Source organism: Alteromonas sp. MB-3u-76, assembly GCF_002831605.1.
Lineage (GTDB): Bacteria > Pseudomonadota > Gammaproteobacteria > Enterobacterales > Alteromonadaceae > Alteromonas > Alteromonas hispanica.
This window is the reverse complement of record NZ_CP025115.1, coordinates 403,700-865,072: the sequence shown is the minus strand read 5'-3', so window position 1 is coordinate 865,072 and position 461,373 is coordinate 403,700. Positions and strand designations below refer to the sequence as shown.

Annotated in this window: 412 protein-coding genes, 3 tRNA genes, 16 pseudogenes and 1 riboswitch (2 of these 432 only partly in view); of the genes and pseudogenes, 195 read left to right on the top strand and 236 right to left on the bottom strand. The window is 44.2% G+C overall.

Going from position 1 to position 461,373, the window contains the following annotated elements:
• Both CW735_RS03880 and CW735_RS03875 read left to right on the top strand, forming a co-directional pair.
• On the top strand, positions 1-2,618 hold the 3' portion of the coding sequence (locus tag CW735_RS03880; RefSeq protein ID WP_100970964.1) for a M16 family metallopeptidase. Its footprint begins 250 nt before the window's first position; only the last 2,618 of its 2,868 coding nucleotides appear in the window; the start codon falls outside the window, past its left edge; its stop codon occupies positions 2,616-2,618.
• Positions 2,619-2,847: 229 nt separating this feature from the next.
• Positions 2,848-3,849 carry a branched-chain amino acid aminotransferase gene (locus CW735_RS03875; RefSeq protein WP_071978752.1) on the top strand — a complete coding sequence of 334 codons (1,002 nt, stop codon included), beginning with the start codon at positions 2,848-2,850 and terminating at the stop codon, positions 3,847-3,849.
• Positions 3,850-3,962: 113 nt separating this feature from the next.
• Here CW735_RS03875 and CW735_RS03870 read toward each other — a convergent pair whose 3' ends face one another.
• The 3 genes from CW735_RS03870 to zapE all read right to left on the bottom strand — a co-directional run bounded on the left by CW735_RS03870 (position 3,963) and on the right by zapE (position 6,427).
• A complete protein-coding gene (locus CW735_RS03870) occupies positions 3,963-4,244 on the bottom strand; it encodes a GGDEF domain-containing protein (RefSeq protein WP_232368359.1) in 282 nt (93 codons plus the stop codon).
• A 165-nt stretch (positions 4,245-4,409) separates the two neighbouring features.
• Entirely contained in the window at positions 4,410-5,132 is a 723-nt protein-coding gene (locus tag CW735_RS03865; protein WP_071978744.1) for a YebC/PmpR family DNA-binding transcriptional regulator, read from the bottom strand.
• Positions 5,133-5,329: 197 nt separating this feature from the next.
• The gene (zapE, locus tag CW735_RS03860; protein ID WP_071978743.1) at positions 5,330-6,427 is read right to left on the bottom strand and encodes a cell division protein ZapE; all 1,098 of its coding nucleotides are present in this window, start codon (positions 6,425-6,427) and stop codon (positions 5,330-5,332) included.
• Positions 6,428-6,690: 263 nt separating this feature from the next.
• Here zapE and CW735_RS03855 point away from each other — a divergent pair, with 263 nt between their 5' ends.
• From CW735_RS03855 to CW735_RS03845, 3 genes are all read left to right on the top strand, one after another.
• The gene (locus CW735_RS03855; protein WP_071978742.1) at positions 6,691-7,128 is read left to right on the top strand and encodes a ZapG family protein; all 438 of its coding nucleotides are present in this window, start codon (positions 6,691-6,693) and stop codon (positions 7,126-7,128) included.
• 82 nt (positions 7,129-7,210) lie between these two features.
• Entirely contained in the window at positions 7,211-8,581 is a 1,371-nt protein-coding gene (locus CW735_RS03850) for a DegQ family serine endoprotease (RefSeq protein WP_071978741.1), read from the top strand.
• A gap of 243 nt (positions 8,582-8,824) precedes the next feature.
• Positions 8,825-9,904: a trypsin-like peptidase domain-containing protein gene (locus CW735_RS03845; protein WP_071978740.1), complete on the top strand. Its 1,080-nt coding sequence runs from the start codon at positions 8,825-8,827 to the stop codon at positions 9,902-9,904.
• A gap of 123 nt (positions 9,905-10,027) precedes the next feature.
• Here CW735_RS03845 and murA read toward each other — a convergent pair whose 3' ends face one another.
• From murA to mlaF, 7 genes are all read right to left on the bottom strand, one after another.
• Complete coding sequence (gene murA / locus CW735_RS03840) at positions 10,028-11,290, bottom strand: UDP-N-acetylglucosamine 1-carboxyvinyltransferase (protein WP_100970960.1); 1,263 nt, start codon at positions 11,288-11,290, stop codon at positions 10,028-10,030.
• Between the two features lie 12 nt (positions 11,291-11,302).
• Positions 11,303-11,560, bottom strand: a complete 258-nt coding sequence (locus CW735_RS03835; RefSeq protein WP_071978738.1) for a BolA family protein — start codon at positions 11,558-11,560, stop codon at positions 11,303-11,305.
• 30 nt (positions 11,561-11,590) lie between these two features.
• A complete protein-coding gene (locus CW735_RS03830) occupies positions 11,591-11,908 on the bottom strand; it encodes an STAS domain-containing protein (RefSeq protein ID WP_071978737.1) in 318 nt (105 codons plus the stop codon).
• The gene (locus CW735_RS03825; protein WP_442855909.1) at positions 11,905-12,543 is read right to left on the bottom strand and encodes an MlaC/ttg2D family ABC transporter substrate-binding protein; all 639 of its coding nucleotides are present in this window, start codon (positions 12,541-12,543) and stop codon (positions 11,905-11,907) included. Before CW735_RS03825 ends, CW735_RS03830 begins: the two co-directional genes overlap by 4 nt.
• Before the next feature lie 176 nt (positions 12,544-12,719).
• Positions 12,720-13,190 carry an outer membrane lipid asymmetry maintenance protein MlaD gene (mlaD, locus tag CW735_RS03820; protein ID WP_071978735.1) on the bottom strand — a complete coding sequence of 157 codons (471 nt, stop codon included), beginning with the start codon at positions 13,188-13,190 and terminating at the stop codon, positions 12,720-12,722.
• Between the two features lie 8 nt (positions 13,191-13,198).
• Positions 13,199-13,975 carry a lipid asymmetry maintenance ABC transporter permease subunit MlaE gene (gene mlaE / locus CW735_RS03815; protein ID WP_071978734.1) on the bottom strand — a complete coding sequence of 259 codons (777 nt, stop codon included), beginning with the start codon at positions 13,973-13,975 and terminating at the stop codon, positions 13,199-13,201.
• Positions 13,972-14,772 (bottom strand): phospholipid ABC transporter ATP-binding protein MlaF, encoded by an 801-nt coding sequence (gene mlaF, locus CW735_RS03810; protein WP_100970959.1) that lies wholly within the window; start codon positions 14,770-14,772, stop codon positions 13,972-13,974. Before mlaF ends, mlaE begins: the two co-directional genes overlap by 4 nt.
• A gap of 390 nt (positions 14,773-15,162) precedes the next feature.
• Between mlaF and CW735_RS03805 the strand changes: the two genes are divergently transcribed.
• The 14 genes and pseudogenes from CW735_RS03805 to CW735_RS20050 all read left to right on the top strand — a co-directional run bounded on the left by CW735_RS03805 (position 15,163) and on the right by CW735_RS20050 (position 27,227).
• Complete coding sequence (locus CW735_RS03805) at positions 15,163-16,119, top strand: calcium/sodium antiporter (RefSeq protein WP_071978732.1); 957 nt, start codon at positions 15,163-15,165, stop codon at positions 16,117-16,119.
• Positions 16,119-17,096, top strand: a complete 978-nt coding sequence (locus CW735_RS03800) for a KpsF/GutQ family sugar-phosphate isomerase (RefSeq protein WP_071978731.1) — start codon at positions 16,119-16,121, stop codon at positions 17,094-17,096. Before CW735_RS03805 ends, CW735_RS03800 begins: the two co-directional genes overlap by 1 nt.
• A complete protein-coding gene (kdsC, locus tag CW735_RS03795; RefSeq protein ID WP_071978730.1) occupies positions 17,097-17,657 on the top strand; it encodes a 3-deoxy-manno-octulosonate-8-phosphatase KdsC in 561 nt (186 codons plus the stop codon).
• Positions 17,654-18,232, top strand: a complete 579-nt coding sequence (lptC, locus tag CW735_RS03790) for an LPS export ABC transporter periplasmic protein LptC (protein ID WP_071978729.1) — start codon at positions 17,654-17,656, stop codon at positions 18,230-18,232. Before kdsC ends, lptC begins: the two co-directional genes overlap by 4 nt.
• A complete protein-coding gene (lptA, locus tag CW735_RS03785) occupies positions 18,201-18,794 on the top strand; it encodes a lipopolysaccharide transport periplasmic protein LptA (RefSeq protein ID WP_100970958.1) in 594 nt (197 codons plus the stop codon). Before lptC ends, lptA begins: the two co-directional genes overlap by 32 nt.
• Entirely contained in the window at positions 18,794-19,519 is a 726-nt protein-coding gene (gene lptB / locus CW735_RS03780) for an LPS export ABC transporter ATP-binding protein (RefSeq protein ID WP_071978727.1), read from the top strand. The genes lptA and lptB overlap by 1 nt, the downstream gene beginning before the upstream one ends.
• 77 nt (positions 19,520-19,596) lie before the next feature.
• Positions 19,597-21,096 (top strand): RNA polymerase factor sigma-54, encoded by a 1,500-nt coding sequence (locus tag CW735_RS03775; protein WP_100970957.1) that lies wholly within the window; start codon positions 19,597-19,599, stop codon positions 21,094-21,096.
• 28 nt (positions 21,097-21,124) lie between these two features.
• Positions 21,125-21,412 carry a ribosome hibernation promoting factor gene (gene hpf, locus CW735_RS03770; protein ID WP_032096336.1) on the top strand — a complete coding sequence of 96 codons (288 nt, stop codon included), beginning with the start codon at positions 21,125-21,127 and terminating at the stop codon, positions 21,410-21,412.
• A 13-nt stretch (positions 21,413-21,425) separates the two neighbouring features.
• Entirely contained in the window at positions 21,426-21,872 is a 447-nt protein-coding gene (gene ptsN, locus CW735_RS03765) for a PTS IIA-like nitrogen regulatory protein PtsN (RefSeq protein ID WP_100970956.1), read from the top strand.
• A gap of 135 nt (positions 21,873-22,007) precedes the next feature.
• Entirely contained in the window at positions 22,008-22,850 is an 843-nt protein-coding gene (gene rapZ, locus CW735_RS03760) for an RNase adapter RapZ (protein ID WP_100970955.1), read from the top strand.
• A gap of 34 nt (positions 22,851-22,884) precedes the next feature.
• Positions 22,885-23,157 carry an HPr family phosphocarrier protein gene (locus CW735_RS03755; protein ID WP_071978723.1) on the top strand — a complete coding sequence of 91 codons (273 nt, stop codon included), beginning with the start codon at positions 22,885-22,887 and terminating at the stop codon, positions 23,155-23,157.
• 205 nt (positions 23,158-23,362) lie between these two features.
• Positions 23,363-24,721, top strand: a complete 1,359-nt coding sequence (gene mgtE, locus CW735_RS03750; protein ID WP_071978722.1) for a magnesium transporter — start codon at positions 23,363-23,365, stop codon at positions 24,719-24,721.
• Positions 24,722-24,775: 54 nt separating this feature from the next.
• A complete protein-coding gene (locus CW735_RS03745) occupies positions 24,776-25,504 on the top strand; it encodes a CBM9 family sugar-binding protein (protein WP_100970954.1) in 729 nt (242 codons plus the stop codon).
• A gap of 222 nt (positions 25,505-25,726) precedes the next feature.
• Positions 25,727-27,227 (top strand): annotated as a pseudogene (locus tag CW735_RS20050) (transposase).
• Between the two features lie 486 nt (positions 27,228-27,713).
• Here CW735_RS20050 and CW735_RS03735 read toward each other — a convergent pair.
• Positions 27,714-28,913 (bottom strand): IS4 family transposase, encoded by a 1,200-nt coding sequence (locus CW735_RS03735; RefSeq protein ID WP_100970741.1) that lies wholly within the window; start codon positions 28,911-28,913, stop codon positions 27,714-27,716.
• 187 nt (positions 28,914-29,100) lie between these two features.
• A complete protein-coding gene (locus CW735_RS19830) occupies positions 29,101-29,745 on the bottom strand; it encodes a PEP-CTERM sorting domain-containing protein (protein WP_232368358.1) in 645 nt (214 codons plus the stop codon).
• A gap of 468 nt (positions 29,746-30,213) precedes the next feature.
• Between CW735_RS19830 and CW735_RS03725 the strand changes: the two genes are divergently transcribed.
• Entirely contained in the window at positions 30,214-30,528 is a 315-nt protein-coding gene (locus CW735_RS03725) for a winged helix-turn-helix domain-containing protein (RefSeq protein WP_232368357.1), read from the top strand.
• Positions 30,528-30,647 (top strand): annotated as a pseudogene (locus tag CW735_RS03720) (potassium channel family protein); the annotation flags it as partial. The gene CW735_RS03725 and the pseudogene CW735_RS03720, both read left to right, overlap by 1 nt.
• 99 nt (positions 30,648-30,746) lie before the next feature.
• On the opposite strand, the gene CW735_RS03715 reads toward CW735_RS03720, so the two are convergent.
• From CW735_RS03715 to rplM, 8 genes are all read right to left on the bottom strand, one after another.
• Positions 30,747-31,202 (bottom strand): LysR family transcriptional regulator, encoded by a 456-nt coding sequence (locus CW735_RS03715; protein WP_232368356.1) that lies wholly within the window; start codon positions 31,200-31,202, stop codon positions 30,747-30,749.
• 599 nt (positions 31,203-31,801) lie between these two features.
• On the bottom strand, positions 31,802-32,269 hold the full coding sequence (locus CW735_RS03710) for a ClpXP protease specificity-enhancing factor (protein ID WP_100970953.1): 468 nt from the start codon (positions 32,267-32,269) through the stop codon (positions 31,802-31,804).
• The gene (gene sspA, locus CW735_RS03705; RefSeq protein WP_071978719.1) at positions 32,266-32,898 is read right to left on the bottom strand and encodes a stringent starvation protein SspA; all 633 of its coding nucleotides are present in this window, start codon (positions 32,896-32,898) and stop codon (positions 32,266-32,268) included. Before sspA ends, CW735_RS03710 begins: the two co-directional genes overlap by 4 nt.
• 114 nt (positions 32,899-33,012) lie before the next feature.
• Entirely contained in the window at positions 33,013-33,747 is a 735-nt protein-coding gene (locus CW735_RS03700; protein WP_071978718.1) for a cytochrome c1, read from the bottom strand.
• Positions 33,744-35,009, bottom strand: coding sequence for a cytochrome b (locus CW735_RS03695; protein ID WP_100970952.1), 1,266 nt, complete (start codon positions 35,007-35,009; stop codon positions 33,744-33,746). The genes CW735_RS03700 and CW735_RS03695 overlap by 4 nt, the downstream gene beginning before the upstream one ends.
• A 4-nt stretch (positions 35,010-35,013) precedes the next feature.
• Complete coding sequence (gene petA / locus CW735_RS03690; RefSeq protein WP_071978716.1) at positions 35,014-35,643, bottom strand: ubiquinol-cytochrome c reductase iron-sulfur subunit; 630 nt, start codon at positions 35,641-35,643, stop codon at positions 35,014-35,016.
• Positions 35,644-36,046: 403 nt separating this feature from the next.
• The gene (gene rpsI, locus CW735_RS03685; RefSeq protein WP_071978691.1) at positions 36,047-36,439 is read right to left on the bottom strand and encodes a 30S ribosomal protein S9; all 393 of its coding nucleotides are present in this window, start codon (positions 36,437-36,439) and stop codon (positions 36,047-36,049) included.
• A 12-nt stretch (positions 36,440-36,451) separates the two neighbouring features.
• Positions 36,452-36,880, bottom strand: a complete 429-nt coding sequence (gene rplM / locus CW735_RS03680) for a 50S ribosomal protein L13 (protein ID WP_071978690.1) — start codon at positions 36,878-36,880, stop codon at positions 36,452-36,454.
• Between the two features lie 314 nt (positions 36,881-37,194).
• On the opposite strand from rplM, the gene CW735_RS03675 reads away from it, so the two are divergent.
• Positions 37,195-38,142 (top strand): transporter substrate-binding domain-containing protein, encoded by a 948-nt coding sequence (locus tag CW735_RS03675; RefSeq protein ID WP_071981137.1) that lies wholly within the window; start codon positions 37,195-37,197, stop codon positions 38,140-38,142.
• A 74-nt stretch (positions 38,143-38,216) separates the two neighbouring features.
• Complete coding sequence (locus CW735_RS03670; protein WP_071978689.1) at positions 38,217-39,383, top strand: hydroxymethylglutaryl-CoA reductase; 1,167 nt, start codon at positions 38,217-38,219, stop codon at positions 39,381-39,383.
• Positions 39,384-39,454: 71 nt separating this feature from the next.
• On the opposite strand, the gene CW735_RS03665 is transcribed toward CW735_RS03670, so the two are convergent.
• From CW735_RS03665 to djlA, 12 genes are all read right to left on the bottom strand, one after another.
• Positions 39,455-39,847 (bottom strand): YbaN family protein, encoded by a 393-nt coding sequence (locus CW735_RS03665; RefSeq protein ID WP_332310095.1) that lies wholly within the window; start codon positions 39,845-39,847, stop codon positions 39,455-39,457.
• Between the two features lie 156 nt (positions 39,848-40,003).
• On the bottom strand, positions 40,004-40,831 hold the full coding sequence (mazG, locus tag CW735_RS03660) for a nucleoside triphosphate pyrophosphohydrolase (RefSeq protein WP_100970951.1): 828 nt from the start codon (positions 40,829-40,831) through the stop codon (positions 40,004-40,006).
• Positions 40,809-42,992 (bottom strand): GTP diphosphokinase, encoded by a 2,184-nt coding sequence (relA, locus tag CW735_RS03655; protein ID WP_100970950.1) that lies wholly within the window; start codon positions 42,990-42,992, stop codon positions 40,809-40,811. Before relA ends, mazG begins: the two co-directional genes overlap by 23 nt.
• Before the next feature lie 21 nt (positions 42,993-43,013).
• Positions 43,014-44,438 (bottom strand): 23S rRNA (uracil(1939)-C(5))-methyltransferase RlmD, encoded by a 1,425-nt coding sequence (gene rlmD / locus CW735_RS03650; RefSeq protein WP_100970949.1) that lies wholly within the window; start codon positions 44,436-44,438, stop codon positions 43,014-43,016.
• A gap of 30 nt (positions 44,439-44,468) precedes the next feature.
• Positions 44,469-44,849 carry a holo-ACP synthase gene (gene acpS / locus CW735_RS03645; RefSeq protein WP_071978685.1) on the bottom strand — a complete coding sequence of 127 codons (381 nt, stop codon included), beginning with the start codon at positions 44,847-44,849 and terminating at the stop codon, positions 44,469-44,471.
• 64 nt (positions 44,850-44,913) lie between these two features.
• Entirely contained in the window at positions 44,914-45,651 is a 738-nt protein-coding gene (gene pdxJ, locus CW735_RS03640) for a pyridoxine 5'-phosphate synthase (RefSeq protein WP_071978684.1), read from the bottom strand.
• A 192-nt stretch (positions 45,652-45,843) separates the two neighbouring features.
• The gene (recO, locus tag CW735_RS03635; protein ID WP_071978683.1) at positions 45,844-46,554 is read right to left on the bottom strand and encodes a DNA repair protein RecO; all 711 of its coding nucleotides are present in this window, start codon (positions 46,552-46,554) and stop codon (positions 45,844-45,846) included.
• Positions 46,555-46,569: 15 nt separating this feature from the next.
• Positions 46,570-46,851, bottom strand: coding sequence for a hypothetical protein (locus tag CW735_RS03630; protein WP_071978682.1), 282 nt, complete (start codon positions 46,849-46,851; stop codon positions 46,570-46,572).
• Between the two features lie 52 nt (positions 46,852-46,903).
• A complete protein-coding gene (recJ, locus tag CW735_RS03625; RefSeq protein ID WP_083595190.1) occupies positions 46,904-48,625 on the bottom strand; it encodes a single-stranded-DNA-specific exonuclease RecJ in 1,722 nt (573 codons plus the stop codon).
• 196 nt (positions 48,626-48,821) lie between these two features.
• A complete protein-coding gene (gene dsbC / locus CW735_RS03620; RefSeq protein WP_083595189.1) occupies positions 48,822-49,580 on the bottom strand; it encodes a bifunctional protein-disulfide isomerase/oxidoreductase DsbC in 759 nt (252 codons plus the stop codon).
• A 203-nt stretch (positions 49,581-49,783) separates the two neighbouring features.
• Complete coding sequence (gene xerD, locus CW735_RS03615; protein ID WP_100970948.1) at positions 49,784-50,710, bottom strand: site-specific tyrosine recombinase XerD; 927 nt, start codon at positions 50,708-50,710, stop codon at positions 49,784-49,786.
• Entirely contained in the window at positions 50,707-51,576 is an 870-nt protein-coding gene (gene djlA / locus CW735_RS03610) for a co-chaperone DjlA (RefSeq protein ID WP_100970947.1), read from the bottom strand. The genes xerD and djlA overlap by 4 nt, the downstream gene beginning before the upstream one ends.
• 419 nt (positions 51,577-51,995) lie before the next feature.
• Here djlA and CW735_RS03605 point away from each other — a divergent pair, with 419 nt between their 5' ends.
• The 8 genes from CW735_RS03605 (at position 51,996) to CW735_RS03570 (ending at position 61,796) form a co-directional block, all read left to right on the top strand.
• Positions 51,996-54,242 carry an LPS-assembly protein LptD gene (locus CW735_RS03605; RefSeq protein ID WP_100970946.1) on the top strand — a complete coding sequence of 749 codons (2,247 nt, stop codon included), beginning with the start codon at positions 51,996-51,998 and terminating at the stop codon, positions 54,240-54,242.
• A 60-nt stretch (positions 54,243-54,302) separates the two neighbouring features.
• Positions 54,303-55,586 carry a peptidylprolyl isomerase SurA gene (gene surA / locus CW735_RS03600; protein WP_100970945.1) on the top strand — a complete coding sequence of 428 codons (1,284 nt, stop codon included), beginning with the start codon at positions 54,303-54,305 and terminating at the stop codon, positions 55,584-55,586.
• Positions 55,587-55,601: 15 nt separating this feature from the next.
• Complete coding sequence (gene pdxA / locus CW735_RS03595; protein ID WP_071978677.1) at positions 55,602-56,588, top strand: 4-hydroxythreonine-4-phosphate dehydrogenase PdxA; 987 nt, start codon at positions 55,602-55,604, stop codon at positions 56,586-56,588.
• Positions 56,585-57,412, top strand: a complete 828-nt coding sequence (gene rsmA / locus CW735_RS03590; protein ID WP_100970944.1) for a 16S rRNA (adenine(1518)-N(6)/adenine(1519)-N(6))-dimethyltransferase RsmA — start codon at positions 56,585-56,587, stop codon at positions 57,410-57,412. The genes pdxA and rsmA overlap by 4 nt, the downstream gene beginning before the upstream one ends.
• A 9-nt stretch (positions 57,413-57,421) precedes the next feature.
• Positions 57,422-57,796, top strand: coding sequence for a Co2+/Mg2+ efflux protein ApaG (apaG, locus tag CW735_RS03585; protein ID WP_071978675.1), 375 nt, complete (start codon positions 57,422-57,424; stop codon positions 57,794-57,796).
• A 9-nt stretch (positions 57,797-57,805) separates the two neighbouring features.
• Positions 57,806-58,621, top strand: a complete 816-nt coding sequence (locus CW735_RS03580) for a symmetrical bis(5'-nucleosyl)-tetraphosphatase (protein WP_071978674.1) — start codon at positions 57,806-57,808, stop codon at positions 58,619-58,621.
• Positions 58,622-58,914: 293 nt separating this feature from the next.
• Positions 58,915-60,939 (top strand): methyl-accepting chemotaxis protein, encoded by a 2,025-nt coding sequence (locus CW735_RS03575; protein WP_071978673.1) that lies wholly within the window; start codon positions 58,915-58,917, stop codon positions 60,937-60,939.
• Between the two features lie 197 nt (positions 60,940-61,136).
• Positions 61,137-61,796, top strand: coding sequence for an SOUL family heme-binding protein (locus CW735_RS03570; RefSeq protein ID WP_232368355.1), 660 nt, complete (start codon positions 61,137-61,139; stop codon positions 61,794-61,796).
• Between the two features lie 138 nt (positions 61,797-61,934).
• Here the strand turns inward: CW735_RS03570 and lysC are convergent, their stop codons facing one another.
• From lysC to CW735_RS03540, 6 genes are all read right to left on the bottom strand, one after another.
• Complete coding sequence (gene lysC, locus CW735_RS03565) at positions 61,935-63,284, bottom strand: lysine-sensitive aspartokinase 3 (RefSeq protein WP_071978671.1); 1,350 nt, start codon at positions 63,282-63,284, stop codon at positions 61,935-61,937.
• Positions 63,285-63,347: 63 nt separating this feature from the next.
• The gene (locus CW735_RS03560; RefSeq protein ID WP_071978670.1) at positions 63,348-63,800 is read right to left on the bottom strand and encodes a DUF192 domain-containing protein; all 453 of its coding nucleotides are present in this window, start codon (positions 63,798-63,800) and stop codon (positions 63,348-63,350) included.
• Between the two features lie 222 nt (positions 63,801-64,022).
• Positions 64,023-64,892 (bottom strand): membrane-bound lytic murein transglycosylase MltF, encoded by an 870-nt coding sequence (mltF, locus tag CW735_RS03555; RefSeq protein WP_100970943.1) that lies wholly within the window; start codon positions 64,890-64,892, stop codon positions 64,023-64,025.
• 18 nt (positions 64,893-64,910) lie between these two features.
• A complete protein-coding gene (locus CW735_RS03550) occupies positions 64,911-65,420 on the bottom strand; it encodes a transporter substrate-binding domain-containing protein (RefSeq protein WP_100970942.1) in 510 nt (169 codons plus the stop codon).
• A 240-nt stretch (positions 65,421-65,660) separates the two neighbouring features.
• Positions 65,661-66,587 (bottom strand): DNA ligase, encoded by a 927-nt coding sequence (locus CW735_RS03545; protein WP_232368354.1) that lies wholly within the window; start codon positions 66,585-66,587, stop codon positions 65,661-65,663.
• A 235-nt stretch (positions 66,588-66,822) separates the two neighbouring features.
• On the bottom strand, positions 66,823-67,584 hold the full coding sequence (locus CW735_RS03540) for an IS5 family transposase (protein ID WP_100970740.1): 762 nt from the start codon (positions 67,582-67,584) through the stop codon (positions 66,823-66,825).
• Positions 67,585-67,607: 23 nt separating this feature from the next.
• Between CW735_RS03540 and CW735_RS03535 the strand changes: the two genes are divergently transcribed.
• Positions 67,608-68,465, top strand: coding sequence for a DUF4198 domain-containing protein (locus CW735_RS03535; protein ID WP_232368353.1), 858 nt, complete (start codon positions 67,608-67,610; stop codon positions 68,463-68,465).
• A 68-nt stretch (positions 68,466-68,533) separates the two neighbouring features.
• Here the strand turns inward: CW735_RS03535 and CW735_RS03530 are convergent, their stop codons facing one another.
• Both CW735_RS03530 and CW735_RS03525 read right to left on the bottom strand, forming a co-directional pair.
• Positions 68,534-68,806 carry a hypothetical protein gene (locus CW735_RS03530; RefSeq protein WP_232368352.1) on the bottom strand — a complete coding sequence of 91 codons (273 nt, stop codon included), beginning with the start codon at positions 68,804-68,806 and terminating at the stop codon, positions 68,534-68,536.
• A gap of 74 nt (positions 68,807-68,880) precedes the next feature.
• Complete coding sequence (locus tag CW735_RS03525; RefSeq protein WP_100970941.1) at positions 68,881-69,765, bottom strand: IS982 family transposase; 885 nt, start codon at positions 69,763-69,765, stop codon at positions 68,881-68,883.
• Between the two features lie 122 nt (positions 69,766-69,887).
• Here CW735_RS03525 and CW735_RS03520 point away from each other — a divergent pair, with 122 nt between their 5' ends.
• Complete coding sequence (locus tag CW735_RS03520) at positions 69,888-72,068, top strand: TonB-dependent receptor (RefSeq protein WP_100970940.1); 2,181 nt, start codon at positions 69,888-69,890, stop codon at positions 72,066-72,068.
• Between the two features lie 348 nt (positions 72,069-72,416).
• Here CW735_RS03520 and tnpC (CW735_RS03515) read toward each other — a convergent pair.
• A pseudogene (tnpC, locus tag CW735_RS03515) lies at positions 72,417-73,676 on the bottom strand (IS66 family transposase); the annotation flags it as partial.
• Position 73,677: 1 nt separating this feature from the next.
• Here tnpC (CW735_RS03515) and CW735_RS03510 point away from each other — a divergent pair.
• The 4 genes and pseudogenes from CW735_RS03510 to CW735_RS03495 form a co-directional block, all read left to right on the top strand.
• Positions 73,678-74,496 (top strand): annotated as a pseudogene (locus CW735_RS03510) (efflux RND transporter permease subunit); the annotation flags it as partial.
• A 277-nt stretch (positions 74,497-74,773) separates the two neighbouring features.
• Positions 74,774-76,036 carry a hypothetical protein gene (locus tag CW735_RS03505; protein WP_100970938.1) on the top strand — a complete coding sequence of 421 codons (1,263 nt, stop codon included), beginning with the start codon at positions 74,774-74,776 and terminating at the stop codon, positions 76,034-76,036.
• Positions 76,037-76,048: 12 nt separating this feature from the next.
• A complete protein-coding gene (locus CW735_RS03500; RefSeq protein WP_100970937.1) occupies positions 76,049-76,651 on the top strand; it encodes a cytochrome c5 family protein in 603 nt (200 codons plus the stop codon).
• A 94-nt stretch (positions 76,652-76,745) separates the two neighbouring features.
• Positions 76,746-77,279 (top strand): annotated as a pseudogene (locus CW735_RS03495) (transposase); the annotation flags it as partial.
• Between the two features lie 209 nt (positions 77,280-77,488).
• Here CW735_RS03495 and CW735_RS19710 read toward each other — a convergent pair.
• The 4 genes from CW735_RS19710 to CW735_RS03475 form a co-directional block, all read right to left on the bottom strand.
• Positions 77,489-77,797 (bottom strand): hypothetical protein, encoded by a 309-nt coding sequence (locus CW735_RS19710; protein ID WP_100970936.1) that lies wholly within the window; start codon positions 77,795-77,797, stop codon positions 77,489-77,491.
• A 33-nt stretch (positions 77,798-77,830) separates the two neighbouring features.
• Positions 77,831-78,268: an SMI1/KNR4 family protein gene (locus tag CW735_RS03485; RefSeq protein ID WP_071978354.1), complete on the bottom strand. Its 438-nt coding sequence runs from the start codon at positions 78,266-78,268 to the stop codon at positions 77,831-77,833.
• Between the two features lie 11 nt (positions 78,269-78,279).
• The gene (locus CW735_RS03480) at positions 78,280-78,720 is read right to left on the bottom strand and encodes a hypothetical protein (protein ID WP_198520990.1); all 441 of its coding nucleotides are present in this window, start codon (positions 78,718-78,720) and stop codon (positions 78,280-78,282) included.
• Between the two features lie 291 nt (positions 78,721-79,011).
• Positions 79,012-80,397, bottom strand: a complete 1,386-nt coding sequence (locus CW735_RS03475; RefSeq protein WP_100970935.1) for a transposase — start codon at positions 80,395-80,397, stop codon at positions 79,012-79,014.
• A gap of 313 nt (positions 80,398-80,710) precedes the next feature.
• Between CW735_RS03475 and CW735_RS19825 the strand changes: the two genes are divergently transcribed.
• The 3 genes from CW735_RS19825 to CW735_RS03465 are packed head-to-tail and all read left to right on the top strand — an operon-like array spanning position 80,711 to position 81,975.
• Positions 80,711-81,277, top strand: a complete 567-nt coding sequence (locus tag CW735_RS19825) for an amino acid permease (RefSeq protein ID WP_232368351.1) — start codon at positions 80,711-80,713, stop codon at positions 81,275-81,277.
• Positions 81,278-81,292: 15 nt separating this feature from the next.
• A complete protein-coding gene (locus tag CW735_RS19820) occupies positions 81,293-81,517 on the top strand; it encodes a hypothetical protein (protein ID WP_232230544.1) in 225 nt (74 codons plus the stop codon).
• Entirely contained in the window at positions 81,514-81,975 is a 462-nt protein-coding gene (locus CW735_RS03465; protein WP_071978357.1) for a hypothetical protein, read from the top strand. The genes CW735_RS19820 and CW735_RS03465 overlap by 4 nt, the downstream gene beginning before the upstream one ends.
• 12 nt (positions 81,976-81,987) lie before the next feature.
• Here CW735_RS03465 and CW735_RS03460 read toward each other — a convergent pair whose 3' ends face one another.
• Positions 81,988-82,551 carry a GNAT family N-acetyltransferase gene (locus tag CW735_RS03460; RefSeq protein WP_071978358.1) on the bottom strand — a complete coding sequence of 188 codons (564 nt, stop codon included), beginning with the start codon at positions 82,549-82,551 and terminating at the stop codon, positions 81,988-81,990.
• Between the two features lie 68 nt (positions 82,552-82,619).
• A complete protein-coding gene (locus CW735_RS19495) occupies positions 82,620-82,826 on the bottom strand; it encodes a hypothetical protein (RefSeq protein WP_198520989.1) in 207 nt (68 codons plus the stop codon).
• Positions 82,827-83,185: 359 nt separating this feature from the next.
• Here CW735_RS19495 and CW735_RS03450 point away from each other — a divergent pair, with 359 nt between their 5' ends.
• Positions 83,186-83,491, top strand: coding sequence for a c-type cytochrome (locus CW735_RS03450; protein WP_071978360.1), 306 nt, complete (start codon positions 83,186-83,188; stop codon positions 83,489-83,491).
• A 123-nt stretch (positions 83,492-83,614) separates the two neighbouring features.
• Here CW735_RS03450 and gmhB read toward each other — a convergent pair whose 3' ends face one another.
• The 6 genes from gmhB to CW735_RS03420 all read right to left on the bottom strand — a co-directional run bounded on the left by gmhB (position 83,615) and on the right by CW735_RS03420 (position 88,338).
• Positions 83,615-84,193: a D-glycero-beta-D-manno-heptose 1,7-bisphosphate 7-phosphatase gene (gene gmhB / locus CW735_RS03445; RefSeq protein ID WP_071978361.1), complete on the bottom strand. Its 579-nt coding sequence runs from the start codon at positions 84,191-84,193 to the stop codon at positions 83,615-83,617.
• 128 nt (positions 84,194-84,321) lie between these two features.
• Complete coding sequence (locus CW735_RS03440; protein ID WP_071978362.1) at positions 84,322-84,774, bottom strand: hypothetical protein; 453 nt, start codon at positions 84,772-84,774, stop codon at positions 84,322-84,324.
• Between the two features lie 246 nt (positions 84,775-85,020).
• Complete coding sequence (locus tag CW735_RS03435; RefSeq protein WP_100970934.1) at positions 85,021-86,529, bottom strand: transposase; 1,509 nt, start codon at positions 86,527-86,529, stop codon at positions 85,021-85,023.
• 308 nt (positions 86,530-86,837) lie between these two features.
• Positions 86,838-87,182 carry a hypothetical protein gene (locus CW735_RS03430; RefSeq protein WP_071978365.1) on the bottom strand — a complete coding sequence of 115 codons (345 nt, stop codon included), beginning with the start codon at positions 87,180-87,182 and terminating at the stop codon, positions 86,838-86,840.
• Between the two features lie 72 nt (positions 87,183-87,254).
• Positions 87,255-88,025 carry a glycosyltransferase family 2 protein gene (locus CW735_RS03425; RefSeq protein WP_071978366.1) on the bottom strand — a complete coding sequence of 257 codons (771 nt, stop codon included), beginning with the start codon at positions 88,023-88,025 and terminating at the stop codon, positions 87,255-87,257.
• Between the two features lie 76 nt (positions 88,026-88,101).
• The gene (locus CW735_RS03420; RefSeq protein ID WP_071978367.1) at positions 88,102-88,338 is read right to left on the bottom strand and encodes a hypothetical protein; all 237 of its coding nucleotides are present in this window, start codon (positions 88,336-88,338) and stop codon (positions 88,102-88,104) included.
• Between the two features lie 317 nt (positions 88,339-88,655).
• Between CW735_RS03420 and CW735_RS03415 the strand changes: the two genes are divergently transcribed.
• Entirely contained in the window at positions 88,656-88,922 is a 267-nt protein-coding gene (locus tag CW735_RS03415) for a hypothetical protein (RefSeq protein ID WP_100970933.1), read from the top strand.
• Between the two features lie 180 nt (positions 88,923-89,102).
• Here CW735_RS03415 and CW735_RS03410 read toward each other — a convergent pair whose 3' ends face one another.
• The 8 genes and pseudogenes from CW735_RS03410 to CW735_RS03365 all read right to left on the bottom strand — a co-directional run bounded on the left by CW735_RS03410 (position 89,103) and on the right by CW735_RS03365 (position 97,593).
• Positions 89,103-90,488 (bottom strand): sensor histidine kinase, encoded by a 1,386-nt coding sequence (locus tag CW735_RS03410; protein ID WP_100970932.1) that lies wholly within the window; start codon positions 90,486-90,488, stop codon positions 89,103-89,105.
• 15 nt (positions 90,489-90,503) lie between these two features.
• On the bottom strand, positions 90,504-91,181 hold the full coding sequence (locus tag CW735_RS03405; RefSeq protein WP_100970931.1) for a response regulator: 678 nt from the start codon (positions 91,179-91,181) through the stop codon (positions 90,504-90,506).
• A 24-nt stretch (positions 91,182-91,205) separates the two neighbouring features.
• Positions 91,206-92,144, bottom strand: coding sequence for a hypothetical protein (locus CW735_RS03400; RefSeq protein WP_100970930.1), 939 nt, complete (start codon positions 92,142-92,144; stop codon positions 91,206-91,208).
• A gap of 1,174 nt (positions 92,145-93,318) precedes the next feature.
• Complete coding sequence (locus tag CW735_RS03385) at positions 93,319-94,416, bottom strand: ISAs1 family transposase (protein ID WP_071978364.1); 1,098 nt, start codon at positions 94,414-94,416, stop codon at positions 93,319-93,321.
• 93 nt (positions 94,417-94,509) lie between these two features.
• Positions 94,510-95,784, bottom strand: a pseudogene (locus CW735_RS03380) (transposase); the annotation flags it as partial.
• 308 nt (positions 95,785-96,092) lie between these two features.
• Positions 96,093-96,437 carry a hypothetical protein gene (locus tag CW735_RS03375; RefSeq protein ID WP_071978365.1) on the bottom strand — a complete coding sequence of 115 codons (345 nt, stop codon included), beginning with the start codon at positions 96,435-96,437 and terminating at the stop codon, positions 96,093-96,095.
• A 72-nt stretch (positions 96,438-96,509) separates the two neighbouring features.
• Positions 96,510-97,280, bottom strand: a complete 771-nt coding sequence (locus CW735_RS03370) for a glycosyltransferase family 2 protein (RefSeq protein ID WP_071978366.1) — start codon at positions 97,278-97,280, stop codon at positions 96,510-96,512.
• A gap of 76 nt (positions 97,281-97,356) precedes the next feature.
• Positions 97,357-97,593: a hypothetical protein gene (locus CW735_RS03365; protein ID WP_071978367.1), complete on the bottom strand. Its 237-nt coding sequence runs from the start codon at positions 97,591-97,593 to the stop codon at positions 97,357-97,359.
• 317 nt (positions 97,594-97,910) lie between these two features.
• Here CW735_RS03365 and CW735_RS03360 point away from each other — a divergent pair, with 317 nt between their 5' ends.
• Positions 97,911-98,777, top strand: coding sequence for a hypothetical protein (locus CW735_RS03360; protein WP_100970929.1), 867 nt, complete (start codon positions 97,911-97,913; stop codon positions 98,775-98,777).
• A gap of 94 nt (positions 98,778-98,871) precedes the next feature.
• Here the strand turns inward: CW735_RS03360 and CW735_RS03355 are convergent.
• Together CW735_RS03355 and CW735_RS03350 are read right to left on the bottom strand one after the other, a co-directional pair.
• Positions 98,872-99,993, bottom strand: a pseudogene (locus tag CW735_RS03355) (ISAs1 family transposase).
• A gap of 143 nt (positions 99,994-100,136) precedes the next feature.
• A pseudogene (locus CW735_RS03350) lies at positions 100,137-100,748 on the bottom strand (IS982 family transposase); the annotation flags it as partial.
• Positions 100,749-100,842: 94 nt separating this feature from the next.
• Between CW735_RS03350 and CW735_RS03345 the strand changes: the two are divergent.
• Positions 100,843-101,604: an IS5 family transposase gene (locus tag CW735_RS03345; RefSeq protein ID WP_100970740.1), complete on the top strand. Its 762-nt coding sequence runs from the start codon at positions 100,843-100,845 to the stop codon at positions 101,602-101,604.
• A gap of 33 nt (positions 101,605-101,637) precedes the next feature.
• On the opposite strand, the pseudogene CW735_RS03340 reads toward CW735_RS03345, so the two are convergent.
• Positions 101,638-101,907: pseudogene (locus CW735_RS03340) on the bottom strand (IS982 family transposase); the annotation flags it as partial.
• Positions 101,908-101,982: 75 nt separating this feature from the next.
• Entirely contained in the window at positions 101,983-102,702 is a 720-nt protein-coding gene (locus CW735_RS03335) for a sensor histidine kinase (RefSeq protein ID WP_100970928.1), read from the bottom strand.
• Positions 102,703-103,758: 1,056 nt separating this feature from the next.
• On the opposite strand from CW735_RS03335, the gene CW735_RS19490 reads away from it, so the two are divergent.
• On the top strand, positions 103,759-103,953 hold the full coding sequence (locus tag CW735_RS19490; RefSeq protein WP_157812639.1) for a hypothetical protein: 195 nt from the start codon (positions 103,759-103,761) through the stop codon (positions 103,951-103,953).
• Positions 103,954-103,962: 9 nt separating this feature from the next.
• On the opposite strand, the gene CW735_RS03325 is transcribed toward CW735_RS19490, so the two are convergent.
• The 3 genes from CW735_RS03325 to CW735_RS03315 all read right to left on the bottom strand — a co-directional run bounded on the left by CW735_RS03325 (position 103,963) and on the right by CW735_RS03315 (position 109,727).
• A protein-coding gene (locus CW735_RS03325; RefSeq protein ID WP_100970927.1) for an IS3 family transposase occupies positions 103,963-105,140 on the bottom strand; the annotation gives its coding sequence in 2 pieces (ribosomal slippage) (positions 103,963-104,891 and positions 104,891-105,140; 1,179 coding nt in all).
• A gap of 261 nt (positions 105,141-105,401) precedes the next feature.
• Entirely contained in the window at positions 105,402-108,212 is a 2,811-nt protein-coding gene (locus tag CW735_RS03320; protein ID WP_100970926.1) for a bifunctional aconitate hydratase 2/2-methylisocitrate dehydratase, read from the bottom strand.
• Positions 108,213-108,602: 390 nt separating this feature from the next.
• Positions 108,603-109,727, bottom strand: coding sequence for a PQQ-dependent sugar dehydrogenase (locus CW735_RS03315; protein ID WP_100970925.1), 1,125 nt, complete (start codon positions 109,725-109,727; stop codon positions 108,603-108,605).
• An 88-nt stretch (positions 109,728-109,815) separates the two neighbouring features.
• Between CW735_RS03315 and CW735_RS03310 the strand changes: the two genes are divergently transcribed.
• The 5 genes from CW735_RS03310 to CW735_RS03290 all read left to right on the top strand — a co-directional run bounded on the left by CW735_RS03310 (position 109,816) and on the right by CW735_RS03290 (position 117,014).
• Complete coding sequence (locus CW735_RS03310; RefSeq protein WP_100970924.1) at positions 109,816-110,286, top strand: hypothetical protein; 471 nt, start codon at positions 109,816-109,818, stop codon at positions 110,284-110,286.
• Positions 110,287-110,420: 134 nt separating this feature from the next.
• Entirely contained in the window at positions 110,421-111,989 is a 1,569-nt protein-coding gene (locus CW735_RS03305) for an AMP-binding protein (RefSeq protein ID WP_100970923.1), read from the top strand.
• Between the two features lie 237 nt (positions 111,990-112,226).
• The gene (locus CW735_RS03300; RefSeq protein ID WP_100970922.1) at positions 112,227-113,399 is read left to right on the top strand and encodes an FIST signal transduction protein; all 1,173 of its coding nucleotides are present in this window, start codon (positions 112,227-112,229) and stop codon (positions 113,397-113,399) included.
• Entirely contained in the window at positions 113,396-115,936 is a 2,541-nt protein-coding gene (locus tag CW735_RS03295; RefSeq protein WP_100970921.1) for a hybrid sensor histidine kinase/response regulator, read from the top strand. The genes CW735_RS03300 and CW735_RS03295 overlap by 4 nt, the downstream gene beginning before the upstream one ends.
• On the top strand, positions 115,926-117,014 hold the full coding sequence (locus tag CW735_RS03290) for a response regulator (protein ID WP_100970920.1): 1,089 nt from the start codon (positions 115,926-115,928) through the stop codon (positions 117,012-117,014). The genes CW735_RS03295 and CW735_RS03290 overlap by 11 nt, the downstream gene beginning before the upstream one ends.
• 104 nt (positions 117,015-117,118) lie before the next feature.
• Here the strand turns inward: CW735_RS03290 and CW735_RS03285 are convergent, their stop codons facing one another.
• From CW735_RS03285 to phoB, 12 genes are all read right to left on the bottom strand, one after another.
• Positions 117,119-118,441 carry a tetratricopeptide repeat protein gene (locus CW735_RS03285; RefSeq protein ID WP_071978839.1) on the bottom strand — a complete coding sequence of 441 codons (1,323 nt, stop codon included), beginning with the start codon at positions 118,439-118,441 and terminating at the stop codon, positions 117,119-117,121.
• Between the two features lie 9 nt (positions 118,442-118,450).
• Positions 118,451-119,059 carry an energy transducer TonB gene (locus tag CW735_RS03280; RefSeq protein ID WP_071978838.1) on the bottom strand — a complete coding sequence of 203 codons (609 nt, stop codon included), beginning with the start codon at positions 119,057-119,059 and terminating at the stop codon, positions 118,451-118,453.
• Between the two features lie 3 nt (positions 119,060-119,062).
• The gene (locus CW735_RS03275; protein ID WP_071978837.1) at positions 119,063-119,470 is read right to left on the bottom strand and encodes an ExbD/TolR family protein; all 408 of its coding nucleotides are present in this window, start codon (positions 119,468-119,470) and stop codon (positions 119,063-119,065) included.
• Positions 119,471-119,501: 31 nt separating this feature from the next.
• A complete protein-coding gene (locus CW735_RS03270; RefSeq protein ID WP_071978836.1) occupies positions 119,502-120,020 on the bottom strand; it encodes a MotA/TolQ/ExbB proton channel family protein in 519 nt (172 codons plus the stop codon).
• 2 nt (positions 120,021-120,022) lie between these two features.
• Positions 120,023-121,387, bottom strand: a complete 1,365-nt coding sequence (locus tag CW735_RS03265; protein WP_100970919.1) for a MotA/TolQ/ExbB proton channel family protein — start codon at positions 121,385-121,387, stop codon at positions 120,023-120,025.
• 13 nt (positions 121,388-121,400) lie between these two features.
• The gene (locus CW735_RS03260; RefSeq protein ID WP_071978834.1) at positions 121,401-122,159 is read right to left on the bottom strand and encodes a DUF3450 domain-containing protein; all 759 of its coding nucleotides are present in this window, start codon (positions 122,157-122,159) and stop codon (positions 121,401-121,403) included.
• A gap of 140 nt (positions 122,160-122,299) precedes the next feature.
• Positions 122,300-125,050 (bottom strand): TonB-dependent receptor domain-containing protein, encoded by a 2,751-nt coding sequence (locus CW735_RS03255; RefSeq protein ID WP_071978668.1) that lies wholly within the window; start codon positions 125,048-125,050, stop codon positions 122,300-122,302.
• Positions 125,051-125,144: 94 nt separating this feature from the next.
• The gene (locus CW735_RS03250) at positions 125,145-129,233 is read right to left on the bottom strand and encodes a hypothetical protein (protein ID WP_100970918.1); all 4,089 of its coding nucleotides are present in this window, start codon (positions 129,231-129,233) and stop codon (positions 125,145-125,147) included.
• A 145-nt stretch (positions 129,234-129,378) separates the two neighbouring features.
• Positions 129,379-130,089 (bottom strand): hypothetical protein, encoded by a 711-nt coding sequence (locus CW735_RS03245; protein ID WP_071978666.1) that lies wholly within the window; start codon positions 130,087-130,089, stop codon positions 129,379-129,381.
• A complete protein-coding gene (locus tag CW735_RS03240; protein ID WP_083595185.1) occupies positions 130,082-131,107 on the bottom strand; it encodes a PstS family phosphate ABC transporter substrate-binding protein in 1,026 nt (341 codons plus the stop codon). The genes CW735_RS03245 and CW735_RS03240 overlap by 8 nt, the downstream gene beginning before the upstream one ends.
• Positions 131,108-131,137: 30 nt before the next feature.
• Positions 131,138-132,439: a phosphate regulon sensor histidine kinase PhoR gene (phoR, locus tag CW735_RS03235; protein WP_071978665.1), complete on the bottom strand. Its 1,302-nt coding sequence runs from the start codon at positions 132,437-132,439 to the stop codon at positions 131,138-131,140.
• Positions 132,440-132,507: 68 nt separating this feature from the next.
• Entirely contained in the window at positions 132,508-133,197 is a 690-nt protein-coding gene (phoB, locus tag CW735_RS03230; protein ID WP_071978664.1) for a phosphate regulon transcriptional regulator PhoB, read from the bottom strand.
• 268 nt (positions 133,198-133,465) lie between these two features.
• Here phoB and CW735_RS03225 point away from each other — a divergent pair, with 268 nt between their 5' ends.
• Both CW735_RS03225 and rdgC read left to right on the top strand, forming a co-directional pair.
• On the top strand, positions 133,466-135,196 hold the full coding sequence (locus CW735_RS03225) for a sensor histidine kinase (RefSeq protein WP_071978663.1): 1,731 nt from the start codon (positions 133,466-133,468) through the stop codon (positions 135,194-135,196).
• Positions 135,197-135,300: 104 nt separating this feature from the next.
• The gene (rdgC, locus tag CW735_RS03220) at positions 135,301-136,212 is read left to right on the top strand and encodes a recombination-associated protein RdgC (protein WP_100970917.1); all 912 of its coding nucleotides are present in this window, start codon (positions 135,301-135,303) and stop codon (positions 136,210-136,212) included.
• Positions 136,213-136,253: 41 nt separating this feature from the next.
• On the opposite strand, the gene CW735_RS03215 is transcribed toward rdgC, so the two are convergent.
• Positions 136,254-136,829: a helix-turn-helix domain-containing protein gene (locus CW735_RS03215; RefSeq protein WP_100970916.1), complete on the bottom strand. Its 576-nt coding sequence runs from the start codon at positions 136,827-136,829 to the stop codon at positions 136,254-136,256.
• 190 nt (positions 136,830-137,019) lie between these two features.
• On the opposite strand from CW735_RS03215, the gene CW735_RS03210 reads away from it, so the two are divergent.
• Positions 137,020-138,192: a benzoate/H(+) symporter BenE family transporter gene (locus CW735_RS03210; protein WP_100970915.1), complete on the top strand. Its 1,173-nt coding sequence runs from the start codon at positions 137,020-137,022 to the stop codon at positions 138,190-138,192.
• A 106-nt stretch (positions 138,193-138,298) separates the two neighbouring features.
• Here CW735_RS03210 and CW735_RS03205 read toward each other — a convergent pair whose 3' ends face one another.
• Entirely contained in the window at positions 138,299-139,135 is an 837-nt protein-coding gene (locus CW735_RS03205) for an HDOD domain-containing protein (protein WP_100970914.1), read from the bottom strand.
• 371 nt (positions 139,136-139,506) lie between these two features.
• Between CW735_RS03205 and CW735_RS03200 the strand changes: the two genes are divergently transcribed.
• Positions 139,507-141,204 (top strand): dipeptidyl-peptidase 3 family protein, encoded by a 1,698-nt coding sequence (locus tag CW735_RS03200; RefSeq protein ID WP_232368350.1) that lies wholly within the window; start codon positions 139,507-139,509, stop codon positions 141,202-141,204.
• Positions 141,205-141,333: 129 nt separating this feature from the next.
• On the opposite strand, the gene CW735_RS03195 is transcribed toward CW735_RS03200, so the two are convergent.
• The 4 genes from CW735_RS03195 to folB are packed head-to-tail and all read right to left on the bottom strand — an operon-like array spanning position 141,334 to position 143,410.
• Positions 141,334-141,705, bottom strand: a complete 372-nt coding sequence (locus CW735_RS03195) for a histidine triad nucleotide-binding protein (protein WP_071978659.1) — start codon at positions 141,703-141,705, stop codon at positions 141,334-141,336.
• A gap of 48 nt (positions 141,706-141,753) precedes the next feature.
• Positions 141,754-142,554 (bottom strand): undecaprenyl-diphosphate phosphatase, encoded by an 801-nt coding sequence (locus CW735_RS03190; RefSeq protein WP_071978658.1) that lies wholly within the window; start codon positions 142,552-142,554, stop codon positions 141,754-141,756.
• Between the two features lie 8 nt (positions 142,555-142,562).
• The gene (gene folK, locus CW735_RS03185) at positions 142,563-143,057 is read right to left on the bottom strand and encodes a 2-amino-4-hydroxy-6-hydroxymethyldihydropteridine diphosphokinase (RefSeq protein WP_100970913.1); all 495 of its coding nucleotides are present in this window, start codon (positions 143,055-143,057) and stop codon (positions 142,563-142,565) included.
• A complete protein-coding gene (folB, locus tag CW735_RS03180) occupies positions 143,057-143,410 on the bottom strand; it encodes a dihydroneopterin aldolase (protein ID WP_100970912.1) in 354 nt (117 codons plus the stop codon). Before folB ends, folK begins: the two co-directional genes overlap by 1 nt.
• Positions 143,411-143,692: 282 nt before the next feature.
• On the opposite strand from folB, the gene plsY reads away from it, so the two are divergent.
• Positions 143,693-144,295: a glycerol-3-phosphate 1-O-acyltransferase PlsY gene (gene plsY, locus CW735_RS03175; RefSeq protein WP_100970911.1), complete on the top strand. Its 603-nt coding sequence runs from the start codon at positions 143,693-143,695 to the stop codon at positions 144,293-144,295.
• Positions 144,296-144,372: 77 nt separating this feature from the next.
• Here plsY and CW735_RS03170 read toward each other — a convergent pair whose 3' ends face one another.
• Both CW735_RS03170 and tsaD read right to left on the bottom strand, forming a co-directional pair.
• Entirely contained in the window at positions 144,373-145,668 is a 1,296-nt protein-coding gene (locus CW735_RS03170) for an alkaline phosphatase family protein (protein ID WP_100970910.1), read from the bottom strand.
• A 43-nt stretch (positions 145,669-145,711) separates the two neighbouring features.
• A complete protein-coding gene (gene tsaD, locus CW735_RS03165; protein WP_071978654.1) occupies positions 145,712-146,725 on the bottom strand; it encodes a tRNA (adenosine(37)-N6)-threonylcarbamoyltransferase complex transferase subunit TsaD in 1,014 nt (337 codons plus the stop codon).
• 367 nt (positions 146,726-147,092) lie between these two features.
• Between tsaD and rpsU the strand changes: the two genes are divergently transcribed.
• The 4 genes from rpsU to rpoD all read left to right on the top strand — a co-directional run bounded on the left by rpsU (position 147,093) and on the right by rpoD (position 152,520).
• Positions 147,093-147,308, top strand: coding sequence for a 30S ribosomal protein S21 (rpsU, locus tag CW735_RS03160; protein WP_012517258.1), 216 nt, complete (start codon positions 147,093-147,095; stop codon positions 147,306-147,308).
• A gap of 561 nt (positions 147,309-147,869) precedes the next feature.
• Positions 147,870-148,316 carry a GatB/YqeY domain-containing protein gene (locus CW735_RS03155; protein WP_071978653.1) on the top strand — a complete coding sequence of 149 codons (447 nt, stop codon included), beginning with the start codon at positions 147,870-147,872 and terminating at the stop codon, positions 148,314-148,316.
• A 142-nt stretch (positions 148,317-148,458) separates the two neighbouring features.
• Entirely contained in the window at positions 148,459-150,237 is a 1,779-nt protein-coding gene (gene dnaG, locus CW735_RS03150; protein ID WP_071978652.1) for a DNA primase, read from the top strand.
• A gap of 450 nt (positions 150,238-150,687) precedes the next feature.
• The gene (rpoD, locus tag CW735_RS03145) at positions 150,688-152,520 is read left to right on the top strand and encodes an RNA polymerase sigma factor RpoD (RefSeq protein ID WP_071978651.1); all 1,833 of its coding nucleotides are present in this window, start codon (positions 150,688-150,690) and stop codon (positions 152,518-152,520) included.
• 407 nt (positions 152,521-152,927) lie between these two features.
• Here the strand turns inward: rpoD and CW735_RS03140 are convergent, their stop codons facing one another.
• From CW735_RS03140 to CW735_RS03110, 7 genes are all read right to left on the bottom strand, one after another.
• On the bottom strand, positions 152,928-153,962 hold the full coding sequence (locus CW735_RS03140) for an IS110 family transposase (protein ID WP_100970746.1): 1,035 nt from the start codon (positions 153,960-153,962) through the stop codon (positions 152,928-152,930).
• A gap of 105 nt (positions 153,963-154,067) precedes the next feature.
• Entirely contained in the window at positions 154,068-155,687 is a 1,620-nt protein-coding gene (locus tag CW735_RS03135; protein WP_100970909.1) for a methyl-accepting chemotaxis protein, read from the bottom strand.
• A gap of 190 nt (positions 155,688-155,877) precedes the next feature.
• On the bottom strand, positions 155,878-157,059 hold the full coding sequence (locus CW735_RS03130) for a topoisomerase IV (protein WP_100970908.1): 1,182 nt from the start codon (positions 157,057-157,059) through the stop codon (positions 155,878-155,880).
• A gap of 35 nt (positions 157,060-157,094) precedes the next feature.
• Positions 157,095-157,499: a phosphate ABC transporter substrate-binding protein gene (locus tag CW735_RS03125; protein ID WP_100970907.1), complete on the bottom strand. Its 405-nt coding sequence runs from the start codon at positions 157,497-157,499 to the stop codon at positions 157,095-157,097.
• A gap of 520 nt (positions 157,500-158,019) precedes the next feature.
• On the bottom strand, positions 158,020-158,256 hold the full coding sequence (locus CW735_RS03120) for a hypothetical protein (protein ID WP_100970906.1): 237 nt from the start codon (positions 158,254-158,256) through the stop codon (positions 158,020-158,022).
• Between the two features lie 22 nt (positions 158,257-158,278).
• Positions 158,279-161,389, bottom strand: a complete 3,111-nt coding sequence (locus CW735_RS03115) for an efflux RND transporter permease subunit (RefSeq protein ID WP_100970905.1) — start codon at positions 161,387-161,389, stop codon at positions 158,279-158,281.
• Between the two features lie 10 nt (positions 161,390-161,399).
• Positions 161,400-162,449, bottom strand: coding sequence for an efflux RND transporter periplasmic adaptor subunit (locus tag CW735_RS03110; protein ID WP_100970904.1), 1,050 nt, complete (start codon positions 162,447-162,449; stop codon positions 161,400-161,402).
• 378 nt (positions 162,450-162,827) lie between these two features.
• Here CW735_RS03110 and CW735_RS03100 point away from each other — a divergent pair, with 378 nt between their 5' ends.
• From CW735_RS03100 to CW735_RS03090, 3 genes are all read left to right on the top strand, one after another.
• The gene (locus CW735_RS03100; protein WP_232368349.1) at positions 162,828-163,199 is read left to right on the top strand and encodes an NUDIX hydrolase; all 372 of its coding nucleotides are present in this window, start codon (positions 162,828-162,830) and stop codon (positions 163,197-163,199) included.
• Between the two features lie 256 nt (positions 163,200-163,455).
• Complete coding sequence (locus CW735_RS03095) at positions 163,456-164,223, top strand: class II aldolase/adducin family protein (protein WP_071978644.1); 768 nt, start codon at positions 163,456-163,458, stop codon at positions 164,221-164,223.
• Positions 164,224-164,403: 180 nt separating this feature from the next.
• On the top strand, positions 164,404-165,588 hold the full coding sequence (locus tag CW735_RS03090; protein ID WP_071978643.1) for a mandelate racemase/muconate lactonizing enzyme family protein: 1,185 nt from the start codon (positions 164,404-164,406) through the stop codon (positions 165,586-165,588).
• Between the two features lie 89 nt (positions 165,589-165,677).
• Here the strand turns inward: CW735_RS03090 and CW735_RS03085 are convergent, their stop codons facing one another.
• Together CW735_RS03085 and CW735_RS03080 are read right to left on the bottom strand one after the other, a co-directional pair.
• The gene (locus CW735_RS03085) at positions 165,678-166,556 is read right to left on the bottom strand and encodes an amidohydrolase family protein (RefSeq protein ID WP_157812638.1); all 879 of its coding nucleotides are present in this window, start codon (positions 166,554-166,556) and stop codon (positions 165,678-165,680) included.
• Positions 166,557-166,612: 56 nt separating this feature from the next.
• Positions 166,613-167,362, bottom strand: coding sequence for an SDR family NAD(P)-dependent oxidoreductase (locus CW735_RS03080; RefSeq protein ID WP_100970902.1), 750 nt, complete (start codon positions 167,360-167,362; stop codon positions 166,613-166,615).
• A gap of 191 nt (positions 167,363-167,553) precedes the next feature.
• Here CW735_RS03080 and CW735_RS03075 point away from each other — a divergent pair, with 191 nt between their 5' ends.
• Positions 167,554-169,314 (top strand): acyl-CoA dehydrogenase family protein, encoded by a 1,761-nt coding sequence (locus CW735_RS03075; RefSeq protein WP_071978641.1) that lies wholly within the window; start codon positions 167,554-167,556, stop codon positions 169,312-169,314.
• A gap of 98 nt (positions 169,315-169,412) precedes the next feature.
• Here CW735_RS03075 and CW735_RS03070 read toward each other — a convergent pair whose 3' ends face one another.
• Both CW735_RS03070 and CW735_RS03065 read right to left on the bottom strand, forming a co-directional pair.
• Complete coding sequence (locus tag CW735_RS03070; protein WP_071981129.1) at positions 169,413-169,886, bottom strand: DUF3016 domain-containing protein; 474 nt, start codon at positions 169,884-169,886, stop codon at positions 169,413-169,415.
• Positions 169,887-170,012: 126 nt separating this feature from the next.
• Complete coding sequence (locus CW735_RS03065) at positions 170,013-170,378, bottom strand: hypothetical protein (RefSeq protein ID WP_071978640.1); 366 nt, start codon at positions 170,376-170,378, stop codon at positions 170,013-170,015.
• A gap of 676 nt (positions 170,379-171,054) precedes the next feature.
• Here CW735_RS03065 and ccoG point away from each other — a divergent pair.
• The 5 genes from ccoG to CW735_RS03040 all read left to right on the top strand — a co-directional run bounded on the left by ccoG (position 171,055) and on the right by CW735_RS03040 (position 177,492).
• A complete protein-coding gene (gene ccoG / locus CW735_RS03060; RefSeq protein ID WP_071978639.1) occupies positions 171,055-172,485 on the top strand; it encodes a cytochrome c oxidase accessory protein CcoG in 1,431 nt (476 codons plus the stop codon).
• Positions 172,482-173,468, top strand: a complete 987-nt coding sequence (locus CW735_RS03055) for a serine/threonine protein kinase (RefSeq protein WP_071978638.1) — start codon at positions 172,482-172,484, stop codon at positions 173,466-173,468. Before ccoG ends, CW735_RS03055 begins: the two co-directional genes overlap by 4 nt.
• Positions 173,469-173,570: 102 nt before the next feature.
• Positions 173,571-173,887: riboswitch (cobalamin riboswitch) on the top strand.
• Between the two features lie 75 nt (positions 173,888-173,962).
• Complete coding sequence (locus CW735_RS03050) at positions 173,963-175,903, top strand: TonB-dependent receptor plug domain-containing protein (RefSeq protein ID WP_100970901.1); 1,941 nt, start codon at positions 173,963-173,965, stop codon at positions 175,901-175,903.
• Between the two features lie 225 nt (positions 175,904-176,128).
• A complete protein-coding gene (locus tag CW735_RS03045; RefSeq protein WP_071978636.1) occupies positions 176,129-176,761 on the top strand; it encodes a thiol:disulfide interchange protein DsbA/DsbL in 633 nt (210 codons plus the stop codon).
• Positions 176,762-176,889: 128 nt separating this feature from the next.
• A complete protein-coding gene (locus CW735_RS03040) occupies positions 176,890-177,492 on the top strand; it encodes an HD domain-containing protein (RefSeq protein WP_071978635.1) in 603 nt (200 codons plus the stop codon).
• Between the two features lie 34 nt (positions 177,493-177,526).
• Here the strand turns inward: CW735_RS03040 and CW735_RS03035 are convergent, their stop codons facing one another.
• The gene (locus CW735_RS03035; protein ID WP_071978634.1) at positions 177,527-178,519 is read right to left on the bottom strand and encodes a glycosyl transferase family protein; all 993 of its coding nucleotides are present in this window, start codon (positions 178,517-178,519) and stop codon (positions 177,527-177,529) included.
• 203 nt (positions 178,520-178,722) lie between these two features.
• On the opposite strand from CW735_RS03035, the gene CW735_RS03030 reads away from it, so the two are divergent.
• The gene (locus tag CW735_RS03030; RefSeq protein ID WP_071978633.1) at positions 178,723-178,962 is read left to right on the top strand and encodes a hypothetical protein; all 240 of its coding nucleotides are present in this window, start codon (positions 178,723-178,725) and stop codon (positions 178,960-178,962) included.
• Positions 178,963-179,026: 64 nt separating this feature from the next.
• Here the strand turns inward: CW735_RS03030 and CW735_RS03025 are convergent, their stop codons facing one another.
• Together CW735_RS03025 and CW735_RS03020 are read right to left on the bottom strand one after the other, a co-directional pair.
• Positions 179,027-179,398: a VOC family protein gene (locus CW735_RS03025; RefSeq protein WP_071978632.1), complete on the bottom strand. Its 372-nt coding sequence runs from the start codon at positions 179,396-179,398 to the stop codon at positions 179,027-179,029.
• Positions 179,399-179,616: 218 nt separating this feature from the next.
• Positions 179,617-181,182 carry a SulP family inorganic anion transporter gene (locus CW735_RS03020; protein ID WP_071978631.1) on the bottom strand — a complete coding sequence of 522 codons (1,566 nt, stop codon included), beginning with the start codon at positions 181,180-181,182 and terminating at the stop codon, positions 179,617-179,619.
• A 328-nt stretch (positions 181,183-181,510) separates the two neighbouring features.
• Between CW735_RS03020 and CW735_RS03015 the strand changes: the two genes are divergently transcribed.
• On the top strand, positions 181,511-181,798 hold the full coding sequence (locus CW735_RS03015; protein ID WP_071978630.1) for a hypothetical protein: 288 nt from the start codon (positions 181,511-181,513) through the stop codon (positions 181,796-181,798).
• Here the strand turns inward: CW735_RS03015 and CW735_RS03010 are convergent.
• From CW735_RS03010 to CW735_RS02995, 4 genes are all read right to left on the bottom strand, one after another.
• Positions 181,795-182,421, bottom strand: a complete 627-nt coding sequence (locus tag CW735_RS03010) for a nucleotidyltransferase family protein (RefSeq protein WP_198033591.1) — start codon at positions 182,419-182,421, stop codon at positions 181,795-181,797. The two genes, CW735_RS03015 and CW735_RS03010, sit on opposite strands and share 4 nt — an antisense overlap.
• A gap of 54 nt (positions 182,422-182,475) precedes the next feature.
• A complete protein-coding gene (locus CW735_RS03005; RefSeq protein WP_071978629.1) occupies positions 182,476-183,174 on the bottom strand; it encodes a phosphatase PAP2 family protein in 699 nt (232 codons plus the stop codon).
• Between the two features lie 125 nt (positions 183,175-183,299).
• Complete coding sequence (locus tag CW735_RS03000) at positions 183,300-183,620, bottom strand: BolA family protein (protein ID WP_071978628.1); 321 nt, start codon at positions 183,618-183,620, stop codon at positions 183,300-183,302.
• Between the two features lie 24 nt (positions 183,621-183,644).
• Positions 183,645-184,316, bottom strand: a complete 672-nt coding sequence (locus tag CW735_RS02995; protein ID WP_071978627.1) for an alpha-ketoglutarate-dependent dioxygenase AlkB family protein — start codon at positions 184,314-184,316, stop codon at positions 183,645-183,647.
• A gap of 214 nt (positions 184,317-184,530) precedes the next feature.
• On the opposite strand from CW735_RS02995, the gene CW735_RS02990 reads away from it, so the two are divergent.
• Positions 184,531-185,730, top strand: coding sequence for a methyltransferase (locus CW735_RS02990; RefSeq protein ID WP_071978626.1), 1,200 nt, complete (start codon positions 184,531-184,533; stop codon positions 185,728-185,730).
• A gap of 20 nt (positions 185,731-185,750) precedes the next feature.
• The gene (locus CW735_RS02985; RefSeq protein WP_071978625.1) at positions 185,751-186,371 is read left to right on the top strand and encodes a peptidylprolyl isomerase; all 621 of its coding nucleotides are present in this window, start codon (positions 185,751-185,753) and stop codon (positions 186,369-186,371) included.
• 157 nt (positions 186,372-186,528) lie between these two features.
• Here CW735_RS02985 and CW735_RS19485 read toward each other — a convergent pair whose 3' ends face one another.
• Positions 186,529-186,666 carry a hypothetical protein gene (locus CW735_RS19485; RefSeq protein WP_156844025.1) on the bottom strand — a complete coding sequence of 46 codons (138 nt, stop codon included), beginning with the start codon at positions 186,664-186,666 and terminating at the stop codon, positions 186,529-186,531.
• A gap of 92 nt (positions 186,667-186,758) precedes the next feature.
• Between CW735_RS19485 and CW735_RS02980 the strand changes: the two genes are divergently transcribed.
• The 4 genes from CW735_RS02980 (at position 186,759) to CW735_RS02965 (ending at position 190,855) form a co-directional block, all read left to right on the top strand.
• Complete coding sequence (locus tag CW735_RS02980) at positions 186,759-187,715, top strand: IS1595 family transposase (protein WP_157812624.1); 957 nt, start codon at positions 186,759-186,761, stop codon at positions 187,713-187,715.
• 186 nt (positions 187,716-187,901) lie between these two features.
• The gene (locus CW735_RS02975) at positions 187,902-188,600 is read left to right on the top strand and encodes a rhomboid family intramembrane serine protease (RefSeq protein WP_100970899.1); all 699 of its coding nucleotides are present in this window, start codon (positions 187,902-187,904) and stop codon (positions 188,598-188,600) included.
• Positions 188,597-189,055 carry an acyl-CoA thioesterase gene (locus tag CW735_RS02970; RefSeq protein WP_100970898.1) on the top strand — a complete coding sequence of 153 codons (459 nt, stop codon included), beginning with the start codon at positions 188,597-188,599 and terminating at the stop codon, positions 189,053-189,055. Before CW735_RS02975 ends, CW735_RS02970 begins: the two co-directional genes overlap by 4 nt.
• Before the next feature lie 249 nt (positions 189,056-189,304).
• Entirely contained in the window at positions 189,305-190,855 is a 1,551-nt protein-coding gene (locus tag CW735_RS02965; RefSeq protein WP_071978622.1) for a hypothetical protein, read from the top strand.
• A 13-nt stretch (positions 190,856-190,868) separates the two neighbouring features.
• Here the strand turns inward: CW735_RS02965 and CW735_RS02960 are convergent, their stop codons facing one another.
• The 5 genes from CW735_RS02960 to efp all read right to left on the bottom strand — a co-directional run bounded on the left by CW735_RS02960 (position 190,869) and on the right by efp (position 196,740).
• Positions 190,869-191,372 (bottom strand): GNAT family N-acetyltransferase, encoded by a 504-nt coding sequence (locus tag CW735_RS02960; protein ID WP_071978621.1) that lies wholly within the window; start codon positions 191,370-191,372, stop codon positions 190,869-190,871.
• Positions 191,373-191,509: 137 nt separating this feature from the next.
• Positions 191,510-192,190: a gamma-glutamylcyclotransferase gene (locus CW735_RS02955; RefSeq protein WP_100970897.1), complete on the bottom strand. Its 681-nt coding sequence runs from the start codon at positions 192,188-192,190 to the stop codon at positions 191,510-191,512.
• Between the two features lie 243 nt (positions 192,191-192,433).
• On the bottom strand, positions 192,434-194,809 hold the full coding sequence (locus CW735_RS02950; RefSeq protein ID WP_100970896.1) for a TonB-dependent receptor: 2,376 nt from the start codon (positions 194,807-194,809) through the stop codon (positions 192,434-192,436).
• 258 nt (positions 194,810-195,067) lie between these two features.
• Positions 195,068-196,036 (bottom strand): elongation factor P--(R)-beta-lysine ligase, encoded by a 969-nt coding sequence (gene epmA / locus CW735_RS02945; protein ID WP_071978618.1) that lies wholly within the window; start codon positions 196,034-196,036, stop codon positions 195,068-195,070.
• A 134-nt stretch (positions 196,037-196,170) separates the two neighbouring features.
• Positions 196,171-196,740, bottom strand: a complete 570-nt coding sequence (efp, locus tag CW735_RS02940) for an elongation factor P (protein ID WP_071978617.1) — start codon at positions 196,738-196,740, stop codon at positions 196,171-196,173.
• 36 nt (positions 196,741-196,776) lie between these two features.
• Between efp and epmB the strand changes: the two genes are divergently transcribed.
• Positions 196,777-197,802: an EF-P beta-lysylation protein EpmB gene (epmB, locus tag CW735_RS02935; RefSeq protein ID WP_100970895.1), complete on the top strand. Its 1,026-nt coding sequence runs from the start codon at positions 196,777-196,779 to the stop codon at positions 197,800-197,802.
• A 1-nt stretch (position 197,803) separates the two neighbouring features.
• Here epmB and CW735_RS02930 read toward each other — a convergent pair whose 3' ends face one another.
• Entirely contained in the window at positions 197,804-197,995 is a 192-nt protein-coding gene (locus CW735_RS02930) for a hypothetical protein (protein WP_071978615.1), read from the bottom strand.
• A gap of 147 nt (positions 197,996-198,142) precedes the next feature.
• Here CW735_RS02930 and CW735_RS02925 point away from each other — a divergent pair, with 147 nt between their 5' ends.
• Positions 198,143-198,460 (top strand): hypothetical protein, encoded by a 318-nt coding sequence (locus CW735_RS02925; protein ID WP_071981127.1) that lies wholly within the window; start codon positions 198,143-198,145, stop codon positions 198,458-198,460.
• Positions 198,461-198,514: 54 nt separating this feature from the next.
• Here the strand turns inward: CW735_RS02925 and CW735_RS02920 are convergent, their stop codons facing one another.
• From CW735_RS02920 to nudF, 7 genes are all read right to left on the bottom strand, one after another.
• Positions 198,515-199,810 carry a hypothetical protein gene (locus tag CW735_RS02920; RefSeq protein WP_071978614.1) on the bottom strand — a complete coding sequence of 432 codons (1,296 nt, stop codon included), beginning with the start codon at positions 199,808-199,810 and terminating at the stop codon, positions 198,515-198,517.
• Between the two features lie 507 nt (positions 199,811-200,317).
• Complete coding sequence (locus CW735_RS02915; RefSeq protein ID WP_071978613.1) at positions 200,318-202,393, bottom strand: hypothetical protein; 2,076 nt, start codon at positions 202,391-202,393, stop codon at positions 200,318-200,320.
• A gap of 163 nt (positions 202,394-202,556) precedes the next feature.
• On the bottom strand, positions 202,557-204,452 hold the full coding sequence (parE, locus tag CW735_RS02910; protein ID WP_071978612.1) for a DNA topoisomerase IV subunit B: 1,896 nt from the start codon (positions 204,450-204,452) through the stop codon (positions 202,557-202,559).
• 184 nt (positions 204,453-204,636) lie between these two features.
• A complete protein-coding gene (locus CW735_RS02905; protein ID WP_071978611.1) occupies positions 204,637-205,218 on the bottom strand; it encodes a YqiA/YcfP family alpha/beta fold hydrolase in 582 nt (193 codons plus the stop codon).
• Positions 205,219-205,242: 24 nt separating this feature from the next.
• Positions 205,243-205,962: a metallophosphoesterase family protein gene (locus CW735_RS02900; RefSeq protein WP_232368348.1), complete on the bottom strand. Its 720-nt coding sequence runs from the start codon at positions 205,960-205,962 to the stop codon at positions 205,243-205,245.
• 29 nt (positions 205,963-205,991) lie between these two features.
• Complete coding sequence (locus tag CW735_RS02895) at positions 205,992-206,387, bottom strand: DUF1249 domain-containing protein (RefSeq protein WP_100973157.1); 396 nt, start codon at positions 206,385-206,387, stop codon at positions 205,992-205,994.
• A 41-nt stretch (positions 206,388-206,428) separates the two neighbouring features.
• Entirely contained in the window at positions 206,429-207,055 is a 627-nt protein-coding gene (gene nudF, locus CW735_RS02890; RefSeq protein ID WP_100970894.1) for an ADP-ribose diphosphatase, read from the bottom strand.
• Positions 207,056-207,364: 309 nt separating this feature from the next.
• Here nudF and tolC point away from each other — a divergent pair, with 309 nt between their 5' ends.
• Positions 207,365-208,738: an outer membrane channel protein TolC gene (gene tolC, locus CW735_RS02885; RefSeq protein WP_100970893.1), complete on the top strand. Its 1,374-nt coding sequence runs from the start codon at positions 207,365-207,367 to the stop codon at positions 208,736-208,738.
• A gap of 241 nt (positions 208,739-208,979) precedes the next feature.
• On the top strand, positions 208,980-209,807 hold the full coding sequence (locus tag CW735_RS02880; RefSeq protein ID WP_071978607.1) for an ion transporter: 828 nt from the start codon (positions 208,980-208,982) through the stop codon (positions 209,805-209,807).
• 105 nt (positions 209,808-209,912) lie between these two features.
• Here the strand turns inward: CW735_RS02880 and prsT are convergent, their stop codons facing one another.
• On the bottom strand, positions 209,913-212,699 hold the full coding sequence (gene prsT / locus CW735_RS02875; protein WP_100970892.1) for an XrtA/PEP-CTERM system TPR-repeat protein PrsT: 2,787 nt from the start codon (positions 212,697-212,699) through the stop codon (positions 209,913-209,915).
• A 226-nt stretch (positions 212,700-212,925) separates the two neighbouring features.
• Here prsT and CW735_RS02870 point away from each other — a divergent pair, with 226 nt between their 5' ends.
• The 3 genes from CW735_RS02870 to CW735_RS02860 all read left to right on the top strand — a co-directional run bounded on the left by CW735_RS02870 (position 212,926) and on the right by CW735_RS02860 (position 217,312).
• Positions 212,926-214,698 carry a DEAD/DEAH box helicase gene (locus CW735_RS02870; RefSeq protein ID WP_100970891.1) on the top strand — a complete coding sequence of 591 codons (1,773 nt, stop codon included), beginning with the start codon at positions 212,926-212,928 and terminating at the stop codon, positions 214,696-214,698.
• A gap of 117 nt (positions 214,699-214,815) precedes the next feature.
• Positions 214,816-216,201: a siroheme synthase CysG gene (gene cysG, locus CW735_RS02865; RefSeq protein ID WP_100970890.1), complete on the top strand. Its 1,386-nt coding sequence runs from the start codon at positions 214,816-214,818 to the stop codon at positions 216,199-216,201.
• Between the two features lie 115 nt (positions 216,202-216,316).
• On the top strand, positions 216,317-217,312 hold the full coding sequence (locus tag CW735_RS02860) for a hypothetical protein (protein ID WP_232230562.1): 996 nt from the start codon (positions 216,317-216,319) through the stop codon (positions 217,310-217,312).
• A 70-nt stretch (positions 217,313-217,382) separates the two neighbouring features.
• Here CW735_RS02860 and CW735_RS02855 read toward each other — a convergent pair whose 3' ends face one another.
• Complete coding sequence (locus CW735_RS02855; protein ID WP_071978604.1) at positions 217,383-218,780, bottom strand: PhoH family protein; 1,398 nt, start codon at positions 218,778-218,780, stop codon at positions 217,383-217,385.
• 491 nt (positions 218,781-219,271) lie between these two features.
• Here CW735_RS02855 and CW735_RS02850 point away from each other — a divergent pair, with 491 nt between their 5' ends.
• The 6 genes from CW735_RS02850 to CW735_RS02825 all read left to right on the top strand — a co-directional run bounded on the left by CW735_RS02850 (position 219,272) and on the right by CW735_RS02825 (position 227,123).
• Positions 219,272-220,249: a DNA topoisomerase IB gene (locus CW735_RS02850; protein ID WP_071978603.1), complete on the top strand. Its 978-nt coding sequence runs from the start codon at positions 219,272-219,274 to the stop codon at positions 220,247-220,249.
• A gap of 130 nt (positions 220,250-220,379) precedes the next feature.
• Positions 220,380-223,205, top strand: a complete 2,826-nt coding sequence (rapA, locus tag CW735_RS02845; RefSeq protein WP_071978602.1) for an RNA polymerase-associated protein RapA — start codon at positions 220,380-220,382, stop codon at positions 223,203-223,205.
• Positions 223,205-223,936 carry a bifunctional tRNA pseudouridine(32) synthase/23S rRNA pseudouridine(746) synthase RluA gene (gene rluA, locus CW735_RS02840; RefSeq protein ID WP_100970889.1) on the top strand — a complete coding sequence of 244 codons (732 nt, stop codon included), beginning with the start codon at positions 223,205-223,207 and terminating at the stop codon, positions 223,934-223,936. The genes rapA and rluA overlap by 1 nt, the downstream gene beginning before the upstream one ends.
• Positions 223,937-224,131: 195 nt before the next feature.
• Positions 224,132-225,034 carry an alpha/beta hydrolase family protein gene (locus CW735_RS02835; RefSeq protein WP_232230561.1) on the top strand — a complete coding sequence of 301 codons (903 nt, stop codon included), beginning with the start codon at positions 224,132-224,134 and terminating at the stop codon, positions 225,032-225,034.
• A gap of 142 nt (positions 225,035-225,176) precedes the next feature.
• Entirely contained in the window at positions 225,177-225,500 is a 324-nt protein-coding gene (locus tag CW735_RS02830) for a hypothetical protein (RefSeq protein ID WP_071978599.1), read from the top strand.
• Positions 225,501-225,761: 261 nt separating this feature from the next.
• On the top strand, positions 225,762-227,123 hold the full coding sequence (locus tag CW735_RS02825; protein WP_071981123.1) for an AmpG family muropeptide MFS transporter: 1,362 nt from the start codon (positions 225,762-225,764) through the stop codon (positions 227,121-227,123).
• Positions 227,124-227,140: 17 nt separating this feature from the next.
• Here CW735_RS02825 and CW735_RS02820 read toward each other — a convergent pair whose 3' ends face one another.
• The 6 genes and pseudogenes from CW735_RS02820 to CW735_RS02795 form a co-directional block, all read right to left on the bottom strand.
• Entirely contained in the window at positions 227,141-228,109 is a 969-nt protein-coding gene (locus tag CW735_RS02820; RefSeq protein WP_100970888.1) for a sensor domain-containing diguanylate cyclase, read from the bottom strand.
• 2 nt (positions 228,110-228,111) lie between these two features.
• The gene (locus CW735_RS02815; RefSeq protein ID WP_100970887.1) at positions 228,112-229,185 is read right to left on the bottom strand and encodes a response regulator; all 1,074 of its coding nucleotides are present in this window, start codon (positions 229,183-229,185) and stop codon (positions 228,112-228,114) included.
• Between the two features lie 9 nt (positions 229,186-229,194).
• Positions 229,195-229,467 (bottom strand): annotated as a pseudogene (thyA, locus tag CW735_RS02810) (thymidylate synthase); the annotation flags it as partial.
• A 60-nt stretch (positions 229,468-229,527) separates the two neighbouring features.
• Entirely contained in the window at positions 229,528-230,016 is a 489-nt protein-coding gene (locus CW735_RS02805; protein ID WP_071978596.1) for a hypothetical protein, read from the bottom strand.
• Between the two features lie 324 nt (positions 230,017-230,340).
• Positions 230,341-231,509 (bottom strand): IS3 family transposase gene (locus tag CW735_RS02800; protein WP_100970886.1). Its coding sequence is split into 2 segments (ribosomal slippage): positions 230,341-231,260 and positions 231,260-231,509, totalling 1,170 coding nucleotides; the frame shifts between segments, so codons are not numbered across the junction.
• 45 nt (positions 231,510-231,554) lie between these two features.
• Positions 231,555-232,100, bottom strand: coding sequence for a polymorphic toxin type 44 domain-containing protein (locus tag CW735_RS02795; protein WP_100970885.1), 546 nt, complete (start codon positions 232,098-232,100; stop codon positions 231,555-231,557).
• 203 nt (positions 232,101-232,303) lie between these two features.
• Between CW735_RS02795 and tnpA (CW735_RS02790) the strand changes: the two genes are divergently transcribed.
• The 4 genes from tnpA (CW735_RS02790) to CW735_RS02775 are packed head-to-tail and all read left to right on the top strand — an operon-like array spanning position 232,304 to position 234,861.
• Positions 232,304-232,576 carry an IS66 family insertion sequence element accessory protein TnpA gene (tnpA, locus tag CW735_RS02790; protein WP_100970758.1) on the top strand — a complete coding sequence of 91 codons (273 nt, stop codon included), beginning with the start codon at positions 232,304-232,306 and terminating at the stop codon, positions 232,574-232,576.
• Positions 232,576-232,911, top strand: coding sequence for an IS66 family insertion sequence element accessory protein TnpB (tnpB, locus tag CW735_RS02785; RefSeq protein ID WP_100970759.1), 336 nt, complete (start codon positions 232,576-232,578; stop codon positions 232,909-232,911). Before tnpA (CW735_RS02790) ends, tnpB (CW735_RS02785) begins: the two co-directional genes overlap by 1 nt.
• Positions 232,912-232,934: 23 nt before the next feature.
• Positions 232,935-234,521, top strand: coding sequence for an IS66 family transposase (gene tnpC / locus CW735_RS02780; RefSeq protein ID WP_198520977.1), 1,587 nt, complete (start codon positions 232,935-232,937; stop codon positions 234,519-234,521).
• Positions 234,522-234,528: 7 nt separating this feature from the next.
• Positions 234,529-234,861, top strand: coding sequence for a hypothetical protein (locus CW735_RS02775; RefSeq protein ID WP_100970760.1), 333 nt, complete (start codon positions 234,529-234,531; stop codon positions 234,859-234,861).
• Here CW735_RS02775 and CW735_RS02770 read toward each other — a convergent pair.
• From CW735_RS02770 to rppH, 13 genes and pseudogenes are all read right to left on the bottom strand, one after another.
• A complete protein-coding gene (locus CW735_RS02770) occupies positions 234,834-235,259 on the bottom strand; it encodes a hypothetical protein (RefSeq protein ID WP_100970884.1) in 426 nt (141 codons plus the stop codon). The two genes, CW735_RS02775 and CW735_RS02770, sit on opposite strands and share 28 nt — an antisense overlap.
• 133 nt (positions 235,260-235,392) lie before the next feature.
• Entirely contained in the window at positions 235,393-236,682 is a 1,290-nt protein-coding gene (locus tag CW735_RS02765; protein WP_071978594.1) for a tyrosine-type recombinase/integrase, read from the bottom strand.
• Positions 236,682-238,913, bottom strand: coding sequence for an AAA family ATPase (locus CW735_RS02760; protein ID WP_071978593.1), 2,232 nt, complete (start codon positions 238,911-238,913; stop codon positions 236,682-236,684). The genes CW735_RS02765 and CW735_RS02760 overlap by 1 nt, the downstream gene beginning before the upstream one ends.
• Positions 238,907-239,320 (bottom strand): hypothetical protein, encoded by a 414-nt coding sequence (locus CW735_RS02755; RefSeq protein ID WP_071978592.1) that lies wholly within the window; start codon positions 239,318-239,320, stop codon positions 238,907-238,909. Before CW735_RS02755 ends, CW735_RS02760 begins: the two co-directional genes overlap by 7 nt.
• On the bottom strand, positions 239,310-239,894 hold the full coding sequence (locus CW735_RS02750) for a hypothetical protein (RefSeq protein ID WP_071978591.1): 585 nt from the start codon (positions 239,892-239,894) through the stop codon (positions 239,310-239,312). Before CW735_RS02750 ends, CW735_RS02755 begins: the two co-directional genes overlap by 11 nt.
• Positions 239,887-241,980: a tyrosine-type recombinase/integrase gene (locus CW735_RS02745; protein ID WP_071978590.1), complete on the bottom strand. Its 2,094-nt coding sequence runs from the start codon at positions 241,978-241,980 to the stop codon at positions 239,887-239,889. The genes CW735_RS02750 and CW735_RS02745 overlap by 8 nt, the downstream gene beginning before the upstream one ends.
• Positions 241,980-244,913, bottom strand: coding sequence for a hypothetical protein (locus CW735_RS02740; RefSeq protein ID WP_071978589.1), 2,934 nt, complete (start codon positions 244,911-244,913; stop codon positions 241,980-241,982). The genes CW735_RS02745 and CW735_RS02740 overlap by 1 nt, the downstream gene beginning before the upstream one ends.
• Positions 244,914-244,927: 14 nt before the next feature.
• Complete coding sequence (thyA, locus tag CW735_RS02735; RefSeq protein WP_071978588.1) at positions 244,928-245,842, bottom strand: thymidylate synthase; 915 nt, start codon at positions 245,840-245,842, stop codon at positions 244,928-244,930.
• Positions 245,843-246,100: 258 nt separating this feature from the next.
• Positions 246,101-246,667, bottom strand: a pseudogene (gene thyA, locus CW735_RS02730) (thymidylate synthase); the annotation flags it as partial.
• Between the two features lie 15 nt (positions 246,668-246,682).
• Positions 246,683-247,486, bottom strand: a complete 804-nt coding sequence (gene lgt / locus CW735_RS02725; RefSeq protein ID WP_100970883.1) for a prolipoprotein diacylglyceryl transferase — start codon at positions 247,484-247,486, stop codon at positions 246,683-246,685.
• Positions 247,487-247,490: 4 nt separating this feature from the next.
• Entirely contained in the window at positions 247,491-248,297 is an 807-nt protein-coding gene (locus tag CW735_RS02720; protein ID WP_100970882.1) for a sulfite exporter TauE/SafE family protein, read from the bottom strand.
• 115 nt (positions 248,298-248,412) lie between these two features.
• Positions 248,413-250,704: a phosphoenolpyruvate--protein phosphotransferase gene (gene ptsP, locus CW735_RS02715; RefSeq protein ID WP_100973155.1), complete on the bottom strand. Its 2,292-nt coding sequence runs from the start codon at positions 250,702-250,704 to the stop codon at positions 248,413-248,415.
• Positions 250,705-250,748: 44 nt separating this feature from the next.
• The gene (rppH, locus tag CW735_RS02710) at positions 250,749-251,291 is read right to left on the bottom strand and encodes an RNA pyrophosphohydrolase (protein WP_071978585.1); all 543 of its coding nucleotides are present in this window, start codon (positions 251,289-251,291) and stop codon (positions 250,749-250,751) included.
• A gap of 114 nt (positions 251,292-251,405) precedes the next feature.
• Between rppH and mutH the strand changes: the two genes are divergently transcribed.
• Positions 251,406-252,083: a DNA mismatch repair endonuclease MutH gene (mutH, locus tag CW735_RS02705; protein ID WP_071978584.1), complete on the top strand. Its 678-nt coding sequence runs from the start codon at positions 251,406-251,408 to the stop codon at positions 252,081-252,083.
• A gap of 123 nt (positions 252,084-252,206) precedes the next feature.
• On the opposite strand, the gene CW735_RS02700 is transcribed toward mutH, so the two are convergent.
• Both CW735_RS02700 and CW735_RS02695 read right to left on the bottom strand, forming a co-directional pair.
• Entirely contained in the window at positions 252,207-253,181 is a 975-nt protein-coding gene (locus CW735_RS02700; RefSeq protein WP_232230560.1) for a DNA mismatch repair protein, read from the bottom strand.
• Positions 253,182-253,241: 60 nt separating this feature from the next.
• Positions 253,242-254,747 carry a CYTH domain-containing protein gene (locus tag CW735_RS02695; protein ID WP_071978583.1) on the bottom strand — a complete coding sequence of 502 codons (1,506 nt, stop codon included), beginning with the start codon at positions 254,745-254,747 and terminating at the stop codon, positions 253,242-253,244.
• 327 nt (positions 254,748-255,074) lie between these two features.
• Here CW735_RS02695 and CW735_RS02690 point away from each other — a divergent pair, with 327 nt between their 5' ends.
• Positions 255,075-255,677: a TIGR04211 family SH3 domain-containing protein gene (locus CW735_RS02690; protein ID WP_071978582.1), complete on the top strand. Its 603-nt coding sequence runs from the start codon at positions 255,075-255,077 to the stop codon at positions 255,675-255,677.
• Between the two features lie 91 nt (positions 255,678-255,768).
• Here the strand turns inward: CW735_RS02690 and putA are convergent, their stop codons facing one another.
• Complete coding sequence (gene putA, locus CW735_RS02685; protein ID WP_100970881.1) at positions 255,769-259,566, bottom strand: bifunctional proline dehydrogenase/L-glutamate gamma-semialdehyde dehydrogenase PutA; 3,798 nt, start codon at positions 259,564-259,566, stop codon at positions 255,769-255,771.
• Positions 259,567-260,035: 469 nt separating this feature from the next.
• Here putA and CW735_RS02680 point away from each other — a divergent pair, with 469 nt between their 5' ends.
• The 10 genes from CW735_RS02680 (at position 260,036) to rpoS (ending at position 269,428) form a co-directional block, all read left to right on the top strand.
• Entirely contained in the window at positions 260,036-261,658 is a 1,623-nt protein-coding gene (locus CW735_RS02680; RefSeq protein ID WP_100970880.1) for a methyl-accepting chemotaxis protein, read from the top strand.
• A gap of 176 nt (positions 261,659-261,834) precedes the next feature.
• Positions 261,835-263,550, top strand: a complete 1,716-nt coding sequence (locus tag CW735_RS02675) for a TIGR03545 family protein (protein ID WP_100970879.1) — start codon at positions 261,835-261,837, stop codon at positions 263,548-263,550.
• Between the two features lie 95 nt (positions 263,551-263,645).
• The gene (ftsB, locus tag CW735_RS02670; RefSeq protein ID WP_071978578.1) at positions 263,646-263,936 is read left to right on the top strand and encodes a cell division protein FtsB; all 291 of its coding nucleotides are present in this window, start codon (positions 263,646-263,648) and stop codon (positions 263,934-263,936) included.
• A 5-nt stretch (positions 263,937-263,941) separates the two neighbouring features.
• Entirely contained in the window at positions 263,942-264,679 is a 738-nt protein-coding gene (ispD, locus tag CW735_RS02665) for a 2-C-methyl-D-erythritol 4-phosphate cytidylyltransferase (RefSeq protein ID WP_100973154.1), read from the top strand.
• Positions 264,670-265,143: a 2-C-methyl-D-erythritol 2,4-cyclodiphosphate synthase gene (ispF, locus tag CW735_RS02660; RefSeq protein ID WP_100970878.1), complete on the top strand. Its 474-nt coding sequence runs from the start codon at positions 264,670-264,672 to the stop codon at positions 265,141-265,143. Before ispD ends, ispF begins: the two co-directional genes overlap by 10 nt.
• Entirely contained in the window at positions 265,140-266,210 is a 1,071-nt protein-coding gene (gene truD, locus CW735_RS02655; protein WP_100970877.1) for a tRNA pseudouridine(13) synthase TruD, read from the top strand. Before ispF ends, truD begins: the two co-directional genes overlap by 4 nt.
• 65 nt (positions 266,211-266,275) lie before the next feature.
• A complete protein-coding gene (locus tag CW735_RS02650; protein WP_100970876.1) occupies positions 266,276-266,911 on the top strand; it encodes a protein-L-isoaspartate(D-aspartate) O-methyltransferase in 636 nt (211 codons plus the stop codon).
• The gene (locus CW735_RS02645) at positions 266,908-267,486 is read left to right on the top strand and encodes a YqaA family protein (RefSeq protein WP_100970875.1); all 579 of its coding nucleotides are present in this window, start codon (positions 266,908-266,910) and stop codon (positions 267,484-267,486) included. The genes CW735_RS02650 and CW735_RS02645 overlap by 4 nt, the downstream gene beginning before the upstream one ends.
• A gap of 1 nt (position 267,487) precedes the next feature.
• Positions 267,488-268,354: a peptidoglycan DD-metalloendopeptidase family protein gene (locus CW735_RS02640; protein WP_100970874.1), complete on the top strand. Its 867-nt coding sequence runs from the start codon at positions 267,488-267,490 to the stop codon at positions 268,352-268,354.
• An 81-nt stretch (positions 268,355-268,435) separates the two neighbouring features.
• Positions 268,436-269,428 (top strand): RNA polymerase sigma factor RpoS, encoded by a 993-nt coding sequence (rpoS, locus tag CW735_RS02635; protein ID WP_071978572.1) that lies wholly within the window; start codon positions 268,436-268,438, stop codon positions 269,426-269,428.
• Between the two features lie 91 nt (positions 269,429-269,519).
• Here rpoS and folA read toward each other — a convergent pair whose 3' ends face one another.
• The 4 genes from folA to rplU all read right to left on the bottom strand — a co-directional run bounded on the left by folA (position 269,520) and on the right by rplU (position 272,116).
• Complete coding sequence (gene folA / locus CW735_RS02630; RefSeq protein WP_071978571.1) at positions 269,520-270,026, bottom strand: type 3 dihydrofolate reductase; 507 nt, start codon at positions 270,024-270,026, stop codon at positions 269,520-269,522.
• 88 nt (positions 270,027-270,114) lie between these two features.
• Positions 270,115-271,284, bottom strand: coding sequence for an Obg family GTPase CgtA (gene cgtA / locus CW735_RS02625; RefSeq protein ID WP_071978570.1), 1,170 nt, complete (start codon positions 271,282-271,284; stop codon positions 270,115-270,117).
• A 247-nt stretch (positions 271,285-271,531) separates the two neighbouring features.
• A complete protein-coding gene (gene rpmA, locus CW735_RS02620) occupies positions 271,532-271,789 on the bottom strand; it encodes a 50S ribosomal protein L27 (protein ID WP_071978568.1) in 258 nt (85 codons plus the stop codon).
• A gap of 15 nt (positions 271,790-271,804) precedes the next feature.
• The gene (gene rplU, locus CW735_RS02615; protein ID WP_032095642.1) at positions 271,805-272,116 is read right to left on the bottom strand and encodes a 50S ribosomal protein L21; all 312 of its coding nucleotides are present in this window, start codon (positions 272,114-272,116) and stop codon (positions 271,805-271,807) included.
• 882 nt (positions 272,117-272,998) lie between these two features.
• On the opposite strand from rplU, the gene ispB reads away from it, so the two are divergent.
• Complete coding sequence (gene ispB / locus CW735_RS02610) at positions 272,999-273,973, top strand: octaprenyl diphosphate synthase (protein ID WP_071978567.1); 975 nt, start codon at positions 272,999-273,001, stop codon at positions 273,971-273,973.
• A gap of 38 nt (positions 273,974-274,011) precedes the next feature.
• On the opposite strand, the gene CW735_RS02605 is transcribed toward ispB, so the two are convergent.
• The 3 genes from CW735_RS02605 to CW735_RS02595 all read right to left on the bottom strand — a co-directional run bounded on the left by CW735_RS02605 (position 274,012) and on the right by CW735_RS02595 (position 278,577).
• Positions 274,012-274,728 (bottom strand): ZIP family metal transporter, encoded by a 717-nt coding sequence (locus CW735_RS02605; protein WP_100970873.1) that lies wholly within the window; start codon positions 274,726-274,728, stop codon positions 274,012-274,014.
• Positions 274,729-274,932: 204 nt separating this feature from the next.
• The gene (gene pepQ, locus CW735_RS02600) at positions 274,933-276,252 is read right to left on the bottom strand and encodes a Xaa-Pro dipeptidase (protein ID WP_100970872.1); all 1,320 of its coding nucleotides are present in this window, start codon (positions 276,250-276,252) and stop codon (positions 274,933-274,935) included.
• A 288-nt stretch (positions 276,253-276,540) separates the two neighbouring features.
• Positions 276,541-278,577 (bottom strand): transglycosylase SLT domain-containing protein, encoded by a 2,037-nt coding sequence (locus CW735_RS02595; RefSeq protein ID WP_232368347.1) that lies wholly within the window; start codon positions 278,575-278,577, stop codon positions 276,541-276,543.
• Positions 278,578-279,094: 517 nt separating this feature from the next.
• Here CW735_RS02595 and fadB point away from each other — a divergent pair.
• Entirely contained in the window at positions 279,095-281,245 is a 2,151-nt protein-coding gene (gene fadB, locus CW735_RS02590) for a fatty acid oxidation complex subunit alpha FadB (protein WP_100970870.1), read from the top strand.
• Positions 281,246-281,263: 18 nt separating this feature from the next.
• Entirely contained in the window at positions 281,264-282,427 is a 1,164-nt protein-coding gene (fadA, locus tag CW735_RS02585) for an acetyl-CoA C-acyltransferase FadA (RefSeq protein WP_071978563.1), read from the top strand.
• 89 nt (positions 282,428-282,516) lie between these two features.
• Here fadA and CW735_RS02580 read toward each other — a convergent pair whose 3' ends face one another.
• Positions 282,517-283,485: an integron integrase gene (locus tag CW735_RS02580; RefSeq protein WP_071978562.1), complete on the bottom strand. Its 969-nt coding sequence runs from the start codon at positions 283,483-283,485 to the stop codon at positions 282,517-282,519.
• Between the two features lie 290 nt (positions 283,486-283,775).
• Here CW735_RS02580 and CW735_RS02575 point away from each other — a divergent pair, with 290 nt between their 5' ends.
• Entirely contained in the window at positions 283,776-284,216 is a 441-nt protein-coding gene (locus CW735_RS02575; protein WP_100970869.1) for a hypothetical protein, read from the top strand.
• A 573-nt stretch (positions 284,217-284,789) separates the two neighbouring features.
• On the top strand, positions 284,790-285,596 hold the full coding sequence (locus CW735_RS02565) for a hypothetical protein (protein ID WP_100970867.1): 807 nt from the start codon (positions 284,790-284,792) through the stop codon (positions 285,594-285,596).
• A 68-nt stretch (positions 285,597-285,664) separates the two neighbouring features.
• Here CW735_RS02565 and ltrA read toward each other — a convergent pair whose 3' ends face one another.
• Complete coding sequence (gene ltrA, locus CW735_RS02560; protein ID WP_100970866.1) at positions 285,665-287,014, bottom strand: group II intron reverse transcriptase/maturase; 1,350 nt, start codon at positions 287,012-287,014, stop codon at positions 285,665-285,667.
• 660 nt (positions 287,015-287,674) lie between these two features.
• Here ltrA and CW735_RS02555 point away from each other — a divergent pair.
• Both CW735_RS02555 and CW735_RS02550 read left to right on the top strand, forming a co-directional pair.
• Complete coding sequence (locus CW735_RS02555) at positions 287,675-287,908, top strand: ribbon-helix-helix domain-containing protein (RefSeq protein ID WP_012517122.1); 234 nt, start codon at positions 287,675-287,677, stop codon at positions 287,906-287,908.
• Positions 287,895-288,158, top strand: a complete 264-nt coding sequence (locus tag CW735_RS02550) for a type II toxin-antitoxin system RelE family toxin (protein WP_071978557.1) — start codon at positions 287,895-287,897, stop codon at positions 288,156-288,158. Before CW735_RS02555 ends, CW735_RS02550 begins: the two co-directional genes overlap by 14 nt.
• Positions 288,159-288,254: 96 nt before the next feature.
• Here the strand turns inward: CW735_RS02550 and CW735_RS02545 are convergent, their stop codons facing one another.
• Entirely contained in the window at positions 288,255-288,476 is a 222-nt protein-coding gene (locus tag CW735_RS02545; protein ID WP_012517112.1) for a toxin-antitoxin system HicB family antitoxin, read from the bottom strand.
• Between the two features lies 1 nt (position 288,477).
• Positions 288,478-288,900: a putative toxin-antitoxin system toxin component, PIN family gene (locus tag CW735_RS02540; RefSeq protein WP_071978556.1), complete on the bottom strand. Its 423-nt coding sequence runs from the start codon at positions 288,898-288,900 to the stop codon at positions 288,478-288,480.
• 196 nt (positions 288,901-289,096) lie between these two features.
• Between CW735_RS02540 and CW735_RS02535 the strand changes: the two genes are divergently transcribed.
• Positions 289,097-289,333 carry a DUF4160 domain-containing protein gene (locus CW735_RS02535; protein ID WP_071978555.1) on the top strand — a complete coding sequence of 79 codons (237 nt, stop codon included), beginning with the start codon at positions 289,097-289,099 and terminating at the stop codon, positions 289,331-289,333.
• Complete coding sequence (locus CW735_RS02530) at positions 289,314-289,568, top strand: DUF2442 domain-containing protein (RefSeq protein ID WP_071978554.1); 255 nt, start codon at positions 289,314-289,316, stop codon at positions 289,566-289,568. The genes CW735_RS02535 and CW735_RS02530 overlap by 20 nt, the downstream gene beginning before the upstream one ends.
• A gap of 79 nt (positions 289,569-289,647) precedes the next feature.
• On the opposite strand, the gene CW735_RS02525 is transcribed toward CW735_RS02530, so the two are convergent.
• The 4 genes from CW735_RS02525 to CW735_RS02510 all read right to left on the bottom strand — a co-directional run bounded on the left by CW735_RS02525 (position 289,648) and on the right by CW735_RS02510 (position 290,881).
• Entirely contained in the window at positions 289,648-289,950 is a 303-nt protein-coding gene (locus CW735_RS02525; protein ID WP_071978553.1) for a type II toxin-antitoxin system RelE/ParE family toxin, read from the bottom strand.
• On the bottom strand, positions 289,947-290,189 hold the full coding sequence (locus CW735_RS02520; protein WP_020745298.1) for a type II toxin-antitoxin system ParD family antitoxin: 243 nt from the start codon (positions 290,187-290,189) through the stop codon (positions 289,947-289,949). Before CW735_RS02520 ends, CW735_RS02525 begins: the two co-directional genes overlap by 4 nt.
• A gap of 187 nt (positions 290,190-290,376) precedes the next feature.
• Positions 290,377-290,667: a type II toxin-antitoxin system RelE/ParE family toxin gene (locus CW735_RS02515; RefSeq protein ID WP_071978552.1), complete on the bottom strand. Its 291-nt coding sequence runs from the start codon at positions 290,665-290,667 to the stop codon at positions 290,377-290,379.
• Positions 290,660-290,881 (bottom strand): TA system antitoxin ParD family protein, encoded by a 222-nt coding sequence (locus tag CW735_RS02510; protein ID WP_071978551.1) that lies wholly within the window; start codon positions 290,879-290,881, stop codon positions 290,660-290,662. Before CW735_RS02510 ends, CW735_RS02515 begins: the two co-directional genes overlap by 8 nt.
• Positions 290,882-291,084: 203 nt before the next feature.
• On the opposite strand from CW735_RS02510, the gene CW735_RS02505 reads away from it, so the two are divergent.
• A complete protein-coding gene (locus CW735_RS02505; RefSeq protein ID WP_071978550.1) occupies positions 291,085-291,744 on the top strand; it encodes a hypothetical protein in 660 nt (219 codons plus the stop codon).
• 77 nt (positions 291,745-291,821) lie between these two features.
• On the opposite strand, the pseudogene CW735_RS02500 reads toward CW735_RS02505, so the two are convergent.
• Positions 291,822-292,088: pseudogene (locus CW735_RS02500) on the bottom strand (CcdB family protein); the annotation flags it as partial.
• Positions 292,089-292,155: 67 nt separating this feature from the next.
• Positions 292,156-292,335, bottom strand: coding sequence for a hypothetical protein (locus tag CW735_RS02495; RefSeq protein ID WP_157812637.1), 180 nt, complete (start codon positions 292,333-292,335; stop codon positions 292,156-292,158).
• A gap of 135 nt (positions 292,336-292,470) precedes the next feature.
• On the opposite strand from CW735_RS02495, the gene tnpC (CW735_RS02490) reads away from it, so the two are divergent.
• Together tnpC (CW735_RS02490) and CW735_RS02485 are read left to right on the top strand one after the other, a co-directional pair.
• Complete coding sequence (gene tnpC / locus CW735_RS02490; protein ID WP_100970864.1) at positions 292,471-293,880, top strand: IS66 family transposase; 1,410 nt, start codon at positions 292,471-292,473, stop codon at positions 293,878-293,880.
• Positions 293,881-293,899: 19 nt separating this feature from the next.
• Positions 293,900-294,340, top strand: a pseudogene (locus CW735_RS02485) (IS66 family transposase); the annotation flags it as partial.
• On the opposite strand, the gene CW735_RS19480 reads toward CW735_RS02485, so the two are convergent.
• The 6 genes from CW735_RS19480 to CW735_RS02460 all read right to left on the bottom strand — a co-directional run bounded on the left by CW735_RS19480 (position 294,334) and on the right by CW735_RS02460 (position 298,717).
• A complete protein-coding gene (locus CW735_RS19480) occupies positions 294,334-294,486 on the bottom strand; it encodes a hypothetical protein (protein WP_157812636.1) in 153 nt (50 codons plus the stop codon). The pseudogene CW735_RS02485 and the gene CW735_RS19480 overlap by 7 nt on opposite strands.
• Positions 294,487-294,493: 7 nt before the next feature.
• A complete protein-coding gene (gene tnpC, locus CW735_RS02480; RefSeq protein WP_198520977.1) occupies positions 294,494-296,080 on the bottom strand; it encodes an IS66 family transposase in 1,587 nt (528 codons plus the stop codon).
• A gap of 23 nt (positions 296,081-296,103) precedes the next feature.
• The gene (gene tnpB, locus CW735_RS02475; RefSeq protein ID WP_100970759.1) at positions 296,104-296,439 is read right to left on the bottom strand and encodes an IS66 family insertion sequence element accessory protein TnpB; all 336 of its coding nucleotides are present in this window, start codon (positions 296,437-296,439) and stop codon (positions 296,104-296,106) included.
• Entirely contained in the window at positions 296,439-296,711 is a 273-nt protein-coding gene (gene tnpA / locus CW735_RS02470) for an IS66 family insertion sequence element accessory protein TnpA (protein WP_100970758.1), read from the bottom strand. The genes tnpB (CW735_RS02475) and tnpA (CW735_RS02470) overlap by 1 nt, the downstream gene beginning before the upstream one ends.
• Positions 296,712-296,818: 107 nt before the next feature.
• Positions 296,819-297,064, bottom strand: coding sequence for a type II toxin-antitoxin system CcdA family antitoxin (locus CW735_RS02465; RefSeq protein ID WP_071817742.1), 246 nt, complete (start codon positions 297,062-297,064; stop codon positions 296,819-296,821).
• A gap of 498 nt (positions 297,065-297,562) precedes the next feature.
• On the bottom strand, positions 297,563-298,717 hold the full coding sequence (locus tag CW735_RS02460) for an IS110 family transposase (protein ID WP_100970863.1): 1,155 nt from the start codon (positions 298,715-298,717) through the stop codon (positions 297,563-297,565).
• A 259-nt stretch (positions 298,718-298,976) separates the two neighbouring features.
• Between CW735_RS02460 and CW735_RS02455 the strand changes: the two genes are divergently transcribed.
• The 7 genes from CW735_RS02455 to CW735_RS02425 all read left to right on the top strand — a co-directional run bounded on the left by CW735_RS02455 (position 298,977) and on the right by CW735_RS02425 (position 303,378).
• A complete protein-coding gene (locus CW735_RS02455) occupies positions 298,977-299,573 on the top strand; it encodes a glutathione S-transferase family protein (protein WP_071978547.1) in 597 nt (198 codons plus the stop codon).
• Positions 299,574-299,973: 400 nt separating this feature from the next.
• Positions 299,974-300,147 carry a hypothetical protein gene (locus CW735_RS19810; protein ID WP_232230558.1) on the top strand — a complete coding sequence of 58 codons (174 nt, stop codon included), beginning with the start codon at positions 299,974-299,976 and terminating at the stop codon, positions 300,145-300,147.
• Positions 300,148-300,199: 52 nt separating this feature from the next.
• Positions 300,200-300,571, top strand: coding sequence for a DUF3703 domain-containing protein (locus CW735_RS02445; protein WP_071978546.1), 372 nt, complete (start codon positions 300,200-300,202; stop codon positions 300,569-300,571).
• A 42-nt stretch (positions 300,572-300,613) separates the two neighbouring features.
• On the top strand, positions 300,614-300,913 hold the full coding sequence (locus tag CW735_RS02440) for a YciI-like protein (RefSeq protein WP_071978545.1): 300 nt from the start codon (positions 300,614-300,616) through the stop codon (positions 300,911-300,913).
• On the top strand, positions 300,910-301,458 hold the full coding sequence (locus tag CW735_RS02435; protein WP_071978544.1) for a histidine phosphatase family protein: 549 nt from the start codon (positions 300,910-300,912) through the stop codon (positions 301,456-301,458). The genes CW735_RS02440 and CW735_RS02435 overlap by 4 nt, the downstream gene beginning before the upstream one ends.
• Positions 301,459-301,596: 138 nt before the next feature.
• Entirely contained in the window at positions 301,597-301,776 is a 180-nt protein-coding gene (locus CW735_RS02430; RefSeq protein ID WP_071978543.1) for a hypothetical protein, read from the top strand.
• Between the two features lie 123 nt (positions 301,777-301,899).
• Positions 301,900-303,378: a hypothetical protein gene (locus CW735_RS02425; RefSeq protein ID WP_100970862.1), complete on the top strand. Its 1,479-nt coding sequence runs from the start codon at positions 301,900-301,902 to the stop codon at positions 303,376-303,378.
• A gap of 49 nt (positions 303,379-303,427) precedes the next feature.
• On the opposite strand, the gene CW735_RS02420 is transcribed toward CW735_RS02425, so the two are convergent.
• From CW735_RS02420 to CW735_RS02405, 4 genes are all read right to left on the bottom strand, one after another.
• Positions 303,428-304,717: an NRAMP family divalent metal transporter gene (locus CW735_RS02420; protein WP_100970861.1), complete on the bottom strand. Its 1,290-nt coding sequence runs from the start codon at positions 304,715-304,717 to the stop codon at positions 303,428-303,430.
• A 58-nt stretch (positions 304,718-304,775) separates the two neighbouring features.
• Entirely contained in the window at positions 304,776-306,206 is a 1,431-nt protein-coding gene (locus CW735_RS02415; protein ID WP_100970860.1) for an alginate export family protein, read from the bottom strand.
• Between the two features lie 200 nt (positions 306,207-306,406).
• On the bottom strand, positions 306,407-307,204 hold the full coding sequence (locus CW735_RS02410; RefSeq protein ID WP_100970859.1) for a substrate-binding periplasmic protein: 798 nt from the start codon (positions 307,202-307,204) through the stop codon (positions 306,407-306,409).
• An 18-nt stretch (positions 307,205-307,222) separates the two neighbouring features.
• Positions 307,223-308,344, bottom strand: a complete 1,122-nt coding sequence (locus tag CW735_RS02405) for a hypothetical protein (protein ID WP_100970858.1) — start codon at positions 308,342-308,344, stop codon at positions 307,223-307,225.
• A gap of 394 nt (positions 308,345-308,738) precedes the next feature.
• On the opposite strand from CW735_RS02405, the gene CW735_RS02400 reads away from it, so the two are divergent.
• Entirely contained in the window at positions 308,739-309,050 is a 312-nt protein-coding gene (locus CW735_RS02400; RefSeq protein WP_071978538.1) for a hypothetical protein, read from the top strand.
• 189 nt (positions 309,051-309,239) lie between these two features.
• Positions 309,240-309,944, top strand: a complete 705-nt coding sequence (locus CW735_RS02395) for a YitT family protein (protein WP_100970857.1) — start codon at positions 309,240-309,242, stop codon at positions 309,942-309,944.
• A gap of 395 nt (positions 309,945-310,339) precedes the next feature.
• Here the strand turns inward: CW735_RS02395 and alr are convergent, their stop codons facing one another.
• A complete protein-coding gene (alr, locus tag CW735_RS02390) occupies positions 310,340-311,437 on the bottom strand; it encodes an alanine racemase (protein WP_100970856.1) in 1,098 nt (365 codons plus the stop codon).
• A gap of 205 nt (positions 311,438-311,642) precedes the next feature.
• Between alr and murQ the strand changes: the two genes are divergently transcribed.
• Together murQ and CW735_RS02380 are read left to right on the top strand one after the other, a co-directional pair.
• Positions 311,643-312,593: an N-acetylmuramic acid 6-phosphate etherase gene (murQ, locus tag CW735_RS02385; RefSeq protein WP_198520988.1), complete on the top strand. Its 951-nt coding sequence runs from the start codon at positions 311,643-311,645 to the stop codon at positions 312,591-312,593.
• Positions 312,571-313,965: a DUF1343 domain-containing protein gene (locus CW735_RS02380; RefSeq protein ID WP_232368346.1), complete on the top strand. Its 1,395-nt coding sequence runs from the start codon at positions 312,571-312,573 to the stop codon at positions 313,963-313,965. The genes murQ and CW735_RS02380 overlap by 23 nt, the downstream gene beginning before the upstream one ends.
• 262 nt (positions 313,966-314,227) lie before the next feature.
• Here CW735_RS02380 and CW735_RS02375 read toward each other — a convergent pair whose 3' ends face one another.
• Positions 314,228-316,282, bottom strand: a complete 2,055-nt coding sequence (locus tag CW735_RS02375) for a glycoside hydrolase family 3 N-terminal domain-containing protein (protein WP_232368345.1) — start codon at positions 316,280-316,282, stop codon at positions 314,228-314,230.
• A 176-nt stretch (positions 316,283-316,458) separates the two neighbouring features.
• Here CW735_RS02375 and CW735_RS02370 point away from each other — a divergent pair, with 176 nt between their 5' ends.
• Positions 316,459-317,835, top strand: coding sequence for a Na+/H+ antiporter NhaC family protein (locus CW735_RS02370; RefSeq protein ID WP_100970853.1), 1,377 nt, complete (start codon positions 316,459-316,461; stop codon positions 317,833-317,835).
• Positions 317,836-317,876: 41 nt separating this feature from the next.
• Entirely contained in the window at positions 317,877-319,592 is a 1,716-nt protein-coding gene (gene ggt, locus CW735_RS02365) for a gamma-glutamyltransferase (protein ID WP_100970852.1), read from the top strand.
• 54 nt (positions 319,593-319,646) lie between these two features.
• On the opposite strand, the gene CW735_RS02360 is transcribed toward ggt (CW735_RS02365), so the two are convergent.
• The 6 genes from CW735_RS02360 to CW735_RS02335 form a co-directional block, all read right to left on the bottom strand.
• On the bottom strand, positions 319,647-320,117 hold the full coding sequence (locus CW735_RS02360) for a LabA-like NYN domain-containing protein (protein WP_071978531.1): 471 nt from the start codon (positions 320,115-320,117) through the stop codon (positions 319,647-319,649).
• Positions 320,118-320,221: 104 nt separating this feature from the next.
• Complete coding sequence (locus tag CW735_RS02355) at positions 320,222-320,638, bottom strand: VOC family protein (protein WP_100970851.1); 417 nt, start codon at positions 320,636-320,638, stop codon at positions 320,222-320,224.
• Positions 320,639-320,650: 12 nt separating this feature from the next.
• On the bottom strand, positions 320,651-322,057 hold the full coding sequence (locus CW735_RS02350) for an aldehyde dehydrogenase family protein (protein ID WP_071978529.1): 1,407 nt from the start codon (positions 322,055-322,057) through the stop codon (positions 320,651-320,653).
• A 223-nt stretch (positions 322,058-322,280) separates the two neighbouring features.
• Entirely contained in the window at positions 322,281-323,579 is a 1,299-nt protein-coding gene (locus CW735_RS02345) for an adenylosuccinate synthase (protein WP_071978528.1), read from the bottom strand.
• Positions 323,580-323,837: 258 nt separating this feature from the next.
• Positions 323,838-324,020 (bottom strand): DUF2065 domain-containing protein, encoded by a 183-nt coding sequence (locus CW735_RS02340; RefSeq protein WP_071978527.1) that lies wholly within the window; start codon positions 324,018-324,020, stop codon positions 323,838-323,840.
• A gap of 52 nt (positions 324,021-324,072) precedes the next feature.
• Entirely contained in the window at positions 324,073-325,248 is a 1,176-nt protein-coding gene (locus tag CW735_RS02335) for an aminotransferase class V-fold PLP-dependent enzyme (protein ID WP_100970850.1), read from the bottom strand.
• 217 nt (positions 325,249-325,465) lie between these two features.
• Between CW735_RS02335 and CW735_RS02330 the strand changes: the two genes are divergently transcribed.
• On the top strand, positions 325,466-325,897 hold the full coding sequence (locus CW735_RS02330) for a hypothetical protein (protein WP_100970849.1): 432 nt from the start codon (positions 325,466-325,468) through the stop codon (positions 325,895-325,897).
• A gap of 118 nt (positions 325,898-326,015) precedes the next feature.
• Here CW735_RS02330 and trxA (CW735_RS02325) read toward each other — a convergent pair whose 3' ends face one another.
• Positions 326,016-326,885: a thioredoxin gene (trxA, locus tag CW735_RS02325; protein ID WP_071978524.1), complete on the bottom strand. Its 870-nt coding sequence runs from the start codon at positions 326,883-326,885 to the stop codon at positions 326,016-326,018.
• Positions 326,886-327,093: 208 nt separating this feature from the next.
• Between trxA (CW735_RS02325) and CW735_RS02320 the strand changes: the two genes are divergently transcribed.
• Together CW735_RS02320 and CW735_RS02315 are read left to right on the top strand one after the other, a co-directional pair.
• Entirely contained in the window at positions 327,094-327,423 is a 330-nt protein-coding gene (locus CW735_RS02320; protein WP_100970848.1) for a DUF962 domain-containing protein, read from the top strand.
• Between the two features lie 276 nt (positions 327,424-327,699).
• Positions 327,700-329,733 carry a S9 family peptidase gene (locus tag CW735_RS02315; RefSeq protein ID WP_232368414.1) on the top strand — a complete coding sequence of 678 codons (2,034 nt, stop codon included), beginning with the start codon at positions 327,700-327,702 and terminating at the stop codon, positions 329,731-329,733.
• 170 nt (positions 329,734-329,903) lie between these two features.
• Here the strand turns inward: CW735_RS02315 and CW735_RS02310 are convergent, their stop codons facing one another.
• From CW735_RS02310 to trxA (CW735_RS02265), 10 genes are all read right to left on the bottom strand, one after another.
• On the bottom strand, positions 329,904-331,034 hold the full coding sequence (locus tag CW735_RS02310; protein WP_100973152.1) for a PQQ-dependent sugar dehydrogenase: 1,131 nt from the start codon (positions 331,032-331,034) through the stop codon (positions 329,904-329,906).
• Between the two features lie 278 nt (positions 331,035-331,312).
• Entirely contained in the window at positions 331,313-331,786 is a 474-nt protein-coding gene (locus CW735_RS02305) for a Dps family protein (protein ID WP_071978522.1), read from the bottom strand.
• A gap of 160 nt (positions 331,787-331,946) precedes the next feature.
• Positions 331,947-332,477, bottom strand: a complete 531-nt coding sequence (locus CW735_RS02300) for a copper chaperone PCu(A)C (RefSeq protein ID WP_100970846.1) — start codon at positions 332,475-332,477, stop codon at positions 331,947-331,949.
• A 67-nt stretch (positions 332,478-332,544) separates the two neighbouring features.
• Positions 332,545-332,620 (bottom strand) — tRNA-Thr (locus tag CW735_RS02295).
• A 61-nt stretch (positions 332,621-332,681) separates the two neighbouring features.
• Complete coding sequence (locus CW735_RS02290; RefSeq protein WP_100970845.1) at positions 332,682-333,818, bottom strand: 5-(carboxyamino)imidazole ribonucleotide synthase; 1,137 nt, start codon at positions 333,816-333,818, stop codon at positions 332,682-332,684.
• Positions 333,815-334,309: a 5-(carboxyamino)imidazole ribonucleotide mutase gene (purE, locus tag CW735_RS02285; protein WP_071978520.1), complete on the bottom strand. Its 495-nt coding sequence runs from the start codon at positions 334,307-334,309 to the stop codon at positions 333,815-333,817. Before purE ends, CW735_RS02290 begins: the two co-directional genes overlap by 4 nt.
• Before the next feature lie 178 nt (positions 334,310-334,487).
• Positions 334,488-337,298, bottom strand: a complete 2,811-nt coding sequence (locus CW735_RS02280) for an ATP-binding protein (RefSeq protein ID WP_100970844.1) — start codon at positions 337,296-337,298, stop codon at positions 334,488-334,490.
• A 20-nt stretch (positions 337,299-337,318) separates the two neighbouring features.
• Positions 337,319-338,635 carry an amidohydrolase gene (locus tag CW735_RS02275; protein WP_100970843.1) on the bottom strand — a complete coding sequence of 439 codons (1,317 nt, stop codon included), beginning with the start codon at positions 338,633-338,635 and terminating at the stop codon, positions 337,319-337,321.
• A gap of 221 nt (positions 338,636-338,856) precedes the next feature.
• Positions 338,857-340,122, bottom strand: a complete 1,266-nt coding sequence (rho, locus tag CW735_RS02270) for a transcription termination factor Rho (protein ID WP_083595354.1) — start codon at positions 340,120-340,122, stop codon at positions 338,857-338,859.
• A gap of 267 nt (positions 340,123-340,389) precedes the next feature.
• On the bottom strand, positions 340,390-340,716 hold the full coding sequence (trxA, locus tag CW735_RS02265) for a thioredoxin TrxA (RefSeq protein ID WP_032095435.1): 327 nt from the start codon (positions 340,714-340,716) through the stop codon (positions 340,390-340,392).
• A 100-nt stretch (positions 340,717-340,816) separates the two neighbouring features.
• Between trxA (CW735_RS02265) and rhlB the strand changes: the two genes are divergently transcribed.
• Entirely contained in the window at positions 340,817-342,103 is a 1,287-nt protein-coding gene (gene rhlB, locus CW735_RS02260) for an ATP-dependent RNA helicase RhlB (protein WP_071978516.1), read from the top strand.
• Between the two features lie 27 nt (positions 342,104-342,130).
• Positions 342,131-343,642, top strand: a complete 1,512-nt coding sequence (locus CW735_RS02255) for a Ppx/GppA phosphatase family protein (protein WP_071978515.1) — start codon at positions 342,131-342,133, stop codon at positions 343,640-343,642.
• Between the two features lie 132 nt (positions 343,643-343,774).
• Here CW735_RS02255 and hemB read toward each other — a convergent pair whose 3' ends face one another.
• The 7 genes from hemB to tatA are packed head-to-tail and all read right to left on the bottom strand — an operon-like array spanning position 343,775 to position 349,351.
• Complete coding sequence (gene hemB / locus CW735_RS02250) at positions 343,775-344,776, bottom strand: porphobilinogen synthase (protein ID WP_071978514.1); 1,002 nt, start codon at positions 344,774-344,776, stop codon at positions 343,775-343,777.
• Positions 344,773-346,668 (bottom strand): sensor domain-containing diguanylate cyclase, encoded by a 1,896-nt coding sequence (locus tag CW735_RS02245; protein ID WP_100970842.1) that lies wholly within the window; start codon positions 346,666-346,668, stop codon positions 344,773-344,775. The genes hemB and CW735_RS02245 overlap by 4 nt, the downstream gene beginning before the upstream one ends.
• A 3-nt stretch (positions 346,669-346,671) precedes the next feature.
• Positions 346,672-347,448: a TatD family hydrolase gene (locus tag CW735_RS02240; RefSeq protein ID WP_100970841.1), complete on the bottom strand. Its 777-nt coding sequence runs from the start codon at positions 347,446-347,448 to the stop codon at positions 346,672-346,674.
• Positions 347,449-348,015, bottom strand: a complete 567-nt coding sequence (locus CW735_RS02235; protein WP_100970840.1) for a hypothetical protein — start codon at positions 348,013-348,015, stop codon at positions 347,449-347,451.
• Positions 348,016-348,041: 26 nt separating this feature from the next.
• Entirely contained in the window at positions 348,042-348,812 is a 771-nt protein-coding gene (gene tatC / locus CW735_RS02230) for a twin-arginine translocase subunit TatC (protein WP_100970839.1), read from the bottom strand.
• The gene (gene tatB, locus CW735_RS02225) at positions 348,813-349,112 is read right to left on the bottom strand and encodes a Sec-independent protein translocase protein TatB (protein WP_071978509.1); all 300 of its coding nucleotides are present in this window, start codon (positions 349,110-349,112) and stop codon (positions 348,813-348,815) included.
• A complete protein-coding gene (tatA, locus tag CW735_RS02220) occupies positions 349,112-349,351 on the bottom strand; it encodes a Sec-independent protein translocase subunit TatA (RefSeq protein WP_071981115.1) in 240 nt (79 codons plus the stop codon). The genes tatB and tatA overlap by 1 nt, the downstream gene beginning before the upstream one ends.
• A 194-nt stretch (positions 349,352-349,545) precedes the next feature.
• Here tatA and CW735_RS02215 point away from each other — a divergent pair, with 194 nt between their 5' ends.
• Positions 349,546-350,583: a hypothetical protein gene (locus CW735_RS02215; protein WP_100970838.1), complete on the top strand. Its 1,038-nt coding sequence runs from the start codon at positions 349,546-349,548 to the stop codon at positions 350,581-350,583.
• 102 nt (positions 350,584-350,685) lie between these two features.
• On the opposite strand, the gene ilvN is transcribed toward CW735_RS02215, so the two are convergent.
• The 8 genes from ilvN to orn all read right to left on the bottom strand — a co-directional run bounded on the left by ilvN (position 350,686) and on the right by orn (position 359,696).
• Positions 350,686-351,183: an acetolactate synthase small subunit gene (ilvN, locus tag CW735_RS02210; RefSeq protein WP_071978508.1), complete on the bottom strand. Its 498-nt coding sequence runs from the start codon at positions 351,181-351,183 to the stop codon at positions 350,686-350,688.
• Positions 351,183-352,901: an acetolactate synthase 3 large subunit gene (locus CW735_RS02205; protein ID WP_071978507.1), complete on the bottom strand. Its 1,719-nt coding sequence runs from the start codon at positions 352,899-352,901 to the stop codon at positions 351,183-351,185. Before CW735_RS02205 ends, ilvN begins: the two co-directional genes overlap by 1 nt.
• 251 nt (positions 352,902-353,152) lie before the next feature.
• Positions 353,153-353,536 carry a DUF413 domain-containing protein gene (gene maoP / locus CW735_RS02200; protein ID WP_071978506.1) on the bottom strand — a complete coding sequence of 128 codons (384 nt, stop codon included), beginning with the start codon at positions 353,534-353,536 and terminating at the stop codon, positions 353,153-353,155.
• A gap of 216 nt (positions 353,537-353,752) precedes the next feature.
• Positions 353,753-354,214, bottom strand: coding sequence for a hotdog fold domain-containing protein (locus CW735_RS02195; RefSeq protein ID WP_100970837.1), 462 nt, complete (start codon positions 354,212-354,214; stop codon positions 353,753-353,755).
• 248 nt (positions 354,215-354,462) lie between these two features.
• Positions 354,463-357,549, bottom strand: a complete 3,087-nt coding sequence (locus tag CW735_RS02190) for a TonB-dependent receptor domain-containing protein (protein ID WP_100970836.1) — start codon at positions 357,547-357,549, stop codon at positions 354,463-354,465.
• A 965-nt stretch (positions 357,550-358,514) separates the two neighbouring features.
• Positions 358,515-358,590: transfer RNA gene (locus CW735_RS02180), tRNA-Gly, on the bottom strand.
• A gap of 384 nt (positions 358,591-358,974) precedes the next feature.
• Positions 358,975-359,050, bottom strand: a tRNA-Gly gene (locus CW735_RS02175).
• Between the two features lie 100 nt (positions 359,051-359,150).
• Positions 359,151-359,696 carry an oligoribonuclease gene (orn, locus tag CW735_RS02170; RefSeq protein WP_071978503.1) on the bottom strand — a complete coding sequence of 182 codons (546 nt, stop codon included), beginning with the start codon at positions 359,694-359,696 and terminating at the stop codon, positions 359,151-359,153.
• Between the two features lie 86 nt (positions 359,697-359,782).
• On the opposite strand from orn, the gene rsgA reads away from it, so the two are divergent.
• The 4 genes from rsgA to CW735_RS02150 all read left to right on the top strand — a co-directional run bounded on the left by rsgA (position 359,783) and on the right by CW735_RS02150 (position 363,430).
• Positions 359,783-360,826, top strand: coding sequence for a small ribosomal subunit biogenesis GTPase RsgA (gene rsgA / locus CW735_RS02165; protein WP_071978502.1), 1,044 nt, complete (start codon positions 359,783-359,785; stop codon positions 360,824-360,826).
• 139 nt (positions 360,827-360,965) lie between these two features.
• On the top strand, positions 360,966-361,844 hold the full coding sequence (gene asd, locus CW735_RS02160; RefSeq protein WP_071978501.1) for an archaetidylserine decarboxylase: 879 nt from the start codon (positions 360,966-360,968) through the stop codon (positions 361,842-361,844).
• A gap of 3 nt (positions 361,845-361,847) precedes the next feature.
• Positions 361,848-362,729: a DMT family transporter gene (locus CW735_RS02155; protein WP_071978500.1), complete on the top strand. Its 882-nt coding sequence runs from the start codon at positions 361,848-361,850 to the stop codon at positions 362,727-362,729.
• An 8-nt stretch (positions 362,730-362,737) separates the two neighbouring features.
• Complete coding sequence (locus CW735_RS02150; RefSeq protein WP_071978499.1) at positions 362,738-363,430, top strand: glycerophosphodiester phosphodiesterase; 693 nt, start codon at positions 362,738-362,740, stop codon at positions 363,428-363,430.
• A gap of 2 nt (positions 363,431-363,432) precedes the next feature.
• Here the strand turns inward: CW735_RS02150 and CW735_RS02145 are convergent, their stop codons facing one another.
• The 3 genes from CW735_RS02145 to CW735_RS02135 form a co-directional block, all read right to left on the bottom strand.
• The gene (locus CW735_RS02145) at positions 363,433-363,861 is read right to left on the bottom strand and encodes a MerC domain-containing protein (protein ID WP_071978498.1); all 429 of its coding nucleotides are present in this window, start codon (positions 363,859-363,861) and stop codon (positions 363,433-363,435) included.
• Positions 363,862-364,047: 186 nt separating this feature from the next.
• The gene (locus CW735_RS02140) at positions 364,048-364,917 is read right to left on the bottom strand and encodes a divergent polysaccharide deacetylase family protein (RefSeq protein WP_083595174.1); all 870 of its coding nucleotides are present in this window, start codon (positions 364,915-364,917) and stop codon (positions 364,048-364,050) included.
• A 279-nt stretch (positions 364,918-365,196) separates the two neighbouring features.
• Positions 365,197-366,306, bottom strand: coding sequence for a murein hydrolase activator EnvC family protein (locus tag CW735_RS02135; RefSeq protein ID WP_232368413.1), 1,110 nt, complete (start codon positions 366,304-366,306; stop codon positions 365,197-365,199).
• Between the two features lie 280 nt (positions 366,307-366,586).
• On the opposite strand from CW735_RS02135, the gene CW735_RS02130 reads away from it, so the two are divergent.
• The 4 genes from CW735_RS02130 to gpsA all read left to right on the top strand — a co-directional run bounded on the left by CW735_RS02130 (position 366,587) and on the right by gpsA (position 368,900).
• Positions 366,587-367,015, top strand: a complete 429-nt coding sequence (locus CW735_RS02130; RefSeq protein ID WP_071978497.1) for a rhodanese-like domain-containing protein — start codon at positions 366,587-366,589, stop codon at positions 367,013-367,015.
• 10 nt (positions 367,016-367,025) lie between these two features.
• A complete protein-coding gene (gene grxC, locus CW735_RS02125) occupies positions 367,026-367,286 on the top strand; it encodes a glutaredoxin 3 (RefSeq protein ID WP_071978496.1) in 261 nt (86 codons plus the stop codon).
• Positions 367,287-367,347: 61 nt separating this feature from the next.
• Positions 367,348-367,860: a protein-export chaperone SecB gene (gene secB, locus CW735_RS02120; protein WP_071978495.1), complete on the top strand. Its 513-nt coding sequence runs from the start codon at positions 367,348-367,350 to the stop codon at positions 367,858-367,860.
• 26 nt (positions 367,861-367,886) lie between these two features.
• The gene (gpsA, locus tag CW735_RS02115) at positions 367,887-368,900 is read left to right on the top strand and encodes an NAD(P)H-dependent glycerol-3-phosphate dehydrogenase (RefSeq protein ID WP_442855908.1); all 1,014 of its coding nucleotides are present in this window, start codon (positions 367,887-367,889) and stop codon (positions 368,898-368,900) included.
• A gap of 24 nt (positions 368,901-368,924) precedes the next feature.
• On the opposite strand, the gene trmL is transcribed toward gpsA, so the two are convergent.
• From trmL to CW735_RS02095, 5 genes are all read right to left on the bottom strand, one after another.
• Positions 368,925-369,389, bottom strand: a complete 465-nt coding sequence (gene trmL / locus CW735_RS02110) for a tRNA (uridine(34)/cytosine(34)/5-carboxymethylaminomethyluridine(34)-2'-O)-methyltransferase TrmL (protein ID WP_071978494.1) — start codon at positions 369,387-369,389, stop codon at positions 368,925-368,927.
• Positions 369,390-369,471: 82 nt separating this feature from the next.
• Positions 369,472-370,455 carry an alpha/beta fold hydrolase gene (locus tag CW735_RS02105; RefSeq protein WP_071978493.1) on the bottom strand — a complete coding sequence of 328 codons (984 nt, stop codon included), beginning with the start codon at positions 370,453-370,455 and terminating at the stop codon, positions 369,472-369,474.
• 131 nt (positions 370,456-370,586) lie between these two features.
• A complete protein-coding gene (locus tag CW735_RS19805; RefSeq protein ID WP_232230553.1) occupies positions 370,587-371,225 on the bottom strand; it encodes an ATP-binding protein in 639 nt (212 codons plus the stop codon).
• Positions 371,185-371,946, bottom strand: coding sequence for a HAMP domain-containing protein (locus tag CW735_RS19800; protein ID WP_232230552.1), 762 nt, complete (start codon positions 371,944-371,946; stop codon positions 371,185-371,187). Before CW735_RS19800 ends, CW735_RS19805 begins: the two co-directional genes overlap by 41 nt.
• Positions 371,947-371,950: 4 nt before the next feature.
• Positions 371,951-372,658: a response regulator transcription factor gene (locus CW735_RS02095; protein WP_071978492.1), complete on the bottom strand. Its 708-nt coding sequence runs from the start codon at positions 372,656-372,658 to the stop codon at positions 371,951-371,953.
• Positions 372,659-372,880: 222 nt separating this feature from the next.
• Between CW735_RS02095 and CW735_RS02090 the strand changes: the two genes are divergently transcribed.
• Together CW735_RS02090 and CW735_RS02085 are read left to right on the top strand one after the other, a co-directional pair.
• Positions 372,881-373,243: a Spy/CpxP family protein refolding chaperone gene (locus tag CW735_RS02090; RefSeq protein WP_100970833.1), complete on the top strand. Its 363-nt coding sequence runs from the start codon at positions 372,881-372,883 to the stop codon at positions 373,241-373,243.
• Positions 373,244-373,261: 18 nt separating this feature from the next.
• Positions 373,262-373,798: a Spy/CpxP family protein refolding chaperone gene (locus CW735_RS02085; protein ID WP_157812635.1), complete on the top strand. Its 537-nt coding sequence runs from the start codon at positions 373,262-373,264 to the stop codon at positions 373,796-373,798.
• Positions 373,799-373,893: 95 nt separating this feature from the next.
• Here the strand turns inward: CW735_RS02085 and CW735_RS02080 are convergent, their stop codons facing one another.
• The gene (locus tag CW735_RS02080) at positions 373,894-374,304 is read right to left on the bottom strand and encodes a methylglyoxal synthase (protein ID WP_071978490.1); all 411 of its coding nucleotides are present in this window, start codon (positions 374,302-374,304) and stop codon (positions 373,894-373,896) included.
• A gap of 559 nt (positions 374,305-374,863) precedes the next feature.
• Here CW735_RS02080 and argC point away from each other — a divergent pair.
• The 8 genes from argC (at position 374,864) to CW735_RS02040 (ending at position 383,024) form a co-directional block, all read left to right on the top strand.
• Positions 374,864-375,877: an N-acetyl-gamma-glutamyl-phosphate reductase gene (gene argC, locus CW735_RS02075; RefSeq protein WP_071978489.1), complete on the top strand. Its 1,014-nt coding sequence runs from the start codon at positions 374,864-374,866 to the stop codon at positions 375,875-375,877.
• On the top strand, positions 375,874-376,656 hold the full coding sequence (gene argB / locus CW735_RS02070; protein WP_071978488.1) for an acetylglutamate kinase: 783 nt from the start codon (positions 375,874-375,876) through the stop codon (positions 376,654-376,656). Before argC ends, argB begins: the two co-directional genes overlap by 4 nt.
• A 20-nt stretch (positions 376,657-376,676) precedes the next feature.
• Positions 376,677-377,588, top strand: coding sequence for an ornithine carbamoyltransferase (locus CW735_RS02065; protein WP_071978487.1), 912 nt, complete (start codon positions 376,677-376,679; stop codon positions 377,586-377,588).
• A 14-nt stretch (positions 377,589-377,602) separates the two neighbouring features.
• Positions 377,603-378,808, top strand: a complete 1,206-nt coding sequence (locus CW735_RS02060; RefSeq protein WP_071978486.1) for an argininosuccinate synthase — start codon at positions 377,603-377,605, stop codon at positions 378,806-378,808.
• 15 nt (positions 378,809-378,823) lie between these two features.
• Positions 378,824-380,206 (top strand): argininosuccinate lyase, encoded by a 1,383-nt coding sequence (gene argH / locus CW735_RS02055; protein ID WP_100970831.1) that lies wholly within the window; start codon positions 378,824-378,826, stop codon positions 380,204-380,206.
• A gap of 14 nt (positions 380,207-380,220) precedes the next feature.
• The gene (gene argA, locus CW735_RS02050; RefSeq protein ID WP_071978484.1) at positions 380,221-381,531 is read left to right on the top strand and encodes an amino-acid N-acetyltransferase; all 1,311 of its coding nucleotides are present in this window, start codon (positions 380,221-380,223) and stop codon (positions 381,529-381,531) included.
• A 137-nt stretch (positions 381,532-381,668) separates the two neighbouring features.
• Entirely contained in the window at positions 381,669-382,283 is a 615-nt protein-coding gene (locus CW735_RS02045; protein WP_100970830.1) for a TetR/AcrR family transcriptional regulator, read from the top strand.
• A 201-nt stretch (positions 382,284-382,484) separates the two neighbouring features.
• Positions 382,485-383,024, top strand: coding sequence for a hypothetical protein (locus tag CW735_RS02040; RefSeq protein WP_071978482.1), 540 nt, complete (start codon positions 382,485-382,487; stop codon positions 383,022-383,024).
• A 97-nt stretch (positions 383,025-383,121) separates the two neighbouring features.
• Here CW735_RS02040 and yghU read toward each other — a convergent pair whose 3' ends face one another.
• Together yghU and CW735_RS02030 are read right to left on the bottom strand one after the other, a co-directional pair.
• Entirely contained in the window at positions 383,122-383,976 is an 855-nt protein-coding gene (gene yghU, locus CW735_RS02035; protein WP_100970829.1) for a glutathione-dependent disulfide-bond oxidoreductase, read from the bottom strand.
• A gap of 196 nt (positions 383,977-384,172) precedes the next feature.
• Complete coding sequence (locus CW735_RS02030) at positions 384,173-385,156, bottom strand: DUF4382 domain-containing protein (protein ID WP_100970828.1); 984 nt, start codon at positions 385,154-385,156, stop codon at positions 384,173-384,175.
• A 391-nt stretch (positions 385,157-385,547) separates the two neighbouring features.
• On the opposite strand from CW735_RS02030, the pseudogene CW735_RS19795 reads away from it, so the two are divergent.
• Positions 385,548-385,694: pseudogene (locus CW735_RS19795) on the top strand (transposase); the annotation flags it as partial.
• 376 nt (positions 385,695-386,070) lie between these two features.
• Here CW735_RS19795 and moeA read toward each other — a convergent pair.
• On the bottom strand, positions 386,071-387,312 hold the full coding sequence (moeA, locus tag CW735_RS02020; protein ID WP_071978479.1) for a molybdopterin molybdotransferase MoeA: 1,242 nt from the start codon (positions 387,310-387,312) through the stop codon (positions 386,071-386,073).
• A 24-nt stretch (positions 387,313-387,336) separates the two neighbouring features.
• A complete protein-coding gene (locus CW735_RS02015) occupies positions 387,337-388,620 on the bottom strand; it encodes a nitrate regulatory protein (protein WP_198033590.1) in 1,284 nt (427 codons plus the stop codon).
• Between the two features lie 482 nt (positions 388,621-389,102).
• On the opposite strand from CW735_RS02015, the gene CW735_RS02010 reads away from it, so the two are divergent.
• The 11 genes from CW735_RS02010 (at position 389,103) to mobA (ending at position 404,293) form a co-directional block, all read left to right on the top strand.
• On the top strand, positions 389,103-389,966 hold the full coding sequence (locus tag CW735_RS02010; protein WP_100970827.1) for a formate/nitrite transporter family protein: 864 nt from the start codon (positions 389,103-389,105) through the stop codon (positions 389,964-389,966).
• A 3-nt stretch (positions 389,967-389,969) separates the two neighbouring features.
• Positions 389,970-391,679, top strand: coding sequence for a bifunctional protein-serine/threonine kinase/phosphatase (locus CW735_RS02005; RefSeq protein ID WP_100970826.1), 1,710 nt, complete (start codon positions 389,970-389,972; stop codon positions 391,677-391,679).
• Positions 391,680-391,984: 305 nt separating this feature from the next.
• Positions 391,985-394,534 carry a nitrite reductase large subunit NirB gene (gene nirB, locus CW735_RS02000; RefSeq protein WP_100970825.1) on the top strand — a complete coding sequence of 850 codons (2,550 nt, stop codon included), beginning with the start codon at positions 391,985-391,987 and terminating at the stop codon, positions 394,532-394,534.
• Between the two features lie 9 nt (positions 394,535-394,543).
• Positions 394,544-394,900, top strand: a complete 357-nt coding sequence (gene nirD, locus CW735_RS01995) for a nitrite reductase small subunit NirD (protein WP_100970824.1) — start codon at positions 394,544-394,546, stop codon at positions 394,898-394,900.
• Between the two features lie 23 nt (positions 394,901-394,923).
• Complete coding sequence (locus tag CW735_RS01990; RefSeq protein ID WP_100970823.1) at positions 394,924-397,704, top strand: nitrate reductase; 2,781 nt, start codon at positions 394,924-394,926, stop codon at positions 397,702-397,704.
• Entirely contained in the window at positions 397,701-398,597 is an 897-nt protein-coding gene (cobA, locus tag CW735_RS01985; protein WP_100970822.1) for a uroporphyrinogen-III C-methyltransferase, read from the top strand. Before CW735_RS01990 ends, cobA begins: the two co-directional genes overlap by 4 nt.
• A gap of 396 nt (positions 398,598-398,993) precedes the next feature.
• The gene (locus CW735_RS01980) at positions 398,994-400,397 is read left to right on the top strand and encodes a CmpA/NrtA family ABC transporter substrate-binding protein (protein ID WP_100970821.1); all 1,404 of its coding nucleotides are present in this window, start codon (positions 398,994-398,996) and stop codon (positions 400,395-400,397) included.
• A 107-nt stretch (positions 400,398-400,504) separates the two neighbouring features.
• Positions 400,505-401,422, top strand: a complete 918-nt coding sequence (locus CW735_RS01975) for an ABC transporter permease (protein WP_232368412.1) — start codon at positions 400,505-400,507, stop codon at positions 401,420-401,422.
• 29 nt (positions 401,423-401,451) lie between these two features.
• A complete protein-coding gene (locus CW735_RS01970; RefSeq protein WP_071978471.1) occupies positions 401,452-402,300 on the top strand; it encodes an ABC transporter ATP-binding protein in 849 nt (282 codons plus the stop codon).
• Positions 402,301-402,391: 91 nt separating this feature from the next.
• Entirely contained in the window at positions 402,392-403,603 is a 1,212-nt protein-coding gene (locus tag CW735_RS01965; protein WP_100970819.1) for an alginate export family protein, read from the top strand.
• A gap of 33 nt (positions 403,604-403,636) precedes the next feature.
• Positions 403,637-404,293 carry a molybdenum cofactor guanylyltransferase gene (mobA, locus tag CW735_RS01960; RefSeq protein ID WP_071978469.1) on the top strand — a complete coding sequence of 219 codons (657 nt, stop codon included), beginning with the start codon at positions 403,637-403,639 and terminating at the stop codon, positions 404,291-404,293.
• Here the strand turns inward: mobA and CW735_RS20080 are convergent.
• A complete protein-coding gene (locus tag CW735_RS20080; RefSeq protein WP_442857502.1) occupies positions 404,184-404,429 on the bottom strand; it encodes an ATP-binding protein in 246 nt (81 codons plus the stop codon). The genes mobA and CW735_RS20080 overlap by 110 nt on opposite strands.
• Positions 404,378-404,827, bottom strand: coding sequence for a hypothetical protein (locus CW735_RS19705; RefSeq protein ID WP_198521024.1), 450 nt, complete (start codon positions 404,825-404,827; stop codon positions 404,378-404,380). Before CW735_RS19705 ends, CW735_RS20080 begins: the two co-directional genes overlap by 52 nt.
• On the opposite strand from CW735_RS19705, the pseudogene CW735_RS01945 reads away from it, so the two are divergent.
• From CW735_RS01945 to CW735_RS01935, 3 genes and pseudogenes are all read left to right on the top strand, one after another.
• Positions 404,730-405,272: pseudogene (locus tag CW735_RS01945) on the top strand (transposase); the annotation flags it as partial. The gene CW735_RS19705 and the pseudogene CW735_RS01945 sit on opposite strands and share 98 nt — an antisense overlap.
• 573 nt (positions 405,273-405,845) lie before the next feature.
• Positions 405,846-406,271, top strand: coding sequence for a cadherin repeat domain-containing protein (locus tag CW735_RS01940; protein ID WP_071978466.1), 426 nt, complete (start codon positions 405,846-405,848; stop codon positions 406,269-406,271).
• A gap of 86 nt (positions 406,272-406,357) precedes the next feature.
• Positions 406,358-407,686 (top strand): annotated as a pseudogene (locus tag CW735_RS01935) (IS4 family transposase).
• 51 nt (positions 407,687-407,737) lie between these two features.
• On the opposite strand, the gene CW735_RS01930 reads toward CW735_RS01935, so the two are convergent.
• Positions 407,738-409,429 (bottom strand): NAD-dependent malic enzyme, encoded by a 1,692-nt coding sequence (locus tag CW735_RS01930; protein WP_100973151.1) that lies wholly within the window; start codon positions 409,427-409,429, stop codon positions 407,738-407,740.
• 77 nt (positions 409,430-409,506) lie between these two features.
• On the bottom strand, positions 409,507-412,167 hold the full coding sequence (locus tag CW735_RS01925) for a penicillin-binding protein 1A (protein ID WP_100970816.1): 2,661 nt from the start codon (positions 412,165-412,167) through the stop codon (positions 409,507-409,509).
• A 138-nt stretch (positions 412,168-412,305) separates the two neighbouring features.
• Between CW735_RS01925 and pilM the strand changes: the two genes are divergently transcribed.
• From pilM to CW735_RS01880, 9 genes are all read left to right on the top strand, one after another.
• Positions 412,306-413,370 (top strand): type IV pilus assembly protein PilM, encoded by a 1,065-nt coding sequence (pilM, locus tag CW735_RS01920; RefSeq protein ID WP_100970815.1) that lies wholly within the window; start codon positions 412,306-412,308, stop codon positions 413,368-413,370.
• Positions 413,358-413,936, top strand: a complete 579-nt coding sequence (locus CW735_RS01915; RefSeq protein WP_100970814.1) for a PilN domain-containing protein — start codon at positions 413,358-413,360, stop codon at positions 413,934-413,936. The genes pilM and CW735_RS01915 overlap by 13 nt, the downstream gene beginning before the upstream one ends.
• Before the next feature lie 2 nt (positions 413,937-413,938).
• The gene (locus tag CW735_RS01910) at positions 413,939-414,550 is read left to right on the top strand and encodes a type 4a pilus biogenesis protein PilO (RefSeq protein WP_071978462.1); all 612 of its coding nucleotides are present in this window, start codon (positions 413,939-413,941) and stop codon (positions 414,548-414,550) included.
• Positions 414,550-415,074, top strand: coding sequence for a pilus assembly protein PilP (locus CW735_RS01905; RefSeq protein ID WP_232368343.1), 525 nt, complete (start codon positions 414,550-414,552; stop codon positions 415,072-415,074). Before CW735_RS01910 ends, CW735_RS01905 begins: the two co-directional genes overlap by 1 nt.
• 2 nt (positions 415,075-415,076) lie before the next feature.
• Positions 415,077-416,849 (top strand): type IV pilus secretin PilQ, encoded by a 1,773-nt coding sequence (locus CW735_RS01900; protein ID WP_100970812.1) that lies wholly within the window; start codon positions 415,077-415,079, stop codon positions 416,847-416,849.
• A gap of 268 nt (positions 416,850-417,117) precedes the next feature.
• Entirely contained in the window at positions 417,118-417,633 is a 516-nt protein-coding gene (gene aroK, locus CW735_RS01895; protein ID WP_071978459.1) for a shikimate kinase AroK, read from the top strand.
• A 30-nt stretch (positions 417,634-417,663) separates the two neighbouring features.
• Entirely contained in the window at positions 417,664-418,731 is a 1,068-nt protein-coding gene (aroB, locus tag CW735_RS01890) for a 3-dehydroquinate synthase (RefSeq protein WP_100970811.1), read from the top strand.
• Between the two features lie 79 nt (positions 418,732-418,810).
• Positions 418,811-420,346, top strand: coding sequence for an SPOR domain-containing protein (locus CW735_RS01885; RefSeq protein WP_100970810.1), 1,536 nt, complete (start codon positions 418,811-418,813; stop codon positions 420,344-420,346).
• Positions 420,347-420,553: 207 nt separating this feature from the next.
• Positions 420,554-421,459, top strand: coding sequence for a Dam family site-specific DNA-(adenine-N6)-methyltransferase (locus tag CW735_RS01880; protein ID WP_071978456.1), 906 nt, complete (start codon positions 420,554-420,556; stop codon positions 421,457-421,459).
• Between the two features lie 3 nt (positions 421,460-421,462).
• On the opposite strand, the gene CW735_RS01875 is transcribed toward CW735_RS01880, so the two are convergent.
• The 3 genes from CW735_RS01875 to CW735_RS01865 all read right to left on the bottom strand — a co-directional run bounded on the left by CW735_RS01875 (position 421,463) and on the right by CW735_RS01865 (position 422,950).
• Positions 421,463-421,651 carry a DUF2970 domain-containing protein gene (locus tag CW735_RS01875; RefSeq protein ID WP_071981109.1) on the bottom strand — a complete coding sequence of 63 codons (189 nt, stop codon included), beginning with the start codon at positions 421,649-421,651 and terminating at the stop codon, positions 421,463-421,465.
• 8 nt (positions 421,652-421,659) lie between these two features.
• A complete protein-coding gene (locus tag CW735_RS01870; RefSeq protein ID WP_071978455.1) occupies positions 421,660-421,968 on the bottom strand; it encodes a hypothetical protein in 309 nt (102 codons plus the stop codon).
• A gap of 256 nt (positions 421,969-422,224) precedes the next feature.
• Entirely contained in the window at positions 422,225-422,950 is a 726-nt protein-coding gene (locus tag CW735_RS01865) for a TorF family putative porin (protein ID WP_100970809.1), read from the bottom strand.
• 397 nt (positions 422,951-423,347) lie between these two features.
• Here CW735_RS01865 and rpe point away from each other — a divergent pair, with 397 nt between their 5' ends.
• The 8 genes from rpe to CW735_RS01825 all read left to right on the top strand — a co-directional run bounded on the left by rpe (position 423,348) and on the right by CW735_RS01825 (position 432,170).
• A complete protein-coding gene (rpe, locus tag CW735_RS01860) occupies positions 423,348-424,025 on the top strand; it encodes a ribulose-phosphate 3-epimerase (protein WP_071978453.1) in 678 nt (225 codons plus the stop codon).
• Positions 424,026-424,054: 29 nt separating this feature from the next.
• Entirely contained in the window at positions 424,055-425,062 is a 1,008-nt protein-coding gene (trpS, locus tag CW735_RS01855) for a tryptophan--tRNA ligase (RefSeq protein ID WP_071978452.1), read from the top strand.
• A 146-nt stretch (positions 425,063-425,208) separates the two neighbouring features.
• The gene (locus tag CW735_RS01850; protein ID WP_071978451.1) at positions 425,209-425,826 is read left to right on the top strand and encodes an anthranilate synthase component II; all 618 of its coding nucleotides are present in this window, start codon (positions 425,209-425,211) and stop codon (positions 425,824-425,826) included.
• A gap of 158 nt (positions 425,827-425,984) precedes the next feature.
• Positions 425,985-427,253, top strand: a complete 1,269-nt coding sequence (locus tag CW735_RS01845) for an HDOD domain-containing protein (RefSeq protein ID WP_232230549.1) — start codon at positions 425,985-425,987, stop codon at positions 427,251-427,253.
• A gap of 337 nt (positions 427,254-427,590) precedes the next feature.
• The gene (locus CW735_RS01840; protein WP_100973150.1) at positions 427,591-428,799 is read left to right on the top strand and encodes an aspartate aminotransferase family protein; all 1,209 of its coding nucleotides are present in this window, start codon (positions 427,591-427,593) and stop codon (positions 428,797-428,799) included.
• A gap of 20 nt (positions 428,800-428,819) precedes the next feature.
• Positions 428,820-429,857, top strand: a complete 1,038-nt coding sequence (gene astA, locus CW735_RS01835) for an arginine N-succinyltransferase (RefSeq protein WP_071978450.1) — start codon at positions 428,820-428,822, stop codon at positions 429,855-429,857.
• 15 nt (positions 429,858-429,872) lie between these two features.
• Complete coding sequence (astD, locus tag CW735_RS01830) at positions 429,873-431,342, top strand: succinylglutamate-semialdehyde dehydrogenase (RefSeq protein WP_071978449.1); 1,470 nt, start codon at positions 429,873-429,875, stop codon at positions 431,340-431,342.
• A 21-nt stretch (positions 431,343-431,363) separates the two neighbouring features.
• The gene (locus tag CW735_RS01825) at positions 431,364-432,170 is read left to right on the top strand and encodes a DUF1338 domain-containing protein (RefSeq protein WP_071978448.1); all 807 of its coding nucleotides are present in this window, start codon (positions 431,364-431,366) and stop codon (positions 432,168-432,170) included.
• 107 nt (positions 432,171-432,277) lie between these two features.
• On the opposite strand, the gene CW735_RS01820 is transcribed toward CW735_RS01825, so the two are convergent.
• Genes CW735_RS01820 through parC form a run of 3 tightly spaced genes read right to left on the bottom strand, consistent with a single transcriptional unit; the run spans position 432,278 to position 437,325 of the window.
• A complete protein-coding gene (locus CW735_RS01820; protein ID WP_100970808.1) occupies positions 432,278-434,434 on the bottom strand; it encodes a putative bifunctional diguanylate cyclase/phosphodiesterase in 2,157 nt (718 codons plus the stop codon).
• Between the two features lie 8 nt (positions 434,435-434,442).
• Positions 434,443-434,982 carry a heme NO-binding domain-containing protein gene (locus tag CW735_RS01815; RefSeq protein ID WP_071978446.1) on the bottom strand — a complete coding sequence of 180 codons (540 nt, stop codon included), beginning with the start codon at positions 434,980-434,982 and terminating at the stop codon, positions 434,443-434,445.
• Between the two features lie 57 nt (positions 434,983-435,039).
• Entirely contained in the window at positions 435,040-437,325 is a 2,286-nt protein-coding gene (parC, locus tag CW735_RS01810) for a DNA topoisomerase IV subunit A (RefSeq protein WP_100970807.1), read from the bottom strand.
• Between the two features lie 313 nt (positions 437,326-437,638).
• Between parC and CW735_RS01805 the strand changes: the two genes are divergently transcribed.
• Positions 437,639-440,758 (top strand): hybrid sensor histidine kinase/response regulator, encoded by a 3,120-nt coding sequence (locus tag CW735_RS01805; RefSeq protein WP_100970806.1) that lies wholly within the window; start codon positions 437,639-437,641, stop codon positions 440,756-440,758.
• A gap of 45 nt (positions 440,759-440,803) precedes the next feature.
• Here CW735_RS01805 and CW735_RS01800 read toward each other — a convergent pair whose 3' ends face one another.
• The 3 genes from CW735_RS01800 to CW735_RS01790 all read right to left on the bottom strand — a co-directional run bounded on the left by CW735_RS01800 (position 440,804) and on the right by CW735_RS01790 (position 446,053).
• The gene (locus tag CW735_RS01800; protein ID WP_100970805.1) at positions 440,804-441,502 is read right to left on the bottom strand and encodes a DUF2982 domain-containing protein; all 699 of its coding nucleotides are present in this window, start codon (positions 441,500-441,502) and stop codon (positions 440,804-440,806) included.
• Between the two features lie 190 nt (positions 441,503-441,692).
• Complete coding sequence (locus CW735_RS01795) at positions 441,693-444,896, bottom strand: efflux RND transporter permease subunit (protein WP_100970804.1); 3,204 nt, start codon at positions 444,894-444,896, stop codon at positions 441,693-441,695.
• Positions 444,893-446,053 carry an efflux RND transporter periplasmic adaptor subunit gene (locus CW735_RS01790; protein ID WP_100970803.1) on the bottom strand — a complete coding sequence of 387 codons (1,161 nt, stop codon included), beginning with the start codon at positions 446,051-446,053 and terminating at the stop codon, positions 444,893-444,895. The genes CW735_RS01795 and CW735_RS01790 overlap by 4 nt, the downstream gene beginning before the upstream one ends.
• Before the next feature lie 131 nt (positions 446,054-446,184).
• Here CW735_RS01790 and CW735_RS01785 point away from each other — a divergent pair, with 131 nt between their 5' ends.
• The 4 genes from CW735_RS01785 to CW735_RS01770 all read left to right on the top strand — a co-directional run bounded on the left by CW735_RS01785 (position 446,185) and on the right by CW735_RS01770 (position 450,687).
• Positions 446,185-446,853 carry a TetR/AcrR family transcriptional regulator gene (locus tag CW735_RS01785; RefSeq protein WP_071978440.1) on the top strand — a complete coding sequence of 223 codons (669 nt, stop codon included), beginning with the start codon at positions 446,185-446,187 and terminating at the stop codon, positions 446,851-446,853.
• A gap of 167 nt (positions 446,854-447,020) precedes the next feature.
• Entirely contained in the window at positions 447,021-448,034 is a 1,014-nt protein-coding gene (locus CW735_RS01780; protein WP_071981106.1) for an aspartate carbamoyltransferase, read from the top strand.
• A gap of 4 nt (positions 448,035-448,038) precedes the next feature.
• On the top strand, positions 448,039-449,319 hold the full coding sequence (gene hemL, locus CW735_RS01775) for a glutamate-1-semialdehyde 2,1-aminomutase (RefSeq protein WP_071978439.1): 1,281 nt from the start codon (positions 448,039-448,041) through the stop codon (positions 449,317-449,319).
• Between the two features lie 285 nt (positions 449,320-449,604).
• Positions 449,605-450,687: an adenylate/guanylate cyclase domain-containing protein gene (locus CW735_RS01770; RefSeq protein WP_420809557.1), complete on the top strand. Its 1,083-nt coding sequence runs from the start codon at positions 449,605-449,607 to the stop codon at positions 450,685-450,687.
• Between the two features lie 5 nt (positions 450,688-450,692).
• Here the strand turns inward: CW735_RS01770 and CW735_RS01765 are convergent, their stop codons facing one another.
• The 4 genes from CW735_RS01765 to glnK all read right to left on the bottom strand — a co-directional run bounded on the left by CW735_RS01765 (position 450,693) and on the right by glnK (position 455,453).
• Positions 450,693-451,628, bottom strand: coding sequence for a Dyp-type peroxidase (locus tag CW735_RS01765; protein ID WP_100970802.1), 936 nt, complete (start codon positions 451,626-451,628; stop codon positions 450,693-450,695).
• A gap of 317 nt (positions 451,629-451,945) precedes the next feature.
• Positions 451,946-453,664 carry a gamma-glutamyltransferase gene (gene ggt / locus CW735_RS01760; RefSeq protein ID WP_071978437.1) on the bottom strand — a complete coding sequence of 573 codons (1,719 nt, stop codon included), beginning with the start codon at positions 453,662-453,664 and terminating at the stop codon, positions 451,946-451,948.
• A 170-nt stretch (positions 453,665-453,834) separates the two neighbouring features.
• Entirely contained in the window at positions 453,835-455,082 is a 1,248-nt protein-coding gene (locus tag CW735_RS01755) for an ammonium transporter (protein ID WP_071978436.1), read from the bottom strand.
• A 32-nt stretch (positions 455,083-455,114) separates the two neighbouring features.
• Positions 455,115-455,453 (bottom strand): P-II family nitrogen regulator, encoded by a 339-nt coding sequence (gene glnK / locus CW735_RS01750; protein ID WP_071978435.1) that lies wholly within the window; start codon positions 455,451-455,453, stop codon positions 455,115-455,117.
• 254 nt (positions 455,454-455,707) lie between these two features.
• On the opposite strand from glnK, the gene CW735_RS01745 reads away from it, so the two are divergent.
• The 3 genes from CW735_RS01745 (at position 455,708) to CW735_RS01735 (ending at position 458,271) form a co-directional block, all read left to right on the top strand.
• Positions 455,708-456,541, top strand: coding sequence for a hypothetical protein (locus CW735_RS01745; RefSeq protein WP_100970801.1), 834 nt, complete (start codon positions 455,708-455,710; stop codon positions 456,539-456,541).
• Between the two features lie 112 nt (positions 456,542-456,653).
• Positions 456,654-457,574 (top strand): DUF808 domain-containing protein, encoded by a 921-nt coding sequence (locus tag CW735_RS01740; RefSeq protein WP_100970800.1) that lies wholly within the window; start codon positions 456,654-456,656, stop codon positions 457,572-457,574.
• Positions 457,575-457,986: 412 nt separating this feature from the next.
• A complete protein-coding gene (locus CW735_RS01735; RefSeq protein WP_071978432.1) occupies positions 457,987-458,271 on the top strand; it encodes a hypothetical protein in 285 nt (94 codons plus the stop codon).
• Positions 458,272-458,509: 238 nt separating this feature from the next.
• Here CW735_RS01735 and mrcB read toward each other — a convergent pair whose 3' ends face one another.
• Positions 458,510-460,885 carry a penicillin-binding protein 1B gene (gene mrcB / locus CW735_RS01730; protein WP_100973148.1) on the bottom strand — a complete coding sequence of 792 codons (2,376 nt, stop codon included), beginning with the start codon at positions 460,883-460,885 and terminating at the stop codon, positions 458,510-458,512.
• 198 nt (positions 460,886-461,083) lie between these two features.
• Here mrcB and CW735_RS01725 point away from each other — a divergent pair, with 198 nt between their 5' ends.
• Positions 461,084-461,373, top strand: the start of a protein-coding gene (locus CW735_RS01725) for a lytic murein transglycosylase (protein WP_100970799.1). It continues 1,000 nt past the right edge of the window; 290 of the gene's 1,290 nt are visible here — the first part of the coding sequence; its start codon is at positions 461,084-461,086; its stop codon lies beyond the right edge, outside the window.

Genomic DNA, 461,373 nt, shown 5'->3' with positions numbered 1-461,373 from the left:
GTAGAACAGGATTTGCCCACTTCTTTGAGCACATGGCCTTTAACGATTCTGAAAATGTACCTAAAGGCGCCAATCGAAAGATGATCCCTGAATTAGGTGGTAGTCGAAATGGAGGAACTTGGAGTGACGGTACTATTTACTACGAAGTGGTGCCAAAAGATGCCTTTGATAAACTGCTTTGGATAGACTCAGACCGTTTAGGCTTTATGATCAATACGGTTACCGAGCCGACTCTTGAGCGCGAGAAGCAGGTAGTAAAAAATGAAAAGCGCCAGCGTGTGGATAACCGCCCTTATGGCCATACCGATCACGTTATTCGCAAGGCGCTTTACCCTGAAGGACACCCTTACAGCTGGACGGTGATTGGCGACCTAGAAGACTTACAGGCGGCAACACTGGATGATGTAAAAGGGTTTTACAACGAGTTCTACACTCCGTCGAACGTAACCTTAGTCATTGCCGGTGATATCGACATTGAAGCAACAAAAGAAAAAGTGGCTTATTGGTTTGGCGAGATTGATGCCGGTAAGTCGGTTGACCCAATAGAGCCTATGCCAGTGTCATTAGACAGCGATATTACACTGGTACATGAAGATAATTTTGCTCGCCTTCCTGAAATTAGAATTACGCTGCCTACTGTTGAGCAGTATCATCCCGACGCATACGCCCTTGATATGCTTGGTGAATTATTGGCAGGGTCTAAAGACACGCCGCTATACGAGTTACTCGTGACTGAAAAACAAGTGGCTCCTAATGTTTCTGCCTACCACTCTGCTCAAGAAGTTGCTGGAACATTTACATTGCGAGTACGGGCAAATTCAGGCCAACCTTTAGATGAAGTCCATGCCCTTATTGAACAAGGTTTAGCCACTTTCAGCGAGAAAGGCGTTACCGATGCTCAACTGACTCGCATACGCGCGCAAACCGAAACCGCGTTTTATGAACAGTTTGAAAGCATCCTTAACAAGTCCCTTCAGCTTGGTATATACAATGAGTATGCACAATCTCCTGATTTTTATACTACTGAAATTGCGCAGATAAACAGTGTTACTACCGAAGACGTCATGCGTGTATTTAATCAGTATGTGCTAAACAAGCCCGCTGTTATTACCAACTTCGTTCCTAAAGGCGAAGCTGAGCTTGCTATGGATAACGCAATTAAAGCCAATGTGGTTGAAGAGCAAATCATAGAGGGTGCAGAAAAAGAGTTTAACGAATCGGATAGCGTTGTATTTAAGCGTACCGAAACTCAAAACGATCGCAGTGAACCCGCACTCACAGAGCTACCTGCTATCAATGTTCCTGATGTGTGGCAACATACTACCGATCTGGGTATTCATGCTTATGGAATTGAAGATACAGAGCTGCCATTAGTCAATTTCAGCATGCGCTTTCCAGGCGGCCAGCTGTTAGACGCTAGCGGTAAAGAAGGCACATCAGCGCTTCTTGCCGATATGTTATTTGAGGGTACCGAAAAAAGAACGGCGGCAGAGTTTGAACAAGCGCTTGGTCTACTTGGCGCGTCCCTAAACGTAAACGCATCGAAGTACGATATTACGCTTCGAGGAAGTGTGCTAGCTAAAAACTACTCTCAAACAATGGCGTTGGTGTCAGAAATGCTCACCATGCCTGCGTTTAAACAGGCTGATTTCGATAGAATAAAACAGGCTCAACTAACAAATATCAAGCAGAGCTTGAGCAACCCCTCGCGCACCGCGTTTAATGTTTTCTCTACTAAACTTTATGGCGACGATCACCCGCTAGGCATCGCCACAGGTGGCACGCTCACCAGCGTAGACAACATTACATTGAAAGATGTTGAAAACTATTACGCCAAAAATATCAAACCACGAGGCAGCCAATACCACAGTGTTGGTGCGGTAGATAAAGCGTCGGTAATTGCAGCGCTCTCCTCGTTCGGCGATTGGTCTGGCGCAACGGCTTCACTACCTAAACTAAAACCTGCCACTACGTCGGAAGATAGCCGAGTATTCTTTATTGATATTCCAGATGCAAAACAATCCGTAATCTATATGGGTAAACTGCTGCCTAATGCACAAAATGACGATATCTATCCCATCGAATACGCGAACACATCACTCGGTGGCGGAATTAGCGGACGATTGGCGCAAACCTTGAGAATTGAGAAGGGATACACCTACGGCGCATACTCGTATGTAAGAGGTGGTCCTTACAATTCTGCATTTATCGCCAGCTCGCAGGTGAGAAGCAATGTCACTAAGGAATCGCTAGAGGAATTCAAACGCCTAGTGGGCGATTACAAAGATACGTTTAACGAGGAAGACCTTTCCGTTATGCAAAATATGGTCATAAAAGGTAACGCGAGAGCATTTGAAACCCTTGGTAGTAAACTTCGTATGCTTGAAGATATCAGTGAATATGCGCGCCCAGTTAATTACGTTGAAAAACAGCAGGAATACGCTCTTAACGCAAAATTAAGTGAAGTGCATAGAGTGATAGACACCTATATACAAGAGCCTGAAATGATTTACGTTGTCGCGGGCGACGGAGCCACGCAGCGGGAAAAGGTGAAAGCTTTTTCAAAGGCGTTAAACGCTAATTTTGTGGAACTCGATATTCATGGCAATACTTTGTAGCCTTGAATAACATCCCAATTCACAAGATTGGTTCTATTTACGATTGAAATATTTGAACCAAAAGCCCCGTCTGTTCTTTGTCACGATGGGGCTTTTTTAACTGTAAACGGCAAAAGTTTACATTTTGACACCTAAACCGTGTTTCCTTTTGCACATTCTTTTAGCAAACAGGGTAATTTTTGATAAACTCATCGCAGTATTTTTGAGAACACATAAACAGGAACCCCAAATGGCCGTATTCGGTACCGTATTCATGCCTGAAATGGCGCTTACCCGCTTTGAAAACGACGCATGGTCTGAGACAGAGTTTGTCAGTTCAGACGCGATACAAATGCATCCTGGCGCTCATGTCCTTCATTACTCGAGCACGTGTTTCGAGGGTCTTAAGGCGTTTAAACACGAAGACGGCAGTATTAACATTTTTCGCATGGATAAAAACATCGAACGGTTTGCGCAAAGCAGTCGTTTACTTAACTTGCCAGAAATAGACAAAGCGCAAGTTGAGAAGATGATCCTAGATGTGGTAGCAAAATACAGCTCTGAAGTACCAGAGCCTCCTGGTTCAATGTACATCCGCCCAACGCATGTGGGTACTGAAGCGTCTATCGGTAAAGCAGCAGCGCCTTCGGCCACATCAATGCTATATGTTCTTTTATCACCCGTGGGTGATTATTTTGCTGGTGGCTTAAAGCCGCTGCGCTTGTTGCTAGATGAAACAGGTATGCGCTGCGCGCCGCACATGGGTATGGTAAAAAGCGGTGGCAATTACGCCAGTGCATTGCCACCTATCCTAAAGGCCAGAGAAGAAGTTCAGGCAGACCAAATATTGTTTTGCCCCAATGGTGATGTTCAAGAGACTGGAGCAGCAAACTTCCTTCTTGTGGATGGTAACGAAATCATCACAAAAGCATTAGATTCAACATTTTTACACGGAGTTACCCGAGCAACCGTGCTGCAGCTTGCAAAGGATCACGGCATGACCGTAAGCGAAAGAGAGCTTACCGTTGCTGAATTGCTGGAAAGAGCGGCCAAACCTGGCACTGAAGCAGCTTTATCTGGCACCGCAGCCGTACTTACGCCAGTTGGAACACTCATTCATAATGAAAAAGAGTATCAAGTAGGTAACGGCGAGGCAGGCCCAATAACAATGAAGCTACGCCAAGCGCTGAACGATATTCAGTGGGGCAAAGCTGAAGATACGCATAATTGGTTAGTGAAAATCAAGTCGTAACACATCGCGTTTATTAGTGTTCGACTTTTAAAAGACTAGCCCGTAGCGGCTGTATTGTGACAGGTGTTAGGTGACAAATGGCGAGTTACCTAACTCCTTTTAATAATACATTTTTATGCAACTGGAGAGTTTGTGGGCTTGCTTAATTCGGTTCTGACCCCCTTTATTCCGGCGGCTTTAGGCTCTTTATTAAACGTCATAATAACGAACTCTTCACCACCAATACGGGCAAAAATGTCAGCATTATCCTTGCCTTTACCGCACATAGACTGCAATGCGTTAGTTAGAGAAATTAGTACTTTATCACCAGCGTCATGCCCGTAGGTATCGTTGATTTCCTTGAAGTAATCGATATCTATCAGTAAGAAAGCGCTTTGAATATTAGTCCCCTGCATACTAGTAAACTTACGTTCAAGATAGCGACGGTTTCCTATTCCGGTTAAATAGTCAGTTTCAGATTATCCCACTAACGACAAATAAAAATGCCCTCGTAATTGAGGGCATTAAGGTTTTTTGCAGATTTACCGTCGACTTTTTTAAATCGAATGTAGTGTTACTAGTTAACTTGGCGTTATTGCGTTGTGATAAACGTCTTGCACGTCGTCACAATCGTTCAACATGTCCATGAATTTTTCGAACATGGGCATATCTTCTTCGCTAATCTCTGTTTCAGTTTGCGGCATCCAGCTCATTTCGTCGGCAATAAAGCTAATATCTGGATACGCCTCTGTGAGTGCAGTTTTTACTTGGTAGAACTCTGTATGCGGCGCGTATACCGTTACTTTGCCGTCGTTTACTTCAACGTCGGTAACATCAACATCAGCTTCCATCAATACTTCTAAAATAGCATCTTCGTCGTCACCTTCAAACTGAAATACAGCTTGGTGATCGAACATATGTGATACCGCGCCTTGGGCACCTAGCTTTGCATTAGTTTTTGTGAAGCAGTTACGAACTTCAGTGATAGTACGGTTAGCATTATCTGAAAGACAGTCGACAATAACCATGCAGTTGCCTGGTCCAAAACCTTCATAACGCATAGGTTGGAAATCTTCACCTACACCACCTGCAGCTTTGTCTATCGCCTTATCTATTACGTGGCCTGGAACTTGGTCTTTTTTAGCTTTATCCATAAGGCGGCGTAGTGAAAGGTTGGCGTCCGGATCCGTTCCGCCATTTTTCGCACAAACGTAAATCTCTTTACCGTACTTTGAGTAAACCTTGGTTTTCGCCCCAGCAGTTTTCGCCATGGCGTTTTTTCTTACTTCGAATGCTCTTCCCATCTTAAGATTCTCTTCCTCGCAATTTTAGTGCAACTTTGCGTATTTTATCGGGTTGATGCGCCTGCCATCACCAATCCACTACATTGGCTATCGGTATATGTTTATCGTCACATAAAGCGCAATAGTTATGTCATAATTCTACTTAGTTTACGCACAACAATACAGTGTTTATAGCGTTTTACTTTGCCCATCCCTCGCTACGGAAGGTGCTCAGTGGCTAGGTAGTCATGAGACTGCATTTCTTTTAGCCGGCTTAAACAGCGTCTAAATTCAAAGCTAAGCAAGCCTTCTGTGTACAGTTCTTCTAGGGCAACCTGTGCTGAGATGATCAGCTTTACATTGCGCTCGTAAAACTCATCAACCATGGCAATAAAGCGCCTTGCCACATCGTCAGTGCCCTGACCCATTTGTTCTACGTTCGCCAACAACACAGAGTGATAGCAGCGACTAAGCTCGATGTAATCGCTTTGGCTACGCGGGCCTTTACATAAACTTTCAAACTCAATCATTAATACGCCGTCTGCGTTTCGCATCGTCGGTATCTGGCGATTGTTTACTTCAATTACTTCATTCTCAGACCCTGGCTCTGGCGCAAGTTGAGTAAAATAATTGATGAGATTTTCCGTAGCTTGTTTATCTAATGGATAATGGTAAATTTCCGCCTGTTCAAGAGTACGTAAACGATAATCAATGCCGCTGTCTACGTTTACAACACGGGTATTTTGGTTAATTAAATCTATTGCTGGTAAAAATCTAGCCCGCTGCAGACCATTTTTATAAAGGTCATTAGGGATAATATTGGAAGTTGCCACCAGCACAATGCCATGACTAAACAATTCTTCCATGAGTGTTCCCAGTATCATGGCATCTGTAATATCGGAAACAAAAAACTCGTCAAAACAGATAACCCGAGCTTCTTTGGCAATTTTCAACGCAATTATTTTGAGTGGATCTTGCTCGTTCTTTAACTGCTTTAACTCATCGTGAATACGATACATAAAACGATGAAAGTGAACTCGCATTTTTTTATCAAACGGCAGACACTCAAAAAATGTATCTACCAAATACGTTTTTCCACGCCCTACGCCACCATAAAAATAAATGCCCTGAATACCCGGTGTTAAGTGCCCTTCCCCAAAGGCCGCTTTTAGCTTAACTCGCCACGTCATTTTTCTTTCGGGCTGAGTAAGTTCGTCGTATAAACGTTGAAGCTCTTTCACTGCCGTTTCTTGCGCAGCATCGTAATGAAAATCGGCTAACTGAAGATCTTGCTGATATTTTTCCCAAGGCGTCATCGCCAAAACCACTCCATCCGAATGTCAATAGTGGTGCACGCTGCACCGACCTGCTTGAATTTATTAATTATGACCTTAATTTTAATGAAAATCACGGTAGAATCACTCGCTCATAGAGAGCGCAACTCGTCATTATCACAATTAATGTAACGAACAATGCGCTTTTAAGGTTCGACCTTGCTATATTCAAGTTATGGTCGAAAGCAGCATTTACCTCGTATGAAAGGTCGTGCTGTGGGATGTAGATTGATTCGGAGAATATAATGGAATTGTTAGTATCTCTTGCGTTGTTAGTCGTTGGGGTAGTAATTGGCTTTTTTGTCGGCCGGTTTGCCCAATCGAAAAAAGGGGCGGGTAATGCTGCACAAACAGAAAAGCAAGTTAAAGAAATCCTTGCCCAGCAAGCGCAGCACCACATACATCAAACGCGTCAGAGCCTAGAGAGTATTGAAGGGCAATGCGATGTGCTCAAGCAACAGCTTGAAGAGTATGAAGCGCTACTTGAGCAAAATGGTGATGATAGTGACAGTAAGGTTCCTTTTTACGGGGAGCAAGCTACAACGTATTTACGTAACAACCTAAAAGGGTCTGATAAGTCTAGGGTTCAGCGGGTCTCAGATACGCAGCCTAAAGACTTTGCTAATTCAGGTTCTGGGCTGTTCGTCGGCGGTTCTGAGCAAAATACCGCAGAAAAACAGTAATTTCAGGAACTTTACGAAGGCCACAGACTCTTTTAGTGAAACCATGCTTTATCGCATATAACATTAAGGAGTGTAAGCGAACATGAAAATGTCTTTTCGCCAATGTCTTGTGGCGTCAGCCGTTGTTGTTAGTTCATTAGGCTTTACCGCTACCACACAGGCGGCGTTGCCTTTCTTTTCTGATAAAAAAGCAGAAGTACCCTCTTTAGCCCCCATGCTGGAAGAGGCCACTCCTGCTGTTGTGAGTATTGCTGTTGAAGGTACACAAACCTCTCGTCAGCGCATGCCCGAAATGTTTCGTTACTTTTTCGGCGCCCCTCCACAAGAGCAAGTTCAAGAGCGACCTTTTAAGGGCTTAGGCTCGGGTGTCATAATCGATGCGGATAAAGGCTACGTTGTTACCAACAATCACGTTGTTGATAATGCAGATGAAATTACCGTTAAGCTTACAGATGGTCGTGAGTTTGTCGCTAAAAAACTTGGCTCTGATGAGCAAAGCGATATTGCTCTGCTTAAAATAGCCCCTGACGATTTAAAAGCTCTGCCACTAGCAGATTCTGACGAAATAAGAGTGGGCGATTTCGTAGTAGCCATAGGTAATCCCTTTGGATTATCGCAAACCGTGACCTCTGGCATAGTGAGTGCGCTAGGCCGCTCAGGACTAAACATCGGTGGCTACGAAGATTTTATTCAAACCGATGCAGCCATTAACCGTGGTAACTCTGGTGGCGCACTAGTTAACCTTCACGGTGAACTGGTTGGTATTAATACCGCCATATTTGGCCCTAACGGCGGCAACGTAGGCATTGGGTTCGCCATTCCTGCGAATATGATGAAAAATCTTGTCGATCAAATTGCCGAATATGGTGAAGTACGTCGAGGCCTTCTTGGTATATTGGGTAGCGATATTGACGCGGGTCTTGCTGAGGCTATGAACGCTGAAATTAATCTCGGTGCTTTTGTGAATGAGGTTCAGCCAGAATCTGCCGCAGAGAAAGCGGGACTTCAAGCAGGCGACATTATTACTGCTATTAACGGAAGAAAGTTAAGCAGCTTCCAAGAGCTCCGCGCTAAAATAGCCAGTATGGGCGCAGGTGCAGAAGTTGAGCTAACGGTTATGCGTAAAGGCAAAGAGATGTCTGTAGACGTAACCTTAGATGATGCTACAGAAACTACGGTAACTGCTGCGCAAATTCACCCAGCATTGGAAGGTGCAACACTAACGAACGGCGCTGATGATTCTGGCAATGCTGGCGTTATAGTGTCTGACATTGAACGAGGGGCACCAGCGGCACGCATTGGTTTACAGGCTGATGATGTCATTATTGGCGTTAACCGCGTTCGTGTATCAAGTGTAGCTGATTTCAGGAATGCCCTTGATGAAGCAAAAGGCGTTATCGCACTTAATGTAAAACGGGGCAATTCAACGCTTTATCTGGTCATTAGACAGTAAAAGGCTACTAGAAAGAGTGGTATAATCCAAACTTGTTAGCAGCGCCTTCGGGCGCTGTTTTGTTTGTGGCATTGAAAAAACACAGATGACACAAAAAACAATCAGGATTACGGTAGTTTAATCAATAAAGTGATATCCTAATTTACTTAATCAATAATCATAAATAGCTGTGGGTAGTTTTCGCATGTATTGAAGTGCGAAGATGAACGATACGTATTGCTAACTAACAAATAAGTGTGACTCGTGACAAGCCGCTCAATAATTCGCTTTTTCATAAAATCTGTCGTTCTTGGCGCTGCTGTAGCGGCGCTATTGCTGTTATTTTTACCCGACTTGCGTCAGGGTAACGGATTTGCCAACGGGCTTTTCACCGAGCCCTCAGTAAGCGCAAGCAGAGAAAGTTATTTTGCCGCGCTAAGTCGCTCAGCGCCCGCCGTAGTCAACATCTATAGCGTGAGTATTGAAACAGACGCAGGCTTGTTTAGAAACCAACCCCGAGAGCGAGCGAGTTTAGGTTCTGGGGTTATCATGACCGAAAACGGGTACATTCTTACCTGTCATCATGTAGTGGAAAATGCAGATAGTATTTATGTAACCGTTCAAGATGGACGAGGACTTGAGGCACAAATAGTAGGTAACGATCCCCTCACTGACCTTGCTGTTTTAAAGGTAACCGCAGAAAACCTGAACATTATTCCTCAGGTTGCTGAGCCAGATACCCACGTAGGTGATGTGGTAATGGCAATAGGAAATCCCTTTGACCTAGGCCAGACAATTACCCAAGGCATTGTAAGCCGCGCAGGTCGTAATGGTTTGTCGAATTATGTCGACTTTATTCAAACCGACGCGGTGTTGAATCAAGGTAACTCTGGTGGTGCACTCGTAGACAGTAACGGCATATTACTTGGCATTACCAACGCGAACTTTCAGGTAAGAGATTCTCGCAACAGAGTACGAAATGTAGATGGAATTAATTTTGCGGTACCTTACGAATTAGCTAAACGCGTAATGGACGAAATTATCAGTAATGGTCGAGTAATCCGTGGGCAACTTGGCTTTATTGGCAGTGAGAGAAGAAACCTTGCGGGTATTCCTGGTATAGATGTTACTGCCGTTGCAAAGGGCAGTCCGGCAGATATTGCAGGATTGAGGCCTGGCGATATTATACTGTCTATTGATGGTGTAAGAGCAGAGAGCGCATCTAAAACACTGGATATGATTGCTGAAACTAAGCCGGGAACTAAGCTAGAAATAGAAGTTAGCCGCAACGACGAGCCGCTAACCCTAACCGCCATAGTGGCTGAACTTAGAACCAATCAGTAATGTGTTTGCTGAAAATCAGGTTTTTATTTAGCAATAAAAAAGCGCCGAGGCGCTTTTTTTTAGTTTAAATTTGCAGACCGCTTAAATCATAAAATGAGCTTGGAGTTGAAATTCTACTCTTTGCTACTCTTTTACTCTTTCAATGTTAGCGCCAAGAGCCCCTAGTTTCTCTTCAATTGCCTCATAACCTCTATCTAAATGATAGATTCGATTAACATGAGTTTCGCCCTCTGCGATAAGGCCTGCAATAACTAAGCTGGCTGATGCGCGCAAGTCGGTTGCCATCACGGGGGCGCCTTTAAGCTTGGAGCTACCTTTAGATACTGCGGAATTAGCTTCTAGCGCGATTTCAGCTCCCATGCGCTGTAGCTCAGGCACGTGCATAAATCGATTTTCGAAGATAGTTTCTGTAATTACGCCTGTACCTTCTGCAACGCAATTTAGGGTAACAAACTGCGCCTGCATATCCGTTGGAAAAGCGGGATGTGGCGCGGTTTTTACGCGCACGGCTTTAGGCTTTTGCCCTTTCATATCAAGCTCAATCCAATCATCACCTATGGTAATGTCTGCACCGGCCTGCTCCAGCTTATCAATTACTGCATCTAACGTTTCTGGCGCTGCGTGGGTACAGCGAATTTTACCGCCTGTTGCGGCCGCAGCTACGAGAAATGTGCCCGTTTCTATGCGATCAGGCAACACAGCATAGTCGCAACCATTTAAGGTTTCGACACCCTCTACAGTAATTTTATCGCTACCTGCACCACTAATTTTAGCACCCATTTGAATTAGGCAGTTGGCAAGGTCCACAATCTCAGGCTCTCGCGCTGCGTTTTCTAATACAGTGGTACCGTTGGCAAGTGCAGCGGCCATTAGAAGATTTTCAGTTGCCCCTACGCTAACCATATCCATAAATATACGCGCACCTTTTAAGCGACCTTTCACTTCGGCACGAATGTAACCCTCTTCAACTTCAATCATTGCGCCCATTTTTTCAAGGCCAGTAAGATGAAGGTTTACAGGACGAGCACCAATGGCACAGCCACCGGGCAAGGATACATTTGCTTTACCTTGTTTCGCTAACAAAGGGCCAAGCACCAAGATAGATGCTCGCATAGTGCGCACAAGGTCGTAAGACGCCGTCACGCTCTCAAGCGTGCTCGCATCTATTAATACGTCGTTTGGCGATGGCTGTGCTACTTCAACGCCTAGCTCTCTCAATAGCGACGTCGTTGTATTAATATCACGAAGGCGGGGTACATTGGTGTAACGGCATGGAGAGTCTGTTAGAAGACTGGTCATCAGCAAAGGCAGTGCCGCATTTTTTGCACCAGAAATTCTCACTGTCCCCTGCAGGGCAGGACTCTTTTTAATTACAAGTTTATCCACGAAAAACGCCTATTACTGAGGAATATTAAACTGGCGCTCGCGCTCCCAGTCTTTCACTGAAAAAGTTTTGATTGAAATAGCGTGCATTGATCCATCGGCAATTTTGTCTGCAAGTGGCGCATAAACAGCCTGCTGACGCTTCACCCTGCTCATTTCATTAAATGAGTCGCTTACTGCAATAATATTAAAATGCGACCCCTCGGCCTTTACGTGAACCTCATGAAGGTCTAATGCTTCCTTCAGTATATTTTCTATCTCTGACAGTTCCATAATGTACTTCTTTATCTGGTTGATTGAGCGTTATTCTACCGCTAAAAAGCCATCAACATTGCTAATTTTAGCCAATTTAACTAGCTTTTCTGGCATGTGCTTAAACACCATGCTAACACCGTTTTGATTGGTATCCCTAACCGCATTGATTAGCCACGCCAATCCAGCGCTATCTACGCGCTCTACGTCATTTAAATTTACCGTGCAGGCTCCTGCGCCTTTAAGCGATTCACGCTGCTGAGCGGTGAGCTGTTGCCAAAAGTTTGTCGACAATGTCGACAAGGTATCGCGGTCTAAATGACCATGTACGTTTATGTCTGTGCTGTTGTCAACGTCGAAAAGGCTCACACAGACTCTCCGTCTATTTCAATTGGCTCACCTTGATTCAATTCAACAGGTTTACCAATTTTCTCACGCATTAGCGCAATAACGGCGTCAATACCGTCAGTACGTAAAATTGACTCGAACTCACTGCGCTTGCTGTTTAGCATACTTATGCCTTCAGCCACCATGTCATATGCTTTCCATTCGTTTGTTTTGCTGTCTTTGCGCACTTTGAAAGCAATTTTGATGTCTGGACGAGAAGGATCTTTTACAACCGCATGTACGGTAACCGACTTTTCTTTAGAAAAATCTGACTCAGGTTCAAAGATAACTTCTTGGTCATCGTAATACCCCATAGCAACGGCATAAGTCGTTACAAGATACTGACGGAATACGCTAATGTACTCGCCCATCTTTTCTTTGGGTACCGATTTAAAGTGCTTACCTAACACCATAAACGCTGCAAACTTGTAGTCGATATGAGGCACTAACTCTTCTTGCATAATAGTGCGAAGCATTTCAGGGTCGGCTTGTATCTCAGCTTGACTTGCCTTTATGCGCTCAAAAGTGGTGTTTGCCACGCCATGAACTAATTCATAGGGGTTCTGCTCGTTAACTTCCTGTGCATTTACCGCACTGTAAAACGACATTACAACCATGCTCAAAATGGCGATTAACTTTTTCAACGTGACTCTCCTAACGAACTGTCTGTATATGCAATGCATACTCACTATGCTTTACAGCAGACCCGACTAACTTAATATAAGTTTCATCAGGCCGATGATAAATTCTTAATATTGCTTCAATTAAGCGTTAACTAAAGTGACCGGTCGTTCTATTCATCGCTTCCGCGATTAAACAAGAATTGACCGATAAGATCTTCTAGCACTAGTGCTGATTTGGTGTCTTGTAAATAATCACCGTCCTCTAAATTGGCGACGCCGTCGAAGGAAAAACCCGGTTGAAAACCCACATATTGCTCACCCAACAAACCAGATGTAAGTATTGAAACTGAACTCGTTTCTGGAAAACCGTTGTATTGCTTGAGTATCGATAATTCAACCACGGGCGTGAAATCGTCTTTATCTAGCGTGATAGACGTTACACGTCCTACCGTTACGCCCCCCACTTTCACAGCAGAGCGAGCTTTCAAGCCACCAATATTGTCAAACTTCGCGTAAAGGGTGTAGCTGTCACCTTCTGTGGCAACAGACTGTTCGGCTACTTTCAATGCCAATAACAGTAATGCGCTAATAGTAAGGGCAACAAAGAACCCCACCATGACTTCCGTTTTATACTTATTCATTCTGTCCTCTACTCGATACCAAACATGAGGGCGGTTAACACGAAATCCAGCCCTAGTACTGCTAATGATGAATAGACCACTGTTTCAGTAGTCGCTTTGCTGATCCCTTCCGATGTAGGAACAGAATCGTAACCTTTAAATATGGCTATCCAGGTAACAACCAAGGCAAATACGACGCTTTTTATTACGCCATTTAACACGTCTTGGTTCCAATCTACTGTCGACTGCATAATCGACCAGTAGCTTCCTGAATCAACGCCAAGCCAATCAACGCCAACTAAATGTCCACCTAGGATACCAATAGCGCTGAAAATAATAGCCAACATCGGCATTGCCAGCATGCCAGCCCAAAAACGCGGAGCCACAATACGGCGCAGTGGATCCACTGCCATCATCTCAAGACTACTTAGTTGCTCTGTCGCCTTCATCAACCCAATTTCTGCCGTTAATGCAGAACCTGCGCGACCTGCAAACAATAGTGCAGTAACAACAGGACCCAACTCACGAAGCAAGGATAGCGCTACCATGGGCCCTAAGCTTCCTTCGGCGCCGTAGTCGACCAAGATGGTGTAGCCTTGCAGCGCCATTACCATGCCGATGAATAAACCAGACACCATGATAATAAGAAGAGACTGAACACCGACCACATAAAGTTGATGAATAATAAGCGGCACATTTTTCAGCCGTGGCACCGCTACTAATGCACCAAATAACATCAGTGTGGCTCGACCAATGGCCGCCACCTTAGTAATGGTTTTAGCACCTATAGACTGTAAGAATTTCATTTTCCCTCTCCCAAGAAACTCTTTTTCAGCTCTGGTGCAGGATAGTGAAAAGGAACAGGTCCGTCTGCTTTACCATTTAAGAACTGTTGTACAAGCTCAGAATCGCTATCTTTAATTTGCTGTGCGGTCCCCTCACCAATTACACGCTTATCGGCCAGTATGTAAATATAGTCTGCAATTGTGAGTACTTCTTTTACATCATGGGTAACAACAATGCTGGTAAGGTCCAGCGCATCGTTTAGCTCGCGAATTAACTTCACCAACACCCCCATAGATATGGGATCTTGGCCCGCAAATGGCTCGTCGTACATAATAAGGTCTGGGTCGAGGGCAATTGCTCTTGCCAGTGCAGCGCGTCGCGCCATGCCGCCAGAAAGCTCGCTAGGCATCAAGTCTGCAGCACCTCTTAGTCCTACTGCCTGTAGCTTTAAAGCGACAATAGTTGCGATGATATCATCCGATAAATCAGTATGTTCTTTAAGCGGGAACGCTACATTGTCAAACACCGTCATATCGGTAAACAGTGCGCCACTTTGAAATAACATGCTCATTCGACGACGGGCTTTATAAAGCGCTTTTCTAGACATTGACACAATAGATTCTTTATCAAAAAGAATATCGCCCTCGTCCGGTATCAACTGCCCGCCGATAAGGCGAAGCAGGGTTGTTTTCCCTATCCCGCTTGGCCCCATGACGGCAGTAATTTTTCCTTTAGGCACGTTAAGGGTAATGCCGTCATAAATGACGCGTTCCCCTCTGCTAAAGGTCAGATTATCTATTTCAACTAAATGTTCCATAGTGTATTTTTGTCGACCCTCGACTGGGCGCTGCCGCTTTAAACTCGGAGTAAAGTGTCTTGGAAAGCAACGCAACTTTGTTATTGTGGAATTAAAGGCAGTACAAATTCCATGCCTTTGAACACACACTGACCTTCGTAAAGTCAGTAAGTTTAAAATTTTCAGTATTGTACGCTTTTTCCTACCCTGCGCCAAAGTCAAAAAGTTACAACTTATGTTCGATGAAGACGAATGATCCATAACGTAAGCTGAATATCATTAACGCAGGCTGAACATGTCTCTTTTTCATACAATCTCGTTCGAAAAGGCAAAATAAAAGCCTAGCGCCATAGGCAAATGGCACCGTTTTTGCGACAATCTTGCGAAATAGACTTTTAATTACAGGTTGTTGTGCTTCTAAACATTGTTATTTTCATCATCGGACTCATCGTTTTAAGTTGGAGTGCGGACCGATTTGTCTACGGTGCATCCGCGCTGGCGAAAAATATTGGCATTTCACCCATGATGATAGGATTGACTATTGTTGCCATGGGGTCTTCTGCACCTGAAATTGTGGTGTCTGCCATTGCCTCGATTAACGGTAAGATGAATACGGCAGTCGGAAATGCGCTAGGTTCAAATATAACCAATGTCGCACTGGTACTTGGAATAACCGCTCTAGTAAAACCACTTCTTGTTTCATCCACAACATTAAAGCGGGAACTGCCAGCATTGGTCGTGATCTCGTTAATTGCCATTGCCTTTATGTTCGACGGCGAACTCAAATCTTATGAAGGCGTTATTTTACTTGGCCTTTTCGTTTTCGTGTTAGCGATGATGGCGTGGCTTTCGCTGCAGGTAGACAAGGAAGACCCGCTCATTGCTGAGACGGCAGATGAAATTCCTAAAGGGGTATCAAACACCGCTGCCCTTGTGTGGATTGGTTTGGGCTTGGTGCTTTTACCGTTAAGTGCCCACTTCTTGGTTGACTCTGCTGTAGAGATTGCCCGTTATATGGGATTGTCTGATTTAGTCATCGGACTCACTATTATTGCATTTGGTACCAGCCTTCCCGAGCTTGCGGCAAGTATTGCCGGCGTACTTAAAGGTGAAGATGATCTAGCGCTAGGTAACATCATTGGCTCGAATATATTTAATCTACTCGCCGTACTTGGAATGCCAGGGCTTATTGCACCCGGCTTGTTAGACCCAGATGTGTACAATAGAGATATGTATGTGATGCTAGGGCTAACCTTGCTACTGTTTTTATTCAGCTTCGACCTCATCGGCAAACGTAAAATATCTCGCACTAACGGTGCAATTCTTTTAGCCTGTTTTGTGGGCTATCAATTTTGGCTGTTTGGATAATGACAAATAAACAACACCATTACATTGCTTCGGCAAAACGAGTTATCGATATTGAGGCTCGTGCAATTACCGATTTAGCACAACGACTAGACGACAGTTTTATCGATGCTTGTAACATGCTTTACAACTGCTTGGGTAAAGTTGTCGTTTGCGGCATGGGCAAGTCGGGACATATTGGAAACAAAATAGCTGCAACCCTAGCAAGCACTGGTACTCCAGCGTTTTTTATGCACCCTGGCGAAGCTAATCACGGTGACTTGGGCATGTTAAGCAAAAACGACGTGCTTTTAGCTATTTCTAATTCTGGTGAAACCAGCGAGTTAATAAATCTGCTGCCCGTGGTAAAACGGCTGGGTGTTAACGTGATAGCAATGACCAACAGTGAATCAAGCACACTAGGTCAACATGCTAATGTGGTGTTAAATATAAGCGTGGAACAAGAAGCCTGCTCCCTCGGTCTGGCTCCCACAAGCAGTACAACCGCTACACTGGTAATGGGCGACGCTCTAGCTGTAGCGTTGTTGGACAGAAAAGGTTTTACCTCTGATGATTTTGCGTTGTCACACCCGGGAGGCTCGTTAGGTAGAAAACTCTTGCTAAAAGTGAGCGACATTATGCTTACGGGCGATGACATACCGCTTACCAGTAACGGAGCAACAGTGGCGCAGGCACTGCTTGAAATATCCCGCAAAGGGCTCGGCATGACCGGTATTGTCGATGAGTCTGGCAAGCTAACCGGCGTTTTTACCGACGGAGATTTAAGGCGAATTCTAGATGCCCGGGTCGATTTACATGACGCTAAGGTCAGTGACGTGATGACAGTAGGCGGAAAAACCACAACACCAAACCAACTGGCTGTTGAAGCACTGAACGTAATGGAAAGCTTTAAAATTAGTGCGTTAATGGTGCTTGACGATGAGCACACTCCGGTTGGCGCATTTAATATGCACATGCTGCTAAAAGCGGGAGTTTTATAAATGGAAACCACGCCAACCCAAACGCTTTACACCATCATGCCATCGGTGTTATTCGATGCATTGTCAAACATCAAACTGCTGGTGTGTGACGTAGATGGGGTGTTTTCTGATGGCCGTATTTACCTAGGCAACGACGGTGAAGAATTGAAGGCATTCCACACCCGAGATGGCTATGGAGTTAAAGCGCTTGTTAGCCACGGCATTAATGTTGCCGTTATTACCGGCAGGCGCTCAGCCATTGTCGAAAACAGAATGAAAGCATTAAATGTAGCTCACATTATTCAAGGTGAAGAGAACAAGTTTGATGCATTGAAACATTTAATGAACAAGCTTGAGCTAGCGCCCGAAAATATCGCTGTTGTTGGTGATGATATGCCCGACACTGGTATGTACGAACTTGCCGAAGTGAAAATAGCGGTGGCAGATGCTCATCCCTATGTCAAAAATCAAGCTAACTGGATCACTACTTTGCCCGGCGGATTTGGCGCGGTTCGAGAAATATCTGACACACTATTACAAGCTAAAGGAATTGAAAACGGTATTTTTGGGGCCAGCGTATGAACGCATTCGGCTTTAACCGCCTTGGGTTGAGTATTTCTGCGCTTTTTATTCTCGCCATGCTGATGTATATCCCAACATGGATGGAAGAAGAACCTGTGCTAACCAGCTCAGAAGGGCTCGATGCCCTCAAGCCAGCCTATAAAGCAAAAAACTTAACCACAACCTTGTATAACAGTGAAGGTCAGCTGAATCACAAAGTGTTTGCTTCATCAATGGAGCATTATGACCAGTTGGGCTTTGTTTCTTTTGAGCAACCCAGCTATACATTGTACAGCAGCGATGCAGATTCCCCGTGGGTGGTTACTGCATTAGAAGGAACACTTTACAATAACGAACTTATCCAGCTAGAAAATAAGGTCAACATTGAGAACCAAAGCCAGGATGACTTTGTCAAAACAATCACCACTGAATATATTCAAATTAATTTAGACAGTAAACAAATGACGTCAGACCAACCAGTAGAAATACGTGGCATGCAGTACGTTATTCAAAGCAATGGATTTAACGCAAACCTGCGTACACAAAAATATGAGCTTATTGACCATGTACATACAACGTATTCTCCTAGTAACTAGCGCTATATTTGTCTTATGCGCCGGCCCAGTGCTTGCCAACGAAAAGGACTTTAGCCTTCCTATCGAGATTGGCTCGAACTCTCAGTTTATAGATGGGAAAAATAAAACTGCTTTGTACAAAGACAATGTACTTATTACCCAAGGCTCTTTAGTTATTGAAGCTGACGAAGTGGAAGTTATTGCCTCTGGAGGCAGTGGTCGTGAGATTTTTGTCGCGCGAGGTAAACCTGCTAGCTACTCGCAAAAACTAGAAGATGGAAATCCAGTATCGGCACAAGCTAACGAGATTCGTTACGAGGTTGCAAAGCGCACTATTTCACTGAGCGGCAACGCTGAATTACGGCAAGATAGCAGCCAAGTAAAGGGCGATAACATTACCTTTGACATGATAACTGAACAGTTATTAGCAACTGGCGGCAATCAAGAAGATGGTAAAGGTCGCGTTACCACGGTATTCACGCCAGAGTCTATTAGAAAAGTCAAAAAAGACGATTCGAATAGTGATGATGGCAGTGATAATGACACAGACAAAAGCAAAGACGGTAAAGGCAAGCAACAGTAATGGCTACTCTTAGTGCAAAAAATCTTGCTAAGGCATACAAATCCCGCCAAGTTGTGATTGATGTTAGTCTGTCAGTCTCTACAGGGCAGATTGTTGGGCTGTTAGGCCCAAATGGCGCGGGAAAAACGACAACGTTTTATATGATTGTCGGTCTAGTTCCGTCAGACAAAGGGCAGATATTAATAGACGATAAAGAATTAACGCATCAGCCCATGCACGAACGCGCTCGCGGTGGAATTGGTTATTTACCTCAAGAAGCGTCTATATTTAGAAAACTGACTGTGCATGAAAATATCATGGCTATTTTGCAAACCCGAAAGGATTTGAACTCTCAGCAACAGGAAGAAGAAGCTGACGCACTACTTGATGAATTCAATATCAACCATATACGTAATAGTGTGGGTATGAGCCTTTCCGGTGGAGAACGTCGCAGAGTAGAAATAGCAAGAGCACTTGCGGCTAAACCCGAATTTATTTTGCTCGACGAGCCCTTTGCTGGTGTTGATCCAATATCAGTTAATGATATAAAGAAGATAATACAGCACCTTCGCGACAGAGGAATAGGCATTCTCATCACCGACCACAATGTGAGAGAAACATTGGATGTCTGTGAAAAAGCGTACATTGTGAGTCATGGCGAACTTATTGCGCAAGGAACCGCGGAACAGGTTTTAAGTAATCAAAAAGTAAGGGATGTATACCTAGGCGAACAATTCAGGCTATAGTTATTGTATGTAACCTAATTGTCATTTTTCTCAAGCGCTCTGGTACATTCACTGAAGAGCATAAATATAAGACGTAGATGAAACCATCTTTACAGTTAAAATTTAGTCAACAACTAACGATGACTCCACAGCTGCAGCAAGCTATCAAGCTGCTTCAGCTGTCTACACTCGACCTTCAGCAAGAGATTCAGGAGGCGTTAGACTCAAACCCTCTTTTAGAAATTGAAGAAGGTAACGACGAGCCTCAAGCTGAAAAAAACAACATCGACAACGATGATAGCGCTAGCGAAGCCACTGCTTCTGCGTCTAGCGACACTATCGAGTCTGGTGATGCCCTTGAAAAAAACGACCTTCCTGATGAATTGCCCATCGATAGCACATGGGACGAATATTATTCTGCCTCCTCTGCACCTGCTCCCGGTCCATCAAACAACGATGATGACCAAATTTTCCAGGGTGAAACCACAGAAGATATTCAAGCCCATTTATTATGGCAAATGCGCCTCACTCCTTTTTCTGACACTGACAGAGCGATTGCCATTGCTATTATTGACTCCATTGATGAGTCGGGTTATCTCACGGCAACGTTAGACGAAATATTAGAAGCCGTTAATTTTGAAGATATTGAAACCGAAAATGTTGAAGAAGAGATAGAGTTAGACGAAGTGGAGTGCGTGCTAAAACGTATTCAAATGTTTGACCCCATTGGCTCTGGCTCGCGCACTCCACAGGAGTGTCTGATGGTTCAACTTCGTCAGTTTGCCGACGATACCCCTTGGTTGGAAGAGGCAAAAAGACTGATAGAGGACTATTCGGATTTGCTTAGCAGCAAAGACTACAGAACCTTAATGCGTAAGAGTCGTTTGAAAGAAGACGAGCTTCGCGAGGCAATGCGTTTGCTTCAAACCTTGAATCCTCGCCCAGGTAGTGCTTTAGTTACTAAAGAGCCTGAGTATGTTATCCCCGATGTATCGGTAGCAAAGAAAAACGGTCGCTGGACTGTAGAACTGAATCCAGACAGCTTACCTAAACTGGGTGTAAACCAGCAGTATGCAGCGATGAGTAGAAAAGCGAAAAATAGTAGCGATTCACAGTTCATACGCTCTCATATGCAAGAAGCCAAATGGTTTATAAAAAGCTTAGAGTCGAGAAACGATACATTAATGAAAGTGGCTAACTGTATTGTTCAGCAACAAATGGGATTTTTTGAGCACGGCCCCGAAATGATGAAACCAATGGTTCTCAATGATGTCGCAGAAATGGTAGACATGCATGAATCGACGATTTCACGGGTTACTACTCAAAAATACATGCATACTCCACGAGGAATTTACGAGTTAAAATATTTTTTCTCCAGCCACGTGGCAACGGAATCAGGCGGCGAGTGTTCATCTACCGCTATCCGTGCGTTAATTAAGAAACTGGTTGCAGCAGAAACGCCTAGCAAACCATTAAGCGATAGCAAGATTGCTTTATTGTTGGCAGAGCAAGGCATAAAAGTCGCTCGGCGGACAATAGCAAAATACCGGGAGTCTTTATCGATACCCCCGTCTAACCAACGCAAAAGCCTTATTTAAAGGCGCTATATTAAAAGGAAGACGAAATATGCAAATCAACCTAACTGGTCATCATGTCGAAATCACCGACTCTTTGCGTAATTATGTCGATACGAAGTTCAGCAAACTTGAGCGTCACTTTGATCACATTTCTAATGTCCATGTCATCCTCAACGTAGAAAAAATAAATCAAAAAGCCGAAGCCACTATGCACCTTAGCGGTGCTGAAGTGTTTGCATCCTCAGAAAATACCGATATGTATGCAGCGATTGACAGCATGGTGGATAAACTCGACCGGCAGGTAATCAAGCATAAGGAAAAACTGAAAAAACATTAATAGATAATTAAGCATGGACATTAAAGCCATCGTAAGCCTGGACCGCACCGAGTGTGCGGTTCAGTGCAATAGTAAGAAACGAATTTTAGAAATTATTTCTGATATAGCAGCGCAAGGTGATGAAAACATAGATCAAGTCACTGTGCTAAACAGTTTACTGGCTCGGGAGCGAGTAGGCAGTACAGGAATAGGCAACGGCATTGCGCTTCCACATGGCCGCTTGGCAGGATTAGAGCAAGTAATGGCGATTGTTGTAACCTGTATCCCAGCAATCAACTTCGATGCCCTTGATGAAAAGCCTGTCGACATATTTTTTGCGTTACTGGTACCTGAAGAACAAACTCAAGGCCATTTGCAAACGCTGGCTACTGTTGCAGGTAAACTTAGCGATAAAGATACGGTAAAAGCCATACGCAGAGCCAAAACGAACGAAGATATTATCTCTGCTCTTGGCGTATAAATTGGACGCAGCACAGAAAAGCACAGAGAAGCATCGCGCTCTTTGTTGCTGCTCTTTTCTGGAATATGCGCTTAATTGAAAAATCGTTTTTGAATTAGTTTTTGGCACATAAAAAAATTTTAGGGAGAATTATCGGTGAAGCTGATTGTTATCAGTGGTCGTTCTGGCTCAGGGAAGTCAGTTGCGCTTAGGGCCCTAGAAGATTTGGGTTATTACTGCGTAGATAATATTCCCGTAAACTTGCTACCTACCCTTACTCACACGGTAGTAGACGAATATGATCAGGTAGCCGTAAGCATAGATGTGCGAAACCTGCCTAAAAACCCTAACGATTTGGTAGAAATTTTAGACTACCTGCCCTCTTCCTGGTCTATGACCATCGTTTATATTGATGCCAGTGACGATGTGCTGGTGAAGCGTTTTAGCGAAACCCGTCGACTGCACCCTCTCGCTAAACTCAACAAGTCACTGTCGGAAGCTATAAAGGCAGAATCTAACTTACTTGCACCAATTGTTGAGCGCGCAGATCTGTATTTAGACACTGATAAATTAACTATTCACCAGCTTGCTGAAATTATTCGCGAGCGTATTTTAGGGAAGAAGAGCTCCCGTCTCGTTCTGGTATTCGAGTCTTTTGGATTTAAACACGGTATTCCTAAAGACGCCGACTATGTGTTTGATGCTCGTTTCCTTCCCAATCCTCATTGGGAGCCAGATCTTCGGCACCTAACCGGTGTCGATGCTCCGGTAGAGGTATTCCTTGGCTCACAACCCGTTGTAACCAAGTTTGTATGGCAAATACAAAATTTAATTACCACTTGGCTTCCTCACCTGGAAAGAAACAACCGAAGCTATGTCACGGTTGCTATAGGCTGCACCGGCGGTCAGCACCGTTCGGTTTATATTGCTCAGACGTTGTCAAAAACATTCAGCGAAATTCATCCCGACGTGCAAATACGTCATAGAGAATTAAATTAACAACCTGCGCATTAAGTAGAGAGCTAGACAAACTGTGACTATCGAAAAAACGCTAACAATCGTCAATAAACTTGGTCTGCATGCAAGAGCAGCAACTCAATTGGTACAATTAGCAAATCAATTTGACGCAAAAATCATTCTCGAAAAAGGTGACAAACAAGCCGATGCTAGCAGCGTACTTGGCCTTATGATGCTAGAAAGCCATCAGGGTGAGCAGGTAAACGTGATTGTTGAGGGCAATGACGCTGAAGCCGCTCTGGCGGCCATTGAAAAGCTCATAGAGGGTCGATTTAACGAAGACGAATAACACTTGCCTGCTTTGTGCTTTTCTTGCTTAAATTTTCACAGCTGCTGTTATTATCGTCAAGCGCGTAAAAACGTATTTCAAATCAACGTATTTGTCATGACACCAACAGGGTAAGTACGCTATTCTATTAACACGCAACATAGTCTCTGTGTAGCCACCAAATTAGGTTTTCTTCGGGCATCTAGTAAGTTAGGAATTGCTCTTCATGGCAGAAGCTCTCGTTTCTAAATATGTACAAACTCAGCTGAGAACGCTTAACAACGCATTAAGCAACGGTCAGTTCGTGTCTGTAAGAAAGCTACTATTAGAGCTTCCCCCTTCCGATGTTGCCCATATTCTCGAGTCTAGCCCTAGTCGTACCCGCGACGAACTTTGGGAGTTAATCGATAGCGATTTTCACGGCGACATAATAGAAGAACTCTCCGATGATGTGCGTAATGGCATAATCACAAAAATGCTGCCGGCCAATGTGGTTGATGCGCTTGAGGAAATGGACACCGATGATTTAGCAGAGACGCTCAGTAGCTTACCTGAAACCGTTTTGCTCGACATTCTTGACTCAATGGACGCTCAAGACCGTTTGCGAGCCGAGCAAGCGTTGTCTTACGGTGAAGAGACCGCCGGGTTCATTATGAACACCGACACCATTACGTTGCGCCCAGATGTCACCATTGACGTTGTACTCAGGTATATTCGCCTGAAAGGGGAGCTTCCAGAAAATACCGATACCTTTTACGTGGTTAATCGAACCGATAATCTGGTGGGTATTGTCCCGGTTACTCGGCTATTAACCGCCGATACCAGCGACAAAGTATCGGACGTCATGGATGAGGAATCAGAAGCTATTCCAGTCAACATGCCAGATGATGAAGTAGCGAGTTTATTCGAACGCTACAATTGGCTTTCAGCCCCCGTTGTTGACGAAAAAAATCGTCTAGTGGGACGTATAACCATTGATGACGTTGTTGATATTATTCGTGAAGACGCAGAGCACTCTATGATGAGCATGGCCGGTCTTGACGACGACGAAGATACCTTTGCCCCTGTTATGCAAAGTACAAAAAGACGTTCGGTATGGTTAGCGGTAAATTTAGCCACAGCACTTTTGGCTGCCATGGTGAGCGACCTCTTCGAAGCAACACTAAGCGCCTTAGCAGTTTTAGCCATACTCAATACCATTGTGCCCAGTATGGGGGGCGTGGCAGGAAACCAAACCCTAACGCTAGTAATACGCGGTATGGCCCTTGGCCATGTAAACGCCAGTAACTCTCGCTGGTTAATAAGCAAAGAAATTGCCATTGGTGTGCTCAACGGCGTTATTTGGGCCGTGCTGATAGCTTCAGTAATTGCTCTGTGGAAACAAGATTACATGCTTGGGGTTATTATTGCGTTTGCTATGCTCGTTAACATGATAGCCGCCGCACTCGCTGGTGCTACTTTACCATTGGTAATGAAGCGCTTGAAGATAGACCCCGCTCTCGCCGGAAGCGTCATTTTAACAACCATTACAGATGTCGTGGGTATCTTTGCATTCTTGGGCACCGCAACCCTGTTTTTAATCTAGCCGCCCTATTTAAACGCCAATCGCCTCCCCCATCTGTTTCGCATGGAGATATTTATGAAGGAAACATTATTCACTGTTTGCTTGCTCTTTACACAGTCGCTTATGGCTACCGGTGTTAATTACACGTCAACACCTATTCATATCGATGGCGTCTCTGAGAGCGCCTGGAACAATGCAACTTGGCATCCTATGCCCTATTTAATGGATGGAAGTCTTCCCTCTTCAGAGACAGATTTTAACGGGCGCTATCGTTTATTATGGGATGAGAACTTTCTGTATTTGCAGGCAAATATTAGTGATGATGTGCTCGTTGATACCCACCCTAACCCAACAGTGAAATATTGGGACGACGATGCTCTTGAAGTGTTCATAGACAGCGACGCTTCGGGTGGCAATCATCAGTTTAACCACACTGCCTTTGCATACCATATTGGTCTAGATAACCAAGCGGCCGATTATGGGCCTGACAAACAGGCTCATCTTTACACCGAACACTTAATTAGTCGATGGCAGCGATCTGTGCAAGCGCCGTTTGACATTACCTGGGAAGTAGCGATAAAGCTCTATTCAAATAGCTATCAAGAAAACGGTGAAAATGTCCCTCTTACTCTGAGCGAAAAACAAGTTATTGGGTTTATGCTGGCCTACTGCGACAACGATGGTAGTGAAATGCGCGAGCACTTTATGGGTTCACATGAAATACAACCTGTAAAAGGTGATAAAAATCGCGGATATATTGATGCTGATGTATTTGGTGAAATTAAACTGCTGCCCAAAAGGTAACTTTTTATGGCTATTTGCATTCTAAGGTTGGAAATCAGCTTTTCTGTCAAAGTAATGAGGAAGCGCTGCTGGTTGGAATCTAAAGTATGAGGGGCGGCATTGTACGTGAAGCGGACCTTGGAGCAATGAACTTTCCATCTCAAAGACCAGTAGACTAACAACAAAACTATCTGCAATCTGGGCTATCAATCCCTGGCAAGGACGCCATTGTTAGCCATTAACATGCATACCTATAAACGACATCGGCCAGAGCAAACATTGCTATACCAATTGGTTGAGCAATATTATCCAGATTTTCTGGAGTACCTTTCCCATCAAGGAAAGACATTGCTACTTCATGTAGATAAAGAGTTTGCAGAATTTCTAAAGTGTGGTCGGTTTGAGCATGGATTTCTCAGAGTCGTGTGTGACGACTGCAAACATGAGAAGCTGGTCGCGTTCAGTTGCAAACGTAGGGGCTTCTGCCCTATTTGCGGGGCAAGACGGATAGCAGAGAGTGCGAAGTTACTGGTTGACGACGTTCTTAACGGCTATCCCATACGTCAGTGGGTGTTGAGTCTACCTATCCCATTGAGGCTGCTACTTGCCAGATATCCCAAAGAGCTCAGCAAAGTCATGCAAATCATCCATCGCACGATTTCAACTGACATCATCCATCGAACAGGTTACTTGAAAAAGCAAGCCAAGACGGGTGCAGTAACGTACATTCAGCGTTTTGGAAGTGCGCTAAACTTGAATATACACTTCCATATGCTCTTCCTCGAGGGCGTTATTACAGAAGAGCGAGGGCAAACCAAATTCAAACTCGTCAAAGCGCCGAGCCATAGCGATATGGAACAGATAGTTGACAACATCAGCCACCGCATTGCGGCCTATTTAGAGAAGGCCGGGCTCATTCAGCGTGATATGGACAATGCTTTTCTCGATTTTCCCATGGATGATGAAAATAGCTTATTGCCCTTGCAAGCGGCCTCGGTTAGTTATCGTATTGCTTGGGGCCAGATATGGGCAAAAAAGTATTTACCTTACAAACCTTGCCCGCCAAAGACAAACAACACTACGGACAATTAGCCCAGATAGGCGGTTTCAGTTTACATGCTGGCGTATTCGCAGACGGTCACCAAACCGATAAATTGGAACGCCTGTGCAGATACATCTCAAGACCAGCCATAAGTGAACAACGATTGAATCTTACAGATTCAGGTAAGGTGAGGTATAAACTAAAGACCCCTTACAATGACGGAACGACCCTCGTGTTCTTCTCTCCACGGGATTTTCTCGGCAAACTCGTTGCTTTGATACCACCACCTCGACTTAACCTCACGAGGTTTTATGGGGTATTTGCTCCCAATGCTATAGTTCGTGCCGAGGTGACTGCTTCACAACGTGGTAAGAATAGTCCTCGTTTAGCAGAACACCTGAAAGATTCAGAAAAGCCGTATCATTCCCGCAATATGTCTTGGTAACCCGGTCACCGGCGCAAAGACTGAAACGCGTATTCAACATCGACATTACCCAATGCGAGGTTTGCGAAAAATTTAACGTAAAGATCATTGCTTGCATAACCGACGTCAGCGTTATCAATAAAATCTTGTCATATTTGGACAAGCAAAATTTGACGGAAGCTGACAACGACTCTCTTATGCCGCCACTTAGAGCTCCCCCGGACTTTGCCACATCCAGCGACTATATCATTCAACACGACTTCGATTTTGGCGCATGAAGCACAAAAACATACCATCACTTGAACATGCAAAATGTTGAGGTCAGGGCTTTCACATATCTCATTGCGGATTTCAGTACCAAAGACCAGTTCAATTGCCTATCTTGACGACAACTACTTCACTGACGTTTGAAAACCACCCATTTGACACACGTGCAACTAGCCTTAAATACAACTGACACAATGGGTAGTACGTAGCGTTAATTTTTCTTATATTCGAGTGGTTTCTTTGGTTTTATCGGTTTACGACATTTCTTAGGTTTAATTGGTTTTATAGAACCAAATGGTTTCAATTCAATAAGTTTCATTTCACACCTTAAAATTAAAAAATTCATCGGTATTTACGGTGAAAAATGATTATTTTTTATCAAGTAGTGTTGGTGAGTGGTGCTATTTTGAAATTAATTCACTGAATTCAAGTGATAACAAAGGATTAAGTATCCTTTAGTGATGAAACCACCTAAGTTCTGAGGGATCCCCACGAATTTAGCATGTAATCTTGCTCATGCAAGCTTCAGCGGTGAGTTCATCAAGCCAGCGGATCGTCTTTTTCCACTGATGCAGGGTAAATCGCATTGAGGTGTTAAAAGCTCTCAAGCCAAGAAAGTGAAAGGATAGTACGGATTTTGTTTCGGTATTTGCCTGAAAGCGTCGATGCTTGTTACTGACAACTAATAGCATGCCCAACAGTACAGCCACTAACGAAGCCAGTGTGGTAAGCAAGACCAGAACAGTAATGCGTGTCTTGGTTGTGCTGCGATTATTTTCATACCCCAGACCAAAGCGCGTGCTTTTCATATCCCGAAAGCCTTCTTCTATTTGCATGCGCTGGCGATAAATATCGATGACTTGTTTAGATAAGTGACGATGGTAGGGCAATGACGTCGCCAGTAGCCACGGATCTCTTGCGCCATCAGCATATTTCAATGAATTGGTATCCCGTTGGCGCGAGCCATTGGCATTAAACGCTCGTCGACCTTTCGCTTTCTCTTTAACCAACACCAAGGTACAGGCAAAAGGTCGTGACTTGACGATAAGCGCGTTATCAAATCGCTTGGGCCGTGTTGTAGCCTTTAGATAAAGCTCAGCGATAGATTGCCATTCATTACCGCCATCCAGCGAATATAAATGTGGCTTTCGCACACGTCCGACAATATGCCATCTCAATGCCTGCACTTCACGAAACCACGGCGATTTGTAGCCCGCATCAGTGACAATAATGGGCTGGCAGGTATCCGGTAAGAGCGTGTGCAATATCTCTAAAAAGTCTCTATGTGTAGTCGCTTTTGCACTGGCTTTTCTATCATGCACTTCCTGATAAAGGGTAATAGGCCGCCCTTTAACGACAATTGCGGCGCGAAGTAAAAAGTGCTTTTTGCACTTATCCAAATCTGACCAGTCAACGGCAATGACAGGATGTTTACAGGTACAAAATAACCGGCAAATCATTGCATAGATAAACGGTACTTCACGCTGGAGGTGACCATTAGATAACAGCCGGTCAGCCCGCTTAATACGGTGTTTCTCATAGGCATTGGAACGGATACCGCGCCCCATACTGGTCACAGTGGCCGAACCGCTCTCAATCAAGCTTCGCACACAGGCGACAACGGCCTGTTTGCGGGTTTTATGCATTTTATGGCTGACAAAAGAGACAAGATTGTTCAATATAGAGCGTGCATTCATGGTGTTTTCTGTGTTGGTTTTTTTTGGCGAAAGATCTGATCACCAAATGCCATGAATGTTCCCTAACTCTTTGACTTTATTTTACTATTCGTGGGGATAGCTCAGACCTAAGTTACCAATCACCAAAAACAAAAAAACACTGATTACTACAACCAGTGTTTTATATAATAAAGTTTTAAAAACTATATTAAAATTGTTTCTTAAATCGACATGATGCTAAACCAATCATTCCTAATGCAAAAATAGCAAGTGTAGATGGCTCTGGTACGTCTACTGAAGCATGTAGTTGAAACGCATTATCAGCACCATTGGGTACATTCCAGTTAGTAGGACCACCGTAAACACTGCTACTTCCTTTTACGCTCTCATTAGTCCACAGCCAACCGCTGAATCCGCTGGTGTTATTTGTACCGAGCACTCCTGAATCTAAGGCCAACCAATAACTTGTGTTAGCACTTAAAGACACACCGGAAAAGGAGAAGTCCACTTGAAATATGTCAAGACTAGATATATTAAAGCCAGTGTCCACAACAGATGTACTTGCTGCTAAACCTGTAGCTATATAGCTACCAGGAGTATTCCCTGAATCTTCGGCAATCCCCCAGCCTATATTAGCTAAATTAGAAACATCGTTAGAATATGCCCAAAAAGTGACTCCATTTATTATTGCATCAGAAGTCAATAAAAAATCATCAGCCGATGATGGGTTACCGAAATTCCAACCATCAGCATTTCCTGACGGACCATTGTCATATATGATCCCGGCATTAGCCAAATTGCTGGCTAATAATATTAAGCTAGCTAAAAATGCATTAAAAAATTTAAATTTCATGTGATATTCCTTTAATCCCTTACCATTATTATTGGTAGGTAATAGTTAAAGTAGTATTTTATTTGCACTTTGAGATTAAGCAAACTCCATGCCACATTAAAAATGTCGCACAATTTCAATATGATGATAAATTAAACAAATTCAAATGATGCAACACTGTAAAACAACCAAACACTCATCAACCAGTTAAATTAACAGCATATACAATTGAATGAGCCTTAGTATAAAGACATAATTAGGTGATTGGGTTTTACCGTCAACTACAGATAAATCATCAAGTTAAGTACAACTAAAACAAAAATTTCATTACTGTAATTGATTAAAAGTAACTGGTGCATTTTATTGTGTTTCAACATATAAACGCCACTACAGACCCGTATATTCAAAACCTTTTCACCACCGAGCAACTGACTTGTAATCCGTGTAAAAGTGCTACTGAGAGACTTCAATCCTGTGGTTGAGCCTACAATGCCCACACGCAAGATTGGCAAGATTGAGTTGGATATTACCGAGCGGCGTCTTCGCATTGAAGGCGAGAGTATAGTGCTCGCCCCAAAAGAAGTTCAGCTTATTGATGAGCTTACAAAACATCCTGGGGCATTTATTAGTCAGCAGGAATTGTTGAGAAGAATATGGGGTCTGCATCACAGTGAAGATACCCACTACATCCGGATTCTTGTAAGGCAGCTAAGAAAGAAGATAGATCCGTTTGAGAAAGATTTAATAGAGACAATGCCTAAACAAGGCTACCGAATAGCGGTTGACAAACCGGAGGCTAATTAATGTCGCACTTTAGTGTAATTGGGCTTGGCAAGTTTGGCTTAACGGCCAGTCTAGAGTTAATTCATATGGGACACACGGTTACAGGAATTGACCAAAGTGAAAAGCTGGTTGAACAGTATTAGGTTATGTGCTCATTGCATACGAACATTGTACGTAAGTCATTAGATGATTACCGCTTTACCTTCGATGTAATGAGTTACTTTACTCATAACGAATACTCAGGGCATGCAGTGAACGCCATCCATATTACTTTCGACGAGTAAAGGATACATACTCATAAAACTGGGTATTTGTTGCGCTAACCATAAACGCCCCATTGTGGCCGGAAATGCGAGTTTAATCCTTCCGCTTAGCTCTGCGGCCTCTTTAACTACCTCATCCTGAGCTTCAATTATAAGATCAGTTGCCACTCTATACTTGTCAGCAAGGAGTTTAGCAGCATCAGTCAGTTGGACTTGACGTGTTGTACGTTCAACCAAACGCACACCTAAGCGCTGTTCCAATGAAGCGATCCGCTTGGAAATTATTGTAGAATGCCTGCCAAGACATTTCCCCGCAGCTACAAATGAGCCATTAGACGCTACAGCAATTAATGCTGTTAGCTCATCAAAATGTTGGCCGTCAATTGGTGTCATAGTAAATTCAGATTCAACATCAATGTAAATACTTATCATATCTGAATTTTAATACTTTTCTTAAGGCATTTTTGCGGGCTTTTGTTGTTACAGCTTTCTAGAAAGGAATACTCAATGATAGATTTATTCGAACCTCTTTGTTGAACATATTTATTAGTAGTTGCGGTATTAAAAAGACAGATTGCTAATGTCGATACGGCCCTGTAAACAGCATTAAACTTGCTTTTACAATAATGACTTCGGGCAGTCTATATGCTATGCGAAGACCTAGCTTTTAAGCGTTTGCTTCGAATTTGAATCGAAGATACGTTAACCGGTATCCACCGTATGATATTGGCAAAAAATAGGACATCTGATATTCACATCTTGATGGTCCGCAATTTGTCTTTAACTGCCCTTGGCTAACCAACAAATTCCCAACCAAGTTTTGCACAAAACGGAATTTCCGCCATTTTACATAATTTTCAATTTCCAACCTTAGAATGCAAATAGCCCTTTTTATTTGCGCCGGTTTGTAGCCGTCTTTTTCGCTCAGTATTTTGCTTGGTATTTAGCGCAGTGTTTAGCGACACAAAAAAACCGCTGTATTGAAAATACAGCGGTTTTTTGAATATTTAATCCTAATCTTTTAGTAAGGATTACTTAATAACTTTAAGCGTAGGCTTACCTTTCTTTGGCGGTACAGGTGCATCACTAGCACCTACATCGTCAGCGTCGCTTAACGATGTTGGCCCTGTTTGCTGAACTTCGGTAGATTCAGACTCGGGCGCGTCTGAACGCGCTATGTCTTCCTCTGTAGCGAACACTGTACCTGCGCCATTTTCACGTGCGTATATGGCTATGACAGCCTCACAAGGCATGCTTAAACGACGAGGTTGCCCACCAAAACGTGCCTGAAACGATAAACCGTTTACATCGAGGTTAAAACCTACGCATGCACTCGGCGAAACATTCAGAACAATTTGTCCATCTTTGACAAACTCTTGCGGTACCTCAACTAACTCGTTAGTTGCGTCTACCACAACGTAGGGTGTCATATCGTTATCTACTATCCATTCATAAAAAGCCCTAAGCAGATAGGGCTGGTTTGACGTCATAGATGTCATAATGGATTGTGGATCTCACGCTCTTGATCAGTCAGTGATGCTTTGAACGAGCTACGAGAGAAGATACGGTTCATGTATGTGTTGATTTCTTTACTTCCTGCGCCATTTAGCTCAATGCCAAGAGCAGGTAAACGCCACAATAGTGGTGCTAGATAGCAGTCTACAAGGCTAAACTCTTCGCTCATGAAGTAAGGCATTTCAGCAAAAACCGGTGCCAAAGAAAGTATGGCTTCGCGAAGTTCATTGCGAGAAGCTTCCACGTCACCTTCACCTCGGAAAACCCGAGCTGCAAGTGAATACCAGTCTTGCTCTATACGGTGCATCATCAATCGGCTTGTACCGCGTGAAACTGGGTAAACAGGCATCAATGGTGGATGCGGAAAGCGCTCATCAAGGTATTCCATGATGATGTGAGACTTGTAAAGTACGAGTTCACGATCAACAAGAGTTGGTACCGTACCGTATGGGTTTAACTCCAACAGATCTTCAGACAAGTTACTAGGATCTGTGTAGCTGATCTCAACACCCACACCTTTTTCTGCCAACACAATACGAACCTGGTGGCTATAAATATCAATTGTGTCAGAGAACAACGTCATAATAGAACGTTTATTCGCGGCTACGGCCATTCAATTTCCTCCGTCGAGAAACAAGTTAAAGCTCACTGTTAACATGAGCGAATTACAAATGCCAAAAAAGGGGGCGAGATGCCCCCTTTTGGTATTATACATAAAACTGTGCGATTAGTGCACTTCTCGCCAGTATTCTTTCTTAAGTAAGTACACAAATACAAACAATACGGCAATGAAGATTAATACCCACTTACCAATCTTGTGTGACTCAAGTTTAGATGGCTCACCGGTGTACTCTAAGAAGTTCACGATATCGGCAACTGCTTGGTCGTATTCATCAGGAGACATTGAACCTGTGCCGTCTGACTTAATACCTACATAGCGTTTTACCATTTCACCATCAACCATCTGCTCCTCGTAGGTACGCGTTGGCGTACCTTGAAGAGGCTGGAGCACATGCGGCATACCCACTTCAGGGAACACGGTGTTGTTCACACCGAATGGACGACTTTCGTCAACATAAAAAGAGCGCAAGTACGTGTAAATCCAGTCTTCACCACGAACACGTGCTACAAGAGTAAGATCGGGCGGAGCCGCACCGAACCATTGGGCTGAAGCATCTTCAGGCATAGCGCGAGTCATATAGTCTGAAACTTTATCACCCGTGAACTGCAGATACTCTTCGCCAAGCTCATCAGGAATACCTAAATCGTTAAACGAACGCTGATAGCGTTGATATTTCATTGAGTGACAGCCTGAACAAAAGTTCATGAACAACTGTGCACCGCGCTGCAACGACGCCTTATCTGACAAATCAATCGGCGCTTCGTCTAGGTGCACATTCCCACCTGCTGCTAACGCAACACCAGGTAGGAAAAATGCTAAAAAGCACATCATCTTTTTCATTTAGGAATCCTCTCTGGCACAGGTTTGGTATTTTCGTTTTTGCTGTACAAGAACAATGCAATGAAGAAACCAAAGTACATAACGGTTGCTACTTGAGATGCAATAATTTTCCAGTTCTCTTGTGGTGTACCACCTAGGTAGCCCAAGAAGATGAACACAATTGCAAATACAATCAGGTTCACTTTGTGAAGGCCACAGCGATAGCGCCATGATTTAACGCGACCTCTGTCTACCCAAGGCATTGCGAATAATGCTGCAATAGCACCAAACATGGCAAGTACACCGAATAGCTTGTCTGGAACAGCTTTCAGAATTGCGTAGAACGGAGTGAAGTACCAAACAGGGAAAATGTGCTCAGGTGTCTTCAGCGGGTTAGCAATTTCAAAGTTTGGATGCTCCAAGAACTTACCACCCATTTCTGGTGCAAAGAATAAAACGTATGTAAACAATGCTAGGAACACACAGAACGCCACAAGGTCTTTGAGAACAATGTGCGGGAAGAACGGCAATACGTCGTCAGCAATATCATACTTGCTTGTGTAGTACTCGTGGATTTCATACTTAGTCTTTTCAGACTCTGGCAACGAGCCCTTCTTGTGCTTAATTGCCACACCGTCAGGGTTGTTTGAGCCCACTTCGTGAAGTGCAATGATATGAAGAAATACAAGAATTACGATAACTAATGGCAATGCAATTACGTGTAGTGCGAAGAAACGGTTAAGCGTAGCACCAGAAATAACGTAGTCACCCTGTAGCCATATTACCAAGTCTGGACCTACTACCGGAATAGCACCAAATAGTGAAACGATAACCTGCGCCCCCCAGTAAGACATCTGTCCCCATGGTAGCACGTAGCCCATGAAAGCCTCAGCCATAAGTGCTAGGTAGATAAACATACCGAACACCCATAAAAGCTCACGAGGCTTTTGATAAGAACCATAAATCATGCCGCGGAACATGTGCATATACACAACAATAAAGAACGCCGACGCGCCTGTACTGTGCATGTAACGAATGACCCAACCGTAGTCGATTTCGCGCATGATGTATTCAACAGAAGCGAAAGCGCCCTCTGCTGATGGTACAAAATTCATGGTTAGCCAAATACCAGTAATTATTTGGTTTACCAAAACAATTGTTGCTAAAAACCCGAACACATACCAAAAATTCATGTTCTTTGGCGCTGGGTATTGAATGGCGTGCATATTTGCAACGCGTCCCACTGGGAGACGGTCTTCAATCCAACCTAGAAAAGCATTCATATCATTAAGCCTCCGCTTCTGAACCAATGATGACATTTGTATCATCAACGAACTGATAAGGCGGCACTACTAGGTTTAATGGTGCCGGTACGTTTTGAAATACACGTCCTGCCATATCAAACTTAGAACCGTGGCACGGGCAGAAGAAGCCTTCAGGTACACCTTCAACGTACTCTGCAAACGCACCATCTTTTAGATGCTGTGGAGAGCATCCAAGGTGAGTACAAATACCTACTAATATTAGGTACTCTTCTTTCAACGAGCGGAAGCGGTTTTGCGCAAACGCTGGCTGCTGCTCTGCTTCTGAGTTTGGATCCTTAAGCTGATCTTCGTGCCCACCTAGCGCCTCTAATAGCTCAGGGGTACGGCGTACAATCCATACAGGCTTGCTTCGCCACATAACACGTACTAACTGTCCAGGCTCAATCCCGCTGATATCAACTTCAACGTCAGCACCAGCAGCTTTCGCTTTGGCACTCGGATTCCAGGACGCAATAAAAGGCACTGCAGCACCAACGACACCTACACCACCAACAACCGACGTGGCAACGGTCAAAAACCGACGACGAGTGTTGTTTTCAGGCTGATTTTCGTTTTGTGCAGACTTTGTTGCATCTACAGATACATTGCTCATCCACATTTCTCCAGGTTTGGATAATTATGATGCCATCTTACAGGCTTATACTGGTTTTATCTCGCCTGTATTACCGCATCATATGGCTTGTCGTGATAGCGAAAGCACAGTTTTTAGCAACTGATTGGCGAAACCACGAAAGTTATTAAATTTTTCGACTGCAAATGATAAAAGAAAAGCCCTTATAAACACAAGGTTTTACTGGAATTTAGACATAAATTTAATTCTCCGTTTTCTTAAGTAAGACGTCTCATAGTCGCCTAAAATCAGAGCATTGGTTACCTTTGAGGTTGAAAACAGAATGAAATTAAACCTTTTTTATCTTGGGCAGTGTTTAAAGCACTTTTTGTCGAGCAATAAAAAACCCGGCATAGCCGGGCTTTTGCAATACAAAAAACGTCGATTAACGTTTTGAGAACTGTGGACGCTTACGCGCTTTGTGTAGACCCACTTTCTTACGTTCAACCTGACGAGCGTCACGTGTAACGAAGCCAGCTTTACGAAGTGCTGGACGTAGCGCTTCATCATACTCCATAAGAGCACGAGTGATGCCGTGGCGAATTGCGCCAGCTTGACCATTTGAACCACCACCTTTTACAGTGACGTATAGGTCGAACTTTTCTAGCATTTCTACAAGCTCTAGTGGTTGACGAACAACCATACACTCTGTTTCGCGACCAAAGTACTCGTCAAGAGCACGTTTGTTTACCTGAATGCTACCTGTGCCTGGACGCAGGAAAACACGAGCGGTAGAACTTTTGCGGCGGCCGGTGCCGTAGTATTGAGTATCTGCCATGTCGATTTCCCCTTAGATGTCCAAAACTTGTGGTTGCTGTGCTGCATGATTGTGCTCTGCACCAGCGTAAACTTTCATTTTGCGGAACATTGCACGGCCTAGAGGACCTTTTGGCAGCATTCCTTTAACTGCTTTTTCGATAACCATTTCTGGTTTGAAAGCTAGCAGTTTTTCAAAGTTCGTTTCTTTTAGACCACCTGGATAGCCGCTGTGCGCATAGTACATTTTGTTCAATGCTTTACGGCCAGTAACCGTAATTTTGTCAGCATTAACAACAATAATGTAGTCACCAGTGTCCACGTGAGGCGTGTACTCTGGCTTGTGCTTGCCGCGAAGGCGCAATGCGATTTCTGAAGCCAAACGGCCTAGAGTTTTGTCTGTGGCGTCTACCACGTACCAGTCACGTTGTACCGTTTCTGGCTTTGCAACAAAAGTTTTCATTTAAATATCACCCGAATAATATCGTCGTTACTGATTTCTGAACACCAGAAATCACCATAAAATCAACTCGTAGACCCCTTCGAGTCTGCTGATTCTTCCACCTTCCCAAAGGTGGGCGTAACTGGGCAGGGCGCGAATTATACAGATTTTATAGCAAATGCGAACCCCCTACCGTGAAAAAATGCACAGTTTTTCTGCATCAAACCATGACTTTTGCAAAAACATAAGATAATGTCTATCTGCTCTAAATTTATACAACTCGAACTTAGTTGCCAGTACCCAAATAAAACAAATAAAAAAATAAAAAAATAATAATGAATATCGCCATCAAAGCATTTTTACTACTAAGCATCGCTGCAAGCACTGCTTTAACTAACGCGGCTATCGCATCTTCGTCGGCTGCTAATACAGTAGTCCTAACCCGCGCGTTCGCTGATGATACTTACGGGGAATACCAAATAACGGTATTAAAAAGAGCACTTGACGTAACCCCTGAATACGGAGATACCACACTAAAATTGCATCCACAGCCCATGTCGCAGAGCAGGCAAATGCGCACTCTACTCAATGGCAAAGCGGATGTTATGTGGAGCGTTACAAGCCAGTCGCGAGAAGAAAAACTCATACCTGTGCGTTTACCACTTCTTAGAGGCTATTCTGGGCATCGCGTTTTTGTGGTCAACCCTGCTAAGCAAACCGAGTTTCAGCGCGCAACCTCCCTTGATGAGCTTAAACAAAAACAATTTGTTCAAGGTGCTGACTGGCCTGATTTTACGATACTTGAGGCCAACGGATTTGGTGTAATAGGCGAAACTTGGAGCACATGGTTTACATCTATGTACTTGCTAGTAGAACGTGATGTTGTTGACGGATTCCCGCGTAACGTCATTGAAATTCACGATGGTATACGCCGGCTAAACAGCAAAAAACTCACCATTGAGGGCCGTCATCTACTTTCTTACCCTAACTATGAGTATTTTTTTGTCCGTGGAGACAGACAAGCCTTAGCGGACAGGATACGTCTTGGGCTTATCAGATTAATTAAGTCTGGCGAACTAGCACAAATATTCAATAGCATTGAGACACACCAGTTAGCCAACGAGATCGTTAACGATACCAATAGGCTTGTGCACAAGTTAAATAATCCTCTTATTTCTTATCGGCTCAATTATGCCGACTGGATTAATACACCCGAGCTTGCCGTAAAAGCAATGGAAAAAGAGATAGGCTATATGTCTCTAGCAATAGATAGTAGTGATTAGTATATATAACCGTTTTTCAGTTCCAAAACACCCCTGTTGCTTTCATGATACCTAAAACAAAAAAAGGAACGCTCATGCCCAAAATACCACGCTCTTCAACTCAAGATTACTCCGCAGCCATGAGCGAACAGCGACGAGATTTTATTGAAACGCAAACCAAAGCGTCACTTTCTAACGTGGGTCACTTCTCAATTTCGCCAGAATCACTTGCTGGAAACATAGAAAACTTCACTGGCGTAGCCCAAGTTCCTATTGGATTCGCCGGTCCTATGTTAGTGAACGGAGAGACGGCAGAGGGTGAATTTTATGTTCCTATGGCCACTACAGAAGGTACATTGGTGGCTAGTTACAGCAGAGGTATGCGCTTAACGCGAGAAGCTGGAGGAATTACAACAACTGTTATTGATGACGCTATGCAGCGCGCTCCTATGTTTGCATTTGCAGACGCAAGAGAAGCATTAGCATTTGGAAAGTGGGTTATTCAGCACTTTGATACCATCAAGCAGGCTAGCGAAGAAACGACGAAAGTTGGCCAGTTAAGGGATATCGAGCAGCATGCGGTTTCGAAACTACGCTGGCTTCGCTTTAATTTTACCTGTGGCGATGCGGCAGGTCAGAACATGGTTAGCAGGGCAACCAAAGCGGGCTGCGATTGGATACTGGAGAACTACCCCGGCAAGGTAGAACACTTTGTATTAGCAGCCAATATGGACACAGATAAAAAGCACTCTCATTTAAATTCTTTGCATACCCGAGGGAAACGAGTAGTTGCTGAAATTACATTACCTAAGCAATTAATGACAGATATTATGCACTGTCCACCGGAAGCACTTTTTAAACAACGCCAGTACTCAAACATGGGCGCGTTTATGGCAGGTAGTGTTAATAACGGCGCCCACTTTGCCAATGGCATTACCGCAATGTTCATTGCCTGCGGCCAGGATGTCGCCAATGTTGCAGAGTCTTCTGCTGGCTTTACCTATGCAGAAATTTTGCCTAATGGTGATTACTATTTCTCAGTCACCATTCCTTCTCTTATCGTTGCTACCTACGGCGGGGGAACTGGTTTAGCTACTCAGCACGAATGCCTAGAAGTGTTAGGTTGTACAGGGAAGGGGAAAGTGAATAAATTTGCGGAGATAGTTGCGGCGACGGTGTTATGTGGAGAGCTTTCACTCGGATCAGCAGTTGTTGCTGACGAATGGGTTTCTAGCCATGAAAAGTTGGGCAGAAACCGATAAATACTGAATCTCAGGCCTGACTATATGGTGGCAGTGCCTAGGCTTGCAGTGCTTAAATTAGGCTCTGAGCACTAAACTTTGATTGAATCTGGCCGGGTTATAACAAAATAGGCGCCTATACCCATAAATAAAGCTACACCTCCATGGGCATAAATAGGCGCATTCACAAAAACACAGAAAGCGATAAAACTAAGTAGCATGCTGCAACAGGCAATGCACTTAGTGCGTTTTGATATGGCCCCATTTTTTTGCCATGCGCTTAATGTAGCACCGTACTTTGGATGATTTAGCAGCCACTGCTCAAGTTTTGGCGATGAGCGTGTAAAGCAGTAAAGCGCGCCTATAAGAAACACAGTAGTGGGCATTACGGGAAGAAAGGCACCAATAATGCCTAGTAGCGTAAAAAGTACGCCAAGCGCAGTAAAAACTGGCTTACTTATTTTATCTACGATGCTAATGCTCACTAACACCCCTTAAAACAGTACAAATTAGCAATTGATACAGCTCTAAAAGACAATCTGCACTGCAATAAATAGCAGGACCTGAGAGATAAGCTCTAGACTGGCTTTAACTGTTGTTATTTATTAGCGTAGCACGAGATTTAAAATACAGGTATGTAATTAACTTTTTTCTCTCGCCTTTGCTTTACACCACAGCGCTTCTAGCTCGGCTAATGATAGTTCTTCGAGAGATTGATGCTTATCTAAGGCTAATGCTTCAACTGCACTAAAGCGGTTAGCAAACTTTTGGCTTGCTTTTCGCAAAGCAGTGTCTGCATCAACATTGCAGTGCCTCGCTAAATTCACCATTGCAAAAAGTGCGTCGCCAATTTCTTCTTCTATGGCAGCTTTGCTGCGCGTTTCAGCTTCTAGCTCTTGGCGTATTTCACCCACTTCTTCTTCAACCTTGTCTAACACAGGAAGTGTATTAGGCCAGTCAAAACCTACTTTGGCGCACTTTTTCTGCAGCTTTTGCGCGTACATGAGTGCGGGCAAACCTGTTGGCACATCGTCAAGAAGCCCTGATGCATTATTTGCTCTTTTCTCTGCTTTTTCTTGCGCTTTAATTGCATCCCACTGAAGCGCTAGTTCATCCTGAGAAAGCGCCGAGGCAATTGTCTTTGAGAATACGTGAGGATGCCGGCGAACCAGCTTGTCACTTATGGCGTTAGCCACATCGTTGAAATCAAATTCGCCTTCTTCCTGAGCAATATGAGCATAAAATACAATTTGAAATAGAAGGTCGCCAAGTTCATCACGAATATCGTCGCTATTGCCTTTAGCAATGGCATCGACAACTTCGTAGGCCTCTTCAATGGTAAAGCGGGTTAACGATTGCATTGTTTGCTCTTGATCCCAAGGGCAACCATTTTCCTTATCGCGCAACGATTCCATGATAGAGAGCAAGCGATTTAAGCCAGACAAACTAGTTTTGTTTTCTTCTGGCATCTGTTACTCCTTTAAGCTGGCGTAAGCGCGTAATCACTTTTGAAAGCGTGTCTAAATCTATCACTTCTATTGAGATTGTAATTAACGCAGTTTGCCTATTCTTATCGCTCAAACTATTTACGCCCAGTAGCGGGACATTTTCGTTAGCCAGAACCGTTGTAATGTCTCTCAGTAGCCCTGTTCTATCGTGACAGTAAATATCAATAGCCGCCTCAAAGCCTACTTTTAACTCTTGCGACCAGTTAACTTCTATTTGACGTTCGGGGTGCTGTATCAACAAATGCTGTAGCTGATCACAACTTTCCTTGTGCACACTTACGCCACGACCTTGCGTTATGTAGCCCATGATAGGCTCACCAGGCACCGGCTTGCAGCAATTTGCCAACTGACTCATTAAGTGGCCTACGCCCTGCACCACAACCGCATCTTTCTTGCCTGTGCCTGCGGCGGTTTTACGGGTTTTAACCTTAGGACTTATTTCTGGCTCAGGCTGAATAGGCTCTTGTAAATGGTGTATAAAATTAACCACCTGCATAACACGAACGTCGCCACCGCCTACCGCTGTATACAAGTCGTCTTTAGTTTGCAGGTTAAATTTCTCACAGGCTTCGCTGGGTATTTTTAAAGGCAAGCGCGCCCTGTGAAGCTCTCGCTCTAATAACTCTTTTCCGGCGGCGAGGTTCTTTTCCCTATCCTGCTTTTTAAAATACGAGTGAATGGTGGCTCTAGCGCGAGTAGAATGAACGTATCCCAAGCCTGGGTGCATCCAATCTCGACTAGGGTTGAGTTCTTTGCCTGTTAGCACTTCTACTTGATCGCCACTTTGAAGCAAGTAGGTAAAGGGGACGATCCTGCCATTTATTTTTGCACCATTGCAGCGATGACCTACATTACTGTGAATGTAATAGGCAAAATCGAGAGGAGTTGACCCCTGCGGCAAATCGATCACATCGCCCTTCGGCGTAAATACATACACCCTATCGTCGAAGACTTGGCTTCGCAGCTCCTCAACTAAGTCACCAGATTCAGCCACCTCTTCTTGCCACGCCAGAATGCGGCGTAACCAGTTTATTCTTTCATCGTAACCTGACTGTTTACCTGCGCTGCCCTCTTTGTATTTCCAGTGGGCAGCCACACCTAGCTCTGCATCTTGATGCATTTGCTGCGTACGAATTTGAATTTCTATGGCCTTTCCTTCTGGCCCTAACACCACCGTATGTATAGATTGATAGCCATTGGGTTTTGGTGTTGCTATGTAATCATCGAATTCATTGGGTAAGTGCTTGTAATTAGCGTGAACAGAGCCTAACGCGGCGTAGCAGTCTTGTAGCCTCTCAGCAATAATTCGAACCGCTCGAATATCAAACAACTGCTCAAAAGTAAGCCGCTTTTTCTGCATTTTTTTCCAAATGCTGAAAATATGTTTTGGTCGGCCATATACCTCAGCGCGAATGTTCTCGTTATTCAGTATTTGCTGTAAGTCGCCCACAATAGCATCGATATAGTCGGCCCGCTCTTTGCGCTTGCCATCTAACTGCTTTGCTATTTGCTTGTAAGTTACCGGGTGAAGATAACGGAAAGCGAGGTCTTCAAGCTCCCATTTTAACTGTCCTATACCCAAACGATTAGCCAATGGCGCATAAATGCTGGAACACTCTCTGGCAACCATTACCCGAGTTTCTTCATCGGCCAGCTTTGCTTGCTGCAGTGCGCATATTCGCTCGGCCATTTTAATTACCACAGCTCGCACGTCTTCAACCATAGCCAGCAACATTCTACGAATGCTGTCTGTATGTTGCTCATCACTGGCGTCTGAATGCTCTTTGCTACTTATTTTGCGTGCATGAAGCGACTTTATCGCATCCATTCTGCGAACGCCGATAATGAGATCTTTTATCTCTGCACCAAACTCATCGCAAATATCGTCTTCATTTAATGCGTGCTGTTCGCAATAAGGAAACACCAGTGCAGCTTGAAGAGTGACGTCGTCCATATTGAGCTGGCAGAGTATTTCTACCATCTCTTGGCCCACCAGCAAGCGCTCTGGCATGGCAGAGACCGCGCTTAATTTTTCTTTGGTATGCTCTTGAATCGCTAAGCTATCCAGCCATACTTCAAAGGGAGGCCTTTTTGCCTCGTGTACCTTTCTTGTTGATACCATGTCCGTAACCCACTGCCACTGCTAACGTGTGAAAAGAGCCATCATTTCCATGTGATGGGTAAAAGGAAACATCTCTACTGCTCCCGCCTTTTTCATTTGATATCCTCCTTGTATAAATACCGCAGCATCTCTTGCAAACGTACTAGGGTTGCAAGAAACGTACACTATTGACTTCGGCTTGGCATTAACTAGCGCCTGACAAACGGTTAACGCCCCCTCTCTTGAGGGATCTAAAAGTACTTTATCGAAGCCATGGCCTAGCGCACTTTCTACATCTGCTTTATTACTCAAATCAAGATGCCGCCACTGAACACTATCAACGCCCTGCTTGTGAGCATTTTCTTGTGCCCGTTGCACCATTTCTGCCACCCCTTCCACGGCCTGAACAATTGCGCCGCGTTTTGCCAGTGATAACGTAAAGTTACCAAGACCGCTGAACCAGTCGGCTATTCGCTCTTGCGGCTGAGGGTCGAGCCAAGCCAGTGCCTGTTCAATCATCTTATTATTAACTTGTTTGTTTACCTGTACAAAATCATTGGGTGCTGGACTTAACGTGTAGCCATCGTAACTGTTTATCACTAAGGGGACTACAAGGTGAATAAGGTTGAATCGCCCTTTTTTATTTTCAAGAGCGATATTCACGCTGTGTTTTTCACCAAACAATACCAACGCACTATACAATTCGGGGCTAAGTGCTTTGGTGTGTTTAATTGTCACCTGAGACACATTATCTCCCGCTAGCAAACTGATGTGACCGATATGCATGCTGCTTTCGCAAGAAGATACCAATTCCCGTAGCGGTGCAATGAGCTTGCTAAGTTCCGTCACCAATACAGGGCAAGATTCTACATCTACAATGTCATTGCTTGATTGAGCGCGAAACCCAAGTTTGACATCGCTCTCACGTCTAGCATCTATAGCCAAACGCGCCTTGCGACGGTAGGCGGGCTTATCCCCCTCAAGAGGCCTCTGCCAAACGCTTTTTTCCATGCCAAGCTGGTGTTCCAGCATTGTTCTGAGTGCATCATCTCGTTGAGACAGTGCGGCGCTTTGCTCAATGTGCTGCAGCTGGCAGCCACCACATTGATTAAAAACAGGGCAAAAGGGTTCAACTCTACTTTCACTCGGCTGGGCAATTGAAATTGCCTTTCCGCTTATCACATTTTTTTTGGCCTGGGTAATAGCGATGTGGCATAACTCTCCCGGCAGCGCCCCCTCAACAAAATGAACGGGTGTAGTGCGCGCCACGCCCTGTCCCATCCAATCTAATCTGTCTATTAATACTTCTAACTGATTCTTATCAGTGGACGTATCTTGGGTTTTGTTTTTATTGCTAAAACGAAGATTGGCAACTTGTTCATTAGCACTGGTTTTTCGTTTAAGCGTTGGAGATTTAAAACGCCCACTTTTGCGACTACCTTTTGAGGGCTTATTAAACTGTGACAAGGGAACTCCGGTGAGAAAGTAATTTATGTTTTATATTGATTCTAGAATAACTGTGGCAACGGCATAGTGCTGCTCGTCTGAAATACTGATCACACTGTTTGAAATATGACGTAACTCACACTGCTTAGCAAACTCACCACTGAACGTTAACGCTGGCGCACCAAGGTCATTATTTTGAACTTCGATATGTTGCCAACTAATGCCATTGCCAATACCTGTGCCTAACGCTTTCACCGCCGCTTCTTTAGCCGCAAATCGCTTTGCAAGAAACCGGTTTGGCTGTTTATGCTGTTGAAATTGCTCTAGCTCGTTATCAGTTAAAATGCGCTTTGCGAGTCGTTGCATGGCTCCGTCATTTTTACCTAACCGCGCAATTTCAACGATATCTGTTCCTAGGCCTACAATAGCCATGATGAGCTCCCTCTTTTACGGACTCAAAGTGCTACCCCAAAAGCTAGCACTTTACACATTCTTTCTATAGCCCCGCTCTGGCTTCCAGCATAAGTTTACGCATATCGGCAACAGCAGTATGTAAGCCATCAAATGCAGCTCGAGCTATGATCGCGTGACCAATATTGAGCTCAATTAACTGCTTAATTGCCGCAATAGGTTTTACGTTGTGATAATGCAAACCGTGTCCAGCATTTACTTTTAGCCCTAAGCTGTCTGCGTACTCTATCCCTTCAACTAAGCGAGCGAGCTCTTCGGCTTGCTGCTTCTCGTTAGTAGCGTCCGCATACTGTCCAGTATGAATTTCAATATAAGGCGCTTTGCACGCTACCGTGGCATCAATTTGAGTTTTATCTGCATCGATAAACAACGACACCTGTATATCTGCAGCGGCTAGGCGCTCACAAGCAGCTTTCATTACATCAAGGTTTCCCGCAACGTCTAACCCACCTTCGGTGGTAAGCTCTTCACGCTTCTCTGGTACTAAACAGCAAAATACAGGCTTAACCTCTTCGGCAATAGCGAGCATCTCATCGGTTACCGCCATTTCTAAATTCAGGCGAGTATTAATAGTTTGAGCCAGAATACGAACGTCCCTATCTTTAATATGACGACGATCCTCTCGCAAGTGCACAGTTATACCATCTGCCCCAGCTCGCTCTGCAATGTCCGCGGCATGCACAGGATCTGGATAGTGTGTACCACGCGCATTTCTTAGTGTTGCAATATGGTCAATGTTGACGCCTAACAAAATTGAGCTCATAAACCCGCCTTATAAGTAAAATAATCAGATGGAGTGTATCAAATTTTTACGGCATGTGAGGTTGCTAACAGCTTGTGTTAAAGGAAAATAATTTCTTTTACCCGTGCTCTTTTCGACATGAACTTCGAACTGACAGCGGTTTTACGTCGCCAGTTTTTGCCGATTTAGTTAGCTATTTAGTCACAGCTGTAATTACCGCTTAGGTGAAATTCTACTGAACAACTCTCTACTTTTTAGCGGTTTATCACCAATAAGGGGGCGCAGTAAGTCACGACAAAGCACTTTGGCAACACGTTTACTCAAGGGTGTAAATTCACCATGCGCCAGTGCCAGTAACGCCTCGCCAGGGAAGCCTCGCAAATGAGTAATGTCTTCAGAAATAACCACAAATCCAACCTCTGGCTCGAAGTTATACAAGCGCCCTGCCTCGATAGGAAGCTCGTATTCAACGTCAAGGGTAAAATCGGGTAACAGGCCCATTTCATCAAGAAGCGCAAATTCAAATTGCCGCAGCGTAACCTCAACATCTACGGCATCACTCAGCGATGCCAGTGCTTGCTGGTAAGCATCAAACACTAAGTCGCTCGCCAACCCAGCGGGCATTATCCGATTGCATAGCTCATTGACATACATGGCACAAAACAAAGCCGTGCCGGGAAGAATAATGGAAGGCGCTGTACTTTCGACGTGACGCAAATTTTTAAGCTCTGACTTACCGCTTAGCTGCAGGCGCAATGCTTGAAAGGGTTGAAGCAGGCTTTTTTTATCTGACTTACTGTTTTTAACACCCTTTGCAACGGCGCTGACCCTGCCTTCTTCTAGGGTAAAAAAATCGACAATGTAACTGGTCTCTCTGTAAGGGCGACGGTGAAGCACATAAGCTGTAAGCCAGTCAGTATTCATTATTATTAGGCCTCGTTAGCTGCGCTTTATCCGAACCACCTTCATGGTTTCAAATTCGATACCAGCCACCTCTTCTATGTGCCGATAATAAGTAATATTCACTCTCGCACCAACAAGGCTTTGATATTTTTGTTTGCGTCGATAGATAAAGGGAACGTCTATACCTTCAAGCATTATGGTATGGCGCAACCACTCTCCGTCTTTCTCTTCGCGCTGCACGTGAGAAACAACTTTGGCATTGTCGGTCTGATTTAGCTGGCTGTGTTTTGCAATGAGCTTTTCTTTTTCGCTTTTCACCTGCTATTAATCCTTTACTTTAAAACCATATCGCAAAACGTTTTGGTGCAAATCATACCGCTTTTATCTGCTCAACAATTAACTGCACAGACTCTTGGCCCCTGAAAACATTAATATCAAGTCTATAGGCTAATTGAACACTTTTCACCATAGCGTCAGGCCACTTTTTGATATCTACATTAAATGCAATGGCATCAATCTCGTTACCATGAGCAGGCTTTACCACCATTTTAAGGTGTTTTTGCCCCACTATACGCTGATCAACGATTTCAAACTCGCCATCAAACAGTGGAGACTCAAAGCCTTGACCAAACGGTCCCGATTGACGCAGCAAATGAGCAAAGGACAGTGACAGCTCCTCACTACTTAAATCACCATCAGACAGTAATGCATGGGCGGTTTCCATTTTCGCCATGTGGGCCTTAGTCACCTCACTGAAAGCCTTTTCAAATTCAGCAAGCTTTTCCACACCAAGGCTCAAGCCCGCAGCCATGGCATGACCACCAAACTTATCAATAACGCCGGGGTAGCGGGTGTTTACCTCATCTAGAACATCGCGAATGTGTACGCCAGGAATAGAGCGTGCAGACCCTTTTATCACCTCATCATCTTGATGCGCAAAGGCAATGACAGGCTTTAAATATTTCTCTTTAAGTCGCCCCGCTACAATACCGATAACCCCCTGATGAAAATCGGCTCGATACACCACCAGCGCAGCAGGTATATCGCCCTCATCAATAGACATTTTTTCAAGCGCCTGTTCGGCTTGTTCTTTCATACCCGCTTCTATTTCTCGGCGCTCTTTATTAAGTGCATCAAGCTCTGCGGCTATCATGCGGGCTTGAATTTTGTCATCTTCCAATAAGCAAGCGATACCTTGGGACATATCATCAAGTCGTCCGGCAGCGTTAAGGCGAGGACCAACCACAAACCCTAAATCGGTGGATGTAAGATGGGCACATTCTCTATTCGCCACTTCAACTAGCGCCTTGATACCCGGTCTGCATTTTCCCGCTCGAATACGCTGCAACCCTTGATGAACCAAAATACGATTGTTTCTATCCAGCACTACCACATCGGCTACCGTGCCTACGGCCACAATGTCGAGTAGTGAGGCTAGATTCGGTGGTGGAATGGCCGTTTCCTGAAAATAGCCTCGCTGCTGTAGTTCTGCTTTAATCGCCAGCATGATATAGAAAGCAACGCCAACCCCGGCCACATTTTTAGAGGGGAAATTACAGCCAGGCTGGTTGGGATTGACAATAGCGTCGGCAATTGGAAGAGATTCACCAGGTAGATGGTGGTCGGTAACGACAACCTGCAAGCCCTGCGCTTTAGCATGCGCCACACCTTCAAGGCAAGAAATGCCATTATCGACAGTAACGATAACATCTGCCCCATTTTCTATTGCAACATCCACTATCGGCACGCTAAGCCCATACCCAAAGTCAAAACGATTTGGCACTAGATAATCAATGTTGTTGAAGCCCATTGCGCGCATAGAAAGCAGACATACCGCAATACTGGTTGCTCCATCTGCATCAAAATCGCCGACGATAATAATACGTTTATTTTGCTGTATGGCATTAGCAAGAAGAGATGCCGCTGCAGTCATCCCCTTTAGCTCATTGTAATGCAATAACCCCTTAAGACCATGCTCAAGTTCATCCGGGTGCTGAACATTTCGACCTCTATAAATTCTATCGATAACGGGGTGTAACTGTGAACTCAACATCGCACCGCTAACTTCGCGGCGCACAATAGGCAATATCATGAGGGACCGTTTTTTAATAAAAGGTTATGCTTAACGCGCAATTCTAACGCACTGGTCGAAATGGGTACAAGACGCGCGGCGCTCATTTCAGCAAGTCAGGGGGTGTCTGCTTAGGGCGTGAAGGGTGTGCATAAATTTACGCACACCCAATTATTTATATCATTCTCTATTGTTTAGGCTGAACGATAGAGTTTAATTACCCGGCTTGATTTAACACGTCAACAATTGCGTCTGCCGGCTGATAGCCAGGGATCACCGAGCCATCAGGTAAGATTATGTTTGGCGTTCCTCTTACCCCTAGCTTTTGACCTAACATGTACTGCTCCGCCACCTTGTTATTGCAAGATGCAGAGTCAACAGATTCACCAGCTTTAGCGTTAGTAAGTGCCCGCTGAGGGTTAGCAGCACACCACACCGAAACCATTTCTTCATAGTTTTCGCTGTTTAGGCCTGCACGAGGAAAAGCCAGGTAATTTACGGTGATACCCTTGTCATTCAACTCGCCAATTTCATTGTGCAGTTTACGGCAATAACCGCAAGAAATATCGGTAAACACTGAAATTACGTGTTTCTCGTTTTTAGCTTTAAACGTAATTGCTGAAGGCGCCATTTTTTTAACTCCTTCTAACCTTAACGCTGTCATGGCAACTTCGGTTTCGTTTCGCATGCCTTCATCGATATTTAAAACAACAGCTTGTAAAAGAAACTGGCCATCGTCGCTAATGTAGAAAAAACCGCGATCGGTAGAAACCTGCACCAAACCAGGTACCGGAGAATCGGCCACCGACTCAACCTCTAAGCCAAGCACCGTATTGAGCTTCTGTTGAATTGCAGCATCGTCTGCGGCATGGGTGAAACTGCTTACCATGAGTGCCGCTAAGGCAAAACTATTTGCTGCAATCTGTTTTACTACTTTCACTTTAAAATACTCCACATTGGCTAGCCAATTTTTCATTTAACGTTGCGCGTTTTACTCTTTACTTAGAAAGAGAGACCTGAGAAAACACGATTTCGTTTCATCTCTGAGGTAACTTTGTTTTTCAGCGCGGATGCAATGGTTGAAGACTAACATACACAAGAGAAGTTAAGGTAGGCATAGGCAACCGTTTGTCGCTACTTTTACCTCTTTTACAGTTTTTGCAGCTTTTACAAAAAAGATTAACCTCGAGGGTGGTGGCTATGGATGAGCGTTTGTAATCGCTCAGTCGCCACATGGGTATAAATTTGTGTTGTTGATAAATCACTGTGCCCCAATAGCATTTGTACTACCCTGAGATCTGCACCGTGATTTAACAAATGAGTTGCAAATGCATGGCGCAATGTGTGGGGCGATAGATGCTGCTCTATACCAGCTTTTACAGCATAATATTTAATGCGATGCCAAAATGTTTGTCTTGTCATCTTTTGCCCACGCCGGCTTAAAAACACCACATCCGATTGTTTATTTGCCAAAATTGGTCTTGCAGTTTTGATGTAGGTTATGAGCCACTCAATTGCTTCTTCACCTAGCGGTACTAGTCGCTCCTTATCACCCTTACCCACAACTCTTACTACACCTTGCTGCAAACTGATTTGATCCATGGTAAGCCCAATTAATTCGCTTACTCGAAGCCCAGTGGCATACAGCACTTCAAGCATGCTTTTATCACGACACTCGATGGGATCGTCAGTTATCGGTGCGGCCAACAAATCTTCTACCTGCTGCTCACTTAACGACGTCGGCAGTGCTTTTAACGTTTTAGGGTTAGAAAGTGTAGAAACCGGGCTATCTACTCTTATTTGTTTTGCAATCAGATAAACAAAAAACGACCGAATGGCGCTCAGCGCGCGTTGGGTACTTCTACTAGACAGCCCTTTTTCATAGCGGTATGCGAGGTAATCTTGCAATTGCTCAGTGGTTAAAATAGATAGGTCTTTTACGCCCTGATTATTGGCATAAATCGCCAACTTATTTAAATCGGTTCGGTAGCTTTGCTGCGTGTGCTCCGATAGCCCCTTCTCCAACCACAGCATCTCTATAAAACCGTCAATATGCGACTGACTTGCAGCTGGTACGTAAGTGAGTTCACGGGTTTTGTTGGTCATTTAAAAAAGCCACGACGCTGTTTAATTAACTCATACGCTGATTGAATATCTTGCGCCTTCTTTTTTGCTATCTCCATGGCTTGCTCTGGCAACCCTTTTGAAACTAGTTTATCAGGGTGATGCTCTGACATCCGTTTGCGATAAGCACGTTTAATCACTTTCTCATCATCGGATGCGTCAACACCGAGAATACGATAGGCATCGTCGAGGGTTTGCTGAGCAGAATAAGTCTGTTGCTGGCCTGAATGCTGGCGTTTGCGGTTACTGTTTGTCTGCCCTTGCTGACCTTGACGCTGACGAAAACGAATTTCGGCTTCATACATAGAGATTAAGTAGTCAAGGTCGCGACGCCTAAAACCTAGTGGCTTAGCCACTTTTTCTAAGACAGCATATTCTTCTTGCGACAATTGCCCGTCTGCAAATGCGGCTTGTATCAATATTTCTAAAAATACTTGCAGTATATCTCGTCTGCCATGACTGGCATCATAAAAGCCTTTAAGCATATCGTTGAGCGGAAAATCTCGTGCTTTGCCCTCTCTAAACGCATCTTGAGCCTCACTGCGGGCGTCGCCAGACAACCGCATATCGTCCATTAACGCAGTGGCAATCTGAATTTCTCTGTCAGTTACCTTCCCATCAGATTTGGCAAGGTGGCCTAACGCGCTAAAAAGACTATGAAAAAATATCGCCTGCTGCTTAAGAGAGTTCTTATCACTGAAAAACCGCCCAAAACCACCCATGTGATTAAAATCTTGGCTGTACGCTTTATCAAAGAAATGACCAACCACAAGCCCTAATATCGCACCGGGAATCTTTAAAAACATGAAACCGAAAAGGGCTCCGAGAACCTTACCCCAAAAAGACATTAAATTTTTCTCTCCCGTAATGCAGCGAATGCAAGCGCTTATACCCTCGCTACTGCTCTAATTTGTCACCGTACAGTGGAATAACTATACCAAAGACCTACACACATTGAAGTAGTAATGTTTCGAGCGTTCTCAAGCCTATTGAGGTCATAGCAGAGGTAAATGTCCAAATCAGCTCAAAATATCTACTATTTCGCTGTTTTTTTTGTCCAACGGTTGGTAATTGTTACAGAAGTGCTTAGAATTGACCGGTTGTCGTCAATATACAAATGTTGGTTGCCTCAAGCGCAGGCTCGTCGCGTTTTTTTAACATCTGCTGCCAACAGTTTTTAACAACACGACACCGAACTTAAAAAGACCTTTGGCGTCTTACACGGGGTTTAACGCATCATATTTTTTAACAGGCCGCCTTTTTACGCATGAAAAACACCTGCGCCTTGCTAGTTTGCGCGACACTTTTGCCTGTCGTCGCTTCCGCACAGGATACAACCGTATCTCAACCCGCTCCCGCTATAGAGCCAATGGCGTTTTGTGGTGTAGAGCCCGTGGCGTTCAGCAGCAAACAACTGATGCAAAAAGGCCACATAAAAGTTGAAGCTAACCGCACTGAGATTATTGAGAATAAAGTTGCCCTGTTTTCTGGCAACGTAGACATTACCTCAGACGCAGCAGTGATAAGTGCATCTCAAGCTCAAGTAAACAGCGGCGGTAAAGATTTAATAGCCAAAGGCGACGTTACCTATCAAGACGAATCCCTGAAAGTGCAAAGCGATACCGTTTCTTTGCGTTCTGAAGAAGAGCGTTTAGAGATGACAAACACAAAGTATCAACTCACTGGCTTTGTGGGACAAGGTGCTGCGAAAGATATCCTATTAGATACCAACACAGGTATTGTTCTAAATGAAGTAAGCTTTACCACTTGCCCACAAGGTAGCGAAGACTGGTTAATTAGGGCTAGTGAAATCAGTTTAGAAAAAGGCACTGCGTGGGGCCAAGCCAAACACACCCGTTTCTATATTGCTGATGTGCCTGTTTTTTATCTGCCGTATTTTGCATTTCCTGTAAGTAATGAACGTCAAACAGGATTACTTTTTCCCGAGCTAACCAGCTCGAGTAGAACTGGGGTCGACTATACTCAGCCATTTTATTGGAATATTGCCCCAAACTACGACATGACCATCTCACCAAGGTTAATGACTCGGCGAGGCTTACAACTCAATACCGAGTTTCGCTATTTAACCGAAAAAAGTGAGGGAATGGCTTATGTTGAATATCTTCCAAGCGACAGCGATATAAGCGGTAATCCAGACCGATATTTTTATCGTTTAGAGCATCAGGGCCTAATAGGCGAGAACTGGCTATTGAATATCGATTTCAATGGTCTAAGTGACGACAACTACCTTCTCGACCTTGGTTCAGACTATTACAGCCGCGCAGATACGCATTTATATCGCAGCGTGGGGTTAAGTTATTATTCTGAGAATTTGTCAGTCAATGTACAGGTAAAAGACTTCGAAGTACTAGGCGACACCGCAGATAGCTACCGAGCAGTACCTCAAATAAAGCTCAACTATAACACTGCGCTAGGGCGCTATTTTGAGTTCAGCATTGATTCAGAGCTAGCCCACTTTGACAACACGTTAACAACCGCCCCTACTGCCACTCGTTTTCACGTAGCGCCAACGCTCGCCTTGCCGCTACGTGCAGCATGGGGAGAAGTAGTAGCAGAGACAACACTATTTCAAACCGTTTACCGCCAGGACAATGTAGCGGGAACCGAGCTTGAAGAGGATGTCGAGCGTAGCCTAGGCCAAGCAAGACTTTACGGCGCTTTATACTTTGAAAGAGATACTTCGTGGTTTGATGACGAGCTTTCGATGACTTTTGAACCAAAGGTACAGTATTTATACACCTCTTATGAAGATCAAACCGCTATCGGTCTATACGATTCAACCGCACTACTTACAGATGTTGAAGGTCTTTTTCGGGGACAGGAATTTACCGGCCTTGACCGTATTAACGATAATAATCAAATCACTGTCGGCGCAACCACGCGAATGTTAGATAAAAACAATAGGGAACAATTTGTTCTAAGTGTGGGTCAGATATTTTATCTTGAAGATAATAAAGTAATAGCAGCAAATAAAGACCAAGATCGTTCAGCTTTAGCCGCCGAGTTAGATTGGCGTTTTGATCAAAACTGGTACTTTCACTCCGATGTACAAGTAACCACCGATACCGACAAGGTTGATTTAAGCAGTGTGGGCATCGAATATCGAAAAGATGCGTCTCGCTTTCTTCAACTCAGCCACCGGTATGTACGCAACTTAAGTGGTGAAACTATTGATCAAATAGGTCTATCGGCGAGTTGGCCTATCACTAAGAACTGGCAATGGGTTGGCAGAACTTATCGGGATCTTGAGAGAAATCGCAGTGTTGAAACCTATGCAGGCATTCAATACGAGTCTTGCTGTTGGGCAGTGCGTCTCGTAGCACAGCGAACGCTCAACAACCGATTCAACGATAGCGGCGAACAAACCACTGATGATTTCGATTCAGGGGTTTCACTACAGTTTATATTCAAAGGAATTGGCTCGATGGCGAGCCGAAGAAGCATGCTGGAAGACGGTATGTTTGGCTATCGACAGCCTTATAGTTTAAATTAACCCGTAATTACGCATACAAAAGTGTGTGTTAATGCAATTAACCAATAATAAAGAGTGTGTATGAAGTTCATTATCCGTGCATTGATGTTAGGTGCAATACTCTCATTTAGCAGTGTGGCACAAGAGGTCATGCTTGATCGCGTTGCCGTGATCGTAGACCAAGGGGTGATACTAGAAAGCGAAATTAACGCACTAGTAAAAGAAGTTAAGCGTAATGCTGAGGCGAATAATCAAGAGCTACCGTCAGATCGGGCGCTGAGAACGCAGGCTATTGAGCGTTTAATTACAAAAAATCTTCAGCTTCAAATGGCTGAGCGTATGGGTATTCAAATAAGTGACCCTCAACTAGAGCAAACCATTGGCAACATTGCTGCCAATCAAAACGCCACGATGGAGCAGCTTCGAGCTTCGCTTATTGCAGAAGGCATCTCCTACGACGACTATCGTGAAGATATCCGTGAAGAAATTATCATGGGCGAAGTAAGACGCGCCAATGTGCGCCGTCGTGTATACATCACCCCACAAGAAATTGACACTTTAATGGGCTTAATTGAACAGCAAGGTGCAGAACAAGCTGAATATCGTTTAGGCCACATTCTTATTGGTTTCCCTGCCGATCCAACAGATGAAGATATCCAGGCAGCTCGTGAAAGAGCAGATAAAGTTATCTCACTATTGGAGTCTGGCTCAGATTTCACCAAAATTGCTATCGCATCATCGTCGGGTAATGAAGCCCTTGAAGGTGGTGATATGGGCTGGCTAAACATCAACGCTATGCCTACACTTTTTGCCGAAGCGGTGCAAAATAAAGATGTCGACTCTCTAGTAGGCCCAATACGCAGTGGCGCTGGTTTTCATATTCTTAAAGTAATCGATACCCGCGGTATTGAAAAAGTGACGGTGCAAGAAGTGAAATCCCGTCATATTCTTGTTAAGCCTTCAATTATTTTAAGTGAAGACAAGGCAAAGGCCATGCTTGCTGGTTTTAAAGAGGATGTAAAAGCTGGCGAAGCTGACTTTGAAGAGTTGGCTAAAGAATATTCTGAAGATCCTGGCTCTGCACTTCGCGGTGGCGATCTTGGATGGTCTAACCCAGATAATTATGTGCCTGCATTTAAAGACGCATTAGCGCAGTTAGAACCAGGTGAGTTTAGTGAGCCGGTTCGCTCTGTGCACGGTTGGCACTTAATTCAGCTTATCGACCGCCGTGTGGATGATGCAACAGATAAACGCAAAGAAGAAAAAGCATACCAGCTGATCTTTAACAGGAAGTTTGCAGAAGAAACAGAAAACTGGCTTCGTGAAATGCGTGATGCAGCGTATGTTGAAGTTATTGAGTCCTAAAACTATAAGTCATTCATGAGCAGACCAATTAAAATAGCAGTAACGCCGGGAGAGCCGGCGGGCATCGGGCCAGATTTGATCATCAAACTGGCTCAGGAGGCATGGCAAGCGCAGCTTGTCGTGTTTGCCGACAGCGATATGCTAATGGCACGAGCCAAAGATTTAGACCTTCCGTTAACGCTTATTGACTACGACCCGGCTATTGAGGACATTCAAGCGCCGGGTTCACTGTTTATCAAACATATTAGTAAATCAGCAGATGTAGTGGCTGGAACCCTTGACAGTGAAAACGGGCTTTACGTAGTAGAGACACTTCGCGAAGCATGCCAAGCCAACATAGACGGTGACTTTGATGCTGTGGTAACCGGTCCAGTGCACAAGGGCATTATTAACCAAGCGGGCGTTTCATTTAGCGGCCACACAGAGTTTTTTGCCTATCAATCAAATACCATTGATGTTGTGATGTTACTGGCAACAGAGGGGCTAAATGTGGCGCTGGCTACCACGCATATTCCATTGGAATATGTTGCCAAGGCAATCACCGGCACACGCCTTCATAAAGTCATTCATATTATTCACACAGATTTGAAACTGAAATTTGGAATTAAAAAGCCAAGAATTTACGTTTGTGGGCTTAATCCCCACGCCGGAGAAGACGGCCATATTGGCACTGAAGAAATTAATACCATAACACCGGCACTCAATGAACTTCGTGAAGAAGGCCTCGATATTATTGGTCCCCTTCCTGCAGACACTATTTTTCAGCCTAAATATCTTGAAGATGCTGACGTAGTATTAGCCATGTATCACGATCAAGGCTTGCCTGTGTTAAAGTATAAAGGGTTCGGCGCATCGGTAAACATAACGTTAGGTTTACCTTTCATCCGTACGTCTGTTGACCACGGTACTGCTCTCGATTTAGCAGGAACAGGCAACGCAGACGCCGGCAGTTTCAGAAAAGCATTGGAAAAAGCCATTGAGCTTGCGCAGCATCAACAATGAGTAAAACACATTTAGGCCATACGGCACGAAAACGCTTTGGGCAAAACTTTCTACACGACGATTATGTCATCGGGAAAATTGTAGCGGCAATTGGGCCTAAAAGCGGACAGAACTTAGTAGAAATTGGTCCAGGTTTAGGCGCATTAACTGATCCAGTTTGCGATGAAGTTGACCGACTTACCGTAATTGAGCTAGACCGTGACCTAGCCAAACGACTTCGCCACCACCCGTTTAACGGTGAAAAACTCAACGTTATCGAACAAGACGCGATGACGATGGACTTCACTGCGCTTGCCAAAGAGATGCCCGATTGTGATGGCAAGCTTCGCGTTTTCGGAAACTTACCCTACAACATATCTACACCTTTGATGTTCCATCTATTTGATCACGCATCTAGCATTGAAGATATGCACTTTATGCTTCAAAAAGAAGTAGTGAACAGGCTTGCCGCGGGCCCTGGCTCAAAGAGCTATGGCAGACTTTCGGTAATGGCGCAATACTACTGCCACGTTATCCCAGTATTAAATGTGCCTCCTGGAGCATTTAAGCCACCTCCAAAAGTAGATTCGGCAGTAGTAAAACTCGTTCCCCATAGCGTTCCTCCTGTGCAGGTAGAGTCGTTAAGCACACTTGAAAGAGTATGCGCTCAGGCCTTTAATCAGCGCAGAAAAACAATTCGAAACTCTCTGAAAGATTGTTTGGATGAGGAAGAAATCAGTGCGCTTGGTCTCAACCCCAAGTGTCGAGCAGAGACACTTTCTTTGACTGATTTTGCTACTTTAGCCAATGCGGTCTCAAACAAAGAATATAACCAAGAGTCTTAGTTTCTTTCTATGCATGAATTAGACATTCAAGTGCGAGTGAAAACTCGCCACTTGCCCGAGCATCTACCCTCAGATTCAGAGCAATTCGCATTTGCTTATCATATTATTATCAAAAATGAGAGTAACGAGACCGTGCAGCTAATTAATCGCTACTGGCGAATTACTGATGCCAACGGAAAGACATCGGAAGTTCAAGGTGCCGGTGTCGTAGGAAAGCAGCCGATACTAAAAGCAAGTGAAAGTTTTGAGTACACCAGCGGTGCCGTCATTGACACGCCCGTTGGTAATATGGAAGGCTACTATGAAATGGAACGAGAGAATGGCGATCGATTCAAAGTACCTATTGACGTGTTTCGACTTGCTGTTCCCCATATACTTCACTAAAGGCCAATAATGTCTAAAGGCAACACCTATTTCATTGGGGACATACAAGGCTGTTATAGCGGCTTAAGACAAATTCTCGACAAAGTAAATTTTGACCCTGCGCAGGATAAACTCTATGCGGTGGGTGACTTAGTAGCGCGTGGTGAAGACTCATTAAGCACGCTGCGCTTTCTTAAGTCTCTTGGTAAAAGCTTCTCAAGCGTTCTTGGCAATCACGACCTTCATTTTTTGGCAACGCTTAACGGTATCCATAAACCCAAAAAAGCAGATAACCTAGAGCCGTTATTAAACGCAAATGATGTTCATGAGTTAGAGACTTGGTTACGCCAGTTTCCACTTGCCCTTCGACTAAACAAGAAAACCCTAATTGTGCATGCAGGCCTCTACCCCTTGTGGTCAATCAAAGATGTAGTGGCGTTAAGCGATGAAGTGTCGGACATTTTAAAAGGGCCAGACTACGTTGCGTTGTTAAACACTATGTATGGCAATACACCAGTAAAGTGGAATTCCAACCTCAGCGAAGAAGAACGACGCAGATTTACCGTCAATGCTTGCACACGAATGCGATTTGTATCGCAAGATGGTGAGCTTAACTTTGAAAACAAATCACACCCCGACAGCGCGACAGATGAAATAAAGCCTTGGTTTGAGGTAAGTAATAGTAAACTAAAACCCAAACACCGCGTTATTTTTGGTCATTGGGCTGCGCTTGCCGGAGAAACTGACTCATCACAGTTTATTGGCCTCGATACCGGATACGTTTGGGGGCAAACCCTTACCCTTCTCAACGACACCACCGGCGAGTTGATCACACTTTCTGCCTGAACATTGCGGGCCCCACTGGTATGACCAGAAAAATAAATTAATGTTTTCTCCAATACGGGTAAACATTAAGTAATTGTAGTCGATACATTTATTTGAAAGCGACGGGATAAAACCGAGATTAGAATGCACTGCGAGCTATTCTACCTCTGAAACAATGAGGTATATTTTGTGCGGTTTGCGAGGTAATATTGCAAGCTACTGACGGTTTATCTTGGCCGCTAAAAACGTACGTGAAGGCCAACAAATCCTAATATCGTGGAAATAAAAACTAAAACACTCATCCAGGAGTTCCGATGAAAATAACCGTAGCCACTCGCGTAATCGGTGGGTTTATAGCGATCAGTGCTCTTCTTGTCGTTGTTAGCGTTGTATCACTCATTAACCTTAATTCCATAGGTTCAGCAACAGAAGAAGTGAACGATGTCGCTTTGCCAAGTGTTGCAGGAAGTAACGCGCTAAAGGCCAGTTTCCTGAACATGGGCCGCCTTACCTTCGAAAGCTACATTGAAGAGGAACTGTCTGGTCTATCGGAAAAGCGCACGGCCTTTAATGCAGCGAAAGACTCATTCGACTCAGAATACAACCGGCTAGCGCAGGCCGTTAATAAAGATTCTGAGTTGAAAGGCTCACTTAACTCGGTTCGTGAAGCCTATGAGTCCTATACTCAAAACGTCGACAATATGTACGACAATCACAAACAATATCTAGATTTACGCAACACCATTGCAGACCGCCTTGGCGATGCCGAAGACAACGCTGACGATGCATCTACATACCTACTCGATTTTTCAGATTTAGAGTCTGTTCAGCGTATTCCTGAATTACGTCGAGCCTCTGAAATTGGTGGCGAACTGGAAACTTCATTATTGTCGCTGCTTACAGTGTCTTACGAATATATAAAAACGCAAACGCTGCAGCGCTCGCAAACCCTAGGTAACGAGGTTGACCTAGTAGTTGATAAAGTGGTTACTCAGCTAAGTGAAATGAATGATGCCGCAGATGGCAAAGACACTTCAGGTACGCTTAACGATATTAACGACTTAGTTAATGATGCAGTCAATGCAATTAAAGCAAGCGATGGCGTTATGCAATTACACGTTAACCGCCTAGAACGTAGAAATGATGCCGAGCGTGCACTCAATGCGTCTGATGCCAATATTAATCAGGGCATATTGGAATTAGGTCGCTTGCTTACGCTTGCAGATAAAAAAGCCAGTGACATTGAAACGCAAGTTAACTCTGCCATTACAACGGGTAATACCTTCGTTATCGTGGTTGTTCTGGCTTCTATTGCCGTTGCTGCTTTTATTGGCTATATCACTGTACGCGCCATTACCCTGCCATTACACAGAGTAAACGAGTTATTGACGGTAGCCTCTTCTGGAGACTTAACCCACCGCCTCGATGACTCGGCCGAAGACGAGTTTGGTCTTTTGGCGAGAAACTGCAATACGCTAATTGGAAGTCTTAAAGAGCTTATCACCGGTATTAATGTTCGCGCAGAACAATTAGCTGCAGCGTCGGAGCAAACCTCTGCGGTAACGGCGCAAACCACACACTCAATTCAAGATCAGAAGTCGCAGATTGGACAGGTCGCTACTGCCACTACCGAAATGCACTCAACGTCTCAGATGGTGGTACAAAACGCTGAAGATACCCTAAGTCAAATTCGTCATGCCGATAAAGAAGCTGAAAATGTTCGTCAAATCTCTCTTGAGAACAAGAACACGATTGAGATACTTGCCAAAGACGTTCAAGACGCAGCTGATGTTATCAACAAGCTACACCAGGACAGTGCAAGCATTGGTGGCATTCTAGATGTTATTCGCGGCGTAGCCGACCAAACCAACCTATTGGCGCTTAATGCCGCAATTGAGGCGGCACGAGCTGGAGAGCAAGGTAGAGGATTTGCCGTAGTTGCTGACGAAGTACGCACACTTGCAAGTAGAACACAGCAATCTACTCAGGAAATCAACGCCATGATCGAGGTGCTTCAAGCAGGAGCAGAACGTGCGGTCTCGGTAATGAATCAAGGTAAAGAACAAACCGCAGCTTGCGTATCGCAAACAGAAAAAGCCACGCAAGCGCTGGATATTATTTCTGATGCCGTACACAAAGCTCACGATGTAAGCTCTCAAATTGAGCAGTCTGCTCGCGAGCAAAACACAGTTTCTCAAGAGATCAGTCAGAAGTTAGAGACTATTGTAGGCATTGCTGAAGAGACAACTGCAGGAGCTCAACAAACGTCAGACTCTAGCCACGAAGTTGCAAGGCTTGCTGACGAGCTTCAACAATCAATACGTCAATTTAAGGTGTAGGTAAGCTAGCGCCGGCTAAATCTAAGATTTGGCTATCGCGTTTAAATTGACAAAAATGATGAAACGGCCCTTAGCGTTTGCGCAAGGGCCTTTTTTTATTTTCTAATTTTTTACTTTGTATTTTTAACTTTCTGGGCGTTAAATGACCAAATAATCGGGTAATAACGTAGTAATTTAAAATATAAAAATAGTGGTTAATGATGAAAATAGTCACAATGAGAGGTTCATTACTTCTTGTATTCACTTCAATATGCGGATTACTTATGACGAGCTTTTCTGCCGATGTTAATGCCAATGCCGATAAAGTCTATTACAAAGATAATGAGACCATTGCCTATGACACTGTTGCGTCTTTAAGCGACGATGTAGAAATTCGAAGCTATCCAACTGCATTGGCTGTTATGTCAAAAGGAAGCAGCGACAACGGAGCATTTAGGCTACTGTTTAACTATATTTCAGGAGAGAACAAAACCCAGAGTGAAATAGCAATGACTTCGCCCGTGGAAATGGGGAACAACTCAGCGCAAAGTGCTGAAATATCGATGACATCTCCTGTTGAGGTTACATCATCAAACACCATGATGTTTTTTCTTCCCAGCAAATACACGGCAGACAGCGCCCCAGTACCAACACATGCCAACGTGCAACTTGTTGAAGTTCCAGCGAGAAAAGTAGCCGTGATACGCTATTCAGGATTTAATAACGACGACAAACGTAATGCCTATACTGAAACGCTAATGAGCACATTGGAGGAAAATAATTACAAGGTTATCGGCAAGCCTAGCTATTTGGGCTACGACTCTCCCTTTACACTACCTTGGAATAAGCGGCACGAAGTCGTTATACCTGTGGAATAGCTATTTCCCGCAGACTCGTGTATTTCACTTAAATGGATGCGTGTTTTACATAAGAAAACGGCCAATTAAGAATGGCCGTTTTCGTTTATTTTAGAGGTCTGAGCGGTAAAGTCGCGAATCATTACCGCTTAAACAGGGCTACTCAAACAACGCTTTATGAAGCTTTCTCACCACATCGTCACTGTTACTTTCGTTAACCAGGAACGACAGGTTGTGAGGGTTCGCACCAAAACAAATCATGCGCAGATTAAAGTCTGATACCGCTGCCAAAATCTTGCTCGACACGCCTACTGCGGTTTGCATGTTATTACCAACTACAGTAACGAGGTCATACCCTTTTTCCACAGTAACGTCACAGATAGTTTCTAGCTCGGCAATAGTCTCTTTATTTAGTCGCTGAGCTACCGAGTTTGCTGGATTATCAAGGGTAAAAGATACTGATATCTCAGACGTAGTAACCAAATCCACACTGAGTTTATGTTTGGCAATAATAGCGAATACCTGTTGAAGGAAACCCTGCGCGTACATCATCTTCGGCGTTTTAACTGTTACCATAACCTGTTCTTTACGACGGGTTATAGCACGGTATGGCGGCTCGTGCTCACAATCGCGAACAATCCAAGTGCCACCTTTCTCTGGCTCTTTGCTGGAGCCAACAAACACTTTAATATTTTTACGTAGTGCAGGCTCCATCGTTGCCGGGTGAAGTACTTTAGCCCCAAAGGTTGCCATTTCAGCGGCTTCTTCAAAGCTAAGCTCAGGCAATGGTCTTGCTGCATCGGTAATTCTTGGGTCAGTAGTATAAACGCCAATCACATCGGTCCAAATCTCACAGGCCTCTGCATTTAAGGCTTCTGCCAATAAAGCGGCCGTAAAGTCTGAACCGCCGCGCCCCAAGGTAGTTGTATTTCCGTTCTCATCAGCGCCAACAAAACCTTGAGTTACCACAATAGCATTCTCAATTTCCGGTGCTAACAACTGGCTTGCCAATGTTTCAATTTGTTCAACTTGCGGAGCTGCTTCACCAAACTCGCTATCGGTTCGCAATACTTTACGCACGTCAAAGTTAATAGTGCTCACGCCCTGCTCTGCTAAAACCGACGAGAACATAAGAGAAGATATTCGCTCCCCCATAGACAGCAGTTGGTCTTTTAAATCGTTACGATGAAGAATTTCTTCATGAAAGGCTAAAGCGCGAACTTCGTCGAGAAGGTCATTAAGTTTGGGTTCTATAGAAGCTTTATCAGCAAGTTTGTCGAGTATCGCCAGCTCAATGTTGGTAATAGCTTGGCAGGTATCATCTATTTGCTGCTGTGTCATGGGCGTATGCGCAAGACTTACAAGGTGATTTGTTATTCCAGCAGATGCACTTACTACAACGATGCGCGTGTTTTTGTTACCGGCAACAATTCGGGCGCAGTTTTGCATTACTTCATAATTGGCAACACTGGTTCCGCCGAACTTAGCTATCGATAAGGCATTTGTCACTTTAATTAACTCCAGATCTACACCAGCTATTCACTGGCTTTACTGCGCACTTAGATGCGCAGCTTAACGATGAATTATTAATTGGTCACCAACCCGAATATTGTGATTGGCAAACCACCCTTGGTTCATTTCCAGTGCGTACAGTACCTTTTTCGATGAGCCTACAGATTCGAGGCTATGAGGCATCAAAGATTTTATGTCAGTAATTACACCGTTTCTGTCGATAAATGCTACATCTAAGGGTATGAACGTGTTCTTCATCCACATACCAGCATACTTAGCGGTATCAAAGGTAAAAAACATGCCGCAATCTTCACATAATTCCTTCCTAAACATAAGCCCCTGGGCACGCTGTTCAAAGGTTTTTGCGTACTCAACGTCGTATTTTTTATCACCCATGGTGATTGAGATACGATCAAAGCTAACCTTGTTCATTTGAGCGACAGGGTCCACTTGCGCCTGCACGCAGCCAGCAGATAAACAAAGAACCATTAATACAAAGAGAAGCTTGTCCATTAGACATTCCTGTAAGCTAATAAAGCTAATTATTTGGTGAGTAGTTTATACATTAATGTTGGTAACATCCAATGATGCTGCTATCTAGAAGAAACCTTTCTTATGGTCATGTTAATCACTGAGCATTGCAGCGAATTTGTCTTTGGATAAAAACGCAAATAAAGTAAACGTAACACTGCGTATTTAGCTGAAGGAGAGGCATTCCCTATACTGAGCCATCTTTTACTCTAACTCATTTTCTATAATATGGTGATACTCACGAATTCGCTGAACGTACCGCACTGGCTCAGTACCCCGAGCGTAACCATAGCGTAAATCTTTGTAATATCGCCTGTCGCTAAGTAAAGGCAATACTTGTTTCATGTCAGCCCATTTATGGGGGTTCAAATTAAGTTGACGCGCCAGCGTTTGCGCATCGTGTAAATGCGCTCGACCTACGTTATATGCAGCGAGTGCAAGCCAGGTGCGATCGGGCTCTTCAACTTCATCGACAAATCTATGGGTTCTTATTTTAGAGAGGTAACGCGCCCCACCAAATATACTCTGCTTAGGATCTAACCTGTTGCTTACACCCACCTCTTTGGCGGTTTTTTGGGTAAGCATCATTATGCCCCGAACCCCAGTAGGACTGACGGCGTCGGCAAGCCAATGAGACTCTTGATAAGCTTGAGCTGCCAGTAAGTGAAAGGGTAAATTATATTTCTTGGCAGCATCGCTAAAATACTGTCGAAACTCAGGAAATCGTTCGTCTACATGTCGAATAAACGTACGAGTATCTACATAATCAAACACTTCAAAAAAACCATAATATTGATCGAGCGTGCTGTCTAAACGACCCGTTTCTTGGTAATCGAGAAACCACTCATTTACCGCCTCGGCCAGTGCTCTGCTCGAAGTATTTAGCATCCAAGCCAAGTTTTCACTTCTAGCAAGGTTAAACGGCGCAATTAACTCAGGAAAATATCGACGATTGAGATCCACAATGTTCGAGTCAGCTATACTGTAATCTATTTCTCGCTGCCATACTTTATAGAGGATTTGCTCGGTGGTTAAACTGGCACTTTCCACCCAGCTCAGATTTGGATACTGCATCTGAAGTGTTTTAAGCCGTTAGCTATAAGCGGTTCCCGCTGCCACCATAATATCGAGCCCTATAAGCTCCTCTATTGATTCTGGCTGAACATTATCCCGCCGACAAACCACCTGCTGCGTAATATCTTGATAGCTGGGGCCAAACATAAACTCAGCTGCTCGAGATTTGGTTTGGGTGAGTCCTGCAGCCGCAATATGTCCCTCTTTATTTTTTAGTGCTGAAATGACGGCCTGGATAGAATTTTTCTCAACAACCTCTAGCTCAACTCCTAGGAAAGAGGCAAACGAGTCAGCCATGTCAAATTCAGGCCCTCGAGGCATAACGTCACGGCCTATGAAATAGGTAGTAGGGGCATTTCGCGTAATAACTTTTAATACACCCACCGCCTTAATTTGCGAAAGGAGTTCGTCCTCAGATTGGGCTTTTGCCATTGGTTCAATAGCTTGGTTAGCACGCTCTGAGTTATCGCATGCTGCAAGTAAAAATAAGCCACCTACGATGAACAACGTTTTCCATAAGCACCTCATAACGACTACCTTATCTATTGAGTCTTAAGCCTCAAAAGGCAACTTTGGCCATTTGAAACACAGTGGATAAATACAACCGTATAGTAGGTAATCACCTTTTGCAATCTAACCGCTTGATGTAAAAACAATTACTAAAGCGCGATTAGGTACTGACCGGTTCGCTGCTTGTCTATTACCACAAAGCTTTGGTTTAGTGCCCCGTGCCAAACTGACGTTAGTTATTATTCATCACGATGTTTTTTATTGCTGTGTTTCTTGCGCTGTTTTCTTCGGTACTGTTTCGGTAGATGCGCGGATATTGTGCTGTAAATCTTTTTGCGGCCTAACATGCATGAAACTGGCGAAGCGAGGCTTGCCTGTTCCTGTGTAACCGTAATATTTGTAAGTTACCCATTGCCCGATATGGGGCGGATGCAAACGCTCTTCGTTTGAAAACCCTGTCCCAAGTTTGAACTGAATTCCTTCTGCCGTTTGAACGAGAAGAGAGCCCAACATACTTTTAAACTTACCCTTTCCCTTGATGTGGGCGATCACCTTCGCCTCGCTGTCTTCATGCTTTTTTAGCTTGAGTAAATGAGAACTGCGGCCATGTGTATATCGCGCATGACGATAGTGAAGCATCAGCCCTTCTCCACCCGCATCCGTAATCTTGGTCAATGCTGCTTGTAAAGCTTCATGGGTATCAAGACCATATTGAGGGATAGCCATTAGCGCAGAGCTTTTTGTTTTAGCAATAATGCGCTTTATTTCGTCCACTCTTTTCTCAAACGTTTGTTTTGACTGCGGCATATCAAACACCATAAATGTGATTGTTCGCCACCGTTCGTCAGGAGTATCTGAAAGCACTATTGAGGCAGTTTCTTCAAATTTGCCTCGGCCCAACCACAACTCGCCGTCTAACATTTTTCCCGGCCAAGACTGTGTAAACCATTCTGGCGCACTAATAGCATGGCCGGTTCGGGTAAGAAGCTCTTCGCCTGTCCATCTTGCGCGAATTCCATCAAGCTTTTCGCTAACCAAATAATCGCTAATCTTTACCGATTGATGAGATACTGTGTAGCGACTTGCTAACTGCTGAGGGTTATTGAGCATTCCAGCGCTAGAAACATCACATAGAAGCAAAGACAGCACGGCTATCCAAATCAATACCATCTTGTTTGTTTTCACAATACCCATTCCATAAACCGTTTTGTTAAGTAGAGTGTATGGATATAGGTAAATAAATATACTGGGCCTTAGTTCGGTTTTAAGGTTCAAATTAAAAGAGCATGTCGCCAGTGCAAGTGAAAGCAGACACGCATTGCAACGGCACGATAAAGAAATTAGTGCTATATGTTCTATATAGCGTACTAACCATTTGCTAATCGCTAGGCTATGTTGATCTTTGCTGTACATATTTCACTCAGCAGTACATGGGTAGCCACATCATTGAAAATGCCAGTGATACCATGCTGGCATAATTCCTTGCTAATTTTTCATACCTCGTTGATATTGAACGATAATGCTTTATTCGAGCAAAGGCGTTTTCAACAAGGTGACGATATTTATAGAGACACCAATCAACGCTGTCTTTATCTATATCCTGACCATAGTTTCGTTTGGGTATGACTGAAGCACCACCTTTAGCTTCAATATATTTCCTCAAAGTATCACTATCGTACCCTTTGTCGCCGACGAAAATGTTAACTTCTCTTAAGTGATCAACTAGACTTTGAGCGCGAGCGATATCATTTCTCTGGCCTTCTGACAGTTCAAAATATATGGGGAGCCCGCCACTATCCACGGCTAGATGAATTTTTGTTGAGTTACCACCTCGGCTCTTTCCAATGCATTCATTATCAGTAGTAGCAGCTCCGGTACTATGCTGATGAGCTTTAATAATTGAACCGTCAGCAAAGACCCAATCGTAATCAGCTAGTTTAGCTAACTCATTGAATAACATATTCAATAAACCTTTCTTTGACCATAAATTGAATCGGCGATAAACGGCGCTCCATCTGCCAAATTCTGCCGGTAAATCACGCCAAGGAATACCGGTTCTCAGCCGGAATAATATCCCTTCAAACGTCATTCTATGTTCTGGTTTGTTGTAAATGCGGCCAGTGCTCTTCATTACTTGAAGTAGCTTTTGCCACCGCTTATCAGTTAGCATTAGTCTTGGCATGGTAGTGAGTTGTTCTTTTACTTTTGGCGAAGCAAATTATAACTCTTTACCATGCTGTTCAAAAACTAATCACGAAAGATCAACACGCCTTAGCTATAGCTTTTACCCCACTTACCCTTGCCCATGACTTTTGGCTTGAGCCTACCCAATTTCAGTACGACGATGCCTCGCCTATTGCGGTTCAATTTAAAGTAGGTCACAAAGATGATATTAATCACTGGAATTTAACCTGGGACAAAATTGTTGCGCTGCGCAGCTATTCATCAACGGGCGTTGTCGATATGGCGGCGGGAGTTATTCCAAAATCGAATCTACTTCCCGGCATGGCGAAATCGACGTCTCTATCTGCAGGAAGTTATGTGGTGGGTTTTGAAAGTTATCACAGTGTGAGTGTATTGAAAGCAGACCAATTTAACGATTATGCAAAAAAAGAAGGACTAAAAGAGATCGTTGAATACAGAGCCAATAAAGGTTTAGAAGGCTACTCTGGTGAAGAACTTTACTCTCGAAAAGCAAAGGCTATTGTACAAGTGGGTGAAACACTAACCGACAATGTTACAAAGCCTATTGGACATACGCTGGAGATCGTACCGCGTAGCCACCCGCTTAAGTTAGGTGACGATTCTAGTCTTACCGTTCAAGTGCTTTTCAAAGGTGAACCACTAAAAGATGCTCTAATAGATTCAGTACCGCTTAAAAATGCAACTCACGAAGCTCAGTCCTTCCTTACAGATGATAACGGAAAAGCAACGTTCACGTTTAAAGAAACAGGTGCTGTAAAGTTGAATGTAGTGTGGGGCGTGCCGCTCAAAAGCAATATTAAAGCTGATTTTGAAACGTATTTTTCAAGCCTTACGTTCGCCGTAGCCAGCACAAAGTAATGAAACAGTATTGCTTTTTCGCATAATCCGCCATTTATTTTCAAATGGCGGAATACAAACTTGTTGAGCTAATCAGGATGAGTAGATAGCTTTTGTTTGTATTCACTAGATAACCATAGGGAAGCTTCATCGATATTGGTGAAAAACAAATAATCCATATGTTTCAATTCAGGGATCCTCTGAAACTTCATTCCGCGGATCACCGGACCTTTGTAAACATACGCTTTAGCTATTAGCCCCATTTCAGGTAGGCGATTTATAATATGTTTTACAATATCAAACGCTTCAGGGGTTGCACCTTCAACTTGGCTTATATCTGCGAGCAGAGCGAAAGGCTTCATGTTCAAACCCATGACTAACTTGAAAAGGTGCTCTCGATATTCTTCTGCACTACACTTATTAACCCCAGATCGGTTTAAGCGATGACCATGGAATTTCTCTCAACGTCAGTTAAATTAAGGGATGGCTTGTTTTCTTTGAGACAATAAGCCACCAGTCCAGCCATCAAGTTAAGCGTAAAACCATTAATACTGCGATGACGAGAGTGTTCAATGAAAGATATATTCTTTAATTGGTCGTTAATCGTCTCGATAATGAATCGCTTTGACAGCATTGCCCGATCCCATAATGACATCGCTTTTGCTTTCATATTCTTACGAACCGTTGTGATAAGCGTGACGCCTTTATCAAATAAATTGTCTTTGAGCGCATTGCTTAAGTAGCCTTTGTCGCCGTAAAGTTTATCTGTTAAACCTTCCGCTAGCTCTTCGACTGGCTTGGTATCGTGCACGTTACCTGTGGTGACTTTAGCGGCAACAATCTCCCCCTTATAGTTTACAATTAAATGTAACTTGAACCCATAGAACCAGCCCATCGTACCTTTTCCTCTTTGTGCAACACCCTCAAAGGTCTTATGCCTTGGTATCCGAATGTTATGGCACACTTTTAAGGTTGTAGAGTCAATGAATTCAATACCTGTGGGTTTACCTTTGAGTGAAGTGAAATAAGCACACATGGGTACAATAAGACTAGGCATCACTTCCAAAAATCGTGTGTAGCTCAATAATTTAGGGAAGTCCTTTTTATAAAAACACGAGACATAGTCTAGGTAATAATTCTTGAAATCACGATGATGGCTCATATGGAAACCAATGACGACTGTCATCATTTCGCCCATAGACATACGACTATCTCTGCGCCTTTGGCGACTACCATCTTCTAGTAGCTGCTTTTGCCATTGTGGAATGAATACTTTGCAAAAATCATCGACATCACAGTACAACTCTACTAAATTCTTCATGCCTGTTCCTTTTGTTTTGTTCCCACTTTCTTGGTCGAAAGATCGGATCTTGGAACGGGCATTTAGTTCAATTTCTTAAACCGAGTTGGGGTTAAATAATAATTAATGAAAGGAATAGTCGAATGGAATATAAGTTAAAAACTATCTACCCGCTAAGTGCCCTTACTTTAGCTATGGCTTTATCATCGGGGCAAAGTTTTGCTGCTGAAGCTCAAGTAAACAGCGACAACGATCAGACGGAAACTAAAACAGCGCAACAAACAGAAGAAAAAGTGGCTAGAAAAGATACCCTTTTTGAAACGATTCAAATCACGGCGCAAAAACGTGAAGCGAGTATTCAGTCAACTCCTATTAGTGTTACCGCTATTTCAGGCGATGTTTTGGATCAAATGGGTATCACCAACATGGACGATTTTCAGTTTTTCGCCCCAGGTATAACGATTACTAATGATTCGATGGCAATTATTAATATTCGTGGTGTTGGCACAACCGCTTTTGGTGTCGCCACTGATCCTAGCTCAACTATTTATATTGACGGAATTTACCAACCAAGGCCAACCACGGGCTATCAAGATATGTTCGATGTTGAACGCTTAGAATTGCTGCGTGGTCCACAAGGGGTTTTATTTGGTCGAAATTCTGTTGGTGGTGCCTTAAACATTATTTCTAAAGCGCCCACCGATGATGCTGAAGGAACCGTTGGTTTAACACTTGGCAGTTATAATAAACAAACACTAACAGGTACTTTTTCTGGCGGTTTAACTGACAATAGCCGCGGTAGAGTAACGCTATTAAAAAATACCCGTGATGGTATCTACAAAGATATGTTAACGGGTGAAGAATACCAAGATGAAGATACCTTTGCTGGCCGTGGAACGCTTGCTATTGATTTATCAGATAAATTAGAAATCGTTTTAAGAGGCGATTACAACAATGATGGCGGCACGGGCTATATTAGCCAACGCGGTGGTTATACCCAAGATTATGTTGACGCGGGTGCGGCAATACCAAAAGATGACTACGATATAGCGCTAAACTATAAACCTAAAACAGACGTTGAAGTATGGGGGCTTTCATCAACGTTGACATGGACTGGCGATGATTACACCATAAAGTCGATTAGTTCATACCGTGAAAGTGATTTCGATCAAACCACGGATGCGGATGCTACAGAGTTTACGGTATTTAACATCAATTTTTTTGAAGCCTCAGAATCATTTACTCAAGAGTTTCAATTATCAAATACCACACCTGATGGTTTAGATTGGATCACTGGCCTATTTTATTTAAAAGAAGATGGCAGCGGGGGTATTGATCTTTTATTTGATGGTTTGGCCATTGAAATTACCGAAGAAAATGTTACCGAAGCTTATGCGGCTTTTGGCCAAATGACCTATGATGTTAACCCTAAATTAAGAGCCACATTTGGTTTACGCTATAGCTATGAAAGTAAAAATTATGGCTATATTACTAATGTTAATGGCGGCCTTGATGACACAGGAACACCGGATGACAGTTGGAGTGCATGGACACCGCGTTTTGCCTTAGATTATGACTTAGCTGATGACATTATGATTTATGCCTCAGCAACTAGTGGCTTTAAATCGGGCGGTTTTCAAATTGGTGATGGCACTTCATTTGAACAAGAAGACTTATGGAGTTATGAAACAGGCATAAAATCAACCTTGTTGGAAAATCGTTTACGTGCCAATGTTGGTTTGTTTTTATATGATTACACCAATTTGCAGGTTGTTGAATACGATGATGATAGTGGCATTTCAACCACAACAAACGCAGGTAAAGCCACTATTCAAGGTATTGAAGGTGAGTTTGTTGCTCGTGTAAGTGATAATTTTGATGTTAATTTGGTGGTTACTTATACTAATTCCGAATTTGACTACTTTCCACAGGGGGAAGGTGTAGATTTTGCTGGCAACGAGTTACCTAACACGCCAAATTTAACCTATTCACTAGGCGCGCAATATACTACCGAAATAGCCAATGTTGGTTACTTAGTCTTCAGAGGTGATTATGCATGGCGTGACGGTGTTTACTTTAAAAGCAACAACGAAGAAAAATTCCAGTCAGACTCATATTCATTACTTAATTTAAGAGTTTCGTTGATGACATTTGATGATCAATGGGAAGTTTCATTATACGGCACTAACATGCTAGATGAACGTTATGCTACTTATATCACCGCTGGCCGAAATTTAGATGGCTCACTTACCGATAGCGGTAATACAAGTAACACTTATGGTGAACCTCGCCAATATGGCGTAAAAGTGCGTTATAACTTTTAATTAAAAGTTTACGCATTATCACGTAAAATCAAGCCGCTTATTTAGCGGCTTTTTACATTAGATACTATGGTTTTACGTTAAATGTCGTTTCGAATTAACGCGTTTAGGTATTTGATAAAGCCATTATTGTACCTTTTAGCTATGAAACTGAAGAAGGGATAAAATCTCAAAAAAATTAAAACTGAATTAGACCAACATTTTATCCCAAACAGTGAAAATAACACTTAACTAACGTGCATATTTTTTAGAAATAAGCTAATTATTATACTTCTTTATGAAACAGGAATACGTAAGGGAGAGATGTTATCTCTTACTGTAGGTAACTGCATGTAACCGTTCAGCAGGGCCCTATTGACAGGCTGCTTTGAAGTCGCCGAGTAGAGGATAGGACGTTTTGTTTAACGTCGCTTTGAGAATGGCGCGGAGCCAATTCAGTGGATTCAGCTTTTGTTTCCGGCAGGTTTCTACAATGGTGAGTATACGTTGTCTGAACAGTTCCCCTCGGTGAGAACACACGCCATAGCTGCCTTTTCGCCACAGCACATAGCTTCGCAATGAACGCTCTGCTTCATTGTTAGTGAGGAGGACGCCATCGTGACTGAGGAACACCCAGCACATATCATCGTGTTTTAGCCGCAGCTTACACCGGTTCTGATAGCGGGGAGTAACATAACGCCTTGATGCCAGTTCAAGTTGTTCTCGCCAGGCGATACGCAGTTTTTCCATTCGGTCCCGGTATCGCTTTTCACTTAGTTCGTTACTCTCATACCGGTGTTGCAGCCGGAACAGTATGCGAATGAGCCTGACTAACGTCGCTCCATAGGTTTTATTCGTACCCCAGCTTTCCGCCAGCGCATTCATGTTTCTTAAGATATGCGCCCAGCACAATTGACGGTGGTCTGAATCGATGTAGTGATAACCGGCATACTGGTCGGTAACTACAATGTTTTCTGGATTATCACCCAGTAATTTCTTTGCCGCCCAGGCGCCGCGTGATAAGTGGGTCATGAAGCATGATAACTCTGCTGTGCAGACCTGCCACATCCAACGGTTTTCGTTGCCACGCTGATGACGGGTTTCATCGCAGTGTACCACCGCCTCAGTGCGCATCATCTCTTTGATATCCTGATACGCTGGCGTCAGCACTGAACTAACCCGGCCCTGCGCTTCAGAGATAGCACCGCGACTGAACGATAAGCCGAAGTTCTGTTCGAGCTGTTGCTGGATTTTACTGATACTCTGGTGAAACTGACCGGACTGCATTGCCACACATGCCAGCAGGTTATTGCCCATCTGTCCCTGATTCACGTTGTCAGGTAGCGTTGCTTTTACCGTTTTGCTGCACTGACAACACTGACCCTGATGTAACTGATGTTCAACCACAGAGAAAGCCTGAGAGGGAATATCAAAAACCTGATGGCGGCGATACGGTGAATCACTGATAGTAATAGTACCACCGCAATCACACGTATCATCGGGATAGTACGTCAGGGTTTCATCAACGCTCTCGGCTAACATCCGCTTGCTACCTTTATGACCGGATTGCGCACCACGCTTACGGCCTGTCGGCTTTTTAGCTGGCGCAGAAGAGGACGCCCCCGGCCCATTTTACCGTAATTCACCCGAGCAATTAGCTTTGTTACCCATAGTCACGCCTAACGGACAAAGGATCTCACTGGCAGACGTGGCCAATGTTTTTATTGAGGACGGACCTCCCGCGATCAAAAGTGAAAATGCCCGCTTAAACGGCTGGACGTTTATCGATATCGAAGGGGTTGATGTCGGCACCTACGTCGAGAAGGCCAAAGTAATCGTGGCCGCCGAATTGCAGTTGCCGGCGGGTTACTCCATCAGTTGGGCCGGGCAATATGAGTATATGGAGCGCGCCAAGGCCAAGCTGAGTTATGTGGTGCCATTGACTCTGGGAATCATCCTCATTCTGCTCTACATGAATTTCCGCCGTTTTGCCGAAGTGGCCATTATCATGGGGACCCTGCCATTCTCCCTGGTGGGAGCGATCTGGCTGATGTATCTGCTCGACTTCAACTTTTCGGTAGCGGCCGGGGTCGGCTTTATCGCCCTGGCGGGTGTTGCCACCGAGCTCAGCGTCATCATGTTGGTCTTTCTGGAAATAACCTATCAGCAAATGCGAAAACGAGTGGCCGCGGCCGGCCGCGCCATCACCAGGGGCGATCTTATTGAATCCATCCTCGAAGGCGGCGCCCTCAGAGTCAGACCAAAAGCCATGACCGCAGCGGCGATTATCGCCGGTCTGCTACCGATCATGTACGGCAGCGGCACCGGCTCCGAAGTCATGAGCCGGATAGCCGCGCCGATGGTCTGTGGTATGGTGAGCGCGGTGATCCTGACTTTGTTGGTAGTGCCAGCGGTGTATTACCTATGGCGCACCCGTTCGCTGAAAGCATAATATTGCCAAACTAAATGGGGCAGACTTGTCTGCCCCTGCCGGAGCTCTGTGGTATAAACCAATAAAGCACCAAAAGCACAAATAGGTTAACGCTATTTGGTTGATCTGAATCAAACAAAACTCCCCAACATTACAGTCTTGTCATGCTGGTGCCATCCATCCGTAATCATCACCCCATGATAATAACCAAAGAAGCTTAATAAAACACACCTTAGGCGACAACTAGCTTGACAGCTACCGGTGTAGAAGTTGGGCAAATCAACGATAGGGGAAAACCATGAACATGAAGAAGTCAAAACTCAAATGCTGCCTTCTGGCTTTAAGTGTTACAGCGGCAATAGTTCCTGCCGCTGTTTACGCAGACAATCAGACCGACAATCTCAGGCAGCAAGTCGACGATCTTCAAAATCAAGTTGATCGCTTGGAAAACACGGCAGCGGAACGTAATACAGATTCGTCATTTCATATGGCAGGTTATGGATCGGTCGAGTACGCCGACCCGGATTCAGGCAACGCCGCTTTTAACAAGGTATTGGTCGCCCCCATCATCCACTACAATTACCAAGACTGGCTAATGTTCGAAACAGAATTTGAGCTGTCGAACACAGCTGATGGGGACACTGAGCTAGCGTTGGAATATGCCTCTATCAACCTGTTCCTGAATGACTATGTAGCGCTTGGTGCGGGAAAATTTTTAAGTCCCATAGGTCAATTCCGGCAGAATTTGCACCCTAGCTGGATCAATAAGGCTGTCTCGGCACCCGCTGGTTTCGGGCATGGCGGAGCTGCGCCCCTAACTGAGACCGGCTTGCAATTGCGCGGCGGGTTTCCACTCGGCGAGATGCGCGCCAATTATGCTGTTTATGTTGGTAACGGGCCCACCCTGGCCGCCGCAGTAGAGGGACAAGGAGGGGATTACGAATTGGCCATCGAGGAGGTGGAGACCGAAGCCCGTACCAGTGACCCTGACGGGAAGAAGTCATTTGGTGGCCGCCTTGGGCTACTGCCGTTTCCCGGTTTGGAAATAGGGATTTCCGCCGCCAAAAGTAAAGCCACCGTAACGGCGGCTTCTGCTGGTGGACACGATGGGCCTGAGCTCGATATTGAATCCACAGGCGAATTTGATTATGACGTCATCGGTGCCGATTTTCGCTATGGCTGGAACAACCTAGAGCTGCGAGGCGAATACCTCAAAACAGAGATTGGCGAAGGTAGTGCCGGTGTCGAATTTCATAGCGATGACCTACCTGACGGTTATGCAGGCCCCGCAGAGTTTGACGATGTTGAGGTGGGCGAATGGAAGGCCTGGTATTTGCAGGCAGCCTATAAAATCCCCTCGACATCATTTGAAGTCGTCGTTCGCACCAGCGAATTACAGACGCCTCATTCTGGGGAAAACTACTCTCAGCGCACACTGGGGCTGAATTACCTTTTTGCACCCCATGTTATCGCCAAACTCAATTATGAGATGAAAGACTACGACTCATCAGGCGCAGATGATGAAGACACTGTGCGAGTGCAACTGGCTTACGGTTTTTAGGGGAGAATTGACATGAAAATCAGCAAATTTATTACTAGCAAACTTTTCGGTGTAAGTATTACGGCTTTGTTACTGTCTGCAACCTTCCTCACACCGGCTCTGGCCGAAGCAAAAGGCGATGCAGCAAAGGGTGCTCAGAAATGGGCGAATAACTGCGCCCGTTGTCATAACATGCGCGATCCGAAGGAGTTGTCAGATGATTACTGGGAAACCACTGTTATGCACATGCGCCTCCGCGCTGGACTGTGGGGGGTGGACGAACGTGATATTCTAGCGTTCCTGCAGGCATCAAACACACCAGCCAAAAAGGTAACAGTAAAGTCTGTATCGGTAGATCTGGCCAACTCCGGTCTATCCGGTGAGGCAGTCTACAAAAGCACCTGTATCGCATGCCATGGCGGCGACGGCAAGGGTGCCTTTCCTGGCACTCCGGACTTCACCAAGTCGAAAGGCCCATTGAGCAAAAATGATGCAGAGTTACTGAGCAACATGATCAATGGATTTCAGAGTCCAGGCTCGCCCATGGCCATGCCACCGCGGGGCGGCAATGTCAGTCTGACCGACGCCGACCTGAAAGCCGTACTTGGTTATATGCGAACCACCTTCGAGAAATAGGGCTTTATCTGTGGGCAGAGTGCTCGGTGTCAGCCGGGCACTCTGCACATTACCGGCTAGCAATGCCGGCGAGTATGGTCAGGTAGCCAATACAAGTGGGTTTTCCTTACATGCTGGCGTTTTCGCCAATGCAGATGAGCCAGAGAAGTTAGAAAGACTTTGCCGTTATATCAGCCGACCAGCCATTAGTGAGCAACGTTTAAGCATAACCGACCAGGGAAAAGTGCGTTATGAATTGAAGACACCTTATCGAGATGGCACCACACACGTATTTTTTTACCCAATTGATTTTATTGGCAAACTAGCCGTGCTCATCCCACCACCAAGGCTTAACCTTACCCGATTTTTCGGGGTATTCGCCCCTAACAGCAACCTTCGCGCCCAAGTGACGGCTTCACAACGGGGGAAAAATAGTCCTAAACTAAACAATCAAGAAGATAGCCAAACTGATAGGCCATACCATGCCAGAGGGATGACGTGGGCACAAAGGCACAAAATACTGAAGCATTTAGATAAAAAGTACCCAACGTCTGCGCAACCAACACAGTTGCCACCTTTGCGTGCACCACCTAAAGAACAATACGCAAACGATTTTACTATTCAACGTGACTTCAACTTTGGGGCATAGACTACCTTTATTGCAAGCGTCAAAGAAACACACTATTACATGGTGAGAGCAATGGCGTCCTGATCACCCAATTCCTGTACCAAAAGCCTATCTTCATATGACATTTCAAACTAACACGTCATAAAAACTTACACAATCCGACATTTTCATCAACCAATCTAGTCACAAAGACAGCTGCCACTGAGGGTAGTAAATAGCTTTTATTTTCCTTATACTCCTAATATCTGGCCTACTCCCGTGGATTGTGAGGCAGCAGCGCCTTCATAGATGGTGGTCCCCTTTGGAACACGCATGCTCACAACTTTACTCGCGGAATTTCCCCATTGAGGTGCAAGTGCAGAATCGAGCTGAGATTGGAGAGGTCCACTTGGTTTAGTGCGAGTCCAATAAGATCCAATCTTTCCAGCGTTTCCACCATATACTCTGTATAGCGTCGTCGCTTCACTTAGAGTATTAGCTGTATAAGATCCGCCTCTGAACGTCGCAGCGACAGCATCATCGAGAGGACCAGGGTTCAATGGACCATGGCGTACCCCCTTTGTAACAACAAACTAGTTAGAGAGCGCAAATTTCTCCAAATAGTCAAAGAGGTTGCTATGTGTTGAATCTTGCCATGTTTCTACCTCGTGATCATAGAAGTATATTTTTGAATCACAAACACCATTAACAACCTTAAACCCATAAAAATCGCCCGATCCGTTTTCCGATATCAGCACGTAACCATTACGAATTGCATCATACTTATAATTAAGATCAACCAAATTCCAGTCGCTTCTCTCTTCTAAAGAAAACACGTTGGAAAATGAAAAGTATCCTCCACCGTACTCAAAGATAAAATTTATATAGTCGGCAGGAAGCTCGGCACCAAGCTTCCCTTCAGCTTCAGTTACAGCTGCTTCATCGGGAATTTCATCCGACTCCATTCCAAACCAAACTGGGTGGTCATTTTTTGTTTTCTCTACCAACTCTTTAAAAGCATCGAAATCCATTGTTTAACCCTTTAATCATAAATCCAGTTTGGTAACGCATCGTCAGCCCCTTGCTCTCTAGCGCGATACCACCAATGCAGTTTTCTATCCGCGTCCCTCATTTCAGGAGTTACTCCCTGGTTGAACTTATTGGGATGTAGAGACTTATTGCCACGATGTAATTCTGGGAGTATCTTGTGAATCGCCGACCCCGGCATTTGATCTGCGTGATGCAAGTCTGGCTTACCTAAACCTTTAGGCGGATGACCAAGCAAAGCAGCCTTCATATCGTTGACAGACCAATCACCATCGATTCTTACAGGAGGGTCATTGGGTTCATACTTTGTAACAGGTAACACAGACCCTGTAAAGTCTGGAGCTCCTGGCTGACCGGTTGATTGGACTACTTTTTTGCCAGTCTTAGCTGCGAATGCACCCCAACCAGCAACAGGTATCATGGCTGCTGCTGACATGGCGGCATCACCATATTTTCCTCTTATTAGGTATATACCAGCATTTGCTAGGTCCGCAAACTCGCCGACAACAGAGTATAAGAAGAATAAGCGCTATTTACTGCCCCTTGGTTACAGTTGTCTTTTGGACTAGCTCAGTTTGTTGAAATGTTGAATTGTGTAAGTTTTTATGCCGTGTTAGTTTGCAATGTCATGCGAGGATAGGCTATTGGTACAGGAATTGGGAAATTAGAGCGCTAATGTCCCCACCATGTAATATTGTGTTTCATTCACTCTTGCCGTAGAGGTCGTCTATGCCCCAAAGTTGAAGTCACGTTGAATAGTAAAATCGTCTGCGTATTGTTCTTTAGGTGGTGCACGCAAAGGTGGCAACTGTGTTGGTTGCGCAGACACTAGGTACTTTTTATCTAAATGCTTCAGTATTTTATGAACTATGGCAGGCTCTATAATGCAGGCAATTATCGCCACATTGTGCCTTTGGCATTGCTCACATTGAGTAATATCTATGTTGAAGACACGTTTTAGCCTTTGTGCCCACATCATCCCTCTGGCATGGTATGGCTTAGCAGTTTGGCTATCTTCTTTATTCGTAAGTTTAGGACTATTTTTACCTCGCTGGGAAGCGGTGACTTGCGCACGAAGATTGCTGTTAGGCGCAAAAACCCCAAAAAAACGGGTGAGATTGAGTCTTGGTGGCGGAATGAGTGCCGCTAATTTACCAATAAAATCTATAGGATCAAAGAAAACATGGGTTGTTCCGTCACTATAGGGGGTTTTCAATTCATAGCGGATTTTTTCATGGTCAGTCATACTTAAACGTTGCTCGCTAATGGCAGGGCGGCTGATGTAGCGACATAGTCTTTCTAATTTCGCTGGTTCGTCGGCATTAGCGAAAACCCCTGCGTGTAAGGAAAAACCTGAGTTATTGGCTACCTGACCATACTCGCCTTCATTGCTAGCAGGCAAGGTTTGTAGTGTAAATACTTTCTGGCCTTGCTGAGGGCCCATGGCAATGCGATAGCTGACGGTATGGACTAGCTCCACCATGTCGTTATGGGACGGTGCTTTGATGCGGGTAAAAGTTGTGCCACTTAATGGATTTTCACTTATTGCACCTTCTAAGAACAACATGTGGAAATGGATATTTAGATTAAGAGCGCTACCGAATCGCTGAATGAGCGTAACGGCACCGGTTTTTGCCTGCTTGTTGGTAAGACCTGCTTTGTTCACAATGTGAGTGGAAATGGCGAGGTGAATGATTTGCATCACCTTGCTCAGTTCACTTGGGTACCTTGCTAGAAGCAATCGAAGCGGAATGGGTAAACTCAATACCCACTGGCGAACGGGATAACCCTGTAACACATCATCTACTAGCAATGCTGCACTTTCGGCCATTCTTCTGGCGCCACAGCTAGGGCAGAAGCCCCTGCGTTTGCAGCTAAACGCGACTAACTTTTCATGCTTGCAGTCATTACACACCACGCGTAAAAAGCCGTGCTCTAGCCGTCCACAACGCAAGAACTCATCAAACTCACGCTCAACATACTTGGGTAAATACTTGCCTTGGTCGGCTAAGTTTGCTGTAAAATCTGGGTAGTAACGTTCAACCAATTGATAGAGTAGCGTTGTTTCCGGTCGATGGCGCTTGTATGTTTCACTTTGTTGCTTTGCCAGCACATTCGTTCATCACTGAATTATGTACCGACGAGTGTGGCAAAAAAAGGGCTAATTTACGACTGGCTGAATGACCGGTTTAGGATGTTTTTTGTCAGTCATTTAAATAGAAAAAACTACAAAGCTTGGCTTAATCTACCATCTTTTGCACAAAACGGATGTTAGTCCGTTTCCATTTAAATCGTTACTTCCAACCTCAGAATGCAAATAGCCTTAAGTGCTAAGGTTGGAAAATTATACTTATTCTTTGTTTCGTCAAATTGGGCTTCTCTGCATGATTAATTTTTTCACCGTGATGAGATAATTGTAGAATGCTTTGCTAGCGTTGAGTCTTTTTTGTAAGTATGCAACCGCTATCACTACCGCCATACTAGCCATTATCACTTTGTTTTTAGCCGGTGTAGGTTTGTACGGTATTTTGAGCTACAGTACTCAAATGCGTCGTTTTGAACTAGGGACTAGAATGGCGATTGGGGCAAAGCGAGCGAGTATAGTGACAGTAGTAAACGGACTGATAGGCGCCGGCATATTTGGTTTGCCAGAAGCACTCCATTCAGCGGTGGGAACATTCGCCCCTTGGTTATTGTTGATTGGCGGTATTCTGGTCATGGCCATCCTCATTTGTTTTGCAGAGCTCACCATGTTGACGGATCGCTCCGGTGGCCCACAGCGATATGTAGGTGACGCCTTTGGCGCCTATCCGGGTTTTGTGGTCAGCGTGCTTGCTAACTTGACAGCAGGGCATACGTCGGCAAGTCGGATGCCGCCATCCCTTGCTGACGATGGTTTGTTGCCCGCTTGGTTTGGTAAGGTATCACGCTGGGGTACTCCAGCAAATTCGATTATATTTTACGGAGTTGGGGCAATTATGTTTGCGTTGTGAGACGACTTTTTAGCGTTGGCGGCAGTAAGCACTCTTGCTCGTTTACTCGCTTATGTTGAATCGATTGTTGCGTTGCCTAAACTTCGCAAGCGAGCCGGTAAACCGTCTGTTAATGCTGCGATCATTGTGGCTGGACCGATTGCACTAGTACTATGTATTTGGGCGACCACACAAACTAACGCCCTGCAATGGCAAACACTCGGTGGCTTTGCTTTGTTCGGCACAATGAATTCAGTATGACTGTGCTCAACCCTCTAAAAGCGGATGGACTATTGAGTGGATCATTAGAATTGATAGCGCAGAATTTTAAGGAATTGCTGTTTTTTCATTTAGACGGTATTTATCAGCAGTTGGACAATCGTTTGTTAAGTCTGTTATTAGCTGTTATCGAGGATAATGCTGAGAACTCACAAGGTTCCCTTTCCAGGCCAGATCTACAAAAACTGGCATTGTTTAGTAAGGGAAACCGCAGCCTGGAGTTAACCGGGCCTTTGCTTAAAGCGCTGCTTTTGCATCCTCTAAACAAAACAGCCTTACGTTCAAGAAAATTTGACCTGGTTATTGATTTTGCGTTAAAGAAAACCCCATCAGCAATATTGGTTTCTCGTTATCAACTGGACGGCAAAAAACACTTACAGAAAAAACTTAAAGAACTCACCAGCGAATTGATGGACATTCAGAATGGCACTAAGCAGTGACTCTTATCGCTGTTATGCCGCTTCATAATCTTTGCGTATCAGGCTGTAAAGATTCATATCGTGGAAGGCACCATTACAGAAACACTTCTCTCGCATTACCCCTTCAAACTCAAACCCCGCTCTTAGGGTTACTGAAATAGAAGGTAAATTACTGGGTAATATCAAAGATTCTACCCGGTTGATTTTGATAGGAAATTTTGCACTAAAGACATAATCCAGAATGCACTTTACAGCTTCGCTGACGAAGCCTTTTCCCCAATGCTTTGGTGCTAAATCGTATCCAAGGATCACGCTGGCATCGAATTCGTTCCAACTATTAAATCCGCAACTGCCAATCAATTTAGGTTCGCCTTTTTTACGTATTGCCCAGCGAATACCGGTTCGGGTTTCAAACCTGGAGGAGAAATATTTGATCAATTGAACAGCTTCCTTGATTTCTTTAAAGCGCTCAACATCATAATGAGCCGTAACATCAGGATCGGAGAAAATCTCAAAGATTTGCTTGCGATCCGTCTTCTTAAGCTCATTAAGGATAAGACGCTCTGAAGTCAAAATGGGAAAAGGAGCTGCTGGCATGTTTTTCTTCTTCTAGTCGTTTTATTCCATGATAACAAATTGTTTTTGTGGTTGACAGCTTTACGCCTCTAAAGTGCACTTCTGAACTTTTCACCGAGAGCATGCAACTGCTCTTTGCTGATGATTTCGACGTTGTCAGAATCAATGCTGACACCGTCATTAAAAAGTACCGTTCTGAGAAATCCATGCCCGCCAAGGGCATCAACAAAATCATGGTGTTGCTGAGTCAAATAAACCCGTTTTTCCTGCTGAACAAGCAAATTGATGACGAGCATAAGACGGATTAAAGCTATTTTCTACCCCCTATGACAGTTGTCTTTTTGACTAGATTGGTTTGTTGAATTATCGAATTGTGGGAGTATTTTAAGGCGTGTTAGTTTGCAATGTCTTGCGACGATAGGCCTTTGGTGCAGGAAATGGGGGGTGAAGCGCGAATAGCCCCACCATTTACTAGCGTTTTTCTTTACTCTTGCAGCAGTAAATGGAGCCTACGCCCCAAAATTGAAGTCACGTTGAATAGTGAAATCGTTCGTATACATTCGCACTAAATCCAGCACAAATATTAATCTAGATCATTACTTTTTGGGCCGAAATCGATTAAAATGCCGTTTTTGGCGCATTTAGAGGAAATACCATGAAATTATTGTCAATCACTTTACTGGCTGCTGCCTTTTTATCAACCTCTGCTATCGCTGCAGACGTGAACGCTGGAAAAACCAGAGCGGCGGCTTGTGCCGGGTGTCATGGCCCTGACGGTATCAGTTTTGTGCCAAACTACCCTAATCTGAAAGGCCAAAAAGCGGCTTATCTGGTTAAGCAACTGAATGACTATAAATCTCAGGTTCGTAAAGATCCGATTATGAATGGCCAGGCTGCTGCTCTGAGCGATGCTGACATCGCCAATATAGCAGCTTACTACGAAAGTCTTGGCAAGAAGTAAAAAAACAAGCAAAGGGCGGGGTTTAGCCTACCGGCAAGACCGCCGCCGATAGAAACACAGATACCCGCCAATCGGCTGGTATTTTTTTGCCTAGGCTTTTTGTTTGAGGTTTATGCTTGAGCGCTAAGGGTTGAGTAATTTGTCGGTAAAATCCTGCAGGTTCGCATAAACAGGCAAATCTAAAGGAAGACCTTGCTTTGTGAGCGTTGCTTTCCCTTTGCCGGTGAGTACTAACGCCGGTTTACAACCGGCATTCATACCACATTCAATGTCGCTCAGCGAATCACCGACAAACCAGGTTTCGCTGTTCTTAGCATTAAAGCGAGACAAAAGCTTTACCGGCATTCCGGGGTTGGGTTTACGGTTGGGTCCTGCATTATCCGGATGGTCAGGACAATACTCAAGGGCATCGATATGCGCGCCAACGGTCGCCAGAGAAAATTCCATTTTTTTGTGGATCAGCGCCAGGGTGACTTCGCTAAAATACCCGCGCGCGATCCCTGACTGATTGGTCGCTACGGCGACTTTATATCCCGCTCGGTTGAGCTTGGCAATTGCGCGCAAGCTGGATTCAATCGGGATCCACTCCTGCGGTGATTTAATGTAGTGATCTGAATCCTGATTTATCACACCATCTCTATCCAGTATCACCAGCTTAGTCGCCGGGCTATCCACGCCAATAGTCTCTGAAAAATCAGCCATCTATTTTTGCAGCAAAGATATATCAGCAATACCCAAGAATAGCTCTCTGAGCTTGCTGATCAGTTTCAGGCGGTTATTGCGGATTGCGGGATCATCAGCGTTGATCATGACCTTATCGAAAAAATTATTCACCACGGTTTCAGGCTGGCTAATTCGTCTAGCGCACTTTGATAATTACGGTGAGCAACAAGGTCTTGAACAAGCCCGGAGACCTGATTAATTGTTGAATAAAGGTCGGCTTCTTCGCCCTCGAACAAAGATTCGTCGATAGTTATCTCGTCACCGTCGAATGAAGACTTGGCTAGAATGTTCCCTACCCGTTTGTTGGCTTCTGCCAGCGCAGCGCTTTCGTCGGATTGGCTAAATCGTTCGACTGCAAACACGCGCTTTTCAAAATCTAAAGGGTTGGTGATATTGACTGCCTGTACCGCCCCTACCACCTGAGTTGGTAACCCTTTGGACTGATACAACGCCAGCTGACGAGCATTAAAAAATTGCTGCAGCTTGTTGCGGGTTTCCGGATCCAGAGAGACATCAACAAAAGTCTTCAGTGAAGCATCGATCAATTGGGTAAGATCCAAGTTTAACTCTTTTTCACAGATCAAACGGAGTATAAGACGGATTAAAGCTATTTTCTACCCCCTATGACAGTTGTCTTTTTGACTAGATTGGTTTGTTGAATTATCGAATTGTGGGAGTATTTTAAGGCGTGTTAGTTTGCAATGTCTTGCGACGATAGGCCTTTGGTGCAGGAAATGGGGGGTGAAGCGCGAATAGCCCCACCATTTACTAGCGTTTTTCTTTACTCTTGCAGCAGTAAATGGAGCCTACGCCCCAAAATTGAAGTCACGTTGAATAGTGAAATCGTTTGTGTATTGTTCATCAGGTGGTGCACGCAAATGTGGCAATAGCTTTGTTTGTTTAGAAGTTGGGTGCTTTTTATCTATATGTGCCAGTATTTTCTGAATAACGTGTATATCTATAATACAAGCGATGATGCTTACATTGTGGTTCTCGCATTTTTCGCATTCGGTAATGTCTATATTGAATACCCGCTTTAACCGCTGTGCCCATGACATAGCCCTTGCATGGTAAGGTTTATCTGATTGCCCATCTTTTTGATTGACAATTTTCGGGCTGTTTTTGCCTCTCTGTGACGCAGTAATTTGTGCTCTTAGATTGCTGTTGGGAGCAAATACCCCATAAAATCGGGTGAGATTTAGTCTTGGCGGTGGAATGAGGGCCACTAGTTTGCCAATAAAGTCGAGCGGTTCAAAGAATACATGTGTTGTGCCGTCTCGATAGGGTGTTTTTAATTCATAGCGCACTTTTCCATGGTCAGTCATACTTAAACGCTGTTCACTAATCGCTGGGCGGCTGATGTAGCGACATAGTCTTTCTAACTTCTCTGGCTCATCGGCATTAGCGAAGACCCCTGCGTGTAAGGAAAAACCTGAGGTATTGGCTAACTGACCATATTCGCCTTCATTGCTGGCAGGGAGTGTCTGTAGTGTAAACACCTTTTGACCTTGTTGTGGTCCCATGGCAATCCGATAGCTGACGGAGGCCCCTTGCAACTGCAATAGACTATCTTCATCATCAATAGGTAAGTTAAGAAAACTGTTTTCTATGTCGCGCTCCACTAACCCCACTTTCTCCAAATAGTTGGCAATTCGATAGCTAATGGTGTGAACTAGCTCCACCATGTCGCTATGGGACGGCGCTTTGATGCGGGTAAAAGTCGTACCACCCCATGGATTTTCACTGATTACTCCTTCTAAAAACAGCATATGGAAATGGATGTTTAGATTGAGGGCGCTACCAAATCGCTGAATAAGGGTAACAGCCCCAGTTTTCGATTGTTTGTTGGTAAAGCCGGCCTTGTTCACAATGTGCGTGGAAATGGCGCGGTGAATGATTTGCATCACTTTGCTCAATTCACTTGGGTTTCTTGCTAGCAGTAATCGAAGTGGAATAGGTAAGCTTAAGACCCACTGACGAATTGGATAACCAAGTAATACGTCATCTACAAGTAGCGCTGCACTTTCTGCCATTCTTCTGGCTCCGCAGCTAGGACAGAAACCTCTGCGTTTACAGCTAAAAGCGACTAACTTTTCATGCTTGCAGTCATTACACACCACGCGTAAAAAGCCGTGCTCTAGTCGTCCACAACGCAAGAAATCATCAAACTCACGCTCAACATAATTGGGTAAATACTTGCCTTGGTCGGCTAGGTTTGCGGTAAAGTCTGGGTAGTAACGTTCAACCAATTGATAGAGTAGCGTTGTTTCTGGTCGATGGCGCTTGTATGTTTCACTTTGTTGCTTTGCCAGCACATTCGTTCATCACTGAATTATGTACCGACGAGTGTGGCAAAAAAAGACCTAACTTACGACTGGTTGAATGTCCGGTTTGGATGTTTTTTGTCAGTCAACTAAAACCGCAAACAACTCATTAAATGTCGAATTTTCACTCACTTCTCAGTTGATATTTCCAACCTTAGAATGGCAACTGCCAGTCAAGAGCGACCTTGTCAACGTCGCTTTATTGTGCTTAGCGCACCCGAGAAATCAATTTCCAACCCACTGACGTTTTTGTACAGAAGGGTCGAAAACAGATTTTCCCCCCCCCGAAATGCAAATAGTTATTCACAGTTAACAATTAACTCAACCTTGTTGAATAAAAGTTTTTTATCTTTGGAATCATAATTTTCGTTATGCAACCTAATGTAATAATCAGGAACCTTCAAATTGGGGTTCTTGTTGGCTTTGCCAATGGCGTGCTGTTCGGCTATGTGTATTCTGCTTACAGTCGTTTTCGTTTGAGTCACTGAGTCACTCTTCACCACCTCACGCTCAGTGGCTTGTTCAGGTGTTTCTGCTTGTTTGTTTTCGGTTTGATTATCAGGCCCAGCACAGGCAAATAAAAAGGTCACTGATGCTGCTACTAATGTCAGTTTATATTTGTGTAATAGCGTAGATGTAAGCATGTTTTTTCCTTGTTTCATAACAAAATAGAAGTCTTACTAACAACTAACGAGTGACGTTTTAAAAAGGGTTTTTTATTTTGATTTTTTGTTTGGATCACTGTCTACAAGATACTTTTCCCATAGCTTAGCTTCTTTCAAAAAAGCATAGAACGCATCAATGGTGGCTAATATTAAGCCTCGTTTACCATTGGTTATACGCCCTTGTAAAAAATATTTCTGCAAGAATGTGAAGGGTAAAACAAGGGCCAGTTTAATTAGGCTAGGGCGCTTATTGCGAGCAAATTTATCTTCTGCTCTAAATGAAGAATACAAATTATTCTTGGCAACCAAGGCATCAATACGATTATATCCAAAGTGGGTAAAAGCCACCTGTGTTCGAATTTCTTTTCCCTCTACAATGGCACTTTCATGGACTTGTTCGCTTGTATCAAAATGGGCTAATTGTCGACGATATAAACGCAGATTATTGGGTTTTTTCATCCATTTGTTTGGCAATTGGTTCATAAATATATCATTACGGGCAAAACGCAATGCGGCGATATCATTGCGGATTATGGTTTGTTTGATCACGGCTATACACTCAGGGGTAAGCGCTTCATCAGCATCAAGGTTTAATACCCAATCTTGTTGACATAAGCTTAAAGCAAACTGCTTTTGCCCTGCATAACCCAGCCAATCTTGATGGATAACCTCTGCGCCCATTGCTTCAGCCAATGCAACGGTGTTGTCGGTGCTACCGGAGTCCACAACTAATACTTGTGCAAAATCACTCACGGAGCGTAACACTCGCTCAATGTTGTTGGCTTCATCTTGCGCAACAATAAACACGCTACAGGGGATCATAAATTACCTTTTATTAATAGAGAGGTAAGAGTATATCTTAACTTAATGTAATGGCATAACCGTACGATTGGCCTCATTACTCTACAATCACCAGGGCAACTGTGTAGGGATGAATGATAAGCGGACTATTGGTGACGAAGCTGCGTTTCTTAGGTGCATCTGATTGCCACATGGTCACTTTCGTTGATGACATGAAACCGAAAGGTAAAGGCATCTCATGTACATCAAATGACAAGTTATATGCAATAAGTTCGCTGTCTTCCAGTCTAGAGGTAAGCCTGGCGCGAATGAGCTTGAGATCAACGTATGCCATAAAAGTCAATATAGCGGCTAAGGCACTCGGTAAGTAATTTTTGATCGTCCAGGAATACATGAATAGACGTTGTTAAAAGTGATCTGGGCACTGACAGATGTTTTCTTTGGCTGCCAGGTGCTAATAAATATTTCAGGGCGCTCCTTCCAATTAACAATTTTCCCAAGAAATTAAACTAAATACATTTCAATTTGTCAGAGCTTGAGCGATCAGTGTTCAAGAAAACAGCTTCGGTTAATGCCAGCAAAGTTTACTCAGCAGGCTCTTAGTACAACAAGCCAATTATTTGGCAGCACACTACAAAGCAGGTAAAACAAATGAGTCAAATAGAAAATTTAGACAAAGCTTCAAAGGTAGAGCGAGCTTTCGTATATGTCGTTTATGGGGACGACATATATTATAAGGAGGCGGCTTACAGCATTTTAACTTTGCGCTTATCAACGCCAGAAATTCCCATTTTAGTCCTGGTAGAACGAACTGGTGACTTTGAAAATATTCAAGGTGTAACGCCAATTTTAATGAGTGAAAAGACCAGGCAAGACTGGCTGCAAGGTACTAGCTATCATTTTGACAATCCATATTAATGAGAAGGTGACGAAATGGAACAGCGACTCTTTAAGCTAGAATGTTGGTTACTTCATACTATGTACTTAAGCATAGCTCAAAATATCAAAGCCAGGACGAGTTGAACTTTCGAGGGTAAATCTTGTTCGCAATAAAGCTGAAAGATAGGGTCTGCTCATCAAAAAGGGGGCATTGCCCATTTAAATTGGCAGCTGAATAGTGAACTGGCTGCCTTGTTCACTACTGTTCAACAATATGTCCCCGCCATGCGAGTGGGCGACAGCCCTGGAGTAGCTTAATCCCAGGCCGCAGCCATCAAGCGTGCGACTTTGATCACAACGAAAAAAACGGTCAAACACTCGCGCTTGATCCCCTTCAGGAATGCCAATGCCTGTGTCCGATACGCTAATTTCAATCTGCTGACAATCTCTGCTTAATTCCACAACCACCTTTCCTTCGGCCTGTGTATATTTTATGGCGTTATCTATCAGGTTTGCCAGCATGCGCTGTAAGCTTTGGGCCTCCCCCTGGATATAACAGTCTGTTGCCAGACGACAAAGCAGGCTGATGTCTTTTTGCTCGGCCATAATTTCAAAAAGTTCGCAGGCATCCTGTACCAGTCCTGAAACATTTACCTGTGTTTTAGGCGCTTGTAAAACACCGGCTTCAGCCTCTGCGACATCCAGGGAAGAGTTAATGATCTGCAATAGCCGGTCACATTCTTCAATGGTATCGGACGCTGCGGTTTTAAAAACCTGGGGAGTATTTTCATTGGATAAGACCGACTCTGATATCATTCGAATACGCGCCAAAGGGCTGCGTAAATCGTGGGCGATATTATCTGTCATTTCCTTCATTTCGGATATTAAAAGCCATATTCTGTCGAGCATGGCATTAAAGGTATCAACCAGCTGACTAATTTCACTGCCTTGTGAAAGAACGGATACCCGTCGCTGTAAATTGCCCTTTTCAATTGCACTGGCGATCCGGCTGACCTCTTTTATCCCTTTGACGGAACGCCCGGCTACCACCCAACTCACCATTGACGCAAACGGAATGGCCATTAACAACATGGCAATAAAAACCTGTGACAATAATTCCATAAGCTCTTGGGTATCTTCTGTCGACTCACCAAAATACAACACGAGTCCAGGCGCGATTAAGCCATAAGCCGCTTTAACCTCGACCTCCTCCTCAGGCATTACCATGGCCTGAAAAATAACTTGCTCGCTAGAAATGACTCGTTTAACCCAGTCACGGCTATCTGGCAGAAATGCCCAATAAGAGAGATCCGAGCTATACATTCGCTCACCCTGCTGATTAAACAACTGAAAAAAAATTCTTTCTTCTTCTCCTGACTTCATTAGGTCCCGGTTAATTTCCTGTTTAACCCCTGCCAGCCCGGCTTTTTGATATAGGGTGCGAAACTCTCCGATATCTTCGATCAGATCCTGCTCCATATCATGGTCAAGCGCTTTGCTGAGTAAAAAATAAGAAGCATTAAAGGCAATAGTTATCAAGATGATGACAACCAGGGTGTACCAAAAGGTCAGCCTGAATGCCAGTGTATTGGGTAATAGCTTCATTTTATTTTTTAACGGTCATTTTGCTTTTTTAAGGGTATAGCCCAGGCCACGTATGGTATGGATCAAGGGAAAGGCAAAGTTTTTATCTACTTTTTCTCTTAATTTGCTGATACGGGCTTCCACTATGTTGGTCTGGGGATCAAAATTGTAGTTCCACACACGCTCCATGATCATGGTTTTTGACACTATATTGCCGGCGTTGCGCATCAGGTATGCTAACAACGCAAACTCTTTGGGTTGAAGTTCAATGTCTTTGCCTTCACGGGTGACGGTTCGAGAAAGTAAATCGAGCGATAAATCATGCATGGTTAAGCTGCTGGCTTCAACTGAACTATTAGCACGCCGTAACTGTGCCTGAATGCGTGCCAGCAGTTCACTAAAGGAAAAAGGCTTGATCAAGTAATCGTCACCACCGCTTTGCAGGCCCCTTACGCGATCGTCAATGGAGCGTTTGGCGCTGAGGATAATGACAGGTGTCTCAATTTTATGCTGGCGCATCCTTTCTATAATCGATAAACCATCAAGGCCCGGCAACATGATATCGAGAATGGCCAAATCATATCCGTCATTCAGCGCCCGGTCCAACCCGTCTTGACCGTTTGCGACGTGATCGATACAAAAACCCGCTTCCCTTAATCCTTTAACAATAAAGTCCGCGATCATCTGGTCATCTTCAATCAGCAATATTATCATTTAGTTTGTTTCCAACAAAACAGTTTATAACTCTATTGAAAGGATCAATGACATTCCGACAGTATCTTCAAAATTGAAATTGCTCTCAATGGTTCCTGTGCTATCGAGAAAAGCCATCTGCCTGTTAAAGTTCTTATGAATGGAAAGCGAGAGATAACCCTCATGGCCCCACTCATAGGCAAACCTTGCGCCAACCCTTTGATATTCATCTTCAAGATATCCTCCCTGCATACCCGTGACCGGGCTATCATCAGCCAGCCTGATAGTATTGGTGCCACTGTCATTGTAAAACAGGGTTGTCGAAAACGCATTGGAAAAATGATATGTCAGGCGAGACTCTGGAAATTCACTGCTTATTTCAAGTTCTCCAGACCAACCTTCCTTACTGTGATCATTCCAGGTAACTTCTAAATCCACGCCAAACTCACCACCATCTGCATCCAGGTATTCATAGTTAGTGTTTAATACAAAGCTCCAGCTATCAGACGGTTCATAACCAATATCCAGGCCGACTTCATATTCATTCGAGCCCGCCGTTTGTTTTTCATAAGATGATTCGGCTTCAACATAATAAACCAGCTCCCAGCGATCATTGATTTCCTGTTCGTATTCCAAGCCAAGTTGCAGGGTAGTAAAACTGCTCCAGGGGTCAGTGCCTATACCATTGATAAATGGCAGTGCTTCAGGCTTGGTCCATTGGTAGTTCCAACGCTCGAAACCAAAAGTAAAGCCCCAATTATTTTGCTCGTATTCTGCTTCTATCAGTACTCCCGATGTTTTTACTGAGCCGTCTCCGGTACTAGATAAGGAATCCCCGACACTGGTATATTCTATTTCAATATTTCTTTCAGGCACCGAGCTATCATGACGGCCGCGACGATCATTGGGATCGGCAAACGCAGTGATTGGTAATACAGCAATAGCGGGGAGCAAAAGCAAACTTTTTTCAAAAATTGGGCGCATCGTTCATGGTCTCCTGTTATACCTAAATGGCTTGACTCATTTTTTGAAATATCAGTGTATAACCCCTAGATAACCTGAATATCACCTGAAGATTACCAAATGGTGATGTAATGTTATTTGGCTTGGCACCAGGACAATACGCAATGAGGGGGAATGAGTATAAGAAATATTAACGCTATGTACTACCCACTGTGTCAGCTGTATTTAAGGCCAGTTGCACGTGTGTCAAATGGGTACTTTTCAGGAATCAGTGAAGTAGTTGTCATCAAGATAGACGCAATATAACTGGTCTTTGGTACTGAAATCCGCAATGAGATATGTGAAAGCCCTTACCTCAACATGTTGCATGTTCAAGTGATGGTCTGTTTTTTGTGCTTCATGCGCCAAAATCGAAGTCGCGTTGAATGATGTAGTCACTGAATGAGGCTGTGGCTGGTGGAGCTCGAAGTGGCGGCATTAGAGAATCGTTTTTTGCTTCAAGAAGAGTCTGCTTGTCAAGGTGCGCCAAAATCTTATGGATAACAGCCGGATCCGTAATACAAGTAATAATTTTGACGTTGGTTTTTTCACAAGCCTCACAGACTGTGATGTCAATATTGAATACTCTTTTTAACCTTTGTGCCCACGACATGCTTCGCGCATGGTATGGTTTATCTGAATCTTTCAGATGCTCTGCTAAGCGAGGGAGTATAAGACGGATTAAAGCTATTTTCTACCCCCTATGACAGTTGTCTTTTTGACTAGATTGGTTTGTTGAATTATCGAATTGTGGGAGTATTTTAAGGCGTGTTAGTTTGCAATGTCTTGCGACGATAGGCCTTTGGTGCAGGAAATGGGGGGTGAAGCGCGAATAGCCCCACCATTTACTAGCGTTTTTCTTTACTCTTGCAGCAGTAAATGGAGCCTACGCCCCAAAATTGAAGTCACGTTGAATAGTGAAATCGTTTGTGTATTGTTCATCAGGTGGTGCACGCAAATGTGGCAATAGCTTTGTTTGTTTAGAAGTTGGGTGCTTTTTATCTATATGTGCCAGTATTTTCTGAATAACGTGTATATCTATAATACAAGCGATGATGCTTACATTGTGGTTCTCGCATTTTTCGCATTCGGTAATGTCTATATTGAATACCCGCTTTAACCGCTGTGCCCATCAGGGTAAGAGCGTGATCATTTTTTAAGCAGTTATCACTTTTTCAAGATACGCAGTATCCATAGCCGCAATGCGCTGTTTACGTCGGATGCTGGCCTTCTTCGTTTTTTCCCGTTTTAGCTGATTGAGTGCCACTTGCCTTATGCAGGCGAGATTTTGAGCGGCATCACCGCGATGTATTTGACATGCATCCTCATGCATTGCCACATCAAGAAGCCAGTGGACTTTGTTTTCGATACCCCAGTGATTGCGAACAGCACTTGCAAAATGCTCTGCACTGAGTGTTTTCGAACAGATATAGTAACGTGACTCCAAACTCTGTTTACCCTGCTTATCCACTCTGTAATGAACTGCCATACCCAGCGTAGTCAGTTTGGGCCAACTGCTATGTTCTGTTGTAAAGCCAGATGCGGGCAATACCTGATATTCTCGATATTCCCTACGGCCATGACCTTGTTCGACATGCGTCAGCTTGTCAGCTGTTGTTTGGGAAAAAGCCTCTTGTAATCCGGTGTATAAGCCTCGTTGATTCGCTTTCACCGTCAGTAAGTAGTCTGCCTCTTTGTCTATGATGGTTTGTGCAATACTCGTTTGACATCCCATGGCATCCAGACTGACCAGGCAACCTTTAATATCAAGCAGTTGCAACAGCGCGGGAACAGCCGTGATTTCGTTGGACTTTGCATCCGTTTTATACTGTCCCAGTACCACACCATTGGCCGTCGCATAGGCGTTAACCATATGAATGGCGGTACGTCTGTCCGTTCGGTCATAAGAGCTTTTTAGCGTTTTTCCATCAACCGCGATGACCTGACCTTGTGTCAGTATTTCTGTTTGTTGCATCCAGGCAATGAATGCCTGTTGAAACTGGCCCGGGTCAACACGACTTACAAGCCGGGCAATCGTATCGTGCACGGGAATACCCAGACTAAAATCACCATGTTGCTTAAGCCAATCCAGGTGACAGCGACCAAAATCTTCAATGTCTTCCCATCCTTCAGCACCCGCTATCACAGCTGCAACAGTTAGAAATAAAACGTCAAATAGCGGATAGGTGATTTTACTGGCCTGGCGAGGCTCGTCTATCGAATGAAAGTGGCTGGCAAAAACGGCAAGTGACATTGTGGGGCTCCCAAAAAGAGAGCATATGATCATAGCCAGACCAGGTCGTCAACTAACAGTTAAATTTGATCAAATAATGTTCGCGATCTCGCCCTGCTGTGCCCATGACATAGCCCTTGCATGGTAAGGTTTATCTGATTGCCCATCTTTTTGATTGACAATTTTCGGGCTGTTTTTGCCTCTCTGTGACGCAGTAATTTGTGCTCTTAGATTGCTGTTGGGAGCAAATACCCCATAAAATCGGGTGAGATTTAGTCTTGGCGGTGGAATGAGGGCCACTAGTTTGCCAATAAAGTCGAGCGGTTCAAAGAATACATGTGTTGTGCCGTCTCGATAGGGTGTTTTTAATTCATAGCGCACTTTTCCATGGTCAGTCATACTTAAACGCTGTTCACTAATCGCTGGGCGGCTGATGTAGCGACATAGTCTTTCTAACTTCTCTGGCTCATCGGCATTAGCGAAGACCCCTGCGTGTAAGGAAAAACCTGAGGTATTGGCTAACTGACCATATTCGCCTTCATTGCTGGCAGGGAGTGTCTGTAGTGTAAACACCTTTTGACCTTGTTGTGGTCCCATGGCAATCCGATAGCTGACGGAGGCCCCTTGCAACTGCAATAGACTATCTTCATCATCAATAGGTAAGTTAAGAAAACTGTTTTCTATGTCGCGCTCCACTAACCCCACTTTCTCCAAATAGTTGGCAATTCGATAGCTAATGGTGTGAACTAGCTCCACCATGTCGCTATGGGACGGCGCTTTGATGCGGGTAAAAGTCGTACCACCCCATGGATTTTCACTGATTACTCCTTCTAAAAACAGCATATGGAAATGGATGTTTAGATTGAGGGCGCTACCAAATCGCTGAATAAGGGTAACAGCCCCAGTTTTCGATTGTTTGTTGGTAAAGCCGGCCTTGTTCACAATGTGCGTGGAAATGGCGCGGTGAATGATTTGCATCACTTTGCTCAATTCACTTGGGTTTCTTGCTAGCAGTAATCGAAGTGGAATAGGTAAGCTTAAGACCCACTGACGAATTGGATAACCAAGTAATACGTCATCTACAAGTAGCGCTGCACTTTCTGCCATTCTTCTGGCTCCGCAGCTAGGACAGAAACCTCTGCGTTTACAGCTAAAAGCGACTAACTTTTCATGCTTGCAGTCATTACACACCACGCGTAAAAAGCCGTGCTCTAGTCGTCCACAACGCAAGAAATCATCAAACTCACGCTCAACATAATTGGGTAAATACTTGCCTTGGTCGGCTAGGTTTGCGGTAAAGTCTGGGTAGTAACGTTCAACCAATTGATAGAGTAGCGTTGTTTCTGGTCGATGGCGCTTGTATGTTTCACTTTGTTGCTTTGCCAGCACATTCGTTCATCACTGAATTATGTACCGACGAGTGTGGCAAAAAAAGACCTAACTTACGACTGGTTGAATGTCCGGTTTGGATGTTTTTTGTCAGTCAACTAAAACCGCAAACAACTCATTAAATGTCGAATTTTCACTCACTTCTCAGTTGATATTTCCAACCTTAGAATGGCAACTGCCAGTCAAGAGCGACCTTGTCAACGTCGCTTTATTGTGCTTAGCGCACCCGAGAAATCAATTTCCAACCCACTGACGTTTTTGTACAGAAGGGTCGAAAACAGATTTTCCCCCCCCCGAAATGCAAATAGTTATTCACAGTTAACAATTAACTCAACCTTGTTGAATAAAAGTTTTTTATCTTTGGAATCATAATTTTCGTTATGCAACCTAATGTAATAATCAGGAACCTTCAAATTGGGGTTCTTGTTGGCTTTGCCAATGGCGTGCTGTTCGGCTATGTGTATTCTGCTTACAGTCGTTTTCGTTTGAGTCACTGAGTCACTCTTCACCACCTCACGCTCAGTGGCTTGTTCAGGTGTTTCTGCTTGTTTGTTTTCGGTTTGATTATCAGGCCCAGCACAGGCAAATAAAAAGGTCACTGATGCTGCTACTAATGTCAGTTTATATTTGTGTAATAGCGTAGATGTAAGCATGTTTTTTCCTTGTTTCATAACAAAATAGAAGTCTTACTAACAACTAACGAGTGACGTTTTAAAAAGGGTTTTTTATTTTGATTTTTTGTTTGGATCACTGTCTACAAGATACTTTTCCCATAGCTTAGCTTCTTTCAAAAAAGCATAGAACGCATCAATGGTGGCTAATATTAAGCCTCGTTTACCATTGGTTATACGCCCTTGTAAAAAATATTTCTGCAAGAATGTGAAGGGTAAAACAAGGGCCAGTTTAATTAGGCTAGGGCGCTTATTGCGAGCAAATTTATCTTCTGCTCTAAATGAAGAATACAAATTATTCTTGGCAACCAAGGCATCAATACGATTATATCCAAAGTGGGTAAAAGCCACCTGTGTTCGAATTTCTTTTCCCTCTACAATGGCACTTTCATGGACTTGTTCGCTTGTATCAAAATGGGCTAATTGTCGACGATATAAACGCAGATTATTGGGTTTTTTCATCCATTTGTTTGGCAATTGGTTCATAAATATATCATTACGGGCAAAACGCAATGCGGCGATATCATTGCGGATTATGGTTTGTTTGATCACGGCTATACACTCAGGGGTAAGCGCTTCATCAGCATCAAGGTTTAATACCCAATCTTGTTGACATAAGCTTAAAGCAAACTGCTTTTGCCCTGCATAACCCAGCCAATCTTGATGGATAACCTCTGCGCCCATTGCTTCAGCCAATGCAACGGTGTTGTCGGTGCTACCGGAGTCCACAACTAATACTTGTGCAAAATCACTCACGGAGCGTAACACTCGCTCAATGTTGTTGGCTTCATCTTGCGCAACAATAAACACGCTACAGGGGATCATAAATTACCTTTTATTAATAGAGAGGTAAGAGTATATCTTAACTTAATGTAATGGCATAACCGTACGATTGGCCTCATTACTCTACAATCACCAGGGCAACTGTGTAGGGATGAATGATAAGCGGACTATTGGTGACGAAGCTGCGTTTCTTAGGTGCATCTGATTGCCACATGGTCACTTTCGTTGATGACATGAAACCGAAAGGTAAAGGCATCTCATGTACATCAAATGACAAGTTATATGCAATAAGTTCGCTGTCTTCCAGTCTAGAGGTAAGCCTGGCGCGAATGAGCTTGAGATCAACGTATGCCATAAAAGTCAATATAGCGGCTAAGGCACTCGGTAAGTAATTTTTGATCGTCCAGGAATACATGAATAGACGTTGTTAAAAGTGATCTGGGCACTGACAGATGTTTTCTTTGGCTGCCAGGTGCTAATAAATATTTCAGGGCGCTCCTTCCAATTAACAATTTTCCCAAGAAATTAAACTAAATACATTTCAATTTGTCAGAGCTTGAGCGATCAGTGTTCAAGAAAACAGCTTCGGTTAATGCCAGCAAAGTTTACTCAGCAGGCTCTTAGTACAACAAGCCAATTATTTGGCAGCACACTACAAAGCAGGTAAAACAAATGAGTCAAATAGAAAATTTAGACAAAGCTTCAAAGGTAGAGCGAGCTTTCGTATATGTCGTTTATGGGGACGACATATATTATAAGGAGGCGGCTTACAGCATTTTAACTTTGCGCTTATCAACGCCAGAAATTCCCATTTTAGTCCTGGTAGAACGAACTGGTGACTTTGAAAATATTCAAGGTGTAACGCCAATTTTAATGAGTGAAAAGACCAGGCAAGACTGGCTGCAAGGTACTAGCTATCATTTTGAACTGAAATTAAGAGGGGTAAAGCACATTCTTGAGAACTATGCTAAAAAACTTATTTTTATCGACAGCGACACTATTATAGAAAGAAATCTGGTGCACCTGTTTGACGATATCGATAAAGCACAATTTCTGATGCATAAAAAGGAAGGCAGGCTTGGCGAGAAAAAGTTTTATAGGCACTACAAAAAAGCGATTGGAAAACAATTCGAGGTGTCCAAGGAAGGGTTGATCAAAGTTACAAAAGCTTCGCCTATGTATAATTCTGGCGTGATAGGCGTGTCTGAAGAGTCGGTCGATTTGATTGAAAAGGCACTGTTATTAATGCGTCAGATCAACAGGTTAACCCACTGGCACACTGCTGAACAGCTTGCGGTGGGCATTGTTCTGGACTTGAACGGCACCATTAAAAACGTTGGTAACGCAAACATTTATCACTATTGGCATAAAAAGCCTAAAAAATATATCAGAGAGAAACTAAACGCATTTTTTCTTGAATATACGCCTCATAACGCTTTGCACTTACCCGAAAGCGTCAAAAAAATCCGAAAGCATCGTCCATTTGTGCGATGGTTGAGCGACAAGCTTGGGCGCACTATGCCCGTCACGGAAAGTTAATTTCCCAACCACTCAACAGACTCAAGTGTTCTCCAAGGATAAACGGGCACTCAATAAGTGAGCGCTTGATATCGCAGGGTGAGAGCATGAATGCTTAATTTTTACTCAACCTTCCCAACCCCGCTGTTAATAACTGTTCCAGGTACTCAGTGCAGCCATGTGCGCGCTTTTGCTTGCGAGGAATACTGACTTTTCTGGTGGTTTCTGCACGAAGCATATTCAAGGCCAGCTTCCTCGCACCCGATAATATATCAGCAGCATTGCCACGATATATTTGGCATTCGTCCTCTTTCATCGAGACATCAAGCACCCAATGAAGGCTGTTTTCTACAGCCCAATGACTCCGTACTGCATTTGCAAATCGGGCTTTTGATAACTTGGCAGAACTAATGTAGTAACGATACTCAAGGGATTCTTTACCCTGTTTCGTCTGCCGATAGCTCAGTGCTACACCAATAGTTTTCAGTTCTTTCCATTCACAGAAGTTATCCGTTAACGAACCCGCTTCCATTACATGATACGCTCTGGCTTCACTTCTTCCGTGAGCTTTTTCCAGACAAATTACTTCCTGATTTATCGCACCAGAAAGCGCCTTACGGACGGCATCATGCAGCTCTTTTTGATTTCCTTTCAGGGCCAGAAGGTAGTCACCACCACCATCAATAATTTGCTCAGCGATTTCTTTCTGGCAGCCCATTGCATCAATGGATATCAGACAGCCTTTTATGTCCAGCATAGTCAGCAAAGCTGGAATGGCGGTGATTTCATTCGATTTGCTCTGAGTTTTAATCTGTCCTAATACGACGTTATTCTCTGAGGCAAAGGCGTTAACCATGTGGATAGCCGACTGCCTGTTTTCCCGGTTATAAGAGCCACAAAGCCGCTTGCCATCAATAGCAATGAGTTTCCCCTCGGATAACTCCACCACCGATTGCATCCAGCCGATAAAACAACGCTGAAACTGCCCACTGTCTATCCGCGATATCACACGCGCTATGGTGTCATGAACCGGTAAGCCGTTCTTGAATAATCCCTTAGCGGCAAACTAGTCAAAATGCAGATCGCCAAAATCTTCGATATCTTCCCATCCTTTGGCTCCAGCGATGGACGCACATACCACCAAAAATAAAATATCAGTAAATAAATGGGCTACCTTGGCTGACTGTCTGGGATCTTCTAACTCACCAAAAAACTGTTCAAATGCGCCTGTTTCCATGACTCTCTCCGCAAAAGAGAGTATAAGATCACAGACGCTTACTATCGTCCAGAGTTGTTGGCGATTCAAACGTCAATTGAACGATTTATGTTCATGATCTTGCCCTGTAATAAATAATAAATAATAAATAACCCCAGATCGGTTTAAGCGATGACCATGGAATTTCTCTCAACGTCAGTTAAATTAAGGGATGGCTTGTTTTCTTTGAGACAATAAGCCACCAGTCCAGCCATCAAGTTAAGCGTAAAACCATTAATACTGCGATGACGAGAGTGTTCAATGAAAGATATATTCTTTAATTGGTCGTTAATCGTCTCGATAATGAATCGCTTTGACAGCATTGCCCGATCCCATAATGACATCGCTTTTGCTTTCATATTCTTACGAACCGTTGTGATAAGCGTGACGCCTTTATCAAATAAATTGTCTTTGAGCGCATTGCTTAAGTAGCCTTTGTCGCCGTAAAGTTTATCTGTTAAACCTTCCGCTAGCTCTTCGACTGGCTTGGTATCGTGCACGTTACCTGTGGTGACTTTAGCGGCAACAATCTCCCCCTTATAGTTTACAATTAAATGTAACTTGAACCCATAGAACCAGCCCATCGTACCTTTTCCTCTTTGTGCAACACCCTCAAAGGTCTTATGCCTTGGTATCCGAATGTTATGGCACACTTTTAAGGTTGTAGAGTCAATGAATTCAATACCTGTGGGTTTACCTTTGAGTGAAGTGAAATAAGCACACATGGGTACAATAAGACTAAGGCGTGTTGATCTTTCGTGATTAGTTTTTGAACAGCATGGTAAAGAGTTATAATTTGCTTCGCCAAAAGTAAAAGAACAACTCACTACCATGCCAAGACTAATGCTAACTGATAAGCGGTGGCAAAAGCTACTTCAAGTAATGAAGAGCACTGGCCGCATTTACAACAAACCAGAACATAGAATGACGTTTGAAGGGATATTATTCCGGCTGAGAACCGGTATTCCTTGGCGTGATTTACCGGCAGAATTTGGCAGATGGAGCGCCGTTTATCGCCGATTCAATTTATGGTCAAAGAAAGGTTTATTGAATATGTTATTCAATGAGTTAGCTAAACTAGCTGATTACGATTGGGTCTTTGCTGACGGTTCAATTATTAAAGCTCATCAGCATAGTACCGGAGCTGCTACTACTGATAATGAATGCATTGGAAAGAGCCGAGGTGGTAACTCAACAAAAATTCATCTAGCCGTGGATAGTGGCGGGCTCCCCATATATTTTGAACTGTCAGAAGGCCAGAGAAATGATATCGCTCGCGCTCAAAGTCTAGTTGATCACTTAAGAGAAGTTAACATTTTCGTCGGCGACAAAGGGTACGATAGTGATACTTTGAGGAAATATATTGAAGCTAAAGGTGGTGCTTCAGTCATACCCAAACGAAACTATGGTCAGGATATAGATAAAGACAGCGTTGATTGGTGTCTCTATAAATATCGTCACCTTGTTGAAAACGCCTTTGCTCGAATAAAGCATTATCGTTCAATATCAACGAGGTATGAAAAATTAGCAAGGAATTATGCCAGCATGGTATCACTGGCATTTTCAATGATGTGGCTACCCATGTACTGCTGAGTGAAATATGTACAGCAAAGATCAACAGACCCTAGGCATCACTTCCAAAAATCGTGTGTAGCTCAATAATTTAGGGAAGTCCTTTTTATAAAAACACGAGACATAGCCTAGGTAATAATTCTTGAAATCACGATGATGGCTCATATGGAAACCAATGACGACTGTCATCATTTCGCCCATAGACATACGACTATCTCTGCGCCTTTGGCGACTACCATCTTCTAGTAGCTGCTTTTGCCATTGTGGAATGAATACTTTGCAAAAATCATCGACATCACAGTACAACTCTACTAAATTCTTCATGCCTGTTCCTTTTGTTCTGTTCCCACTTTCTTGGTCGAAAGATCGGATCTTGGAACGGGCATTTAGTTCAATTTCTTAAACCGAGTTGGGGTTAATTAGATTATTGAGTATTTGCGAGAGTCGAACAGCATCACCGGTTACGCTTGCATCAATTCCATTGGCAATACTTAATTCAAGAGCAATACCCTTATTTTGCGCAAGCTGAGAATAAAACGACACGCAACTGTTCACTGTAGAAACCAGGTCAAATGGCGCTGACTCTATAGACAGCTTGCCAGCACTGAGCTTAGACACATCAAGAACGTCGTTTAATATACGATGTAAGGATATCCCTGATTGTTGAATTCTGTTTAAATTTGGCCTTGCGTTTTCGCTAATCTCTTTAGATAACACAACGTCAGTAAGCCCAAGGATCCCATTAAGGGGAGTGCGTATTTCGTGAGACATGGTGGCTAAAAAACGTGACTGCGCAGCCGATGCCTCTCGCTCTTTTGCTAGCGCCCGATTAAGCTCAACTGTTTTTACATTACTTTCGGCTAGCGCTATTTCTAATCGGCTCACAAGCTGGTAGATGAGTACCGACACTACAATATTCGTAATGCTTAATCTTATCCATATTGCCTCGTTGTATCCCCCCTCGTGAAATGGTACTAGCAGCGTACTGCCCGCGATAATGATCATGGAGCAAAGTATCCACTTTCCAGTAAGGAATACGATAGGAAATAATGTCATTAAAGGGATGAGAGATGCGGGTAAAAGCCCGTTAATTACCACAATAACCGGTGCAAAGGGCATGTTACCAACGCCCACAGCTTCGCAATTGAAGCACTATGTTTTCTGCAATACAGTGCAGCGCAAGAAGCAACAAAACACCAAATTCCGATGCTAAGCGCAATGGCAATATTGTCAGGACGAGCCACTACGATGACGACAATCATAATGAGTGAAAAAACAGCCATTAACTGAAAAAACACTCTGCGAAGTGACTTCGTCGTTGTATCTGCGAAAGCCTTAGAGCCCCTAATATTTATAGATATCGTGTCTGAGGGTGCCTTGTCGTTCGGGACCTTCTCCATTGAATTCCACTACCCAATGTTTAAATATTTTTCAAGGCTTGAGTATAGGCTAAACCCGCAACATGTAAATTAGCCGTAAGTCACGAATAGAAGTCTTTCGGTATTTCGACAGAATGGAATTTTTGCTAATCGACGGGACATATGTACACGTGAATAAGATGACAAATGCATATCGAGTAGGGTGAGGCTTGCGCCTCATCCCTCTCACAGAACCGTACGTACGGGCCTCGTATACGGCTCCTGCATACTTCATATCACTTGCTAAGTGACACAATGCTAATTTGCAATCTAGTATCGTGCGCCCTATGGACATCGTTCATTTTCTAACATTGTGGTAACTTTCATTGCAGGGTTTGGCGTTCTAGCACTGAGGCAATCTACCAAATTTGACTACAATTACTTCCCATATACGGCCTGTCTCACCAGACATCACTATTCCTAGCGCACCGATTCGACTTGTCCCGCTGATCTGGCGGCTTGTGTATCAATGATAAAAAAACTCACAACTCATCAGAGTCTTAAAGTCTGCTTCCCCCCTTCGCAATCCATTTAAGCTTTTGGCTAAAATAGATCCTATCAAACACAATGCTGATAGTCGGCTTGGTTTTACCCTCCACACCATTACTGGCTTTCATCGGCCTAGCCTTACTCACTACTACGGGTTCTATCTGGTAACCACGTTATGCCACCTCACACTCGCAACATTCTTGGATCACTCCTTGAACGATACGTCCAACCATTTGATTGGATCTAATGCCAGGCTTCCCCAGTTACTGTGCTGGTAACCACGTTATGGCTCCCTGTTAGAAATTCCACCCTCAAACACAAAACAGGACTGACTGAGTATCGGGCTTCGCGCTATTTTGCACGCTTACCCTCCTGTCTTGCCGAATCAGGTTCACTTGCGTTGTGTACCTCTAACTTCCTATGGCTTCCTTCAGACCCTATTGACGTGGTCAACCAAAATTGACCAACCCAGTTAAGCTACTTTCTTCTGTTTCAATGCTGCCACTTCATACTGATTCGGACTCATATATCCTAAGTATGAATGTAACCGCATCGGATTATAAAACATCGCGATGTACTGCAAGATATCTTGCTGTGCTTCGAGACGGGTTTGATATGACTTCCAATGCACACGTTCTTGTTTCAGTGTACCGAAGAAACTCTCTACCACGGCATTATCCCAACAGTCGCCTTTTCGACTCATGCTGCCAATAAAACCATGGCCTTTCAATAATCGACGATACTGGTCACTTGCATACTGACTTCCTCTGTCAGAATGAACAATCAATCCTGGCTTCGGGCGACGTTGCCAAATCGCCATTGTCAGTGCATCGCAAACAAGCTTGGCCTTCATTCGTGAACCCATACTCCAGCCCACAACCTTCCGCGAGAACAGATCAATAACCACGGCTAAATACAACCAACCTTCACGTGTCCAGACGTAGGTAATATCGCAAACATACGCTTGGTCCGGTGCGTTAACGTCAAACTCACGGTTGAGTACATTGTCGAATACGGGCTTGTCGTGATCACTATTGGTGGTGATTTTATACTTCTTCTTGTATCGAACCTTTACGTTGGCTTCTTTCATTAACTGCCGCGTTTGCTGTCGGCCTACTGGATAACCTAAACAGTTCAATGCTCGCTGCATTCTGCGGCTACCGTATGTATGCTCACTCGCAACATCTATGGCTTCAATCCATTCGAGCATCTCAGCTTTTTCGTTATCCTTCTGCGTCTGCGGCCATTCCTGCTTCTTCATATACCGGTAGAAGCCATTTCTATTCACGCCCAACAGTCGACACATTAAATCGACTGGATAGGTCTTTTTACGTTGCGCGATGAAACGATATTTTATTTCGTTTCCTTGGCGAAAAAGACCGTCGCTTCCTTTAATATGCGCTTTTCCATTTCAAGCTGTTTGACCTGCGCTTTAAGTCGACGGATCTCTTCTTGCTCTGGTGTTAATTTACCGTTGCCCCTAAATGCTTGCCCATCATCATCTTGCTGGTATTCCTTGACCCAGCGACTGATCATCTGATTGTTAACATCTAACATTTTGGCAACATCGGTTCTGCTATGGCCTTGATCAAGCACAAGACTAACCGCATCGAGTTTAAATTCTTTGGTGTAACGCTTTCTTTCAGGCATCTCTTTCTCCAGTTAAGCTGATATTATACTCTTAACTGGACTGGTCAATTCAATTGGACCACGTCATATCGTTGGCCAATAGCGCCCTTGCCATTCGGATTATCTTCCCCTCAGTCTGGGTGATTCAGGTTTCTTCCAACCTGACGGGTTTGCCAGCTTCGCTGGGCAAACAAAAAAGCCCCAACTCACGTTGGGGCTTTTCAATAGATTAACTTGGTTTCAATAGAATGTTACTTTACGCCTTGAAACCAGACGTTCAAATTAAACGTTTTGAACTGCTACATCTGGTGTAAACTTAGGCGCAACTGCCATGTCTTCTGACGGTGGAGCGAAGTCCGTAAGGTTAATACCCTCAACCGCTGCTTTGTACTCATCCATAGTTGGGAAACGACCTAGCACAGCAGAAAGTACTACTAGTGGCGTAGAGCCTAGTAGCGACTCACCTTTCTTCTCTTCAGAGTCAGCAACAACCCGACCTTGGAACAAGCGCGTAGAAGTAGCAATAACCGTATCACCAGGCTCTGCTTTTTCTTGGTTACCCATACATAAGTTACATCCTGGACGCTCTAGGTACATAATGTTGTCGTACTTAGTACGTGCAGACTCTTTAGGCTTAGCGTCGTCGAATTCGAAACCAGCATACTTAGCTAGGATTTCCCAGTCGCCCTCTGCTTTTAGCTCATCAACAATGTTGTACGTTGGTGGAGCAACAACAAGCGGTACATTAAACGACACACTGCCGTTTTGCTTTTCTAGGTTGCGAAGCATTTGCGCAATGATCTGCATGTCACCTTTGTGAACCATACAAGAACCAACAAACGCCAAATCTACAGCCTTACCGTCATAGTAAGAAACTGGGCGGATAACGTCATGGGTATAACGCTTAGACACGTCATCATTGTTTACGTCTGGGTCGGCAATCATTGGCTCTGCGATCTGGTCTAGATCAACAACCACTTCCGCGTAGTATTTCGCGTTATCGTCTGGTGCAAGTGCTGGTTCTTCACCAGACTTGATTTCAGCAATACGCTTATCCGCAAGGTCGATAAGACCTTGAAGCATATTCGCGTCGTTGTCCATGCCTTTGTCGATCATTATCTTGATACGCGTTTTAGCAAGCTCAAGTGATGCAATCATGGTCTCATCGTTTGAAATACAGATTGATGCTTTCGCTTTCATCTCTGCAGTCCAGTCGGTAAACGTGAATGCTTGGTCGGCAAGCAAAGTACCAATTTGTACTTCGATAACACGGCCCTGGAACACGTTCTCACCGCCAAATTGCTTAAGCATTTGCGCTTGTGTTGCGTGTACCACATCACGGAAGTCCATGTGGCTCTTCATTTCGCCTTTAAAAGTTACTTTCACAGACTCTGGAATTGGCATTGCCGCTTCGCCTGTAGCAAGTGCTACAGCTACCGTACCCGAGTCAGCACCGAACGCGACACCTTTAGACATACGCGTGTGCGAGTCACCACCGATGATGATGGCTCTGTCGTCTACAGTGATATCGTTAAGTACTTTGTGAATAACGTCTGTCATTGCATGGTAAACGCCTTTAGGATCACGTGCTGTGATTACGCCAAAGTTATTCATGAAAGACATAAGCTTAGGAATATTAGCTTGCGCCTTCTTATCCCATACCGATGCTGTGTGACAGCCCGATTGATATGCACCATCAACGAGTGGAGAAATGGTTGATGCCGCCATAGATTCTAGCTCTTGGCATGTCATCGGTCCGGTTGTATCTTGTGAACCTACAATATTTACCTTAACACGCACATCTGAACCAGCGTGAAGTGGTGTTTCTGATTTAACACCTACTGCATTGCGGTTAAAGATTTTTTCTACTGCTGTTAGGCCTTGACCCTCATTAGACACTTCTTTAGACGGTGCATAAACTTGAGGAACATCTATACCTAAGGTTTTTGCAGCAAACGTTTGTAACTGCTTACCGAAAGTTACCGCGTAAGAACCACCCGCTTTCATGAATTCCATTTTTTGCGGCGTAAAGGCACCAGATACGTCAGCGACTTCTTCATCGCCTTTGAATAGCTTTTTAGCTTTAGTATCGATAGTCAATACAGTGCCTGTAGCCACTGAATAGGCTTCTTCAAGAACTGGGTCGCCATTGGCATCGCGAACCACTTCGCCGTTTTCATCAGTTTTCTTCACCCAATTTTTAAGGTCAAGACCGATACCACCGGTTACATCTACCGTGGTTAAGAAGATAGGTGCAATACCGTTAGTACCCGCAACAACAGGTGCTTTGTTTACAAACGGAATATAAGGGCTTGCTGGCTCGCCGGCCCACAGAGCTACGTTGTTCACACCAGACATACGTGAAGAACCTACGCCCATGGTACCTTTTTCAGCCACCAGCATCACTTTTGCGTCTGGGTGTTTTTTACCAAGTTCAACAATATCTTGCTGTGCTTCAGGCGTGATCATGCACTTGCCGTGAAGTTCGCGGTCTGCGCGAGAGTGGGCTTGGTTGCCCGGGGAAAGTAAGTCGGTAGAAATGTCACCTTCTGCAGCAACATACGTCACTACATTAATTTTTTCTGGTACATCAGGCAATTTAGTGAAGAACTCTGCTTTTGCATAGCTCTCTAGAATTTCTTTGGTTATTGCGTTGCCTGCTTTATAAGACGCTTCTAAACGCTCAATATCTGCTTCGTACAAGTAAACTTGTGTTTTCACAACTTCAGCAGCAGGTTTTGCTACTGCGTCATCATCAGAAAGCGCTAGGTCTAGCAATGCTTCAACAGAGGGGCCACCCTTCATGTGAGAAAGTAGTTCTAAAGCAAACTCAGGCGTGATCTCTTCAACGCTCTCTTCACCAAGCACAATCTCTTTCAAGAATTTTGCTTTAACTACCGCTGCACTGGTTGTGCCTGGCAGTGTGTTATAGATAAAGAATTTAAGAGAATCTTCACGATGCTCATTACCTGTATCTTTAATTTGAGCAATGATTTCTGATAGTAAATCAGCGCTATCGATGGGCTTAGGGTTTAAACCTAGTTCCGTTTTACGGGTCTCGATCTCTGCCAGATATTCTGAATACAAACTCATAGGGTTCTCTCGGTCATAGTTTTACGTGGGCGTAGTGTTAAGTCGGTCTTAGCTATACGCATATAAAATTGAGAAGTATTTTAACTGATTTTTGCTCGTTACGTAATCTCTGTAAGAAAAGAGTGAAAGTGGTCATATACTCACCAGTGTAGATAGCTGAAGTGAATAATAGCCATGCTTATTTTTGCCAAGCAAAAATTAAAGCAAATATTTTCAAACACTTAAAAATAAAACCGCAACGTTATTTTTGCGAATCTTACAACGCTTTACCGTCAGTTAAATAAGTAATGGTGTTATATTTATGTCTGACATTTCCTATGGTTATGGTTGTACCAGTTCAAATTACAAACAGAAATGAGGACTTCATCTCAATGTTAAAGTTCAAATACTTCACATTTTTGTGGGAGATATTCTAATAAGTTTGGCTTGTTCTCCATCGGTTAACAGCAATATGTCGCCGTTAAGATCGATAGCCACATCTCTTAATCGTGTTTTGACTTTATCTAATAGCAATTGCTCAGTCATCTTTATCCCATCATTACTAATAACAAACGCACGCTGAGCTTTAAGCGCCGTTACAATAAATTTTTCGTTGAGTTGGGGGAATGCATTGCCTTGGTAAACAGCCATAGATGAAGGTGCAATAGATGGCGTCCAGTTTAAAAGCGGGTCTTCCATCCCCGTATAAGTATTAAACGGAGATATTAGCGCGCCTGAATAATCTACGCCCAGCGTGACCACGGGCCAACCATAGTTTTTCCCTCTGCTTACCCGGTTTATCTCGTCACCGCCGTCCGGACCATGTTCATTAAGATAAATAACGCCCTTTTCTGTTTTTACCAGCCCTTGGGGGTTGCGATGCCCCAAGCTAAAAATGAATGGGTGTTCGGGAAAAGGAGGGTTATCAAGGGGAGAGCCATTAATTGTAAATCCTAGTACTTTACCCATATGGGAGGTCATTCGTTGCGCATCTTCACGGTAGTCAAACCCATCGCCAGACGTTACCAAGTAAATATCATTTCCCAAACTGAGTAACTTTGCACCATAGTGAACAGGTGTGTCCTTTGCTTTGTTCACTTCAAATACAGGCTTGAGATCGGTGATCCCGTTTTCGGGAGAATAAAGACCGGACAACACTACCAGTTTGTTGTTGTCATCAACCCCTTTAGAGTAAGACAGCAGTAATCTTGAGGTAACATCAAAATTGTTTGTTGGAATAACATCTAACCATCCCCCCTGCCCCTTTGTATACAATTCAGGAAATGTAATAGAAAAACGCTTTTGCTCCTTCGATTTATTGATGAGAACTAATTCTCCATCTCGCTGAGCAATAAGTATGTTACCGTCTGGCATTACTTCAATTGACTTTGGGAATGCCAGATTTTCAACAACTACACCGATCGTATATTCATCACCTGACAGAAACGTTTCCAGCGTCTTTGCATTGATAGACGTGCTTATTAACACCATGAGACTTGCAAGGAGCAACGGTTTAAACGGTTTAAATACTTTCATTTCGACTCTCGTGTATTGTTTCTTTAGCAACACTATCATGCTATACCAGATTTACACGCCCTATGAATCAACCTTTTTGCGGTAATCTATGCGAGCTTTTTTACAACTTTGTTTTTTGCGCTTTTTTCCTGCTTGGTTTTTAGCTTTTATTCTTGCTAGTGTTTTTCATTCTCACTTCGTGCTTTTTGAGTTGGTTGCGCTCAATATCGATATTCCAATAACCAAGTGGGCGTATATGGTTTTTGCTGATATGCGTGGTTTAGCCCTTACTTATGGAATAATTATCGCGGTTGCGCTGGCTATCAGCTTTTTCATTGCTCACCTCCTATTAAACCGGCTCAAGAAAACAGACAACTCCAGTGCTGGTCAAAGTAAGAGTAATGCGATTACCATATTCATGTTTGGTGTCGCCGGCGCCGTCGGTTTTTTCGTCATGCTAGTGGCTATGCAGCCAATATTAAACGTCACTCTCATTGCAGGAGCTAGAACATGGATGGGCATAATAGCTCAGTGTTTTGCGGGCTTTGTATCTGGAATCTGCTATGCCAAGCTGAGCTAAGTAGCAGTGATAGATCATTACTAATTACATTACCACAATTTATACTCATTTATAAGCCAACAAACATGTAAATAAAAAGTTAACTTTGCTAATGTTAGGGTAATAAAAATACATGCCCTCATAGGAAAAGCAATATGATAACTTATCCAGAAAACGTAACCTGCTTAGCAGATTACATTGAAAGTGTATTAACGAAGTTTGCTGATAGACCTGCCTATACGGCATTAGGGCAAACTCTCACATTTGCTGACATCGATAAAAAATCAGCAGCGCTAGCTCGTTATCTTGTCCACGATGCGAAGCTTAAGCCCGGTTCTCGTGTGGCTATTCAACTTCCTAACCTTATTCAAAACCCTATTGCAGTTTACGCGGCACTGCGTGCGGGCCTTGTCGTTGTAAATACAAACCCGCTTTACACCGAACGTGAAATGAAACATCAATTCACTGACAGTGGTGCTACCGCTTTAATCATCCTTAGCGATTTACTGCCTAAGTTCGATGCGATAAAAACTGATACTGAGATAACAACGGTCATAGCAACGTCGGCCACAGAGTTGCTCGATCCATCCAGTGCTCCCGCTATTGAAGGTACGATTTCACTTACCGATGCTGTCGAAAAAGGCACTACGCTTCCTGAGTTTGAACGCCAAAAAATAGAGCAAAACGACTTGGCCATGCTGCAATACACAGGCGGCACAACCGGTGTAAGCAAAGGCGCAGCATTAAGCCATAACAATGTGTTAGCCAACTGCATTCAAATGCTCGACCGCATTGGCCAACAATTTAAAGACGGTGAAGAAGTAGTTGTATGTCCGCTACCTCTTTACCATATTTATGCATTTACCGTTTGTATGATGGCGCTGTTCTCAAAGGGCAGTCAAATTGTGCTTATTCCCAACCCTCGTGATATAGACGGGTTTATTCAAACACTTAAACCTCATGCAATTACCGCCTTTGCTGGCATCAATACCCTATTCGTTGGTTTAGGACGTCACCCTGAATTCGCCAAACTCGACTTTTCCAAATTGCATTTAACCATGTCTGGCGGAACAGCACTTACGCAAGCGGCTGTTTCAATATGGAAAGGCGTTACAGCAAGCACTATTACCGAAGGCTATGGGCTTTCTGAAACCGCTCCCGTTGTCTCTTTCAATATTCCTGGGAAAGAGGAAATAGGTACCGTGGGCATGGCGCTAGAGGATACCGAGGTGGCCCTACTAGACAGTTATGATAAACCCGTTGCTGATGGCGAGTCTGGACAAATAGCGGTAAGAGGGCCCCAGGTCATGTTGGGCTACTGGCAAAGAGACGATGAAACAGCGAAAGTGATGACCAGCGACGGCTTTTTCAAAACCGGAGACATTGGCGTTCGCACAGAGTCTGGTGCTATCAAAATTGTTGACCGATTGAAAGACATGATTATTGTGTCTGGTTTCAATGTATACCCTAATGAAATTGAGGACATTCTTACCTCACACCCCGATGTAATGGAAGCGGCAGTAGTGGGCAAACCTGACGATAAGACAGGGGAAAGAGTATGCGCGTTCATTACGGTGAGTAATGAGGTTAACGTAGACGACGTCACCGCTTTCTGTAAGGAGCAGTTGACTAATTACAAAGTGCCCAAGTCTATTGAAATACTAGAAGAATTGCCTAAGTCCACCGTGGGCAAAATACTTCGCAGGGAGCTTAGGGACAAGTAGAAACATAGCTTATTGAGCGGCGAATTAGTGGCAAAAAAATGAGCCGCCCTCCATTAGGGCGGTCTATTTTAAGCTTCTTTGTGTTGTAACCTTTTGTCGCTCTTTTGTTGCTCCCTATCCTCTGGGCAATAGTCCGCTCTTTCTAATGCAGCAACTAAAGAATAAGATGTTAAAGGTTGATGCTTAACGGGTTTATATCTATAAGTAGTATATAGCTTATTAAACTGATCATATTGTATGTTGTCCGCCTCATTCTCATTTACTTGTTCCGACGAAGTTAGTTCGCAAAGACATAAGATCGAGGAACTTGCCCCATCACTTATTATTGTCTATGCCTCTCCACTGTGTTTTGAAAATGATGATTGGTTTTTAGCGTTACGAGAGATATCTCCCAACATTGTGGGTTGCAGCACCGCTGGTGAAATTAGTTCAGACCAAGTGTATGCAGACAGCATTGTGATTTTAGCAATAAAGTTAGAGTGCGGTAGCGATATAGCCATTCATACCTCGCCATTGGCAAACATGCAGACCTCTTTCGATACCGGCATGGCACTAAGTCAAAAAATTCCCCCCCAAGGTCTCAAAGGCGTTTATACCCTTGCCCCCGGCCTTGCCATAAACGGCTCCGCTCTTATAAACGGATTAACTAAGTTACTGCCACCCCATGTGAAGGTTAGCGGAGGGCTTGCTGGTGATAACGCTTCGTTCGGCAAAACCTTTGTCATCAGTCCAGAAGGAATTAGTGAAAATACTGTAGTGGCAGTGTGTTTTTACGGAGAGAACTTAATCTTTGGGTATGGCGCATACGGCGGATGGCGCTCTTTCGGACCGTCACGAAGTGTTACCAAAGCAAATGAAAACCTACTTTTTCAATTAGACGATGTACCTGCACTTACTATTTACAAAGATTACCTCGGTGATTACGCTTCCGACTTGCCTGCAAATGGGCTGCTGTTTCCACTCGAAGTAGTTGGAAAAGACCAGGATGGAACCGGACTTATTCGAACCATTTTGGGTATTGATGAAGACACCAACAGTTTAATCCTAGCTGGTGATGTGGTTGAGTCAGAATACGTTAGGCTGATGCACGCTTCTACTGATGATCTTATTGATGGAGCACAACTCGCGGTTGCCAATGCACTCTCTACCGCTGAGTCCACGTATTCCTCACCAGTAGTGAATAAGGCGCATCACAGCCTTGCTCTAGTAACCAGCTGCGTTGGAAGAAAGCTCGTTATGGGCGATAGAATTGAAGAAGAGCTAGAGTGTATTAAGGAACAGCTGCCACAAAATACGAATATCGCAGGCTTCTATTCCTATGGCGAAATATGTCCGTTCGACAATAAGTCTCAGAGCAAGCTATATAATCAAACCCTATCGATGACGTTAATTCAGGAAATCGCCCCTTGAACTCATTGCTTGCAAGGCAAATTAAAAAGGCCTTTGGCTTAAAAAGTATTGAAGGGCTTGATGAATGGCTTTCTGCACTTGCTAATTCAGAAGCACAGGAATTAAACGCTAAATCGCTCCAAGAGGGCTTGATAAATCTGTTAAAGCGTATCGAAGAAACGTATGAATTTCACAAGCGAGACCTAACACTTCGTGAAAGAAGCTTGCAAATTAGTTCTAGAGAGCTGCTTGCTGCGAATGAGAAGATAAGAAATAAATTAGCCGTACAGCAACAGGTTGTCAACACACTCCGCTCTTCAGTTAACCTCTTACTGGTTGACCAAAACAAGCCTCCCATAAAGGATGATTTAGCCAATATTTCTGCTCTTTCAGAAATGATGCTAGAACTCATCAACGAGCAAAAAACGGTTGAAAGGCAAGTCCAGCAAGCATTGGATGAAGCCGAGAGTGCAAACAGAGCAAAAAGCGAATTTTTAGCCACGATTAGTCATGAAATACGCACTCCAATGAATGCTGTGATTGGACTTACTCACCTCGCTCTTGATGCTGAAGACACTGACACAAAGCAAATGTACCTTGAAAAGGTGAAAAATAACGCGGCGTCTTTGCTTAGCCTTATCAATAATATTTTAGATTTGTCCAAGGTAGAAGCAGGTAAATTCGAAGTAGCCAACGAAACCTTTACCCTCGCAGATACTATTGAAAAACTGGCGTATGTTTTTCAAACAAAGGCGAGCGAAAAACAAATTCAGTTGCTGTTTGATATTCAAATCGACCCCGCAATGAACTACCAAGGCGACTGCGAAAAAATCTATCAGGTATTACTCAATTTACTCAGCAATGCCCTCAAGTTTACTGCGTCAGGCACAATTGTGCTCACCCTATCGCAGCAACTCGACAAGGTTTTCTTTTGTGTGAGTGACACGGGCATGGGTATTAGCGAGGGCAATAAGGCCAAGCTTTTTGATGCCTTCGTGCAAGCTGATAATTCAATATCCCGCAAGTTTGGTGGCACTGGCCTAGGGTTAACTATCTGCAAGAGCCTTGTTGAGCACATGGGCGGGCAATTAAAAGTAGACAGCGAGGAAGGAAAAGGAAGCGACTTCTATTTCTCTTTACCCATTTGCTGTAAACAAGAACTTAAGCGAACTGACTCATCCTCTACTGGTATTGCTAAAAAAATACTTTGCATCAAAAGCAGCGAAACGGTATCCAAGGGATGTGTTGTATTACAAAGGACATTAGAGCGCTTAGGCATAGAGTGTGAGATTGTAGACCGCAATATTGAATTATTCCCAGAGGATACAGAAGCGTCAATTATTTTTCTACCCGATGATGATGAAGTGTGGCAACGTTTTATTAATCAATTGCGTTTAGGCGATTTTGAACACTTAAACCTGCGTTGTGTTGTCAGTCCTCGTTCAAAGATGAGCGTCACACAAAAATTAAAAAATGCCAACATCGCAAACATCAGTGTTATCGAGCTTCCATTTACTGACAGCGATTTGATAACGGCACTGTCTCCAACCAAAATAAACAAAGATATTCAGCTTCATGATGGCTTAGAAAGCATCGAATGGCGTAGGAAACGCCTCTCTGGCAAACACGTTCTCGTGGTCGATGATGACGCAATTAGTGTTGAAATAAGCCAACAAATATTGCGTAACGTTGGCATGGTAGTTTCCACCGCGTCTTCAGGTACTGAATCTTTAGCGTTGTGCGACGAACAACACTTTGATGCAATTCTTTTAGACTACCATCTTTCAGATTTGTCGGGTCAAGAAGTAGCCCACGCGCTATCGCAAAAAGACCGATGGGCCACGCCCATTATTGCACTGAGCGCAGATGAATCTTCTACTGCAGAAAAAAAAGCGCTAGCCGCTGGAATGTGTCAGTTTTTGCTTAAGCCTGCTGTTGCTGATGACATCATTCATGCCATCGACAAGCACATTCACTCTGGCTACACAGAAATTAAACAACCGCCTAGCAACAGCCCATTTCTTGTTGCGCTAAGACAGTTTTACGACACTTACAAACATGCATCAATTGTGTCGAAGCTTTTGAGCATTTCGGCTATTAGTGAAAGCACATTATCAAAAGACCACGAATTAATTAGGCATATGTTGGAGGATTCTCAGAGTATTGGCGCGCTATCTCTTCATCAATTTTTGCTAGAAATAACAGATAAAAGCTTTAGCTCAAAAGATGAGTTAACTGACGCTATTGCAAAACTCTCGCAATGTCTGGATATCACGTTAAGGCTCATTGCACATACATTAGAAAGTACTAACATGACTGAACAGTCGATAGAAGCTGACAAACAACCACTTATAGAAAGTATCACTACACTCAAATCTTTATTAGAGACATTTGATGCACAGGCAATCAATCTTATAGAAGAAGTACGTCGCAATAACAGCAAGAATGAGTATGTGGATTATATAGACAGAATAGGGCAGTTTTGTGCTGTTTATGATTTTGAACGGGCTTATGAGCAAGCTGACAAACTATTGGAAGCACTAAGCAATGAACAGTGAATTACAAAGCCAGAGTAAACGATTTAGCGTGCTCATTGTAGATGATGAGCCAGCAAATATTGATTTGCTGCGCGGAATTTTAAGCCCGTATTACGACATTAAGGTAGCACCCTCTGGTATTGTTGCGCTGAAAATTGTTGAAAAGTTTACGCCCGATCTTATTTTGCTAGACGTAATGATGCCTGAGATGGATGGATTTGAAGTATGTCGCAGACTGAAATCAAATAAACATTATGCCAATATTCCCGTTATTTTCGTCACCGCTTTGGTGCAAGGCGCAGATGAAGAAAAGGGGTTTGCGCTCGGTGCCATTGATTACATTACCAAGCCTGTGTCGCCAAGCATTACATTGGCTAGAGTTAAAACCCATATTTCGCTTGCCCACCAAATGCGAACAACAGAGATGCTAGTTGAACAAAGAACAGCAGATTTACAAGCTAGCCAACAGAGCGCCATAACTATGCTTGCTGCGGCTGGGCATTACAATGACAATGACACTGGGCACCATATATGGCGAATGGCTGCATACAGCAAGTGTCTTGCTTTAGCCATTGGTTGGAGCTATGAAGACGCCAATCTACTTACACAGGCTGCCCCCATGCACGATACTGGAAAAATTGGCATACCCGATAGCATATTAAAGGCACCTAGAAAACTCACTGATGAGGAAATGGACATCATGCAAAGTCATGCATCCATTGGCTATAACATACTGTGTCAAAGTAAAACGCCCCTATTCGAACTTGCCGCTGAGATTGCTCTTAATCATCATGAAAAGTGGGACGGAACGGGCTACCCTAAAGGACTAAGGGGGGAAGCGATACCCGAAAGCGCAAGAATAGTAGCTATCGCCGATGTATTTGATGCGTTAACGATGAAACGACCATACAAAAACGCATGGAGTGATAACGACGCATTTCAGTATATTGCCGAGGGAGCACATCAGCACTTTGACCCAAGATTAGTCGAAATTTTCTTAGGTATAAAAGAGCAGTTATTAGAAACAAAGCGCTATTGGAATGATTTAGAGAAGCAAGGCATTGTTCCATCACTTACAGCGTTTACCCCGACAATGTGAATAGCGTTTAGCAAACAAAAAGCCACACTAAAAAGTGTGGCTTTAAACGTTTCCAAAACTTAAATACTTCTACCCACACTTATGCAGACTTTCAAAACTCAAAGTTAGCTAGCACCAAGTTCAGCCGCAATAGCTTCAGCCTGACGCTTTTCGCCTTGTACAAACTGCTTCCATTGCTGCGCCATAGCGCGACTCTTTTGGTGTTTTTCAGCCTCTGCAAGCTGGTTAAGCGCAAGTGCGTACTGTTTTTTATTAAACAGCGCCATGCCTTTAACGAGGTACACTAAACCAGGATTTCTTAAATCGCCTTTTTCTAACGCTCTATCGACAGCGGCAATAGCATCGTCCCAACGCTCTTCGTTCAAAAGAATTTGAGCAAGTTGTGCATCAAGCTCACCATCATCAGCAAGGTTTGCCGCCTGCATCATGACAGGTATAGCTTTTTCTTGCTCTTTTGCTAACGACCAACTTTGACCTAAGAACTTGAGGTTACGAAGGTTCTTTTCCAACACACCTTCGTTCATCGCTTGCTCCATCAGCTTGGCCCCTTTGTAAGGCGCACGATGGTAGTAGTAAAGCTGCGCAAGATTAAAGATATCTGCCGACGATTCTATGAAGCCTCGTTGGTAGGCGGTTTCCATCATGGCTAGCTGCTTTCGCTCTTCGCCAAGTTCGCCGTACATGCCTGCTAATTGAATCCAATACTTTGGCTCGTCAAATAGCTTAACCATTTTTACCAGCACATCTTTTACCTTTTCAGGCTGCTTTAGCTCATAAAATACGGCCCGCTGAAGAATTAGCCAGCCCTCATCGGGCAGCATGCCTTCAGCTTCATGGTCGGCTATCGCCTGTGAAATCCAATCTGCAGCTAACTCATACTGCTGACTTTGGTAATAAGCCTGTGCTTTAATCACCTTATTTTTAGGTGGTATTGGGCCCGTATTCAACGACTCCCAGCGCTCAAGATACTTAATAGTCTCATCAAAATTACCCTGCATGAGGTTAAGCTGGGCAAGACTGAAAAGTGTCGTCATCTCAAACTTTTCTGGGATTGGTTGTTGCTCAACGACTTTAGCGAATGACTCAAGCGCTTTGTCGTAGTCTTCATCGTTGTAGTAGATGAAACCATAAAAGTTATACATCATGGCCTTTTCATAGGCGTTCATTGAATAACTTTTTTCCTCAACCTCTCCTAATATAGCAAGAGCCTCTTCCACATCACCAGACTCATCCGCTGCAGCCTGCGCGCGCGCCAGCTGCTCGTACACTTTGCCTCTTAGCGTTGGAACACGACGCGTTTTTTTCTCACTAGCCTTCTGCTCTTGAGCTACTGCTTCGGTTGCCAGTAGTAAACCTGGAATAGAAACAGTCGCTGAGGCGATAGTAAACGCGATAGCGCTAAACAATTTATTCGTCTGTTTTCTCATCTTGTTCTACTACCCGTCAATTTGGAACGTAATACGGTTTTGAATACCGGACACTTCTGTAGGCTCACCATTGACGACTCGCGGCTTGTATTTAAACTTCATTGCCGCATCTATTGCCGCTTGCTCGAACAACCCTTCTGGATTGGCTTCGATTACGATTGGGTCGCGCACCGCTCCCTGTTTCGTAACGGTGAACTCAACAATCACAAATCCTTCGATACCGCGCTGAAGTGCACGTCTTGGGTAAACCGGCGCAACCTTAACGATTGGCAAGTATTCCCCATCCCCAGATTCAAGGGCTAAGCCGCCATCTAGTGATATTTCGTCGCCTACTTCAGCACCAAAATCCATCGACGTACCTTCTGCATCAGGCGAAGGCGAATCCATTTGAGGCTGCTCCATTTGCGGTGGCGGCTGTTCCGGCTTAGGTGGCTTCTTAGGCTTGCGGTCTTTTTTCTCAACCTGTTCATCTTGCTTAACCCTTACAAAGTCAAGCACGCTTCCCTGAGGCGGCTCCGTTAGGGCGCTGCCACCCATCTTGATCAATGACTGCATCAAGAAGAACAGGCCTAACGTGATCGCAAGGGAAATAACAAATGCGATTATATATCGTGGCATGATTTATTGCTCTTGGGCTGCAATCGAGACATCAAATACACCTGCCGCACGCGAGGCGTCCATCACCTTGATCAAGGTTTCTGTTGTCGACTTTTTATCGGCCTGAATAACAACAGTTCCCTGCGGATTTTCCGCATGTAAACGCTCGATGTTGGCCTGCACAGCACGCACATCTATACGACGCTTGTTAATCCAAATTTCACCCTTATCAGAAATAGCGATGAGGATGTTCGCGCGATCTTTCTTAACCGCAGTCGCTGCTTCTGGGCGATTTACATCAATACCTGCTTCTTTAACAAAAGACGCAGTAACGATGAAAAAGATCAGCATGATAAATACAACGTCCAGCATGGGCGTCATGTCGATGGCTGCTTCTTCTTCATCGACCAAATTTTGAAAGTGCTGCTTCATAATAAATACCTTACCTTAATGCGCTGGCGCATTAACGTTGAATAATCAATGCATCCTCAAGATGCGTGCGTTCAGATTTCACCATACGATTTAACCAAGTAGCAGCGAAGACACCAGATAGTGCCCCAACCATTCCTGCCATTGTAGGAATAGTTGCCTTCGATACGCCCGAGGCCATAGAACGGGCATTACCCGAACCAGAGATAGCCATAACGTCGAACACTTCTATCATACCGGTTACTGTACCCATCAAACCCAACAGCGGACATAGCGCTACAAGTGCTTGGATAATTGGAATACTGCCATTTAGCCGTATAGTTAATTGCGAAATTGTTTTCTGACGTATTTGCTCAGCAACCCAAGATGAACGGTCGTTGCGCGCTTTCCACATTGCGACCGCATCTTTCTTTGCTTGCTTGTGCCAAACCAACAGATACATTGCACGCTCGAGGATCAAAAGCCACATAACGAATATCAGCAGACCGATGACCAGGAGAACCTGGCCACCTGTTTCTGTGAAATCGCGAATTGCTTCTAGAAACTCGATCATAATTAGCCTCGCTCAGAACGCTCTGCGATAACGCCAGATGCTTGTTCTTGAAGAATGTACACGATGTTTTTAGAACGTGTATTAAGCATGGCGTAAAGCAGCGTCATAGGAATTGCCACAACCAAACCAAGTACAGTTGTTACAAGCGCTGTTGAAATACCACCAGCCATAAGTTTCGGGTCACCTGTACCAAACAAGGTGATTGCTTGGAAGGTATTAATCATACCGGTTACCGTACCAAGTAGACCCATAAGCGGCGCCACTACTGAGATAATCTTGATAATAGTAAGGTTACGACCTAGCTTAGGTACTTCACCTAGAATTGCTTCAGTAAGGTGTAGCTCTAGCGCTTCTACGTCAGCATTCGGGTGCTCGTCACGAACTTTCAACACGCGACCAAGAGGGTTATTAGTATTAACTTCTTTGCTCTTAAGCTGTTTGTTCACTTTCATACGCGTTAGCGTAAGGGTTACTAGACGCTCAAGTGCAAGTAATAAGCCGAACGCACCAACGATAAGGATGATATATCCAACTACACCGCCCTGCTCAACACGCTCTTTCATATTAGGCGCTTGAACAAGAAGACCAAGAATAGAACCACCCGTTGGGTCGATACCAAACTGCACTAGCTCGCCGCTAGATGCTTGAAGTTCTGCCGCTGAGTCGTTGTAACGATCGGCTGGCTGACGAATAAGTTCTGATACTGTGCCAGTAACACCGTTGTAGTCTAGGTATTTACCGTCTGATACAAGGGCAAATGGACCTACGCGAACCACAGGCTTGTTCACTTTCTCACCACCTGCTTCTACAACGTCAGTTGTGAAGGTAGTTACTTTGCCAGATTCCGTCATTTCACGCTGCATTTCGAACCATACGCGCTCAATTTCTTCAATTGATGCTAGCTTCGAGCTTGAGCCCATGTCTTGGGCCATTTGGTCTAAAAATTCAGAACGACCAGGAATTTGCGCTGAAATAACCGAGTTATAGAATTTATTCTTAGTGTCGCCAGCAACTTGCTGTAATACACCGAACAACTCTTTAAGTGAACCCAAGCGTGTATCTAACGCGCCATTAAGGTCGGCTAGTTTAAACTCGTTTTCTTCGAACTGTGTTTCAAGCTGCTCTGACTGCACTAGCATTTGATCGCGCTTTTCACGAGTCTCGCGAAGAATGCGGTCTTGCTCTGCGCGCTGCGCTTGGAAGTCGCGCTCACGTTGTTTGTTTTGCTGTGACTGTGCGAACTGACCTTCTTCTAACTGTTTAAGAAGAGCGTCTAAGTCCATAGCGCGGTCGTTTTGTGCCAAGGCACCTGCGCTGATGCTAAGGGCTACTAGACCAACAGCGATACGTTTTACTGTGTTAAACATTCTCATCAACCTCTTAGTCTGTAATTGCTACTGGCAGCATTAGCAAGTCTGGAGCAAGTTGCTTCTTCGCCATGCGCAGACCTTTTGTAATTTGGGTGCGGTAGCCGCTATCAAGCTCTTCCCACTGGCGAGTTTGTTTGTTCCAAACTCCCTGGCGGCTTGCATCACGCGTTTGATAAATTAGCGCAGTACGACCAAGGCGCAAAAACTCTACGTCGCGCTCTTGACCATCGATAGAATGGATACCGCTGTAAGCTTCCATTGTGCGCCCGTAGTCCATCTCAACTTGGAATGCTTCCATTACGCGGCGGAATTTTTCAGAAGCAGCAACATCAGCTCTATCCATCATGGCACGTAAATCAGCAACGCGGTTAGCGCGCTCTTCTGGAAGAAATGGCATGTCTAGTTCAATGAACTGAGCTAAGCCGTCAATCATACGCATCATCAATGGCGTAATTTGACGCTCAACAACCGATACTTCATCGATAGCAGAGTTTAGATCCGCCATTTCTTGCTCTTGACTATTGATTTGCTTACGAAGCTGAGTGTTATAAACCTCAAGACCTTCGATTTCTTTCATCAATGTTTTGAACTGTTGAAGTTTGCTGTCAATTTGATCGGTAATGCCGTTGATCTTTTCCTGCGATTTCGCCGCAGACTCGTTTATTTTCGCTGCCTCATCGACAACGGGTTTTAAGACTTCATCGTCTTGTGCAAGCACTGGTGCGGCAGTAAGCACACCTGCAACAAGCAAGGCGTTGATAAGCTTCATACATTCAAACCTTTCAAATTAAAAGAAATCGGTAATTTCCGACTGTAAAAATCAGCCGGTAGGATAGGAGTTTTCCGTGACAGTTTTATTACAAAAGAATTTAAGTGCAATAAAAAAGGGGCTTACGCCCCTTTGTTATCCTAGAATTCGTAGGTGTATCTCACACTTACGTCAACGCCTTCTTGTTGGCGAAATATCGGTAGGTTTTCCTGCAGTACTTCCTTTTGCTCATCAAATATATTTCGAACTGCAAAACGTATCTGAGAGTTAAAATCTGGGAAATAAGTATAGGTTAAATCCAACGAGTGGAAAGTTTCTTCCTCAGCATCAGCGTTGCCACGTGTTCCAGGAACAATAATTCGCGGACCAAAGGCATTATACGCCAATGTAGCTGTGTGCTCACCGTTATCAGAATCCCAACCAAGTTGTAAATTCACAACCCATTCACTGTGACCCACCAAGCGACGCTCGTTATTAGTTACAATATTAGAAGCACTTGTGGCGTCTAGCGCATCCAGTACTTGGCTTTCAAACAATGAAATCTCATCGTCATCAATAGCACCAATGGTCACGTTAGAATCTGACAGCGTGAAGTTTCCGGATAAAAAGAAGTTATCAAATTTCTCGCCAAGGGTGTTAAGCCCCTGAAGGAAATCAACCTCTACGCCGTACAACTCGCCCTGCTCAGCGTTGGCTGTAAGCAAGTTAGGTGCGGCACCACCAACTGTTCCTAATTCAATAAGTTCGATAGGATTAGTAATGTCTTTGTAGAACAACGCTACAGAGACGTTATCGCCACCATCTCGATACCACTCCCAACGCAAGTCAGCATTGTCAAGCTTTGAGCTTTGTAACAAAGGCGAACCACGGACCAGGAACTGTGTGATTGGGTCGATAAAGAAACTTGAGCTTACATCACGTAAATCTGGACGGATAGTAGATTGACTGATGTTGAAACGGAACTGCATTTCATCGTCAAGAATATAAGTTAAACCCAACGCAGGAAAGAAATCGTCTTCTTGGAAGGTAAAGTCGATTAAATCCTCTACAGACTCTGAAAATTGATTAGAGTGTGCAGTAAATGGTACTGATACTTGACGAAAGTCTTCGTAACGGAAACCACCGCTTACACGCCACTTTTGGTCAATAAACGCATCTGCCATTAGGTAATAAGCGTCTAGCTTCATACCTGCCGAGAACTCGTCACCGTCGGCCATACCAGAAAGGAATAAACCTTGACCTGAACCGCTGCGATAGAAATCTGGATTATTAATTCGCTCTTGCGAAAAAATCTCATCAATTCTGTCGCCGCGCGATAACTCTTGGTCTAACGAGCGATGCGTAACCTCAATAGGAATGTTAGTAGCTTTACGACCTTTATTATAAAAATCAGCACCTGCTTTGAGGTCAATCTCAGCACTGCCAATGGTAAACGGGTAGCTTGCTGCCCAACCCCAATTATCCGCTACGTCTCGCAAGTCTTGCCATTCAAGATTTACACTGGTAGCCGATACATTTTGCAATTGCTTCTGAACAACATTACCGTCTTCAATCGTCAGCTCAAATATCAAGTCTAGATTACCTGGAGAGTAACGGCGCGCCCGGCTGGTGCCAACGTACCAATCGAACGTCGCGAAATTGTACTCAGGAAAAGTGTGCTCGCCTTTCAACTGTGTTGAAGACATGCGACGTTCTTCATAGACAATATCTACGCGCTCAAATTCTCTTACACCGGCAACAGTTTCGTTTACGTCGGTAAAATCACGCTGTCTCAAACGGTCGCTCATATCATGAAGCAATACATTGTTTAGAGAGAACCGGTGGTTATTGCTGTATTCATAACCAAAGTTCAGCATGCCACTCCAAGTGACTGCTTGCTCAGTCTGAACACCATCAAAAAACTGGGCAAAACACTTGGTTCCACTCACTTGTTCCTCAGGTAGCTCAGAACACCCAACGGTACCCATATTGGCGCCAATCGTTTGGTCTTTTACATTCCATTCATTACGATAGAAAACTGATGACAGGAAACCAAACTTGCCGTATTCGGTCTCGTAGGAGTTACCTAATGTCGCACGGGCTGTGGTATCGGGATCAACACTGATTTGGTCCGGGCCAATATCCCAGTTGATGTCCGACAGCATTTCCTGACGGTCTTCCAAGGTTACAGGAAACGACAAACTACCTTCGATACCAGCGCTTGACTGCGCAGCATCTAGACGGCTGCTAATGCTTGTTGGTAGCGCGCGAGTTCCATCGTCACGCCCAGTCCAATCATCGCTTCCACCGTCGTAAAAAAAGCCATCGTCAAAGTTATTTGTATTGGTACCAAAACCACCAGAAAGCCTGAATATAAACTCCGATGGGATTGATTTCGTTCGAATATCAACGTTACCACCACCAAAGTGTGCAGGCATGTCAGGAGAAAACGACTTCTGTACACTTAAGCTTTCGATTATATCCGAGGGGAATAAATCGAGAGGAACTACTGATCGTGTAGGGTCCGGACTTGGAACGTACATACCGTTTAGCTGTGTGCTTGAATAACGCTCACCCAAACCGCGAATGTAAATGAACTTGCCATCTACCAGTGTCAAACCTGTAACACGTCGAAGTGCAGCACCAGCATCGCCATCACCCGTACGAGCTATCTGCTCAGCACCCAGGATATCTGCAACAAACGCTTGGTTTTTACGCTCTTGCATTACTGCGGTAGCAGTACCTTTTAGGCGCGAGGCCGTTGCAACAACTTCTTCTATAACTTCGTCTTCAGATGCTTCAGCTTCCTGAGCTAGAGCAAGAGACGGTGCGGTTGTGCCAAGCGCTAAGGCGGCGCAAACTGCCATACCAAGGCGAGACGGCCTCGATAGTAAGCGGGAAATATCACTCATTATTAAACTCCGAAAATCTAGAACAACACGTGCTTTAACGCATAAAACGTGGCGCTCTTAAAGAGCGCCACATTGCGTCGTGCGATTTATGTGACTATTCCAGACCTACAGTAACCCACCCTTCAGTCCAGTCGTTTTCTTCGCCTACCGCGCCAACAAAGTCAACACTGTCGAAAAAGCTGTTGATTTCTTGAACGTCAGTTGCACCCTCTAGAAGAACCGAACCTGCCGCAGGCTGATAACCGTTTGTAGCTAGTCCTAGACCATCTGGAGCAACAACTCTGTTTGAAGCTTCACCTGTGAACCAGTCACGAGAGAAGTCCGTTCCAAAGTTATTAGCTTCAGAGCATGCAATCACTGAACTCTGCATTGATAGGGTTCCGTCGGTAGCAAGAGCTTCAGACTCCGCACCATTTACACGAAGGCAGTTAGCAAAGTTCTCAGGGCCAGTAACTAGCACGTTGTAAAGTGAACCTGCAGTACCTGCGCGCAGACGAACACCATTGTTTGTATTGTCACCAATAACAGTTAGGTTAGCCACGGTGGGGTTAGTAAGTGGTCTTGCAGCAGCATCAAACTCACTGTTATCCGCTTCTATACCGTTGTCACCAGCAGCTTCGTCTTGCTTGATAAGTACATATTGGATGTTACCTGTCCAGCCAAATGACCAGTCAAGGCTATCATCACCGTTTGCAGTTAGCACTACGTGCTTAACGCTTACTGTGCCGCCGAAGAACTCAAGACCATCATCTAGGTTTTTGTGAACCTGGATATAATCTATTGCAGTACCAGAACCTACACCCGCTAGCGTGATGCCGTTAAGCTCGTCGCCATTACCTAGTGTACGTCCAGCGTGCTTCACTACTACGTAGTTAATAGTACCTGAATTATCGTCAGCAACGTTGCCGCCAAACTGACCGGCATCACCTTCTGCAGCTACACCACAGTTTGCTAGCTCATCTTCGGTCGTCTCACCAACTTGGTCACCGCAGCTGTTTGCTGGTGCGCGCCCTAGAACAACTAGACCACCCCACTGACCAATATCAGTCTCTTCACCAGTTACATCTTGGATAGAAGTCATAACGATAGGTGCAGCAGCTGTACCTAAAGCCTGAACTTTAGAACCACGGCGAACCACTAGGAAGTCTTCGCCACGTTGGCCAATGATTGTTGTACCTTGCTCAATCCATAGCGTTGCAGGGTCAACATTGTCGTTACCTACCGCTGTACGACCATTTAGTACCCAGTGTGCATCGTTAGTTAGTGTAACGTCCGCAGTGAACGTGCTGTCAGCGTTAAGCAAATAAACTGGCTTGTCAGTTATTTGTGGGAAATCAGCTGAAACATCCGTCGCCAAACCTTGGTCGAAAGCGTTTTGAAGATTGGTTGGGAAGTTACCTGGTAGGAATGCCCAGCCTTCAGTCCAATCGTTTTCGCCGTCGAATGCACCTTGATAATCAGTTGGAACGAAGAAACCGTTAGTTTCTGATAGGTCAAGACCTGTTCCAAGAAGTGGAGAACCGTCTAGTGGTGTTCTGCCGTCTACACTTAAACGTAGCGCGTTTGCTGTGCTTACCGAGTTGCTGTCTTGGCCAGTAAACCAGTTGCGAGTAAAATCGTTGCCGAAGTTTGTCGCTTCTGTACATGCTACTGTTGAGTGAGTCATTGTTAGGTCGCCAGATGTGGCAAGTGCCTCAGACTCTGCACCGTTAACACGCAAGCAGTTTTGATAACCTTCAGGGCCAGTCACTACTAGGTTGTGAATCTTACCTGCAGTACCTGCACGAAGGCGTACGCCGTTGTTTGTGTTATCACCCACAATAGTCATGTTTGCGATAGTTGGGTTAGTAAGAGGGCGTGCGCCAGCATCAAATTCACTGTTATCAGCTTCGATGCCATTGTCGCCAGCTTCTTCGTTCTGACGAACGTAAACAAACTGTGCATTACCTGTCCAACCGAAAGACCAATCTAAGCTGTCATCGCCATTATCAGTCAATACAACATAACGAACGCTTACTGTACCGCCGAAGAATTCAAGGCCGTCGTCCAAGTTTTTGTGTACTTGGATGTGGTTTACGTTAGTGCTTGAACCAACACCAGCAAGCGTAATACCGTTTAGCTCATCACCGTTACCTAGCGTACGCCCTGCGTGCTTAACTACAACGTATTGAATAGTACCTGAATCGTCAGTAGGAACGTTTCCACCGAACTGGCCTGCGTCACCTTCTGCAGCAACACCACAGTTCGCTAGCTCATCTTCTGTAGTCTCACCCACCTGGTCACCACAGCTGTTTGCTGGAGCACGACCAAGAACAACCAAACCACCCCACTGACCGATATCAGTTTCTTCACCGGTAACATCTTGGATAGACGTCATTGTGATTGGAGCATTTTCTAGACCAAGCGCTTCGATTTTAGAACCACGACGTACCACTAGGAAATCTTCACCAGCCTGACCGATGATAGTTGTTCCATTTTCGATGAATAATGTCGCGCTATCTACGTTATCACCACCAACAGCAGTACGGCCACTTAGTACCCAGTGTGCGTCGTTGGTGAAGGTAACGTCTGATGTGAACGTAACGTCTGTGTCTAACAAGTAAACTGGCTTGTCAGTGATCTGAGGGAACTGCGAAGAAACGTCTACCGCTAGGCCCTGGTCAAATGCATTTTGAACGTCAGTTGGGAAACCACCATTGATACCAACTGTCCAACCTGTCATCCAGTTGTTTTGACCGTCGAATGCACCAACATATTGTGCATCTTCGAACTCTGGCTCGATATCGCGAGGATCTACACCACTAGTTAACAAAACAGAATCAGCAAGTGGTGCATAACCGTTTGCCGCAAGGTTTAACTGTGCAGTAGGTAGCACTTGGTTGCCGTCTTGAGCTAGGAACCATTCTTCAGTTGAAACACCACCAATATCGCCAGATGTGAACTGCTCTGCGTCGTCAGCACATGAAACTATGCTTCCTGTAATAGCAAGTTCGCCACTTTCTGCATTGGCAACACTTTCGTCACCGTTTACGCGTAGGCAATTGCTGTAACCTTCTGGGCCAACAACAAGTAAGTTACTGATTTTACCCGCTGTACCTGCACGCAGACGCACACCGTTTGTCTCAGGTGCACCGACTACAGTTACATTAGAGATGCGTGGATTAGTAAGAGGACGCGCTGCGGCATCAAATTCACTGTTATCTGCTTCAAACGCATTGTCGCCAGCAGCAGCGTCTTGTTGGATATATATATATTGTGCGTGACCAGTCCAGCCGAAAGACCAATCTAGGCTGTCGTCACCGTTTGCAGTCAGTACAACGTGGCTTACGTTTACAGTACCACCGAAGAATTCTAGACCATCATCAAGGTTTTGGTGTACTTGAATATATTCCACTGTGGTCTCAGAACCCACACCAGCTAGCGTAATACCATTAAGCTCGTCACCATTACCTAATGTACGACCAGCGTGCTTAACTACAACATAGCGAATTGAACCAGAATCGTCATCAGCAATGTTCCCACCGAATTGACCCGCGTCACCTTCTGCAGCTACACCACAGTTAGCAAGTTCGTCTTCTGTTGTTTCGCCAACTTGGTCGCCACAGCTGTTAGCAGGAGCACGACCAAGAACAACTAAACCGCCCCACTGACCAATATCTGTCTCTTGACCTGTTACATCTTGAACCGATGTAAATACGATAGGTGCATCAGCACGGCCTTCAGCTTCAATCTGTGAACCACGACGAACTACTAAGAAATCTTCACCAGATTCACCGATGATAGTAGTGCCGGCTTCAATAGTAAGTACTGCAGAGTCTACGTTATCGCCGCCAACTGCTGTACGACCTTGTAAAACCCAATGTGCATCAGCTGTGAAAGTAACGTCTTCTACAAAAGTAGTTCCTTCATTAAGACGATAAACTGGCTTGTCAGTAATTGAAGGGAACTCTGCAGAAACATCTGTTGCCAGACCTTGAGTGAACGGGTTGTTCGCATCAGTTGGAGTAGGTGTTGGTGTTGGAGTAGGTGTTGGTGTAGGTGTTGGAGCTGGGTTGTTAACAACAGAAGAGTTATCAGAATTGTCGATAACGTCGCCTTCGCTGATGTTAATGTCGCCACCACAACCAGCCAACACAAGTGCCGCTGCTACTGCAGATATTTTGAAGCTTTGCTTGATAAACATTAATTTCTCCGCTGGAAATAAGATCTTGTACTAATCAGCGGAGAAGGTTACCTAAGATTAATGACACTTTTGTTACACTATGACAGTGTAACAAAAGGTTCATTTGGTGGCAGGTAGACGGCACCATTGGGTAATTACATACTTCTCACCTGCCTCTACCGGATGTGCTTGGTGCAGGCTTTTCGGGTTTACTATGCCGTTTTTGTGTACGTTGCACCATACACGTCCAACTACGCTGCCCCCTGCGGCCAGCAAACTTGCTGTATTCAGACGAACCCGGCTCAAAGTAGTCGGTATGCTGTTTAAACTCTTGGTCTATATCGTAGTGTTGAGCCTGAATGGGCTCAGACGTATCGTGCACTTTTCCCATTAATGATTTTAATTTATCACTCAAACGTTCTGCCAAACCGGCTTCAAGGCTGGCGAAGTCACATGTGCTTGAAGTGCGATATTGCTGAGGTTTGTCGCTACTCACTGTGGTAATGGTGGAAGGCCTCAATCCCTTTTTTATGCTGCTAACGGCCGCTTCACACAAATCTGAGTCAAAGCCACCTGTTAGCTTATAGACACAAAAATCACTATCACCAAAGGTTTCATAATCAACTGTTTCAGAGGTTCTTATATTAGAACAATGCGAATCATCACTTTTATCATCACCGAGAAAAGCCGGTAGTGGTACAGACACTCTATACTTATTAGCTAACTTTTGTGTTTGCTGCGCCGATAAATTCGCCCCCAATAAAGGCACAATTTGCTCATGCACAAAACCGTGCTTTATTAAGGTTAAATAAAGTTCTTTTCCACTTACACCTTTAAGTGTGTTTTCTAACACCCAGCGCTTCCACGTACTATTCACTCACAACTCCAACGCTTTGGACATTATCTTCTAAAAGCCGGCGCTGCCTAAGCAATACATCTTCTCGAATAGGAAAGTACCCATCTCTTAATACTTGGTTTTGTCCTTCTTTCGACAATATGTAGCGAATAAACTCGCGCTCAAGAGTGGGCAGCGGCTCGCCGGGCTTTTTATTGATCACCAAATATAAGAAACGGGCGAAAGGGTAAGTTTCGTTTCTAACTGTATCAATAGAAAGCGGTATTAAATTATCAAGAGAGTCGCCTAATGCCAGAGCACGAACGCCCGCAGTTTTGTATCCATAAGCTGCATAGCCGATTGCCCCCGTGCCACTGGCTACAGATAACACCACTGAGGCTGACCCTGGCTGTTCGTTCACGGTATTTTTAAAATCGCCGTCGCACAGGGCTGAGACCTTAAACAGACCATAAGTTCCCGATACGGAATTACGGCCATATAGTCGAATTGGAGACTGATAACCGCTCTCGTTGACGCCTAACTGCGACCATCGATTGATATGCTCATTGGCACCGCAGTACAAGGTACGTGAAAAAATGGCGTCCACATGTTCTAACGTCATTCCCTCTAGCGGATTCCGTCTATCTACAAAAATGGCAATGGCGTCCATGGCCACCTTTAATACGGTAGGGGGATAGCCGTGCACGTTGATAAAATCGCGAATTTCACTGGGCTTAAGCGCTCTACTCATAGGCCCTATGGTAGCGGTGCCTTCAATAAGGGCTGGCGGTGCGGTTGATGAACCCGAGGCTTGAATTTGAAAACCTACCTGCGGATAGAGAGTTTTGAACTCTTGCGACCAAAAGGTCATTAAGTTAGCTAGGGTATCGGAACCCACCGATGATAGTTTACCTGCTACGCCAGGCACACGCTCATAAGAAGGCACTTTGGAAGCAGAGCTATTCGAAAGAGCGTCCGCTTCCTGTATCGCGCTAACTGACTGCGTAGCAAGCAGTGAACATAAGCCTATTGCTACTCTTCTTAAGAGCCGTAATTTCATATGTTCAATACCCCTTTAGGTGGCGCACTTTTAAGATTGTTCAGCAATAAGTTCGTTATCCAATTCGAATGAAAAATTGCTGCCCTTTCCTACTGTGCTGCTAATGTCCAAAGATGAATTATGGTGGCTTAGCACATGTTTCACAATAGAAAGACCTAATCCAGAGCCGCCTGTTTTTCGAGACCGTGCTTTATCCACGCGGTAAAAACGCTCGGTTAGTCTGTTCAGGTGAGCTTGCTCTATGCCTTCGCCATTATCTACGACAGAAAAACAGGCTCCCGATGGCTTACGGCTCCAGTAAACGTTAATCTCTCCGCCTGCTGGCGTGTAATGCACCGCATTAAATACCAAGTTAGAGCACGCGCTTCGCAACTCTGTCTCAACACCGTAAACCGATAACTCTTTGTCTACATGGAATGTGATGGTGTGACCTTTATCTTTATTTAGTGCCTGCGCCTCACGTTCTATTAGCGACAGCATTGAACCCACGTTGACTACATTTTCATAAACCCGTTCTGAACTTGCTTCAATTCTTGATAACACCAACAGGTCTTCTATCAAATTTTGCATGCGATGGGTTTGTGTCGCCATTTCGCTCATGGCCTTTTTAACGAAAGGGTCCGCGCCTTCCGCTTCAGGCATAATTTCTAAATAGCCGTTTATAACAGTTAAAGGCGTTCGTAACTCATGAGACACGTTTGCAACAAAATCTTTTCGCATCGCCTCTAGCTGAGATACTCGCGTAATATCTCGAGCGATGAGCAGCAGGTGCTCTTCCCCGTAAGGCATAATGCGGTATTCAAAGGTTTTATTAGGATTTGTGGGCGACGGTACTTCAATGGGGTATTTGTAATTTCCCGCATGAAAATACTGAATAAACTCTGGGTGCCTGAGTAAATTGTCGAGGCGGCGCCCAGCGTCTTTTGGCCACTTTAAACCTAACTCTAGTCGCGCTAACCGGTTACACCATAGAATACATGCTTTAGAATCAACCACCACTGCGGCGTCGGGCAATGCTTCCGACCCTTCCCTGAAACGCTTAACGAGCTCGCCGAGTTCTTTTCGCTTGTTTCGATTTCTTCGCTGCAGGTAATAAATACCTTCATAGATATGTTCCCACACGCCACGGACTGTAGGCGGAGACATTTTTCTACTGTGCCAAAGCCAACGATTTAACTTATACAAATGCCAATAGTTGAAAATAAGTAATACGACAGCTCCAAGTGCCACAGCAAACAGCATATCGTCTAACAGCCATCCGCCTAGCGCAAAAAGCACTAAGAAGATCAGCAAACGAATGGTGCTTCTAAACCATGAAAAGGGGTAATACATATTGGAACTCGTGTTACAGAAATTGAGGGACACGCCGCTGCGTAGCAACGTGCCCAGAATGTCGAGCGCTAGGCCTTACCAGAAAAACGATACCCCGCACCGCGAACTGTTTGGATCATAGCATCGTGACCATGCTTAGAGATAGCTTTACGCAAACGACGTATGTGCACATCAACCGTTCTGTCTTCAACGTAAACATTAGTACCCCATACGTTATCAAGCAGCAGTTCTCGGCTATAAACCCGCTCTGGGTGAGTCATAAAAAAGTGTAGCAGCTTAAACTCTGTTGGGCCCATATCTAGAGGTTCATCGTTGGCAGTAACACGGTGAGATACTGGCTCAAGCTTTAGACCGTTGAATTCGATTGGCTCTTCATTTGATGTTGGCGTAACTCGTCGCATAACGGCTTTTATACGTGCAACCAACTCTTTAGGTGAAAACGGCTTGGTAATATAGTCGTCTGCACCGGCGTCTAGACCGCGAATTTTATCTTCTTCTTCGCCACGTGCCGTAAGCATAATGACTGGGATATCGCGAGTGAATTCGTGCTGCTTCAAGCTTTTTGCTAACTGAACACCGCTGCCACCAGGTAGCATCCAATCTAGCAAGATAAGATCAGGATATGGCTCGCATACTTTCTCTTTAGCAATATCAAAATCTTCTGCTTCAATAACAGTAAAACTCGACTGTTCTAAAACGAATTTTAGCATTTCACGAATAGGGGCTTCGTCTTCAACCACCAATATAGTGCGAGACATAGTTGTCTTCCTGGTCATTTTTAATTTTCGCTATTATTAATGTGGTCTATGACAGTTTTATTAAAACGATTACATTTGTGTGTCAAGTTTTACATATATCCTACTATGTATATAGTTTGAGCTGATAATCTTGTTAATTAATAGAATTTTGCATATTCTTAGCAAACAAAACTGCACTAATCTATAACGCTAAATCAGATTAAGGATACGCGTGTAGTTAGGGTTTATTTTAGTCAGAGCTCGATTTTAGACAGGGGTAAGTTAGTCGATGGCTGCGGTGAAAACAGGGTTATCAAGGAAGCTGTTAACAAGAGTACTCTCAGTATATTTTGCCCTCACACTTATTGTGACCGTAGGCCAAATATTTACCGAATATCTCAGTACTAAAAATCATGTCGAGCAAGAACTACAAACACTCAAAAACACCTTTTCATCTAGCTTAACCCGCGCCATGTGGGAGATTAATGAAGAGCAAGTCCGCGCTATAGCCGAAGGGCTTATGTCAATTCCAATCGTAGAAGGCCTTCAAGTAAGGGGCGAAAACGGTAATTTCATTACACAGCAAGGTATTAGAAGAACCCGCTCTCCTAACCCCGTAGAACGCGAACTTATTGAAGACCACTCGGGCGGTGTTTTCAGTTACAGTTTCCCCCTTGTATTTAAATTCGCTGGACGCGAGTCAACCGTCGGCGATGTCACTTTATATTCAAGCTTCGATACTATTTTCAGCCGTATAGAAGTGGGTGTATTTTTCTTGATTGGCAATGCCATGGTCAAAACCACTTTTCTGGTCTTTCTCTTTATGACCGCATTTCGCACTATGCTGTCTGAACCTCTGCAAAACATTACCGAACAAATGGGTAACTTCGACCCGCTTCATCCGGAAGAAAGTAAGCTTACCTTAAAAGTTGAAGACGACAACGAACTGCTGCAGTTAAGAGATTCCTATAACGGCGTAATTGATGACTTAATCGCATCGAATGAAAAACTGAAAAACGCACAAAAAGAGCTTACCGAAGCCAACGCAAAACTCGATGATCAAAACCTTGTGTTAGAACAAGAAGTCGCAAAGAAAACAGCCTCACTTTCGCAAATAATGTTAGATTTAGAGCAGCAAAAAGACGAGCTGATATCCCACCAGCGCGAGTTGCGGCAAGAGAATAAAAACCGTCAATATATAGAAAGCGAGTTGCGTAAGAAAAATGATGAGCTTGCTGGGTCAATGGAAACGCTCCATCAAGCGCAGGCACAGCTAATAGAATCGGAAAGGATGGCCTCTCTTGGGGGCCTAGTAGCCGGTATCACTCACGATATAAACACCCCACTTGGCGTGAGCGTTACCGCGGCAAGCTTTCTTCAAGAAAGGCTTAACAATTTAAAACAAGACTTTTCAGACAATAGCTTAACCAGTAAAAGCATGGCCAGCTTTATTGACGAAGCTGATCAAACCGCCCTTTTGCTTTTAAATAATCTAGAACGAGCTTCCGACCTTATCGCTAGCTTTAAGCAGGTAGCTGTAGATCAGACCAGTGAAACCGAGCGCGATTTTGTGTTGTGCGAGTATATTGAAGAAATCTTACAATCACTGAAACCAAGTTTTAAGCACACGCAGCACAATATATCCCTGAGCTGCCCTAAAGACTTGGTGGTCACTTGTGCCCCGGGCGCAATAGCGCAAATCGTGACTAACCTTATCGTTAATTCACTGAATCACGGTTTCGAAGACAAAACATCTGGAAACATCTCACTGAATGTTGAGGTTGTAGACGGTCAAGTGGTTATGCACTACGAAGATGATGGAAAAGGCTTAGCCAAGGAAGAACTATCGCAACTGTTTGATGCATTTTTTACTACAAAACGCGGTTCCGGTGGCAGCGGTTTAGGTACGCACATTGTGTACAACTTAGTCACTCAATCGCTTCAAGGCAAAATTGACGCTCAAAGCGAACCAGGGAAAGGGCTTAGCTACACCATAAGCTTTCCCATTTCCCAACATTAAAGCCACGGTTTTAAAACGACAACGCTAAACATATTTCCAATTGCGCGGCGCGAGATAGGTTGGTACGCTTGCGCCCCGTTTTCTTCAATGAGATTTCCCCTTCTATGTGGTTTAAAAATATAAAAGCATTTCAACTAACACAGCCACTGTCGCTAAACGATGAAGACTTAGAACGTATGCTCAGCGAGCATGCTTTTCGCCCTTGCGGCAGCCAAGACTTAGCCACTATGGGGTTTGCATCACCCTTTTCTCAAGCTGGTAAGTCGGGCACCATGTTTCACTGCGTTCAACAGCGTTATTGGATAACCCTTAAAAAGCAGGAAAAGATTTTACCCGCTGCAGTGGTGAATGCCGAGCTCGAAGAAATGGTTGCCAAAATAGAAATGGAAACCGGCTCACCGGTAGGTAAAAAAGCCAAATCAGATCTGAAGCAGGAAATTCAAACTCGATTACTGCCCCAAGCATTTACTAAAAACAGCTATACGCACGGTTTTATTTCTCTTCCCGATAACCTAGTGGCTGTTGATGCATCATCAGATGGCAAAGCAGAAGCATTTTTAGCCATGGTTCGCAAAGCGATAGGCTCTTTGCCAGTGGTGCCATTTACTCGTCATAGCCTTCAAAGTGAATTAACTCACTGGGTAACAGACGCAACGCCAGAGAATATAGAATTGCTTGAAGAAGCCGAATTAAAGTCTACTGACGATACTGGCAGCGTTATACGCTGTAAAAATCAGCCTCTTGATAGCGATGAAATTAGTCTGCATTTATCTGGCGGAAAACTGGTGCAAAAGGTGGCCTTCGAATATGCTGAAAGTCTCTCGGCTATTATGTGTGAAGATGGCGCGCTTAAGCGCATAAAGTTTACTGACCGCATTAAAGAAGAAACTGAAGACGTTCCTAAAGATCAGGTTGAAGCTAGGTTGGACGCAGAATTCGCATTAATGTCGGCAGAGATAACGACGCTTTTAAATTTCCTACGAGATACACTAAAACTTAATGAAAACGAACTTTAGCGTTTATTAAGACAAGTTGATCTAATTACCCCCCAAAGCGTTTAGTGGGGGTAATGGATTATTGCCATAAATCGAGTTTCACCAGCATCATCTCTGTATGCATGAGGCTGGTCCGCCGTTATAACGCATTGCTGCCCTGCTTTAAAGGTTTCCCACTGCCCGTATTGCATCACACTTAGTGCCCCTGACAATACATGAATGCGCTCTGTTACACCTACTTGGTGAGCAGTGGAGTGTTGCTCATGATATTGAGATAACACTAGCTCAAATACCTCAAATGAGGTTAGCGGATCGAAGGGGAATAAGGTAACGACCCGCATATTAGGGTCTGCAATCTGCTCATGGTACAATTGTGATTTGCGTCTTTCTTGGCTTTTGTCTTGAATGGTTGAGGGGTTGGTCAAGAACAAAGAGAAAGAACACTGTAGCCCAGTGGCCACTTTCCACAGCGTAGCAATGGTTGGACTAGACTCCCCCCGCTCTATCTGACCTAGCATTGCTTTTGATACTCCGGTTAACTGAGATGCTCTATCTAGCGATAGTTTTCTTTCGCCCCTTATCCGACGCAAATTCTTTGCGACATTGTGGATAATTCTATTTCCGCTGTCTTCCAACATACCCGCCTTGTAACTCATTAATGATTTATAGCTGTTAGTGCAGTATACGTTACTTTTACACTTGTGCGCTATAGCGCACAAGTGATACCCTGCATTAATTTTATTGTGCGCTATAACGCACAAAATATAAATGACGATGAGTACTTTTCAAAGTGCTGACGATGAAAACGTTTAGGCGAAGGCATTTAAAATGAATGGATTTTCATTACGACATATCAGTGCAGGCGTGACCGCTGTTACTGTTGGTTACAGCAGTGCAGTTGTCATTGTTATTGATGTAGCAAAGCGTGCCGGCGCGTCAGACGCCATGGTAGTAAGTTGGCTATTGGCTTTAGGCGTTGGTATGGGAGTGACATGCATCGCTTTTTCATGGCTCACAAAAGTACCCATTGTAACCGCATGGTCCACGCCAGGCGCCGCGTTTTTGCTTACCACTGTTGAGCAATTCCTTTATAGCGATGCTCTCGGTGCATTTATAGTCTGCGCCTTTTTATCACTGCTCACTGCACAAAGTAGACTTCTGCTTAGGCAAATTAGTCGTATTCCACTCGCTATATCAAGCGCGCTCCTTGCAGGAATTTTACTGCCGCTTTGTCTAGCTATTTTTAGTGATGTAAACGAGTTTCCCTATATCGTTGCGTTATTTTTAGCGGTCTATATAGCGGGCAGCAGACTCTTTCCTCAGTATTTAATGTTGGTGCTATTAACACTCTCTTTGATTGTCACTATCTTCATGCAGGAGCAGACTAATTATCTAGATTTCAGTTTTGTGCTCACGCTCCCTTCCCCAATATGGGTAACCCCCTCATTTTCATGGTCTGCAGCCATTGGCTTAGGGGTACCCTTATTTATCATAACAACCCTATCTCAGAACTTACCAGGCATTGCCATTCACCATATTCACGACTACTTTCCAGACCATAAACCCATACTTTCAGGCATCGCCATTGTGCAAGGAATACTTGCCCCTTTTGGCGGTTTCACTTTTAATCTTGCCGCGATTACTGCTGCAATTTGTATGGGAAGTGAGGTAGATAATGATAAGCAGCAACGTTACAAAGCTGCTATAGCTGCAGGTATTACGTATTTGATAGTCGGCCTTTGTGCATCGGCCATTGTGGCATTGTTTGTCAGCATGCCTAAGGTCATTATTCATCTATTAGCAGGACTGGCTTTGCTTGCAACACTTCAGGGAGCATTTTCCAAAAGTATGGAAACACCGTCTCATCGCGCACCAGCACTGTTAACATTGCTGTGCACGTCATCTGGATTCAGTTTTCTTTCGTTACCCTCTGCGGTGTGGGGGCTTGGGATTGGGCTAGGATTACTTCTAGTGCAAACGAGGAGATTGAAACCTTCTTGAGCCGCTCTTTTTCCTTTGCCTTAAGATTTTACTCGAATAAGAGCCGGCACATAGGAGATATGTGCCGGCTTTCATCTTATAGACTCAATATTTTAAGTGCGGTGCTTTACATAAATATTTGTTTGGCCGCACTCGCTAGATCATTAAACTCATCTGAGTGCAAAATACTTATGTCTTCTACAATGTTTCGCTGAACAGCAAGGTTCATAATCGCATCTTTCTGGCTGTCAATAGCGCCAGAGAGCGCTGCGCCTACGCGAACAAAATCGATGTAGCCTACATTTTCCGGAATGAAACTTAAGTCTTTCCAATACTGCGCAATGTTCACAAAGGCTTCGTCAAATTCCCACTCTTTCATAATGCTAGCACCAATGCGACCCGACAGCTTATCTATGGCAACATCAAGAAAAGACGGGTTTGCAAACACTTCTGGATGGCGCTCAGCTTCAGTAAGAACCGGCAATACCCCGATATTGTGAACCAAGGCCGCTAGCGTCATTGTATCTATGCTCATTTCGCGCTTTTTAGTTCTCGCTATATACAGCTGCAGTACCGCCATTGAGTTAGCAACAATATTCACGGTAGACGCCCACTCTTTTTGGAGATAGCGGGTTACTATATCGTTTTTTGAAACGAACAATTGTTCCATCGCAAGAGCGGTAGAAATGTTCTTTATTTGGCGCAAACCAATTCTGGTCACCGCTTGGTTAATTGAGGTCACTTTTACACTGCGCCCCATGTAGGCACTGTTCGCTATTTTAATCATACGAGCGCCTAGGGACGGATCTTGCCCCACCACATCGGCCATCGCATTTAAGTTTATATCCGGGTTATCCGCCGCTTTTCTCACTTTTAACGCAATTGCAGGTAGCGTAGGAAGTACAAGCGTATCGTTATTAATTTTTTCAACCAAAATTGTTGAGAGCGCGTTCTGTGTAGACATAGTTCTACCCTTAGAAAATTCTATATGGCTTCTACAAGCCACTCATTTAATTACATATTGATACTACTCACGCATGTTGCCGCCCAATCTTGCTTTTAAGCAACCAGACGAAGCGTGCAACCGTCACAATGAATACAGCATCCCTTTGTATTTTCGGTGGGACTAACCAAATAATATGATATAACTTTAACCATACTATCTTAGTGATTCAGTTTCGACCAACGAAATATTGTTAGCCGCATTACATTCGAAAGAAAGTATAGACAAGTCACTGAAAAGCACTATTGATATCAAACAACTAAGTGAATACTTTTTGCAAAATCAAAAATATAGCTTTTAAATTATAAATAAAAAAACAGTAAGAGTTACTTATGATAAAAACCAAAATTTCAACGCTTTCTCCTATAGCAGTGGCTCTCGCAGGCGTCCTTATGCTAGGAGCATGCAGCAAAGCAACAGATACAGCTCCTTCAACAACTGTAGCTGATGAACAATCTTCACAACAGACACTGATTGTGGATGAATCTCGCCTGTCTATCTATCACCCAGTCGACCTTACCGCTGACTTAAGCCATCTTAACGAGAATCAGCACAAGATGCTGTCACTGCTTATTGATGCCTCGAAAATAATGGATGACTTGTTTTGGCGACAAGCATTTTTTGGCGACAAAGACAGTTTTTTAAATGGGATTGAAAGTGATGAAGTGCAACATTTTGCCACTATCAATTACGGTCCTTGGGATCGTTTAAACGGCGATGCTGCATTTCTCAGTGGTTATGAAGAAAAGCCTCAAGGCGCAGAATTTTATCCTCACGATATGGATAAAGCTGAATTCGCCACCGCTAATTTTAGCGACAAGCAAGGGCTGTACTCATTAGTTAAACGAGATGAAACGGGCAGCCTGTATTCTCAACCATACTCTCAAGCCTTTAAAAGTGAATTAATGAAGACGTCTGAATTACTCGTTCAAGCCTCTGAGTTGACTGAAGATGGGAGCTTTAAAGCGTACCTTAAACTTCGTGCAGATGCCCTTTTAAGCGATGATTACCTTGCTTCAGATATGGCATGGATGGACATGAAGACCAACCCTATCGAGCTTGTTATCGGCCCTATTGAGTCGTACGAAGATCAGTTATTCGGCTATCGTGCCGCGTTCGAAGCCTATGTACTGATTAAAGATTTGGCGTGGAGCGAAAAACTTGCTAAATATGCCGCATTTTTACCCGAGTTACAGCAAGGTCTTCCGGTAGCTGAAGCTTACAAAGCTGAAGTGCCTGGGTCGGACGCAGACCTCAATGCATACGATGTTATTTACTACGCTGGCCATTCCAATGCCGGTAGTAAGACTATTGCGATTAACTTGCCAAATGACGAGCGCGTTCAGCTTGAGAAAGGAACCCGAAGACTGCAACTTAAAAATGCGATGCAGGCCAAGTTCGACAATATTCTTGTCCCCATTGCTGAAACGCTAATTGTACCTGAGCAACGCAAACACATTACATTTGACGCATTTTTCGCTAACACCATGTTTCATGAAGTTGCTCACGGATTGGGTATAAAAAATACACTAGAAGGCACTAGCACCGTGCGTCAGGCATTGAAAGAACATGCATCGGCTTTAGAAGAAGGCAAAGCAGATATCCTTGGCCTTTATATGGTGCAAAGCCTATTAGAAAAAGGGGAAATAGCAGAGGGTTCTCTGGAAGACTACTACGTTACCTTTATGGCCGGCATATTCCGCTCAGTTCGCTTTGGTGCAAGCTCAGCGCACGGAAAAGCCAACATGATACGGTTTAACTTCTTTGCACAGCAGGGCGCATTTGAGAAAACCGAAGATGGGTACTACCGAGTAAATATGATGAAGATGGGTGCTGCTGTTGAAGCGCTTTCTGAGTTAATTTTGACATTGCAAGGTGACGGCGACTATGACGGTGTTGCTGAATTGGTCGAGACGATGGGTGTTATTAAACCCGACCTAAATAGTGATTTGGCGCGTTTGAGTGACGCCAACATTCCTGTCGACATCCATTTTAATCAAGGTAAAAAGGTACTTGGGCTAACTGATTAGCCGGTATTAATAAGCCCCCAGCCGTTGACTGTCTCAATGCCTGGGGGCTTTCAACTTTCATCACCTTGAATTAGCACCTACATTAGCACCTACACTAAAACCCACTTAACTAGTGTGGCGTAACAACAGCTACTCTACGTGCTTTTTCATATCTTCAGTATAAGGTGGCCAACCTAGTGGCTTTCCAGCTAAAACATGTAAGTGGATATGGTAAACCGTTTGGCCGCCAAATTCGTTACAGTTCATCACTGTTCTAAAGCCCTGCTCCGCCACTCCCAAGTCGTTTGCCACTTTTGCTGCAACCAAAGAAAGGTGCCCAACAATCTCTCTGTCCTCATTTTGGATATCATTTACCGTTGCAATGGGCTTTTTAGGAATAACAAGGAAGTGAACTGGAGCCTGAGGATTAATGTCTTTAAACGCCAGAGCCATATCGTCTTCATAGAGGATATCAGCGGGAATTTCTTTATTAATAATTTTAGTAAAAATAGTTTCTGACATACCTGTTGTTCCTTTTTTATTAACTTGGCTTTTTCGGGGCGTTAGTTTTTAAGCAAAAACAAACCACAATAATATAGTGCCCAGTGCAAGACGATAGAGCACAAATGGCAACATGCCAATTCGCGAAATCCAGCTTAAAAACAAATAGATACAGATGTAAGCACTAATAAATGAGAATATAGCGCCATACATGAGCGCTTGCCAATCTACTGCTTCGTTCGCTTCGATAAGATCATAAGTAGCCAGTAAGCCAGCACCTAATATTACCGGAATAGATAATAAGAAAGAAAAGCGCGCACAGGCCTCTCTTTTCAACCCCAGCATAAGGCCCGCAGTCATGGTAATACCTGAACGGGAAGTTCCAGGTATTAGCGCCAGCACTTGAGCCAAACCAATCCAAACCGCCTGTTTCATAGTTAGTTTATCAAGCTCTTGTGTTCGCTTTGCCGTTGCATCGGCGTACCACAACACAAGACCGAAAATAATGGTGGTACCAGCAATGACTAGCGCCGTGCGTGCATTATCCTCAATCCAGCCTTTCATTAGAAAACCCACAATTACAGCAGGAACAGTAGCTATAATTACATACCAAGCTAGCTTACTGTCTGTAGATTGTTGTTTACTGAACCCCTGAGTGCACCACGCCACCGTCATTTGTGCTATCTCCTGACGAAAATAGATCATAACCGCCAAAAGACTCCCCACGTGAACCGCAACATCAAATGCCAGACCTTGGCTTACCCAACCAAATAACTCTGCCGGCAATAACAAGTGGCCAGAACTACTAATAGGAAGAAACTCCGTTACTCCTTGGATAATAGCCAGAATTATAATTTCAAAAAGTGTCATTCCTTTGTTTAACTCCAGGTAAATTCAATAGGCCAGAGGCGCTGTTTTTGTTTATCAAAAGACGCCCACATTTGGGCATAAGTTTTCTTTGTTTCAGGATGAAAATGGTTGGGCACAAGTTCTGCTAAAGGCCAAAGTACAAAGGCATTGTGACAAATCTCTTCTCGTGGCAGAACCACCGGTGAGCGAGTTACCACATCATCATAGGTCAGCAAATCGAGATCTAGCGTTCGCGCGCAAAACTTTTTATCAGTATGAACTCGCCCATTGTCTCGCTCAATTTGTTTTAACGCATCGCACACCTCATCAATACTGAGGGACGTTGAAGCACGAGCAACTAAATTGTAAAAGGGGCTACCATTAAAACCAACAGCCTCGCTCTCATACACGGAGGATAAGGCTACATCAGTAAAGTGCGCTTTTAACGCAATTACCGACTGCCGAGTGTAATGTTCGCGCTCAATATTAGAACCAATACTGATTAAGATAGTGTGTTGTGACATTAATTACGCTCTCGCGAGAGCTCTACAGCCACGGTTTGCGCATTGGGTAATATATTCGGTTTTACAATTTTTACCGTTATTGCAGCTACATTAAAGGTTTCAAGCACAGCGGACATCACTGCGTTGCCAAAGGCTTCTAATAATTCAAACTCGCTGCGTTTACCCACTTCAACAATACACTCTGCCACTTTGGCATAATCGATGGTGTCGTTTACGTCGTCGCTGTGCATTGCCGCGTTTAGGTCAGCATTTAGTGTCACATCTAATAACAGCGACGTTTGCTGCGTACGCTCCCAATCGTAAACACCAATTAACGTTTCAACCGTTAATCCAGCTATATAAATTTTACCCATGAATTTTGTCAACTTATGTTGTTACTGGTCTTACTACTGCGAAATAAGCGACATTTACGTCGCTCAAAGGTGGTATATCGTATTTGGATGAAGTAGCGTTATGCTGATACAAGGCTAACCGCAGTAAACGTGGCACAACTATACCTTTGTATAGCAACATGGGGCAACTGAGGTTTTCGTTTTTAACCAAGGTTTAGGTGAATTCATTTTTTTACATTGCCCATTGTTTTATTAACTCAATTAGCAAAGAACAACATTCAATAGAGCGATAATTTTATACCTATGATATCCCTAACCGTGTTAATGATTGCAGTAGCCTACCTTTTTGGTTCGCTCTCTAGTGCGGTTGTAATTAGTCAGGCGTTTAACTTACCCGATCCGAGAACAGCAGGTTCTAAAAATCCGGGAGCCACCAATGTCTATCGATTAGGGGGGAGAATTCCTGCTCTGCTGGTATTGGTTATGGATATTTTAAAAGGCACTATTCCGGTATACGGCAGCTACTTTTTGGGTATTGAGCCACTGGGGTTAGGATTAATCGCAATTGCGGCCTGCCTAGGCCATATTTTTCCACTGTATTTTGGGTTTGAAGGCGGTAAGGCCGTGGCGACAGCCTTTGGCGCCATGCTGCCAATTGGATTAGATCTTGCGGGCTTTTTGATAGTAAGTTGGATAGCGGTGGTTTTTCTAACCGGCTACTCATCTCTTGGGGCGCTTATCGCAGTGAGTCTAGCACCTATTTTCACTTGGTTCGTAAAGCCTTTATATACAGTGCCCGTTGCCATGCTTTCAATTCTTATTGTGGTTCGTCATAAAGACAATATTTCACGATTACTCAGCGGCACAGAAAGCAAGGTGTGGGACAAAGGTAATATCAAAGAGTAGTCGGTATTTGGTATTCCGGTATTCAATTGTACCCGTTTAGCTCTTAACTACTTGATTAGCTCTCTATAACTGCTTCTCTATAATTGCTTCTCTGCAAGTGCTTCGGATAACACTTTAAGTTCGCCATCAACAGGCGTAAAAACGTCAATCCCCATAACTTCAGCCATTGCTGGATAGACTTCTAAATTGCTGAATGTAGGCAGCATAATGCCCTTTTTAAAAGCCGGGCCAGTAGCAACAAAGGTAGCTCCCATGTCATCAAGTGTATTGAGGTAACCATGCCCGCCTTTACTGATATGACCTGATGGCGTGTCGATAAACCGCGATGGTGGAGCAATTTCTAATACGATATCCCCAGTACGGTTGTTTTTTTCAAAGTACCTTTCTTGACGTTGCTTGTCAGTTAGTACGATAAACCGTCCTTTCGCTATTGATGACAGACGTGATGATTCCCCTGCTATATCTTCCTCGCTCACTTTTTCTCGTGCGTAAATATGTACCTGAGCGCCCTCACTTTCCACCAAAAAGTGGTCTGGGATAGATAGCGTTGATACCGCAATCACTTGTTCAGCATCAACGTTTGTCATGCCGTGATCTGAAACCACCACTAGGTTTACATTAATATCGAGAGCCTGAATACGCTCATAAAGCTGGCCAATCAATTCATCTACACGCTGAACGGCTGCAGTGGTTCTTTCTGAATATGGACCTTCATCGTGCCCCACCGTATCGGTAAGAGAAAAGTAGCCCGCGATAAAACGAGGCCGAGAGACTTCGGGCATACTCAGCCACTGAATAATTTGGTCAACTCGCTGTTGGTAGTCTGCATATTTCGAATAATGGAAGTGATAAGTAGGCAATGAGCCACTAATACGGGCATCAGACTCTGGCCAAAAAAATGTAGCAGCTTTAAATCCGTTTAATTCAACCAAATTCCACAAGGGCGTTGCAGTAATCCAGGTGCTATCCGATTGCCCGCTTCCCATTTTATAGTGCGCGTATCCGTCTTTAGTTGGACGCGACTTGTCAAAAAATCGATTGTTTACAATGCCATGATTTTTGGGGTGCAGGCCCGTCACTAACGAGATGTGATTGGGGAAAGTATTGGCAGGATAAACTGGCGTCATACTCTTAGCACGGACGCCCTCTTTTGCAATTTTCGCTAAATGTTTAGCCTTGTGAAGTTCGATGTAATCGTGCCTGAAGCCATCTAGGGAAATCATAACAACATGCTGCTGTGACGAGTCTGGCGAACTAAGCTCTGATTTCGCTGACGAGGGCAACAACAATGCAGAAGCTTGCAAATGACCGCCTACAACCAAACACTTAAGAAAGGTGAATATAGATGTAGGCATTGCCCTGAACTTAAACATTTTTTGAGTCCTTGTTATTAAAAAATTAAGCGCAGTAGATAGTCTAAACGGCCGTTAAGGTATCTAGCGGCCATCTTGGTTTAGCCTGCGAACTAAGGTCAAGTATCTCGCCCGCCTTCAACCTTTGCATACCCGCGTAAGCTATCATGGCGCCATTGTCGGTGCAGTATGCCAAACCCGGATAAAAAACCTCACCGCTGAGCTCGCTCATCAATGACTTCATTTTGTCTCTTAACATATGATTAGCGCTCACCCCGCCAGCAATCACTAAGCGATTCATGCCCGTTTGCTCTAAAGCGCGTTTGCATTTAATGATTAAAGTGTCGACAACTGCCTCTTGAAAAGCATAAGCAATATTCGCCTTCGTGGCTTGTGAGTCATCTGCGGCTCGAATGGTATTCGCGGCAAAAGTTTTAAGACCGCTAAAGCTAAAGTCTAGACCAGGTTTATCTGTCATTGGACGAGGAAATTTGTAATGACCCGGCTCCCCTTTTTCCGCAAGCTTAGCTAGCAAAGGACCGCCAGGGTAATCTAAGCCCAGCAACTTTGCTGTTTTATCAAACGCCTCACCGGCCGCATCGTCTACAGATTCGCCGAGCACTTCATACTTCCCGATTCCCTCTACCTTGACTAACATTGAATGACCACCAGAAACCAATAAAGCGATAAACGGAAATTCTGGGGCATTTTCTTCTAACATAGGTGCAAGTAAGTGTCCTTCCATGTGGTGGACACCTACCGCAGGAACTTGCCATGCATACGCCAAGGAACGTCCTACCGACGAACCAACAAGTAGTGCGCCTATAAGGCCTGGACCTTGAGTAAACGCAACACCATCAATATCCCGTGGCGTTGTGTTTGCGTCTACAAGGGCTTTTTCGATAAGAGGAATGATTTTACGAACATGATCTCGCGATGCTAACTCTGGAACCACGCCACCATAGTCTGCATGCAGCTTAACTTGGCTATAAAGCTCATGTGACAATAAACCTTGCTCATCATCGTAAACAGCTATGCCGGTTTCGTCACACGATGTCTCAATTCCTAAAATTCGCATTAAGCGCTCACCTTCTTAAAACAAAAACAAATAATTTTACTGGCGATCTTCGGCGATCATCTTTATGATCCACCCGTGATTATCTTTCTAACCCGAAATTCCGACCCCTTACACGCTTTAAAAAGGCAGCGTTAGGGCCTGAATGTTAGTGGCCTATACATCTTAGGCGCAGAGTTTACCTGTAAACCAACATTCATGGAATGCTAGCAAAGGAGTAAATGCACGATATTGGCTAATTTTTAGCAATTCATCCTTTACTTTCTTCGCAGAAATGATTAGAATTTCGCACCATTTTTAACCCGGGTGGCCTTTTTAGCGCACAATTTTACCCGGATATACACAGTAAAGTTTTGAGGTGAGTGTTTAAATGCCTATCGTTAAAGTTAGAGAAAACGAGCCGTTTGATGTGGCGCTGCGTCGTTTTAAGCGTTCTTGTGAAAAAGCAGGTGTTCTATCTGAAGTTCGTCGTCGTGAATTCTTCGAAAAACCTACGTGGGAACGCAAGCGCAAGAAAGCTGCCGCTAAAAAGCGTCATCTTAAGAAGCTAGCTCGTGAAAACGCACGTCGCGTAAAACTCTACTAAAACAGGGTTATTTACGAGTCTGAAAGGTGTTGCAATTGCAGCACCTTTCGCGTTTCTGAGGCTTGATTGTTTAAAGCTCCTTTATATTAGAAGAGTCATATTAGAAGAGTCATATTAGAAACGCCGCTTTGTATTAGAAACAGTTCTGTTGCTAATATTGCCTTATTCAAAATACAACTCTATTTCAGTCTATCCCTAATATCTAGTAGTTCCTACCTTGTGATGTCTTAGGCATTTAAAGTTCTATTTGCTCTGTTCTCTTTTTAGTATCTCTTCTATTTTCTTTAATCTATTTCTTTATTTTGCAGTGTCTTTACTGCTTGTTTTGCTATGACCTTTAAACAGCGCCTATAGGTATGACCTTTAAGTACGTCGCTTAGTAAGTACGCAGCTTGGTAAGTAAACCGATTAGTAAGTATGCCGCTTGGCAAGTACGCCGCTTAGCTAGCTAAGAACGAATATAAATGTAAGATAGGCACTATCGTTTGATAACGCTTCCATTTATTATTCTATTCATTATGCTTGTAGCAATATAATCAAATAGACACGACGGAACACATTATGGCACTTATTGACGATTTAAAATCGGCTCAAAAAGACGCAATGCGCGCAAAAGAGAAGCTTCGCTTAGGCACTATTAGAATGGCTCTAGCTGCCATTAAACAAAAAGAAATAGATGAGCAGATTACGCTGGACGACGCCACTATTTTAGCGGTACTTACAAAAATGGTTAAACAGCGTCAAGATGCCGCGGCTCAATTTGACGCTGCAGACCGCAGAGAGCTTGCAGATAAAGAGCGCGAAGAAATTACTTACATCGAGGACTTCTTACCTCAGCCTTTGACCGACGACGAGCTTAATGCATTGATAGACGACGCCATGGCCTCAACTGGTGCCTCTGGCATGCAGGATATGGGCAAAGTAATGGGTGTACTCAAACCTAAGGTACAGGGCCGCGCAGACATGGGCGCTCTGAGTGGGAAAATTAAGGCGCGTTTAAACGCCTAAGCTTGTCGCTAACAGCCCGTTGATATCAGCGGTTGAAAATGATCGCTAAAATTACCGCGTTGAATTTTACAACGCGGTAATACGTTCTCATTACTATCTATCCCTGTTAAAGTAACCACCGTTTAATTGACACGAATCCCTCATGGCCGGAAAAATACCTCGCGACTTTATTGATGACCTACTATCTCGTACTGATGTAGTCGAGATTGTAGATAGTAGAGTTAAATTAAAAAAAGCTGGCAAAAATTATCAGGCTTGCTGCCCTTTTCACAATGAAAAGTCGCCATCTTTTACGGTCAGTCAAGACAAGCAGTTTTACCATTGTTTCGGTTGCGGGGCCCATGGCAACGCCATTTCATTTATTATGGAGTTTGACCGACTCGAATTTGTCGAAGCCATCGAAGATCTCGCTCGTTATCACGGCTTAGAAGTGCCTCGCGAAAAAGGCAGCCGCCCGGCAATGAGCGAAGAAAAAAAGCAGCAGCTGCAAGATGACTATTCCCTCATGGAACAAGTCACACGTTTTTTTCAACATCAACTACGCCAAAACGGAAACAGCAAGAAGGCAATCGATTATCTTAAAAACCGCGGTCTAAGCGGTGACATTGTGAAGCAATGGGAAATAGGATACGCACCTGATGGGTGGAGTACGCTTCTCGACACGTTTGGTAAAAGCCCGCAACAGATCAAACAGTTAATCGACTTGAGATTAGTCAATCAGAATGACCAAGGCCGCACATACGATTTCTTTCGCGACCGGATAATGTTTCCAATAAGGGATAAGAGGGGGCGAGTTGTTGGCTTTGGTGGGCGCGTATTAGAGGATGGCGGCCCCAAATATCTTAACTCACCCGAAACCCGAATATTTCACAAAGGTAACGAGCTTTTTGGATTTTATTCTGCTCGTCAGCAAAATCGGCAGTTAGACACTGTCGTTGTGGTTGAGGGTTACATGGATGTTGTCGCTCTAAGTCAATTTGACATCAACATTGCTACCGCTGCACTTGGTACAGCCACGACACTAGAGCATATTCAGATGCTAGTGCGCGCAACCCCTCATATTGTTTGCTGTTACGACGGCGACCGCGCTGGACGCGAGGCTGCTTGGCGGGCATTAGAAAATGCGTTACCCGCCTTGAAAGACGGTGTACGTCTGTCATTTTTATTTCTTCCCGACGGTGAAGACCCAGACACCATGGTTCGTCAAATAGGTAAAGATGCATTCTTAGACATGCTAAATGGCGCTATGCCTTTGTCTCGATTCTTTTTTGAAAACCTACTTAAAAGCCATAACGTTGGTACTGCCGAAGGTAAAATTGCGCTGAAAAAAGCGGCCATGCCGCTTATCGAGTCGACTTTAGGGGCTGAGCAAAAAAACATGCTGCTTGAAGAGCTCGCCAAACACACCGGAGAGTTCGATAGGTTTAAACTACAGCAAGACATTTCTAAAGCGAACCAAGGAAATAAAAAAGCGTACTCTCCCAATCTCACACAGGTAAATAAACCCAAGTTATCACCGCTGAGAATGCTCATCCGTTTACTTTTAGACGCCCCTCAGCTGGCGACAAAATGCAACGATGTACAAATAGAAATATTTGCTGGAAGCAATGCTGCTGGCATGGATTTGCTTCAAGATGTACATGCCTATTGTGTAGCAAACCCAAATGCAAAAACAAGCCAGCTTGTTGAAAACTTCCGCGAGCACCCCCACTCTACTACTATCGCAAAGCTTTTATTACAAGAGCATTTGGTAAAGGATGAAGACGCAGAACGCGTTTACAGCGATAGCTTTGCTCGCTTGCTCGACGCCCATTTAGAGAGCCGTATAGAAACACTGATTTCGCGCTCCAGAGTACAAACACTCAGTAGGGCAGAGAAAGAAGAGTTAACGCTATTGATGAAAGAGCGACAAAATAGCTAGAAAACTATAAGTGCACTTTTACTCGTAATTTTCTGCTGGCTTGCGTTTAGGCTACGTATTAATAAACGTATTGCCGAACGCACTCGTAAACACGGGAGTTGCAAATAACCGTTGTTTAAAAAATCAGCCGACATTCTGGTAAAACCACTGTAAATTCTGCTATACTGGTTAATTCGCTGCGTTTAGTGGTTATTTGCGTTTTTTGTAGGAAATATCACAAAAAAACAGTCAAAAACCTGAACAAAAAAGCAGCAATGTGAGTAACCAATATATAGCCGATAACACGAGCAGAACCAAACTCGGGCGGATGCGCATCGCATACTAAGCGTCGCATTGGGCAGATACGGCATTGATACGAACACCAGTACTCCAGCAGACAAGATGAACCATACGGTTATTTATATTGTCTTGTCTATTGCAAACTAATTGAATGTGAGAAGTGTAGGTTATATGGCGCAAAGCAAGCAGTCTCAGATTAAGCTCCTGATTGCAAAAGGTAAAGAGCAAGGTTATTTGACCTTTGCAGAAGTTAACGACCACCTGCCGCAAGATATTGTCGATTCTGATCAAATAGAAGACATTATCCGCATGATTAACGACATGGGAATTCAAGTATCTGAATCAGCTCCTGATGCAGATGAACTTCTCATGCAAGAGGCAAATGCAGACGAAGACGCAGCAGAGGCTGCCGCTCAAGCACTTGCCACAGTAGAAAGTGAAATAGGCCGCACCACAGATCCAGTGCGCATGTACATGCGTGAAATGGGTACGGTTGAACTATTAACACGTGAAGGCGAAATTGAAATTGCCAAGCGTATTGAAGATGGCATTAATCAGGTTCAGTGTTCTGTTGCAGAATACCCAGAAGCCATTACATACTTGCTCGATCAATGGGACCTCTACGAAGCAGAAGAAATTCGCCTAAGCGATATTATCTCTGGTTTTGTTGACCCGGATGACGATCAAGACCTCGCCCCAACCGCAACGCACATCGGTTCTGACCTTTCAGAAGAAGAGTTAGAAGACGAAGATGATGATAGCGATGATGAGGACGAGGAAGAAGAAGACACTGGCGTAGATCCTGAACTTGCAAGAGAACGCTTTGACGAACTTCGCACTCAGTACATCAAAACTCGTGATGTAATTGAAAAGAAAGGTCGTTCGCATGCAGAAGCACGCAAGCAAATCAACGCACTAAGCGACATCTTCAAAGAATTCAGACTTGTTCCAAAGCAATTTGATCGCATGGTGAAAAACATGCGTCACATGATGGACAAAGTGCGCATTCAAGAACGTCTCGTTATGAAGTTCTGCGTAGTGAATGCAAAGATGCCGAAGAAAGACTTTATAAAAGCTTTCTCCGGCAACGAAACATCGACAGCATGGCTTTTTGAAGCAGTTAAATCTGGTGCTCCGTACTCCGATGAGCTAGCGATACACCAAGAAGAAGTTGAACGCTGCATAAGCAAGATGAATCAGGTTGAACAAGAAACCGGTCTAGTTATCGCAGACATTAAAGACATTAACCGTCGTATGTCTATTGGTGAAGCGAAAGCTCGCCGTGCGAAGAAGGAAATGGTGGAAGCTAACCTTCGTCTTGTTATTTCAATTGCTAAGAAATATACCAATCGCGGACTTCAGTTCCTCGACCTTATTCAAGAAGGTAACATTGGTCTTATGAAAGCAGTTGATAAATTTGAATACCGCCGTGGGTATAAGTTCTCAACTTATGCAACGTGGTGGATTCGCCAGGCTATTACTCGCTCAATTGCAGACCAAGCACGTACTATACGTATACCGGTTCACATGATTGAGACGATTAACAAGCTAAACCGTATTTCTCGCCAAATGCTGCAAGAGATGGGACGCGAGCCAACACCAGAGGAACTATCGGAGCGCATGTTAATGCCTGAAGATAAGATTCGAAAAGTGCTTAAAATCGCTAAAGAGCCTATTTCAATGGAGACGCCGATTGGTGACGATGAAGATTCACATCTTGGTGACTTTATTGAGGACAGCACGATTGTGCAGCCTCTAGACTCGGCAACCGGTGGAAGCTTAAAAGGTGCAACTCAAGAGGTGTTAGCGGGTCTTACAGCTCGTGAAGCTAAGGTTTTGCGTATGCGTTTTGGTATCGACATGAATACTGACCATACGCTTGAAGAAGTAGGCAAGCAATTTGACGTTACCCGTGAGCGTATTCGTCAGATTGAGGCGAAAGCATTGCGTAAACTTCGTCACCCAAGTCGCTCTGAACAGCTTCGTAGCTTTTTAGACGAGTAGCCTCAAGAGAAACAGCAATCAAATATTGCTAAAGTAAATAAACAGAATCCTCGGCGTTTGCCGGGGATTTTTTATTTGCGCAGTTATTTATATATGTTTACGTCTTTCTTTGCGTATTTGTATGTTGAAATACCCCTTCGTGAATGCCTTCGTACTGCTTGGTAAATCGAATCCTCAACCAAAAGTTAGACATAAAAATGTATGGTCCGCCTCGTTATTGCAATGATTAATTTCGATAACGGGGTTGGTTATGCGCTAATGTATTCGGAGTCTGTTTAGGCGCTTTCGCAACCCGCTCCACGATGAGATCCGCGCTGGATTATCCTCAAAAAACCGAAAGCTTCTGAGAGCTGTTTTTTATGTCAGGTTTTAATCCAGTGGTTCTACCGTTTTCGTCATCATATTTATCATTGCAAACCCGGTGCTAACGCTTTGCTGTTGAATGCTTTTTTTGTTTTCATCACTGCCCATGCTATTCGGGCCAGTTTGTTGGCCAGGGCAACGGTTACAACATTGAATGGCTTGGTGGCGCGTAAATTTATCAACCACTCGCCATAAATCTTTCCGGTCTTATCCGGCCTGGACATAACCGCCCTGGCGGCATGGATAAACAAGGTTCGGAGTTCTTTGTTACCCCGCTTGCTTATCCCCAGTAATTTGGGTTTACCGCCAGTTGAGTACTGCGCTGGAACTAACCCTAACCATGCAGCCATGTTTCTTCCGTTTTTAAAATCCGTAGCGCTACTGATGTTGGCAATACAAAGGCTGGCGGTCATATCGCCAATACCTGGGATGGTTTTAAGAAGCTGCCCTATCGGGTTTGTATCAACCAGTTGCTTTAGCTTTTTATCTTGTCTCTCAATGTTCCTGTTAAGGAGCAGGTAATATTCGTGCAGCTCCATGAGCTCTTCCATAAGTAACCCTGGCAAGACCTGCCGCTGCTGTGAAAGCCAGTTAAACAGTTGCTTCATTACGCTATGGCCTGTTGGAAGTGCAATGCCAAACTCCAGCAGTAAGGAGCCTATACGGGACATGCAGGCTGTTCTGTCTTTGACATAACCATGCCTTGCTTTATGAATAGCTGAAATGACCTGGGCTTCTTCTGATTTGACGCTGACAAACCGCATTTTCGGTCTTATTGATGCTTCGCATATGGCCTCTGCATCAATAAAATCATTCTTATTGCTTTTAACGAAAGGTTTTACGTATTGTGGCGGGATTAGTTTGACCGTATGCCCCATCAACTCACACTGCCTGCCAAGCCAGTGCGCACCGCCACAAGCTTCGAAAGCAATTGTGCATGGCGTTAATTGATGAAGATAGTGAATGAGTGCCGAGCGGGAAAATTTTTTGCGAATGATTTGATTATCTGAATAGTCGCGGCCTATCACGTGAAAAGATGATTTGCCTAAATCGATTCCAAGAACTTTAATAGTAGACATGATGGTTCGCCTCTTTGATTGCCTAACTCTAAGATTAGCTTAGAGGTGAGGCGGACCATCTAATTAAACCTCCAACAGGAGGTTTTTTATGAAACTAGATACGTCTTAAACACGGAATTGTTTAGCAATCGATTCTAAATGCTGAGCCAAGTTTGCAAGCTCGTTACACATACTGCCAAGCTCGCCGGAGCGACTGGACGTTTGCTCTGTACGCTCATGAATTTCATCAACATGACGCACGATGTCGATAGCCACTGTACGTTGGTCTTCAGTATTTTTGGCAATTTGCTCGTTCATATTATTAATACGACCGATTGTGCTAGTAATAGTCTCTAGGCTTATACCCGCCTTGTTCGCGGTTTCTACGCTATTAGATGCTTGCTCTGTTCCTTTCGCCATTACTTGCACGGCCGATTTAGCCGCATTCTGCAGCTGCTCAATAGTGTTTTGAATTTCTTCGGTAGATTGCTGCGTTCTTGAAGCAAGAGTACGTACCTCATCAGCAACAACCGCAAAACCACGACCTTGCTCGCCTGCCCTAGCAGCCTCAATAGCCGCATTCAGCGCTAGCAAATTAGTTTGTTCTGCTATGCCTTTAATAACGTCTAAAACCGACCCGACTTTGTTTGAATCAGATTCTAAGCGCGCAATGACATCTGCCGTTTCTCTAACGTTGTCCGCTAAGTGCTGAATACTGGTCACTGTTTGTTGAACAATTTGACGTCCTTCACTAGCTGCATCAGTCGCTTCGTTTGCATCGTTTGCCGCTTGGGCCGCGCTTTGCGCTACACCATCTACAGAACCGCTCATCGTATCAACTGCTTGTTTCGCGTTAGTCGCTGAGCGTTGTTGCACATCAATGGTACGCTGCGTTTCTTCAGTCACACCGCGTAGGTTTTGGGCTAAATTAGACAGAGGCAGACTTGCTTCAACCACGTCTTTTACGACGCCTTGAAGTTTGTCCATGAATTGATTGAACCAATAAACAAGGTCGCCAATTTCATCTTCGCTTTTTGTTTCTATGCGAACGGTTAAGTCACCGTTTTCTTGCGCTATATCTTTAAGTGAGCGCACCACATCATCAATACTCTTCTTGATACCGCGAACGATGGGAACTGCTGTGGCAAACAAGAGAATTGTTACTACTATCGCTAAGATAATGCCCGTACTAATTAGCGAGGTGTTAGCAGAGTCAGTGTTTTTGAATGCTGTTTCAAAAGCATTCTGTTGATCGTCTCTAAACCGGGTCATTGCAGCAATTACGCCATCGTACGACTCGTTCATCTGACTAGACAGTTGTCCAATTCGGCTGAAATCGGCAGTTCCATTTACCATAGACTGAGATACATCAAAGGCAACTTTGAAATAGTCGTCAAAGCCCTCTGAAATTTTAGCCATATCTGAACGAAATTCAGGGCTGATGCCCCCAATTTGGTTCATGCCTGATTTAGCCTCTTTTGCCAACGTTTGAGCTGCTGTTAGCGTATCTTGGTCGCCCGTTGTCACTGCACTAGATAAGGTATCTCTTACCTTTTGCATTTCGACAAGGGTTGAGGCAGATAATTGAAGTGCTGGAAACTGTACTTTTTGTACTTTTTCTAGAATTGCGTCGTTGTTTAATGCAGTATAAATAGTGATTAATAGATAAATAACAAAGCTCAAAACCGCAATCCCTGGTATCAGGAAAATCTTTGACGCTATCGGCATTTTTTTAAGAAAACTCATTTGCTATCTCTCTATTTTTATTCATCGTCCAACAATAGTTAGGCAACCAGTAACACGACGCTTCTAGTGTTATTTATCTACTGTATTTTTGAATACTTTAGTAAATACTCTAACGAATACTTAAATAAAACCTTAAAAACTTAGACAAATAATTGGGGCTCAGCAAAAAAGTCTGAGCCCCACTAGCGTTTTAGAATGTGTAGTTTACGCCAACTTTAAGCAAGGTTGCATCGTTCAAGTCATTTAAGCCATCGCTGTACCAGGTTACATCGGCTTTTACCGCAAGACCTGGCTCGACATCGTAACGTAGGCCTGCAGTTACTGCTGACACGTCCAGGTTTTGCTGAGCAGCAATACCACTTGCTGCTTGATAGATACCAGACCAGGTAGCATCTGTAACAGCATCACCAGAGGAAATTGTTGGTGGAAGTGCTGCAACTAAACCAAGCTGCGCCCCGTTGTCCGCCTCTTCAACTTCATAAGTGATATGCGGAGTGAATTTACCAAAGCGTAAACCAGCAGTCACATACCATGCTTTGTTGTCGGCAATAACAGAACCATCAACTTCTGTTTGAGTGTATTCTGCACCCACAAACCAATCGTACTTATCAACACCAACGGCTACTTCAAAGAAAGTACCGGTGTCTTCTTCTACGCGTAAACCAGTCGCTAACGCTGATGCACCAGGAACAAAAGCACCAAATTGACCCGCGCCGTCAACAAACGCATCAAATTCTGGGTTTGCAGCACTTGTTTTACCAGTTGCTATTAAAGTACGAGCACTAAACCAATCTCTTGTTGCTTCAAAAGATAACGCCAAAACGTTATCTAGGGTTAACGCAGCAGGAGTTCCAGAAATAGTGGTGTCTGCTTGAGCACGACCTGTAGTGAACTGTGCGCCATACTCCCAATCGCCTGCATAGTTGGCATAGTCAACTCTTACACCATCAATGTTGTTAAAGTCGATACCGTAAACAGCGTCTGGTGGCGTTAACCAGTGATAAGAGTAACCCACATCTAAAGATGCAGAGTATTTGAATAACGGCAAACGGATTCGGCCAGCACTAATACTAGTAGTATTAGATAAGCTATATGTCATGTAGGCCCATTCGAAATCAGCGTTGTAATCGTCTCTACCCCGCCCTACAACTTGTGCTGTGGCAGACAGTTTATCGCTAATTTCACCGCGAACTTGCAAACCAAATACACTTGCTGGGTCGAAGCTAACGTCGCTGTTGTAATCATAAACCGATTCGTCGTCATCCAGTGTCATACCAGCGATAAGGTTGGCAAAACCGTTAATTTGAACGTCTGCTATAGCGGGAGCGGCCAAAAGACTAGCCATTGAGAAGATAGCAAGTTTTGTTTTCATGCTTGTTCCTTTAAATTCAGTGTAATTCGGTAAAATTAAAACGTGGCTACAACGCGTACGCTGTCATTCACAGCACCAGCATCAACGTAGCCTATGGCGCCAGGATTTCCCGCCACAGTGGAGAGCACTTCTGCATCGCTACCAAGCGATTTTGGCGGTTGGCCTTTCCCTGTAAATACAAGCTTCGACCAAAACGCTGTTAATTGTGATGCCGTTTTATTGAGAACTTTACCGTTAAATTCGTCGGTAACTGCGTTACCTTCCGCTAGCGCTACAGGCTCAGCGCGAGTTCCGTTAGGAAATGCTTTGGCTTTGTTTAAGAACAATCTACTGATCGTTGCTTTGTCTAACGAATCGCCATTACTTGGATGAACAACAACCGCTACATCTGCGAATGCCATATTGCAGCAAAGGCTCGCTGCGAGTATCCATTTTTTCATAATTATCCTCTTAACTTTGTCGCGGTGATATATCACCGCTTCAATTATGCTTAGCCCACGTTTTGCTCGTGTGGCAAAACCAGTGCTGGGTAAAACAAAGCGCAATCGTAGCTTCAATTACACAATTGCCTAAGTATTGGTCACAAATGGTAATATCGCCAACAAAGCTACTAAGTTTTTAGATTCGAAAAATGAAGAACTTACGTTTGAAGGCTTGTGATGGCGCGCAGTTTAATGCGCGAGAGATTTTAAACAACTAGACTAATGACTAATAGCGCTACTTAGTGGTTGGATCAGTGTTTAAAAAAATAAAAGAAAGAATACGATTAAAAATTTAAACTATAAAAATCAGATAATTAACTAAAACCAGCTATTTTAATAGGGCATCAAAACCCATATGGAAGTATGAAAAAACATACCAAAAGCCTAGCTGACGTATAATGCACTATACGAATACTTCTGGCATATTAAATGTAAGCGGGATATCAAGCTGGCAACAAGCACTTAAACTACATCCCACTTAATCATCACCTAGCACACTCGACTCAGCTAACTCAGCAAGCAAATCGACTCTGTCAACTTGTACATAAACGACACGCAGGCGGTCTTTTTGACAAACCATTTTGGCACACCAGTAAATCGCAGCTAGTGTAATTGATACGCCAACTGCGTTCGCCCCGTCACGCCAACCCAGCCGCATCTCCTCAAAGTTTCCACTCAACAGTGTTAAATCTTGCTGAGTGAAGGACAATGGCATGCTGGGCTATATCGACAGGAAACTATTCAACACCACCCTTTTTGTATGGAATCTCTTTGTGCAACCGTTCTATCTCTTGAGTGCGCTTAAGCGGTGAACTTGTATTTCTGGCAAGCCAACTGTAAGCCGTTGGTACAACGTACAAGGTCATGAAGGCCGATACTAAGACGCCTGAGAATATCACCATACCTATTACCATTCGGCTTTCTGCGCCAGGCCCGGTGGCAAGAACCAGAGGTAGCGCACTAAACACCGTAGTAAAACCTGTCATTACTATAGGACGAAGCCTTTGGGTAGCCGCTCTTTTTAGGGCCTCTTCAAAGGCCATGCCGCTATCGCGAAGTTGGTTCGCAAATTCAACAATTAAAATACCGTTCTTCGCAGCTAGCCCAATAAGCATGACTAACCCAATCTGACTATATATGTTTATCGTCATGCCCGAGAAAAACAGCCCAATATAAGCACCTACAAGAGCCAGAGGCACCGTAAGCATAATAACGAGAGGATGCACCCAACTTTCAAATTGTGCGGCCAAAATAAGATAGGTGATTGCTAATGCAAGCATGAAAACATAAATAAAGGAACTACCGGCTTCTTGATAGAGCTGTGACTCGCCTTTGTAGTCAATGGATACGGTGTCAGGAAGCTCTGTACGAACAATGTCTTCTAAATAAGTCAGTGCCTGACCTAGCGTGTAACCCTCGGCTAAGTTTGCCGATATAGTAACAGCGCGCATTCGGTTATAACGGTTTAGACGAGACGAAGTAGCCTGCTCCTCAAAAGTCAGTAAGTTATCCATAGGAACCAATTCGCCGGTTCTTGACGAACGCACATAGAGGTTTTCTATGCTGTTTGGGCTTCTAAAGTCGTCTTCAATACCTTCTAAAATAACATCGTATTCCTCTCCTCTATCTAGGAAAGTAGATACTCTGCGCTGACCCAGCATAACTTCTAAGGTGCCACCGATATCACTAATAGAAACACCGAGATCTGCGGCTCTATCGCGGTTAATGTTAACTAGCAACTGAGGTGACGTTTCTTTGTAATCTGAATCTAATCGAATAAGCCCGGGGTTTTCAGCGGCTTTTTCAAGTACCGTATCTCGCCATGCAACAAGGTTTTCATAGGTATCGCCTTTTAAAACAAATTGCACTGGTCTTCCGAACCCGCCCCCAGATACACCACTTCGCATAATCGAAAAGGCTCTTACATCAGGTACCGTAGTTAATTTTTCGCTTAACTCATCCATAAGTTCAAAGGTGCTGAAATCTCTTACATCCCAATCTGCTGAACCTACAATGGCAATACCTGCATTGCCACCAAAGCCCGGTGTTCTTACTAGCAAACGATTAATTTTACCGTTCTCCCGATAGGGCATTAAGATATCTTCAATTTGCTTTAGGTTTTCAGCATTACTTTTAAAACTCGCCCCCTCCTGCGCATTCATAAGAATAAAAAAGTTACCCCTATCTTCTTTTGGTACAAACTCGCTGGGCACTTTTTCTGAAAATTGAATAATAGCGATGACTGCAAAAACGAGTAACAGCAACATTAATATTGGCTGATGTAAGGTTTTCCCCAAACTTTGAAAATAACGGTTTTCGAGCGCCGAGAAACGCTTATCCATCCAACTTCCGAAACCAGATGCTCGCTCACGCTTTTTAAGTATTTTCGACGCCATCATAGGTGTTAGCGTTAGGGCAGTGAAACTGGAAAATGCCACAGCGGCAGCAATGGCCAATGCAAATTCAGTGAATAAACGTCCAATGTTCCCCTCCAAAAACACAAGAGGTACAAATACCGAAATCAGCACCAATGTAGTAGCAATAACGGCGAAACCAACTTCTTTGGCCCCCCGATAAGCAGCTAAAATAGGGGGCTCGCCCAACTCAATTCTGCGATAGATGTTTTCTAACACCACAATAGCATCGTCTACTACTAGTCCTATGGCCAGCACCATGGCCAGTAGTGTTAAGAGGTTGATTGAAAACCCAAGGGCATACATAACAATGAATGCAGCAATAAGAGATACCGGAACGGTGATCGCAGGAATAAAGGTAGCGCGAACATTCCCCAGAAATAAATAAATCACTACCACCACCATAAGCATAGCAATGGCAAGGGTTTCATAAACCTCATCAATAGAGGCCTCAATGAAAACCGAGGAGTCGTAGCTAGGTACAATAAAAATGTTATCTGGCAGAGATGCCTCTATTTTTGCTATTTGTGCCTTTGCCGCACGTGCTACTTCAAGGGTATTCGATTTAGATTGCTTGATAATGCCAAGACCAATCATGTTTACCCCGTCGCCGCGAAACTCGGTCTCATCATCTTCTGCAGTTAACTCAACATTGGCTATTTCGCCTAGTCGCACCAGATAGCCATTATCGCCTACCGCCACAGTGAGGGCAGCAAAATCTTCAGGGGTTAAAAAGGTTCGGGCTACCCTTACTTCAAAATCACGGTCGACAGACTCAACTTCGCCGGCGGGCAGTTCAACGTTTTCTGCGCGAATAACTTGCTCTACATCGCTAACGGTGATGCCCCGGGCAGACATAGCGGTTCTATCTAAAAACACTTTCATGGCATAGCGGCGACCACCGCCAATTTGCACCCGTGCAACGCCATCAACAATGGAAAGCCTATCAACGAGGAAGCGCTCTGCGTAGTCGGTCAATTCCATTGTGTTTAGGTTTGTACTTCTAAGGTTATACCACACCACGGCGCTCTCATCGGAGTTAGCCTTTGACACTTCAGGCGGATCTGCTTGGTCCGGTAAATTATTTAATGCGCGACTCACGCGCTCTCTTACATCATTGGCCGCAGCATCAATATCGCGAGAAAGCTTAAATTCAATTGTGATGTCAGAACGACCGTTGCGCGAAGTAGAGGTAACGTTTTTTATACCCTCTATACCCGATATACGGTCTTCTAAAAGCTGGGTTATTCGAGTTTCAACAATATTTGCCGATGCACCCGCATAGGTGGTATTCACCGACACTATGGGTGGATCGATATCGGGGTATTCACGAAGTGACAGCATAGAAATAGCAACAACGCCAAATATCACTAACAGTAAATTGATAACCGTTGCAAAAACGGGGCGTTTAACTGAAACGTCAGACAATAACATGGTGCGCGCCCTATCGATTAAGTACGTTGACTGGAGATTGGTCACGCACACGCAGCGTACCTTCGGTAATAACTTCATCGCCTTCACTTACACCGTTGATTATCTGGACTATACCTGGCTTTCTCTCCCCAATAACCACTTCTGTTTGGTGCGCCACATCGTCTTTAACCACATAAACAAATTGCTTATCTTGTACGGGAACCAGTGCTTTTTCTGGAAGAACGAGGGTGTTTAAAACACGCTTTTCTACTGTAACGGTTAGCAGCATACCTGGGCGTAAACGGTTGTCTTTATTCTTTATGACTGCTCGCACATTAATGGCGCGGATCACGGGGTCTAATCTGGTGTCGACATTACTAATAACGCCTTCGAACTCTACGCCTGGATAAGCAATTGAAATTGCAGTTAACCGCTGGCCTGCTGCAACACTCGCTAAATGCGTTTCTGCAACACTAAAGTCAACTTTTACCACGCTGATGTCGTCTAGCGTAGTAATAGTATTTCCAGGCTGGATAAGTGAGCCTTTACTGATCATTCTATTGCCAAGCAAACCACTAAAAGGAGCGCGAACCTGCAAGTCGTCTAACTGTGCTTTTGCGATATCTAGCTGAGCTTCCAACGCTTTTACGCGGGCTTGTTGTTCGTCTAAAAGCTGCTCAGAGGTAGCATTGGTTTGGCGTAAATCAGCTATTCGGGTGAATTGTCTTTTTGCTTCAACAATATTGGCCTTGAGTTCTTCAACACGCGCGAGTTCTTCCGAGTTATTAAGCTGAACAAGTACTGTGCCTGCGTCAACTTTATCACCGTCTTCAAAGTTGATACTGGCTATCGTTTCTGTAACTTGGGCAGTGATGTTTACCGATTCGTTCGCCACCGCGGTACCTAGCGACTCTATGGTAATGGGCAATGCTTGTGTACTCGCCAATGCCGTTTTGACCGGCGTAGCCTTTGCTGCATTTTGTTGTTCAGCACTTTCTTCGGGTAAATTAAGATAGACAACAATGCCGGCCAGCAGGGCAACACCAATGAGTAGTGGAGATAAAGAAAATCGTGAAGACATAACCTTTCCTTTAGGTAAAATAACGCCTTGTGATAAAGTAGTTTGCGAAGTGGTTGCCAATTTTAGTAAAAAGCACTCTATTCACATTCGGCTACGCATCTCAAACACCTTCTCCAATATGCACCCTGGGCACGTTTTGGTGCAAGGCGCGAGCGGTGGTTTTGTGGCGCTATTACTTGTTTTTATTTTAATAAGGGTATTCTACCTTTTTCGATGACTTTCTATTTTCGCTTATCAGCTATTTTGGCACTTTTAACGCTTTTTGCCTGCTCGGACTCTACTCCTAGCCAACCCGCTTGTAGACAATCAACGCAATTGAGTACTGAAACTGCCCAACCGCAAAATAATACCGTCAACTCAAAAGCCGCAGCCTGCCTTGTGAAAATTCAAAATAAAGTGTTACTTATTAGGCATCGGCTAACCGGCAAACTTGATTTTCCTGGAGGTGGGGTCGATAAGGATGAATCTTTGTCTTGTGCCGCTCACAGAGAAACCTGGGAAGAAACCGGTTTTAATGTTTTTGTTCGCAAACACTTGCTCACAACCCGGCGGGGTCTCTCGGTATTTGCCTGCGACCTAGATGCAGGAGTTGGCGCTTTTCCCGATAATTTTTCACCACCGGCATGGGCTAAAATTGAGGTAACGGCTGTAGAAAAAGTTGACCCCTTTGTTATAGAACATAACGCAATGCGATTCCCAGACGATTTAGTTTCACTTAGAGATGGTTTTATTGCATTTACGCCACAGTAAACGGGCAAAAATCGGTATTAGCATATCTTTGCGCTGAATATATGTCAGCTGTATGTATCAAAACGGCCATATATGCTTGTGATTCAAAATCCAAAGAAGTTCTGGCTTTTGATAAATAGCCTGAACTGGTAATCTTTGCGGTACGGTTAAAGCGATTCTATGGCTGTGCCTTGTATTTGTAATTCACATTCGCTTTCAACGCCCTGCACTACTTTTTCTACCAAGTGCAGGGATAAGATTATCCAAGGAGTAAAGCGTGTTTTCACTACCGCCTCAAAGTCTTAAAAATTCTGTTTCAGAACAAGAATGGCAAACCCGAGTGGATCTTGCAGCCTGCTATCGCCTGGTAGCAGATATGCGCTGGGGCGACCTCATTTACACGCATATTTCAGCCAAAGTGCCGGGAACAGAACATTACTTGGTGAATGCGTTTGGTTTAGGCTTCGACGAGGTGACGGCTTCTAATCTCGTTAAAGTAGACCTAGACGGTAACATTCTCGATGATACACCTTATGGAATAAACCCTGCGGGCTTCACTATTCATAGCGCTATTCATGAAGTGCGTCACGATGCAAAATGCGTAATTCATTTGCATACATTGGCCACCATTTCAGTTGCCTCGGTGAAAGGTGGCTTAAAACCATGGAGCCAGTATTCTTTATTTTCTCTTCCATCGCTGTCCTATCACAAATATGAAGGACTGGCTGTTGATGCCCAAGAAAGAAAGCGTCTGCAAGAGGATTTAGGCGATACTAACCATATGTTATTGCCCAATCATGGCGGCCTTACTCTAGGCCCCACCGTAGGTGACGCGTTTATGCGATTTTATGATTTACAAAGAGCATGTGAAATTCAACTTGCGCTGATGCAGTCTAATGAAGAAGTGATTGAGATCCCTCAACCCATTATCGACGGTATATATGAGCAAGCAAGCATTGTTCACAGCGGAGAGACGGGTGGCCAAAAAGCATGGCCAGCGATGCTTAGAAAAGCCTATAAATTAGATCCAAGCTTCTGTGAATAATGCGTCTTTGTGATTACAAGGCTATTTCTCATCACAAAAAGCTACCTTGTTATCACAAAATAACAGGCAGGGAAAAGGCGAGGCAGTTAAAAAAGTACGAGTTGGCGCTCTAACATTTAAGATAGGTTTCCGTAGGGAAATCCTCAAAATTGACTTAAAACACGGAATTGAACATAAACTATGAAAGTGACCAAAGTAGAAATATTCGACATTCAATGTCCAAAACGCCCTCAGTGGAACCCTGTATTTGTAAGAGTTTATACCGACGAAGGAATCACCGGTGTGGGTGAAGCGGGTCTTGCTTACGACTGGGGACACAGCGCTGCTGCACACATGGTAAAAGAAATTGCTGAGGCATTGCTCATTGGCTTTAATCCTTTTCAAACCGAACTATTATGGTCTCGCATGCTACGTGAAGGTTTCTGGGGATTAGGCGGCGGCCCTGTTTTTTATTCTGCAATGAGTGCCATAGATACCGCGCTTTGGGATATCAAAGGGAAAGCACTAGGCTTACCGGTATACGAACTACTAGGCGGAAAAACAAACGGCAAACTGCGTAGCTATGCCAGTCAGTTACAGTTTGACTGGGATAAGGAAGTTACAAAACTGAATGACCCTGCCGATTATGCTCGCGCGACAGAGAAAGCGCTTAAAGACGGCTACGATGCGGTTAAAGTCGACCCTATTGTTTATGACAAAGATGGCAACACCCATTTCGACAGAACTAAGTTGTTTACTAAGCCAGAACTCAAGCTATTTAGAGCTCGCCTGCAGGCAATGCGCGATGTTATGGGCGACGATGGCGATATTATCTTTGAGTGCCATAGCTTACTAGGCGCTTCTACCGCCATTCAGCTAGGTAGTATTGTAGAGGATATTGGTTGCTTGTATTACGAAGAGCCTGTGAACTACTTAAACTCAAAGCTTCACGATAAAGTTGCCAAGAACGTAAATGTGCCTATTGCTGGCGGTGAGCGTTTGTACCACCGCTGGGATGTTCGCCCTTATCTTGAAGATCAGTCTATTGACGTACTGCAACCAGATGTCGGTCTTTGTGGCGGCTTCACCGAAGCGAAAAAGGTGTGCGATTATGCTGACATTTACGATGTGCGTATTCAGGCCCATGTTTGTGGCGGCCCGGTAGCAACCGCTGCCAGCTTACATCTTGAGACCGCAATACCGAACTTTTTAATTCACGAGCATCACACCTACGCCATAAAAGAGTGGAATAGAGAGTTGTGTATTCAAGATCCTCAGCCAGTGAACGGATTCATTGAAGCACCAGACACGCCAGGGATCGGAATCGATTTGAATGATGAAGTTGTGTATCGCTCACCACATATGACGGTTACCGAGCTAAAATAGTTATTACCTTTAAAACAGGCATCTTAAAAGCGAAGTGGTACATTGCGTTGCCACTTTGCTTTCAATTCACCGGCTCTTATTAGCGCGTGTTATTCTTCAAAATCTTGCGGAGTAAATTTGTACCAGCGATAAGCATTGCTATATCGTAACTGCTCGGCTGTTTGGCGATCGAAGCGCTTTAATAACCTGTCGTAGCCACGAAGAAGCTCTGAATAAGGCATTCTTAAGTTACATAGCGGAAAATTACTTGCCAACATAAGCTTACTTAAAGGTACACTTTCGATAACATCACAAAGTACCCCATGCGCATACTGCCACGACCACTGTCTCTCCTGCATCTCCATACCAGAAAATTTAAATGCCAACTTGTTGTGCTGCCCAAGCTCTCGCAAATGATGCTGCCAATGTTTATAAGCCAGATTGGCTCTGCTAGAGGGCGCAATTCCAACATGATTTATCATAACTGTGAGGTGTGGAACTTGCTCAAGTACTTTAACTAATGCACTGACGCTTGCCGTGTCGGTTAAATCTAACTGAGCATCAAAAGAAAGCTGGTGCTGCGCCATGTATTTAAGTGTGTGTAAAGCTTTTGGCGAACGCAAAATGGTTTGTGCACCGTCATCGAGAATATGGCGTAACCCGACTACGGAGTGAAAGCGGACCAGCCTATTGATATCTGCTTGCGCTGAGTTTGCGGTTAAATGAATATTGGCAACGCTGCGAAATGGCCCTTTGCAGTACTGCTCTAAAAATTGTACTTCCCGCCAAGGATGATGGTTATCAAACCCAGCTTCTATATGCACAAACCCTGCGAGCAGGTTTCGGTTTCCTTCGTACAGGTGAGGCTCTAAGGTAGTTTGATTTATTACTGCCTTGTCGCTCCAGAACGGCGGGTTTTCAGGCTTTAGCCATGCATAATGTCCGTGGGCTAGTGCAAAAAGGTGGATGTGTGGATCAATCCATTTCATATCTTCTTCCCCTCTTTTCATACTCAGCCTCACAGCATTATGATGATTCATATTCACTACTGCGCTGTATAACCGCCATCAACCGCATACAGGCTGCCTGTAATAAAGGATGCTTTGTCACTGCATAAAAAATAGGTGAGTTCTGCAACATCCTCTGGCTGCCCAAGCCTACCTAATGGCTGTGCTGACGCTTCTTCAGCAACCACTTCCTCTTTATTTGCACCAGATTTCGCCACATAGTTATCGATAGCGTTATGAAACAGAGGCGTTTCCACCGTACCTGGGCACACAGCATTCACACGTATTTTACATGATGCGTAATCAAGCGCCGTTGTTTTAGCCATAGACGCTAATGCAGATTTTGTTAAGCCATACGCGAAAGAGTTTTGCTTACCTACAAAGGATTGATCTGACCCCATTACCACAATAGCGCCAGATTGCTGCAACTTCATCACCGGCAATGTGTATTTAATTGCGGCGTAAGCGCCTTTTATATTTAAATTAATCACGCTGTCTAGAAGGGCTTCATCGGTTTCTTCAATAGTGGCAGATACGTGCTTACCTGCATTACACACTAGTGAATCAATTCGTTCATATTTGCTGGCAACAGAAGATAACGCAGTTTCAACATCACTAACCTTGCTAACATCACAACTTACCCATTCACAATGAGCTGGCGTGTCATCAAAAGGCCTGATGTCTAAATTGACCACGCGATAACCGTTTTCAGCAAAGGTTTTACATACCGCAAGGCCAATTCCCAAGCTGCCTCCCGTTACTACGCATACTGGACTATTATTACTCATACGCTTTTTACGCCTTAACTATGTCGCCTTATTTAGGGCGTTAGCATGCCAGTGAGATGGATAAATGCAAGAAAAAGCCAAGTGGTATAAATAATATTTATTATTAACTTTCGATTAACGGACTACTCTGACCACTTGTTTTATGGCTATAATAGCGAGATTAAAACACTTGTTTGAAAAAGGAGTCATCCATGCCTCTACACCACGCCCCTACCGCTGATTTTCAGTTTCTTTTAAAAGAATGGCTTGGACTTGATGCTCATTACCAAAAGCTAGGTATTAGCGATTTCGATAGTGACTTGGCGAATGAAATTATTTCCCAAGGCGCCAAATTTGCCTTGGACGTTATTGCTCCGCTTAACCGCGAAGGCGACGAAGAAGGCTGTAAACTTGAAAATGGCAAGGTCACTACCCCTAAAGGCTTTGCAGACGCTTACCAAGAGTATGTTGCGAATGGCTGGAACGCCATGCTTGGCTCTGCAGAATACGACGGTCAAGATTTACCTTACACAATGGCAGTGCCGGTGCATGAAATGCTAAACGCGGCCAACTTGAGCTGGCGCTTAACAACCATGCTTACCGAAAGTGCCACGCTGGCAGTAACAAAGCATGCGAGCAAAGAGTTAAAAGATAAGTATTTAGCCAAGCTAATTAGCGGTGAGTGGACAGGCACAATGAACCTCACCGAGCCTCACGCGGGAACCGACTTAAGCTTGTTAAGCACAAAGGCGCTTCCGCAAGAAGACGGTAGCTTTAAAATTACAGGTAATAAGATCTTTATTACCGGCGGCGACCACGACTGGAGCTCTAATGTCATTCACTTAGTACTGGCTCGCTTACCTGATGCACCAAAAGGTGTTAAAGGAATAAGCTTGTTTCTAGTACCTAAATTTTTGCCCGATGCCAGCAATGAGCCGGGCGAAGCGAATAGTCTTTCAGTGGGTAGCATTGAACACAAGATGGGGATTAAGGCTAGCCCAACATGTGTAATGAATTTTGACGGCGCCACCGGCTGGTTAGTTGGCGAGGAAAACAAAGGCTTGACATGTATGTTCACTATGATGAACGACGCACGATTCCAAGTTGGCCTGCAAGGGTTGGGGGCAGCTGAAGCATCGTACCAAGGTGCACTAACATATGCCCGCGAGCGCGTGCAGTCTCGTGCACCTCAAGGTATTCAAAACCCAGACGGCAAAGCCGACCCAATCGTGTTTCAGCCAGATGTGGCTCGAATGCTGTTAACACAGAAATCGCTTATTGAGGGCTGTCGTGCCCTGTCGCTTTTCTACGCTAAGTTTATGGACATTGAAAAGCACACCGACGGCGAAGAACAGAAAAACGCAGAGAATGTGCTTCAATACCTAACGCCTATCTGTAAAGCTTTCATGACTGATATGGGCCTTGAAACTACAAACCTTGGTGTTCAAATCTTTGGTGGCCATGGGTTTATACGCGAGTGGGGCATGGAGCAGCTTGTGCGCGATGTTCGTATTGCTATGCTTTATGAAGGAACAAACGGCATTCAAGCGCTCGACCTTATTGGACGTAAACTTACTCGCGACGGCGGACAAATGCTAGAGTCTACCTACAACGCGTTTAACGCACTCGTAGCAGACATCGAAAACGCAGAAGACAAAGGCCTAGCTCAAGGACTATTGGATGACTGGCGCGCCTCTTCTGCTGACTGTTTGGGCATGGATGCGACTACAGCTGCATCAGCGGCCTGTGACTTCCTTAACTACAGCGCTTACTCTCTACTTGGTGTGTTGTGGTACAGCATGGCAGATAAAGCCCAGCGCGGAGAGAATGCAGTACTTGCGGCATCAAAGGTAAAAACACGGGATTTTTATATGGAGCGTATTTTACCTCGTCGTGATGCTCACAAAGTAGCCTATACAGCAGGACCAGAAAGTACGTTAGCCGTCAGCGGTGATGAGTTCGATTATCTATAATCGCTGAACTAACTGTGCTTTAAATCAGTTTTTTGCACCAATAAAAAAGGCCGCGTTGTTTAGCTAAAGCAACGCGGCCTCTTTGTTTATGCTTTCTTTTACTTTTCTTTTTCTACAAACGTGTCGTCAAACCAGTCATCAAGCATGGCTTTTTCATAAAACAGATTTTCATTTCTATTATTGCGAGTATTGGTGTCCATGAACCCCATGTCTTTAAGGCTAAATTCCTCTTCGCTTTTAATTACTTCACCATCGCTATCGGTAAGTGAATAGCTAAACGTCATGCGTGGAATATCAACACGCTGTATCACGCGCACGTCTTGCCCCATGTTATTACCAAAGCCAACAAACTGACTGGGCCATACCTGCCCTGCCAAATCGATATTCGTCACTACCATTGTCAAAGTTTGTGATTCAGGTAACGTCGCAGCTAACTCCACGAGATGCGATTCCAATTCCTCAAGAGTGCGCTCGCGAAAACGAACACGAGACTCGTTTGATGGCCTAACGTCGGTATAAGACTTTGGTTCTTCCCATGTTATTTTTAATTCAGCCGCGTGAGCAGGCGTCATGGTGGTAAAAACTAAGGCGCTGCTGAACAGTGCTGAATAGATAAGGGTTGCTGAAATAGGTAACTTATTCACGTTTACTCTCCTCGTTAAGGTCTTCTCGCAAACGTTTTTCGGCCTGTTGTCGCTTTACTGTGGCTTTCTCATCAGAGAAGACTGCATGATGGTATGGCACAGCTGAGCACGTTTAGTTCCCGAAAAGTTGGGGTTTATGTCGTCTTTTTCACAGTATGTTGCGTAAAAACGTTTAACACTGTCTGTGGATACGGTTATTTGTTCGACATAGTTTTGTTGGTAAGGTTTTAATGGCTTTAGCTGCTGCAGTATATCGTTGCGCAAACCGCTCAACGCGCGCTGCTCTGGCAAAGTAGACATAGAAATAAACCAGTCGGAAACAGAATGCTGAATATCTTCAAATAAATACTGCACGAAAGGCGATCGTAAGATTAATACGAGCACAATAATTTCAGCAGTAATAATGAAAAAACGTAACATAATGTCTTACATAGCCTTTCTAAAATAACCGTAATTGAATAGCTAATATAATCGCCAGCCTGTTTAATCATTCCTTTAACGTGCGCTTATACATAGCAAAACATCTAGCTATATATAGGATTTGCGGCAAGCGTGGTTCATTGTATTCCGCTTTGATGTATGTAATTACATAGCTAAGTCTTGTTGAAATTTACGGCTAAAAAGCCACTAAAAGTTCAACTATTCGGTGATATTACACCATGTTCTCTACATTTAAGAACACTAATAGTAATACATCAGTATGGAAAACAACCATATGTATATGAAATTTATCTTAGCTTGCCCAGCAAGCATGCTCAGATGGCTGCTGATCATACTGCACCGCAATTCTCATTAAATAAGCCTCACTCATTAAACAAACTTATTAAGAAAACTTATTAAGAAAACTTTAATGCTATGCCCCACACAGCATATAGCTGTTTGGTATTTTACTAACTACGCTTTAGGGCGTGTTGACCCTATTTTTGACTTATTTTAACGAAGGCATATTTTTCAATGAACATTTCTGAACTTTCAGTATTGACTGAAAGTTCAAAAGGACCGATCATAATGAGTATTCTTGATCTACATTAATTATGACATTCTTCTTGCTGTTATACTGCTTATGTCACTTAAAGATGTTAGCTAAGGTTATTTTATGAATGAACAGATACCGGTTAAAAACGTAACACCGGTAAAGGTCCACAAGCCAAAAGGTGAAGGTCAGGGGAAGCGTCACGATTCCCGCAGTCGTATTTATGTGCGTGCTGTGAAAGGCCCTTTAGAATCGTTTCGTCGCTTTTTTGGGCTTATCTTTCTTGGCCTGTTTGCCATTATCCCTTGGCTTCAATACAACGGTCAACAAGCTGTCTTGCTCGATATTGGCGAACAGCGGTTTACCATATTCTCGTTAACTCTGTGGCCGCAAGACCTGACTCTGTTGGCCTATATTTTTATTGTGTCAGCCTTTGCTCTCTTCTTTGTTACTACCTTTGCTGGGCGGGTATGGTGCGGTTTTATGTGCCCGCAAACTACTTGGGTGTATATCTACACTTGGTTTGAAGAAAAATTTGAAGGCCCGCGCAACAAACGCATGAAGCTTGATGAAAGGCCGATGGATGCCGATAAGTTTATGCGTAAAACTGCTAAACACACTGCATGGGTTGTTGTTGCACTGTTAACCGCACTGACTTTTGTGGGATACTTTACGCCTATCGGCGCACTCTTTATCGACTTCTTCACTTTCAATGTAGGATTCTGGGCTGGCTTTTCAGTTATCTTTTTTGCTGTTTGTACCTACGGTAATGCGGGCTATATGCGAGAAATCATGTGTACCCATATTTGTCCGTATGCGCGCTTTCAGTCAGCGATGTTCGATAAAGATACCTTTACCGTATCTTACGATGCCACCCGAGGTGAAAAACGAGGCCCTCGCCCACGCAAACTCAGTCATGAAGACGTTAAACAGAAAGGGCTTGGCGACTGCATAGACTGCAACTTATGTGTACAAGTTTGTCCTACCGGTATCGATATTCGCAATGGTTTACAATACGAGTGCATTAACTGCGGTGCTTGCGTTGATGCATGTAACGGCGTTATGGAAAAGATGAATTACCCCAAAGGCTTAATTAGCTTTACCTCAGAACATGAGCTATCTGGTGGTAAAACGAATATTATTCGACCTAAGCTGGTGGGTTACTTTGTTGTACTCGTCATCATGATCGGACTTCTATTTGCCAATATCTACACCCGTAGTCCTGTTGAAGTTGATATTATTCGCGACAGAAACTCTCTATACCGCGAAACCAATGAAGGGCTTATTGAAAACGTATATACCATTAAGGTGTTGAACAAAACTCAACAGCGTCAAAGCTATACGGTTGAAATAAAAGGGCTACCCGATTATCAATATATTGGTAAACAAGAGTTTGAGGTAGAGGGTAGCGCGGTTTACTCAACACCGATATCGGTTGCAACAGACGCCTATAATCTGGAAGATACTGTCACTGACATATTCATCAGTGTTACTGTTACCGTAAATGGTGAGACGGTAACCGTTGATGAGCCAACTAAGTTTCTTTATCGATGACAGATTTCTCCTTCTCGGGCTTAAGCCCAGATACGATATTAGATGCCCTGGAAACCCAGGGCATTTTTCTTCAAAGCGGACTACTCGCGCTTAACAGTTATGAAAACAGGGTTTATCAGTTTATTGCTGAAGACGGCAAGCGCTACGTTGTGAAGTTTTACAGGCCAGGTCGCTGGACTGACGAACAAATTCAAGAAGAGCACAGTTTTGCTAAAGAGCTGGCTGACAATGAAATTCCCATTGTCGCCCCCATGGCACTAAATGAGAACACATTGCATCATCATAAAGTTGTTGATACCGACTACCGCTTTGCCCTTTTTCCCTCAGTGGGAGGCCGACAGTTTGAAAATGACAATTTAGATCAGCTGGAATGGATGGGGCGCTTTATCGGCCGAATACATCTAACAGCGCAGGCCACGCCATTCACTTCACGCCCCGCTATTGATGTAGAGAGCTATTTATTAGAGCCGCAAAAAATTCTTGAGCAGAGCGAGTTATTGCCAGAGGGTTTAAAAACCGCTTTTTTCGCTATTCTTAACCCTGTTATTGAAGCTACACAAAAAGCGTATAAAAACGTTTCTTCGCCTATACGTCTTCATGGTGATTGCCACCCGGGCAATATTTTATGGCGAGATGGACCTACTTTTGTCGATTTAGATGACTGCAGAATGGGGCCTGCCATCCAAGATTTGTGGATGATGCTAAGCGGCGACAGACAACAGCAGCTATTGCAACTTGACACATTAGTTGAAGCTTATGAAGAATTTCAGCCCTTCAATAAAGCAGAACTCTCGCTTATAGAGCCATTAAGAGCCATGCGAATGGTTCATTACATGGCATGGCTATCTCGCCGTTGGTCAGATCCGGCCTTTCCCCGCGCCTTTCCATGGTTTGCTGAAGATAAATATTGGGAAGGGCAAATATTAGCCTTGAAAGAACAAATGTCTGCACTTCAAGAGCCCCCGCTTAAGCTTGGAATGTAATCCCATAACGTGTTCACTAAAGGCTCTTTCTGCCGTTCCACGTCAGAATATAGCAGCTTGGAGTATATAAAGTCTTAAATAAAGGCTATATACTCCCCCCCGCGTAGGTGCCCATGAACCGGTGTCAGTTGGTTAACATCAACAAGATGCCAGTGATTGTGTTAAACGGGAAATCAGTGTGATGCTGATGCTGCCCCCGCAACGGTAATCTCAATACTCAACGAGTATGTCTTTTCAAACGCCACTGTCTATAACGTAAGTGCTATGCTTGCTGAGTAGATGGGAAGGCAAAAGAGTTACAGCTCCTCAGATATTTTTTTATGCTAGTGATTTTATTAGTTTGATTAAAGATATTTGATTTCAATTATGTGAGCGACTAACGAGAGAGCCCGGATACCGGCCTGTGCTTCACGGCTTAGGTAATGCTTTGCATTGCCTCTCGCTTCCGCTAAATCATGTACTCGGGTGGAGTACATAAGAGATTATTTTTGATTATGGACGTATCTTTTACACACACTGCAATTACTAAAGCTGCAGCAAGCGCAGCGCTACTTGCTTTTATTTCTTCAACACCAACATTTGCACAATCTATTGCTGACGATATAGAAACACTGACTGTCACCGGCACCCGATTACCCATAGAACTGACCAAACTTCCAGCGGCAGTATCGGTTTTAACTGAAAGCGATATTAAAGCATCGGGAGCCCTGCAACTTACCGAACTTATTCGCGGGTTACCCGGTGTAAGCTTGTCTCAATCTGGTAGCCCAGGAGGCCTCACAGAAGTTAGGGTGCGAGGTAGCGAAACCAACCACTTATTGGTGCTAATAGATGGCGTTATTGCCAATGATATTGGTCAAGGAAGCCTAATTGACCTTGCGCATTTAACTGCCGCAAATGTGACTCGAATTGAGCTTTTAAAAGGCCCGCAAAGTGCCCGCTGGGGAAGTGGTGCTATTGGCGGCGTTTTAAGCATCACTACCAAAGCCGGGCAGACGCAGCAACCTTCGAAAAACGTAAGCATGTCGGCAAGTGCGGGTACGCAAAGCACTTATAAAGGCAGTGTTAACACTGCATCGCAGCATAATGACTTTGGCCTTAACGCCTACGCCGGCTACTTGCAAACAGACGGCGACAACATTTCTCGTGTCGGCAATGAAGACGATGGTTACAACAACCTTACAGCGGGACTTAATGTTAGTTTTGAAGCCTCTAGCGAACACTTACTTAACGCGTATCTTCGCGCGGTAGATTATCAGAACGACTACGATGCTACCGACTTCCTCAGCACCGGCCTGCCGGCAGATTCAGATAATGTCACACGAGGCTTTCAAGTTAGTTCAAAGCTTAAGTGGGAGTATCAGCCCCACGATTCGGATTACAACTCAGCGCTTACTGCACAGTATCGAAAGGATAAGAATGATAATACAGCATCAGGTGACGATGTTGGGGGAACTACGGGAGAACGCGTAGAATTCAATTGGACCCATTTTTACAGACTCGATAACTGGAACGTGGCGGCGGGGGCTGAATATTTACAGCGGTTATTTTCTCAGCGCGGTCCTGTGGTATTTGGCGACCCTAATCAAGCGCAGCGAGATAAAACGTACAGTGCATTTGGGGAAGCAAGCGGGAACCTTGGTGATAATGTATTCACTTCTGTAAGTGCTCGATTCGACAACAACAGTGAGTTTGACAATGCGTCAAGCTATCGCGCCGGATTGACTTGGCAAGTCCACAATAACGTCTCTGTTTTCACCAGTTACGGAAAGGCGGTTAAAACTCCCACTTTCACAGAGCGATTCGGATTTACGCCCGCCAGCTTTATCGGCAATGCTGACCTGATGCCTGAAAAAAGTGAAGAAATCGAGGTCGGTATCAAGACACGCTGGGAAACACTCTCGACACAGGTAAGCATATATAGCACCCAGCTTGAAGATGAAATAAACGGCTTCGTTTTCGACCCGGCCGCTGGCGCATTTACCGCGGATAACATTGACGGTGAAAGCCTACGAGACGGTGTAGACGCAGAGTTTAATTGGCGCGGGGAAATGGTGAGTGTTACGGGCTCATACAGTTACCTTAATGCGCAGCAAGATGTTGATGCTGTAAATACAACTGAGCTTCGTCGCGCCCGTCATCAAGGAGCTTTAACGGTTTCCTCCGATTTTGGGCTTGATAAATTCAGTTTTTATACGAAACTGGCTTATACAGGGACGCGGTTTGATACATTCTTTCCGCCCTTCCCCGCACCTTCACAAACGCTTGCACTTTCGGCTTATACACTTACTAACGTTAATGTAAGCTACCGTATTAGTAATGAATGGCAGTTGTCATTGAAGGTGAATAACCTATTTGATACTGAATTCGAAGATATTATTGGGTATGTGGGTCAGGAACGTCGTGCTTTGGTAACCGTAAACTACACACCTTAACGAAGTACGTAGCTTAACTGTTGATATCGGCGCTTACACCACCTATTAGTAAGCGTCCTAAACTTCACTTTATGCTTGTTCATCAAGGGTTAAGTTTTAACTGATATTATTTCGTTGTATTTTTTCGCTTGCTGGTCGTTGAAACTAGGGCACGCTCTAGTTAACGCATAAAGCCTGTGATAATCTTTTGATAGTTTATATTTTTAATACAAAGGAACTTATTCCATGAAAAAGTTTGCAGTAATGTTTGTCATGGCAATGCTTTTGCCGTTAGCGGCTTGTGCTCAAGAGCCAGCCACAAAATGGAAAGAAGGTACGCATTATAAAGTCATTAATGATGAAGCCACTGATAAGCCAGTTATTACTGAATACTTCTCTTTTTGGTGTCCGCACTGCTTTCAATTTGAGCCAATTGTTGAACAAATAAAGCAAAAGAAAAGTGACGGTACTTCGTTTAACAAAGTACACGTGAACTTCATGCGTTTCACTGGCCCTGATGTTCAAGACGCGGCAACGAAAGCCATGCTTATTGGCCGAGCTATGAAACAAGAAAATGCAATGAATGGTGCTATTTTCAACTACATTCATAAGCAAAAAGCATCTATAACCAACTTGAAAGACTTGCGTAATATCTTTGTTGTAAACGGCGCCGACGGCGAAGAGTTCGACAAACTTGCAAAAAGCTTTGGTGTAAACAGCATGTTGCGTAAAAACCAGCAGCAAATCGACGAAAACCGCGAACACTTAACCGGCGTTCCAAGCTTTATTATCAATGGCAAGTATCAACCTACGTTCACATCTGACATGTCTTTTGATGATATTGCAGATTTGATTGTGTGGTTATCTGAACAGAAATAATTTTTCTTAATCGTTGTGCGGTATGTAAAACCGCGCAAGACGAAAGACAAAATGAGCGCCGTAACAGCGCTCATTTTTTTTATTGGCTTATGGTTTACTGAACCGGTTTTCACTAAATAAGAGACGTTATGACACCCGTAGATTCGTTTGCAGACTTTATCTGTGAACTTGACAAGTTGAAGGCGGTAAAACGGAAAATCACCCTACCTGCTGATAACAACCGAGAAGAAAACTCTGCCGAGCATAGCTGGCATGTGGCTCTAATGGCCTCGATGTTAAGCCAATATGCAGCAAAACCTATCGACATCCAGCGAGTGATACAAATGATCCTCATTCACGATGTGGTGGAAATAGATGCTGGCGATATGTTTGCCTTTAACACTCAGCAGGATCACGCGGCTCAGGCTGAAAAAGAAATGGCAGCGGCAAAACGGATATTTGGCCTTCTTCCCCCACCGTTTGATGAAACTATGCTGCAGCTGTGGCTAGAATTTGAAGACGCAGCTACGCCAGACGCTGAGTTTGCGAAGGCTATGGATAGGGTGCTCCCCGTGTTTCAAAATATGAATGCCAAAGGTGGCAGCTGGGCAACCCATAAGATCTCGCGTCAGCAAATAGAAAAGCGCAATGCTCACCTGAAAACCTGTGCACCTGCCCTCTGGAATTATGTCAATCAGCAACTGGACATCGCCGTCGAAAATGCGTGGCTGGTTGACTCAACTACACGTTAATTTTAAAAGACGTGTTCCAATGCATGCTGTTGCTTTAAACACTAAACGGCAGGTTGGCTTTATCACGCTCATGCCAAAGTATGTTGGCTTGCTCAATGGCATCTTTTACCTCAATGCTGCGGAGCAAAACTAAGTAGCTTGCCAATGAGCTAACAATAGCTTGCTCTCCATAATCACTGTTTGCCTTGCCATGCCACACGTCTAGCATATCGCTAACTGCCATGGTTTTGTCTTTTAGCGCCCAGCGCTTAGCGATAACGGGCAACTGATATTCTTCCGTTTTACCATTTCGAGTAACAAACAACTCTGTTTCACGCTCGCCATTGACTTCAGGGTCGCCGCCATCACCGCGAAAGCACAGGGCATCTATGTTCTCGTAATTTTCGTTCACCCTACAATGTTTGTGATCGAGGTGCATATGGTAAACCCCTTGAACACAGAATTTGGCGCCAGTGGGATTTAACAAGCGGGCCAGTGTGTTCGCGCAAGAGCGTAACCCAAACACCTCTCGCAACTTAATAATACTGTTAAGAGCAGGCAGCAGATATGATAAGTCTAAATAGGTCGCTCCCTGTGCATCGAGTTGCTGTTTTGCCTGGCTGATACTGTGTACCTCAGGCAAGCCTAGTAAGGGTAACGCTGCACTGGCATACAAACGGCCTGAACCAGGTTCATGAGCACCGTGCAGCATTACTCGCATTCCATTTTTAACAAGCACTGCAACGGCAAGTAAATACCACGGGAGCTGACGGCGTTTTCCAGCGTAACAGCCAATATCTAGCACTGGAGCCAGAGTTTTTACTTCAGGCTCGATAAGCTCTCTGCACGCATCCACAAAGCCAATGACTTCTTCAGGCGTTTCTTCCCGAGTACGCAGTAACATTAAAAAAGCGCCGCGCTGATCGCCGGTGACTTTATCTGCAAGCACCATTTTCATGGCGTGATACGCCTCTTCGCGAGTAAGGCTTCGACCGCCCCGCTGGCCTTTTCCAATAATTTTAATGTAGTCACTAAAAGGTAGCTGCATGGTGTTTTAATTGAATCTCGATAGCGTACACAGTGAAAAGAGAATATCATTTTTTGCCCTTAATAAACCAATTTTAGCCTCTGACAACAATCTGTATAACCTCCAAACACCGTTATCTGTCTGTGGACGAATTACTATAAATAGCTTTAGCAAAATATATTTCCGCCGATACAGCTATATTACCGGCATAAAGGGCGTTAGACATGAACTACAAAAGATATTTTGACGGAAAGCAGCGCTTGACCAAGCAAGCTTTGGTAAACCTAAACACATTGAGCGCTATGTTTAGAGGCCGCTCTTTTGACTTAGAAGCGGTGAATGAATACAACCGCTGGACAAACCGATTCAACCGAGCCACTACTCGAGCGGAGCAAGAGCGGGCCCTCGATGAAAGGCAGCGCTTCATGTTAAAAGTCATACATGCGCCACGACAGGCAGCATAAGCTTACCTGTGCTGTGTCTCACCAGTGCTTTAAGCGCAATTTGAGCGTTTAACGGTACGCCCACCTAACCGAAAAAGTTAAAGCAAATCTTGTTGCCGTCAAAGTCTCTTACATAAGCAGCATAAAACTTTCCTGGTACTCGTTGTCCTGGCGCGCCGTCGCATGTTGCACCAAGAGACAATGCTTTTTCATGCATTCTGTCTACTTTTTGCTTATTTCCAGGTGCGATAGAGAACATGTTGCCGTTTCCTGGTGACGGCTCTTTCTCATCCCATGGAATACACACTGCAACCATGGGCTCTTTCATCGATTTGCCGATGTATTTAATTCTATCCATATTTACCAGACGCTTAACGCCAAAATCTTCCAGCAAAGATTCATAGAATGACGCTGACTTTTCAATATCGCTCACGCCTAGCGTAATGTAATTAATCATAAAACCTTCCTTAACAAAAAAGTAATTAGTGATATGACCTACGACGGCAAAATGGATATTGTTCAGTGAGGAATATTTAATAAAAAACCGCACGCGTTTGCACGGGTGCGGTTTTGTGTTTTTCACTTAGCTCTTATATGTCTCTGATGTGTCTCTTGCGTCAACATCAGCGCCAGCGAATGCCTTTGTGCAATTAATCAAATATGTTGATAAGAACCTTAGGCTAGCTTGTCTGTCGCAACGCGATAACGAGGGTCTTCGTTCACGTTAATCTCTACAAACTTATCGGCCTTGCGCAACAAGCTTCTGCACTCGTCACTGATATGACGTATATGAAGCTTTTTACCTTGTTCAAGATACTTGTCTGCAAGAGTGTCTAGCGCGTCGATACCCGATGAATCCCAGATACGAGACTCTTTGAAATCGATAACCACATCTTCCGGGTCGTTTGCGATATCAAATAAGTCTTTAAAGTGAGTGACCGAGCCAAAGAAAAGCGGCCCCTCTAACTCGTAAACCTTCCAGTCGTCGCCATCAATATGTGTTTTCACCGCAATGTGACGGGCGTGCTTCCAAGCAAATACTAAGGCAGATACGATAACACCTACCACTACCGCAATGGCCAAGTCGGCTATCACCGTCACGCCGGTAACTAAGAAAAGCACAAATGCATCTTCTTTGTTAACACCACGTACAATGCGGAACGATGCCCATTCGAAGGTAGCAATAACTACCACAAACATAACACCTACAAGAGCTGCCAATGGAATCATTTCAATAAGCGGCGCTGCAAATAGAATAAATCCAAGAAGCACTAATGCTGCGCTTATTCCGGATAAACGACCGCGGCCGCCAGAATTAATGTTAATCATGCTTTGACCAATCATGGCGCAACCGCCCATGCCGCCAAAGAAACCGTTAACGGTGTTAGCAACGCCTTGCCCGACACACTCTTTATTGCCGCGGCCACGGGTATCGGTCATTTCGTCAATAAGCGATAGAGTAAGCAGTGATTCGATAAGACCAACCAAGCATAAAATGATAGACGTTGGCAGCACAATCATTACCGTTTCCCAAGTGAAAGGCACCATTGGAATAGCAAAGGTTGGCAACTCGCCCGCCAAGGTGGCACTGTCTTTTTGATCAGCCGGTAGTAAGTCTCTTACGAAGTCAATAACCGTACGCGCTTCTAAATCTAAACCGTGCACTAAAGCGGTGACCGTTACAATAGCCACCAAAGACGCAGGTACGGCCTTGGTAAGCTTTGGCAGCAAATAAATAATCGCCATGGTGAGGCCTACAAGACCCAACATCCAGTACAGCATTGAACCCTGCATCCACTGCAGCTCGCCAAGTGAGTTAACCACTTTAAACTGTCCAAGTTGAGCTAGGAAAATAACGATAGCAAGCCCGTTCACAAAGCCCAGCATCACCGGATAAGGCACCAAGCGTATAAACTTACCGAGCTTAAACACGCCGCAGAGTATTTGCAGCAGCCCTGCTAGGATAACGGCTGCAAAAAGGTATTGCACACCATGCTGCGCAACAAGTGCAACCATAACAACGGCCATAGCCCCGGTTGCACCTGAAATCATACCTGGTCTACCGCCAATGGCAGAGGTAATCAGCCCCATCATAAATGCAGCGTATAGACCAATCATAGGCTCTACACCGGCAACAAAGGCAAAGGCTACCGCTTCGGGGACGAGCGCTAAGGCAACGGTTATACCCGAAAGCACGTCATTTTTTACGTTGCTATCTTTACTGGTTATTAAATCGAACATGTTCTCTCAGAGTGTAAGACGTTTAAAACACAACCCCTTGTAACTGCACTTGTGTGTACACCTAAGGGCTTGCTGGAAATTTGCTGGCGATTCTATCACCATTGTAGCTTAAAATCTTTTAATAGAATGTTAACCGTACTGCTCCCTCTTTCGAGCTTTCTCTTCTAGTCAATTGCTTATACCTTAGCCAGCGTAGTGAACTATTTGCCTAACTTGCTGACAAAACATCGCGAACATGGCATCGTGTAATAGGCGCACTGATTGGCACAGACGCGTCAATAACATTTGAATTCTCAGCACTTATTTCTACAAACAACTAGGAGTTAATGTGGTTCCCTATATCCTTACTATTTTATGTGTTTTAGTCGCAGGAGCGATACATTGGGTTTCTCCAAAGGCGTACTGGAAAGCAACAATGGTTTCTACCGGTGTTATTTTGCTTTTCTCTGTAGCCGCCCTTTTTATCTTTCAAGCCTCTGGAATGTTAGTAAGTGAACAAACGGGGGAAAGCGCCGACTTCTCAGGACAGCTATTAACCATTACCGTACTTATCGCCTTTTTCGGTTTACTTATTTCACTGTTTGTAGGCTGGTTTTTGCGGGTGGTAAGAAACTAAGCCTGTGGCGCGACCACTTTAAGCTGTGGCCAAATGTCACACCACTTTTTGTCTGTTACCCGTTTATTGAAAATCTCGTACCGAGGAAGTTTAGGGTTAATACTAATCTGCCCCTTAAAGTTATGTGCAAGACCAAAAGGCGCCAAAATATCGAATTGGTTTACGGTCGATAGCGCTATTGCAACGCAGGTTTCTCTCTCTATCCAATAGGAGATGGCATCCTCACAGTCTTTATACGGGGCATGATCATGCAAAACGTGCATACGAGCTTGATTCTTAACTTGCCAATTTACACCGGGCAACAAGGCATTAAGTTGCTCTTGGAAGGCTAAATCTTGTTCGCGTTCTCTGTTTACAGAATCGCTTGGGTTCAAAGTGTGGCTTATGTTTGAAACAAAGCTTGTGTTTAAAACGTGAGCATCGAAATAAATAACATCAACATCGTTCAGGGGTGTAGAAGTTTTTTTGCCATGTAAATCATCCCATATGGCGTTTCGCAGAAATCCTGCTCCAATATACCCCTGCGGCAAAGCCAGCTGCTCAAGCGCCTGCAAGCATTCCATACGAAACGCATCGCCCTCAATAAGATGACAAACCCTTTGGTAATATTGCGAACTGCTCATATTTATCGAACTGCTCATAATTGTAATGTGCACTTCATCATTTCAATGACTCAATTACTGTTCTTTTGGCTGCACGGGTTCTATTTTACTGATGTGAAGCTTTTGCTTCCATTTAATAATATACAGGCAAATAGCAACCACGCTGCCACCCGCGAACCAGCCACCTAACACATCACTAGGCCAGTGAACGCCTAGCATGACCCTTGATAGCCCAATAGCAAAAACTAAAAATGCGGCAGCAAAATAGGTAAAGGCATTTACCTTGCGATGGGAAGAAAAGTGACACAATAAGTAGGCAAGATAAAAGTAAACTAGCGTAGATAGCGTAGCATGAGCCGAGGGAAAGCTTTGAGTGTAAACATCTACGTTGTGCTGACTCAGTGGCGGGCGTGGTCTATCTATACCTGCTTTTAAGGCAAACGCTATACACAAACCTAGTAATACAGCCAGCGCAAACGTATAGGCTTTATTTCGCTGCTTATGCATTGCTAAACCAACCACTACCACGACAGCAACAAATAACAACACCGTATTACTTCCAAGTGCAGTGATATCTCTTAGCACATCAGCGACCCATTTAGGCGCGTCAGTATTCAGCTGTAAGCTAGCGTATAACGCCTCATCCATCGACTGACTCACACCGAGATGCACGAAAAGCATCACCAACACAAAACAGGTGCCTAACAAAATAACCTGCACAGACGGTGTTTTTAGCATATCGATATAATGACCAACTTCACTGTTTTGTTTCATTGCTTACTTCCATTTATTTTGAAAAGGATGACTGCAAAAGGTCCTTTCACCGAAAAAGACTGACACCGAGAAGAACTGGCACTAATACAGCCGGTCTCACATGTGTCGGCATTTTCTTATCTAATTTAATTATCTAATTTACTGCCGCCTAAACAATTTGGAGATGATAGCGCTTCGCCACCTCGCTTTATCCATTCTTCTTGCGTGTAAGTATGCAATGCTAGAGCATGTACCGGCCCTTCCAGCGCTTCTGCAGCCAATGCATTTATTTCTCTGTGCCGAGCAATTAGACGTTTTCCTTCAAAAGTATCGCTTACTACTGTTACCTTAAAATGACTTTGTGCTCCTTCAGGAACATTGTGCATGAAGCTTTCGTCTACCACCTCTAAATAGCTTGGTGATATCGCTTCGGTGATAGTCAACTCTAAAAAGGCTTTTACCTGCATAACTGACAAACCCTGTGAAAAAAATTACATTGAATTGGAGACGATTAACCGCCTAAACGTAAGGTTAATTCTACCATCTATTGGTTTTACCGTCTTCGCGATACCGTGTAAATAATGACTCTGCGTCGCTCCTGCCATAACTAGTAAGCTACCGTGCTCTAAAACATGCGTGTGGCGTACTTTCGTTTCTCTATGTTTAAAGATGAAAGGTCTGGCTTCGCCCAAAGTAATAGACGCAATGATTGGGTTAGGCCCTAGCTCTGGCTCGTCGTCAGCGTGCAGACTCATACTGTCTTGACCATGGCGGTACCAGTTGGCAAGCACGCTATTAAAACGCGTTTTACACACATGGTTGCAGCGGTTTCGAACATCAGTGAGTGTAGATGTCCAGGGATTTGGCGGCATAGTAAGCCCAGAATAAGTATATGTGCACTCCGGATCACCATGCCAGCTTTGCAACCGTGGTATGGGAATAGTCTTGCCAAACATACGCAGAGAATCTTGCTGCCACGGCAATTCGTTCTGCAGTGCCTTAAAGAAAGCGTCTGCAGTATCTGGGTTTAAAAACGCCGGATAGTAGATTACATCGGCTTCAGGCAGAGGCAAACGCATCGCTTTTTTTGGCCTTTCAGCGTTGTCTAATTGCTCGAATAGCGAAAACTGCCTATCACCGCCTGTGGTATTGCTTGGTGGCATAAATCTATTTGACTTCCGTTTAAGGCAAGTTGGCCTTCTTATGAAGGCATAAATGCATGAGTGAATTACATTCGCGATGTCTGTATTTACGCAGATTGACGTAATCTGATCATGCTCTTTTGGTTCACGAAATGGTATTCTTTAGCCATTACTAATTCAAAAGCACGGTATACATTACTGGATCATCGCTGCTTTTGTTATCAGAGCTTTTTGAATGAATACAGAATTTATCTTTGCAGATCGCAATTTGTCGCTAATTCGTTACCCTGAGAAACACCAGCATGTCAGTTTGCAGGCATGGGATAGCGCCGATGAGTTACTTATCGATCACGTAGAATCATTGCTGAACGACAATGTTATTTCACCAGATTCAGATAATACTGGGCTAATGATTTTTAACGATGACTTTGGCGCACTTGGCTGCTGGTTTGAACATCTTAATCCAACCTGGGTATCAGACTCTTATATTTCTCGTCGCTCTTTACAAGAAAACTTAATGAGAAATGCGCTTAGTTCAGAGCAAACTAAAGACGTTAATTTTATCACCAGTGTAGATAGCTTAACCTTCTCTCCCGCCGTTTCGCCCTCTATCGTAATGATCAAAGTGCCGCGCGCGCTAGCCTTGCTTGAGCAGCAATTAATTGACTTAAAGCGCTATATTTCTGCCGACACACAAATTATTGCCGGCGGCAAAGCCAAGGCTATCACCAAATCGGTACTGGCTTTGTTTGAAACATATATTGGCCCCACCAGCACGTCGCTAGCTAAAAAGAAATCGCGCTTGGTATTTTGTCGCCCCGATTTGGATATTCCTCAGTACCCCTCCCCCTACCCCACTAGATGGGAATGTAAAGGCACTACCGGCGCTAAAATGACTTTGGACAATGAAGCCAACGTTTTTTCTCGCCAGTCGTTAGATATTGGTGCTCGAATTATGATGAAGCACATGACCGTAAGTAGTAACGATACTGTGGTTGATTTAGGCTGTGGAAACGGTGTTTTGGGCATAAACGCATTAACCTTAGCGCCAGACTGTAAGGTGATTTTTACCGACGAGTCTTACATGGCACTAGAAAGTGCCCGTCAAAATGTGCTGAATAATCATCCAGACAAAATAGACCAATGCACCTTTATTGCTACCAACTGTTTGGAAAGTCTGCTTACCGAACCCAACACACCAGCCATTACAAAGATTTTATGCAATCCGCCTTTTCATCAGCAAAATGTGATCACCGACCATATTGCATGGCAAATGTTTATTGATTCTCGAGATTTACTGGTAAGAGGCGGACACTTAGTTGTGGTCGGGAACCGTCACCTCGATTATCACATAAAACTCAAAAAACTCTTCGGCGGCGTTGATATACTTGCCAGCGACAAAAAATTCGTTATTTTTAGCACCGCAAAGCAATAATTTTACTTTAAGGATTTCTTATGCGAGAGACTGTGAAAAAAATCTTCTCCAGCCTTCTTTTAGCCTGTGTTTTTCTTGGTACTAGCCCCATTGCCACAGCTAAAAAAGACGATGGCTCACAAATACAGCCAGACAACTATTACCCGCGGGTGAAAATAGAAACTACCATGGGTGATATTGTGGTGGAGTTAGATAGAAGAAGAGCTCCCATTACCGTGAATAACTTTTTACGCTACGTAGACAAACGGGCGTATAACGACACCATCTTTCATCGCATTGTTCCTGGGTTTGTTGTGCAGGGGGGAGGATATACCACTGACTTTAACGGCAAGTCGAATTTTCCTGATATCTTCAATGAATCGGGTAATGGCCTTACTAACGATTTACATACCATCGCCATGGCTCGTCAAAATGGACCGCATACAGCGAATAGGCAGTTCTTTTTTAACGTTAATGACAATGAAAGCCTAAACCCGGGAAGAGATTGGGGCTATGCGGTTTTTGGCTTAATTGTAGAAGGTTCGGATATCGTCGATGCTATGTCTGAAGTGGAAACAGAGTACTCAATTCGCTTAAACGCCAACAACGTGCCTATTGAGCCCATTGTTATCAAAAAAGTGACCGTGCTACCGCCGCTTTAGGCGCACTTTTTTTGCATTAAACGCACTGCTCTAACCGCATTATTTTAACCGCGAATAATGCTGGTTTGCGGTAATCTTAAAAATACCTACACCACCGCCTTGGTTATGCAACTTCCCAAGGCTGGTGGCGTGTGAAGCGTTAGTTATCAAATTCCCGTCAAATTCCCGTAAAAACGGTATTCATTAGATACACGCCAATTGATAGACACACCAAGCCTAGCGTGACCATGGGTACCATCATTGTCGCAACAACTTTTGCCGTTTCTTTACTCGTATCGTTTTTCTGTTTAGTCATGTCTTAGCCCTCACGAATTAGGCTTTAATTATGGCTATGTTCTGCTAAATTGTTGCTATACTGTATATGAATACAGTTATTGAGGGTTGATCATGATCCCAGCACAATTTACAAAGCTTATAGCCGAGTTAGAACACTTAACAGATAGTCAAACCCGTTATGTTGAGAAGCTGCTGAAAGGCACTGATAGCGTCTCACAGTTGATAACAGAGCTTGAGGAGCGGATGGTTGAAAACCCTGAATGTCCGCACTGCCATAGCTCACTGATCAATCGGCACGGCAAGGTAAACAAGATGCAGCGTTATCGCTGCAAGAACTGCGGCAAAACCTTTGTAGCGACAACGGCGACACCGCTAGCTCGACTGAGGTACAAAGAGCTTTGGTTAGAATATATTCGCTGTATGCTGGACAGTAAGCCATTGCGTAAATGTGCCGAAGAATGTGGCCTCCACCTTGAAACATCGTTCAGGTGGCGGCACCGATTCTTGGCGCTACCATCAGCACTGAAAGCGAGCAAATTAGAAGGCATTATCGAGGCAGACGAAACACTTTTTCCCTACTCAGAGAAAGGCTCAAAACGGATGACTCGTCAGCCCCGTAAAAGAGGGGTGAAAGCGAAAAAACGAGGGCGTTCAAAGGATGATTGGGTGCCAGTTTTAACGGTCAGAGACCGAGCTAAGAGTACGTATGAAGCCGTTGTGCCAAGTGTTACATCGGAAGCTTTGCATCAGGAGCTAGCAGGAAAATTAGAGAAAGACAGTGTGTTGTGTAGTGATGGCTATAAGCCCTACATAGCTCTTTCTGAGAAAAATGATTTAATACACAAGCGCTTAGATGTGGCAGGAGGAATTAAGGTGATAGATAAAGTCTTTCACATTCAAAATGTTAACGCCTATCACAGCCGTCTGAAAGCGTGGATAAAACGGTTTAACGGAGTAGCCACAAAATACTTGGAACACTACCTGGGTTGGTTCAGGTTTATGGATAATCCAGAAAACCTTAACGAAAACAGGCTCTTTTCGATTCAACAACAGTTAATCCGAACATAGCCTTAATTATACGCGATCACGACCTTTCGCTTTAAGCGCTAAACCGCTGATTTTGAGACAATAATTTTTAACTTTTGTTTATGAAATGTTAAAGGTAATCGGCTAGTTTTTTCTAACAAGTGCTCATTGCTGCCATTTAGCCTACAGGAAAGTTGTTATTCTATTAATTGCCCATAAATCTGATTAATGAATACTACGTCACTCAAAAACAGCATATTAATCACCGCATTTGCCGTTGGTTTCATTTGGTGCTTTAAAGCTTTTGAACTCAACTTTAACGTCGACCTGAGTTGGCTTGGGGTTTATCCTTTAGCCCTGCATGGCTTGATTGGAGTCATAACAGCGCCTCTCATTCACGGCTCATTAGAGCACATTTTCAACAATACGCTGCCTATGTTAGTACTTGGCTCATTTCTCATCTACGGTTATCCGAAAACACGTTGGCGTGTGTTAACAACAGTGTGGTTACTATCTGGTATTGGTGTATGCTTTTTTGGGCGCGAAAGCTATCATATTGGCGCTAGCGGTTTAACTCATGGTGTGTTTTTTTATTTATTCGTGGTGAGTATATTCCGCCGAGATAAACGTTCAGTCGTGCTTATGATGGTTGCTTTTTTCATGTACGGTGGAATGACGATGAGCATATTTCCTCGCCAAGAGGAGATTTCGTTCGAATACCATTTATTCGGTGCTTTGGCTGGTGTTCTTTGTGCCTGTTTATGGCATTCGTTCGATCCAAAACCGACCGTTAAGGCATATTCTTGGGAAGTAGAACCTAAATCGGAAGACCCTGTTATAGGTGACCAGTGGCGTCTTGATGGGCAAGCTGAAGAAAATGAAGGGCGTAGACACACTGTGCCGAATGAAAAGGATAAACATGAATGACTAACGTTAAACCTAATGCATTTGAATTACTGCTAAGAGTTCGATACGCCGAATGCGACCCTCAAAACGTTGTATTTAATGCGAGATACGCTGACTACGCAGATTTAGCCGCCACTGAATTTATGCGAGCGTTAATAGGTGGGTATCAAGCATTAACAAACCAAGGCTTAGATAATCAGGTCGTCAATCTCAATATATCATGGCAAAACTCAGCAAGATTCGACGATATTTTGTGCTTATCGGTGCATGTTAGCAAGGTTGGCAATACGTCTTTTACGATGCAAATTAACATGCTGAATTGGCAAACTAAACACGCTGTCGCATCGGCTGAAATTGTCTATGTGATGGTCGATTCACTGACATTTGAAAAGAAACCCGTACCCAATGAATTTAAAGAAACGTTATTGAAAGGGGCCCCTGGAAAAACGATGAACCTAGCAGGCATTGAGCTTTAATAGCGAAAAGAACCCAGCTAGCAAATTTACGCTCTGGTATACAGCAGCGCTATGTCAGCACCGTTTAATTACGTGTTTCGTCTTTAAGCATCACCTGTTAAGCTTAACTCCATTAGTCCACATAGATAATTGCTGAGCGAGTAATTATCTATGCGAACTGACATGAAATGCTAGCTAGGGAGGGCTGTCTATTCAATGATGTCTATTCAATATGCCTCTCCAATGTATTAAATATTTTAGAGAGGTCTCATGAAAGCAGGTTACTGGATAGTTATAATTGTTGTCACATCCGCGATAGCTTTCACCATTGGGCGTGGTATCGGGAGTAGTACAGGGCAAGAAGTAACGCCAAACACAAATGAGGGCGTTAATGTAAATAGCACGTCAAACAACCAAAAGTCGTCATCTAATAAAGCGATGACAAGTTATGTCGACAACAATATCGCAGACAACTCGCCGTCAAAGTCATCCCAAAGTTCCCCTAGGTCAATGGAAGATATTGTAGTAGAGGTGGGCGAGTTGTTAGCAAAGATAGAAGAAAGCCCAAGAAAAGCAACATCAATTGTTAGACTAATTGCATTCTTAGAAAAGCTAACTATCGAAGAGCTGTTAACGTTAGCCCCGTTATTCGAAAACAGCAGTGAGTCACAACGAAGTCAGCTAATTAGTATGATTACTACGCAAATAATTGAGAAAGACCCCGGCCAAGCACTAGCATTTGCACAACGTTACAACCCCATGCCAGACTTTCCAATGTACTTACCATTGATAAAGGCACAAGTTGCTGAAAAAAGACCTGATCTCGGATTTGAATATTTAAATCAAATACTTAATCTTGCACCTGAAGACATCGATTTAAACGCTCACTCCGCTTTGCTCAATGTGCTGGCGAAAGAAGACTTAACGCTATTAATTGACACCCTCGCACAATTTAAAGAAATGGGGGCCGACCTTGAGAATAGTTTTAATTTGATGGGCTATGAGTTGGAAACAAGTGAAGAATATCTAAATCTATTTAATGAACTTAGACGCTTGGATGATATGTCGATACTGCATTCGGTAATGATTAATTGGGCAAAAACATCACCCACTGATGTGCTTGAACGCTTAAATCAAATTGAAGATAACGCAGAACGCAAAGAATTAAGTAGAACTGTTTTTTACAGTTGGATGCGTAATTCACCGGAAATCGCTGCTGATTATTTTTTAGCGGAAGCGGCAAATAAAGTGGAAATACTTAAAGATATCATGCGGGCATGGCCAGAAGACCGAGCCTCTGATGCATTAGTATGGATATCATCGCAAAGTAATATTGATGCTAATCGCTATAAAATTGACTACTTGCAAAGTTTAAGTTATCTAAAGCCAAATTTTGTACTGGCTAATTTAACTAGCATCAATTTAGACAAAGACGAAGAAGTAGCGTTCCACCGCAATTTATACAATAGTTTTAAGCGCAAAAGTAGCAAAGACGCTGCACAGTTCCTAAATACCACTCCGTTTAAAGATGAGATACTCGGTATAGCAACAGAACAAGAAAACTCTGATGAAAACAGAGTCGCTAAGATTAACCAAGTCTTTAATAAATATTTTGATTTCAAATACAAGAAAGCGTTTGCGCTGGCCTTAGGTGCCAATGGTACCTACGCATACTCTTATGTGGTGAATAAACCGTCTCAAAATGAAGCGAACCAGCTCGCACTTAGTCGATGTGAAAAGTATCGCTACAGACATAACGTTGATAATGCGTGTGAAATTTATGCTGAAGGCGATGTGAAAATGTTTAATTTGATGCCATGAGAGCGCATTTGCGTTAAAGCGACAGCCAATAGAGCGCTTGAACGGGGTATGACTTGTCGAAATACCATCCCTGTTTTTCATACCCTAATTTAGTCAGCAGTGCTTGAGAGCGAGTGTTATCTGGATGGGTCATTCCCGTGAGAAAGCTGTAACCTTGGTTCCTTGCCCACTGTATAACCAGCTCGCAAGCTTCTTGGCAAATACCTCGCCCGCGTGCCTCGGGCAGTAATGCAAACCCCAAATCTGGGCACGTAAAAGCGAAGCGATTAAACAGCCCGCATACTCCCAGTGGCAAATCAGTCTCTATATCCTCAATGGCTAATAGCCCATATCCCCACTCTTCGCGCTGCGCGTTGGTGCGGGCAATGTAGTCACAGGCATCTTCCTGGGTATTCACGCCGCGACTGCCAATAAACTTCACCCACTGGGGATCTTGTTGTAGCGCCAACACCCATTCTTGATCTTGATAACTCAAAGGCCGCAACCGTACACGCAAGCCATGAAAATTAATATTCATATTGTTGGAACGCCATTTAGCTAGCTTTCACGCTGTTCACACTTCGCTTTATCAAACTTACTGCACTCATAACTTACTACGCTCAGAACTTACTACATTAAAAAGCGTATTGGGACTATTTACTTTACGAACTACAACTACTGACTAAGCGTTGCGGCTAGCACTGCGTCTATTTTTTCATGCATATCAGCGCTAACCTTGGCAGCTCTTGGATATTTTGGCAATGCTCTGTCATTAATTCTAGGGTGATCCCACATTGAGGTGTGAACAATAAAATCTCGCGCCGCTTTTTCACCCGCGTGTTCAATGCAGCCAGCTAGACAAGTATCAATATAGGTTTGGCTTACTGGAAACGCCTCGGTAGCTGGGCTGCACTCAAGTGTTTCGCATACCCATAAATGATAGGCACTAAGCACCTCATACAATTCGTCAAGCTGGGCGCCTGTTTTTAGGTTACTTTGCGAGTGTGTAGCTAGGTCAAATGTAATTTGGTCTGCTGACACTTGGGTAAAGCGATAGTCTTTTTCTCTTTCTTGTAATGCTGGGTTTAATTGGGTGGGTATTAGTTGGGCATTGAGCTTTTTACTGCTGTTTTTTATCGCACCCACATAGGTTTGCTGCTCTTGAATACTTCTAGTTACCCACGCGCGCTCAAAACCGCTTACCATTACTGGAATACCCAAAGTATTTATCTGTGAATAACGCTCTCTGCTATCTCGGCTTAGTAAACTTCCGTATCCAAGCACAATGTGTGACTCATCAAGTTTATTCAAATATTCAACAATGTCACTGACTGACGGCGCATTCGGGTAATTCAAGCTATCTCCTATAAAACAAAGCTTGGACCATAGAAGTAGTTTACAATTTCACAGCGGTATTTACTGCGCCAAATTGATTAAAACCCATTAATAAGCCAGTAGCGGTTAGAAGTTCAGCAGTGAAAAGCATTACTTTCAAGAGCATTACTTTTAAGAGCTTTGCAGATTACGCCACATTAAAGAAAAAAGGCGATAACCATCGCTGGTATCGCCTTGTTTTTCTGCTGTCGGTTAATACGCTATTTAGAAAACAGCCCTTACGCCGAAGGTTAGGTTTCTACCCGGAAGTGGTGCCTGATCCTTAAGGAAGGATGTATGAACACGTGCTTCTTCGTCAGTTAAGTTGTCGCCTCTTGCAAACACAACCCAATCTACGCCATCACCTGCAAACTCATATTGAACGCTCGCGTTAAGCAATGTGTAGCCTTCCGTTGATGTTTCAAAAGATGCTGTATCGTTTTGGTCGTCTACCCATGTAAAACCGGCATCGGCACTTAAGCCGCCGCTCACGTAGCTTAACTCTCCACCAATTCTCATAGGAGGTGTACGCGGTAGATTATCGTCTTCAATTTCTGCACGAATGTAGTCGGTAAATACCGTTACACGAAATTCGTCATTTAAATCGAAGTACGCTTGCGCTTCTACACCCCAAATATCCGCATCGGCTTGCTGGAAGTAATAAACAGGCAATCCTTCGTCGCTGTGCGACTCGTGGCCTGCAAGTGCAATTAAACCCGTGTTGGTTTGAAAAATGTAATTGTCGGCCTGGTTGTAAAACAATGAAACACTGTAGCCCCAATCACCAATAAACTTGCGGAATGTCACATCAAGGTTAGTACTAACTTCTTCAGAAGCACCCCTTAAGTTCTCATCAATATGGCCCTCTTCGTCCATATCAAACACCAAACCTACCTCATAGCTCTCTGTAGCTAAATGCTGACCCGCGGAGAACAGCTCTTGTTGACTTGGCGCTCGCTCACTGCGAGATAAGGTTACCGCCACCGATTGGCCATCGGTATATTCCCAATTAGCCCCTGCAGATAGTGACACTGCGGAAAAGTCATACTCGGGGAATGAAAATGCTACCCCATGGGCTTCGTGTTCTTCGTCGTGCTCTTCATGAAGTACTTCCAACTCTACCTCACTATTGGCCACATCAATGGTGGTCGACTCAAGACGTCCGCCTATTTCAAAAGTAACATTACCCACTTTTTTCTGCTCTATCAGGTAGAGTGAAAAGCTGTCAGTCACATTTGCCGGCGTAAATGCCTCTTCACCCACGGCGTTGTAATCACTTTTGGTATATTGCATGCCGAATACACCATGCCATCCTGCTACTTCTTCGTGATAGGCCGACAGACGAATATCAGTGGACTCATTGGTGAACACGGTACCCTGTTCGCCATCTTCAATTTCAGCATGTTCATAATCGGTATACGCTGCAGCAAATTTTAAATTTGAGATACCCTCAACAGGTGAGTACCACTCACCTGCTGCTTGATAACGGGTCATATCAACATCAAGCAACACACCTTCTTCGGCCATGTGCTCTTCGTCGTGCTCTTCGTCATGAGCACCTTCGTCATGTTCATCGCCTTGGCCGTGGCTAGGCCCAGGCACGCCATACTCGTTATCTAGTTGTTCAACAGCGAAACCAAAATAGCCTTCGTCAGCAACGTATGACAAACCTGCAACTATATTCGTGGTTTCCATGGCACTGCTTTCTAGTTCGCCACGTTCTTCATCTTCATCAGGCTCTACCGATGCAAAGCCAGGAATGTCTGCATTGTCGGTATCGCGAAGAAAGCCGTCTAGATGCCATACAAAGTTGCCTTGCCCGCCGGTAATATCACCTCGAGTGTATTTACCCTCGTTAACGGTGCTGTAACTCATTTCAGCTTCACCTTCCACACCATCAACTTGATATTGTGGAATACGTTTATCAACAACGTTCACCACCCCACCAATGGCACCACTACCGTATTGGAGCGTAGCCGGACCGCGAAGTACTTCTACTTGTGTTGCACTTGCCATCGTAGTTGCTACGTTATGGTCTGGACTAACACGAGATACATCCGATACGTCTAAGCCGTTTTGCACAATTTTTACGCGAGGACCATCGTTACCACGAATAATAGGGCTACTTGATACCGGTCCAAAATACGTACTGTGAACTCCCGGAGTGTTTTTTAAGGTTTCACCTAACGTTGGCGCTTCAATTTTACGAAGCTTATCTGCACTAATTACCGTTACTGGTGTTACTGATTCTAAAACTGAAGACTGCAGCGCTGTAGCAGTTACCACAATGTTTTCAACCGATGCAGGCTGCAACACAAAGTCGACTTTCTGATCGCTAGAAACATCGCCAAGATCGTTGTCGCCGTGAATATAATTACTGGAATAAACATGCAAATGAATATGAGGTTTTTGTACGTCATTAAACCGATAAACGCCGTTTTCATCGGTGAATGCAACATAACGTGTGCCTTCAATCTTCACCTCCGCTCCTTCAACGGGTTTACCAGAAACATCCGTTACCTTTCCGGTTACTGTAGTTGCTAACACTGGGGCACTTAAAAGCCCAGCAATTGTCATACTTAACAACGAGCGCATTCTCATGAATTTCCTCTGAAATGTGAGTTTACTTACAATGTGATGTTATAACATTTTTAAGCATGCAGAGTTCAAAGTCAACCGCGGCGAAGTATTACTTTATTTTCATCAGCTGAGATATGCCGAGATATGTGCGGAAGGGTTTACGTTTTTAGGAGCCACGCTAGCGCAATAAGAGTTAGCGCAACTGATTTATCAGGTTGGGCTTATTGAGTTGGGTTTATCAAATTGGGCTTGCGCAGTTGTACTTACTAACTTGGCTTATTAGGCTCGGCTTACGGGGAAGTTGATAACGTCTTGAATATGCTTGGCGTCAACTTTAAGCATTAAAAGTCGGTCTATGCCCATGGCTACACCAGCACACTGAGGTAAGCCTGAGTCTAGTGCAGCTAAAAAGTTCTCATCAATAGGCTTTGTCGGTAGACCAGCACAAGCGCGCTTTTTATTATCTTGCTCAAACCTGCTTCGCTGTTCTTCAGGCTCGCTGAGTTCATGGAACCCATTGGCTAATTCAATTCCTTTGAAATAAACCTCAAAGCGCTCGGCTACGCGACTATCTTCACGGCTTAGTTTTGCCAGTGCAGCTTGAGAAGCGGGGAAATGATAAATAAAACATGGGGTCTTATTGCCAATTTTAGGCTCGATGCAATAGGAAAACAAAAGTTGTAGCTTACTGTCGATGGATAGGGTTTCAACATCGTCAATGTCGATGCAACATTCTTGCATTTTGTGATTCAGTTCTTCGTTTGAGCACGTAAGCGGATCTAACGCCAAATGCTGTATAAAAGCCTGCTGGTAGGTTAACCACTCGCCTTTTTCTGTTCCTAAAACCGCTTGCAAAAGTTCGTCAACTTCTTGCATTAGCGCTAAGTGATCGTACCCAGGCTGGTACCATTCAAGCATTGTGAATTCTGGATTGTGCCAACGACCGGCATCTTCATGGCGGAATGCCTTGCCTATTTGGTATATGGCACCACTTTGTGCGCATAACAGTCGTTTCATCGCATATTCGGGAGACGTTTGTAAATATAACGACTGAGGTTTTCCCTGTGAACCAAACAGAAACTGAGTTTCAAAAGCCTCTAAATGCTCATCGGTCACTGTGCCTGCCGATAAAATGGGAGTTTCAACTTCTAGTACGTGTTTACGGTCAAAGAAATCTCGAATAGTGCTAAGCAAATTTGCTCTAGCCACTCTCGTGCTATGGGTGGTGGTGGGTTGCCATGGCTGCATATTTAGGCCGACGCTGTTATGAAGAAATGAAAGCTGTTTTTAGCGCGTTATTGAAAGCGATAAATAAAAACCGGTACATTCACGTACCGGTTTTACCCATTTTTTCGCAAAAAATAAGCGAACAAATTGTCGAGTTATTTTTGGACTCGAGATACATACTCACCAGAACGCGTATCTACGCGGATAACTTCACCAGTTTGTACGAACAAAGGCACGCGAACTACTGCTCCGGTACTCAGTGTGGCTGGCTTTCCGCCAGTACCTGCTGTATCGCCTTTTAAGCCAGGGTCGGTTTCAGTAATTTCCAACTCAACGAAATTAGGCGGAGTTACTGTAATTGGCGCACCGTTCCACAAGGTGATAGTGCAAACGTCGTTTTCCACTAACCATTTTACATTTTCACCTACCGCTTTTTCGTCAGCCGCGATTTGTTCGAATGTATCGTTGTTCATAAAGTGGTAGAATTCACCGTCGGTGTAAAGGTAGGCAAGCTCGGTGTCCATAACGTCTGCGCCCTCTACTGATTCACCAGAGCGGAACGTTTTTTCTAAAACTTTACCTGAAATAAGCTTACGAATTTTTACGCGGTTGAACGCTTGCCCTTTACCAGGCTTTACATATTCGTTTTCTAAAATGTTGCAAGGTTCGCCATCCAGCATGATTTTCAGGCCGCCTTTGAACTCGTTAGTGCTGTAATTAGCCATAATTCCTCTGTCCAAACATAAGGTACAAAAAGTTTCGTGGAACAAATAATACCTAAAAAAGCGATTTCTGTAGAGCATAACTGGCAAAAAGATCTATCGAACAGCTTTACCGACCCATTAAAGCTTATTCATCACTTGAATTTAGATGCAGAAAAATACCACCAGCACGCCAAAGCCAGACGTTTGTTTCCCATGCGAGTTCCTCAACATTTTGTTGAATTAATGGAAAAAGGAAACCCTAACGACCCTCTGCTTTTGCAAGTTATGCCCTTAAGCGACGAGTTTTTAACGTCGCCGGATTACAGTGAAGATCCTCTTGATGAACACGACACCGCAGGGAAAGGGCTGCTGCATAAATACGACTCACGAGTTTTACTGATGGTTCGTACCGGTTGCGCTGTGAATTGTCGATATTGTTTTAGACGTCACTTTCCCTATGCAGAAAACGCGGTCAATAAATCACAATGGAAAGATGCTTTATCTTATATAGCCAGCGACTCCTCAATTAACGAAGTTATATTTTCCGGAGGCGATCCATTAATGGCTAAAGACGAACATTTAGCGTGGCTAGCCTCTGAAATAGCGGCGATTGACCATGTAAAGCGCCTTCGTATTCACACTCGGCTACCGGTGGTATTGCCTAACCGTTTGTGTCAGGAATTTGAAGACTGGTTTACCGCCTTACCCTTGCAAACGGTATTGGTGCTTCATGCAAATCACGAAAAAGAAATATCATTTGAGCTTGAAGAAGCACTTAATAGGCTAAGGAGAAAAGGAGTTACCTTACTCAATCAATCAGTGTTGTTGAAAGGCATTAATGACAGTGCGGATGCCATTTGCGAACTCAGTGAGAGGCTTTTTGCAGCTGGCGTACTGCCTTACTACCTACATGTATTAGACAAGGTACAGGGAGCAAGTCACTTTTTTGTCAGTGACGATGATGGCAGAGCGATAATGAAAGAAGCGATAAAGCGTCTGCCGGGATTCTTAGTGCCCAAACTCGTGAGAGAAATTGGGGGACAACCCGGCAAAACGCCTATCGACTTACACTTGCATCCCTAACCTATGCGAAGGTATCGATGTTGGCGCCCAACGCAGGGTTTGCAGAAGATGCTTTTGGTACGTCAGAAGCTGATTCTAGCAACTGAAGCGACGCTTGACCCTCTTGCTCTTGCTGGCTTTTTGCCAACTTAAGAGAGGCCAACTCAAGCGAAGCACCGGACGCTGCAGAGGCATTTGCACCTTGTAGTTCCATACCGTTTTCCTTTGTTGCTTGTAGCAAAGTGAAAAAATGGGCAAAATTGCCCACCTCAAAGGTTATCGGCCATATGCGCAGAAACTTTAACCAATTTTTAAATCACACTCTATGTAGTCACAAATTTAAGGCGTTCTCATGCAAGAAATGCACAATGTACATCAACAACTTCAAGAGACCATGCAAACGCTTTATCGAAAAGCCGTAGATGCTGACAAAGCACTAGATGAACTTCAGCGAGACCAGAAAGGCAAGTTTTCAGCTGTATTTGCAGCTGATAGTGGCTTCTCTACCTCGGCAAAACGCTTTGTTCCTTACGTTGAAGAAATTGCTTTAGACTGGCAAGCGATGAAAGACATGGACGAGGAGCAAACCAAAGCAGCTCTTGCTCCGCTGGTAAAAAAGATTGAGCTAGCTCTTTTAACCATAACCCAGTTTCAACAAAGCCTGGCTACTAAGTCTTAAGCTTTACCCACTGGTGAACGAAAGGCCTAAGCAGCATCTTACTTCATTAAGCCACTAACGCTTATATAAAGGAATTTCCACTATCCGCTGCTTAAGCCTTGCAACTTCATTCAGGTAAGCATGGCTGTCTACACGACCGTATTGCTCGGTGAACGCCTGCTTGCTAAGCCCTTCCGGTATATCATCAATAGCTGGGATAATGTCGACTTCAGAGCGAATTCGGGCTAGCGTGTTTTGCACATCTTCTGCGCGATGCAGCGTGGTCGCTGTTTTAGCCAGTTCGGTACCAGACATATCCGCCACTAGGTCAACAAAGCTATAGCCAGAACCACCAATACCTCTATCCATAAGCTCTTTGAATTCGCCAATAGCAAATGACATACTTTGCTCTGACAGCAGCTCCAAGGCCGCAGAAATAATATAATGACGAGCAAGGTCGTTGCGATTGTGCAGCACCGCACCGGCACGAGGCCTCAGAGCCTTGTCTTTATCAGGCTGAATATCGCCGACTAAATTTCCTACCCTGTGGTGACCAACATAGGCTGCCAAGGCAAGTATTACTGCTTTGTTATGCAACACGGCTTGCTGCGGAGAATTGCTTTGCTCGCGGGCACGAGCCATTCCCTCACGTAAATATTCGATAAGTGAAACAGGCGTATTAGAAAGAGCAATTTCGCGCCCAGAAATGTAACGTAAATAATAAGCGGTAAGCGTTTGAAGCTCGGTTTCTTCATCTACCGATAAGTTCGATGCTACCGTGTTTAATTCGTTAAGGAAGGTATCTAACCGACCAATATCGAGGGTGAGCTCGCCCCGTCGCATAGACACTTTTTCTACGCGACTAAGCGCTAATGTGGCAATTTCTGAGTTCGTATAATTGTTTACTGCATATTCAATTACGTTAAGTAAGAAGCGACCTGGAATTGACAAACTGCCAACTTGAACGTGCTCAATGCGCAAATTGTCGCCGGGAAGAACTAAAGCCGACACATTAAAAAAATAACCAGTATCTTTGATCGCATAGGTTAGGTTTGCCGTGCCGCCCGTGGAAGTGATATTTACTTGGCCTTTGAAATCGGGAAGCCCCCGCTGTAATACGCCAACAAGACTCTCTACTTGTGTTTCACTTAGCACAACTTGGTGCCCCTCTTCCCGTCGAGAAAAGGCGCGTTTAAGCTGACTTAATAAGACTTGAACGCTATCGGCGCCATCAAGCTGGCTCGATGCGCTGCTCGTGACTAAAGGAGTCGATTGAATGGCCATTGCGGTAAGCGTGATAGCACTAACGAGAGATAAAAACGCGATTACAACTAACGCGATAGAGAACCATTTGATGATGCGCAATATCATATGTGTTGAGATGAACCTTTATTTGTAATGATATATGAACTGATTAGAAGATCGCCGAATGTTTGAAGTTTTAAACGCTTATTATGGCTAACTTAGGCGTCTATTTTTTGCGCATTTGTCTCGCTTTGCTCTCGCTTTTCTTTCTTTAATTACGCAAATTTGTAGCGCTTTCTTTTGTAGAACCAAAAAGTAATAATCTCTGTTTTGATCATTGTTTGTTTTAGACACACTTATTTTTCAACAAACACCTCCAAGGGGTAACAACCAAAAGCGAGTGAAGAATAGCGCAATAAAATTAATAATACACTGTTTCGAAACAGTATGTTACCTAACAGGCTTCGCTGTCTACGTTTATTGATGATATCAAGCGAATGCGAAACAGGCAGAAATACAAAAAGAGGCCGACGTAATCACGCCGCCCTCTCATCTCATTGACTCATTTGCCCACTAACGTCTTCGCTATAAGTAGCAATGACGGTGCATAAATAGCACTTGATAAATAGCTAATTAGTAAAGAGAAAGCACCGATACCGATTCAGGCGCCGTGAATGACACACTGTAATCTGGTGCCACATCACCTGAATTCGCATTCAGAATATTGTCAAAACGCAACACCGCGCCATTTGACTTTTCAGCCACATAAACATGCCCATTGCTTAGCATCAGGTCAACAGGGTTACCTAATAGAGAAGCTGGACCAGCAATATTGACGGTAACGTCTGTTTGTCCCTGAGCAGTTTTAGCACCAGGTATCACGTAAATCTTACCGTCTGTAGCATCAGCAGCACTACCCACATCCGATACCACCAGGCTGTCGCTTTGACTATCGTAATCGATACCGTGCAGATTTGTTGGTGCAGCAAATGCTACGCCTCCGCTAGTAGGAACGATTAAACGATCTTCACCAGTGATAACAGACTCGCCGCTATCTAGGCGCCTTACCACTTCTTCAAATACAGCAACCGTACCATTGGTTAATGCCATATATGCGCTATCTGTTGCTGGGTCGTAGTCGACATCCCAAGGACGAGCACCGTTTGCCGCTTCAAGCGTTAACAGCGGCGCCATATTACCCGACGCACATGGAGAGAACACTCTAACTGCCGGTGTATTTTCATTAACATCAGCAACAAATACCAAGCCGTCATCAGTTGATATATCTAATCCCTTTGGCGCTATTAAGCCTGTATCAGCACCTACAATCATGTGGTCATAACTGTCGCTGTAAGTCATACCATCGCGAGATGACGACAGTCTATTCACCACTAGCAGGCCACCTGTTGACGTATCTGGATTATCAAATGTGATAACGCCATCGCCGAAAGCAGTATAGGCAGCACTTTCAATACTCATCCCACTATCGAAGCTTTTTAGCTGACTTGAAAGCAGTGCACTAAACTGAGTCACTGCACCTGTGCTATCACCTGCTGTGCTTGGGTTACTCGATACAGACAGCCCCGCAATAGGCATAGTTGTAATACCATCGTCAGAAGAATCTACCCGTGAAGTTATCTCCTGCACCTCTGCAATAGACTCAGGCTTAATGGACGGTGTTGATAACGTGGGCGCTATGTCTCCACTATCACCGTTAAAGATGTTTGAGAATACAAGGATAGCGTCATTCGACTTTTCTGCAACGCGAAGGTCTGAACCAGATAAGGTTATATCAACCGGGTTACCAAGCTGTGTGCTTGCGCCACCTACCACGCGAGTGGGTTCGACCGCACCAGAAGCCGAGGCGGCATTTTCAATAACGAAAAGTTGTCCATCGTCGGCAATACTTGCATCGCCAACATCTGAAAGCACTAAGCGGTCCGACATTGGTTCGTACACGATACCGTGAAGGTTTACAGAAATCTGATTGCCATCAGCGTCCGATGGAGTAATGACACGGGTTACCGTAGGCGCAAAGTCAGAGGCAGTTACATCGTCGTATACCGCTACAGTACCGTCGGTCAAAGCCACAAAAAGTCTGTCTGCCGCTTCATCAAAAGCAAGATCCCAAGGTGGCGCAGAGGTAACCAATTCGGCAATGGGCGCTACATTGCCCGCCGCTTGTCCACTAAATACTGTTACTCGCTGACCGTTGAAATCAGCAGCCATGATAAGACCGGCTTCTTCGGCAAATACAATTCCTTTAGGATTCACTAATCCCGAAGCTGACCCGGTAATATCGTGACCAAAATTGGCATTGTAGTCATCGTTAGCTGAAAAAGAACAAAATGAACGAATAAGAGGTAAGTCACTATCGCCAGCTTGAATAAAGGTGTTGCTCTGGCTTAGTACCAGACCTTCATTAGCACCGGTAGATAAGGTATCGAGAACGTTGGCGTTTTGATCGACCACCGATACCGTGTTGCGATTGCTATCGCCGTTGTTGGCTACTAAAAAAGTAGCGGAAGGAAAACCTGGGCTTCCATCTTGTCCTGGTGCACCGACTTGTCCGTCTGCGCCGTCAGCTCCGTCTACGCCATTTACACCGTCAACGCCATCGTCACCGTTACAGGCTGAAAGAGAAAAAACAATTGCTGTTGCTAGTAGAGATAACTTGATGTTGCGTTGTGATGTTTTTGATAAATCCATCATCGTCTCCGTTTTCTTTTTGATAGAAGTGACGCGATACAACTTACGTCCTGTTCAAAAAGCCAAACGCATGAGACGTTAAACTAGATGCAAAGAATTAAAATTTTTTAAAAAATGTTTTTTCTCTGTTTTTCTTTTTGCGCCTTGAATGTGCTGCGCCTGTTTAAAGCACAACCTCAGCCATATTCCCTTTACTCTCTAGCCAAGTTTTGCGATCGCCAGAACGCTTTTTAGCCAGCAGCATATCCATTAACTCCATCATATCTTCAGCATCTTCAATAGTTAGCTGAACCAAACGGCGAGTATTTGGATCCATAGTGGTTTCACGAAGCTGTAGAGGATTCATTTCACCAAGACCTTTAAAGCGCTGCACGTTCACCTTACCCCGTTTTTTCTCTGCCTCTATGCGGTCAAGAATGCCCTGCTTTTCACTTTCATCTAACGCATAAAATACTTCTTTGCCAACATCTATTCTAAATAGTGGTGGCATTGCCACATACACATGGCCTTCGTTAACAAGGGTTCTAAAGTGGCGAACAAACAAAGCACACAATAGGGTAGCAATGTGCAAACCATCCGAGTCAGCATCGGCGAGAATACAAATTTTGCCATACCGCAAACCAGACAAGTCGGTAGAATCTGGATCAATGCCTAACGCTACCGAGATATCGTGGATTTCCTGTGAGGCCAGAACTTGAGAAGAGTCTACTTCCCAGCTGTTAAGAATTTTACCTCTAAGGGGCATAATAGCTTGAAACTCTCTGTCTCTAGCTTGTTTAGCTGAGCCACCCGCCGAGTCACCTTCCACCAAGAACAGCTCTGAATAGCTAATATCTTGCGAGGAGCAGTCGGTGAGTTTTCCGGGTAAGGCCGGGCCCTGCGTTACTTTTTTACGGGCAACTTTTTTGGTTTGACGCAGTCGGCGCTGAGCATTGTTTATACACATTTCGGCCAGTGCTTCGGCTATTTCAGTATGCTGATTTAACCATAGACTGAAAGCGTCTTTTACCACGCCTGATACAAACGCACTCGACTGACGAGAGGACAAACGCTCTTTAGTTTGACCAGCAAATTGTGGGTCCTGCATTTTGGTAGATAGAATGTAGGCACACCTATCCCAAATATCGTCGGGAGAAAGTTTAACGCCTCGAGGCATTAAGTTTCTAAACTCACAAAATTCACGCATAGACTCTAACAGGCCTTGGCGCATACCATTTACGTGCGTACCGCCCTGAGCTGTGGGAATGAGGTTTACATAGCTTTCCGTAACCAACTCACCGCCCTCAGGCAACCACATTACGGCCCAGTCTGCGCCTTCAGTATTTCCGCTAAAGCTTCCCACAAACGGGGTATCTACCGGTAGGGTTTCGTATTCTGCTACCGCTTGATACAAATAATCTTTCAAACCATCTTCGTAGTACCATTCCTGGCTTTCTTTTGAAATTTTGTTGTCAAAGCGAATGCGCAAGCCTGGGCTTAGCACGGCTTTTGCCCGCAAATTATGCAGCAGCCTGCTTACCGAGAACTTGGCAGAATCAAAGTATTGAGGGTCTGGCCAAAAATGAACACGGGTACCCGTATTGCGTTTGCCACAACTGTCTATAACTTGAAGATCTTCGACTTTGTCGCCGTTTTCAAAGGCAATTTGGTACACATTACTGTCGCGGCGAATAGTGACTTCCACACGGTGGGACAATGCGTTAACCACAGAAATACCCACGCCGTGTAGACCACCGGAAAATGCATAATTCTTATTTGAAAACTTGCCACCAGCATGCAGCTTACACAATATAAGCTCCACCCCAGAAATACCTTCCTCGGGATGAATATCTACAGGCATTCCACGGCCATCATCAATGACTTCTAACGACTGGTCTTCGTGCAGTATTACTTTAATATTCGATGCGTGACCGGCCAGCGCCTCATCCACACTATTATCGATAACCTCTTGCCCCAAGTGATTCGGGCGGGTGGTATCGGTGTACATACCCGGGCGGCGTTTTACTGGGTCGAGGCCATTGAGAACCTCGATAGCGTCTGAATTATATTGATTTGACATAGTTATGGTTATTATTCAAGCCAGAAACATGAGTAAACGTACGCAGAGTTCTCCTGCAACGCAAGGTAAAAAGATGTTATCAGGGCGATTTAACCCTGGCAATTCAATCCTGCCAATTCAATCCTGCAGTTTCAATAGTAGCTGCGTAATAGGCTATTGCCTTTTTGCCACCCGCAGACACAGTTTAATCAAGCAGAAACTCGGCTATGGCCGGCAAATGATTTTCATAGCCTACAAAACTGTGATCGCCCCCCTCCTCTATCACTAAATCACTTAGCGCATATTTAGCCGCAGCCAAGCGATAGTCGAGGGTTTCATCATTAGTTTGGAGAAGCACCTTATACGCTTTGTCATTATTGAGTGCATCAGTATCAAGGGCTTTTATAATATCAATATCCGTGAGCTCAATACTAAATTTCTCACCACTATACGGATTCACATGGGGGCCAATAAATTGTTGCAGCAACTCGTAAGGGCGTACGGCGGGGTTAATGAGTACCGCTTTACCTGAGTATTTTTCGATAAGAAATGTTGATAAGTACCCCCCCATAGAACTACCAATAACCTTAAGCCCTCCTTCAAGCAACTCAGGATTGTTCTCAATGAGTTCTACTAACTGGGCCTCTACTTTACTGGGGAAATTCGATAGTTCAGGTATGTGCAGAGTATCCTCAGGATGGTGCTTGGCAAAATAGTTTTTCGTTGCCTGTGCTTTCACGGAGGTTGGCGAACTTAGAAAACCGTGAAGATATAAAAGATGGTGCATGTGGAATCTCTGTAATTGCTATTGTTAGTTTATTCTTTTAACCGTCACTTCTGCATGACCATTATCGTGAAGTTCTATGACTTGGTAACCCGGCGGTTCATTGCTTACGGCAAAGTCTGGCTGCATCTCCCATTGCCAACAGGTAGACGGACAGCCGTAGCTGTTTATGCGACGTTTACCTACACATTGACGCAAGCTTGAATGCACATGACCGTGTATCACGTTCGCAATACCCTTCACATCCTCTAACCATTGAATAAAGTCCTCTGCGTTTACTAAATTATGTTTATCCATCCAACTGTTTGAAGGCAAAATATGATGGTGTAAAGCTAGCAGATGGTACTTATGAGCATTTTGGGTAACGCCAGAGTGAACTTGCTCTACATGCGCAAAGTCTATTTCTCCCTGCGCACCTACTGCATTTACTTTTGGCCTTGTATCTAAACCGTGAATGCACCAATCCCCCAGTTCAAGTGGTGAGTTAGCATCTAACCTTTGGTTTTTGAAGGTCCAGTCGAAGTGGGAATTGTTATCGTGATTTCCAGGTATAACATACCAAGGAATGTCGACATACTTTTCCATAAGTTGTAGGAAATGGTCGTAGCTGCCCTGCGAATCATCACCACTAATGTCGCCGGTGATAAGCATACAATCAGCATGTGTATCCAGTGAGATAAGCACCTGCTCTAGAGAGTAGTAAGGCGCCAGATTTGCGTATCCTTTTCTCTCTTTTTCTCTTAGCAAGTGACAATCGCTAATCTGTATTATCGTTTTCACGCTTCAGATGTGACTCGCGGCGTTTGCTGTAGACAGAAGTTAAGCCACTCAGCAAGAAATATATTCACCATCTGTTTCTCGTTTCGCTGGCGCATTTTGAGGTTCGGATACTCATAGGAAGGCTCTAGCGCTCCCGTATTTTGGCTGTTAATCACTTCAGCCAGTCTGGCATCGTGGTACAAGCGCACTGTCATTGACGGGGTTAGGTAATCCGGCATGTCCTTTGTGGTTTGCTTGATACTTAACGAGCTGGTGTAGCGAGATGACTCAACAATTTTTATTTCATACGCTAAATGTTTTCCAATAGAGAAGCGGTAGCTTAAATCTTCCGTGTCGCAATCGGGCAAAATACGCAAAAGGTGCGCATAATTCACCTCACACACAGCCTGCATGGTAGGTAAGTGAGGTATGTATTTTCGCGGTGTACGATAAGTCACGGTGTTTTCCACTGCTCCAAAAGTTGAGTTTTATGCATAAAAAACCATTGTAGCGCAATTAAGGCCGCTGCGTTGTCTATGCGACCATTTTCCAGCCATTCAAGGGCTGTATTTTCTTTCACGCGATGCACCTTGATATCTTCAGACTCAGTTTCTAAGCCGTGTATACCATGCGCCTTAGTCGCATCTGTCTTCGCTATAAAAATATGTAATCTTTCTGTTGTACCACCTGGGCTCGACAGATAACTTAACGCTTTTGTCAGCTGTTCTAGCTCAATGCCTGCTTCTTCCATGGATTCTCGGTGGCAAACATTTTCTTCTGTTTCGCCTTCGTCAATCATGCCAGCAATAATTTCTATTAACCAAGGGCTTGAAGATGTAGGTAATGCCCCAATTCTCACTTGCTCAATAAGTACAAACTCTTGCGTTATTGGGTCGTAAGGCAACACACCTACGGCATGACCACGTTCAAAAATTTCGCGGCTAACTAAATCGCTCCAGTCGCCATTGAAGCATTTATGACGAAAAATGTATCGATTCATGGTGAAAAAACCGCGGTAAACAGGACTAACTTCGGTAATTTCAACGTCATTTGAGGTAAACGAAAGGATTTCTTTGCTCATTTGCTGACACTTATGGTTCAAATAGATTTATCATGTAGTCTACATTTGCACACTTCACATGTATACGCGTGATAAACGCCGTATTTTAAATGTACAAATAACAGAAAACTCAAGTTACAAGTCGTTTATATAAAAATAATGAGCGTGGGTAGATCACATATTCTGTTACAGTTAAAGCAATACTGTTACGAGTTTGGACTTTCGGTTTGTGGTTGATTTTTCATACACTTGGTTTTAACAGGTCGGTGCGATACTTTACAGTGAACACAGTAAGCCGACACAACTCGAACACTACAGGAAGACGTAAGCATGAAACGAACACTTCTATCGCTGGTAATCGGCATGTCGATAACCACGGGCGCGATCGCTGATGACCTAATGCAGGTTTATCAACAAGCACTCGCCAACGACCCGCTGGTAAACCAAGCGAAAGCGCAACGCAATGCAGCGTTCGAAGGAATAAGCATTAGCAGAGCTAATCTTCTTCCTCAAATTTCAGGCTCAGTAGCCTACAACACCTCAACCTCTGAGCGTGCACAAACCTTAGGTTCGAACGCCGAAGATTTACAAATTGTTGTATTTGAAACCGGCGTGGATAGCTATAGCTATGGTCTACAAATGTCGATGTCGCTTTACGACCATGCAAACTGGCTTGGCTTAAACCGCGCTGAAAAAGTAGCGGAACAAAGTGATGCACAGCTTGCCTCCAGTATTCAAGACGTTATTGTACGCACAGTCACCGCTTATTTTGACGTGCTTCGCGCCAGAGATAATGTTGAATTTGTTGGTGCTGAAAAACGCGCTATTAAGCGTCAGTTAGAACAAACTCGTCAGCGTTTTGAAGTAGGGCTTACCGCCATTACTGACGTACACGAGGCGCAAGCTAATTTCGATCGCACAGTAGCGCAGGAAATTCAGGCTAAAAACGAACTTGAATTTGCACTAGAAGCTCTTCGCGTCATCACCGGTAAATACCACGACAAGCTGTTTGGCCTGAATACAGAGAGTTTTTCTGCCTCCATGCCAACGCCGGCAGACGTGACTACTTGGTTAGAAACGGCTGAAGAGAAAAACCTTGCGTTGCTTGTAAATCGCTTCGCTATGGATATTGCAAAAGAAGACATTTCTATTGCGCGCTCAGGGCACCTTCCAACGCTCTCGCTATCAGCGAACGCCACAAGAAGTAAAGATGACATTGAATACCTGGTAGTGCAGTTTGAAACGCCGTACTTAAACAGCCAATCTATCAATGTGTCGCTTAACGTACCTATTTACCAAGGCTCACGAGTGACCTCTCAAACAGACCAGGCTAAATTTAACTACGTTGCAGCGAGTCAAGCGACAGAGCAGACTTACCGTCAAACCGTGCAGTCGGTGCGCAGTTCATTCAACAACGTAAAAGCAGCCATATCTACTATTCGTGCCTTAGAGCAGTCTGTTGTTTCAGCAGATAGCGCATTAAAAGCTACAGAAGCTGGGTTTGATGTAGGTACACGTACGGTTGTTGACGTACTAGACAGTACTCGTAACTTGTTTGATGCACAGCGTAACTTGGCTGGCGCACGCTACGATTTTGTACAGTCAGTCATTACGCTCAAGCAGGCAGCTGGAACGTTAACAGCAGAAGATGTAGAAATGATTAACCGCGGCCTTAAGCCTGTGGACATGTCATCAGACAGCTAATATAGCTAATGCTGTAACGAGCAGAACCTAAAGGGCAGCATTTTTTGCTGCCCTTTTTTAATGCCCCTAATGTCTCCTCAAATACTATGTGGCAGGTTGATTTTGCTTGCATAGCACCTATCTCATCATCCATCATACTGCCGCCTCAGCTGCAGCCTAATTAGCCGTGCTATTAAGCAGCTGTGCTAGTACCCGACCTGAACGTCCTTAATCATTGTTCGATATAGAGTGATTTAAAAAGATGCAAGCTTCTGCACTACAGAATAAATTTGAACGCATTCGAGCCAATAAATGGTTTGAGATATTTGTGGTAAGCGTCATTGTGGTTTCTGCGCTGCTCGTTGGCGCAAAAACTTATGAATTACCCAACGGTATGGTCTCGCTTACGGTGTTTCTAGACTGGTTTATTAGCGCTTTCTTTCTTACCGAAATATCTATTCGCTTTCTGGCAGAAAAGCGAAAACTGCACTTTTTTAAAAGCTTTTGGAATTGGTTCGATACGCTGATTGTGGTGATAAGTCTTATTCCCGCTGATGACGCAGAGCTTGCACTTATTGCACGTTTAGTCAGGGTGTTTAGGGTACTTAGGATGATATCCATCATTCCAGAGCTGCGCATTTTGCTGGTGTCTCTGGTAAAAGCGCTACCTCAGCTTGGCTACGTTATGCTGCTTATGTTTATCATTTTTTATATTTACGCAGCTGTTGGCAGTACGTTATTTGAAAACATTAACCCTGTTTTATGGGGTGATATTACGATATCCATGCTCACGTTGTTTAGAGTAATGACGTTTGAAGATTGGACTGATGTAATGTACGAAACGCAAGAGGAATACCCGCTAAGCTGGATATACTATCTTACGTTTATCTTCTTCACGGCCTTCGCATTTCTTAACATGGTCATTGGTATCGTAGTAAACGTAATGGAGCGTGAGAACGAAAAAGCACGGGCAGAAAAACAAGCAGAGCTGCTCGCCGAGCTAAAAGCTCAGGGTAATGTAGAACCAACACTAAGAGATGTAATGGCCGAACTTAATGATATAAAAGCGCGGTTAAATCGCTCGGAATAATAGCCATTATTCGCTAATGATTCGGTTAAAAATAAAAAGCCACTTCAACTGAAGTGGCTTTTTACGCGTTACAGAAATAGCAGTGCTTATACTTTTCTGCCCATCTTAGCCATTGCTGGCAATACCAAGCGCTTTTCTCAGCTCAGCTGCTTTTTGCTTTAAGTCGTCACGTGTGAACTCACGCGCTTGCAATCTGCGCTTAGCTAAGGCCGTTTTATCCAGCTCCACAAGAAGCTCCACATGGTTCAGATACACCTCTTCATTAGGAATATCGCGGGTGGCTATTTCTTCATATAACGAAAAGGCTGCTTCATTATCGCCTTTTGCTATATAAATTTGTGCCAGCGTATCTACGGCATCGGCATTATCGCTACGTAAGGCTACAGCTCGTTTAGCTAACGTTTCGGCCTGTACTAAGTTATTATCTTCGAAAGCTAAATACGCCAAGTTATTCAGGGCGACAAAGTTATCCGGCGTTTGCGTCAAAATGGCTTCATACGTTGCTAGTGCCGCCGCTCTATCTTGGCGAATCTGGCGCTCGGCTAACAGCATACTGCTCGATACGTCTTTACTGTTTTCAGCTACATGTTTTTCTAGAAACTTAAATGCCTGCTCGGCCTTACCCGACATTTCATACGCTGCTACCAGCAGCAGCGCGTTGTCTGAGTTAGACGTAGCATCATAAGCTGCCTCTGCATGCTCTACCGCTTCAGCAGGTGCATTATCAATAAGGTGTAAGCGCGCAATAATGCCGCGTACAAACGGCAGCTCTTTTACGCTATCTGCGCTGTTATTAATAATGCTCCACGCTGGCTTGCTTTGACCAATGCGGCTATGAAAGTAGGCTTTCAATAGACTAATTTGCGCATCTGGACGCTTGTCTAATACTCTGCTTGTTAGCGCCACGCCTTGGGTAAACTGCTTTTGCGAGTCGAGAATAAGCAGCTTGCCTAACACCGCATTTTTGTCTTGTGGATAGAATGACAACCAGCGATCAAAAAAGGTTTCTGCATTTTTCACGTTGTTAGCTGCAATCAGTGCCTGACCTTTAATATTCCAAAACGCCATGGGCGTTTCTTTATCCCCTTCAACGTCAGCCAGCAGCGCTACCGTTTTATCAATGGCGTTGTCAAAGGCATATAGCCTAGCCAATAACAAGCGCATTTCGATGGCATCTGGAGCACTATCTAGCTGCGCTTCAACGTGACTTACCACCGGAGCCACTGCATCGTTTTGTGCAGCAAGCGCATACCACATAGTAAGTGCCCTAATATCGTTTGGATTTTCATCGATAAAGGCGCGTATAAACGCAGTAGCAGACTCGTTGTCATCTTGTGCGATAAGCAGCTGCGTACGGGCATAAACTAGCTCATTCTCTGCACCTTCACGAGTACTGGCGTCGTCAAAATAAGCGGCCGCTTTGTCAAACTCGCCCTGCGCTGTAGCAATGGCACCTAAGTAAACAAGAGGTGTAGCATCGTTAGGAGACTGCTCAAGCCAATTACTAGAGGCATCTTTGGCTTTATCGAGCTGGTTAGTTGCAATATAGGCACGAACTAGGGTGCTTTGAGTGGTTGCCGATTCAGGCGCCTGATTTACTGCCTCTTCTAAATTCACCAGCCCAGCTACATCGTTAAGCGACAGCTGAAGTACGCCTAAACGCGCAAGATCCTCGGCAGACGTACTGATTTCTTCTGAACGCTCGACCATTTGCTTAGCGCCCACGACGTTACCGTCTATTAGCAATTGATAACTTGCCTTTGAAAACAGAGCCGCATCGGATGCCGCTTCACCTTCCACCCGCTCTAAAATTTCGAGTGCGTTATCGTTTTCACCGAGTTGCAGCATGCTGTCTGCCAGCATACGAAGGCCTGGATGATTATCGGGTAAACTAGACGCAATCATAGTGAGATGACGTTGAGCCGACTCAAAATCTTGTATTTGATAGGCACTAAAACCTGCAATTAAACGAACAACTTGGTCACTTCTGCCATTTTGTACCGCAATTTCTAATCGCTCTAGCGCCTGGGCATAATTGCCTTTGGCAGACTCAATAATTCCCTTGAACGTGTTTAGCAATGGGTGTGTATCATTAAGCGCCAACAGCTCCTCTACAATAGGTTCGGCGGTGTCAAGGGCTCGCAGTTCAATCAGTAATGCGGCATAAGCAAACTTACTTGCCGTATCGTTTGGGTAACTTTTTATATAGTCCCCATAAACTACCGCGGCCTTCTCAGGCGTACCGTTTTGTAAATACAGTTTGGCAAGCTGCTGCAAAACATCTTTATTGGTTGGAGCTTGCTCTCGCAGTGCTTCTGTTGCCGCAATGGCAGCTTCTGCATCGTTGTTTAAAACAAACACATAGCTGTCGATTAAGCCTTTATACACCGAGCTGGTGTCAAGTGTGGTTAAGTCGGCAATAAGTGCTTCTGCTTCTTCGCGCTTATCTAACTGCATGAGCGCCTGCAGTTTATAAAAGCCCACCTCTGCCGATTCAACCGCTGTCATTCCCTGAGCGCGATAATCCACTTCAGACAGCGCGTTTTCGGCTCCCGACTGCTGGTAGGCTTTTGATAGAAGAGGAATAACTTCACCTGCGGCATGGCCTAACTCCAGCGCCTTATTCAATTCTTTTTCTGCCGCAACAAAATTATTTGTTTCTAAATACAGCTTTCCAAGCTCGAATCTAGGCTCTGGGGCATTTGGAGATTTCTGTATTGCGTTCTTATATTCAACTACTGCTGCGTCGGGCTGCTGCTCTAAGACATAATTACGGGCGTCGGCTAAATGACTTTCCATAGATTTTTCGCTGCACCCAGACAAAAGAGCTGTCAGTAGCAATACTGCCACCGTAGAGCGTTTAAAGATTTTATTTGAATTGTTCTTACTCATTGTAATTCCCTGCTCTGTCTCGAAAATTTTGGCTTCTATTTAGCTACTAAGTGTAAGCCACTTCCAAAAACTGGTTATTAATTCAGCATTATTGTGCAATTTCATGGCAACCTGCCCATTATTCGAATATAATACGTTTTTTAGCAATACTGCAGGCACACTTCAACGTTTTTAGGCGTTACTCACGTATGCCGCACCCTCCTTACTTTTAACATCAGGACCCTTAATGACAACAACTGTCGACATGACATTTAAAGACCTAAATTTACCAGAACCTATCTTACAAGCCCTTGAAAAAGTTGGCTACGAGAAACCGTCATCTATCCAAGCTGAGAGTATTCCACTTTTGCTTGAAGGTCACGATTTACTCGGTCAGGCACAGACAGGGACAGGAAAAACCGCTGCGTTTGCCCTGCCCATGTTGGCAAATATCGATCCTGAACAACGTAAGCCGCAATTACTGGTATTAGCCCCAACTCGTGAATTAGCAATTCAGGTTGCAGAGGCATTTCAGGTTTATGCGAGCTTTAGTCAAAAAATTAAAGTACTTCCAGTATATGGCGGTCAATCTTACGATAACCAAATTCGTCAGCTAAAACGCGGCGTTCAGGTTGTGGTAGGTACACCAGGCCGTATCATTGACCATATTAAGCGCAAAACATTGGATTTAAGCGAACTTAAATTCCTTGTGCTTGACGAAGCTGATGAAATGCTTCGCATGGGCTTTATTGATGATGTAGAGCTTATTCTAAGCCATGCACCAGCTGAACGTCAGACGGCGTTATTCTCAGCAACAATGCCTGGTCCAATTAAGAAGATAACACAGCGTTATCTTAACGATCCTAAGCACGTAAAGATTGCGTCTAAGGTAAGTACTGCTAGCACCATTCGCCAGCGCTACTGCCAAATTGCACCTCATCACAAGCTTGAGGCACTAACGCGTATTATGGAAGTCGAAAAGTTCGACGGCATGATCATTTTCGTTAGAACCAAAACGGCAACGGTAGAACTAGCAGACAAGCTTTCAGCACGCGGATTTGATGTAGAACCGCTAAATGGTGATATTCCACAATCTGCCCGTGAGCGCACGGTTGATAAGCTTAAGCAAGGTAATATCGACATTTTAGTAGCAACAGATGTTGTTGCTCGTGGTCTTGACGTTGAGCGTGTGAGTCACGTTATCAACTACGACATACCCTATGACAGTGAATCGTATGTTCACCGTATTGGTCGTACAGGCCGTGCCGGTCGTCAGGGTGATGCGATACTGTTTATTTCTCACCGCGAAAAGCGTTTGTTATTCTCAATTGAGAAAACAACTAAGCAGGCTATTGAAGCAATGCCTATTCCTTCAATTAGCGAAATAAACCAGACCCGTTTAACGCGCTTTAAGCAGTCGGTAATGGAGGCAACGCAAGACGATAGTATTGAATCTTTGATGCCAATTGTCGAAATGATCAAAGATGAGAACGAAGCTTCTCCAGAAGTACTTCTTGCAGCAATGATCAAAATTGCTCAAGGCGACGAGCCATTGATGCTTAAAGAAGGCGATCGTCCAGACCTTAACAGCAAGCCGCCTCGCGATAGTCGTGAGCGCAATGACCGTGGTGGCCGTGAGAGCAGAGATAGAAAGCCAAGAGCGCCTCGTGGCAATCGCAAGCCAGACGAAGGTATGCAGCGTTTTCGCATTGAAGTTGGCCATGTGCACGGTGCTAAGCCGGGTAACATCGTTGGCGCCATTGCAAACGAAGCTAACATTAACTCGAAGAACATTGGTGCTATCGAGATATATGACAACTTCAGCACGGTAGATTTGCCTGAGGGTATGCCGAAGGAAACTCACTCTACGCTTCAAGCAACTCGTGTTGCAGGTCAGCGCTTAAATCTGCGTGAATGGTCGGATACACCACCACCAAAACGTGAAAATCGCGGTGAAAGACCAAATCGAGCACCTCGAGAAGATCGCGGTAATCGTGATAACCGTAAGCGTAAGAACTAAAAAACAACTATAAACGCCTTTATATATCAATATGTAATATGAAGGCTGTTTTCGTTGTTTCTAAAAAAGAAGAATTGGCGCAAAATAGCGTCAGTTCTTTTTTTTTATGTGCTCCCTATGGATTACTTTCCCTTATTTTTAGACGCTCGCTCGCTTAACTGCCTTATTGTAGGTGCAGGTGAAGTGGGGGCTCGAAAGCTCGAGCTTATTATGAAGACCCCCGCCACCATTACCGTGGTGGCCCCTTGGGTGTGTGACACGGTAAAAGCGTTGGCGAAAAACGATAAAGTTACTCTTATCGAAAGAGAGTTTATCGATAGCGATTTAGCACATAAAGACATGGTGTTTATTGCTACCGATAAACCTGAAGTTAACCAATATATTCACGATTTAGGTCGCGCCCAAAAAGTGTTGGTTAACGTTGTAGACAATACGCCGTTATGCCAATTTATTACGCCTTCTATTGTCGATCGTTCCCCTATAATTATTGCTATGAGTAGCGGTGGCGTGGCCCCCGTATTGCTCCGCTATTTACGTCAGAAGCTAGAAACCGTACTGCCCGCCAACCTCAGCAGGCTTGGCGCATTCTCTGAGAAGTTTAGAGATAAAGTAAAACAGGCTCTCAATGGTGTGACTGCCAGACGCTACTTCTGGGAAGATGTACTCGACGGCGACATTGCTGAGATGGTTGAAAAAGGGCAAGACGAGAAAGCAGACAAAGCTTTCGACATAGCCCTCCAAGCGGCGGCAGAAAACAAAGAAGTCAAAGGGCAAGTGTATCTTGTGGGTGCAGGTCCAGGCGACCCAGATCTACTCACCTTTCGCGCATTGCGCTTAATGCAAAAAGCCGACGTGGTTGTTTACGACCGCTTGGTCTCCCCTCAAATTTTAGAATTAGTGCGACGGGATGCCGAAAAGATTTATGTGGGTAAAGCCATGAGTAACCACACACTGCCTCAAGATGATATTAATCAGCTCATGGTTGATGAAGCGAAAAAAGGAAATCGCGTTGTAAGGTTAAAAGGCGGAGACCCGTTTATTTTTGGACGAGGCGGCGAAGAAATTCAAACTCTCATTCAGCACGGTATTGAATTTCAGGTGGTACCTGGCATTACCGCCGCCAGTGGCGCATCAAGCTATGCGGGAATACCGCTTACTCACCGCGACCACGCTCAATCGGTAGTGTTTGCTACAGGTCACTTGCGAAACGGTACCATCGATTTAAATTGGTCCGCATTAGCACACCAAAATCAAACGGCTGTTTTTTACATGGGGCTTACTGGGCTGCCGGTAATCTGCGAAAAGCTCATTCAGCACGGCTTACCAGAAACCACACCCATTGCACTAGTACAGCAAGCTACCACAGATGCTCAGAGAGTACTTATCGGTACACTATCCGATATATGCGAGAAGCAAGAAAAGGCGCAGCTTAAGCCGCCCACCTTGGTGATAGTTGGTACCGTTGTAAGTTTGCATAATGAGTTAAACTGGTTTCAACAGTAGCTAAGCTAAATTCTACCTTGAATATTTTTATACAAAGAACATACTCAAACGGCAGGGAAGAGAGCTTTCCTGCTCAGTAAATTGGCTTTGTATAGAAAAATGTTGGTAAACCACTATGCGCGAACGCACCGCCGTTAAACTATCACGAGGGCTTGTGACATCATTGGCTGCATTGGTCATAGCTGTGGCAACAAGCTTGTGCATCAATGTTAAGGTTAGTGCAGAACAACTCAACTTTGCCACTTCCAATAACGGCGATAGCGTTACATTCAACTACCAATGGACAGATAGCAAGCAAGTGGTTCATTCGGTGAGTTTTGAGTTGCCACGAGAGACAATTAAACAAAACCCCACGCTTCAACCGAATTACAAACCTAAAATAGCCCAGCGCTATGTCATGGTGGCGCTATTAAAAGAATCTCAAAAGCTTAACCCTAAAGAGGCCAAAGTAAGTCTTAAACGTCAGCAGGACGGTATTGATATTAAGGTTACGTCACCAAGCGAGGAAAAGGCAGCCGAGGTGCTAGAGAGCCTTCAAACCGTGCAGCAAACTGCATTTAACACCTATTTAGATGAACATTACTACACTCGCTTCTCCACAATCTTTAATCAGCGCGCGGTAAAACCCGATCACCTTCGTTATATAAATGAGTCGGTTAAACCTATGGTGCCAGTATCTCAGGCGTTTTATGAAAAATTAGCCCCTCAATCTAATTCGCGAGATTACTTTGCCCTGCTGCTAAGTTGGATCCAAAGTATTCCCTACAATGCCATGGAAGATAGAGTTGCAAGCAACGGTTCCGGGTTTGTTCCGCCGATAGGTTTATTGCTTCAAAACAGTGGTGACTGCGATAGTAAAGCCGTTTTGGCATCTTCTATGGTGAGAGCGTTTTTACCCACCACAAATATGATCATTGTTTTCCTCCCCAACCACGCGCTTTTAGGCGTGGCTCTAACGCCAATGGTCGACGATGAAACTATTGAGTTCGAAGGTAAGAAATACGTGCTTTACGACCCCACTGGCCCTGCGCAAATCCCGTTTGGTCAGGTATCAGAGAGTACAAAGCAATTTATTGATACGGGAAGGTTTCAAATTGAGCTGGTAAAATAAAGAAAGCCCGCAATGGTCACATAAATAGCGACCATTGAGGGAAATACTTAACGCTATCGGTCGAAAGAACTTATAAATTTTCCTCGGCGAAGCTTGCTAGACGACTTCTTACCACGCCATCTAAGTTGATAGTGGCACTGCCTGAGAAGTCTTTAAACTTCTCAACCAAATACGTTAACCCCGAAGTAACGGCACTAAGATAGTTGCTGTCTATCTGCGCTAAGTTGCCCCCTACGATAAGTTTGGTACCTTCGCCACAGCGGGTAATTATGGTTTTCAGCTGAGATGCCGTTAAGTTTTGCGATTCATCAAGTATAACGATAGCGTTTTGAATACTGCGACCACGCATAAAATTCACCGATTTATACTGAATGTTCGCTTTTTCCATAATGTAATTCATCGAGCCCTTTGTATTTTCATCGTGCTTGTGGAGCACTTCCAAAGAATCAGTGATAGCCGCCAGCCAGGGCAGCATTTTTTCTTCCTCCGTACCGGGTAAAAAGCCAATCGATTCCGCAATTTCTGGCGTGCTGCGGGTTACAATTATCTTGTCGTACATGTTGCGCTCTACCACCATTTCAAGAGCGGCAGCCAACGCTAACAGGGTTTTACCACTTCCAGCAGGGCCAGTAAGAATAACCATATCAATATGAGGGTCTAACAAGGCGTGTAATGCCATACCCTGACCGATATTTTTAGGAGTAATGCCCCACGCATGTCGGCTCATAAGTCGCTCGTAACCTAAATCGAGCACTTCTATATTGTCGCCAGATATCTCTTCAACAAGCCCGGCAAACTCCTTGCTGTCATCAAGCAAGAATTCATTAATGTAAGCCTCGGGCAGTATAGACTTGGGCACCGTGTGTATGGTGTCTCGGCCCTCTGTGCGGCTATCCACACTTTTCACATTATCCCAAAAGTTGCCCTCGAAGGTATGAAACCCTCGGGATAAATATTTAATATCGGTGATTAGCTGATCGGTACGGTAGTCTTCGACATGAGCAAGGCCAGCGCCCTTCGCTTTTAAACGCATATTCAAATCTTTTGTAACCAGCACTACCTTTTGAGGAGCGAAGGTTTTTTGAATATGTAGCGCAACATTGATAATACGATTGTCGTTTTCATTGCTGGTAAAAACCTGCTGCGCTTCAACCATATTTAAGTCAGCAAAAATAGATAACTTCCCAGAAGGCGCTGTATCTCCTGCGCCTAATCCTTCCATTGATACGCCTGCCAGCATCTCTTCTGGTGTGGCATCGTGAAGAAGGTCTTCCATGGAGCGAATTGACACTCGAGCGTCGCGAGCAACGTCTTTTTTGCTGTCTTTAATATAATCGAGTTCCTCTAGCACCGTCATTGGAATGACAACGTCGTGTTCTTTAAAAGAGAGAAAAGCATGAGGTTCGTGAAGCAAAATGTTGGTATCGAGGACGTATATTTTTGTATCGGTGGCGTTTTTTCTTGGCATCCTTTACTCCGTAAAATATGGCCAAGCCAGCCAATGAAAACCATGGCCAGCAAGCTACAGTTCCACCACTAGAAGGATGTCGTTCGAAACAGGACCATCCCCCTAATCGCGTCGACTGAGAAGCAGTCAAAAATAAACTGCCTCGCGCGTTTTAGCACGGCTAGAACAAAATCGTGCAAACGCTTAATTCCACCATAATCTAGAAATCGAGAATTCGCACTGTTTTTATATTTTTTTCTCCATTTAGTTGCGATATGAGCCCTTGTAAGAATTGGCGATATAGAAAAATAACTGTGCATTTTTAATCTTTACAGTGCCGGTAAACGTTTCAACACACACGTAATTGAACAAAAAATTGGCTTACAGAAACTGTGCTGAACAAGCTTATAGCAAAAGCGCAGTGGGAAAACATCCAGATAAAAAACGAATAGCGTTAACTGGTGATAATCAGCCAGCCTCAGCCTATAAGCAGGACAGGATGTGAACTTGAAATGGAATTGATTTATGTTGACGATAACTTACCCGGCATTACTAGGAAGCGTAAAAACGATACGTGGCTTTATTTCGATCCGGTTGGCAACAGAATAACAGATGACAAGATTATCCATCGATTAAACGCATTGGCGCTACCTCCCGCTTATAAAGACGCTTGGTTTTGCCCAGAGGAAAACGGCCACATTCTTGCCACAGGCATCGACAGTAAAGGCCGTAAACAATACCGTTATCACCCAGAGTTTAGAGCACAACAAGAAGAGAAAAAATACGAGGCTTGCGCGGTATTTGGTAACAAGCTTCCCTTGTTAAGAGCTCGCCTGATATCTGATCTGCAGGGAGATGAACTTACCGTTGAGCGCACAGTAGCGGCAATTGTCAGGCTCATGGACTTAGGTGCGCTTAGGGTTGGCAATGAACGCAATGTAAAACTCAATAAGAGTTTTGGCGCCACTACGTTGCGAAACCGTCACGCCAAGCTTACTGGTAAAAATATCCAGCTTAGGTATCGTGCAAAATCGGGTAAGGAGCGAGAGGTAAATATAACGGATAGAGTGCTAAGCCAAGTGATTAAAGCGCTTCAAGACCTTCCCGGTCAGCACCTTTTCCAATACATCAGTAATGGCGAGCGAATCAATGTTACCTCCAGTGAAGTGAATAACTATATTCAGCGCATTATGGGAGAAGAGTTTAGCGCCAAACACTTTAGAACGTGGCGAGCAAGCACAATTGCATTTGAGCAACTCGCGAAAGCTAGGGGAAACCTTACGTTAACGGTTATGCTCGATAGCGTCGCTAAGCAACTAGGCAACACGCCCTCTATCGCCCGTAAATCTTATGTTCACCCTGCGCTAATTGATTTATGTAAAAAAGATGAGGAAACTCAAAGGGCATGGCGACAGTCTCTCTCTTTACCTAGAAAAACGAAATACTTAAGCCGCTATGAACGCGGGCTTCTCGCATTTTTAAAAGAATGACTCAAAATTGCGCGATATTTTCTTCATTTACCGAAAATTTCGTGCAGCAGTGATCAACACACCCTAGTATTAATGACTTATCACAACGCAATGCGTACAATACCGCCCCCGCAAAAAAGGTTGGTGATTTATGAGTTCAGACAGTCAATTTTCTATTGGTCAGCGTTGGTTAAGCAACACGGAAACCGAATTGGGATTAGGCGCCATTATTGGCGTTGATTTTCGTTCAGTTGAAGTTTTGTACCCAGCAACTGGCGAAGCGCGCATGTATACCAAACAAGAAGCGCCTTTAACACGACTCATATTTGATATTGGCGATACCGTTAAGAGCCAAGACGGCTGGGAAATGACAGTAACTGAAAAGGAAGAGAGCCAAGGGGTATTCATTTATCACGGCTTACGAGAAGACACCAAGGCTCAGTCTCGACTTCCTGAAACTATGCTCGACCATCATATTCGCCTTAACCAACCTGAAAAGCGCTTGTTTAGTCAACAACTAGACCACCCCAAATGGTTTGATTTACGAGAAAGCGCCTTACGCTATCAGTATGACTATCAGCGTTCGACTACAATTGGCGTAGCTGGCGCGCGTATTTCACTTATTCCACATCAATTACATATTGCTTCTGAAGTGGGTAGCCGTCATGCGCCGCGAGTGCTGCTTGCCGATGAGGTGGGGCTGGGTAAAACCATTGAAGCTGCGCTTATTATCCATCAGCAAATAAAAACTGGACGAGCATCTCGTATTCTAATTTTAGTGCCAGATTCGCTAATGCATCAGTGGCTAGTAGAAATGTTGCGCCGTGTTAACTTGGCGTTTGCTATCTTTGACGAAAGCCGCTGCGAAGCCTTAGATGAAGAAGGTATTAATCCCTTCGACAGTGAACAGCTAGTATTGTGTAGTATCGACTTCTTAAGCAAAAGTGAAAAACGTCAGCAGCAGGTTGAAGATGCGACTTGGGATTTGATGGTTGTAGATGAGGCGCATCACCTTTCATGGTCTCAAGAAGCACCGTCTCAAGAATATCTTTGCGTAGAAGCACTCGCTAATAAGACACCAGGTGTATTGCTGCTTACGGCCACACCAGACCAATTAGGTCACGAAAGTCACTTTGCCAGACTGCGTCTATTAGATCCTGCGCGCTTTCACAGTTATGAGAGCTTTTTAACTGAAGAGTCTCAATATAGCCAGCTTGCTGATGCCGTAGCTCCACTTCTTTCAGATGCCGAGCCAAATGAGAAACAGCGTACAACGCTATGCAATTTTGCGCCTGAGGTTATGGAGCATGCGGGTGACTTATCCACCTCACAAAACAGGCACGCCTTACTGCACCAGCTTATCGACTGTCACGGTACAGGACGTATGCTGTTTAGAAACCGTAGAGCGAATATCGAAGGTTTTCCCGAGCGTAAACTTTCGGCGTACGAACTTGCCTTACCACAAGAGTATGAAGCCGCCGTTGAAAGCGATGACTTGCTGGTAGCTCTTTATCCGGAGCGCACGCCTTGTGTAGTGAACAGTTGGACCAAGCTAGACCCTCGCGTGAACTGGCTGATGGACTTCATGCAGGACATAAAACCAGAAAAGATATTGCTGATTTGCGCCAGCGCTCGCACTGCGCAAGAGCTAGGAGAAGTCATTCGCACGCAAACCGGCATACGACACAGTGTATTTCACGAAGGCATGAGTATTGTTGAGCGCGACAAAGCGGCGCACTACTTTGCCGACGAGGAAGAAGGCGCACAAATTTTGCTGTGTAGTGAGATAGGCAGCGAAGGGCGTAATTTCCAATTTGCCCATCATCTTGTTTTGTTTGACTTGCCTATTACACCAGACTTGCTTGAGCAGCGTATAGGTCGCTTAGATAGAATCGGACAAACTCACACAGTGAATATCCACGTGCCTTACCTGGCAAAAAGTGCTCAGCATGTGTTGCTAGATTGGTATCACGAAGGCTTAAACGCGTTTGAAAAAACCTGCCCCACAGGCTCTGGCGTGTTTGACGATGTGAAACCACTATTAATGAAAGCATGTTTGCACCCTAGCGACATGACGGTACGCGACGAGCTCATTAATTTGAGCGTAACGCTAAACAGCCAGCTGGTTGCTCAACTTGAGGCGGGCAGAGATAGGTTGCTAGAGCTTAATGCATCTGGTGAAGGCCGTGTCGAGCAGTTACTCGAAGATATTATCGCACTTGATAGCGACCAGGATTTATCACGATTCATGGGGCGTGTGTTCGACGCTATTGGTGTTCAGCAAGATGAAAAAGGCAACGACTGCTTTATTTTAATGCCAACGGAACAAATGGTGAGTCAGCTACCAGGCTTAGATCCTGAAGGCATGACAGTAACGTACAAGCGACGTGTGGCAACAACGTTGGAAAATGTACAATTTTTGAGCTGGGATCACCCGTTAGTTCATACCGCCATTGATGCCGTGCTTACTGACGTACACGGCAAAAGCAGCATGGCCTTTATTGCAGACCCTGAGCTTCCCAAAGGGGCATATTGGATAGAGGCATTGTTTGTTCTTCATGCTCAAGCGCCAAAAGCATTGCAGCTCGGTCGATTTTTACCGCAAACGCCGGTAAGAGTGTGTCTTGATGCACAAGGCAATGCCGTAGATTTAACATTTGATGTTAAGCGTAAGGTCAATCGTAAGATTTCAGCTCAGCTGCTCAAGGCGCTACAACAACCTCTTAGCATTGCGATTGAGAAAACCCGCACGCTAGCTCATCAGCAAGCTAACCAAAAATTACACGACGCGCTCAATACTATGCATACAACGCTCAATGATGAAATTCAGCGGTTAAAAGACTTACAAAAGCGCAACCCGGCTGTACGCGACAGCGAAATTGAGTTTATTGAACAGCAAATGAACGCCCTTGATAAAGTGATACAGGGCGCAGATGTGCAGTTTGATGCTATTAGAATTATAGTGAATAACCCGTAATGGCCAATCCAGCGTTCGTCTATAACCCACCATATCACCCCTATCTCAATTTTTTGTATAGAGATGATTTTATGGTGGTGGCACTAAAACCCAGCGGATTACTGAGTGTACCTGGCAGGCTTGAAGCCCACAAAGACGCACTCATTACCCGCGTTAATAAAGTTCTGCCTACTGCGACTGTAGTGCATAGGCTCGACATGGCTACGTCGGGCATTATGGTTATGGCGCTCACAAAATTCAGCCATCGCGCTATTAGCAAGCAATTTGAGCTACGGGAAACGAAGAAGCGCTACTTCGCCCGGGTCTACGGGCACGTTGAAAAAGACAGTAGCGAAATAGATTTGCCCCTAATTGTTGATTACCCTAACAGGCCCAAACAAAAGGTTGATCACGAGTACGGCAAACCTTCAGTAACTCACTATGATGTAATAACGCGTTCTACAGACAGCGAAAATCGCCCGTTTACGCTAGTGGCACTTCGCCCCATTACGGGTCGCTCTCATCAACTCAGGGTGCATATGCTATCTCTTGGCCATCCAATACTTGGAGACCGTCTTTATGCCCATGACAGGGCATTGTCGATGGCAAACCGTTTACAGCTGCATGCAGAAAGTTTAAGCCTGAAACACCCAAAGTCGAACAACTGGCTGAATTTTCAAAGCACCATCCCATTTAGCGACTTTAAACCGACGCCGCTTACTACTTTTGCCTCGGTGCACCTCGCCAAATAACTCATGAACGCAAACATCAGAAAGCGAAATGGCTGAAACGCTGCAGCCCACAGATTTGATAAACTTTACCGAGTAGCTGCCGATATACTATTACCCATTCAGTAAGTATTGAAGACATACTAGCTGATACCGAAAGTTCTCGACAAGTAAGCTGAATTTAAAGGTTCCAAAGTTATGCAAAGGTGCACTGCTATCATGTTGTCTCTGCTAGCGCTAGGCGCAATGCCTTTTGCTGCCTGCGCAGACTACTTTACTGATATCAGTCATGGCTTTGCACTAGGCGAAGTACAAGAACTTATGGTTGGCGAGCAAGTCGCACCAATTATTGAAGTTGAATCGCAAACGCCGCTTTCTCAAGGCGTGGCAATTATTCTTGTTGAGCCATTTTTGTCTAATTTTTCGCTGGCACAAAGCAAAGAGCTGGCAGATTACCTTTCACAGAAAGGCTGGCGTGTAGTAATCAGCCCGTTTAATATGAGTATGATGCCATTGTCTGAAGATACGGCCAGTGAAACAACTGGCGCGTCCTCATCGGCCACAGATCCCTCGGACGCTGCATCAAGCACGTCGAATAAGGAGGATAGCTCTGTCTCAGATAGCGTTTCAATTCACCCTCGAAGCACAAATTTAACCCAATATTTCGATTTTGACGACACCACTCAGCAGCTTTCAACCCAGCTATTAGCGCTCAACAACAAGCTTCAGAACGTGCAAGGCTATCGCTTAGTAATTGCTCAAGGAATGATTGCTGCAGCGTTTTTAGACGCTACTAGTAAAAATAGCGACTTTGAACCCGATAGCTTTATCAGCATTTCTCCGTACTGGCCTCAACATACTGTTAACAAAGGTATAAGTAAGCTTATAGCCGCCAGCACGTTCCCGGTTTTAGACCTTTCTATAGAAGGGCTTAGTGACTGGGAGAGCAATACCGTTGTCATGCGCAGAAATCGTGCAAAAACTAGCCTAAAGCTACATTACCGACAAATAATCCTCCCTTCATCCAACTCAGTCTTTAGTCTAAATAAAAATCAAAAAACCCCACACATTCAATTGGTTGCAAATAACACCATTGGCTGGACACGCTATTTAGGCTGGTAATTTTTTGCATTCACCATTAGTCTAAATTGATACGCAGATCAATTACCTATCGGTATCTCCGCAAAAAGTAACTCGAGTTTAAGAGCAGTCGCAATGTTATGAACTATAATACGCTCAGTAGTAAGAAAACGGTTGGGGTCTTATGACTGTGACAGAATTTGTTGATAGCAAGTCAAAACAGTTGTGTTTTTATCTAAAAGCTTTTTGGAACGAAGGCTTGCCGGTAGAAGAGCTCGAATTGTTTTTTTGGGACTGCATGGAAGAATGGGGGCAAGTCGACTGTACTCTCACACAACCTTACACCGAAAAAGAGCGCGTATTCTGGCACGTGCTGCATCAAATTCATTACTGGAATGACGACAAACTTAAAAGTGACCAGATATTGATTGATGAACTCACTCATTGTGTCAGCTTTTTAGAAAACACTGGAAAGTGCCCTATAGACTGCGTTGGAATACGACCTTAACCCCTACTCTTTTATCGCCATCAATGAGTCCATAGCACACCTTGTTGTAGTTTGGGCCTCTTTAAACTCGTAAATTCCATATCCTCAGTTACTTGCAAAAAGTAGTAACCTCAAAAACCCTTTATCTGAAGCTTTTTTGTAGAAAAACACTGCCACCCATAAAAAGTGCTGACGCTGTTTTCAGCTTTCTGACAGAGGTCATTGGTTGTACGTGTTGCCATTTTCCCCTTTACATGGCTCAATACACAACTTGACTCTCTGATGGGCAATATTTTGCTAGGCGCTATAAAAACATATAACGACAAACGCTTTTTAAGCATTTTTTGCTTTGGTATTGCAAGTGGTTTTCCATGGATAATGATAGGCTCTGTGCTGTCAGCCTGGCTAAAAGACGACGGTCTGTCTCGCTCGGCCATTGGGTTATTCGGCATTATCTTTGCCACTTACTCAATCAACTTCTTGTGGTCTCCACTGGTGGATAGACTAAAACCACCGATTTTAGGCCAGCGAAAAGGCTGGATTTTTTCCATGCAGATTGGCATCGTTGCATGCTGCATAGCCATGTCTCAACTCACCACTTCGTCTCATCTTTTTTACATCGCGCTTGTAGGGCTTTTCACTGCCATTTTTTCAGCCACTCAAGATATTGCTATTGATGGCTTTCGCATAGACTGCATTGCCGAAGATGATAAAGACGGTATGTCTGCAGCCTCTTCCGTAGCAACCGCAGGTTGGTGGACAGGCTATGGCGGCTTGGGTGCTATTCCTTTTTTCCTTGCAGATCTGACTGATTGGAGTTGGGCCAACATTTATTTGTTGCTAGGGGTATTAATGGGCGTGCTTGCTATAGCTACGTTACTGGCCAGAGAGCCGGATATCGACAGAGATGCACTTTTTGACCGCATAGATTCTAATGGAACAGGCACTGGCTCTGTAGACTCTAAGGCCGGCGTCAAAGATAAAATTTCACGCTGGTTAAAGAGCACATTAGTAAGCCCATTTTCTGAGTTTTTTGCTCGAAATGGAGTGAAACTAGCGCTTTCCTTCTTATTATTTATTTTTCTCTTCAAAATAGGTGAAGCCTTTCTCGGGCGCATGAGCATTGTTTTTTATAAAGAAATTGGCTTCACCAACAGTGATATTGCTACCTACTCAAAACTACTGAATTGGTGGGTAACTATTGTATTTTCGCTGTTAGGGGGAATTGTAAACATTCGCTATGGCATTTATCGCGGATTAATGGTGGCTGGCATCGCTATGGCAGCGTCTAATTTACTTTTTGCAGTAATAGCGCAAACGGGCCCTTCTACCTCATTACTGGCCTTCACCGTGATTGTAGACGGTTTTACGGGGGCTTGGAGCACGGTAGCCATGGTGGCGTTTATATCGCTACTGTGTAATCGCGCCTTTAGCGCCACGCAATACGCGCTAATGGCATCTTTAAGTGTGGCAGGAAGGACATTTGTCGCCTCTAGCAGCGGAATAGTTGTGGACAGTTTGAACGGAAATTGGAGTCTGTTTTTTATACTCACGGCGGTAATGGTGATACCAAGCTTGGTGTTCCTCTACAGCATTCGAGAGCATATTAAAAACGTGCAAAATCCGTTAGCGCCGAGAACATGACGGCCATAGTATTACACTTATTCTAACTCAACCTCGTGAACGCAGTACTGGTTACGCCCGCTTTCTTTGGCACGGTATAGCGCTTGGTCGGCTTGTTCTAACCATACCATGGGGCTATTCAGGCTTTGCTCAAACTGTGCAAGCCCCAAGCTTACGGTGAAGGTAATGGTTTGCCCATCGTGCTCTACTTCAAGGAGTTCGGCCAGCCCTCGTATTCGCTCGGCAACACGCGTGGCGTTTTCAAGCGTAGAATCGGTAAGTATGATGGCAAACTCTTCGCCGCCGTAACGGCCTGCCAGGTCAGTTTCCCTTACGCAGCGCTTAATAAGCGCTGCCAACATTTTTATTACCTTATCGCCCGCTTGGTGACCGTAGGTATCGTTGACCCGTTTGAAATGATCGATATCTAACATCATTGCGGTACTGGGCTTGTTTCTGCGTTTTGAGAGCTTATAAAGCTCTTCAAACCGCTCTTGCCAATAGCGTCTGTTGTACAGACCGGTTAACCCATCTACCCTACTGGTAATTTTAAGCTCTTCATTAAGCTCTGCCATCCCGCGCTTGCCTAGCGCTTGCTCTGTCACGTCGTAAACCAGAATACAGAAATTTTCTACACTGCCGCTATCGCCAACAAGAGGAAACATGGTCACGTTTTGGTACATATGTGACGCGGCGCTGGTCACCGGTCTGCTACTTCCAAACTTGAATAAATACGGACGCTGCTCCCAAATAATAAAGACAGGGCTTTTAAGACTGAAGACCGGGTCTACTTTTGCCGTTAGCCACTGCTTATCTATTTCAGGAAAGTGTTCAAATAATGAGGTGCCCAACAGCGACGATGCTCGTTTACCGCTGTGGTTAGCCATAAACTTATTCCACACCTCAACTTCGAACTGCTGGTTGAGAATAACAATACCGACTTCGATAGAGTCTAGTAATTCATCAACAACATTAGGCGTGGAAGAAAGAGTAACACTGCTATGCATCGCTATTGACGCTCCCTGTCGGTGTTCATTAATCGCGCGTAAATTTGATTCATTGCATTGCCGGGAAACAACAGTAACAAATCAAAAGAGATGTCCTTAGCTTTTATGGCATAGCCAATTTCAACGGCCATAACTTTGCCCCATTGATGCACATTCTCACTTAGAAGCGTGGAAAGGCCTTGGTGTTGCCCTAATAATACGGGGTGAGTATGACTGAATGCCACCGCCAACTGCTCTGACAAACCATTTAAGCAAGCACCAATGAGAATATTAGACACATCCATCAGTGCCTCAAGCTCTAGATTTTCAGATGATGCGGAGGGCGCGTATTTAAGTAATTCAACGATATTCTGTGATTTTGTATCGTTAAAAATAACCAAGGCTTCACCGCTTATTCCTTCACTAACAAAGCCCTTAGAGACTGCAGAAACACGATCGTTTCTGTTGATATCTGCAACAGCCATTGAGAGCTCATTGCTTTCTATTAAGTTAACATTAGGAATAGGTAAATCGATAAACTCACCTAATAACTTGGCAAGGTTTTCACCTGCGCGCCCCATGGCGACATTCACCATCTCGCGATAGGCGTCTAACTTTTCTTCTTCGGTGACCGCGTCTTCGCTATTCCCAATGGCGTTTCCAATGGCATTGCCAGCGGCTGGCGTAGCACTACTTTGTTGGCTAGTGCCACCCGTTGCCAAGCTGTCACCGCTATAAATGCCGTAGGAAGCTAAGATGTGCATGAGCTTGGCATTGTCTATGGGCTTGCGAATAAAATCGATAGCGCCGAGCGACAGCATACGCTCACGCGCTTTCTCTTGAACATCGCCAGATACCACAATGACAAGACACGGAAGATCTTCTTTGCGAATCACCTCCATAGTCTCATATCCATCCATTACCGGCATATTCAAGTCTAAAAAGACAATGTCGCCCTTTCCTTCTCGAATTTGGCTAAGCGCGTCTTGTCCATGCTCTGCAAAAGATACCTCTACATCCCAACCGTCTGGAATACTGCGCGCCATTTGACGCCGAGCAAACCCGGAATCATCGCAGATCAAAATGGGAGTACTCATTATATCTCCTCAGATAGCGACAGGGGCTTTTATATGTGGGTGAGACTGATAGTTTTTAAGCTCAAAGTCTTCGTATTTAAACTCAAAAATATCTTTCACTTCTGGGTTAATTTCCATCGTTGGCCGTGCAAATGGTTCACGGCTAAGCTGAAGCTCTACTTGTTCGAGGTGATTAGAATACAAATGTGCATCGCCAAGGGTATGAATAAAATCACCGGGCTCTAGGTCGCACACTTGAGCAATCATCATGGTAAGCAGTGCGTAACTAGCAATATTAAATGGTTTTGTGACATTGGGGGGGTAAACCTAAAATCGTTTCGCACAGAACTGCAAGAAAATAGTTTAAGACTCATGATTATATACAAAACTAAAATACCAACCATCAAATTTTTTACTTGCTATAAGAGGCATATCAAAAGACGTATTTTCTGCCGATGAAATAATGTTATTGTAAGCATGAACTTTTTTATCAAATGTTTTTGGTGAATCAATTTGATAAGTGTAGGAATATTTTTTCCCCATACCAGCAAAACCTTCCGCATATACTAACACTTCCAAAATGCATTGAGAGTCTTTCCCTGATCTATAATCAACATATTTTCCAGATACCTTATTTAGCAAAACATCCAATTCAACTATACTTTCCTGCCCGGTTTTTCTTGGTGTGTATCTTTTAAATGTATCAGACTTGTCTAATTTGCAAGCCATTTCTGTCAGCTCACTAAACACTTCAGAATTGACTTGATAATTTTTTACTAGCCCCTCAAACGTTGGCCTATCCGAGCACGAAAACATAAAGATCGAAAACAGTAATAAAGAAAAAAGTCTCATTTTGAATGTTACTCCTATTTAGTAGAATACAAGGAAAGCCTAGCGGCAGAAAATAATTTCTACTACTAGGCTAATAAGTTAAGGAATAGCCTTATTCAATCCAACAATAAGTTGGGTAACCTTCTTGCACAAAACACCATTCTTCTCCACCATCAAAAGGCGGCACTAAATAGCCTCCATCCCCGCCAGAGCTGCCTGAACCTCCACCTAAGTTTCCGCTTCCTCCACCAGAGCCAGCAGTCCCCCCCGGTAAGTTTGATATAGTCTGCTCATCTAAACATGAAATTGAAGACTGACGTGGTCAAGCAAATTCACACAACCCAGTTAAGCAGCTTTTCCTAAGTTAGCCATATCAGCCTCATATTGATTTGGACTTTTGTAATCCAGGTATGAGTGCATTCTTTGGCTGTTATAAAACATAGTGATGTATTGCAGGATATCCTGCTGAGCAGCGCGGCGACTCTGGTAGTAACGCCATTGCACTCGCTCTTGTTTTAATGTGCCGAAGAAGCTCTCTACAACGGCATTGTCCCAGCAATCACCTTTTCTACTCATGCTGCCTGTTACCTTGTACCGCGTCAGTAGCTGTCTAAATTGTCGGCTTGCGTATTGTGAACCACGATCCGAATGATGTATCAGGCCCGCCTTGGGCTTGCGTTGCCATAAAGCCATTGTTAAAGCATCACACACCAGTTGGGCATTCATCCGTGAAGCCATACTCCAGCCCACGACCTTGCGCGAGAACAGATCAATGACAACGGCTAGATACAGCCAGCCTTCTTGCGTCCAGATATAGGTAATATCCGAGACATACGCTTGGTCGGTTTTTTCTGTAGCAAAGTCGCGTGACAGCACGTTATCGAATACAGGTTTCTGATGGTCGCTGTCAGTCGTTACTTTGTATTTTTTACGCCTTCTGACGCTCACGTTGGCTTCGTTCATCAAGCTACGCGTCCGTTGTGTTCCAACCGGATAACCCAGCGAATTCAGTGCGCGTTTCATGCGCCTTACGCCATAAGTAAAATCACTGGCATCAGCTATTTTCTGTACCCAATCAATTAGCTCATCATGTTGTGGGTCTGGTTCAAGTTTCTCGTTTCGCCGCACGGCGCTGTAGTAATTACGGCGGCTGACTCCCAGAACCCTGCACATCAGGCTAATCGGCCAGGTCTTCTTATATTGGGTAATGAAACCGTATTTTACATGGTTTCTTTGGCAAAGAAGACCGTTGCCTTTTTTAAGATCTCTTTCTCCATTTTCAGGCGCTTATTTTCTTCTCGCAGCTGACGAATTTCTTCCTGTTCCGGCGTCAACTTGCCATTACCTCGAAATGCGTGGGTACCTTCAGATTCTTGCTCTTTAAGCCAGCGGCCTAACATGTTGGCACTAATACCAAGACTACGAGCTGCCTCAGCAACTTTGTAATTCTGCTCTGTAACCAGACTCACAGCATCTAGTTTGAATTCTTTTGAGTAGCTTTTTCGCGTTTTCATATACACTCCAGTTGAGATAATTATCTCTTAACTGGGTGTGTGAATCTATTGGAACACGTCAGACTGATTGTTTATGTCTTTCATAAAAACTTCTTTGTAATATCGTACACCTCTTAGCGTTTGTTCAGCATCCCCGGGAGCGTCTCCAGTATTCGTCAGAAACGCTTTAACTCCTGATGGAAATGATTTCCAGCCTTTACCATTTACTTGTTGGTAAAAAGCTGCCCCACGTAACAGAATAGATTCAGATAATCCAAGAGCTGAGCCAATAGCTCCATATAGAAAATTACCCATCTCTGCCGTCCCTCGGTATGCACTTGGAGCATGTGCTAAATCATAAATCCCTCCAGTTCGATGAGTGGCTATGAGTCGAGAAACTCTTGCAGTGAAGGCTTGACCAGCCGTTAGTTTGCTGGATAACAAGTTACTCCATCTATTAGCATCTCTCATAGCTGCATTTATATCCAATGTTTCACTTGAGTTTTCAACAGATACTGGAGCACTTTGATAGGGTCTGTTTAAATCAGTACACGTAGCGTTTTCGTTAGAACTAGCAGAGGATGTCTGCATGGCGAATGAGTTAAAACCCATAGGAGGTTCTATAAAACATCCCTCTGGACCACAGGGTTGAGGATCGGGAAAATCAATATCAGGAACTATTTCAGAATTCAAACCTATATAAATTGTCGATTCATTTGAGTCGTAATTATGTAAGCGGTCAAAATAGACCGCTCTTTTATTCTTAAGCTAAGCCCCTAAAATCTAATCATTGATTAATATAGGAGAAAATATCAATGACTAGACGAAGCTCTCAAGAATGGCAGCAACTTATCGATGCGCAAGAAGCCAGCGATATGACCATCGCGCAGTTTTGCCACACGCACCACATTAACCAGTCCACTTTTTATTTGCAACGCAAAAAACGTCAAGCTTTGTCGTTGCCGCAGACATCACCGCAATGGCTGCCCATTGACAGCATGACCTCACATCGGCCAGCCATGCGCCAATGGCAAATCGAGTTAACGCTACCAAACGGTGTGGTGCTGAACATGAGTAGAGATGGTTAATGCTAACAGCAAGTAGCGCTAAAATATGGTTATATCTTGGTATTGCCGATATGCGCAAGCAGTTCGACGGCTTAGCGGCGTTGGTGAACAATCAGTTGCAGATGCAAGCACAGCTCGGCGATTGGTTTGTGTTTGTGAACCGCAAACGCACCATGATAAAAGTGCTGTATTACCATCAAGGCGGTTACTGTTTATGGTCGAAAAGATTGGAGCGGGGCACCTTCGGTAAAGTGTCAGGTAATGGGCATAAAATCGCCCTGAACACCGCGCAGTTACAGTGTTTGATTGATGGTGTTTATTGGCAAAAAGGCAAACAAAACATGCGACTTAAGTAGCTGAATTTGCTATACTTAGCCGCATGAAAAGCGCTGCCGATTTGCCACAAAACACACCTCATATTCCACAAGAAGAATATGCTAATGTGTGTGCAAAACTGGCTGAGTCACAAGCACACGCCGCGCAGTTGCAACAACAAGTCGACTGGTTTAAGCGTCAGTTGTTTGGGCGTAAGTCAGAAAAGCACATAGTAGAGAATTCTGACCAAACGCAGTTGTTTGGCCAAGCGACGAATGAAGATTTACCGCCAGCACCTAAAAAAGCCGTCAAAGGCTATGCCCGCTCCACTAAACAAAAAGATGACAATAACGTCAATGATACCGGCCTTCGCTTTACTGATGACGTGCCCACAAAAGTGATTGATGTGCCTTGCCCCGAGCTTGAAGGTGAGGATGCTGATAAGTATGAAATTATTGGCACGAAAGAGACCCATCGCTTAGCGCAACTGCCAGGTAGCTACCAAGTCTTAATTTATCGCAAAAAAGTCTTTAAAAGCAAAGAAACGGGCAACATGTTGTCCCCCTCAACTCCCGATAATGTGTTAGAAGGGGCGTATGCGGATGTATCACTATTAGCGGGCCTCATGGTTGATAAAGCCGTATTCCATTTACCCCTTCACCGACAGCATTTACGTATGCTGCAATCGGGTGTGACTTTATCGCGGGCGAGCTTAATCAACTACGTCAGTCAAAGCATTGATTTAGTTATCCCTATCGCACAAGCAGTGCTGAGTAATATACTGAGTGGGGGCAACATCAGCATGGATGAAACGCCGATGAAGGCGGGTCGACAAGCCTCGACTCGCCGCAAACATAACACCATGAAACAAACCTACTTCTGGCCCATTTATGGTGAGCAAGATGAAGTGGCCTTTACCTGGTCATCTTCTCGCGGCAAACAACATGCGATTGCGCAACTCACTGGCTTTAATGGCACCTTGCTAAGCGATGGTTATGCGGTGTATAGCCAAATCATTGATACGCTAAACAGCCAAGGCCAACACATCACCCATGCAGCCTGTTGGGCGCATACGCGCCGCTACTTCGAAAAAGCATTGGATTATCATCCTAAAGAGGCACAATACGCCTTGGCTGAAATACAAAAGCTGTATAAAGTGGAAGCACACATACGAAAACACGCGCTTAATGCCGAGGATACCGTGCAATATCGCCTCAAACACAGCGAGCCTGTCATCAATGCTCTGTTTCATTGGCTATACGAGCAACGCCAACGCCCAGAATTATTACCTAAAGATCCGTTAAGCAAAGCCTTAGCTTATGCCTATGACCGTCATCATGAGTTAAAGACTTACCTGACGCACGCACAAGTGAATATCGACACTAATCATTTAGAAAGGGCCTTACGCGTTATCCCTATGGGTAAGAAGAACCATTTGTTCTGCTGGAGTGAGTTGGGCGCAAAACAGCTTGGTGCCTTGCATACACTCACCGTGACCTGCAAATTACACAACATCAATCCATACCACTACCTAGTCGATGTACTGCAACGCGTATCGCAACATCCAGCCAAAGACATCATCGACTTAACCCCTAGACGCTGGAAAGCACTGTTCGCTGATAAACGCCTGCGCTCAGACATAGAAAAGTGAAGACGCTATGACCGAAAAAGAAACGAAAACGACCATCGATATTAGCCAACTCACTCTCGACCAATTGTATATACTCAATGAAGCGGTCGTTAACCGCATTGATGAATTACGAGCAAAACAAGATAGAGAAGCGCTTGCTAAACTGCGCCCAGGCATGAAAGTGCAGTATGCTCATGATGGCAAAACTATCACCGGCACGTTACTTAAGAAAAATAGAAAAACGGTGCTCATTGCTAACAACAATGGCAAGACGCATCACAAGGTGCCGGCTGGCATAGTAACTGCGGTTAGCGTTGCTAAACTCGATCTTAGTCAGGCGGTCAAGAACGGTCTAAAATGATCGGTTACGTAATTATGGTCATGAATTACAAAAAATTTATAGACAGCATCATTTCTATTAGGCTGTAACGTTAATTTTACTTCTGTATAGTATTGAGTATTTAACTTATCTGAAAATGTTCCACTATTTTCTCCTATTGTTTTATTTAAAACTTGAGAATTGTTGGGCAACGTTGCTTTGATAGTATAGGATGCGTTTCCCTGAAAACTGCTATCAGCAACTATTGCTGTTTTTGATGAACTTAAATATTTTATTGTGACGCAGGTTGAGCTTTCAAATGCTGTTAATTCTGAACTATCATTTGCATCCAATGTATAGCAGGTATTAGCTGTAGAATAAGATGAAAACAGAAAAGTAAAAAGTAGTAAAGTAGTTACAAAGATGTAATTTTTTATCATAAATATCCCTTTTTAAAATATCGATTTAATTCAAGGACTACCATATTGCACAACTGTCTAATATTCAACCAGTTTTCATGGGTTTTTGGTTTACCTGTAAATGTTTGGGTAAAGTTCTTATTAAAGCCCGTATTCAAGCCAAGTCCTTTTTTACGTATTTCTCTAAAAGTTCCGTAAGTTTTTCCTCAATATGATCACCATTTAAAATAGCTTCAAATAGCTCACTAGCCATCTCAATCTGAGACAATTGTTTTTTGCGTGTTTGAACTTTAACCTCCAAATCACGTAGTAATTCGATATTATTCATTTTGGCTGCTAATCCTTCACTTCGAGATAGTGCCAAATAGTGCCGAAGGGATTGAGGATTTGAATGACCCGCTTTTTCAGCAGCCTTTATCAATACATCTTGAGCAGACTTTGGTTGCCCCCGATCATCAAAACCATCAAAAGCAGCAACAATATCCGTTAAACCTTTTGCCCTAACGCGATGGCCTGTTCCTGAAACCCCTGCCTTTTTCATTAAGCCTGAAAGCCTTCGAGAAATATATTGTTTATTCAACGGTTTTCCTGTTGTAGAGGCAAGGAAAAGTTCATCGGGTTCTTTGTAAAATTTATTTCGCTTTTTCGCAGCGCTAACCGCATCTGAACGCTCATTTTCAATGTATTCGCGAATTAACTCCATTGTTTCTGGTAGGAACTCCAGATCGCGATCTATTTTTCTTTTACCTGTCACTTCAACGTAGAAGAGCTTATTTTCGGCCTGATATTCTTCTATTTCATCCCAGTCAGGTACATCAGAGACTTTGATTTGCAAGGCTTCCATTCTTCTTGCTGAGCGTTCATAGATTGTAAAAATTAAGGAATCTCGCGTCCCAACCACATCTGATTCCTCAATCGTAACTGCATGCAGAAGTTCTAGATCATCATTTGTCGGAGTCGGTTTCGCTTTAGACGTTGACGATGGTATATGGGGCCACTTCCAACTAGTTTTGGTTTTCTCAGCAGAGATTGCGTACTCTTTGTCGTCATCATAAATGGCGACATGATGGCGAATAACTTTATTGCGTTCAGCCCATAAGTAAAAATCAAATACAGTGCGTAATACACCTGCGACATAGCTGTCTTTATTGCCACTCATTATTTTAGCATCACGAAACTCAACCAAATGACCGTCAGACACATTTTGCCATGATAATCCCTTACCTTTTTCATCAATAAACCTTAAGAAGGTTTGTAGTTGATCTGCATAAGTGGTTACGGATGTGATTTGATCGGTATCTTTTATCGCCTTAAAAATAAGATAATTGCTTACCGCTTCGATAACCCCATTGGCATCGAAAAAAACAGGAACACCGCTATATGATGATTTGCTAAATGCCCCTTGTAAAATGCAGTTTTCATCGGTTGTTTTATAAAAGATCATTAGGCGCTCTTACTTAGCTGATTAAGCCGTAATCTATCGAGGTGATGGTTAAGTCCAACAATTCGCTGTTCAACTGTTGGTGGTTTATTGACCGCTCGTTTAATTAGCTCAACATTCCCTATAAACACCACCTGTTCAACACCTCTGGTTAGTGCAGTATAAACCCATGTTCGATCAATCATTTTTCCATTGATTACTGGAATGATAACTCTACGAAATTGTGAACCTTGTGCTTTATGGCAGGTGATTGCATACCCCCACTGTAAAGTATCGATATCATTTTCATCTAGCAACACTTCTTCGTTGTCAAACGCAACGGAGATAATAGAAAGAGGTAAATTTGCTCGTTGTGCATCTTCTATTTCACGAATTGTTGCTAACCGAGTAATCCTCCCCAAAGAGCCGTTCATTATATCCTTTTCCCAGTTGTTTACGGTTGCCATAACCATATCCCCCACCATTAGCCCTGTTGGTTCTGGTGCGGCATTTCCACGGTTTAAACAAACTTGCTGATTATCACCTACATACTTATTTGATAGTTTTCGGTTTATACCAAGAGTTCCCCAATCGCAATCCTTTGTTGTTGGGCATATAATTTTCACATCTGCTTGTTCATCAGTACCGCCTAGCTCATCTAAGATTTTCTCGATTTGTCCAAAAATATTTTCAGCATCTGCGCTAACAACTGTAACACCTGTAGCTTTCCCACAATAAGTAGGTAACTCAGTCCAAACACCTTCTCTAACGCTCTGTGAGACCATTGGAATGCCTGTGCTCTCATCTTGCCTCCAAACCTTGGTTAGCCTTGTTACTGGCTCGCTCAACTCGTCTGACAGCACATGAAAGACTTTCCCTGCACCAACGGGTGGTAATTGAGCGGCATCTCCAACTAAGATAATTTTTTGAGAGGGTTTAATACGCTTAAATACTCTGACCAATGAATACAAATCGACCATAGAACATTCATCAATGATGATATGTGTAGCAGATTGAAGTTTGTCTTGATCTAGCTTGTTGAGGAAACCAGCAATAGTAATTGCATCTTCCCCTGTTGTTTCCTGCATTCGTTTAGCAGCTCGGCCAGCAAGTGCCATTTGAATTGCCTGACCACCAGAATGATTTAACACATAAAGCAGTGCCTCTAGTACACTTGTTTTACCAACTCCTGCACCACCTGTTATCACTGACAATGGCTTTGATAAACCATAGTAGACAGCTTGGGTTTGTTCACTAGTTAAAGGGTAGTTAGCTTGCTGCCACGTAGTTAAGTATGTTTGAATACTACCGTCCATTCGCTCTTCTTGGGTGATAGTTCGATTATATATTTCATCTGCAATAAAGCTCTCCTGAAGCGATGCGCCACGACTCTGATAAAGGTCAGGGTTCAACATTACAAAGCCGCCATTTACGTAAACCTGTTTTAGCGCCAGTTTTGCTAAATCACTACCAATGAGCTTGGAAACTGACTTAAGTAAAGTTTCTGCATCTAAAGCAGTATTGCCATCGTCAGTATATGCCGCGAATAGCACTTCTGTTACTGCTGCATGAAGCCTTCGTGGATCATCATGCTTTATTACAAATTGCTCAGTTGCAATCTTATCAATCTTCTTCCATGTCACTGCGAAAGCAATAAGTCTGTAAGGGTCAGCTTCAAGTTTATCTACTGCGTCATTGCTATATGCAGCTATAAGTTTTCGCCCAAGCCATACAGGTAAACGATAAAGTTCTAGCCATTCAACCAACTTGCCTTTTTTATCATGATGCCACCCTTGGATAAGGGTATGAGCTTTGTCTTCTGTAAGTTCTTCAACTTGTGATAATGCTTTAAAATTTTTTTCATCCAAGAGTCGGTAAATGTCTTGACCAAAGGCTTTATACAGAGCTGTTGCGGTTTTGACTCCAATATTGGCAAATGTTTCGTTGAAGGTGATATATGAAATGAAGTTTTCACCTTTCGGCTGATGTTCAACGATACTGGTAGCTTTAATTTGCTCTTCGACTTCTCCTGTATGCTTGTTGATATACTCACCATGTTGGCGAGCTTTTACCTTAAAGCGCTGACCTTGGTATAGGCGAAAGTCTTCACCTGCCAATTTCCCCGTTAGGAGTACATTAACTTGTTTGTCTGAGTGCAGTCCCTCATTATCAAGAACAATAGCTTTAAAAACACAACCATTATCACTTTTATAACGAACACGTTTTACTTCAACGTCTACAACAACGTTTACCACGGCAAACGCCCTTGTGCTGCAAGTTCATCATCGGCATCAACCCAGCCATATTCATACAACTTAGCCTTGAAACGACCGTTATCCTCAAGCAATTGCGCATTGCGTTGCTCTAATCTTGATACCCTTTGCAACAATTGCTTTGTTTCATGATTCTTAACTCCGGGCGAAGGTTTAACATTAATTTTTAATCCATTAGCTCTGAGTTTTTTTTCATATTCAGCAATAACTTTAATAGCATGATCATTTTGTGATACCCAATTTGCGCCACAACCTAGGGTTTCGCGTATCCACGTACGATTAATTCTTCCATTGACTATCTCGATGTTGTCATTTTCAAAAGAAGATTTAAGTAATTCGTCCAAACTGGATTCTAAGTTCTTCCGCTTACTTTGGTTGTCAGTTCGCATTATTACCACCTTTAACAAACTCAACTTTAGTTACTTTAGACGCCTTTCTATTCTCGTATTGCGCTAATTTTTTACGCAGTAAAATGATTTCATCACGTGCTATTTGTAATTCACTTAACGTTTCATCTAGTTCTTCAGTTAAACCTTCAACTTTGCTGTTAATTAGTATTAACTCTTCTTTTAATCGCTTAGTTTCTTGGGAATATTGCACATATTGGTTTGCTGCATTGGTCAATGACTCATTGAGTTCTTTGTTTTTCGCTTTTAATTCAGTTAATTTTTGTTCTTTTGGCTTTTTAGGTAGTTTCTTTTGTTTTTTTAGTGTCTCTAAGCAATTTGCAATCTTTTTAACTTTGCGACCATGCTCTTTATGCGAAGTGACAAATGAACTTGGGCTGCCTATTTTCTCAATGCCCAATTCATCACAAACCCAATTACGCACCTTTGTTAGACTGGTAGGTATTTCAAGTTCGGTATGAGCACCTATAATTTTTTCATTCAATACTCTAAGACGAAGCTCAATTTGCTCAGCCAACTTTTTCGCTTTATCTTCATTGCTTTCTGGACTATTCATTTGGCACCTCAAAAGGAGAGCTTGCATTAGCTTTTGTTAATAATTCTTGTAATGAAACAATTTGAACTCCAGTAATTTCATCAAGAACAGAGCCTTTCTCACAAAACGATTTAGTTTTTTCTCTTGCCTTAATATCATCAGAAATAGCACCTGAAAAACGATCTGTATAAGCTGCAAAAGGGCAACCGCCACACGTTTCGACAGAGCCTTTTGCAATATTAGGTTCACCTTTATCATTGGCACAATTTGAGTGCTTTCTTAGTACGGTTTTTTTAGGGCAAACACAAATAGTTCCCCAAACCTGTTGGGTAAATTCGGCTCCAACACGTTTCATATAACGCATTAGTTTTTCAACAACTCGCTCACGCTCAACAACATCAACTTTGCCACGAAAATGTGTTAACCAATCTGATAATTTTCGCTTGATTTTGTCACCGCTTTTGCCTCCTATGATTGCCTTACCAGACGCTACTCTTCGTAAGAAACTGGCGGTCCATCCTTCACCAATCTCTTTCATTTCCTTCATGAATTTTTCATCGGTAATATATCGTTTGGTCATTTCGATATTAAAGTGACGTAGATGATGCGACAGTGCGCCAATATATGCACCCTCAAAACGATAGTAATAGAGCAAAGCAAACATTCTACGAAATTGATGAAATGAAAACTTCCACTCATGAGATGAATCTTTGCTTACAAAAGAAGTGTAAAAATCTTGAAGGCTACTTCTCACTTGTTGATCGTTTAATTTAACGACTTCACCTTCTCTGGAAACGTATTGCCATAATGTATCGTTGTCAGATAAACCTCTTGCTTTTTCGCTGAGCTTTTCAAGTATATTAATGGCTTTTTTAACTAACACTGGAACTGGGCACAAGTCATACCGCTGACTTGTTTTTTCAATGTAAATAGTTAGCCAATAAGCACCATCACCTCTTTCTTCATCGATACATTGATATCCGAGATCGAAAATCTCTTCCTTTCGCCTTGCTGTTAGTGAAGCGATAACTGTAAAGCATGCAGAAGCAAGATAACGAACAACACCTTCTAGAGTTGCAACTCCATTATTGCTCTGTTTTCCATCCCTGATATTGAGGTTTAAGCCTTTATTTGATAACCGCTTTATTGCGATTTCTGCATCAGCACCTGAGGCATATAAATCAAGAATCTCATCACCGTAGTTAAGCACCCAATTTGCACTTTCTCTCATCATTGCAAAAGCAACTTTAGGAGGTATAGTTTTGGTTCTCTTACTTGCTGTTCCAAGTCTACTAGCGGCTTTCGATGCCCCCTCAGGGAATGGATTTTTAGGGAATGGTTCACTTTTAAAGTAATGTTGCCAGCTCCAAATTTCCTCCAGTGGCATCAATTTTCTGTGTAAATCCTGAATTGTGACAATATTAGGGATAAGGTCTAATTCCTCTAATACGTCCTGAACAGTAAGCTTTTCCAGTTCAATGCCTTCAAAATCCTTTTTTAACTGACTCTCATACCAATCAAGAATTCTAGTGGTGTATGTAAAGTTTCTAATTGGCAAACCATTAACACCAACCAGCTTATATATTTCACCTCGTTTAAGGGTGTTGGCTTGCCTGAATGGTAACTTACGTCCTTCAAGCAAATGTTTTTTGATAGCGTTAAATACTTTTTCAGGAATGCTAAGGGAAAACTCTGCGCCAAAAGCAGCATCATTTGCGAACTTTTCAAGATGAGTTTTAGTTATTTTTGCTAACGACCTGATTTTGTATTGACTTAACCAACAAATAAACGATAACAGCGACCTTATCCGCTGCGCATGGACTGAAGCGCCTATAACGGGGTTGTGTAACCGAAAAACCTCTACATACTCAATTACTAAGTTGTAAAATTCCTTATTTCGCTTATCCGTTAACTTACTACCATCAAGTAGTTTAATATCAAACTCAACACTTGATTTACCGCGATTGTCACCAACTGTATCTGTTATTTCGATTGTATTTTCCGCAATCGAAATATTACTAAGCCAAGGCCAGCTTTCCCTATTACTTTTGAACTTCTCCTCAGCATCAGAAGCCTGAAAAACATCTAATAAAGCTAAATTACTCATTACCAAGGCTCCGGCATTGTAAAGTCACTATTACTCATTTTCTGATTAGCAATTGCAGTGGCTTGTTTCTTGATAAGGCTAAGCTTGCCTCGTGTCATTTTCTCATCTAAAACCACAGTGAATAATGCCTGCCAAGGCACCCAAACATCACTCCACCTATTCATATTCTTGGCAGTAAACGCGGTTTCACTGTTGTCTAATGCTGTCTTCCAAATAATCATGTCAGAAATAGATATAGGATCAGCACTTACTAGCATACGGTCATGCTTGCACTTAACGCAGTTTTCTACTTCATCGCATTTAACCCTTTCACCTGATTCGGTCACAATTTCTCTATCTTTACAAAAAACACCCCAGCCTGTTTTTTCAACTTTTTGCTTCTTTTCATTCCATTCTTTTTGAGTCATGTTCAGTTTTTTATGCGCATCTTCATCATCATAAACCATGACCACTTCAATCGTTTGCTGGAACTCCAGCATATCTTTTTCCATTTGAATACGGTGGGGAAGTTTATTGGTATAGCCTTCTGTAGTTGCACCTGATTCATGTTGAGCAATAAGTTGTGCAACGCCAAGATTCGCAGGATCTTTTAATTGAACATTCAACAAAACCGTTGGCCTAAGCATTGAAGGAACAAGTCTAAATTGCTTTAAATAACTAGAATGATTGCAAATAGCTTTAAACTCATCTCTAAAAGCAAACTCTGTTAGTGGTTGAACAGCCCCTTTTTGATAATATTGCAGCGTATCGTCATCTGATTCAGGTTGTGCTGAACAAATATACTCAAGCGCATTAACAGCACTTACACATTCTACGTTATCGCTTTTGACCGCCAGATCATCATAGATAGGCTTGCCAAACGATCTGTCCTTTTTACCGACTACCTTTTTATGTTGAGCAATGCCTGATTTACGAACACAATCATTAGGTAATGTTAGGGCGACAGCAACGTTAGCTCCGCTTTCACAAAGGTATAATGTTAATGCAGAGCTAATAGCCTTGCGGGTAGGAACTAGATAAGAAGCAACTCGTTCAATACCACCAAAGAGTTGATATTTTTTGTTCCACATTTGCATATTAGTGGTAGCTATATTTGGAGGACAGGCTTTGTAAACTGTTTTAATAATTTTAAGTAGGTTAGCAAGAGTAAGTTGCTTATTGTCGATAGGAAATATGTCTTTGATGTATTGAGACCATTGAAAGGAACTAATCGATACTCTTTTTTCCAACATTAAGCGAAATTCATCACAATCGACAGTTGCCAAATCGAGTAACTCAACTCCTTCTTTGTGCAGCACTTGCCACTGTTTAAAAACGTTACTCGCCTGAATTCGTATTTCTAACAATCGTGATTCCGTGATCTCCTGCATAGCTTCAGAAAGGTCATCAGGCAGGTCAGGCTTATTAACTTTTTCAAACATTAACGTTTCTAGAAAGGCTTTCGTATCCTTACCTTGACTTATTTCGATGCCACGATATTTTGCTGCATCTGTTAATATTTCCTCTACTCGCTCTAACTCATCCTTTTTGATGCTAGCTTCAAGTATCGACTGCCTGTGGCTTTTGTCTTTATTGACTCTACCTTTGGTTAGAAAGGTGTATTTAGGAAGAACTCTTGCGTCACCAAATTGAGTAATGATAAATGTGTTTAAGTTAGCACTAGGGTTTTCAAGTAATAGCGCTGCCCGATATGCCATACAAGCTCTACCAAAATCAGCTTGATTAACTTTTTTATTGTCGCGTAATGAATCAGCAACGTTCCTGTCTATATTTTTTGGATTGGCTAACCATTCGAAAAAATGAAGAATACGTAAATACTTATTTTTTACTGAGCCTGTTGCAGCTTTGTTAGTGACTGCAATAAATGCGGTGCCAATTTTTTCGGCCAATTCGAGACTGTATAATTCGATGAGCGAAGAAAAAGAATATACTCTACCATGCACTTCAGAGTATGGTGTTGCGCCTAAATTGAGTGTAGCTGCACCATAAACATTGAATGATTTTCTAGTTACACCCCGTAGCTGAGTTTGATGGAGCGTTTGTGTACGTTCATCGATCAATTTCATCAGGTTCGGACTAGTTCTGATGGTGTTTTTTGCAATATCTAGCTCTTGTGCTAACCATTTTATACTGATCACTCTTGATGAAGAATCCAGTACTAGTTCTTTGTTTTCGAGTATTTCTGACAAAGCATCCTTGTATTTGTCTCCTGCATACTGCGAATAGTCTTGTTGACTGATGAGTTCATCATATTCTTTGAACAACTCTTTTAATTTAGGAGCACGTGTTTCAGCTACACTAGTGCTTTGATTAGCCGCTAAACCAAACTCCGTCATTACTGATTTACGATTTAACTTTCCACGCTCATTGATAGGTAACTTTTGATTCTTGTTCAACTCTTCTAAATACTTTCTAATATCAGGAACTTTTCGCTCCCAAACCGTCCCCGTAATACCTTGTTCATAAAGCTTTTCATCAAACTCATTGAGCATGTCGCGTGCCCACTGCCATGACTCGGTTTTACCTACAAGAGAATTCGTGGGAAATTTAAACTTTCTTTCAAAAGCTCGGAACGATATTCGCCCAGACCTATCTCCTTGAGGGGCAACTGGCAAGCCATCAATATCACCTTTAAGCTTATCTAGTAGTTTTTTAAATCGCTTTGGAGTGCCATATTCAAAGTTCACCCCTGTAATATTACCGCCTTCTTTTGCGATCAAATCCTTTTCAAAATCATCAACAACATTTTTACACCACTGATATTTATCAAAACCGTGATAGTTAGATAAAGAGCAATGTTGAAAGCCATATGTTTTTTCAATCAGCGAGCGGGCTATTTTGCCTTTGTGTGTAGGTAACTCTTTCTGGCTGAGCAACTCCTGAAGGAATGATTTTAATTTCTCAGGAGTGTTATATGTTTCAAGCCCAGCCATAAATTGAGTTCACCTTATACCGCTACTGGTGCAGGTATTGCAGGGTGAGGGTCATATCCGTCAAGTTCGAAATCATCAATCGTATAATCAAATAATGAATCTGGCTTACGCTTTATAATTAATTTAGGAAATGCTTTTGGCTCCCGTGATAATTGCTTTTTAGCTTGCTCAATATGATTCATATATAAATGCACATCCATACCAAACCAAACAATTTCACCAACATCATAGCCAGTTTGCTCCGCAAGGAGCGTGGTAATTAAGGCCAAATTTGCAACATTAAATGCAAGCCCAAGGTAAGAATCACAAGAACGTTGCACCATACCACCAGAGAGTTTATTGGTATTTGGATCAACATAAAATTGATAATGCTTATGACAGGGTGGAAGAGCCATTTGATCAAGTTCACCGACATTCCAGCCGTCAAATATGATGCGTCTCGATGATGGATTGTTCTTCAGTAAATCAATTACCTGAGAGACTTGATCAATTTCTTGCCCATCTTCAGTTTTCCATCTACGCCACTGTTTACCATATACTGGCCCAAGATCACCCCATTGCTGAGCAAAATCATCGTTAGCAATGATACGCTGCTCGAACTCTTCCATCGTAATTGATTTATCTGCACTACCTTCAGGCTGAGCATCAATAAATTTTTTGTAAGGCCAATCACTCCAAATATGAACGTTTTGCTCAACCAATTCTTTGATATTGTGGCCACCAGAAAGCATCCATAGCATCTCTTTAAATGCTGTTTTCCAGTATACACGCTTTGTCGTAAATACAGGAAATCCTTCAGATAAATCAAATCGCATGGTATGCCCAAAAATGGCTTTTGTACCTACGCCAGTTCGATCAACTCTTTCGCTGCCTGTTTCTAATAACAAGGTCAGTAAATCTAAATATTGTTTTTCGGGGTGTATATTCATTAAGTTGCCTTTTTAAAATTTTGTTATTGATACAGGTTATCGTAACTTGTGCATTGTTTGCCATTTCATCTAAAAATTATTCCCTATATCAAAGTAATTAGTTCGCATTTATGTGTGTTTTGGACTATCAAACCAGCTCTTAAAAATCGTAGATAACGATTCACATAGGATATAATTTTAATAATAGTACAATTTCTATATATATCAATGTAAAAGATCACCCATTCGTGCGTGAGTATCGTTTTTATTATCACAAAAAAATACCACACCTAGGAAGATGTCGCCGCTGCGCTGATAAAGTTGGCAGCTTAATTTGCCATCAAGCACATAAAACTGAAACATGGTGTGACAAGGCGGAAGCGCCTGCTTCCCCATTGCAGCGTTTTCTTTCGGCGAGTATTGCGTATCGGGTAATGCAGCAGGGTTCCAGCCACTTACTATGAGTCGTCTGGAATCTGGGTTATCTTTTATTTGCTGAATTACATCAGATATTTGGTCAATGGTAGTGCCATCACCACGCTCCCAACTGCGCCATTGCTTGCCGTAAACCGGACCAAGCTCGCCATCTTCTGTTGCCCACTCATCCCAAATTCGCACGCCGTGCTCTTTTAAGTAAGCGATATTAGTTTCGCCTTTGAGGAACCACAAGAGTTCGTGAATGATTGACTTTAAATGACACTTTTTGGTGGTAACAAGAGGAAATCCTTCCTGCAGACTAAACCGCATTTGATAACCAAATACGCTTAACGTACCAGTTCCGGTGCGGTCTTCTTTCTTCACACCTGTATCGCGTACATGGCGCATGAGAGCGAGATATTCTTTCATTGATTCTTATATCTTCTACGTTTTAACACTATTTTTCGTGCCCATATAAGCACGTACAATTAATCCTATGCCCAAAGCAATCATGGGTAGGCAAAGAAGTTGCCCTTGGCTAAGCCCCATTTGGTAAAGCCCTATATGTGCATCGGGCTCTCTGAAAAATTCCACTATAAAACGAAAACTACCATAGCCCAGCAAAAACAGGCCGCTTACTGCACCAACAGGGCGTTTTTTCGCTGAGTACAGCCATAAAATAACGAAAAGAAGCACACCCTCTAAGGCAAATTCATACAGCTGTGATGGGTGCCTGGGAACATTACCCGCATTCGGGAATATTACCGCCCATGGGACATCAGTGGTTCTACCCCATAGTTCTGCATTTAAAAAGTTACCAATACGACCCGCTCCCAAACCAATGGGCACTAGCGGTGCGACAAAGTCGCCTAACTCTAAAAAGGTAGCCTTCATGCGTTTGGCCTGCCAAGCTAGTGCCACAAGCACACCAATTAAACCGCCATGGAACGACATTCCACCTGCCCAAATTTTAAAGAGATACAGCGGGTTGTCTACAAACATACCAAATTGATAGAAGAAAACGTAGCCTACTCGGCCACCTAATATCACGCCTACAAAGCTCCAAAACAATAGGTCGCTTAATTGGTCTTTATTCCACGGCGTTTGCGACAAGCGTTTTTGTGCAAGTAAAAACGCTGCGATAAATCCAACGAGATACATTAATCCGTACCAGCGTACGCTTAATGGTCCCAAGCTAAAAATAACGGGATCGATACTGGGGAATACCAGGTAACTGCTCTGTTCCATTATATTATTCAATTCCTAAAATCATTCGAATACTTACCAGCACTAACAAGCAGGCCAGCATAGCTTTTAAAATACGCACGTTTACTTTTTGCCCGAGTTTAGCACCGATGTTTGCGGTAATCATAGAGGTAGCAATGATACCTGCTGCCGCAGGTAAATACACATAACCTAAACTGTACGCAGGTACATCTGGGGCGTTCCAACCGGCAATAACAAAACTCGACGTGCCAAATATTGCGATCACCAGCCCACAAAATGCCGCACAGCCTATTGCCGCACGGGCATTGACTCGAAACCACACAAGTGCAGGCACAAGTAAAGCGCCGCCGCCAATACCCATTAGCGCACTTATTATACCCGTACCACTTCCTACGCAACTGAGCACTGCTCTGCTAGCCTGGTTATCAGACTGCTTTTGCTTGCCGAATATCATCTGTGCCGCGATAAGAATAACCAATACGGCAAAAATATCTTTTAATAATTCGCCAGAAATATGACTCGCAATTTGTGCACCAATAATAGCGCCCACCGCAATTCCCATTCCTGTATACAGCACAATATTTTTTTGAATATTGCCTAACCGATAATGCGCATACGCGGATGACATACTGGTAAACACAATAGTAGAAAGCGACGTAGCTATTGCTACCGGCATTACGGTTTCTGTGGTCATACCGAGTAAGTGAACAAGCAGGTATGACAACACGGGAACGATAATCAAGCCGCCGCCAATACCCAGCATTCCCGCCAAAATACCTACAACTGAACCTAGAAGCACACAACTTAGAAGAATGACAACGACAGGTTCCATTCATTATCCTTTAAATATTTATCATCGGTGAGGGTAGCATAGTTACTATGACGTGGGGCAAAACACTGACGGCAATCAACCATCTTTTTCAATAACAAAACTTAGGTCATTTTTATTACGACCCAGCGCGAATTAACCCAGCTAGCGATTTTCTTTCAAGGTATTCGTTCAGATGAGTAAATACCTCTTGCTGCGAAGATGAAGTAAGCGAAAGAGAGAGCAATTGCTTACATTCTTCTAGCGTGACTTTGCGTAACAACCAGTTAATTTTACGAAGGTTAAAGCCATTCATACTTAAACGACGGTATCCCATACCCATAAGCAAAAGTGCTCCCGCAGGCTCGCCCGCTATCTCGCCGCAAATAGTAACGGGAGTGCGGTTAACATTCGCTTTTTGCACTATATCGTAAAGTGCGCCCAATACAGCTGGATGATAGCTATTGTATAAACTCGCCACCCGCGCATTGTTTCTATCGACGGCCAATAAATATTGTGTGAGGTCATTACTACCTACCGAGAAAAAGTCCACATGCTTTGCAAGTTGTGGCAGCTGATAGAGTACCGAAGGCACCTCAAGCATTATCCCAAGCTTGGGGCGTACTATGGTGTGGTAGCCTTCTTCTGCCTCTTCCGATATTTCTAAAAATGCCTGATTAATGAGTTGCTTGGCCTCAATAACTTCCGATACTGTAGAAATCATAGGAAGCATAATTTGGAGGTTATTAAGCCCTATGTTAGCTCGCAGCATAGCGCGGATTTGAACCAAGAATATTTCAGGGTGGTCAAGGGTAAGTCGCACTCCACGCCATCCAAGAAATGGATTTTCCTCATTAATAGGGAAATAAGGCAGTGGCTTATCGCCACCCACATCAAGGGTTCTCATGGTTATTGGTAAATCTGGGGCAGCTTCTAATATTTCACGATACAAAGTGACCTGCTCTTGCTCAGAAGGAAACCTTTCCCTAAGCATAAAAGGAATTTCAGTTCGGTATAAACCTACTCCAGCACCAATCTGCTGCGCGTCAAGCTCTACTTCAGCTGAGAGCCCAGCATTAATATAAAGCGACATTCGACAGCCATCAATTGTCTCGCAAGGCTTGTCAGCCTCCGCCTCAATTTTTTCAGCAATGGCCGACTCTTCTTCTATCAGCTGAATAAACTCAGCTTTAACGGGTCGCGCTGGCGATATTATCACCTCGCCAGAATAGCCATCGAGCAGAATTTCTTTGTCTTCTAGCAGAGCAGGCGACACGCTCTGACAGCCCATAACGGCTGGAACACCCATAGCTCTGGCCAAAATAGCGGCATGGGAGTTGTTAGAACCACGCACTGAAATAATACCCTGAAGCTTATCTCGCGGGCATTCAGCCAACATAGTCGCTGAAACTTCATCAGCAACGAGAATACAGGGTTCGGTTACCGACTTTTCAGCTAACTTGTGCCCGTTTTGCTCGCTCAAAATGTTAGCGAGTATGCGGTCAGACAAGTCTATAATATCAATGGCCCGCTCCTGCATATACGGGTCTTCCATAGCTCTGAAGCGAGCTGCGTAGCTTTCCACTACCATTTTTAATGATGACGCCGCATCCCACCCCTGACGGATTTTTTCTTCTACTTCACGTCCCAAGCTGTTGGCATCTAAAAGGTGATGATAAAGCTGAAATATTGACTTCACGTCGTCGGGAATGCCATCGTCTAAACGCTGAGACAAGGTGTCTACATGGCCTCGAGTGACTTCTACGCCTTTGCGATAAAGAGCGATTTGATCGGCCGGTGAGCGAGTTCGCTTTACCACCCAGTTTTTTAAATTAATTGACTTATCGGGTGAGAAACCTTTGCCGATGGCAAGCCCTGGAGACCCAGCGATGCCGCGCACGTTTTTCTGCTGGTCGACATGACCAGCAGTATGAGAAAGTGTTAACGCTCCTCGAATGTCCGCATTAGTAATTTCAAGAGCTAACTGAGCTGCTAAGGTAACTAGGAACGCTTCTTCATCTTCGCTGAAGCGCCTAAGATCAGTTTGCTGCAGCGTGATAACCCCAAGAACGCGACGCTGATTGGTAATAGGGGTACCAAGAAACGCGTTGTAATTGTCTTCTCTTACTTCGGGATAATGTTTAAAACGGGGATGGTGTTGCGCGTTTGCAATGTTAAGAGGCTCTTCCCGCTGACCAACTAAACCAATCAGTCCCTCGGTAAAGCCTATGCGAACATGTTCTACCGCGTCGGGATGCAATCCATCTGTCGCCTTTAATACGAACGCTTGGGCGTCATTATCGGCAAGGTATATTGAGCATGAGTCAACATTTAAGGTTTGCTTTACTCTGGACGCAAGACGAAACAAAGCGGTATCGAGTGCAGGAATTTGATTCATTTCCTGCACAATACGCTTTAACGTGTTTAACATTGCGCCTGAGCTATTAGGGGTATTCAACGGTTACTCCTGATTCCTTACCCGCGCCTGCGTTTTTTACCGCGTTTAGTTGAAGCGTTCCCCTGACGTTGAGGACTTCGCTGCTGCGCCGACATGACCACTGGGGAAAATTCCTTCATCACCCTGCGATAAACGTCACGTTTAAACGAAACAACATTTCTAATTGGGTACCAATAACTTACCCATCGCCAGTCATCAAATTCTGGGTGGCCTGTTTTTAACACATTTACATCGCGATCCTGACAATCGAGTTGCAAAAGAAACCACTTTTGTTTTTGTCCTATACAAACAGGATTACTACCTTGTCGAATAAGTCGCTTTGGTAGCTTATATCTAAGCCAATTACGGGTAACACTTAAAATAGTGACATCTTTTGATGTCAAACCTACTTCTTCGTGTAGCTCGCGGAACATGGCTTGCTCGGCAGTTTCCCCTTCATCAATTCCGCCTTGAGGGAACTGCCATGAATGTTGGCCATAACGTCTTGCCCAAAATATTTGTCCCATTTTGTTGCAAATCACTATACCCACATTCGCACGGAATCCATCGGCATCTATCACATAGACTCCCGGGCACACAATACTGGTAATATGTTTTCATTCTTCCACAAACTATGCTCCAATCATAGTGTTAATATTCAATGGCTAAGTTCAAACAGGAATTTTACGATAACAATGCAGCCTCCCCAGTCACCGCCAAGCACTCCAGACGAGTTACTAAGCCGCTGCCATGCTATAGCAGGTCTCTCTCTTGGTGAGTTGGCTTCTATGGCAAATGTGGCAATACCTGCAAACCTGCAGCGTCACAAGGGCTGGCCAGGCATGCTTATTGAAAAGTGGCTAGGTGCTAGCGCCGGCTCCAAACCTCAACAAGATTTCCCAGAGCTGGGTATCGAACTTAAAACCATTCCCATTGATGCATCGTTTGCTCCCCTTGAAACCACTTATGTGTGTTTTGCGCCATTGCTAATGCAGCCAGGCATTACTTGGACAACAAGTAACGTACGCAACAAACTACAGCAGGTATTGTGGCTTCCTATCGAGGGTGATAGGCGTATTCCCCTCGCTGATAGACGGGTTGCTACTGGGTTTTATTGGCGCCCAAGTGAGGAAGAAGACGCCCTGCTACGACAAGACTGGGAAGAGTTAACAGAAAAAATAGTGACCGGGCATGTCGAGTCCATTACCTCAAGGCAAGGCACTGCGCTGCACATTCGCCCGAAGGCCGCAAACGGACGCGTGCTAACAGAAGCCCGTGGACCTGAGGGTGAAAAGCTGCAAACCCGTCCGAGAGGTTTTTACCTGCGCAAAACCTTCACCCATCATATTCTCAATACCGCTTTTGGTCACTAATTCAGCAAACCGTTGCTATTCGCCGCTGCCATTTTTAAGCAAGTGCTTAACTAGGTAGTCGCTTAAAAACTTCTCAGAGTTTAAACCCAGCCGCTTTGCCACTGATGCAACCTTGGTGTCGGTTCACAACAGCACTTTTTTGGCGTACTCCAAACGGAAATGGTAAATAAACCGTCGGAAGCTTTTTTTATCAGACACGCGAAGTGCTATCGCTAACGAGGTTGGGTCGAGGTCTGCACTTCGACAAAACTCAGCGATGGTGAGGCCTCTTTCTTTATACGCTTTACTATCGATGGTGTGACGCTCGGCTTTTGAAATAATACTGCTTATTTCATAGGGTGTTGCTTTTCCTTCTTCTAACCTCTCATGTTCAAAGGGAGATGGAGACGTGTTTCTAACAAATAAAAGGGACGTTAATACAATAAGCAACCCAGTGCCCAACATTAAATGGTGATAACTCTCCCACCCCGCTAGACGGAAAAACCCAAACGTAGCTGCCGTTACAAGCAAAATACTCATAAAAGCAATGCCTACAAGCATGCCCATAAAGCCCGCAAGGCGAGCTATTTTAAATTCTCGAATATCCACGGCCTGTTCAGGTAGATGCCTGTGATAACTTTGAATATGCTCGGTAATAAGAATACCAATGAGCAATACGCTAAAGCCGGTGAGTAGCGGCGCAACGTAAGCCGGCCATAAAAATAGAGGCTCTCCTATTGGCGATTCAGACAACCATTGCATTCTTTGTGATGTGGGAATTAGCAGCACCGCTATTTGGAATAACGCCGTAATAATGAACGGCAGCCATAAACGCCGTCTCGCGGTAGGTTGTTCATACAACAAGGGCTTAATAGCCCTATAACAGCAAGTAATAGCCAAGACTGCGAAGATATCGGATAGGCCGTAGACTACCGCAAAGTCCGGCTCTCCACTTAAACGGATCCATTCATCAGCCATAAATAAAGGCCAGCATAGCAGTGCTGCGCATAACCACCCGCTCTTGCTTTCGCCTTTGTTCGATTTAATGAAGTACACAAGACCAATTAGATAGACGGTAAGTAGCAGTAACAAACCGTAATCTTGCACTGAAAAATACATCGCTATCACCTGTCCATGTGAATTTGAAAGAGAAAAGTCATGATGATACGTCTACGCTCTCTACCAGTAAACATCGCGCTGCATCGCCACTTTTCGAGTCCGCTCCATAATAATAATCAGCGTTGTCAGCTTTTGAGCTGTCCATTTGCGCAGCTCATCCTCTGTTTCTATTTCGGCATCATCTATAGATTTGTGCAACATTAGAAGCGCGTTAAGCTCATCAATACCCGTGAGAAGATCAAGCCACGGCGCTCTGAAATTGCCCCGTTCTTCTACAAATAAATCGCCAAGTAGAAAACCACTCCATAAGGTTTGCCTAAGCAGTACTTCTATGGCTGAGTAGTTTGCAGGCCCCATGTTTTTATTAAGAGGCATACTTTGTTGAACAGTTTGCCATCCCTGTGAGAGCCAGCCCTTCGCATGGTCTGAAACTTTATGATCGTAGCCCGTTGAGCAAGCTTGCCACGGCTTTCTCTGTACAAGGCGAATGGCTTCTATCTTTATATCGGTCGCTTCGTTATTGAAAAATAACTGCTTTGGCTGATGAGCGTGCATTAAGCCTGTTTTTCGCCCCTGCAAATAGCTGACAATGGCAGGGTGCTTACTTAGTGTTTTGCTAAACAAACTTTTCTTTGAGAGCAGATAGCGAAGGCTTTGAAGGTCGTCTTGCCATCCCCATTGCTGCGCGTAGGCGATAAGCTTTTTATGCAGACGAAGTAATTCTGGGCACTGCAGCACCGGCAAATAAAGCGACACGCTTTGCAGTAATAGCTGAATACTTTTTGCTACTTCTGCCAGCATTTTAATACTTCCGCTTTCGCAAAACACATGCTCGTGATGCTGCCAATGGGCTAATGCAATTTGAACGGCCTGACAAAATGCTTCTTCGGTGGAAATGCTCTCTTTTAAAGCAAGAAAGTTAGGCAATGGACGAATTTTAGCATTAAAGCCGTGAAGCAGCTGATAACCCTGCGCAGCTTTAGAAACATCGCTTAATCTCACTTCCATGTTGTCATTAATCAACAAGGCAAGAACAAACAGGCTGTCTACTTCGCCGTCAATAAGCTCAAGCTCAATTTCATTAATTGGCGAGCTAGCTTTGTCTGTGATGGCTTCGCCGCAATCTAGGACAATCTCCACCTTGCTGCCGTTTACCTCAACCACATACGCATTACGAGTGAAATGTGTACTGAACTGGCGTGTAAGACTACTGTTTTTGCTGCCTACGTCCCAGTCTTGAGGCCATACAGAGGCATCGAATAACGTCAAATCTGGCGTGGGTGTTTGTAAGTCGACATTGTATTCTGACCGCGTATGCAAACCTCCACTCACAACACCGTTGGTTTTCAGGGTTTGTTCATACCGACCATCATTCCCTCTTACTCGAAAACCCATCTTGTTTTGTTGAAAGTCGAATTTTTCGGTGTCGTAATAGTCATTTTCCAAACGCATTTGTTGGTGCGAAACAACCGTTACTTTTTGCTTATCAAACAGCGGGATCAAACGCTCGGAAAAGCGCTGCTGTGCATTCTCACCGGTCACAAATTTTAATTCTATTTCTGACATTGTTTTATTTCAGACATATTAGCTCTATGTAAAAGTAGTAGCTTTGGTTACACATCACGGCAAAATTAAAAAAACGCCGCTCTAATCGAAAAACGGTATTCATATTAGAATACGGGTGTGAAGGCACTTCTGAAGTACTGACACCTTACCCTTGTCGCTTGTTTTTGGCAATAACAGTAATGTGTTCTATTAGGTTGTGTATTGCCCTATACCCTGCCAACAATAGCGTAAATTACTGCTATTAAGTGCTGTATGACGGAACAAACTTGCCTTTATGTCGGTCAACCAATACCATCTTTATGATTTAAACGAGCAATTGGAATTTATATGATTCGAAAGTGGTTAGCCGTTGCCCTTTTCACGTACTCTTTTCAGGCAGTTGCACTGCAGGATATCGCTGATTTGGAAGCATCATCATCTCATTACATAAAAGATGATTTGTTCATTTTTATGCATACGGGACCTAGCAGGAACTACCGTATACTTGGCTCTATTGAAGCGGGTACGCCAATTACGGTGTTAACGCAAAATGACGAGACCGAATTCACCCAAATTACCGATAATGACGGACGTGAAGGTTGGGTAGAAAGTAAATTTATATCAAATACAATGTCGCGGGCTGAGCAATTGCCCAAGATTCGTGAGCAACTTGCGGAAAGTCAAAGTGCGTTACAAGCCTCTCAGTCAGAAAGCGCTCGGCTGCGCCAGCAATTGAATGACGCACGTCAGCAGATAACCCAGCTGTCTACTGAGAACGAATCGCAGGCTACAGCAATCGTAAAGTTAACGAGTAAAGTAGAAAGCGCCAATAAGGACGAATTAGTGACTTGGTTTACCCGAGGAGGCTTAGTGGCTGGCGGCGGTATTTTACTTGGTGTGTTACTTACCTACTTCCCTAAGAGAAGACGTCGCAGCAGCGAGTGGATGTAAGCGGCTGCAGTCGTCAAGCAATGTGGACAAGCAATTAAGCATAAAAACGCCAGCGTTCAAGCTGGCGTTTTTGTCTCTTAGTGTCTAAAGACTATTCGTCATCTTCAACCATGGTCATCAACGATGTGTTACCGCCAGACGCTGTGGTGTCGATACTTATCGCTTTCTCTGTGACCAAACGCTGAATAAGGTGGTCATTATATTCAGCACTGATAACTGGCAATATAGCGCCCTCTCTTGACGAAAGCATGGCCGTGATACGTGCCGTACGCTCTGTGCTTGAGTCTACTACTACGCCAGACAAGTCTTCATCCATCAACAAGCTATCTAAATGAGCAAGGCGTGCCACTTGGAATAAACCTTTCGGGGCACCTGTTGCTTCAAACTTGTTCTGAATTTCTACGGCTTCATCGTAGAAGATTTTAGATACAACAGAAACAACGGGGTTACCAGTTGAAAGTGCCGTTACAATCGACAGTAACCAATACTCAAAGGTAACTTCCTTATCCGCAAAACAAACCAATATTCCTCGAGGCTCGAGGTAAAGCTTGTTCGACTCACCCGTTGGTCCCGGCAGCACCTGAGGTTTGGCCAATTTACGCTCAATGCTGGTTAACTGCTGACGCGCTGTGGCAAGAGTGCGGTTTAAATCGTCTGCAAGCTCATCAACAATGTCCACCTTGGCAATTTTCGCTAGCAGCTGACGCACCATTGAAATACGATCATTCAACGCAGTATGTCGCCACTGTGTTTCCACCGCTTTCGCCTTGTCCATCATAACCTGGGCACGCTCAGCAATTTTTTCATCACCCACAAGCGCTTCATCGGTTCCGTCAACATCATCTATGTGTGATGGTTTAGGCGTTGCGCGCTCCATGAGGAGTCGCGGTAGATAGTTTGGACCACCTGCTTTTGGACCCGTACCAGATAGACCTCGGCCACCAAATGGCTGAACACCAACAATAGCGCCAATCATATTCCGGTTAATGTACACGTTACCCGCACGGCTCTTCGCAGCTAGCTCATTGGCACGCTCTTCTATGCGCGAGTGAATGCCCATGGTAAGCCCATAACCTGTACCGTTTATTTGCTCTAGTACGTTATCTAACTCTTTAGCTTTGAAGCGCACCATGTGAACCACTGGCCCGAACACTTCTTTTTCAAGCACATCAATATTGTCAATTTCGTACAGCGTTGGTGGGAAGTAAGTACCATTTTCTGCATTTGCCGGCATTTCATTGCGATGCAGTACTTTACTCTTACCTTCCATAAACGATGCGTGGTCAGTAAGGCTCTTCAGTGCTTTTTCGTCAATAACAGGACCTACATCAGTAGACAACTGCGTTGGCTCACCTACGGTAAGTTCTTTCATTGCGCCAATTAACATTTCGGTTAGCTCATCGGCAATCTCTTCTTGTACAAATAGAACTCTTAACGCTGAGCAGCGCTGTCCGGCGCTTTGGAAACCCGAGTGAATAACGTCGTCTACCACCTGCTCTGGAAGCGCGGTAGAATCCACAATCATACAGTTTTGGCCGCCGGTCTCTGCAATGAGTGGAACCTGTTCGCCACCACGCTCTGCTAGCATTTGCGAGATTAAGGTGCCGGTTTGAGTAGAGCCGGTGAACATAACTGCCTTCACACGCTCGTCAGGAAGCAAGGTATCACCTACTTCTTTCCCAGGTGAAATAATCAGTTTAAGGGCGTCTTCTGGCAAACCAACAGAGTGCATTATGTCTACAGCGCGCTTCGCTACCATACTTGTTTGTTCAGCAGGCTTAGCTATAACAGTGTTACCTGTTACCAATGCAGCAGCAACCTGACCTAGGAATATGGCTAGTGGAAAGTTCCACGGGCTGATACACAGCACCACACCCCGTGGCACAAGTCGTTGGTCTTCCGCTAACTCTTTGCCTCTAACCGCATAATAACGGCAAAAATCTACTGCTTCACGCACTTCATCAATACTGTCTTGCGCAACTTTGCCCGCTTCACGCATACAAATAGCAATAAGCTCTGCCATGTGACGTTCTAACGCGTCGGCCGTACGCTCTAGAATTTCAGCGCGCTCTTCCACATCCATCTTCGACCACGCATCGAAGCCAGCGTTTGTTTCATCAAGCGCTTTAAGCATGTCCTCACGCTTAGCGTAATAGTGGTAGCCTACGATATCGTTTTTATCAGCTGGACTTACAACTGGCGTTGCGCCTTCAGGAACACCGTCGGTAACTTTGTAATAGTCTTGCCAGCGTTCTAACTCGTGCTTAAGCGCCGTAACCGCGTTAGTGTCGGTAAGATCTAAACCTCGAGAGTTGTCGCGCTCTGGTGCGTACAGCCCTCGCGGCGTTTTAATCAGCTTATTGTAACGAACCTTCAATCGCTGAGTTTTTTCCACTGGATCTTCAAGTAGGGTTTCCACTGGCTTTTCATCGTCAACAATAGCGTTTACAAACGATGAATTAGCGCCATTTTCTAATAGCCTGCGCACAAGATAGGCCAGCAAGTCTTCGTGTTCGCCAACTGGGGCGTAAACGCGACATTGAATTTTGTCATCCTTCACCACTTGGTCGTAAAGGGTATCGCCCATTCCGTGAAGGCACTGGAACTCGAACCCTTCTTTGTCGTCGCCAGCTAGCTCAACAATAACCGATGCAGTGTAAGCGTTGTGGGTGGCGAACTGTGGATACAGGGTGTCGCGATATTCAAGCAGTCTGTTAGCGCATGCATGATAAGACACGTCTGTTGATGACTTACGAGTGAATACGGGGAACTCTTCTAAACCAGCTTGCTGTGTGAGCTTGATCTCAGTATCCCAATAGGCGCCTTTCACTAAGCGAACCATAAGAGGACGGCCTACTTCTAGAGTAAGTACTCGCAAGTGCTCAATTACGTGAATGGCTCGCTTTTGGTAGGCTTGTACCGCAAGACCGAATCCAGTCCAGCCGTCTAGGTCTTTATCGCGGAAAACAGCTTCAATGATATCAATAGACAGTTCAAGACGGTCAGCTTCTTCAGCATCTACTGTAAGGCCGATATCGTGCTCTTTTGCCATCATACACAGCGCTTTCAAACGCGGCGGAATTTCTTCCATGGCACGCTCGCGATGAGAAAATTCAAAACGAGGATGTATAGCCGACAGCTTTACTGAGATACCCGGTGAACGTTTAGGGCCTCGGCCGTTTGCGGCTTTGCCGATAACTTTTATCGCTTTTACATACGAATCGTAGTAACGGTCTGAATCTTTCATAGTACGAGCGGCTTCACCAAGCATATCGTATGAGTATACGTAGCCCTTGGTTTCTTTCTCTTTCGCTCTCTCTACTGCGTCCTCAATGGTTTCGCCCATAACAAACTGACGACCCATAACTCGCATAGCAATGTTCATAGCTCTACGAATAACCGGCTCACCTAAACGACCCAGTGTCTTTTTCAACAAACCAAATTGTTCAGTTTTGCGCTTGTCTGCATAGTTCACCATATTTCCGGTGAACAGAAGGCCCCATGCAGATGCATTCACAAATAACGAATCTGAGTTGCCTAAGTGTGGTGTCCACTGCCCTTTAGACAGCTTGTCGCGAATCAACTCATCTTGCGTCGCTCTATCTGGCACACGCAGTAAGGCCTCGGCTAAGCACATCAATACAACACCTTCCGCAGTAGAAAGTGAATATTCATTAAGCAGTGCGTCAACGCCACCATGACCCTGTTGTTCACGGCGAATTTGCAGCACCATTTTCCTTGCTCGTTCCCACGCCCTACTTCTTGCACGAGGGTTTACCTCTGCAATGGGTAAAATTTGATCGACGGCTACCGACTCGCTGATGCGGTAGTAGTCTCGGATACGCTGACGTAGTGGCGAAGTTGTATGGAGTGTATCGTTTATGAGCATTGCAACCCTTTCATAGAAATAGCTGTAACAAAAAAAAGCGTTTCCGCCGTAAAAATGACGCCTACGGTTACATGGAAATCGCAAGAAAACAAGTGAAGTCGGATCTTCACGTTTGCACCTTTATACAGTTTAAACTTCGCACTGCTAAATGAAGATCAAGCTGTCTGGCAAGAAGCGCCGATAATAGCACAATAAAAATCGCCGCAAAGCCTTTCCAGTCATGACTTTCAGCCGTTTACTACCGAGCCAAACTGTTAACGTGAAATTCACATAAAAGACGCAGATTACGATTCTTTAAAACGCATTTTTTTATTAAGAGTAATAGGTCATAAAAAACGACTACACTTAAATGTCGCTGTTAAAAATGTATCGCTGTATTTGATAAAAGGAGACTAGGCAGTTTGAAACTTGCGCCCACGTTTGACCTTATGACAAACGCCTAAAATAACGATTAAATGGTAAATGTATTATGTGGTTAAGAAATTTTAGCTTGTACCAACGCCTTGGAATAATTGTCGCGCTGATAGCACTTCTTTTTATAGTGCTTACTGGCATAATTTTAAACCGGCATTACCAAGCTCTTAAAGATAAGTCGTATAGCGAAAACAAACATCTTGTTGAAGTTGTGCATACCATGTTGCAAAGCTTTGACGCCATAGAGGGAATTTCGGAGTCTGAGGCAAAAGAAAAAGCACTGGCCGCTGTAAAAACACTTAGGTACGACGAAGGAAACTATTTTTGGATCCAAGATTCAACGCCGACTATGGTAATGCACCCTCTTAAACCCGCATTAGATGGCCGTGATTTACGTACTTTTAAAGACGGTAATGGAAAAGCTTTTTTCGTCGACATGGCAAATGAAGTGAAAGCCCAAGGAGATGGCTTTGTTGACTATGTGTGGCCCCTTCCCGGCGAAGATGAACCCACGGAAAAAATTTCTTACGTTAAAGAGTATTCTCCATGGGGATGGACTATAGGTTCAGGTATTTATCTCACCAACCTTAACGCTGAATATGCTCACCTGCGTAATCTTATAATTGTGTTTTGTGTCATCAGTGTAATTTTAGTGGTAGCACTGATTTACATCATTGGCGGCAGTATCGTTAAGCCGGTACAAGAAATTGCAGAAAGAATGAAAGACATCTCTCAAGGTGAAGGCGATTTAACCCGCTTTTTGCCTGAAAGTGGTCAAGACGAAGTCACCCGAGTGGCCCGTTACTTCAATCAATATACCGACAAAATGCGCCAGTCTTTAATTGGTATAAGAGACAATATTTCGCAGTTAAACGAGCAAGCTGAGCGTGTTCAAAATTCTAGCGACAGCAGTAACAAACAAGCACAAACGCAGAATGAAAATATGATGCAAGTGGCCGCAGCCATGGAGGAAATGACGACACAAATAAGAGACGTGAGCTCTAACACCGACTCTGCAGAGAAAAGTACCAGTAGCGCTAGAAGCAACGTTCAAAACGGTGCGTCTGTAGTGAAAAGCACCGTAACCGATATTCACTCACTAACGGCGGACATTGAGAGCGTATCAACGGTAGTTACCGAGCTTGCCGCCCAAACCGAGAGCATTGGTGCAGTACTTGACGTTATTCGAGGTATCGCAGATCAAACTAACTTATTAGCATTAAATGCTGCCATAGAGGCTGCGCGCGCTGGTGAACAAGGTAGAGGCTTTGCGGTGGTTGCAGATGAGGTGCGTACTTTAGCGAGCAGAACCGGACAAAGTACTGATGAAATTCAAACTATGATTGAAAAATTACAGCACCACGCCAAAAGTGCCGTAGATGCTGTAACAGTGAGTCAATCTGCTTCAACGAAAACAGTAGAACGTGCAGCGCAAGCTAATGACAACTTGCAAGAGGCGGACAGGCTTATGACAGATATTGCCAATATGAGTAGTCAGATAGCTAGGGCGACGGAACAACAGGCCGAAGCCGCCAACGAAGCAAACATGCGAATAAACGCATTGTCTGGAGCCGCAGACAATAGTCTGCGAACGGCAGATGAATTAGCGGCATCTAGTCAAGCGCTGCGCGCAAGCTGCTTAGCGATTATGGACATTGCTAATCGCTTTAAGTTGTAAAGTCACAGCCAAACTAGCTGAGGGGCAGCAGAGATCGTTGATTTGCTCAGCCCCTCTTTTTAGCGAAATACGGCTTCTACTTTGATAACACTTATGTATGGAACTGTTCTTGGTAGTACATTACACTGAACGGACGAGGTTATCCTCGCCAGTAAAGTAGAATCAAGGAGAGAGATATGAGTAGTAACGCTAAGGGCAAACCTATATTACTTTGGGTTGTCGGTTTTTTTGTCGCCATTTTTGCCATTTACTTTTTGTTCGCCAATACAATTATAAAAGCAGTGTTGGAATCTAAGCTTGGTGAGTCTTACGGCGCCGAAGTAAACATTGAAAGCTTTGATCATTCTCTTTTCCCCACCACGGTAACTTTAGAAGGTATAGCCCTTACAAATCCTACTAAGCCCTCGCACAATCAAGTGTTCGTTGGCAATGCAAACGCCGACGTTGAGCTTGCGCCACTGCTCAGTGATAAAGTTATTGTTAACAACCTCAATCTTCTTGAAGTGCAGTTTGATACCGAGCGGAATGCGCCCGGCGAAGTATACAGAGTACCCGAGCGCTCTCTTTCTTTTGATGAAATAAAATCGAAAGCAAAAGACGCAGTACCATCTGTTGATGAATTACTAGAACGAAACCCGTTAAAAACTACGGCCGCTGTGGAAGATGCGAAAGCCGCTTATGAAACGTACGGTAAAGGATTAAAAGAAGACTATGAGTCGCTCCCAGACAAATCGCGGATTGACTATTACAAAACTCAAATCGCTCAGCTACAAGAAACCGATTACAAAGATCCACAAGCTCTGGTTCAGGCAAAGTCTGCATTTGAAAAACTGAAAGAAGAAATGCAGGCCGATCGCGCGTTAATATCAGACTTCACCGATAAAGCATCACAAGCAAGAGATGCATTGAGTGACAGCGTAGAAGCATTGAAGAATGCGCCGCAGCAAGACTATGCGCTGCTAAAAGGTGTTATAGCAGGAGATCAGGCAGCACTATCTCAGGTCACCTATTTTGTATTTGGCGATAAAGCTGCTGAGTACACAGAGTATTTAATGGCAGCGATGCAAATTGTTATGCCACTTATTCAGGGCGAAGAAAAAAGCGAAGCTCCTGCAGATATCCCTTCTATATTGGTGAAAGAAGCGAATGTTTCTGTACTTTGGCAAAACGAATCTATTAAGAGTAAATGGAACAATATAACCAACGTACATGAGGTGTTCGGAAACCCAACTACCTTCACTATTGAGGCGGCGGGTGAACTTCTTAAATCGTTTACGTCTAGCGGTGAATTCTTTATTGACAGTGACGGCGTAGATGCAAGTCAAAAGTGGTCGCTTGCCGGTGTAAATATGTCGAATATACCTTTATCAGGTAATGAGTCATTAACAGCGGTGCTGACTTCAGCGCTTATGCAAACTACTGGTTCTATGCAGGTAACCGACAACAAGCTAGCTGGCAGCGGAAAAGTGAACCTTCAACAGCTCGTTATGCAAGCTGCGGGAGAAAGTGATACCACCAAAGCTATTGCGCAAGCGTTAGAATCGCTATCAAGTTTAAATATGGATATGTTGCTTGATGGCACGCTTGCTAACCCAGACTTTTCCATTAAATCTGACCTGGATAACCAACTCGCGCAAATGGCGCTATCTGGACTGACTGCGTCGCAGCAAGATAAGTTAGATGAATTAAATCAGAAATTAAATGCCATGGTTGGAGACGAACAGTCGTTACTTACTAATGAGCTGGGAGATATTGGCAGTATGCTCAGTGCGGCTCAGGGTGACAGCAATGCGCTTCAAGAATTGCTAAAATCGCAGTTAAGCAACGTGGTTGAAGAACAAAAAAATAAATTGTTCGATAAATTAAAAAGTAAGTTTGGCAAAGAAGAATAAAGCGTCTTTGACTCAAACTTGGTAATCGGCATAATAGCAAAGCGCAGGCAAACGCCTGCGCTTTCTTTGCGCTCAATGAACGGTTAGGTGAATGTGTGTTAAAAGGTAAATGGCTTCCCATTTTGCTGTTACTATTTTTTGGACTGCTGCAATACCGACTTTGGTTTGGTAAAAACAGCATTCCCGATTACTACAGCCGGAAAGCGGAAGTACAGACACAAGCCCTACAAAACGCCAATTTAGCTCAACGCAATGCTTTGCTAAACGCTGATATTAACGATTTAAAAATTGGTTTAGAGGCAATTGAAGAAAGAGCACGTAACGAGCTGGGATTAATTAAGCAGGGAGAAACTTTTTACCGAATTCTTCCTGCAGATTCGAAATGAAAACAATGACAATGCCTCGTGTTATAGCGGTAATTCCCGCCGCAGGGGTTGGCAGCAGAATGCAGGCTGACCGCCCAAAGCAGTACCTTACCATTGCAGGTAAAACAATATTAGAACACACCCTAGACGCCCTATTGACTCACCCAAGCATTCACAGCGTGGTACTTGCTGTTAGTCCTGATGATATTTATTTTTCCAACTTAGATATTAAAGAGAACAAGCGGGTTGATGTAGTTCATGGAGGAAAAGAGCGCGCTGACAGTGTGTTAAATGGAATAATGCACTTGCAACATGATGACTGGGCCCTTGTACACGATGCAGCTCGCCCCTGTGTATCGCATAAAGACATTACTGCGTTACTAAGTCTCATTGGCGATAACACCGTTACAGGCGGAATTCTTGCCACGCCGGTACGTGACACAATGAAAAGAGCAGCGATAAGCGAAGATGTCCCACACCAAAATCAGCTCAATGTGATATCTCACACTGAAAGTAGAACCAATTTGTGGCATGCTCTTACTCCACAACTGTTTCCCGCACAATTATTACGCGAGGCCTTACAAAAAGGGCTTTCAGATGGCGTCAACATTACTGATGAAGCATCGGCTGTAGAATACGCGGGATACAAAGTGGGTATGGTTAACGGCAGCCCTGCTAATATTAAAATTACGCACCCTGCAGACCTGCCCCTTGCAGAATTCTATCTTCAACAACAATTAGAGGCGCGAGTTGCATGCGAATAGGACACGGATTTGACGTTCACAAGTTTGGGGGTGAAGGCCCTATCGTTGTTGGCGGCGTCAAAATTGAGCACAGCGAAGGACTCATTGCGCATTCCGATGGCGATGTATTATTGCACGCACTGTGCGACGCAATTCTGGGTGCTGCAGCACTGGGCGATATTGGTAAGCACTTCCCCGACACAGATGATAATTACGCTGGTGCCGACAGCAGAGTTTTGCTTAGACATGTAGTTAGCGTAGCAAGAGAGAAAGGCTACAAGCTCGTGAATGCCGATATGACTATTGTGGCGCAAGCGCCAAAGATGGCGCCTCACATTGACAAAATGCGCGCATATATTGCACAAGACTGCGATGTTCAAATTGACGATATCAATGTAAAAGCCACCACAACCGAAAAGCTTGGATATACAGGCAGAAAAGAAGGGATTGCATCACACGCTGTGGTGTTGTTAGAAAAAGCATGAAGCCATTACACACCGATCACTGGCAATACTATTTTGCCAAGCCTGTCTCTACCGGCATTTTTAAATTTCAAGCTGACGATTTTCAGGTAGTAGAAGACTTAGGCTACGAGCCCTGCGGAGAGGGTGAGCATCAATTCGTTTTTATCGAAAAAACAAATACCAATACTGCCTTTGTTGCAGAGCAGCTAGCAAAATTTGTCGGCCTTCCTCTGCGGCAAATAAGCTATGCAGGTAGAAAAGATAAGTACGCAGTTACCCAGCAATGGTTTGGCATACACGCGCCAGGAGTAGATGATTTCGACTTTAGCGATTGGCAACTTGATGGTGTCAAAGTTATAAAACAAACTCGACATAATAAGAAGTTACGTACTGGGCAACTCAAAGGTAATCACTTTACCATCACGCTACGCCAGGTTGTGCATCCAGAAGCGATTATCGAACGCCTAGAACAGATAGCTATTCATGGTGTACCCAATTATTATGGTGAACAGCGCTTTGGCGTTATGCGTTTGAATGACATGGGCGAAGTGCAGCGAGGTGGAAACCTGGTTATGGCTGAGCGCATGGTAAATGGCGAAACGATACGCCACAGAAACAAGCGGTCTATGGCACTGTCCGCTCTTCGCAGCTGGCTTTTTAATGAAGTGCTTTCTCATCGACTGGAACAGAACACCTTCGACACCGTGCTTCTTGGCGACGCACTTGTATTAACCGGCTCAAACAGCTTCTTCATTAATCGGGAAAATGAGCAAGAAAGTCAGTCTCGCTATGAAGACAAAGATGTATGCCCGTCTGCTCCACTGTGGGGTAAAGGACAATTAGCTACCGAGGCTAAGGCAGCGGAAATTGAAAATGCTGTCGCTAATGAACACCCTGAGGTCACCACCTTTCTAAGGGAAAATGGGTTTGAACACGAGCGTCGCGCCATAAAAATTTGGCCTAAAGAATTAACATGGCAGAGTAAGGGAGATTCGTTTACGATTTCTTTTAGTTTGCCAACGGGATGCTTTGCTACATCTGTATTGCGCGAATGCGTGGAAACACTGTCTCCGATTAACCGCGTTTAAGCAGACAAACATTTATAAATAAAAAGCGTGGCTAACACTAACAATATAGGAAAGTACGCAAGATCATGAGAGCTTCTAGAAAAGGAGACGCATTAGCGCAGCTGCTTTATAACGAGGGAATACGTTCACAAGCTGTGTTAAATGCCATTGCTGGTACGCCGAGGGAGGCTTTTCTTCCAGACGCATTAAAACACAAAGCCTATCAAAATACGGCATTGCCCATTGGCCAAGGCCAAACAATTTCGCAACCTTACATAGTAGCGAAAATGACCGAGCTTTTGCTAGAGAGCCCAAATAAGCCTGAAAAAGTGCTGGAAATTGGCACGGGCTCAGGTTACCAAACCGCGATCCTGGCGCAGCTTTTTACGCAAGTATTTAGCGTTGAACGCATAAAATCGTTGCAGTTTCACGCTAAGCGTCGCATGAATCAGCTAGATTTACATAACATTGCTATGAAGCATGGCGATGGCTGGAAAGGCTGGGAGTCGAAAGGATTATACGACGCCATTATTGTAACCGCTGCAGCAGCGAGCTTGCCCCAATCTTTATGCGAACAATTAAAAGAAGGTGGCAGACTCATTATTCCAGTTGGAAACGAGCAACAGTCGCTGCTATGCATTGATAGAGTGGACGGCGAGCTGCAAACTAAGACTATTGAGTCTGTACGTTTTGTCCCTCTCGTTGCTGGAGAATTAATGTGAAGCTTTTTGGGCCTCTCTATGACATGGCAATTCGCTGGGCAAAACATAAACATGCCGCAAAATATTTAGGCGGGCTAAGTTTTTCAGAGTCTGTTTTCTTTCCTATTCCCCCTGACGTTATGCTAGCGCCTATGGCGCTGTCTCAACCCTTACTTGCATGGCGGTTTGCATTAATCACCACTGTAGCATCTATTGTTGGAGGCATCGCGGGCTACTGGTTAGGTTTTTTCGCATTCGAAGCGTGGTTAGCTCCCCTTATTGAATCTTGGGGCTATACACACAAAATTGAAACTGCCACAGGTTGGTTCGAAATCTACGGTGTTTGGATTGTTTTCTTAGCGGGTTTCTCCCCTATACCGTATAAAATATTCACCGTAAGCGCGGGTTTTTTACAAATGGCGTTTTTCCCCTTTGTGATTGCTTCGGCAGTAGGACGGGGTGCCCGCTTCTTTTTAGTGGCGGCGTTAATGCGTTGGGGAGGCGCGCCCATGGAGCAAAAATTACGTCAATATGTTGAGGTACTAGGATGGTCTGTTGTGGCGATTGCTGTTATCGCGTACTTAATATTGCGATAAAATGAAAAACAGCACTTTTAGATGCTTTTTCATTTACTTATTTTTAACAATATTGGCTGGATGTGCAGGTAGACAGGCACCTGCTCCGGTTGTTCTTCTCAACAGCCAAGTTGAGAGTGGTAGTGAAGAATACACTGCTAGTACCTACGTAGTAAGACCTGGAGACACGCTTTACGCCGTTGCCTGGTTTACAGGAAATGACTATCGTGATATTGCAGAATTTAACAAAATTTCAAAGCCTTATACCATATTTCCGGGTCAAGAATTACGTTTAACTGCACCTATCGTAAAAAACCCTACCCGCCATCAAACTACCAACAAGACCACTCGGTCTACACATCCGACCTCACAACCATTAGACAAAAGATCCATTGACCCACCTAATCCTCAAGCGTATGTTGATCGTAAAGAAAATGTTAAACCACAAAATGTTACAAGCGTCAAGAAACCGGTCACAAGTGTCAAAAAGACATCACCGAAAGGGTTTCCAGATAGAGTAAAGACGTGGATGTGGCCTGCTGAAGGCAAGGTTGTTGATACCTTTAGCAAAGCTGAGTCTGGTAACAAGGGGATTGACATTGCTGGTGCAAGAGGCAGTAATGTGGTTGCAGCAGCAGACGGTAAAGTTGTCTACGCCGGTAGTGCATTAAGAGGATACGGTAAGCTTGTTATAGTTAAGCACACCGACACTTTTCTCAGTGCATATGCATATAACGACTCCATTTTGGTAAAAGAACGAGAATGGGTGTATGCTGGTCAAAAAATAGCCACCATGGGCAGTAGCGGCACAGATTCGGTAAAACTTCATTTTGAAGTTAGGTATCGCGGTAAGTCACTAGATCCGCTGCGATACCTGCCAAAGAAGTAACAATATAAAAAAAAATAAATAATAATAAGAAAGCGACAAAGGAGAAACGTCATAAGGTAACCTTTAAGCAGGAGATTCACCATGGGTAAGTCAAATAAAGCCTTAGAATCAAAATCTCAAGATGACTTAGAAGTCATTGATATACCAGATGAAGTTAAAATAGAAGATGCAGTATCCGATGATATTGAAGCGGAAAGTGACACTGCAGTTTTTAACCAAAACGAGCAACCAAAAAATTTAGATGCCACTCAATTATACCTAGGCGAGATAGGCTTCTCTCCACTGCTCACTGCAGAAGAAGAAGTATACTTTGCCAGACGGTCTCTCAAAGGCTGTGAAGCCTCTAGAAAGCGTATGATTGTTAGTAATCTTCGCCTTGTAGTAAAAATCGCAAGACGATACAACAACCGTGGCCTGGCCCTCCTTGATCTTATTGAGGAAGGAAACTTAGGTCTTATTCGCGCTGTCGAAAAGTTCGACCCAGAGCGAGGCTTCCGTTTTTCAACTTATGCTACGTGGTGGATTAGACAAACCATCGAACGGGCCATAATGAATCAAACGCGCACTATTCGACTGCCTATCCATGTTGTCAAAGAGTTGAATGTTTACTTACGTGCATCTCGTGAACTGTCTCAAAAGCTTGACCATGAGCCTACTGCAGAAGAAATTGCAATGGCACTAGACAAGCCTGTTGAAGACGTAACAAAGATGCTACGACTAAACGAGCGTATTACTTCAGTAGACACCCCGATAGGCGGAGAAAGTGACAAAGCGCTGTTAGATATTATTGCTGATGAAAAAGAATATAGTCCTGAAGAGACACTTCAAGACAACGACATCAAAGGCAATATAGTTACTTGGCTTGAAGAGCTAAACCCTAAGCAACGAGAAGTACTTGCTCGTCGATTTGGGCTATTAGGCTATGAGCCATCAACACTTGAAGATGTGGGTGCAGAAATTGGGTTAACCAGAGAACGCGTTCGTCAAATTCAAGTAGAAGCTCTGCGCAGACTGCGTGATATGTTGAGCCATCAAGGGCTTTCGCTAGAAAGTTTATTCGATCAAATGAAATAGATATAAATTGGTGTAATAGAAACCAACTATACAGGGCAGCGTAGTATTTACGCTGCCCTGTTTTTTTGTGGGCTGCTTCAACTCTTCAATATCACGCAGACCGGCGCTGAAAAGTTACAAAGGTATAAGCATATTTATTTTTTTCGTCGGGCGCATGGGCTTCCCGTTCAGTTTCAACCCAATCTCCCTGAGACCGAAAATCTGGAAACTGGGTGTCTCCAGCAACTTTAAGATCGATAAAAGTGAGATACAGAGTATTAGCTAAAGGCAATAAGGCGTTGTAGATAGTACCACCACCTATTATCATTACTTCATCATTGCTTCCACACTGTGCTTTAGCTGCTTCTAAGGCTTCAGCCTGAGTATGCACTACCGTTGCATCTTCAAGTGTATAATCTTTATTACTTGTCAGAACTATATTTGGTCGCCCCGGTAAAGCACGGCCAATAGATTCATAGGTTTTTCTACCCATTATGACCGCTTTGCCCATTGTAACAGCCTTAAAATGTTTCAAGTCTGCTGGTAAATGCCATGGCATGTCGTTATCTGCACCGATAACTCGGTTTTCGGCCATTGCGGCAATCATTGATATCTTCATCTTATTCTCACTACAAACACGGTTAGTGGATATTACATACAAAAAAGCACGACATAAATCGTGCTTCTATTGAATTTATTTTTAAGCTTTAGCGACGATATTCAACATCAACGTCGTAGTCGTCTTCATCCCAGTCCTCATCATCGTCTAAATCGTCCATGAGATCATCATGAGCATCTAACGTGTTGCGATGGTATGTATCCCATTTGAACTCTACTTCTTTCTTCTCTTCCTCTTGCTCAGCTTCCGCAGGAAGAGTTTCAATGAAGTTCATTACATCGTTGCAAAGCGGATCGAGGTTAATTTTCTGGAACGCAGAAATTTGATAAACAGGGCCTTCCCAGCCTAGCGCATCAACAACTTGCTGACACCTTTCTTGTGCTTCTTCCTCAAGCAGCAAGTCTACCTTGTTAAAAACAAGCCAGCGAGGCTTCTCAGCAAGCTTAGGGCTGTATTTTTCAAGCTCTTGTACTATTGCTTTAGCGTTTTGTGCTGGGTCACTCTCATCTACTGGATAGATATCAACCACGTGTAGCAAAATACGGCAGCGCTCTAAGTGTTTTAAGAATTGAATACCTAAGCCAGCACCTTCTGCAGCGCCCTCGATAAGACCGGGTATGTCGGCTACAACAAAGCTTCGCTGAGAGTCTTGACGTACCACACCTAAATTAGGCACTAAGGTAGTAAACGGGTAATCGGCTACTTTCGGCTTGGCAGCTGAGACTGAGCGAATAAAAGTAGATTTACCCGCATTTGGCATACCTAATAGGCCAACGTCTGCTAGCAACATAAGCTCAAGCTTAAGGTTGCGAATTTCCCCCGGTGTGCCATTCGTCTTTTGTCGTGGCGCACGGTTGGTACTGCTTTTAAAACGCGCATTACCTAAGCCGTGAAACCCACCCTGAGCAACCTTAAGCTTTTGTCCGTGACGGGTAAGATCGCCAAGAACTTCTCCTGTATCGCAATCTGTTGCGCGAGTACCAATTGGAACACTAACTTCTAAATCTTGTCCCTTGCGCCCAATGCAGTTAGCACCTTGACCGTTTTTACCGCGCTCTGCACGGTGAAAACGTTCGAAACGATAGTCGATTAATGTATTTAGGTTTTCATCAGCAACAAGAAATACGCTGCCGCCGTCACCACCGTCGCCACCATCTGGTCCGCCTTTAGGTACGTACTTTTCCCTTCTAAAGCCAATTACGCCGTTGCCGCCATCTCCGGCTTCAACACGAATTTCAGCTTCATCTACAAATTTCATTTATCACTCCGGGCAACTTTGCCTTGGGTTGTTACTAATTCTAAGAACCCTAAGTTTACACCACAATAAGCGCTTTCGCGTAACGGTATGCTTAAGGATTTAAAAACATTCGACCTGTGTCTCTTTAATAAAGACGCGCTTTCAATACGCACTTTCGTATACAACGTCAAAAAATAAGGTCTCATAAAACAAAAAACCCCGCAAACGCGGGGTTTTTGAAAGCTTTCTTGGCTAGTTAGCGCAATGCTTACTCGCCTACGATGCTTACAAACTTACGGTTCTTCGGTCCTTTAACATCGAACTGAACTTTACCGTCTTTAAGTGCAAACAACGTGTGGTCTTTACCGATACCCATGTTGTCACCAGCGTGGAAACGTGTACCACGTTGACGAACAATGATGTTACCAGCAAGAACAGATTCACCACCAAAGCGCTTAACACCTAGGCGTTTACTCTCTGAATCACGACCGTTTTTGGTACTACCACCAGCTTTTTTGTGTGCCATGTGTTCGTGCTCCTCTTATGCGTTGATACCAGTGATTTTCACTTCCGTGAACCACTGACGGTGACCAGCTTGCTTGCGCGAGTGCTTACGACGACGGAACTTAACGATAGTTACTTTATCGCCACGACCGTGTGTTACCACTTCTGCAGTCACCTTACCACCAGCAACGTTTGGTGTGCCGATTTTTACGTCGTCACCGTTGCTTACCATTAAAACTTTGTCAAATTCAACCGTTTCGCCTGGGGCTACTTCGATTTTTTCAAGACGAACGGTTTGGCCTTCGGCCACACGGTGTTGTTTACCGCCACTTTGGAAAACCGCGTACATAGTTAACTCCGCTCTGCGTCCACTGACGCGTCAATTCAAAAAACAGGGCGCAAATTCTACGTGAAACATCTGTAAATCACAAGCCCGATTCGTAGAAAAAATGATTATTTTTCCAACATGGAGCGAATTATGCCTCAATTGCTTATTTGATGCAGCTTACAATCGCGTAAATATGGATAAAATTTAAAAAAATTGTGCGTTACATCATTAAAAATCTACTTTCTTCACCAAGTGAAGGTAGTCAATTTTGGTGCTGAAAACACAAATTTCGAATATCTAACTTAAAATTGATCATTTTGATCTTCGTGCTTATTACTTTGCCTGCATGACAACCTACATGGACAACGCGATCCCTTTTTACAAAGCTACGATCCGAGAAAAATAGTGGTTACATTTCTTACAAACACGGCTAAGTCTGGAGCAAAACGCACAACGCAGAGAAAAATGCTTAAAGCAGAATTCACAAAGTATCAAAAATAACGGCTTTAACAAAAATTGTAGTATTAGAGGCCAAATGTCTAACTCTTCTCGTTTTTCTGATATTTTCTTTGCCCCTTTTTCTATTTTCTCCCCTTATTCACTGCTTTTTTCTCTCTGTTTTCTGTTCTTTACTCTCTATTGGCAGCCTAGCATTCATCAGCGAAGTTTTTTAAAACGGTATGCTAACGGTTTGTTCTATTGGCTAAATAGCTGTAGTAAATACAGAGGCGCAAAGTTCTAACATGCTTAAGGAGCAATTTTTGACGGGTATATCAATGATTACATTTCAATTGCGTTAAACTGTCATTTTTTAAGACAATTTGGTGGATAGTGCGAGCCATTAAGGTACAATCGCCATCAATATAGTACCAATTGTAAGAGTAAGTATTTATTGCCATGCCTATGGATATAGACCAAATTCGCGCACTGTCGAACGACGATATGCAAGCGGTTAATGCGCTGATTCAACAACAAGTAGATTCTGACGTAGCACTAATTAACCAGCTTGGCTTTTATATCGTAAATAGTGGCGGTAAACGCTTACGTCCTCTTCTTACCGTGCTAAGCGCACAAGCAATGGGCATTCAAAACAACGACCATCATACGTTGGCCGCCATTGTTGAATTTATACATACCGCTACTTTGCTGCACGACGATGTTGTTGACGAGTCGACCATGCGCAGAGGGCGTGAAACGGCAAATGCCGTGTTCGGAAACCAAGCGTCAGTGCTCGTGGGTGACTTCTTATATACCCGTTCTTTCCAGATGATGGTAAGCCTTAAGCGTATGCGAGTTATGTCGATTCTGTCTGAGGCAACTAATCAGATTGCCGAAGGTGAAGTACTGCAGCTAATGAATTGTAACGACGCGAACACCACAGAATCTCGTTACTTCGACGTGATCTATGGCAAAACTGCGCGTTTGTTTGAAGCGGCAACGCAACTTGCGGCGGTTTTAACTGACCAGAGCGAAACGATAGAACACGCCATGCAAGAGTACGGTAAGCATCTTGGTACCGCGTTTCAATTAGCTGATGACTTGCTTGATTACATGGCTGATAGCGAAGAAATGGGCAAAAATGCGGGCGACGACCTTGCTGAGGGTAAACCCACGCTGCCACTGTTATACGCCATGTGGCATGCGGAAAACGAAGACGATAAAACGCTCATTCGCGAGGCTATTGAACAGAGTAACGGTTTGCCACACCTAACAAAAATACAAGGCATAATGGAAGCTACGGGTGCGCTGGACTACACCAGACAATGCGCACATAACGAAGTAAAAATGGCAATAGACAGCCTTGCGCCTATTCCAGACTCTGACTATAAAGAAGCGCTAATCTCTCTAGCTCACATTTCAGTAGAGCGCACCAGCTAAAAAGCTGGTGCCGTTTAAAGGCAACGCAGCTCTCGATGCTAACTCTCCAGCATGTAGCCCACTACCCCCACTAAAAACCCTAGTATTCCTCCTAGTGGCGGTAGCCAGTGGTTTTCCATTCGTATTTGCGGTGCAATATCTTGAAAAACAGAATATAAGATCCCGCCTGCAGCGAAGAGCATAATGCCGCTAGTAATAACCGGAAATTGAGATAAAAAGAAATAGCCAATTAAACTGAAAATTGGCCCTAATAACGCCATTAATACAAAAATGATAATCAGCTTATTGCTGCGCTTTTTATTTTTCGGCAGCATTTCTCGGTAAGCGTTAAAACCTTCAGGTAAGTTTTGTACCGCAATTAGCGCCCCCAAAAGCAACGTAGATCCGCCAAGCGCTGCTGTTGCTCCCAATGCAATAGACTCGGGCACAAAGTCGCTCAGCATAGCTGCAAGCTGACTACCAGCAGTTTTCTTTTTTGCCAAAAAGATATCGAGTGACATAAAAGCTAGTGAGCCACTTACAAAACAGGCTACTACCCCAAACACTGATAAATCCATTGCCCCTTTAGGCACTAATACCAACCCAACCGCTGATATCAAGGCTCCCGCTCCCAACGCCAAAATACCGTGTCTCAGCTCTTGTTCCAACCACTGTGGTTGAATACTTTTGCGCGTTGAAAGCATGGCGCCGGCAGGCATAGCTAAACCTGCAATAGTAGCAACAAGAAGTAAATTGATAAGGCTTGAATCAAACATAGTGCTGCCCTTCCGTTGTGCAAACATTATATGCGAAGGCTAACCGTTTTTTATCAAAATACGTTAGCGGCTTCAGGAAGCTCGTAAAACGAAGCTGTATAACAAAGCTATAAAATAAACTAAAAAGAGCAGCGTATAGCTGCTCTTGTGTTTTTATAACCATTTCGACATTCTTGCAAATACCCAATGAAACTATAAAGGCAATTAGTTAAGCCCTAGGTCGCGGGTCATATTTTCGTTTTTGTCACGATGAACAATTATATTGTCCTCTATGCGGATCCCGCCGAATGGTTTGTAGGCTTCTATCGTGTTCCAATTGATGTATTTCGAGGCTGGCGTTGCTTTTAAGTCTCGCAGTAAACTCTCGATAAAATATAGTCCGGGCTCGATAGTGAACACCTGTCGCGGCTCTACCACTCGTGTACAACGAAGAAAAGGATGATCTTCTGGCGCAGTCTTAGGCGTGCCTCTGTCATCATTAACTAAGCCACCAACATCGTGTACCTGCAAACCAAGAAAATGACCTATTCCATGAGGGAAGAAAGTGCGAGTTATCCCCATCTCAACAATTTCTTGAGGCGTTAGGTTAACAACCCCAGTGTCATGAAGAATTTGCGCAATTCCATCATGAGCAAGCAGTTGAATATCGGTGTATGCCACACCTGGCTTTAAATTATCAGCAAGGGTAAGGGTTACCTTATCTACTGCTTTAATAAGATCTGCAAATAACGATGATTGTTGACTGTAGGTTCTCGTTATATCGGCGGCATAGCCGTTGTAGGTAGCACCTGCATCAATAAGAAAAGAGCGTGAAGTGCTAGGAGCAATATTGTCACACTGCATGTAATGCAAAATAGATGCGTGCTCATTTAACGCCACAATACTGGTGTAGGGAACATCGTTGTCGCCCTGTCTGCAAGCGGTTGCATAGGCTAAATTGATATCGAACTCGCTTTTCCCTTCTCTAAAAGCCTGTTCTGCCGCGCGATGACCTGCAACGGCCAGCTTATTTGCCTCACGCATGCAGTCGAGTTCGTAGTCTGTTTTGTAAGCACGCTGATAGTGCAAATAGTGTAGTACTCTATCTGGGTTTACATTGTCGAACCCGAGTGCTTTAGCAACTTCAATATACTCGCCAATATAGGCCATACGCGACTTATCGTAAGGAAGGTGTTTTTCAACTGCATCAGCTTGTTTAAGCAGGATGATATTAAAACTGTCTGTCCAGAAATCGTTAGGCTCTGGCGGTACTTTGTGCCAAAAGTCTTCAGGACGATAAAAGATAAGTGTGGGCTTGTCTTCGCCGTTGACTACCAGCCAACAGTTGGGGTTGTCGATGACCGGCACCCACGCTTTGAATTGCGGGTTCACCTTAAAAGGATAGTGATTGTCATCTAAAAATAGTCGTTTTCCCTGACCCGAATGAATAACCAAGCCATCGAGCCCTTCACGCTGCAAAGCCTCGCGAGTTCTCGCCTGTAATTCTTCTATATGCTGTTCGTAGGTTGCTTTATGGTGCGACATAGCCCCTCTTATCTTTCTCGTTAATTGTTCTATTTGCGTTGCTTTTCTATTTGTACTTTCCACTCGACGTTAAGTATAACATGAGCCGTTGCTCATATTTATCCTGCCACGATAAACTGCAGTTTTGAGATGCCAACTTGCTTAAAATCTCTCTGCATTGATGGCTCTCAAAGACCTTATTTTTGAATCTCAAACTTCTAATATGCACATAAAGCACACCTATTACTCACTTTAAATAAGCGTCAACTCGCAGTAACTTAAGTGCTATTTTAAGTGATACTAACTAGGCTACTTTGGTGCCAACTGCACTATGCCTGTTACAGGGTGTGTACTTACAGCCTCTGCCGAGGGGATCAGATCGGAAGTAAGTTGGGGAAATATATTATTATTACCCCCTAATTGTTGTTCGTATATATGTTGATATGCCATTACAGCTTTCACATAAGCTCGGGTTTCTTTGTAAGGTATATTTTCAATCCAAATATCGACGGGAAGGGCTTCATTTTCTGGTAGCCATTCCAGCACTTTTCTCCAACCAGCATTGTAAGATGCAGAAACCAACACCGGATTGTTATTCAGTTTATCCATAAGGTAACGAAGGTACTGGACGCCAAATTCAACGTTTTCGTTAACATTGAAAAGTTGGCTTTGACTCACTTTGGCTTGCGCAACGTATTTTGCAGTACCTGGCATAAGCTGCATTAACCCCGCCGCGCCTACCGGTGAAATGGCATCGCTTCTAAATGAGCTTTCTCTTCGAGCAATGGCCATGGCGAAAGAGGTAGGAATATTATGCAGCTGCGCTTTTTCACTAAATACCTCGTTAAACGCAAGTGGGAAGCGTCTTCCTACATCGTCCCAGTAGCCACTGCGAGCAAAGCTGCTGATTGCTTGGTCGTAAAGCCCCCATTCATAGGCCAAAATTCCCGCGTCGGTAACCTGTTCATTCGGAATATGCGTGAGTAAGTAGTACCACTCCCTCCTCGCCTCGGTAGCACGGTTTAAACGAAAAAACTCAACCGCCCTAAGTGTGGCTGGTGTGGTTGCTAACTTCGCGATTGTGGCAACATCTTTGGGTGCAGGGTTATTTTTAAGAGAAGGAAAGGCGTTAATACGAGCACTTGCCATAAAACCATAGTAGTGGCGCTCTTGTGCTAACTGACGATACAACACGGTGGCCTGCATAGGTTGGCCAGTTTGTTCTAGCGCCCTGGCCAACCAATAACGATAGTTTGCTTTGTTTTTCAGAGACACGGGCGCCTGCTCGATAATGCGAATGACCTCATCGAACTGCTGTGTACGCAACAGGTGAGAAACATGCCATAGCTTTATATCGTCACTGGCACCCGGTATGTCGGCGTATTCTAACCACTCATGCGCCTGCGGAAGCTTTTCAAGGGTAAAGCTAAGTGCAATAGCTCGATTGATAGCGTGGCGCTGTGCATCAGAAAATACGCCTTGACGCTGATATCTTTGATAAACCTTTTCTGCCAAAGCGGGCTTTTGCCAGGCCAATTTTTCAAGAGCCCAAACCATTGCTTCTACTTCACTTGGTTTGTTTTTTAACGGGAATAACCCTCTTTTCTGCACATTGCTAACGTTGCGAGTAACGGCTAACCAGATATCTGCAATATATTGATATTTAGCGGGTAACTGGCGCTTTAGGTAGTGAATAATACGGCGATTCTTTTCTTTCGCTGCAATTTCAATGCGCTTTATCACCATGGTAGATGTCATTAGGCCAGCTTTCTTCCACTTAGAGAAAAGCGGGTCGCACTCATCGGGTTGAGACTGCCCGCTTAGCCACAGCGCATCAACCTCTCGCAGTACTTTAGCCACTGGCTCTGCTCCTTGCAGGCGGTAGTTAAGTGCAACACAAGTGAGCCTTGCCCCCATTCCGCTGCGGTAGCTATCTAAAAATGCGTTTCGGTGATTATGCTTCGCCAAATAACTAAGCCATTTGTAACGTAACCCGTAGCTCACAGGCTGACCGCGGTAGTCCTCTAAAAATTGATTCACTTCGCGCTTAGTAGCAATTGACATTGTGCGCTCTAATTTCAAACGCAAAAGGTAGGGGTATAGTGGATAGTCGGCTAACGCATATATTTCACCATCAAAGTCATTCACGCGACGTCGAGAATAAGTGCGTAACTTCTCTTCTAAATTAAGAAAATGCTGACGCTGTTGTGCATATACATCTTGAGGAAGCGTTAATGTATGGCCTGGAAGTGGCTGAGCGACGGTATGGGGTATTACCACTACTGACAGTAATAGATAAACTAACAATGCTGGTGCATGTTTAGATAAATGAATGGCTTTAGACACAAAAAGTCTCCTACCCTTTATTGAATTCAAACTGGCCGATGACTTACTCGACCGCCTGAATTGCTTATTGTATATCGCCAATATAGACGACATATTTTGCTGTTTAGGCTCTCACAATGTGAACGTACAGCTTGGCTCCGTGCCAATGAAGATGTTGTGTCGACCGCTATAAACTGTGTACTAATACGGTAGTGAAACTCTAACCGTTAGATATGCGTTACAGCTAAAACAGCCTTATTGCTTATTATTCGTATATTGGATTGGCGCTTTGCGCTAATAATGCTCATTATACAACCACCAATACCGAAATGAAGCGAGAATTCACTATTTGCTCTTGAATTTAAGTCATCCGACCACTACCTTATGACAAATGAAACAGATGTTTGAATTTTTGTTGAAATTTTGTGTGGCTTTGTAAAATATTTAGCCACCCTAACGCGTTAGTAATTTGGTACTACCCTACAACATAGTTGGATTAAATTTACTAACATCCTGGCCAATGCCGAAGGAGATGATAATGATATACACAGGCAAAAGTCTTTCCGTCAGCCTGTTAGATGACGGCTTTGCTGAGCTGGTATTCGACGCCCAAGGTTCAGTAAACAAGTTCGACCGCCAGACGGTTTCAGAGCTTGATGAAGCAACACAAGCTCTTGTTGCCAAAGGTGACATTAAAGGCTTAATAGTACGAAGCGCAAAATCTACATTCATTGTAGGTGCTGATATCACAGAGTTTACCGATCTTTTTGCACTGGAAGACGCTGAAGTACTAGATTGGGTTGCCAATACTTCTCAAGTATTCGACCGCTTCGAAGACTTACCTTTTCCTACTATAGCTGCAGTTAACGGCTTTGCCCTAGGCGGTGGTTGTGAAATGACATTGGCATGTGACATGCGTATTGCAGACACCACAGCGGCTATTGGCTTACCAGAAGTTAAACTAGGCCTTATGCCTGGATTTGGTGGTACGGTTCGCCTACCTCGCCTAATTGGTGCAGATAACGCCCTTGAGTGGATGACCACTGGTCGCGACAGAAAAGGTGCAAAAGCCCTTGCTGAAGGCGCAGTTGATGCAGTAGTAGCACCAGAAGCACTTATTGAAGGTGCGCTTTCAATGGTGAAAGACGCAGCTGACGGTAAGCTTGACTGGCAAGCACGTCGTGCGGTTAAGAAAGCTCCACTACAGCTAAACAAAAACGAAGCTATGATGAGCTTCTCTACTGCTCAAGCCATGGTATTTGCACAAGCTGGTAAACATTACCCAGCACCGCACAAAATGGTTGAGACAGTACAAAAAGCAGCGGGTCTAGACCGTGACGGCGCACTTAAGCTTGAAAACGAAGGCTTTGTAGCGCTAGCGAAAACCGACGCTGCGAAAGCACAAATTGGTATCTTCCTTGCCGACCAGCTAGTTAAGAGCAAAGGTAAGAAGCAAGCGAAAGCGGCAACTAAGCAGTCTAAGCTTAACGCTGTACTAGGTGCAGGCATCATGGGTGGCGGTATTGCATACCAAAGCGCTGTGAAAGGCACACCGGTAGTCATGAAAGACATTAACCAAGGTGCACTAGACCTTGGCCTTTCAGAAGCAGCGAAAATTCTTGGCAAAGGTATGAAGCGCGGTAAAGTTGATGCGACTAAAATGGCGCAAACGCTTAACGCGATTACACCTACTCTTGAGTACAGCACACTTAAAGATGCAGACCTTGTAATTGAAGCGGTTGTAGAAAACCCGAAAGTGAAAGGTATTGTACTTAAAGAAGTAGAAGACAATGTAGCAGACGACGCTATCATCACTTCAAACACTTCGACTATCTCTATCAACCAGCTAGCTGAAAGCTTAGACAAGCCTGAGCGCTTCTGTGGTATGCACTTCTTCAACCCAGTGCATCGCATGCCGCTTGTTGAGATTATTCGTGGCGAAAAAACGTCAGAAGAGACCATCAATGCAGTAGTAGCCGCTACCCTTAAAATGGGCAAAACCCCTATTGTGGTTAACGACTGCCCAGGGTTCTTAGTAAACCGCGTATTGTTCCCATACTTTGCGGGCTTCAGTAAGCTACTTATCGACGGCGCAGACTTTGTTGCGGTTGATAAAGTAATGGAAAAAATCTTCGGCTGGCCAATGGGCCCAGCTTACCTAATGGACGTTGTAGGTATCGACACGGGCGACCACGCAGCAGACGTTATGGCAGCAGGTATTCCAGAGCGTATGGCTCGCCTAGACAACGACCCTGTAACCTTGTTCTACAAAGAAGAGCGTTTAGGTCAGAAGAACGGTAAAGGTTTCTACAACTACGGTGTTGATAAGCGCGGTAAGCCGTCTAAAACACCTGCTGAAGAAGCATACGCACTAATGGCGCCGCACGTAGCTGACAAGACAGACTTTGAAGCAGACGACATTATTGCACGCCTCATGATCCCTATGGCAAACGAAGCAATTCGCTGCCTAGAAGAAGGCATTGTAGATAGCGCAGCTGAAGCAGATATGGCGCTACTTTACGGCTTAGGTTTCCCTCCATTCCGCGGTGGTATTTTCCGTTGGATTGAAACCATTGGCTTGGCGAACTTCGTTGCTATGGCAGACAAGTACGCTGAACTTGGTCCAATTTATCAGATCTCAGACGGCGTTCGTGAAATGGCCGCTGCTGGTAAATCCTATTTCGCATAAGACCCGGAGGAAAATCTAATGAAAGAAGTGGTCGTAATCGATTGCGTACGTACCCCTATGGGTCGTTCAAAAAACGGTGTTTTCAGAAATGTGCGTGCAGAAGACCTATCTGCAGCGCTAATGACCGCGCTACTAGAGCGTAACCCTGGCGTAAACCCAGCGGAAATTGAAGACATCATTTGGGGCTGTGTTCAGCAAACTAAAGAACAAGGCTTCAACGTTGCACGTAACGCGCAACTATTAACACAAATTCCACGCACAACTGGCGCGGTAACGGTAAACCGTTTATGTGGTTCATCAATGCAGGCCCTTCACGATGCAACAAGCGGCATCATGAGCGGCCGTGGTGACATTTACATGATTGGTGGTGTTGAGCACATGGGTCACGTACCGATGAACTACAACATAGACTTCCACCCAGGCCTTGCTAAATACACAGCAAAAGCGTCGGGTATGATGGGTATGACAGCTGAGCTGCTTGGCCGCCAAAACGGTATTACTCGTGAGCAACAAGATGCCTTTGGCGCGCGCTCGCACCAGCTAGCGCACAAAGCACACCTTGAAGGCCGCTGGGCTAACGAGATTGTGCCTGTTGAAGGTCACGATGAAAACGGCGTATTAAAGCTTATTGACTATGATGAAGTTGTACGCCCAGAAAGCACTGCTGAGAGCATGGCGGCACTTCGCCCAGTGTTTGACCCAGTAAACGGCACGGTTACTGCGGGTACGTCTTCTGCGCTGTCTGACGGTGCATCGGCTATGGTGCTTATGTCGGCAGACCGTGCGAAAGAGCTTGGCCTAACACCACGTGCGAAAATTCGCTCGATGGCTGTGGCTGGTTGTGATGCAGCAATTATGGGTTACGGCCCAGTGCCAGCCACACAAAAAGCCCTTAAGCGCGCAGGCCTTACTATGGACGACATTGAACTTGCTGAGTTTAACGAAGCGTTTGCAGCACAGGCCCTCTCGTGCATTAAGCAACTAGGTTGGATGGACCACCTTGATACTAAGATTAATCTTAACGGTGGTGCAATTGCACTTGGTCACCCACTAGGTTGTTCTGGTTCACGTATCTCAGGTACGCTTATCAATCTAATGGAATCACAAGACGTAAGCCTAGGCTTAGCAACAATGTGTATTGGTTTAGGCCAAGGTATTGCTACTGTATTTGAGCGTGTGTAAGCGTTTAAATAAAAGCTTGAATTAGCGCTTGAACAGATAAGTTTTGAAAAGGGCCTTCGGGCCCTTTTTTGTTTCTTTGACGATAAAGCTTAAAACGCTAAATTAGAAAGCGGACTGACTACCCCATTTGCTCCTTGCTGAAGTATGTGTGTATATATTTGAGTAGTTCTAACATCGGCATGCCCTAATTGGTCTTGCACCGTTCTAATGTCTGCACCTGATTGCAACAAATGCGTGGCAAATGAATGACGCAGTGTGTGAGGTGTAACATGCTTAATTATTCCAGCATCAGATGAAGCCCGACTTACAGCCCGCTGTATTTGCTTCTCATCGATGTGGTGTCGTCGTAACAATTTGCTTTCTGGGTCAATACTTAGTTTTGATGCGGGGAATAAATACTGCCATTCCAGCGTTTTATTACGCTGTTGATATTTTTTCCTCAACCCATGTGGAATCCAAGCTCCAGCAAAGTCTGATACCATCAAATCTCGTTGCAAAAGCTTTTCACTTTCACTGATATGGTTCTTCAAAAGTGGAATTAGTGATTCTGATAACGTAACTACACGGTGCTTTCCACCTTTTCCAAACCAAATCCGCACACACTTATAATCAAAATCTATATCTCCCGTTCTAAGACGAACGCACTCCATTAATCGAAGACCACTTCCATAAAGAAGCGCTACCGCCAAATAATGATGGGTAGGCACTCTTCCAAGTAATGTCTTTACTTCTAACCGAGTAAGCACCACCGGCAGTTTTCTTTCTCTGCCGCTCCCCACAAAATTCATGTCGGAAGGTAACGGCTGATCTAAATATTTATTGTAAAGAAAAACTAAAGCATTTAGCGCGGTAGCTTGTGTAGCGCGAGCATTTTTACGCTTAATAGATAAATGCGTAAGGTATGCTTCAACGTGCAGAACATCGAGGTCTTTCGGGTGCTGGAATTTGTAAAAGCGAATGTAATCTGAAATCCAGTTTATATAGGTTTGTATAGTGCGTTTTGCATAGCGTTTGAGCATCATGTGCTCGTATAGGGATTTAATAAACTGAGACTTCATGTTCGACTCCGAAATAAAAGAAGTCTATTTAAAAAATCACAAAGAAATAACTGAATTTAGTACCTGTTTTATTGCAAAGCTATTCACGAAATACCCCAAATTCACCTGCAACCCGATTTGGTATTTTTAGCTTTTGAGCAAAATACACCAAAAACGTATTTTACTAATTCTAACGATAGGTTATGGTTTAACCATATTTAAAACCTAACGGACAAAAACCCCGTTCTGGTTCGTTAAATCGCCCCGTTTAGGGAACGATTAAATTGTTAGCTGCCTTAAGGGAATTTGGCATGAAAAAAATTTTTAAATTACTATGGCATTCAGGCGCTGCCATATTTTGGTTGTGTGCAATTCTGTATATAGGAGCAACTTCAATTGGCATGTTAATGTCCACAGCATGTTCTTGGGACGAAGTTGAAGAGTTGTATTCACCCAACGGAGAATATCGAGCTTATGTGTTACTGGCGGGCTGTGGAGGTTTTACTACGCCATCAACTCAGATATACGTTGAGCGGGTAAAAAGTAGATCCCTGTCTCCTTTTACAATAAATGAGACCGGTCAATTAATAAGGTTAAAAGGTAGGCCAGACCAAGTAAGCTATCAGATTTCTTGGAAAAATAACGAGGAATTTGTAATTTCAGGTTTCGATTTCGAAAAACTGATGGCTTTCGAAAATCAATCTTGGGGGCCAAATCTACCAAGAGTCTATTTTGAAATCGCCGGCAGCTAACAAGCCACTCAAGGCTCTCGCTTCGCTCGTTGGGACGCTAACACATGGGCTGCGTCACTTCGTTCCTAATTTTAGCCCATGTGTTATCGCCCCTTAGTGGGAAGTTAGGTACTTCCCGTTAATTGACAAATCAAGTCGACTAATTACTATACAACTAATAGACTGTGCGGAGAAAGAAATGGACATCATCACTATAGGCACTTTTATAGTTATCTCGGTATGCTTAGGTATAGCGGCGATAATGATACTTGAGCCTAAATGGATTCAAATTAGCTACGTCACTTGGTCACGCCCTAAAAAACTAATATTCTCAACTGTAATGTATTTGCCGCTAGTCTTTTTATTAGAGGGTTCATGGCTTATCTTATTGCCTACATTTGTATTTATGAGCTTCATAATGCTAGATAGGCAGAAACATTTTATTAGTTTCAAGCTACGCACCTAACAATCGCATCAACACTCGCTTCGCTCGCGGGGGACAAATACACGTAGGCTTCCCTCGCTTAGCTCGCTATTTTAGCCTACGTATATTTGCCCGTTATGCGGGCCGTTAGTTCCCTTGGGTTAAGTTCTGTGAAAAACAAATTAATCTCTCTTGTAATAGTTATTTCGGTAGCGGTACTAGTAGCCTGGAGCTTACTCAATCGTAATATGCCTTTTGGACAACATGAAACCAACCCTTCTGTCTATGATACAAAAGAACCTAATAACGGAACGAATACTAATGCCCTCACCACGATTGCAGTGAATAACAACAAAGAAACACATACCGAAATATCGGGAATTGAACTTAGACGATGCAGAAATATTCCAAAAACTAAAGATGCACTGGATACGTTTCTTGACCAAGCCCATGCGAATGGCGAGTCCTTCCAATATATCGAAGATGTTTTAAATCGCTTCGAACTCTGTAAACAGTACCCCGATACAAAACAAAATTATATTCAGCTACTAATAAATGATGCAAATAAAGGCTCGATCGCCTCACTAAATGAAATTTGGAAAATTCCAGAAGCAGAGTATTTTGAGATAATGGGTTTTGATTCGCAATCTAGAGAAGACATTATCTTTAATAGAAAAGAATTTGTTATAACGAAATACAGACTTGCTCATAAACTAGCCACATCTGGCAATGAAGAAGCAATTTTGAAGCTTGTTAAATCATATCAGCACTACGATCCGTTAAGTCAGAAACCCAATCATGCTAAGTCTCTTGCGTACGCAAATTTTGGGCTACATATGACTCAAGACAATGACTATTATCTAAAACTAGATTGGTTTAAACAGAGAATTTTGGGCAATTCCAGTCCAGAAGAAGTTGAATCAGCATTTTCAATTACTGAGCAATTATTAATCGAGGCAGATCGTGGCGGGAACTAATCGGGTAGCCGGAGGTATCTAGCCTCCAGCCCCCACAACACCCTGCATGCGGCTCCGCACAGGGCGTTTCATTTAGGATAGTGAAGCGCAACCCATCCATCACGTAGTGAATAAAGCCCTTCGGATTTTAGGTAATCAAGTGATAATGCTTGATTGATCCCCGGAGATTTTGCACTACGCCATGGCCCTTTGCTGGTGATACCACACGCTACCGCAGCTTGAACATGCACGCCCAGTCTCATTAAGTTTCGTACCTTAGTGCGTGGTTTTCGCCACTGACGCCAGTAAGCCATTCTCACTCTGCGCCGGATCCAGTGATCCAGTTCTACGCAGCGCTGATATCCACTGGCGATACCAAAGTAATTTATCCAGCCTCGTAAATACTGACTGAGTTTAAAGAGTTGGTATTGCATCGATACGCCCCAGTTGCGGTTCGTTAATCGTCGAACCTGTTGCTTAAACTTCATCAGGGTCTTCGGATGCCATTGAATGCGGCCTGCCTTGAAGGTGAATCCAAGGAATTTGCTTTCATTGGTTTTAACGACGTGGCTTTTGGTTGTATTAACAACTAACTTCAAGCGGTGGCACAGGAATCTGCTGATACTGTTGAGCACGCGTTCACCCGAACGGGGCGTCTTTACCAGTATGGTAAAATCGTCCGCATATCGTGCAAATTCGTGACCCCGTTTCTCAAGCTCTTTGTCCAATGGGTCTAGCATGATGTTTGCCAACAGCGGCGATAATGGCCCGCCCTGAGGAACACCTTCTCGACTCTCACTATAAAACTGGTTATCCCCTTTGGTTTTGCAGAGAATCCCAGCTCGTAAGTATCGTTTAATCAGTTTAAGCAGTCGCTTATCTTTCACTTTATAGCCAAGGTAGGTCATGAGTAAATCGTGATTAACGCGGTCAAAGAACTTAGACAGATCAACATCTACGGCAAAACGGCGTCCCGTTTTGATAATGCTGTTTACCTGCTTCACTGCTTGCTGCCCATTTCGATGTGGCCTGAACCCAAAACTATTATCTGAGAAGGTTGGGTCGAAAATAGGCGTAAGGACTTGGGCAATCGCTTGTTGGATAACACGGTCAACGATAGTTGGGATCCCTAATTGACGTTTTCCGCCATCAGGTTTGTCAATCTCAACGCGTTTCACCGGTGAAGGTTGGTATTGGCCTGAGCGAAGCTCAGTCATAACACGTTTCCAGTTTCCGGCGTTTGCCCAAGCGGGGAAGTCATCAATGGTCATGCCATCAATGCCAGCGGCCCCTTTGTTGGCTCGAACCTGCTTCCATGCCGACACAAGATTGGAAGGCTGGAGAAAAAGTTCGAGTAGATCTGCGCTAAAGGCTGGCTGCTCATCAGTACGCTGAGTCACGTCACTACCGGACGGCATTCGTGTGTTCAAGTCTGACAAGGCTCCTCCTTTATTCTAAATGTTTCTTGGCGCGTTGTGCAGCAACTTGGCCGTGTCCCAGCCATTACGCTGGGCATTTGGCTACTATGCCGTCTGCTGACTTCTGCTTTATCACCGCCACAGTTACCTGTAACAGCGCTATCGGTTTGCATCGAATTCGCTCGCAGTGGGTGATGCGTTTCCTCTGCGCCAAGGCACTTGTATACCAGAGCCTTACTGGTATTCACCGATCGCTCTTAGAGCAGATCTCCCCAGATAAGAGCATGGACTGTCTCTGCACTGCTGCATCATTTACGGTGGCCGTTAGATCACATGGTTTCGTTGTCTTGTGCCAACTCACCTTCAGCCTACGCCTCATATGATGTTCTTGTCCATCAGCTCGCAGATTTGCTAGCGGCTTCCTCCAGACTATCTCTCACGATTTAGCCCTTGCCATTCGCTAGTAGTTCGCGTTGAATAACAGTGTGTTAAACAACGGTGATCTTCCTACAGAGGACTTTCACCTCATTAGTTCATGCCCATGCTGGGCGTACACAAGAAGCTCCAGCCGATCGCTGACGCGCCGGCTGAGCATGGCGTTACGTACTCTTGAGTAAAAATTAGCCCAACTGACATTTTAACGCTATAATGTTTTAATGTTACATAAATGGAGGCTTATTCATGAGTACTTTATCAAAACGATCTACCGTCTACTTCGAACCAGCAATTCATAATGCTTTGAAACTGCGGGCGGCATCATCAGATACCTCAATATCAGAACTGATTGATGAAGCAGTAAGACTCCTTATGAAAGAAGATCAAGAAGATTTGGCTGCGGTAAGACAAAGGGCCAAAGAGCCCGAAATCTCCTATGAGGACTTGCTAAACACTTTGGAAGCTGATGGAAAAATATAGCGTCACTTTCAAGAAGTCAGTAGCAAAAGATTTTAGGGCAATTCCCAAGTCGGACGTTAAAAAGATCCTCGCCAAAATTGACTTATTAGCTGAAAACCCACGAAGGGATGGAGCAATTAAACTTAGTGGACTCGACTTGTATCGTATCCGACAAGGTCTTTATAGAATAATTTATGAAATCCGAGAAAACGAGCTTGTTGTACAGGTGATAAAAGTCGGGCATCGCTCCGATGTTTATAGACGTACCTAATAACCCAATTAACACACTCACTGCGTTCGCTGGGACGCATACACGCGGCGCGGCTTCGCCATTATGCCCCACATGTCTGCGCCCGTTATTGGAAAGTTAGCTGCCAAAGTGTGAATCAAGCTTATCTAGAAGTTCCAAACCTTTCTTTTTGTCTCCAGTAGCAGCAATCGCCTTAAATCTTACCTCAGTATCAAATTCAGCTATCGCTTGCGTAGACAATTCTTCTATCAATTTATTTAAGCTCAACTTTTTATGCGCAGCCAAAGCCTTCAATCGATTATGCTTATCGTCTGGTAGACGTACAGTTAAAGTGGACATATTAAACTCCTCTCAAATAATCTTCAGGCGCTAACACTTTCAAACCAGCAAATTGTAATTCCGCATTTTTCAGGTCTTTTAGGTTATTCGTAATAATGCTCTCGGCATTTCCTGCCACTGCAAGCTCTATAAGAAAGTTATCGCCTTCATCTTTTAAATTTGGCCGCCACAAATAATGTATCTGAACCCATTCGCAAACACTAAAAAATGCTGCTAGCAACTCGCTCACTTCGCCCTCGGTAAGCGGGCACAATTCTTTAATTTTGTCTCGCTTGCTTACTGCTTCGTACTCCAAGAATAAGGTCGTGCTAATCAGCGGCTTTAAATCCCCCATCAAGCATTGCCTTATCACTTCTCGGGCGGGGCCTGTTTTGCCAATCAGAGCGCTAATAAGTACACTGGTGTCAATAACTACTTTATTCATACTTTATATGCTAGCGTATATGCTATCACTTTTCAATTTGACAATGGCAGCTAACAACCCAATCAACATACTCACTGCGTTCGCTGGAACGCATACACGCGGGGCGGCTTCGCCATTATGCCCCACATGTCTGCGCCCGTTATTGGAAAGTTATCTTCTCGTTGGCATTCCCGCACTTTTCATATAACCTTTCAGCATTCCAACAGTATTAAAAATTGGGCCATATCGCTTTTTCTTTTACAGTAACGAAAATGGTGATCCGGCCCACATTCATATTCAACGCGAAAGAATGCCAGCTAAATTCTGGCTTCGTCCTGTCGCGTTAGCAAGTTCAACTCGCTTTGCTCCAAAAGAACTTAGAACTTTGGGAAAGCTTGTTGTCGAAAATAGAGATGCTTTTTTGGAGGCTTGGAATGGCTACTTTAGCAGTTGAACATCACCCACAAGCTGTGTCGTTGTCTTTCGACGAAAGTTCTTTAATTGTCGAGCTAATCGACGGTAGAACTATTTCTGTTCCTTTATCCTGGTTTCCTAGCCTTTCTCAAGCTAGCTCATCTCAATTGCAGGATTGGGAATTGTTAGGTGATGGTGAAGGTATTCACTGGCCGCAGCTTGATGAGGATCTAAGTGTAACCGGTCTACTTATCGGCAATCGCAGCAGAAGATAACAATCAAATGTTGGGGACACACACGTGGGCTCTGCTTCGCAGTATAGCCCACGTGTTTGTGCCGCCAAATTAGGTGTGTCTAGGCGCCAAAGCGTAATGGATTTACATCCATACTTTTATGAAGAATTCTTATAATCAGAATTTCCTGGCTACCAGTTTGCTTGTAGAAAATAACGTGACTACCTTGCGAAAACTTTCTGTATCCGTCTCTTATTTCGTCGCAGCTTTTACCGATATCAGGATTTTCAGACAACATCCAAAATGAATCGTCGAACTGTTTTAGGTACACATTACGCTGTTCCCGCCCCCATTTCCGTTGCGTAAATAACGCCATATCTTTTAAATCGGATTTTGCGAGTACAGTTAACTTAAATGGTTTCACTCTTTTAATTCACCATCTAGTTCTGATATCAAGTTCTCAAGGTCGTATTCAGCCTCGCCGCTTTCTTCACCTGCTACAAGTAATTGACGCAAAGTGTTTAATTTGGTCTCCTGTGTTTCTAGCAAGCGAAGAGCTGATCGAATTACTTCGCTCGCTGAACCATATCGACCAGTTTGAATTTGGCTAGCAATAAAGCCATCAAAATGGTCACCAAGGGTAATGCTGGTATTTTTAGCCATTTACTTTCTCCAAGTACCAATATATACCTAATTATGGTATTTGCGCACTGTAAGTCAATAGCGCATAACAAACGCATTAACACTCGCTGCGCTCGCTAGGGACAAAAACACGTAGGCTCCCTGCGCTTCGCTTGGTATTGTAGCTTACGTATTTTTGCCTGTTATGCGGGCCGTTATACGCAATTGGTCAGAATAACTTTTTAACGTCGCGGTAAAAGTTTTCATGAGAACCAAGAGCTATTAATTCAAGTATTACAGTGCCGTCCTCGTAGCTGTAACCTAGTAAGGTTAACTGTTTGGCCATCTTGAATTTGTACACGCGAAGAAAGGCTAGGTCGCCTTTTTTCTGCTCACCTAGAAGAGGATCGGCCATTAGTTCCTTAACGGCTTTATCCAAGTCTTTTTTCTGATTCTGATGTAACTTCTTTACTGCTCTCTTAAAATTAGCTGTCTGTAAAACATTGGTAATCTTAGCCAAAATCGTAAGGCTCCAATTTTCCAGCCTCTTTTTCAGCTTTAGAAATAATTGCCTGTTTCACAAATTCGTATGGCAATTCGGGATTATCTTCCATCATTTCACCTATCTTTGCCCAATGCTCAATCTGTTTTGGCATAGTTCGATTTAGTGCTTTGCCCATAATGGTAGCTTTCTCAACTAGATCTTGGTCTAGTCTTACGCTCGCGGTTGCCATAATATGTCTCCTAATAGTTCATTACCACATTGTAGCAATGCGCTACAACTGTGGCAAATTGCATATACCAAACGCATCAACACTCGCTGCGCTCGCTAGGGACAAAAGCACGTAGGCTCCCCGCGCTTCGCTTGGTATTCTAGCCTACGTATTTTTGCCCGTTATGCGGGCGTCTATACGGTTACCAAACATGGAGGTATATCATGAAAAATAAGTTTTTGGTTATTCTGTTTTCTTTTTTATTTACTTTTTGTCTGAAGGGGTTTGCACATGAGAATAGCTCAACAAAAGTAGCCCTTATACTAGGAGATACAATACACGGGACTGATCTGGAAATAGATCAGAGAGCTTTAAAGGGATATAAGCGCTCTTATCCTGATTTATCAGAAACGCAGATAATTGATAAAGTGAGAGCGGACAAATTAACTTCAATAATATGGGAACGAATTTTTCAAAAATTGTCGAATGAACATGATTTAGAACCAACAATCAAAGAAGTAAGAAGTTTTGCTGAATTTATTCGTCGTTCTAGTCCAAAGTCATCACCTGAGGAATTAACTTCGGAAATGGAAGAGGTTTCACTCGAGGTATATAAAAACTTCGTTAGAACTTACAAAATTAGTAAGTATCTGTATGAAACGTATGGAGGCACAGTTATTTTCCAACAGGGAAACCCTCAAGAACCTGTAGGTGCGTATCGCAAACTTTTAGAAGAGTATCAAGCCCAAGGGCATTTTAAAATATATAACCCAAAATATGAAAAAGCTTTTTGGGGGTATTATTTAAGAGAACATCCAATGGTTATTCCAGAAGACAAGGTCGATTTTTCTCAACCATGGTGGGGAAAATCAAAAGTTAATTAGTGTATAAACCGTACACAAGCTGTTTAACAAGGACAAAAAAACGTTGGCTTTTGCTCCTTCGCCGCCATTTAAGCCAACTATTTTTTGCCTGTTAACAGGGCGTTAATTCCAGTGATAGCGAAGTCTATTGCATCTATCAGCAGTGCTCTGGATTGCTCCAACGAACCAATGCGATCGTGGAGCACGTCTTCGGGTATAGAACTAAGTTGTTGTGCTAGAAATAAATATGTTGTGTCCTCGAATTCTATTTCCGGCGTCAGCTTCTTCATGTAGAAACTGTTTTTAGTATTACTAGTTGTTAACGGTACAACCAGCCTTGTTGCCAATTGGTCGATTACAGAATTTTGAACATCAACAAGAAAAGGGTAAGCTTTGCTAGTTTTTTTGCTTGGGTTTCTGTAAAGTAACCGATCATTTTAGACCGTTCTTGACCGCCTGACTAAGATCGAGTTTAGCAACGCTAACCGCAGTTACTATGCCAGCCGGCACCTTGTGATGCGTCTTGCCATTGTTGTTAGCAATGAGCACCGTTTTTCTATTTTTCTTAAGTAACGTGCCGGTGATAGTTTTGCCATCATGAGCATACTGCACTTTCATGCCTGGGCGCAGTTTAGCAAGCGCTTCTCGTAACCGTTCAGCAGGGCCCTATTGACAGCTAAATATATTTATTTTCAGTGATCTCTTGGATCCTATTGATTGATCCCCCCAGTCTGTCAAAGTGACTTCATGCCACGTAAAAAACAGCTATCAAAGCCGCCCGCAGTCGATAACTTAGATGATGCAAAATTGGTTATTCAAGCACTCTGGGACAGGCTAAATGACCTCGAAGACCGACTGAATCAGAACAGTCGTAATTCATCGCGCCCGCCATCTTCTAATGGTCCGAGTGTAGCTTCATCTGCGCCAGCTAAAAAGCCGACGGGCCGTAAGCGCGGTGCGCAATCCGGCCATAAAGGTAGTAAGCGGATGCTGGCCGATACCGTTGATGAGACGCGCACCTATTATCCCGACGATACTTGTGCTTGCGGTGGTGACATTGCTATCAATGATTCCCCTTATCGTCGGCATCAGGTATTTGATATTCCCAGCCAGGCATTCTCTGTAGTCGAACATCAGTTGCATCAGGGCCATTGTTGTCAGTGCAGTAAAACGGTAAAAGCAACGCTACCTGACAACGTGAATCAGGGACAGATGGGCAATAACCTGCTGGCCTATGTGGCAATGCAGTCCGGTCAGTTTCACCAGAGTATCAGTAAAATCCAGCAACAGCTCGAACAGAACTTCGGCTTATCGTTCAGTCGCGGTGCTATCTCTGAAGCGCAGGGCCGGGTTAGTTCAGTGCTGACGCCAGCGTATCAGGATATCAAAGAGATGATGCGCACTGAGGCGGTGGTACACTGCGATGAAACCCGTCATCAGCGTGGCAACGAAAACCGTTGGATGTGGCAGGTCTGCACAGCAGAGTTATCATGCTTCATGACCCACTTCTCACGCGGAGCCTGGGCAGCGAAGAAATTACTGGGCGATAATCCAGAAAACATTGTTGTGACTGACCAGTATGCCGGTTATCACTATATTGATGCTGACCATCGTCAACTATGTTGGGCGCATATCTTAAGAAATATGAATGCGCTGGCGGAAAGCTGGGGCACGAATAAAATCTACGGTACAGTATTGGTCAGGCTCATCCGCCTGTTGTTCCGGCTGCAACACCGGTATGAAAGTAACAAGCTAAGTGAAAAGCGATACCGGGACCGAATGGAAAAGCTACGCATCGCATGGCGACAACAACTCGAACTGGCATCAAGACGTTGTGTGACTCCCCGGTATCAGAACCGGTGTAAACTGCTGCTGAAACACGATGATATGTGCTGGGTATTCCTCAAGAATGAAGGCGTGCCCCTGACCAATAATGAAGCAGAACGCTCATTGCGTAGCTATGTACTGTGGCGAAAAGGCAGCTATGGCGTGTGGTCACATCGGGGCGAACTGTTCAGACAGCGCATCCTGACCATTGTTGAAACCTGCCGAAAACAAAAGTTGAATCCTCTGAAATGGATCCGGGCAATACTTGCTGCGACGCTGAATAAAACCACCTATCCTCTGCTCAAAGACTTTAAAGTTGCCTGTCAATAGGGCCCTGGTGAACGGTTACCTGTTCCAGCTGCAACACCGGTATGAGAGTAACGAACTAAGTGAAAAGCGATACCGGGACCGAATGGAAAAACTGCGTATCGCCTGGCGAGAACAACTTGAACTGGCATCAAGGCGTTGTGTGACTCCCCGGTATCAGAACCGGTGTAAACTGCTGCTGAAACACGATGATATGTGCTGGGTATTCCTCAAGAATGAAGGCGTGCCCCTGACCAATAATGAAGCAGAACGCTCATTGCGTAGCTATGTACTGTGGCGAAAAGGCAGCTATGGCGTGTGGTCACATCGGGGCGAACTGTTCAGACAGCGCATCCTGACCATTGTTGAAACCTGCCGAAAACAAAAGTTGAATCCTCTGAAATGGATCCGGGCAATACTTGCTGCGACGCTGAATAAAACCACCTATCCTCTGCTCAAAGACTTTAAAGTTGCCTGTCAATAGGGCCTTGGTGAACGGTTACGCGCTTCTCTATCTTGTTTTGCTCGTAATTCATCAATGCGGTTAACGACCGCTTCATTGAGTATATACAATTGGTCGAGAGTGAGTTGGCTAATATCGATGGTCGTTTTCGTTTCTTTTTCGGTCATAGCGTCTTCACTTTTCTATGTCTGAGCGCAGGCGTTTATCAGCGAACAGTGCTTTCCAGCGTCTAGGGGTTAAGTCGATGATGTCTTTGGCTGGATGTTGCGATACGCGTTGCAGTACATCGACTAGGTAGTGGTATGGATTGATGTTGTGTAATTTGCAGGTCACGGTGAGTGTATGCAAGGCACCAAGCTGTTTTGCGCCCAACTCACTCCAGCAGAACAAATGGTTCTTCTTACCCATAGGGATAACGCGTAAGGCCCTTTCTAAATGATTAGTGTCGATATTCACTTGTGCGTGCGTCAGGTAAGTCTTTAACTCATGATGACGGTCATAGGCATAAGCTAAGGCTTTGCTTAACGGATCTTTAGGTAATAATTCTGGGCGTTGGCGTTGCTCGTATAGCCAATGAAACAGAGCATTGATGACAGGCTCGCTGTGTTTGAGGCGATATTGCACGGTATCCTCGGCATTAAGCGCGTGTTTTCGTATGTGTGCTTCCACTTTATACAGCTTTTGTATTTCAGCCAAGGCGTATTGTGCCTCTTTAGGATGATAATCCAATGCTTTTTCGAAGTAGCGGCGCGTATGCGCCCAACAGGCTGCATGGGTGATGTGTTGGCCTTGGCTGTTTAGCGTATCAATGATTTGGCTATACACCGCATAACCATCGCTTAGCAAGGTGCCATTAAAGCCAGTGAGTTGCGCAATCGCATGTTGTTTGCCGCGAGAAGATGACCAGGTAAAGGCCACTTCATCTTGCTCACCATAAATGGGCCAGAAGTAGGTTTGTTTCATGGTGTTATGTTTGCGGCGAGTCGAGGCTTGTCGACCCGCCTTCATCGGCGTTTCATCCATGCTGATGTTGCCCCCACTCAGTATATTACTCAGCACTGCTTGTGCGATAGGGATAACTAAATCAATGCTTTGACTGACGTAGTTGATTAAGCTCGCCCGCGATAAAGTCACACCCGATTGCAGCATACGTAAATGCTGTCGGTGAAGGGGTAAATGGAATACGGCTTTATCAACCATGAGGCCCGCTAATAGTGATACATCCGCATACGCCCCTTCTAACACATTATCGGGAGTTGAGGGGGACAACATGTTGCCCGTTTCTTTGCTTTTAAAGACTTTTTTGCGATAAATTAAGACTTGGTAGCTACCTGGCAGTTGCGCTAAGCGATGGGTCTCTTTCGTGCCAATAATTTCATACTTATCAGCATCCTCACCTTCAAGCTCGGGGCAAGGCACATCAATCACTTTTGTGGGCACGTCATCAGTAAAGCGAAGGCCGGTATCATTGACGTTATTGTCATCTTTTTGTTTAGTGGAGCGGGCATAGCCTTTGACGGCTTTTTTAGGTGCTGGCGGTAAATCTTCATTCGTCGCTTGGCCAAACAACTGCGTTTGGTCAGAATTCTCTACTATGTGCTTTTCTGACTTACGCCCAAACAACTGACGCTTAAACCAGTCGACTTGTTGTTGCAACTGCGCGGCGTGTGCTTGTGACTCAGCCAGTTTTGCACACACATTAGCATATTCTTCTTGTGGAATATGAGGTGTGTTTTGTGGCAAATCGGCAGCGCTTTTCATGCGGCTAAGTATAGCAAATTCAGCTACTTAAGTCGCATGTTTTGTTTGCCTTTTTGCCAATAAACACCATCAATCAAACACTGTAACTGCGCGGTGTTCAGGGCGATTTTATGCCCATTACCTGACACTTTACCGAAGGTGCCCCGCTCCAATCTTTTCGACCATAAACAGTAACCGCCTTGATGGTAATACAGCACTTTTATCATGGTGCGTTTGCGGTTCACAAACACAAACCAATCGCCGAGCTGTGCTTGCATCTGCAACTGATTGTTCACCAACGCCGCTAAGCCGTCGAACTGCTTGCGCATATCGGCAATACCAAGATATAACCATATTTTAGCGCTACTTGCTGTTAGCATTAACCATCTCTACTCATGTTCAGCACCACACCGTTTGGTAGCGTTAACTCGATTTGCCATTGGCGCATGGCTGGCCGATGTGAGGTCATGCTGTCAATGGGCAGCCATTGCGGTGATGTCTGCGGCAACGACAAAGCTTGACGTTTTTTGCGTTGCAAATAAAAAGTGGACTGGTTAATGTGGTGCGTGTGGCAAAACTGCGCGATGGTCATATCGCTGGCTTCTTGCGCATCGATAAGTTGCTGCCATTCTTGAGAGCTTCGTCTAGTCATTGATATTTTCTCCTATATTAATCAATGATTAGATTTTAGGGGCTTAGCTTAAGAATAAAAGAGCGGTCTATTTTGACCGCTTACTCTGTAAACATCAAATTGCGCCATTAGAAGTTCCTGTACTCATCACCTATACAACCGTTCTCAGCAACAAACTCGTTGTATGCAGCTATGGCAGCTTTGTTTTCTTTTTTCCATTTCTCTGCTTCAATACTTTTTAGCTTGTCTCTGAGTGCTTGCTCTAATGTCGCAGAAAGGTTAACTTTTAAACTTCGAGCTTTTTGCAATAAGTCGCTATTTAAGCTTAGATTTGTCGCTTTCTTGGGGGCATGGACGTCATATAAATCTTGCATTTTATCACTCCAACTAATCTCACCATTAAGTATACGCATACAAATGCGCATTGCAAAGCATGGTTGGAATATAACAAACGCATTAACACTCGCTGCGCTCGCTAGGGACAAAAACACGTAGGCTCCCTGCGCTTCGCTTAGTATTGTAGCCTACGTACCTTTGCCCGTGATGCGGGTGTTGGTATGACTCCCTCTGTCAACCCTAAACGAGTGCTTTCCTGACACTCTTTCAGCCCATAATTAGTTGTCTTTATCACTCAAAATAAATGAGCTAACGCACCGGATGAGGCAGTAATGTCGTCGGTTATCATGCTGGTATTCGTGGATTATTCATTAATTACAATGAACAGCGCCTACCTTACTCACTCCGCCGTGGTCACCTTCTCATCAGTCTAGGCTCGTGGATCAATAACCGTTAAGTTATCGCCATCATAACGCCCTCGTAGGTTGTGCCACATTCCGCGGCCTGATCCGAATGCGTTAGCTCAAACTCGTTTATCATGCAGGTACTCGGCTCAGTCTTAGTTTTGGATTAACCGGCGTGAGTACCACTTCCTTTGCAATGGCCCATATGTAAGCCGCCATTTCCCTGGCAATCGCCGTAATGATTAAATTGTAGTGTTTACCTTTTTTACTCATACGCTGATAGCGTTTGCACAGACGCAGTTGGGCCTTCCAGGCAATATCGACGATGTCTTTGGGTAAGCCTTCCTGTCTTAACTGTAATTCGGTAGAGACTTTTGCCGGATAACGATAGCTGTGCGCACCTTCAATCAGTAAACGCCGTGCTCGGCCATTCCCCGCTTTAGTAATAGCACCTAAGTGCCGCTTTCCGCCTGATGATTGTTCGCTGGGGACTAAACCTAAATACGCCATGAGTTTTCTTGGATGGTCGAAACGGTGTAAATCACCGAGCTCTGCCACCACACCAACAGCAACGAGCAATCGAACGCCTCGCATCGCCTGAACGGCTTTCACTACGGGATAATAGCGCCATTGGTGCACATGATGGGTTAACTCATTGTCGAGCCTTTCCAGTCGCCGGATACGTTCCTCAATGGTTTGCAGTTGTTCCTGCAAGACAATTTGCTGGGCTGGGTGAGGCAATATCAGTTCGGTGAGCCAGCGAAGGTGTTTCTTCGACCAGTTGGCAGTGCCTTCATAACGTATGTTGTTGCGAAGTAATAAGGCTTTGAGTTGATACTTGGCTTCTTTTAAATCCTTCATTGCCGCTTCACGAGCACGTGATAAATCACGAACCGCTTCATCTTCTGGCTCAGGCACATAGATAGGCGTGAGATCTTCGGACTTTAATGATTTAACGAGTTTAAGCGCGTCTCGGCGGTCGGTTTTAATTCGCTCTCCAGGCTTTTTAGGGATAAGAGATGGCGCCACGACGTAGCAACAATGTCCCAAGCTCGTAATCAGCCGATAAATCCAATAACCACACGGTCCAGCTTCATATACAACGTGAAGTGTTGCGCCAGGATACTTCGATTCAAATTGGCGAATTAGCTTTTTGACACTGACCTTAGACGAGGGAATACGCCCATAATGAACAGGCACAGCCCCACGCTGTTCTTCACAATAAGCTACCTCATGAAACTCTTTATGCGTATCCAACCCGATAAAAATCATGCTATGTTTGTTCATGCTAGCCTCCAAATGATTTAGTCTTAAGCAAACTAATTATGGCACTGGCTGAAAAGTTAACCCACGAAAATGCGGAGGCTAGCATTTCACAGGGAGTCATTGTGTCTGGTTGCCCACAGAAAATTTTGGTTTTGGTGTAAAACTCGAAGAATGTGAATGACTTGGCATATGTTTGTTGATTGAAAAAAGTGCTCACAAATCGATTTAAACGCCTACTAATGCGCAGGTCGATTAAGACGCTTCATAACAAGGAAAAACTGTGAAAATTTACGGAGATATTCAATCTGGAAACTGCTACAAAATCAAATTGCTATGCTCATTACTAGCAATCGAGCACGAATGGATTCATATCGACATAATAGACGGTGATACATCGAATACGGAGTTTTTAGAGAAGAACCCTAATGGAAAAATTCCTCTCCTTGAGTTAGACAATGGCAAATGCCTGTCAGAATCCAATGCTATATTAAATTATCTGGCAGCGGGTAGTGAGCTGCTTCCAACAGATACTTTTGAGCTTGCAAAAGTACAGCAGTGGCAGTTTTTCGAGCAATACAGTCACGAACCATATATAGCGGTTGCGCGCTTTATCGCCAAGTACCTTGGCTTGCCCAAAGAGCGTAAAGAAGAATATGACGCTAAACAGGCTGGAGGGCATAAAGCACTGGCAGTGATGGAGCAACAACTTTCAACTACGCCATATCTAGCAGGTGAGTTGCTAACTACAGCAGATATAAGTTTATACGGTTACACTCATGTTGCACATGAAGGTGGCTTTAATCTAAAAGAGTATCCGTCAGTCTTAGCATGGATTAACAGAATACAAAAAAATCAGCATTACATTGGAATGCTATAATATTTGGCGTTGAAAAAGTTGCTGCACAAAAAAAACAGCTTATTGGCTCTCGCCCTTTTCGAGCGAGTATAACGTCACATACTCACCAGCATCGCAGACGAATTATGTCAGTCAGAATAGTAGCTGTATGCAAGCCAAAGGACGGAAAACAAGCTGAACGTGAAGCCCTTGTAGAATCACATCTTCCGACTCTTAGCGCCGAAAGTTTGGTTAACCGTTAGGCTAATTCGATGAGTATTGGCCCTTAACTCCTAAACAAAATAAAAGGATTTTTACATTGAAATTTCTATGGTTAATAACTTTATCCATCCCTTTTCTTTTCAGTTGTGTTGTTGTTCCTTAAACAGATACCTCAAACGTAACTAGATGTGAAATTTCATCAGATCGAAAAACGCTCAAAATGATTAACGGGTTTGAAGATACCAACACTTTTTATTCTATTAGTGGACTAGTACTCATTCCGCTATCTGGTATTGTTTCTGGTACCTATGTGGCGATAAACAATGTGTACCACCTAGGTGAAGAAAAAATTGTTTGTGGCGCTAATGATGGTAAGAATGAAGAAACGCGGTAACAATGAAAGTAAGCTCGCGTTATAGCTTACTTCCAATTTTAGGGTTTTCGATATGTTTGGCGCATTTTCTAAGAATATTGCTGGTAGCGTAAGTGCAGAGTTACGGCTTTCTAAAGAAAGAGAAAAAGATGGGCTTATTTCTCACTCTTTTCGTCATTTAGAAAATGCTCATGTGCTGGGTCAAGAGTCTACAAAGTGGCATGTAAAAGTGCACTTTTTAATGCTGCTATGGGCTATTCGGCAAAGGAATACTAAAGAGTGTTTAGGCCAAGTTCTTCGTATTATTGGTGCTTTTAGCAAAACGGCCATTGGGCTGATTCCTCATGGTAATACAGGTGGGTCGAACATTAGCCCATTTAAAACGCTTCCAATAAAAGCCGAGCACCAAATGCTTATCAATAATGCCAAACGCGCCGAAACCTAGAGAGCTATTCCATCTAAAAGCAAATTGCTGCGAGTTAACACCATGTATTTTTTATTAACCTACGAAGTAACTTCTAACTACGAACAAGCACGAGCCCCCTATCGTGAACAACATTTAGCACTGGCGAAGGCCGCTGCTGATGCTGGCGAGCTGTGTTTGGGCGGTGCTGTTGCTGACCCTGCAGACTCGGCAATATTAGTGTTTAAAGGGAGTTCAAAAGACGTAGCCGAGAAATTCGCACTCAACGATCCCTACGTTATCAATGGCGTAGTGACAAGGTGGGCGGTAAGGCAATGGAATGTAGTTATCGGCGCTTATACAGACATAACAACATCGCCATGAAGATAGTTTTAGTGCGACACGGAAGGCCAGCAAACTCTCAAAACCTTCGTTTAAACAGTGCCGGCTTCGCCAACTGGGTTAAAAATTACAATCATTCGTTGGTCGCCTCCGATAGTCGGCCTGCGTTTTCATTTAATGATATGTTTACCAACTACTATATTGTATCGAGCGACTTGCCTCGCGCCATACATAGCTGCAAAATTGCATTTAATAGGCCACCCGCAGTCACCTCCGCTTTGTTTCGTGAAATGGATATTCCACGCTTTAAACTGCCATTCACGTTAAACGCATGGACTTGGGTTTATTTAAATCGTGCGCTGTGGACCATAGGAAAGTCTGGCCCTTTTGAATCTTATACCAAGGCAAAAAGTCGAGCAGAAAGCGCCGCTGTCACACTCATTGATATTGCAAAAAAAGAAAGCAACGTTATTGTTTTTGCTCATGGCTATCTTAATTTGCACATGCGAAAGCATTTTCGGGCCTACGGGCTTAAACAGACAAGCAAATCTAGTGCATATTGGGGCGTAACCATGTTTGAAAGCTAACTTTCAGGTCATTTTACGGAAAGGGCTGAAATACTCGGTTACGTTTTTGAAGCCGTAGTTCTTGCAAAGAGCACTGTATTAAACCCATACTAAGTTTTTATTATACTCAATCTCTTGAATAATCCTTGGAGGGTGTTAATGCCAAAACTTCTCCGTATTACTTTATCGTTTTTGCTGCTATTTGCTGCGCTAGCGTCATATAGCGCAGGCTTTGATAGCGGGCTTTTTATTTTTATTCTACTGGGCTTTTTGTTAGAGGCCGGTTTTTGGTTCGGACTCTTTTCTATTAAGCGAACCAAAACAAAACAATCGGATTGATTCACACTGCCAAACTGTTGAAAAAACAACCAGCCCGTTTTATTCTCTTTAAAACGGGCGAACTCGCTAGAGCTGTTGTTTAATGTTATCGCCTTGCCTACCTACTCACATGGACGTTTTGCAATGACCAAGATTTTTACGATTGGCGATAGTATCTCTCAAGGTTTTATGTCGGGAAGCGCCGCCAACACTAGACTGAGTTACAGTACACTCCTAGCCGAAGCCTTGGGTGAAACTAACTATCGCTACTACCGTTGGGATGAGCGCTATAAAACAAAAATTGATTTAGAGCGTATTTTTCGTGCATTGGAAAGAAAGTTTGGTTCGAATATTCGAGGACTGGAATGGCTCAATGCTTTTTCAGTTATTAATGGCGTTTTAGATCAAGCCGAAGATTATTATGAACGCGGCGAAGGTATGCCTGGTCTTCCGGTGGGTAGCCCTTTTGACAGTACCGGGTTTCATAACGTTGCTGTAGAGGGCATGGATGTAGGTGATGCATTTATGGTAACGCCGCAATCTTGCCTTGATGCAATAGCAAAGGGAGATGCATCTGGCGATGGCTACCTTCACGCTGTGGGCAATCCGTTTTCCAGAAACGCTTATCGTATTCTCAACCCACTTGGCGATAAGGGAATGGCTGAGTTTGGCAACTTTACCGCCGTTGATTGGTTGAAGCGCTGCGCTAAAGAAGAAGGCGTAGAAAACCTCTTTTTATGGCTAGGCGCAAATAATGCCCTTGGTACTGTATTAAGCCTAAGTATTCAGCAAACTCCTAACGATCCTGAGCGAGTGTTAAAGGCGTCTCGTGAAGAGCGCAGTAAATGGAACCTGTGGCATCCCAACGACTTTAAAGCAGAATACACCGCATTGTTAGACAAGGTGGTAGATGCAATGCAAGAAAACAAGGAAGCTGATTGGAAAGTTTTTGTGGGGACAGTCCCCTTGGTAACCATAGCCCCTATTGCTAAAGGCATGGGCGAAAAAAGAGTGATTACCGACCCTTCTCGGCCTGGAAAAAAAGCACTTTATTACGAGTTCTACTCTTACTTTCCTCTATCCGATTCAGCTGCAAAAGACTGTGGTAAATATCTCCCCTTTAGAGATGCACTGTTTATTGACAAAACCATTGTTGAATTTAACCGCATTATTACTACGCTTGTTGCAAAGAAGAATAAGGATTTAGGGCGTGAGCATTTTCACATTGTCGATATCGGTAGAGATCTCACCGATATGGCTTGGAAGCGAAACTTTGGCGAGCCTTCATACCCGCTCCCTGAAGCGTTACAGTTTATTTATCCGCCCATAGATACCAAATATTACGATACGTCGCCTGAGGGGGATATCGCGTCGGGGGGCATTTTCAGTTTAGATGGCGTACACCCCACTGCCATTGGCCAGGGCATTATTGCTGAAGAGTTTCTAAAAGCAGTTAAAGAAGCCCGCCCCGAGGAGAATGTTAAATCGCTAGATTGGCAAAAGATAATCGCCAGCGATTCATTGCGAGCCAAACCAATAACTCTGATGCGAGAGCTATATGAGCACGATAAATTGGTGAAATTTATTTGCTCGGTTGGGGATATTATTAATCTTAAGGACTAGGACCTGTTGCCCTTATCGGCATTTCGTTTAACCAGTGACGCCATGGCTTTTAAGCCAGCCATTTCCACCATACAAACACGAGAAGAAAACCAAACAAGTACAGTAAGCCTAAATAGCTAACGGCGGTAACCCATGTACTCGGCGCTGCATCGGGATGCAGTTGACTGCGGGCAACCAACCTGTGATTAAGCCATGCAAATACAGGGGTAGTAGTAAAGGCCAGCGTCATGGCAAAGCCAAGCATGGCGAGTAATGCAGATTTAAAAAACAATACAATAACAAAGCTGACGGCAGCCATAACAAGTAGCACTCCAGTAACTAACCTGTTGCTCACGGCAGTCTTAGTAGGCGCATTGGGTTGAGACAAATCATTTTTGCCTGATAGCAACGACATACCTTCAGCAACAACTCGCGCATAGCCGTCGTAAACAGTCAGTGCTGAACCAAAAATACACAAAAAAGCCACCAGTGCGATAAGCCAATGCGCCCACTCGCCTATAGTGGTGGAATACATGCTAATTAGCTGATGAGAAAAACCTATACCGCTTGTTGCTAAGTTTTCCCCGCTAGAATGTAGTACCAACGCCCCTAAACCGAGAAACAAGATGGCAAGAAGCACTGTTACTGAGTATCCAAGGTTAAAATCGAACAGCGCGTTTTTAGGAGTAACTGTTTTATCTTTGCATTGTCGCTTAAGCCATAACGACGTTATTGATGATATTTCAATGGGAGCGGGCATCCACCCCATAGTAACCACTAAAAAACCTAGTGTCGCTAGAGTCCACGGTGAAGGTGAAGGTTCAGCGGGCTCTCCTAAATCGGTATTGGTATAGCGCAGTAAGGCGACGATAAAAACTGCAATAGTAGCTACCACCAGCACGCCCATGATGGCTTTAGCGATATTGTCTAATCCCTCAAAATGCCCCGCTAGTAAAATAACTAAAATAAGACTAAGTACTATAGAAGACGATGTCGTAATGGAGATGTCGAAGGGCATAAAGTACGAGAGCAAACTTGCTGCAAAGAGTAAAAGCGCGGCGGCATTAACCACACAAGCAATCATATTTAAACACATTGCTGACGCTAGATACCGCTTCCCCATACTCAAATAGCCTTGCTGTAGAGTATTTTGGGTACTAATGGTGTAACTAACCCCCGCTCTGAAAAAGGGGTATTTGAGAATGTTCACTACTAGGATAAGAATAGCCAGCTGCCAACCAAATTTTGCCCCAGCTTGCGTTGAAGCCACTAGGTGACTTCCGCCTACGGCCGCTGTTGCCATCAATACTCCAGGCCCTAAAAGCGATAGCAGTGCGCGAATGCGAGACATTAACAACATATAAAACGGAATACTCTAAGCATTAAATTAAAATTAATGGGCAAAGATAACAGGTAAATTAAAAGCTATACATAGCGCCCGTGAATAAAAAAGCACTGTTATCGCGATAGTCACCGCGCTCAAACCCCTGCCCTTTAAATAAGTAGGCACCGCCAATTGCTAAGCGTAAATTGGGCTGCACATTATAACGCCAGCGCGCTTCTAGTTGGTGACCAATGAAGTCATCTACATTCACTGGCGCTTTTTGATACCACAGAGCTTTATAACCTAGTAGCACATGATGAGCCGAACTCGGTTTGCTTATACTTCTTAATCCTACTGTTTTAAGGTTTCGTCTTGGCATGGCCTGATAAACATCGGTTGGGCCGAAGTCGAAGCGTCTTACCCCGAACAGACTGTCGAAGTTCTCAATGGTGTCATCCGACGCATTATTGTCTCCACTGATGTAGTCGAATTCTGCACGCACAAAGGTATTAGCGCTAACCTTTTTACCTAAGTAACCAAACAACATATAAGCTCGAACATCTTTGTCTAATGAGTCATTTACGGCGTTGGTTTCTCTCGCTGTTCCAGTTTGCCCTACTAGCTCAACATTTCCTTTCCAGCCATTTTCAAACGCTTTGGTGTAGTCGATAGAAAGGGTGTAAAGGTCTCTATTTGTCGTCGCTAACTCTTGTCCGTCGTCCTCTTTTAGCCAATAGCTCTGCAGCTTCAAGTTATTGTCGGGAGAAGTAATATATGCCCCAAACATACGTCTTTCACTAAAGCTTTTATCGAAGGCTCTTTCGTTACTGTCGATACTTTCCGCGTCGTTTGGAAATCGCGATACCGGCTGAATATAAAGCCCGCTAATATTCCAGTTTGAAAACGTGGCATCTACCACTATGCCATCGTAACTATTGGTTGCATTGCGATAGATGGTTTTTGCTAACAGACGTCGACTGCCATAGTCTAACTCCATACGCCCAACCTTTACCGCGTTAATATAAGATGAAGAAGTAGGCGTATACGATACAAATAGCTGAACTGGCTCAAGTGTGTTTACTTGGTTCGCTTTTAAGGTAGGGTCGTTATCATCAAGAAAAGCGCGAGAATCTCTCAGATCTAAAGTCGCGCTAACATTGTTATAACTTACCTGAGTATTCAAAATGACCCGTGTAGAAATACGCTCGTTATTTTGCTCTCGCTGTTCCCGTGTTGTGGGGAAAATAGGGTTGTGCAAAGATTCATAACGCACCCGAAATGAGCCAAAAAAATCGACATGTAATTGGTTATCAAAACTTTTCTTAGCGTTCCCTTTCAAACTGTTATGTGATTGAGACTTATCCGTTTCAGAGGCACTTGCAGTCAAAGTGAAGGTGATGGTAAAGATGAAGAATGCAAAAAGTGATACTAATAGCAGCTTTAATAGTGGCTGTGAAATAAAAGTCAGCGATGACAATACAGCTCGAGTAGAAAAATAAGGTAAAAAGCAACGTTGTGCGAGCATTAACTGCCCGAATAGCTTTAGCAGAAATGATAAACGGCAATTATACGCAATGCGCGTTTTAGCGCACTATTTGTGTGCTGCAAAACTATAATGATGAAACAGTCATTATATGTTTTTGATATAAGCGGCGGTGTTTCTATCGTCTTTCCAACACCGCCAACTACATTGTATAAGTTAAAAAGCGAGGGCAAGCCTGGTCTTTAACGTCTATCGTAATTCACCTTCTTTTGAGGGTGTTGATAGTAACCTTCTTTTAATAGGCGCTTAAATCTTGTCAACTTGCCTTCTAACGTCAGCTCTTCTATGCCTTTATTAAAAAGCGACAGAATTAACTGACTATCGGGCTTTCCTTTAGGCACTAAAAGATGAGTGGTTACAGTTGATATAAACGGCGTAATGCGCGCCACTTCATCCCGTTCCGCATCTGTGAACTCGCGCTCAAGTAAATACCAGCCTGTCAGCTCATCTATGGGAAATATATCAATATCTCCGTTAACTAATGCTTCTAGGTTTTCTTTATCTGTGGTTCGTTTTACAACATTTTTGTTGTTTTTAACGAAAGAGGCTAGCTCATCGTTGTAGAGATATCCCTCGGTAATGCCCATTTTCAAATCTGCAATATCGCTTAGCTTAGACCACTGTCGGTTTTCATATTTACTATTTACATAAAATATTAAACTTTCGGCACTTATTGGTTTGCTATGGAAAAACTCATCCTCTCTAGAGCGGATAAAATTGCCGTATGATAGCGCGTCAAACTCACCTGCGAGCGTGGCTTCTAAGGCTTTTTCCCACGGCATGGCCACATATTCCACTTCAACGCCGGTTTCTAACAGCGCATCGGTGATGATGTGGTTTATATAACCGTCATGTTGTAAATCGCTAGAGGTATAGGGTGCATACTCTGTTGTTGCAATTCTTAGTTTCAGCCACGCATGACCATGGCTTAACGATGGCACTAAGGCCAATAAAAAGATAATGGTGCTAACTATTCTCATGATAATTCCTCTTCGACCTTAGAAATAAATTCCAAGATTTATATTGAGTCTGTGCGTAGTGTCTTGAAGGCCGTCTATGTCGAGGCCAATGCCCGGACCACCTGAAAACCACATGTTCTTACCGCGAATACTATCGACATACATAAACAGCTTGTCCCAGCCTAAGCTGCAGCCGTTCACCCATTGAGAGGAGTTTTTGCCCGACGCATCCTCACCTTTCGCAAGGCTGAATTCTGAATAACAGGTAAGCGATTCAATGTGGTCAAAGTCGTACGGCACCGAGTAAATAAGGTTAGCAGAATAAGTTTGCCCATTGGCTGCAGCAAGAAACGGAAAGGTAAACGAAGAAAGGGCGAGACGATCGTCGGCCTGCCCTTCTGGAGCCTCAAGATTGTATTCGTAATCGATATACTGAAGCTCAAGCTTAATGTCGTTTTGCGTATGGCGCATATGCAAAGCAAATGCATTCATATCACCGCTTCGCGATGTATCTAAGTTGAGAATATTGCCATACTGATAAGAGGCACCAATTTCCGTTGTTCCCCCCCTAATAAAACGCCCGGTGTAATTAGCGCGAACGTTGTACTGGCCATCCTCGGAGTTTCTGAACTCGCCGTCGTCGGCAACATCAAAAGAGTAACGGGCAAATTTTGCGGCATCGTTGTACTCATCATTCATAAAGTAGGCAGCTTGGAAATCCCAATTGCCTCGCTGATGATTAATTTTAACGCCGGCGTCGTAGTCGTCCTCAAAACCGAGGTAGTAGTTTACTGAAAACCAAAAACTATTACTGGCAAATGGCTGCAGGCCAAAAGGCGTTTGCGTGATCCCGCCGGTAATTTCGGTTCTTTCGTTAAAGTGGTAGGTTAAATCGGCAAAGCGAACCGTATTAAAATCGACATTTTCATACCAACGATATTCGGCTTTATAGCTAAATTGATCAGATTCTCCAGCCACACCTAGCTTGAAAGATTCAAACTCAAAGCCATCTCTAAAATCTGGAATAAGCCAATCTTGGTGTCCGTAGTTAACTCGCGCATGACCGGATAAAGTAAAAGGCAACTCGTCGGCCAATACAAGCCCACTGCTAGTGGCCACGCTACTAATAATAAGCAATAGCGATAGGGAAAGTTTTTTCATTGAAGTTCCTACACTTAGTGTTGGCGAAACAGTAAAGAAGAAGGCTTACTACTGGTATTTTATTACCTAGCTTTCAAAAAAATGGTTCTACGACTAAAGGATAAGGCTATGGTATCAGTAACCTTACAAAATTATAACCTAACAACATAAACATTCCTTATGCTAACTGGCTATTGCGCTGGTTTGTAGTCAATATTTTGCCAATTGGCTTGGCTGCTAGATGCGGTTATAAATACCCAACGTTCAAGCACTTCCTTACATCTCTTTAGCCGTGTTATGTTTAAACGCGAGTTAGGCATTTATTTTTTATCAATATTTTTACGCACTTTTATTAGGTTATGGTGTCTCACACTTCTCAACGTAGCCTGCTTACGCATAATGAAAGAGGTAACATATGCATGCGATGAAACGTTCAATACTTGCTGATATTGCTGCTATAGCTGCTATTGCACTATTAATAGCCATCACCTTTTATTGGATTGAAGCGCGCAGAGAAGTCATTATTTTTTGTGATAAGTTTTCTCCTGGTATATCGAAAGCAAGCGTTGAGAGGTATTTAAATACCGCAGAGTTACTTTCTTACCGCACAGAATTTGTGGCTAATGGCAGCAAAATTGAGGCCTACAGTCCGCTACACCTTGGTATAATGCAATGCCGAATAAGCTTTAACAAACAAGATATTGTGTTGAGTGCAGTGGTAGATTAATACTTTCATGTTACAAAATGGTGCAACGTTTACACCCGCGCAACACGCTGTTTACCCAATAGATAAGAGTCGTAAAGGCATGCATACCATCTGTGTTTTTAGCACGTTCTAGATAACTCCTTCCCTCTATATTCCACTGTGCTGTAAACGTACAATTACGTTGTGTATTCTTAACGCAAGTTCCTTATCATGCAAAAACCAGATCACAGTGTCATCGAAGATGTATTTGCCTTAGTTAGCGCGGGTTTGTTTGTTGCGTTTGGCGTATTCTTGTTTCAATCTCAAGATCTTATGGTGGGCGGCGCTGCAGGGTTAGCCCTGTTAGGTACGTATGCGATAGATATTGATTTTGGCGTACTCTTTTTCTTAATCAATATCCCCTTTTACGCACTTGCTTGGACACAAATTAGCAAGCGATTCACAATCAATACGTTTATTTCTGTTACTACCGTATCGGTGTTAACAGAACAAATTCCAGCGTTTGTGGACATAAGCCATGTAAACCCCATTTTTGCAGCGGTATTTGGCGGCATTTTAATTGGTGTAGGCATGCTGATGATGTTCAGACACAGTTCTAGTTTGGGCGGCATTGGCATTATGGCGTTCTTTTTACAGCAGCGTTTTAATATAAGAGCCGGATTCTTTCAATTAACTGTAGATAGCATGATTCTTTTATGTGCGCTGGAGTTTATAGAATGGCATCTTGTATTGATTTCCATCTTAGCTGCATTCTGCTTGAATATGGTGATATCGCTTAATCATCGCCCAGAACGCTATTTACCAGCGTCGCAGAACAAAAACCAAGCAAACGATAGCGAGAACGAAAGCAATGATACGTTTGACGACAATAGCGACGATAGCATTGACGCAAACCTTCACCCGCAAAACAGCTAACTTTAAAGTCGCTATCGCACATAGCGGTTGAACAATGTGAGCAATAAAAAAGCCCAGATCATTATGCATCTGGGCTTTTGTGAGTTACTTATTTGTATCCTTTCTTACCGCGTAAAGCGATACCACCTGCTATTGCTTTTTCTGCACAGGTTTAGACGGCCGGCTTACCACGCCACGATTTACTCTTGGTCTTGAAAACGACGTACGCATACAAACCTCACTTAGTGTAAGTGCAGCGCTGCTGAGAATGAAACATTCACCTCACACGTTGCTGCCACTAAACAGTATAGGCTCAACTTGGGCTAAAACGCCTCATTCTTTTGTCGAATAGATGTTAATAACAATTTATGAAGTCAGGAGTTCAGAGAGCGACTTCAATGTCACCAAATTAACTGTTATTGATATCTGACGATGCGGGGGACACGGCTAGATATGCGAGTCATAAGTTCATAGTCGATGGTGCCTGCATGCTGTGCCACTTCACTTATGGAAATATTTTCTCCCCAAAGCTCCACCACATCGCCAACGCTAACGTTGTTAATATGGGTTACGTCTATGGTTATCATATCCATAGATACCCGCCCCACTAAAGAAGCGCGCTGACCTCTTATTAAAACTGGTGTGCCATTGGGGCAATGTCTTGGGTAGCCGTCGGCATAACCTATTGCCACGGTAGCTATTTTTGATGGCTTTGTTGCGCGCCATGTTTGACCATAACCTACACTCTCATTAGCAGGTATATCGCGCAGAGCAATTACGCTAGAACGCAGTGTCATTGCCGGAAGTAAGTGCTGCAGATGCGCGCTATCTGGAGATTCGCTAGGTTCAGCAGTAGTGACTTTACCACCGTAAATTCCTATTCCAAGTCGGTTCCATTGAGCCCGCGTGGATGGCCAGTTCACACTAGCGGGAGAGTTAGCGAGACTCACTGGCATAGATAACGACGCAACACTTTTTTTAAACGCAGACATTTGAGTTTGAGTAAAGTCATTGTCGGGGTCATCAGCACTGGCAAAGTGAGTCACCAATGTGGTTTCTTTCGTAATTAATACTTGGTGCTGCTCAACTATCTGAGCAATGTGTTCTAGCGGAAACCCTAATCGATGCATACCGCTGTCTACCTTAAGCCAAATGTGAGGGCGTTTATGCGCTTCACATTTTTGCATCCATTGCAGTTGCTCAGTGCAATGCATTACCAAAATGCAGTTATACTGCCATGCCATTTCACATTCTTTGGCTTGGTGAGCACCTTCAAGAACGACAATTGGTGCTGTTATTCCGGCTTCACGAAGTGCTACCGCTTCTTCCATAATGGCAACGGCAAACCGAGAAGATACGTGCTGAAGTATGCGCGCCACATTCACGGCTCCATGACCATACGCATCGGCTTTTATCACAGCCATTGGCTGACTTTGCTTTGCCGTATAAGCCAAGGTTTTAAAGTTTTGCAGTAGTGCATCTGCATGAATAATGGCTTGAGTTTGACGACTCACAATAAAACACTCACAGCAAGAATAATCCTTTTATAAAACAAACCACACAATTGTATCATGAGATCTACGTTACCGTATTTGTCTTTGTGCCTGGGAAAAGCACACGTATTGATTGGCGCTAAGAATAGCGAACAAACGTTTCGTCCAAATGCGATTGCCGTTATGCTTAACACGACGTAATCAACTGTTTAAAAGAGTTTTCTGCATGACACCGCAACCGCCTGTATCTTCTCACTCACTACTTAACGACTTGGAACGCATTGTGTCTGAAGGGCGAAATCCCGACACACTCGAACTCGACACCCTCTCCACCGTTGACGTGCTATCAAAAATTAACGCGGAAGATGCAAAAGTTGCGGCAAGCGTGGCAACTCAAATTCCTGCTATTGCACAAGCGGTAGATGCTGCTACGAAAAGCATTAAGGCTGGCGGCCGGCTCATTTATATCGGCGCTGGAACCAGCGGCAGACTGGGAATTCTAGATGCCGTTGAATGTCGCCCCACTTTTAGTGTGCCAGACTCATTGGTATTGGGCATTATTGCTGGCGGAGATAAGGCCATCGTGCATGCCGTTGAGGGCGCAGAGGATGATCGTGCGGCGGGCAAAACCGACCTATTGGCAATTTCACTAACAGCAAACGATACAGTAATAGGTATTTCCGCCAGTGGCCGTACGCCCTATGTAAGCGGTGCTTTAAGTTATGCAGCCAGCATTGGCTGTTCAACAGCAGCCATTGCATGCAGCCCAGATGCTGCAATATTTGAACCTGCGGCAATTTCTATCTGCCCGGTGGTGGGGCCTGAAGCACTAAGTGGCAGTACGCGAATGAAATCGGGTACTGCACAAAAAATGATTTTGAATATGATTAGTACCACTACCATGGTGAAGTTGGGTAAAACATACGAAAACCTAATGGTGGATGTGAACGCAACCAACGAAAAGCTCAAAGCGCGGGCTTGCCGTATTGTTATGCAGGCTACCGAGTGTGATGAGAATACCGCCATACAGGCACTTAACGCCTGTGATAACAAAGCAAAAGTGGCCATTCTAATGGTGCTTACCGGCAATGATGCCGAACAGGCAACTAAAATTTTAACCAAACACCAAGGTTACTTAAGGGAGGCTGTAAGCAGTGAAAATGAAGCGAAGCGCTAACTTGGCTTCTTGGGGTTCAGCATTCTGGGGGGCAGCATTCTGGGGTTTCGTATTCTGGGGTTTCGTATTTTGGATTATAGCGACCTGGCTTTCTGTCTCTAATGCTTCCCACGCTGAAAGTCTCAATACTGATGCGAGTAATGCCAATGCCAATGCCAATGCCAATGCCAATGCCAAGACTACTTACCAAGAGAATGCTCATCTCAACTATGACTATTTCACTTATAACAACCATGACCTAAATGTAGGTGCAGAGCAGTTCGATAAATACCTTTCGCTATTGGCGGGTAAACGCGTGAGCCTAGTGGTAAATCAAAGCTCAGTGGTTAATTATCGCTCACATGAAACTCAACATTTGTTAGACGCCTTACTTGCTCGCAGCATCAATGTTGTAAGCATTATGTCGCCCGAACACGGGTTTCGAGGAAACAAAAGCGCAGGTGAAAAGGTAAGTAGTGAAGTAGATGCTAAAACCGGCCTGCCCATTCACTCTCTTTACGGAGCTTTGAAAAAACCTTCGCCAGACATGCTTAAAAATGTCGATATATTGGTTTTTGATATTCAAGATGTAGGCGTACGTTTTTATACTTATTTGAGTACGCTGCATTACGTTATTGAAGCAGCCTTCGAACATAATATCGATGTTATTGTACTCGACAGGCCTAACCCCAACATTGCCCATATTGATGGGCCAATTTTAGAACCGAAGTTTAGCTCTTTCATTGGCATGCATCCTATTCCTGTTTTACACGGCATGACGTTAGGAGAGCTTGCGAGAATGATAGTGGGTGAAAAATGGCTGGATACACATTCCCGCGCTGAACTTTCCGTTATCCCCGTGGCAAATTATACCAGAAGCACTTCCTACTCTCTTCCTATTGCACCTAGCCCTAATCTGCCTAATGACAATGCCATACGCTTGTACCCGACCCTATGCTTTTTTGAAGGCACCGCAGTAAGTATAGGTAGAGGTACTGATGTGCCCTTTCAGCTCATCGGTCACCCAGAAGTGAAATTAGGCGAGCATAAAATTGAGGTTAAACCCAATGCGGGAGCAAACAAACCGAAGCATAACGGCAAGACCATTTATGCCAATATCTTGAACGAAAACGATGTCGCATCAGCTAGCATTTCCGGCTTGAAATTACAGCCTTTGATAGACGTTTATCGCAAGATGAATGAGGCGCAAAAAACGTTTTTCACGCGCCCAGATTTCTTTGACAAACTTGCCGGAAATTCTTCACTTAGAAAGGCCATAATAATGGGCATCACTGCCAGCGAAATTAAAGCGTCTTGGCAGGCCGAATTGTCGCAATTTGAAAAACAGCGTGCCCCGTATCTTATTTATCCTTACAACGCTGCGAGCGATTAATATTTTGTGACCATGGGTATTACAAAAGGGTAATTGAATACAGGAGATAAGTCACTTAGGTCACATGTAAGCAAGCGCATACTCACAAAAAATAAAAAACAAAAACACCTAAAACTTGAACTTTAATCGATAGTAAGCACTCACAACCAACTAAGCTTTTGGAAATTTTTCGTTCAGAAGAGCGAGCAAAAAAAGGGGTTTTAAGCGAGATAAAAATCTGGTGTGCAAGTACTTACTTCATTCGGTTTTATTTTTAATTTTGCTACTTCCATGTTACCGGCGACTGACCTTTCGCTTCTAATTTTCCAACCAAAACTTTTATCAGAGTGTGCAAGCTTTGACTGGAAATTCGAGTGTCTGTCTCTCTATTTTTTTCTTTATTTGAGGGTCTGTCTTTTCCATCGCCTTCTTCAGAAATAGTAATAGCGTAGTCGTAAGTGGCGATACCTATATCTGCAAATTCCATTGCAGCTTTTGCACTGTAGGGCATTCTCAGTGCAGCAAAAACTACTGGCTTACTGAGAGACTTTGCTGTTTGCATAGCCTGTATTGAGAAGGCTTTAATATCAGACTCATTGGCCCTTTGCTTAAGTAAAGACGGTTGATCTGCACCGCCAAGTTCATAGTTAGCGTGTAATGGTGTGATGTCGCCTATCACCATTAAATCGGTTTGCGCTATAAGTCGCTTAGTTAACGCCTTATTCGGCAATACGGTGAGCGGTAAGCAAGCATATTCTGCATCTGGACGGCTGTCATATAGCGCCTTTTCGAAAGCTAAGCAGCGTGCCGCATCAGGCATAAGTGCTAACCACTTACTTTTATTCACTGGTAGTTTGTCTTTTCCAAAAAGTACCGTGACAGACGCCTCAGAAAGCGCTTTCTCGATTTGATTTCCCTTTATAAACAAGGTGCTATTGCTCTTAGCCACTTGGGTAGGTTTGTGAGAATCTGACCCCGTTTCAGACAAGCCTTCACGGTTTGCCCCAACCTCTTGCAGCCACCACGACTTAGGCTTGCTTACAAAGCGCGCTAGTTGATTGTGTTGCTTCATTCTTAATATGCGCTGATAGGAAGCCTTTAAATCTTTTACTTTCTCACCGCTCTCCATTGTTTGTATAGCAATGCGTTCTATCATCGCGCTGAACGCTTCTATGTCTTTACCATTGCGAATGGTGTAGGGCATAAGCGCAATGTCAGCACCGGCGTCAAATGCTCGTAAAACAGCGTCCTCTTCTGTGAAGAATTGAGAGATACCGGCCATATCAAGAGCATCGGTAATAATAAGGCCGTTAAACCGTAAACTGTTGCGTAAGGTATTGGTCAAAATACGCTTCGACAAGGTAGCCGGTACCACTTGCAACTCACCTTTTTTATTTCTAATGGTTGTGTCGTCTAAAGCAGGATATTGAATATGCGCTGTCATCACCATTGCAGGTGGCATTGCACTATTGATGATATTTGCAAAAGGCAGTAAGTCACCAGATTGTGCTTCTTTTAGCGTGTGGTCTACGCGAGGTAAACCCGAGTGACTGTCCACATGGGTGTCTCCGTGGCCGGGAAAGTGCTTCACCGCACTTAACACACCAGCTTTTTGCATTGCCGACACAAACGCTTCGCCAAGCTCTGCAGTTTGTACGGGGTTTTCACCAAAACTTCTCACGTTAATAACTGGGTTTTTCGGTTCGCTGTTGATATCGATAGACGGTGCAAAATTCGTATTTATCCCCAAAGGCAATAAGGTTTTACCTATGTGCTCGCCCACATTTTTGGCGAAAATATTGCCATGTTGATGCGCTGATGCACCAATAGCGAGGTTTCCAGCAAAAGCTGGCAGTATAGAATGGGGTAAGCGTGCGACTCTTCCCCCTTCTTGATCAATGGCAATGAACAAAGGGCTTTGACCCGCTTTTTGCATGTGTGCTTGCAGTGAATAATTCAAACTAATCAGCTGTGATGCATTTTCTATGTTCTCGCTGAACAAAATAATGCCACCAATGTTTTGATTACTTAGTAACGTTAACAATGACTGGGGCATTGCAGTTACAGGCTTACGGCACTGTTTACTTGGCGTGTTGTCTTCACAAAAATAGCGAATGTCGAGAATTAACTTTTGCCCAATCATGTGTTTCACAGCGTTTAAGCTAATAGCATTACCTGACGGAATGCCTAACGCAGCGCTATGACTTGTTTGCGCGTAGCTTGGAAATGACGCGCAAGTGAAAAGCGTACTTGCAATGAAAAGCGTGTAGGTGAAAAACAATGAGCACGTTGTTTTGCTAGTGCGTAGAGTAACTTTTTTGAACGTAAAAAATGACAATGTTTATCTAATCCTTGGTAACAACGCACACAATACGGTAGGCTACTATAAATCAGTAAGCTAGCACAGTGTAAGCTATTCTGATCGCCGCTAAATACGCAGTTCCTCTGCGAGTTAGTCACGTTAGTAAGCGCCACCCACGCAATTTATAAGTACGTTAAGATTTGGAAAGTAGTATGGATTGGATGTCAGTCATCCCCCCTATTGTGGCTATTGCCGTTGTTTTTTGGAAAAAAGAAGTCATTCTTGCATTGGCACTTGCTGTGCTGTGCGCTGAAGCGCTAATACTCGTTAATACCAGTATTACAGAGAGCTACCTTGCTCCCATTAATGCTATTGAAAGAGTAGTAGGCACCGCCTCGAGTCCGGGTAATACCAGAGTATTACTTTTCTCAGTATTAGTTGGCGCGCTGTTAGCTTTTATACGCGATTCGGGTGGAGTAACCGCCACGGTAAATTTTTTGGTAGGGAAAGGCGTAGCAAAAACACGCAAGCAAGTTGGCGGACTTACTATGTTTACCGGCATTGCAGTCTTTATAGAGTCTAATTTAAGCGTATTAACCGCCGGTATTTTCGCCCGAGGTTTATACGATAGATTTGGCATGAGCCGAGCGCGGTTAGCCTATATTATCGATTCAACAAGTGCCCCTGTCTGTATTTTAATTTTACTCAATGGCTGGGGGGCATTCATTTTAAGCCTGCTCGACGCCTACGAACTGCCCGCCTCTTCTGCTTCTATTTTGTGGGGCAGCGTAGTATTTAATTTCTATGCTATTTTCACCTTGCTCATTGTGGCTTACACCATATCGGCCGACAAGGTGCACGGTCCCATGCTTGAAGAGGAAAAGGCTCTCTCACAAACCGATGTAACGCAACAATCGGCACCTGCAACAAAAGCGCGCTTTATGATACTGCCACTGTTGGTGATGGTGCTCAGTATGGTTGGTTTCATGTTTTGGACTGGTGATGGTGTACTTTCTCAAGGCAGTGGCAGTAAATCTGTACTTTATGCTACTGCGTTAGCAACCGCCGTTGCTTATGGTTTATTACTTGTTCACAAACGATTTACCCATAAGGAAGCGGTAGATATTGGCTTTAAAGGAATGGGAGAACTTCTTCCACTGGTTACTATAGTGTTGCTCTCGCTTACCCTTGGTAATAGTCTTAAAGATCTGGGAACCGGTGTGTTTGTTGCCGGTATTGTAGGCGAATACCTACCCATTGTTTTCATTGTTCCTATGTTGTTTATTGCAGGGGCGGTTATGTCCTTCACCACAGGAACATCGTGGGGAACATTTGCCATACTGATCCCCATAGGCGTTCCCTTAATTCAAAGCTTAGGGTTACCGCCTTCACTGGTTGTAGCAGCTATACTTGGTGGTGGTATTTTTGGCGATCATTGCTCTCCTATTTCAGACACGACCGCAGTTTCCTCATTAGCTGCGGGGTGTGATGTGTTAACTCACGTAAAAACACAAATACCTTATGCACTTTTTGCCGGTGTACTGACACTTATTGCGTACTTTATTGCCAGCGTTATTATGCTGGGTTAACTAACGCGCGTTGATCTTCAATTAGGATACAGGAGCTCCAAATGATACAAAGGATAATACTAGTAGCAGCCATTTTTCTCACCGCGAGCTGCACCTATACCGCAACTAATACCGCAACTAATACCGCAACTAATAATGCCGAGCAAATCCAAAACGCAAATAAGCAGCATGCTGTAGCCATGCCAGACAGCTATAGTGCCGACGCGGCGATGGCAGTATTGCAAGAAGGTGGAAACGCAATTGACGCCGCCATTGCAGCACAATTTGTACTTGCAGTAACGTTACCCGAGGCGGGCAATATTGGTGGCGGTGGCTTCATGACCATTAAGTTTGAAGACACCACAGATTTTCTCGACTATAGAGAAATGGCTCCTGAACGCGCTCATCGTGATATGTACCTGGATGCTAATGGCAATGTAAAACCTTATGAATCGCTATTTGGTGCTAAAGCGTCTGGCATTCCTGGCACAGTGGCAGGAATGTGGGCGGCCCATAAAAAATATGGCTCGCTAAGCTGGCAACGCTTACTTGCTCCGGCGGTACGTTTGGCAAAAGACGGTTTTATTGTTCACAGTAAGCTTGCCAACAATATTTCGAACTATATTAGCCGCACTCAAGAAAACAATATAAACAGCAACTTTGCGCAGTATTTTCAGCAAGCAAAGGCGGGAAGCCTGTTTAAACAACCTGAATTAGCGAACACGCTTCAAACAATACAAAAAGAAGGAGAGCGTGGATTTTATGAAGGTGATGTAGCTAACCTCATTGTAGGTTTTATGGCGCAAAATGGCGGCTTGATTAGTCACGATGACTTGGCAGCCTATAAAGCAGTGTGGCGCGATCCTCTTCAAATTAGCTGGCAAGGTTACGAGTTAGTTACTGCGCCCCCTCCTAGCTCAGGCGGTGTAGCTGTAGCACAGTGGATAGGCATGCTAGAAGCATTTACAGCCAATCGCGAACTCCCAGAGCAAAACAGCAGTGAATACATCCATATTATGTCAGAGATTGGTAAACGGGTGTTTGCCGATAGAGCGGAATATCTTGGCGACCCTGATTTTGTGAGCGTGCCGGTAACAGCGCTCACTCAGCCGCAATATATCGCCAACAGAGCAAAAGAGATTCAACCAAACAGGATTTCATCTACGCCAAATGTAAAACCTGGCTTACCTGAAAGTGAAGACACGACGCACTTTTCGATAATTGATAAGTGGGGGAATGCAATTGCCAATACCACAACCATTAACCTTACGTTCGGCAGTGGAGTGGTAGTTACAGGCGCAGGCTTTTTGTTAAACGATGAAATGGACGACTTTAGTGCCAAGCCAGGCGTACCAAACTTCTTCGGTGCCGTGGGTGGCGAGGCCAACGCCATTGAGCCGTATAAGCGCATGTTGTCGTCTATGACACCCACCCTAGTAACAAAAGACAATAGTGTGGTACTTGCAACGGGTTCACCAGGCGGAACTACCATTATATCGTCGGTAGCACAGTCGCTTTTAAATGCTCTGCTTTACGACATGAGTGCTGACGATGCAGTTAACACCCCGCGCTTTCATCATCAGTTATTCCCTAAAGACACAATACGAATGCATGATGGATTTAACGCTAACACAGTGCAAAAACTTAAAGACATGGGGTATGTGATTGATAACAGAAGATTTGGCGATGTTCATCTTATAAAGCGCACTGCTAAAGGGATTGATGCGGCCTCAGAAGCAAGTGGTCGTGGTAAAAGCATAGTGTTACCCGCCGAGTAAAAGCCAGGCGAAGCGCTTTGCCAGCAAGCCCCAAACACTGGCGAATGCAAGGTTTTAGAGCAGCAGTGCGGTATCGATGGAAATATATTCCGATGCCGCCTTTTGCAAACTTTGTGCAGTAAGTGCCGGTACGCCGTATACCTGTACGGTTTTGCCCTTGGCTTTCAGTGCCTCAACGAGTATGTCAAAGTCGCCGTCGCCAGACACTAAAACCACCTCATCTACGCTGTCGGCGTGCTGCAGCGCATCTACCGTAATGCCCACATCCCAATCACCTTTGGCCGAGCCGTCAGCTCGCTGTATAAAAGGTTTGAGCTTTATGTCAAAACCAATGGCTTTCAGTATATTTTGAAATTCGCGCTGCTTGATATCACCTCTGTCTATGGCATAGGCAAATGCTTTTACAATTTCACCGTTGGCGTTAATTCGCTGCCAAAAGCGATTGTAGTTAAAGTTACGCTTGTAAGCCTGACGACAGGTGTAATACACATTTTGGACATCGACTAAAATAAGAACTTTTTTCAAAATACACTCAAAAAATAAACCGGATAACCCAGTGTAACAGGTAACTACCTACCTTCATGCTCTAATAAAGGCAGTGAAATAGATAGTGACTTTGCTCACAATCATTAAGAAGCAAACAGCTGGTTTATATCTGCAAATGCTTTGAATTCTAATGCATTACCAAATGGGTCTTTGAAGAACATAGTGGCCTGCTCACCTGGCTGACCTTTGAAACGAACATAAGGCGAGATTATAAAGTCGATGTTCGCAGCTTTAGCTTTTTCGGCTAGTGCGTTCCAATCTTCCATTTTTAGCACCACACCAAAATGAGGAACGGGGACTGCGTGATCATCAACGCCGTTGTATGCCGGCGGTGAAGGCATTTCATTAACGCAGTGAGTTACCAACTGATGTCCGAAGAAATTCCAGTCTATCCATTGAGTATCACTACGCCCCTTTTCACAGCCGAGAAGCTCGCCATAAAATGCATTAGCATCGTTTAGGTTCGTGACTGGTATAGCTAGGTGAAAAGGTTGTGGCATAGCGAGTCCTTATTATAAAAATTTCTTAAGCAGTTTGAGTTTGAATTTGGAAAACGGCGCATATCTAAAGGGCACATCAAGTGCAAATGAGCGCTTCATCACCGTTTTTAAATGACTGAATGTATCGAAGCCTGCGCGCCCATGATAACTGCCCATTCCGCTATTGCCTACTCCGCCAAACGGAAGCTCTGGGTTTGTCATAAACAGCATAGTGTCGTTGGTACAAACGCTTCCTGAACTGGTTGAGCTAATAATCCGGTCGAGTACCTCGTCGTTATCACTGAATGCATATAGAGCAAGTGGCTTTGCCCTTTCGTTGACTAAGTTAATACCGTCATCGAGTGAAGGCACGGTAATTACGGGCAAAATAGGGCCGAAAATCTCTTCCTGCATAATGGCGCTATCAAGGGATGGTTCTAGCACCAAAGTGGGCTCCATCGCTGGGCGCTCTTCATTAAAATCGCCGCCGTACACAACGTTCGCGTTATCTAAATAACTGCGTAAGCGACTTAAGTGTCTTTGGTTAATTATGTTTCCATAATCCGGTGAAGCCAATGCCGATTTGCCGTATTGTTTTTTAAGTTCTTTTCTCAAGGCTTCTATAAGCGGCTGCTCAAAACCCTTTTCAACAATAATATAATCGGGCGCAACGCAGGTTTGCCCAGCGTTCATCCATTTTCCCCAAACAATTCGTCTGGCAGTTACTTTCAAATTGGTATTTTTGTCAACGAAACATGGACTTTTACCGCCAAGCTCTAAGGTAACTGGAGTTAAATGACGAGCGGCAGCACTCATTACCACCTTACCTACCGCTTCACCGCCAGTATAAAAAATGTGGTCCCATTTACAGGCCAGTAGCGCAGTGGACTCTTCTTTTCCACCCTCGATAACCTCGACACAAGACACATCCATATATTGAGGGATAAGCTTTGCAATTAATGCTGAGGTTTCAGCAGATAGCTCCGAAGGCTTTAATACCGCGCAATTACCCGCGGCTAGCGCTGCAATGTAAGGCGCTAGTAATAGCTGTAATGGGTAATTCCACGCCCCAATAATTAATACCGTACCCAGTGACTCCGGTTGCTTATAGCTTTTCCCTGGCCAGGCCACCATAGGTGTAGACACCTTACGAGGTTTTACCCACTGGTCGAGATGCTTAAGCGTATGGTCTATATCTGACAATAAAAAGCCCTGCTCTGCCACCATAGCTTCCGTTTCACATTTTCCTAAGTCCTGCTTGAGCGCGTCTAGTAACGCCGCTTGATTGTCTTCCAGCATACGCTTTAATGCCAACAATTGCGTTTTGCGCCAGTCGAGTGATTGCGTTTTTCCAGAGCGGTAAGCGGCGTTTAGTTTCTTAACATTATCGATGTAACAGATACCTGGTTCGATGGCATGAAGAGTTGGTCTATTTGGCATATGAAGGCTCCACTGGCTTTGTCAGCTTGGAAAATAATAACTACTGTTACTACATTAATAGGTATGTTCTGCGTGAACGCAACTTAATTGTTAATTAATGTTGAGGTCGGCTGATATTTGAGGTGCGAATTTAAACCAATCCGCGTAGATCTAAAAAACTGTAGATTAAAAAAAACCTAGCAATTGCTAGGCTTTTTAAGAACTTTGTAAGCAGAACGAGTAATTATGCGTCGTATGGGTGGCGCAGAACCATAGTCTCTTTTCTGTCCGGGCCTGTAGAGACAATATCAATTGGCACGCCAGTTAGCTCTTCAAGGCGCTTAATGTAGTTCTTCGCGGCTTGAGGTAAGCTATCAAACTCAGTGACACCAAACGTAGTATCTGACCAACCGGGCATTTCTTCATAAACCGGTGTGATTTTGTCGTAGCCGTCGGCTGCCATAGGCGGTACGTCTTTTACAGTACCTTCGGCATCGCGATAACCCACACAAATTTGAAGTGATTCTAAACCATCAAGTACATCAAGTTTGGTTAAGCAGAAACCAGTAATTGAGTTAATTTGTACAGCGCGTTTCATTGCAACGGCATCAAACCAACCTGTGCGACGCTTGCGACCGGTAGTAGCGCCAAACTCGTGACCTTTAACGCCTAGGTGCTGCCCTACTTCGCAATCAAGCTCTGTCGGGAAAGGACCCGAGCCAACACGAGTGGTGTACGCTTTAACAATACCCAACACGTAGTCTAATTTAAGCGGACCAAAGCCTGCGCCAGTTGCTACACCACCAACCGTAGTGTTAGATGATGTGACGTAAGGATAAGTACCGTGATCGATATCTAACAGCGTACCTTGCGCACCTTCAAACATAATGGGCAAACCGTTCTTATCGGCTTTATCCAGCTCGTCAGTAACATCAACTACCATGGCCTTAAGAATATCTGCAACTTCCATCGCAGCTTTTAAGGTTTCGTCGAAATCAACCGCTTCTTCACCATAGTACTGAGTTAGCGTGAAGTTATGCACGTCTAGCACTTCTTTCAACTTGGCTGCGAAATCTTCCGCATTAAATAAGTCGCCAACACGTAAACCGCGACGGGCTACTTTATCTTCATACGCAGGGCCGATACCACGACCTGTTGTACCAATTGCTTTTGCACCGCGTGCTTTTTCACGCGCTACGTCTAGTGCAATATGATAAGGAAGAATAAGCGGACAAGCTTCACTGATCTTCAATCGTTCGCGCACAGGAACGCCACGCTCTTCAAGCATAGTCATTTCTTTCATAAGTGCGTCTGGGCTAAGCACAACACCGTTACCAATTATGCAGGTAACATTATCGCGTAGGATGCCTGATGGAATTAAGTGAAGTACGGTTTTTTCACCGTCGATTACTAGAGTGTGACCCGCATTGTGCCCGCCTTGGTAGCGAACAACATACTTTGCGCGATCTGTGAGTAGGTCTACGACCTTGCCTTTACCCTCGTCACCCCATTGAGTGCCGAGTACCACAACGTTCTTTGCCATGAATCATATGTGTAAGAAAATTAGGCGGGGATTCTACAAAATTCTACGCAAAGGATCATCTGTTTTTCGAACAAAAATACGTCACAGAGAACAAAGTGTCTTTAAGGAACCATAGTCAAAATCGTGCTTGTCGCATTTTACACTAACTAACCCTCTCTTTTATAAAGAGTTAGTATGTAGCTAACTACTATCTTGAAGGTTTAACCTGAACAAACGGTCAGCCTTTGAAAAAACCGCTTTTTCTGCGTCAAAAATATCCTATGCAAAAAATAATAAAAGCAACGCCCCCATTATCACCAATACCCCACCTATTCGACGCAACTCATTACTGGGCTGTTGGCTTAATTTCTGGAGATAGTTACGCCATTTGTTAGGGAATAAGAGCGGCCCAAGCCCCTCAATAATCAATACCATGGCCAGCGCGGGTAAGAACCATGACATAGGGCCTCTCCTTTTTGTTAGTGCGTGTTTGTAACTGCGTATCAGTTAATCGTTAAATCTTGCTTGAGTGCTTAGACAGCGCGCTTAAATCAATATATTCAGGGGTATGATATAAACCAAAGCCAAAGCGCAAGCGACTTCCTCGGTAGTCGGTAAAAATATTATGCGCCTTGAGTGCGTTAGCTAGTTGCGCTGTTTCTTCTGCACTGCCTAGTTCAAATGTGAGGAAGTGGCCGCGCCGCGTTTCATCGCTCACCACCAGCGCTTTTCTGGTGAGCTGCTGATGGTCACAATTATCAAGCTTTGACAAAAAGTGACGCTGAATAGCCATAACATGCTTATCTATGGCCTCCACACTCAAGTTATTCTTATCAAATAATCGCAAAACTGCTCTCAACCTATACAATGCGGTAAAGTCCATGGTGGCACCAGCGAAACGCATGCCGTCGGTGCTATATTGAACTTCTCCTGAACGAGGCTTATCTAGCGTGCCGAATTCAGCAAACCAGCCTGTATATCTCGGGCGTAAGGTGCACCCGTTTGGAATGTGGGCAAAACACGCTCCTTCGCCAGCTTGTGCATACTTATAACTACCAGATAAGTAAAAAGCGCGCTGCTCAATATTTCGAAGGCTGGTGGTCTTTGCCATAAATCCATGGTAACCATCTATCACTATAAGGGTATCTTCGTTTTCTACGCTCTCTACAATGCCATCTAGATCTTCTACCACGTAACCTGAATTAAAAAACACGTGACTAAAAAACACTAAATTAGGCTGATGCGCCGATATAGCGGCTTTAAATCGCTCATTGAACGATTCGAAAGGCTGCGTAGGTACGCTCACAATATTGATATTATCGTGCTCGGCTAGGCGCGTTATTTGACGTTGAAAACTATGAAACTCACTGTCGGTAGAAACAACCGTAATAGCGTCAGAAAGGTCTAAACAACTCATAATGCGATACAGTAATTCATGTGTGTTCGATGCAAATACAATCTGCTCGGGCAAGCTGGTGTCGATAATGTGGCTTATTTTACGTTGTAGCTCGGGTACTAATGTTTCGAAAAAATACCCCCACTTCGCGTCAACATAGCGCGCACTGTCGTCCCAGTATTCAATCGTGGCGTCTTTGGTGCAGTCTGGCCAAAAATAATGACTGTGGCACGTATACTGTTGCTTGCCTTCATTCGCCTCAAGAAAACCGGTATAAAATTGCTGATACGCCATAACAAATTTCTCTTTATTTAGTCGCACTTACCTTAGCAAAACCCATCGTCGCTAGCATACAAACACGAAACTAAAAGCGTTGAAGGTGTAAAATGTTTAATCCACAGTATAAAATTTTATACCTAATCGGATTTCCAACCGCCAAAAATGTGCTATAAAATTAAGGATAGGTATACGAAACAATACATTTTTAGCACAGAGCGGTAGTGAAGTAACAATGCAATTTCCCCCTTATGGCAATTACTCTGTCGATATTTCTGGCAACGTGTTAGAAGTATTTGCTGTGGGCGCTTGGAATTTGAAAACAACTCAGATTTTTGTAGAGGAAATGCACTCGCTTATAAAGCGTTTTGAGGGAAAACCTTGGGCCGCCCTAATGGACGGTAGGCGCTGGGTGTTGGCAACACCAGATTGTCAGACATGCCTATCGGAAGCCATAAAAACTAACATTACTATGGGATTATGCCGCTCTGCCTATGTGTTAGACAGCGGAATGGTGAAAAAAGCGCACCTTGAGCGCACTCATCCGTCTAAACAACGAGACCTTGAGTTTCCTACATACGAAAGACAATATTTTGAGCGATATTTTCAGGCTCTTAATTGGCTTCACCAAGAGGGCTTTTCCCCAATAAACAGCCCTTTAAAATAGAGAAAACCACCCGCCTGTTACCTGCAAATGAAAGCAAAACACGCAGCTCCGGCTAAAATTAGAACGCTGCGTACAGAGCCAATCTACAGCACCAAGCTATAGCGATAGAAGCCGTAGGTTAGTAAAGCAAGCTATAGACTTTACGACGATACTCAGATTTTAACGGATCGCCATCTGGAAGCGCGTTCATCATATCCATCATGAGTTGTCTTGCATTGCCAAAACTCAACTCTTTTTTCAATACCGTATATAGCAGCGCAAGAGCATCTTGTGATTTATTAGCCTGATGAAGCTGAACAGCTAAATCTACCTTTGCTTGTAAATCATCTGGATTAGCTTCAACCGTCGCCTGAAGCTGACGTATCTCCGGCGTATCAGCTGCCTGTTCTGCAAGCTCAACTTTTCCATTTAAGGTTTTAAAGCGAGAGTCCTGATCCACTAGTTTAATTTCGGACAGCAACTGCTTGGCAACATCGATAGAGCCGGTTTCTATAAAACAATCAATCAGCATGTACTTCGCATTCACGTTATCAGCGTTTAGATCAACAGCCTCTTTAGCCGCTGGTAATGCCGCTGCATAATCGCCTTGTTGAATAGCTTTACCTGCTGTTGCAAGAAGCTCATCTTCTGGATTAGGTAAATACTTTTGCAACATTTCACGAATTTGTGGCTCGCCCTGCACGCCAGCAAAGCCATCTACAGGTTGACCGTTTTGAACCACCATAACGGTAGGTAAGTTACGAATACCAAACTGAGCGGCGACTTCTTGCTGCGCCTCGCAGTCTACCTTTGCGAGTATCATATGCTGACTGTATTCACCAGCAAGCTTTTCTAATATGGGTAGAAGGTCCTTACACGGCTCGCACCACGGGGCCCAAAAATCGATAAGCACCAGCTTCTCTTGTGATGCCTCAACTATAATTTGCTGAAAATTTTCTACTGTAATATCAACAATAGTTGCCTGTGTGTTAGCAATTATATTTTCCATCATGCGCGCCTTTTTCTTATCAAATTCATGACGAGGAATATGGGGTAGTTATTCTCAAAATACAAGGCTGTTTGCACTTTATAGCGTTAGCACTGCTCTTGCCTCTGTGAGCATTTGTCGTGCAAACGACATTGTTCACTATGGCAACATGTTAATTTAGTGTAAATTGAGATGCCGTTTTAACTTAATCACGATAGAGCGTAACACCATGAGCAATGAAATACCCACCGAGCAGCGTTTTAAATCGTTTGATGAATTTTATCCGTTTTATCTTACGGAACATAGAGATGCAACGTGCAGAACCCTCCACTTTATTGGTTCTTGGTTGGTGCTTGCCATTATTGCGATAGCCGTATTTACTAATGCATTTATTTATCTTTGGTTAATTCCGCTTGTAGGCTATGGATTTGCTTGGGTGGGACATTTTTTCTTTGAGAAAAACAAACCCGCAACCTTCCAATATCCCCTTTACAGTTTTATAGGCGACTGGGTGATGTTTAAAGACATTTTAGTAGGAAAGATAAGCCTTAAAAACTGATGAGCTGCGTTGTTTATCACATCTCAATGTAACTTTGCCGCACACAGATGACACGAGTGAAAACAACAGGCTATGTTATGTTTAGAAGATAACGATACTTTGCTCAATGACGTATTTTGGCAAATTGGTGTGGTGTAACTGCCTCACTAATACGATATTTACGCCTTAAAATGCAGTAATAACAAAAAAGGATAATCTATGTCTGCTCACCCTTCTGAGGCTCGCAAACGTTCAACAGCAGCATGCGCTGTAATGACCGCCTTATGCGTTAGCATAATGCCCACATTCGCAGCCGATAACCCATCTGTTGATGGCGCCGAAGCGAGTCATAACACATTAACCTACAATGACACTTTTAATTTAGAGTTTGTCTCAAACCCGCAATTTATCAACGATAATACGGTTATCTACAGCCGCCAAAGTTTAGACATTATGACTGACGGCAGGCAAGCCAGATTATGGCAAGTGGACATAAAGTCAGGAAAACATCGGCCATTTATTGCTCAAGATGAAAGCGTTTCTCAAGCAACGCTTTCCCCTAATGGCAACATTCTTGCGTACACGAAAGCTGTCGATGGCAGAACACAGCTGCATTTGTATTATCTCGATACTCAGCAGTCTGTTCGCCTTACTAATACCGACGAGGCCCCTGGGAATTTAACGTGGTCGCCTGACGGTGAAACGCTGGCCTTTAGCCTGTTTACTGAAGAGAAAAACACGCCAATATTCACCGCTATGCCATCAAAGCCTGAAGGGGCTAAGTGGGCTGAACAAGCAACGTACATTGATACTACGCAATACCGCGGCGATGGCAGAGGCTACCTGCGTGAAGGATATAATCAAATATACGTGCTGCCTGTTGAAGGTGGTACGCCACGACAATTAACTACAGGTAAATTCCCCTGTGGCGGCTCACTGTCGTTCTCAAAAGACGGCGATTGGATTTATTTCGCAACACCTAATCGAGAAGATTACGCGTTGCATCCACTTTTTAGCGACATTTATAGAGTTAAGGTAACCACAGGTGAAACTGAGCAAGTGACCAGTATGGAAGGACCTGAAGGCTCTCCTTCCTTAAGCCCAGACGGCAAGTATCTCGCCTTTAGTCATGTCAATGATCGCAAGTTGTCATATCAAAATAGCGACTTAATGATTATGGAACTTAAAAGTGGCGATATCACGCGACTGACTGAGTCTTTGGATCGCGCTGTTGGAGACTTCGAATGGCGAAAAAATAGTCGCGGCCTTATTTTTTCTTATCTCGACGAAGGCCACAACAAGTTAGCTGCGGTAAACCTTAAAGGTGATGTTAATCCGCTAAATGTGTCTATGGGTGGTCAGTCTCTTGGCAGACCTTACACCTCAGGCGCATTTGCAGTTAGTGATGAAGGGACCATTGTTTACACAAGCGCCGCAAGGAGTATGCCTGGCGACCTTACCTTATATCGCAAACGCGGTGATGATAAGGCATTGACCAATCTTAATGAGGACGCGCTTGGTCACAAAGATCTCGCTGAGGTGATTGATTTAACCGTGGTTTCGAGTGTTGATGAAAGAGAAATTGACGCCTGGGTTGCACTACCTCCTGGCTTTGATAAGACCAAAAAGTACCCATTAATCTTAGAGATCCACGGTGGCCCTCATGCGGCTTATGGCCCGCATTTCGCCATGGAAATTCAATTGATGGCTGCTCAGGGGTACGTGGTGGTATGGTCTAATCCACGTGGAAGCAGCTCTTATGGCGAAGACTTTGGCAATTTAATACATCACAACTACCCTTCTGAAGACTACAACGACCTTATGGATGTGGTAGATGCCGTCATTGATAAAGGTTACGTAGACACAGACAACCTATTTATTACTGGTGGTTCAGGCGGCGGTGTGCTTACCGCTTGGTCTATTGGCAAAACAGATCGTTTCGCCGCTGCAGTGGTTGCAAAGCCTGTAATTAACTGGATGAGCTTTGCTTTAACCGCCGACGCATACCCGTTCTTCAGCCAATATTGGATGGCTGATATGCCCTGGAATATTGCAGATAAATTGTGGAAGCGCAGCCCTCTTTCCCTAGTGGGCAATGTGACTACGCCTACCATGTTGTTAACCGGAGAATCGGATTATCGCACTCCCATCAGCGAGTCTGAACAATATTATCAAGCATTAAAACTTCAAGACGTCGATGCCGCCATGGTAAGAATACCCGGCGCGTCTCATGGCATAGCCAGCCGGCCGTCTAGGCTAATACAAAAAGTCGGGAATATTCTTGCGTGGTTCGAGCGCTATAAAAGCGACGCACAGCACGAGGATAAATAGTAACGCGAAACGCGAATTTAACGCTTCAAGCTTAAACCGCCGTTTCATAAAAAGACAAAAGCCGAGATAACATTACGAGTTGTCTCGGCTTTTTATTGCTTCAATAAGCTGGCGGAGTTCGCTACTCATTGGTTTCTTAGTTAGCTACTTAGTTGCTTACTTAGTTAGTGTTACTTAGTTAGTTTGAGTACTTTACCGTTCGGCGCATCGGTTAAAAGGTAAATTGCACCTTCACTATCAACATCAACGTCTCTAATACGCGCGCCATTCTCGCGCAAGTATTCGTGTTGCTTAGCAGGCTTTCCGTTTTCTATTTCCACTCTGCGAAGATGGGTGAATTTAAGCGAACCTACTAAAATGTCGCCTTGCCATTCTTTAAACATATCACCAGTGTAAAAAGTCAGCCCGCTTGGTGCGATAGAAGGGTCCCAATAAAGCCAAGGTTGCTCCATGCCCTCCATATGGGTTTTATCACTGATAATTTCACCGCTGTAGTCAATGCCGTAGGTAATTTCTGGCCAACCGTAATTGGCGGCTTTTTTGATAACATTAATTTCATCGCCACCTTTCGGCCCGTGCTCCATTGCCCAAACAGCACCGGTTTGCGGATGTACCGTTACCCCTTGAACATTTCGATGGCCATAACTAAATACTTCAGGAGCGTCGCCATCGATGAAGGGATTATCTCCAGGCACGCTTCCGTCACGATTTATGCGAACAATACTCCCAAAGTGATTGTTCGTATTTTGTGCCTCTTTCATGTATTTGTAGCGATCGCCAAGAGTAATGTAAAGCGACTTATCAGCATCGAACACAAGTCGACAGCCAAAGTGAAACCCATTATCTATAACAGGTGAGGCACTAAAAATAACCTCAACGTTTTCAAGTTTATTATTAGCTAGCGTTGCTTTTGCCACACTACTGCTACTACCAGCTTGGCCATCGTCTGAGGGTTTGCTGTAGCAGAAGTACACAGTATTATTTTCGCTAAAGTCCGGATCAACAGTGATATCAAGCATTCCGCCCTGATTATTCGCAACCACCTCAGGCACATTTTCTAAACGTTCCGATAGCACGCCGTCTTTTGTCAAACGACGAATACCGCCAGCGCGTTCGGTCACTAACATGTCTCCGCTTGGTAGAAAAACCATTCCCCAAGGATGCTCAAGGCCCTCCGCGAGAGTGGTTACTGTTATAGCGTCTGTTGTTGGTGAGTCGTTGTGGCTATTGGCGTTTACGCTTTGGCTTACCGCTAAACTTATACTACATAGGCTCAGTAACCCAATTGCAGACTTTCTCATGTGTACCTCAATGCTTGTTGGGGCTCGTTCACGAGCCATAAACCTAACTTCTCACGTCCACCAAGTTCGTCTCTATGGCAGGCGCTTTAAAAGTCAGGTTTTGAAAGTTTGTTGGAACAGAGTATACAAAAAAGGGTACAGCATAGCTGTACCCTTAGTTTTATTCGTCGCAGTTTATCTGGAAATACTCGCTTTTAACTAGTTTATGCATATTTCGCTACAAGCAAACCCGATGTATAGTCCCACTTAAAAGGGCTAACAAACTTCTACTAATCGCTTTATTTTGGAAGCGTTGCGCGAAGCATCCACGCTGTTTTTTCATGCACACGCATTCTGTCGCCAATGAGTGCAGCAGAAGACTCATCGTCGGCACCTTGGGCAAGCTTTAACGACTCTCGACAGGTTTTTACCACTTGCTCGTGACCGTGGGTTAGTAAACGCACCATTTCTGTAGCTTCAGGTACACCATCAACTTCCTCAATAGCGCTAAGCTCTGCAAACGCTTTATAGGTTCCTGGAGCAGCAACGCCTAATGTACGAATTCGCTCTGCAATTTCATCAACCGCTTCAGCAAGTTCGGTGTAGTGCTCTTCAAACATTAAATGCAATTCCCGAAACTGGGGTCCTTCTACATTCCAATGAAAGTTATGCGTTTGAAGATATAGGGTATAAGAGTCGGCTAACAGCTTTTTAAGGCCGTGTGCTACTTCGCTACGATCACTTTCTGAAATTCCAATGTCTATCTTGCTCATGTTTCGCTCCTTAACACTTTTGAAAAAGTCGTTAGCTATTTCGCTAACCGTATGAGTAAAGAATACGCTAAAGCTTAGTATAAATAACGCGTATTAATTTGATTGTGATCATCTAATTTATAGATGACCTAAAACCTTTTTCAATGATAATGTGTCATCGCTAATGGTGACCGTGATGCTGCATACCTTTATTCTCTTCTTTTACTGGTAACACTACATGCAGGTCTTCGAGAGAATCGAAGCTCAACGTAAGCTTCACTTCACTACCTGCTTGCAAACCGTTTTTAAGACCCATTAACATAATGTGATACCCACCAGGCGCGAAAGCTATATGCCCGTTTGCCGCCACACTGACTCCTTTGTCTACGTGGCGCATACGCATAACGTCGCCCTGCATCTCTGTGGTGTGAATTTGCGCCTCATCTGCTACTTCTTCATCGACACTTACGCTGACAAAGCGAACTTCATTTTCAGACATATTGTGAAGAGTAAAATACATTGCGGCAGTTTTCGCCATTGGAAATGTAGCTCGGGCATAGCCGTCTTTTAATACAATCTGAGAGTTGTCTTCAGCTGTTTCGTCATGGCTATTGTCACCGTGTGCAAAAGCTGTCATAGAGACGAACGACATCATGCAAATAAACAAGGTTGAGCGTTTTAGAAAATACAGCGAAAAAGAAATAGGGGACATTGAGATATTGCTCCGTTGAGGTTAACGGAACTAGTTTACGTAAGAATTACGTAATACAAAAGAAAAATGGTGCCGACTGCCGGAATCGAACTGGCGACCTACTGATTACAAGTCAGTTGCTCTACCAACTGAGCTAAGTCGGCACACTTTTTAAAACTGCTGCCTAGACAGCGGATGCGTATTCTAGCGATAAAACGTTGACTGTCAACCTTTTAATCGCGTCGCTTCGGCAACTAATTTAGGAAAATATTCCAACGGCAGATATTGACCAAGTGCCATAAGCTTTTCACCAAGTTGCTGGTAGCTTTGTGTTGTCACATTAATGTGCCCCATCTTGCGCTTTTCTCGAACAGACTTGCCATACCAATGCAGATGACTGCCATCAATACTGAGCAATTCGCGAGAAAAGCTGCTGCATCCAATAATGTTGACCATGGCGCTAGGACCTAGTGGAGACGTGTCACCTAAAGGAAGCCCGCATACTGCTCTGAGGTGGTTTTCGAACTGGCTGGTGACGGCACCTGATTGACTCCAGTGACCTGAGTTATGAACTCGAGGAGCTAATTCGTTTACTAGCAGGGTATTGTTAACTTGAAACAACTCAACGGCTAACACGCCTACATAATCCATACCCTCTGCCAGTTTGGTAAAAATTGTATGAGCTTGCTCTTGAAGCTCAGAATCTACATTAGTAGCAGGAGCCACAGATACATGAAGTTGGCCTTGGTGGTGCAGATTCTCCGCTAGCGGATAGGTGCGAATATCTCCTTTCGCATTGCGTACCCCAATAAGCGAAAGCTCTCTGTCGAAATTCACCATTTTTTCAACCACTAAAGGCACCGCTTCTAAGTCTAAACCTTGCAGTGATTTTTTTAGGTCGGGTAACTCTGATTCATCGCTGAGGCGCCATTGACCGTAGCCATCATAGCCATCGCGACTTGCCTTTAAGATAAGCTTGTTACCTAGTGCATCCACGCAAGCATCTAGCTGGTCTAAGTGTGTAACCACTTGATGTTCGCAATTAGCTACGTCCATAGACTGCAGCAACTGCTTTTCACGCACTCTGTCAGCGCCAACTAAAATGCTTTGAATGTTCGGCATCAGTTTGTTTGTTTGTGCCGCTACTTCTAGTAAACGCTCGGGCACATGCTCGAACTCAACCGTTAACGCATCGGCACCCTCTATGGCTTCATCAAGAGGAATATCTAACGGGGTTTTACTTACCGGATGAACTACTGTATCGCTGTTTACGTCTACAGCCTGAACATCAATACCTAAAGGGCTACCCGCTAGGTACATCATTTGTGCTAGTTGACCTGCACCGTAAACAACTACTCTCATTCATCTAACTCCAACGTATTACTTGACGCTAGCACTGTATCGGTCTGCGCTTGTCTAAATGCAATAATAGCATCGCGAACACTCTCATCTTGAAGTGCAACAACCTGAGCCGCTAGCAGCCCCGCATTAGCAGCGCCCGCTTCACCTATAGCAAGTGTACCTACAGCCACGCCTTTAGGCATTTGAACAATAGACAATAACGAATCTAAACCGCTTAAGGCTTTAGACTTTACTGGGCATCCGAACACGGGCAGATGCGTATGTGCCGCTATCATACCGGGTAAATGAGCAGCACCACCTGCACCTGCAATAATGGCACTAAAGCCTTCGTCTGCGGCACTTTCTGCGAACTCTACTAGTAGGTTTGGTGTTCTGTGGGCCGACACAACTTTGGCGTCAAACTCAACGTTGAAAGACTTCAGCATTTTTGCGGCCTGCTGCATGGTAGGCCAGTCTGAAGTAGAACCCATTACAATCGCGACTTTCGCCATCTAATGATCCTCGGGTTAGGTAAAAGAGACATGATTTGAAAGCCCGCGATTGTAGCGCAACTTGTAATAAATTCCCACTTCAATTCCCTGGGGCATGTTGATCTTTGCTGTACATTTTTGCGGCTCACAGACGCTGCCCGAGGTCGACGTCATAAAAGCATCGTAGCAATAGAAAAAATCAACTTTTAGCTAGTTGGTAAGCCACTGTATTGAAGAGCATTCGCTTGCGTATAGGCTTACTTAAATAGGCATCCATTCCTGCATTGAGGCACGCCTGTCTATCTTCTTCAAACGCGTTAGCCGTTAGCGCGATAATGCGAACTTCATCCTTATTTTTGCCCTGTTTTCGAATAAGAGATGTGGCGGTTAACCCATCCATCACCGGCATTTGGCAATCCATAATAATCACATCAAATGCATATTTTTTTGCCGCTTCAAGAGCATCTTGTCCATTTCTGGTTCTAATACAGCGAACGTTTGCACCTTTCAGCATATCCATAACTATTTCAGCATTGATATCATTGTCTTCAGCTAGCAACACATGAATATTTTCCGGCAGCGTAGCAATCTCTGCCATGGTTTTAACCGCACCACTTTCTCCCTCTTTACAAGGTATGAAGAATGTAAAAGTAGAGCCTTCATTAAGCGCACTCTTTACTTGTATTTCTCCGCCCATAAGCTCAACAAGCCCTTTGCTGATTGCCAAGCCAAGCCCGGTTCCGCCGTAATAGCGTGTTGTAGAAGCGTCGGCCTGTTCAAACTTTTCAAAAATGGTATTCAGTTTATCTTCTGAAATGCCGATTCCCGTATCGCTTATAGCAATAATTAGGTGGTTATCACGATATTCGGCACCAATGGTAATAGTCCCCTCATCGGTAAATTTTATGGCGTTACTGAGTAAATTATTAACTACTTGGCTCACCTTGCCAGCATCGGTAATCAACGCACTTGGCACCGAAGAGTCAATATTAACATCCACTGCAATATCTTTTATATCGGCAGAATACAGATACAACTCACGGGCAGAGTGAAGTAGCTCATGGATCTGTGTGTCTCGATTATCGATCCCCATTTTTCCCGATTCTATTTTTGACCAGTCGAGGATACTGTCGAGAATAAGCAAGAGGTTAGTCGCTGAGCGAGAAATCGTTTTTGCTCTTGATGCGATATGCTTGGGCAGATTGTGTTCAAACATAAGTTCACAAGAGCCAATAATACCGTTCATTGGCGTTCGTATTTCGTGACTCATATTGGCCAGAAATTGCGTTTTCGCCGTGTTCGCCGCTTCCGCCGATTTAAGCGCGCTTTCTAAATGATGTGTTTTTTCCTCAATTCGCGCTTCAAGAGACTGATTCAGTTCGCCAAGTTCAACATTGAGCTGCTGTTCTTTTGCTCTGGTCTTGTCTAAATCGTCGAAGGCTTTTAATAACCTTTGCTCTAACTTTACAAACTCGGCATTAACCGAGGTAAGCTCTTGAATATGGAGCGCTTGATGAGGAATTTTGCTTTCCCTGTTAGTAGAGGGATCAAAATTAGCAATGTAGCGAATAAGTCGCCTTAACGGCATACTTATCATTCTGGCAACCAAAAAGCCGGTTATTGTTCCAAGAAGAGATAGCAACAGCAGCAATAAAAGATCTTTAAGCAGATAGCTGCTCATAGAGCTAAGAAGGTACTCTTGCTTGAAGTAATAATTTACGGTCCAGTTGGCTTGAGCTATATCCCCTTTGTAGCGCAACCAGGTTTTGCCCTCTGGCCCATCCTGAATCTCATTACCACATTGTGGTTCGCACGGATAAGTTGGTGCCTTACTGAGCGGTCGTAAATTTAGTGTCTCTGAAGCATAGACAACCTCACCTTTTTGATCTTCTATGAGCAAAGAGAAACCGTTTAAACTGAGTTCATCGAAAATTGAAAAACTTTTCAACGAAAGTGAGCCTTCAATGATACCTATTGGCTTACCATCTTCAGATTTGATAGGCGCAGACATGGCAACAATCTGGTCGTTGCCGAAACCTCTTCCCTGGAAAACATTCGATAGATAAGGCTTCCCACTTTGCATAGCTTTGAAAAAGTAAGGTCTATAAGCAACGTTTGGTAAAACACCAGCTCTGACGTTTTCAATTAGATTAGGTGGGTAGGTATGGGTAATGTTGCCACTGTCATCGGTAACCAGAAATGTAATAAAATTTGGGTAAAGTGATGCTGCTATTGATAATTGCTTCGTCGCCCGAGCATCGAGCTGCTCGGCCCGCTTATCACCCGACAAAGTTTGTGCTGTAGATGATATAACCCGCTGATGCTGACTAATAAAGTCTGATAACTGTTGCTGCAGTACGGCAACACGTTGCGCCATATACCCTTTGATTTGTCGCTCTTGTTGCTGCTGAAACAGGCTTACCGATAGGTAAATAACGGCCGTAGAAGCCACAAAGAAACAGCCCGCAAAAAAATAGCTCAATAAAAAATTTAGCTTAACCTTTTCAGGTTCATAAGATAACTTTCGCCGTAACCCGTGAGTGGTGAGATAAGCAAAGTGGCCTGACACAAGCCCCAAAACGCCGCTTATCCAAGTCACTAGAACACCCGATAAAAGCAAATTGAGGTTTTCAGTATCGTATAAAGCGTGTTCTAAAAATAATATTGGCACAAAAACAATGGACCAAAATCCACCGCCGATTTTAATTATCTGTCTCAACGACTTTTGATACCCAAAGAAGCTTAAAACAATGGGTAAAAGTGTGAGGCTTTCTTTTCCGACGATACTTCCGTCGCTGAACCAAATAGGCGCACTAATGACCAATGCCATGGGAATAGAAAGCAGGGGCGGGAAGCGCAGCGCTGCATAAACAGCAGCACCGCAGCCAAATACAGCAATACCAGCACTATCAAAAGGTGCAGGTATTGAATTAAGACCTGCACCTAGTAAACAAACAAAAAAAACGTTTAGCGCTAAAGACCAACTTAAATGAAAATCAGGTTTTCGCAAGAAACGTCTCCATCGTCATATTAATGCTGCTCCATATAGTCGAGAGTAAAGTTCGTTAATAGCTTAACGCCTAGTTTCATTCCAGAGTCATCAACATAAAACTCTGGAGTGTGGTGAGCAGGGCTATCTTTCTCTGATACATCAAGTGGCTTTCCACCAACCCAAACATAAAGTCCAGGCACTTTTTCTTGAAAGAAAGAGAAATCTTCTGCACCGGTTACTGGGTTAGACAACAAGGTGTTCTCTGCTCCAGCAGTTCGCTGCATGGTTGGTAGCATGGCTTGCGTTAACTCAGGGTCGTTAAACGTTATTGGATAAGAATAATCAAGGGGCAAAGTAAGCTCAGCCTTCGCTCCCATACTTTCTGCAATACCTTTCACTTTGCGAGGTAGCGCTTCGTAGATATGCTCACGTGCCGCTTTGTTGAGGGTTCTGATGGTGCCCACTAATTCGACTTCGTTAGGAATAATATTTGACCTATTGCCGCCATGAATAGAGCCCACCGAAACAACGGCAGCATCATCTATTAACTTTATTTCACGGCTAACAATGGTTTGAATTGACATGATCATTTGCGCCGCAGTGACTACAGGGTCAACACTTTTCCACGGATAAGCACCGTGAGCTTGTTTACCGTGAATCACTATTTTAAACGGATCTACCGCTGCCATAGTGCCACCTGGCTTGTAGCGCACTTTGCCTACGTCGGTATTGGCATTGATGTGAAGCCCAAAAATCACATCTACTTCGGGATTTTTAAGTACGCCTTCCTTAACCATAACCTCTGCTCCACCGGTTTCTCCGGCAGGCGCGCCCTCTTCTGCAGGCTGGAATATAAATTTCACTTTACCCTTAAGTTGGCCCTTAATGTCGGTAAGGATTTTGGCGGCCCCCATCAACATGGCCATATGAGTGTCGTGTCCACAGGCATGCATCACAGGAACTTCATTGCCGTTGTATTCACCCATTTGCTCAGACCGATATGGCAAGTCGTTTTGCTCTTTAACAGGCAAGCCGTCCATGTCTGCTCGAAGTGCAACCACAGGACCTGGTTTTCCTGAATCAAGAATGGCTACTACCCCAGTTTTTGCAATGCCCGTTTGTACTTCAAGGCCAAGGGACGTCAAATAAGATTCGATATATTCGGCAGTTTTAAATTCTCGGTTTGATAGCTCAGGATATTGGTGGAAGTGATGGCGCCATTTGATGACATCCGGTTCAACATTGGTAGCAAGGGTATCTACATCGACAGAGGCTGCGTTAGCAGAGGCTGCGATGGCCGTGCTAAACGTAAAAAGACTAGCTAAGGTTAACGCAACTAAATTTTTCCTAAACATGATGATTTTCCTTTGTTGTTTTCATCAGAATAAAGCATCTGATTACAGAACACATCACTAACCTTATTGCTGATAATCAAAATAACGCATAGTGAAAAAGAAAAGTATTGTACGGAAGTCTAATGCCTTAGTTAGCGCCGCCAGTTAAAGAAGGCATAAGGGGGCTTAGAAACAAAAAAAGCGCCTAGTATCAGGCGCTTTTTTAAAACAATAGCTATTTATTAGCTTTTTTGTCTTCGCATTGCATCGAAGAACTCATTGTTGGTCTTCGTCATAGAGAGCTTACTGATTAAGAACTCCATGGCATCAATTTCTGACATCTCGTGAACGATTTTACGAAGGATCCACATTTTCTGAAGTTCATCTTGCTTCGTAAGAAGTTCTTCACGACGAGTACCAGAACGATTAAAGTCGATAGCTGGGAATACACGTTTTTCCGCAATTTTGCGGTTAAGGTGAAGTTCCATGTTACCAGTACCTTTAAACTCTTCGTAGATAACTTCATCCATTTTAGAGCCGGTATCGATAAGCGCTGTAGCGATAATAGTTAAACTACCACCTTCTTCAACGTTCCGGGCAGCACCAAAGAAACGCTTTGGCTTGTGCAACGCATTGGCATCTACACCACCGGTGAGTACTTTACCTGATGATGGAATAACCGTGTTATAGGCACGAGCAAGACGAGTAATTGAGTCGAGAAGGATGACCACATCTTTCTTGTGCTCTACCAATCGCTTCGCTTTTTCAATTACCATCTCTGCAACTTGAACGTGGCGACTTGCTGGTTCATCGAACGTCGATGCGACTACCTCACCTTGTACAAGACGATGCATTTCTGTTACTTCTTCTGGACGCTCATCGATAAGCAATACCATTAGCTCACACTCAGGGTGGTTGGCAGCAATAGATTGAGCGATATTTTGAAGTAGAAGAGTTTTACCTGCTTTAGGCGGTGCTACAATAAGACCGCGCTGACCGCGACCAATAGGCGATGCTAAATCAAGTACTCGCGCTGTAATATCTTCTGTTGAGCCATTACCACGTTCCATGCGCAAACGGTCTGCTGCATGCAAAGGAGTAAGGTTTTCGAACAAGATTTTGTTTCGTGAGTTTTCAGGCTTGTCGAAGTTTACTTCGCGTATTTTTAACAGCGCAAAGTAACGTTCACTGTCTTTTGGTGGACGAATTTTTCCTGCAATGGTGTCACCAGTTCGCAGATTGAAGCGACGTATCTGGCTTGGCGATACATAAATATCATCCGGACCTGCAAGATAAGAAGAGTCAGCTGAACGTAAGAAGCCGAAACCGTCCTGTAAAATCTCTAAAACTCCATCTCCGAAGATATCTTCGCCGCTTTTCGCATGCGTCTTCAAAATGGAGAATATGATGTCTTGTTTTCTGGCGCGAGCCATATTTTCAAGGCCCATTTTTTCGGCCATGTTAACCAACTCGCTAATTGGTTTATTCTTTAATTCGGTTAAATTCATACTGGTGGGTCTTTGTGCTTGAACTTCGCTTACAGGACTTTTGGTCACTCTGTTCTCGTTTAGATTTGGTATCGCCCGGATTTGGACATGTGCAGAATGCTGCTCGGATGAGCGCTGAGAGAAAAGTTAGCACTATATTTAATCAACGTCCAGCGATTTGCTCACTAAATGTTAATTAAATTGGGCTTACTATCCTAAAGTGTAATGCAACAGGGCGTGATCAAAAAACCGATGTAGAGGTTAGCTACACCGGCTTTTCTTGTTCAATTACAGGTTTTCGTTAAGAAACTCTGTTAGTTGAGTTTTTGATAACGCACCTACTTTCGTAGCAGCAACATTACCATTTTTGAAAAGTAACAGTGTTGGAATACCGCGAATACCGTATTTAGGCGGAGTTTCGTTATTTTCATCGACATTCAACTTGCCAACTGTTAACTTGCCATCAAACTCGGTCGCAACTTCTTCTAAGATAGGCGCGATCATTTTACAGGGGCCACACCATTCGGCCCAAAAGTCAACTAGTACAGGACTGTCAGCATTGATAACATCTGCTTCGAATTTATCGTCAGATAACTGGATAATTTTGTCGCTCATTCTTTTCTCCGTTTGTGGTCTGTTGCTGAGTATACTCAGCTTTACCATAAGTGTTATATAGAAACTGTTTTTTAATGCAAGCACTGATAAGCTATAAGCTATGCCTACTCATTTAACTGAAACTCATTTTTCCGACCTGCCGATCAACAGCAAAGTCGTTGACGCCTTGACGGCAGAGAATTTTTCTCATTGTACACCAATTCAGGCACTTGCACTGCCTCCGTTATTAGAAGGTCTCGATATTGCGGGCCAAGCTCAAACGGGCACGGGAAAAACCATTGCGTTTCTGGTCGCTACATTCCATTACCTGCTAAGCAAAGCAGAAAACTCAAGTAACAGCAAATCAGACGGTCCGCGCGCCATTATTATGGCTCCGACACGTGAACTGGCTGTGCAAATATTTAACGATGCCAAGTTGCTCAGTGAGCATACTGGAATATCGCTTGGATTGATTTATGGGGGCGAAGGTTACCAAAGTCAACGCGAAACCCTAGAAGAAGGGGTGGATATTATTATTGGCACGACAGGGCGCATTCTGGATTACTACAAACAGGACGTCTTTACGCTAGATAATATTCAGGTAGCCGTACTTGATGAGGCCGATCGTATGTTCGATTTGGGTTTCATTAAAGATATTCGCTTCTTATTCCGCCGCATGCCACCAGCAGGTGAGCGTCTAAGCATGCTGTTCTCTGCCACGCTAAGTTACCGCGTACAGGAATTAGCATACGAGCACATGAACAATCCAACTCATGTTCAAGTAGCGCCCGAACAAACCACGGCAACCCGTGTTAGCCAAGAACTGTTCTATCCATCTGACGAAGATAAGATGCTGCTTCTTCTCACATTGTTAGAAGAAGAATGGCCGGAAAAAGCCATTGTGTTTGCCAATACCAAGCACAGCTGTGAAAAGGTAACTGATTGGCTTACCGCTGATGGACACCGTGTTGGCTTATTAAGCGGCGACGTGCCTCAAAAGAAACGCCTGGGTATTTTAGAAGACTTTACCAAAGGCGCATTAGACATATTAGTTGCTACTGACGTGGCGGCGCGTGGTTTACATATTGATGCGGTAACGCACGTGTTTAACTATGATTTACCTGATGACGCCGAAGATTACGTGCACCGTATTGGTCGCACCGGCCGTGCAGGAAGAAGCGGTATTGCTATTAGCTTTGCTTGTGAGAAGTATGCGCTTAACTTACCCGCGATTGAAAAATACATTAACGCTACCATTCCGGTAACAGACTACGATAGAACCGCACTATTGGAAGATATTAAGCCACCAAGACCGCGAAAGAAGAGAGTGCCCAATAATCGAAACTCTTCACGTAGAGGAAATAGCCGAGGGCGTGGTAAACCTCAGCAAAGACATACAAACAAGTAAGATATAAGAAACATTATACGAGATACTATGCAGGCAGAACTCCAGCACGATGCCCAAACCTACGGTGAATATTATGCCGCCGTAGATTTAGGCTCAAACAGTTTTCACATGGTTATTGTCCATGTTGTTAATGGTAGCGTTCAAATTATTGGTAAAATAAAGCAAAAGGTGCGATTAGCAGCAGGGCTTGACGATAATTTTTTGCTTGATGAAACAAGTATGGAACGAGGCTGGCAATGCCTGCAAGTGTTCTCCGAAAGGCTGCAAGATATTCCCCCTTCAAACATCAAGATAGTGGCAACCGCAACGCTGCGTCTTGCAACCAACGCACATGTTTTTGTGCGCAAAGCTGAAGAGATCCTTAACCACAAGCTCAATATAATTAGCGGCGAAGAAGAAGCCAGGCAGATATATTTAGGCGTCGCCTATACCTCCGCTAATCAAGGCAACAGCTTGGTTATTGATATCGGTGGCGCTAGCACTGAAATCATTATCGGTAATGATATGCAGCCTATCCATCTTAAAAGTTTGGACATGGGTTGCGTTACCTTTATGGAGCGCTACTTTCAAGGTGGTGTTATTAACACCGAAAATTTTGATCAAGCAAAAAAAGCGGCTCATTCACTCATAAATGAGGTGTCTAACGCGTTTCTTTGTTTTGATTGGGAAAACTGTTTAGGTGCGTCTGGCACACCACAAGCCATTACTGAAATACTGGTTGCACAGGGGATAAGTGACGCAATAAGGCTAGACTACCTTTACCACCTGCAACAGCAATGTGTTGAATGTGGCTCTTTAGGCCAACTTGAAATAGAGGGTTTAGAAGAAAGCAGAAAAGCGATATTCCCTTCCGGACTTGCTATTTTAATAAGTCTTTTTGAGGCGTTACATATCAAGCATATGAACATTTCTGGAGGCGCGTTACGAGAAGGTTTGATTTACGGCATGTTAGACAATGTCACTGACAATGATCGTAGACAACAAACACTTAATCAGACCAAGCAGCGCTATCATATAGATACAGCCCACGCGGTTTCTGTGAGGCAAGTTGCCCTGTCGCTTTGCTATCAGCTGTGCAGACAACAAAATATCTGTCATTTAGATACCGAAACCATCTTAGGCGCGGCTGCTGAGCTGCACGAGATTGGGCTTCATATAGAATACAAACGTCATCATGAACACGGCGCTTATATTCTTAGCTTTATCGACTTACCAGGGTTTACACGCCTACAGCGAACGGCTATTCGAGAACTAGTATCCCAGCACAGGCTAGCCATATCTGAGGATGTATTCGATAACTATCATCATGATTACCGCCCCATGCTAAAGGGGTTGCTTCGTGTTTTACGTATTGCCGTAGTGCTTTGCTTGCGCAGGCAAAACAAGCATATTCCTGATGTAAAACTTGTTTGTGATGACAGTAAATGGACGCTCACTTTTCCTGAGGGCTGGCTAAAATCTCACCCCTTGATAAACGCTGAATTAGCTAATGAGTGCTGGCTTCAACACAAAGCCGGCTGTGAGCTTGTTTGCATTTAGCTTATTTGCATAAAAATCTTAAGCGAAGCCGCATTTATACAAACTCAACACAAAGCGCCGCCAAATGTACAAAATACATTTGGCGGCGCTTTTGCTCGCTCTTTTAAAAAATAAAGGCTGTTACTTATTTATTCAGTAACTTTTATTCAGCAGTTCTGCGGCTTTCGGAGCGAAGTAAGTAAGAATGCCGTCGGCGCCCGCACGCTTAAATGCGAGTAGAGATTCTAAAACTACCTCATCCTCTTTTAGCCATCCATTTGCAAATGCAGCCTGATGCATAGCGTACTCACCACTCACCTGATAAGCGAAAGTGGGCACGTTGAACTCATCTTTACAGCGGCGAACAATGTCTAAGTACGGCATTCCCGGCTTCACCATTACCATGTCTGCCCCTTCTTCAATATCAAGTGCTATCTCGTGAAGGGCTTCATTAGAGTTTGCTGGGTCCATCTGATAGGTTTTCTTATTTCCACCTTTAATGTTAGCAGCCGAGCCCACCGCGTCTCGAAATGGGCCATAGTAAGACGATGCATATTTTGCAGAGTAAGCCATGATGCAGGTGTTCACATACCCTTTGCTTTCTAGCGCTTCACGAATGCGACCTATACGTCCGTCCATCATGTCAGAGGGTGCAACAATATCAGCCCCCGCCTCGGCATGAGATAGCGCCTGTTTTACTAACACTTCGACTGTTTCGTCGTTAACGACATAGCCGTCGGCGTCAATAAGTCCATCTTGCCCATGGGAGGTGAAGGGATCGAGAGCAACATCTGACATCAACATGACCTCAGGGTACTTTTCTTTTATGGCACTCAGGGCAGTTTGCGTAAGCCCTTCTGGGTTAAACGCTTCTTTAGCACAGTCGGTTTTTAGTGCCATTGGCGTAACAGGAAAAAGCGCAAACGTTCTTATTCCCAAGGCCACCCAATTTTCCATCTCTAACAGCAAGAGATCGAGAGACAGCCGTTCTACATTTGGCATTGACGGAACAGCCTCTCGGGCATTTTCACCTGGCAACACAAATACGGGGTAGATTAAATCATCAACAGAAAGCGCGTGCTCTGCAACGAGACTGCGCAATGCGTCTTTAGCTCTTAGCCTGCGCATGCGCTTATTTGGAAAAGAAGTGGTCATAGTTGGTCCTGCAAATGTTGAGATATTACTTTGTTTCGCCCGGTTTGTTTTGCTTTGAACAGCAAGCTATCGGCGAACTTAAATAGAGTTTGGGCTTGCTCTTCATCTTGAATAACAGCAGTTGATACGCCTGCACTGGCAGTAAGTTTAATTTCACTACCCTCATAGTTAAATGGCTTGTCTGCTAATTCTCTGACTATGGTTTCTGCTAAATGTGTAGCACCTGCCAAGTCAGTGTTGGGCAGAATAAAGGCGAACTCTTCTCCACCAATTCGGCATAAGTCGTCACTGGGGCGGTGAATGTGTTGTTGAAACAGCGAAGTCGTGTGTTTTAAACACAAATCGCCCGCGTCGTGCCCATACGTATCATTAATCTTTTTAAAATGGTCAATATCGAGAATGATCAGCGAAAGCGGGATTTCTTCTCTTCTACTTCGTCTGCCTTGGGCACGGAGGCTTTTATCAAAGTGGCGGCGATTGTGCACACCTGTAAGAGGGTCGATAGCGTTAAGCCGCTCTAGCTCCTGATTCACTTCAGAAAGCTCTCTTAATGTCACCTCTAGCTCTAAAGTGCGCTCTTCAACTTTGTATTCTAAGTCTTCTTGATGACGCTGCTGCATGGTCAGCAGGTGCTCTTTGGCTGTATTCGCCTGTTTTTCCTGCTCTAAAGCAAACTGTTTTGCATCAATAAGAGAATCTCGGCTGTGACTAAAATTAATGGCCAAAATGAGCGCTAAAATAAGGGTTTCAACTGCCCCGCCTATAATTAGTAAAGTATTTGACGTTAAGGGGAAATTTACTAAATTAACGTTATCAAAGCTTGCCGCTAACGCACTAACTAAGAGAAAACCCCACGCGATGGTAAAGTATCGTGCAACTCTTTCACCCTTTATTGCCAGCCAGGCTCCAAGCGCTAGGGTGTAAGTAACGATAAAACTTAATGCAATCAAGAATGCTTTAATCATAAATGAGTAAGGCAAGATAACACCGCCAACAAGAGTGATACCGCAAGTCCAACCAATACCAATCATTATTCTATCGCACAACAGGCTGTACTTTTTAATCGGCAGTAAGCTGCGAGTAAACATGCTGGCAAACATGATTGTTGCACTGGCAAAAATAACCGCGGCCTTACCCTGAAACCAAGGGCTATTGCTCCATATATAGGTGAAACCATATCCCTGAAGCGTAGCTATGGTAAGCGCTAAACAAAAAACATATCCTGAATAGAGAAGAAATGAGCGGCTTCCTGTTGTGACAGTCAGAAAGATATTGCTGATCCCCATAGCGATAAGAATTCCGAAAAACACACCCAGCGCGGCATTTCGGTTAGCAGTAAACTGAATGAACTCCCTTTCTTTCCAAATCCGCACGGGCAATCGAATGGTGCCCGTTGTTTTTACTTTAATAAAAACTCGCTGAGAGAACTGACTAGAAGGTAGGGGAAACAAGGGCTTAACATGTTGTAGCGGGCGTACGCTGGTAGGTTGAGTGTCTCCGGCAGAATAAAGCACAACAGGAGTTGCCCCAATACTCTCAAAAACGCCCACGTCGAGAATATCGAGCAGTGCATAGTCGATATGCAGTAAATACTGACTCTCTGGGCTTTGGGTAGGGTCTACGACCAGAGAAAACCATACGGTTTTATCGCTCATGCCTAAGTTGATAGGCGAAGATATCGCAGTCCAGCGGCTCTTCGGCACCTGCTCAACGTTATCGAAGTCTATCTCGTCATTAGTAGTCGTTAAGTACTTTAGCTGAGAATAGTGCGGCGGCAACGAAGTACTAGGGGAGATATTCAAAAACAGCCACACAAAGATGGCAACCGCTAAACAGGTGGTAAGCAGCAACCAAGCATCGTGATTACGCAGTAAATACAGCTTTTTTCTCATATCTCAGTCAATACTAAATAAGGTTAGCGTATTAACAAAACTGCTTTTACTAAGCTGTTGGGCCGGAACACCAAGCATATCGCTTACCTGCTCTACAATGTGGGGTAAAAAAGCAGGCTCATTGTTTCTTTTTCTTGGTCTCAGTGTTTTTGGGAAAAGGTAAGGCGCATCGGTCTCGAAAATGAGTTTATCGTGAGGAATACACGCAATAGCATTTCTTAACGACTCACCGCGTTTTTCGTCGCAAACCCACCCTGTAATTCCAATATACAACCCTAAGGCTAAGTAGTCTTTTGCTTCCTCTACACCTCCGGTGAAGCAGTGCGCGATACCATTGGGTAGTTGGGGAATATATTTTCTTAGCAGCGCTATTTGAGGTTCAAAGGCATCACGCTCGTGCAAGTACACAGGCTTTTGCAGCTTGACAGCAATCTTTAGCTGCTCCTCAAACACCGATAGCTGAGTTTCTTGCGCAGAAAAATTGCGATTAAAATCTAAACCACACTCCCCTATTGCGACACAGCCCTTTTGTTGAGCAAGTTGCTCGAGTTGCATCAACCCGTGTGCATTTACATCTTTTGCATTGTGCGGATGGACACCAATGGTGTAACAACAGATATCGGGGTATTTTAGATATAGCTGGTATGCATCATCCCACTCGCTTGGATGGGTGGTAATGATGCATAACCTTGCAACGCCAGCGTCATTCGCTCGCTGAATTACTTCGTCAGCACTAAATCGCCCGTCTAGCAGATTTACGCCGGCGTCGAACAGTTTCATCTACTTTACGCGCTTCACTTTAAGACGCTTATTAAGCCCTTCCACACTTAAAAAGAACGCGCCGAAAAGACCTTTTTCAATACTTACCGTTTGACCTTTTTCAAGCTTTAAATAGGTATTATCGACTTGCTGCCATACCGCGCCATCACTGAAGGTAACAACGGTTTTTCCTCGAGCTCCCTCTGATAGGTCGGCAATAGTAAGGACAACCTCAGATACTTCATCGGCTGGCGTGCGCTTTCTATCTAAACCAAAAGAGGCTTCAGGATCGCGCTCTTCAGTAACAGCAGGAGCCGGCGCCGCAGCAACACGAGGACGAGAAGCGGGCACGTTGGCAGTCGAAGGTTTAGGCTTTGCTCTGGGTAGCGCTGGCATTTCGCTCATTTGCATATCTGCATCGTCATACTGGCTCAAAGACTTCGCCATGCGGTCATAACACATTAGGCGCTTTAAGCTGTTTTCTGTAGCACGACACTTTTCAATTGCCTTACCAACACTTTCAGCCTGCGCTGGCAACGCATTTAAAGCCGCCAAAACTGCAATAAAAGGGATTATTCGAGTTTTCATTTTTTTATTCCTTTTTAATAAATTATTTAGGCGTCGTCAGAAGCGTTTGTTGTGTCGTCGCTCATTTTATTTTCTTCACGCTTTCCCTTACCCGCATACAAACCACCTATCACTACGCCTACTTCAAATAGCAGCCACATAGGGATGGCCAGTAAGGTTTGCGAAATGATATCGGGCGGAGTTAGCAGCATACCAACAACAAAAGCGCCTACCACTACGAAAGGTCGCTTTGCCCGCAACGATTTAGCGTCGGTTATTCCCGTCCAGCACATAAGGATAATGGCAATAGGAATTTCAAACGAAACTCCGAACGCAAAAAACAACTTTAATACAAAATTTAGGTAGCTGGAAATATCAGTACTTACTGTTACTCCTTCAGGGGCAACACTGGTGAAAAACGCGAAAGCGATTGGAAATACCACAAAATACGCGAACGCCATACCAGCGTAAAACAAAAGAGTACTAGAAAGCAGCAAGGGAGCGACTAACCGTTTTTCGTTACGATAAAGCCCTGGAGCCACAAAACCCCAAACTTGATAAAGTACGTAAGGTATGGCGATGAAAAAAGACAGCACCAACGTAAGCTTAAACGGAGCAAAGAAGGGAGAGGCAACATCGGTAGCAATCATAGTCGCATTTTCTGGCATAGCATCTAACAGCGGCATAGCCAGCAGTTGATACAAATCTTGCGCGAACGCGGCCAGACACAAGAACACAACAAGCACGCTCAGTAACGCCTTTAGAATTCTGCTGCGTAATTCAATTAAATGAGATAGTAAGTTGTTTGCGTCAGACATTTACTGCTTTTTATAAGGTTCTTGAACCGATTCAGCCGCTTTTTTCAACTCATCCACACTTTTTTCAAGTTCTGGTGAGAGTTCTTTAAGTCCCTGCTGTTCCGCTTTCTTAAGATTTTCATGCAACTCGTGCACGCGCAACTGATGCTCAACTTCTTGCTTAAAGCCAGTTGCCATATTGCGCACGCCACGAACGGTATTGATGGTTGAACGTATGGCACCAGGCAATCTCTCTGGCCCCAACACTAAAAGAGCCAAAACGCCTATAACCAAAAGCTCCCAAAAACCAATATCAAACATTAGGACTTATCTTTCACATCACTTTCTGTTTTTGTCGCTACTGAGTCAGAAGTACGCTGTTCTTCTACCTGCTTTTTTTGGTCGAAGTCTGCGTCTTTATCGTCTTCAGTGATTTCTTTTTTAAAGCCTTTTATAGCACTACCTAAATCGGTGCCAATGCCTTTTAAACGCTTTGTGCCAAAAAGTAACACTACTATCACTAGTATTATCAGCAGCTGCCAAATACTAATACCACCCATAAAATTTATCTCCCAAACTTCAATGTGCCCAGTATGCCACTGCAAGACGCTCCTTTCACCTGAATATTTATCTTATCGAATAATCATTGACCTTTTACTTCATGCGTTTCATTCTTCTTACTACAAGGTAATCTTTTCGGTTTCACTTACAGTCCACACAGGCTTTACCATTATTAACAAGGAGTTAGTCATTAATGACATGCGCTGTCACTGTGCTATGCCATTTTCTACTTGCTAATTTCTCACCTTCTCAGGGCGAGAGCGAGGCGGTGAAACACAGTCAAAACGCGCCTAGTGGAGTGATAGTGACCACCAACGTTGTCAAGAAAAAGGCCATAGAAGTAGATGACGGTCATCAACATGACTACGAAGAGCAATGGTTTGATATTTGGCAGCGTAGCTTTACTAATTCGATGGACTTTACAGTAAGGCAATTCGATGGCTGGTTTTACAGTAAAGAAAGCGATGAGAAGCTCATGGGTTCACAGGCTAGAGCCCAAGGGCGGGTTCAACTTGCTTGGGAACCTCGCTCTGGCATGTTAACAGATACCGATGTGCGGTTTCGCATTCGAGTAAAACTGCCAGCACTAGAAGAGCGGGTAGATTTGTTACTGAGTGATAACGAAGATGAAACCCAAGATTCAGCCATCAGAGCAGCGAGGGATACAGCAAACAACAACCGAGATCGCACAACTATCGCCCTTCGTTTTCGACCAGATCAAAACTCCCATTATTCTTTTAGAATTGGCGCTGGCAGGCGTGATCAGCTTTACACTCGAGCAAGGTACAGAGATGCGGCAGCGATAAGCGAAAACTGGGCTGTTTTATACGATGCTGAAGTTTATTATTTCACAAGGGATAGACTGGGCGCAGAGCTGGGCGCTGCTTTTCAATACGATCTAAACCCGCAGCATTTAATTCGACAGAACAACCGTTTCTTTTATCGCGATGAGACCGACGATTGGTTTTGGCGACACGAAATTCACCATTTGTATTCCCTAAATCGTCACAATTCGCTCATTCCCCACTTTATGGTAGAGGGTCTTAGCCAACCCAACTATCGCGTTGAAGAGATTTACAGCGGCTTGAGATGGCGTTCAAATACGGTGAGAGATTGGCTATATTTTGACGTTGAGCCCTTTGTGTTGCTACTGCGAGAGGTAAACTTTTCTCCTTCATTTGGTGTGGCCCTGCGCGTAGAGGCGTATTACGGAGATGTGTCTAACAATTGAGTTTGTGTTGTAAGCAACTTTTTCGGTATAAAAAAGGCCAGTGTTGCACTGGCCTTCAAATGTTTGAATATAGTTGTTCGCAGTTGTGCGAATAACTAAACGCTAAAGCCTAAGCGCTCTATCACCACGAGCAAGACCACACACACCCGTTCTCGACGACTCGATAACCTCTGCGCATTGGCCCATAGTGGCCGCAAATGCGTCAAGCTTGTCGGTAGTGCCAGTAATTTCGATAGTGTAGTTATTGGCGTTCACATCAAGAATGCGGCCGCGGAAAATATCTGAATTACGCTTAACTTCCGCGCGCACTGACTCGGTACGGGTAGCGACTTTAATTAACATTAATTCGCGCTCAATGTGCGTGTTTTCCGTTAAATCTGCCACCTTAAGCACGTCAATAAGCTTATTTACCTGCTTAGTGATCTGCTCGATAACCTTGTCATCACCATGGGTAATGATAGTTAAGCGTGAAAGGCTTGAATCGTCTGTGGGTGCTACGCACAACGAGTCTACGTTATATCCACGCTGAGAGAATACACCAACAATTCGAGATAGTGCGCCAGGGGCGTTTTCCATTAATACTGAAATAATGCGTTTCATTAGGTTCGCTCCGTCTTACTCAAGCGCATGTCATCCATGGCTCCGTACTTAATTTGCATGGGATATACGTGTTCGTTTTGGTCTATAGCAATGTCCATAAACACCAAGCGATCTGTGTAGCTGAAACATTTCTCCATAGCGGCGTCGAGTTCATCTAACTTATCGACCTTAATACCAATATGACCATAAGCTTCTGCAAGCTTAACGAAATCAGGCATCGAATCCATGTAGGAGTGTGAATGTCGACCTTTATAGATCATATCTTGCCACTGACGAACCATGCCAAGCGCGCGGTTATTCAACGAAATAATCTTGATAGGTAAGTTGTATTGCAAGCAGGTAGACAGTTCTTGAATATTCATTTGAATACTACCGTCACCCGTTACCACTACTGATGTGGCTTTAGGGTGAGCAAACTGAACTCCCATTGCCGCGGGTAGGCCAAAGCCCATAGTACCTAGGCCGCCAGAGTTAATCCACTGACGTGGCTTATCATACTGATAATATAAGGCAGCAAACATTTGATGCTGACCCACGTCCGAGCTCACAAAGGCTTTGCCATCGGTGTGCTTATAGAGCGTTTCAATAACTCGCTGTGGTTTAATAACTTCTTCGCCCTGCTCATAATTCAAGCAAGCTTTTGCTCGCCAAGTTGCTATTTGGCTCCACCAATCGGCAAGCTTTTCAGGCTGAGCAGAAAGGTCTTTCTTATCCACTTGACTAAGGATTTGATCTAAAACCTTATCTACCGAACCAACCACTGGAATATGTGCGTTCACCGTTTTAGATATAGATGCTGGGTCGATGTCAACATGTATGATATCGGCGTGAGGGCAAAACTTATCAACGTTATTAGTTACACGGTCGTCAAATCGCGCACCTAAAGCAATGATACAGTCGGCATTATGCATCGACTTATTCGCTTCAAGGGTGCCGTGCATGCCAAGCATGCCAATAAATTGCTTATGTGTTCCCGGCATGGCACCAAGCCCCATTAGGGTACATGTAACGGGGGCGTTTAGCTTTTCGGCTAACTCAATCACTTTGCTGGAGGCGTCACAGGCTACTGCTCCACCGCCAACATATAAAATCGGTCGCTCCGCTTTCAACAGTGACTCTACTGCTTTTTTGACCTGTTTTGGGTGACCCTTTTCAGTTGGATTGTAAGAGCGCATAGTTACGTCAGACGGGAACACATACGGATGTTCGTCCGCAACACTTACTAAATCTTTCGGTAAATCAACAACTACCGGGCCTGGGCGACCTGTATTAGCAATATAGTAGGCTTTTGCAATTGCCTCAGGAATATCAACTGAGCGCTTTACAAGAAAGCTATGCTTAACAATAGGACGTGAACACCCTACCATATCAGTTTCTTGGAAAGCATCTTCACCTATATGCATAGAAGGCACCTGGCCCGATAGCACTACCATAGGAATAGAATCCATATATGCAGTGGCTATACCGGTAATCGTATTTGTTGCTCCAGGACCTGAAGTGACGAGAACGGTGCCGGTTTTGCCAGTTGAACGTGCATACCCATCCGCCATATGTGCGGCTGCCTGTTCATGACGTACGAGGACATGTTTGACATCATCTTGTGCAAATAAAGCATCATAAATGTCAAGTACGGCACCACCTGGATAACCGAACACATGTGTTACTCCTACATCTTTTAGCGCTTCAACCACCATGGCTGCGCCCGACATCATTTTCACTGTTGTATCTCCCGTTAAAGGTTGTGAGTTGTCATCTTTCGCTGACGATGTCCGGACTATATCGAAGCTAATAGGAAGATAAAACACCAAAATGAGGAAAAGTGAGATATATATCCCAATAATAGCAATAATTAGGATGAATATTTCATATTGAAGACATTATTCACCTAAAATAGGATACCTATTTACAATCAGTTAACAAAATTTGGAATTTATCATCTGTTACGTTTGTTTTACGCATGTATTGAAGGCTAATCAGACACATCCACATCAAGATCGCTATTGTCATTGATGTCTTCGTCATTATCCGCGTCGGTATCGTCAATGACAGGCTTTTGTGAGCCATAGATGCTTGCGGTTTTAGGCCTATTTATTCGTCGTTGATATTTAAGCCACACCTTTTCTTGGGGAGTTGAAGGTTCGCGATGCCCCAAAGCTGACTCAAGATAAGCTTGTTCCTCATCATTTTCCGGAGTTATTTCGCCGTCAACCAGGGCGGCAAATAAACTTCCATGAGATTGCAAAAGCTTACTTTCGGAGATAGAAAAGTCACCAGAACGGGCAAAGCCATAAGGGTAGTTCTTTTTATCGACAAATAATTTACTCGCTACCTGCTGTTTTGAAATAACCGCCATATCCACCTCGTTCAAACTATATTAGTTGGGTGTAGCCAAGCGAGACCAATCTCTTACTTAGCGTAAAAATAGACTACCTATTTGACATATAACGACATGCTATTGGTAGGTTTAGTTGGGTTTGCAGCTACTGTCAAACCCAAAACACGAGGTAGTAAAAACTTAATATTTTAAATCAAAATAAGATGCAGAATGCTTCACGCAGCCTTGTACTATTTAGCGCTTCTCACTGACCCAAACGGTAATAATTCCATCTACAACAACGGTACCATTTGTATCGTATGCTTTTACTGAAATAGGCAGGTCACCAGGCTTCCATGCATCTTCTGGTACTTCAGCCACGCATCGAATATCGGTATCCGCTTTTGCTGGATACTTCACTTCCATCCCTTTTGGGATCCAACGCAAATACTTGGGGATAGACGCCTCACACATAAACCCCATCGCCATTTCTAAACCGTTACAAATAGCAATTACGTGAACAGTACCAATGTGATTTTGAATTGCCTTTCGTTTTTTTAAGGACACTTCGCAATAGTTGGGGCGAATATCGGTGATCAGCGGAGAAACAGTAGAAAAATATGGCGCCCGTCTAGCAGAGTACCAACTAAATAGTTTTTGGCCGAACGGGAGCTTCATAAATTTGTTGTACATATTCAGTACATAATTCTTGTTCATAATTTACCGCTGTATAGTTATAACTGCCGCGAGAAAAGATGCATCCGCACATAACATTTGGTAAACGCATCTGGTTAGACCAGCAAGAGTAGCGATAGAAAGCATTAAAATCAATGCTTTGATGTCAGGCCTAGGCAAGCCCCTCTTAATTGAGATTTGCAAACATTAAAAAGCCCCGCTTAAGCGAGGCTTTTGTTTGATTTTAGGTTAGCACGCATTGTTGTACTAACACTCTAGTATTAACCTTCTTACATATTGTAATTAACACCTAAGAAGAAAAAGCGTCCACGAGGCCCTGCTGGACGGGACAATGTGCCTAGGTATGGGTCTTCCTCAAACGCGTTATTCACACCGCCATATACTTCTAACGAATCGTCGAATGTATAAGAAACTGAAAAATCGTGAACTAAAGCAGAACCTGTAGAGGTAATGCTGACGAAGTCCGGGTTATTTTCAATATCTTGATTTTCAAGACCAGGGAGTAACTGTGAGCTTTCATAGCGACCGCTCCAACCAATGACAAAATCGCCGATTAGGTAATCTACATTCATATTCACTATCCATTCTGGACGGCTGAATGTACCTAGTACGTCTGTGACTTCATCGGGTGCAGATACGTCACGTACTTCCTCGTTCTTGAGGAAGTTAGTTCCATTTATAGTGAAGTTAACGCGTGAGTCAGAATCGGTAAGCTCTGCAAGGTCAACAACGTAATCGATACGGAAGTCGATCCCTGAAGTTTCAACTGCTGCAAGGTTAATGAAACCAGAGCGGAAGTTAGTAATAAACCCGTTTGAACCATCGCGATCTACCGCGTCACAGAACTGGTTGTTAATCGTTGGAGCATCAACACAGTTTGAAGCGATATCAAAACCAGAAAGGCTATCAATAAGACCATCAACTTGAATATTGTAATAATCTAGTGTGAATACTAGACCATCGAATACGCCGTCAAATTCACCTTCAGGCTTCCAAACTGTTCCTATCGTTACGGTTTCTGCTTCTTCTGGTTCTAGATCTGGGTTACCACCGGTTGTACCGGCAACAAACGCAGATAAGAAGTTGGTTGAATCATATGAGCCATCGGCAACGCTATCACCAATTAAAGCAATACAGTTTGCTTCACGGAATTCTGAACCCGCTTCAATAAAGTTCTGGTTACACGGATCGTCACCTGCACCCAACGTTGCAGCAAACGTAGGCGCAAAAGCTTCGTTGATATTGGGTACACGTACCGCCTCAGAGTACGTAGTACGTACACTAAAGGTTTCTACCGGAGACCATACAGAGCCCACAGTCCATGCATCGTGAGTGCCATATGGCTCGTAATCTGAACTTCTGTAAGCTGTACGCAGCTCTAAGCGCTCAGCAAAGTCTATTCCTTCAAGCACAGGAATAGTGGCCTCAACAAAGTATTCGGATACATCGTATTGTCCGTTTGAAGGGTTAGTTGGCCCGCTGCGCGAGTCTAGTGTGCCAAATGTAAGACCAGATGCTGAATAAGGGTCTGGTGTAAAAGAGCTCGTCTCACGACGCCACTCATAACCAAGCGCAAAAGATACGGGACCGGCTGGTAGTTCAAATAAGTCAGACGAGTTACCCGACACCACAGCTAAGAAGTTTTCTTGTTCAATTTCGTTTTGCGATGTAGCAGGTTGGAAAATAAACGCGGCTGCTTCTGCACTAACAGAGTCTTTGCCGAATAGGTTAACCGGCACACACGAACCGTCGCCAGGTTGGAACGTAAGGAAGCCGAAATTTCCGTTAACCGTTGGGAAAGGTGACGTTGGCGGTAATGCCGAACTGTCTAAATCAGAACGACAAACTGTCTCACCGGTTGAGGGGTCAGTCACAGCGTCAATAGCAGCAAAATAACGGTCTTCAAGACGCACTCGAGACGTTATATCGGCATCAGTACGACCGTAGTTATAGAATACTTCGTATTCTAGTTCGGTATTAGGAATATAACCGTCGAAACCAGCTACGATACGGAATGTCTTACGCTCGGCTTCAGGGTTTGAAGTTGCATTGAAATCGAGAACGTCGCGAGACATTACCAAACTTACGCTTTCGCCTTCGGCATTAAGCTGGTTTATTTGAGAAAGTAGCGCGCTAGGTACAAACGGGTTATCTAACGAAATAGGGATATCGTCGTTGAAACCATTAACCTGGTTAGTTTCTTTTGTTTCGCTAGATACAAATTTAGCGTCAACAAAGAAGTTTATAAATTCGTTCACTTCATAATTAGACACAGCTTGAACTAAGACTCTCTTAGATTCAGGCAATATCAACTCGCTGTCTGGAGATGCCGGAACACCATCACCACCACTAGCGTCGAACGCACCCACATAGACATCGCCTGGGTTATAGGCGCGTAAATTACCGTCTTCACCAATTACCTGACACGATGGGATCATTTGTGAACCAATAGTTGAACACCCTACCGTGCCCCCTGAACCTGCTACATCTCCAAACGCACTTCCCGTAAGTGATATCACACCACGATCACTGGAAATAGGAAGGCGGTAGTTTGGCACCCATGTATTGTCAAAACGAGGGTCTACACCAAAGGCTTGTTGAGTAGCTTCTGTGTTAGCGACTTGAGAAAATAGACCAGAGCCAGCAAAGTCTCTGTCGCGCGCAAATACTGGGCTTGTTTCTTGATATTCAACGGCAAAGACTAAATCGCCGCGATCACTGCTAAAGCCATTCGCTAGTGAGAGGAAGAATTCATTAGCATCACCGTCATCTGTTACACCGGTTTGCGTGCGAACTTCTAAGCCTTCAAACGATGCGCCATCACGCATATTAAAGTTAACCACACCGGTTACAGCATCTGCACCATACACAGCAGATGCACCACCTGTAAGAACTTCTACATTGCGTAGTAATGCAGTTGAAAGCGCATTAACGTCAACAGAGCCTGTTCCTTCGATACCAGAAACATGACGACGGCCATTTTCCATAACCAGCGTCCTCTCGCTACCTAAATTACGTAGGTCGAGTAAACTTGCACCTAATGGTGTACCGTTAAACGCAGAAAAAGAGCCTGGTAATGAGGCTTGTAATTGCGGAGATTCACGCAGCATGGCGCCAAGATCGATTTGACCTGAGGTCTTAATGTCGCCCGCATTAATAGCCAGTACTGGACTTGCCGCACTAAGTGATGAATCTTGCGCAACACGAGAACCGGTTACCACCACTTTTTCGACCTCCCGTTCTTCAACTTCAGTCTCTTCCTGAGCCTGAACTGCTCCTGCACTTACGGCCAGTGCCGACGATACGGCAAAGGCTAGTACAGAAATGTTATTGCGCTTTGGTAAATCAAAAGCCATGTGTGTTTCTCCGAATGTTTTCTTGTCTTTTGAGGCCACTATTCTTGCTGATAGCTAATGGCAGAAAGACTCATTTTATGTACCTTTAGGTAAGCATGTTTAAGACGCGCTTGAGCGGTACTATTATTTACAGCGTATTCTTTGCAAACTGTTCTGACATTGCAGACAATGCAAGCTTTGTGCCCAACAATTGCTCATTTATTCGCAACATGGGCATTTGGAGCCGCGAATTATGCATATTTATTTATAAAAATCCATTTAATATGCACTCATTGAGAATTCAAGACCCTTTTCGCACTACATTAGTGCAAAAAAAACAAACTTTCACGCCCGCTCACAAGGGATAAACGAAAAATCGGGCAAAATCAAGATAAGCACGCACCAAAACAAGGCAAATAGCCTTGAATATTGATTCAAAGTAAAAGTGAAAAGGGTATAAAATCGCGGCACACAGCCATCAAACCCAACAAACTTAATACTTTCGTATAAATTTGAGAAATATGCGGAAATTTGAAGGTTTTCGAAGCGAGAACAGGAATTCGAGCTCATGTAAAGCAGTGACCGACACTCGGTCGCGGGTCAACAGGGGTCGCATGAAATCAGACACAAAATTAAATAATAAAATGAAGTATAAAAAATTTGGAGCGGGAAACGAGATTTGCTAACTGACCGACACTCGGTCGCCGGCCCACAGGGGTCGCATGAAATTAAATTATAAAATGAAGTATAAGAAATTTGGAGCGGGAAACAGATTTGAACTCGTTGCGAAGCAATGGCCGACACTCGGTCGCGGGCCCACTAAGGGTCGCGCTTTTCACGCTCACTGAAAGTAAAGTTTACTATCAGGTTTAAAATTTGGAGCGGGAAACGAGATTCGCTAACTGGCCGACACTCGGTCGCGGGCCCACTAGGGGTCGCGCTTTTCACGCTCACTGAAAGTAAAGTTTACTATCAGGTTTAAAATTTGGAGCGGGAAACGAGATTCGAACTCGCGACCCCGACCTTGGCAAGGTCGTGCTCTACCAACTGAGCTATTCCCGCATAGAGTCGATGCTATTGCATCTTTTGGTGCTTACTTAGAGTAAGTTTATTTGAATTTGGAGCGGGAAACGAGATTCGCCAACTGGCCGACACTCGGTCGCGGGCCCACTAAGGGTCGCGCTTTTCACGCTCACTGAAAGTAAAGTTTACTATCAGGTTTAAAATTTGGAGCGGGAAACGAGATTCGCTAACTGGCCGACACTCGGTCGCGGGCCCACTAGGGGTCGCGCTTTTCACGCTCACTGAAAGTAAAGTTTACTATCAGGTTTAAAATTTGGAGCGGGAAACGAGATTCGCCAACTGGCCGACACCCGGTCGCGGGCCCACTAGGGGTCGCGCTTTTCACGCTCACTGAAAGTAAAGTTTACTATCAGGTTTAAAATTTGGAGCGGGAAACGAGATTCGAACTCGCGACCCCGACCTTGGCAAGGTCGTGCTCTACCAACTGAGCTATTCCCGCAACAAAAAGGCACTTCGTTTGAAGTGGTGCGCATTTTACAAAAATTTTGGGGTAACGCAACCTTTTATTCTACTTTTTTAGTGCCTGTGTTCATGAGTGCTTAAATCGTAAACACTTTCTCTCGGTAATAGCGCATTTCTTCAATAGATTCGCGAATATCGTCTAGCGCAAGATGCACACCTTTTTTCTCAAACCCAGATAGAATCTCTGGTTTCCAACGGCGTGTAAGCTCTTTAATAGTGCTCACATCAATACTTCTGTAATGGAAGTACGCTTCCAATTCTGGCATGTACTTAACCATGAAACGTCTGTCTTGACCTATTGTGTTACCGCACAGCGGAGACTTACCAGCTTCTACCCATTGCTGTAAAAAAGCGATGGTTTCGGCAGCGGCTTCTTGCTCGTTTACCGTACTGTCACGGCAGCGCTTTGTAAGGCCGCTTTCGCCATGCACACGAGTGCACCATTCATCCATACTGTCTAACACGCTATCGGGTTGATGAACGGCTATAACAGGCCCTTCTGCAAGAATGTTGAGCTGCGCATCGGTCACTATGGTTGCAATTTCCATAACCACACAGGTTTCCGGATCGAGCCCCGTCATCTCCATATCTATCCAAACAAGATTGCTATTGTCTTTGCTCATATCATTCCTCAGTGCATTACAGACATGGCAACCATGTCCTACAAACGTTATTATTGTATTAGTATACGTGAAACTAGAAAATAATCGTGGCGAAAAAACCAAAACTTACACAGAGACAGAAGCGTCAAGTGGCTGCTAATCGCAGCAAACGCTTACAGGAAAAACAAGCGACGTCTTTATCGGCAACACCCGATGAGAGCGCTCTTATCAGCGGCACCGTAATAGGCCGTTTCGGTAAGCACGCCGATGTTGAAAGCGCTGAAGGTACTATTTATCGTTGTCACATACGCAGAACTGTCGAGTCTGTAGTTTGCGGCGATACCGTATTTTTCAGTAAGGGAGATACCACAGATACGGGCGTTAACAGTGTTATTGAAATTGTAAAAGACAGACGTTCTGTACTAACTCGCCCAGACTTCTATGACGGTGTAAAACCTATTGCAGCCAATATAGACCGTATAATTGTAGTAAGCGCCATTCTTCCCTCTTTATCTACTAACATCATCGACCGATATTTAGTCGCTTGCGAAGACATTGGTATTACGCCACTTATCGTAATCAACAAAGTAGAACTGTTAAGCGAGGACGAGCGAGCCGATGTAGCGCGTCAACTTATTACCTATGAAAAATTGGGGTATGAAGTGCTTTATACCAGTTGCGCTACGGGTGAAGGCATTGAGGCGCTAAACGCTTACTTAAACAATAATATCAGCGTGTTTGTTGGGCAGTCCGGCGTTGGAAAATCGAGTTTAATAAACCAAGTACTTCCTGATGCAGACGAACTCACTGGAGAAATCTCTACAAACTCAGGCCTTGGACAGCACACAACAACAACCGCCAAGTTACTTCATTTACCCGCGGGGGGAGATCTAATTGACTCCCCGGGCGTGAGAGAATTTGGCCTATGGCATATTCCAAGCGAACGCATTACCTGGGGCTTTATAGAATTTAGAGATTATCTTGGCGGCTGCAAATTTCGAGATTGCAAACACCTCAACGACCCCGGGTGTCTTATCAGAGAAGCGGTTGATGAAGGCAAAATCAGCTCTGAGCGATTTGAAAGCTATCACAGAATTTTAGTTTCAATGGAAGAAAATCGCCCCAGTCATAGCCAGCCGCCAGGGGCGTAAGCTTCAGTGTGCAGGTAGTTTAAAACGTACTTATATCGACTTTGACGCATTCATAATCTTAAAGTTGTTTGTAGCAACGTGACATCATGTACAATTGCTCACCGAGAGCAAGCCTTTGTTTAAAAACGGAGAATTTTCAGTGTTAGATTGGCTTAAAGTTAACTTACAGTACGTCACCCCAAAGCACCTTATTTCACGCTTGGTAGGCAAACTAGCCGCGGCCGAAATGGGAAGTGTGACCACGTCATTAATTAAACTTTTCATTAAACAGTATAACGTCGATATGTCGGAAGCCCTTTATGAAGAGCCGACTCACTATAGAAGCTTTAATGCATTTTTTACTCGTCCTCTCAAACCCGAGGCCCGTACGATTGATACTAATGAAAACGTACTTATTCATGCAGTAGACGGAACGGTAAGTCAATTTGGTGACATTAACAGCGACAGCATTTTTCAAGCTAAAGGCCATGACTTTAGTTTGACAACCCTGCTCGGTGGAAAGCCAGACATTGCTGCGCCGTATAAAAACGGAAAATTCGCCACCGTGTATTTAGCACCTCGCGACTACCACCGTATTCATATGCCAATTGAAGGCACCCTCACCGACATGATTTATGTGCCCGGCGACCTGTTTTCTGTCAACCCGCTAACCGCTCAAAATATTCCTGGCTTATTTGCTCGGAACGAAAGAGTGGTGGCTATTTTCGATACCCCAGTAGGCAAAATGGCTATGGTGTTAGTAGGTGCAACCATTGTTGCAAGCATCGAAACTGTCTGGGCTGGCACGGTAACGCCTCCAGCGGGTCAGAATGTTCAGCACTGGTCGTACGAAAAAGACAGTGAAGCGGCGGTAAAGCTTGAGAAAGGTGCAGAATTAGGCAGGTTTAAACTGGGCTCTACAATTGTTGTTTGTTTCGAAAAAGACACTATCGACTTTGAAGACTTAGCGCCTGGTATGATGACTCGTTTGGGTGAGCCCATGGCAATGAAACGTGGCACAAATGATACCGACAGCTAATTTATGAATGCTGTTAAAAAAAGCCTGATATCGCTGCACCTAACTGTAATACTACTTGGCGGCACGGCACTATTTTCGCGCCTTGTCCCTCTAAGTGCTATTGATATCACGCTGATTCGCTCTGTATTCGCCTGTGTAGCGTTGTTCGCCTTTTTATTTCTCGCAAAAGATAAGGTGAAGCTACACTGCCGGCGTGATTATGCTATTGCCGTTGGTTTAGGCATACTGATGGCGCTGCACTGGGTAACGTATTTTGCTGCAATGCAATATGCCGGTGTATCTGTTGGAATGATTGCGCTTTTCACCTTTCCAGTAATAACCGTACTTATTGAGCCTTTGTTTGAAAAAACAGGGTTAGTCTGGCAAGACATAGTGTCTGCGCTTGCGGTTGTTGCTGGTGTATACCTCATAGTACCCGAGTCTACCCTTGAAAATGAGATAACACTTGGGGTGTTAATTGGTATCGCCTCGGCAGTGCTTTACGCCTTTAGAAACATTATTCACCGCAAACATTTCAAACAGTACAGCGGCGCGAAAGCAATGGCATGGCAAACACTCGTAATCTCGATTGTTATGTTACCAACAATAGGCAACAGTATTGCTCAAGCCTCAACACACGATTGGCTAATGCTGTTACTTTTAGGCACAGTATTTACCGCGCTTCCCCACGCATTAATTGCCGCAAGCTTACGTCACTTAAGAGCCAAAACATTTTCTCTTATTGCCTGCATGCAACCCCTTTACGGTGTTGCGCTTGCCATAGTTGTACTCGATGAAAGCCCAACCTTAAGCACGCTTATTGGTGGCATTCTTATAACGTCAGCCTCTGTTTATGAAACGCTTAATGCACATAAACTACATCAGGCTGATGATACCGATAAATAGGAGCGGTAATGCGAATTTTTGCCCATCGCGGTGCAAGTAAAGTAGCTCCTGAGAATACGATAAAAGCTTTCAAGGTTGCCTTTCAACTAGGTGCTGACGGAATAGAGTTTGATACCTATCAGCACGAAAGCGGCATTATTGTTTTTCACGATAGGCTATTGTTAAGGCGAGCTCGAAAAGCAGGTTATTTATTAGATACCCCGTGGACAGAATTATGCAAACTGGATATTGGCGAGGGCGAAAGAATTCCCACACTATCGGACAGTTTAAAGACGGTGCCACAAGGGCGATGGTGCAATATAGAAATAAAGCATCTTCACTGCGTTGACTCTTGGGTTAGAGAGGTAAAAAAAGCTGTTTTAAACAGTGATATCCAGCCGGAACATATTCTCGTTTCATCGTTTAACCATCATTGGCTGGCTGACATTTCAAAGCTATGGCCCGAAGTGAAAATTGGCGCTCTCACCGCAAGTTTTGAACTAGACTGCACGGCAAGTGCACGTGCGCTGAATGCATATTCAGTCAATATTGCGTTAGATGCAGTAGAAAAGGATTTTGTCGAAAAAGCGCGCTTGGACGGCTTCGACGTTTACGTCTATACCGTTGACGAACCTAGAGATATGAAACAGCTAGAAGCTTGGGGCGTTACAGGAATATTTACCAACGTGCCCGATATAGCGCTAGCGGTGCTAGCACCATAATTTTACTTCGCTTCGGTAGATAAGTGATTTGACAGAACAGTATTTTTGCAGCACTTGCATTGTCTGCAAAGGCGCATATTTAGCCAGTGACCGGTTACAATCAAAAAAGCGCCCAAGGCGATGGTAAACGGCTCGTATGACTCACCAAAAATGTCTTTAAACCAATAAATAACGCCACCGGTGAGTAGTAACACAAGGGGGTAAAGTCGGCCATGATAACGGGTTGCGCCACTGATTAAGGCAACTGCTCCCACAAGGATCGAGAAAGAAAGTATCGTTCTCTCAAACCATACTTGAGCAAAAAACGAAGATCCAATTAAGGGCAATAAGGGCACGAGCACAGGCAACGCCAAGCAATGCAACGCGCACAGACCAGACACCCAAATGCCTAGTTTGTCTAATTTCGCTGGATTGTCGTCAATTGGAGTCATGCAGACCTTTAAATAAAAAATACGCCAGAGACGTTATAATATAACAAAATAAGGGAAATGAAAAATCTCTTCTCATTAAACTTTTCTCAAACCGCTTAACTTTTTTATTTATGAGATTGTTAAAAAGGGTATTTTCCACACTCTTAATGACGCTTTAAAGTGCAGCGATAATAACGTTAATGCTTGCTACCTTGGTGATGAAATGAGGGTTTCGGTTGGAAAGGTGGCAATAAACTGCTCGCTACCATGAGATTCACGTTTTTGAGGGCAGTTTTTATTTGCAGCACAGCTACCTGAACTGTCGCTAGCATAAGGGGTGTTATCATGTTCCTCTTGAGCGGCAAAATAATCTGCCACCGACAACAGGTTAAATCCTTCTTCATCTAAATCTGGTAAATGTTGCTTTAAAAATGCAATGGTCTCAGGGTGTGGGTGTCCGATAACAACAACGTAGCCTGTTTGGTTGGCGACTTGCTTCATTTTCTTAAATTGTTTAGTTAAAAACGCCTTATCTCTGCGATGGTCTAAAAATACATGTCGGCTTGCATTAGGCACCCCTATTCGCTCGGCGACATCTTGAGCCTTGGTCGATACGGTTGTTCTACTGTCGACGAAAAAAAGCCCCTGACGTTTAACCTCTTTCATAAGCGCCTGCATTGCTTCTTCTCGGCCTGTAAATGCGCTTCCCATGTGGTTATTAATACCGATAGCATTAGGAACACTCTTGATTGCCTTGCGCAACGTAAAAGTTATTGCTGCTGGGAACATGTCGGTATGCAAACCTAGAGGGCCCATAAACTTGTTATTAGTAGCCTGCATTGGCATATGCAGCATAACCGGACGGCCTTCTTGTGACGCCTTTTGTGCAATGTGTTCAGACAGCGGCGCTTGGGGGAGAATAGAAAACGCAACCTCTTTAGGAAGTGAAAATGCGGCGATATCCGAGGGCCTGTATCCGAGGTCATCGAGTATGATAATGACACTGGGTTTCGCTGCAGCTAAATGGCTTGTGAAGCCACCTGCTAAAAGCAAGAAAAAAATGATAATAAAACGCACGAGTACTTAACCATATCCAATAAGGGTGATTGTTTTTATTTTTGTTTGGCTTTTTGTTTTGTAATGTCTTTTTAGTAATTTCTTTTTTTACTTCTTATTATGCAGTGGCGGAGACCGTGTTTCCCGGCAAACGTGAGGAACCTTGTTTTGCCCTCGGAAACCTTTTTTGTGCTCAGAAATATTTTGAAGCACCAAAATTTTTTTAGGTCGTTAAAGCACTTTTAATTATCAACATATCATTTATCAAAGAAGCATGTTATCAAAGTAACATGCCCTATTTTAATTTAAAAATGCAGTTGGGTTAATGGCTTTGCCTTTATGGCGAATTTCAAAGTAGAGATTCGGAAACTCTTGCCCCCCACTTCGCCCTACTAGCGCAATACGCTCCCCGCGCCTCACCTCGTCTCCGGCTTGCTTTAATAACGCCTGATTATGCCCGTAAACGCTCATGTAACCATCTCCGTGGTCGACAATAGAGACCAAACCGAAGCCTCGCAACCAGTCGGCATAAAGTACCTTGCCAGGGGCTATACTGTTTACTGGGTCGCCTTCTGCGCCATCAATCACAATACCTTTCCAACGTACCTGTCCTTGGCGTCGGTTGCCGAAGAGTTTGCGAATGCGGCCCTTAACCGGCGCGTCTAACTGCCCTTTCAATTTAGCCAACCCATCGAGAGTGATTGTGGCTTCGCGCGCAGCTCTTTCAGCGGCTATTCGCGCCTTTTCAATGGCATCAACTAACGCTTTTTCATTGGCTTTTAGTGAGGCTATTTTTTGGCTTTCAGACGCAATGGTTTTATTCAGTTTTTTGAGCGTGGCTTTACGGTCATTTTGGCGTGTAAGTAGTATGGCCCGTTGATTTTCTTGTTCGTCTTTAAGCTGTGCAAGTGCTTCAGCCTTTTCAACTAGTTCTTCATTTACTGTTTCGAGTCGTGCCACGTTATCGCGAAAGGTCTCGATTTCTTTTTGACGTGCTTTCGCAACGTACTTGTAATAGGTAATAACACGCTCGAAGGACTTTGCGTCATCTTGATAGAAAAGCATTTTGGCATAATCGTAATGACCGGCCATGAAGGCACTTTTTAATTGACTTGCTAATAAAGACTGTTGCTGTCGAATGGCTGACTTTAAGGTAGCCTGTTCTTTTTGCAGCGCGTTTTGCTCTTTTTCTACACGCTCTAGTGACTGTTTTGTGTTACTTAACGCCTTAGCTACTTTAGCAATCTCTAACTCAGACTGTTTAAGTACACCTTCTAGCTCATCAGCACTCGCCTTGCTGTTTTGCAGTACTTGCTGGCGAGCAACCAGCTCAGCTTGTAATTTAGCTAACCGCTCTTTTTGTTCAGACTGCGCTGCGTCTTGACCATAAACTGGCGTAGACAGGTGCATAAGCAGCCCAAGGAGTAAGGTAAAGAGTGAAGTTCGTAAAACCATAGAAGCGGTGAAGCCATCCTAAAAATCGAGGTTGCTTTTAACGCGTTAGCACGCAAGAGTATTTTCAGTGTATCTGAGCCGCTGTCATAATCCCAGTTCAATTTAGGCGTAATATCAACCAGCTAAACGAAATCGTAATGCCAAAGTGTATCGCAATAAACGGCAGGCTGGTTTCTCGTCAATTTTTCTATATACTTTGCACTCTTTTCAAGGTCTGTAGACAGGGTTAGCAGTAATGGATCAACTTATTGAATTTGCCAGCAACAACATTGTTCTTGCTGGTGTTTGGGTAGCGTTAGTGGGCATGTTGATATTCAGTTACGTCAGCGGGCTTACCTCATCGGTAAAAGAACTCAGTACCCACGAGGCAACATTATTGATAAATAAAGAAGATGCTGTGGTATTTGATATGCGTGCGGCGAAAGACTTTAACGCGGGGCACATTCTTGGCGCGAGACAGATTAAACCTGAAGAACTGCGCGAGAAAAATTTTAAGAAGCTTGAAAACAGTAAAGATAAGCCCATTATCGTAGTATGCGCTATGGGCAATCAAGCTCGTGGTACAGCAAGTGCGATGCAAAAAGATGGCTTCGCAAATGTTAATGTATTGAAAGGCGGGATGAATGCGTGGCAAAGCGCTAACTTACCCGTTTCAAAAAAGTAGGTAACCTTTTATGAGCAAAGTTGAACTTTACACCAAGCGCCACTGCCCATTCTGCCACCGAGCCATAGCGCTGCTAAAACAAAAGGGTGTGGAGTTTACTGAATATCCTATCGACGTGCAGCCAGAGCTTCGCGACGTTATGATAGAACGTGCAAATGGTGGCTGGACAGTACCGCAAATATTCATTGATGAACACCACGTTGGTGGCTGTGACGATATGATGGCTTTAGAAGCCGAACGTAAATTAGACCCTATGTTGGGTTTAGCATAAAGCGTCAGCGCGACAGCAACGCTATAAATTGAAATAAAACAACGAATAAATAGGAAATACCATGGCTGACGAAAATCAGACAAATAACGGTGCAGCTGCAGGCGAGCAAGCTCAGCAAGGACCACAGTTCAATATTCAACGCATTTACACAAAAGACATCTCTTTTGAATCGCCAAATGCACCGGCTATTTACACCAAAGAGTGGAAGCCAGAAATAAAGCTCGATATTGATACAAGTACGAATAAACTTGAAGAGAACGTATACGAAGTTGTGCTTTCAGTAACAGTTACCGCAACATTAGGCGAAGAAACTGCATTCCTTTGCGAAGTTCAGCAGGCGGGTATTTTTGCCATTGGCGAAATGCCAGATCAAAACAAAGCTCACACGTTGGGTTCTTTCTGCCCTAACATGCTTTTCCCTTATGCGCGTGAAACTATTTCTAACTTGGTCAACCGCGGTACATTCCCTCCGCTAAATCTTGCTCCAGTTAACTTTGACGCGATCTTTGCAGCTTATGTGCAAAAGCGTGCTCAGCAACAACAGCAAGGTCAAGCGCCTAAGATGGACGCGTAATAGGCGTGAGCATAAACTCGGTTTCTTTGCCCTCGGTTTCTGTGCCCTCAGTTTCTGTTTTAGGGGCGGGATCTTACGGCACCGCTCTGGCCTTTTGTCTTGCTAGAAATAATAATTCTACCTTGCTATGGGGTCGAGACAGCGTGCACATGAAGGCGTTGGCGCAGTCTCGAGAAAACGCGCGATATCTTCCTGGTGCAACGTTTCCTGATGCATTGCACGTAGATGCAAATTTGGAAAATGTCGTGGCCGCCAGTCAAGATATTTTGGTTGTTGTTCCTAGCCATGCATTTGCAGCTATGCTTACTAGCTTGAAACCGCTCCTGCAACCTCATCACCGAATTATTTGGGCAACCAAAGGGTTAGAGCCAAAAACAGGGCGCTTGCTGCGCGAAGTTGCCGAAGAAATTCTAGGCACGCACTATCCCCTAGCCGTTTTATCAGGCCCCACCTTTGCCAAAGAGATGGTAGCGGGATTGCCAACAGCTATTTCGCTTTCATCCACCGATGATACGTTTGCAGATGAGTTTGCCGCGAAGCTCCATTGCGCAAAGTCGTTTAGAGTGTATAAAAACTCAGACTTTACCGGCGTACAGCTTGGCGGAGCAGTTAAGAATGTTATTGCTATCGGCGCAGGATTGGCCGACGGTCTGGGTTTTGGTGCCAATGCGCGAACCGCGTTGATTACACGAGGTCTAGCTGAGCTTACCCGCTTGGGCGTAAAACTTGGTGCGAATCCCGAAACATTTATGGGCATGGCCGGTCTTGGCGATCTGGTGTTAACCTGTACAGACAATCAATCTCGAAACAGACGTTTTGGGCTTGCATTAGGTCAAGGCAAAACCGTCGATGTGGCTATTGACGAAATTGGTCAAGTGGTTGAAGGGTACCGCAACACAGAAGAAGTACATATATTGTCGGAAAAAGTGGGCGTTGAGATGCCCATCTGCGAGCAAATTTATGCAGTCCTTTACCACGACAAAAACCCGAAAGAAGCTGCCCTTGCGCTTTTAGGGCGAGACTTACGAAACGAGGGCTAGATTGGTAGACGCCTTGCGCGCAGCCTATCTTGCCCCTTCATACCCCATTTGACGCCAGCTTTCATAAACGAACACAGATACGGCGTTGGATAAGTTCATACTGCGACTATCTGGCAACATTGGAATTCTCACTCGCTGCCCTTCAGGAAGCGACTGAATAAAGTCATCGGGTAACCCTCTAGTTTCGGGGCCAAATATCAACGCATCACCTTTTTTATATTTCACGTCGCTATGGAACGCTTTACCTTTTGTGGTACATGCAAAAATTCTTGTCGGTTTTGCATCTTCAATATAAGCATCTAAATTCGCATGGCGCTTCACGTGGGCAAACTCATGGTAATCGAGACCTGCACGACGCACACGCTTATCGTCCCACTCAAAACCTAACGGCTCTATAAGGTGCAAAGCGAAACCGCTGTTAGCACACAAACGAATGATGTTTCCTGTGTTTGGCGGTATTTCAGGTTGATAAAGTACAATGTCGAACATGCTAAGCTTCTATTTTTATATTAACTGAGTAAGGCAGCACTAGCGTTCGCTTGGAACCAGTGCTTTCAAGGCATTTATGATATCACGCGCCGTTTGATAAACCGTGGGATAAATAGTCACATAATCGTATTAATGTGGGCTCTCTCAATGCGTCAGACTCTGTAAATAGCTCGTGATATGCGCGCGGAACAATTTCAAGTTCAGCATTTGGCATATTTTGTACAACTCGTCGCTGGCGCTTATTGTCAATAATACTGTCACCATCAGCACTAAATACTAACATGGGAGTAGTAATAGCCTTGGCGCTATCTTCTATTTTGTGCATTGCCTCGTGAGCCGCGCACAGCCACTCCGTGGTTACCCCTCCCAACTGAATGTCTTGTTCTTCATCGTAGAGGGTTCTAAAAAGTGCGTAGCGAGTTTTACTATGAGTGAGCTTATTGAGCGAATATGGAAAAGCTATGTAAGGGGTTTGACCGAAAAAGTAGCCCGACTGCTGCTTTTTCATTCTGTTTACTGCCAGCCCAGTCCGAATCAACCCATTAGCTACCCAGTTAGGAAGAGCTGGCTTGATACCAAACATAGGTGAGGCAAGAACGGCTCTAGAAAAAAGCGTTGGAGCGCGTAGCAGTGTCAATGCTCCTATTGCGCCCCCCATGGAATGGCAAACTAACTGTAGCTCGCCCTGCTGCTTGGGCTTAACTATGTTGTTTACAAAGGTGATGAGGTCGTCAACGTAATCATCAAAACTATCAACATACCCGTGCTGCGGGTCGTGAGTCAGTCGGTCTGACAGCCCTTGTCCACGGTGATCAAGGATGAATACCGCGAAGCCATTTTGATATAAATCGAAAATAAACTCTTTATATTTCAGGTATGACTCTATGCGGCCGGAGCTAATTACTACGGTAGAACGAGGGTACTCGGGAATACAAAATGCATAGCGTATAGAAAACCCTTCATGGCCTTTAAACGCACCTTCTGTTACATGCTCTTGCCAGAACGGATTAATCATAGTGGCAAAGGTAGTCGCCAAATTGTTCTCAGACGTGAACGTCCAATCCATGATACCAGCCTTGATATGGTCATTAATGCTTAGATAATAACTAAAAACCCCGTCACATTACCAACCTGCTTTGCAGATTTTATTACTGGGCAAGGTTCACCGTTTTTACATTTACATAGCTAGCCGAAGAGTTACGGTAAATTCAAAGGTAACGAGAGTGTTACTTTAAGTCCTTTTCCTTCAAGTGGCGCAGCCTTAATAACGCCGTTATGCAACTCAACCGCGGCCTTTGCAATAGAGAGCCCTAAACCTACTCCACCCGATTCTCGCTCCCTTGCCGCTGAAGCACGGTAGAATGGTGAAAATATTTGTTCACAGTCTTCTAGTGATAAACCGTCGCCATCGTCACTTATTTCTATGTGCCAATGCGTATCATCTTGTTCAAATGCCACAGTGGTGAGGTATTTACTGTGTCGAATGGCGTTTCTCAGCACATTTTCTACAGCCCTACAAAGCATATGGCTGTCAACCAACACTGATAGCGTTGGGATAGTGGCAATGCGAAGCTGCTTGTTAGAGTTTGCGGCTTCAAAATTAGCATCTGTAAATACTTCATTTAAAACATCAGATAAAAATGCTTTTTTCAGCGACGCTTGACCTGCTTCTGCGCGGCTTAAGGTAAGCAGTTGGCCTACCAATGCTTCCATTCGGTTAGCCTCTCGCTCGACACGCATGAGTGTGTCAGGGTCGACATTTTGCTGATATGCCAACCCTAGCGCCATTTGCAGCCTAGCGAGTGGTGAGCGAAGTTCGTGAGATACATCTGCCAACAACCGTTTTTGCGCCCCCCCACATTGACTCGAGCTTCTCTGCCATGATGTTAAAATCTCGCGCAAGCTGTCCAAGCTCATCATATCTTTTTGAGGCGTGACCAACTCGGGTATTCCATTGTCCGTTGGCAAGTTTCTTCGCAGAACTTTGGATGTGTAAAATCGGCGTTGTTAACGAACGGGCAAACAACCAGCTCAGAATACTGGTGGTGATTATTGCTATAGAAAGCAAAAGTAAAAAAGAGGGCTTATTTTCTGCAGCGCGATCTAACTTCACTGTAAACAATGCGTATTGTTTATTGGCATAGTTAAAAAGCATGGGGCCAGAATACTTTATGGGTCCTCGCTTAATCGCAATTGCCGTCTCTTGCCCAATTAATTTTTGCATTGCCTTAGCGTCTTTGTCTCGAACTGGTGCGCCTGGAGGGGTAATTATTTGCTTATTTTCGGTATTAATCGCAACTAAGCGACCGCGAGTTTCTCGTTCAAGGCGGTTAAGCAGTTTCACTAACGGGATAGTCTGCCTTCTTTCCCGCTCCAACCGAGTTACCGACGCAGATAAAGTTCGAACATCTTGGGGGGTAATATCAACCACTTCCAACTCTTCAAAAAAGAATCGTGTACCCACGATAGCCAATGCCGCGGTAACTATAAATGTGGCCCAAAACCACAAAAATATTCGCCCCATAATAGCGCGAGTTGGATTTAACTTTTTCAGCATACCGCTACTCCGACAGCAACATATACCCTACGCCCCTCAAGGTTTTAATTTTATCGCCAGGCGTAGCGGCAGAGATTTTCTTACGCAAATTGCTCACATGCATATCGACACTTCTATCGAATGCCTGCAGAGGCTTTCCAAGCACTTTTAAGCTAATTTGCTCTTTTGTCACTCGCTGTGAAGCATTCAGCATAAGCAGGCGAAGGATCATGAACTCTATTGTTGTAAGATCTAAATCCACGTCGTTCACTTTCACCTTCTGACTACTCGGGCTTAGGAATATTTCGTTTATGAGGATGTCCTGCTCTGCACCGCCGCCATTTGCAGATAACGTATGACGACGCACAATTGCCTTAATTCTCGCCACAAGTTCGCGATGATTGAAAGGTTTGGGCAGGTAATCATCGGCACCTAATTCAAGGCCAAGAATACGGTCGTAGTCATCGCCGCGGGCGGTAAGCATCAGCACCGGAGTAGTATGGCTTGCTCTCAATTTTTGAAGCACGTCAAAGCCGTCCATTTTAGGCATCATTACATCCAGCAAAATGAGGTCGTAGTGATGCCCAGAAATAGCTTCTGAAAGCCCAGCTTCACCATCATCTTTAACGGTTACTCGATACCCCATCCCAGAGAGGTAAGACGACAACATATCTGTAAGTTCTTTGTCGTCATCAATTACCAACACAGACTGTAAATGGAAGTCATTATTCATCAAAATATACTCTTTAGCCTTTCAATGCCTTTCCTACAGGTTAAAAACGAAAAGGTTTGATTTAAAAGTTGATACGTCATCTCTTGTAGGTGAAACACTATATCCTTTTGAAGCTTTACCGTCTTTCTATAGAGCTGCCTTTACACAAGCTTTACACTTTGCTGACGGATTTGCGCGCAGTAAAAGACTAATCTCATATTGTCGAAACAAAAGGAGACGATTATGAAAAAGCTACTTATTGCTTCAGCGATTATTGCAACAGTAGGCATTGGCAGCTTTGCCTATGCCAAGCCACACGGCAGCGAGATGCATCACCATGATACAGTGAAATCTTCAGTTAAAAACATGGTTAAACAATTGCGTGGGCTTTCTCTCACTGACGCGCAAAAAGACGAAGTTAAGTCACTCATTGCAACCTTTAAAGAAGAGACAGCGAACTCTAGAAGAGCAAGAAAGGAAGATAGAAAACACAATGGGTTTGATAGGCAGGCGCTTGTTGAGGCAACCGACGCAGAGCTTATCGAAATTATTAAGCAGCGCATTGCCAAGCAGACGAAAAAGCACCTCGCAGTGGCCGCGCTATAACACGATATATTTAATGTATTGACCGCTGAGCAACAGGCGACACTCAATCAGCGTCATCAAGCGTTCAAAGAAAAGCGAGAGGATATGCGACAGGAAATGCTTACTAGTGCCCGTGAAAGGCGTGGTGGCTCTTACCAAGAGCGTCACGACAGTTATGAAGGGCAAAGACGCGGGTCTGCTCATGATTTTGCTCATGATTTTCCTTATAGACCAGCGCAAAATATGGACATTGAATTCTTTGATAACATTACACTCTCAGAAGAACAAAAAGCGGCGATAGCTGATATTCGTGAGACGCAAAAAGAAAACCGCGCCTTACATCGAGAAACGTTTAAAGCATTTAAACACGCTCAGCGTGAGTTGATAAAAAGTGATAACTTTACTGAGGAAGCGTTCCTCGCGATTGCCGCTCAATATGAGGATGAATTAGTTTCTGCAGCTTTAGACAAGGTTAAATCTAAAAAAGCTATGCTTGCGGTTTTAACCGACGACCAAAAAAATGCGTTAAAAAGCAATAGACGAGAAGCCCGAGGATTGATGGAGTTACTAAACTAACTGCATGGCACCCGTACTTTTCAGACTTCATTTAAATTATTGAAAGTAAAAAGCAAGTAGCCGAGTTAACGCTCGGCTATTTAACGTTTTGCTGCCTAAAAACTTGGCTTCACTGGTTTGTAATCGGGTGATAGAAACAGCGGGGAAGTAATGATTAAATCAGCAGTTGCCGGTGTACAGGCCACAGGCACATTCCAAACCGAGCATAACCTCAGCAGAGCTTTCACATCAGGATCGTGAGGGGCTGCATTTAGCGGGTCCCAAAAGAAGAATAATGCATCGAGTTTATTTTCTGCGATTAGCGCGCCAATTTGCTGGTCGCCACCTAAAGGCCCACTTTTAAAACGCTGTACCTCAAGCCCGGTTTCATCGGCTACTAAGCCTCCGGTTGTTCCAGTAGCAACCAGATGACACTGCTCTAATACGTTTTGATGTTGTTTAGCCCAAACCAATAATTCAGGTTTCTTGTGATCATGGGCCACTAGCGCCAGTGTTAGCTTACTCATTACCAGATTTGCCTTTTATTTTGAAAAACGGTTTAACTGCGTTCATTACTCCATAGAAAGTGTACAGCGTACTTGCATGTTTAAGAAGCAAAATTCAGCAAAGTTATTTTTGTATAAATATTCATAAGGGCGTGAAAAGTTGTCAAACATCTGTAACAGTTTGCAATGTAATATATGAATTAGCTTATCTACCTGCTCTTTCGGGTCGTAAGATGAATAAAAATAAAATATTTATACATTAATATTGCATATAAATTCAAAATAGGTACACTTATCCACGGTTAAAGCATACGCACTTTTTTAAAAGTGACGTAAGACAGGAATTAATGATGACAACATCAACTCACGTGGTGTTTTTTAAGGCAAACCGCGTAACAAAGTTTACCTCCCCCCTGGCTAGCTACACGTTGCATAGCGAGCGACGACACTCGTTCTAATCTATGCTTTTGCAGTAGCACACTTTTTACCTTTGTAATGTGGTCGAGGTTAGGCAATAGACGCCCAATCAGTTTACAAAGGTAAAAAGTGATTTTTTTCCTTTATTTTGAATAAATTTATTATGTATAACGTTTCAATTATTGGTGCCAGTGGTTACACAGGGGCACAACTTGTCCAATTAGTTCAGCAGCACCCTGAACTCGTGCTCAAGGGTACATATGTTTCATCAAACAGCGCCGATGCACATAAGTCTATTGGTGAACTGCATGGAAACCTCGCCCACGTCGACGCAACTCTGCTTCCTATTAACGATGAAGTACTAGAGACGCTGGCTAATAGTGTGGACTTTATATTTTTGGCTACTCCCCATGAGGCAAGCCACGACTGGATGCCCATACTCACTTCGGGTTCCGCAAAGGTGCTCGATTTATCAGGTGCATTCAGGCTAAAAGACACCCAGGTGTTCGAAGATTTTTATGGATTTCCTCATTTACAAAAAGACAGCTTAGAACAAGCGGTTTACGGCTTAGCCGAATGGTATTGTTCAGATATTCAGCCGGCAAAAATTATCGCGGTGCCAGGCTGCTACCCAACGGCCAGCTTAACGGCACTCAAGCCTCTGTGTGAAAACCAGTTGCTAGACAAAGCGGTACGCCCTGTTATTAATGCCGTATCGGGTGTGTCGGGTGCGGGTAGAAAAGCGAATTTAACCACCAGCTTTTTTGAAGTCAGTTTGCACGCTTATGGCGTGCTAGGTCATCGTCATACCCCAGAAATTGAAGCCTATTTAGGCACGCCTGTTATATTCACTCCCCACTTAGGTAATTTTAAGCGCGGTATTCTTGCTACCATCACTGTGAAAGTGAAACCTGGCATAAAGCAAGCCCAACTTGATGAAGTGTATAAAGCTGCCTATGCTGATAAGCCTATTGTTCGTTTGCGCAACAGCTTCCCGAAAATCGATGATGTTGCGCACTCGCCGTTCGTCGATTTGCATTGGAAGCTTGATGAGGCTTCAGGCTATGCCGTTATCACTTCAGCAATTGACAACGTAATGAAAGGCGCTGCGTCGCAGGCTATTCAGTGCGTGAACATTATGACCAAACAGCCAGTAGAAACAGGGTTAGTACTATGAGCCGTTCCCCCATTGTCATAAAAGTTGGCGGCGCATTGTTAGATGACGCGCCAGCAATGACACGATTATTTTTGAGTATAAAGGAAGTACAAAAAAGTCGACACGTTGTGGTGGTGCACGGCGGTGGACCATTAGTTGAGACACTTATGGCAAGTCTTGGGTTAAGCAGTACTAAGATAGACGGGCTTAGGGTAACGCCAGATGAGCACATGCCTTACATTTGTGGTGCATTGGCAGGCTCGGCCAACAAGCAACTATGTGCAGCCGCTTTGGCAACAGGGTTAACACCTGTTGGCTTATCCCTTCTTGATGGCAATATGGTGGTGTGTAAGCCGTTGGCAGACAAATACGGTGCCGTTGGCGCACCTGCAACTGCTGATGCCACGTTTCTAAAAAGCATATTGGCCCAGTCTGTCCTTCCGGTTATTAGTTCAATAGGTTCAAGTGCACAGGGACGACTGCTCAATATTAACGCCGATCAAGCCGCAACAGTCATTGCCGAATTACTCGACGCCGAGCTGTTGCTGCTATCCAACGTTGATGGAGTGCTTGATGCTAACAAAGCACTCATTCCAGCTTTAGATGCACATGCCATTACGCAACACGCGAATAACGGCGTGATAACTGATGGCATGAAGGTGAAAGTAGATGCGGCTTTGCAGTCAGCTCAAACGCTAGCCCGTGCGGTATATATTGCGAGCTGGACCGCCGACATAGCAGACATACTCAATAAAAATACGGGTACACAAATTTTACCCAACGAGATAGCGCCAGTATAAGGCGTCTCAGGAGACACAGAATGAAACAGGATTTATTAACCTTTGCCAATTGGACACCAGAGGCAATGGAAAAGTTACTTCAACTTGCAGTGGAAATAAAACAAGCCCCAGCAAGTTATAGCAACGTGCTCAAAGGCAAGTCGATTGTTGCGCTTTTTGAGAAACCGTCGCTTCGTACCAGAGTGAGCTTTGATATTGGCATTAATAAGCTAGGCGGCCACATGGTATATCTCGATGTGCAGTCGGGTAAACTAGCTGGTCGTGAAGATTCCGTAGATACCGCAGCCAATCTTGCATGCTGGGCTGATGCTATCGTAGCGCGTGTATTTTCTCACACTACCTTAGAGACTTATGCCGAAGCGGCAAACGTACCTGTGGTTAATGCACTTTGCGATAAATATCACCCGTGTCAGGGCCTAGCCGATTACCTTACAATGTTTGAGCGCTTTGGCAAAACTAAAGGTCTGACTATGGCTTACATAGGCGACGGTAACAATGTAACGCACTCGCTTTTGATTGTTGGTGCACTTTTAGGTTGCAACCAAGTTGTTATTACACCGAAAGGACACGAAGCCGATGCCGACGTTGTTGCTCACGCAAAAACATTAGCAGCTAAAACCGGCGCAACCATTGTTGAGAGCCAAGAGTTAGAGGCGGCAAATGGAGCTGATGTTATCTATACCGATACATGGCTGTCGATGGGTGACGATACGCCGCTTGAAGACATTAAAGCGACTTTCATGCCTTATCAAGTCAACGAAGCCTTAATGGAGGCCTCGGGAGCAAGCTATGTTATGCATTGCCAACCAGCCCATCGCGACTTAGAAATCACCGGCTCTCTCATTGATAGCGATAAATCGTTATTAATGCAGCAAGCCGAAAACAGAATGCATGGCCAAAATGCCATCCTTACTCAATTACTCAGTGCCTAAGAGGATTCACTTAGATGCAAAATGTTAAAAAAATCGTACTGGCGTATTCAGGCGGCCTTGATACCTCAGCAATTATTCCATGGTTAAAAGAAAACTATAACTGTGAAGTGGTGGCGTTTGCCGCTGACGTTGGTCAAGGTGACGATGAGCTAGAAGGCTTACATGAAAAAGCTATCGCCTCTGGTGCCAGTGAATGTCACATTGTCGATTTGAAAGAAGAATTTGTTAACGACTATATATTTCCTACCATCACTACAGGTGCTGTTTATGAGGGTGAATACCTTCTAGGAACCTCTATGGCGCGTCCCGTAATAGCTAAAGCCCAAGTAGAAGTGGCTCGAAAAGTAGGTGCGGACGCACTTTGCCATGGCTGTACCGGTAAAGGTAACGACCAGGTGCGTTTCGAAAGCACATTTGCAGCCTTAGCCCCTGACTTAACCGTAATAGCACCTTGGCGCGAATGGGACATGGTAAGCCGTGAAGATTTACTTGATTACCTTGCCGAGCGCAACATAGCTACAACGGCCTCAGCCACCAAAATTTATAGCCGTGACGCAAACGCATGGCATATTTCTCACGAAGGCGGCGAGCTAGAAGATCCGTGGCAGGAGCCCACAAAAGGTGTGTGGACTATGACAGTAGATCCAGAAGATGCACCTGATAAACCTGAACGCGTAAGCCTATCTTTCAACGAGGGCAGATTAACGCATGTTGACGGCGAAGCACTCTCTCCTTACCAAGCGTTGGTAAAACTTAACAATGTCGCTGCAGCTCATGGCGTAGGACGTATTGATATTGTAGAAAATCGTTTGGTAGGTATGAAGTCTCGTGGCTGCTATGAAACTCCAGGGGGCACTGTATTACTTAAGGCATATAAAGCCCTTGAAACCATGGTTCTTGATAAAGCCGCGCTTAAATACCGCGAGCAAATTGGCCTAGAGTTTTCCCATGTAATGTACGACGGCCGCTGGTTTACTGCACTTAACGATGCGTTACTTGCCGGTGCTGCTTCTTTCGCTCAAAAAGTTACTGGCGATATCGTTGTGAAGCTATATAAGGGTCAAGCCACTGTTACGCAGCGCCGCTCGCCGAACAGCCTGTACTCTGAAGACTTTGCTACCTTTGGTGCCGATGATGTTTACGACCAGAAGCACGCTGAAGGGTTTATTCGCCTATTCAGTCTTTCAAGTCGCATTGAAGCATTAAAAAACCAAGGTTAATAATAGGAGTATCACATGGCGTTGTGGGGTGGCCGGTTTGAATCCGGTGCAAGCAGTATGTTTAAACAGGTGAACGACTCATTGCCGTTCGACCGTGTAATGGCAAGCCAAGATATACAAGGCTCAATTAGCTGGTCTCGAGCCTTACAAAAGGCGGGCGTTTTATCTCAAGACGAGCAGCAGCAGTTAGAAGCTGCGCTTGTTGAGCTTAAGGCAAAAGCTGATGCCGGTGAGTTAGATTTTGATGCCTCTGATGAAGAAGATATTCACAGTTTTGTTGAAGCTGCGCTTATCGAAAAGTTAGGTGACATTGGCAGAAAATTGCATACTGGACGCAGCCGAAACGATCAGGTAGCCACCGATTTTCGCCTGTGGGTGCGCGAGCACATCGCCTCACTTCGCACTGATGTGCTTGGTGTGATCAAGTCGCTGCTCAATGCAGCAAGCCGACACCAAGAAGCCATTATTCCAGGCTATACTCATTTACAGCGGGCACAGCCTATTCACTTTGCGCACTGGTGTTTAGCTTATGTTGAAATGCTAAAGCGTGATTTAAGCCGTCTTGACGACTTAAAAACGCGCATGAACCAGTGTCCTCTTGGCTCTGGGGCATTAGCCGGAACCACCTTCCCGGTAGACAGACACGCCATTGCTGACGAATTGGGCTTCGATTCTCCGTGCCTTAACAGTCTTGATGCGGTATCTGATAGAGACTTTGTACTTGAGCTTTTGTTTGTTGCAAGCACTAGCATGATGCACTTATCTCGCCTGGCGGAAGATATGATTTTCTACAACTCAGGTGAAGCAGGTTTCCTGCAATTAGGCGATAGCGTGACATCAGGCTCGTCGCTTATGCCACAGAAGAAAAACCCAGATGCGCTAGAGTTAATGCGCGGCAAGTGCGGTCGCGTATTTGGCTCACTTCAAGCATTACTGGTTACCATGAAAGGTCTACCTCTTGCCTACAATAAAGACATGCAGGAAGACAAAGAAGGCGCTATAGATGCTGTAAATCAGTGGCACATTTGTCTATGCATCGCTAGTGAAGTGCTCGACTCGTTGCAACTAAACGAAGAGCGCTGTCGCTTTGCTGCAACCCAGGGCTTTTCAAATGCCACTGAGCTTGCCGATTACTTGGTGGGTAAAGGTGTGCCGTTCAGAACTGGGCACGATATTGCAGGCCGCGTAGTGCTTAAAGCTATTGATAATGGCTGTGCTATTGAAGATCTTCCGTTAGCTGACTTACGCGAAATATGCGACAAGATTGAGGAAGATGTCTATCCAGAGCTCCAATTAGAGTACGGCGTAAATCAACGCAATATTTTAGGTGGAACCAGCAAAGAAACAGTAACAAAAGCACTGTATAAAGAGCTAGAAAGTTTGGACAATCAAGGGTAAAGGAAAATACTTACATGGTATTAGCGCATCACGATGGCATAAAACTGTTTCGCAGTTCGTTGCCTTATATAAATGCTCACCAGGGAAAGACCTTTGTATTGATGTTCGGTGGCGAAGCCATCGAACATCCAAATTTTCCAAATATTATTCACGATATTGCACTATTAAACAGCTTAGGGGTTAGGGTTGTTGTGGTGCATGGTGCAAGGCCTCAAATAGACCAGCGTGTGGCCCTCAGAAATATCGAAAGCCGCTTTGAACAAGGCGTACGTATTACTGACAAACAAACCCTTGAATGCGTTAAAGATGCTGCAGGCTCGGTACGCTCTCAGGTAGAAGCCCTTCTCACCATGGGGTTACCCAATTCACCAATGCACGGGGCGCAAATTCGTGTTTGCTCAGGAAATTTAGTCGTTGCTAAGCCCATGGGCGTTCGCAACGGAGTCGACTTTGAAAACACAGGCCAAGTACGACGAATCGATATTACTGGCATTAATGATCATTTAAACGACGGTTCTATCGTGCTGCTTTCACCAATGGGGTACTCATCGACGGGAGAAGTCTTTAACTTATCTCATGAAGATGTGGCAACTCAGGCAGCGATTACGCTAAAAGCCGATAAGCTTATCGTGTTTTCAAACTATGATGGTGTGTATAACAGCAGCGGAAAGCTACTTCGTACTATAGAACGTCCTCAGCTAGAAAAAATGATAATGAGTGGCGATATAACCACAGAGCAAACTGTGCTGAGCGCGTTAACCACCAGCGTCTCAGCCGGTGTACCGAGAGCCCATTGCATCAGCTACGAAAATGACGGCGCGTTGCTTCAGGAACTATTTACCCGAGACGGTACGGGTTCTTTGGTTATGGAGCACCACTATGAGCAGTTGCGCGCAGCTACCATAGACGATGTAGGCGGCATACTTAATCTCATCAAACCGCTAGAAGACAGTGGCGTACTTGTAAAACGCTCTCGAGAGCGCTTAGAAAACGAAATTAACCAATTCATTATCATTGTAAGAGATGGAATGATTATCGCGTGTGCCGCACTATATTTATATCCAGAAGATGAATGTGCAGAGCTTGCGTGTGTGGCAACCCATCCAGACTACCGCGGTAAAAACCGAGGAGAACGGATACTCGAAGAGGTACGTTCACGAGCCAAAGAAGCCGGTATTAACAGTATATTCGTTCTCACCACGGTTACTGCTCATTGGTTTTTAGAACAAGGGTTTGAGCCAGCTGATATAAGTGCATTACCGGAAGTTAAAAAGGAGCTTTATAATTTCCAGCGCAATTCAAAAGTATTTACGCTATCTGTGTAAAATGACGAACTGATGCTTAGTAAAGCTTACCAATACTTCAAAAAAGGCAAACCTTAAAATTCCATCCTATAACCATAACTGTGTTATGACATTACTTGTCGATTTGTATCCCACTGTTTATTGGATGGTTTGCTTTTATGCACAACAAAGAAAAAATTGTAGCGGCTGCCACAGCCTTATTTGAAGAACGCGGTTTAGAGGCACTTAGCGTAAGAACAGTAGCCCAGGGAGCTGGGCTATCAACTATTGGAATTTATAGTCACTTCAAAGGTAAGCAAGGTTTACTCAATGCACTTTACATAAAAAGCTGTGAGTTACTGCTTAATGAAATAGAGGGAGTAACCGGGAAAACAGATTCCGATAAAATTCTTGAAGCAAGCGAACGGCTACTCGATTTCTCAGTGACTCATAATGCTTACTATCGACTTGTATTCAACCCAACTGCACATGAATGCACACCATCCGAAGAAGCAGCTACGGCATTTAATCAAATTACACACAAACTTTCGTCACTGACACTTCCCATACATAAAAAGTTTCCAACTCCAGAGAAAGGCAGTGCAAGTGCAAGCCACATATTGGCTCTTATCCATGGCTTTGTTTCGTTAAACGATACAGGTATTTTTGCCTACAACTCTTCTGCTTCCGAATCACGGTCTGACGGTCAGAAAACTTCTTATTCCTTACCGTGGAAAGACCGTGCGCTGCAAGCAATTAGACTTCACGTTTATGCCATAGCCGCAACCCAATAATCTAAACACTGATTATGCGGCGAATACAAGAACGACAATAGGCACAATGTTGAATTCGTACCGAGGGCTAGTCCCTCGGTTTTCTTTACCACGTTAATTAAATTCCCTTTAGCTTTTGCTCGTGGCAAACCGTCTTTATGCGGTTAACGTAATGACTATTTGATTATCAAAATCATAACGCTATTAAAGGGCTGTTAGTTTATGCGCCTCAACACATCTCGAACGCTATTAATTGCGACCTTTTTATTTATTGTTGCCACAATAATTATCAGTGCTGCATATTCCTACCAGACTGTTTGGCGTGCCCACAGCAAAAAGGAAGAGCTCACCTACATGGGTAGTCAAGGATGGGAGTGGTATAACGAAGCACTTAGGCTGCAAATTAAGTATGTAGAAGGTGAATTGCCGGCAATACGCAAAGTGTATAGCAACGATAAATATGCCGCCCTTGTTACCATTAGCGATGCAGGTCGCTTCAGAGGGTTTATATTTTTTGATTCGCCTTGCCAAGAAGGCAGCGTGATAAGCGAAACACGTTACCATTCATCCTCTGGAGAAGAGTCGGTGGACGTACTGCACTGTTTGCGAGGAAAGTTTGTATTTATGAAAACTTGGCCTGCCGAACCCGACCAAAACTGGCAGGGAGATGTGGGAGACTTTTCTTTTGAGGTTGAGCTCAAAGACTGGGACCTTACTCCCCTTAAACGCGCATATTACAAAAGCCAAGCGACGCTTATCTAGCTAGCGGCGCTCATTTAGCAAGCGACGCTTATTTAGCAAGCGGCGCTTATTTATTACAGAATGCGCTTGACCTTTATACTCTAAACGATAGTTAGTACTACTGTTTTAATGCGTTATCCACATCTGTTGCGCTGTGGCGGTTTGCTAACTGTCCGTCCTCGCCCCAGGTTTTGTTGACAATACGCCCCCTCTTTACGGCCGCTCGCTGTTCTATTTTTTGAGCCCAGTTGAGCAAATGCTGATACTCATGAACTTTAAGGAATGTAGCAGCATCGTACAAATTGCCCAGTACAAGGTTCCCGTACCATGGCCAGATAGCTATATCTGCAATACTGTACTCACTTCCTGCCATATATTCATTATTAGCCAAATGCTTGTCTAACACATCAAGCTGTCGCTTCGTTTCCATGGTAAAACGGTTAATCGGGTATTCCATTGGATATGGCGCGTAACTATAAAAGTGACCAAACCCGCCACCGAGATAAGGCGCGCTGCCCACCTGCCAAAACAGCCAGTTCATGCACTCCACTTTTTCATGGGACTCTTTGGGTATAAACATATCGAACTTGTCGGCCAGATACATCAATATAGAGCCCGATTCAAAGAGCTTTGTTTCCGGCGTTGTCGTTGTGTCTACTAACGCGGGAATTTTACTGTTTGGGTTTACGTCCACAAAGCCTGAAGAAAATTGATCGCCCTCACCGATATTAATTAACCAAGCGTCATACTCTGCGTTACTGACACCAGCCGCCAACAACTCTTCCAGCATAATGGTGACTTTCTGTCCGTTGGGCGTGGCTAAAGAATAAAGTTGAAAACCATGATTGCCTGTTTCACGTTCTTTGTCGTGAGTCGCGCCAGAAACAGGACGATTGATACTGGCCCATTTATTACCATCATCTTCATCTTGCGACCATACTTTCGGTGGGCTGTAGTTGTCTGATGTCGACATTGCTTCTCCTTATCATAGTGGTTGTGACCTACTCGCAGCTTAACGGCAGTAGGTGTATTAACGTACTTGTTGATAGTTAAAAACAACTTTTAAAGCTCTAAAGCTCAATCCCTTCGACCAACAAACAAGGTTTCAGGCTTACTGACATAAAAGGCGCACAGTCCTTTGCACGCAAACCATTAAAGCCTTTTTAGGGCTATTCTATGTCGAGCGTAGTAGTTTCACCTGCAACCACAGTTGTAATATCGAGGGTCTGGAGAGAGAAACCGTCTACTTCATCTTCATCAGTTTCCGGCTCGTCAAATAAAGCCGAGCACGAAAAGCTTGCGGTATACTCGCCCTGGGGAACAAAACCTGCTGTAAAATTATATGCCTGCGTAACGTCGTCATAGGTAACTGGCACAATAGCAAATGGACGCACTTCGCTGTCATCTGCACCTTCATCCGCATCGTCGCCTAAGCTATTGATTGAGCTCTGTTCGCCTTCGTAGAGATAAACGGCATTGCCCGTAAACAAATCCATTTTTGATGCACATTGTTCATCGTCGAGTAATGTTGGGGTTATGCTTCCTTCCAATGTCCCAACATCATCGTTAAGAACTAGCCGTACGCCCCTTGGCTTCAGCATAATGACAGGCTGTCCGACTGGATCGACCAAACTTTTTCTTAAATCAAACTCTACGGTGTAGGCGGCGTCAAAACCTGGCTGAGCGGTGAAACCATCGAGCTTCAATTCACCACTAGGGACACGAATAGGAAATGTGCCCTCTTCTGTCACGATATACGAGTCTGACGTTACGCTAAGCCTTAGCTGGCTGTAAGCGCCTGTAGGAATCGCTGTTTCTGCAACAATGGTCTCAAATTGACTGCCGGGCAACGTTAATAAGTCAATGCTGCGAGGATCTCCATTCTCGTCTTGTACATCAAATCTAATGGGCGCTCCGTCACCAGTAAGCTCAACCTCATCGAACACAACCACAACTTCTGACGCACTGTCTACTGGCGCATCAGAAACGGCAAGAGAGAAGCCTGTGGTTGTAGGTGATACATCAGAAGAATCGTCAGAAGAACCTCCACATGCACTCAAGACTGCGCTGGTAGCGACAACGAGTGGCATGTAGATTGTATACTTAATACTCTTATTGAAGAGTGCCAGAGAAGATAGTTTAGACTTATTCATAGAAGTACCTTTTTTATTGCCCGCAGCTTAGAAACGCTGCTGAAATAGTTGAACGTTGGAGCTTCATCCACAACGCTTTTCTTTGCTTTCGCTCATTCTTAGGCTATTTGTTTTTTATTTGCTGGTTGACTAACGGTAACCAGTAAACGTCTTATGTATGTGTCTTATCAATTATTGCGCCAAAAATAAAATAGCCAATAATTTCAATACCTTAATAACATTTTTGAACGAGTGAAAATAAAAGAGATGGGAAAATGTTGCACTTCGGCAACAGGTTTACACGGTGGGGGAATTAAAGTTGCGTAACAGCGATTAAAAAGGCATTAGGCTAAAGCTGTCTTCGATTCACCTGTAACTGCGCACTATAATAAAGTACATATATGACACCCACTATCGAGACGGTACGACTCATGTATTCTTTCACCCTATCGACTTTATCGGCAAACTAGCCGCACTCATTCCACCACCAAGACTTAACTTAACCCGATTTTTTGGCGTATTCGCGCCCAATAGCAACCTTCGAGCGCAAGTCACCGCTTCCCAGCGAGGCTGGGATAGTCCTAAACTTATTAATAAAGAAGATACCCAAACTGATAAGCCTTATCATGCCAAGCGCATGACGTGGGCACAGCGTTTAAGGCGAGTATTCAATATTCAACGTGACTTCAACTTTGGGGCGTAGGTTCCCTTAACTGCAAGAATGAAATTAAAACGCTATTACATGGTGGACGCACTCGCGCTCTAATTTCCCATTTTCTGCACCAATAGACCATCTGCGCATAACATTGCAAACTAACACGTCATACAAAACTGACACAATTCGACATTCCAACAAACTTCGCTAGTCAAAAAGACAGCTGTAACAGGGGTAGTAAATAGCTTAAATACTTACTATACTCGCGCTTCTCGTCAATTTAAACATTACTAAAGGGTTGAATTCTGACGCTGTGCCCTTTTTTAACGCCATCACATTCGTGATCCAGCACTATGTAACAATTCGCTTGTGTAAGCGATAGTAATACGGCCGAGCTTTGTTGTTCGTTTGGCGTTACTTTCAACACCCCGTCTTGCGATGTCGTAAAATATCCTCGCTGACAGTCTACTCTTCCGGTTGTTTTCTCGATATCAACATTGGCAATAGCGTCGAACACGGGAACGCCCAATCCATGTGTTTGCTGTAGTGCTTTAATAAACTGAGAAACTAGTTGTTCAAGAATAACAAAAGCCGCAACGGGGTTTCCGGGTAAACCGCAAAACCACGAGTGAGTGAGTCTGCCGAATGTAAAAGGTTTGCCTGGCTTTATAGCGACTTTCCAAAAGAGTATGTTGCCCATTTGGTTGACTATCTCTTTCATATAGTCAGCGTCGCCTACGGAGATTCCGCCACTACTTATTACGACATCGCAACGAGCGTCAGCACTACGTAGTGTTTCGCGCAATTGATGCTGATCATCTGGAATAATTCCGTAGTCGATTACATTGACGCCAAGTTGCTCTAAAAGCAATGATACCGATACTCGATTGCTTTCATAGTTCTGCCCGGGCCGTAAGGGGGTACCCGGCTCTACTAACTCATTACCCGTTGCAAATACGCCCACCGTTAATTTTTTAAAGACGTCAACGCTAGAGACGCCTATAGATGCAATAAGCGCTAAATGACGGGGAGTAAGGCGAGTGCCTTTTGTAATTACAGCAGAATCCGCAGCAACACCTTCTGCTCGCTTTCTGATATTCGCACCTGAAGACACTTTACCTGTAAAACTGACACCAGAGTCGCTGGTCACTGTAGCGCGCTCTTTCATTATCACGGCATCAGCATTAGGTGGAATTTCAGCACCTGTCATGATGCGCACGCACTCACCAGTCGCCAGCGGTTTAGTGTAGGGATTACCAGCGTATGCAGTGCCTGCAACTTTAAATATTTTGTCGTCAGCTAAATTTGAGGCCTTGAGGGCGTAGCCGTCCATTGCAGCATTATCGTTAAGAGGTATGTTTATTGCTGAAATAATATCCTTCGCTACAATTCTATTTACAGCGTAACGTAATTTGAGCGATTCTTTAGTTGGCTCTACAGGGCTTGTTTTTGCTGCATTCGCCATTATTTTGACCGCGTCTTCTAGTCGTAACAACGAGGGTGGAGTCATGTTTTTTGTCATACGTTTTTTCTTAAGAGCTGCTTATTAGCGGATGTTGTTGAGCATGCGTTGTGCTAACTCGGCTATGCGTATGTTTTGTTCCATTGCTGCAGTTTGCAGTTTTTTATAAGCCTGGTTCTCACTTAGCTTCCCTTGCTGCATCAATAGTAGCTTTACTCTATCAATTGCTTTTTGCTCATTTAGGGCTTGTTTGGCTCCGTTTAGTTCATTAGCAATATCTTGAATGTGTTGAGCCTGTTGACGAATTAAATCGTAAAAGGATTTGTTTACAGAGAGTGATGTTGAGGTAATTCCTGCCTCACTATTCGTGTCTGCCATCGAGAGACCCCTAACGGTACTATCGTAAATCATTGAAACTTGCGTATCTTCAATGGAAGGACTACTATTTAAAGAAGCAATCAGCAGTTCGTTGTTATGCAGTTCCTCCTCGGCTTGAGCAATTCTAAGTGTTGCTTTTTCTATCAGCCTATCGGTAATGTGTTCCTCTATGTCTTGCATCGCGTCAATTCGCAATGTGGCTATGTCATACCAAATTTCGCTGAGCTCAGCGGTGCAAGTGTCTGTCTCGCCAAGCTCGCAAATCATTTTACGTAGTCGGCTCAGGTGTTGGGCGTGGTCACTTTCTAGTTGTTGCTGCCACATAGAAAGTTCTGTGTCATCGGCAAATTTACTAAACGTCTCAAACGAGTGATTTTGTGAGTCTGTCAGTGCTGTAATTCGATCGCACAAAGATTGCTGGAAGTGGCTCGAAGAGAACCCAATTGCGCCACAAGCGCGCTCTTGTCCCGCATACTCTTTACCTTGAATAAAATTAAATAGCGCTACTAAAAGTCGAGTGATAGCAGGATCGTTTGCAACGTCGGCGGCTTCAAAAATCACATCAATCAACGCGGCAATTAGGCGACAAAATGCATTGGTCGATTCGGTTGGTGTGAGTTGCTGCATCGCCACTTTGCTGCGTAAATCCTTAAGGTTGTCTATACCTTGCAACGCAAATGTAATGGTAGTAACCAATCGCATGGTAAGTCCATTGTCAGAATTAGATAGGTATAAAGCGTTAAGCAAGCTGCGAAGGGTTTTCTCACTCATCTCACTTGCGGTTTCTTGTTGTGCCCTTTGGGTTGCAAAACGTTCACCTCGTGAACATAGAAATACATTGCTCATACCGCGCTCGCGCTGCAGTTGATGAATCATCTCCGTTACCGCTTTCACTATTTTGCAATTTGATGATAAGTGTCGCAGTGCCTGTATTTCTTGATGCTTGGCTAATAAAAAAAACCGCTTTGTGATATCGCTATGATGGCCCATCGTGAAGTATCCAGAAAAGAGATACATAGGATATGCAAATGTTGTTCCCTTCAATCAAACTGCAAGGGATTCACATCGATATAATCTACGTAAGTAGCTGGACGCCACTATTTACTAGCTTGCTTAGAAATAATGGACTGTTCACAAAAGCAAGCAAAGAGATTGCACTACATAATGCTCCAAATTAGTGCGCTTTTTCTCGAGACAGGTGCAAACGATGGGGGGTATATCGAACACATTTATTCTTAGCGTTGAGTAATTGCCTGTTATAGAAGAGAATTTCATTTAAAGATTTGTGCCTCAATATTGGCATCAATATTGTTTTACTTTTTGTGAACAATGCAGATTGTTTAAGAACAATATTCGGATAAAGGCGTCCGCAACTTATTTTCTAGGAAATAAGAGCGGGCGCTTTTTTGTACCTGAAATTTAGGTAAAGAATGTTTCTAAGGAATTAATATCAATAGAAAAGGTGATCAAGCATGGCGTATTTACTTCCTTCTGAATTTGCAACCAAGATGGTTGATGCTGGCGAATCCAAAATATATATGTCTACTCGCGACACATTAATTCGCGCTTTTATGGCGGGGGCCATTTTGGCGTTAGCCGCGGTTTTTGCAATAACCATAGCGGTTCAAACAGGGGTGTTTTTGATTGGTGCAATACTCTTCCCTGTTGGTTTTTGTATGCTGTACCTCATGGGGTTTGACCTACTTACCGGTGTCTTTGTGCTTACTCCACTAGCCTGGTTGGCAAAACGACCTGGCGTGACATGGCCACAGATTTTACGTAACTGGGGGTTGGTGTTTTTAGGTAACTTTGCAGGTGCGCTGAGCGTAGCATTTATGATGTCGTTTGTATTTACCATGGGCTACAACATTGATGGTGGTGCTATAGCCGCTAAGGTGGCGGGTATCGGTGAAGCAAGAACGTTAGGGTATGCAGAGCACGGCGTTGCGGGCTGGTTTTCTATTTTTATTCGCGGCATGTTGTGTAACTGGATGGTATCGCTTGGTGTTGTTGGTGCAATGATATCTACTCACGTAAGCGGTAAAGTGTTGGCTATGTGGATGCCTATCATGCTGTTCTTCTTCATGGGGTTTGAGCATTCGGTGGTTAACATGTTTTTGTTTCCGTTCGGCTTAATTATGGGTGGCGAGTTCTCTGTGATGGATTACTTTATTTGGAATGAAATTCCTACCGCACTGGGTAATTTAGTGGGAGGCTTAGCGTTTACTGGTTTGACTATTTATTCTACGCATGTGCGCACTGCCCCTAAACGCGTTATTGCTACAGGTGCTAGCAACAAAACGGTGCTTGCAGCAAAAGTGAATGACAAAGTATAAGCCGTGATCACCCTTCGCCATGGTGCCTTTTCGAATAAAGGCACAAAACCGATTAATCAGGACCACCATTGTGTGGTGGTGCCTGATTTTTCGCTATCGGCAAATTTCGATGCTATCGCTGTTGTGTCTGATGGAATAAGTAGTAGTCAGGTTAGTCATTATGCAAGCAACTTCGCCGTTGAAACGTTCGTTCGTGAATTCTCACGAACGAGCAATGTGTGGTCTTTGTCGAGGGCGGCACAACACGTACTGCGTACCATAAACACCGAGCTTTACATAAAAAACCAACAAAGCCCTTATTTTGAAAACCTTGATAAAGGCTATGTCTGTACCTTTAGTGCAGTCATTTTGAAAGGACAGTCTGCGGTGTTACTGCATTGTGGTGATAGCAGCATCTATCACGTACACCGCGGTGAAGTAACGCCTTGCACCTGTCAACATCGAGAAGCCGGGGAGGGTAAACATACTTATTTAAGTAATGCCCTCGGTATTCGGCCTAACTTAAGCATTGATATGGCGATCCGAACGCTTGCGCCTAGCGATATGTTTGTATTAATGACAGATGGCATAGCGGATACCTTGTCGCCAAAAACATGGTACGCAATACATCAGCATAATACGCCTAATATCGACTTGAGCGCACAGCATATAGCGCAAGCAGCACTGAATGCAGATTGTGACGATAACGTCACTGTAGTGCTGCTTGAGGTACTATCCATTGCTAAGGAAGAGAAAGTACATTATGCCTCAAATGGCTTCCTTCCTTTTTTAGATACGCCCAAATCAAACGATGTCATAGACGATTGGACAATACAGCGGCAGTTATATACCAGTGAACGCAGTCTGGTTTTTCTTGCTAAGCATAATCTCCACAATTATCAGGCAGTGTTAAAAATTCCTGCAAAGTCGATGCACGATAACGAGAGCTTTTTAGATGAAGTGGTGAAAGAAGAATGGGTTGGTGCGCGCGTCCAACATGACAATGTCCTTAAAAATTACACGGCCCCTTTTTTACGACATTACTTTTATATTGCCATGGCGTACACACCCGGAATAAGTTTACGCCAATATCGAGACGACGTTGGTAGTGTCTCTCTTTCTGAGGTTCGAGACTGGAGTGCGCAAATCGTTAGCGGCCTAACGGCACTGCATCGGCAAGACGTGCTTCATCAAGATATCAAACCGGATAACATCATGGTTGATGAAAACGGTAAAATTACACTGGTAGACTTTGGTGCCGCGAGCATAGCGGGTTATCATGTTTCGCAAAGTGATGAGCAGCTTGGCATTCCTGGCGATCTATTGTTCACCGCTCCGGAATACTTTGTAGGGCTGTGGCCTGATGAAAGCGCTGATCAATTTTCTTTAGCAGTGGTCTTATATTTTTTATTAAGTGGCGAGTACCCCTTTAACAGTAACGTTGCCAAGAAGAGCAACTACGCAGGGCTACTTAAATTGCGCTATATCAGTCTGCTACAACGAAATGTTGCTGTCCCTATGTGGGTTGACGAAGCGCTGAAACGGGCTTGTCATCCTAAAGCGTCGAAACGCTATCCGAGCTTGTCTGAATTTCTATACGACTTAAATCACCCTAATCCGTCTTACCGTAAAAGCTTGCCCCTGATGGAGCAACATCCAGTGCGGGCATGGCAAACCGTGTCTGGCGTATTGCTGGTATTGCTCATTGTTGTGTTCGTTGTTCATTATACTTAGCGAGCGGCTCCAGCTGCGTAAAGGCAGTGAGTTATTCAGTACTACGCTAATGCACCATAAATAATCTTTTTTGCTTTCTAATGGTGCGATATCACTGGGTCTACGCCAAAGCTATACGGCTAAGTCTTTGTAATATAGCGATGAAAAGCATTGGCACTATATTTGTATTATTGTTTTCATAGTCTCGACTAGGTACCTATGTATCATCGAGTAACAACACAATTAATACAGTACTTAATCAGGCAATGAAGCCCGCAACCAGGAATGGTTGCGGGCTTTTTTTGCTTTAAATAAAGGTGAACGAGATGACGCTTTCCTCACAGCAGCAACAACGCATAGTGATAATTGGCAACGGTATGGTTGGCCATCACTTTGTTGAGCAACTTATTAACAGCAAAGCTGACTATCATATTACCGTGTTAAGTGGAGAGGGCCGTTTAGCTTACGACCGCGTTTATCTATCGTCGTACTTTACGGGTAAAACTGCAGCCGATTTAGCGCTTACCGACGAAAAAACGTATCAGCAGTGGGGTGTAAATGCAGTTACCGGTGCGTGGGTAACTAATATTGATCGTACCCATCAAGTCGTGACAACTAAAGACGGTACTTCATACCCCTACGATAAACTCGTGCTGGCGACAGGTTCTTACCCTTTTGTGCCCCCTATTCCCGGCAACGAGCAGGAACATTGTTTGGTGTATCGCACCATTGAAGATCTTGAATCTATCAGTGCCTCTGCAGCACAAAGTAAAATAGGCGTTGTTGTGGGCGGTGGTTTACTTGGGCTTGAAGCAGCAAACGCGCTTAAATCAGCAGGTCTAGAAACACATGTGGTTGAATTTGCACCACAGTTAATGGCGGTGCAGCTTGATGCAATGGGAGGGGCACTGCTTAAAGATAAAATTGAAGCGCTCGGCGTACAAGTACATACACAAAAAGCCACGGAAGTTATCGAGGCCGGCGAGCAATGCCGCTACCGAATGAAATTTTCTGATGGTTCACACCTTGAAACCGATATGGTGTTATTTTCTGCCGGTATACGACCTAGTGATCAGCTAGCCCGCGAATTTGATTTAGTAGTAGGTGAGCGCGGCGGTATCGTTATCGATAATCAATGTATAACCTCCGATCCTAACGTGTACGCGATTGGTGAATGCGCATTGTGGGAAAATCGTATTTACGGCTTAGTAGCGCCAGGGTACGCCATGGCTCGCGCCGCCGTTGCAAGTCTTACCAACAGTGAGGGCGAATTTGCAGGTGCGGATATGAGCACCAAGCTCAAGCTAATGGGTGTTGAAGTGGGGTCTATTGGCGATGCTCACGGCAAAACCCCAGGGGCGTTGGTATACACCTACCACGACCAACCTGCAGGCGTGTACAAAAAGCTTGTTGTAGATGAAACCAAAACCCAAGTAATAGGTGCGGTGCTCATCGGCGATACCAGCGATTACGATACTTTGTTGCAATATGCCCTAAACAACATTGCGCTGCCCGACGCGCCAGAGGCACTGATATTGCCTTCCTCAGGGGAAAAGCCCTTGTTAGGGGCCGATGCCCTTGGCGATAGCGCCACTATTTGTTCATGTCACAACGTATCTAAAGGCGATATTGTCGAGGCTATCGAAAGCGGCAGTAGCTCTCTAGGCGATATAAAGTCGTGCACAAAAGCGAGTACAGGCTGTGGAGGGTGTTCGGCATTACTGCAAAACGTTGTCGATGCCGAACTAGAGAAACGGGGCGTAGAAGTATCTAAAGCCATTTGCGAACATTTCAATCACACTCGCCAAGAGCTCTATCACCTTATTCAAGTAGAAAATATTGAGACGTTTGACGAGCTGCTTGATAAGCATGGTAAAGGGTTGGGTTGCGAAATTTGTAAACCAGCCGCAGCATCGATATTTGCGTCGGTATGGAACGATTATATTCTTCGTCAGGCGCACCAGCCACTTCAAGACACTAACGATACGTATTTGGGCAACATGCAAAAAGACGGTACTTACTCTGTTGTGCCGCGGGTTGCAGGCGGTGAAATTACTCCAGATAAGCTCATTTTATTGGGCGAAGTTGCAAAAGAATACAACCTTTACACCAAAATTACGGGCGGTCAGCGCGTTGACTTATTTGGCGCACGCGTAGAGCAACTCCCTGCAATTTGGCAAAAGTTAGTGGCCGGTGGTTTTGAGACCGGACATGCCTATGCGAAGTCGTTACGTACAGTTAAATCTTGTGTGGGCAGCACGTGGTGTAGGTTTGGTGTGCAAGACTCAGTTGGCCAAGCTATTGATTTAGAAAACCGCTATAAGGGGCTACGTGCACCGCATAAAATTAAATTTGGAGTATCGGGATGTACACGTGAATGCGCAGAGGCTCAAGGGAAAGACATTGGCATAATTGCAACGGAAAACGGTTGGAACCTTTACGTTTGTGGTAATGGTGGCATGAAGCCACGCCATGCCGACCTATTCGCCACCGATTTAGATGACGCAACACTGGTGAAATACATCGACCGCGTGCTGATGTTTTACACAAAAACTGCCGATCGGCTTCAGCGCACCTCGGTGTGGATGGAGAACCTTGAAGGTGGGTTGGACTACCTCAAGTCGGTGGTTATCGACGATTCGCTTGGTATTTGTGACGACCTTGAGGCTCAAATGCAACATATTACCGACAGCTATCAGTGCGAATGGAAAACGACTATTGAATCGCCTGAGGCGCTTAAACGGTTCCGTCAGTTTGTAAACAGCGACGAAACCGACTCAAACATTCAGTTTGTTACCGAAAGAGATCAAATTCGTCCTGCCACCAGCGCCGAAAAATACGCAGGTCACCAAGCCATTCCAGTAGATATCATTTAGGAGAAGTTTATGCAGGCTCAGGCTAAGGTATTAACAACGTGGAGCGATGTGTGTCATACCGACGATCTTGTCACAAATAGTGGTGTGTGTGTACTGCTTGAGGGCAAGCAAATCGCTCTTTTTAAAATTCAGGTAGAAGGGAATACTCAGTATTTTGGTGTTAGCAATTGGGATCCGATTGGGCAAGCTAATGTCTTGTATCGCGGTATTGTGGGCACTTTACAAGGCAATATTGTAGTGGCATCACCGCTTTACAAAGAGCATTACGTGCTTGCCACGGGACAATGCCTAGAACGGGAAGATGTCAGCATACAACCATATGAAATACGGGTAGATCAAAACCGTGTTTTAGTCGCATCGTTATAGCACATTAACCAATCAGATTGATTATGACTACAACACCTACACCAACGCCACCCAACCACACTTGTCAAGACGACAGGTTGCTGCAAACTACGTGTCCGTACTGTGGCGTTGGTTGTGGCGTCGATGTTATTCAGCGTGGCGGCATGCAAGGGCAGTTAAGCCAACTTACGGGAAGTCCTGAACACCCTGCAAATTACGGTCGACTGTGTATTAAAGGCACCCACTTATTAGAAACCCTTGATAAGCATAAGCGCTTAACTCAACCTCTTGTTTTTGGTCAAGTAGCGACTTGGGACACGGCAACTAAGGAGATTGCTGGGCGTTTAACACAAATTATTGAGCAGCATGGGCCTGATGCTATTGGATTATATGGTTCGGGTCAGTTACTGACAGAAGATTACTACGTGGCCAATAAGTTGATGAAAGGCTTTATTGGCACGGCTAATATCGATACGAATTCGAGATTGTGTATGTCATCGGCGGTAGTGGCCTATAAGCGCGCCTTTGGCGAAGATATTGTGCCCTGTAACTACGACGATTTAGAGCACACTGACTTACTGATTTTGATAGGCAGTAATGCGGCGTGGACTCACCCCGTGCTTTATCAGCGTATTGAGCGCGCTAAACTTAGAAACCCTGCAATGAAGGTGGTAATTATCGACCCTCGTCGCACCGACAGCAACACGCTAGCAGACTTACATATAGCCCTTCGACCAGGCTCAGACAGTGCCTTATTTTGCGGTTTGCTTAATTTCTTAGCAGACAATAACGCCTTAGATAACCCATTTATTGAGGCATCTACAAATGGGTTTGATGATGCACTAAAAGCAGCGTCATCCTGGTCTCTGGAAGCCGTATCTGAAGCTTGCGATGTGCCACAAGATTATTTAAATACTCTGTACAATTGGTTTGTTGAATTACCGCGCGTCATTAGCTTCTTTTCGATGGGAATTAATCAGTCTACCACTGGTGTTGATAAAGGAAACGCTATTATAAACTGCCACTTAGCCAGCGGGAAAATAGGCCGAGAGGGGTGTGGTCCGTTTTCAATTACCGGCCAACCCAACGCTATGGGCGGGCGAGAAGTAGGTGGTTTATCGACTATGCTAGCGGCGCATATGGATATTGAAGACCCTGAGCATCACCAAACAGTAAGTACGTTTTGGCAGGCGCCAAATTTAATTACCAAACCGGGTTTAAAAGCCGTCGATATGTTTCAGGCTGCTGCCGATGGCAAGCTTAAATGCTTGTGGATAATGGCAACTAATCCCGTTGCAAGCATGCCAAACAGAGCTTTAGTAGAAAAGGCGCTGACCCATTGCGAATTAGTGATTGTGTCTGAGACTGCGGCTAAAAATGATACGCTGCGCTTCGCTGATATTGTATTGCCCGCCACGGGGTGGTCAGAGAAAAACGGCACCGTAACTAATTCTGAGCGACGCATCTCCAGGCAGCGCGGTTTGCTAGCCCCTATTGGCGAGGCAAAACACGACTGGCAAATCATCAGCATGGTGGCGCGCGCTATGGGGTTTGAAGATGCCTTTAATTATCATCATCCTCAGCAAATATTTAATGAGCACTGCGCGCTAACCTCTGCAAATAACAATGGCGCTCGTGCGCTTGATTTAGGTCCACTAGCTACGCTAACGGTAGCTGAGTATGACGCATTACGGCCCCAGCAATGGCCTCTTGAATCTGCACATCGCATAGGCCGTGAACGATTATTTGCAAATGGTGAGTATTACACCAAAGACGGTAAAGCCCGTTTTATAGCTATAACGCCTCAAAAGCCTGAACAACAAACCTGCACGCAGTACCCTTATATTCTTAATACAGGGCGAGTGCGCGATCAGTGGCATACCATGACGCGCACTGGCAGCGCGTCGCGTTTGCTTAAACATATCGATCGACCCTGGCTTAGCATTCATCCAGATGACGCAAAACGAAAAGGTATTAGCGATGGTTCGCTAGTAGCGCTCCACGCGGCTTGCAGTGGTGATATCAAGGTTATATTGCCTGCTAAACTTGACGACAGGCAGCGAAAGGGCGAGCTGTTTGCCCCTTTTCATTGGTCGGCTACATGGGGATCGCATTGCAAAGTGGGTGCGCTTCTTAACGGGGCAAACGATGCGTTATCGGGCCAGCCTGAGTTGAAACACGGCGCGGTCAGCGCTACCCCTTTTGATGCCGCCACATTGGGAGTTTTGTTTGGCGAAAGCGCGCTCATCGATGTTATAAAAACGTCATGCTATTACTGGCTTGATACTACCTCGGGCAGTATATCGTGCACCCAAATCGCCGACATAGTTCCCCCAATGCAGCTGTTAAATAATGTTGTACCGCTGTTACCACACAATACCCAGTGGTATACCTTTCAATGTGCAAATCAATGCTCATTAGTCGCCACACACAAAGGAAAAGTGGTGTTGAGTATCATGCTCAATACATCTTCACTGTCTATTCCTACCGATTGGCTAGAAAGTATGTTCAATAGTGATGATGCGCTAACGCAGGCTCAAATAAACAGCCTATTGCATCAGCAACCCGACGAAGCTTTTATGTTAGGTAAGATTGTGTGCAGTTGCTTCAGCGTGCGCGAAAAAACCATTACTACAGCGATTGAACAGGGCACCAACAGTGTAAGCGGGTTAGGTACTGCACTTAAATGTGGAACTAACTGCGGTTCATGTAAAACGGAGTTGGCTTCATTACTTTCTGCTAATCACAAAGCCAGTACATTACCTAAACCGAACAATGATGACACATCGGCAAATACGTCGGTGACAAAGGAAACCCTTTTATGAACGCTCGATTACATGCTTTCTCTGGTGCTTTGCATAGTGCCTTATTTCGTATGCAAAGCGCATTTATCAATCGCGATACGGGCTTTGATACTTCTACGCCTTCTGCTACACAAAGCAATAGAAAACACAGGGGCGAGGTGTTTATCGTTGGTGCCGGCCCCGGTGACGCCGAGCTTTTAACCCTTAAAGCGCACCGTCTTTTACAAACTGCTGATGTGGTACTGTTTGATTGGTTGGTTAGCCAGTCAGTATTAGACTGTATACCACGGCATATAAGTAAAGAGTTTGTGGGTAAGCGGTGCGGTAAACACAGCATGCCACAAACTATGATTTGTCAGCGCTTGGTTGAACTAGGCCTTGAAGGCAAGCGGGTGGTAAGACTAAAAGGGGGCGACCCTGCTATTTTTGCGCGTACTAGTGAAGAAACAATGGCGCTTCACAATGCAGGCATAAAGTTTGCCATTGTGCCTGGGATCACGGCCGCCTCGGGCGCTTCTGCCTATACGGGTATTCCCCTTACCGATAGACGGTTTGCCCAGTCGGTCAAATTTATGACTGCGCAATTTCAAAACCCAGAAAAGCAGGCCGATTGGACCGCTATTGCTAACAGTGCAAAACATGAAACAACCGTTATTTACATGGGGCTTAAACGGTTGCAGCAACTTTCTGAAAAGCTTATCGACGAAGGTATTGATAGTGGGTTACCTGTTGCGGTAATAGAAAATGCATGTTGCCCTGAGCAGCAGGTGGTAACGGGGACAATAACAACTATTTATCAACGGGTTCTTGATGCGGTAGTCGCCGGTCCTGCACTCGTTATTATTGGTGAGGTGGTAACAGCGCGACAAGCGGTGTCGGCAGAACTAATGAACGAGAGCACAATAAGTCAGTAGAGACATCTTTAGCTGAAAGTTGAATGAACTGCCTTAAAGAAAAGAAAAGAAAAGCAACGGATGATTATTGTGCAGCAAATGCACTAAATTCAGTCAAACCAATGAGTGTAAAAAGAGGTGTACAATCTAAGATATTGAAAAGTAAAGCTTTATATTTTTGGCACTAAACGTGAATAGTATAAAGTAGGTGGTGTTATTAAAAGTGTTTAATTCACTTTTCGCACACACAGAAAGCTCCGCCATAATGCTTGTTTTTTATTAGGGCAAGCTTTTAAACAAAATTTAGTGTTTTGTTACTTCATCTTAGTAACGAAACATTCGGCAACGAAGCCTACCCGCTATTGATAACACGGTTATCCATAGCGGGTAGGTTTTTTTTTGGCTAAAGGAAAGTAAATGTTATCAATTATTGTAAATAGAAAACGCAGAAAACCAGCCGGTGCACTCTCTTTAGTAGCTGCATTATTTTCAGTATCGCTGTTGGTATCGGTTACTACTGTGAACGCGCAAGAACTTGGATGGCCAGAAAAAGAAGAGCTTAAATTCGGATTTATTAAGCTGACTGATATGGCACCACTGGCAGTAGCTTACGAGAAAGGATACTTCGAAGACGAAGGGCTGTATGTCACATTGGAAGCGCAAGCAAACTGGAAGGTCCTGTTAGACAGAGTAATAGATGGTCAGCTTGATGGCGCGCATATGTTAGCCGGGCAACCACTAGGCGCCACTATTGGTTATGGTACGCAGTCTCATATTGTCACTGCTTTTAGCATGGACTTAAACGGCAACGGCATTACTGTGTCGAACGATGTGTGGGCTGATATGAAAAAGGCGATTCCTCATGAAGATGGAAAGCCAGTTCACCCTATTAAAGCTGATTACCTAAAACCCGTTGTAGACAGTTATAAAGAAGCGGGCAAACCTTTTAAAATGGGTATGGTTTTTCCGGTTTCTACGCATAATTACGAACTTCGTTATTGGTTAGCGGCAGGAGGAATTCATCCCGGTTATTACGCACCGCATAAAGGAGATACCTCAGGTCAAATCGATGCCCAAGCACTTCTATCTGTAACACCACCACCTCAGATGCCTGCCACAATGGAAGCTGGCACAATTAATGGGTACTGCGTGGGCGAACCATGGAATCAGCAGGCGGTATTTAAAGACATCGGTGTGCCGGTGATCACCGACTATGAAATCTGGAAAAACAACCCAGAAAAAGTATTCGGTGTAAGCAGTCAGTGGGCAGAAGAAAACCCAAACACTCACATTCGCGTGGTAAAGGCGATGATCCGTGCTGCTATGTGGCTTGATGCCAATAATAACGCCAACAGGCCGGAAGCCGTAAAAATGCTTGCGAAAAGTAGCTATGTAGGTGCCGACGAAGAAGTTATCGCCAACAGTATGACCGGCACTTTCGAATATGAAAAAGGCGATAAGCGAGACATACCCGACTTCAACGTATTTTTCCGTCATAACGCTACGTATCCCTACTATAGCGATGCTATCTGGTATCTCACACAAATGCGTCGCTGGGGCCAAATTTCTGAGCCTAAATCTGATAACTGGTATTTAGAGACGGCCAAAAATGTCTACCGACCTGATATCTACACCAGGGCTGCAAAAACGCTTATCAAGGATGGCTTAGCAAAAGCGTCAGACTTTCCCGACTTTGCCTCTGAGACTGGTTTTAAACCGCCGCAAACTGAATTTATCGATAATGTGACGTTTGATGGAACGAAGCCAAATGGATATCTCGAGCAATTTTCAATTGGACTTAAAGGTGACACGGTACTTTAACCGTGTTGACCTATACACAAAGAGGCACAACCATGAGTAAATCGGTACAGGCAATAAGCCAAATTGGCCAGCTAGACGGCAAAAGCAAGATAACTCAACTTGTTTCAATGCTACCTAAATTGCTCATGCCATTGGTCGGTATACTGTTATTTTTAGCCGTTTGGAATGGTGTTTCAAAATCTATTGATACGTCGTTAGGGCAATTTCCAGGGCCTGCACAGGTATGGGAACAGAGTATTGTGCTTGTTAGCGAGCACAACGCGCAGCGAGAAAAAGCCGAAGCCTTCTATGAACGCCAAGAGGTACGAAATGCGAAGCGTTTGGCGCAAGACGAAAGCTATGTGCCTAAAATTCGCGAGTTTACCGGTGCTCCAACCTTTTTTGATCAAATTTTGACTAGCTTGTACACGGTCATGGTGGGCTTTTTTATTGCTAGCGTAATAGCAGTGCCGGCAGGTATTTTGTGCGGACTCAGTAAGTCTGCTTATGCTGCGATGAATCCGCTCATTCAAATATTCAAACCTGTTTCTCCCTTGGCCTGGCTGCCGTTGGTAACGATGGTAGTTAGTGCCCTTTATGTCAGCAACGACCCCATGTTTTCAAAATCGTTTATCACCTCGGCAGTCACTGTGTCTTTGTGCTGCTTATGGCCAACGTTGGTCAATACGGCGGTAGGTGTATCCAATATCGATTCAGACCTAGTTAACGTGAGTAAAGTATTGCGATTAACGCCTTTAAGGCATGTACAAAAAATTGTGTTGCCGGCGTCTATTCCGATGATATTCACAGGCCTGCGTTTGTCCCTAGGCATCGGCTGGATGGTGCTTATCGCTGCTGAAATGCTGGCTCAAAACCCGGGGTTAGGTAAGTTTGTGTGGGATGAATTTCAAAATGGTAGCTCTGAGTCGTTAGCAAGAATTATGGTGGCAGTTATTACCATCGGTATTATTGGCTTCATGCTCGATCGTTTGATGTTAGCTGTTCAGCGCTTCGCAAGCTGGGATAAAAACTCGGTGTTGCGATAATTGAGCAACGCTTACAAGAGGAATAAATTATGCAAAACAAACATTTAGAGCTATCACAAGTGGGTATTGATTTCCCCACGCCCAAAGGGCCTTTTACCGCCCTTACCGACGTAAATCTGAAAATAAAGAAGGGTGAATTTATTTCGCTAATTGGTCATTCAGGCTGCGGTAAGTCGACAGTATTAAATATTGTTGCAGGCCTACATCAGGCTACAAATGGTGGTGTTATTTTAGATGGATGCGAGGTAAAAGAGCCCGGTCCAGAACGTGCTGTCGTGTTTCAAAATCATTCGCTACTGCCGTGGCTATCTGTGTATAAAAACGTGGAACTCGCGGTTAAACAAACGCAGAAAAGTAAATCGAAAAAGGATATTCGCGATTGGATTTTGCATAACCTTGAACTCGTTCATATGACCCATGCACTTGATAAGCTGCCGTCAGAGATTTCGGGCGGTATGAAGCAACGGGTAGGTATTGCTCGTGCCCTAGCCATGGAACCAAAAGTATTGCTGATGGACGAGCCTTTTGGCGCGTTAGATGCACTTACCCGCGCGCATTTACAAGACTCATTGATGGATATCCACGCCGAACTTGGTAACACGGTTATTATGATCACACATGATGTGGATGAGGCGGTGTTGCTGTCTGATCGCATCGTAATGATGACAAATGGGCCATCGGCCACTATTGGTGAAGTTCTTGAGGTCAATCTACCTCGCCCTCGAGACCGTTTAGTACTGGCGGATAACCCAGAATACAACCATTACCGGCATGAGGTGCTTACCTTTTTGTACGAAAAGCAAAAAAAAGTTGAGCCAGTTTCAAACTATAAAAAAACAAAGCAAAAGAACGCGTCAAAAGATAGCGACGCTGCATAGCACTTAAATACAATCGACAATAAAAACAATAAATTAGCTCGACTCTTTGAGTCCGGGTCAGGTTCTCACACACAAAATTTAGGAACTCACTATGAAAACTGCAGCAAAAATGATCAATAAGACGATAATCGCATTCAGTTTAACAGCGGCACTAACCCCCATTGCCCACGCAGCAGAATGGTACGACGCGCTATCAGACATTAAAGCAAGCGCAGACCTATATTTACGATACGAAGGTGCCTCTCAAGACAACGCCTTGCGTGATGCAAATGCATTAACATTACGTACATTTGCCGGTATTGAATCGGGTGAGTACAACGGCTTTTCATTTAAAGTAGAAATGGAAGACAGCAGAATAGTGCTGGGCCAAGGTGACTATACCGTGGGGCCAACAGGTTATAATGTTGGTGAGTATTCTGTGATTGCAGACCCCGAAACGACTGAGCTTGATCAAGCCTATATTCAATACAGAAGCGACAATATAAAGGTAAAGGCAGGGCGGCAAGTTATCGCACTAGACACTCACCGCTTTATTGGCAGCGTTGCATGGCGTCAAGACCGTCAAACCTTTGATGGGATATCTGTAAATTATAAAGTGAGCGATAACATCAACGCCTTTTATGCTTATGTTAATCAGCGCAATCGTATTTTTGCAGAAGCCGCAGATTTTGATTCAAAGGACCATTTTCTAAATGTAAGTTATAGCAACAATATAGGTAAATTAACGGCCTATGCGTATTTACTCGAAATAGATAACGATGTTGAGAACGCCCTTGATACTTACGGCCTGCGTTTTGCGGGTGCTTATAAAACAGATACTATTAAATGGCTTTATACCGCAGAGGTGGCAACGCAAAGCGCGCAAACCGACACTACAGATTTCGATGCTACGTACACGTTGCTTGAGGGCGGTGCTGTTGTATCTGGCATTACGGCGAAATTAGGGTACGAGGTACTTGGCTCTGACGACGGCAACTACGGTTTTGCTACTCCCTTATCCACATTGCATAAATTCAATGGTTGGTCTGATCAATTTTTGAATACGCCAACTCAGGGTCTGAAAGATTTTTCTGCCACAATTTCAACGAGGTTTGCAGGAGGTAAATGGACTGCGATTTACCATCAATTCGACGCCGATGAGGCAGCCATTGCCATTGATGATTTTGGTAATGAAATAAACTTTTTGTACACAACTAAAGTGGCTGAAAAGTTCAATTTAGGTGTCAAATATGCAAATTATTCAGCGCAAGATTTCAGTGTTGATACCGAGCGAGTATGGGTGTGGGTTTCAACGAAGTTTTAATCGCCAAAATCTAAGTCTACTAGGGTAACGCCCATGCTAGATGATTTAAGTATTCAACCTTATACAAAAACGCCGTTGCAACGTTGCCTTGGCTTTATTCTGGCTGGCGGACGTTCCTCGCGCATGGGCCAAGACAAGGCAACGGTCACCGTTGCGGGGCGCAGTATGCTGCAAACCGCACGCGACGTAATGAACCACACGCAGGTACACCGCCATATTGTAGTGGGTGGTCGCTTTGCTGATGTTCATGAAAATACAACAGGTTTAGGGCCTGGTCGGGCTATTTGTGAGTTAGTAACGCACTCATATTCGCATTGCCTTGAAAGCGAGGACTATTTGACGCAAAGCCAAGCTGTAGAGGAATATGCTTTATTCATTCCCGTCGATATGCCTTTTTTACAGCCCAAAAACCTGACTACGCTCATCCAACTATCACAACAACATCAATGCGCTTATTTTTATGAGCAATATTACTTACCTTTAGTGATACCAATATCGGCTAGCAACTCAAATACACTGAGTGAGCTAGTCATGCAAAAGCCTTCACCGTCGGTACGCAATGTTATCAATGCTGTTGGTGCTAGCGCCGCAAAATACAGAGGCGATGAAAAAGAATTTGCCAATATAAACAGTCCAGCGGAATTAGCTGAAGTGCTAATACGTACAAATGAACCTTGGGCAGCGCAATAGTAAAGCAAGTGCCTTCGCCCACCTGACTTTCAATGCTTATTTTGCCGTTATAGCTCTCAATAATACCGTGGCTTATTGCAAGGCTTAGCCCGGTACCGGTGCCAATTTCTTTTGTCGTGAAAAACGGTTTAAACAGCTTGTCGATATTTTTAGCGGGAATTCCGCAGCCGTTGTCTTTACTCTTACCTGTATAGTGTTACTCGTTTCTTCTATATCAATATCAATCACACCGTTTTCTTCAATGGCCTTTACCGCGTTTACAAGTAGATTAACAAATACTTGACTGAGCTCTGTTAAGTTACCGTTTACATAGCAATCGTCACCGGGTTCGTAATGTAAGGCAGCATTATGTTTTAACTCGTTATTAACCAGAGAAATAGCTAAGTTAATGGCAGATTGAACAGACATTCTATTTTGTGTTGAATCTGAAGGGTGAGCAAAGCCTCGCACGTTGTTGACCATTGCCGGTGACAAGCGACATCTGGGCGCTGAGATTGGCACCACCATGGTACTGTACACGTAGGGCTCAGCCATGACGCATCATCCGCATGTGCACTGCATTTTTCCTGGTGGTGGCTTTGATAACGCTAAGCAATGGAAAGGCTGCAAAAAAGGCTTCTTCTTGCCGGTCAGAGTGTTATCACGTTTGTTCCGCCGATTGTACATGCAAGGTGTAGCAGAGTTATATGCGGCTGGGCCGTTATTATGCTTCGGGAAGTTAGCTAGCGCTATTGGCTTCGAACACGCAGCGCACTTTACGACGTGGTGTAAACGGCAACAATTCATGAAATGGGTAGTCTATGCCAGACAAACGTTGCACTTAGCGCCGCAGCAAGAAACTAAAGAAGCGGTTAACGAATCGAAGGCCGACGCAACCCCCTTCGTGTGCAGGCACTGTCAATCACCGATGACGGTATCGGCGCTCACACTTCCGGCTTTCTTACCAAGAGCTCCCCTACATCGAATTAGGGGTTGCTGATGCGAAAAAAAATCGCCATAACTGACGAGGGTAGCGCTGTACTTGAAACCAGCTAAAACACATGACAAGGATTAAAATGAAGCAAACAAACTGAGTGGAAACGTGAAAATAGATGCGAATAGAAACAAAGTATAACTGGAAACAGGTGATCAAGACGCTCATCTTCTACGGCAGACTCACCTCAGTCATCGAAGTCCCCAAAAGCTCCACCACCGAAGTAACATCCCGCGGTTTCGTCCACAGGAGATTATCATCCATCTACCCCAGACGGGGACATCAACGTGAATCAGAATGGAGGGCAGATTGGAGGCGTTTTTGACGGGCAGGTGACATCCACAAGCGGTCATGCGTTTGCAAAACTGGATGAGAATTCAATACCCATTTACCAATACAAAATTAAGTATTGACGGTCTTCTGATGGGGCAAAACCAGACATTAAAATTTTGAACTCATTAGCAGAGAGATGACCATCCAAATTTTTAATCGTTTTACTCACTCATAGAGTTTCAGCATTGCTCTGAACCATTTGTAATTTGCGTCGTAATTTATTTATGACTGCTGACGAGAATCCCTATGAATATTAAAGATTTCAATTGCATTTCGTTTTTTTGGCTCTCACTGTTTTTGATTAGTTGTGGAGGAGGAAGTGTCAGCGATGATCCACCTTCTCAAAGCGTAACAAACCGACCTCCGGTGCTAACCTCATCCGTAGAAGCGTTTTTTCCGCAAACACTCTCTGGAAGCGTATATACCGTAACAGCATCAGATGCTGATGGTGATAGCCTGTCATATTCTATATCTGGAGAAGACGCTTCATCATTTGCAATTGACGAAAATACTGGTGATATAACATTTGTTTTTACGCCTGACGTTGACTTCCCCAGAGCCAGCGATGGAAGCAATTTCTACGTTATTGATGTCACAGCGACAGACCCATCCTCTTCCTCCGACTCGCAGTGTTTAGATATTGAAGTAACGAGACACGACCCAAATGGCTAATGCCGATCAGTTAAGAAATATTTTAGCGATCGGTTGACCGATCTTTTATAGATGTAAAAATCCGATGAGCATTCGCCATCGGATTTATGGATATCAAGACAGCGTTAGATACTGCTTTCAATGCCAGTACCCAGTTTCACTCATTTGAAAAACTCTCAACTTTCTTAGACTCTTCAATTATCGACGAGGCCTTTGTTGAAGCAGGTGTGGCAACCGTTGGAAAGCGTCGCTCACCGCTTGAGTCGGTGATGTGGTGTGTCATGGGAATGAGTCTTTTTAGGCAAGAATCAGTGTAGAATATTGCTACTAAGATGGATATTGCATTGCCCGGTAAGGCACCGCTCGTAGCGCCAAGCGCTATGGTTCAGGCGCGACAGCGCTTGGGAACTGAGGCCGTTAAACAGTCTTTTAAATAGATGGCGAAACATTGGTATCAACAGAATAAATTCGAAGCATGGAACGGCTTGAATTTACTTGGTGTCGATGGTGTCGTTTGGCGAACGTCAGATACCGCAGAGAACCGTGAAAAATATTGCTCTGGTAGCACACAATATGGTGATACAGCCTTTCCTCAGATTCGCATGGTCTGCCAGATGGAGCTGACAAGCCACCAACTCATCAGCAGTGCGTTTGATAAATACAAATCGAATGAGATGGTGCTAGCAGAGCAGCTGATTAGCGATACGCCTAATCTTTCACTGACCATGTTTGACCGTGGCTTTTATTCCTTAGGATTGCTTCATCAGTGGCAAAGCGCTGGAAAAGAAAGACACTGGATGATACCCGCCAGAAAAGACCTCCAGTTTGATGTATTAGAGAGCTATAGCCGTGTAGATAAACGGGTAAAACTAACAACCACATCTCAAGCGAGAAAGAAATTCCCCACACTTCCCAATGAGCTTGAAGCGCGATTAATTACAAAGAAAATTAAAGGAAAAGAGTGTCGAATGCTTACATCTCTTACCGATGACATGTGTTATCCCAGTGACGAGATTGTAGACTTATACAGCCATCGTTGGGAAATTGAATTAGGGTATCGAGAGATGAAGCAGACGCTACTGAATAGTGAATACACGCTTCGGAGTAAGCGGCCTGATATGGTTGAGCAGGAGTTATGGGGATTACTGCTGGCTTATAACCTGATACGAGTGGCAATGACTGAAGCTGCACTACACAAAGGCATCTGGCCTAATCAGCTAAGCTTCAGCGGATGCTCAAGCGCAGTGGTTGCATTTCTTCTTACAACAGGCCTTACAAGCCCAGGGAATCTGCCTGTGTTGTATGAAAATCTTATCAATCAACTCACTTACTACGAGCTACCGACACGGCGAGAGGACAGGTTATATCCGCGGTGTGTTAAATCCAAACAGAGTAAGTACCCCGCTAAAAAGAAAAATGCCAGTCAGCTTAACTGACTGGCATTAGGCTCTGCGCCTGCTTTTCCGTCATTTAAATACTCGTGAGAGTTAAATACTCACCCGCTTGTAAGGGCGATACTCGGCCTTCCAAAAGTTTCGCTCGATACTTGCGCGCAGTGCCTCTTCAGGCATTTCAAGCGCTAAGCCTTGTTGCATGGCAACTTTACCAACCTCAAAGGCGATGTCTCGGCTTAATTCTGCAATTTGCACGAGTGAAGGAAGTAGTGAGCCTTCACCGGTGTTGACTAATGGAGACGCTTTAGCAAGCGCGTTACTCGCCGCCATCAACATTTCATCGCTAATCAGCTTTGCTTTAGACGCCACAACACCTAATCCTATACCCGGGAAAATATAAGAGTTATTGCATTGGGCGATAGGGAACACTTTGCCATTATACTCAACAGGTTTAAACGGACTTCCCGTAGCGATAATGACTTCGCCATCAGTCCATTCAATAACCTGCTCAGGACGTGCCTCAACTTGTCTAGATGGATTGCTGAGCGGAAAGATAATTGGCAGCTCGCAGTTTTGCTTCATTGCACGAATTATTTGCTCGGTAAACAAACCTGGTTGCCCAGATACACCAATAAGCACGTCGGGCTTGGCACAGTGCATAACATCAAGTAAAGACGCGTAGTCACCGCTAAATGTCCAATCGGCCAAATCGTCGCGTTTTTGCTGCAGCTTTTCTTGGAAGTCTCGTAAGCCTTCCATACCCTCAGTTAAAAGACCGAACCGGTCGATCATAAACACTTGCTTGCGTGCTTGCTCGTCGGTTAACCCCTCAAAAACCATTTGTTGAATAAGCATTTCAGCAATACCACAACCTGCTGAGCCAGCCCCAACAAACACAACTTTCATGTCGCTTAGTTTTTGTTGTTTCGTTCTGCACGCCGCTAATATAGTCCCCAGCGTAACTGCAGCAGTTCCTTGTATATCGTCATTGAAACAGCAAACATCGTTGCGGTAGCGATTAAGCAGGGGCATTGCATTAGGCTGAGCGAAGTCTTCAAATTGAATAAGCACATCTGGCCAACGGCGCTTAACGGCTTGAATGAACATGTCGACAAACTCATCGTATTCTTTTTGCTCGATACGGGGGTGACGAGCACCCATATACATAGGGTCGTTCAACAGTTTTTCGTTATTGGTTCCCACATCTAGCATTACCGGTAGTGTATAAGCAGGGCTTATACCACCACACGCCGTATATAGAGACAGTTTTCCAATAGGTATGCCCATTCCGCCAATACCTTGGTCACCCAAACCTAAGATACGCTCGCCGTCGGTGACTACGATAACTTTAACTTTACGTTTAGTGGCATTACGCACGATATCATCTATTTGATGGCGCTCTTCATAAGACACGAACAAACCGCGAGAACTGCGATAAATATCAGAAAACTGTTCGCATGCATCACCTACCGTCGGGGTGTAGATCAGCGGCATCATTTCGTCGATATATTTTTGAATAAGGCGGTAAAACAGGGTCTCGTTATTATCTTGAATAGCGCGTAGATAAATGTGCTTATTCAGCGCTTCATCGAAGCTACTGTACTGCATATAAGCGCGCTCTACTTGTTCATCAATACTCTCGTAACGAGGCGGCACTAACCCCGTTAAGTTAAATGCAGCTCGTTCTCGTGCAGTAAATGCACTGCCTTTATTGAGCAAGGGCGTTTCCAGCAACGAGGGGCCGGAATGCGGAATATAAAGATAGCGCTGTGAATCTTCTGACATGATTTTTCCGGTTGTGGGTTCAGACAAGTGAATAGCCAAAGCCTGAAAGGGATCGTTATTTCACCCCTTTCCTTTTGTTAAAATATTTCTTCTGCCTCTGGCGTCGTTTTCTCATCTTGCTCGGCCGGATCTACTACTTCGTCATCTCGAACGTAAACAGTAGGCTCGGTTCCTTGCAAGAAATATTCGAATAGTGTCGTATGGTCTGTGCGATTGGTCAACTTTCCACTGGTACGATCAATGCGAACACGCACAATATCTTCGGGTATAGGAAGCGGTGAATAGGGCTTATCTTCTAGAGCGTACTCCATGAATCTTATCCAAGCCGGGCCTGCTGCCTTAGCGCCATCTTCGGTGCCTATTAATGCGTTACCAATCCAATTGAATTTTTCAGGGTTCTTATTGATTAGGTTTTGATTTCGAGTTGCACGACCAAGCTGTCTACTCATATTGTCAAACCCAACCCAAGCAGTGGCTACTATATCTTTGTGAAAGCCGCTAAACCAAGTATCTCTTGAGTCATTAGTGGTACCCGTTTTACCTGCGATATCGGTTCGCTGAAGTATATTCCGCGCTCGCCAACCAGTTCCCAGCCAATATGTTTTTTTATTCCAATTGCCGTTTGCTCGTACGCCCGTGCGCATCATTTCAGCAACTAAGAAAGCATTCTGTGGAGTAATTACCTGTGGCGCGATGATTTTCTCTTGCTCTTCATCCGCTTCACCGGTAATTGGTAATGCATCTCCAAATTCAGCAGCAAGCAAGGCTTCTACGTCGTTCTCATCTATAGACTCTGCGCTAACATTATCACTTTCATTTTCACAACGGTTACAGGCCCACACGGGGTTAGCCTGCCATAGTTGATTGCCACTTTCGTCGAGCACCTTGTCAATAAAATGAGGATTAACAAGGTATCCACCGTTGGCGATAACCGACATAGCACGAACCACCTCTAACGGTGTGTGAGAACTCGAACCCAGCGATACTGTTTCATCCAATGGTATGTCTTCTTTATCAAATCCAAAGCGCGTTAGATAATTAGCGGTTTCACGCAACCCCACACCACGCAGTAATCTAACAGAAACCACGTTTTTCGACTTACCCAATGCCTTACGCATGCGAATGGGGCCATCGTATTCAGCCGGTGAATTTTGTGGGCGCCAGGCCACACCAGTAGCCGCATTCCATTGGTTAATGGGTGCATCATTGATGATAGACGCTAACGTATAGCCATTATCAATAGCTGCCGAGTAAACAAAAGGTTTGATATTAGAGCCTACCTGACGTTTAGCCTGCGTGGCTCTATTAAATTGGCTTTGATAAAAACTGTAGCCACCAACAACCGCTTCTACTGCACCATTTTCAGGATTAAGCGCAATAAATGCTCCGCTGACTTCGGGAATTTGAGCGATACGCCAAGCATCATCTTGCTCGCGTATATAAATAACAGCACCTTCACGAGTAACATCAGAAGCTGTTTCTGGGTCGCTGCCTTGCCTAAAATCCGTTATGTATTTTCGCGCCCAATCAAGTCCATCCCACTCTACAGTGCGTAGTTCACCATCTACGGAAAGTACCTCAATAGACTTTTCGTTTACCACTTTCACCACTGATGGTATCAGCGGTTTTATGTAGGGAATTTCTTCTAATACAGATATCAACGACGGGTCATCCCACATCGCTCGCTGCGTGCGATTACTGACATCAAAGCTCAGCGATAACTGGGGTATTTTATCGTCTTTAGACTCTGGTTTCGGAATATCCCATAAGTAACCAAGTGCGCCTTTATAACCGTGTCGCTCGTCATAATCGTGTAAATTGCGTACTACCGCTTTTTGCGCTGCTAGCTGTAGGTCTGAAGTAGCCGTCGCGTAAACTTGATACCCCCCTGTTTCTGCCTCTTCTTTTCCATAGGTTTCTACCATTTCGGTATAAATAACATCGGCTAAATAGGGAGCATCCACCTCAATTTCAGCACCGTGTTTGCGAGCCGTTACGGGTGCCTGAACAGCTTCATCGAATTCTGCTCTGGTGATGTATTGTTCATCAAGCATGCGCAATAAAACAACTCTTCTTCGCTCGACTGAACGTTCTGGACCACTAATGGGGTTGAGAACCGAGGGTGCTTTAGGTAGGCCAGCAATAGTGGCAATTTGAGCAAGAGACAGCTCGGTTAATGGTTTGCCGTAATAAACTTGCGCTGCCGCACCAAAGCCAAAGGAGCGATGACCCAACTCAATCTTATTGAGGTAAAGCTCCAAGATCTCTTGTTTTGATAACTCTTGCTCCATATGCAGAGCGATAAAAATTTCTTTTACTTTTCGGATATATGTTTTTTCTCGGGAAAGAAAAAAGCCTCGTGCAAGCTGCATAGTGAGTGTACTGGCACCCTGTCGTTTTTCGCCTGTTAAAATTAGGCTAACGGCAGCACGAGCTATACCAATGGGGTCAATACCGTGGTGTTCGTAAAAACGGCTGTCTTCTGTGGCCAGAATGGCATCTATCAATTGCTGAGGAACGTCCTCAAGTTTTACCGGTATCCGCCGTTTAACTCCATACTGAGAAATAAGTTTTCCATCTTTAGTATAGATTTGCATAGGTGTCTGTAGACGAACATCCTTAAGGACAGTAACACTAGGCAGGTCGGGTTTGATATAAAAGTAAATACCTACTAGCGCAGCAAAGCCAAGAAGGCCAGAAAGGAAGCTGAAAAGGATGAACGGTTTAATGTACTTCACTGTAACGGATACCAAGGAAATTTATGATGAAATGACGTATATTCTATACGTATGTGTTATCAACAGAACCATACATATAAATTATTTAGCGTAATATTGTACTTTAGAGCAACTACCTTTGGAACTAGGCACGAATAAATGAAATCGCTACTGAAAAAAAAGCTGCCACCCATTGTGGGCTTAGATATAGGCACGCGTCAAATAAAAGCGGTGTGGATAGAGCAAAGCAAAGAAGGCTTTGTTCTTCAAGGCTATGCCTGTGAATCCATAAGCAAAACAGCATTTTCAGAACGCGACATCAAAGATTACGAGTCAATAAGCGTAGCGCTTAAAAAAGTGAAAAAGGCATTAAAAACAAAAATTAAGCTTGCGAACGTAGCTGTAGCCGGTACCTCTGTAATCAGTAAGGTGGTATACATGGACCCAGAGCAAAGCGATTATGATTTAGAGAATCAAATTGAAATTGAAGCAGATAGTCTTATCCCCTATCCGCTTGAAGAAGTATACCTAGACTTTGAAGAGATGGGACCTAGCACTACTCACACAGGTAAAGTAAACGTGTTGCTTACTGCCGCTCATAAAGATTTAGTAGACAGCCGACTACTGTTGGCAAGAGAAGCTAACTTCGAGCCCAAAATAGTGGATATGGAAAACTATGCCATCGGTAATGCCATAGACTATTTTCATTCAGCGCCCGACGATGAGCCCGTGTGCTGTGTCAATGTCGGCGCATCACTATTGCAAGTGTGTGTGGTTAAAGACGGAAACGTCATTTACAACAAAGAGCATTCCTTTGGCTTAAATAACCTAGTCAGTGACATTAGCGCCATTCACATGATTGAGCGTGAAACTGCCGAGCGTCAATTGCTTGATGGCACATTATCTGGCAATTGGGTTGAAGACACACTGCCAATTTTTACTGCTAATCTTCAACAAAGTATTAACCGCGCACTTCAGATGTATATGAGTACACTTCACGCAGAAAGACCGAAAAAGATTTTACTGTCTGGGGGGGCTGCCACCATCACACCGTTAGTCGATATACTCAATCAAGACCTTGGGCTAGATGTTGCCTGCTTTAATCCGTTTGCAGGAATGTCGGTGAATCCTAAGTTAGACGCCGCCAAGTTACAAAAAGTAGCACCTCAATTAGTTATTGCGGCGGGCTTGGCAAGCAGGAGCTTTACGCCATGGCACATGTAAACCTACTGCCCTGGCGTGAAAAACAGCGCCAGCATCAAAAGCAACAATATTTAGCTGGCTTATTAGCGGTAGCAGCCATTGTCGGTCTGATATTCTGGTTCATCGGACAAGCCATCGATCAACAAATTAATCATCAGAACTCTCGTAACCAATACCTAGAGCAAGAAATTGCCGCCCTCGACAGACAAATTGGCGACATCAAAAAAGTGAAAGAAAACAAAAGCGCCATTGAACAGAGAATGACGTTAATAGAGCAACTACAGGCTAGTCGAAATATCGCTCCAATTGTATTCGACGAACTGGCAAAGCTAGTGCCTTCGGGTGTTGCTTTTAATACCATGACTCGCACTGGTAACAATATAAAGATTGAAGGTACCAGCGATTCTAACAATAGACTGTCTGATTTTATGCGCGCCTTGGATAAGTCGGACATATTTGTGGCCGCCGAACTCTCAACGATTAAATCTGACAGCAGCGCAGCACGAGCGGTAAGTGACTTTACGCTTAACTTTGCTATTGCCCCCAATGTAGCACCGCTAAACAATGCAGACGATGAGGCCCAATAACGATGAAATTTGATGTCTCTAAACTAAAAGAACTCAATGAACTCGATTTCGAGCAAATTGCAATTTGGCCCAATGAGGTACGAATTGTCGTCGCTGCGTTTGTTGCTATAGCGGTAGGTGCATTAAGTTACTATCTCTTGATCAGCCCTAAGCTTCCTATTCTAGATGCGGCGAAACTCAAAGAAGATGAACTCAAGCTTCAATTTGAAGCAAAGTATCGAATTGCTGCCAACCTTGAGGCCTATCAAGCCCAGCTAGAGCAAATCAAAAAAGACTTTTCCTCTATGCTGAAAAGTTTGCCAACCAGTAATGAAACCCCCGGGTTACTCGACGACATTACGTATGTCGGCACGTCTGCAGGCCTAACATTTAGACTGCTTAATTGGCAGCAAGAGGTACCTAAAGAATTCTACACTGAATTGCCGATAGAGATGGAAGTCAGCGGTGGGTATCACAATTTTGGCGAATTTGTTTCTGAGGTTGCAGACCTCCCGCGTATAGTAACGTTGCACGATTTTGATATTGCACGGGATGAAAGTGGTCTTACTCTCAAACTGCAGGCAAGAACCTATCGCTCTGATAACCCCTCACTGCTAGAGGGAGATAAAGAATAATGCGTTATCTTTTGTCTTTATTTATTTTTGCTATTATCTCAGGCTGCTCACCCGAATTGACTGACTTGCGTACTTACACGGAGAGTGTGAAGAATCGCGCTCAACCCAGTGTTGAGCCTTATACTAAGTTTGTAACACATCCACCTTTTGCCTACAGTTCTGCATCGTTAAGAAGCCCTTTTGAACAACCAAAAGGTACGCCGGCAGTTGTGAGTCAAACTCGGGTTGAAAACTGTCTTCAGCCCGATTTTCAGCGCGCAAAACAGACGCTAGAACAATACGGCTTAGATGCGCTGGCACTAACAGGAAGTTTTACTGTAGGCGGCGAAAGGTGGGCATTAATTAAAAGCAACGATGGCGCGCTGCACAAAGCCAAATTAAACAGCAGAATAGGACTGTTTTACGGCAGCATTACGCAAATTGACGCAGAATCGATTACTATAGAACAGTTATTACCAGATGGTGCTGGCTGCTGGCAAAGGAAAACAACGACAATGACTACAGCATCACAGGCGGGAGATTAAGCATGGCCGAACGATATATTTTTAATAAGTCACTCAATCGAAGCGGCCCGAGATGGTATTGGTTGGCGGGCGCCATTGCCGTATTTCTTTCTTTTACTTTGCTTGTTGCCCCGTCAAAAGCTCAAGACACTCTGTTAATTGACCCGCAATCAAAAAGTGATGCAGCACTTGTTACCACGACAGTAACAGATGTAGATTTTACGCAGAACGCGAAAAACACGGCGATTACTCTGGTGACGTTTGAAGGCGAAGTGCCTAAAACACAGCTAGTGGAGTCACAAGGAAAAGTGTCGGTAACGTTAATGGCAACAAAGTTAGGTGAAGACCAGCTTGTAGAGCTAGATGTCGCAGACTTTGGTACGGTGGTTTCCACCATAGAAACTTTTGAAGACGGCAAATCGTCTCGCATAGAAGTGAATTATGAAGGTGCGGTTGTTGTTAAAAACTCGGTAAAAGGGAATCAGCTGCAAATTGAAGTAACACCTATGGCGAAAGAGCAGCAAGAAGCGCTTGAGAGTGAAACCGAGTATACGGGCGAACCAATATCACTCGATTTTCAAGACGTTCCTGTTCGTCAAGTATTACAAATTATTGCCCAAGTTAACGGCTTCAACCTGGTCACTACCGATTCCGTTACTGGTAACGTAACCATAAGCCTTTCTGGCGTACCATGGGACCAAGCACTCGATATGATTATGCGGGTGAAAGGCCTAGACAAACGTTTAGAAGGCAACATTTTACTTATTGCGCCGGCAGAGGAATTATCAGCAAGGGAAACCCAAGCCCTTCAGTCTCGTCAACAAGTGGCAGATTTAGCCCCTCTACAAACTGTAGATATTGCTATTAACTATGCGAAAGCAGCAGAACTGGCGGCTATTTTAAAATCGACCGAAGGCGGTATTTTGTCAGACAGAGGCGGTGTTACTGTTGATGAACGTACCAACACGTTACTAATCAGAGATACACTGGAGTCGATTGACGAAGCGAGAAAAACGATTGAAGTGCTTGATATCCCCGTTAAGCAGGTACTAATAGAGAGTCGCATGGTGACTGTGCTTGATAACGTAGATGAACAGCTTGGTGTACGCTGGGGATTTAGCGACAGACAAGACGACAATGGCGTATCAGGCTCTTTGGAAGGCGCCGATACTATTGCAGGTGGTATAGCGCCAACTATTAATGACCGACTCAATGTTAATCTACCTGTAAGCAGCGCAGCAGGAACTATCGGCTTTCAAATTGCTAGCCTTATTGACGGCACCATTTTGGATTTAGAGCTGTCTGCTCTAGAATCTGAAAATAAAGGGGAAATTATCGCAAGCCCCCGCATTACCGTCGCTAACCAACACGAAGCATACATTGAGCAAGGTACAGAAATTCCTTTTGTGCAGGCGACGTCTAGTGGTGCTACAGCGGTTGAGTTCAAAAAAGCAGTGCTATCGCTCAAGGTTACGCCTCATATCACACCGGATAATAGAATTATCCTCGATCTTGTTGTTACTCAAGATACGCGAGGCGAGACTGTATCAACATCTACTGGTGATGCTGTAGCTATCGATACACAAGAGATCCAAACTCAAGTATTGGTAGAAAATGGTGAAACTATTGTTCTTGGCGGTATTTTTCAGCAAACCAGTAATGACGGTGTGAACAAAGTTCCGCTATTTGGCGACTTGCCAGTGCTTGGAGCCTTGTTCAGAAACACGACAACACTGCAGCAGAAACGCGAATTGCTAATTTTCGTTACACCGAAAATAGTGACTGAAAGACCGTAAGCCCCGCCCCTCTTAGTAAAAACGTGCATAACCTTGCACGTTTTTTACTTTTACAGCGTTTTTTAATAAGAAATTACAGGTATATGCATATTGTTGGTAACAAAACTTGCAACGCCTTACCGGAAACTGAGATAATCGCCGCCTCGAAATATTAACGAGGTTTAAGGAGTGGTGCTTATTGGACATTAAATAGGCACGAGTCAATGGGTAGGCTGGTAAGGCAACAGTGCACTGCCCCTAACATGATTAAGTTGTGATATAAGCAAATATGGCTGAAAAACGTAATATCTTTTTAGTTGGCCCGATGGGTGCTGGCAAAAGCACAATCGGTAGACATCTAGCAGACGAACTTCACTTAGATTTTTTTGATTCTGATCAGGAAATTGAGCGCCGTACTGGGGCTGATATCGCTTGGATCTTTGACTTAGAAGGTGAGGATGGTTTTAGAGCGCGGGAAGAAAACGTCATTAATGATTTGACCGACAAGCAAGGTATTGTGCTTGCGACTGGCGGTGGCTCTATCGTGACTAAAGCAGTACGTAACCGTTTATCTGCCCGTGGAATCGTTGTTTACTTGCAAACTACCATCGATAAGCAAGTTGCTCGCACACAACGTGACAAGCGTCGCCCTCTGCTTCAGAACGAAGATCCAGAGAAGGTACTTCGCGACCTCGCCGAGCAAAGAAACCCTCTTTATGAAGAGGTTGCAGACTACGTAGTTGATACCGACGACCAGTCGGCACGCGCCGTTGCAAATCAAATCATCAGTAAAATCGGTCTTTAATAGAATAGTGTATTAGGAGGTGCTACGCCCATGTCAACCTTAACTGTGGAACTTGGAGAACGTAGCTATCCTATACAGATAGAACCGGGCTTACTTTCAAAGCCTGCTGTCTTTGCCCCCTACATCAAAGGCCCCTTGGCCGTTATCGTTACCAACGAAACCGTTGCACCTTTGTATCTCGACGCAGCAAAAGCCGCCTGTGGTGATGTGAGTGTTGAAACTATCATTCTTCCCGATGGCGAACAGCACAAAAATCTGACACAGTTTGAGGTGGTAATGACTCGCCTGCTTGAGCTTAATGCAGCTAGAGATACCACACTCATCGCTCTGGGCGGTGGAGTTATCGGAGATTTAACGGGTTTTGTAGCAGCAACTTATCAACGCGGCGTACCTTTTATTCAGGTGCCTACCACACTGCTATCGCAAGTAGACTCTTCTGTTGGTGGCAAAACTGCGGTAAATCACCCGCTAGGCAAAAACATGATTGGGGCCTTCTATCAGCCGGTATTTGTTGCAATAGATACACAGTCACTGTCTACCCTTCCAAAGCGAGAATTCGCAGCTGGCATGGCAGAGGTAATAAAGTACGGCATCATTTATGATGCCCCATTTTTTACATGGCTAGAGTCTGCTGTTGAGAAGCTAAAAGCACTAGACACCGAAATATTAAGCCAAACCATTTACCGCTGTTGTCAGATTAAAGCTGAAGTTGTGGCAAAAGATGAGCGTGAGGGAGGACTGCGCGCTATTCTTAATCTAGGGCATACTTTTGGACATGCTATTGAAGCTGAACAAGGCTATGGCAACTGGCTACACGGTGAAGCAGTTGCAGCTGGTACTATAATTGCCTGCTTAGCAGCACAAGAGCTAGCGTGGTTTGATGCGTCAGAAACTCGTCGAGTTGCCGACTTATTCAGCGCTTTCAACCTTCCAATCGAGGGGCCAAAAAGTATGGCGAAGGCGGATTATGTTAAGCATATGAAGCGGGATAAGAAAGTAGAAGCAGGTAGCATTCGCTTTGTTCTCCCTCAAGGAATAGGCAGTGCGGTTGTGACTAAAGAAGTGACAGGCGACATACTTTCTCGCGTATTACCCTAGCCTTTTATATTCGCTAACGCTTATTTGCGTTATTCAGTGTTGACGTTACGCGTCGCAAGGTTTTTATAGGGGCAAACACATGCAAAACGAACTGCATGAGCGTTTGGAATATCTGGTTAACTATTCATCGCAGCTGATTTTTGTCAGCGGCGACTCTATTGCTCAACAGCAAAAAACCTTAGAAGCATTCGTATTTCAACAGCACGATGATACCGAGATAGCTTACCTCACCGCACAAGATGCCATGGATGTGTCTGACTATCGCCGTCAACTATGTCGCCAGCTTCTTGGACAGGTAGTAGGAAGCTTTGTCAGGCCGCTTAATGAGTTACTCGTTGAGCTGAATAACCATGAAGGCCCAATATTAATTGCCATAACTCAATCTCATCACCTGCCTGATACTTTTTTACAAGAGCTCTGGGACCTCGTCTTACAAAGTCGGTTTGCAGGCAACCAACAACATTTAAATGTGCTGTTGTTTGCTGACAGTGTATGGGCTGAACGTGCGAAACAATGGCTTCCTGCGAAAAATACAGAAACCCCTCTCATAATCAGTAGTCAATCGGTTATTGATGAGCAGCCACGATTCGAGTCTGACCTCGATAAAATGATAGCAAGTCGTAGAGAAGCTTTTCAGGCTCACTTGGAAAGCCGCCAATTGCAATCTACAACAAGCTTTGCTAATCCGCTTAAGTCTAGATGGCTATATGTTGCATTAGTGCTTGTTTTTATAAGCACATTTGCAGGCCTGGTTTATTGGCAATATGGCGACGACATTGCGTCTCTATTCACCCCAATTGAACAAGTCGATGACAAAACCACTCCCCTAATCGCGCCTGGCTCGGCTTACGATACCATTGCAACAGATGACGACACCTTACTTGCAGATAATTCTTCTTCAGACGTCGGCCCCTCGCCGTTTATTTCAGGCGCAGAACATGTTGAAGTTATCGGCGAAAAAGTTATCGCAGAAGAAGTTATCGGTGAAGAAGCTATTGGCGAAAGCTCGCTAGAAACCAGCGCAATCGACAACAGTGACACCGCTGGTGATGCTAATGCCATCACTGGTGATAAAGTCGGCAACATTGAAGGCACCACTGCGAGCGCATCAGACATCAAGGCCTCCGACGCTGCACCTGACAGCAGTGAAGCTAATGACACATTGGCAAGTAGTGAGCAGGCCTTAGTTACTAGTTGGCAAGAAGCTATTTCCGATAGCAAAGAAAGCGCTGATGCTAAAGAAAGCTCGCAAGCAGCGCAGACCTTTGGTGCTCAAGAGCCTAAAGCGTACCAAACTGAAACTGTTACGACGCCCACAAGCAATCAGTCTTGGATCGCGCCATCAGAATATGCGCTACAATTGTTAGCGATGAAGGACCCTCAGGTTCTTAACGACTTTATCAATGAGCAGAATTTGCGCGATATTACGCGAATATATAAAACATGGCGTTATGGAGGTGACTGGTACGTTGTGGTTTACTACCAGCCTTTTGCCTCTGCAGAAGAAGCTCAGCTAGCCAAGCAGCAACTTCCTGATTATCCAAACAAAGCGTCTGCTTTTGCTAAGAGTGGTCAGCAAGTCATTCGCGAAGTTGATTTAGCAAAAGGCGAGTAAAACACATTGAAACCGCAGGCTTTTTAGGCACTTTGCAAAAGAAAGCTCTCTGGCCTGCACTTGCCGGTTGTCCGTTCAAACGATGACAGATACAATTAGCCACTAACGTGGTGATGTCGCAAGACTCTCTTACCCAGCAATAAGCCCAGAACGGCAACGTTAGGAACAACCACCGTCTTCTCTCCGTGTAGGTAGTAACGTTTACGCATGATGCAAAAAAAGAACCGTGCTTTTTTGAAGTGGGCCGGTGGCAAATACAGCTTGGTTGAGCATATTCAAGCCAGATTACCGCAAGCAAATAAGCTTATTGAGCCATTTGTGGGCGCTGGTTCTGTATTTTTGAATACGCATTACAAACGCTATCTGCTAAACGACATAAATCCCGATTTAATCAATCTGTATAACTTTCTCAAAGCGCAACCGGACGCGCTCATTAATGACGCTCGTGACTTTTTCAGTGGCGCTCGAAATAGCGAGCCTATGTATTATGCGTTAAGAGAAGAATTTAATGGCACAAAGGACGAGTATTATCGTGCCATTCTATTTTTGTATTTGAACAGGCATGGATACAATGGATTGTGTCGATACAGTCTCCAAGGCAAATTTAACGTGCCCTTTGGGCGCTATAAAAAGCCTTATTTCCCAGAGCATGAGATGTTTGTCTTTTCTGAAAAATCTCAAAAAGCCACATTCACTTGTTTACCATTTGAAAAGGTGTTTTCTCGCGCACGACAAGGCAGCGTGATCTACTGCGATCCTCCTTATGCGCCCATCAGCAAAACCGCGGCATTTACAAGCTATGCTAGTCATAGTTTTGGTCAAGACGCACAAGAAAAACTGGCGAGCTTAGCGGCTAAAACATCGCAAAAACGCGGTATTCCAGTACTGGTCTCAAATCATGACTTACCGTTAACTCGAGATCTGTATCAAGGTGCAGATTTTAGTATGCTTTCAGTTAAGAGGTCGATTAGTCAAAATGGGGCAAAACGAATGCCCGTTGATGAGATTCTGGCATTTTTTCCACCGGCTACAAACTCAAGCATTAAGCCAAGTTCTGCAATCGGTAAAAGTAAGGAAAAGGAAAAAGAAAAGCATAAGCGAACTCAAGCTTAGTCTTTAGCCAGCATACCATTTAACGAAAGAAAAAAGACTCACAACAAACAGTACCACCATCACTACGCCAACGACTGCAAATGTAATAAACGTCCCTCGCGTGAAATCCCGTTCATAGTTTTTATGGCTTTGGACACCAAACAAACTAGCAAGAACACTACCTACCGCAGCCCAAAAGCCAGTGTCAGACATGCGGAGCATTACTGGGTGTCGTTTGGAGATGAAGAGAAGTCGTTGTGTTTATCGCTGTGAAGCAATTCAAGTAAGTCGAAGAAGTGAAATTGAAATGACGATGACTTACCGGCAATCCAAGAGAACCAGCTGATCTCTTCAACTCCCTCTTGATAACGAGCACACTGATTCACCACATGGCTGGCAGGAAGTTTTGGATCAAAATCAGTGACAGGCTGAAAATCGCACACTGACGCCCGGGTGGTAGGTGCTGACACAGCAAAAACGCTGGTAAGCGCTATAACACCACATAAAGCAAAAAACGTGAGAACTTTCATCCTGAATACTCCTGTCACTCGGTTAAAATTTCACCTCATTATAATCCAAACAAGGCATTGAACAAGCACAATATACTTTCATATCAATTGTGTAATGTAAATGCAAAACCCAGCATGTTAATGCTGGGTTTAAAAGGTCCGTATACTTACGTATTTATCTGTGCCTACTTCTCACAATTCAGGCAGTGAGTCGACACTAGTTACGCCAACACAAACTGTGAATATGTAATGAACCCGCGCAGAATTGTACTAAGACTTAAAGCTCGAAATCCATGCCGTAGCTTACAGTAAATTTCACTGCATCATTGTCGTATGCGTCAGCGCCGGTGTCGTCTAGGTCTGTACCAGTAACAGCGAAGCTAAAACCGTCTTTAGATAGAGAGATCCCCCAATCTGCATAACCATCTGGAACGCCGTTGAATGCTTCAGCAAAGTCACCTTGGTGATAACCAATATGCAAGCCAAGTTCTGCACCATTTAAAACAGGTGTACCGTAATCTAATGACACATAAGATGCCTGACCAAAGCCGAAATCTTGTCCTTCGCCTTCATCTGCTTCTGTATACGCAAGCAATGAAAGAGTAAGACTTAGACCACCCATACCTACTGAGCCGTATACTTCCGCGAAATCGAAATCCGCTTCTGCATCATAGTTGTAGTACAAGTAACCAAAATCGTACGCTACGCCGCCCTCTGATTCACCAGAAAAACCGAAGTACAAGTCATGCTCGTATGAGTAAATATCATCCGCACCATAGTTAACATTCGATGCCCATGTACCTGCGTAGAAACCGCTCTCGTGAGCGTAGTCAATACCACCTTGAACTGCCGCATCGTTCGTTGTTTGCGTAAGACCACGCCAAATGTAGTTACTGGTAAAGCTTGCGTTTGCAGTAACTTCTGCGTAAGTCGGCATTGCCGTTAATAGACACGCTGATGAAATGGCAGCGGCAACGAGTGTTCTTTTGATAGACGTTTTCATGTGTGTTCTCCAGTCAAATCTCAATTTGTTGTAATTTGTTTTTCTGTCTGTATTTTTATATTTGCAGTGGCTAACGCAAAACTGATGCCCGTTTATGACAACCTGTAAAAACAAGCCAAATAAATTTTAAATCATTGATATTAATTCTATTTTTAAATCATCCTTAAAAACCAAAAGGGATAGTCATGCAGTCTACATGAATAAAAATGCACCAGATTAACGCGCATTCACCAAAAGTGGGCAGGCCAGCACCACCTTCGAAGCACGCAAATAACAGCAGGTAGATGTTTTACTCAGGTGAAAGAAGGTCTGCATAGTAAACTTCGCTAGATTTAGTTAAACTTTCGCACTATTGAACGGTAATAATTCCAGATGTATTACTCACTAAGGATGAATGATGAAACCATATCTAATCGCACCTTCCATATTGTCTGCAGACTTTGCACAACTTGGTGCTGATGTAGAGAAAGTAATTAATGCGGGCGCCGATATCGTGCATTTTGATGTAATGGACAATCACTATGTTCCCAACTTAACGTTTGGTCCTATGATTTGTGATGCATTGCGCAATTACGGCATTACTGCACCAATCGACGTTCATTTGATGGTGAAACCGGTTGATGATCTCATAGAAAAGTTTGCCAACGCAGGTGCGTCTTATATCAGCTTTCATCCGGAAGCGTCTGAACATATAGACCGCTCACTACAGCTAATTATCGACTCAGGCTGTAAACCTGGGCTGGTCTTTAATCCGGCGACACCACTTCATTACTTAGATCATGTGATGGATAAACTCCATCACATTCTTATAATGTCAGTAAATCCGGGCTTTGGCGGCCAGAAATTTATTCCTTCCACGCTGGACAAGGTCCGCGCAGTCAAGCAGCGCGTACTTGAAAGTGGTTACGATATAAGAATAGAAATTGACGGTGGCGTAAAAGTAGATAACATTCGCGACATCGCAGAGGCGGGAGCAGATATGTTCGTCGCTGGATCCGCTATTTTCTCTCAGGATGATTACGGTGAAGTAATAGACGCCATGCGCAAAGAACTAGCTTCAATCAACCAAGCATAATTTAAAAACACAAACACAGGTAAAAAATAATGAGTAACAAACCCCTTGTATTAAGTGGCTGTCAGCCTTCTGGACAACTGACCCTAGGAAATTACATGGGTGCACTTAAACAGTGGGTTTCCATGCAGGACGATCACGACTGCCTTTATATGATTGTTGACCTGCACGCCATAACCGTACGTCAAGATCCTAAGCAGTTGTTTGATGCCTGTTTAGACGGCCTTGCGCTTTATTTAGCCTGTGGTATCGACCCACAGAAAAGCACCATTTTCATGCAGTCTCATGTTCCTGAGCACGCACAGCTCTCTTGGGTGTTGAATTGCTACGCACAAATGGGCGAATTAAACAGAATGACCCAGTTCAAGGATAAGTCTGCGAAAAATGAAAACAACATTAACGTGGGTTTGTACAGTTATCCTGTGCTGCAAGCGGCAGATATCTTGGCCTATCAGGCAGACAAAGTTCCAGTAGGTGAAGATCAGAAGCAGCATTTAGAATTAACGCGCGACATCGCTACACGGGTTAATAACCTGTACGGCGACGTATTCAAACTTCCCGACCCGTATATTCCAGACTTTGGCGCTCGCATTATGAGCTTACAAGAGCCTGAGAAGAAAATGTCTAAGTCGGATGTTAACCCAAACAACTTCATTGGCTTGCTTGAAGACCCTAAAAAATTAACCAAAAAGATAAAGCGAGCTGTAACCGATTCTGATGAACAGGCAAATATCTACTTCAACCCTCAAGAAAAGCCAGGGGTCTCAAATCTGCTTTCTCTTTTGTCGTTATCAACAGGTAAATCGGTAAAAGAACTTGAGCCTGAATATACAGATAAAATGTATGGCCACCTTAAAGGCGATGTTGCAGAAGCGGTAGTTTCGCTCATAACACCGATACAAGAAAAATATGCACAGATTCGTGCAGACAGACCTTTCTTAGACGAAGTAATGCGCAGTGGCGCAGAAAAAGCTTCTGAGCGAGCAAGTGTCACGTTGAAGAAAGTGTATGACGCAGTGGGCTTTATTCCTAAGCCCTAGGCTACCAAACGCTATATTCATTTTATAAGCACATGCTGGATACATTAATTTAATGTTTTTGATAACCATGTTGTTCAGCATGTAATGAATTTTGTTTACGTTTTGTTTCCCTCACTCCTTTTATCGCACCGAGGTCAAACGCTGCTGTGTTATTGTTAATAGACAATTTTGATTCGTTCACGCATAACTTAGCCCGTTATTTTGTAGAACTAGGTGTTGATGTGAAAGTTTTGCGCAACAATGCCATAACGCTGGATGAGATTACTGACTTAGCTCCTTCTCAATTGGTCATTTCGCCTGGTCCCTGCACGCCGAATGAAGCAGGTGTTAGTTTAAGCGCCATTGAAAAGTTTGCAGGTAGTATACCCATACTCGGTGTTTGCCTGGGGCACCAAGCTATCGGGCAAGTTTTTGGTGCAAACGTTGTGGGCGCAAAAGAAATAAAACACGGTAAAGTATCTTTGTTACGGCACAATAACGAAGGTCTTTTGACCGGATTGCCGAGCCCTTTCAATGTTACCCGGTATCATTCGTTAGTTCTCAAACCACAAAGTTTACCAGCCGAATTAAACGTAGACGCATGGTGTAATACGCACTGTGGTGAACGCGAAGTAATGGCTATTTCACATAAAAACATGCCGATCTGGGGTGTTCAATATCACCCCGAATCCTTGCTCACTGAACACGGACATGCGGTATTACGTCGTTTCATTACTCTTTCTGATAACGTCCCTTCAGGCATTAGCGCTCCCGTTGATATTTAAATTTAGCGCCAAGTAAATTTTTAAGTAAATCTGAGTGTTGCCGATAGTTATCTGTATAGACAGAAGAACGCGCTGTTTTCTTTTGTTTATCACTAAGACAACCCATTTTTCATCAAAACACGCCGCTGGGTTACTCGGATGTGGGAAAGTGACATAAAATGTATGACAATACGGTAACGGAAGAGATATTAAATCAGGGAAACACATCATACGTGCCTATGAAATCAACTGAGCCGCCTAATGTAACGGAACGCTTTGAGAACTTTGTTATCTCAACGGATCGAGTTTATGACATGATCGGCAAGCGCCGTGCGGGTGAGGTGAGCTTTGAGCAATCAGAACAAGGCGATGCCCGCCGCCAGTTGCTCCACGTTGAGAAAGTGGCGATCGAAAATAAAAGACTGCAGAAAACGTCTGAAACGTCTTACATTGAATCTGTAAGCTATCAGCTTCACGATATCATTGTAGAGGAGATGTCTGAATATCTTAAAGACGTTCCTGATGTGATGGCAAATGTTCTCAACTTGCCGTCAAATACAGGTGAGCTTCTCGACGCATTGATCGTGCGCGCCTGCTCTGTTTCAAAATTGGAACCCATTGTTGCAACTATTCCCTGGATGTACGACGAGCTCATCAGTGTGGTCAATACGGCACGCTTTCGAAGAAAAGACTCCCGTGGGCGAGTTATCGTTGTCGAAACTCTTAGAACGGCGCTCAGCTTTTTAGGCATAGAAAACCTGAGGCTGCTTATTCCATTCCTCATTGTAAAGCGAGCAACCCCGCAAATAACCGACCCATACCCGCTCATAAAACAAAAACTGGCGAGCTATTCTACTGGCGTAGCTATTAGCGCGCAGTGCATCGCAGAAGCAGCAGGCACACACAAGGGCCACGGGTATATGTTGGGCATGCTTAGCAATTTAGGCCGCTGTGCGGTCACCCGGCTTTACTTTCGATTGTTCGACAAAGTACAAATGCACCTATTGCAAGAGTGCCAAAAAGATAGGGAGCATAAGCGCCATGATGCTCTGACTAAAATTATTCCCTCAGCCAACCATTTAATTGCTTTACAGCACGCATTTGCAGATACGTTTAATGCCGATTTGCTAGATGAGTTATCGTTAAAACGGCTGTTTATAGCACCGGCTATGCGAGCAGTTGCCAATCAACGCTCCGAAACAACCAGCGCGCTCAGCGACACAGCCACACTTAGCGAAACACAGACTCCTACTGACGTGCTTAAAAGTGCGCTCTCACAGGCTCGGATATACGCTCGAATTAGGTTGTTACACCAAAACAAACTCATTGAAGCTACAGCAGCCAATAGTGAATTGTTGGCACAACGCTTTCCCGCCGGAGCATTAGCTACGTTGAAAAATACCGACATTTTCGCTCTGCCACTGGTTAAAAGTGACATTGAAGATTAATTTTTTCTGGATATTCATGCATCCCTCCCACCGTCAACTCGACCCCATAAGTACAAATATTGTGGATGTTAAAGTAAGGTTCACTCACCTTTACGCTTCACTACGGGTCAAATCTGGCTTGTAAATTACCTTATTACTTAATGATATTGTTCAGCATTTAATAGTTATTCACTTTTCTTGCAAATTAAGCCAGAGTCCTTGTAAATCAAGGGCTAGAGCTTGTTCAACACAAGACAAATGTTAAAAAAAATGGCATACTGAGACAGTATTTAATTTAACTTTTTGCGCTTTATAGCATCGCATGTCGGTGAAAGCGCACAATGTAGAGGTAGTGATAATGAAGGTAACTCGCGCGACATTTGACGATGTAATGGTTCCTAACTACAACCCGGCTAATATGGTGCCGGTCCGCGGCGAAGGCTCGCGCGTATGGGACCAAGAGGGTGCTGAATACGTCGATTTCGCAGGCGGCATTGCGGTTAACGTACTAGGTCACTGCCACCCTGAGCTTGTTAAAGCGCTAAATGAACAGGGCTCACAACTTTGGCATTTGAGTAATGTATTCACCAATGAGCCGTCACTGCGTCTTGCGAAAAAACTTGCCGACTCGACATTCGCCGACAAAGTCTATTTTGCCAACTCTGGCGCAGAAGCGAATGAAGCAGCGCTTAAATTAGCTCGCCGCTGGGCTTTAGACAAATATGGCGAAGATAAAAATCAGATCATTGCGTTTAATAAAGGTTTCCACGGTCGCACGTTCTTTACAGTAACCGTAGGTGGGCAAGCTGCCTATTCTGATGGTTTTGGACCAAAGCCAGGTGCAGTAACACATTGTGATTACAACGAGTTAGCTGCATTCGAGGCTATGATTTCTGACAAAACCTGTGCAGTAATGATGGAGCCACTGCAAGGTGAAGGCGGTATTATCACGCCGGATGTCGAGTTTGTTAAAGGTGTACGCGAGCTGTGTGACAAGCACAATGCACTATTGATTTTAGACGAGGTTCAATCTGGTGTAGGCCGAACAGGTCACCTCTATGCTTACATGGGGCTTGGCGTGACACCCGACATTCTCACTACAGCGAAATCGTTAGGTGGAGGCTTCCCTATTGGAGCAATGCTTACAACTGCAGATATCGCGGCACATCTTAAGCCCGGCACGCACGGCAGTACATACGGTGGTAACCCTTTGGCGTGTGCAGTTGCTGAAAAAGCATTAGATATTGTTAACCAGCCTGAAGTATTAGAAGGTGTTTTAAAGAAAGAAGCCCTTTTCCGTAAGATTCTTGGCGAAATTAACGACAAATACCATGTTTTCGAAGAAATTCGAGGGCAAGGTATGCTGCTTGGTTGTGCACTTAATGAAAAATATCAGGGCCGTGCGAAAGACTTCATGACAGCAGCAACTCAAGAACATCTTATGTGTCTAATTGCCGGTATGAATGTTATTCGCTTTGCTCCATCACTTGTTATTCCAGATGAGGACATTGTTGAAGGCCTAGCGCGCTTTGAGCGAGCTATCGCTGCTGTTGTCAGCGCTGAATAGTTTCGAGCAGAGAAGTGAATATGAATATCATTCGTCCCATAAGAAAAGCGGATTACGATGCGCTTAAAGCCATTGCCGTAGAGTCGGGCATTGGCTTTACGTCACTGCCCGTCAATGATGAGCTTTTACAGCGCAAAATAGATCGCGCCGAGAGTGCATTTCACAAAACAAATGTAACAGAGCCGGGCGACGAATCTTACTTATTCGTCATGGAAGATACAGCAACCGGTGAGGTAGTAGGTACCTCTGGTATTGAGGCTGCGGTAGGTATAGACGACGCATTCTATCATTATCATCTCAGTAAAGTGGTACATGCGTCTCGAGAATTAAATATCCATAACACGGTAGATATTCTGACCTTCTGCAATGACTACACTGGGGTGACAGAGATTTGTACCCTATTCCTCCGAGAGCAAGCGCGAGGCGGTATCAACGGCAGATTTTTGTCTAAGGTTCGCTTTTTGTTCATGATGGAGCACCGTGAGCGCTTTTCTGAAACTGTCATTGCAGAAATGCGCGGCGTAAGTGATGATAAAGGCCGTTCTCCTTTTTGGGAGTGGCTGGAGACTCACTTCTTTTCTATGGACTTTCCTACTGCTGACTACCTTACAGGTATTGGCAATAAGGTTTTTATCGCCGAATTAATGCCTAAATACCCTATTTATGTGAACTTGCTCAGTGAGGCAGCGCAGAATGTAATAGGAAAGGTTCATGATAAAACACGACCTGCTTTGCAACTGTTGGAAGAAGAAGGTTTTTCTTGCAGGGGCTATGTGGACATTTTCGACGCAGGCCCTACCGTAGAAGCAAACCTTAGTCATATTCGCACTGCGCAATCAAGCCTGAAGCTTCCTGTTGTCATTGATGATATGGCCGCAGCGCAAGGGCAAACACACTACATAATAAATACATCTATTGATGAATTTCGCGCCGTGGCGGCTGAAATGACAATCAGCGAAGAGCAACGCGTGGCCGTTTTATCGCGCCAAGCTGCTGCCGCCTTAAACGTAAACGAAGGCGAATTAGTGCGCTTTGCTCCTGTTACGTTTCGAGATTAATAAAGGATACCCTACATGCTACATACACATTACATAAATGGTGAATGGGTGGCTGGAGAAGGTCACGACCTGACTTCAGTCGATCCGGCGAAAAATGAGATTATTTGGGAAGGCAAATCGGCTTCTGCGTCACAAATTGATGCTGCTGTTAAATCAGCACGGGCTGCACTTGTTGAATGGAGTTTAAAAACTGTAGAGCAGCGTCTAGAAATCATCAAAGTGTTCGGCAGCAAACTTGAAGGCGCTAAAGAACATTTAGCCAAAGTAATGGCGAAAGAAACTGGCAAGCCTGAGTGGGAAACCGCAACGGAAGTGGGTGCCATGATGGGAAAAATAGGCATTTCTGAAAAAGCCTTTTTCGAGCGTACAGGTGATGTAGAAAACCCTATGCCTGTGGGCAAAGCATTTATTCGTCACAAGCCCCACGGTGTTGTGGCCGTCTTTGGCCCGTATAATTTTCCTGGCCACCTACCTAACGGCCATATTGTTCCAGCACTCATTGCGGGCAATACTATCGTGTTTAAGCCAAGTGACCTTACTCCGATGGTCGCTCAAGAAATGGTAAAACTATGGGATGCCGCTGGTTTGCCAAAAGGCGTACTTAACCTTGTTCAAGGTGAAGTTGAAACAGGTAAGGCACTTGCTTCTCATAACGATATCGACGGCTTGTTTTTCACCGGCAGCTCGCGCACAGGTAAAGTGCTGCATGAACAATTTGCCGGCCATCCAGGCAAAATTCTTGCCCTTGAAATGGGTGGAAACAACCCTTTAATTGTCAAAGATGTGAGCGACATTGATGCTGCAGCTCATGATATTGTGCAGTCTGCCTTTATTACATCGGGACAACGCTGCACCTGCGCCCGTCGTCTATTCTTACCTGCTAATGCTAATGGTGACGCCATCCTTGAGCGTTTAATTACCATTACAAAGAATATCAAAGTAGATGACTATGACGCGCAAGATCAGCCTTTTATGGGAGCGATGATCTCAAGCAAAGCAGCGGCTTCCATGGTTACTGCTCAAAATGAACTAGAGGCTCTTGGTGGCAAAGTGCTGGTTCGATTAACGCAACCAGATTCGCAAAAAGGCTTCGCCACACCAGGTATTATCGATGTTACTGATATGCTGGCTTCCTTACCTGATGAAGAGCACTTTGGCCCTCTGCTCAAAGTAATTAGATATACAGACTTCGACGAGGCGATAGCGGAAGCCAATAATACAAGCTTTGGTTTATCTGCTGGCCTTCTAGGTGATAGCGAAGAGGACTATCGTTACTTCTTTGCTCGTATTCGCGCAGGCATTGTTAATTGGAATAGACCTATAACAGGGGCAAGTAGCGCAGCGCCATTTGGCGGTATTGGCGACAGTGGAAACCACAGAGCCAGCGCCTTCTACGCAGCAGACTATTGCGCGTACCCTGTGGCGTCAGTTGAGCTCGATAAAGTTACGCTACCGGGTAAATTAAGCCCTGGCTTATCATTATAAAAATGCAAGGACCCTACTAAAATGCATAGCAATATCGATACTTTATTTGCCAACATGTGGGAAGACTACGTAAAAATAACGCCGTCTGCACACAAAATTCATACACTGCTCGCCGGTGAAGAAAACAATAGCAATATTGTTAACGACCATGTGGCATTTAGAACCTTTGCGTTAGACAAGACCCGTCTTGATAAATTAGCAGCGCATTTTCTAGCACTGGGCTATGAAGCAAAAGGCGATTACAACTTTGAAGCTAAGAAACTGACCGCAAAACACTTTGAGCACCCAGACGAGACAAAACCAAAAGTGTTTATTAGTGAGCTTCGTGTTGATGAGCTGTCGGATGACGCACAAGATATCATTAAAGAACTTGTTGCTCAGATGCCCAGCAACATCACCGACGCCGACAACTTCTTGTATTCTGGTAAGCACTGGGATGTCAGCAAGGCGCAATACGACACCCTGCTAAACGAGTCTGAATACGCAGCTTGGATGGCGGCTTGGGGCTTTAGAGCGAACCACTTTACGGTAAGTGTTAATCACTTAAGTAAAACTAACGAATTAAGCGACGTTAATATGCTGCTTAAAGAGGCTGGATTTGTGTTAAACACGTCGGGCGGCGAAATTAAAGGCGGCCCAGATGTGTTCTTAGCGCAGTCATCTACTATGGCAGACAGGGCCGAAGTGGCATTTAGTGAAGAAACCCTATCTATCCCCAGTTGCTTTTATGAATTTGCTCAACGGTATGACATGCCAAACGGTAAACGTTATCAAGGGTTTGTGGCTGCTTCTGCAGATAAAATTTTTGAAAGTACCAATGCCAAATAAGGTATTGATAAAACAGCATTAACAGCTAAAGCCCCAATGTTCATAAAAATCGTGCACTGGGGCTTTTTTAGCGCTGATAGCGTTTTATAGAGATACTTGAACGTCTACTATCGCTTAGTGTCTGAAGTGTGGCGCGCCAAGAACTGATCATAAGGCATGGGCTTATCGAAATAAAATCCCTGCATTAATTGCACATCGGCCTGTTCCATAAAGGGTAAATAAGTCTCTAGCTCAACTCCTTCCGCAACAACATCAATTTCTAAACTGCGAAGCATGGTAATCAGGCCGCTAAATAAGGCATAGGCCTTACTATCTTCATGCACGCCTTTTACTAAGCTCCTGTCTACTTTCACCACTTGGAATTGAAACATTCTCAGGTAGCTAAGCGATGAGAAGCCGCTACCAAAATCATCTAAAGACAGCCTAAAACCTAGTTCGCGAAGCACGTTAAGCGAGCGCAAGGCGGCCTTTTCATCACGAATAAAAACCGATTCGGTGAGCTCTAGCTCTATGTATTCTGGTGATACATGGTTTGCACGACAAATATCAATTGCTTTATTAGGAAACTCGCTATCAAGCATTTGATTCGCACTAATGTTCACCGATAGGGGAATAGCTTCTCCCTGTTGCGATTCCATTATAGAGATATAGTCGCACGCAGCTTCTATTGCATACAAACCGATAGCGCTATCGAGATTGTGCTCCTCAGCAATGGGAATAAACACAGTAGGAGAAACCACACCGTGCAAGCCTGATATCCACCGGCATAACACTTCTCCTCCTTTTAAATTCCCATGTAGGTCATATTTGCCTTGGATATAAAAATCAAGAAGGTGGTTTTCAACAGCTTTTCGCAAGTCGTTTACCATGCTCACCTGCTGCGTCATACTCTCGTACAGCCCAGGTTCGTAGATAAATACTTGGCCTTTACCCAATTCTTTTGCCCGATACATAGCCGCGTCTGCACATTGAATAAGGCTTTTTATTTCGTCACTGTGCTCGGGATAAGTCGCAACACCAATACTAGAAGATAAACGCAATTCTGTGCCTTTAGCATAAATGGTTTCCTCCTCTATTTGTTCAATCAGTTTTTCACACTTCTCTTTCACGCTTTGCGAAGAGAGCCCTTTTAGCAGCACTAAAAACTCATCCCCCCCCCATCGTCCAACTTCACCGATAGGGCCGAACATTGCGATAAGTAGGGCTGCCACTCGCTGCAACTCTTCATCGCCTTTCTCGTGACCAGCGCTGTCATTAATAGCTTTGAAGCCATCTAAATCTAGAAATACAAGAAGGAATGGTTCACCATTATCGGCGTATGAGTCGATAGACTCGCGAAGTGCATTTCGGTTAGACAGCCCCGTTAGGTCATCGTGTTGCGCCAACTGCCTAAGTCGCGCCTCGTTGCGCTTTCTGTCGCTAACGTCTCTCAGTGTTGCAATAAGATATGAGGAAGTTTGCCTGTGTGCTTCAAATAGTGCGATTGAAATATCAACGCTCCGAGTTACACCAGACAAGGAATCTATTTTCGATTCGAAACGAGCTTGTTTTTCGTGAAATAAAACGGTTTCATTAACGCGTTCGGCCACTAAAAGTTCGTTAAAATTTAAGCCTATGCAAGTCTCTTTAACTGGCGCTTCTAACATATTAAGAAACGCGTCATTGCATTCTGTAATAACAAGGTTAGGTGTTAACACCAGCATGGGTTCTCTAGAGCTGGCAAATGCCGAGGCCATTAAATCGAAAGACTGTTCCGCTTTGCGCTGTTGCGTAATATCTTTGGTAGTACCAACGATATTAAGAGCTTCATTCGAAGTGCCTCGTTTCAGTACTCGACCTCGTAGACGTATCCATTGAAAGTCGTTTTTAAACCGCAATCGAAAAGACACTTCAATACGATCTCGGTTGCCATGCACAGCCATAGACCAATGGAACTGTAGGTTATCAATATCGTCTTCATGTACCCGAGCGAGTAGCTGAATTACTGTGCCCGACCACATAGAACGATTTCCGCTATATAGAGAAAATGAGCGGATTTCCATGAGATCTGTGTCAGCATGCCAGCTCCAAAAAGACTCCTGAGAGGCCCACAGCGCAAGCTCTAAATCGGTTTGCGCTTCCTGACTTTTTTGTAACGCAATGTAAAGCGACTGAGACTTCTCCGTAAGCAGTGTTTCAGCATGTTCCCTTGCGTTTTTTTCTCGCTTTAATCGGCGCTCTAGTAACGCAATACGTTTGTCACCGTTTATTGAGTCTTGTGACATACCCTGCCCTATGAAATGACAGCTATACTGAATTCGTATGTGTGAGGAGTGGCGAGCTGGTGAGTTTCACGCTCCAATTTACAATTAAAATGATCTGCAGATGCATCCATTAAACCTTCTGCAAGAGCGAAAAGATCGCGCTCAGAATAATATTGAAGACGCATGGTAGTATCTGTTATCGATAACACTTTAAACCGCGGCAAATCTGCATCGGGATATAGCTTTTTGACCTGTACGTGAATATCGTCGTCAAGGTGGCCTAACATGTCTAGCATACCCTCGGTATTAGCCAACACATCGCCGTGAACCGCGGCTAGCTTGCCAAAAAGGTAGTAGCCAAAGTCATAAAGAAGTTCGTTGGCTGATTTTCCTGTTTTCTCTATCAGAACACCTAATAGACGCTCCATATCCGAATACGGATAGTAGCCCACAGCGGTATAAGCCCCGTCATTTTCAAGCTCTGCTGCCACGATGACGTCATCAGCGAACTCTGGAGAGACGTTTTCTTCCAGCATATCGATTAACGAAGTAAAGACGATTCCTAACATCTGACTATTCCTTTAAATACTTAAAAAAGTGTAGTTCACGGATGGCAAACTTGGTAATTAATCCGCTGTTTCGTCACTTTTATTCGTGCTGTCGAAAACAACTTCGACGCCATCGACTCGCTGTAGCCCTCTTGGAAGTTTATTGCCTCGTCTTCCGCGCTCTCCGTGATAGTGTGTTAAATCTTGAGCTGACAACGTCATATTGCGTTTACCCGCAATAACTTTAACGGAGGCGTCTTCAGGTACAACGGCAAGTACTTTCACATACTCTTCTCTCGATTGAGACTTTGCCGAAGGAATATTGATAAGCTTGTTGCCTTTCCCCTTGCCTAAACTCGGTAAGTCTCTAAGAGGAAACATAAGCATTCTTCCTTCGTTAGAGATGCTTAAACACATATCTGTCTCTGGGTTAGACACCGGTATTGGCGCTAGAACTTTCGCCGCAACAGGCAAGGATAGGTAGGCTTTACCTGCCTTATTCTTACTTACCATATCTTTGAATGTGCCTACAAACCCATAACCTGCATCTGATCCCACCAAAAATTTACTGTCATCTGATGCCATTATGACGTGCTCAAAGGACTCTCCGCCTACAATATTAAAGCGGCCGGTAAGTGGCTCTCCCTGACTGCGTGCAGACGGTAGGCCGTGAGCATCACACGAAAAAGTTCGTCCAGAAGAATCCATAAATACGGCAGGCTGATTGCTTTTACCTTCTGCACTTCCAAGGTATCCATCGCCGGCTTTATAACTTAAGCTTTCTGCATCAATATCGTGCCCTTTAGCACAGCGGGCCCAGCCTTTTTCGGATAACACCACGGTAATCGACTCGGCGGGTATGAGTTCTTTTTCAGACAGCGCCTTAGCTTCGCCTCGCTCAACAATTGGAGAGCGCCTATCATCGCCATATTTTTCAGCGTCGGCTAAAATCTCTTTCTTAATAAGTGTCTTTAAGCGTCTATCTGAGCCGAGAAGAGTTTGTAACTTATCTCTTTCCGCGGCAAGCTCGTCTTGTTCGCCCTTAATTTTCATTTCTTCGAGCTTAGCAAGGTGACGAAGCTTTAACTCTAAAATTGCTTCAGCTTGCTTATCGCTCAAACCAAAACGGGTCATAAGTTCCGGCTTTGGCTTATCATAGGTACGAATAATTTCTATCACTTCATCAATATTTAAAAAGGCGATGAGTAAGCCTTCTAATATATGCAGTCGAGCCAGAACTTTATCTAGTCGGTATTGCAGTCTGCGGGTAACTGTATCCTTTCGGTACTGCAACCACTCAGATAATATTGTGCGTAAATCTTTAACCTGAGGTCGTCCATCCAACCCAATCATGTTGAGGTTTACGCGATAATTTTTTTCTAAATCTGTAGTCGCAAAAAGGTGCTGCATGAGCTGCATTACATCAATGCGATTAGAGCGCGGCGTAACGACAAGTCGAGTGGGATTTTCATGGTCTGATTCGTCTCGTAAGTCACTCACCATAGGCAGCTTTTTAGCCTGCATCTGCGCAGCTATTTGTTCTAATATTTTAGAACCGGATGCTTGATGCGGCAGTGCGGTGATAACGATATCGCCATTTTCTTCGTGATATACAGCGCGCATTTTAATTGAGCCACGCCCGGTTTCGTAAAGCTTACGGATATCCGATTTGGGCGTTATTATTTCCGCATCCGTGGGATAATCTGGCCCGTTTACATGCTCAAGTACGTCGGTTAAATCTGCCTTGCTATTGTCTAAAAGCATTGCACAGGCTGAGGCTAATTCCCTCACGTTATGAGGAGGGATATCCGTTGCCATTCCTACTGCAATACCTGTTACGCCATTTAACAAAATATGCGGAAGCCGTGCCGGAAGCGTGCTCGGCTCCTCTAAAGTACCGTCGAAATTCGGTACCCAGTCCACCGTGCCCTGACCGAGCTCATTCAACAATACTTCGGCAAAGCGAGACAGTTTTGCTTCGGTATAACGCATGGCAGCAAAAGATTTAGGATCGTCAGGTGCCCCCCAGTTTCCCTGTCCGTCAACCAGTGGATATCGATAAGAAAACGGCTGTGCCATTAGCACCATGGCTTCGTAACAAGCCGAATCGCCATGGGGATGAAATTTACCTAGTACATCACCCACGGTTCTGGCTGACTTTTTATATTTTGCGTTTGCACTTAATCCAAGGTCTGACATCGCATAAATAATGCGGCGCTGAACAGGCTTTAACCCATCTGAAATGTGGGGTAATGCTCTATCCATAATTACGTACATGGAATAGTTAAGATAAGCGTCTTCAGTGAAACGTCTCATGGCGAGCTGTTCCACGCCTTCGCTATTAATAATGATCTCGTCACTCATGATAATTTTTTCGTTTTGTTATTAATACCAATGCGCTTGTGGCTGCGAGGTCGCTGTAAAAATTGTGATAGCACGCCTTTTTGAATAAGTACAAGAGCGTTTAATCTCATTGTGAGGTAAACCGACTGTGGGTGCAAACTTTACCAATAGATAGCGCAATAAAAATGCGGCAAAGTAAACTGTGGTAGTGTTATCCACCGTTCTTTGTTATACAAAGAAAACGGTGTTAAATAAAGCGAGTTAGTTTGGGCTGAGATTGTTGCAAACAAAGACCAAACTACCCTAGAATAAAATCAAAAAAGAATAGACGTACATGCCCTTTTCACGCGCTTTGCTTTTGGCTTTCAGCATTTTATGGTCAGTTTTTGCATCTGTTGCCCATGCTCAGCATATAAAGCAACTGTACGATGAAGATAGTACCCTCGACCTTTCAGACTCCTTGTACTATTTGTACGAAACTAATTATCAACTTAGCATTAACGATATCGCGCGCCGGAAGAATGATTTTCTGGTACATCCGAGTAGTAATCCGAACTTTGGTTTTCAAAACAGTGCCGTATGGATTCTTTCGTCAGTCACTAATGTATCAAATACTTCTGACTGGGTTTTTACCATCAACTTTAGCCAGTTAGATAAAGTAGACTTTTATCTTATTCAAAACGGCAGAATCCTCGCACAAAGCCGTCAGGGCAAAGTTCAGCTAGAACAACAGTTTCGGGTTCCTACCTTACACGCAAAGATAGACTCAGCGAGTCCAGTAGACTTATACATACGTGTTGAAAGTCAATCATCCAGTATAATTGTGCCTCTTCGCGCGCAGGCTGCGGAACATCATAATCGTTATTTTCAACTCGATAGCTTGTTATGGGGTGTCTTTTACGGAGGGCTGCTGATATTAGCGATTTATAATTTAGTGCTGTATATCGGTGTGCGAGAAAAAAGTGTTTTAGCTTACGTAGGCTACATTTTTGCCGTAATCTTGTGGCAGGTTGTGTGGGGAGGCCATACTCACTTTATCTTTTCCCAAGGTATTCCCGTGTCGCTCGTGGGCCACACCGAACTCATTTTCGTCATTATTGGTATTACCTCAGGCCTATTCACTATTTCTTTTTTAGACAGTGAAAACAATGCGCCTACTTTGCATCCCATTTTACAGCTAATGCTGGTAGCACAAACGCTAATCGGCTTGGTTTGTTTTGCCGATCTTATTCCGCCGATGTGGAAGAATAACCTTGTATACGGCGTTGGTGTAGTATCGATATTAAGCTATGTCGCAGCTGGCTTTGAGGCCTTTTTCAATAAGTTTAAACCCGCGAGATATTTTATTGTCGCCTGGGGGTTATTAGCCACCGGCGCAATCGTTGGTATGCTCAGCTTATTCGGTATTCTTCCCACCAACGACTTTACCACCTACTGTTTTCAGGTTGGCGTATTTTTAGAGTCCAGCTTGTTCTCAATTGCCCTCATGGAAAAAAGTAGAAGTCAGCTTGAGTATGACGTGGAGCAAGCCACAAACGACTTACATAACAATATGGAGTTGATTGAAGAACAGAACGTACGTTTAGATATTGCCCGTAAAGATGCTATCAAGGCCAGCCACGTAAAATCGCAGTTTTTAGCCAATATGAGCCATGAAATTCGAACGCCTCTCAATGCTATTTTGGGTTTTAGTAAAGAGCTCAACAACGCGTCCCTGCCAACCGACCAGCAGGAGCAGGTGAGGATAGTCAATACGGCCGCCGACAGTTTGCTCACCATTGTTAATGATGTGCTCGACTTCTCTAAAATCGAGGCAGGTAAACTGTCGTTAAATAATCAACCCTTTTCACCTAACAAGCTGTTCGAAGAAATGGTCACCATTATGGCTAAGTCTTCTCATAGCAAACGCATTGAGTTTGTATTTGACCTCGCACCTTTGCCAGAAAAGCTGATTGGCGATGTCTTTCGAATAAAGCAAATTCTCAACAACCTTCTAAGTAATGCACTTAAATTTACATCCACCGGCAGTATTACCCTTGCTGTGTGTGGGCGTGCGCTAGAGCACGGTCTACACGAAGTCAATATTGAGATTAAAGATACTGGAATTGGTATTAGCCGCCATGATCAGAAAAAGCTTTTCAATGCATTTTCCCAAGTTGATGACGCATTAAATAGAAGCTACCAGGGAACTGGATTAGGACTTGTAATAAGCCGCGAACTCGTTCGTATGATGAACGGTACTCTTACGCTAAAAAGCGCGCTTGGGCAGGGCTCAATTTTCAACGTTTCGCTTAAGATGAATCAATTAAGTCAAAAAGTGGCGCCCACGCATCACCCAGATTGGATAGATAAAAAAGTGGTTATTTTCGATCCTATCCCCGCTACGCGAAAAGCTAGCGCCACCATATTAAAAGCCCTTGGCGCTAACATCACAAGTGTGGAATCTCTTGAGTACCTTGGCACATTACAAGGGCAGTACGATTACATTATGGCTACTGCGCCAGTTAGCAAAGTAGAGAACAGACATGTGCATCTGCGCAAGTTTGTGCAATTCCCTGCTAAAAACAGAGTACTGTGGTACTCAGGTCCTGCCCCCTTTACAAAATATAAAAATCTTAATCAGCATTTTCACTCTCAAATTCGAATGCCGATGACGTTGACTAAGCTTGATACACTAGTGAGCGATCGGGCGTTACCCAACTTCAACCCGCTTAAAGAGCGCGTAGACTCGCTGCCTAAAGCAAAATTGCTTGCAGTAGACGACATGGAAATGAACTTAAAGCTTTTAAATACTTGGCTAGATGATTCGGCAATTTCGCTAACGACCACCATTAGCGGCCAAGACGCCGTAAATAAATGCCAGACACAAGAGTTTGATTTAATCCTCATGGACATTCAAATGCCCGGTATGGACGGTGTGCAAGCTACTCGTGAGATTCGAAAAACAGCAATGAATATGGGCACCCCTATTGTTGCTGTTACAGCACATGCGCTTAAAGAGGAGCGAGAAAGGTTACTAGCCTCAGGAATGGATGATTATCTTCCTAAACCTATTGAAATAGAGTCGTTAATTACACTGATTAAAACTTGGTGCCACGACGCAGAGCCTGGCGAAATTGTGTTTCCGTCTGTGGACTGGCAGCTTGCGTTAAAGCGGGCAAATCAAAACCAATCCACAGCTAAGGAGCTTTTGAACGACTTTATTACCATGCTGCCAGACACTTTGCGTGTTATTGAGTCACTTCAACAGCAAGATGCCCGAGAAGAGCTTCTTGCCGAAGTTCACAAGCTTCATGGAGCCTGTTGCTACACAGGCTTACCGCGTCTTCAGCATTTAGCGAAGGAATTAGAAATTGCGTTGAAGCTAGAGCAAGCTCACCTTATCGATGAATATTTGCCCGATTTAATCAAAGAGGCGCACAAGATTATATTTGAAAATACTGAGATCCACTGACCCTAACTCACGATTATTATAATTCGATTCACTGATCTCTGAATTCTAATCGCTACCTTGCGGCTCGCTTCGGGCGTTTTGGCACTGCACAATTAATGCCGCAAAGTCGCACGGTTCCCTGTCAAGCTCTGAACTCGCAATGAAAATGTCGTAGCCCAAACGCTTTCGCAACTCTACCATGCGATGAGCAAGCATAGCCTTTATCCCAGTAATGGCTGTTCCGTCGTCTAAAACAAAGTGCTTATCGTCAAACATCGACTGCTCGTAGCAGCTCCCCGTAGCGCAATTACTGTCTGAATTGTGCAATAGCAAGGGGCGCTGCTCCATCAACAAGTGCGTAGCTAAGCGTGGAGATATCGTGTTGAGAAAATCGGTATAGCTTTTCAGTTTGAAGCCCACTGTTTCCAGCGCCACATGGTCGAGGCCATGTCGTATTCGCGGGCAATCTGCGCGCTGTAGGTTGTCCCAGTGAATGCGCCAGCTTCCCAGTCTATGTCGGTATGTAATGAAGTCTTTAGCGATCTCCAAGCTATAGTTGGGCTCGCGAACTTTAAAAAAACCGATAAGCAAACACACTATGGCTGCGCTTGTTAAGAAAATGCCAGCCAAAAATAACCATTCAGGTAGCAAACTAAGCCACAACGCAGACAATACTAGCCCGACACAGCCTAACACTATACTGGTTAAGCCATTGCTTTTTGACGCGGCTTTGATGAATATGGGTTCTACACTACTGCCAGACATATAAATACACTATCAACATTATAACGGCCCAAAGAACGTAAAGACGGTATCGCCTGCATGTGGCGCAGTCAGTGGTTAACCAACGTTTAACTAACGACTTTTTCTGCATATGCGTCGACACTTCCTACGACAAACTTTTACATCGCACTTTATATACGCGATTTAAAAATAGATAGTTTACCTTAAACCGCTACGCTGGATAGCTGCCTGTATTCATAGGTGAAGCATTTAGTTGACTGCGTTTATACTGATAGCGTTTAAACGCAGCCACTATAGTAGGCGTAAACACCAGCGACAGCATGACAGAAAAGCCCACGCCCCCCGCTATTACAACAGCAAGTGGTGGCCAAAAACTTCCCTCACTAAACAGTAATAACGGAATAAGCCCACCTACTGTCGTAAATGTAGTAGATAAAATATGACGACTACAGCTCATTGTCTCTTCGACAATGGCTTTGGTATCTCCACACCTCGCCTTAGGGTTTGCATTAATGGCAGCAATCACAACAATAGAGCCGTTTATCGCAACCCCTATAAGACCTGCGCAGCCAAGCAGTGGATTAAACCCTACCGGAAGCCCTGATAACCACAGACTGAACATGCCTAAGCCCACAGATAAAACAGCGACTAAGCCGATAACGCTGGCCATACGTAAGCTGGAGAAAGTAAGAATAAGCGTAGTAATCATAAGTACTAGTAGCACAGGTGCATAAGTTGCCAATTGACCTAACGCTTGCTGCTGCTCATCCGCATCACCCGCGAGATGAATTCGATATCCCTGAGGTAGCGTTAAGTTTTTATCAAGCAACTCTCTTAAGGTATTGCTAGCATCTATGGCCGGAACGCCGGGTAAAAGAAAAGCCTGAATTCGGTTAAGGCGCTCGCCGTTTACCCGAGTAATGCTGCTTGTGGCAGGATTGAGCGATAAGGTTGTTACAGCGGCAAGTGGAGACCACGAAATGGCGCTGTTAGCGGCTACCGGGATCGGCATTGCATCTACCCCCATTACGTCTTGCCTGAACGACTCAGCTAACCGCACTCGTACAGGAATTTCTTCTGTACTTTCAAGTACCGAGCCTCCGGTAATACCGGAGAAGTTTATTTGCATTTGAGCGGCCAAGTCTGCCAACGATATGCCCAGATACGACAGTCTATCGCTATCTGTATCTATGTTCAGTTCGGGTTCTCCCATGGAGATACTGGCAATAGATTGAGAGATACCGTCAATCTCTGACATCAATGCTCTAACTTGCTCTCCCAGTTCATTCAACGTGTTTAAATCTGGCCCAAAAATTTCAACTTCTACAGGTGCCGCTATAGGCGGGCCTTGCCCAAATGCGCGTACCACTATTTGAACCTCTGGGTACAAATTATCTAGGTCTTGCTGTAGCTTGCCCACTAAGGATGATGCCCCCTCCACCGTGCGGGTTGTCACTACCGCATTAGCGAAGTACGGCATATTATCGCGGGTCATAGTTTGATTATAGTAAACGGAAGGCGCTGAGCCTCCAACCAGCCAGCTCACCTGCTCGACACCATCGTATTGTCTAATCTGCTGATCTACCCTTAAGGCATAAGCGCTTGTGTTATCAATACTGCTGCCCTCTTGTGTCCAAAGGTATACTTCAAATTGGTCTCGGTCGGCACTAGGGAAAAACACATTAGCAAGTTGAGTTGAAAGCGCAAAACCAGACAAACACAAAACGCAGATCGCAGAAATAACTAGCGTGGGTTGCTTTATCCAACGCCCAAGCTGCTTGCTGAATGCGGCAGTTAAATGAGGAGCTTGAATACCCACTTGCCACCAAGAAGACGAGGAGTTTTCTGTTGCCTGTTCGGCGACATTAGTGCCCTTGGCAACTCCATCATTTTTAGGCAAAAAACGTGCGGCTAATGCGGCAATGATAGTGAGCGAGATAAACAGAGATCCAATTAGCGCCATCACCACACTAATCGCAATAGGGCCGATAAAATCACCTATGTTTCCATTGAGCAAAAAGATAGGCATGAAGCCCAACACGGTTGTAAGCGTTGAAGCCAGTAACGGCGCAAACAAATGCGCTACGCTTTTTGCCATCGCCCCCACTCGTGTAAGCTGTGGGTCTTGCAGGTTGATACGTATTTCGTCGGTTATAACAATGGCGTTATCGATTAGCAGACCAATGGCGATAATCATGCCAAAAATTGACATCTGATGTATTTGCTCGTCATAAAAACTCAACGAAAACAACGCAAACGAAGCGCAAAGCGGCAGCGCTAACCCCACAATCCATGCTGCTCTAAAGCCCATAAACAGTAAGATTACCAGCATGACCACAGCACAGCCCATCAATAAGTTCATCGATAAGTCTGCCAAGCGGGTAGCTGTGTATACATTTTGTTCAAAGGCAACCGATGCGGTTAACGTGCCATCGAAGTCGCGGTTAAACTGTTCGACTTCTGCTAACGCCTTTTTTGTCCATACGTCAGAACGCAGAGATGGCTGCATTCGCGCGGCAACAAAAATAGACTCTTTACCGTCTAGAAATGCCAGTTCGCTGCGGGGGGTACTAAAACCGCGGGTGACGCTAGCCACATCTTCCACTCGCAAATAGCGACCACCTTGATTTATAAGGGGGATCGCGGCAATCATATCAACACCACTTAGCCCCTTGCTCACACTAAAACGTAAGTTACTCTGCTCGGTATTTAACATTCCGGCAGGCAGTTTAGGGTCGGCGTTTTGTATTCTTGCACTCACTTGCTGAAGGGTAAGCCCCGTTGCCGCAAGCTTTATGGGGTCGATGCTAACGCTGATTTCTTCGTTTGGTTCTCCATACACGCGAACAAGCTCGGTACCGCTTACATTTCGCAGGCGGTCCGTTAACTCTTGGGCAAGTCTTGCTGTCAACGTGATTGGGGTTGTATCGGGGTGCTCAGCACGCAAAGATAACAGCAGAGTAAACGCCGTCGCGCCCCGCTTTTCATCAAAAATAGGATCGGAAGTGCCTTCGGGGAATAGGGCTGATGCGGCCCCTATAGCATCTCGTATCTCGCTAAATAACTCTTCGTTACTGCTATTATCAATCCAATCTTGGGTTTCAATGAGAATAATTGATATACCTGCTCGCGAGGTAGATTTAACTTCTTTTATCTCGAATATTTCTCGTAGCCTATCTTCTAACACATCGCTAACAAGCGCCTCAACACGCTCTGCAGAGGCGCCAGGATACTGAGTAATGATAAGTGCGTTTCGAGTGTCAATTCGAGGGTCTTCAATACGTGGCAAAGAGCCCAGTGCGGATAATCCGGCAACCAAGATGATCACTAAGCTGAGTACGAGTAAATGCCCTCTGCGATAAAAAAGCGTGTACCAAGGGTAAGCTTTATTGTCATCAAGGCTTGGAGTTTTCATGGCAACATCTCGCCCAGTTCAGCGCTTGCAGTACCAGCTTTAACGCGCTGGCCTGGTGCGAGTTTATGGGTACCGCCGACAACCACCTGCTCTTGCTCTTTTAGCGCACCTCGCACAAATGCTTTGCTTCCATCTGTATAAACTACGTCTACTACTCGAGCCTGAAGGGTACCAACACCATTGTCACCACCCTGATTGTCTAAAACGAGCACGCGCCACAGCCCCCTTAAACCGTTACTTAATGCTGAAACAGGAAGCCATGCTCCTTGCTCGGTATGAATGCGGGAGCCAGACAGAATAGCCATGTCGCCAGGTCGCACCTGCGTATTACTGCTCAAGCTTACAAGAATATCGACGGTACGAGTTTGTACATTTCTTACGGCGAGACGCTGACTGACCGTTCCCTGCACATCGCTCTCTCCCACCTGCATTGTTACAGATTCACCAATCTCAAACTGATCCACAATATCAGCAGGCACTGCAAATCTCGCTTGATATTTATCGTTACTGGTAACGCCAATGACCGCCATACCGGCATTAATCACACTCCCTTCATCAAAAAGACGGCTATCTACCTGTCCATCGAACGGTGCATAAAGAATAGCTCTATCAAGTGCGACATTCATTGAATTTAACGATGCACTTATTTCGTTTACTCTTGCAGCGGCTACGTTTAACGCCGCTTGAGTTTCATCGAGTCGCTGTGCTGACTCTAATTTTTTTTTGACTAAGGATTGAGTTCTATCATTGTTTATCTTAGCTAAATTTAAATCAGCTTTTACCCTTTCTAAAGAAGCGCTTAATTCTTTTTGCTGTGCAACAAGGCGCTGTGTATCTAAACGAGCTAGGACATCCCCCTTAGACACTGTGTCACCTTCTTCTACCAGCACCTCTGTCACTTCTCCACTCGAGTCGAAGGACAACAGGGTCGACTTAGGAGACTCAATTAAACCGAAAACATTGATAGGAGTTTCAAATTGTTGGCGCATTTCTACCTTGGTTAGTACAACGGATACTGGTTCGCGTTGACCCATGGTTTGCGTTGCGTTGCCCTGCCCTGCTGCCATTAAGAGAGCAACGAGAGAGGCTATGAAGACCATTATTGCAATGTACAGAGGCATCTTATTTTCGTTAGACGCCGTATCAGTAGTGCTCATGCTTATATTCCTACCTGCAGTGATAACCTTCAAAATGATGAAATGTCATGCTAATATATAAATACTAGACCGTCCAGTATGATAATTAATTCTTTGCCTGGGCGTGGTTGGATCATCAAGCGAGGGTTGTAGTGTCGCAACAAAAGAAACAGGGAAGGCCTAAAAGTGAAGAAAAGTCTCGGCAAATACTTATAGCCGCTTCACAACTCTTTTTAGAAGAAGGTTTTGCCAAAACATCGATGGATAACGTAGCTAAGGCATCTGGCGTATCTAAGCAAACGGTATATTCGCACTTTGAAAACAAAGATGTACTGTTCCAAGCTGCCATCTCTTCCAAATGCCGATCTTATCAACTTGATACCGATGAACTGTGTGAGCTGCCACTTACTTCTGCTAGTTTTGAAGAGTGTTTAATTAAAATTGGTGTTCAATTTGTTCGCTTAATTCAAGACCCACAAACCATCGGTATTTTCAGAGTGATTATTGCCGAAGCAGTAAATAACCCTCATGTGGCTTCGCTGTTTTATCAAGCTGGACCGCAAGCGTCGCTAGATGCCTTGGGGCAACTTATTTTCAAACTAAGTGAAGACCCTCAGACAGGACAAAATGACTTAACGAAAGCGCGAGCTAATCAATTAGCCCTAGATTATTGTGCGCTGTTAAAAGGCGAATTCCATACCCTGCTATTGTGTGGTTTACACTCTCCCATGACCGACGCACAAACCTATCAGTATGCAAAACAGGCGGCAGAGAAAATATCAGTTTTGTTCACTTACTTTACTCATCAAGAGAGCAGTTAACACTCGCCAGTAACTCCCCCTGTGTCACACTGACAGCTAAGTGAAGAGTGAATACATTCGGCGCATTACATTCCGGTTTTAGCGGTCAAATTAAGCGCCGTTGGAGGATTACTTATTGGGCAGTTTGTTATACACTAGCGCCGTTTTCGTTGATGATTGAGTGGCTCATGTCTAACTTTACCGGTAACCATATTCTTTCGGTTAATCAATTCGATCGCGAGGCCATTGAGAAAATATTCTCAGTCGCCGATTCTATGCAACCCTATGCCAGACGAGAAAAGCGAACTGCAGTTTTAGAGGGCGCGATTCTGGGAAATCTCTTCTTTGAACCAAGCACGCGTACCCGAGTCAGTTTCGGTACAGCTTTCAACCTGTTAGGTGGTGAAGTAAGAGAAACCACTGGAATGTCTAGCTCTGCACTCGCTAAAGGGGAGTCGCTCTACGACACGGCCAGAGTACTCAGCGGTTATTCAGACATCATTGCCATGCGTCATCCTGCCGCAGGTTCTGTAGCTGAGTTTGCCGAGGGCAGTCGGGTGCCGGTTATAAATGGCGGCGACGGTGCCAACGAGCACCCCACACAAGCCCTGCTGGATTTGTTCACCATTAAACGAGAGTTAGAATACAACAAACAGGGAATAGACGGGCTTCATATCGCTATGATTGGCGATCTGCGCTACGGACGAACGGTGCACTCTCTTTCTCGATTATTATGTTTATTTAACAACGTGCGCTTTACCCTTATATCTCCCAGAGAATTGGCGATGCCACAGCCCGTTATTGATGCCATTGAAAACGCAGGCCATAAACTTACCATTACCGATACCCTTGAAGGCAATATGGACGCCGACATTTGCTATCAAACGCGCATTCAAGAAGAGCGCTTCCCGTCGCAAGATGAAGCAAACAAATATCGAGGCAAGTTTAGATTAAACCAATCAATTTACACACGACACTTTCAATCGAAGACCGTCATTATGCATCCACTTCCGCGGGATTCGCGTATGGAAGCAAACGAGCTGGATAACGATTTAAACCTTAATCCAAACCTAGCCATTTTTCGTCAAACCGATAACGGTGTGCTGGTGAGAATGGCTTTATTTGCTCTCACCCTTGGTGTAGAGCATCTGGTCACGAAATACGAGCGTGACGTTGTTTGGTACAGCAATAAGAGTAAGTAATTACATGACAAAATCTGAAACACTATTTACCCGAGCACAAAAAACCATACCAGGTGGTGTTAACTCCCCCGTGCGCGCTTTTAAAGCTGTAGGCGGCACGCCTCGCTTCATTACAAAAGCAGACGGCGCGTATATGTGGGATGTAGACGGTAAACAGTACATCGACTACATTCAGTCATGGGGACCAATGGTTTTAGGTCACAATAACCCCAAAATACGAGAAGCTGTAATTGAGGCGTCGTATAGTGGTTTATCATTCGGTGCGCCAACAGAGGCCGAAGTTATCATGGCCGAAACCGTGAGCAAGCTCGTGCCCTCCATGGAAATGGTACGCATGGTAAACTCGGGCACCGAAGCAACTATGTCTGCCATTCGACTAGCCCGTGGCTATACCGGACGCAACAAAATTGTGAAATTTGAAGGCTGCTACCACGGCCATGCCGATTCGTTGCTTGTTAAAGCTGGCTCAGGTGCGCTGACACTCGGAGTTCCAAGCTCTCCCGGTGTTCCAGCCAATGTTGCCGAACATACACTTACCGTTGAATATAATAATGTGGATTCAGTGAAAGAAGTGTTTGCTGAACATGGCAATGACATCGCTTGTATCATAGTAGAGCCAGTAGCGGGTAACATGAACTGTATTCCTCCTGTAGAAGGCTTTCTTGAAGGTTTACGTGCGGTATGTGACGAGTACGAAAGTGTCCTAATTTTTGACGAAGTGATGACCGGCTTTCGCGTTTCGCGCGGCGGTGCTCAAGAGCGTTATGGGGTTAAACCAGACCTTACTTGCTTAGGCAAAGTTATCGGTGGTGGTATGCCTGTGGGCTGCTTTGGCGGTAGAAAAGACATTATCACGCATATCGCGCCAACGGGGCCGGTTTACCAAGCAGGAACGCTTTCAGGTAACCCAGTTGCTATGGCAGCAGGCCTAGCTGCTATGGAGCAACTGCAGCAACCAAACCTATATGACTCTATCTTTGAGAACACTCAAGCGCTGGTAGATGGTATGCAGGCGTTAGCTGACAAACATAATATTAGTCTAACTACTAATGTTGCTGGAAGCATGTTTGGGATATTCTTTACCGACGTTGAGAAAGTGACAAATTACAAACAGGCGATAAACTGCAATACCGAGCAGTTTAACAAGTTTTATCACGGTATGCTGAACGAAGGGGTTTATTTAGCCCCGGCTTCTTATGAAGCGGGCTTTGTTTCAAAGGCGCATGACGCTGACGTGATTGCAAAAACCCTCGAAGCCGCTGATAGAGTTTTTGCCACTCTGTAAGCTATTAGCGCTTTGTCTGTGCTTTAATAGCATGAGTTTACAAGGGCGCAGCCTTGCAAATTAAGAGGGGTACTTCAACGAAGTACCCTTTTTTGATTGTTCTGCGTTAAGAGTTTTTGTTTCTGAGCTTTTCTTAAACCTCATATCTCAACTATTGTTCACTTGAATTATACGGCTTAATACGTTTACCTTTTATATTCACATTTAGGAATACATGTCGAGCCTGACTGCTCGTTTAACTTTTTCTTCTACACCTGAAGAAACGACTTAAAGTAAGAATAGCTAATGTTATCGATGGAATGGTTGTTAGGAATAGGGATTGCTGTACTTCTTGTATACAGCATTGTCATTACTGTCCTACTTATTAAACGCAGTCGTCGTTTTGCTCGACGAGTAGCCCAGTTTAAAAAGAATAGGCGCAGCGCAGATTATGGCGTTGAAAAAGAACTTCTTTTCCAGCAGGCAGCAGACGAAGCCCTGAGACTTAATCAAACCTTCCAGAAGTTTGTCCCAAAACAATTTGTCGAGCATATGGCTAACACCGATGTTGATAACCTCGGTTTAGGCTACGCCTCCGAAAACGAAGTAGCCATTATGTTTTGTGACATTAGAGGGTTTACAGGCTTTTCTGAGCGCATTACACCACAAGAGTTAATGAATTTTTTGAATTCATACTTTACCCGCATGAACGACCCTATTCATCAAAACAGTGGTTTTATCGATAAATTCATGGGCGATGGCATTATGGCGCTATTTGATCACCCAGGAGGCACAGCCCGAGATAAGGCAATAGACTCATTAAATGCGGCGTTAGATTTAAGAAAAGCGCTCACTATCTATAATGGCCACAGAAAAAATAGTAACTATGCCCCAGTAAACATGGGTATTGGCATACATTTTGGTGCAGTTATTATGGGTACGGTAGGCTCTGATGACCGAATGGACACAACAGTTATCGGAGATAGCGTTAATATTGCATCACGCTTAGAGGCGTTAACGCCTAAATACCATGCGGATATCATTGTCAGTGCTCAAGTTCTTCAAACCCTAGGCGCAGGTTATCCTATTAAAACTCGACTGCTCGACTGGGTTCGCGTTAAAGGCCGCCAAGCGCCTATTGAAATTTATGAAGTACTTAGCCATCTACCCGAAAGTGAGCAGCAAGAAAGACTGGCAGTTCAATCTAAAATTGCAGCTGGTTTAGCATGTAGAATTAATAAGCAGTGGGACGAAGCCATTGCCTACTTCGAGACTGCACTTGCTGTTAATCCGAATGACACTCTTGCTCACCATCATATTGATGTATGTCGTATTTATCGCAATGTTGATCTCGACGATGACTGGGACGGAGCACTAGTGCTTCAATAAAGGGCTTAAGTGCTGTCTGTTGAAAGAGTCGCTTGCGATTTAATAAAATTTACCGAAGGCGCAAAAAATGCAGCCCCTGTCTCCGCGCTTGTGAAGTCCAACCACCTATCGTAATCGCCTTCTCCATTACCGTATATTTGACTCTGTAACATATGCTTAAACGGGCGGGCACTTGCGCTGCAGCAAACTGACAATAAACCTTGCGAAGCCATATCACCATAGGGCATGCCTTGTTTCATCAGCCTTGGCTCGTCTCCACCTGCGGTTGAACTGACTGCTCGCACACAATGGGATGAAGCAGACTGCTCTACACTAGGTAAATTATGCTGCTGGGTTGTTCCCATAACCTGTTCTTTTTGACGTTCAGATAAACTATTCCAGCGTCTGAGATCGTGTCTGTACCGCTGTACATGCAAATAGCTTCCGCCTTGGAAATCTGGGTCATCGTCTTCGCTGATAACAGCAACTTTTCGACGGGTCATCCCTCTTGGGTTGTCTGTAGCATAGAGAAAACCGTTCAAATCCCGTCCGTCTAGATAACGAAAACCGCGTATTTGCTCTACCAACTCAACATGAATACGCAATAAATCCATCACTTCAATACCCACAGCGTGACAAATATCCAGCCTATCTGCTCGTATTTGAATAAACAGATCGCAAGGGGTGGTGGGCGCGCTACGATCTTCACATTGCATATCGGGAAAAGGGGCAAGTTCCACAGGTATTAAACCTGGATACACGTCGGCCCAATAACTTGTTCCCACAGCGATAACACCGGTAACCATGGCTTCATAGTGCTCATTTTCAAAGTGCTCGAAAATATCTAGCACTCTGGCTAATTTGGCTCTAACAGCTTCGCTGTCGTCATCGACAACGTTGAGCATTAAATATTGCGCATGCAAATTTGGCTCTGCACATATGCCTTTTTGTGATTGTGTCATTGCTGCTCTTGTTATTATTTATCAGTCTTTTTAAAACTACACACGGGTTATAACTACTCACGGGTTATAACTACTCACGGGTTATAACTACTCACGGGTTATAACTAATCACGGGTTATAACTAATCACGGGTTATAACTAATAACGGGGTGATAGCAACATGCGTGCTCAACTGTGCTGACAGGTTCTCGGCTTTATTCACCGTTAAACACCGTTATTCATAAATAACCGGCAAAACACAGTAACGCCCTTCAAAAGCCTTTTACTGTGTATTGCGTATAAGTGGTTATGCTAATACGTACCAAATAATAGTGTGCTTAATAGCCAGCTGCTTGTCCATCTTTTCTGCTTTCAGAAGCACCAAAGTAAACGCCTTTTTTAGCGTCCCAGGCTATTGCTTGATAGCCACCAAATGCACCTACCACACGCTGCAATGTATGTCCTCTTTCCATAAGCTCTCGCTGAACCTCCTCGCTGAACCCCGATTCTAAGCTTACGTACCCCCCGTCTAGCATGAGCTCTCCAGTTGGGCTGCTTGAACCGCTATGAAGTATTCTTGGTGCATCTCCGGCCTCTTGCAGGTTCATTCCAAAGTCGAGAACATTCACGATTATTTGGGCGTGCATTTGTGGCTGCGTTCCACCTCCCATTACCCCAAAGCTCATGACTGGGCGACCATTACGCGTAACAAAAGCCGGGATAATAGTATGAAACGGACGTTTGCCCGGTCGATATTCATTGAAGTGCCCCTCTTCCAAAGTGAACATTTCCCCTCGGTTTTGCAGCACAAAGCCCAACCCTGGAGGTGTCATTCCTGATCCCATGCCGCGATAGTTACTTTGTATTAGCGACACCATGTTGCCTTCTTTGTCTGCTACCGTTAAATATATGGTGTCGCCTTCATAAATCCCTGCATCAACGCGAGTGGCGGCCTTTTCCATATCAATGAGTGATTGGCGTTCTTTGGCGTACTCTTTAGATATCAACCAGTCTACAGGAATATCGTTAAAGTCTGGGTCGGCATAGAACTTGGCTCTGTCTTCAAAAGCTAATTTCTTCGCCTCAACAAAGGTGTGAATATAATCAGCTGAGTTGAACCCCATTCCTTCAATATCGAAGCGCTCTAGTACATTGAGTATTTGTAAAGCTGCAATGCCTTGACCATTAGGGGGCAGTTCCCAAACGTCGTAACCACGGTAATTAGCGGATACTGGCTCTACCCACTGTGATGTATGAGACGCTAAATCTTGATAGGAAAGAAACCCACCTTGGGCTTCCATATAAGCATCAATAGTGCGCGCTATATCCCCTTTGTAGAAAGCATCTCTGCCACCAGTAGCAATTTTCTCATAGGTAACAGCAAGCCCAGGATTTTTGAAAATATCGCCTTTTTGGGGTACTCGCCCATCAATTAAAAAAGTATCAGCAAAGCCATCATAATGACCAATTCTATCGGTGTTCATTTGCCAGTAATACGCAATGAGCTCTGAAACCGGAAAGCCATTTTTCGCATATTGAATGGCAGGAGTAAGAAGCTCAGCCATGGACAACTTGCCAAACTTTTCATGAAGTTTAAACCACCCATCAACCGCTCCTGGCACAGATACGGGTAGCGGCCCAAACTTGGGAATTTTGTTAAAACCACGTTCTGCAAATACGGCTTTCGTCAGCGTACGAGGTGAGCGCCCCGATGCATTGAGTCCAACCAGCTTTTTTTCGTTCGCATCCCACACAATAGCAAAAAGGTCGCCACCTATACCGCTGCCTGTAGGCTCAACAAGACCCAGCATGGCGTTGGCGGCAATAGCTGCATCAACCGCGCTTCCCCCTTTCTTTAACACATCTAATGCAACTTGCGTAGCAAGAGGCTGGCTCGTGGCTGCCATTCCGTTTTGCGCAATTACCTCAGATCGGCTTGCAAATGCTTTACCCGTTACTCTGTCATAAGCAAATGATGAAGATATACCGAAACAAACGCATAACGCTGTGATGAAAAGTGAAGTTACAGTCAGTAAACTCTTTATTTTTATTATCATAAAAGCCTCTTTTTAGTGAAAAGCGCTTTATTAGTGTAGCGCCTTACCTGCAATACGCATAGGCTTATTCTAGAACGAAAAAAGCCCCGCAATTGCGAGGCTTAAGAGATGTTATTCAGGCATTATTGTTGTTGCTTTATCGCCTACATCAATATGTATTTATTGTTAGCTTACGAGCGACCGCTGGTGAAGTCTGGATATGCTTCCAAACCACATTCGCTCATATCCACGCCGTCGAACTCTTCTTCTTCTGAAACTCGGATACCCATTGTCGCTTTCAGGGCTACCCAAACTACTAGGCTAGTTACAAATACCCATACAAAGATAGTTGCTGCACCAAGAAGCTGACCAGAGAAGCTTGAACCGTCGTTAGTGATTGGAACAAGTAGAAGACCAAGTAAACCAACAACACCGTGAACAGAGATAGCACCTACCGGATCATCAATTTTAAGCTTATCAAGACCCACGATGCTCAGTACGACTAGAATACCGCCAAGGCCGCCAAATAGTGTTGCTTCCAATGGAGTTGGTGTAGAAGGCTCTGCCGTAATCGCCACCAAACCTGCTAACGCACCGTTTAATGCCATTGTTAGATCTGCTTTACCAAACAAGATACGAGCTAAGATAAGCGCCGCAATAGTACCGCCCGCTGCAGCAGCGTTTGTGTTCATGAATACGATAGCAACAGAGTTTGCGCTTTCAACTGTCGCAGTAGCAAGTACAGAACCACCGTTGAAACCAAACCAGCCCATCCATAAAATGAACGTACCAAGCGTTGCTAGAGGTAGGTTAGCACCAGGAATCGCATTAACTTTGCCGTCAGCAGTGTATTTGCCTTTACGAGCGCCAAGAATTAACACACCAGCTAACGCCGCAGCTGCACCAGCCATGTGAACAATACCCGAACCTGCGAAGTCAGAGAAGCCAAGGTCACCTAGCGTATACATACCAAATACTGCTTCACCGCCCCAAGTCCAAGCACCTTCCATTGGGTAAATGAAACCAGTCATAACCACAGTAAAAGCTAAGAACGCCCAAAGCTTCATACGTTCAGCAACTGCGCCAGATACGATAGACATTGCAGTAGCAACGAAAACAACCTGGAAGAAGAAGTCTGCAGAAGGCGCATAGGTAGCAGGATCTTCCGCAACGTCTGTTGCGCCGTCACCTAAAATGCCACTTAGGAAAGGACCCCATTCGCCACCACCATACATAATGCCGTATCCGCAAATCATGTACATTGTGCATGCAATAGCAAACAAAGAGATATTTTTAGTTAGAATTTCAGTGGTATTTTTAGCTCGAACCAAACCGGCCTCAAGCATGGCAAAACCTGCCGCCATCCACATTACCAGCGCGCCGCAAATTAAGAAGTAAAAGGTATCTAGCGCATACCCAAGTTCAAAAGTGATTTCCATTATGGTTTTCTCCGCAAATATATCGTTATGGCTTACAGCGCGTCGGTGTCCGACTCACCAGTTCGAATACGAACGGCATGTTCAAGGTCGTATACAAACACCTTGCCGTCACCAATTTTGCCCGTCTTGGCAGCGCTAACAATGGCTTCAACCAAACGCTCTACCTGATCATCTTGGACCGCAATTTCTAATTTAACCTTGGGTAGAAAATCTACTTGGTATTCCGCTCCGCGGTAGAGTTCTGTATGTCCCTTTTGACGTCCAAAGCCTTTTACTTCGGTCACGGTTAGACCGTCGATCCCGATTTCTGAAATGGCTTCACGAACATCATCTAGCTTAAATGGCTTGATGATAGCAGTGACTAATTTCATGTGATGCTCCCAGTTTATTGTGATTATTCTGCAAAAATTGCGTACTTACAGGAATGTATACCAAGAGGTATGCCATAAATAATTATGCATATAAATCAGATAGATAATCATAACGAGAGAGTGAAAAGACAAAAACAATGCACCAAAATGGTGCGGAAGAAATCTTATGCCCAAAAATGACGCGAACAAAGTTCACATAAATCAGGTGTGACTCAATATGCTGCGGAACTATCATTTGAAAGGTAGGTCTGTAAATGACGATGACAATGAACTACACCTCGATTTTTGCGCCTGAGCGCCTAATTCAAGACCATGCACGCAAACAGCACTTCGCATGGCGTGGTCTATTGATATCTTTATGTGTTCATATAGGTGGCGTAGTGATTATCATCTTGCTAAGCCAACACGGCATTGAAAAAAAGAAAGCGACAATAGCTAACTCCCCCTCAACAGCCACAATAAAAGCCGTACTTTTTAGACCATCGCCCAGCGTAGATAGAACGCAACCCATTAATAATATTGAAAGTAAAGAGGACTCTGGGAATATTGGAAGTGAGGATAGAAGCGTATTGACCTCACCGGCTGAGCAAGAACCCGCTAGCACTGAAAGACAAATAGAAAAGGTGACACCCGAGCCACCTGCACAATCGCCACCTGTAGATATACAAACAAGCCAAAATCCTTCTGTCGCACCGGAGGTTCCTATTAAAAAATTGATACAAAAACAGCAGGCAAATCGTCAGGCGGGTCGTTTAAAGGTGTCTAGCGCCCAAGCAGCAGCGGAATATCTAGATAATTATAACAAAGCGCGTATTGGCGAAGAATCTGCTAATGCGGCCTCGTCTTATGCAACGAAAAAAAGAAGCCCCGATATTTTCGACCTTCGAAAAGGCGAAGACAGAGATGAAGAATTATACAATCAGCGTCCAGAAAAAATCGTAAACTGTACTGGCACTACCAATAAAATCCTCACGACATTGAGTGGATGGGCTGGCGGCACGATGAAATGCTCTGACAGAAACGGTCATCAGCGCTTTATCGAAGCCCGAATAAACAAGACACCTGAAGGTGATGAGCAAACAAATTAGGGCGCATTGACGTTTGCCCCCTTTTGTAAACAACGCTACGGAATTGTTGTGTTGCCAAGCATTGGCGTAACGACGTATTCTGACTACATAATAATTTAACAAGGAATAATCTGTGGCTGGAGCTAATTTACTTGCCTTACTTGACGATATTGCCACCTTAATGGACGACATTGCCACCATGTCAAAAGTGGCGGCACAAAAAACCGCTGGCGTTTTGGGTGACGATTTGGCGGTTAATGCAGACCAAGTACAAGGAATTAAAGCAGACAGAGAATTACCCGTTGTGTGGGCGGTAGCAAAAGGCTCGTTGTTAAATAAAGCGATATTAGTGCCTGCAGCCCTAGCAATTAGTGCCTTTGTACCGTCACTCATTACCGTACTGTTAGTGCTAGGCGGGCTTTACTTATGCTTTGAGGGAGCTGAAAAACTGCTGCATAAATACCTACCACACGGTGATGAGACGCAAGAGCGAGAGGCACGAATAGATGCCATTGCTCACGAAGACGTTGATATGGTGGCTTTCGAGCAAAAAAAGATAAAAGGCGCTATACGAACAGACTTTATTTTATCAGCCGAAATTATTGTTATTGCTTTAGGCACAGTAAGCGAAGCGCCTTTGACCACACAGGTTGGTGTATTGGTCGCACTGAGTTTGGCTATAACATTAGGCGTATATGGTTTAGTAGCCGGCCTTGTAAAAATGGATGACGTTGGACTTTACATGCTGCGTAAGTCATTAACAGGAAGCATGAATACTTTGCAACGCATTATCGGACGAGCCTTACTTGTTGCGGCTCCCGCCATTATGAAAACATTGGCAGTGGTAGGTACTATTGCAATGTTTTTAGTAGGTGGGGGTATCCTAACGCACAGTATTGGCGTTTTACACCACGTTACGGCATGGGCAACCCAATTAGTGCCTAGCGCAGACTTCGCGATGTCTATTTTAGCCGATGGCGTTGTAGGCATGTTAGCAGGAGCGGTTGTTGTTTTAGCAGTGACATTGATATCGCGCTTGCGCTCAGCTTCCTAATCAAAAACTAATCAGCATCAAATTAGAGCGCGCTTTTCAAACGACGTGCTCTCTTATCTCTTCTACTTCGTTTTTGGTGAAGGGCACAAAAGCCACCTTTCAACTCTTTAAAACCATCCTCACTCACAAGTTGGTTAATTTAACCAACCAACTTTCAAAACCACTAAATTTTGGTTTCACACATTCTACTCTCTACAACCGCCTTTTATCCCACACAAAATAAATCATTATAAATCAATATTTTAAACACAAAATAAAAAGTGGCACAACACTCGCAAAGAAAGATATATCGAAAGATACAAAGAAAAATAGTTACTTGATAACGACCTAAAACTTTAGGGTCGAGAAAATCGAAAGCTGCCAGGCAGTATATTTTAGTGCAGTGTTCAACTCTTATTAAAAGGAAAAAGTTATGTTTACCCGTAAAAATCTTTTCACTGCATTAATATTAACATCTGGCGTACTAAGTGCTTCTGCAATGGCCAACGACAATGTTGCTGGGTTGCAATCACAAACCGATTATTTAGTGGCCAGCGCCATTGAGGAAGTAAGACAAGAAACTTCAATAAATATTGCCTATGACGTTATCACAGCTAGTCATACATTTGAGCCTGATGCGAACGAAGCAACTACACTACTGGCAGATATTACAATAACGCCTATCTCACCTGAAACGACCGATGATAACGACGCGTAAGGAGGGAGTTATGATTACTGGCAGTACATTATTTATGCTTGTACTCGGTCCTTTTATTGCTTTTGCCGTGAGTGCTATTGCGTTTTCAACAGCACGCATATTTTTCCAGAAAGGCCATTAAACAGTTTTGTTCCCCTAGCCTTCCCTGCCTCCTTGGGCCCTAGCTCCGGTGGAAGAGAGTACGCAACCTGCATATTGATATGTTTGCATTGTTAGCTCTCTTCTTACTGGAGCATTTTTATCCGAAGATCCGCTCCCACCAGCTCTTCTTTTTATTCTTTTTATCACTGCCAACAGGTCGCCCTGAGCAATCTTGCTCGGGAGTAGGTAACACATCTAGAATTGCTGGCACGCTTAGACTGCCTGCACACCCAGCCACAACTACTGCACCGGTTTTAGCATCAAAGTGTGCAATACCTAAACCTTTTGGAAAACGCCTAGATAACGACTTTGGCGCCTGTGACTTCATATAATTTATAAAAACGGGAAGCGCACCTCCAGCCCCGGTTAAGTTAACCGTTTTATTATCATCGTTACCTACCCACACAGTGACGACATGGTTCCTATCGAACCCGCTAAACCAACTATCTCGATAATCGTCAGTCGTCCCAGTTTTGCCCGCCATATTAATTTTACCAAATGTAGCACCTATACGCTTTGCGGTGCCTTCGGTGGTCACCTTGTAAAGTGCATAGTTCAATAGGTAAGTTGCTGCTTCATCTACACGCTGAGAGAAAAACTCCGCTTTTTTCCATAGCAACGCGTTTTCGGCAGTCACTACCGATGTAACTGTGTGTAGAGGAATGTAGCGACCATCATTAGACAGGGTCTGGTACATCTGATTGGTGGCAAATGGTGTGAGCTCAAACGCTCCGAGCGTCATTGAAGGCACCTCATCTAACGGCGATTTCACACCAAGGCGTTTAATGGTATCAGCGAGAGTATCTAGCCCTACCTGCATACCTAAATTTACTGTTGGAATGTTGAGTGATTCGGTTAACCCCTGCAATAGAGGCACTTGCCCTCTAAACTCTTTGTCATAATTTTTTGGAGACCACGGCTTGCCGTTTTTGCTCTCAAGGGTAATTGGCCTATCTTCTAGGGGTGTGGCCAAATTAAACTGCGTTGGATCTTCTAGAGCCGACAAATAAACCGCGGGTTTCACAAGTGAGCCAATAGGACGCCGAGCGTCTAATGCGCGGTTGAACCCGTTATAGGAAACATTTCGATCTCCCACAATCGCTCTTACCTCACCACTTGCGCTATCGGTAATAACCATTGCGCCTTGTAGTGTCGCTTTTCTGTCTTTTTGCAGGCTGTCTAATGTGCTGGACATTGCGCGTTCAGCTCGGCGCTGGGCAACAATATCGAGTGTGGTAAATACCTTTACACCAGAGTCTCTCAAGCTAGGCTCTGCCAATATTTCGTCAAGCTCTCTGCGAACTTGCTCCATAAACGCGGGGTGCTTACCGCTGGCTAAGCTTGCTCCACTTGCCAATCCAAGCGGCATATTAATATAACGTTCATACTCTTCTCTGCCGATCTCGTTCTCATCAAACAACACACGAAGCACTAAGTCTCGTCGTTCTTTTGCCCGTTCAGCGTATTTACGAGGGTTGTAGTAAGAAGGACCTTTGATGATAGCAACTAGGGTGGCGATTTCTGGCACGCTTAGCTCGTTAGCGGGTCTGTCAAAGTAAAAATAACTGGCAAGCCCGAAACCGTGCACCGCCATGTCGCCGTTCTGACCTAGAAAGACCTCATTTAGGTATGCCTCTATGATTTCTGATTTACTGTATCTGGCATCGATAATCACCGCCATAATGGCTTCTTTCGCTTTTCTCACCAACGAGCGTTCTCGAGTAAGAAACATATTTTTCACTAGCTGCTGAGTAAGCGTGCTGCCACCTTGAACAGTTCTACCTGCGGCAATATTAGCCAATAACGCCCGTATAATTGATAAGGGTGCGACGCCGTGGTGGTTATAGAAGTTTCGGTCTTCAACAAGGGTAAGCGCTTTGGGAAGTAGCTCAGGAATGGTATCTAGTGACACTAACATACGATCTTCTCTCGAGCCGCTTGTCATTCTTGTCACCAGCCAAGGTTCTAATCTCACAGAGCCAAACTCGCGCTCTTGAGTCTTGTCGTAAATTTCTGACACTCTCGCGCCGTTCCAGCTTACCACCAAATGACGAAGAGGCTCCGCACCCTCTGGAAATTGAAATGCTCGGCGCTGAACTGTTAGCACTCGATTTTGATAGCTAAATTCTCCGCTATCATTCGCAAAGGTTACCCTGCGATAACCCAGCAAGTTTAGTTCATCAATAACTTCCTGTGGAGTAATTTCCTCGCCTTTACTCAGGCGCAATGGACGGGCAAATATTTGAGCTGGGACCTCCCACTTATTACCAGAAAAGCCCTTTTTTATCTGAGCGTCGAGATAAAACGCATAGGCCGCGAATACAACAAGCCCAACAAGTGACAGGCGCCAAAAAGCGCTGAAAAGCCATCGACGCTTGCCATTTTTCTCGTTATTTGATGCACTACGACTCGATTTGCCTTTACTGGTTGTCTTGCTTGCTGCTGAGGTTTTCTTCGATTGTCTTTTTGCCACGATAAAGCGCCGTAAAATAGTAAGTGCTTTCACTTACCGGTCCTTAAATTTATGGAGTGAACATTACCACCGCACCCGCTGCGCAACAACTGCTAAACACAAGGTCTTCAGTTTAAACAAAACTGCCATATGGAATTTTGCTCGCACTTTGCAGTCACTATGCGATAGCATGCAAACAAGTATCAAAGGAAATTTACTATGCGCTTAGTTTCACTATTCTCTGCCTCCGCCTCTTCAAAAGCGGAGGTTTTCAAATCACGTTTGTCTGTACCCGTGTTTTCCCGTGCTTTTTCTGCAATTTCGCTAGCCGTTCTGTTTTCAAGCTTTTCTGCATCGTATGTCAGTGCAAACGATGACTTTGCCAGTTGCACCTCGGCTCTTGAGCAAAAAGCGCAGCAACAAGGAGTAAGTCAGCAAACCATTGACGCTATTTTTCCATCTCTCGTTCATCAAGATAACGTAATAAAATACGACAGAAGCCAACCTGA

Excerpts from the sequence above, each read along its gene's own strand:
- CW735_RS03875 (WP_071978752.1), top strand. The coding sequence starts at position 2,848 with ATGGCCGTATTCGGTACCGTATTCATGCCTGAAATGGCGCTTACCCGC.
- CW735_RS03870 (WP_232368359.1), bottom strand. The coding sequence starts at position 4,244 with ATGCAGGGGACTAATATTCAAAGCGCTTTCTTACTGATAGATATCGAT.
- CW735_RS03865 (WP_071978744.1), bottom strand. The coding sequence starts at position 5,132 with ATGGGAAGAGCATTCGAAGTAAGAAAAAACGCCATGGCGAAAACTGCT.
- zapE (WP_071978743.1), bottom strand. The coding sequence starts at position 6,427 with ATGACGCCTTGGGAAAAATATCAGCAAGATCTTCAGTTAGCCGATTTT.
- CW735_RS03855 (WP_071978742.1), top strand. The coding sequence starts at position 6,691 with ATGGAATTGTTAGTATCTCTTGCGTTGTTAGTCGTTGGGGTAGTAATT.
- CW735_RS03850 (WP_071978741.1), top strand. The coding sequence starts at position 7,211 with ATGAAAATGTCTTTTCGCCAATGTCTTGTGGCGTCAGCCGTTGTTGTT.
- CW735_RS03835 (WP_071978738.1), bottom strand. The coding sequence starts at position 11,560 with ATGGAACTGTCAGAGATAGAAAATATACTGAAGGAAGCATTAGACCTT.
- CW735_RS03825 (WP_442855909.1), bottom strand. The coding sequence starts at position 12,543 with ATGGTTGTAATGTCGTTTTACAGTGCGGTAAATGCACAGGAAGTTAAC.
- mlaD (WP_071978735.1), bottom strand. The coding sequence starts at position 13,190 with ATGAATAAGTATAAAACGGAAGTCATGGTGGGGTTCTTTGTTGCCCTT.
- mlaE (WP_071978734.1), bottom strand. The coding sequence starts at position 13,975 with ATGAAATTCTTACAGTCTATAGGTGCTAAAACCATTACTAAGGTGGCG.
- mlaF (WP_100970959.1), bottom strand. The coding sequence starts at position 14,772 with ATGGAACATTTAGTTGAAATAGATAATCTGACCTTTAGCAGAGGGGAA.
- CW735_RS03800 (WP_071978731.1), top strand. The coding sequence starts at position 16,119 with ATGACAAATAAACAACACCATTACATTGCTTCGGCAAAACGAGTTATC.
- kdsC (WP_071978730.1), top strand. The coding sequence starts at position 17,097 with ATGGAAACCACGCCAACCCAAACGCTTTACACCATCATGCCATCGGTG.
- lptC (WP_071978729.1), top strand. The coding sequence starts at position 17,654 with ATGAACGCATTCGGCTTTAACCGCCTTGGGTTGAGTATTTCTGCGCTT.
- lptA (WP_100970958.1), top strand. The coding sequence starts at position 18,201 with ATGTACATACAACGTATTCTCCTAGTAACTAGCGCTATATTTGTCTTA.
- lptB (WP_071978727.1), top strand. The coding sequence starts at position 18,794 with ATGGCTACTCTTAGTGCAAAAAATCTTGCTAAGGCATACAAATCCCGC.
- CW735_RS03775 (WP_100970957.1), top strand. The coding sequence starts at position 19,597 with ATGAAACCATCTTTACAGTTAAAATTTAGTCAACAACTAACGATGACT.
- hpf (WP_032096336.1), top strand. The coding sequence starts at position 21,125 with ATGCAAATCAACCTAACTGGTCATCATGTCGAAATCACCGACTCTTTG.
- ptsN (WP_100970956.1), top strand. The coding sequence starts at position 21,426 with ATGGACATTAAAGCCATCGTAAGCCTGGACCGCACCGAGTGTGCGGTT.
- mgtE (WP_071978722.1), top strand. The coding sequence starts at position 23,363 with ATGGCAGAAGCTCTCGTTTCTAAATATGTACAAACTCAGCTGAGAACG.
- CW735_RS03745 (WP_100970954.1), top strand. The coding sequence starts at position 24,776 with ATGAAGGAAACATTATTCACTGTTTGCTTGCTCTTTACACAGTCGCTT.
- CW735_RS03735 (WP_100970741.1), bottom strand. The coding sequence starts at position 28,913 with ATGAATGCACGCTCTATATTGAACAATCTTGTCTCTTTTGTCAGCCAT.
- CW735_RS19830 (WP_232368358.1), bottom strand. The coding sequence starts at position 29,745 with ATGAAATTTAAATTTTTTAATGCATTTTTAGCTAGCTTAATATTATTA.
- CW735_RS03725 (WP_232368357.1), top strand. The coding sequence starts at position 30,214 with ATGCCCACACGCAAGATTGGCAAGATTGAGTTGGATATTACCGAGCGG.
- CW735_RS03715 (WP_232368356.1), bottom strand. The coding sequence starts at position 31,202 with ATGATAAGTATTTACATTGATGTTGAATCTGAATTTACTATGACACCA.
- CW735_RS03710 (WP_100970953.1), bottom strand. The coding sequence starts at position 32,269 with ATGACATCTATGACGTCAAACCAGCCCTATCTGCTTAGGGCTTTTTAT.
- sspA (WP_071978719.1), bottom strand. The coding sequence starts at position 32,898 with ATGGCCGTAGCCGCGAATAAACGTTCTATTATGACGTTGTTCTCTGAC.
- CW735_RS03700 (WP_071978718.1), bottom strand. The coding sequence starts at position 33,747 with ATGAAAAAGATGATGTGCTTTTTAGCATTTTTCCTACCTGGTGTTGCG.
- CW735_RS03695 (WP_100970952.1), bottom strand. The coding sequence starts at position 35,009 with ATGAATGCTTTTCTAGGTTGGATTGAAGACCGTCTCCCAGTGGGACGC.
- petA (WP_071978716.1), bottom strand. The coding sequence starts at position 35,643 with ATGAGCAATGTATCTGTAGATGCAACAAAGTCTGCACAAAACGAAAAT.
- rpsI (WP_071978691.1), bottom strand. The coding sequence starts at position 36,439 with ATGGCAGATACTCAATACTACGGCACCGGCCGCCGCAAAAGTTCTACC.
- rplM (WP_071978690.1), bottom strand. The coding sequence starts at position 36,880 with ATGAAAACTTTTGTTGCAAAGCCAGAAACGGTACAACGTGACTGGTAC.
- CW735_RS03675 (WP_071981137.1), top strand. The coding sequence starts at position 37,195 with ATGAATATCGCCATCAAAGCATTTTTACTACTAAGCATCGCTGCAAGC.
- CW735_RS03670 (WP_071978689.1), top strand. The coding sequence starts at position 38,217 with ATGCCCAAAATACCACGCTCTTCAACTCAAGATTACTCCGCAGCCATG.
- mazG (WP_100970951.1), bottom strand. The coding sequence starts at position 40,831 with ATGCCAGAAGAAAACAAAACTAGTTTGTCTGGCTTAAATCGCTTGCTC.
- relA (WP_100970950.1), bottom strand. The coding sequence starts at position 42,992 with ATGGTATCAACAAGAAAGGTACACGAGGCAAAAAGGCCTCCCTTTGAA.
- acpS (WP_071978685.1), bottom strand. The coding sequence starts at position 44,849 with ATGGCTATTGTAGGCCTAGGAACAGATATCGTTGAAATTGCGCGGTTA.
- pdxJ (WP_071978684.1), bottom strand. The coding sequence starts at position 45,651 with ATGAGCTCAATTTTGTTAGGCGTCAACATTGACCATATTGCAACACTA.
- recO (WP_071978683.1), bottom strand. The coding sequence starts at position 46,554 with ATGAATACTGACTGGCTTACAGCTTATGTGCTTCACCGTCGCCCTTAC.
- recJ (WP_083595190.1), bottom strand. The coding sequence starts at position 48,625 with ATGATATTGCCTATTGTGCGCCGCGAAGTTAGCGGTGCGATGTTGAGT.
- dsbC (WP_083595189.1), bottom strand. The coding sequence starts at position 49,580 with ATGAAAAATTGGCTAGCCAATGTGGAGTATTTTAAAGTGAAAGTAGTA.
- xerD (WP_100970948.1), bottom strand. The coding sequence starts at position 50,710 with ATGACCAACAAAACCCGTGAACTCACTTACGTACCAGCTGCAAGTCAG.
- djlA (WP_100970947.1), bottom strand. The coding sequence starts at position 51,576 with ATGTCTTTTTGGGGTAAGGTTCTCGGAGCCCTTTTCGGTTTCATGTTT.
- CW735_RS03605 (WP_100970946.1), top strand. The coding sequence starts at position 51,996 with ATGAAAAACACCTGCGCCTTGCTAGTTTGCGCGACACTTTTGCCTGTC.
- surA (WP_100970945.1), top strand. The coding sequence starts at position 54,303 with ATGAAGTTCATTATCCGTGCATTGATGTTAGGTGCAATACTCTCATTT.
- pdxA (WP_071978677.1), top strand. The coding sequence starts at position 55,602 with ATGAGCAGACCAATTAAAATAGCAGTAACGCCGGGAGAGCCGGCGGGC.
- rsmA (WP_100970944.1), top strand. The coding sequence starts at position 56,585 with ATGAGTAAAACACATTTAGGCCATACGGCACGAAAACGCTTTGGGCAA.
- apaG (WP_071978675.1), top strand. The coding sequence starts at position 57,422 with ATGCATGAATTAGACATTCAAGTGCGAGTGAAAACTCGCCACTTGCCC.
- CW735_RS03580 (WP_071978674.1), top strand. The coding sequence starts at position 57,806 with ATGTCTAAAGGCAACACCTATTTCATTGGGGACATACAAGGCTGTTAT.
- CW735_RS03575 (WP_071978673.1), top strand. The coding sequence starts at position 58,915 with ATGAAAATAACCGTAGCCACTCGCGTAATCGGTGGGTTTATAGCGATC.
- CW735_RS03570 (WP_232368355.1), top strand. The coding sequence starts at position 61,137 with ATGATGAAAATAGTCACAATGAGAGGTTCATTACTTCTTGTATTCACT.
- CW735_RS03560 (WP_071978670.1), bottom strand. The coding sequence starts at position 63,800 with ATGGACAAGCTTCTCTTTGTATTAATGGTTCTTTGTTTATCTGCTGGC.
- mltF (WP_100970943.1), bottom strand. The coding sequence starts at position 64,892 with ATGCAGTATCCAAATCTGAGCTGGGTGGAAAGTGCCAGTTTAACCACC.
- CW735_RS03550 (WP_100970942.1), bottom strand. The coding sequence starts at position 65,420 with ATGAGGTGCTTATGGAAAACGTTGTTCATCGTAGGTGGCTTATTTTTA.
- CW735_RS03540 (WP_100970740.1), bottom strand. The coding sequence starts at position 67,584 with ATGCCAAGACTAATGCTAACTGATAAGCGGTGGCAAAAGCTACTTCAA.
- CW735_RS03530 (WP_232368352.1), bottom strand. The coding sequence starts at position 68,806 with ATGAAGCCTTTCGCTCTGCTCGCAGATATAAGCCAAGTTGAAGGTGCA.
- CW735_RS03525 (WP_100970941.1), bottom strand. The coding sequence starts at position 69,765 with ATGAAGAATTTAGTAGAGTTGTACTGTGATGTCGATGATTTTTGCAAA.
- CW735_RS03520 (WP_100970940.1), top strand. The coding sequence starts at position 69,888 with ATGGAATATAAGTTAAAAACTATCTACCCGCTAAGTGCCCTTACTTTA.
- CW735_RS03505 (WP_100970938.1), top strand. The coding sequence starts at position 74,774 with ATGAACATGAAGAAGTCAAAACTCAAATGCTGCCTTCTGGCTTTAAGT.
- CW735_RS03500 (WP_100970937.1), top strand. The coding sequence starts at position 76,049 with ATGAAAATCAGCAAATTTATTACTAGCAAACTTTTCGGTGTAAGTATT.
- CW735_RS03485 (WP_071978354.1), bottom strand. The coding sequence starts at position 78,268 with ATGGATTTCGATGCTTTTAAAGAGTTGGTAGAGAAAACAAAAAATGAC.
- CW735_RS03480 (WP_198520990.1), bottom strand. The coding sequence starts at position 78,720 with ATGTCAGCAGCAGCCATGATACCTGTTGCTGGTTGGGGTGCATTCGCA.
- CW735_RS03465 (WP_071978357.1), top strand. The coding sequence starts at position 81,514 with ATGACTGTGCTCAACCCTCTAAAAGCGGATGGACTATTGAGTGGATCA.
- CW735_RS03460 (WP_071978358.1), bottom strand. The coding sequence starts at position 82,551 with ATGCCAGCAGCTCCTTTTCCCATTTTGACTTCAGAGCGTCTTATCCTT.
- CW735_RS19495 (WP_198520989.1), bottom strand. The coding sequence starts at position 82,826 with ATGCTCGTCATCAATTTGCTTGTTCAGCAGGAAAAACGGGTTTATTTG.
- CW735_RS03450 (WP_071978360.1), top strand. The coding sequence starts at position 83,186 with ATGAAATTATTGTCAATCACTTTACTGGCTGCTGCCTTTTTATCAACC.
- gmhB (WP_071978361.1), bottom strand. The coding sequence starts at position 84,193 with ATGGCTGATTTTTCAGAGACTATTGGCGTGGATAGCCCGGCGACTAAG.
- CW735_RS03430 (WP_071978365.1), bottom strand. The coding sequence starts at position 87,182 with ATGCTTACATCTACGCTATTACACAAATATAAACTGACATTAGTAGCA.
- CW735_RS03425 (WP_071978366.1), bottom strand. The coding sequence starts at position 88,025 with ATGATCCCCTGTAGCGTGTTTATTGTTGCGCAAGATGAAGCCAACAAC.
- CW735_RS03420 (WP_071978367.1), bottom strand. The coding sequence starts at position 88,338 with ATGGCATACGTTGATCTCAAGCTCATTCGCGCCAGGCTTACCTCTAGA.
- CW735_RS03415 (WP_100970933.1), top strand. The coding sequence starts at position 88,656 with ATGAGTCAAATAGAAAATTTAGACAAAGCTTCAAAGGTAGAGCGAGCT.
- CW735_RS03410 (WP_100970932.1), bottom strand. The coding sequence starts at position 90,488 with ATGAAGCTATTACCCAATACACTGGCATTCAGGCTGACCTTTTGGTAC.
- CW735_RS03405 (WP_100970931.1), bottom strand. The coding sequence starts at position 91,181 with ATGATAATATTGCTGATTGAAGATGACCAGATGATCGCGGACTTTATT.
- CW735_RS03400 (WP_100970930.1), bottom strand. The coding sequence starts at position 92,144 with ATGCGCCCAATTTTTGAAAAAAGTTTGCTTTTGCTCCCCGCTATTGCT.
- CW735_RS03385 (WP_071978364.1), bottom strand. The coding sequence starts at position 94,416 with ATGTCACTTGCCGTTTTTGCCAGCCACTTTCATTCGATAGACGAGCCT.
- CW735_RS03375 (WP_071978365.1), bottom strand. The coding sequence starts at position 96,437 with ATGCTTACATCTACGCTATTACACAAATATAAACTGACATTAGTAGCA.
- CW735_RS03370 (WP_071978366.1), bottom strand. The coding sequence starts at position 97,280 with ATGATCCCCTGTAGCGTGTTTATTGTTGCGCAAGATGAAGCCAACAAC.
- CW735_RS03365 (WP_071978367.1), bottom strand. The coding sequence starts at position 97,593 with ATGGCATACGTTGATCTCAAGCTCATTCGCGCCAGGCTTACCTCTAGA.
- CW735_RS03360 (WP_100970929.1), top strand. The coding sequence starts at position 97,911 with ATGAGTCAAATAGAAAATTTAGACAAAGCTTCAAAGGTAGAGCGAGCT.
- CW735_RS03345 (WP_100970740.1), top strand. The coding sequence starts at position 100,843 with ATGCCAAGACTAATGCTAACTGATAAGCGGTGGCAAAAGCTACTTCAA.
- CW735_RS03335 (WP_100970928.1), bottom strand. The coding sequence starts at position 102,702 with ATGCCCTTTGCACCGGTTATTGTGGTAATTAACGGGCTTTTACCCGCA.
- CW735_RS03320 (WP_100970926.1), bottom strand. The coding sequence starts at position 108,212 with ATGAGTTTGTATTCAGAATATCTGGCAGAGATCGAGACCCGTAAAACG.
- CW735_RS03315 (WP_100970925.1), bottom strand. The coding sequence starts at position 109,727 with ATGAAAGTATTTAAACCGTTTAAACCGTTGCTCCTTGCAAGTCTCATG.
- CW735_RS03310 (WP_100970924.1), top strand. The coding sequence starts at position 109,816 with ATGCGAGCTTTTTTACAACTTTGTTTTTTGCGCTTTTTTCCTGCTTGG.
- CW735_RS03305 (WP_100970923.1), top strand. The coding sequence starts at position 110,421 with ATGATAACTTATCCAGAAAACGTAACCTGCTTAGCAGATTACATTGAA.
- CW735_RS03300 (WP_100970922.1), top strand. The coding sequence starts at position 112,227 with ATGTTGTCCGCCTCATTCTCATTTACTTGTTCCGACGAAGTTAGTTCG.
- CW735_RS03290 (WP_100970920.1), top strand. The coding sequence starts at position 115,926 with ATGAACAGTGAATTACAAAGCCAGAGTAAACGATTTAGCGTGCTCATT.
- CW735_RS03285 (WP_071978839.1), bottom strand. The coding sequence starts at position 118,441 with ATGAGAAAACAGACGAATAAATTGTTTAGCGCTATCGCGTTTACTATC.
- CW735_RS03280 (WP_071978838.1), bottom strand. The coding sequence starts at position 119,059 with ATGCCACGATATATAATCGCATTTGTTATTTCCCTTGCGATCACGTTA.
- CW735_RS03275 (WP_071978837.1), bottom strand. The coding sequence starts at position 119,470 with ATGAAGCAGCACTTTCAAAATTTGGTCGATGAAGAAGAAGCAGCCATC.
- CW735_RS03270 (WP_071978836.1), bottom strand. The coding sequence starts at position 120,020 with ATGATCGAGTTTCTAGAAGCAATTCGCGATTTCACAGAAACAGGTGGC.
- CW735_RS03265 (WP_100970919.1), bottom strand. The coding sequence starts at position 121,387 with ATGTTTAACACAGTAAAACGTATCGCTGTTGGTCTAGTAGCCCTTAGC.
- CW735_RS03260 (WP_071978834.1), bottom strand. The coding sequence starts at position 122,159 with ATGAAGCTTATCAACGCCTTGCTTGTTGCAGGTGTGCTTACTGCCGCA.
- CW735_RS03255 (WP_071978668.1), bottom strand. The coding sequence starts at position 125,050 with ATGAGTGATATTTCCCGCTTACTATCGAGGCCGTCTCGCCTTGGTATG.
- CW735_RS03250 (WP_100970918.1), bottom strand. The coding sequence starts at position 129,233 with ATGTTTATCAAGCAAAGCTTCAAAATATCTGCAGTAGCAGCGGCACTT.
- CW735_RS03240 (WP_083595185.1), bottom strand. The coding sequence starts at position 131,107 with ATGAAATTACGGCTCTTAAGAAGAGTAGCAATAGGCTTATGTTCACTG.
- phoR (WP_071978665.1), bottom strand. The coding sequence starts at position 132,439 with ATGTATTACCCCTTTTCATGGTTTAGAAGCACCATTCGTTTGCTGATC.
- phoB (WP_071978664.1), bottom strand. The coding sequence starts at position 133,197 with ATGTCTCGCACTATATTGGTGGTTGAAGACGAAGCCCCTATTCGTGAA.
- CW735_RS03225 (WP_071978663.1), top strand. The coding sequence starts at position 133,466 with ATGGCTGCGGTGAAAACAGGGTTATCAAGGAAGCTGTTAACAAGAGTA.
- rdgC (WP_100970917.1), top strand. The coding sequence starts at position 135,301 with ATGTGGTTTAAAAATATAAAAGCATTTCAACTAACACAGCCACTGTCG.
- CW735_RS03215 (WP_100970916.1), bottom strand. The coding sequence starts at position 136,829 with ATGTTGGAAGACAGCGGAAATAGAATTATCCACAATGTCGCAAAGAAT.
- CW735_RS03210 (WP_100970915.1), top strand. The coding sequence starts at position 137,020 with ATGAATGGATTTTCATTACGACATATCAGTGCAGGCGTGACCGCTGTT.
- CW735_RS03205 (WP_100970914.1), bottom strand. The coding sequence starts at position 139,135 with ATGTCTACACAGAACGCGCTCTCAACAATTTTGGTTGAAAAAATTAAT.
- CW735_RS03200 (WP_232368350.1), top strand. The coding sequence starts at position 139,507 with ATGATAAAAACCAAAATTTCAACGCTTTCTCCTATAGCAGTGGCTCTC.
- CW735_RS03195 (WP_071978659.1), bottom strand. The coding sequence starts at position 141,705 with ATGTCAGAAACTATTTTTACTAAAATTATTAATAAAGAAATTCCCGCT.
- CW735_RS03190 (WP_071978658.1), bottom strand. The coding sequence starts at position 142,554 with ATGACACTTTTTGAAATTATAATTCTGGCTATTATCCAAGGAGTAACG.
- folK (WP_100970913.1), bottom strand. The coding sequence starts at position 143,057 with ATGTCACAACACACTATCTTAATCAGTATTGGTTCTAATATTGAGCGC.
- folB (WP_100970912.1), bottom strand. The coding sequence starts at position 143,410 with ATGGGTAAAATTTATATAGCTGGATTAACGGTTGAAACGTTAATTGGT.
- plsY (WP_100970911.1), top strand. The coding sequence starts at position 143,693 with ATGATATCCCTAACCGTGTTAATGATTGCAGTAGCCTACCTTTTTGGT.
- CW735_RS03170 (WP_100970910.1), bottom strand. The coding sequence starts at position 145,668 with ATGTTTAAGTTCAGGGCAATGCCTACATCTATATTCACCTTTCTTAAG.
- tsaD (WP_071978654.1), bottom strand. The coding sequence starts at position 146,725 with ATGCGAATTTTAGGAATTGAGACATCGTGTGACGAAACCGGCATAGCT.
- rpsU (WP_012517258.1), top strand. The coding sequence starts at position 147,093 with ATGCCTATCGTTAAAGTTAGAGAAAACGAGCCGTTTGATGTGGCGCTG.
- CW735_RS03155 (WP_071978653.1), top strand. The coding sequence starts at position 147,870 with ATGGCACTTATTGACGATTTAAAATCGGCTCAAAAAGACGCAATGCGC.
- dnaG (WP_071978652.1), top strand. The coding sequence starts at position 148,459 with ATGGCCGGAAAAATACCTCGCGACTTTATTGATGACCTACTATCTCGT.
- rpoD (WP_071978651.1), top strand. The coding sequence starts at position 150,688 with ATGGCGCAAAGCAAGCAGTCTCAGATTAAGCTCCTGATTGCAAAAGGT.
- CW735_RS03140 (WP_100970746.1), bottom strand. The coding sequence starts at position 153,962 with ATGTCTACTATTAAAGTTCTTGGAATCGATTTAGGCAAATCATCTTTT.
- CW735_RS03135 (WP_100970909.1), bottom strand. The coding sequence starts at position 155,687 with ATGAGTTTTCTTAAAAAAATGCCGATAGCGTCAAAGATTTTCCTGATA.
- CW735_RS03130 (WP_100970908.1), bottom strand. The coding sequence starts at position 157,059 with ATGAAAACAAAACTTGCTATCTTCTCAATGGCTAGTCTTTTGGCCGCT.
- CW735_RS03125 (WP_100970907.1), bottom strand. The coding sequence starts at position 157,499 with ATGAAAAAATGGATACTCGCAGCGAGCCTTTGCTGCAATATGGCATTC.
- CW735_RS03120 (WP_100970906.1), bottom strand. The coding sequence starts at position 158,256 with ATGCCATTGTCCTTCACTCAGCAAGATTTAACACTGTTGAGTGGAAAC.
- CW735_RS03115 (WP_100970905.1), bottom strand. The coding sequence starts at position 161,389 with ATGTTATTGTCTGACGTTTCAGTTAAACGCCCCGTTTTTGCAACGGTT.
- CW735_RS03110 (WP_100970904.1), bottom strand. The coding sequence starts at position 162,449 with ATGTCTTCACGATTTTCTTTATCTCCACTACTCATTGGTGTTGCCCTG.
- CW735_RS03090 (WP_071978643.1), top strand. The coding sequence starts at position 164,404 with ATGAAAGTGACCAAAGTAGAAATATTCGACATTCAATGTCCAAAACGC.
- CW735_RS03085 (WP_157812638.1), bottom strand. The coding sequence starts at position 166,556 with ATGAAATGGATTGATCCACACATCCACCTTTTTGCACTAGCCCACGGA.
- CW735_RS03080 (WP_100970902.1), bottom strand. The coding sequence starts at position 167,362 with ATGAGTAATAATAGTCCAGTATGCGTAGTAACGGGAGGCAGCTTGGGA.
- CW735_RS03075 (WP_071978641.1), top strand. The coding sequence starts at position 167,554 with ATGCCTCTACACCACGCCCCTACCGCTGATTTTCAGTTTCTTTTAAAA.
- CW735_RS03070 (WP_071981129.1), bottom strand. The coding sequence starts at position 169,886 with ATGACGCCTGCTCACGCGGCTGAATTAAAAATAACATGGGAAGAACCA.
- CW735_RS03065 (WP_071978640.1), bottom strand. The coding sequence starts at position 170,378 with ATGTTACGTTTTTTCATTATTACTGCTGAAATTATTGTGCTCGTATTA.
- ccoG (WP_071978639.1), top strand. The coding sequence starts at position 171,055 with ATGAATGAACAGATACCGGTTAAAAACGTAACACCGGTAAAGGTCCAC.
- CW735_RS03055 (WP_071978638.1), top strand. The coding sequence starts at position 172,482 with ATGACAGATTTCTCCTTCTCGGGCTTAAGCCCAGATACGATATTAGAT.
- CW735_RS03050 (WP_100970901.1), top strand. The coding sequence starts at position 173,963 with ATGGACGTATCTTTTACACACACTGCAATTACTAAAGCTGCAGCAAGC.
- CW735_RS03045 (WP_071978636.1), top strand. The coding sequence starts at position 176,129 with ATGAAAAAGTTTGCAGTAATGTTTGTCATGGCAATGCTTTTGCCGTTA.
- CW735_RS03040 (WP_071978635.1), top strand. The coding sequence starts at position 176,890 with ATGACACCCGTAGATTCGTTTGCAGACTTTATCTGTGAACTTGACAAG.
- CW735_RS03035 (WP_071978634.1), bottom strand. The coding sequence starts at position 178,519 with ATGCAGCTACCTTTTAGTGACTACATTAAAATTATTGGAAAAGGCCAG.
- CW735_RS03030 (WP_071978633.1), top strand. The coding sequence starts at position 178,723 with ATGAACTACAAAAGATATTTTGACGGAAAGCAGCGCTTGACCAAGCAA.
- CW735_RS03025 (WP_071978632.1), bottom strand. The coding sequence starts at position 179,398 with ATGATTAATTACATTACGCTAGGCGTGAGCGATATTGAAAAGTCAGCG.
- CW735_RS03020 (WP_071978631.1), bottom strand. The coding sequence starts at position 181,182 with ATGTTCGATTTAATAACCAGTAAAGATAGCAACGTAAAAAATGACGTG.
- CW735_RS03010 (WP_198033591.1), bottom strand. The coding sequence starts at position 182,421 with ATGAGCAGTTCGCAATATTACCAAAGGGTTTGTCATCTTATTGAGGGC.
- CW735_RS03005 (WP_071978629.1), bottom strand. The coding sequence starts at position 183,174 with ATGAAACAAAACAGTGAAGTTGGTCATTATATCGATATGCTAAAAACA.
- CW735_RS03000 (WP_071978628.1), bottom strand. The coding sequence starts at position 183,620 with ATGCAGGTAAAAGCCTTTTTAGAGTTGACTATCACCGAAGCGATATCA.
- CW735_RS02995 (WP_071978627.1), bottom strand. The coding sequence starts at position 184,316 with ATGCCACCAAGCAATACCACAGGCGGTGATAGGCAGTTTTCGCTATTC.
- CW735_RS02990 (WP_071978626.1), top strand. The coding sequence starts at position 184,531 with ATGAATACAGAATTTATCTTTGCAGATCGCAATTTGTCGCTAATTCGT.
- CW735_RS02985 (WP_071978625.1), top strand. The coding sequence starts at position 185,751 with ATGCGAGAGACTGTGAAAAAAATCTTCTCCAGCCTTCTTTTAGCCTGT.
- CW735_RS19485 (WP_156844025.1), bottom strand. The coding sequence starts at position 186,666 with ATGACTAAACAGAAAAACGATACGAGTAAAGAAACGGCAAAAGTTGTT.
- CW735_RS02980 (WP_157812624.1), top strand. The coding sequence starts at position 186,759 with ATGATCCCAGCACAATTTACAAAGCTTATAGCCGAGTTAGAACACTTA.
- CW735_RS02975 (WP_100970899.1), top strand. The coding sequence starts at position 187,902 with ATGAATACTACGTCACTCAAAAACAGCATATTAATCACCGCATTTGCC.
- CW735_RS02970 (WP_100970898.1), top strand. The coding sequence starts at position 188,597 with ATGACTAACGTTAAACCTAATGCATTTGAATTACTGCTAAGAGTTCGA.
- CW735_RS02965 (WP_071978622.1), top strand. The coding sequence starts at position 189,305 with ATGAAAGCAGGTTACTGGATAGTTATAATTGTTGTCACATCCGCGATA.
- CW735_RS02960 (WP_071978621.1), bottom strand. The coding sequence starts at position 191,372 with ATGAATATTAATTTTCATGGCTTGCGTGTACGGTTGCGGCCTTTGAGT.
- CW735_RS02950 (WP_100970896.1), bottom strand. The coding sequence starts at position 194,809 with ATGAGAATGCGCTCGTTGTTAAGTATGACAATTGCTGGGCTTTTAAGT.
- epmA (WP_071978618.1), bottom strand. The coding sequence starts at position 196,036 with ATGCAGCCATGGCAACCCACCACCACCCATAGCACGAGAGTGGCTAGA.
- efp (WP_071978617.1), bottom strand. The coding sequence starts at position 196,740 with ATGGCTAATTACAGCACTAACGAGTTCAAAGGCGGCCTGAAAATCATG.
- CW735_RS02930 (WP_071978615.1), bottom strand. The coding sequence starts at position 197,995 with ATGGAACTACAAGGTGCAAATGCCTCTGCAGCGTCCGGTGCTTCGCTT.
- CW735_RS02925 (WP_071981127.1), top strand. The coding sequence starts at position 198,143 with ATGCACAATGTACATCAACAACTTCAAGAGACCATGCAAACGCTTTAT.
- CW735_RS02920 (WP_071978614.1), bottom strand. The coding sequence starts at position 199,810 with ATGATATTGCGCATCATCAAATGGTTCTCTATCGCGTTAGTTGTAATC.
- CW735_RS02915 (WP_071978613.1), bottom strand. The coding sequence starts at position 202,393 with ATGGATTTATCAAAAACATCACAACGCAACATCAAGTTATCTCTACTA.
- parE (WP_071978612.1), bottom strand. The coding sequence starts at position 204,452 with ATGTCAAATCAATATAATTCAGACGCTATCGAGGTTCTCAATGGCCTC.
- CW735_RS02905 (WP_071978611.1), bottom strand. The coding sequence starts at position 205,218 with ATGCACCATCTTTTATATCTTCACGGTTTTCTAAGTTCGCCAACCTCC.
- CW735_RS02895 (WP_100973157.1), bottom strand. The coding sequence starts at position 206,387 with ATGCAGGCTGTGTGTGAGGTGAATTATGCGCACCTTTTGCGTATTTTG.
- nudF (WP_100970894.1), bottom strand. The coding sequence starts at position 207,055 with ATGAGCAAAGAAATCCTTTCGTTTACCTCAAATGACGTTGAAATTACC.
- tolC (WP_100970893.1), top strand. The coding sequence starts at position 207,365 with ATGAAACGAACACTTCTATCGCTGGTAATCGGCATGTCGATAACCACG.
- CW735_RS02880 (WP_071978607.1), top strand. The coding sequence starts at position 208,980 with ATGCAAGCTTCTGCACTACAGAATAAATTTGAACGCATTCGAGCCAAT.
- prsT (WP_100970892.1), bottom strand. The coding sequence starts at position 212,699 with ATGAGTAAGAACAATTCAAATAAAATCTTTAAACGCTCTACGGTGGCA.
- CW735_RS02870 (WP_100970891.1), top strand. The coding sequence starts at position 212,926 with ATGACAACAACTGTCGACATGACATTTAAAGACCTAAATTTACCAGAA.
- cysG (WP_100970890.1), top strand. The coding sequence starts at position 214,816 with ATGGATTACTTTCCCTTATTTTTAGACGCTCGCTCGCTTAACTGCCTT.
- CW735_RS02860 (WP_232230562.1), top strand. The coding sequence starts at position 216,317 with ATGCGCGAACGCACCGCCGTTAAACTATCACGAGGGCTTGTGACATCA.
- CW735_RS02855 (WP_071978604.1), bottom strand. The coding sequence starts at position 218,780 with ATGCCAAGAAAAAACGCCACCGATACAAAAATATACGTCCTCGATACC.
- CW735_RS02850 (WP_071978603.1), top strand. The coding sequence starts at position 219,272 with ATGGAATTGATTTATGTTGACGATAACTTACCCGGCATTACTAGGAAG.
- rapA (WP_071978602.1), top strand. The coding sequence starts at position 220,380 with ATGAGTTCAGACAGTCAATTTTCTATTGGTCAGCGTTGGTTAAGCAAC.
- rluA (WP_100970889.1), top strand. The coding sequence starts at position 223,205 with ATGGCCAATCCAGCGTTCGTCTATAACCCACCATATCACCCCTATCTC.
- CW735_RS02835 (WP_232230561.1), top strand. The coding sequence starts at position 224,132 with ATGTTGTCTCTGCTAGCGCTAGGCGCAATGCCTTTTGCTGCCTGCGCA.
- CW735_RS02830 (WP_071978599.1), top strand. The coding sequence starts at position 225,177 with ATGACTGTGACAGAATTTGTTGATAGCAAGTCAAAACAGTTGTGTTTT.
- CW735_RS02825 (WP_071981123.1), top strand. The coding sequence starts at position 225,762 with ATGGGCAATATTTTGCTAGGCGCTATAAAAACATATAACGACAAACGC.
- CW735_RS02820 (WP_100970888.1), bottom strand. The coding sequence starts at position 228,109 with ATGCATAGCAGTGTTACTCTTTCTTCCACGCCTAATGTTGTTGATGAA.
- CW735_RS02815 (WP_100970887.1), bottom strand. The coding sequence starts at position 229,185 with ATGAGTACTCCCATTTTGATCTGCGATGATTCCGGGTTTGCTCGGCGT.
- CW735_RS02805 (WP_071978596.1), bottom strand. The coding sequence starts at position 230,016 with ATGAGACTTTTTTCTTTATTACTGTTTTCGATCTTTATGTTTTCGTGC.
- CW735_RS02795 (WP_100970885.1), bottom strand. The coding sequence starts at position 232,100 with ATGGGTTTTAACTCATTCGCCATGCAGACATCCTCTGCTAGTTCTAAC.
- tnpA (WP_100970758.1), top strand. The coding sequence starts at position 232,304 with ATGACTAGACGAAGCTCTCAAGAATGGCAGCAACTTATCGATGCGCAA.
- tnpB (WP_100970759.1), top strand. The coding sequence starts at position 232,576 with ATGCTAACAGCAAGTAGCGCTAAAATATGGTTATATCTTGGTATTGCC.
- tnpC (WP_198520977.1), top strand. The coding sequence starts at position 232,935 with ATGAAAAGCGCTGCCGATTTGCCACAAAACACACCTCATATTCCACAA.
- CW735_RS02775 (WP_100970760.1), top strand. The coding sequence starts at position 234,529 with ATGACCGAAAAAGAAACGAAAACGACCATCGATATTAGCCAACTCACT.
- CW735_RS02770 (WP_100970884.1), bottom strand. The coding sequence starts at position 235,259 with ATGATAAAAAATTACATCTTTGTAACTACTTTACTACTTTTTACTTTT.
- CW735_RS02765 (WP_071978594.1), bottom strand. The coding sequence starts at position 236,682 with ATGATCTTTTATAAAACAACCGATGAAAACTGCATTTTACAAGGGGCA.
- CW735_RS02755 (WP_071978592.1), bottom strand. The coding sequence starts at position 239,320 with ATGCGAACTGACAACCAAAGTAAGCGGAAGAACTTAGAATCCAGTTTG.
- CW735_RS02750 (WP_071978591.1), bottom strand. The coding sequence starts at position 239,894 with ATGAATAGTCCAGAAAGCAATGAAGATAAAGCGAAAAAGTTGGCTGAG.
- CW735_RS02745 (WP_071978590.1), bottom strand. The coding sequence starts at position 241,980 with ATGAGTAATTTAGCTTTATTAGATGTTTTTCAGGCTTCTGATGCTGAG.
- CW735_RS02740 (WP_071978589.1), bottom strand. The coding sequence starts at position 244,913 with ATGGCTGGGCTTGAAACATATAACACTCCTGAGAAATTAAAATCATTC.
- thyA (WP_071978588.1), bottom strand. The coding sequence starts at position 245,842 with ATGAATATACACCCCGAAAAACAATATTTAGATTTACTGACCTTGTTA.
- lgt (WP_100970883.1), bottom strand. The coding sequence starts at position 247,486 with ATGGAACAGAGCAGTTACCTGGTATTCCCCAGTATCGATCCCGTTATT.
- CW735_RS02720 (WP_100970882.1), bottom strand. The coding sequence starts at position 248,297 with ATGGAACCTGTCGTTGTCATTCTTCTAAGTTGTGTGCTTCTAGGTTCA.
- ptsP (WP_100973155.1), bottom strand. The coding sequence starts at position 250,704 with ATGTTAAACACGTTAAAGCGTATTGTGCAGGAAATGAATCAAATTCCT.
- mutH (WP_071978584.1), top strand. The coding sequence starts at position 251,406 with ATGCAGCCTCCCCAGTCACCGCCAAGCACTCCAGACGAGTTACTAAGC.
- CW735_RS02700 (WP_232230560.1), bottom strand. The coding sequence starts at position 253,181 with ATGTATTTTTCAGTGCAAGATTACGGTTTGTTACTGCTACTTACCGTC.
- CW735_RS02695 (WP_071978583.1), bottom strand. The coding sequence starts at position 254,747 with ATGTCAGAAATAGAATTAAAATTTGTGACCGGTGAGAATGCACAGCAG.
- CW735_RS02690 (WP_071978582.1), top strand. The coding sequence starts at position 255,075 with ATGATTCGAAAGTGGTTAGCCGTTGCCCTTTTCACGTACTCTTTTCAG.
- putA (WP_100970881.1), bottom strand. The coding sequence starts at position 259,566 with ATGCTCATAAACGATACACTCCATACAACTTCGCCACTACGTCAGCGT.
- CW735_RS02680 (WP_100970880.1), top strand. The coding sequence starts at position 260,036 with ATGTGGTTAAGAAATTTTAGCTTGTACCAACGCCTTGGAATAATTGTC.
- CW735_RS02675 (WP_100970879.1), top strand. The coding sequence starts at position 261,835 with ATGAGTAGTAACGCTAAGGGCAAACCTATATTACTTTGGGTTGTCGGT.
- ispD (WP_100973154.1), top strand. The coding sequence starts at position 263,942 with ATGACAATGCCTCGTGTTATAGCGGTAATTCCCGCCGCAGGGGTTGGC.
- ispF (WP_100970878.1), top strand. The coding sequence starts at position 264,670 with ATGCGAATAGGACACGGATTTGACGTTCACAAGTTTGGGGGTGAAGGC.
- truD (WP_100970877.1), top strand. The coding sequence starts at position 265,140 with ATGAAGCCATTACACACCGATCACTGGCAATACTATTTTGCCAAGCCT.
- CW735_RS02650 (WP_100970876.1), top strand. The coding sequence starts at position 266,276 with ATGAGAGCTTCTAGAAAAGGAGACGCATTAGCGCAGCTGCTTTATAAC.
- CW735_RS02640 (WP_100970874.1), top strand. The coding sequence starts at position 267,488 with ATGAAAAACAGCACTTTTAGATGCTTTTTCATTTACTTATTTTTAACA.
- rpoS (WP_071978572.1), top strand. The coding sequence starts at position 268,436 with ATGGGTAAGTCAAATAAAGCCTTAGAATCAAAATCTCAAGATGACTTA.
- folA (WP_071978571.1), bottom strand. The coding sequence starts at position 270,026 with ATGAAGATATCAATGATTGCCGCAATGGCCGAAAACCGAGTTATCGGT.
- cgtA (WP_071978570.1), bottom strand. The coding sequence starts at position 271,284 with ATGAAATTTGTAGATGAAGCTGAAATTCGTGTTGAAGCCGGAGATGGC.
- rpmA (WP_071978568.1), bottom strand. The coding sequence starts at position 271,789 with ATGGCACACAAAAAAGCTGGTGGTAGTACCAAAAACGGTCGTGATTCA.
- rplU (WP_032095642.1), bottom strand. The coding sequence starts at position 272,116 with ATGTACGCGGTTTTCCAAAGTGGCGGTAAACAACACCGTGTGGCCGAA.
- ispB (WP_071978567.1), top strand. The coding sequence starts at position 272,999 with ATGGATATAGACCAAATTCGCGCACTGTCGAACGACGATATGCAAGCG.
- CW735_RS02605 (WP_100970873.1), bottom strand. The coding sequence starts at position 274,728 with ATGTTTGATTCAAGCCTTATCAATTTACTTCTTGTTGCTACTATTGCA.
- pepQ (WP_100970872.1), bottom strand. The coding sequence starts at position 276,252 with ATGTCGCACCATAAAGCAACCTACGAACAGCATATAGAAGAATTACAG.
- fadB (WP_100970870.1), top strand. The coding sequence starts at position 279,095 with ATGATATACACAGGCAAAAGTCTTTCCGTCAGCCTGTTAGATGACGGC.
- fadA (WP_071978563.1), top strand. The coding sequence starts at position 281,264 with ATGAAAGAAGTGGTCGTAATCGATTGCGTACGTACCCCTATGGGTCGT.
- CW735_RS02580 (WP_071978562.1), bottom strand. The coding sequence starts at position 283,485 with ATGAAGTCTCAGTTTATTAAATCCCTATACGAGCACATGATGCTCAAA.
- CW735_RS02575 (WP_100970869.1), top strand. The coding sequence starts at position 283,776 with ATGAAAAAAATTTTTAAATTACTATGGCATTCAGGCGCTGCCATATTT.
- CW735_RS02555 (WP_012517122.1), top strand. The coding sequence starts at position 287,675 with ATGAGTACTTTATCAAAACGATCTACCGTCTACTTCGAACCAGCAATT.
- CW735_RS02550 (WP_071978557.1), top strand. The coding sequence starts at position 287,895 with ATGGAAAAATATAGCGTCACTTTCAAGAAGTCAGTAGCAAAAGATTTT.
- CW735_RS02545 (WP_012517112.1), bottom strand. The coding sequence starts at position 288,476 with ATGTCCACTTTAACTGTACGTCTACCAGACGATAAGCATAATCGATTG.
- CW735_RS02540 (WP_071978556.1), bottom strand. The coding sequence starts at position 288,900 with ATGAATAAAGTAGTTATTGACACCAGTGTACTTATTAGCGCTCTGATT.
- CW735_RS02530 (WP_071978554.1), top strand. The coding sequence starts at position 289,314 with ATGGCTACTTTAGCAGTTGAACATCACCCACAAGCTGTGTCGTTGTCT.
- CW735_RS02520 (WP_020745298.1), bottom strand. The coding sequence starts at position 290,189 with ATGGCTAAAAATACCAGCATTACCCTTGGTGACCATTTTGATGGCTTT.
- CW735_RS02510 (WP_071978551.1), bottom strand. The coding sequence starts at position 290,881 with ATGGCAACCGCGAGCGTAAGACTAGACCAAGATCTAGTTGAGAAAGCT.
- CW735_RS02505 (WP_071978550.1), top strand. The coding sequence starts at position 291,085 with ATGAAAAATAAGTTTTTGGTTATTCTGTTTTCTTTTTTATTTACTTTT.
- tnpC (WP_100970864.1), top strand. The coding sequence starts at position 292,471 with ATGCCACGTAAAAAACAGCTATCAAAGCCGCCCGCAGTCGATAACTTA.
- CW735_RS19480 (WP_157812636.1), bottom strand. The coding sequence starts at position 294,486 with ATGACCGAAAAAGAAACGAAAACGACCATCGATATTAGCCAACTCACT.
- tnpC (WP_198520977.1), bottom strand. The coding sequence starts at position 296,080 with ATGAAAAGCGCTGCCGATTTGCCACAAAACACACCTCATATTCCACAA.
- tnpB (WP_100970759.1), bottom strand. The coding sequence starts at position 296,439 with ATGCTAACAGCAAGTAGCGCTAAAATATGGTTATATCTTGGTATTGCC.
- tnpA (WP_100970758.1), bottom strand. The coding sequence starts at position 296,711 with ATGACTAGACGAAGCTCTCAAGAATGGCAGCAACTTATCGATGCGCAA.
- CW735_RS02465 (WP_071817742.1), bottom strand. The coding sequence starts at position 297,064 with ATGCAAGATTTATATGACGTCCATGCCCCCAAGAAAGCGACAAATCTA.
- CW735_RS02460 (WP_100970863.1), bottom strand. The coding sequence starts at position 298,717 with ATGAACAAACATAGCATGATTTTTATCGGGTTGGATACGCATAAAGAG.
- CW735_RS19810 (WP_232230558.1), top strand. The coding sequence starts at position 299,974 with ATGATTAACGGGTTTGAAGATACCAACACTTTTTATTCTATTAGTGGA.
- CW735_RS02445 (WP_071978546.1), top strand. The coding sequence starts at position 300,200 with ATGTTTGGCGCATTTTCTAAGAATATTGCTGGTAGCGTAAGTGCAGAG.
- CW735_RS02440 (WP_071978545.1), top strand. The coding sequence starts at position 300,614 with ATGTATTTTTTATTAACCTACGAAGTAACTTCTAACTACGAACAAGCA.
- CW735_RS02435 (WP_071978544.1), top strand. The coding sequence starts at position 300,910 with ATGAAGATAGTTTTAGTGCGACACGGAAGGCCAGCAAACTCTCAAAAC.
- CW735_RS02430 (WP_071978543.1), top strand. The coding sequence starts at position 301,597 with ATGCCAAAACTTCTCCGTATTACTTTATCGTTTTTGCTGCTATTTGCT.
- CW735_RS02425 (WP_100970862.1), top strand. The coding sequence starts at position 301,900 with ATGACCAAGATTTTTACGATTGGCGATAGTATCTCTCAAGGTTTTATG.
- CW735_RS02420 (WP_100970861.1), bottom strand. The coding sequence starts at position 304,717 with ATGTTGTTAATGTCTCGCATTCGCGCACTGCTATCGCTTTTAGGGCCT.
- CW735_RS02415 (WP_100970860.1), bottom strand. The coding sequence starts at position 306,206 with ATGCTCGCACAACGTTGCTTTTTACCTTATTTTTCTACTCGAGCTGTA.
- CW735_RS02410 (WP_100970859.1), bottom strand. The coding sequence starts at position 307,204 with ATGAGAATAGTTAGCACCATTATCTTTTTATTGGCCTTAGTGCCATCG.
- CW735_RS02405 (WP_100970858.1), bottom strand. The coding sequence starts at position 308,344 with ATGAAAAAACTTTCCCTATCGCTATTGCTTATTATTAGTAGCGTGGCC.
- CW735_RS02400 (WP_071978538.1), top strand. The coding sequence starts at position 308,739 with ATGCATGCGATGAAACGTTCAATACTTGCTGATATTGCTGCTATAGCT.
- CW735_RS02395 (WP_100970857.1), top strand. The coding sequence starts at position 309,240 with ATGCAAAAACCAGATCACAGTGTCATCGAAGATGTATTTGCCTTAGTT.
- murQ (WP_198520988.1), top strand. The coding sequence starts at position 311,643 with ATGACACCGCAACCGCCTGTATCTTCTCACTCACTACTTAACGACTTG.
- CW735_RS02370 (WP_100970853.1), top strand. The coding sequence starts at position 316,459 with ATGGATTGGATGTCAGTCATCCCCCCTATTGTGGCTATTGCCGTTGTT.
- ggt (WP_100970852.1), top strand. The coding sequence starts at position 317,877 with ATGATACAAAGGATAATACTAGTAGCAGCCATTTTTCTCACCGCGAGC.
- CW735_RS02355 (WP_100970851.1), bottom strand. The coding sequence starts at position 320,638 with ATGCCACAACCTTTTCACCTAGCTATACCAGTCACGAACCTAAACGAT.
- CW735_RS02350 (WP_071978529.1), bottom strand. The coding sequence starts at position 322,057 with ATGCCAAATAGACCAACTCTTCATGCCATCGAACCAGGTATCTGTTAC.
- CW735_RS02345 (WP_071978528.1), bottom strand. The coding sequence starts at position 323,579 with ATGGCAAAGAACGTTGTGGTACTCGGCACTCAATGGGGTGACGAGGGT.
- CW735_RS02340 (WP_071978527.1), bottom strand. The coding sequence starts at position 324,020 with ATGTCATGGTTCTTACCCGCGCTGGCCATGGTATTGATTATTGAGGGG.
- CW735_RS02335 (WP_100970850.1), bottom strand. The coding sequence starts at position 325,248 with ATGGCGTATCAGCAATTTTATACCGGTTTTCTTGAGGCGAATGAAGGC.
- CW735_RS02330 (WP_100970849.1), top strand. The coding sequence starts at position 325,466 with ATGCAATTTCCCCCTTATGGCAATTACTCTGTCGATATTTCTGGCAAC.
- trxA (WP_071978524.1), bottom strand. The coding sequence starts at position 326,885 with ATGGAAAATATAATTGCTAACACACAGGCAACTATTGTTGATATTACA.
- CW735_RS02320 (WP_100970848.1), top strand. The coding sequence starts at position 327,094 with ATGAGCAATGAAATACCCACCGAGCAGCGTTTTAAATCGTTTGATGAA.
- CW735_RS02315 (WP_232368414.1), top strand. The coding sequence starts at position 327,700 with ATGCCCACATTCGCAGCCGATAACCCATCTGTTGATGGCGCCGAAGCG.
- CW735_RS02310 (WP_100973152.1), bottom strand. The coding sequence starts at position 331,034 with ATGAGAAAGTCTGCAATTGGGTTACTGAGCCTATGTAGTATAAGTTTA.
- CW735_RS02305 (WP_071978522.1), bottom strand. The coding sequence starts at position 331,786 with ATGAGCAAGATAGACATTGGAATTTCAGAAAGTGATCGTAGCGAAGTA.
- CW735_RS02300 (WP_100970846.1), bottom strand. The coding sequence starts at position 332,477 with ATGTCCCCTATTTCTTTTTCGCTGTATTTTCTAAAACGCTCAACCTTG.
- CW735_RS02290 (WP_100970845.1), bottom strand. The coding sequence starts at position 333,818 with ATGAGAGTAGTTGTTTACGGTGCAGGTCAACTAGCACAAATGATGTAC.
- purE (WP_071978520.1), bottom strand. The coding sequence starts at position 334,309 with ATGGCGAAAGTCGCGATTGTAATGGGTTCTACTTCAGACTGGCCTACC.
- CW735_RS02275 (WP_100970843.1), bottom strand. The coding sequence starts at position 338,635 with ATGTTTAGGAAAAATTTAGTTGCGTTAACCTTAGCTAGTCTTTTTACG.
- rho (WP_083595354.1), bottom strand. The coding sequence starts at position 340,122 with ATGAATTTAACCGAATTAAAGAATAAACCAATTAGCGAGTTGGTTAAC.
- trxA (WP_032095435.1), bottom strand. The coding sequence starts at position 340,716 with ATGAGCGACAAAATTATCCAGTTATCTGACGATAAATTCGAAGCAGAT.
- rhlB (WP_071978516.1), top strand. The coding sequence starts at position 340,817 with ATGCCTACTCATTTAACTGAAACTCATTTTTCCGACCTGCCGATCAAC.
- CW735_RS02255 (WP_071978515.1), top strand. The coding sequence starts at position 342,131 with ATGCAGGCAGAACTCCAGCACGATGCCCAAACCTACGGTGAATATTAT.
- hemB (WP_071978514.1), bottom strand. The coding sequence starts at position 344,776 with ATGACCACTTCTTTTCCAAATAAGCGCATGCGCAGGCTAAGAGCTAAA.
- CW735_RS02245 (WP_100970842.1), bottom strand. The coding sequence starts at position 346,668 with ATGAGAAAAAAGCTGTATTTACTGCGTAATCACGATGCTTGGTTGCTG.
- CW735_RS02240 (WP_100970841.1), bottom strand. The coding sequence starts at position 347,448 with ATGAAACTGTTCGACGCCGGCGTAAATCTGCTAGACGGGCGATTTAGT.
- CW735_RS02235 (WP_100970840.1), bottom strand. The coding sequence starts at position 348,015 with ATGAAAACTCGAATAATCCCTTTTATTGCAGTTTTGGCGGCTTTAAAT.
- tatC (WP_100970839.1), bottom strand. The coding sequence starts at position 348,812 with ATGTCTGACGCAAACAACTTACTATCTCATTTAATTGAATTACGCAGC.
- tatB (WP_071978509.1), bottom strand. The coding sequence starts at position 349,112 with ATGTTTGATATTGGTTTTTGGGAGCTTTTGGTTATAGGCGTTTTGGCT.
- tatA (WP_071981115.1), bottom strand. The coding sequence starts at position 349,351 with ATGGGTGGTATTAGTATTTGGCAGCTGCTGATAATACTAGTGATAGTA.
- CW735_RS02215 (WP_100970838.1), top strand. The coding sequence starts at position 349,546 with ATGACATGCGCTGTCACTGTGCTATGCCATTTTCTACTTGCTAATTTC.
- ilvN (WP_071978508.1), bottom strand. The coding sequence starts at position 351,183 with ATGAAACGCATTATTTCAGTATTAATGGAAAACGCCCCTGGCGCACTA.
- maoP (WP_071978506.1), bottom strand. The coding sequence starts at position 353,536 with ATGGCGGTTATTTCAAAACAGCAGGTAGCGAGTAAATTATTTGTCGAT.
- CW735_RS02195 (WP_100970837.1), bottom strand. The coding sequence starts at position 354,214 with ATGAACAAGAATTATGTACTGAATATGTACAACAAATTTATGAAGCTC.
- CW735_RS02190 (WP_100970836.1), bottom strand. The coding sequence starts at position 357,549 with ATGGCTTTTGATTTACCAAAGCGCAATAACATTTCTGTACTAGCCTTT.
- orn (WP_071978503.1), bottom strand. The coding sequence starts at position 359,696 with ATGAGCAAAGACAATAGCAATCTTGTTTGGATAGATATGGAGATGACG.
- CW735_RS02155 (WP_071978500.1), top strand. The coding sequence starts at position 361,848 with ATGAATGCTGTTAAAAAAAGCCTGATATCGCTGCACCTAACTGTAATA.
- CW735_RS02150 (WP_071978499.1), top strand. The coding sequence starts at position 362,738 with ATGCGAATTTTTGCCCATCGCGGTGCAAGTAAAGTAGCTCCTGAGAAT.
- CW735_RS02145 (WP_071978498.1), bottom strand. The coding sequence starts at position 363,861 with ATGACTCCAATTGACGACAATCCAGCGAAATTAGACAAACTAGGCATT.
- CW735_RS02135 (WP_232368413.1), bottom strand. The coding sequence starts at position 366,306 with ATGCACCTGTCTACGCCAGTTTATGGTCAAGACGCAGCGCAGTCTGAA.
- CW735_RS02130 (WP_071978497.1), top strand. The coding sequence starts at position 366,587 with ATGGATCAACTTATTGAATTTGCCAGCAACAACATTGTTCTTGCTGGT.
- grxC (WP_071978496.1), top strand. The coding sequence starts at position 367,026 with ATGAGCAAAGTTGAACTTTACACCAAGCGCCACTGCCCATTCTGCCAC.
- secB (WP_071978495.1), top strand. The coding sequence starts at position 367,348 with ATGGCTGACGAAAATCAGACAAATAACGGTGCAGCTGCAGGCGAGCAA.
- trmL (WP_071978494.1), bottom strand. The coding sequence starts at position 369,389 with ATGTTCGACATTGTACTTTATCAACCTGAAATACCGCCAAACACAGGA.
- CW735_RS02105 (WP_071978493.1), bottom strand. The coding sequence starts at position 370,455 with ATGGATTGGACGTTCACGTCTGAGAACAATTTGGCGACTACCTTTGCC.
- CW735_RS19800 (WP_232230552.1), bottom strand. The coding sequence starts at position 371,946 with ATGCTGAAAAAGTTAAATCCAACTCGCGCTATTATGGGGCGAATATTT.
- CW735_RS02095 (WP_071978492.1), bottom strand. The coding sequence starts at position 372,658 with ATGAATAATGACTTCCATTTACAGTCTGTGTTGGTAATTGATGACGAC.
- CW735_RS02090 (WP_100970833.1), top strand. The coding sequence starts at position 372,881 with ATGAAAAAGCTACTTATTGCTTCAGCGATTATTGCAACAGTAGGCATT.
- CW735_RS02080 (WP_071978490.1), bottom strand. The coding sequence starts at position 374,304 with ATGAGTAAGCTAACACTGGCGCTAGTGGCCCATGATCACAAGAAACCT.
- argC (WP_071978489.1), top strand. The coding sequence starts at position 374,864 with ATGTATAACGTTTCAATTATTGGTGCCAGTGGTTACACAGGGGCACAA.
- argB (WP_071978488.1), top strand. The coding sequence starts at position 375,874 with ATGAGCCGTTCCCCCATTGTCATAAAAGTTGGCGGCGCATTGTTAGAT.
- CW735_RS02065 (WP_071978487.1), top strand. The coding sequence starts at position 376,677 with ATGAAACAGGATTTATTAACCTTTGCCAATTGGACACCAGAGGCAATG.
- CW735_RS02060 (WP_071978486.1), top strand. The coding sequence starts at position 377,603 with ATGCAAAATGTTAAAAAAATCGTACTGGCGTATTCAGGCGGCCTTGAT.
- argH (WP_100970831.1), top strand. The coding sequence starts at position 378,824 with ATGGCGTTGTGGGGTGGCCGGTTTGAATCCGGTGCAAGCAGTATGTTT.
- argA (WP_071978484.1), top strand. The coding sequence starts at position 380,221 with ATGGTATTAGCGCATCACGATGGCATAAAACTGTTTCGCAGTTCGTTG.
- CW735_RS02045 (WP_100970830.1), top strand. The coding sequence starts at position 381,669 with ATGCACAACAAAGAAAAAATTGTAGCGGCTGCCACAGCCTTATTTGAA.
- CW735_RS02040 (WP_071978482.1), top strand. The coding sequence starts at position 382,485 with ATGCGCCTCAACACATCTCGAACGCTATTAATTGCGACCTTTTTATTT.
- yghU (WP_100970829.1), bottom strand. The coding sequence starts at position 383,976 with ATGTCGACATCAGACAACTACAGCCCACCGAAAGTATGGTCGCAAGAT.
- CW735_RS02030 (WP_100970828.1), bottom strand. The coding sequence starts at position 385,156 with ATGAATAAGTCTAAACTATCTTCTCTGGCACTCTTCAATAAGAGTATT.
- moeA (WP_071978479.1), bottom strand. The coding sequence starts at position 387,312 with ATGACAAAAAACATGACTCCACCCTCGTTGTTACGACTAGAAGACGCG.
- CW735_RS02015 (WP_198033590.1), bottom strand. The coding sequence starts at position 388,620 with ATGGGCCATCATAGCGATATCACAAAGCGGTTTTTTTTATTAGCCAAG.
- CW735_RS02010 (WP_100970827.1), top strand. The coding sequence starts at position 389,103 with ATGGCGTATTTACTTCCTTCTGAATTTGCAACCAAGATGGTTGATGCT.
- nirB (WP_100970825.1), top strand. The coding sequence starts at position 391,985 with ATGACGCTTTCCTCACAGCAGCAACAACGCATAGTGATAATTGGCAAC.
- nirD (WP_100970824.1), top strand. The coding sequence starts at position 394,544 with ATGCAGGCTCAGGCTAAGGTATTAACAACGTGGAGCGATGTGTGTCAT.
- CW735_RS01990 (WP_100970823.1), top strand. The coding sequence starts at position 394,924 with ATGACTACAACACCTACACCAACGCCACCCAACCACACTTGTCAAGAC.
- cobA (WP_100970822.1), top strand. The coding sequence starts at position 397,701 with ATGAACGCTCGATTACATGCTTTCTCTGGTGCTTTGCATAGTGCCTTA.
- CW735_RS01980 (WP_100970821.1), top strand. The coding sequence starts at position 398,994 with ATGTTATCAATTATTGTAAATAGAAAACGCAGAAAACCAGCCGGTGCA.
- CW735_RS01975 (WP_232368412.1), top strand. The coding sequence starts at position 400,505 with ATGCTACCTAAATTGCTCATGCCATTGGTCGGTATACTGTTATTTTTA.
- CW735_RS01970 (WP_071978471.1), top strand. The coding sequence starts at position 401,452 with ATGCAAAACAAACATTTAGAGCTATCACAAGTGGGTATTGATTTCCCC.
- CW735_RS01965 (WP_100970819.1), top strand. The coding sequence starts at position 402,392 with ATGAAAACTGCAGCAAAAATGATCAATAAGACGATAATCGCATTCAGT.
- mobA (WP_071978469.1), top strand. The coding sequence starts at position 403,637 with ATGCTAGATGATTTAAGTATTCAACCTTATACAAAAACGCCGTTGCAA.
- CW735_RS19705 (WP_198521024.1), bottom strand. The coding sequence starts at position 404,827 with ATGGCTGAGCCCTACGTGTACAGTACCATGGTGGTGCCAATCTCAGCG.
- CW735_RS01940 (WP_071978466.1), top strand. The coding sequence starts at position 405,846 with ATGAATATTAAAGATTTCAATTGCATTTCGTTTTTTTGGCTCTCACTG.
- CW735_RS01930 (WP_100973151.1), bottom strand. The coding sequence starts at position 409,429 with ATGTCAGAAGATTCACAGCGCTATCTTTATATTCCGCATTCCGGCCCC.
- pilM (WP_100970815.1), top strand. The coding sequence starts at position 412,306 with ATGAAATCGCTACTGAAAAAAAAGCTGCCACCCATTGTGGGCTTAGAT.
- CW735_RS01915 (WP_100970814.1), top strand. The coding sequence starts at position 413,358 with ATGGCACATGTAAACCTACTGCCCTGGCGTGAAAAACAGCGCCAGCAT.
- CW735_RS01910 (WP_071978462.1), top strand. The coding sequence starts at position 413,939 with ATGAAATTTGATGTCTCTAAACTAAAAGAACTCAATGAACTCGATTTC.
- CW735_RS01905 (WP_232368343.1), top strand. The coding sequence starts at position 414,550 with ATGCGTTATCTTTTGTCTTTATTTATTTTTGCTATTATCTCAGGCTGC.
- CW735_RS01900 (WP_100970812.1), top strand. The coding sequence starts at position 415,077 with ATGGCCGAACGATATATTTTTAATAAGTCACTCAATCGAAGCGGCCCG.
- aroK (WP_071978459.1), top strand. The coding sequence starts at position 417,118 with ATGGCTGAAAAACGTAATATCTTTTTAGTTGGCCCGATGGGTGCTGGC.
- aroB (WP_100970811.1), top strand. The coding sequence starts at position 417,664 with ATGTCAACCTTAACTGTGGAACTTGGAGAACGTAGCTATCCTATACAG.
- CW735_RS01885 (WP_100970810.1), top strand. The coding sequence starts at position 418,811 with ATGCAAAACGAACTGCATGAGCGTTTGGAATATCTGGTTAACTATTCA.
- CW735_RS01880 (WP_071978456.1), top strand. The coding sequence starts at position 420,554 with ATGATGCAAAAAAAGAACCGTGCTTTTTTGAAGTGGGCCGGTGGCAAA.
- CW735_RS01875 (WP_071981109.1), bottom strand. The coding sequence starts at position 421,651 with ATGTCTGACACTGGCTTTTGGGCTGCGGTAGGTAGTGTTCTTGCTAGT.
- CW735_RS01870 (WP_071978455.1), bottom strand. The coding sequence starts at position 421,968 with ATGAAAGTTCTCACGTTTTTTGCTTTATGTGGTGTTATAGCGCTTACC.
- CW735_RS01865 (WP_100970809.1), bottom strand. The coding sequence starts at position 422,950 with ATGAAAACGTCTATCAAAAGAACACTCGTTGCCGCTGCCATTTCATCA.
- rpe (WP_071978453.1), top strand. The coding sequence starts at position 423,348 with ATGAAACCATATCTAATCGCACCTTCCATATTGTCTGCAGACTTTGCA.
- trpS (WP_071978452.1), top strand. The coding sequence starts at position 424,055 with ATGAGTAACAAACCCCTTGTATTAAGTGGCTGTCAGCCTTCTGGACAA.
- CW735_RS01845 (WP_232230549.1), top strand. The coding sequence starts at position 425,985 with ATGTATGACAATACGGTAACGGAAGAGATATTAAATCAGGGAAACACA.
- CW735_RS01840 (WP_100973150.1), top strand. The coding sequence starts at position 427,591 with ATGAAGGTAACTCGCGCGACATTTGACGATGTAATGGTTCCTAACTAC.
- astA (WP_071978450.1), top strand. The coding sequence starts at position 428,820 with ATGAATATCATTCGTCCCATAAGAAAAGCGGATTACGATGCGCTTAAA.
- astD (WP_071978449.1), top strand. The coding sequence starts at position 429,873 with ATGCTACATACACATTACATAAATGGTGAATGGGTGGCTGGAGAAGGT.
- CW735_RS01825 (WP_071978448.1), top strand. The coding sequence starts at position 431,364 with ATGCATAGCAATATCGATACTTTATTTGCCAACATGTGGGAAGACTAC.
- CW735_RS01820 (WP_100970808.1), bottom strand. The coding sequence starts at position 434,434 with ATGTCACAAGACTCAATAAACGGTGACAAACGTATTGCGTTACTAGAG.
- CW735_RS01815 (WP_071978446.1), bottom strand. The coding sequence starts at position 434,982 with ATGTTAGGAATCGTCTTTACTTCGTTAATCGATATGCTGGAAGAAAAC.
- parC (WP_100970807.1), bottom strand. The coding sequence starts at position 437,325 with ATGAGTGACGAGATCATTATTAATAGCGAAGGCGTGGAACAGCTCGCC.
- CW735_RS01805 (WP_100970806.1), top strand. The coding sequence starts at position 437,639 with ATGCCCTTTTCACGCGCTTTGCTTTTGGCTTTCAGCATTTTATGGTCA.
- CW735_RS01800 (WP_100970805.1), bottom strand. The coding sequence starts at position 441,502 with ATGTCTGGCAGTAGTGTAGAACCCATATTCATCAAAGCCGCGTCAAAA.
- CW735_RS01795 (WP_100970804.1), bottom strand. The coding sequence starts at position 444,896 with ATGAAAACTCCAAGCCTTGATGACAATAAAGCTTACCCTTGGTACACG.
- CW735_RS01790 (WP_100970803.1), bottom strand. The coding sequence starts at position 446,053 with ATGAGCACTACTGATACGGCGTCTAACGAAAATAAGATGCCTCTGTAC.
- CW735_RS01780 (WP_071981106.1), top strand. The coding sequence starts at position 447,021 with ATGTCTAACTTTACCGGTAACCATATTCTTTCGGTTAATCAATTCGAT.
- hemL (WP_071978439.1), top strand. The coding sequence starts at position 448,039 with ATGACAAAATCTGAAACACTATTTACCCGAGCACAAAAAACCATACCA.
- CW735_RS01770 (WP_420809557.1), top strand. The coding sequence starts at position 449,605 with ATGTTATCGATGGAATGGTTGTTAGGAATAGGGATTGCTGTACTTCTT.
- CW735_RS01765 (WP_100970802.1), bottom strand. The coding sequence starts at position 451,628 with ATGACACAATCACAAAAAGGCATATGTGCAGAGCCAAATTTGCATGCG.
- ggt (WP_071978437.1), bottom strand. The coding sequence starts at position 453,664 with ATGATAATAAAAATAAAGAGTTTACTGACTGTAACTTCACTTTTCATC.
- CW735_RS01755 (WP_071978436.1), bottom strand. The coding sequence starts at position 455,082 with ATGGAAATCACTTTTGAACTTGGGTATGCGCTAGATACCTTTTACTTC.
- glnK (WP_071978435.1), bottom strand. The coding sequence starts at position 455,453 with ATGAAATTAGTCACTGCTATCATCAAGCCATTTAAGCTAGATGATGTT.
- CW735_RS01745 (WP_100970801.1), top strand. The coding sequence starts at position 455,708 with ATGACGATGACAATGAACTACACCTCGATTTTTGCGCCTGAGCGCCTA.
- CW735_RS01735 (WP_071978432.1), top strand. The coding sequence starts at position 457,987 with ATGTTTACCCGTAAAAATCTTTTCACTGCATTAATATTAACATCTGGC.